The organism is Stenotrophomonas sp. FSL W7-1447 (assembly GCF_037966425.1).
Taxonomy (GTDB): domain Bacteria; phylum Pseudomonadota; class Gammaproteobacteria; order Xanthomonadales; family Xanthomonadaceae; genus Stenotrophomonas; species Stenotrophomonas pavanii.
The window spans coordinates 2,098,807-2,549,463 of sequence record NZ_CP150199.1; the positions used below are offsets into that span (position 1 = coordinate 2,098,807).

A 450,657-nucleotide genomic window follows, 5' to 3' on the forward strand; every position below is an offset into this window, starting at 1 on the left:
GAAGCGGCGTTGTAGTTCGCGGAGGATCGTGGGTGGAGGCTCCGTATGGCGGGCGGCCATGCGTGGGGCCGGATGTATTGCCCTTACAACGACACCGATTGCCGATGCGGGGAGTTCTGCATCGTGAGCATCTGGAGCACGCCGCGAAGCGGCAGCCGTCATGCAAGTGCCTTGCGGCGTGTGGTCGACAACTGCAGTCGTGAGCAATGAGATCAGGCTTCGTCAGAAGCGAAGGGGTCAATCATGGAATTCAACTTCACCCTGAAGTACCGCTTGCCGGACACAGGCAATGAAATCGGCGTCCTCGAGCAGCGCCTGGCCGAAGGCGGCTGTGACGACGCGCTTGTGGGCCTTGGGTTGCCGGGACGGCTGGCCCTGGCGTTCTGCCGGGAAGCAGACAGCGCAGGGGTTGCCCTGCGTTCGGCGCTCGACGATGTGCAGCGGGCTGTGCCCGGTGCCGAACTGGTTGAAGTGAGCCCCGATCTGGTGGGGCTCACTGACGTCGCAGACCTGCTCGGAATGTCGCGCCAGAACATGCGGAAGCTCATGCTGGCCAACCTGCAGTCGTTTCCGTCCCCCGTGCATGACGGCTCGACCTCGATCTGGCATCTCGTCGACATACTCGGTTGGCTGCGAGCGCGCGGCAGCGGGAAAGTCACGACGGAAATGACCGAGCTCGCCGCCGCTGCGCTGCAGATCAATCTGGCCCGGGAAGGGCGCAGGCTTCACCCGAAGACGTAGCGGCGGCCAGAACCGGAGCCCACCGCATTACAGCTCCACCGTCTCCCACCAGCGCGTGCCCGGCTGCGGCGCCTGCATGTCCACTGCTTCGCCCATCATCGGGGTGGCCACCGGCACGCGCTTCGCGGCCGCCAATGCGGTGATGCGCTCAAACGGCTGCTGCCATGCGTGCAGGGCCAGGTCGAAGGTGCCGTTGTGGATCGGCAGCAGCCACTTGCCACGCAGGTCCAGGTGCGCCTGCAGCGTCTGCTCCGGCTGCATGTGCACGAACGCCCAGCGCGGATCATAGGCGCCGGTCTCGATCATCGTCAGGTCGAACGGGCCGTACTTTTCGCCGATCGCCTTGAAGCCATCGAAGTAGCCGGTGTCGCCGCTGAAGAAGATGCGGAAGTCGCCGTCCTGGATCACCCATGACGCCCACAGGCTGCGGTCACTGTCGCCCAGGCCGCGGCCGGAAAAATGCTGGCCCGGGGTGGCGGTCAGGCGCAGGCCATTGGCCTCGGTGGATTGCCACCAGTCCAGCTGTTCGACCTTGCCGGCGTCCACACCCCAGGCGATCAGCTGGTCACCCACGCCGAGCGGGGCGATGAAGCGCGCGGTCTTGCGATCCAGCTGCATCACTGCGGCGTGGTCGAGGTGGTCGTAGTGGTTGTGCGAAAGGATGACGCCGGCGATCGGCGGCAGTGCATCGATGCTGATCGGCGGCGCATGGAAGCGCGCAGGGCCCATCCACTGCACCGGCGAGGCGCGCTCGGAGAAGACCGGGTCGGTCAGCCAGTACTGGCCGCGCAGCTTCAGCAGGATCGTGGAGTGCCCGAGCCGGAACAGGCTGCGGTCCGGCGCGGCGTCCAGCGTGGCCCGGTCCAGCGGCTTCACCGGAATCGGGTGGGTCGGCACGGTGCCCTTGGGTTTGTTGAACAGGAACGTCCACCAGATCTCCGCACCGTCGCGCAGGCTCATTGCCGGACGCGGCAGGGCATTGCGGAACTTGCCATCACGGTACTGCGGTGACTCGGGGTAGTCGGGGAGGGACCAGGAGGTGCAGAAGGTGTAGGCGGTCACGGCGAGGATTCCAAGCAGGGGGACAAGGAGCAGGCGCTTCATGGGTGACGTCCGCTGGGTACACTGCACAGTGTAGTTTCCTGTTTTTCAAAAGTACACTACCGGGTGTAAAATGCGTGCATCCGTTCAGCGATCAGTTCCCGCCATGTCCCGTACCCCGCAGCGCCTCACCGACCGCAAACGCGACGCGATCGTGCGCGCTGCGGTGGAGGAGTTCCGTGCGTCGGGCTACGAGGCGACCAGCATGGACCGCATCGCCGAGGTGGCGGGCGTCTCCAAGCGCACCGTGTACAACCACTTCCCGAGCAAAGAAGCGCTGTTCTCGATGATCCTGGAGGAACTGTGGGAACGCAGCGTGGCCAGCGACGCGCTGCCGTACCGGCCCGACCAGCCGCTGCAGGGGCAGCTGCTGCAGTTGCTGGGCCAGAAGCTGGACCTGCTCAGCGATGCCAACTTCATCGACCTGGCGCGGGTCGCGATGGCCGAGATCATCCACTCGCCGGAGCGTGCGCAGGCCATCGTCTGCCGCATGGGCGAGAAGGAAAGTGGCGAGAGTGCGTGGATCCGCGCGGCAATCGCCGATGGCCGGCTGCGCGAGGTCGATCCGGAATTTGCCGGCCACCAGCTGCACGGGCTGGTGAAGAGCTTCGCGTTCTGGCCGCAGGTGACGATGGGGCAGCCGCCACTGAACGAACAGGAGCGCGCGCGCGTGGCCGAGTCGGCGGTGGCGATGTTCCTGGGGTTCTACGCGGCCTAGCCGGCGGCGAAGCGGCGGAACTCGTCGGCCGGCAGTGCGGCCGAATACAGATAGCCCTGGCCGACATCCACGCCCAGCGCGCGCAGGTGCTGTTCCTGCGCCAGGGTCTCGGTGCCCTCGGCCACGACGATCGCGCCGCAGCGGTGCGCGACTTCGACGATGAAGCGCACGATCGACTGTGACTTGGCGTCGGACAGCGTGGCGATCAGCGCCTGCTCGATCTTGACCTCGGCGATGGCCAGCTGCGAAAGCAGGATCAGGGTCGAGTAGCCCGCGCCGAAATCATCCAGCGACAGCGTGACCCCGGCCGCCAGCAATTGTGCGATGTTGGCATCGACCACGTCGCGCTCGACGATCTCGGTCCACTCGACGATTTCCAGGCGCAGCATCGCACCGGGGATGTCGTGCAGTTGCAGCAGCTCGTGCAGGCGCAGGCCGAATCCGGGCAGGCGCAGCGATTCTGCAGAGACATTGACCGCGATGGTCAGTGAAGCGCCATCCTGCCGGCAGAACTGCAGGAAGTGCACCGCCGACTGCAGCGTGGCCCATTCCAGGTCGGCCAGCCGGCCCTGCCGGCGCAGCAGCGAGATCACCCGCATCGGTGTGATCGGCCGGCCCTCGCCATCGCGCATGCGCAGCAGTGCCTCGGCACCGACCAGCCGCCGGTCGCGCAGGCGATGCTTGGGCTGGTAGCTCAGCGGTGCATCCCCCTGGCGCAGCCAGCGTTCGAGCGCGACCTCGATCAGGGCATCGATTTCGCTGTCGCGCTGGATCGGGTCATCGAAGAACACCACGCCCGACTCGATCGCGCTCAGCGCCAGCGTGATCGCCCGCAACGGCAGGTGGCCTTCATCGGCGTTGGCCGGAGGCTTCAGCTCGACCACGGCGCAGCGGAACAGCGGCCGGAAGCCCGGCCAGTCGCGGCTGACGCGCTCAGTGAGATTGCAGGCCAACGCGGTGACATGGGCCTGGCTGCGCAGCTCGGCCAACGACATGCCGCGCACCAGCAGGGCCAGCGCCGCGTCACCGAACTGATAGATCTCCAAGGCATCGGCGGGAAGCGATGGCAGCAACCGATGGATGTCCGCCGCCGTATCGCGATGCCATAGCCCGTTGTCCTGCAGTGGGCCGTAGCGCAGGCGCAGATCGCGCAGGTTGCCCATCTCGACCACGACCAGGCAGGCCTTGCCGAGGCCGTCGTTGCCGCGCCAGAAGTCCTGCAGTCGTTCGCCCAGCGCGCGCATGTTGGGCAGGCCACTGATCGGGTCGATGCGCAACCAGGCCTGCTCGCGCTGGCGCTGCGCGTCGATCTGGGCGTCGTTGTAGACCAGCGCGAACACCGCGCCCAGCACCAGCAGCGAGACCGGCAGTGCCAGTACGCGCTGGATCGCCAGTTCGGCCACCGGCAGCTGGTCGGCGCCGATGATCGCCACGCCCAGTGCCAGCCCCACCGCGGTCGCGGCGATGCGCGCCGACCACGCCCGCAGGATCATGCGCAGCGACAGCTCGTTGAGCATGCGCGGGTGCAGGCGCCTGCGCAGCCAGACGCCGGTGATCATCTGCAGCGCGGCCTCCAGGCTGGCGGGCAGGAAGAACTGGGTGCCGACAAACTGGTAGCGGGCCAGCACGGCAGCCGCCAGGCAGGCCAGACCACCGCGCCACCCGCCGAGCAGGCCGCTGACCAGCAGGATGTCGAAGCCAAGGTGCAGCTTGACCACGCCCTGGGTGTAACCGGCCACGAACCAGGAATTGAACAGGTAGATCAGCCCCAGCGTCACGCCGACATACAGACGCCGGCCCTCGATGGCGTGCCCGGCGCGACGGGTGGCGATCAGCAGCACGCCGATCATGCCGATCACCGCGGTGGCCTGCAGCAGGTACAGCGGCAGGCTGGGCAGGGCACTGTCCAGGACCTGGGCCGAGACCCGTGAAAGCGCATCCATAGCAGGTTCCCGCCTGTGACCGACGGCCGGTGACGAGCAGGGTAAACCACGGCCGCGCGCGCGGCCACTGACGATGCCCTGCGGCGGCCCGCTGGGTCAGTAGCGCGGGCCGGCGATCACGGAAGCCCTCGCGCAGCGCATCGGCGATGCGCTTGTTCAGCGCGACCTTGCGGGAATGCAGGGGCGATCGGCGCCGACGTTACACGGTGACGGATCCGTGGGCGTTGCTGTAGCGACGACTGCCCGGCATCACTGCTGTTGACGGGAGGAATGCCGGATGAGCGAGAATCCATGCAGTCATCGGTTACAGGCGTCCCCTGGCATGGAAGCACCCCGCGCACGCATGGAGGGCATGCCCCTGCCTCACGCCTGGCAGGAAGCACTGGCCGATGCGCGCATCGAGCGGCAGTCGATCGGCGTATCGCGTGCGGACGTTGCCCGCGTGCATCGTCCGGGGCAGGCCGATGCCTTCCTGAAATCGGAAGTGATCGACGCCTTCAGTGAGCTGGGCGACGAGATCGCGCGCCTGCGCTGGCTGCAGGCGCAGGGTCAGCCGGCGCCGACGGTGATCGCTACGGCCGAGGAGGAAGGGCGCCGCTGGCTGCTGATGAGTGCGTTGCCCGGCCACGATCTGGCCTCCTCGCCGGCGCTCGCGCCCCAGCACCGGGTGCAACTGCTGGCCGACGCGCTGCGGGGCCTGCATGCCCTGCCGGTGGCGGCCTGTCCGTTCGACCAGCGGCTGGCTTCGCGACTTCAGGCCGCACAGGCACGGGTCGAGGCGGGCCGGGTCGACGCCGATGACTTCGATGACGAGCGCCTGGGGCAGAGCGCACAGCAGGTCTTCGCCGAACTGCGCGCTACCCGGCCTGATCACGAGGATCTGGTGGTCAGCCATGGCGATGCCTGCCTGCCGAACCTGCTGGCCGTCGAGGGGCGTTTCAGCGGTTTCATTGACTGTGGCCGGCTGGGCGTGGCCGATCGCTACCAGGATCTGGCGTTGGCCGCGCGCAGCCTCGTCCACAACTTCGGCGACACCCGGTGGGTCGCGCCGCTGTTCCGCAGTTATGGCGTTGTGCCCGACGAACGGCGGCTGGCGTTCTACCGTCTTCTCGACGAGTTCTTCTGAAACCGCACAGGACGGCGTAGGCCAGGGCTGAATGCTGCCCTGCCGACGGACTTCTCCATTCTTTAAAATGGACGAACGTTCGTTCACTATGTTTGGCATGAGCCGAATCGACCGCAATGAGCAGCGCGTGACCCTGATCCTGCAGGCGGCCCTGCAGTGTTTCCTGGCCAAGGGCTTCCACCAGACCAGCATGCGCGACATCGCGCAGGCGGCCGGTGTCAGCCTGGGCAATCTCTACAACCATTTCCCGGGCAAGGAGGCGATCATCCTTGCGGTGGCCGCGGCCGAAAGCGAGGAACTGGCCCCGATGCTGCAGCGGCTGGCGGCGGCCGACGGCGAGCGCGCGCAGGTGCTGGCGTTCCTGCAGGACTTCCATGCGTTGTGCCGGCAACCGGAGTGGGCAACGCTCGCGGCCGAGGTGCTGGCCGAGAGTGCACGCAACCCCGCCGCAGCCGCGGCCTTCGCCGCCAACCGCAGGCAGCTTCAACAGGTGCTGGGCGATGCATTGCAGGGCATTGCGCGGCGCGAGCGGCGGCGCCCTGCGCTGGCCCCGGCACTGCAGGCGCAGGTGTTGCTGGATGCCATCGAAAGCGATGCGCTGCGCCAGGGCCTGGGTGAAGCCGGCAACGCGGAGAACGCCGCGCTGGATCTCGAGCTGCTAACACGGTTGCTGGGATCACGTGCATGAGCGCCGATGACCGGCGGCTGCACGGCCTGGACCTGGCGCGCTACTTCGCATTGGCCGGCATGGTGCTGGTCAACTTCCGCCTGGCGATGGCCGTACCTGCCGAGCGCGGGGGGTGGCTGGCCGGCTTCTTCCATCTGCTGGAAGGCAAGGCTTCGGCGACCTTCGTCACCCTGGCCGGGCTTGGCCTGGTACTGGCCACGCAGCGCTTGGGCCGGAGGCAGGCCTGCGTGCAGACCTGGCGGCGCGCGCTGTTTCTGCTGGTGCTGGGCCTGCTCAACCTGACCCTGTTCCCGGCCGACATCCTGCACTACTACGCGGTGTATTTCGCGCTGGCGGTGCTGTGGCTGCGTGCGTCGCCACGGGCGCTGCTGGCCAGCATCGTGGGCCTGGCGGCCGGTTCGTTCTGGGCACTGCTGCATTGGGACTACAGCCAGGGCTGGAACTGGCAGACGCTGGAGTACACCGGTCTCTGGCAGTGGCCGGGTGCCGCGCGCAACCTGCTGTTCAACGGCTTCCATCCCCTGCTGCCGTGGATGTGCTTCTTCCTGCTGGGCATGCTGCTGGCGCGCCTGCAGTTGTCACAGCCGCGCGTGCAGCGTGCCTTGCTGCTGCTGGGCGTGCTGCTGATCGGCGCCGGCCAGGGCGTGCAGCACCTTGCGCTGGGAACGCCCTGGCAGGTGTGGCTGGGAACGCAGCCGATGCCGCCGGGACCGGCCTACGTGCTGACCGGTTCGGGCGCGGCCTGCAGTGTGATCGCCGCGTGCCTGTGGGTCAGCCGCCGGTATCCCGGGAATTGGCGGGCGCCGCTCACTGCGGCAGGGCGGATGACACTCAGCCTGTACGTCGGCCACATCCTGTTGGGCATGGGGACGCTGGAAGGATTGGGCGTGCTCGATGGCAGCGCGTCATTGCCGGCGGTGCTGTGGTGCGCGCTGCTGTTCCTGATGCTGGCCACGGCCGCCGCGTGGCTGTGGTCGTTGCGGTTCGCGCGGGGGCCACTGGAAGCGGTGATGCGACGCGTCGCCGGCTAGCACTTTGGTCGCGCAGACGTGATGTTGTGACGGACATGTCTGTGTCGCAGCCTGCGCATCTGCGATAGTGGCGGCAGGTAACACTTTCCGCTTGCATCCATGTCATCCGCTTCGGCGCAGCACCTCGGCGAAGTCCTCCTGCAGTCCTATGGCATCACCGCCACGGCCGTGGTGCCACGCCCGGTTGGCGCCGACGCCAACGCAAGCGTGTATCGCATCGATGCACGTCGTGGGCAATGGTGGTTGAAATGCCGCAGCTACCAGGTCGACCCTGCCGTCTGGGATACCCTGCACTGGCTGCGCGGCACGCTGGGCATCGAGGAAATCGTCGCACCCTGGCCGGCACTGACCGGTGGCGCTTCGGTGCAGCGCTGGGGCCTGCAGTTCACCCTGTTTCCCTATGTGGAAGGCCAGTCCGGCTTCGAGGCGGCGTTGAGCCGCACGCAGTGGCAACGGCTGGGTGAAGTGCTGCGCCGTCTGCACGAGGCCCGCCCGCCGCTGCAGCTGCAGGAGGCGCTGCCGAGCGCGCGGATGGAAACCGCGGCGCTTGATACGGTGGGCCAGTGGCTGGCTGGCGAGGGCCTGGCGGCCGCCAAGGACGGACTGGGCCGTGCGTTCGTGTCGGTCTGGGACCAGCAGCACGCACGCATCGCCGCGTTGCATGCGCAGGCCGTGCAGCTGCATGCGGCGTTGCAGGACGTGCCGAGGGGGCTGCACCTGTGCCATACCGACCTGCATGCCGGCAACCTGCTGATGGGCAACGACGGTGGCCTGCACCTGATCGACTGGGATGGCCTGTCGCTGGCACCGCGCGAGCGCGACCTGATGTTCATCGGCGGCGCGGTTGGCGGGCGCTGGGGTCGCGAGAACCCGTTGGGATTCGAGGAGGGCTATGGCAGCGACCGCGGTGATCCGCGCTGGATTGCCTGGTACCGGCACTGGCGCATCCTGCAGGACCTGATCGAGTTCCAGCAGGTGCTGCTGGGCAGTGATGGCGAGGAGCGTTCGCCGCCGTTGCGCCGGCAATCGCTGCATTTCCTCAGCGAGCAGTTCGCACCGGGCAACGTGTTCGACGCCGCCGAGCGGGTGTATCGCGCGCTGGGTTAGTTCCCGGGCCGTTGCCAGGATCACCCCGGGTAGAGTCGACTATCGCGCGCAGCGCGGGCTTTGCCTGTTCCAGACGAAGAGCAGTCGACCAACAGTCGACTCTACCCATGGTCCGTGCAGGTGGTTTTCATTCTGCAGGCTTGGCCGCTGCTGAGGCGGCCGCACTTGCGGCGCGGCGCGACAGCACGGCTTCGCGATGGGCGATGTAGGCGTTGGCGGCCAGGATGATGCCGGCGCCGATGATCGTCCAGCGGTCCACGCTTTCGTTGAACAACAGCCAGCCGCACAGCGTCACCAGGGGAAGCTGCAGGAAACTGATCGGTGTCAGCGCCGAGACTTCGCCCAGCCGCAGCGCCCGGGTCCACAGCAGTTGGCCGACGGTGCCGAGCACGCCGGTGGCCAGCAGCCACAGCCAGGCCAACCCGGTCGGCCAGACCCAGACGAACAACGCCGGGACCAGCGACAGGGGGACCCAGAAGACGTAGGTGTAGAGCACCACGGTATCGGCGCTGTCGACGCGGGTGAGTTGCTTGATCTGGATTGCCACCAGCGAGCTGAGCACCGCGGCGGCGACCGCGACCAGGCTGCCGGCGGTGAAGCCGGCCGTGCCGGGGCGCACGATCACCAGCACGCCGATGAAACCCACCACCACTGCCGCCCAACGGCGCACGCGCACGGTTTCGCCCAGCCACAGCACGGCGGCGATGGTGACGAACAGCGGCGTGGAATAGGAGAGCGAAACCGCCTGCGCCAACGGCAGGTGGCCCAGCGCCCAGAACGCGCACAGCATCGAGCCCAGGCCGATCGCACTGCGCACGAAATAGCGTGGCAGCTGCTGCGTCTTCAAGGGCGCGCGGCCCGGCCGCAGCAGCATCGGCAGCAGGGCCAGCAGGCCAAAGGCATTGCGGAAGAACGCCACTTCCTGCGTCGGCACGTAACGGGTGGCATAGCGGATGGCCACCGCCATCAGGCCGAATGCCATCGTGCTGCCGAGCATCAGCAGCGCCGCCCGCATCGGGGTGGCGCCAGGGGAAAGGGCGGGGCTGTTCACCACTGTGCGCCGAGCAGGCGGGGCTCCGGTTCGATCGGCACGCCGAACTTTTCCAGCACCGAGGCCGAGATGCGGCGCGCCAGCGCCAGCAGTTCAGCGCCGCTGGCATTGCCGTGGTTGACCAGCACCAGCGCGTGGCTCGGCGCCACGCCGGCATCACCCTCGCGGAAGCCCTTCCAGCCACAGGATTCGATCATCCAGGCCGCGGAGACCTTGCGCCTGTCGTCCTGCTCGGCCGGGAACACGGGCAGGTCGGGGAAGTGCTGCAGCAACACGTCGACCTGTTCCAGCGGCAGCACCGGGTTCTTGAAGAAACTGCCGGCGTTGCCCAGTACCTCCGGGTCGGGCAGCTTGCGGCGGCGGATCGCGATCACCGCGTTGGCCACGTCCACGGCGCTGGGAAGTTCCACGCCCTGTGCCTGCAGTTCCTCGCGGATGCCGGCATAGTCCATGCGCAGGTCGTGCAGCAGCGGCAGCTTCAGTTCGATGGCGGTGATCAGGTAGCGGTCGGGCTGCTGCTTGAACACGCTGTCGCGGTAAGCGAAGCGGCACTGCTCGTTGTCCAGCCGCACCCAGGCCTGATCCTGGCAGTCCCAGGCTTCGACCGCCTGGATGAACTCGCCCACCTGCGCGCCATAGGCGCCGATGTTCTGGATCGGTGCGGCACCGGCGGTGCCGGGAATCAGCGCCAGGTTTTCCAGGCCGGACAGGCCTTCCTGCAGCGACCACATCACCAGGCCATGCCAGGGCACGCCGGCGCCGGCGCGGATCACGGCATGGTCGGCGCGGTGTTCAAGGAAACTGATGTCGCGGTTGCCGAACACCAGCACGGTGCCGGGCAGGTCCTCGGCGATCAGGACGTTGCTGCCGCTGCCCAGTACCAGCAGCGGGCCGTTGGCCACCTCGGGCAACGCCAGCACGTCCGGCAGCAGCGCGGCGTCGTGCAGTTCCAGCAGCTGTTCCGCATTGGCCTGCACGTGGAAGGTGTTCAGTGCCCGCAGCGGCGCATTGCGGGTGAGCGTCCAGCGCAGCGGGGCGTTGCCGTCGGTGCTATCCATGGGCGCGCTCACAGGGGGGCCACCGCGCCGCGGCTCGGCGCTTCGCGGCGGCGACGGATCGCCTCCACGCATTCGGAAACCAGCGCCGGTCCACGGAAGATCAGGCCGCTGTAGCACTGCACCAGCGCGGCACCGGCCGCCATCTTGGCCACCGCGTCGGCACCGGACAGGATGCCGCCGACGCCGACCAAGGGTACCGACTCGGGCAGGCGCGAGCGCAGGCGGCGCAGCACCAGCGTGGACTGCTCCAGCACCGGCGCGCCCGACAGGCCGCCGGCCTCGTTGGCCAGCGGGTCGCCGGCCACCTTGCTGTGGTCGATGGTGGTGTTGGTGGCGATCACGCCGTCCACCTGCAGCTCGCCCAGTACGCGGGCGGCGGCATCGATGTCACGCTCGCTGAGGTCCGGCGCCACCTTCACCAGCATCGGCACGCGGCGGCCGTGGCGGGCCGCGAGCTCCTCCTGGCGGTCACGCAGCTGGCTGACCAGTTGGCGCAGCGCGGTTTCTTCCTGCAGTTCGCGCAGGCCGGCGGTGTTGGGCGAGGAAATGTTGACAGTGATGTAGTCGGCCAGCGGGTACACCTTGTCCAGGCAGGCGATGTAATCGTCCACGGCCTGTTCGTTGGGGGTGTCCTTGTTCTTGCCGATGTTGATGCCGAGCAGGCCGCGGCGGTTGCGCGCGCGCTCGACGTTGCGTACCAGCGCGTCCACACCCGCATTGTTGAAGCCCATGCGGTTGATGATCGCGTTGTGTTCCGGCAGGCGGAACAGGCGCGGCTGCGGATTGCCGGCCTGCGGGCGCGGGGTGATGGTGCCGATCTCGACGAAGCCGAACCCCAGCGCGAACAGTGCATCGATGTGCTCGCCGTTCTTGTCCAGGCCGGCGGCCAGGCCGACCGGGTTGGGGAAGGTCAGCCCGAACACCGTGCTCGGCATCGGCGCGATGCGGGCGGCCAGCAGCGGCGTGGTGCCGGTGCGATAGGCCAGGTCCAGTGCGGACAGGCCGAGGCCGTGGGCGCGCTCGGCGTCGAGCGAGAACAGGAAGGGGCGGGCAAGCGAATACATGCGTCGGTTCAGTCCAGCGTGCCGAGGAAGGCTCGGGTTCGATATTCAAAAGCAACCTGGCCGTCCACCGCGTGGGCGGCGAACAGGTGCTGCAGAGCGTCGATCATCGGCGCGTGGCGCGGATGACCGGATTGCGGGGCGTACGAAGAGGAGAGCAGGCGCCCGCGCAGGGCGTCGAAGTCGAGATACTGCACGTTCGGTAGCTCCACCCTGCCGCGCAGGCCAGCGCCGAACCAGGCCTGCATGGTGGCATCGTCCTGGTAGCGCTCGGCTACGGCGGTGTAGTCGGTGCCGTAGTCCAGCAGCAGCTGTTCGTAGCCGACCAGGAACGGGCTGGCATCGAGCAGGCGCGAATTCCAGTAGATCAGTGCCAGGCCACCGGGGCGCAGGATGCGCTGCCACTCGGCGCGCACCGCCACGGTGTCGAACCAGTGGAAGGCCTGCGCGGCGCTGACCAGATCGATGCTGGCGTCCGCCAGGCCGGTGGCCTCGGCGCGGCCATCGACGGCGGAGAACTGCGGGTACTGTGGCGCCAGCCACTGTTCGGCGGCAGCACGCATGGCAGCGTTGGGCTCGACCGCCACCAGCGGATGGCCGCTGGCGAGAAACGCGCGGCTGGAGATGCCGGTGCCAGCGCCGATGTCGGCGACACGGGCCTGGTGGCTGACACCCATCGGGCCGTGCAGCCAGTCCAGCAGTGCGGCCGGATAGTCGGGCCGGTAGCGGACATAGTCGGCGACGCGGCTGCTGAAGCGTTCGGTGCTGTCGGAGGCGGTCATGGCGTCAGTTCGACACCGCCGCCAGCCACGCCAGGCCACCGAAGAACAGGATGAAGACCAGGATGGCGGCAACCACGGCGCCGACCATCACCCAGCCCAGCACCAGGCCGGTGAGTGCCATGCCATCGCCTTCCAGCTCATGCGGGCGGCGGCGGATCTCGGCGCGGGCCATGTGGCCGGTGATGATGGCGACGATGCTGGCCACGAAGGGCAGGACGGTCCAGCTGGCGATGCCCATGACCAGGCTGACCACGGCCAGGGCGCTTGTCTGTCGGGGTGCCACGCTCATCGGGGTCCTCCTTGGCAGTGTGCACATGATAGTGCCTCTGCCCCGGCAATCCCATGCCCGGCGGATGTGAGGGCAGGCGTCGCCCCCTGGTCGACGAATGGGACTTAGGCCCTGGCAGGCGTCGGCCTTGGTCGACGAAAGGCGTGCCCACCCAGGTTGACGGCTACCGAACTGCCAGTATCAGCCCATCAACACCTGGCCGCCATCCACGTTGAGCACGCTGCCGGTGACCCAGCGCGCCAGCGGCGAGCACAGGAACAGGGCGGCATCGGCGATCTCGCGCGGGTGGCCGAAGCGGCCGAACGGAATCTTTGCCAGCGTGCCGTGGTACAGGTCGGGGTCTTCGACGCGGCGGCGATCCCACAGGCCGTCATCGAACGCGATCGAGCCGGGTGCGATGGCATTGACCCGGATCCGGTCCTTGGCCAGCGCCAGTGCCTGCGAGGTGGTGTAGTGCGAAAGGGCGGCCTTGGCAGCAGCATAGGGTGCGCCACCGGGACGGGGCTGCTGCGCGGCAATCGAAGAGAGGTTGAGGATGCAGGCGTCGCCGGATGCGCGCAGCCAGGGCAGCGCCAGCCGCGAGGCGCGCACGGCTGCCATCAGGTCGATCTGCAGGCTCGCGGCCCAGCCATCCTCGTCGTCGGCCATGCCGTAGCCGGTGGCATTGTTGACCAGCACATCGATACCGCCGAGGGCATCGGCGGCGGCCTGCAGCCAGGCCTGGATCTGGCCGGGGTCGGCCAGATCGGCGGAGAACGCGTGCACTGGCGTGCCCTGTTCCTGGGCATCGGCGCACAGGGCATCCAGCCCGGCCCGGCCACGCGCGCAGACCGAGACCTGTGCGCCGGTGCCGGCAAACGCCAGCGCCATTTCACGGCCGATGCCCTTGCTGCCGCCGGCGATGAGCACGCGGCGGCCGCTGAAATCGAGGATCGGAGCCCCTGCGGGGATCCGACCCTGGGCCTGGGTCAGAACCCCGGAAGGGCCCTGACCCACAGCCGTGTCGGCGTCGTTTGCCATCACAGGTCGAACTTGATGCCCTGCGCCAGCGGCAGCGAATCCGAATAGTTGATGGTGTTGGTCTGGCGGCGCATGTAGACCTTCCATGCATCCGAGCCGGACTCGCGGCCACCGCCGGTGTCCTTCTCGCCGCCGAAGGCGCCGCCGATCTCCGCGCCCGACGTGCCGATGTTGATGTTGGCGATGCCGCAGTCGCTGCCTGCCGCCGACAGGAACTTCTCGGCAGTCTTCAGGTTCTGGGTGAAGATCGAGGACGACAGGCCCTGCGGCACGCCGTTCTGCATGTCGATGGCTTCATCGAGGGTGTCGTACGGCATCACGTACAGGATCGGCGCGAAGGTCTCGTGCTGGACCACGGCGTCGCTGTTCTTCAGGCCGGAGACGATGGCCGGCAGCACGAAGTTGCCCGGGCGGTCGATGCGGCTGCCACCGGTTTCGATGGTGCCGCCGGCCGCCTTGGCCTGGGCGATCGCATCGAGGAACTGCTGCACGGCGCCTTCGCTGTTCAGCGGGCCCATCAGGTTGGCCGCATCGGTCGGGTCGCCGATCTTGCCTTCCACCTGCTTGTAAGCCTTGACCAGGGTGGCCAGCACGTCGGCGTAGATCGAGCGGTGCACGATCAGGCGGCGGGTGGTGGTGCAGCGCTGGCCGGCGGTGCCGACGGCGCCGAACACGATGCCCGGCACAGCCAGCTTCAGGTCGGCGGTTTCGTCCAGGATGATGGCGTTGTTGCCGCCCAGTTCCAGTAGGCAGCGGCCGAGGCGGCGCGCGACCTTCTCGTTGACGGTGCGGCCGACCTGGGTCGAGCCGGTGAAGCTGATCAGCGGCACGCGGCGGTCATCGACCATCTTTTCCGACAGCGCGGTACCGGCATCGTTGATCAGGAAGAAGATGTCCGGGAAGCCGGCTTCGCGCAGGGCGTCGTTGCAGATCTTCAGCGAGGCGATGGCGGTCAGCGGCGTCTTGTTGGACGGCTTCCAGATGCACACGTCGCCGCAGATGGCCGCCAGGAACGAATTCCAGCTCCACACCGCCACCGGGAAGTTGAAGGCCGAGATGATGCCGACCAGGCCGAGCGGGTGGTACTGCTCGTACATGCGGTGGCCCGGGCGCTCGGAATGCATGGTGTAGCCGTACAGCATGCGGCTCTGGCCCACGGCGAAATCGGCGATGTCGATCATCTCCTGCACTTCGCCATCGCCTTCCGGCTTGCTCTTGCCCATTTCCAGCGCAACCAGCGAACCCAGGGCGTCCTTGTGCCTGCGCAGTGCTTCGCCGCACAGGCGCACGGCTTCGCCGCGGCGCGGCGCCGGCGTGGTGCGCCAGACCTCGAAGGCTTCCTGGGCGCGGGCGACGACGGTCTCGTACTCGGCCTCGGTGGTGGCGCGGACCTGCGCGATCGGCTCGCCGGTGGTCGGGTTGACCGGGGTGATCAGCTCACCGCTGGTCGCGCTCGACCACTCCCCGTTGCCCAGGTACGTGCCAGCGTTGATCGCGTCCAGGCCAAGGGACTTGAGCAGCTCGGAAGACATGCAGACTCCTGTGTTTCGTTACGTTGTTTGGTGCCATCGCGGGCAGGTGGGGGACGCGATGAACTGAATCGCCGATGGTAGCAGAGCGCCCCGACCGGCCATGGTGCAACGCGCCAGCGGAACCGGGCCGGACATGAATGCTTGGAGGGCAGGGCACGTTGGCTGTAAACTTCCCGGCTGCATGGCCCCGTAGCTCAGCTGGATAGAGCGTCCCCCTCCTAAGGGGAAGGTCGCCCGTTCGAATCGGGCCGGGGTCACCAGAATCAATGACTTGCGATAGCTGCTACACCGCCATTGGCCATATCTGGCCATCAAAAGGCACTACTTGGTCACAGTGGTCACAGTGGCGAATCGATAGGTTAGCTTCGCCACCGCTCCATCATTACCCTCAGGGGCGAGGTGTACGTAGTACTTCTTCGTCGTGGCGTAATCAGCGTCCCCGGCCAGAATCTGCACCCTTCGCGACGGAACTCCGGCCTAGCTGCGCGCGCTGTTGCCGCAACCGGAGACGTTCGCCTGGCCGGAGAGGGCGGAGCTACCGTTAGATTACGAAGGGCTTGGTGCGGTGCTCTGGCACTGCGATGAATCAAGCGTTGCGGGCCGATTAGCGGCGCGCAGGCATCGTTGTTAGCCGACAGTCGTGTAGTGGAGAGCTGATGTTCGCAGGCATGCGGCAAGGGTTGCGCAGCAACACAGCCTACTTCTTGCCGAAATCTACGACCGGTCGAGTCTTCCTGCCGTCTTCGAAATTGATGCCAGACAGGTCGACTACATACACCGGTCCGCGAAGCTCGCTCGGGGACGGACCAACGCTCTTTACACCGGCTTCTGTGCGTCTGATATGCATGTAGGGAAGGCGCGAGCCTTGGGCGCTACAGTCTGCCGCCTTGCTCGTGGCTTTCAGTAAGATCTTGTACTTGCCTGGTGTCTCTTCCAGCTGACCGCAGATCGTAGCCGGGGATGATTCCAGTACGCGCAGTGCGTCACGACCTGTACGGGTAACAAAGCTGTCGAGTGACTCGCCGTCTTTGGATTCGGAGTCCCAAAGGGGCATCGTCACTCCGCGCCTCGTCGCCTCTGTAACGCCGCCGCTGATGTGAATCCACTTATACGCCTCGGCATTGGATACAGGTGGAGTCTGGGGTCTGGCTGATTGGGCAAAAGCCGGAGGACTCAGGGAAGACACCACAACTGCCAGAACGATTGAACGCATCATGGGTTCCTTACGCTGACCGATGGGCCAATGTTATCCCCAGCGGAATCCGCCGCCACTACCGGGCCTGCCACCAACGCGCGAGCAGCAACAGGCCCGGCGTCTGGCCGAGGCGGGGGCTAAGGAGATCGAGCGAATCAAGGCGGCGCTAGAGCCGCCCAAGCCGCCGGCAGAGAGGAAGCCCCGAGCGAGGGACGCCCGCACCCAGGCGTGGGTGAGGGCAGGGCTGCAGCAGCTACGGTGGGGTGTTTGAGCGAAGGTGGATCCAAGCCGGTCCCAGCAATCTTGCAAGTCGTTGATCTAACGTACAGTGGAAGTCCCCTCCTACGGATAAGGTCGCCCGCTCGAATCGGGCCGGGGTCACCCTGTTTGCGGCGCCACGTCCGCGCGCTGCCCGCGAGGCCACTCGGATATGCTGGCGCCTCGCCACGCGATCCGGCCGCCATGGACCACCGCCTGCAGCCCGTGCAACCCCAGGACTACGCGAGCATCGCCGGGTGGCTGGATTCGGCCGCAGCCACGCTGCGCTGGGCCGGGCCGGGCGTGCCCTATCCACTGCCACCCGATCGGTTCGAGCACGTATTGCAGCTGCGCGAACGCCCGGGGTGGCTGCTGCTGGACGCAAGCGACCAGCGCGTGGGTTTCGGCCAGGCCTGGTCCACGCAGCCGGGCACCGTCCATCTGGGCCGCCTGCTGGTTGCGCCGCAGGCGCGGGGCCGCGGTCTCGGGCGTGGGTTGGTGCAGGCGCTGATCGCGCAGGCGTGCCAGGCTGCTGCCGTTGAACGGCTGACCTTGCGGGTCTATCGGGACAATGCCGCTGCAGTTGCGGTGTACAGCTCCCTCGGCTTCGAGCCGGTGGACGCTGCATCCACGCCGGCGCTGCTGTTCATGCAGCGGGCCCGGCGCTGAGCATGGCCACGCAGGCCGGTACGCCTTCAGTCCTGCTTGAGCAGTTCAACCAGCTGGCGCAGGCGGTAGGGCTTGGGCAGGAACTCCACCTGCTCCGGAAGCGGCGGCAGCTGCGAACGCGCGTAGCCGGAGGACAGGATCATGCGTGCCTGCGGCTGGTCGCGGGCGACGTGCTCGCTGAGTTCGATGCCGGACATGCCATTGGGCATGCTGACGTCACTGAACACCACGTCGAAGCGTGCGTCGCTCTTCAGCAACGCGGCCGCTTCATGCCCATCGGCAGTGGTGGACACCTCGATGCCGAAATCGCGCAGGGCCAGGCCGATCATCTCACGCAGATCGTTCTGGTCCTCCACCATCAACACGCGGATCGGTTCATCGGTCATGGGCGGGGTCCTCAATTGCGGGTAGCAGCAGGCTGACCGTGGTGCCGACACCGGGCGTGGTGGACACATCGACGAAGCCGCCGCTCTGGGTGGTAAATCCGAACACCTGGCTCAGGCCCAGGCCGCTGCCCTTGCCGATGTCCTTGGTGGTGAAGAAGGGTTCGGTCGCGCGCTCGGCGATGTCGGCGGCCATGCCGTGGCCTTCGTCGCAGACACTGAGCGTGACATAGCCGCGTTGCAGGGCCGTGTCCGCATCCGGGTCGAGGCGATGCTGGAGGGTCGTGCCGATCAGGATGCGGCCGCCCTCCAGTGTGGCCTCGGCCGCATTGGCGACCAGGTTGGCCAGCGCGGTCTGCAGCTGCATCGCGTCAGTGCTGACCTGCGGCAGCCCGGGCGCCAGCTCGGCTTCCAGCGTCACATGCGCCGGGCAGGTTCGTTGCAGGTCCGGCAGCCAGCGCTGCAGCAGAGTGTTGATGTCCACCGGTTCGCGGATCAGGGTCTGGCCGGTGCTGAATGCCAGCAACTGCCGGGTGAGCAGCGCGCCGCGGTCGGTGGCGGCCTGCGCGGCATCCAGCAGCTCGGCCGTGCGCGCATCATCGCCGCTCACGCGAAGGGAAAGCAGGTCCAGCGCATTGCCGATGGTGGTCAGCAGGTTGTTGAACTCGTGCGACAGGCCACGGCTGAGGCGGCCGACGGTCTCGAACTGCTGGGTATTGCGCAGCGCCCGCTGGGCGTCGCGCAGCAGTCGCTGCGCCTGCCACTGTTCGGTGATGTCGCGGGTGATCTTGACGAAGCCGAGGAGTTCGCCGGCTTCCATGACCGGCTCGATGACCACGCTGGCGCGGAACGACGAACCGTCCCGGCGTACCCGCCACCCTTCGCTGGCCACATGGCCATGCTGCGCCGCGAGGCGGAGCAGGCGCAGTGGTTCGCCGGCCTCACGGTCGGCAGGCAGGTAGAAACGGCCAAAGTGCGTGCCGATCACTTCATCGGCGGAATACCCCTTGATGCGCTCGGCGCCGGGATTCCAGCTGCAGACAATGCCTTCCGGATCAAGCAGGTACAGCGCATGGTCGCGCACGCTGTCGATCAGCAACCGCAGTTGTCGGGAAGGATCCGTCAGCACGGACGTCGTAGAGGCAGTTGCGTCCACGTGAAAATAAGTGTTACCCCTGTGAGGCACGTGAAGCTAGGCATTCAAGTGTGAAGGATGCGTGCACACCTGACACGTGCCATTTGTCCTGTGCGGCTGAATGCGACACGGAGTACCATCTTCCACCCTTTGCCTTCTGGAACCGACCTGCATGCGTCCTGGTGCGACTACGCGTGACCGCTGGATCTGGATGACGTCCGCTGTGCTGCTGGCCGCGACCATTTCGCTGGAACTGGTCGTACCGCTGGGCTATGCCGTCTGGCTGGCCTACTTCCTGGCCGTTGGCGTCACGGTGTTCCAGCGCAGCGCGCGGGCGCCATTCGTGGTGGCCGTGCTGTCCTGCATCCTGCTGGTCATTGGTTTCAACGTCGCGCCCGCCAGTTCCAACTCGGCGTTTTCGTTCGTCAACCGGACCATTGGCGGTTTCGCCTTCATGATGATCGCGCTGATCGTCTCGCGCGCGATCCAGGCGCGCCGCCAGGCCATGCGCGCGCTCTGGTTGCAGGAGGCCGAGAACGCGGTGGCGATCAGCCTTCGCGGTGACCTGGGGCCGGAGCAGATCGCCGAGGCCGCAGCAACGAGCGTGGCCGGGCAGCTGGGCGCAGAGGTCGCTGCGGTCTACCGCCTGGAAGGCGGGCGGCTGCAGCTGACCGGGGGCATGGCGCTGCCTTCGGGGGCGCCGGCCTCGCTGGCCCTGCACGAGGGGCTGGCCGGGCAGGTCGCGCGTGATGAACGCATCCGCCACCTGCACGGTGACGATGCCGCCGTGCTTGAACTGCAGACCAGCCTGGGCCGGCTGCCGGTGCGCGAGCGCATCCTGGCGCCGCTCAGCAGCGATGGCGCGGTGGTCGGCATCATCGAACTGGGTCGCGCCCGGGTCGGCGAGCTGCGTGAGCTGGATCGCGAGCTGCTGGAGCGCTGTGCCGAGACCATCGGCATGGCGCTGCGCGCATCGCTGCTGCGTGCGCAGCTGGTGGTACTGCTGGAAGAGTCGCAGCGCCAGGGCGAGGAGCTGCAGGCCCAGCAGGAAGAGCTGCGCGTGGCCAACGAGGAACTGGAAGAGCAGAGCCGCAGCCTGCTGCAGTCGCAGAGCCACCTGGAAGAACAGCAGGCCGAGCTGGAACAGAGCAACGTGCAGCTGGAAGAGCGCACCCACGAGCTGGAGGCGCAGAAGCAGGCACTGCTGGTCGCGCAGAGCCAGCTGGTGCGCAACAGCAACGAACTGGCCGCGACGTCACGTTACAAGTCCGAGTTCCTGGCCAACATGTCGCACGAGCTGCGCACGCCGCTGAACAGCTCGCTGATCCTGGCCAAGCTGCTGGCCGACAACAAGGACGGCACGCTCACCGAGGAACAGGTGAAGTACGCCCGTGCGATCCTCTCGTCCAACAACGACCTGCTGGCACTGATCAACGACATCCTCGACCTGTCGCGCATCGAGGCCGGCCATGTCGAACTGTCCGATGAAGTGGTGGTGGTCGACAGCGCGCTGCAGCGCCTGCGCGAGACCTTCGAGCCGATGGCGCGGCAGAAGGGCCTGGCCCTGCAGATCGAAGCCGATGCGCTGGCACCGAGCCAGCTGGTGGTCGACAGCCAGCGGCTGCAGCAGATCCTGAAGAACCTGCTGGCCAACGCGGTGAAGTTCACCGAGCACGGAAAGGTCAGCCTGCACGTGCGTGCGGCCGGCAACGGCCGCATCCGGTTCGAGGTCTGCGATACCGGCATCGGCATCGCGCGCGAGCAGCTGGACGTCATCTTTGAGGCCTTCCGCCAGGCCGATGGCAGCACCCGCCGTCGCTACGGCGGTACCGGCCTGGGCCTGTCGATCTCGCGCGATCTGGCCGAGCGCATGGGCGGCTACATCCAGGTCGACAGCGAGCCCGGGCGCGGCAGCTGCTTCATCCTGGAGCTGCCCTTGCAGGGCGCCCCGGCGGCGAGCGCAGCCGAGGCTGCCGAGGCCCCCGTGGCAGTGCCGGCAGCCGGCACGGACACCGGCCGTGCTGCCGCGGCACCCGTGCGCGCTGCCACTGCGGCAGCGCCGGTCACCGCGTCCGCTCGGCGTGGCCGATGACCGCGGCCGCCGCCAGCGCGCCGGGCGCCTGATCCTGGCGGTCGAGGACGATGCCACGTTCGCCGAAGCACTGGTGGCCCTGGCCCATGAACTGGACTTCGACTGCGTGGTGGCGGGCACGGCGGAAGAGGCGCTGGCGCTGGCCAGCGAACTGCGTCCGAACGGCATCCTGCTCGATATCGGCCTGCCGGACGTGTCGGGCCTGAGCGTGCTGGAGCGCCTGAAGCGCAACCCTGACACCCGGCACATCCCGGTGCATGTGGTCTCGGCAACGGACCGCAGTCAGGTGGCGCGCGAGCTGGGCGCGATCGGTTTTGCGATCAAGCCGACCACGCGCGAGCGGCTGGTGACGGCCATCGAGCAGCTGGAACAGACCAGCCAGCGCGACGTGCGGCGCCTGCTGATCGTCGAGGACGACAGCGAGCTGCGCCGCAACCTGGAACTGCTGCTGGGCCGCGACCAGCTGCAGATCGTCGCGGTGGGCACCCTGGCCGGTGCGCTGGAACAGCTCAGCACGGTCACGTTCGACTGCATGGTGATGGACCTGTCGCTGCCCGACGGCAGCGGTTACGACCTGCTCGAACACATGGCCGGCAACGATGACGTCGGTTTCCCGCCGGTGATCGTCTACACCGGTCGCGCGCTCAGCCGCGAGGAAGAGCAGCGCCTGCGCCGCTATTCCAAGAGCATCATCATCAAGGGTGCGCGCTCGCCCGAACGCCTGCTGGATGAAGTGACCCTGTTCCTGCACAGCGTGGAGGCCAGCCTGCCAACCGACCAGCAGCGCCTGCTGCGCGAGGCGCGCCGCCGCGACACCGTGCTCGACGGCCGCACGGTGCTGCTGGCCGAGGACGACGTGCGCAACATCTTCGCCCTGTCCAGCGTGCTCGAACCGCTCGGTGTCACGCTGGAGATCGCGCGCAATGGCCAGGAGGCGGTGGATCGGCTGGCCGAGCGCGAGGTCGACCTGGTGCTGATGGACATCATGATGCCGGAGAAGGACGGTCTGGCGGCAATGCGCGAGATCCGCGCGCAGCGCCACCTGCAGGACCTGCCGATCATCGCGCTGACCGCCAAGGCCATGCCGGACGACCGTGAGCGCTGCCTGCAGGCCGGTGCCAACGACTACATCGCCAAGCCGATCGACGTCGACAAGCTGGTGTCGCTGTGCCGGGTCTGGTGCTCGCGGCAATGAACGAGCAGGCCCTGTTCGACCTGGAACTGAAGGTTCTGCTGGAAGCGTTGTACCAGCGCTACCACTACGATTTCCGCAGTTATGCGGTGTCGTCGCTGCGCCGGCGCATCCGCCAGGCCATGCAGCGCTATGAGTGCGAGCGGCTGGTTGACCTGCAGCATCGCCTGCTGCACGAGCCGGACCTGTTCGCGCAGGCGATGCAGTTCTTCACCGTGCAGGTGTCGGAGATGTTCCGTGACCCGGCCTATTTCCGTGAGCTGCGCGAACAGGTGGTGCCGGTGCTGCGCACCTATCCGTCGGTGAAGCTGTGGGTAGCCGGTTGCAGCACGGGCGAAGAAGTCTGGTCGCTGGCGATCCTGCTGCACGAGGAAGGCCTGCTCGAGCGCAGCATCGTCTACGCCACCGACATCAATCCGGCGGCGCTGGCCACGGCGGAAGCCGGGGCCTATGGCATCGACCGGATGGCCCAATTCAGCCGCAACTACCTGGCGGCGGGCGGCACCGCGTCGCTGTCGGACTATTACGCCACGGCCTACGATGGTGCCGTGCTGGATCGACAGCTTCGCCGCAACGTGGTGTTTGCCGACCACAGCCTGGCCACCGACACCGTGTTCTCTGAAGTGCACCTTGTGTCGTGCCGCAACGTGCTGATCTATTTCAACCGCGACCTGCAGGACCGTGCGGTGGGCCTGTTCCGCGAAGCGCTGGTGCACCGCGGCTTCCTCGGCCTCGGCAGCAAGGAGTCGCTGCAGTTCGGCTGCCACCATGATGCGTTCGAGGTCTGTTCGCGCGAGCATCGCCTGTACCGGAAGGTGGCCTGATGGCCACGACGACACGCCCGGCCGTGCTGGTGATCGGCGCTTCGGCCGGGGGCGTCGCGGCCCTGCAGGTCGTGCTCGGTGCGTTGCCCGCGGCACTGCCGGCGCCGGTGCTGGCGGTGCTGCACCTGCCACGCGACCGCAGCAGCCGCATCGCCGACGTGCTGGCGCCCTACTGCGCGCTGCCGGTGCGCGAGGCCGAGGACAAGCAGCCGCTGCAGCGCGGCACGGTCACCTTTGCGCCGCCGGATTACCACCTGCTGGTGGAAGATGCCCGCTCGCTGGCGCTGTCGGTTGATGCGCCGGTGCTGTTCTCGCGCCCGGCCATCGATCCGCTGTTCGAATCGGCAGCGGCCGTGTTCGGCGACCAGGTGCTGGCCCTGCTGCTCACCGGCGCCAGCAGCGACGGCAGTGAAGGCGTCGCCGCGGTGCGCGCTGCCGGTGGCCGCGCCTGGCTGCAATGTCCCCAGGAGGCCGAGGCATCGATGATGCCGGCCTCCGCCCTGCAGCATGCCGGCGCCGACGCCGTGCTGCCCCTTGATCTGATGTGCCGTCGCCTGAAGGAGTTGTTTGCATGAACCTGCTGCCACCGGACCCTGCGCAGTCGCAGACCCCGGTCAACCTGCTGATCGTCGATGACGTGCCGCAGAACCTGGTGGCCATGCAGGCGCTGCTGCAGCGCGAGGGCGTGAACCTGCTGCTGGCCGGTTCGGGCGCGCAGGCGCTGGAGTTGCTGCTGGAACATGAGGTGGCGCTGGCGTTGCTGGACGTGCACATGCCGGAGATCGACGGCTTCACCCTGGCCGAACTGATGCGCGGCTCGCACCGCAGCCGCGATGTGCCGATCATCTTCCTGACGGCCTCGCCGGATGACCCGGTGCGTGCGTTCAAGGGCTACGAAACCGGCGCGGTCGACTTCCTGCACAAGCCGGTGGCACCGCGGGTGATCCTGAGCAAGGTCAACGTCTTCATCGAGCTCTACCAGCAGCGCCAGCTGCTGAAGGCGCGCAACGAGGCGCTGGAACGCTCGCTCAAGCTCAACGAGACGATGGCGGCCGTGCTCACCCACGATCTGCGCACGCCGCTGTCGGCGATCCTGCTGTGCGCCGACAAGCTGTCGCTGGAGCTTCCGCAGGACAACAGCGGCGCGCAGCAGACCCTGAAACATCTGGAGGCCAGCACGCTGCGCATGGCGCGGATGGTCGAGCAGCTGCTGGACTTTTCGCGGATCCGCAGCGGAGGCCTGCGCCTGCAGGCCAGTGCCTGCGACCTTGCCGAGGTGACCCGTGCGGTGGTGGCCGAGGCCGGCAGTGCGCACGGCCATGCGCGGATCCATCTCGACACGCTGGGCGATACCCGCCTGCAGGGCGACCTGGATCGGCTGGGCCAGGTCGCTGCGAACCTGGTCGGCAACGCGCTCACCCATGGCAGCGAGGCGAGGGTGGAGGTGGACGGTCGTGACCCGCGCACTGTGCTGCTGCGGGTCAGCAACGCAGGTCGGATCGATGACGCGCTGCTGCCACGCCTGTTCGAGCCGTTCAAGGCCAGTTTCCATCCCAGCAATGGCCTGGGCCTGGGGCTGTACATCGTCGACCAGTTCGTCCGCGCCCACGGTGGCCGCATTGGCGCGCGCAACGATGCCGGTCTGGTGGTGTTCGAGGCGATGTTGCCGCGACGCTGTGACGGGATGGCGGCGGCCGCAACCTGAATCCTTCAGCAAGCCTGCGGTGGATCTGAGACGGACTCGTCCGCAACTGCTACCGTGGCTGCATCCACTGCCAAGGAAGCACCATGCCATTGCGCGCGATCGCCTACGTCAGCCAGGCGCGGGCGGATCTTTCCGCTGAACGGCTGCAGGCGGTGGTTGACGATGCGGCCCGCTTCAACAAGATGGCCGGCGTGACCGGGGTGCTGCTGCACGATGGCGGGCACTTCCTGCAGTACATCGAAGGGCCGCCGGATGGCATTGCGTCGGTGTACGAGCGCATCCTCCAGGCCGGTAGCCATGTCGACATCATTGAACTGGCGCGTGGCCGCCTGGGCCAGCGCCAGTTTCCGTACTGGTCGATGCGCGCGTTGCCGGTGGACGAGGCGCTGTTGCGGCGGCTTTCATCCGGCGACTGGTCGGGCTTCAGCCGTACCCTGCACGGCGATCGCGCCGTGCCGACGCCGCTGGACCTGCTGGACAACGTCGTGCAGCCGGTGCTGCACGCGGGCTGAGCGTCAGCGCGAGGTGCCGCTACCGCAGTATGCGGCGTGCAGTGCGTGCAGCACGCCCAGTGCGGGCCCTTCGATCATGCGGTAGTGGATGGCCTGTGCTTCGCGCCGGGTCGCCACGATGCCCAGTTCGCGCAGCACGGCCAGATGCTGCGAGAGCGCCGATGCGCTCAATCCGGTCAGCGCCTGCAGTTCGGGCACCGGCGCCTCCCCCTCAACCAGGCGGCACAGCACACGCAGCCGGGCCGGATGGGCCAGGCTCTTGAGCAGGGCGGCGGCCTGCGCGGCGTGCTTTGCCATTGCGGCACTGTCGAGCGCGGTGCGCGGCATGGTTGACCTTTTTGTTTAGAAGGCGCTAATTTAGAAAAAGCTAAATAAAAAGGCAAGTCGATGGATGCAATGCGCGGAGGCCGGACATGAACCTGCCATGGGCCGCTGTGGCGGGTGGGGCGATGATCGGGGCCGCCGCGGTGCTGTTGCTGGCCACCACCGGGCGCGTGGCGGGCGTCAGCGGCATTGCCGCCGGCAGCCTGCGTGCGGAACCGGAGGAACGCGCCTGGCGCTGGGCGTTCCTGCTCGGCCTGGCGGCCGCCGCCGCAGCCGTGCTGTGGTGGCAGGCACCGCCCGGGGAGGCGCCGCGGGCGCTGCTGCGCGACGCGCTGCCCGCCTGGCAACTGGTCGGCGCCGGTGTGCTGGTGGGCGTTGGCACGCGGCTGGGCAATGGCTGCACCAGTGGGCACGGCGTATGCGGCATGGCGCGGGGCTCGAAGCGCTCGGTGCTGGCGGTGCTGGTGTTCATGGCCTGCGCCATGCTGACCACGTTCCTCATTCGCCACGGCGGAGGCCTCCGGTGAGCCGCACGACCTGGGCTGCCGGTGGCGCAGGGATGCTGTTCGGCGCGGGATTGGCGCTGGCCGGGATGACCGATCCACGCCGCATTCTCGGCTTCCTCGATGTGGCCGGGCAGTTCGATCCGACTCTGGCCTGGGTATTGGCGTCGGCGGTGCTGGTCAGTGCAGTCGGGCAGCGCGCGGTGCTGCGCCGTGCGCAACCGCTGTGCGCGGAGTGCTTCCAGCTGCCCACTGCCCGTGGCATTGATGGGCGGCTGCTGCTGGGCGCGGCGCTGTTCGGGATCGGCTGGGGCTGGGCGGGCTACTGCCCGGGGCCGGCCATCGCGGGCCTGGCGGTCGGCGCCCACGAAGCCCTGTGGTTCGTGCCGGCGATGCTGGCAGGTTTCTGGCTGCACGATCGCCTCCTTCGATGAGGCTTCACTGCTGTGTCACCCTGCATGGGGTGAGATCCACCGATCACGGGGAAAGGAGTGCAACGACATGGTACGGATGAAGTGGACGGGCAGGGCAATGCTGGCGGTCGCACTGGCTGCCGCGGTCGCACCGGCGCTGGCCTGCACGCGGGCGGTGTACCTGGGCGACAACGGCGATGTGATCACCGCGCGTTCGATGGACTGGAAAGTCGATGTGGCGACCAACCTCTATGTGCTGCCACGCGGCATCGCGCGCACCGGCCAGGCCGGCCCGAAGTCGCTGGCCTGGACGGCGCGCTATGGCTCGGTCGTGGCCACCGGCTACGACGTGTCGACCACCGACGGCATGAACGAAAAGGGCCTGGTGGCCAACCTGCTGTGGCTGGTCGAATCGGAGTATCCGAAGCAGCGTGGCAACAAGCCCGGACTGGCCATTTCGCTCTGGGCGCAGTACGTGCTCGACAACTTTGCAACCGTTGGCGAGGCGGTGGCGGCGTTGGAGCGTGAGCCGTACTCGATCGTCACCGACAAAGTGCCGGGCGAAGACCGCCAGGCGACGCTGCACCTGTCGCTGTCCGATGCCACAGGCGACAGCGCCATCGTCGAATACATCGGTGGCCGCCAGGTGATCCACCATGACCGCCGTTACCAGGTGATGACCAATTCGCCGATCTTCGAACAGCAGCTGGCGCTCAACAGCTACTGGCAGCAGATCGGCGGCACCGTGATGTTGCCCGGCACCAACCGCTCGGCCGATCGCTTCGCGCGGGCTTCGTTCTACATCAACGCCATTCCCAAGTCCGAAGACCCGGTGGTGGCACTGGCCAGCGTGTTCAGCGTGATCCGCAATACATCGGTGCCCTACGGCATTACCACGCCGGGCGAGCCGAACATCTCCTCCACGCGCTGGCGTACCGTGGCCGACCACAAGCGGCGCTTGTACTTCTTCGAATCAGCATTGACCCCGAACACGTTCTGGGTCGACCTCAACAAGGTGGATTTCGGCGGCAAGGTGCTCAAGCTCGATCTCGGCCCGGACCAGCGCAACACCTATTCCGGCAATGCGCTGGGCCAGTTCGTGCCCAGTGCACCGTTCACCTTCCTGGGCGTGGACGGTTAGTCCGGCGCCCGGTCAGGCACGACCCGCCACCGATCGCGGGAGCCATCGCGTGTGGAGGCGCGCCCGCGTTGCAGGGATATCCCGGCACGCGCACACTCGGCGCATGGGCGCGATCTTCCACCTGCGGCAGTACGGCCAGGCCACCGGCCTGGATCGCCACGACTATGCGCAGTGGGTGTTGCCGCTGCAGGGCGAGCTGCAGTTCGAGATGGAGGGGCGCGGGGGGCGCTTGGACCTGCTGCAGGGCGCGTTCGTTGCAGCGGGTGAGGCCCACGACCAGATGGCAGACGGTCCCAACGGTTTCGTGATTGTCGACTGCCCACCCGGCGTGCTGGATGACGCAACCCAGGAACACCTGTCCCGCCAGCGCTGGCTGCACCTGCCGCTGGCGTTGCGCCAGTGCCTGGCGCAGGTGCGTGCGGGCCAACCGTTGCCGCCCCTGCTGCCGCAGCTGCTGCAGGTGTTTGCGCCCGCCGGTAGTGGCGCGCGCATGCAGGGCCTGTGCGCGGCGGTGCAGGCCGACCCCGGGCAGGCGTGGCCGGTGGCGCGCATGGCCGGCTTCGTCGGTGTCAGCGAGAGTCGCTTGCATGCGCTGTTCCAGCGGGAATTCGGGCTCAGTCCGCAGGCATGGCTCAGTGCGTGCCGGTTGCGCTGGGCCAAGCATCAGCTGCGCACCAGCGCCGCGCCGATCAGTGATATCGCACTGGCCGCAGGCTATTCCGAGCAGAGCGCATTGACCCGTGCGCTGCGCCGCGAATGTGGCCAGACCCCCGCTGCGTGGCGAAGGGGCGTCACCTGACCTGTGGAGCCGGGCCCATGCCCGGCTCCCGAGTCGAGGCGACTCCGCACGCGCACAGCCGGGCAGGGCAGTAGCCACGGTCAAGAGCGCCCGCTGTGCAACGCATACACTGCGTGGCCTGTTCTCTCCCCCGAAGTTTCCGAATGCGCAACAACCCGATGGCCCTGGGCATCGCCAACGGCATTGCCGCCGGCGCGCTGTGGGGCGTGGTCTTTCTGGCCCCCGCCGTGCTGCAGTCGTTCAATGCGCTGCAGCTGTCGGCTGGCCGTTATCTGGTCTACGGCCTGATTGCCGTCGCGCTGCTGCTGCCGCGCTGGAGGCGGCTGGCGCCACGGCTGGGCCGCGCCGAATGGTCCGGCCTGCTGTGGCTGAGCCTGGCCGGCAACCTGGTGTACTTCCTGCTGCTGGCCACGGCCGTGCAGTGGGCCGGTGGCGCTGCGGCATCGCTGATCGTTGGCCTGATCCCGGTGGTGGTCACGCTGGTCGGCGTGCGCGAGCAGGGGGCCGTGCCGCTGAAGCAGCTGCTGCCGGCGCTGGGCCTGTGCGTTCTGGGGGTCGCTCTGGTCGGCTGGGAGTCGCTGATGTCCGAGCATCTGGCCACGCCGTGGCGCCAGCGCGTGATCGGACTGCTGTGCGCGTTCGGCGCGCTGTTCTCGTGGGCGCTGTACTCGATCGGCAACAGCCGCTGGCTGGCGCGCAGGCCGGATCTGTCCAGCCATGACTGGTCGCTGCTGACCGGCGTCACCACCGGTGGCCTGGCGCTGCTGCTGGTGCCGATGGCCTTCATCGGCCCTGGCGACCACACGGCGGCGCAGTGGGGTGGCTTCTGGGCGATCAGCGCCGGCGTGGCAGTGGTGGCCTCGATCCTCGGCAACGCGTTCTGGAACCGTGCCAGCCGCCTGCTGCCATTGACCCTGACCGGGCAGATGATCGTGTTCGAAACGCTGTTCGCGCTGCTGTATGCCTTCGCCTGGCAACAGCGTTGGCCGTCGCTGCTGGAAGCATTGGCGATCGTGTTCCTGGTGGCCGGCGTGATGCTGTGCGCGCATGCCCACCGCACGCCGCGGGCGATCACCGAACATGCCGGCTGAATCCGGTCGACAAGCGTGCTGATGCGCGCTTGGTCTCAGTTGCAACCAAATACGCGCACGTTGGCCGATGATCGCGGCAGTGGTCTTTTGCGGTGCAACACTTGACAGCAGGCCCATGCGCAGTGTTTTCTGTGCGCCATGGTCCTTGATGCCGCCCACGCCAGCCTGATCGCCCCCGCCACTGCGGGCCGTTCGACTGCGCCGGTCGCCACCACCACCATTACCACCACCACCGTCACCACTGCCCTGGTGCGGCCCGTCGTCTTCGTGTAACTCCCGAAAACCACGGCCCCGCACCATCCAGGTGGCGGGGAAACTCGACACCTGCATGCGACGGGGCCTCCTGCCGAGGTCTGCATGTCTTCCCACGCCCCCGCCCATCCCGTTGCCCCGGCCGATCTGGCTGCGCCGTCCACTGTCGTGCACAAGTTCGGCGGCACCTCGGTGGCCGATGCCGAACGCTATCGCCATGTTGCCGGCCTGCTGCTGGCCCGCCCCGAACCGCTGCAGGTCACTGTCGTCTCGGCGATGAAGGGCGTCACTGACGCGCTGATCGATCTGGCGCAGCTGGCGGCCAAGGGCGACGAAGGTTGGCGCGAGGCGTGGCATGCCCTGCGCGCGCGCCATCGCGGCGCCGCCGTGGCGCTGCTGGGCGAGCAGGTCGGCGAGACGGTCGAATGGATCGACGCCCGCTTCGATCAGCTGGCCGAAGTGCTGGCGGCGCTGGCGGTGATCGGCGAGCTGCCGCGCGAAGTGCTCCACCGCGTGCAGGGCCTGGGCGAAGTGTTTTCCGCACAGCTGCTCGGCAGCCACCTGCGTGCCCTGGGCGAAGACTGTGCCGTGCTCGATGCCCGCGATGTGCTGGTGGTCGGGCATGGCGAACTCGGCGTGGATGTCGACTGGGAGGCCAGTGCTGACCGGCTCGCCAGGTGGCGCCTGCAGCATCCGCAGTCGCGGCTGGTGGCCACCGGCTTCGTCGCGCGCGACCGCGATGACCGCATCACCACCCTGGGCCGCAATGGCAGTGACTACTCCGGAGCGATCTTCGCCGCGCTGTTCAATGCCGATGAACTGCACATCTGGACCGACGTCGACGGCGTGCTGTCAGCCGATCCGCGGCTGGTGCCCGAAGCCGTGCAGCTGGAATCGCTGAGCTACGACGAGGCCTGCGAACTGGCCTACTTCGGCGCAAAGGTGGTGCACCCGCAGACGATGTCGCCGGCCATCCGCCTCGGCCTGCCGATCTTCATCCGCAACACCTTCCAGCCGGCGCACCCGGGAACGCGCATCAGTGCAGAACGCTCGCCGCGTGGGCCGGTGAAGGGCCTGACCCTGAGCCCCGGGCTGTCCCTGTTGAACCTGGAGGGCACCGGCCTGATCGGCGTGCCCGGTACCGCCGAGCGCGTGTTCGCCGCGCTGCGCCAGGCGCAGGTATCGGTGGTGATGATCTCGCAGGGTTCGTCGGAACATTCGATCTGCTGCGTGGTACGCGCTGCCGAAGCCGGCCGCGGCCGCGAGGCCCTGCTGCACGCGTTCGCCCACGAGCTGTCGGTGGGCCAGGTGCAGCGCGTGCAGGTCAGTGATGGTGTGAGCGTGCTGGCGGCGGTCGGCGATGGCATGGCCGGCCAGCCGGGCGTGGCCGCGCGCCTGTTCGAAGCGCTGGGGCGTGCGCAGGTGAACATCCTGGCGATCGCGCAGGGCTCGTCCGAGCGCAACATCTCCGTGGCCGTGGACAGTGCCGATGCCACCCGTGCGCTGCGCGCCGCGCATGCGGGTTTCTGGCTGTCGCCGCAGACCTTCGCGGTGGGAGTGATCGGACCGGGCAATGTCGGCGCCGCGCTGCTGGACCAGTTGCTGGCCGCCCGTCCGCAGCTGCTGGCCAAGGCCAACGTCGACCTGCGCCTGCGCGCCCTGGCCTCGCGTTCGCGCATGCGGCTGGAGGCGGATGGCCTGCATGCGGACTGGCGCGATGCCCTGCAGCAGGCGGGTGAGCCCAGCGATCTGGATCGCTTCACCGAACACCTGTTGGCCGCGCACCTGCCGCATGCGGTGGTGATCGACTGCAGTGGCAGTGCCGAGGTGGCCGAGCGCTATGAGGGCTGGCTGGCAGCCGGCATCCACGTGGTCACCCCGAACAAGCAGGCCGGCGCCGGCCCGTTGCCGCGCTACCAGCGCATCCGCGCCGCGGCGGCGGCCAGCGGTGCGCGGTTCCGTTACGAGGCCACGGTGGGCGCGGGCCTGCCGGTGATCACCACGCTGCGCGACCTGGTCGATACCGGCGACGAGGTACTGGCCATCGAAGGCATCTTCTCCGGCACGCTGGCCTGGCTGTTCAACCGCTTCGATGGCAGCCAGCCGTTCTCCGCGCTGGTCGCGCAGGCGCGTTCGATGGGCTACACCGAGCCGGACCCGCGCGATGACCTGTCCGGCGTGGACGTGGCGCGCAAGCTGGTCATCCTTGCCCGCGAGGCCGGCCACGCGCTCAGCCTGGAGCAGGTGCAGGTGGAAAGCCTGGTGCCGGCGCTGCTGCGCGACGGCGGCGTGGACGACTTCATGGCGCGGCTGGGCGAGTCCGACGCCAGCCTGCTGCAGCGCCTGCAGGAGGCGCGGGCGCGCGGCGCGGTGCTGCGCTATGTGGCACGGCTCGGTGCGGACGGTGCCTCGGTCGGCCTGCAGGAACTGCCGGCCGACCACGCCTTCGCCAACCTGCGGCTGACCGACAACGTGGTGCAGTTCCGTACCCGTCGCTACTGCGACAATCCGTTGGTGGTGCAGGGGCCGGGCGCGGGGCCGGAAGTCACGGCAGCGGGCGTGTTCGCTGACCTGCTGCGGGTGGCCGCCGGTGAAGGAGCACGCCTGTGATCGCACGTGCGTTCGCGCCTGCCTCGGTGGCCAACGTGGCGGTCGGCTTCGACATTCTTGGCCATGCGCTTGCCGGTGTCGGCGATACCGTAAGCGTGCGCCGTCTCGATGAGCCGCGGGTGCGCATCGACGCGATCCGTGGCAGCGCCGTCGCGCTGCCGCTGGATGCGGCCGGGAACACCGCCGGCGCAGCGTTGATGTCGCTGCGCGCGGGGCTGGGCCTGGAGTTCGGTTTCGCGGTGGAGATCGACAAGGGCATTCCGTTCGGCTCCGGCATGGGCGGCTCGGCAGCGTCGTGTGTTGCTGCACTGGTGGCCGCCAATGCGCTGCTCGATGTGCCGCTGCCACGCGAGGCGCTGTACCCGTTTGCGCTGGACGGCGAAGCCGTGGCCAGTGGTGGGCGCCACGGCGACAACGTGGGACCGCTGCTGCTGGGCGGGCTGGCATTGTGCACCGCCGACCGCCTGCTGCCGATTCCGGTGCCGGCCGCCTGGCACAGCCTGCTGGTGCATCCGCACGCAGTGCTGGAAACCCGGCTCGCGCGCCAGGCCCTGCAGGGCAGCTATGCGCTGGCTGAATTCGTGGCACAGAGCGCGAACCTGGCGCTGGTGCTTGCCGGCTGCCATCGCAGCGACGCCGGGCTGGTCCGCGCGGGGCTGCGCGATGTGCTGGTGGAGCCGCGCCGCGCTGGCCTGATCGGCGGCTTCGAGGCCGCCCGCGATGCGGCGCTGTCGGCGCAGGCGATGGGCGCAGGTATCTCCGGTGCCGGCCCCAGTGTGTTTGCCTGGTTCGAGGACGCCGACCAGGCCCGTGCCGCCGCTGCACCGGTGCAGGCTGCATTTGCCGCCGCCGGTTTCGACAGCGACGCCTGGGTGTCGCCGCTGGATGCGCCGGGAGCCCGGCTGTGCTGAATCCTTCCCCCCTACTGGATACCGACCCCATGCACTTTGTTTCGACCCGCGGCCAAGCGCCGGCCGTTGGCCTCAGCGCGGCGATCGCTGCAGGATTGGCACCCGACGGCGGGCTGTATGTGCCCGCCACCCTGCCGGCGGCACGTGAGCTGCAGGCCGGGGCGACGCTGGCCGATACCGCCGCGGACCTGCTGGCACCGTTCTTCGCCGCTGACGCGCTCGAGGCCGCGTTGCCGTCGATCTGCCGCGAGGCGTTCGACTTCCCGGTGCCGCTGCGTGCACTTGGCAACGGCGACCATGTGCTGGAGCTGTTCCATGGGCCGACGGCGGCGTTCAAGGACATCGGCGCGCGTTTCCTGGCCGGAACGCTGTCGCGGCTGCAGGCCGGCGAGGACCGCGACCTGACGATCGTCGTCGCCACCTCTGGCGATACCGGTGCCGCCGTGGCGGCAGCCTTCCATCGCCAGCCGGGCGTGCGTGTGGTGGTGCTGTACCCGGATGGCCGCGTGTCACCGCGGCAGGCGCATCAGCTTGGCTGCTTCGGCGACAACATCCAGGCGCTGCGTGTGGCCGGGGCGTTTGACGATTGCCAGGCCATGGTCAAGCAGGCGCTGGCCGACCGTGACCTGCAGGCGCAGGTGCCGCTCAGCTCGGCCAACAGCATCAGCCTCGGCCGCCTGCTGCCGCAGATGAGTTACTACGCACATGCGGCGTTGACCCATTACGCAGCGCATCGTCGTCGGCTCAACCTGGTGGTGCCGACCGGCAATCTGGGCAATGCGATGGCCGCAGTGCTGGCGCGCGCGCTGGGCGTTCCGATCGGGCAGATCGTGCTGGCGACCAATGCCAATGCGGTGCTGCCGGCGTACTTCAACGGTGGCGACTATCAGCCGCAGGCCAGTGTGGCCACGGTTGCCAACGCAATGGATGTGGGGGCGCCAAGCAACTTCGAGCGCCTGCGCTGGCTCTATCACGGTGATGATGCCGAGCTGCGCGCTGCCTTCCGCGCGTTCGCGGTGGATGACGTGACCATCCGCGCGACGATTGCCGCAGCGCATGCCAGCAGCGGCGAACTGTTCTGCCCGCACACGGCGACGGCGGTGAAGGTGTTGCAGGACCTGCGTGCGCGCGGTGCCAAGGGCGACTGGGCGGTGGTGGCCACGGCGCATCCGGCCAAGTTCGAGGCGGTGGTGGAGCCGTTGATCGGCGGCCCGGTCGCGGTGCCGCCGGCATTGGACGCGTTGCTGCAGCGACCGGCGCATGCCGAACCATTGGCGGCCGATTACGCGGCGTTGCGTGAGGTGTTGATGCGTTGATCGCAGATGGAGGATGCAACACGGGTAGCGCCGGCCGCTGGCCGGCAACCCCACCAACCGCGATGCCGTCAGATCAATCCTTCACCGGCCAGCGTGCGCAGCCCGTCCTCGTCGAGGATCTCCACCACGTTCAGGTGGGGCAGGGCGATCAGCCCCTGCTGGCGCAGCTTGGTGAAGGTGCGGCTGACCGTTTCCATGGTCAGGCCCAGGTGGTCGGCGATATCGCCACGCCCCATCGGCAGCGATACGCGCAGGCCGTCACCGCCGAGCCTGGCCTCGCGTGCGGCCAGGCGCAGCAGGAAATCGGCCAGCTTCTCGGCCGGCTGCAGGCGTGCCAATGCCAGCGCCGCATCCTGGGCGGCGTCCAGTTCCTGGCAGGCGCGCTGCAGCAGCTTGCGCTCCAGGTGCGGGAAGCGGCTGCGCAGCGCCTTCATCTGTGGCAGCGCGACCCGGCAGACGCGGCTGTCGGCGATCGCTTCGATGTCGTAGCGGTGGTGATCGCTGCCACTCAGCCCGAGGTAGTCACCGGGCAGCACGAAGCCGCTGATCTGGCGCCGGCCGTCGGCCAGGGTGCGAACCAGGCGCAGCGCACCGCCGGTCAATGTATAGACATGCTGGCGCTCCTCGCCGGTGCGGGCCAGGGTGCTGCCCATGCCGACCTGCTGCGAAACGGTGACCTGTTCCAGCGCCTGCACTTCATCGGGCGACAACGCCGAGCACACCGCAAGGTGGCGAACCGAGCAGTGCAGGCAGTCCAGCGTGATGCAGGACGGCGCGGCGGGATCGTTGTTGGCGGGCGGAGCGCCGGAAGGCCGTGACATGTTGCGGGGGCGTATCGCGGGCGGGGAGGGCCTTATGATACTTCAAGCGGCCGTTCGACCCTGCCGGAGGCGGGGGCGCTAGAATGTCGCCCCCTCCCACGTCCCGTTCCAGCAGGAGTTCCGCCCGTGATCAAGCCCCGTACCCCGCCCGGCACCCTTGAGCTGCTGCCGCGCGAGCAGATTGCGTTCCAGCGCATGCTGGACGTCATCCGCCGCAACTACGAGCGCTTCGGGTTCCTGCCGGTCGAGACGCCGGTGTTCGAACTGTCCGACGTGCTGCTGACCAAGTCCGGTGGCGAGACTGAGCGCCAGGTGTATTTCGTGCAGTCCACCGGTGCGCTGGCCAATGCGGCTGAATCGGGCGACCGTTCGCTGCCGGAAATGGCGCTGCGTTTCGACCTGACCGTGCCGCTGGCGCGCTACGTGGCCGAACACGAACACGAGCTGACCTTCCCGTTCCGCCGCTACCAGATGCAGCGCGTGTACCGTGGCGAACGCGCCCAGCGCGGCCGCTTCCGCGAGTTCTACCAGTGCGACATCGACGTGATCGGCAAGGACAGTCTGAGCGTGCGATACGACGCCGAAGTGCTGGCAGTCATCCACGCCGTGTTCTCGGAACTGCGCATCGGTGACTTCAGCATCCAGCTGAACAACCGCAAGCTGATGCGCGGCTTCTTCGAAAGCCTGGGTGTGGCCGAAGGCGAGCGCCAGCTGGCGGTGTTGCGCGAAGTGGACAAGCTGGACAAGCGCGGCGCCGATTACGTGCGCGAGACGCTGGTGGGCGAGGGTTTCAACATCCCGGCCGAACAGGTCGAGAGGATCCTGGCGTTCGTGGCCGTGCGTTCGCAGGGGCATGCCGATGCGCTCGCGCAGTTGGCTGCCCTGGAAGCCGACGCCGGTTCTTCGGAGATCCTGCGCACTGGCGTGGCCGAACTGCGCGAGGTGCTGCAGCTGGTGCAGGCGCTGGGCGTGCCGGAAACCGCGTACTGCCTGAACTTCTCCATTGCGCGGGGCCTGGACTACTACACCGGCACCGTCTACGAGACCACGCTGACCGACCACCCGCAGATCGGCTCGATCTGTTCGGGCGGCCGCTACGAAGACCTGGCCAGCCACTACAGCAAGTCGAAGCTGCCGGGCGTGGGCATCTCCATCGGCCTGTCGCGCCTGTTCTGGCAGTTGCGCGAAGCCGGCCTGATCGACGGCATCGAGGCCAGCAGCGTGCAGGCACTGGTGGCACTGATGGACGAGCAGGGCATGCCGCAGTCGCTGGACATCGCGCGTCGCCTGCGCGCCGGTGGCATCAACACCGAAGTGCAGATGGAGCCGAAGAAGATCGGCAAGCAGTTCCAGTACGCGGCCAAGGCCGGCATCCGCTTCGTGGTGCTGGCCGGCGAGGACGAGCTGGCGCGTGGCGTGGTGGCGGTGAAGGACCTGCTGCGCGAGCAGCAGTTCGAAGTCTCCCGCGACGAGCTGGCCAGCACCCTGCAGGTGGAGCTGGAGCAGTCCAAGGCAATGGCGTGATGCGGGCCGCCGCAGGGGCGCTGTGCGTGCTCCTGCTGGCGGGCTGCCAGAGCGACCCGGCGCTGCGCAGTGCACGGATAGGGCCGGGACAGTACCGGCTGCAGGTCGATCGCTGCCACGTGATCGGTCGCGCGCAGCTGGAGGGCGACCTGCAGGCCCTGGCCTCGCGGACGTGTCCGGCCGGCGCAGGGGCGTTGGAGAACATCCAGTCCCTGCCGAGCCGGCAGGGCAGCCTGTTCGGCGAATGCCTGCGGCCCGGGGCGCTGCAGGCCGAGGTGCGCTGCCTGCCCTGAGTCGGCCAGATTGTTGATTTGAAAGCAGAACGCCCGCCCTTTGGTGGGCGTTCTGCGTTTGCGGGCGAAGCGCAGTCGAGCATGGCTCGACTCTACAAAAGCCGGTTCCGATCCGATCCATGCTGTTCTGACAGATCGCGGTCAACTGTCGAAGGCGGGGTGGGTCCGGTTGAGGGGGCGTGAGCCGCATGGATGCGGCGACCGAGCTTACATGGACGTACTTGCAGCGCCCCCCTCAACCGGATCCATCCCGCCAACCCTCGGGAAACCGCCTTTTGCTGTTGCTCTGGCTCTTGCCTCTGCGGGTGCACGGAAGCAGCCTTGCCGCCCCCCAACCCCCGATTTGACGCACCGCGCAAGAATGCGCTAATGTACTAACGCGCTATTACATTGATGCATGGATCCGACCCCGTGAAAGCCCGCCCCGAGATTGCCGCCAAAGACCCCAAGGCCGACCTGGAAGCCCTGGCCCGGGCCTTTGCCGCCCTGCGCGAGCCGGAGCAGGTCGAGGCCTTCCTGCGCGACCTCTGCACCCCGGCCGAGCTGGAGGCCATGGCCGACCGCTGGAAGGTGGTGCCATTGCTGCAGCAGGGCGTGCCGTACCGCGAGATCCACGAGCGCACCGGCGTCAGCGTGACCACCACCGGACGGGTGGCGCGCACGCTCGAGCATGGCCATCGAGGCTATGCCGCTGCCATCGACCGCCTTGCCCTGCGCTGATCCGCGCCCCGTTCCGAACTTCGAGACCTCCCCCATGAGTGCAACCCAGGCAGCGCCGGCACGAGACCGGCTGCGTATCGCCATCCAGAAGAGCGGCCGGCTGGCCGAGCCCGCCCGCAACCTGCTCAGCGCGTGTGGCCTGAGCTGGCGTGAGAGCCGCGACAAGCTGTTCTGCTATGGCGAATCGCTGCCGGTGGACCTGCTGCTGGTGCGCGACGACGACATCCCCGGCCTGATCGCCGACGGCGTCTGTGATCTCGGCATCGTGGGCCGCAACGAGCTGGACGAGCAGGCCGCGGCGCGGCGCCAGATCGGGCTGCCCGATGCCTACCAGGCGTTGCGCGGGCTGGGCTTTGGCCAGTGCCGGCTGATGCTGGCAGTGCCCGAGGAGTGGCAGTGGCAGGGACCGGCGCAGCTGGCCGGTACCCGCATCGCCACCAGCTACCCGGCCATCCTCAAGCAGTGGCTGGCCGAGCAGAACGTGGATGCACAGGTGGTCGAGCTGTCCGGTTCGGTGGAAATCGCCCCGCGCCTGGGGACGGCCGACCTGATCTGCGATCTGGTGTCCAGTGGCGCGACACTGCGCGCCAATCAGCTGACCCCGGTGCACAACCTGCTCGACAGCGAGGCGGTGCTGGCCGGTGCGGTGCGCGTGCCGGATGATGCGCGCGCATCGCTGCGCGCGATGCTGCTGCGCCGCCTCGACGGCGTGGTGCAGCGCCAGGACCGCAAGCTGCTGATGTTCCGCGCCAGCGAGGATCGCGTCGACGCGCTGGCGCAGCTGCTGGCCGATGCCGAGCCGCTGGTGCGGCTGCCGGCCGATGGCGGCGCGCTGCGCCTGCAGACCATGTGCCCGGGCCCGCTGAGCTGGCAGCGCATGGAAGAGCTCGAGCGCGCCGGCGCGCAGGGCCTGATGGTGTTGAGCGTGGAGCGGTCGCTGGCATGAACCGTCTGACCTGGTCCCGACTTGATGAAACCGCGCGCCGCGCCGCGCTGACCCGCCCGGTGCAGACCGTGGCGCAGCAGACCCGCGACGCGGTGGCTGCGCTGATCGCGCAGGTGCGTGCGCAGGGCGACGACGCGCTGCGTGCGATCACCGCGCGTTTCGATGGTGTCGAGCTGTCGTCCTTTGAAGTGAGCGAAGCCGAATTCGCCGCTGCAGAAGCCGCCGTGCCCGCCGAATTGCGCCAGGCCATGGTGGACGCCGCCGAGCGCATCGCCCGCTTCCACGCCGCCGGCATGGGCAAGGGATACGCGGTGGAGACCGCGCCGGGGGTGGTCTGCGAACGCATGCTGCGTCCGATCGGACGGGTAGGGCTCTACGTGCCGGCCGGCAGCGCGCCGCTGCCGTCCACCGCGCTGATGCTGGGCGTGCCGGCGCAGCTGGCCGGCTGCCCGCAGGTGGTGCTGTGCACGCCGCCGCGTGCCGATGGCACGGCTGATCCGGCGGTGCTGGTGGCCGCGCGGCTGACCGGCGTGCAACGCGTGTTCAAGCTGGGCGGTGCGCAGGCGATCGCCGCGATGGCCTATGGCACGGCCAGCATTCCGGCCTGCGACAAGCTGTTCGGGCCGGGCAACAGCTTCGTGACCGAAGCCAAGCAGCAGGTCGCACAGGACGGCGCCGCCGCCATCGACATGCCGGCCGGTCCCTCGGAAGTGCTGGTGATCGCCGATGCCGGCGCCAATCCAGCGTTCGTCGCCGCCGACCTGCTGTCGCAGGCCGAGCACGGCCCGGATTCGCAGGTGCTGCTGCTGACCGACGATGCGGCGATGCTGGCCGCGGTCGAAGCCGAAGTGGAGCGCCAGGTCGCCCTGCTGCCGCGCCAGCAGATCGCACGGCAGGCCTTGTCGGCGTCGCGGCTGATCCTGGTCGATGCGTTGGCCGAGGCGTTCGCGATCAGCAACCGCTATGCGCCCGAGCACCTGATCCTGGCCCTGCGTGAACCGCGCGCGTGGCTGGACAAGGTGCAGGCAGCCGGCTCGGTGTTCCTGGGGGATTACACCCCCGAGGCATTGGGCGACTACTGCAGCGGCACCAACCACGTGCTGCCCACCGCCGGTGCCGCGCGCGCCTACAGCGGTGTCAGCGTGGCCAGTTTCCAGAACCTGATCAGCGTGCAGAGCGCCAGCGCCGCCGGCCTGGCGGCGATTGGCGGCTGCGCGCGCATCATCGCCAGCGCCGAAGGCCTGGATGCCCACGAGCGTGCGGTGGCATTGCGCATGGAGGCGGCGGCATGAGCGCGGCGATCGAGGACGTGCTGGCGCTGGTGCGCCCGGACCTGCAGGCGTTCGCCGGCTACAGTTCGGCGCGCAGCGCGGCGGTGCAGGGCGAAGTCTGGTTGAATGCCAACGAGTCGGCCTGGGCCAATCCGGCCGATGCCGCGGGCAGCAGCCGACGCTATCCGGAGCCGCAGCCGCTGGCACTGCGCGAGGGCCTTGCCAAGCTGTATGGCGTGCAGGCGCAACAGCTGCTGATCGGTCGTGGCAGCGACGAAGCCATTGACCTGCTGGTGCGCGCCCTGTGCGTGCCGGGCCGCGATGGCGTGCTGGTCACGCCGCCGGTGTTCGGCATGTACGCAGTGTGCGCGCGGCTGCAGGGGGCTGCACTGATTGAAGTGCCGCTGGTGGACAGCGAGGATGGCCTGCGCACCGACCTGGATGCGGTGATCGACGCGGCCAAGGCCCGCAATGCCACGCTGGTGTTCCTGTGCGCGCCGTCGAACCCGGCCGGCAGTGACATCGCGCTGGACGACGTCGAGCGCGTGGCCGTTGCGCTGCGCGGACAGGCGCTGGTCGTGGTGGACGAGGCGTATGTGGAATACGCGCAGCGCCCGTCGGCGACGACGTTGCTGGCCGCGCACGCCAACCTGGCGGTGCTGCGCACGCTGTCGAAGGCGCATGCGCTGGCCGCGGCCCGCATTGGAACCCTGATCGCCGCACCGGAGCTGATTGCCGTGCTGCGCCGCTGCCAGGCGCCGTACCCGGTGCCGACCCCGTGCGCCGAACTGGCCGTGCAGGCACTGCAACCCGACGCGCTGGCGCGCACCGCCGAGCGGGTGGCGACGGTGATCGCCGAGCGCGAGCGCCTGCGTGCAGCCCTGGCCGGCCTGCCCGGCGTGCGCCGGGTATACGCCTCGGCAGGCAACTACCTGCTGGCGCGCTTCGCCGACGCCCAGGCCGCATTCGATACGCTGCTGGACGCAGGCGTGGTGGTGCGCGACCAGCGCGCCGCGCCGCAACTGGGTGATGCACTGCGCATCAGCATCGGCAGTCCCGAAGAGAATGACCGCGTGCTTGCGGCCCTGTCGGCGCGGAGGGCCGCAGCATGACCCCGATCCTGTTCATCGACCGCGACGGCACCCTCATCGAAGAGCCGTCCGATTTCCAGATCGACGCCTACGAAAAGCTGCGCTTCGTGCCGCAGGTGATCCCGGCGCTGCTGAAGCTGCGCGACGCCGGCTATCAGTTCGTGATCGTCACCAACCAGGACGGCCTCGGCAGCGACAGCTACCCGCGTGCCAGCTTCGACGGCCCCAACGACCTGATGCTGCAGATCTTCGAAAGCCAGGGCATCACGTTCCGTGACGTGCTGATCGACTGCAGCTGGCCGCACGACAATGCGCCGACCCGCAAGCCGGGCATCGGACTGATGACGGCTTACCTGCAGGACCGCAGCATCGACTGGGCGCGCTCGGGCATGGTCGGCGACCGCATCACCGACCTGCAGTTCGCCGACAACCTCAACATCCGGGGCTTCCAGCTGCGCACCGAGCAGTTCGGTGGCGAGTGGGACTGGCCGGGCATTGCCCACGCGCTGGCCGACGCACCGCGTACCGCCGTGGTCCAGCGCAACACGAAAGAAACTAAGATCCGCGTGGAACTGGACCTGGACCGTGCCGGTGATGCACGCATCTCCACCGGATTGCCGTTCTTCGACCACATGCTGGAACAGATCGGCAAGCACGGCGGCTTCGCGCTGGACATCCAGGCCGAGGGCGACCTGCACATCGACGAGCACCACACCATCGAAGACACCGGGCTGGCCCTGGGCCAGGCCCTGCGCGAGGCGCTGGGCGACAAGCGCGGCATCGGCCGCTACGGTTTCACGCTGCCGATGGACGAGACGCTGGCCAGCGCAGCGCTGGACTTCAGTGGCCGGCCATATTTCGTGTTCGAGGGCGAGTTCAAGCGCGAGCGGGTGGGTGACATGCCCACCGAGCTGGTGCCGCATTTCTTCCGCTCGCTGTGCGATGCCAGCGGCCTGAACCTCAACCTGCAGGTGCGCGGTGACAACGATCACCACAAGGTAGAGGCCTGCTTCAAGGCATTGGCGCGCGCACTGCGCCCGGCGCTGGCCCGCCAGGGCACGGCGCTGCCGAGCACCAAGGGGGCGCTGTGAGCGACGTTGCGCTGATCGATGCCGGTGGCGCCAACCTCGGTTCGGTGCGCTACGCACTGGAGCGCCTGGGCGCGACGGTGCGGCTGGTGCGCGATGCGGACGGCCTGGCCGGTGCGCAGCGGGTGATCCTGCCCGGCGTCGGCGCCGCCGGTCCCGGCATGCAGCGCCTGCATGCGCAGGGCCTGGTGGAACCGCTGCAGCGGCTGGAGGTGCCGCTGATGGGCATCTGCCTGGGCATGCAGCTGCTGTTCGAGCGCTCCGAAGAGGCCGGCGTGGAGACATTGGGACTGATTCCCGGGGTGGTGCGCAAGCTGGTGCCGGCCTGTGGCATCCGCGTGCCGCACATGGGCTGGAACCGCCTGCTGCCGCTGCGTGAGTCGCTGCTGCTGCGCGGCGTACCCGAGCGCGCCAGCGCCTACTTCGTGCACAGCTATGCGGCGCCACTGAACACCCACACGGTGGCTGCCTGCGACCATGGCGGCCTGTTCACTGCCGTGGTGGAGCAGGGCCGCTACTACGGCGCGCAGTTCCATCCCGAGCGCTCCGGCGAAACCGGTTCGCTGATGCTGCGCAATTTCCTTGAGGGCACTGCTGCATGAGTTTCATCGTCTACCCCGCGCTGGATATCCGTGATGGCCGCGTGGTGCGCCTGCGCCAGGGCGACTATGCGCAGGAAACCTCCTATGGCGATGACCCGTTGCCGCGCGCGCAGGCCTTCGCCGCGCAGGGCGCGCAATGGATGCACCTGGTCGACCTGGATGCCGCCCGCGCCGGGGGCTACACGCTGGCGCCGCTGCTCGCGGCGATCCGTGCGCACACGCCACTCCAGGTGCAGACCGGCGGTGGCGTGCGAGGCCGTGACGACGTGGCGCGCATCCTCGACGCTGGTGCCGGCCGCGTGGTGGTCGGTTCGCTGGCGGTGCGCCGCCCCGACGAAGTGGTCGGCTGGCTGGGGGAGTTTGGTGCCGAGCGCATCACGATCGCGCTCGACGCGCGCCAGGATGCACAGGGGCAATGGCAGCTGCCGGTGCACGGCTGGACCGAAAATGCCGGGGTGACGCTGGACGAGCTGGCCCAGCGCTACGCGCGCGCCGGCATGCGCCACCTGCTGTGCACCGACATCGCCCGCGATGGCATGCTGGCCGGGCCCAACATCGGCCTCTACCAGCACCTGTCGGCATTGCTGCCGGGCGTGGCGGTGCAGGCGTCCGGCGGCATCCGTGACGTGGCCGATGTGGCCGAGGCCCGTGCCGCTGGCTGTGGCGGTGCGATTCTCGGCAAGGCGCTGCTGGAGCAGCGCATGGACCTGGCGGAGGCGCTGGCATGTTGAGCCGCCGCATCATCCCCTGCCTGGACGTGCGCGACGGCCGCGTGGTCAAGGGCGTGCGCTTCCGCGACCACGTCGACATGGGCGACATCGCCGAGTTGGCGCAGCGCTATCGCGACCAGGGCGCGGACGAGCTGGTGTTCTATGACATCGGCGCCAGTCCCGAAGCGCGTTCGGTGGACGTGGCGTGGATCGAGCGCATCGCGCGCCTGATCGACATTCCGTTCTGCGTGGCCGGTGGCATCGACAGCGTCGAAACCGCGCGCCGCGTGCTGTTTGCCGGTGCCGACAAGGTGTCGATCAATTCGCCGGCGCTGGGCCGGCCGGAGCTGATCACCGAGCTGGCGGACGAGTTTGGCGTGCAGTGCGTTGTGGTGGGCGTCGATTCGGTGCGCGAGGCCGACGGGCAGTGGCGGGTGCGTCGTTTCAGCGGCGATCCGGACAAGACCCAGGCGGTGCCGCTGCGCACCCTGGACTGGATCGTCGAAGCACAACGGCGTGGCGCGGGCGAGATCGTACTGAACTGCATGGACAGCGATGGCGTGCGCCGCGGCTACGACGTCGCGCAGCTGCAGCAGGCGCGGACCCTGTGCCAGGTGCCGCTGATCGCCTCCGGCGGTGCCGGTGCGATGGAGCATTTCGCCGAAGCCTTCGACCAGGCCGACGTCGACGGCGCGCTGGCCGCCAGTGTGTTCCACAGCGGCGCGATCGCCATTCCGGAATTGAAGCGCTACCTGCGCGCACAGCAGATCGAGGTGCGGGATGTCTATTGAAGTGAGGCCCTCTCTGGACGCGTTGCAGGCGCTGGACTGGGGCAAGGGCGACGGCCTGCTGCCGGCGGTGGTGCAGGATGCCGACACCCTGCAGGTGCTGATGCTCGGGTATGTCAGTGCCGAATCACTGGCCGCCACGCTGGCCATCGGTCACATGACCTTTTTCAGCCGCAGCAAGCAACGGCTGTGGACCAAGGGCGAGCAGTCCGGCAACGTACTGGTGGTGCAATCGATCCGTGTCGACTGCGATGCCGATACGCTGCTGGTGACGGCACGCCCGGCGGGGCCGACCTGCCACACCGGTGCAGAGAGCTGTTTCGACCAGGCGCCGAAGGATTTCCTGGGCGGGCTGGGCCAGCTGGTGGCCATGCGCGAGGCGCAGCGCCCGCCCGGCAGCTATACGACCAGCCTGTTCGAGGGTGGCATCCGCCGCATCGCGCAGAAGGTGGGCGAGGAGGGCGTGGAGACCGCCCTGGCGGCGGTGGCGCAGGACGATGCGGCGCTGCTGGGCGAGGCCTCGGACCTGCTGTACCACCTGCTGGTGCTGCTGCGCGCGCGCGGGCTGTCGCTGGATGATGCGCGGGCAGTACTGGAAAAACGCCATCGCTGAAGTGTGGTAGTGCCGGAAATGCAGCCGAGCGTGGCGGGGCTCTACAATACCGCGTCTCTTTTTGCCGGATCTCTCCCATGAAACTGCCTGCCGCCTGGCTGTGCTGCCTGTTGCTGACCTCGCCGGCCTGGGCCGCGGACACCGTGGTCACCGGCAAGGTGTATCTGGAGCGTGACGGCAAGCCTGGCCGCGGTGCGACCGATCCGGGCCTGGCCGGGGTGCAGGTTTCCAACGGCGAGACCATCGTCAAGACTGCCGCTGACGGCAGCTACAGCCTGCCGGTGCGCGACGGCCAGACCGTATTCGTGATCAAGCCCGATGCCTACGCCTTCCCGAAGGCGGCCGATGGCCTGCCCTCGTTCTGGCGCCACTATCGCCCGAGCGGCTCGCCGGCGCTGAAGTACGGCGGCATCGCCGCGACCGGCGACGTCACCCGCAACTGGGATTTCGCCCTGCAGTCGGACCGCCATGACAGCCGTCGTGGCTTCCAGATGCTGGTGTTCACTGATTCGCAGACCGCCAGCCTGAAGGACATCGGCTACTACCAGCAGTCGATCGTGGCTCCGCTGGTCGGGCAGACCAAAGCACGCATGGGCACCACCCTGGGCGACATCGTCAACGACGACCTTACCCTGTACCCGGCGATCAACAGGGTCACCACCGAACTCGGCGTGCCGTGGTTCCATGTGCCGGGCAACCACGACCTCGACTTCGATGCGGCCAGCGATGCGCATTCGCTGGACAGCTGGCGCAACATCTATGGCCCGGACACCTACGCGGTGGAAGAGGGCGGCGCCAGTTTCGTGTTCCTGGACGACGTGGTGTATGACCCCAAGGCCAGCCCGAAGTACGTCGGTGGCCTGCGCGAAGACCAGTTCGCCTTCCTCGCCAGCTACCTGAAGGGCCTGCACAAGGACCGCCTGCTGGTGCTGGGCATGCACATCCCGCTGTTCGACGCGGCACCGGGGCGGGAGACCTTCCGCCACGCCGACCGCCAGCGCCTGTTCGACCTGCTGAAGGACTTCCGCAACGTGCTGGTGCTCAGCGGGCACAGCCACACCCAGCAGCACGTCTACCACGGCAAGGCCGACGGCTGGAACGGCGACAAGCCGCTGCATGAGTACAACGTCGGGGCCAACTGCGGTGCGTTCTGGTCCGGGGTGAAGAATGCCGCCGGCGTGCCGGACAGCACGATGAGCGATGGCACGCCGAAGGGCTATGCGCTGCTCGACGTGGCCGGCAACGGCAGCTACCGGTTGCAGTACCGGGTGGCGGGCAAGCCGGCCAGCGAGCAGATCGGCCTGCATGCACCCAAGGTGCTGCGCCAGGGGGCCTACCCGGCGTGGGGCGTGTACGCCAACGTGTACATGGGCGAAGATGCCAGCGTGGTCGAGTACCGCGTCGATGGTGGCGCCTGGCAGCCGATGAAGCAGGTCAGCCAGCCCGATCCGCGCCTGATGGTGGAGAACGTGGCCGACGACCTTGCCGACAGCCTGCGCGGCTACGACCGCTCACCGGAGGCCACCGCATCGCCGCACCTCTGGCGCGGTGCGCTGCCGACCGACCTGGCGGTGGGCAGCCACAAGGTTGAGGTACGCTCCACCCAGCCCGATGGCGCGGTGTTCACCGCGACCACCCGCTACAGCCTGCAGGCCGCCCAGCCCTGATCCCGCACCACCGTTCCAGCGAAAGGACCCCGCATGGATATCCGCTTCATGGCCGGCACCACGCCGGTCACCCTCAGCCGCCACTGGTTCACCGGCGCGATGCTGCTGCAGAGCGCCACCGAGAAAGTCTGGGTGCAGCATCCGCTGCATCCGGGCACCCACTTCTCGTTCTCGCTGGTACAGTCGTGGCTGCGACATATCGCCGGCCACGAAGTGCTGGTCGAGCGCACCCGGCCGCTGTTGTTCGCCGGCTTCCGCCCGCAACGACTGCGCGTGCTGGTGGACGGCGTGCAGGTGGCCGAGCAGGAAGGCATGTAGGCCAACCTGAACCGCCGTCGCGCTAGGCAAAGCGGCCCCGATGCCTGAGAATCGGGGCGATTCAATCGATCCAAGCAGGCCAGCGTGACCATCGCAGCAGCGTCCCCGGTTTCCTCCGACTCCACCTGCGGCGGTTTTCCGCGCCGCCTGGTCGTCGCCGATGTTGGCGGCACCTTCGCCCGCCTTGCGCTGGCTGAAACCGCACCTGGCAGGGCGCCGTCGTTGGGCAGCCACCGCACCTATGCCTGTGCCGAGCATCCCAGCCTGGCCGCGATCCTGGCTGACTTCACCGCAGGCCTCGGCCAGCCGGTGCAGACCGCAGTGGTCGCCATCGCCGGCCTGCTCGATGGCGACGTGCTGATCAATTCCAACCTGCCGTGGACGGTGTCGCTCGCAGCCACGCGCGCGCAGTCCGGGCTGCGCGAACTGCAGCTGATCAATGATTTCGAGGCGGTGGCGTTGGCCATTCCCTTCCTTCAGCCCGACACGCTGGTGCCGCTGAATGGCGACGCGGATCCGGCGCAGGCGTTCCCGGCACTGGTGCTGGGCGCCGGTACCGGCCTGGGCGCTGCGCTGCGCTTCGCCGATGGCGAGCGCCCGGTGCTGGCCAGCGAGATCGGTCATGCCGCGCTCGGCGCCGGCAATGCGCTGGAACTGCAGGTGCTGGGCAAGCTGCTGCAGCGCTGGCCGCATGTGGACAACGAGCGCGTGCTGTCCGGCAGTGGCCTGATGAACCTGTATCCGTGCCTGTGCGAGTTGCGCGGCGTCACCCCGGTGTGGAGCAGCACCGAGGCACTGATCGGCGCCGCGCGCAGCGGCGAGGATGCCCTGGCGGTGGAGACGCTGCAGGTGTTCTGTGCCTGGCTGGGCAGCCTGGCCGGCGACGCAGCGATCGCCGTCGGTGCGCGTTCGGTGTACCTGGCCGGGGGCATTTCCGCACATGTGCAGGATTTCCTGGCCGATGGCCGCTTCCGTGAGCGCTTCCTCAACAAGGGCGTGCTGACCAAGGTGCTGCGCCAGGTGCCGGTATGGCGCGTGGAGCACGGCCAGCTGGGCGTGCTCGGCGCAGCGGTCTGGCACGCCGCACGGCAGCCCACGCACGACTGATCGTCGGGGCCGGCATCGGGCCGGCCGCGCATTGCAGACTGGGAGGGGAAGATGGTGGATCGCAGGCAGTTCCTGCAGGCCGGTGCACTGGCCGCGGGCATGGCGGCCTTGCCGGGCGTGCATGCACGCACGCAGGGTGGGGCCAGGGTGGTTTCCACCTGGGACTTCGGCGTGCCGGCCAACCAGGCCGCATGGAAGGTGCTGGCGCAGGGCGGCAGCGCGCTGGATGCGGTGGAAGCGGGCGCACGCTGGGCCGAAAGCGAGCTGTGCAACCCCACCGTCGGCCATTGCGGCAACCCTGATCGCGACGGCGTGCTCAGCCTGGACGCGAGCATCATGGATGGCGATGGCCGTTGTGGCGCGGTGGCCGCGCTGGTCGACATCCTGCATCCGGTGTCGGTGGCCCGCAAAGTGATGGAGAACAGCCCGCACGTGCTGCTGGTCGGCGAGGGCGCGCAGCAGTTCGCGGTGCAGCAGGGATTCGAGCGCAAGCATCTGCTGACCCCGCAGGCCGAAGCGGCCTGGCGCGAGTGGCTGAAGACCGAGAAGTACCAGCCGCAGATCAACGCCGAGCGGCGAGGTATTCCCGGTAACAGCGACAACCACGACACCATCGGCATGCTGGCGCTGGATGCCCAAGGCCGCCTGGCCGGTGCGTGCACCACCAGTGGCATGGCCTGGAAGCTGCACGGCCGGGTCGGCGACAGCCCGATCATCGGTGCTGGCCTGTATGTCGACAACGACGTCGGAGCGGCCACTGCCTCGGGCGTGGGCGAGGAGATGATCCGCAACGCCGCCTCGTTCCTGGTGGTCGAGCTGATGCGCCAGGGGCGTTCGCCGGCGCAGGCCTGCCGCGAGGCGATCGACCGCGTCGTACGCAAGCGGCCTGAAGCGAGCAAGACCTTGCAGGTCTGCTTCCTGGCGATGAACAAGCAGGGCGAGGTCGGTGCCTACGCGCTGCATCGCGGCTTCGTCTACGCGGTGTGCGATGCGCAGCGCCAGGATGACCTGCGCGACTCGCCGTCGATCTACACGAGCAGCCAGGCGTGAGCACGCGGCTGACCCTGGAGGTCGCCAGCAATTCGCTGGCCTCGGCGCTGGCCGCGCAGGCCGGCGGCGCCGACCGCATCGAGCTGTTCGACAACCTGGCCGAGGGCGGCACCACGCCGTCCTTCGCCAGCATCGCGATCGCACGCGAACGCCTGTCGATCCCGCTGTTCGTGCTGGTGCGGCCACGCCCGGGCGACTTCCACTACGACGCGCTGGAAACCGAACTGATGCTGCGTGACATCGCGCAGTGCCGCGCGCTGGGCTGCGATGGCGTGGTGATCGGTGCGCTGGACGTGCAGGGTGGCATCGACCTGGCGCTCTGCCGCGAGCTGGTCCAGGCCGCCGGGCCGTTGCAGGTGACCTTCCATCGCGCCTTCGATGCGGCCCGCGATCTGTCGGCGGCGCTGGAGCAGGTGATCGGGCTGGGCTGCCAACGCGTGCTGACCTCGGGCGGCCAGGTCAGCGCCGAAGCGGGCGTGGATATGCTCGCCGGTCTGGTCACCCAGGCGGCAGGCCGCATCACGGTGATGGCCGGTGCGGGCCTGGGGCCGGCCAACATCGCCACCGTGGCACGACGGAGTGGCTGTACTGAACTGCACGCGTCCGCAAAAGGCCTGCGCCGCTCGGCGATGCAGTTCCAGAACCCGGCGCTGCGCGGTCTGGACCCGGACTGGAGCCAGACCAGCACCGCGACCGTGGCCGCATTGCGGCAGGCACTCGACGGCTGATCGCAGGGCCGGGGTCGGATGCCTTCGCAGAAGGGCTCCGACCCCGCTGCGGAACGCGCACCCGTTGCCGAAAAGTGACGCTTCTGACGTGCGCGGATCGCCAGTCCGTCTGCCAAACAGCGGAACGCAGGGGCATCCATGTTTCCGTGTAGACGATCAAGCGCGGATTGTTGACAGTGGGTCCCACTCCCCGTGGCAATGGCCCTCCTTCCGCATGTCTCGACTGCTCTTGCTGCTTCTCTGTCTGCTGCCCACCGCCGCAATAGCTGGAGAGGAGGGACGGCCCCCACTGTTGATCTGGACGGCGGCCGGACCGGAGGGAGGCGGCATGGACGCTGTGCTGGACGGCGTGACGCTAGCCGCTGCTGCTACTGGCGCGTTCGTCGACACGCGCGTACATCGAATCGGGAAGAAGCGCTTCCGTGCGCTGTATCAGGTGTTCGATTCAAACGCCTCCAACCCGATGGGGCACTGTGGGGCGGGGCGCGAGATCCGTTTGTTCGTCTACGATTTGACCTCGCCGAAGCCCATTGAACGCGGCAGGATCCTGGTCAGCAGCTGCCTCGAATCCGTGTCCCTCGCCAGCCAGAACACAGGGCGACCCTACAGTGAATCCGACTTTTCCTCGGTCATCTGGCGGGGCGACGGGTTCACCATCGAGTGGTGGGGTAATGGGCCCGGAGGCGTTACGTCGAGCCACTACGCCCTCCGAAATGGCCGCTTCGTCCCAACTCGCTCGAGTGAGGGGAATCGCTGAGGGCGGACAAAATCGTTCCGCGCGCGGCTGTCGTGACCGTGTCACGTCTTCGTGCGCCGGTCTCTCAATGATGTTTCGCAACCCTTTGATTGTTCTGCGTAGAGGGAGCCGTTAACGGCATTCCCCCGGTCATTGCTGCATCGCCGCATGCCGGGTGTAGTTCAGCTGTGCTTTAGTTTGGATCGATCCACAGGGGAGGTGCCGTATCGGTCGTGAACCGATCCAGGCGCCTGGATCCGTCGTAGTGCCGCGCCACCGTCCGCCCGTGCGTCCACATCTTCGAAGAGCAACCACCCATGGCTCAGATCGTCCACAAGCGTCGTCACCTCCTGTCCCAGGCCCTGATCCTGGCCCTGTTGCCGCTGGCAGCCAGCGCACAGGAAGCCGCCAGCCCCTCCACCCAGGATCTCGACGCGGTCACCGTTACCGGCTCGCGCATCAAGCGCGCCGCGGTCGAAGGCCCGGCCCCGGTCAACGTGATCACCGCGCAGCAGATCCAGAAAGAGGGCTTCGTCAGCGTGTATGACGCGCTGAAGACGCTTACCGAAGCGACCGGTACCGTCGAAGCGGCCTCGCAGTGGGGTTCGCACACGCCCAACGCCAGCGGGCTGAATCTGCGCGGGATGGGGCCGAACCGCTCGCTGCTGCTGGTCAACGGCCGCCGCGTGGCCGATTACCCGCTGCCGTACGGCGGTGAAACCAACTTCTCCAACTACGGCAACATTCCGGCCGCGGCGGTGGAGCGGATCGAAGTGCTGACCGGTGGCGCCTCGGCCATCTATGGCTCGGATGCGATCGCCGGCGTGGTCAACGTCATCCTCAAGACCAACTACGACGGTGACGAAGTGCGCGTGCGCGGCGGCACCTCCACCGAAGGCGGACGCGATACCTGGGACCTGTCCTGGGCCGGCGGCAGGACAGGGGACAACTGGAGCGTGACCTATGCGTTGCAGTACACCAAGCGCGATCCGTTGTTCGGCCGTGATCGCCCGCAGATGGACGATGCCGATGATGCACCGTATGCGTCCTGGAACATGGAGCAGCGCAAGGTCGGCTTCCGTCCCACGGCCGGGCTGGCGCTGATCGATCCGACGACGGGCCAGCGCCTGGCGCCGCCCACCGGTACCTGCGAGAAGTTCGACGGTGAGTACTACACGGCCGATCGACTGGTCTACAACTACGCCGCCAACCGCATCACCAACACCGGCCGCCTGTGCGGCATGAGCGCCGACTACGCCAACTGGCTGCTCACCGGTGGTGCCGAGAACGTGTCCGGCAACCTGTATGCCACCTTCGATTTCAGCAGCGACCTGCAGGCCTGGACCAACCTGGCGGTCTACCGCTCCGAAGCGATCTGGGGCACCAATCCACCCAGCGTCTCGCTGATCGACGATGCCAACGGCTATTACTGGGACGCCAACCGTAACCGGCCGATCCTGGGCGTGCGCCAGTTCACCCCGAACGAGGTCGGCGGCCTGGATACGCTGCGCAACACCAATCGTGAACTGTCCTGGGACTGGAGCGCCGGCCTGCGTGGCCGCCTCGCCGACCGCTTCGACTGGAGCGCGACGGTGGGGCGTTCCTATTACCGCGTGGAAGAACGGCAGAACGTGGTCGACGAGCAGAAGTCGTACGACTATTTCCTCGGCCCGCGCCTGGGCACCACCGCCGATGGCGAGGCGATCTACGCGCTGAACGAGTCGCGCTGGTGGAACCCGCTGACGCCGGACCAGTACTGGCAGATGGGTACGGTGGCGAGGAACCGCGCGTCATCGTGGGTCAACCAGGCCTCGGCGGACATCACCGGTGAGCTGTTCCAGGGCTGGGCGGGCCCGATCTCGTTCGCCGCCGTGGCCGAAGTGGCGCAGCAGGGCTATCACCTCAGCCCGGACCCGCGCGCCGGTATCGACTTCGACCTGCAGAACGTTGACCGCGGTGGCGGCGAACGCACCCGCTATTCGGCCGGCGTCGAGTTCAAGATTCCGCTGCTGGACAGCGTGACCGCCACCGCAGCCGCGCGCTACGACCGCTACGGCAACTACAAGGCCGATGACAGCAGCCAGGCGCTGGACATCGGCAGCCAGAAGGAAACCACCTGGAACGTTGGCCTGGAATGGCGTCCGGTCGAATCGCTGCTGGTGCGTGGCTCGTACGCCACCAGTTTCCATGCGCCGGACATGCATTACCTGCTGGGCCAGCCGAGCAGTTCCGAAGTACAGACCTATGACCGCCTGCGCTGCATCCAGAGCGGTGCCTACCTGGTCAACAACTGCGGGGTGGGCAACACCGATGTCTGGTACACCTTCGACGTGAACCGGCGCGGCACGCCGCTGCTGCGCTCGGAGACCGGCGATTCGTGGACGGTCGGCTTTGTCTGGGACGTGATGCCCAACCTGTCGGTCAGCGCCGACTACTGGGCGATCAAGCTGGAAGACATGATCGTCGACGTCGGCGCCGACGAGGTGCTGGCCAGCGAGGCCGGCTGCCTGACCGGCAAGAACATCGATGGCACGCCGTGGGCCAATCCGGCCGGTGGCGACTACTGCGCCGGCATCCTGGCCCGCGTGAACCGTGACAGCAGTGGCCGGCTGGTGTCGATCGAGCGCGGCCCGTTCAACCTGGCCAGCCGCGAAGTACGCGGCATCGACCTGACCGCGCGTTACCGGCTGGAGACCGCCCAGTGGGGCAGCTTCCAGCTTGGGGTGAACTACACCAACCAGATCTCGACCAAGGAACAGCGCTACGCCGCCGATCCGAATCCGGAACGCCGCGACCGCGACCTGCGCAGCAAGCTGCGCGCGAGCCTGGCCTGGCAACGCGGCAACTGGAACGCCAACGTCTATGCCGACCGCATCGGCTCGGTGCCGGGCGTGCGTTACCACTGGGGCACCGATCGCCTGGACAACCCCGGCGGCTGCCTGCCGTTCGCCGACGGTTACGTGCCCAGTGACAGTCCGTCGCTGAACTGCCTGGAACCGGCACGGCTGCCGGATGGCTCGGTGAACCCGAACCCCAATGCCGGCCAGCAGACCTCGCGCTACTTCGGCCGGGTCGGGCCGTTCATCACCTGGAACGTCAACGTGGGCTATCAGGTAACCGAGCACGCCAAGGTCAATGTCTACGTCAACAACGTGTTCAATTCGGCCAGCTGGAACCACAAGGACCCGTACAAGCTGGACTATGACTTCGCCCCGACCCGCCTGCTGAGCGCGGTCGGTCGCGAGTTCGCACTGGAGTATGTGTTCACCTTCTGAGGCGAGCTGCCGCCGACGATGGATCCACGCCATGCGTGGATCTGGCCATGCACGGACGTGGATGCCGGGTGCCATTCAGGAACTGCGGACAGGCTGGATTTGACCTTCCCACGATGGCAAGGTTTAGCCTGTCCGCATCCAGAAGGAATCCCGGGAATCTGATCATGAGCACGCCACGCGCCACTGCCGTCCCCACTAGCGCCCCGATCAGCCTGCCGATCGAGGGCATGACCTGCGCCAGCTGCGTGGGCAGGGTCGAAGCGGCACTGTCCAGGGTCGAGGGCGTGGGAAGTGTCGCGGTGAACCTGGCCACCGAGCGGGCGGACATCCGACCGTCGGGCCCGGTCGATCGCGCAGCGCTGATCCAGGCGGTGGAGCGGGCGGGCTATGACGTGCCCGCCGGTACCACTGAGCTGTCGGTCCAGGGCATGACCTGTGCGTCCTGCGTGGGCCGTGTCGAACGTGCGCTGTTGGCCGTGCCAGGCGTCAGCCAGGCCAGCGTGAACCTGGCCACCGAGCGTGCGACCGTGCGTGGCGTGGCGGATGCTGCGGCGCTGGTCGCCGCCATCGACAAGGCCGGCTATGACGCACGCGTGATCGCGGCGGGTGTGCAGTCCGATGACGAAGCGGCGGAAAAGAAGGATGCCGAGCGCGCGGAGCTAAAGCGCGACCTGATCGTGGCCACGGCGCTGGCATTGCCAGTGTTCGTGCTGGAAATGGGCTCGCACCTGATCCCCGGCATGCACGCATGGGTGATGTCCACGATCGGCATGCAGGCCAGTTGGTACCTGCAGTTCGTGCTGACCGCGCTGGTGCTGGCTGTTCCCGGCCGTCGCTTCTACCAGAAGGGCGTTCCCGCGCTGCTGCGGATGGCACCGGACATGAATTCGCTGGTGGCGGTGGGTACCGCCGCGGCCTTCGGCTACTCGGTGGTGGCCACGTTCCTGCCAAGGCTGCTGCCGGCGGGCACGGTGAACGTCTACTACGAAGCAGCAGCGGTGATCGTGGCGCTGATCCTGCTCGGCCGCTTCCTCGAGGCGCGTGCCAAGGGCCGTACCTCCGAGGCGATCAAGCGCTTGGTCAATCTGCAGGCCAAGGTCGCCCATGTGATCCGTGACGGCCGAACGGTGGATGTCCCGGTCAATGAAGTGCTGAGCGGCGACGTGGTGGAAGTGCGTCCGGGCGAGCGCGTGCCGGTGGACGGCGAGGTGGTCGAAGGCCGCAGCTTCATCGACGAGTCGATGATCAGCGGCGAGCCGATCCCGGTCGAGAAGCAGGCCGGCAGCAGCGTGGTCGGCGGCACCGTCAACCAGACGGGCGCACTGACGGTGCGCGCCACGGCGGTGGGCGCGCAGACCATGCTGGCGCAGATCATCCGCATGGTGGAACAGGCGCAGGGCTCGAAGCTGCCGATCCAGGCGGTGGTCGACAAGGTGACGTTGTGGTTCGTGCCCGCGGTGATGCTGGCCGCGCTGGCGACCTTCGTGGTCTGGTTGATCTTGGGCCCGTCACCGGCGCTGAGCTTCGCGCTGGTCAATGCGGTGGCGGTGCTGATCATTGCCTGCCCTTGCGCGATGGGACTGGCCACGCCGACCTCGATCATGGTCGGTACCGGCCGTGGCGCCGAGATGGGCGTGCTGTTCCGCAAGGGCGAGGCACTGCAGCTGCTGAAGGATGCGCGGGTGGTGGCGGTGGACAAGACCGGCACGCTGACCGAAGGACGCCCGCGCCTGACCGATCTGGACGTTGCCGCCGGTTTCGAGCGCGACGCCGTACTGGCGGCGGTTGCCGCGGTGGAATCGCGCTCGGAGCATCCGATTGCCCGCGCGATTGTTGACGCCGCGACCGGGCAGGGCATTGTGCTGCCATCGCTGGTCGATTTCGAATCGGTCACCGGCATGGGCGTGCGGGCCAGTGTCGAGGGTGCTCGGGTGGAGGTCGGTGCCGATCGCTTCATGCGCGAGCTGGGCGTGGACATCACGGCATTCGCAGCATTGGCGGCGGAACTTGGCGCGCAGGGCAAGTCACCGATGTACGTGGCCATCGATGGACGCCTGGCCGCGATCATCGCGGTGTCCGACCCGATCAAGCCGAGCACGCCGGCGGCGATCGCGGCGCTGCATCAGCTGGGCCTGAAGGTGGCGATGATCACCGGCGACAACGCTGCCACCGCGCAGGCGATCGCACGCCAGCTGGGCATCGACGAGGTCGTGGCCGAGGTGCTGCCGGAAGGCAAGGTCGAAGCGGTGCGTCGCTTGAAGTCCACCTACGGCCAGACCGCCTTCGTCGGCGACGGTATCAATGACGCGCCAGCACTGGCCGAGGCCGATGTCGGCCTGGCCATTGGCACCGGTACCGATATCGCGGTGGAATCGGCTGATGTGGTGCTGATGTCGGGCAACCTGCAGGGCGTACCGAACGCCATTGCGCTATCGAAGGCGACACTGGGCAACATCCGGCAGAACCTGTTCTGGGCCTTCGCCTACAACACCGCGTTGATTCCGGTGGCCGCCGGCGTGCTGTACCCGGTCTGGGGCGTGCTGCTGTCGCCGGTGTTGGCGGCCGGTGCGATGGCGCTGTCCAGTGTGTTCGTGCTGGGCAACGCACTGCGCCTGCGCCGCTTCCAGCCACCGATGGCCGATGCCGCCGTTGCGACCTACTGAAGGAGATCCGCATGAACATCGGTGAAGCCGCCAAGGCCTCCAGCGTGTCGGCGAAGATGATCCGCTACTACGAACAGATCGGCCTGATTCCTGCGGCGGATAGAACGGAGTCGGGCTATCGGGCGTATTCGCAGGCCGACATCCATCGCCTGCGCTTCATCCGCCGCGCGCGCGATCTCGGCTTCCAGGTGGCCGAGATCGGCGACCTGCTGGGCCTGTGGAATGACACGTCGCGCCACAGTGCCGACGTCAAGCAGCTGGCCGAGCAGCACATCGCCGACCTGGAACAGCGCATCGAGCACATGCGGCAGATGGCCGATACGCTGAAATCGCTGATCCGCTGCTGTGCCGGCGATGAGCGCCCGGAATGCCCGATCCTGCAGCGGCTGGGTGAAGACGATGAGGCTCCGCTGCCGGTGGAAGCGGCCAAGACCGGCGCGGTGCGCCGCCGCGCGCGCAAGCACTGAGTTTTCATGTTCGCATGCATTGAAAAGCCCGCCCTGTGACAGTGCACGGGGCGGGCTTCGTTGTGGATGCCGGGCAGGGGATCAGGCGCTGCGCGGCGGGAAACCTGCATCGTTCACTGCGGCGAACACCTGTTCCTGCGACGCGGTGGTCTGCACCTTGACCAGGCCGCTCGGCGGGTCAGCGACTACGCGGGCGTTCGGATCGATCTGCTGGATCGCGCGGGTCACGCTGCGTGCGCAGCCGCCGCAGGTCATGCCGTCGACATGGAATTCCATCTGTGGCTCCTTCGATGCTCTTGGGATAGGGCCAGTGTGCACCTTCCAACGATGGCAGGGTCAAGCGCCGGACTGAACGGCGCCCAAGGGGCCCATGAACATGCATCCATGAAAAACGGCAGCCACCTGTACCAGCGTGGCTGCCGTGGAGGACCCTCCCCGCCGGAACGGGGCGAGAGCGCGCCGGGCAGGCCCGGCGCCGCCTCAGAACTTCCAGTTCACGCCGAAATACAGCTGGCGGCCGGCGTACAGGTTGGACAGCAGGCGGGCCTGGCTGTCGTTTCCGATGTAGCTGCGCAGCTCGGACTTGGTGGCGTTCAGCACGGCGGCGGTCACCGTCCAGTCCGGGGTGAGGTTGTAGGCCACGTTCAGGTCAAGCTGGCTGTACGGCTTGGTGTAGGTGGTCATGCCATTGTTCAGGCCGCCGACCACTTCACCGCGACGGTTGTACGAGGCACGCGCCAGGAACTTGTCGTTCTCGTAGAACACGGTGACGTTGGCCTGGTTCTTGGCGCTGCCGACCAGCGGCGAGGAGCCGATTTCCTCGCCGTCCAGCACGATCGAGGCCAGGTTGGTGTCGTTGTAGGTGTAGTTGGCCTGCACACCCAGGCCGAAGTCGAAGGTGTACTGGCCATACAGTTCCACGCCCTGCGAAACGCCATCGCGGCCGTTGGCCTGGGTCTCGTACTTCTGCACGGTGACCGACTGCCCGCCGACGTTCATCTGCTGGTCGCGTACCACCGGCACGGTGAAGTTGTCCACGTTCTTGCGGAACAGCGAAACACCCGCGACGGCGCCCGGCTTGAAGTACCACTCCAGGCCCAAGTCGAACTGGACCGCCTTGAACGGCTCCAGCGCCTTGTTGCTGCCCGAGCCGTACCAGCCGGGCGTGTCGGTGCCGCCGGTGACACGGCGATCGTTGGCGTACTCCTCGCTGATGTAACGCAGGCCACCGGGGTAGGCGATGCTGGTGTAGCTCGGGCGCGCGACCACCTTCGATGCTGCGCCGCGCAGCACCAGGTTGTCGGTGATGTCCCAGGCGATGTTGAAGCTGGGCAGCACGTCGGTATAGGTCTTTTCCAGCGACGACAGCGCGTACACCTTGTCGCGCACCTGGGCGTCGGGCAGGCGGACGAAGCCACCCTGGCAGCGCAGGTTCGGATCGGCGGCCGGATCATCGCAGCTCATCGGTGCGCCGCTGGCGTTATCGACGAAGTAGTCGTTGAAGCGCTCGACCGAGTCGCTGGACTGGGCGAACTGCTTGGTGCGCACCACGCGCACGCCGACGTTGCCGCGCACGCGCTCGGTGCGGAAGTTGGCCTGGAAGTAACCGGAGTAGATCTTCTCGTTGACGTCGTAGACGAAGTCTTCCTCGGTGCGGTTGTGCGAGCCGCCGTAGGTCTTGTTCAGGTAATCGATGTAGGCCGGGTAGTTGATGCCCGGGAACACATTGGCGTTGAAGGCGCCGGTGATGTTGCTGATCGGGTTGGACAGGAAGAAGCCCGGCTGCGCGTTGCCAGCGGTCGGATCGCAACCGGCCTGGTAGCGGTTGTTGTCGTAGTCGGACGGGTCCAGGCCCGGGCACACCCAGTAGGTGTTGCCGGTGTTGCGGTGGACCTTGCCGTCGCGGTACTTGGCGCCGAACTGGATCGAGTCCAGCCAACCCGCCTCGAACAGCTTGGTGACGTCTGCCTGGAAGTAGTTCTGCTTGACTTCGGTCTGCATCCAAGACGAATCGGTGGAACCGGTATCGACTTCGGCGATGCCGGCCATCAGCTGCTGCTGCAGGTCGGGCGAGAACTGCACCGACGGCGTGCCGGTCAGGTCCCACGCGGTGTACTGGTTGCCGGACTGCCACTGGTTGCCCACCTTGCGGCGCGGCTTGGCCGACATGCGGAAGTTCATCGACGGGCCACCTTCGGACCAGGTGCGGCCGCCGGTGAACGAGGCTTTCCAGAGCGGGCTGATGTCCCAGTCAATGGTCAGGTCCGCAGTCTGCGACAGTGCCTTTTCCTTGCTGTAGCCGCCGGTGAGCTGCGGGGTGGGGATGGTGCAGTCGTCCGGGCCCCAGCCACCGGGCTTGAGGCCGGCCGCAGCCGCTTCATCCTCGCTGCAGTAGTAGGTCTTGCCGGCCAGCTTCTGGTACTGCGCGCCGGTGACGATGCTGCCGCTCGGATCGAAGTCGAGGCCATTGAGCAGGCGGCCGCCGGCCCAGTTGCCGTCCTGGTTGTAGCGGGCCAGGTTCCATTCCGGCACCTTCAGCATGTTCTGGGTGTAGTCACCCTGCAGTTCGAAGCGGAAGTAGTTGGCCGTCATCGTGACGTTGTCGACCGGCTTGAACTGGAAGGTCAGCTGCCCGCCCTTGCGTTCGCGCTTCTCTTCCTTCACCGCGAAGTTCACCGAGGTCGGCATGAAGAACTCGCTGTAGTTCTTGCCAGTCTGGTTGTTGAAGCCGGACTGGCCCCACCAGTAGTGGATGCCATCCTGCTCCAGCAGGTTGCCGTTGGCATCGCGGGCGGTGGTGCCGTTGCCGTACCACTGGTAGTCCTCGGTACTGGCTTCCATGGTGCGGGTAGTGCGCTTCTGCTGGGTCACGCCGACCAGCACGCCGAAGCGCTCGTCCTTGCTGTGCCAGGAATACAGCGCCGACACCTGCGGATCAACGTCGTGGCTGGTGTCGGAGGTGGTGCCCTCCAGGTTCACGTAGCCGGAGTTGGATTCCATGTCGAGCGGACGGCGGGTATGCAGGATGACCGTGCCGCCGATGCCGCCTTCGTCGATGCGGGCTTCCGGCGACTTGAACAGCTCGGCGCTGGACAGCATGTTCGACGGCAGCAGGGTGTAGTTGAAGGAGCGGGTCGCTTCGTTGTTGGTCTCCGACGAGGCGACGAAGTTGCCGTTCAACTGGGTCAGGGTCAGGTCCGGTGCAAGGCCGCGCACGCTGACGCTCTTGCCTTCGCCACCGCTGCGGGTGATGACCACGCCGGGCACGCGCTGCAGGGCGTCGGCCACATTCTTGTCGGGGAACTTGCCGACGTCTTCGGCGGTGATCACTTCGACCACGGCGTTGGCATCGCGCTTCTGCTCGAGGCTCTTTTCAATGGCGTAGCGGTAGCCGGTGACCTGGACGCTGTCCAGAGTCGTGGCATCCTGCGTGCCGGTGGACGCGGCCTGCTGCGCGGCGGCGCCTGCCGGAATGACGGCGGCAGCCAGGGCCAGCGCGATGGCCAGCGACAATGCGTCCTGGCCGTGCGTACGTGTTGAATGCTTCATTCCCATCTCTCCCTCTCTCCTGGATTGATCCGGTGACGTGGCACGGACAACTTGAATCGATCTAATTTGAAGTGACTTTGCGGCGGTCGCCATGCAGTGGCAGTAGCACCGCGCGTGTGGCCTGGTACGTCCTGTTGCTGGTCCCCCAACTCCCGGCCATCGCGGCGTCGTCTTGGATCGATCTAAGCGATGGGCGGGCGATTTTTAGCACGGGTCGCCCGCAGGCGCATGCTGCTGCGCAATATGGTACTGGCGTGGCGAAGGGATGACGGTTTGCTGAAATCAGTGAAATCGTTTTCGTGCGCAGGGAAGAGGGGGGCGGCAGGGCTGCGCCCTGCACCTGCGGGGGTAGTGCCGGCCGCTGGCCGGCAACAGCCAAAGCCAAAGCCAAAGCGGCTCGGGGTTGTCTGTGGGTTGGCGGGGCGGTGTGGACTGGCAGGACACGCCGTAACCCCCCCTCCGGGGTCCGGCCCAGCCGCTGGCGGCTGGGCGTTCGGGCGCTTGCGAAGCAGTGCTTCGCAAGCAAAGCGCCCTCACCCATGGGGGCTCGATGGCGCCATCCATGGCGCCAACGGTCCTGCCAGCCCACACCGCCCCACCTTTGACAGTTTCCCGGTGACGGTTGGACTGATCCTGGAACGACATGGGGTCCTGGGGTCAGATCCGTTTTCCAAAGGAAAACGGATCTGACCCCGGATCGATTTTCGTTATCCGTCAGAGATCCATTGCAGATCACGGAGATCTGTCGAAGGCGGGGTGGGGCCGGTTGCGGGGGCGTGAGCCGCATGGATGCGGCGACCGAGCCTACATGGACGTATTTACGGCGCCCCCCGCAACCGGACCCACCCGGCCATCCCACGGATCGCCGGCTTTTGCTGTTGCTTCTGGGGTTGCCGGCCAGCAGCCGGCAGTACGCGCGGGTGCAGGGCGCAGCCCTGCCGAACCCCCTCATGCTGCGCCGCAGAATGCATTCGGCTGAACCCGCATGCTCTACTTGAATCGATCTAAATTCACGGTCGCACGGGTCGGGCGTCATTCCAGGAAGAGCTCTCTGCAGGTCAGGGCAGGGCTCAGCGGAACGCTGCCGGACGGCCCCGGCCGTCTGCCTCCGCGCCATCGACTACAGGAACCCGACATGCGTCCAGTGCCGTCCGCTCCCGCCGTCCCATCATCCTCGCGCCCGCTGGTGCGCCTGGCCTGCCTGCTTGCGCTGTCGGCGGCGCCGATGCTGCTGCAGGCCGCGCCGGCAGCGCTGGAGCGCGAGGTCAACACCTTCATCGGCAGCAAGGACGATGGCAACACGTTCCCGGGTGCGTCGGCACCGTTCGGCCTGATCCAGGTCAGCCCGATCGGCAGCCACTACTCGGGCTGGCGCTATGACGATGAGAAGATCCGCGGGTTCGGCCACTCCTTCCTGTCCGGCGCGGGTTGCTGGGAACAGGGCGGCCAGGTGTCGGTGCTGCCGGTGACCGGCTCGATCGGTCCGGGCGGTGATTTCGATACCGGCAACGCCAAGCAGTTCGACCACAAGGCCTATGCCTCGGCTTACACCCATGACGGCGAGGTCGGCCAGGCCGGCTACTACAAGGTGCGCCTGACCAGCTACGGCGGCATCGATGCCGAGGCGACCGCGCGTACCCGTGCCGCGGCCGAGCGCTATACCTTCAGCCAGCGCAGTGGCGATGGCCACGTGCTGGTCAACGTCGGCCAGGCCAACGAGCGCCATTCGGTGATCGGCAGCGTGGTCGATGTGGTCGGCGACCGCGTGGTCGAGGGCAAGCTTGTCACCAAGAGTTTCTGCGGCGGCCATCAGTACACCACCTGGTTCCGCATCGAGTTCGACCGTCCGTTCAAGGCGCATGGCACCTGGGGCGAGGGCGGTGGCCTGCCGGGCGCGCGCCACAGCATGGAAGGCGAGCAGAAGCCGAACGGTGCCTGGCTCAGCTTCGACCTAGCCAAGGGCCAGTCGGTGACAGCGGTCAGCGCGATCTCGCACGTGGATGCCGAAGGCGCGCGCACCAACCTGCGCGCGGAAGGCATGCAGGGTGGGGCGCTGCTCGGCTTCGACCGCATGCGCGCGCTGTCCCAGCAGGCCTGGCGTGAGCAGTTGGGCCGGGTGCGCGTGCAGGGCGGCACCGCCGATGACCGCACCGTGTTCTACAGCGCGGTCTACCACGCGCTGCTGCAGCCGATGACCGGCAACGACGCCGATGGCCGCTACCGCGGCTATGACGATGGCATCCACCGTGCCGATGGCTGGACCTACTACGAGTACTTCTCGCTGTGGGATACCTACCGTGCGCAGAACCAGTGGCTGGCACTGACCCGCCCGGACGTGGCGCGCGACATCGGCCGCACCCTGCTGGCGATCGATGAGCAGGGCGGTTGGCTGCCGCGTTGGGGCTATGCCAACTTCGAGACCAACATCATGACCGGCGATCCGGTCACCCCGTTCATGGTCGACCTGTGGCGCTTCGGTGCGCTCAAGGGGCGTGAATCGCAGGCCTGGGATGCGCTGCGCCGCAATGCCTTCGGTACGCCGCCGCTGAACTCGCGCATGGCCGGCCGCTCCGGCAACCCGACCTACCTGGACAAGGGCTACGTGGCCTATGACCGTGCATTCCCGTCCAAGGGCATGGACGTCGATCCGCACCACGGTGGTTCGGCCACGCTGGAGTACGCGCTGGCCGACTGCGCGCTCTCGCAGATGGCCGATGGCCTGGGCCACGCCCAGGATGCGGCGACGCTGCGTGAGCGCGGCCGCAACTGGCGCAAGGTGTGGGACCCGCAGGTGCGCGATGCCGAGACCGGCTTCACCGGGTTCCCGCGCCCGCGCACCGAGGATGGCCAGTGGTACACCCCGTCCGACGGCCATTACAGCCCGCGTTCGCACCACGGTTTCCACGAGGGCACGGCGTGGCAGTACCAGTGGCTGGCGCAGCAGGACGTGCCGGGCCTGGTCGAAGCGATGGATGGCCGCGAACAAGCGGGCCGCCGCCTCGATGCGTTCTTCGCGATGGACGCGCTGCAGGCCGACCCGCTCAACGCCGCGCGCAAGGCGTGGGTGGTCGGGCCGTACAGCTACTACAACCAGTTCCGCTACAACCCGAACAACGAGCCGGACCTGCATTCGCCGTGGCTGTACACGCTGATCGGCCAGCCGTGGAAGACCGCGGCCGTGGTGCGTGCGGCGCAGCAGCTGTTCACCAATGCCCCCAACGGCGTGACCGGCAACGATGATCTTGGCACGATGTCGGCCTGGTACCTGTTCAGCGCCATCGGCGTGTACCCGGCGGTGCCGGGCAGCGGCCAGTTCCTGCTGCACACCCCGCGTTTCAGCAAGGTGGAAGTGGACATGGGCAACGGCCGCACCCTGCGCATCGACGCGCCGGGCGCCGATGGCCGCCGCCTGCAGTACGTGCAGGGCGTGCAGGTCGATGGCCAGGCGCATGCACCGGTGTGGCTGGACTGGAGCCGCCTGCAGCAGGGCCCGCGCGTGCGCTTTGCGCTGGATGCGAAGGTGCCGGAGCAGGGCTGGGGCACGGCGGTGAAGGACCTGCCGGTATCCTGGTGCGCGGCACCGGGCAGCCAGCTGCGCTGAGCCGGACTGTGCCGTTCGCGGTGACCCAGCGAACGGCACGGCACGACACGGCCCTGATCCATTAGGCTTGAGCCTCCAGCGGAGTCCGGGAAGACGATGAACGACAACGGCAGCAGTCCCAGCAAGCGCGCCGGCAAGGCGGTGACGGTGACCGACATCGCGCGTGCGATCGGCGTGTCACGGGCAACCGTGTCGCTGGTGCTGCGCGGCAGCCCGCTGGTCAATGTCGATACCCGCGCCAAGGTCGAGGCCGAGCTGCGCCGCCAGCGCTATGTCTACAACCGCGCGGCGGCCAACCTGCGCCGGCGCACCTCGTCGAGCATCGCGCTGGTGATCAACGACCTGTCCAACCCGTTCTTCGCCGAATTCGCGTCCGGCGTGGACGAGGCGCTGGGCGGGCGCGGTTACGTGACGCTGCTGGGCAGCACCGGGGAATCGCCGGAGCGCCAGCAGGCGGTGCTGTCCACGCTGATGGAACACACCCCGGCCGGCCTGATCCTGTCGCCGGCCGAGGGCAGCGACACCGCGCAGTTGCGGCAGGCGCTGGGCGCCAATGCCAACGTGCTGCTGTTCAATCGCGAACTGGCCGGGGCTGACTGGGACTTCCTGACCCTGGACAACCAGCACGGCGCCTATCTGGCCACGCGCCACCTGATCGAGCGCGGCCATCGCCAGATCGCCTTCTTCGGCGGCCACGCCGCATCCAGTTCCTGCCACCAGCGCCGCGCCGGGTTCCAGCAGGCGCTGGCCGAGGCCGGGCTGTCGCTGCCGCCGGGTTGGATGATCGAGTCGGCGCCGAACCGCCTGGAAGCGGCAGCGCGCACCGATGAACTCTTCGCCGACGGTCATCGGCCGAGTGCGGCGGTCTGCTACAACGACACCGTCGCGCTGGGCCTGATGCTGGGCTTGAACTCGCGCGGCATCCGTCCGGGCGGCGATTTCGCCGTGACCGGCTTCGATGACATTTCCGAGGCGGCGGTGGCGGTACCGCCATTGACCACGCTTACCGCCGATCCGCGCGAGCGTGGCCGCCAGGCTGCGGCGCTGCTGCTGCAACGGCTGGACGAACCGGACGCGCCGCCGCGGCGCACGGTCGCGCCGGTGCAGCTGCGCATCCGCGAAAGCAGTGCCGCACGACCGAACTGATTCCTTCCGCATACCCCTTCCACGCAACAACGACCTTCCGCGCATCGAGGCGCGTACCGCATGCCGATCTCCGCAACGCCCCGTCCATCGGGTTCTTCGGGCAACGCACCCGCCGTCACCAACGGCAAGGCGCTGGCTGTCGTCACCACGATCTTCTTCATGTGGGGCTTCCTGACCTGCCTCAATGACATCCTGATCCCGCACCTGAAGGCGGTGTTCGAACTGAACTACGCCAAGGCGATGCTGGTGCAGTTCACCTTCTTCGGCACCTATTTCCTGATGTCGCTGCCGGCCGGTCGGCTGGTGGCGGCGCTGGGCTACAAGAAGGGCATCGTGGCCGGCCTGGTGATCGCCGGCATCGGCGCGCTGGGCTTCTGGCCGGCGGCCGAACTGCGCGTCTATGGCGCCTTCCTCGGTGCCCTGTTCGTGCTGGCCACCGGCATTACCGTGCTGCAGGTGGCCGCCAACCCCTATGTCGCGCTGCTGGGCCCGGAGCAGACCAGCTCCAGCCGCCTGACCCTGGCGCAGGCGCTGAACTCGCTGGGTACCGCCATCGCGCCGATCTTCGGCGGCATGCTGATCCTGTCCAACACGGTCAAGAGCGCTGACGACATCGCGGCGCTGCCGGCCGCCGAGCAGCTGGCCTACCGTGCCGCCGAGGCGCAGGCGGTGCAGGGTCCGTACGTGGGCCTGGCCGTGGCGCTGGTGCTGCTGGCGCTGTTCGTGTTCCTGTTCCGCCTGCCGGCGCTGAGCGACGCCACCGAGCAGGCCGACCAGGGCCACCACCACAGCTACCTGGATGCGCTGCGCAAGCGCCACCTGCTGCTGGGCGTGCTGGGCATCTTCTTCTACGTCGGCGCCGAAGTGTCGATCGGCAGCTTCCTGGTCAACTACCTGTCGATGCCCAACATCGGTGGCTTCAGCGAACAGGAAGCCACGCATTACGTGTCGGCCTACTGGACGATGGCGATGATCGGCCGCTTCGCCGGCTCCGCGCTGCTGGCGCGCTTCTCGCCGAGCCGCCTGCTGGCGATTTTCGCGCTGGTCAACGTGGCGCTGCTGGTCACCACCATGCTGACCTCCGGCAACATCGCGCTGTACTCGGTGGTGGCGATCGGCCTGTTCAATTCGATCATGTTCCCCACTATTTTCGCGCTGAGCATCGAGCGCCTCGGCCCGCTGACCAACAAGGGCTCCAGCCTGCTGATCATGGCCATCGTCGGCGGTGCCGTGGTGCCGTACCTGCAGGGCGTGCTGGCCGACCACATCGGCGTGCAGGCCAGCTTCATCCTGCCGCTGCTGTGCTACGGCTACATCATTTTCTACGGACTGGTCGGCGCGCGTACGCCGGCCTCCGCAACGCAGGGAGGCTGAGTCCGGAATGGGTGCCATTGTCTGCTTCGGCGAAATTTTGATCGATCTACTAGCGCAGCCGCCGGCCTCGGCCGACACGCCGCGCGCATTCCTGCAGTACGCCGGCGGTGCACCGGCCAACGTCGCCGTGGCGGCTGCACGGCTGGGCGCGAAGACCCAGTTCGTCGGCATGCTGGGCCGCGACATGTTCGGTGACTTCCTGGCCGACAGCCTGGTCGAGCACGGCGTGGGTACCGATTACATCGTGCGCACCGACGCGGCCAAGACCGCACTGGCCTTCGTGGCCCTGGATGCCAATGGCGAGCGCAGCTTCAGCTTCTACCGGCCGCCGGCGGCCGACCTGCTGTTCCGTGACAGCGATTTCCAGGCCGCGTGCCTGGACAGCGCGCAGTGCTTCCACGTCTGTTCCAACAGCCTGACCGAGCCGGCCATCGCCGGGGCGACCTTCGCCGGCATGGACCGCGCCCGTGCCGCCGGTGCGGTGGTCAGCCTGGACCTCAACCTGCGCCCGGCGCTGTGGCCCGCCAACGAAGATCCAACGCCGCGGCTGTGGCAGGCACTGGAACGCGCTGACCTGGTCAAGCTGTCGCGCGAGGAGCTGGACTACCTGGCTGCGCCGCTGGGTGCCCACGGCGAGGCGGCGGTGCTGCGGCGCCTGCTGGCTGCGCAGGCGCGCTGGGTGATCGTCACCGACGGTGCCGCCACGCTGCACTGGTACACCCGCGACAACCACGGCACCGTCACCAGCTTCCGCGTGGCTACGGTCGACACCACGGCCGCGGGCGACGCGTTCGTCGGTGGCGTGCTGGTTGGGCTGCTGGAGCGCGGCGGTGCCGGTACCGGTTTTGCCGCCTTCTGCCAGGACCCCGAGGCGATCACCGCCACGCTGCGCTTCGGCGCTGCGGTCGGCGCGCTGGCTGTTACCCGCAAGGGCGCGTTCGCCGCGATGCCCTCGCTCGATGAAGTGCAGCAGCTGCTGCAGGCACAGGACATTACCGCATGAGCCCTTCGCCCGATTTCCGTTCGCCCGCGTTCCTGCGCGCGCACATCGCCGACACCATGGCGTTCTACCACCCGCGCTGCATCGATCCCAACGGTGGCTTCTTCCACTACTTCCGTGACGACGGCAGCATCTACGATGCCAGCCATCGCCACCTGGTGAGCAGCACCCGTTTCGTCTTCAACTATGCGATGGCTTACCGCGAGTTCGGCAATGCCGAGTACCGCGACGCGGTCGAGCACGGCGTGCGCTACCTGCGCGAGGTGCACCGCAACCCCGCCACCGGCGGCTATGCCTGGACCCTGCGTGATGGCAAGGTCGAGGACGATATGAACCACTGCTACGGCGTGGCCTTCGTGCTGCTGGCCTACAGCTGTGCGCTGAAGGCAGGCATCGAACAGGCGCGCGCGTGGATGGACGAAACCTGGCAGCTGCTGGAAACGCGCTTCTGGGAGCCGCAGCACGGGCTCTACAAGGATGAAGCGGACGGTCAGTGGAACTTCACCGGCTACCGTGGACAGAACGCCAACATGCACATGTGCGAGGCGATGCTGGCGGCGTTCGAGGCCAGTGGTGAGCAACGCTATGTCGAGCGTGCGCTGCAGCTGGCCGACAACATGACCCGCCGCCAGGCGGCCAAGGCCGGTGGGCTGGTCTGGGAGCACTACGATGAGAACTGGGAGATCGACTGGGATTACAACCTGGACAACCCCAAGCACCTGTTCCGCCCGTGGGGCTTCCAGCCGGGCCACCAGACCGAATGGGCCAAGCTGCTGTTGATCCTCGATCGCCACGTGCAGGCGGACTGGCTGGTGCCGACCGCGCAGCACCTGTTCGACGTGGCCGTGGCGCGCAGCTGGGACGACGCCCGCGGCGGCCTGTACTACGGCTTCGCACCGGAATTGCGCCGGCAGCCCGGCATGGATGGCGCGCCGATCGGTGGCGACAGCTTCGTCTGCGACGACGACAAGTACTTCTGGGTGCAGGCCGAAACGCTGGCCACCGCCGCACTGATGGGCAAGCGCACCGGTGATGACCGCTACTGGCAGTGGTACGAGCGCATCTGGGCGTACGCGTGGGCGCACTTCGTCGACCATCAGTACGGCGCCTGGTTCCGCATCCTCGATGCCGACAACCGCAAGTACAGCGACGAGAAGAGCCCGGCCGGCAAGGTGGATTACCACACCATGGGTGCGTGCTACGAAGTGTTGAACGTGGTGCGTTGAAGATCGTTCGAATGCAGTAGTGCCAGGCCATGCCTGGCGATCCGAAATCGGCAGCGCCGGGCCATGCCCGGCGGAAAAACAGGAGCTCCGCGTGCATCGTCTTTCCCTCGTTGTCCGTCTGCTCCTGCTGCTGATCGCAGCCTCCACCTTCCCGGTAGCTGCAGCGACTCTGCAGGCACAGTGGGAGTTCCGCATGCTGCCGGGTGACGCGCAGGGCGCTGCGCATCCGGGCCTGCAGCAATGGCGTGCGGCCACGGTGCCGGGCAGCGTGCACACCGACCTGCTGGCGCATGCGCTGATCCGTGACCCGTACGTGGGTGCGCCCGAAGCCGAGCTGCAGTGGATCGGCCTGGCGGCCTGGGAGTACCGCGCGCGCTTCGACGTGGACGCGGCGACGCTGGCCAAGCCCAATGCCGAACTGCGCTTCGACGGGCTGGACACTTATGCCGAAGTCAGCCTCAACGGAAAGCCGCTGCTGCGCGCGGACAACGCGCACCGGACCTGGCGCGCGCGCGTGGAAGGGCGCCTGCGGGCCAGGGACAATGAACTGCAGATCGTGTTCCGCTCACCGATCCGCACCCTGCTGCCGGGCGTACAGGCGATGCCGCACAAGATCGCCGGCAACTATCCTTCGCCCTATGGGGACGAGCCGAAGGACGCGATGGTCGGCAACTTCGGGCGCAAGCCGGCCTACCACTTCGGCTGGGACTGGGGTCCGCGCTACGTCACCGCCGGCGTCTGGCGTGGAATCGACCTGCAGGCCTGGGACGCGCACCGCCTGACCGATCTTGCGGTGCGCACCGATGCATTGAGCGCGGAGCAGGCGAAGCTGGCGGTGCTGCTGCAGGTGGAGCAGGGCGCGTCGGCCGGCTCGGCGGTGGTCCATGTGGACGTGCGCGATCCGCAGGGTCGCAGCGTGGCCCAGGCGCAGCGCACGGTGCTGCTGAAGCCCGGGCAGAACAGTGTTGAACTACCGATTGAACTGGCGGAACCGAAGCGGTGGTGGCCGGTCGGCCATGGTGCGCAGGATCGCTATACCGTGCAGGCGCGCCTGGATGGCGGTGCCGACGCAACGCTGGTGCGCGAGCAGCGCATCGGCCTGCGCACGGTTGAGCTGCGCCGCGAAGAGGACGGCAAGGGCGGGCAGGGCTTCGCCTTCGTCATCAACGGCGTGCCGATCTTCGCCAAGGGCGCCAACGTGATTCCGTTCGATGCCTTCCCCGCACGCGTCGATGCCACGCGCCTGCGCCAGGTGCTGACCGCCGCGCGCGACGCCAACATGAACATGCTGCGCAACTGGGGCGGTGGCTACTACGAGGACGACGCGTTCTTCGACATCGCCGACGAGCTGGGCCTGCTGGTCTGGCAGGACTTCATGTTCGGTGGCGGCATGCAGCCGGGCTACGATCCGGCGTTCCGCGCCAGCGTGGTGGCCGAGGCGCGCGACAACGTGCGCCGGCTGCGCCATCACCCCAGCATCGTGCTGTGGTGTGGCAACAACGAGGAAGAAGCCGCCTGGAAGGACTGGGGCCACGGCCGCGACCTGAAGGCGGCCGATCCGGCGTTTGCAGAGAAGGTCTGGCAGGGCTATGTCGACCTGTTCGGCAACGACCTGCGCCAGGTGGTGGGCGAGGAAGGACTGGGCGTACCGTACTGGTCCAGTTCGCCCAGCAACGATCTGGACGAGAAGGCCAACGATTCCACCCGTGGCGACAAGCACTACTGGCAGGTCTGGGGCAATCCGGCGCTGCCGGTGCAGGCCTACCTGCGTGAGACGCCGCGCTTCATGTCCGAGTACGGGCTGCAGGCGTGGCCGTCGGTGGCGACGGTGGACCAGATCGCCACCCGCGCCGAGCAGCGCATCGACAGCCCGGTGATCCGTGCGCACCAGAAGTTCATGGCTGGCGAGGGCAACGGCCGCCTGCTGCACTACATCGAGCTGGGCTACGGTGCGCCGAAGGACTTCGAGGACTTCGTCTACCTCAGCCAGGTCATGCAGGCCGATGGCATCGCTCTGGCGGCACTTCACCATCGCGCCTCGCGCCCGTACACGATGGGCTCGCTGTACTGGCAGCTCAACGACGTCTGGCCGGGCGCCTCATGGTCCAGCGTCGACTACTTCGGTCGTTGGAAGGCGCTGCACTTTGCCGCGCGGCGTTTCTTCGCGCCGGTCACGCTGGCGGCATTGCGTGATGAGGGCAGGACGCGGGTGCGCCTGATCAATGATGGCGCCTCACTGGAAGCGCGCTGGCGGCTGCGGGTGATGGATGTGGATGGCAAGGTACTGCGCCGTCGCGAGGACGCGGTGATGCTGTCGGCGGAGGGCGTCACCTCCGTCGGTGATTTCCGCGATGCCGAGCTGCTGGCCGGCGCCGGCCCGAAGCGCACGGTGGCCGTGTTCGAGTTGCTGCAGAACGGCGCGGTGCGTGCGCGGCAGGTGGTCGGATTCGTCGAGGCCAAGGACCAGGTGCTGCCGCGGCAGAAACTCAAGGCCACGTTGGCCATTGATGGCGACCACTACCGCCTGCGCCTGGAAAGCGCGGCGTACGTGCGCGCGGCGTGGATCGACTTCGGCGCGCTGGACGTGCAGGTCGAAGACAACCTGCTGGACCTGCTGCCGGGTGAAACCCGCGATATCGCGGTGCGCGGTCCGGTGGACCTGGCAGCGCTGCGCGAAGCGCTGAAGGTGAAGACCCTCAACGATCGTTGAGCAAAAAAGGGGACGGAGGGGATTAAGTCGTTTGTGGCCCATGTGTGCCACAAACGACTTAATCCCCTCCGTCCCCTTTTTTCCTGCTTACAGCTGGATCTGCTGGAAGTTCTCGACCCGCTCGTGGCCATTGGCGGCTTGGCCGGTGCGCGGCATCGGGTAGTCGTCGCGGCGGTCGATCAGGCGCGTCTGCAGGCCGGCTTCACGGGCGGCATCCAGCTCTTCCACCACATCGGACAGGAACAGGATCTCGCCGGCGGGCACGCCGATCGACTGCACGATGCGGCGGTAGCTGTCGGCCTCACGCTTGCCGCCGATCTCGGTATCGAACCAGCCCGACACCAGCGGGCTGAGGTCACCGGCATCGCTGAACCCGAAGAACAGCTTCTGTGCCGGCACCGAGCCGGAGGAGTACACGTACAGCGGCAGGCCGGAGGCATGCCAGCCTTTCAGCACCGGTGCCACTTCCGGGTAGAAGTGCGCGGTGTAGTCGCCACGACGGTACCCTTCGTCCCAGATCAGCCCCTGCAGCGCTTTCAGCGCGGTGTGCTTGCGGTCCTGGTCGATCCAGCCCTGCAGCGTCTCGGCCACCAGGCTGTCCTGGCAGGCGCCGCCGATCTCGGCAGCGACCGCATCCAGCCAGCGGCGGACGTCGGGCTGCTGGCCGTGCTCGGCGATGAACGCGGGCAGCGCTTTGCGGGCATAAGGGAACAGCACGTTCTTGACGAACGAGATGCTGCTGGTGGTGCCTTCGATATCGGTCAGGATGACGCGGGGCTGCATGGATCAGGACGCCTGGGTGGGTACGTAGCGGGGGAACTTCTGCGCGATGTCGGTGCCGGTGAAATGACCGACCCAGCCGTCCGGCTCGGTGAAGAAGCGGATCGCCACGAAGCTCGGCTCATCGCCCATGTCGAACCAGTGGGTGGTGCCATCGGGCACGGCGATCAGGTCGTCCTTCACGCACTCGATCTCATAGACCTTGTCCCCCACGTGCAGGGTGAACAGGCCCGAGCCTGCGACGAAGAAGCGCACCTCGTCCTCCTTGTGGAAGTGCTCGTCGAGGAACTTCTTGCGCAGCTCGGCGCGGTTCGGGTTGTCCGGGGCGATCGAGGCGACGTCCACGCTCTTGAAGCCGCGCTCGGCGACCAGGCGGTCGATGTCGGCACGGTAGGCGGCGAACACTTCCTCCTGGCTGGCGCCCGGCGCGACCGGCGCGGCGGCCTGCCAGCGCTCGAAGGTGACGCCGATCTTCTGCAGTTCGGCAGTGATGACCGCGCCGTCCTGGGTGTCCAGCAGCGGCGATTCGGGGCGGGTGTCGTCGTAGATGCGCAGTCGGCTCATGGCGGCAGCTTGAACGTCTCGGGGGGAAGACAGGGTAGCAGGGCGGGCGCGGGGTGCAGATTCCGAATCGGCATCTGCACCTGCGCGCCGGTTCAGCTGCGCAGCTTGCGCAGCTCCAGTTCGCAGTGGAACAGGAACTCGAACGCTTCCAGGTGGCGGCGCGCCTCGGCCATGTCGCGGCCCCAGGCATACAGGCCGTGGCCGTCGATCAGGTAGCCCCACAGGTTCTGCCGGTCGAGCAGGTCATCGACCTGCTGCGAAAGCACGTTCATGTCCTGGGTATTGGCGAACACCGGCACGTCGATGGCCATCTCGTGGGTGCTGTTGCCGGCGAAGGCCTTCAGCAGTTCGTAGCCTTCCAGGTGCACATGACCCTGCGGCGCGTACAGGCGCGAGGCAATGGTCTGCACCGGCGAATGGGTGTGCAGTACGCAGCCGATTTCCGGGAAGCGGCGGTACAGCTGGGTGTGCAGCAGGGTTTCGGCGGAGGGGCGCAGCGGGCGGCCGACGGCCTTGCCATCGAAGTCCACCACCATGATGTCGTCCTCGATCAGGCGGCCCTTGTCCTTGCCGGAGACAGTGATCGCCGCGTGGCGGTCGTCCAGGCGGTGGGAGAAGTTGCTGCTGGTGGCCGGGGTCCAGCCGGCCTGGGCCAGTTCGCGGACGTTGTCGATCAGCAGCTGGGCCAGTTCGCTCAGGCGCGCGGTGTCGTACGGGAAGGTGGGGGCGTTCATGCGGGCGATTTTACTGGATTCGGCCAACGGCTGAGCCCCTCGTGGCGGGTCGTGTAGAGCGGTTCATGGCGGGGCGGGGCGGGTGGGCCGTGCAGGGGACGCTGCAAGTACGTCCCTGTAAGCTCGATGGCGCCACCCATGGCGCCAACGCCCCTGCACGGCCCACCCGCCCCGCCTCTGACAGGTTCCGCGCGCGGCCTGCCACGGAGTGAAGAAGGAAAAGCGAAAAGCGGGTCGCTTCGCTGCGCTTGCTCGCAGCCGAGCATGGCTCCGCTCGACAGAAATATTCATTCCGGAACATTCGTTCATGAGAACGCTTCATCCACGCATGGCGTGGATCTACTGGACGCGCCGGTGGACTGTCGGAGGTGGGGCGGGTTGGGTTCGCGGGGGTGTCCGCGGCATGGATGCCGCGGCCAAGCCCCCAGGGATGGGTTTACGGCGTCTCCCGCGAACCCAACCCGTCCCGCCAAGCCCTCAGTCCAGCTGTTGCTGTTGACGTTGCTCCAGCGGGCGCAGGGCCGCAGGCCCTGCCATCCCCTTACTGACCCCGCAGGCGGCTGTGCCGGAAGCCGTAGCCGAAATAGATCACGAAACCGACGACCGTCCACACCCCCATCAGCATCCAGTTGTGCATCGTCATCGCCGACAGCAGGGCAAGGCAGCTCAGCACGCCCAGGCTGCAGATCAGCCACGCCATCGGCATGCGGAACGGACGTGGCAGGTCCGGCTGGGTACGGCGCAGGATCAGCACGCCGGCACACACCGCCGCAAAGGCGATCAGCGTGCCCATCGAGGTCAGCTCGCCGAGGATGTCCAGCGGGAACAGCGCCGCCAGCAGCGCGATGCCGATGCCGGTGATCACGGTGTTGATGTGCGGGGTGCGGTACTTCGGGTGGATCCGGGTGAACACCGGTGGCAGAAGGCCGTCGCGGCCCATGATCATGAAGATGCGCGGCTGGCCGATGATCATCACCAGCACCACCGAGGACAGGCCGACCAGCGCGCCGACCTCGACCACCCAGCGCAGCCAACCGAGCTGGGGATGCGCCGCCACCGCGGTCACCACCGGCTCATCGGTGCCCAGCAGCTGGAACGGCACCAGGCCGGTCATCACCGCGGCCATCGCGATGTACAGCACGGTACAGATCACCAGCGACAGCATCATGCCGATCGGCATGTCGCGTTGCGGGTTCTTCGATTCCTGCGCCGCCACCGATACCGCCTCGAAACCGATGTAGGCGAAGAACACCATCGCCGCGCCACGCAGCACGCCTTCCATGCCGTACTTGCCGGGGCCTTCATTGGCGGGGATGAACGGAGTCCAGTTACTGGTGTCCACGTACTTCCAGCCGACCACGATGACCAGCACGATCAGGCCGGTCTTGAGCACGACCATCGCCATGTTCATCGCCGAGGACTTGCTGATGCCGACGTAGCACAGCCAGGTCAGCAGCAGCACGAGCGCGGCGGCGGGCAGGTTGGCGATCGCGCCGGTCGGGCGCAGCTGCGCGTCGAGCGGGGCACTGACCAGGGCTGCGGGTAGATGGATATCGAACTGGCTGAGCAGGCTGAGGAAATAACCGGTCCAGCTGACCGCCACCGCCGAGGCGGAGACGCCGTACTCGAGCACCAGCATCCAGCCGATGAACCAGGCCGAGAGCTCGCCGAAGGTGGCGTAGGTGTAGGTGTAGGCGCTGCCGGAGACCGGCACCATCGAGGCGAATTCGGCATAGGCCAGCGCGCAGAAGGCGCAGCAGATGGCGGCCAGCACGAAGGACAGCATGATCGCCGGGCCGGCGTGGTTGGCGGCGGCCTGGCCGGTGATGACGAAAATGCCTCCGCCGATCACCGCGCCGATGCCGAGCGCGGTCAGCCCCCAGGGGCCAAGGTGGCGACGCAGGCTCAGGCCGTTGGCGTCTTCATGGGCGGCATGTGGATGCTTGGTGGCCCACAGTTGCTTGAACATGTGTGGTGGTCTTGTCGAAGCGCGCCATGGGCGGCGCGCGGGAAAACGGACGGGCCGGCGCGAGGCCGGCCCGAAGGCGGATCAGGGCGACTTGGCGAGCTTGCTGTTGCGGATGCCGTAGCCCAGGTAGATCAGCAGGCCGAGCAGCGTCCAGCCAACGAACAGGTGCCAGTGCACCACGAACGCCTGCCAGAACAGGAACAGGCAGGTGGCCGCGCCGAGCGGGCAGATGATCCAGACCATCGGCACGCGGAACGGGCGGTGCAGGTCCGGCTTGGTATAGCGCAGCACCAGCACGCCGACGCAGACGGTGGCGAAGGCCAGCAGGGTGCCCATCGAGACGAGTTCGCCGAGCACGTTCAGCGGCACCAGGCCGGCCAGCGCGGCAGCGATCACACCGACCACGATGGTGGCGACGTACGGGGTGCGGAAGCGGGCATGGACCTTGCCGAAGAACTTCGGCAGCAGGCCGTCGCGGGAGATGGTGTAGGCGATGCGGGTCTGGCCCATCATCATCACCAGCACCACCGAGGACAGGCCGGCGATGGCGCCGACTTCCACGAACGTCTTCAGCCAGGACAGGGTCGGGTAGGGCTCCAGCGCGGTGGCCACCGGCTTGTCGGTGCCCAGCAGGTGGTACGGCATCATGCCGGTCAGCACCGCACAGACGATGATGTAGACGATGGTGCACACGGCCAGCGAGCCGAGCAGGCCGATCGGCATGTTGCGTTGCGGGTCCTTGGTTTCACCGGCAGCGGTGGAGACCGCATCGAAGCCGATGTACGCGAAGAACACGATGGTGGCGGCGCGGAAGATGCCGCTCCAGCCGAACTCACCCGGCACGCCGGTGTTTTCCGGAATGAACGGGTGCCAGTTGGCCGGGTCGATGTGGGCCGCGCCGATGCCGATGAACAGGCAGATGACGGTGACCTTGATCGCCACGATGATCGCGTTGACGAACGCCGACTGGGTCACGCCCACGTACAGCAGGCCGGATACCGCCGCCACGATCAGCACCGCCGGCAGGTTGAACAGCTTGCCGGAGGAGACGAACTCGCTGCCGGTCCAGGCGATGGGCGCGGCGCTGAGCAGGTCCGGGAAGGGCATGTGCAGCGTGGTGGTGATGAAGCTGATCAGGTAGGCCGACCAGCCCACCGCGACCGACGCCGAGGCGAACAGGTACTCCAGCACCAGGCACCAGCCGATGAACCAGGCCATGCCTTCGCCGAGGGTGGCATAGGAATAGGAGTAGGCACTGCCGGAGACCGGCATCATCGCCGCGAACTCGGCATAGCACAGGCCTGCCAGCGCACAGGCGAAACCGGCCAGCACGAACGACAGCATCACCGCCGGGCCCGCGTGGTTGGCTGCGGCCTGGCCGGTCAGCACGAAGATGCCTGCGCCGATCACCGCACCCACGCCCAGCAGGATGAGGTGTTTAGCCGTGAGGGTCCGTTTCAACGTGGCTTCGCCGTCCAGGCTGCCTTCGATGGGTTCGCCGGCATCGACGTGCCCGGCCGGCTCGACCGGCTTGACCCTCAACAGAGCTTTCAGCATGCAGTACTTCCTAGTGATCGGATGGGGTGGGCGGCCGATACGTTGCCGGCTGCCTTGAATGGTGAAGGCCGTGCGAACGGCCCGCTGTACCTTAGCCAAAGCTGAAGCCAACGCACAAGCGCAATCGCAACAATGAACGGCGATAATGAGCAGTATTTTTCCGAACTGCCCCCATTCATGAGCCAGACCGTCGAAACCCTTGCCGCGCTTGACGATCGCCTGCGCGGCCTGCTCCGGGACTACGCGCGCCGCGAACCCGCCCACGACGCCCTGGCTGCCGAATTCGGCACATTGCTGGATGATTCGCAGGATCCGTTCCTGCGTGAGCGGCTGGCCGGCCACTTCACCGCCAGCTGCTGGCTGGTCAGCGCCGACGGCCAGCGCCTGCTGCTGACCCACCATCGCAAGCTGCAGCGCTGGCTGCAGCTGGGCGGCCACGCCGACGGTGACCGCGACCTGGCCCGGGTGGCGCTGAAGGAAGCCGAGGAGGAGTCCGGTCTGAGCGGGCTGGTACTGGAAGACCCGGCCATTTTCGATCTGGACAAGCACTGGATTCCCGAGCGCAAGGACGTGCCGGGGCACTGGCACTACGACGTGCGTTTCGTGATCCGGGCGCTTGGTGGCGAGGCATTCGTGCTCAGCGAGGAATCGCTGGACCTGGCCTGGCGGCCGGTAACCGAGGTCGCGGCCGACCCGGCGTCGGATGAATCCATGCAGCGCATGGCGCGCCGCTGGCTGGCACGTTGAAAAAAGGGGACGGAGGGGATTAAGTCGTTAATGCATAAACGACTTAATCCCCTCCGTCCCCTTTTATCTAGTACAGGATGCGCGTCCGCAGCGTGCCCGGAATCGCGGCCAGTTCGTCGCGGACGGCGGCGGCCTGCGCCTCGCTGGCGGTGATGTCGATCACCACGTAGCCCACCTTCGGGTCGGTGCGCAGGAACTGGCCGTCGATGTTGACGTTGTGGCGCGAGAAGATCTCGTTGACCCTGGACAGCACGCCCGGCACGTTCTGGTGGATGTGCAGCAGGCGCAGGCTGTCCTCGTGTTCGGGCAGGGTCACTTCCGGGAAGTTGACCGCCGACAGCGTGCTGCCGTTGTCGCTGTAGCGCACCAGCTTGGCCGCCACTTCCACGCCGATGTTGTCCTGCGCTTCCAGCGTGCTGCCGCCCACGTGCGGGGTCAGGATCACGTTGTCGTGGCGGGTCAGCGGCGACTCGAAGATATCGCCGTTGCCCTTCGGTTCGACCGGAAACACGTCCAGCGCGGCACCGCCGACGTGGCCGCTGGCCAGCGCAGCGTCCAGCGCATCGATGTCGACCACGGTGCCGCGCGCAGCGTTGATCAGGTGCGCGCCCTTGCGCATCTTCGCCAGCTCGGTGCTGCCGATCATCCACTGCGTGGCCGGGGTCTCCGGCACGTGCAGGGTGACGATGTCGGCGCGGGCCAGCAGGTCGTCCAGGCTCGCCGCGGCACGCGCATTGCCCAGCGCCAGCTTGGTTTCCACGTCGTGGAAGATCACCTGCATGCCCAGCGATTCGGCCAGCACGCCGACCTGGGTGCCGATGTGGCCATAGCCGATGATGCCCAGGGTCTTGCCACGCACCTCATGGCTGCCGCTGGCCGATTTCGACCAGCCGCCGCGATGGCACTCGGCGTTCTTCTGCGGAATGCCACGGGTCAGCATGATCGCCTCGGCGATCACCAGCTCGGCCACGCTGCGGGTGTTGGAGTAGGGCGCATTGAACACCGGGATGCCGGCCAGCTCGGCCGCGTCCAGGTCGACCTGGTTGGTGCCGATGCAGAAGCAGCCCACCGCGATCAGGCGCTTGGCCTCGGCCAGCACCTCGGCGCTGAGCTGGGTGCGCGAACGGATGCCGACGATGTGCGCCTCGGCGATGCGCGCCTTCAGTTCGTCCTCGGGCAGTGCCTTGGTGTGCGCCTCGATCTGGCTGTAGCCGGCGGCGCTGAACACCTCCACGGCGGTCTGGCTGACCCCCTCCAGCAACAGCACGCGGATATCCTGCTTGGGGAACGAGGTCTTCTTCGGCGACATGGGGCAACACGGCCAGTGGGACAGGGGCTGACCACTATGCCAGATCGCAACGCCCATGGTGCAGTGCGCAATTGGTTGCATCCGTAGCTATCTGTACGGCTGCGGGGCTGGACGCTGGCGCGTGCCGCTGGCACGCTTGCCCGTTCTTCACGCACCGCGCTGGACCGTCATGACCGATTCCCGCATTGCCTCGCTGCAGCAGGCCTGTCCCGGCCTGAAGCTGAAGACCGACCCGGCCGACCTGGAGCATTACGGGCGTGACTGGACCCGGCGCTGGACGCCGGCGCCGCTGGCGATCGCACTGCCGGCCACGGTCGAGGAAGTGCAGGCGGTGATGCGCTGGAGCGCGGGCGAGGGCGTGCCCGTGGTGCCGTCCGGTGGCCGCACCGGCCTTTCCGGTGGCGCGGTGGCGGCCAATGGCGAGCTGGTGCTCAGCCTGGAGCGGATGAACAAGGCGCTGGCCTACGACGCGGTCGATCGCACCCTGGTGGTGCAGGCCGGCATGCCGCTGGAGGCCGTGCACAACGCCGCGCTGGACCACGGCCTGATCTATCCGGTGGACTTCGCCGCGCGCGGGTCGTGCACGATCGGCGGCAACATCGCCACCAATGCCGGCGGCATCCGCGTGATCCGCTACGGCAACACCCGCGAGTGGATCGCCGGGCTGAAGGTGGTCACCGCCAGCGGCGAACTGCTGGAGCTCAACAAGGGCCTGATCAAGAACTCCAGCGGCTATGACTTCCGCCAGCTGCTGATCGGTTCGGAAGGCACGCTGGGCGTGATCGTCGAAGCGACGGTGAAGCTGACCGATCCGCCGCCGGCCAGCAACGTGATGCTGCTGGCGCTGCCCAGCTTCGAAGTGCTGATGCAGGTATTCGCCGCGTTCCGCGCGCGGCTGCAGCTGCAGGCCTTCGAATTCTTTACCGACCGGGCGCTGGAGCACGTGCTGGCGCATGGCGCCCAGGCACCGTTCGACGAGGTGCATCCGTACTACGTAGTCACCGAGTTCGCCGCCAACGACGAAGCGCAGGAAGCGGCGGCGATGGCGGCCTTCGAGGACTGCATGGGCAACGGGTGGGTCAGCGACGGGGTGATCAGTGCCAGCGACGCCCAGGCCGCCCAGCTGTGGCGCCTGCGCGAAGGCATCACCGAATCGCTGGCGCGCTACAAGCCCTACAAGAATGATGTCTCGGTGCGGATCTCGGCGATGCCGGCGTTCCTGGCTGAGACCCAGGCACTGATCGGGCAGGCTTACCCGCATTTCGACGTGGTCTGGTTCGGCCATATCGGCGACGGCAACCTGCACATCAACGTGCTCAAGCCCGACGACACCAGCGACGCCGATTTCGTCGCGCAGTGCGAGCAGGTGACCAAGCTGCTGGCGCAGGTACTGGCGCGCTTCGATGGCAGCATCTCGGCCGAGCACGGTATCGGCCTGGTCAAGAAGGGCTACCTGGACAGTACCCGCGGCCCGGCCGAGATCGCGCTGATGAAGGCGGTCAAACGCGCGTTCGATCCCCAAGCGCGGCTGAATCCCGGCAAGCTGTTTGACGCCTGAACCGGGCAAATCCTTCACGCACCCGTTACGCTCCACGCATCCTCACAACCGGCTTCGAACCGATGACCCGTCCGATCCTGCTGCTCGCCCTGCTGTCCCTGCCGCTGGCCGGCTTTGCTTCCAGCTTCGCCGGCACCTCGGCCGGTTCGGCGACCGGCGCCTCCTCCGGTTCCTCGGGCAGCAGCTCGGGTGACGACAAGGTGGTGCTGGCGGCACGCGACGACGCCGCTGCCTTCGTCGCCAGCGACGGCCAGATCCGCGGCGCCCGCCTGCAGGCCGCACTGGCCCACCTGCGTGAGCAGAGCGCCGCCGCGCAGCAGCAGAGCGACCTGGAACTGGCCCGCTCACTGCTGGCGCGTTGATCCGGCCTTCGGGTAGTGCTGGCCGCTGGCCGGCAACTGCATGACATCTGTACGGAACGCCGCCACGCATGGCGTGGCTCTACTGCTGGCCGCCCACGTCGCGCACGCAGCTGATCGCCTGCAGCTGGACCCGGCAGGGTTGAGCCCCGCCCAACGGCAGGTGGCGTCGCAGACGCTCACCGATGTGCAGTCATTGCTGCCCGAGGGCCTGCTGCGCGCATTGCCGGCGCAGGTCCAGGTGCGCTGGAGCGATGACCTGCCGGTCGATGTACATGGCCGTGCCTTCGGCGGGCGCATCGCGCTGCGCCGCGACCTGCTGGACGAGGCGGTGCCGGGTGCGCGGCGCGCGCGACGCAGCGCGCTGGTGCATGAGCTGACCCACGTTGCCGACCGCGGCGGCGCGAACTGGTCGCGCAGTGCGCGCTGGCGTGACCTGGCCGGTTGGCAGCGCAAACCCTGGCACCTCGGTCGTGGCGACAACGATTTCCGTGACCGCAGCCCCGATGCCTATGAACTGAAGGACCCCGCCGAATACCTGGCGGTGAACGCCGAGCACTTCGTGCTCGACAGCACGTTCGCCTGCCGGCGCCCGGCGCTGGCGCAGTGGTACCAGGCCCACTTCGGAGCGCCGCCCTCGCTGCCGCAACCGCAGTGTGCCGCAGCGTTGCCGTTGCTGCAGGCCGAATCGGAAGAGGGCGCGGCATCGCTGCTGCAGCTCGATCCCGCCCGCGTCTATGCCGTGGACTACCTGTTCGCCGAAGGCAGTGCGCAGCCGATGAGCCGCTGGGGCCACAGCATGCTGCGGCTGGTGATCTGCAAACCGGGCCGCGTGCCGGGACCGGACTGCCGCCTGGACCTGGAGCATCACCGCGTGCTGTCCTTCCGCGCCTTCGTCGGCGACGTGCAGATATCCAACTGGCGCGGCCTCACCGGCGGCTACCCGTCGCGCCTGTTCGTGCTGCCGCTGCAGCAGGTGGTGGACGAGTACACCAAGGTGGAACTGCGCGGGCTGCAGTCGCTGCCGTTGCGGCTGCACCGCGAGGAGATCGCCAGCCTTCTGGAGCGGACCGCCCAGGTGCACTGGAGCTATGACGGGCGCTATTACTTCGTCAGCAACAACTGCGCAGTGGAAACCGCGAAGCTGCTGCAGGCGGGTGCGCCACGGCTGGGCGAGGCCGGGCTGGCCCAGCTGAGCCCGCGTGGCCTGAAACGGCGACTGGTACGGCTGGATGCGCTCGATGAGCGCGTGCTGGCCGATCGCAGCGCAGCGCAGGCGCAGGGGTACTACTTCGCTTCGGCGCGCGACCACTACCAGCAGTTGTTCGCAGTGGCGGCGGCGCAGCTGGCCTTGCCCGCCCGTGATGTGCACGGCTGGCTGAAGCTGCCGGCACGGCAGCGCGCGCCGTGGCTGCTGCAGGGTGACCTGCGCGCCAGCGCCGGCCTGCTGCTGCTGGAACAGGCTGCGCAGCGGCGCGCCGAGCTGCGCGCGCGCGACGTGCTCAAGCGGCAGCTGCTGGCGGCGCCGGACAGCGCAGCAACCCGCAGCCTGCGCGCGTTGCTGGAGCAGGGCGGGCAATGGCTGCGCCCGGGTACGCTGCTGCAGGACGGCGGCTACGGGTTGCCGCTGGCCGACGAGCAGGCACTGCTGTCCACGGCCGTGGCCACGGCCAGCGCACAGGCCGTACCGGCATGGCAGGCCTTGCGTTCGCGGCTGCGCCAGCAGCTGCCGGTGCGGCAACGCGAAGAAATGGATGCGATCGACGCGAACCTGGCCGCGCTCGGTGCACGGCTGCGGGCACAGGCCGCGGCTCCGGCTACTGGCGCGGCAGTTCGATGACGAAGCGACTGCCGCCGGCGCTGCCCGGCGTGCAGTAGGCTTGGCCACCGTGCGCATCGGCAATCGCCTTGACCACCGCCAGGCCCAGCCCGCTGCCACCGCCCTGGCGTGAGCGCGAGCCGTCGGCGCGCGTGAACGGCGTGAAGATGTCCGCGTGCAGTGCCGGATCGATGCCCGGGCCCTCATCCTCGATTGCCACCTGCACGTGGCCCGGCGTGTCATGCACGGCGATGCGCACCTTGCCCGTGCTGGCATAGCGGCGCGCGTTCTCCAGCAATGCCAGCAATGCCTGGCGCAGGCGGGTGGGATCACAGTGCGCGTTGTGCTCCTCACGGCTGGTTTCCAGTTCGAGCACGAAACCGGCGGCGCGGAACTGCGGGTCGACCAACGTCATCACCGAGTGCACCTCGGCCACCACGTCGGTGCGTGCGCGGCGTACATCCAGCCGTGCATTGTCGGACAGGCTCAGCACGCGCAGGTCCTCGATCAGGCGCGACAGTCCTTCGACCTGCGCGAGCAGGCTGCGGAACTGCGACTCGTCCGGCTGGAACACACCCTCGGCCAGCCCCTGCAGGCGACCACGCAGGATCGTCACCGGCGTGCGCAGCTCATGGGCGATGGCCGCGTGCCACATCGCGCGCTCGCTCTCCATGTGCTGCAGGCGGCGCGCCATTGCGTTGAAATCCTCGACCAGGGTGGCCACTTCGCCGGGGGAATTCTCCTCGGCGCTGGCACGTGCGCCGAGGTCGCCGCCGGCAAGCGCGCGCACGCTGTCCACCACCGAATTCAACGGCGACAGGATGCGATGGGCCAGGCGGAATGAAGCAGCGAGGGCCAGCGCCAGTCCGGTCAGGATCACGCCGACCATCCATGCCAGCTCCGGCCCGGTTGGCAGCCAGCTTTCGGGCTCTTCGGTGCTGCCGGGGAAGAATTCGACCAGCACCGCATACAGCAGCCACGACGAAAGGATCATCATCACGATGACGCCGATCACCATCAGCGACATCGACACGATGATGTGGCGGCTGAGCCCGGAGCGGCGCAGGCGGGCCATCAGCGGTCGGCCATCAGACGGTAGCCGACGCCGCGCACGCTGGCCGGTACGTTGACCATGCCCACTTCGTCGAGCTTGCGGCGCAGCTTGCTGACATGGCTGTCGACGGTGCGCTCCAGTGCTTCGCTTTCCGGCAGGCATTCATGCATCAGTTCGCTGCGGCTGAAGATGCGCGTGGGCGCCAGCGCCATGCAGTGCAGCAGCTTGAACTCGGTGAGGGTGAGCAGTACTTCATGGCTGTAGCCTTCGCCCTCGACGTGCACGGCATGGGTGGCCGAATCGATCAGCAGTGGGCCGACCCGCAGCGCAGTGGGTGCATCCACCCGCGAGGCCCGCAACGTCCGCCTGAGCACGGCGCGCACGCGTGCGGCCACCTCGGCCGGATTGAACGGCTTGACCACGTAGTCGTCGGCGCCCATCCGCAGCGCGGTCAGCTTGTCCAGGTCCTGGTCCAATGCGGTCAGCATGATCACCGGCGTCTCGCCACGCTGGCGCAGCTGGGTCAGTACGCTCCAGCCATCCAGGCGCGGCAGCTGCACATCGAGCAGGACCAGGTCGGGGCGGGCGCTGCGATGCAGGTCCAGTGCGCTGTGGCCATCGGCGGCACGCAGGGTACGCAGGCCTTCGCGTTCCAGGTAGGCGGTAAGGATGTCGGCGATCTCGACCTCATCCTCGACAATCAGGACGAGGGCGGCGAGGGCGGGTGAGGCATGCATGCAGGGCGGGGCCGTAAGGTGCTTGCCTCCATCGTATCTCCACACTTCCTCCATCGAAACCCCATCATCGCCACGCACACTGCGCGCTTCAGAACCTATCCGCCGCCTGCGCGGCATTGTGCACAGCAATGAGAACCTTCAGGACTCCGGTCGCGTTGATCGCGGCCCTTGCCTTGGCCATGACGGCCTGCTCCTCCCCCGAAGCCACCCCGGAACCGGCGCCGCGTGTCAGCGTGGTGAGCGTGGGTCCGCAGGTGGTGCAGCGCGATGACGAACTGCCCGGCCGCGTGGCGGCGGTGCGCACCGCGCAGATCCGAGCCCAGGTGGGCGGCATCGTGCAGCGGCGCCTGTTCGAACAGGGCGCGGAAGTCAGTGCCGGCCAGGCCCTGTTCCAGATCGACCCGGCGGCGTTCCGTGCCGATGTCGATTCGGCATTGGCCGCGCTGCAGCGCACTGAGGCCGCGCTGGCCCGCAGCCGCGTTCAGTCGCAGCGCCTGCATGCATTGGCCGCCGCGCAGGCGGTCAGCCAGCAGCATCGCGACGACGCCAGCGCCGAGTACGAACAGGCCCGTGCCGCCGTGAACGAGGCACGCGCCATCCTGGCGCGTCGCCAGCTCGACCTGCGCCATGCGACGGTCAGCGCACCGATTGCCGGTCGCATCGACCAGGCGCTGGTGACCGAAGGCGCACTGGTCGACGTGGCCGATTCCGAGCCCATGGCGGTGGTGCAGCAGATCGACCAGGTCTACGTCGATGTGCGGCAGCCCGCCGCGCAGCTGGAATCGCTGCAGCGCAGTGCGGGCGATGCCGGCGAACTGCCGATGACGATCATCGGCGCCGCTGGCAAGCCCCTGCCCGAGCGCGGCACGCTGCTGTTTTCCGGCGTCAACGTCGATGCGCGAACGGGAGACGTGATCCTCCGCATCGTGGTCGACAACCCACGCCGCCAGCTGCTGCCTGGCATGTACGTGCGCGCGAGGGTGCCACGCGGCGCGCCGGCCAGTGCCCTGACCGTGCCGCAGCAGGCGGTCCTGCACAGCGCCGGTGGCCAGGCCTATGCGTGGGTGATCGGCGGCGACGGCAAGGCGGTGATCCGCACGCTGGAGGTGGACGGCAGCGTCGACCGCCAATGGCTGGTGCGCTCTGGCCTGAAGGCGGGCGAGAAAGTGGTGGTCGAGGGCCAGGAACGCCTGCAGGAAGGCGTGGTGGTCGATGCACGCGACTGGCACAGGCCAGTCGCCAGCGCCGGTGCCGTGCAGGCCGGCAGCCAGGGCTGAGCCTTTCCCGGGCCGGTCCCTCCAGGGAAATCCAACATGGCACGTTTTTTCATCGATCGCCCGGTGTTCGCCTGGGTGCTGGCGATCTTCATCATCCTGGCCGGCGTACTGGCGATCCCGCGGCTGGCGGTGGAGCGCTATCCGGCCGTTGCGCCGCCCAGCGTCAGCATCTACGCCAGCTATCCGGGCGCCAGCCCGCAGACGCTGAACGACGCTGTGGTCGGCCTGATCGAGCGCGAGCTGTCCAGCGTCAAGCATCTGCTGTACTTCGAATCGTCGGTGGATACCTCCGGTGAAGCGTCGATCACGGCCACCTTCAAGCCGGGGACCGACCCGGAGCTGGCGCAGGTGGACGTGCAGAACCGGATCAAGGCGATCGAGCCACGCCTGCCACGCAGCGTGCGCCAGAACGGCCTGTTCGTGGAGGCCGCCGATTCCGGCTTCCTCATGCTGGTCGGCCTGCGCTCGCCGGATGCCAGCGTCAGCGAGGCAGCGCTCGGCGACTTCATGGCCCGCAACATCATCGAGGAGCTGCGCCGCATCGATGGCGTCGGCCGCGTGCAGCTGTTCGGCGCCGAACAGGCGATGCGCGTGTGGCTGGACCCGGCCCGGTTGACCGGTTACGGCCTGACCATCACTGACGTGGCCACGGCCATCGAGCAGCAGAACCTGGAGATCTCACCCGGGCGCATCGGCGATTCGCCGGGTGTGCCGGGCCAGCGCATCACCGTGCCGTTGAGCGCCGATGGCCAGCTGTCCACGCCGGAGCAGTTCGCCGCCATCGTGCTGCGCGCCGGGGCCGACGGCTCGCGGGTACTGCTGGGCGATGTCGCCCGCGTCGAGCTGGGCGCGCAGAGCTACGCCTGGGGTACCCGCGAGGACGGTCACCCGGCCACCGCCGCCGGCGTGCAGCTGCGCCCGGGCGCGAACGCGGTGCGCACGGCCGCGGCGGTGCGCGAGCGGATGGCCGAGCTGGCACCGATGCTGCCGCGCGGGGTGGAGTCGAGCATTCCGTTCGATACCGCACCCTTCGTGAAGATCTCGATCCAGAAGGTGGTGCAGACCCTGCTGGAGGCGATGCTGCTGGTGTTCGCGGTGATGTACCTGTTCCTGCAGAACTGGCGCTACACGCTGATTCCAGCGCTGGTGGCACCGATCGCGCTGCTGGGGACCTTCGCGGTGATGCTGGCCCTGGGCTTCTCGATCAACGTGCTGACCATGTTCGGCATGGTGCTGGCGATCGGCATCATCGTCGATGATGCGATCGTCGTGGTCGAAGGCGTGGAACGGATCATGGCCGAGGAGGGCCTGCCCCCGCGCGAGGCCACCCTCAAGGCGATGCGCGAGCTGACCGGTGCGGTGATCGGCATCACCCTGGTGCTCACCGCGGTGTTCATCCCGATGGCGCTGGCCAGCGGCTCGGTGGGCGCGATCTACCGCCAGTTCACCGTGGCGATGGCGGTGTCGATCCTGTTCTCGGCGCTGCTGGCGTTGAGCCTGACCCCGGCGCTGTGCGCGACGCTGCTGCGCCCGACCACCCATGGCCATCATGGCCGCGGCGGGTTGTTCGGTGCCTTCAATCGCGGCTTCGAGCGGATGACCGGGCGTTACCAGCGTGGTGTTGCATCGTTGCTGCAGCGGAGCGGGCGGGTGATGGGCGTGTTCGCGGCGCTGGTCGTGGCGCTACTGCTGGGCCTGCACTGGCTGCCGGGCGCGTTCCTGCCGGAGGAGGACCAGGGTTATTTCATGACCTCGATCCAGTTGCCGGCCGAGGCGACGGCCGAACGCACCTTGGCGGTGGTCGAAGCCTACGAACGCCATGTGGCCTCGCGGCCGGGCATCGGCTCCAACCAGGCGATCCTCGGCTACAGCTTCTCCGGTTCCGGCCCGAGCGCAGCGCTGACCTATACGATGCTGAAGGACTGGGGTGAGCGTGCAGGGGCCACCGCGGCCGGCGAAGTGGAGGCCGCGCAGAAGGCGATGGCTGCGGTTGCCGAGGGCGAGGTGATGAGCGTGATGCCGCCCGCCATCGACAGCCTGGGCCGATCGTCCGGCTTCTCGCTGGCCCTGCAGGCGCGCACCGGGCAGAGCCAGGCCGAACTGCGCGCGGCCCTGCAGCAGCTGTTGAAGCTGGCCGAGGCCAGTCCGCTGCTGTCGGAGGTGCATGCCGACGGCCTGCCGGCCGGCACCAGCGTGCGGCTGGACATCGATCGGGCCAAGGCCGAGGCGATGGGGGTGGGCTTCGAGCACATCAGCAGCACGCTGTCGGCGGCGATGGGCTCGCAGTACGTCAACGATTTCCCCAACAAGGGCCGCTTGCAGCAGGTGATCCTGCGGGCCGATGCACCCCACCGGATGGAACTGGAGGATGTGCTGAAGCTGTACGTGCGCAACAGCGAAGGCGGCATGGTGGCGCTGTCCGAGCTGGTCACCCCGCACTGGACCGAGGCGCCGCTGCAGCTGCAGCGCTATCTCGGCTTCCCGGCGTTGAATCTGTCCGGCGCACCGGCCTCGGGCGTATCGACCGGCCAGGCCATGGCGGAGATGGAGCGGTTGGCGCAGAAGCTGCCGTCCGGTTTTGCCCCGCAGTGGACCAGCCAGTCGCTGCAGGAGCGCGAATCGGGACAGCAGGCACCGTGGTTGTTGCTGCTGTCGATGCTGGTGGTGTTCCTGGTGCTGGCGGCACTGTACGAGAGCTGGTCGATCCCGCTGGCGGTGATGCTGGTGGTGCCACTGGGCCTGCTCGGTGCGGTTGCTGCGGTGCTGTTGCGTGGCATGCCCAACGACGTGTTCTTCAAGGTCGGCATGATCACCGTGATCGGGCTGTCGGCGAAGAACGCGATCCTCATCGTCGAGTTCGCGCGCCAGCTGCAGCAGCAGGGTCGCGGCCTCGTTGAAGCAGCGCTGGAGGCGGTGCGGCTGCGCCTGCGGCCGATCGTGATGACCTCGCTGGCGTTCGCGCTGGGCGTGGTGCCGCTGATGCTGGCGCAGGGCGCGTCGAAGGAAACCCAGCAGGCGATTGGAACCGGTGTGTTCGGCGGCATGGTCAGTGCGACCGTGCTGGCGGTGTTCTTCGTGCCGGTCTTCTATGTAGTGGTGCAGCGCGCGCGGCAGTGGATCGCGCAGCGGCTGCGCAGGCGCCGGCCGATGCCGGAAGGAACCGTGGATGGAACGCAACAGCGTTGAAGATCTGCACGAGCCCCAGTTGATGGCGCTGGAGCAGCGCCTGTGCACGGCACTGCTGGAGAATGATCACGATGCGCTGGCCACGCTGCTATCGCCGGCCCTGTTCATGATGGATGGCCACGGTGGCCGGATGCGCGACCTGCCGTGGCTGGGAGCGTGGCATGCCGGAGGCCTGCAGGTGCGGAGCCTGCGCCTGCACGCGGTGGAAACGCTGCTGTGTGGCCGCCTGGCGTTGCTGTCCGGCGATGTGCACGGGGTGGTGCATTGGCAGGGCCGGGAGCGCGAGTTGAAACTGCGCCTGCTGCGGGTGTGGACCTGCAGTTCCTGAGACAGCGGCGCCCGGTTGTTATCGATGGCGGTGTTGGCCGCGTGAGTGCGGTCAGGCCGCTTTCAGGCCCTGCTCACCGCAAGGTGGTAGGGTCGAGCGTCTCTGTAGTTTCGACAAGGAGTCGAGCCATGCGTGTAGTTCCCAGTCTGTTGGCGGCCTCCCTCGGCTTGGTGCTGGCTGCGTGCCAGCCGGCTCAGGCACCCGCCGCCGCCAATGACACCCCGCCTGCCACGCCGCAGCCGGATCCCGGCGCCAAGGGCGGCGGCAGCGAGACCGCCTATCAATGCGGTGACCTGGGCGTGCGCGCGACCTTCAATGGCGAGGATGCGGCGACCGTGGTGATCGGCGACCGTACCTTCGCCATGACCTCCGAGCGCGCGGCGTCCGGCGCCAAGTATGGCGATGGCCAGGGCAACAGCTTCTGGACCCGGGGCAGCGATGAAGGACTGTTGAGCCTGAAGGGCGAGACGGACCGCGAGTGCCATGCGGTCGAAGCGACCGAAGGTGATGGCAGCGCGGGCACGGCCGCGTTCCGCGCCACGGGCAACGAGCCGGGCTGGTTGGCGGTCGTCGATGGCGACGCGCCGGGCCTGCAGGTGGAAGTCGATTATGGCGAGCGCCGCTTCGACGTCGCCCAGCCCACCCAGGGTGCTGACGGATGGAGCGGCAAAGCATCCGATGGCACCGACGTCAAGCTCAGCTTCCAGCGCACCACCTGCCAGGACGACATGAGCGGCGAGGCGTTCGAGGCCAAGGTGAATCTGACCATCGGCACCCGCCAGTACCACGGCTGCGGCAACTTCGGTACACAGCAGCCGTAAGCTTCCTGTGGAGCCGAGCCCGCGCTCGGCTCTACACGGCTGCTGCGTCCGATGCGCTGCCCGCTGCCTGCGGTGAACTTGCCGCAGGCAGGGACAGGCTGCCGATCAGCGAAAGCGCTTAGTCGGCGCGGCCGGCGAATTCGCCGGTGGCGGTGTTCACCAGCACGCGTTCACCGTTGACGATGTACTCCGGCACCATGATCTCGATGCCGGTGTTGAGCTTGGCCGGCTTCGGGCGCTTGGTGGCGGTGCCGCCCTTCAGTTCCGGCGGGGTCTCGATCACTTCCAGCACCACCGAGGCCGGCAGCTGGATCGCCACCGGCTGCTCGTCGATCACCTGCACGTAGATGCCGGTCAGGCCGTCGGTGATGTAGCCGGCGTCATCGCCGATCACGTCCGCGTCCAGGGTGTAGGGGGTGTAGTCCTCGTCATCGAGGAACACGAAGGCATCGCCGTCCTTGTACGAATAGGTGGACTGGCGGCGCAGCAGTTCGACCTCGACCAGGTTGTCGTCGGCATCGAAGCTCGCATCGAGCTTGTTGCCGCCCGGCACGCTGTACATGATGAAGCGGAAGCGGACGTTGCCGCCGCGACCCTGCGGCGAGCTGCGCTCGATGTCGCGGATCTGGTACACGCCGTTGTTGTACTCGACGACGTTGCCCTTCTTGATGTCGTTGGCTTTCATGGTGATCTAGGTGGTTGGGGGAGGGCGCCGTCCCGGCGCCCGGGGGGAATCACTTCGGAGCGAGGCGGGTGGCGCCGTCCAGGCGGATGGTCTCGCCGTTGAGGTAGGTGTTGCCGAGGATGAAGCCGACCAGGCTGGCGAAGTCTTCCGGCTTGCCCAGGCGCGACGGGAACGGGATCGAGGCGGCCAGCGACTGCTGCACGGCTTCGGGCATGCCATCGACCATCGGCGTCCAGAACACGCCCGGGGCGATGGTGTTGACGCGGATGCCGAAGCGCGACAGCTCGCGCGCCATCGGCAGCGTCATCGACACCACGCCGCCCTTGCTGGCCGCATACGCGGCCTGGCCGATCTGGCCTTCATAGGCGGCGATGCTGGCGGTGTTGATGATCACGCCGCGCTCGCCGTCTTCGCCGGCGTCGTTGTGCTGCATGCGGTTGGCCGCGGCCTTGGCCACGTTGAAGCTGCCGACCAGGTTGACCATCACCGTGCCCTGGAAAGCGGCCAGCGGCATCGGGCCTTCCTTGCCCAGCACGCGGCCGGCGCCGAGGATGCCGGCACAGTTCATCGCCACGTTCAGGCCGCCGAGAAAATCGTGGGCCTGGTCGATGGCCGCAGCCACGGCCGACTCATCGCTGACGTTGACGTTGAAATAGCGGGCCTTGTCGGCACCCAGTGCGGCGACGGCGGCAGCGCCCTTGTCATCGTTGAGGTCGAACAGGGCCACCTTGCCGCCCTGGGCGACGAGGTGCTGGGCCACGGCCAGGCCGAGGCCGGAGACGCCGCCAGTGATCACGGCACGTACGGAAGACAGCTGCATTGAACGGTCCTGCAGGTTCGAGAACCGCCGATTCTAACGGAAGCGGCGACCGCCGCCGTTGTGCACTGCGCCGCCCCGGCAGGAGCGGCGCAGCGGGGTGCTCAGCCGGTCGCTGCCAGCGCCTGTCCGGTGCGGCTGGCGGTGGCGCGGCCGAGCAGGCCAGCCAGCCAGCGGCCGGTCTCGGCCAGTGCCGGCAGGTCCACGCCGCTGTCCAGGCCCAGGCCCTGCAGCAGGTAGACCACGTCCTCGCTGGCGACGTTGCCGCTGGCCCCCTTCGCATACGGGCAGCCACCGGCCCCCGAGACTGCGCTGTCGACCACGCGCACGCCTTCTTCCAGGCAGGTGGCGATGTTGGCGATGGCCTGGCCGTAGGTGTCGTGGAAGTGCACGGCCAAGGCGTCCATCGGGATCTCGGCAGCGACCGCCTGCAGCATCGCCCGTGCCTTGCGCGGGGTGCCGACGCCGATGGTGTCGCCCAGCGAGATTTCGTAACAGCCCATCTGGTGCAGCGCGCGCGCTACCCGCACCACGTCGGCCAGCGGCACCTCGCCCTGGTAAGGGCAGCCGAGCACGGTGGAAACGTAGCCGCGCACGCGCACGCCATCGGCGGCGGCGCGGCGCAGGATCGGCTCGAACCGGGCCAGCGATTCGTCGATGCCGGCATTGGTGTTGGTGCGGTTGAAGGCCTCGGACGCAGCGGTGAACACCGCCACTTCCTCCACGCCCACCGCGCGGGCGCGGTCGTAGCCCTGTTCGTTCGGCACCAGCACCGGGTAGTGGATGCCGGGCCGGCGCTGGATGCCGGCGTAGACCTCGGCGGCGTCGGCCAGCTGCGGGATCCACTTCGGGCTGACGAAACTGGTCGCCTCGATGCTGCGCAGGCCGGTGGCCGACAGGCGGTTGATCAGTTCGATCTTGTCGGCGGTGGACACCGACTGCTTTTCGTTCTGCAGGCCGTCACGCGGGCCGACCTCGACGATGCGGACGTAGTCGCTCATGCGGCCACCCCGGCGGCGGGGAAGTGGCAGACCGCTTCGATGTTGTTGCCGTCCGGGTCGAGCACGAAGGCAGCGTAGTAATCCGGGTGGTACCACGGGCGCAGGCCCGGGGCGCCGTTGTCGCGGCCACCGGCGGCGAGGGCAGCGGCGTGGAAGGCGTCCACCTGCGCGCGGCGGGCGCAGGCGAAGGCCACGTGCACGCCGTGGCTGGCGGTGCCGCCATTGCCGAGCCAGAAGAACGGCTTGCCGTCGCTGCCGAAGCCGACGTGGTCGTGGTCGCCGGTCTGTTCGGCGCTCACTTCCATCACCACGCCGATCTGCAGCGGCGCCAGCGCCTGCAGGAAGAAGGTCTTGCTGCGCGCCAGGTCGGCGCTGGTCAAACCAAGATGATCGAGCATGTTCAGGCTTCCGTGACCCAATGGGGGGCGCGCTTGTCGAGGAAGGCGCCCAGGCCTTCCTGGCCCTCGGCGGAGACCCGCAGGCGCGCGATCAGGGCCGCATTATCGCGATCCAGGGCGTCGCGGTCATGGCTGTCCCGGACCTGCCGCACCAGCTGCTTGGCGGTGGACGAGGCGATCGGGCCGGCCTTGTCGAGCAACGCCAGCTGGCGTTCGAGCGCCTCGTCCAGGCGCTCGGGCTCGACCAGCTGATGGACCAGTCCGATGCGCAGCGCGGTGTCGGCATCGAAGTGCTCGCCGGTGGCGAACCAGCGACGGGCCTGGCGGGGGCCGATGGCCTCGATCACATAGGGGGAGATGACGGCGGGCAGCAGGCCCAGGCGGCTTTCGGTCAGGCCGAAGCGGGCCGAGGTGCTGGCGATGGCGATGTCGCAGCAGGCGACCAGGCCGACACCGCCGCCGAAGGCCGCGCCGTGGACCCGGGCCAGGGTCGGCTTGGGTAGCTCGTCCAGGGTGCGCATCAGCCGTGCCAGGGCCAGCGAGTCCTCGCGGTTGTCGGCTTCGCTGGCCGCCGCCATGCCGCGCATCCACTGCATGTCGGCACCGGCCGAGAAGGAGGCGCCGTGACCGGCCACCACCACGGCCCGGATCGAATCGTCGCGCCCGGCAGCCTCCAGCGCGGCGGTCAGCCGGGCGATCAGGCTGGCGTCGAAGGCGTTGTGCAGCTCCGGCCGGTTCAGCCAGAGGGTGAGGACGGCGCCGCGGCGCTCGATCTGCAAAGCATCGTTCATGGGATTCCAGAGTCACTCCATACCTGTATGGATCATAGCGGGCCATTGGTCATGGGCCATGACGCGACGCGGGAATGTTAGAATCGAGAACCATTTACATCCAGCAGAGAACACGCTAGATGACGCTGTCCGAACTGCCGCTGCACACCTCGGCCGTGGTCGAGTCCGTGCAGGACCTGCATGCCAACGATGCCATTGCCCGTCGCCTGCGCGAGCTGGGTTTCGTGAATGGCGAGGAAGTACGCCTGGTGGCCAAGGGTCCGGTGGGGGGCGAGCCGCTGCTGGTGCAGGTCGGGTTCACCCGGTTCGCGCTGCGGATCAGCGAAGCCAAGCGCGTCGTGGTCGACGCCGTCAGTCAGGAACGCCGTGCATGACCGCTACTGCCTCCTCCGCCCCCCTGCGCATCGCGCTGGTCGGTAACCCCAACAGTGGCAAGACCGCGCTGTTCAACCAGCTGACCGGCAGCCGGCAGAAAGTCGCCAACTACACCGGCGTCACCGTCGAGCGCAAGGAAGGCCGCCTGCGTGCGCCGTCCGGCCGTGAATTCGCCGTGCTCGACCTGCCGGGCGCCTACAGCCTGCATCCGGCCAGCCTGGACGAGGCGATCACCCGTGACCTGTGCCGGGGCTTCTACCCGGGCGAAGCGGCGCCGGACGTGCTGCTGTGCGTGATCGACGCCACCAACCTGCGCCTGCACCTGCGCTTCGCGCTGGAGCTGCGCGAACTGGGCAAGCCGATGGTGGTGGCCCTGAACATGGTCGACGCGGCCCAGCGCCGTGGCATCCAGGTGGACGTGGCCGCGCTCGAGCGCGAGCTGGGCGTACCGGTGGTGGAGACCGTGGCGGTGCGCAAGCAGGGGGCCAGGGCCCTGGTCGAGCGCCTGGACGCGATGGTGCCGCACCTGGATGCACCGGTGCCGGGCCCGGAAGGTGGCATCGATTACCACGCCAGGGTGCGCGAGATCCTGTCAGTCGCCGTGCGGATGCCGGCCCGGACCGCGAAGATCGACGACGCACTGGACCGCTGGCTGCTGCACCCGGTGTTCGGGCTGATCAGCCTGGCGGTGGTGATGTTCCTGATCTTCCAGGCCGTGTACGCGTGGGCGACGCCGCTGATGGACGGCATCGAGGCTGGCTTCGCCTGGCTCGGTACTTTCGTTGGCGGCGTGTTGCCGGAGGGCCCGCTGGCCAGCCTGCTGACGGACGGCATCATCGCCGGCGTCGGTGGCGTGGTGGTGTTCCTGCCGCAGATCCTGATCCTGTTCTTCTTCATCCTGGTGCTGGAGGAATCCGGCTACCTGCCGCGTGCGGCGTTCCTGCTCGACCGCATGATGGCCGCCGCCGGCCTGTCCGGCCGCTCGTTCATCCCGCTGCTGTCCAGCTTCGCCTGCGCGGTGCCGGGCATCATGTCCACGCGCAGCATCCAGGACCCGCGTGACCGCCTGGCCACCATCCTGGTCGCACCGCTGATGACCTGCTCGGCGCGCCTGCCGGTGTATGCGCTGCTGATCGGTGCGTTCATTCCGCAGAAGACGGTGTGGGGGGTGTTCAACCAGCAGGGCCTGGTCCTGTTCGGCCTGTACGCGGCCGGCATCCTCAGTGCGCTGGCGATGTCGTGGATCATGAAGAAGTGGCGCCGCGACAAGAGCGAGCACCCGCTGATGCTGGAGCTGCCGTCCTACCGGCTGCCGCACGTGCGCGACCTGGCGGTGGGCCTGTATGAGCGCGGCATGATCTTCCTCAAGCGCGTCGGCGGCATCATCCTGGCGCTGACCATCCTGCTGTGGGTCCTGCTGTCGTTCCCGGCGGCCCCGGCCGATGCCACCCTGCCGGCGATCGACTACAGCTACGCGGGCCGGATCGGCCATGCGATGGCCGTGTTCTTCGCGCCGCTGGGCTTCAACTGGCAGATCTGCATCGCGCTGATTCCGGGCCTGGCCGCGCGTGAGGTCGCGGTGTCGTCGCTGGCGACGGTGTATGCGCTGTCGGCGGCCGACGACGATGCCGCCAGCCAGGCACTGACCCCGTTGATCAGCGATGGCTGGTCGCTGGCCACGGCCCTGTCGCTGCTGGTCTGGTACATCTACGCCCCGATGTGCATCTCGACGCTGGCCACCATCAAGCGCGAGACCAACTCGTGGAAGCAGATGGGCTTCGCGGCGTTCTACCTGTTCGCGGCGGCCTATGTGGCCGCGCTGATCACCTACCAGGTGACCAGGGCGCTGGGAGGCGGCTGATGGATACCGGTCTGCTGGTCCAGTACCTGATCATCGCGGTGGCCGTGCTGGTCAGTGCCTGGGTGGTGCTGAAGAAGCAGTTCCCCGGGACCGTGCGCACGCTGCGCGGGGCGCTGGCGCTGGCCCTGCTGAAGCCGGGCCGCGCGGCCTGGGCGCAGGCGCTGGGGCGGAAGATCGCGCCGCCGGCAACGGGCAGTGGTGGCGCCTGTGGCGGTTGCGACAGCTGCGGGCCGACCAAGAAGTAGCGTCGAGCCATGCTCGGCGGCGGCCGTCCGGTGGGTGCGAACCTTGGTTCGCACGCTTCCAGGATTCAGACCTCTCTGCGGATGATCGCCCGGAAGTTCCCGTCCCGGTTCAGTCGCCGCACCGACGCGCGGTTCCCATGGGCTGCTGCGAAACCCGCCACGTCCGCCAGGGCATCGAGCAGCAGGGCCTTCAATGCGTCGCGATTGCCGGCCTCGAGCAGATCTTCAAGATCCTGCTGGATGAAGGCCCGGCGCAGGCCTGGCGTTTCTTCGATCCGCCAGTCGACATGGGGCGTGGGAATGCTGGAGCGGTACCGGAAGGCCGTTTCAAGATCGTCAGGCGCGAGCGGATACGCGAGCAGCTCCGGAAAGTAGAGTCCAGCATTCACATAGAAGCCGCGGCTTTCGCTGGCGCGCTGGTGATTCACGACAAGCAACGCGGCATCCAGCAAGCGGTAGCGGGTCGTCGACGTCCCGGCAAAGCCGGTCTTCCTGGCGCACTTGCTGAAGACGGTCGAGGATTTCATGGGTGTTGCCCCGGCTGAAGGGAGGGCCACAGACTTGAAGCGGAGCGTTGCCGCGTCCAGTGGCAAACCCGTCACCGCCGGAGTCGAACGGCCTGACAGTTGCGCGCAGGCAACACCGTGCGTCGCGAGGAATGAGCGCCCTCAATCAAAGAGCATGCAGCGTCACAGCGATGGCGCTTGCCGGAGCGGGCGTGCTGCCGCTAGCCTGCAGGCATGAACCAGACTCCCCTGCGATTGCTCATTCACGGCGCCTCCGGGCGCATGGGCCAGGCCCTGCTGCGGCTGGCCGCCGAACATCCCGAAACCCTGCAGATCGTGGCCGCGGTGACCGGCCGTGCGCCGGCGCAGCGCGTGGTCGACGGCGTGCCGTTCTTCGGTGCCAGCGAACTGCCCGGCGCGCCGGTGTTCGACGTGGCGATCGACTTCAGCCTGCCGGAGGGCTTCGACCCGCTGCTGGCGCTGTGCGTGGAGCGTGGGGCCGGGCTGGTGTCGGGCACCACCGGCATCTCCAGCACGCAGCGCCAGGCGCTGGAGGCGGCAGCGGCGAAGATTCCGCTGGTCTGGGCCTCGAACTTCAGCCTGGGCGTGGCGGTACTGGACGAGCTGGTCGAGCGCGCGGCGCAGGCGCTGCCCGGCTGGGACTGCGACATCGTCGAATCGCACCACACCCAGAAGAAGGACGCGGCGTCGGGCACCGCGCTGACCCTGGGTGCGGCCGCGCAGCGGGGCGGGGCGGAGCCGCACTACGCCAGCCTGCGTGCCGGCGACATCGTCGGCGAACACCTGGTCCAGTTCACCGGGCTCGGCGAGCGCATCGAGCTGGTGCATCGGGCCACCAACCGCGACATCTTCGCCCGCGGCGCCCTGTTCGCCGCCCGCCAGCTGCAGGGCCGGGCCCCGGGCAGCTACCGGGTGCGGGACCTGCTGGCGTAAGGCGGTAGTGCCGGCCGCTGGCCGGCAACCTTGGGTTACGGGGCGCCAATGGGATTGCCGGCCAGCGGCCGGCACAATCCGGTAGCGGGTGCCGCATACGCCGCCGGATTGAAATGAATGCGCAATCGCCTGTTCATGAAGCGCGATAACCGCTGGCGCGAGCGCCCCGGCAGCGCTACAATTCGCACTCGCCGAATCACGAAAGCCGGACCGGTCCCAGACCGTACGTCCGCGCTTTTTTGCAACCGGATTTCCGTGAAGCGCAGGCGTGACTTCGGCAGCCCCCTCGGTAGCCAAAGTGAGATTCCCGTGACCCAAGCCGCAATCCTCGTCCTCGAAGACGGCACCGTATTCGAGGGCGAATCCGTAGGCGCGCCCGGCCTGTCCGTCGGTGAGGTGGTGTTCAACACCGCCATGACCGGCTATCAGGAAGTTCTGACCGACCCGTCCTACGCCCGGCAGATGGTCACGCTGACCTATCCGCATATCGGCAACACCGGCATGACCGACCAGGACGATGAAGCGTCCAAGGTGTGGTCGGCCGGCCTGATCGTGCGCGATGTTCCGCGCCGTCCCAGCAACTGGCGCAGCCAGGTGTCGCTGCAGGACTGGCTGATCCAGCGTGGCGTGGTTGCCATCGCCGGCATCGACACCCGCAAGCTGACCCGCATCCTGCGCGAGAAGGGCGCGCAGAACGGTGCGCTGATGGCCGGCGACATCGACGTGGAAAAGGCACTGGAAGCCGCCCGCAAGTTCCCGGGCCTCAAGGGCATGGATCTGGCCAAGGTCGTCACTACCGAGAAGACCTACACCTGGACCGAGGGCCAGCTGGACCTGGATGCCAATGCCTTCGTCAGCGTGCCGGCCCGGTTCAAGGTCGTTGCCTATGACTTCGGCGTGAAGACCAACATCCTGCGCATGCTGGCCGAGCGCGGCTGCGAAGTGACCGTTGTGCCGGCGCAGACCCCGGCCGCCGAAGTGCTGGCACTGAAGCCGGACGGCGTGTTCCTGTCCAACGGCCCGGGTGACCCGGAGCCGTGTGACTACGCCATCGAGGCGATCAAGACCTTCATCGATGTGAAGATCCCGACCTTCGGCATCTGCCTGGGCCACCAGCTGCTGGGCCTGGCCTCGGGCGCGCAGACCATGAAGATGGGCCACGGCCACCACGGTGCCAACCACCCGGTGCAGGACCTGGACAGCGGGCGGGTGATGATCACCTCGCAGAACCACGGTTTCGCGATCGATGAAGCAACCCTGCCGCCGACCCTGCGCGTGACCCACCGTTCGCTGTTCGACGGCACCAATCAGGGCGTCGCCCGCACCGACGTGCCGGCGTTCTCGTTCCAGGGCCATCCGGAAGCGTCGCCGGGCCCGCACGACGTCGGTCCGCTGTTCGACCGCTTCGTGGTGCTGATGGAGCAGGCCAAGGCGTGATCAGTACGCCGCCGGCCTGCCGGTGGCGTCGCGATGGACCGTAAACCCCGCATCGCTGCTGCCCCCGGCGCGGCGCTGCGGATCAAGATTCCTGATCGACAGCGTGCGATCACCCCCCTTGTCACGCTGTACTGACTTAGAGAAGAAAATGCCCAAGCGCACTGACCTCAAGACCATCCTCATCATCGGTGCTGGCCCGATCGTCATCGGCCAGGCCTGCGAGTTCGACTACTCCGGCGCCCAGGCCTGCAAGGCCCTGCGCGACGAGGGTTACCGCGTGGTGCTGGTCAACAGCAACCCGGCCACGATCATGACCGACCCGGAGATGGCCGACGCCGTCTACATCGAGCCGATCAACTGGCAGACGGTCGAGAAGATCATCGCCAAGGAAAAGCCCGACGCGCTGCTGCCGACCATGGGTGGCCAGACCGCGCTGAACTGCGCGCTGGACCTGGCCGACAACGGCGTGCTGGAGAAGTACAACGTCGAACTGATTGGCGCCAAGCGCGAAGCGATCCGCATGGCCGAAGACCGCGAGCTGTTCCGCGTCGCCATGGGTGAGATCGGCTTGGAATGCCCGACCGCCGCCGTCGCCCACACCCTGGACGAAGCGCTGGAAATCCAGACCCGCGTCGGCTACCCGACCATCATCCGCCCCAGCTTCACCCTGGGCGGCAGCGGTGGCGGCATTGCCTACAACCGCGAAGAGCTGGTCGAGATCGTCAGCCGCGGCCTGGAACTGTCGCCGACCACCGAAGTGCTGGTGGAAGAGTCGGTGCTGGGCTGGAAGGAGTTCGAGATGGAAGTGGTCCGCGACACTGCGGACAACTGCATCATCGTCTGCTCGATCGAGAACCTGGACCCGATGGGCGTGCACACCGGTGACTCGATCACCGTGGCGCCGGCGCAGACCCTGACCGACAAGGAATACCAGCGCCTGCGCGATGCCTCCATCGCCGTGCTGCGCAAGATCGGCGTCGATACCGGTGGCTCGAACGTGCAGTTCGGCATCAACCCGAAGACCGGCCGCGTGGTCGTCATCGAGATGAATCCGCGCGTGTCGCGTTCCTCGGCGCTGGCCTCCAAGGCCACCGGCTTCCCGATCGCCAAGGTCGCCGCCAAGCTGGCCGTGGGCTACACCCTGGACGAACTGAAGAACGAGATCACCGGTGGCCTGACCCCGGCCTCGTTCGAGCCGTCCATCGACTACGTCGTCACCAAGATCCCGCGCTTCGCCTTCGAGAAGTTCCCGGCCGCCGACGCCCGCCTGACCACCCAGATGAAGTCGGTGGGCGAGGTGATGGCGATGGGCCGCACCTTCCAGGAGTCGGTGCAGAAGGCCCTGCGTGGCCTGGAGACCGGCAAGGTCGGCTTCGATCCGACCGGGCTGGACCTGTCCAACGAAGACGACCTGCAGACCCTGCGCCGCGAGCTGAAGGCGCCTGGCCCGGAGCGCCTGTTCTTCGTCGCCGATGCGTTCCGCGCCGGCATGAGCGTGGAAGAGATCTACGCGCTGTCGTTCATCGATCACTGGTTCCTGGACCAGATCGAGGAAATCATCGCTGCAGAAGGCGAAGTCGCTGCCGGTGGCATCGACGCGCTGGACGCCGCACGCCTGCGCAAGCTGAAGCGCGCTGGCTTCTCCGACGCGCGCCTGGCGCAGCTGACCGGCACCAACGAAGCCGCCATCCGCGCGCTGCGTCGTGCGCACAAGGTGCGCCCGGTCTACAAGCGCGTGGACTCCTGCGCCGGCGAGTTCTCCACCGGCACCGCCTACCTGTACTCCACCTACGAGGACGAGTGCGAGGCCGCGCCGAGCAACCGCGACAAGATCATGATCCTGGGCGGTGGCCCGAACCGCATCGGCCAGGGCATCGAGTTCGACTACTGCTGCGTGCACGCGGCACTGGCGCTGCGCGAGGATGGCTATGAAACCATCATGGTCAACTGCAACCCGGAGACCGTGTCGACCGACTACGACACCTCCGACCGCCTGTACTTCGAACCGCTGACCCTGGAAGATGTGCTGGAAATCGTCGAACTGGAGCAGCCGAAGGGCGTGATCGTGCAGTACGGCGGCCAGACCCCGCTGAAGCTGGCGCGCGCGCTGGAAGCCAACGGCGTGCCGGTGATCGGCACCAGCCCGGACTCGATCGATCTGGCCGAAGACCGCGAGCGCTTCCAGCAGCTGGTCGACAAGCTGGGCCTGAAGCAGCCGCCGAACCGCATCGCCCGCAACGACCAGGAAGCCCTGCTGCTGGCCCGCGAGATCGGCTACCCGCTGGTGGTGCGCCCGAGCTACGTGCTGGGTGGCCGTGCGATGGAAATCGTCTACGGTGAAGCCGACCTGGCCCGCTACGTGCGCGACGCGGTGAAGGTGTCCAACGATTCGCCGGTGCTGCTGGACCGCTTCCTCGACAACGCCGTCGAGTGCGACGTCGACATCATCGCCGACAAGGACGGCAACGTCCTGATCGGTGGCGTGATGGAGCACATCGAAGAAGCCGGCGTGCACTCGGGCGATTCCTCGTGCTCGCTGCCGCCGTACTCGCTGTCGGCCGAAACCCAGGCCGAGCTGCGCCGCCAGGTGGTGGAGCTGGCCAAGGCCCTGAACGTGGTCGGCCTGATGAACACCCAGTTCGCGATCCAGACCAGCGACGAAGGTGCCGACACCATCTACCTGCTGGAAGTGAACCCGCGTGCCTCGCGCACCGTGCCGTTCGTGTCCAAGGCCACCGGCATGCCGCTGGCCAAGATCGCTGCCCGCTGCATGGCCGGCAAGACGCTGGCCGAGCAGGGCGCGACCAAGGAAATCGTGCCGGACTACTACTCGGTGAAGGAAGCGATCTTCCCGTTCGCCAAGTTCCAGGGCGTCGACCCGATCCTCGGGCCGGAGATGCGCTCCACCGGTGAGGTGATGGGCGTGGGCCGCAGCTTCAACGCCGCCTTCGCGCGTGCGCAGGAAGCCGGTGGCATCAAGGCGCCGCCGGTCGGCAAGGCGTTCGTCTCGGTGCGTGATCCGGACAAGAAGCGCGTGCTGCCGGTGGCCAAGGCGCTGCTGGCGCGTGGCTACAGCCTGGTTGCCACCCGTGGCACCGCCGCGTGGCTGCAGCAGCACGGCATGGACTGCGAGATCATCAACAAGGTGGTCGAAGGCCGTCCGCACATCGTCGACTCGATCAAGAACGGCGAGATCGTCTACATCGTCAACACGACCGAAGGTCGTTCGGCGATCAACGACTCGTTCTCGATCCGTCGCGAGGCGCTGCAGCATCGCGTCACCTACTCGACCACCATTGCCGGCGCCAAGGCGCTGGTGGATTCACTGGAATTCCGCGGCACCGGTCCCGTCTGGTCGCTGCAGGAGCTGCACAAGGAGTTGAATGCATGAGAGCCCCCATCACCATGAAGGGCGCGCAGAAGCTGCGCGACGAACTGGATCACCTGAAGTCGGTCAAGCGCCCGAAGGTGATCGCCGCGATCGCCGAAGCGCGCGAGCATGGCGACCTGAAGGAGAATGCCGAGTACCACGCCGCGCGCGAGGAACAGGGCTTCATCGAAGGCCGCATCAAGCAGCTGGAAGGCGAGCTGTCGCATGCCGAGATCATCGACGTGAGCAAGCTCAATGCCGGCTCCAAGGTGGTGTTCGGCGCCAGCGTGACCCTGGCCGACGTGGAAACCGACGAAGAGAAGAAGTACCAGATCGTCGGTGACCTGGAGGCGGACATCAAGCAGGGCCTGATCGCGATTTCCTCGCCGGTGGCGCGCGCGATGATCGGCAAGCTGGAAGGCGATTCGATCGTGATCGACGCCCCGGCAGGCCAGCGCGAGTACGAGATCGTCAGCGTCAGCTACGTGGACTGACCGGGTGGCGACGGCGACCCTGCTGTTGCCGGCGCGCAGCCGCTTTGCCGCGGCGGCGTTGCCGGACGATGTGGCACGTGCGCTCGGCCGTGCCACGACCGTGCAGGTCGCGCCGGGCGAACGCGCGCAGCTGTCACGCCATTTCTCGGTTGCCGCGCCGCACTGGCCGGTGGCCGCGCTGACCCGCCAGCGCGATGTCGGCGATGCCGCCGGCGCCAGCTGGCTGCGTGCCGATCCGGCCTGCATGGTGCCGGACATGCATGGCGCGCGGATGATGGCCTACGGCGAAACGCTGTGGCCGACGCTGGCCGACTGCCTGGCGTTGCTGCCGGTGCTGCAACCCTTGTTCGCCGATGCCGGGTTCGTGCTCGATGCACCCGATCCTTCGCGCTGGTACCTGCGCCTGCCGATCGACGTGGTCCTGCCGGACTTCGACAGCCCGGACGAGGTGCTGGGCGATGACCTGTTCTCGCACCTGCCGGAAGGCGAGGGCGGCCGCCGCTGGCGGGCGCTGATGACCGAGGCGCAGGTGCTGCTGCACAACCATTCCTGGAACCAGCAGCGCGCCGCGCAGGGACAGCAGCCGATCAATTCGCTGTGGTTCTGGGGCGGTGGCGTGATGCCAGTGTCGGTCAGCACGCCGCATGCGCAGGTGCGCAGCCGGGACGCGCTGCTGCAGGGCCTGGCCCTGGCGGCCGGTGTGGCCGTGGATGGCGAGCAGGCGGTGGACGCACTGGTTGATCTGCGTCAGCTGCGCTCTTTGCAGCAGCTCGGCAACGATGCGATCCGGCCGTTGTTGGCCGCGCTGAAGCGTGGCGAACTGCAGCGGTTGGTATTGGATTTCGAGGACGGTCTGCAGTTCCAGCTGGACCGCGGTCAGCGCTGGCAGTTCTGGAAGAAGCCGCGCCAGCTCCACGACTGATCGGGGCCTCGGCCGAGCGGGGTCGGATCCGTTTGCCATCGGAAAATGGCTCTGACCCCGATGTTTCCCGGGGTTGCCGGCCAGCGGCCGGCACTACCGCAGGTAGCGGCGCCTCAGCGAACCTCGCTGACCACCGTGGGCAGTATCCAGTGCCCGCCGAGCATATTTCGACACTGGCCCGTCGTGAAATCGCTGCTCTTGACGAAGCGCTCGCCGTCCCACACCCAGTCATTGGCGGAGATGCAATCGCCGACACCGCGGCCTCGGTAACGGCCTCGCAACGTAGCGTCATCGCGGTCAAAATCTTCGGCGAGGTTGGTGACAAAGGTCGCTTGGTACGGCGATTTGTCTCGCACCACCCAGTAGGCGTTGCTCATGTTGTAGGCACCCACGAAGCAGCTGGTGCTTGCCAGCACATGCTGGGCGTCCAGTCGCTGGATCTCGATCTCATCCGTCCCGCCCTCGCTCAGGCGGCCGCACTCATCCGGCTTCGGCAGGCTGGCGATCAGTGCCTTGCGCAGGCCCGGTGCTTTCGCCAGTGCCGCGTCGGAGGCGCGCGGTGCCACCAGCGGGCCGCGCATGATCACTGGCACCGGCAATGCCGCAGGCACGCTCGCTTCGGGCTTGTCGCCACGCCGCACCAGCGCACCGGGCGTGCCCAGCCGGCCCTGGGCCTCGTCCATCTTCAGCAGGACGGCCGCTGCACCGCTGTCGGAGATCGGCCACGCCTTGCCCTTGCCGTCGATGATCTCGATGCGTGCCTGGCGCGGCAGTGCGGCGACCAGTGCACCGGTCTGTGCCTGCTGCAACAACACTTTGTCCCCGTCGCCGGTGTCCCGCACCGGGCCCAGGTCCTTGCCGTTCAGGCGCAGGCGCAGCGCCCCGGCCGGCGTCGCGCTTTCGCCATCCTCGCCATTGCGCAGCCGCGCGAGCACCTTCGTACCCGGGCCGCCCGCGCGTTCCAGCATCAGGCTGAGCAGATTGCCGGGTTGTTCCGGACTGTAGCCGGCGGCGCGGCAGGTGCGGGTGTTGTCACAGGCCAGCGACCAGTCGTTGTGCTGGAACTGCACGCCGGCCTTCGGTTCGGGCGTGGCGGCGTGGATGGTCGGGGCCAGGGTGAGGCCCAGCAGCGCGGGAAGGAGCGTGCGATGCATGCGTTGAAGTCCATTTCCGGGCCGACAAGCATGGAAGATATGCTGGCAAATTCCAAATGCTCGCGATCGGGGTGGAGCCTCCTGCGGGCAGAGAGATCCGACCCCGCGCTATCATGGGGATGTCTTCCGCAACCCGGCGATGCCGATGTCCCTTGCCGCCGATGCTGCGCACTCCTCCTCCGATACGCCGATGATCCGCCGCCGCGATGCGGTCGTACCCGGCAGCTGGCCAGAGGGCACGCTGCCACTGCTGGCGCGCCTGTATGCCAGCCGTGGCGCAGGTACGCCAGAGCTGGCGCTGCCGAAACTGGGCAGCCTCCACGCGCCCGAGTTGCTGACCGGCATCGATGATGCGGTGGGTCTGCTGATCGAGGCCATCGCCAACGACAGGCGCATCCTGGTGGTCGGCGATTTCGATTGCGATGGCGCCACCGCCTGTGCAGTCGGCGTGCGTGGCCTGCGCATGCTCGGCGCGCAACACGTCTTCCACGCGGTGCCGAACCGAATGGTGCACGGCTACGGCTTGTCACCTTCTCTGGTGGAGGAGCTGGCCGCGCTGCAGCCGGACCTGCTGGTCACGGTAGACCACGGCATCGCCTGCCATGCGGGCGTGACCGCAGCCAAGGCGCGCGGCTGGCAGGTGCTGGTCACCGACCATCACCTTCCCGGGCCGCAGCTGCCGCCGGCCGATGTCATCGTCGATCCCAATCTCGACGGTGATGCCTTCCCCAGCAAGTCACTGGCCGGCGTCGGCGTGATCTTCTACGTGCTGATGGCGCTGCGCCGGCACATGCGCGAGGCCGGCGTCTTCGCCGATGGCAAGGGGCCGGACCTGACCACGCTGCTGGACCTAGTGGCGGTCGGCACCGTCGCCGACCTGGTGGCGCTGGATCCGAACAACCGGGCACTGGTCAGCGCGGGCTTGCGGCGCCTGCGCGCGGGGCAGGGCTGTGTCGGCCTGCGTGCGCTGATCGAAGCCAGCGGCCGTGACGCAGCGCGGCTCACTGCCACCGACATCGGCTTCGCGCTCGGCCCGCGCCTGAATGCCGCGGGCCGGCTGGAAGACATGGCGCTGGGCATCGCGCTGCTGCTGACCGAAGACCCGCGCCAGGCGCGGGAGATCGCGCAGACGCTGGAGCAGATCAACTCAGAACGCCGCGCGGTGCAGCAGTCGATGACCGATGACGCCGAGCAGGCGTTGACCCGCGTGGTGCTTGACATGTCGGGGCAGCGCCCGGTGGCGGCCTGCCTGTTCGATGCCGACTGGCATCCGGGTGTGGTCGGCCTGGTCGCGTCGAAGATGAAGGATCGCCTGCATCGCCCGGTGATCGCCTTCGCGCCGGCCGAACCCGGCGCCGACACCCTGCGAGGCTCGGCGCGCTCCATTCCCGGCCTGCACATCCGTGACGCCCTGGCGCTGGTCGATGCGCGCCACCCGGGCCTGATCGAACGCTTCGGTGGCCACGCCATGGCGGCCGGCCTCAGCCTGCGGCGTGACCACGTCGATGACTTCAAGGCCGCCTTCGTCGCGGTGGTGCTGGAGATGCTCGATCCGGCGGCACTGCAGCAGCAGGTGCTCAGTGACGGCGAGCTGGCCGCGGACGAGCTGGACCATCGCCACGCCGATGCGTTGCGCCTGGCCGGGCCGTGGGGCCAGGGTTTCCCCGAGCCACTGTTCGACGGCCACTTCGAAGTCGCCAACTGGCGCGTGCTGAAGGAGCGTCACCTGAAGCTGGAACTGCGCCTGCCCGGCGTACCCGGCACGATCAACGCCATCCATTTCGGCGGCTGGCACGGCAACGCGCCATCACGTCACGTCCACCTGGCCTACCGGCTGGCCTGCGATGACTACCGTGGCGGCAGCGCCATCCAGCTGATCGTGGAGCACTGCCTGCCCGCATAGAAAAAGGGGACGGAGGGGATTAAGCCGCTTTTGCCTTGTATGCCAATTGCGACTTAATCCCCTCCGTCCCCTTTTTGGGGGTGCCAACCCCGTTACGGTTGCTGGTGCGTTCAACGGTCTACGATCCCACTGGAGCCCGGTCATGGTCTTCACCCGTTGCTGCACCGTAGTGCTGCTGGCCCTTGCGGCCTGGCCCGCTGGCGCGCAGTCGCCGCCGATCTCCCGGCCGCAGGCTGCCACGCCGCTGCTGATCGCGCCGGCGGCTGAGCAGCCGGTTCAATTGCGACAAGCCCGCATCGAAGGCGAGGTGCAGGCCGGCATCGCCCAGACCCGGATCACGCTGGAATTCCACAACCCCAACCGGCGGGTACTGGAGGGCGAGCTGCAGTTCCCGCTTGCCGATGGCCAGCAGATCAGCGGCTTCTCGCTGGATATCAACGGCGAGATGCGTGACGCGGTGCCGGTGCCCAAGGACCGCGGCCGCCAGGTGTTCGAGGAGATCGCCCGTCGTGGCGTCGACCCGGGGCTGCTGGAACAGACCGCCGGCAACCAGTTCCGGCTGCGCATCTATCCGCTGCCGGCCGGCGGTAGCCGGCGCGTGCAGCTGGTGATCCGCGAGCCGTTGGCCTTCGCCGGCCAAGGCTGGCAGTGGACACTGCCGCTGCAGTTTGCCGCCGGTGCAGCCTCGGTTGAGCTGAAACTGCAGGCCCCCGGCGCGACTACTGCGGGTACGGCACCCTTCCGCATCAGCGCGGGCCAGCTGCAGTGGCAGGGCAGGGGTGCGCAGCTGCCGCAGCAACTGCAGTGGAGCATGCCGGCAGCCCGCCAGGCACAGGTGCAGGTGGCGCCCTGGCAGGACGGCCATTACCTGCTGGCGCAGCTGCCGGTGGCGGCCAGCAGCACGCCGCGCACGTTGCCCAGTGAGATCGGGCTGCTGTGGGACGGTTCCGGCTCGGCGGGCCAGCGCGATCGCACACGTGAGTTCGCCCTGCTGGATCGCTATTTCGCTGCGCTGGGTGACGGCAGCGTGGCGTTGACCGTGCTGCGGGATCGCGCCGAGCCGGTGCGTCGATTCCGTATCCGCGCCGGCAACTGGAGCGAGCTGCGCGCAGCCCTGCAGGCCGTGCGCCCGGACGGTGCCAGCGCGCTGGCGCAGTGGCAGCCGCAATCGAGCGTGAAGGAATACCTGCTGTTCGGCGATGGCCTGCTGACCTATGGGCCGGAACAGCTGCCGCCGATGGCGCCGGATCAACGCCTGTTTGCGGTCAGCAGCGCCGGCGCGCGCACCGATGCCGTGCGACTGCGGGGTTGGAGTGAGGCGCATGGCGGCCGTTTCGTCGCGCTGGGCAAGGATGTCGACGCGGCCGCGCATGCGCTGCTGGCGTCGCCGTTGGATGTGCAGGTCGATGCGGGGCGCGGCGTGCAGGACGTGGTCATCGACCGTCGCAGTGAAGCCCAGGGTTGGCTGTGGCTGCATGCACGACTGGCAGCCGACGGCGTGCCGATGCGGGTGCGCGTGGGTGGCGGCGAATGGCAGGCGCTGCCGGCCACGCAGAAAAGCGATGACGGCGAACTGCTGGCCGGCCTGTGGGCGCAGGCGCGCCTGCAGCAACTGGCCGTCGACCGCCGCGGCAACCGCGAGGCCATGCAGCGCCTGTCGCAGCAGTTTGGCCTGGTCGGGCCGGACACCTCGTTGATCGTGCTGGAGACGCTGGAGGATTACCTGCGCTATGCCATCCGTCCGTCCGGCAAGCTGCGCGCGGACTACGATGCGCGGTTCGCACGGCAGGTGACTGACCGCGCTGCTGCCGATCGCGAGCGCCTGGACCAGGTGGCTGCGCGCTGGAAGGAGCGCCAGCAGTGGTGGAGCCGCAGCTGGCCGAAGGGTGCGCCGCCGCGGGCCAAGGAAACAGCGCTGGACGTTGCTTCGGCCGACTATCCTGCCGAGTCAGCGCCGATGGCGATGCTCGTCGCATCGGCGCCCGCGGCACCGCCTGCGCCTGCACCGATGGCCGCGGCGGCAGAACAGCGCATGCAGGCCAGCAGCGCACGCGCGCGTCGTCCGGCGCCCGCGTCGGAGAATGCACTGGATTCGATTGTGGTCACCGGCGGCTCGGTCGATGCCGCTGCAGCCGCCAACGATGGCCAGCTCGGCATCCAGCTGGCGGCATGGCAGCCGGACTCGGCCGTCGCCCGGCGCCTGCGCCAGGGGCCGCCGTCGCAGCTCTATGACCGCTATCTGGCCGAGCGCGATGCCCACGCCGACAGCAGCGCGTTCTTCCTCGATGTGGCCGACCTGCTGATGGAGCAGGGCCAGCGCGAGCTGGCGCTGCGGGTGCTGTCGAACCTGGCCGAGATGGAGCTGGACAACCGCCACCTGCTGCGCGTGCTCGGTTACCGGCTGATGCAGGCCGACGCGCCCGCACTGGCGGTGCCGGTATTCGAGCAGGTGCTGGCGATGGGCCAGGAGGAACCGCAGAGCTTCCGCGACCTGGGCCTGGCACTGGCAGCGGCCGGCCAGCCGCAGCAGGCCCTGGCGCCGCTGTACCAGGTGGTGGTGCGGCCGTGGGACAGCCGCTTCGACGGCATCGCGCTGGTTGCCCTGGATGAACTGACCAACCTGGTGGCACGCAGCACGCCGCGGCTGGATACCTCGGCGATCGACCCGCGCCTGCTGCAGGCAATGCCGCTGGACCTGCGCGTGGTGCTGACCTGGGATGCCGACAACAGCGACATGGACCTGTGGGTGACCGACCCGAACGGCGAGCGCGCGTACTACGGCAATCGCCTGACTTACCAGGGCGGGCAGATGTCGGAGGACTTCACCGGCGGCTATGGCCCCGAGCAGTTCTCGCTGCGCAACGCCAAGCCGGGCAAGTACAAGGTGGAGGCCAACTACTTCGGCAGCCGCCAGCAGCTGGTGACCGGTGCGACGACCCTGATGCTGCGCCTGACCACCCATTGGGGCACGGCCAAGCAGAAGGACCAGATGGTGACGATGCGCCTTAAGGATCGCGCCGAAACCGTGCTTGTGGGCGAGTTCGAGGTTCGTTGACCGCTCGGACGTCCGCGTAGCGTCGAGCTTGCTCGACTGCTTTGATGTAGAGCCGGGGCCATGCCCGGCTCACGGCACAAGCAGCCGAGCCTCGGCTCGGATCTACAACGCTGCGACGCTTGCCATTGGCGCCGCGGGCGGATCGACACGCAGGCCGAACAGGGGCCGCAGCCAGCGGCAGCGACGGATCAGCAGTTCGTGGATCAGCAGGCAGCCGCCGACCGTGCCGCCCAGCAGCAGTGCCGGTTCCAGCCATGGGCCCAGCTGCAGCGGCTTGAGCCAGAACAACAGCACGATGATCAGGCTCTGGTGCAGCATGTACCAGGGATAGATCGCCTCGGTGGAGACAGGGGGACGTGCCCGTGGCCTCTCCCATGTGTTCTGGATGAGAGTGGTTCCTCCTGCCAGTCTCTGCCTTCTGCTGGTTCCTGTCGCCGCGATCTTCATGGTGTGCCTTTTCTTCAACTAACTGGCCTTGCCCTACGATTTCAGGATCCGCTCTTGGAGATCGATTCCCGGCAAGAGAGGATCGAGGGCCTCTTGTTCCACACAGATGGGGCGCAGTGTTTCTGCCAGCTCCGACCAGCCAGCGCGGTCAGCGTGGCGCGTCATGGCACCAAGCGTGGCAGGATCTGCTCGGTGCGTTTCCACGCCGGCAGGGAGCCCAAGCGGGTCCATCAACCAAGGGAGAAAGGGGAGGGATGTGGGCACCACCTCTCGAATCCTGGCGGCGATGCGAAACCCGCCGGCGTCGATGTCACCCCAGTGCAGGACGGGCGTGGCCGACGAAACCTCGGCCAGGAGCTTGGCGTACGCGGTGGCCCAAGCGGGCGAGGGCATGCCCCCGGTGTACACGATCAACCCCTGGGGCGCTTGCGGCAATTGGCTGCACAGGTGGAAGGTGGTCAGGTTCTCGATGCTCAGTACCCACGCTGGGGTGCCCGAATAGCCTTCAATGGCCTTGCTGGCCACGCCGAGAAACGGGCGAAGCACAGGGGCGAGCTGGTTTTGGTCAAGCCGCAGGGTGCCTGCGCCGGCAACCAGGAAGGGCTGCGGCTCCTTCACTAACCCCGGCTGGTTGAACAATTCTTGAGGGGTCCTGGCAGGGGCCGCGAGACTCTCGTTGGTGAGGACGTCCAGCGGTCGAAGCAGCTTTTCGATGCGTTTGGAGTCACCGAACAGCTTGACGCTCAGTCGACGTACGACCTGATCTTCGCCTGGCAATCGGGCCAAAGCGTCTAGGACGGTGAGGGCATCGACGAAGACGTTCGCCGACGCGGGACCCAATTTGCGGATCTTCTTGCCGCTGCGCCACCTCTCGAGGATTTGCCGAACACGCGGATTCGTTGCCCAAGGTGCGAGCGATGTGCTGGCCGTGCTGAGCACGTCCGTGCGGGTCGTGGTGCCCAGGAAGGCGGCCAACGCCGGGACGTTCTTTACGGAGATGAGATCCGCTGTCCGATCCTCTCCCCCCTGCTTGGACCAGACTACGTGGATGGCACCCTCGCGTTCCGCCTTGCGCATGCGCTCGTGGAACGCATCACGATCTTTCAGTGACAGGGCCCAGTAGGCGTCAAGCTCGCTGATCTTTTCCTTGGCGGTCCGGTCGCTGGACAAGGCGCGCTTCTCGGCCCGGGCGAGAAGCCCGGCGAGTACGGCATCAGCCAGCATCGGAAGCCCCGCTGATCAATCTAGCCATCTCCGTCTCTAGGAGCTCGGGATAGAGCAAGTAGTTATCGCTGCGCAGAAGCTCCTTTGCTTCATCCAGGACGACGTTCTTGGTGAGCTGGATCTGGTCAGAGCCATGGCGCGCCATGTCGTAGTAGATGTCGAGGAAAGAAGACATCTTGGGCTGATCGGCCTCGGGGCCCGCCAGGATCATCTGCAGGCCCAGGGCGTTGAGGTACTCGGCGGTTGCACGAACGTTCTGGGCGTCCATCTTCTCAAACGCCTCATCGAGCATGATCAAGCCGCCTGGCGTCTGCGCGGTTTTGGACTTGCCATAGGCAGCGGCCAAGGCCGCTCCGAAGATTACGTACAGCGGCGTGCGGTGTTCGCCGCCGGAACCAGGGCCAAATCGCTTGCTCAGCAGCCCGATCGAGGTGCCGTTGTGGAAGATCTTGACGTCATAGGAGAAGAAGCGGCGATGGTCGTTCAACGGACTGGTCGCATGGAGAAGCGGGGAGTCGGCATCCCCCTCGACCAGCAATCGGAACTCCTCAGGAACCTTCTCGGTTTCCTTGAACAGATCGACCCCTTCTTCGCCGTGTTTCTTGACCTGGAGCAGAAAATTGTAGAGCGCTCGATGCTGCTCAATCGGGCTATGCACGAACTGGTAGCGCTCGCCATTGGAAAACTCCGGCGCCGAACGCAGGATGTCGTTCAGTCCGTCGATCTGACTCGAGACGGCGTCAAACCCCTCCAGCAGGGTCTGGGCGACGTCGGTCCGGAACACATCGACGGCGGCTTGATACGCTTGCTCAGCCTCTTCCTTTCGCTGGATCAGCTCAAGACCCTCCAAACGCTGCTTCTCGTCGACGGCAAAGGCGTGAACCTGCTGCCACTGCTGCTTGGTCAGATCGTGGTTTTGGAGAGCAAAGTCCGCCGCGTACTGACAGAAACTGCTCCAGCCCTCGTGGTCGGCTTCAGAGGCGGCATCATTGGCTCGGTTGACTCGGGTCCTGCAAGCGGTCTGCTTGGCATCCACGTCCTCGCCCAATCGCGCGTCATATCGCGCGCGGTGACGCTCCACTTCGTTGGCGTCGTAGAGGGGGGCAGTGCGAAGCAGCTTCTCGTTGGCTTGGGCTGACTCGAGCAGGCCCTCAAGCCCACGGACGGCTTGGGTGGCCTGGTTGAGTTTCTGGGTCAGTCCGCCGACCTCGCTGCTCAGAGCGGTCACCTGGCGTCTGGCCAGGTCACGGCGCTCGGAGGCCAGAGCCAGTGCCCCTTCCAGCTTGTCCAGTTCCCCGGAGCGCACCGCCGCGAGCCTTTCACGCATCTGCTCGACCACGCTGAGGCTGCCTCGAACGGAGGAGAAGAGGCGGTTCAGATGCCCAAAGGTCTCATCTGCGCTGGCGTAGAGGCCCAGCCGATTGGCTGCTGCACCCAAGGCGATGGCGTTGGCCTGGGCCAGGCCGTACACGCGCTCGGCCTCTGCCAATTCACGTGAGGCCTCATCTTGAAGCTGGGAGGAGTCGACGCGGCCGATGATCAACTGCTTGGGGCGCTCTCGCAGTTCGATGCTGCCTCCGGTGCTGACCATGCCCTCCTTGGAGATTGCCCGCGCCGAATCCAGCAGTTCCTCGCTGCTGGAAGCCAAAGTGAGCTGTCCAAGAACACCCTGCAGATAGCGTACGGCCTCGACATCGCCTTCGATGAGGTTGGCGGCGAACCGGCCGGCGCTTCGGGACTGCCAGGGATGACCTCGAGTGGGCATGGCGAGTTTGACGCGCCAGAGGCCGAGCCGGGGCCCGTGTTTCCTGTACACGTCGATCGCGCGCAGTTCCTGTTCGCGGCCGCCGGCGACCAGCAGGGCGTCGGCGTGGCTGGTCAAGAAGGCCTCCAGCGCCGGCTGCCAGGTCGGGTCTTTGATACTGACCAAGTCGGCCACCGGGGTAGCGGTGATGCCATGCTCGTGAAGCAGGCGACGGAGCTCGGAGACAGGCTCCCTCAGCTTTCTGAGCCCTTGCTGGGCGCGCTCCAGCGTGGATTTGGCCTCCCGGCGTGCATCCAGCGCCGATTTCGCTGCCTGTTCGGCCGCCGTGGCGGCCCGGCGGGCACAGTGGCTCGTCTTCTCCAGCGCCGTCGCCACCGATCTCAACTGCTCGGCCGGAAGCGGGGCGTGCTCATCGTTGACCGGTAGCGCGAGCAGTTGCGCAAGCGCGGCTTCAAAAACCTCTTGGGCATCGCCGAGATCCGGCAGGCGTCCGGCTTGGGCCACCGCGGACGTCGCAGCGGCCACCATGGCGCTCAGCTCCGAGGCCTTCTCGCCGTGACTGCGCTCCAGATCCGACAGGTGCGCTGCCGTACTGGCCTGCTTGGCATAGTCCGGATCCCGATCTCTTGCCTGCAGCGCGCGGTCTCGGGCAGCCTCGTGAAGCTCAACGGCCAATTCGGCCTCCTTCAACGCATCCTGCTTGGCGGAGAGTTCACCCGTGAGCTCGTCGACCTTGTCCTGGGTGGCCGAGAGGTTCTCAGCCACCCGTTCGGTCTCATAGACAGCCCCAAGGGCCTGAACGTTCGTGGCGGCCGTACGCTCGCGAAGCACCAGACTGTACTTGGCGGCGATCTCACTGACGCGATCGATCCGCTCCTGGACGATGCGCACCAGCTCGCGCAGATCGCGGAACTGAAGAAGGCGGGCCTTGAACAGGGCGACGTCGGTGAGGTGCTCCTCGACCAGGTTGTCGCGCAGCACCTCGTTGAGGTCGGCGACGTCCTGGTTGAGCTTCAGCGACCGGGCAAACGACGTCTGGATGGATTTCGTGTTGGGGCGCTCGCCGGGCGATGCCAGGTTGCCCACGAACACGTGCCGCAGGAAGGTCTGGCGATTCTTGGTGATCTCCGCCGTCGTCCCGACGGCCCGGCACTCGTCGGCGATGATGTGCTGGAACCGGCGCCACGGGATGGTGACTTCCTTTCCATCCTGAACCTCAACGTGCATCTTGCTGGTGAGGGCGATGCCCGGGAGCACATAGAGGCCGTTGAGGGTGGCCTCGGGACTGGTCTGGTCGGCGGAGAACGATGCTCCGATCGTGACCGGATAGTTGGTCTCCTGATCACGGAACACCAGGTTGATGTAGGTGTTCGCCGCATTGCGATAGCGCTTGTCGTCGGTCTGGCCATAGACGCCCAGGCAGTAGTCGCGTAGCGTGCGCGCCCTCCGCTTGCCTTCGCCCGAGGCGTTGTAGTGGGTGCGGTTGCCATCTGCAGCCAGAATCACGATCTGGAAGGCGTCCAGCAGTGCGGTCTTTCCGGTTCCGTTGGGGCCAAGGAACGCCGTGTTATGGCCGATCTCCAGGTCCGTCCTCTCGTAGAGGAAGTACTGGACCATGCTGATCATGACGAGCTTCTTCATGCGTTCTCTTTCTCTTCGTCAGTGCTCGATGGAGCATGTGCGGCCAGCTGAAGCAGGGCGGTTTCGCCGAGGACGTCAACAATGCCGGGCCTGACGATGACCGTGAACGGTTGCTCGTCATGAGCATCTTCCAGGCGAAGCAGGCCGTAGCGCTTCAAGGCCGCCAAGGTCTCCCGCAGCTGCGCGGTTTCCGGAAGCTCTTTCCCCATCAGATCCTTGTAGGCCGTCTCCAGATCATGGATCGTCACGTGCGCCTCGCCGGCGATGATCTCGGTGGCATACATCTTGTCGTTGTAGAGGCTGCGCAGTACCAACGCCAAGCGGGTCTCGGACAATCGCATCTTTTCCGCCACGTATGGGTTGGGGACGGCCACCACATAGGACATGTGAGGATTGTGAATCACCGTCATTCCCAAGCTACCGAGCAGCTCGCGGTAGCTTGCCAGGAACTTGACCAAGATTTCGTAGGTCGTCCGGCTGCGTAAGTCTGATCCGTAGATCACTTGTTCCATGACCAGGCGGTAGCCTGCACGCCGAAGATCATCTGCAACGTACAGCGGGTTCTGCTCAGCCAATCTCTCCCAATTCACCATCACGCACGCTCCCTCTGAATCCTGAAGGTTCGATGTTCCATGTATGGATTGCGGGTGCTGGAGTCCGGGTCGAACCCTACGCGCACGCCTGGAAGTTTCAGCAACGGGTCGTCCCTCCGCATCTCGGGGGGACATTCGCTTCGAGAGGCAATCAACAGCAGGCGCTGATAGCAGCAGAGATCGTTGATGGACTCGATGGTCAGTTCCTGGCAGCTGATCTCGCTGCGGCCCTTCAGGTGCCGGGCGATATAGTGGATGAGCTGCATGGGCTTCACCATTCGGACCTCGGCCATCTTGCGACGGAGCGATTCCAACGCCAGCTCCTCCAGGGTAGGGGTCCTGCGACGGACACCCGTGGCGACCTGGGATTTGACGAAAAGGTGTGGCTTGGCCAGGCCCCACTCGGAGGCGTGGCGCGCGCCGCTGGCGGCTGGAAGCCCAATGTCGCCTTCGCGCATGTGCCCCACGGCCGAAAGCGAGCGCGCGATGAGTTTGTCGAAGTTGCGCGGGGCTCGCATACTGTAGGCCATCAGCACGAGGCCCTGCTGATTGGCGATCCGGATCTCTTCGTCGACGTGGCGCAGTTGCTCGTGCACCTCGCTCAGCCGCAGCAGTTGAAGGCTGTCGCGCTCGAAGAGCGTTTCAGCTCGGCCGCTGTCTCCACCCGCACGCTTCTCGGTGTACCACGCAAGCAGCGAAGACCGGCGTTCTTCCTCGTGACGCATTTGGTGGGTGAGGCTGACGATCAGCGTGCGGTACTGAAGGGGGTGATCCTTGGTCCTCAGTTCACTGTAATCGGCGATAAAGAGGCCCTGCACGTATTCCTCGAAGAAGCCCTTGACGAACTCCCTGGCCGTTGATCGGCGAAGCAGTTCTACCATGAGGTCCTGGACTTTGCAGGCCGTGTGGACGATGTGCGCCATGCACTGTTTGGCCTGCCGCGCGGCCTCCACGAATTGCTCGCCACCGGATTCCCCGCTGTAGACGGATTTGAGATTCAGAAGGATCGACCGGAATTTGCTGCCGAGGAATTCAGGCTCCTGCGTCGAGAAGTCGCACAGGACGCTGAAGAACTGGGCGACCACGGGTCTGACGGTCAACATCTTCACCGCACCACGGCGACGCTCGGACAGCCAAGACGTTTCCACCAGCTTGTTGGCGATCTCGTTTGCCCGAATCGTAATGTTGGTTTCCAGGTCCCCGTCCCAAGGGTCATCAGCGGCCAGGTAGGATTCAATCGCTCGAACCACGGCCGTTTTCTGGACGTCTTCGCCGGGGGAGAGACCGCCGTCGCCCCACAGTTCAGCCATGAGGCGGCAGATGACGGCCCAATACCGCTGTCCGTTGGGCATGCCCAGCAGCCGGAAAAGACCAGGGTTCAGGCGGTCGAACAGGGGTACGGCATCGGAACTCTCCACGCGCGCATCCTTGCTTGTTGGTCATAGCATGGTGCTATTAATAGCGCCGTGCTATTGTCCATGTCAAAGCAGAGCGATCTATGGCCCAGAGAACCATCCAGTCCGAAGAGCGCTTGCGAGCGATCGAACTTTTACTCCTCTGGGAAGGGCGGGTCAGTCGCGCTCGCCTCTTGCAGTTGTTCGATGTCCACGAAACCCTTGCAAGCCGGGACATTGCCGCATTCAGGTTGCGGTACCCGCACGCCTGCGTGCCCGTCCCCAATGCCAAGGCCTATGACCGTGCCCGGCGAATGAGGCCCGATCTCACGGTGGGCCTCTTCAGTGAATACGAGCGGCTGATTGGCGCAACAGCGGACGCCCACCTCTTGGCGGGGGTTCCCAGTTCGTTGGTGGGCGTTGACGGAACGCGCATCAGCTACTCAGATCATGCGCGGATACACGCCGCGATTCGTAGCGGTGGTGCGGTTGGCATCACCTACCGTTCGATGAGTCAGCCCGCCGCTCACCGGCGAACCATTCGGCCGCACACGCTCATCAAAGCCGGGGCGCGCTGGCATGTGCGTGCTTGGTGCACCAAGGCGAGTCAATTCCGTGATTTCAATCTGGGCCGAATCACCGAGGTCGAAACCGTGGACGTTCAGGACCTACCTGGGAAGGATGAGGACGTCCAGTGGGCCAACAAGGTGGCCGTTCGGCTCATCGCGCATCCGCAGCTCAGTTCCGCTCAGCGGGAGATGGTTCGCGAGGAATACATGCAGGGCACCGCAGGGCTCCGGTTTGAAGTGGAGGTCCCGTTGGTCCCCTACGTGATTCAGGCCTATCGGGCAGGGCTGGATCCCCAGCGGCATCCTGCGCCCGATTATCTCCTGATGGTGGATGACCCAGAGTCCCTCCCCAAGGGTGCTAGTTGGCACTGACGGTGAGGTCAGGCGCCGCGTCACGAAGGTGGCGCTTGTTTCAAATTCGAAGGCTCCGCTAAGCCGCGACTAGGGCTTGATTTCGCGGCCCCGGCATTGGGGGCAGAGGTTGCGGCAGCAGTCGCTCTGATCGAGTGGGGCGCAGATGGATGAGGGTCCCACCCGGAGGCCGGAGGTCTACTTCACAGCGCCCAAGGGATGTGGGGGTTGTTGTGGGGGAAATGCCTGGCGCGGCCAGGTAACGCTTGCTGGATCAATGGCTTGGCGCTATCCTGAGCAGTCATCTTTTGAATGCACGACCGCCGACATGATCGAACTGAATCCTGTCCGCCAGCGCATCACCGATCTGACCGATCGCGTGCTGTCGCTTCGGGGGTATCTTTGACTACGACGCCAAGAAAGAGCGTCTTGAAGAAGTAACGCGGGAGCTGGAAAGCCCCGACGTCTGGAACAACGCCGAATACGCCCAGAACCTGGGCCGCGAGCGTTCCAGCCTGGAAAAGACCGTGGGCGGCATCGCCTCGGTGCTCGATGGCCTGAACGACGCCACCGAGCTGCTGGAGCTGGCCGAGTCCGAGCAGGACGAGGAAACCGCTCTGGCCGTGGTCGCCGACCTCGACAAGCACCAGGCGCACGTGGAGAAGCTGGAGTTCCAGCGCATGTTCTCCGGCGAGATGGACAATGCGGCCGCGTTCGTCGACATCCAGGCCGGTGCCGGTGGTACCGAAGCCCAGGACTGGGCCGAGATCCTGCTGCGCATGTACCTGCGCTGGTGTGAATCGCGTGGCTGGAAGACCGAGCTGATGGAAGTCTCCGGCGGCGACGTTGCTGGCATCAAGTCGGCCACGCTGCGCGTGGAAGGCGACTATGCCTATGGCTGGCTGAAGACCGAGACCGGTGTGCACCGCCTGGTGCGCAAGTCGCCGTTCGACTCGGACAATCGCCGCCACACCAGCTTCACCTCGGTGTTCGTGTCGCCGGAAATCGACGACAACATCGACATCACCATCAACCCGGCCGACCTGCGTACCGACGTGTACCGTTCGTCCGGTGCCGGTGGCCAGCACGTCAACAAGACCGAGTCGGCGGTGCGCATCACCCACATCCCGACCAACATCGTCGTGGCCTGCCAGACCGGCCGAAGCCAGCACCAGAACCGCGACAACGCGATGAAGATGCTGGCCGCCAAGCTGTACGAGCTGGAGATCCAGAAGCGCAACGCCGAGAAGGACGCGGTGGAAGCCACCAAGTCCGACATCGGCTGGGGCAGCCAGATCCGCAACTACGTGCTCGACCAGAGCCGTATCAAGGACCTGCGTACCGGCATCGAGCGCTCGGATACGCAGAAGGTGCTCGACGGCGACCTGGACGAGTTCGTCGAGGCCAGCCTCAAGGCCGGCCTGGCCGTGGGCTCCAAGCGCGTCGATGCCTGATCGACGCGCCTGCGCGGATAGCATCGCCTTCCGCAACGGAGGGCGATGATGCGCAGCGAAAGTGAACGCAAGGAACTGGGCGGCTTCCTCAAGGCCTGCCGCGCCCGTGTCGACCCCGCCACGCTCGGCCTGCCGGCCGGGCGCCGGCGTACCCCGGGCCTGAAACGCGAGGAAGTCGCGCTGGCGATCGGGGTCAGTGTCAGCTGGTACACCTGGATCGAGCAGGGCCGTGAAGTGCGCGCCTCGCCCGAGGTGCTGGAGCGGCTGGCGCAGGTGCTGCGCATGAGCGACGACGAGCGCGCCTATGCGTTTGCGCTGTCCGGCTACGGCGTGCCGCTGGAGTCACCGGACGAGAGCGTGACCGATGGCCTGCGCCAGTTGGTGGAGGCGATGCAGCCGATCCCGGCCTACGTGCGCAACACCCGCTTCGATATCCTGGCCTGGAATCCGGCCATTGCCGATCTGTTCGTGGACTACAGCCAGTTGGCGCCGCATGAGCGCAACACGCTGCGGCTGATGTTCCTGTACCCGCCGTACCGCACGTTGATCCTCAACTGGGAAGAAATGACCCGCGGCCTGCTGGCCGGCTTCCGCGCGGCGATGGCGCAGGCGCCGGACAAGGCGCCGTTCCTGGCGCTGGTCGAGGACCTCGCCGCGCACAGCGAAGAATTCCGCCAGTGGTGGCCGGAGCACGACGTGCGCCGGTTCGATGAGGGTGCGAAGAAGCTGAACCATCCCACGCGCGGGCTGCTGGACCTGCAGTACGTGGCGCTGGTGCCGGAGAGCCGGCACGATCTTTCCCTGGTGACCTACCTGCCGCGAAAGTAGGGCTGTTCGGCAGGGCTTGCAGCCCTGCACCCGCGGTAGTGCCGGCCGCTGGCCGGCAACCTCAGAAGCAACAGCAACAGCGGGCATTCCGTGGGATGGCGGGGCGGTGTGGGTTGGCAGGACACGCCGTAAACCCATCCTTGGGGGCTCGATGGCGCCATCCATGGCGCCAACGGTCCTGCCAACCCACACCGCCCCGCCTTTGACAGTTTCCGCGCGGCTGTTGGTGGGTGTCGACGTTGGTCGACACATCTGTCAGATATCGAAAGAAATTCCCAAGAGTATTTCCGGCAGATCGCGGAAAACCGTCGAAGGCGGGGTGGGTCCGGTTGCGGGAGTGTCCGCGGCATGGATGCCGCGGCCAAGCCCCCAAGGACGGGTTTACGGCGTCTCCCGCAACCGGACGCACCTCGCCATCCCACGGATAGCCCGCTGTTGCTGCTGCTTCGGCTGTTGCAGTTGCTCTGCGGGTGCAGGGCGCAGCCCTGCCAAGAGCCCCCATTCAGCCAGGTAAGTGCTGGTCACAGGATAGGCAGACGCCTTGTTGCCTCCGCCAATCGGGTCCACATTCCTGTGCAGAAGACGGGCCACCGCCCGTTGTCGAGACAACAGGAGCCCTGCATGTCCGCTGCCCCCACCACCGCCATTTCCCGCGATCCGGCTACCGGCCAGCAGATCGCCAGCCATCCCTTCGCCACCGATGCCGAACTGGATGCGATCCTCGAGCGTGGCCAGGCCGGCTTCGCCGCCTGGAGCGCCAGCAGCCTCGAACAGCGGGCCGCAGTGCTGCGTGCGATGGCCGCCGTACTGCGCCGTGACCGTGAAAAGCTGGCCGCGCTGGCCACTGCCGAAATGGGCAAGGTCCAGGCCGAAGCACTGGCCGAGATCGAGAAGTGCGCCGTGCTGTGCGACTGGTACGCCGACCACGGCGCGCAGTTCCTGCGTGACGAACCCACCCAGGTGCCCGATGACAAGGCCTACGTGTCCTACCTGCCGCTGGGCGTGGTGCTGGGCATCATGCCGTGGAATTTCCCGTACTGGCAGGTGATGCGCGCGGCGGTGCCGATCCTTATGGGTGGCAACGGCTTCCTGCTGAAGCCGGCCGAGAACATTGTCGGTACCGCGCAGCTGCTCGACGCCGCCTGGCGCGACGCGGGGCTGCCGGAAGGCACCTTCATCGCCGCCAACATCAGCCGCGAGGGCACCAGCCGCGCGATTGCCGATGACCGCATTGCGGCAGTCACCCTGACCGGCAGCGTGGCCGCCGGCCGCAGCATCGCCGCCCAGGCCGGGCAGGCGCTGAAGAAGGTGGTGCTGGAGCTGGGGGGCTCGGATCCGTTCATCGTGCTGGCCGATGCCGATCTGGACGCTGCCGTGGAGGCGGCGGTGGCCTCGCGCTTCCAGAATACCGGGCAGGTCTGCATTGCCGGCAAGCGGATCATCGTTGAAGACGCGGTGTACGACCGCTTCGTCGCGCAGTTCTGCCAGAAGGTGCAGGCACTGACCATCGGCGATGGCCGCGAGGCAGGCAACCGCATCGGGCCGATGGCACGCCAGGACCTGCTGGAACAGTTGGACGCGCAGGTGCGCGCCTCGGTGGACGCAGGCGCGAAGCTGCTCGTCGGTGGCCATCAGCTCGATCGCCCGGGCGCGTTCTATGCGCCCACCGTGCTGGCGGACGTGGAGCCGGGCATGCAGGCCTTTGATACGGAGACGTTCGGGCCGGTGGCCTCGATCAGCCGCGCCCGCGATGCCGACCATGCGGTGGAACTGGCCAACCAGAGCGAATTCGGCCTCAGCGGCAACCTGTGGACCGGTGACCGCGCCCGTGCCATGCAGCTGGCGCGCCGGCTGCAGACCGGCGGCGTGTTCGTCAACGGCTTCTCCGCTTCCGACCCCCGCGTGCCGATCGGTGGCGTGAAGAAGAGCGGTTTCGGCCGCGAGCTCTCGCACTTCGGCATCCGTGAATTCGTCAACGCGCAGACAGTGTGGTTCGACAAGCATTGACGCGCGGCTCTCATCCTTCCTGCAACGATCCACCATCAGTCCAGCACAAAGGACGGCATCCGATGTCCAAGGGTTCAGATCTGCTCGTCGCCGCACTTGAGAACGAAGGCGTCGAGCGCATTTTCGGTATTCCCGGCGAAGAAAACCTCGACGTGGTCGAGTCGCTCCGCCATTCCAGCATCGAACTGGTCATCACCCGCCACGAACAGGCGGCGGTGTTCATGGCGGCCACTTACGGCCGCCTGACCGGCAAGCCGGGCGTATGCCTGGCAACGCTCGGTCCGGGCGCGCTCAACTTCACCACCGGCGCCGCCTATGCGCTGCTCGGTGCGTGGCCGGTGATCCTGATCACCGGACAGAAGGGCATCGTCGCCAGCAAGCAGGCGCGCTTCCAGATCGTCGACATCGTCAGCACGATGAAGCCGCTGACCAAGCAGGCGCGGCAGATCGTCTCGGCGCGCACGATCCCGACCATCGTCCGCGAGGCGTTCCGGGTTGCCCAGGAAGAGCGGCCAGGCCCGGTGCTGCTGGAGCTGCCCGAGGACATCGCCGCCGATGAGGTCGAGGGCGCGGCGATGATCCCGCCGCACGCGGTGGACCGCCCGGTCGCCAGCCCGGAAGCGCTGGACCGCGCGGCGGAGATCATCCGCAACGCCCGGCGTCCGCTGCTGATGATCGCTTCGGCGGCGTCGCGGCCGCAGTCCAGCGAGGCGCTGTCGGCGTTCGTGCTGCGCGCCGGCATTCCGTTCTTCACCACGCAGATGGGCAAGGGCGCGGTGGCCGGGGGCTCGGGCCTGTACATGGGCACCGCGGCGCTGACCGAGCGTGATTACGTGCACATGGCGATCGACCAGGCCGACGTGATCGTGACCATCGGTCACGAAGTCACCGAGAAGCCGCCGTTCGTGATGCGCCCGGGTGGGCCGACGGTGATCCATATCGGCTACTCGCAGGCGGCGGTGGAGCAGGTGTACTTCCCGCAGGTGGAGGTGATCGGTGATATCGGCCGTTCGTTGACCCGGCTGGTCGATCGCATCGAAGGTGCAGTGCCCAATGCCGATGCGCTGCTGCCGCTGCGCGCAACCATCCTCGAGCACCTGGCCGACCGTGCCGATGAGGCCCGGTTCACCCCGCAGCGGCTGGTGCACGACGTGCGCCAGGTGATGCCACCGGATGGCATCGTGGCGCTGGACAACGGCATGTACAAGATCTGGTTTGCGCGCAACTACCGCACCCAGGTGGCCAACACATTGCTGCTGGACAACGCGCTGGCGACCATGGGCGCGGGCCTGCCGTCGGCGATCATGGCCTCGATCCTGTACCCGCAACGACGGGTGCTGGCGGTGTGTGGCGACGGCGGTTTCATGATGAACAGCCAGGAGCTGGAGACGGCGCGCCGGCTGGGCCTGAACCTGGTGGTGCTGATCCTCAACGACGGTGCCTACGGCATGATCCGCTGGAAGCAGGCGGTGGATGGTTTCACCGACTATGGCATGACCTTCAGCAACCCGGATTTCGTGAAGTACGCGGAGGCCTACGGCTGCAAGGGCCACGAGGTGACCGCCATCGAGCAGTTCATCCCGACCCTGGAAGCTGCGTTCAACGCGGGTGGGGTGCACCTGGTCTCGGTGCCGGTGGACTATTCGGAGAACCAGCGGGTGCTGGTGGATGAGTTGCGGCAGGCCTTCCCCGGCAACAGGTAGACATCCAGGGTCCAGGCAGGGTCCCGGAGGCGGTCAGATTCCTTTGCGCAGCAGGGGGATCTGACCCCTCTCCCGGCTGGGGCAGGGCGGTTTTGGTATGCTGGGCAACCGGCTGTGCCGGGCGCTGCATCCCCCCTCACTACACGATTCCCGCAGATCCATGAGCGAAGCTACCGATACCCCCCCCGTCGACGAAAACAAGTTGATCGCCGAGCGCCGCGAGAAACTCAAAGCGCTGCGTGGGCAGGGCATCGCGTATCCGAACGATTTCCGTCGCGAGGACTTCGCCGGCCGCCTGCAGGAAGAATTCGCCGATGCCGAACAGTGGACCGCCGAGGCGCTGGAAGGCAACGGCCGCCAGGTGAAGATGGCCGGCCGCCTGATGGCCAAGCGCATCATGGGCAAGGCCAGCTTCGCGCAGATCCAGGACGAGTCCGGCCGCATCCAGCTGTTCCTGCAGGGTGCCGTGCTGGGCGATGCCTACACCGCGTTCAAGGGCTGGGACGTGGGTGACATCATCGCCGTCGAAGGCGGCCTGACCCGCACCAAGACCGGCGAACTGTCGGTCAAGGCCGAGTCGATCCGCCTGCTGACCAAGTCGCTGCGCCCGCTGCCGGACAAGTGGCACGGCCTGGCCGACGTCGAGCAGCGCTATCGCCAGCGCTACGTCGACCTGATCGTGACCCCGGAGTCGCGCGCGGTCTTCATCAAGCGCTCCAAGATCATCCGCGCCATGCGTGCATGGCTGGACAGCCGCGACTTCCTGGAAGTCGAGACGCCGATGATGCATTACATCCCCGGCGGCGCGGCGGCCAAGCCATTCACCACCCACCACAATGCGCTGGACCTGGACCTGTACCTGCGCGTGGCGCCGGAGCTGTACCTCAAGCGCCTGACCGTGGGTGGCCTGGAGCGGGTGTACGAGATCAACCGCAACTTCCGCAATGAAGGCGTCAGCACCCGTCACAACCCGGAATTCACCATGATGGAGCTGTACGAGGCCTACGCCACGTACAACGAGATCATGGACCTGACCGAAGGCGTGATCCGTGACGTGGCCAGGACCGTCAACGGCAGCACCGAGGTCGAGTGGGATGGCGCGAAGATCGACCTGGGCCCGGCGTTCCGCCGCTGGCGCATGGACGAGGCAGTCCGCCACCACAACCCGGAAATCTCCGTCGCCGACTGTACCGACCGCGACGCGCTGCTGCGCCATTGCGAGCGCCTGAAGATCCGCGTCAAGCCGTCCTACGGCTGGGGCAAGCTGCTGCTGGAGATCTTCGAGGCCACCGTCGAGCACACCCTGATCCAGCCGACCTTCATCACCGACCACCCGGTGGAGGTCTCGCCGCTGGCCCGTGCCAACGACAATGACCCGGGCTACACCGACCGCTTCGAGCTGTTCGTCAACGGCAAGGAGCTGGCCAACGGCTTCTCCGAGCTGAACGATCCGGAAGACCAGGCCCAGCGCTTCCAGGCCCAGGTGGCCGCGAAGGAAGGTGGCGATGACGAGGCCATGCACTACGACGCCGACTACATCCGTGCGCTGGAGTACGGCATGGCACCGACCGGCGGCCTCGGCATCGGCGTGGATCGTCTGGTGATGCTGCTGACCGGCAGCAGCTCGATCCGCGATGTACTGCTGTTCCCGTACATGCGTCCGGAGCAGTAAGTCGCCTTTTTGACTCCCGATTGTGCGCGCCGTCCCGAAACGAGACGGCGCGATTGACGCGTCCCGCACTCGGCGTATCGTAATTGCACTACCTTGACGCCTGTTATGGCTTGATCGGCACCAGGGGGAGGGCACGGTGTGGGGAGTCCGCTTCACATTGTGATGACGATCATGAATCGGGACGCATGACACGGGAGTCAGGCCGATGCAGGGTGCGAGCGTTCGCAGCGGCAGAGTATCCTCGCCTGCTGATGATCCAGCGTGGTCGAAAAACCAGGCAGAGTACGCGTTGAACATCGTCATCGTTGACGACCAGACTTCCGCACGGACGATGCTGCGTCACGTCATCGAAGACATCGCGCCGGAACTGAGCGTGTATGACTTCGGAGACCCGTTGACCGCATTGGCTTGGTGCGAAGCCCATCCGGTCGACCTGCTGCTGCTCGATTACCGCATGCCGGAGATGGATGGGCTGGAATTCGCCCGTCGTTTCCGTCGCCTGCCCAAGCACCGCGACATTCCGGTGATCCTGATCACGGTGGTCGGTGACGAGCCGATCCGCCAGGCGGCACTGGAAGCCGGCGTCATCGACTTCCTGGTCAAGCCGATCCGCCCGCGCGAACTGCGTGCGCGTTGCTACAACCTGCTGCAGTTGCGCCAGCAGACCGAGAACGTGAAGCAACGGGCGCTGTCGCTGGAGCAGCGCCTGCTGGCCAGCATGCATGAGGTCGAAGAGCGCGAGCGCGAAACGCTGTCGCGGCTGGCGCGGGCGATCGAGTTCCGTGATGCCGGCACCAGCGCCTACCTGGAGCGCATGGCGCGCGTGGCCGGACTGATCGCCGAACAGCTCGGGCTGCCCGAGGAGGACGTGCGCCTGATCGAAATGGCTGCGCCGCTACATGACATGGGCAAGATCGCCATTCCCGATGCGGTGCTGCTCAAGCAGGGCAAGCTCAACGAGGAAGAGCTGGCGATCATGCGCCGGCACCCGCGGATTGGCCATGAACTGCTGAGCGGCAGCCAGAATCGTTTCATCCAGGTTGGCGCATTGATCGCACTACGTCATCATGAGCGCTACGACGGCAGCGGCTATCCCGATGGGCTGGTCGGCGATGCGATTCCGCTGGAAGCGCGCATCGTGGCCGTCGCCGATGTCTTCGACGCCCTGATTTCGCCCCGTCCGTACAAGGAAGCATGGACCATGGAAGCCACCCTGGCTTATCTCTACGCCCAGCGTGGCCGGCTGTTCGATCCCCGATGCGTGGACGCGCTGCTGCGCGGCCGCGAACAGCTGGACCAGATCTGCGCCGAGCATTCGATGGCGTCCGCGCGCCCGGGGCTGGGCGCGTGAAACGCCTGTTGTCGCAGCTGCGGCTGCGCCTGTCCCAGCGCCAGGACAGCGAGCACGGCCAGCAGATCGTCCGCATCGTGCTGATCAGCCTGATCCTGGCCTACGTGCTGTTGCCGGCGCCGCGCCACGATCTGCCGCACACCCAGTACGTCGGTGTGCTGGCGATCGTGCTGACCGGCCTGAGCCTGTCGCTGCTGCTGTTCGGCTGGCTGCTGTGGCGGCCGGCGCGTTCCGATCCGCGCCGCGTGCTGGGCATGCTGGCCGACTACGGTCTGATCGCCGCGGGCATGGTGCAGATGGGCGAGCCGCTGGCCTGGGTCTACATCGTGGTGATGTGGGTGACGGTCGGCAACGGCATGCGCTTCGGCAACCATTACCTGTACGTGGCGGTGGCGATGGCCATGGTGAGCTTCGGTTGTACCGTGCTGCTGACGCCCTACTGGCAACAGAATTTCCGCCTGGCCATCGGCCTCTGGCTGGGCCTGGCAGCGGTGCCGCTGTACTTCTCGACACTGCTGCGGCAGCTGACCGAAGCGATGGCCGAGGCGCGCCGCGCCAGCGAGGCCAAGAGCCGGTTCCTGGCCAACATGAGCCATGAGTTCCGCACGCCGTTGAACGGTCTCAACGGCATGACCGAAGTGCTGGCCACCACGCGCCTGGATGACGAGCAGCGCGAGTGCCTCAACACCATCCAGGCGTCGTCGCGCAGCCTGCTGGCACTGGTGGAGGAAGTGCTGGACATTTCGGCCATCGAGGCCGGCAAGCTGCGCGTGGTGGCCGAGGACTTCGCCGTGGCCGACGTGATCCAGGCGATCGGCCTGATCCTGTTGCCACAGGCCAAGGCCAAGCGACTGGATTACCGGGTGAAGGTGGCCGACGGTGTGCCGCCACGCGTGCGCGGCGATGTCGGGCACCTGCGCCAGATCCTGCTGAACCTGGCAGGCAACGCGGTCAAGTTCACCGACCATGGCCGGGTCGAGATCCGGGTCGGCGTGGTACAGGCCGATGCCAGCGGGGCGGTGCGGTTGCGCTTCGACATCCTCGACACCGGCATCGGCGTGCCACCTGCCATGCGTGCACGGCTGTTCGACGCGTTCGAGCAGGCCGACGTCAGCATGGCGCGCCGTCACGAGGGGACCGGGCTGGGCACGACCATCGCCAAGGGCCTGGTCGAGGCAATGGACGGTGACATCGGCTATCTGGAAAACCCGCCGCGCGGCAGCCACTTCTGGGTCGAGCTGCCGTTCGCGCCGCCGCAGCCGCAGGTGCCGGGCGCGGTGCCGAGCCTGAGCGGCGACGAAGGCGCGGGCCCGGGCGGCAACGTGATCGCTTTTGCCGATCCGTTCCTGCGCCATCGCGCCCGCGTGCGCAGCATGCAGATCCTGGTGGCCGACGACCACGAAGCCAACCGCATGGTCCTGCAGCGCCTGCTGCAGAAGGCCGGCCATCGCGTGCTGTGCGTGGATGGCGGCGAGGCGGTGCTGGATGCGCTGGCCGACAGCGAGTTCGACGCGGTCATCGTCGATCTGCACATGCCGGGCATGAGCGGGCTGGACATGCTCAAGGAACTGCGGGTGATGCAGGCCGGCGGCGGTCCGCGCACGCCGGTACTGGTACTCAGTGCGGATGTAACGCCCGAGGCGATCCAGCGCTGTACCCAGGCCGGCGCACATGCCTTCCTGGCCAAGCCCGTCGTTGCGGTGCGCCTGCTCGATACGCTGGCCGAGATCGCCAGCAATGCCCAGCTGAAGACCATGGCCGCACCGGTGGTGCGACCGGCGGCGCCGCTGCAGGATGGCGTGCTCGACAGCAGCGTGCTGGACGAACTGGCCTCGCTGGGCATGGGCGAGGGCTTCGAGCGTGAATTCATCCGCCAGTGCCTGGAAGACGTGGCGAGCTGCATGGGCAAGGCCGAGCAGGCCGGCGAGGCGGCTCAGTGGGACGTGTTCCGCGAACAGTCCCACGCGATCAAGGGCGTGGCCAGCAACCTTGGCCTGATGCGCGCGTCCAACCGTGCCGGCGAGCTGATGCGGATGGCCGACTGGCAGCTGAAGACCGAATGGCGCACGCGCCTGGGCATCCTGCAGGAGGCGATCAAGGAAGGCCGGCGCGCACTGGACGCGCGGGCCGAACGCCGCATGCGCGGAGCCGCCGACGATGGTGAAGCGCGCTGAGGCGTGGCGTGAACTCAAAAAAAGCCCGGTGGCCAGCCGGGCTTGAACCCATCCTGGGGGAGGGGAGGAATCAGGCCGCGTCGAGACTGGCGCGACGGGTCTGGGCCTTGATCAGGCGATCCATGGTGCGCAGCGAGCGGTCGCCGAGTGCGAGGGCGGAATCGACCCATACCTTGGTGATCTCCAGCAGTTCGTCGTAGCTGACCGGCTGGGCGATGGCGCGTGCGGCGTTCATCGCCAGATAGGACTGCGGCGTGCGCTGCTGCTGGCGGATCAGTTCTTCCACCGCCGCCCGGCCTTCGCCCTTCTTCACCAGCACGTCGACCACGCCCATCGCGTGCATCTCCTCGGCGCTGTAGACCCGGCCGTCGAGGATGATCTTCTCGGCCAGGTGGGGGGACACGCGCCGGCACAGGAAGGAGTACGCACCCATGCCCGGGAACAGGCCGAACAGCACCTCCGGCAGGCCCAGTCCGCTGCCTTCCTCGGCGACGATGGTGTGGCAGGCCAGGGCCATTTCCAGGCCGCCGCCGAGGGCGTCACCCTGGATCAGCGCGATCGAACGGACGTCGCCGCCGAACCCGGTGTGCAGGTGGTGCACGCCCTCCACGCAGCGCTGGGCGTAGTTCTGCAGGGGGTCGCGGTTGCCCTCGCGGATCAGGCGGGTGAACAGGTCCAGGTCGCCGCCCAGGTTGTAGGCGACGGCATCGGAGGCCAGCACGAAATGCCGCAATGTCCCGTGGTGGCGTTCGGCAGGGCTGCGGGTGATGGCCGCCATGTAGCTCCACATTTCGTCGAGCATGTCCTTGCGGCAGCAGGGGCGGATCCCGGTGGCGGCATCGGCGTGCATGAACAGCCAGTGGGCAGCGCCGTCGGCGCTGTCTTCGGTACGGATGGTGGCGAACGGTGAGCCGCTTGAAGGCAGCTTTTCGATGGTACTCATGGAAGGGTCCTCGGCATGCGGCCCGCAGTGTCAGGTGGGTGGCCGGCGGGCCGAACGGTCCACACACGCGGCGATGCTACACCGCCTCAGGGGCGTCGCATGCGAAAGGGCCCGGGACGTTTCCGCCCCGGGCCCTGCATCGTTCAAATTGCCGCAAACCCTTACTGGGCGGGCGTATCGCGGAGTTCGCGACGGAGGATCTTGCCGACGTTGGTCTTCGGCAGCTCCTTTCGGAATTCAACGATTTTGGGGTGCTTGTAGCCGGTCAGGTTGGCCCGGGCATGCTCCTTGACCATTTCGGCGGTCAGGTTCGGGTCCTTCTTCACGATGACCACCTTCACCACCTCGCCGGACTTGTCGTCCGGGACGCCGACCGCGGCCACTTCCAGCACGCCCGGCATCATCGCGATCACGTCCTCGACCTCGTTCGGGTACACGTTGAAGCCGGACACCAGGATCATGTCCTTCTTGCGGTCCACGATGTAGAAGAAGCCGTGTTCGTCCATCTTGGCCATGTCGCCGGTATGCAGCCAGCCGTCCGCGTCGATGGCCTTGGCCGTTTCCTCCGGGCGCTGCCAGTAGCCCTTCATCACCTGCGGGCCCTTGATGCAGAGCTCGCCGACATCGCCCAGCGGCAGGATGGCACTGTTGTCATCCTTGATGCAGGCATCGGTGGACGGGATCGGCAGTCCGATCGAGCCGTTGTACTCGGTCAGGGTGAGCGGGTTGATGCAGGCCGCCGGTGAGGTCTCGGTCAGGCCATAGGCCTCGACCAGGGTCACGCCGGTGACCTTCTTCCAGCGCTCGGCCACGGCGCGCTGCACCGCCATGCCACCGCCCAGGGTGACCTTCAGCGAGGAGAAGTCGACCGTGTCGAAGCCGGGGGTGTTGAGCAGCCCGTTGAACAGCGTGTTGACACCGGTGATGGCGGTGAAGCGCACCGACTTGAGCTCCTTGACGAAGCCCTTCATGTCCCGCGGGTTGGTGATCAGGTGGTTGCAGCCACCGAACTTCATGAAGACCAGCCCGTTCGCGGTCAGCGCGAAGATGTGGTACAGCGGCAGGGCGGTGATGATCCACTCCTTGCCCATCTCGATGCCCGACGCGCTGATCCAGGCCGAGGCCTGCTGCATGTTGGCGATCAGGTTGCGGTTGGTCAGCATCGCGCCCTTGGCCACGCCGGTGGTGCCGCCGGTGTACTGCAGGAAGGCGATGTCGTCGTGGTCGATCTCGACCTTGGGCAGGCTGTGGCGGCTGCCGAGCTTGAGCGCCTGGCGGAAGCGCACCGCGCCCTTGAGATGGTAGTTGGGCACCATCTTCTTGATGTACTTCAGCACGAAGTTGACGATCACGCCCTTGGCGCCGAGCAGGTCGCCCAGGCCGGTGGTGACCACATGCTTGACCGGCGTATCGGCGATGACCTGTTCGACGGTGTCGCCAAAGTTGTCGACCACCACCAGCGCGGTCACGCCGGCATCGATCAGCTGGTGCTTGAGCTCGCGCGCGGTGTACAGCGGGTTGACGTTGACCACGGTCAGGCCGGCGCGCAGCACGCCGAAGGTGGCCACCGGGTACTGCAGGCAGTTGGGCATCATCAAGGCGACGCGGTCGCCCTTCTTGAGCTTGAGCTCACCCAGCAGGTAGGCCGCGAACTGTTCGACCAGCGCGTCGGTCTCGCCATAGGTGAGGACCTTGCCGAAGCTGGAGTAGGCGGGACGGTCGCGGAACTTCGCGACGGAAGCGTCGAAGACCGAAGCTACCGAATGGAACTCGTTGACGTCGATTTCGGCGGGAACGCCTTTCGGATAGCTCTGCAGCCAGGGACGATCCAGACTCATATTCCCCCTCCAGGAATCGTGATGTATTAGGTTCCGACCCTGAGCGTATCGACAACGGCCGGTCATTGCAGCATACCCCGCCGTAGGGAAAACGCGAAGAGGCCCCGGAGAGCCTCTTTGCTGGATAGTGCCGGCCGCTGGCCGGCATCTGCGCTGGACAGGCCATCCGATGGATGCCGGCCAGCGGCCGGCACTACCGTGGCCCCAGGCGGGCCGCCTGCGTCAACCCTGCTTGCGCACCGGCGCACCGTTGGCCTTGTAGTACGGCGCGGTGCTGCGGGCCAGCGGCGTGCGGCCGCGGATCACGTCGGCCAGCTTCTCGGCCATCATGATGGTCGGCGCGTTGAGGTTGCCGGTCACCACCTGCGGCATGATCGAGGCATCGACGATGCGCAGGCCTTCCAGGCCGTGCACGCGACCCTGGCCATCGACCACCGCCATCGGGTCGTCGGCATGGCCCATCTTGTTCGAGCAGGACGGGTGGTAGGCGGTCTCGGCATGCTCGCGCACGAACGCATCGATCTGTGCATCGGTCTGCAGTGCACTGCCCGGCGAGATCTCGCGGCCGCTGTACGGGGCCAGTGCCGGCTGCGCGAAGATCTCGCGGGTGATGCGGATCGCCGCGCGGAATTCGCGCCAGTCCTGCTCGTGCGACATGTAGTTGAACAGGATGCTCGGATGTTCGCGCGGATCCTTCGAGCGCACGTGGATGCGGCCACGGCTGGGCGAGCGCATCGAGCCGACGTGCATCTGGAAGCTGTGCGCCTTGATCGGGTTGGAGCCGTTGTAATTGATCGCCACCGGCAGGAAGTGGTACTGCAGGTTCGGCCAGTCGAATTCGGCGTCGCTGCGGATGAAGCCACCGGCCTCGAACTGGTTGCTGGCGCCGATGCCGGTGCCCAGGAACAGCCACTCGGCACCGATCGCCGGCTGGTTGTACAGCTTCAGCGCCGGGGCCAGCGAGACCGGCTTCTTGCACTCGTACTGCAGGTACATCTCAAGGTGGTCCTGCAGGTTGGCGCCGACGCCCGGCAGGTGGTGCACCAGGTCGATGTCGAGGCTGCGCAGCAGGTCGGCCGGGCCGACGCCAGAGCGCTGCAGGATCTGCGGCGAGGCGATGGCGCCGCCGCACAGCAGCACCTCGCGGCGGGCGGTCGCACGCTGCGGCTGGTCGTTGTGCAGCCACTGCACGCCCACCGCACGCTTGCCCGAGAACAGGATGCGGTCGGTCAGCGCGTGGGTGACGATGGTCAGGTTCGGGCGCGGCTTGGCCAGGTCCAGGTAGCCGCGGGCGGTGCTGGAGCGACGGCCCTTCGGGGTCACCGTGCGGTCCATCGGGCCGAAGCCTTCCTGCTGGTAGCCGTTGAGATCGTCGGTGCGCGGGTAGCCGGCCTGCACGCCGGCCTCGACCATCGCAGCGAACAGTTCGTTGTTGCCGGCCTTGGGCGTGGTCACGCGCAGCGGGCCGTCACCGCCGTGGTAGTCGTTGGGGCCGATGTCACGGGTTTCGGCCTTGCGGAAGTAGGGCAGGCAGTCCAGGTAGGTCCAGTCTTCCAGGCCGGGCATGCTGGCCCAGTTGTCGTAGTCCATCGCATTGCCACGGATGTAGCACATGCCGTTGATAAGCGACGAGCCGCCCAGGCCCTTGCCGCGGCCGCAGTCCATGCGGCGGTTGTTCATGAAGGGCTCCGGATCGGTCTTGTACGCCCAGTTGTAGCGCTTGCCCTGCAGCGGGAAGGCCAGTGCGGCCGGCATCTGGGTACGGAAATCGAACCGGTAGTCCGGGCCACCGGCTTCCAGCAGCAGCACGCTGACATCGGCATCTTCGGTGAGGCGGGTGGCCAGCACGTTGCCGGCCGAACCGGCGCCGATGATGATGTAGTCGTACTCGTTATGGGTGCTCATGGGTGTCTCCTGCAGGCCGCGACGCACTGCGGGCAGGCGTCGCGGCGGAATGTCGGATCGGCGCGATGGCCGGACGAAGGGGCGTGCTGGCGGCGCGCCGGTCAGAACACGCTGGCGTAGTCGCCCAGCTCGACCTGCACCGACTTGATGCGGGTGTAGTGGCCGAGGGTCGAGATGCCGTTCTCGCGGCCGACGCCGGATTCCTTGTAGCCACCGACCGGCATTTCGGCCGGCGACTCGCCCCAGGTGTTGATCCAGCAGATGCCCGCTTCCAGGCGGTGGATGATGCGGTGGGCGCGGCTGATGTCCTTGCTGACCACGCCGGCGGCGAGGCCGAAGGTGGTGTCGTTGGCGCGGCGCACCACTTCGTCTTCGTCGTCGTAGGCGAGGATGCTCATCACCGGCCCGAAGATCTCTTCCCGGACAATCGTCATGTCGTCGCGGCAATCGGAGAACACGGTCGGCAGCACGTAGGCACCGTTGGCCAGCGCGCCTTCAGTGGCACGGCCGCCGCCCACCAGCAGGCGGGCGCCCTCGGCCTTGCCGCTTTCGATGTAGCGCAGCACGTTTTCCATGTGCGGGAAGCTGGTCAGCGGGCCGAAGTTGGTCTCGGCGGCCATCGGGTCGCCGATGCGGATGCGCTTGACGCGCTCGACAACGGCGGCCTCGAACGCAGCCAGCATGCTGCGCGGCACGAACACACGGGTGCCGTTGGTGCAGACCTGGCCGGAACTGAAGAAGTTGGCCATCACCGCGATGTCGGCGGCGCGGTCCAGGTCGGCGTCATCGCAGATCACCAGCGGCGACTTGCCGCCCAGCTCCATGGTCACTTCCTTCAGCGACGAGGACGCGGCGCTGGCCATGACCTTCTTGCCGGTGGCGACGCCGCCGGTGAAGGAGATCTTCTCGATCACCGGGTGCTCGGTCAGCCACTGCCCGATCTCGCGGCCCGGGCCCTGCACGACGTTGAACACACCGGCCGGCACGCCGGCTTCGGTGTAGATCTCGGCCAGCCGGATCGCGGTCAACGGGGTCACTTCGGACGGCTTGAACACCATCGCGTTGCCGGCGGCCAGGGCGGGGGCGGACTTCCACATGGCGATCTGGATCGGGTAGTTCCAGGCGCCGATGCCGGCCACCACGCCCAGCGGTTCGCGGCGGGTGTAGAAGAAGCTCGATTCGCGCAGCGGCAGCTGGATGCCTTCGATGGCGGTGGCCAGGCCGGCGTAGTACTCGACCACGTCGGCACCGGTGACGATGTCCACCGTGGTGGTCTCGGCCAGCGCCTTGCCGGTGTCCAGCGTTTCCAGGTGGGCCAGTTCGTCGTTGCGCTCGCGCAGGATCTCGACGGCGTGGCGCAGGATGCGCGAACGCTCCATCGCGGTCATTGCCGCCCATGCCTTCTGGCCCTCGGCCGCGCTCTGCACGGCGCGCTCGACGTCGGCCTGGCTGGCAACCTGCACTTCGGCGATCACCTCACCGGTGGCCGGGTTGACGGTCTTGAAGGTCTTGCCGCTGGTGGCATCGACGCGCTGGCCGTGGATGTAGAGCTGTTGGACGGGCAGGGTGGTCATGGGGCGTACTCCTTGGAAGGGGGCGGGTGCTGAAGCGCTTATAGCGCGGCAGCCTGCAACTGGAAGTCGATGTAGCCGTAGGCGATGCGCCGGGACTTGTCGGCGTTGAACTGGCCGCCGACCAGGCTGCCGCGCAGCCACAGGCCGTCGATCATCGCGGCCAGGCCACGGGCGGCCAAGCGCGCCTGCGGATGGGGCAGCAGGCGGTTGAACTGGTGGCACAGGTTGGAGAACAGGCGCTGGTCGTTGGCGCGCTGCAACCGGGCCAGTTCCGGCTGATGCATGCTGGCGGCCCAGAACGTGAGCCAGACGCGCATCGCGGTACCGTTGATCTGGCTGTCGTCGAAGTTGCCATCGACGATGGCACGCAGCTGCTCGCGGGGGTCATCGCTGGCCTCGGCGCGGTAGCGGGCGACGGCGTCCTTCAGTTCGCGCAGGATCTGCCGCATTGCAGCATTGAGCAGGCCGTCCTTGTCGCCGAAGTAGTGGGCGACGATGCCGCTGGACAGCCCTGCCTTCTTCGCGATGGTGGCGACGGTCGCGTCGGCCATGCCGATCTCGTCGATGGTCTGGAAAGTGGCCCGGATCAGCTGTTCGCGCCGTACCGGTTCCACGCCTTTCTTCGGCATTGTCTCTCCACGGTTTGCGACCCGAACGATCGGGTTGCCGCCCATTATGCTTTTTATTGATTGAACGTTCAATCAATAAACCCTAGGATGCGCTCGCGCCCCACGCCATGGGCCCGGTTTTCCGGTCCGGCCCCGCCCATGTGCTCCCCCGGACTGATGAGACGATCCCATGTCTTCCCTGGCTCATCCCAAGCGTTCGCCCCTGCGCTTGAACCGTTTTGTCTTCCTCAGCTCATCGGTGTCGATCGGCATCCTGGGGCTGCTCACCGTTCTCTATCCCGAAGGCAGCGAGCACTGGCTGCAATGGGCGCAGGCCGAGGTCTCGGCCGCGTTCGGCTGGTGGTACATGCTGCTGATCGTGCTGTGCCTGGGCTTCGTGCTGTGGCTGGCGTTCTCGCCTTACGGCCGCATCCGCCTGGGCCACAACGAGGAATCACCGGCCTTTGGCTACGTTGCCTGGGTCTCGATGCTGTTCTCGGCCGGCATCGGCATCGCGCTGCTGTACTACGGCGCCTACGAGCCGCTGGACCATTTCCTGCACCCGCCCGGGCAGCCTGGTGGCACCGTGGCCGCCGGCCGCGAGGCGATGGTGCTGACCTTCCTGCACTGGGGCCTGCATGGCTGGGCGCTGTATGCACTGGTCGGGGTGGCGCTGGGCTACTTCGCCTACCGCCGCGACCTGCCGCTGGCGCTGCGCTCGTCGCTGTACCCGATCTTCGGTGAGCGCATCCATGGCCGCATCGGCGACATGGTCGATGGCTTCGGCATCCTGGCCACGCTGATCTCGATGGTGACCAACCTCGGCATCGGCGCGCTGGTGGTGCAGTCCGGCCTGGTCTACCTGTTCCACATCCCGGATACGCCGCAGGTGCTGGTGGCCATCGTGCTGGTGATGATGGTGGTGGCCACCATCGGCGTGGTCGCTGGCGTGGAAAAGGGCATTGCGTGGCTGTCCAACCTCAACGTGCGCCTGCTGTGCGGCCTGCTGCTGTTCGTGCTGGTCACCGGCCCGACCCTGCACCTGTTCGACGGCCTGATCCAGAACACCGGCGATTATCTCGGCGCATTCGTGCGCAAGAGCTTCGACATGTACCTCAACGATCCCAAGGGCCGTGAATGGATGGGGTCGTGGACGCTGTTCTACTGGGCGTGGTGGATCGCCTGGGCGCCGTTCGTCGGCCTCTTCGTGGCGCGCATCTCGCGCGGCCGCACCATCCGCGAAGTGATCATGGGCGTGCTGCTGATCCCGCTCGGCTTCACCCTGGCCTGGCTGTCGATCTTCGGCAACACCGCCATCGACCTGGTGCTCAACCATGGCCAGTCGATCCTGGGCGAGGTGGCCCAGCACGATGCGGCGATGACGCTGTTCAAGCTGCTGGAGTACCTGCCCGGCGCGCCGTACGTGGCCGGTGCCGCGGTGGTGATCGGCTTCGTGCTGTTCCTGACCCCGGTCGATTCGGGCACGCTGATGATCGCCAACCTGTGCACCCGTCGCGTTGACGATGGCGTCGAAGATGGCCATGACGCGCCGATCTGGCTGCGCGTGTTCTGGGCGGCCGGCATCACCGTGGCCAGCGTCGGCCTGCTGCTGGCCGGCAATTTCAGCGCGATGCAGACGGCGGTGGTGCTGTGTGGCCTGCCGTTCTCGTTCACCCTGGCGTTCTACATGTGGGGCCTGTTGAAGGCGCTGCGCACCGACCCGGATGCGCCACGCCGGTAAGCGCTTCTGTAGAGCCGAGCGCAGGCTCGGCTCTACAGGAGGGCATCGCAAACGGAAAGGGCCGGATCCGTGCGGATCCGGCCCTTTCCGTTACTTGCTGGCCAACTGGCGCAGCACGTACTGCAGCAGGCCGCCGTGGCGGAAGTACTCGACTTCCTTCGGGGTCAGCAGCATCACCGAGACCTCGAAGGTCTTCTTCGTGCCGTCGGCCTTGGTCGCGGTGACCTTGGCGCGCTTGCTGGCACCGTCCTGCAGGCCGGCGATGTCGATCACTTCCGAGCCGTCCAGGCCCAGGCTCTGGGCGTTCTCGCCGTTGCGGAACTGCAGCGGCAGCACGCCCATGCCGACCAGGTTGGAGCGGTGGATGCGCTCGAAGCTCTCGGCGATGACTGCCTTCACCCCCAGCAGCAGGGTGCCCTTGGCCGCCCAGTCGCGCGACGAGCCGGTGCCGTATTCCTTGCCGGCCAGCACCACCAGCGGCACCTTGTCGGCCTTGTACTTCATGGCGGCATCGTAGATCGCCAGCTTCTCCGGCTGGCCGCCGCCGGCGGGGTAGTACAGGGTGTTGCCGCCTTCCTCGCCACCGAACATCAGGTTCTTGATGCGGATGTTGGCGAAGGTGCCGCGGACCATCACGTCATCGTTGCCGCGGCGGCTGCCGTAGCTGTTGAAGTCGGCCGGCTGCACGCCGCGTTCCTGCAGGAAGCGGCCTGCCGGCGAGTCCTTCTTGATGTTGCCGGCCGGGGAGATGTGGTCGGTGGTGATCGAATCGCCGAACAGGCCCATCACGCGCGCGCCGTGCACGTCGTCGATGCTGCCGGTCTGCATGGTCATGCCATCGAAGTACGGCGGGTTCTTGATGTAGGTGGACGCATCGCTCCACGCGTACAGGTTGCCGTCCGGCGAGGCGATGGTGTTCCAGCGGGTGTCACCCTTGAACACGTCGGCGTAGTTCTGCTTGAACATCTCCGGCCCGATGGTGGCAGCGATGACGTCGCCGATTTCCTTGTTGCTCGGCCAGATGTCGCGCAGGAACACCGGCTGGCCGTCGCTGCCCGTACCCAGCGGCTGGGTGGTCAGGTCGATGTCGGTGGTGCCGGCGATGGCGTAGGCCACCACCAGCGGCGGGCTGGCCAGGTAGTTCATCTTCACTTCGGGGTGCACGCGGCCCTCGAAGTTGCGGTTGCCCGACAGCACCGAGGTGACCACCAGGTCACCGGCGGCGATGCCAGCGCTGACCTCGGTCGGCAGCGGGCCGGAGTTGCCGATGCAGGTGGTGCAGCCGTAGCCGACCACGTAGAAGCCGATCTTCTCCAGCTCCTTCAGCACGCCGGCCTTTTCTAGGTAGTCGGTGACCACGCGCGAGCCCGGCCCGAGCGAGGTCTTCACCCACGGCTGGCGATTCAGGCCCTTGGCGGCCGCGTTGCGGGCCAGCAGGCCGGCGCCGATCATCACCGCCGGGTTGGAAGTGTTGGTGCACGAGGTGATGGCAGCGATGACCACCGCGCCGTCCTTCAGCCGCACCTTGCGGCCTTCGATCTCGATGTCGGCGAAGCCCTTGGCCAGCTGCTCGTTGCCGACCGCCGCGCCGCCGCCTTCATTGACGAACGAGGACACATCATCACTGCGCTTGTCGCGGTTGCTGGTCATGCCGACCAGTGCTTCGCGGTAGTTCTTCTGCACGTCTTCCAGCAGCACGCGGTCCTGCGGGCGCTTCGGGCCGGCCAGCGACGGCTTCACCGTGCCCATGTCCAGTTCCAGCGTGGTGCTGTACTGGGCGTGCGGGCTGCCCGGCTCGTGCCACAGGCCCTGCGCCTTGGCATAGGCCTCGACAAGGTTGATCTGCTCTTCGCTGCGGCCGGACAGGCGCAGGTAGTTCAGCGACTCGGCGTCGATCGGGAAGATGCCGCAGGTGGCGCCGTATTCCGGGGCCATGTTGCCGATGGTCGCCCGATCGGCCAGCGGCAGGTGCTGCAGGCCATCACCGTAGAACTCGACGAACTTGCCGACCACGCCGAGCTTGCGCAGCATCTGGGTGACGGTCAGCACCAGGTCGGTGGCGGTGGCGCCCTCGGGCAGCCTGCCGGTCAGCTTGAAGCCGACCACCTGCGGGATCAGCATCGACGATGGCTGGCCGAGCATGGCCGCCTCGGCTTCGATGCCGCCCACGCCCCAGCCCAGCACGCCGATGCCGTTGATCATGGTGGTGTGGCTGTCGGTGCCGAACACGGTATCCGGGTAGGCCACGGCCTTGCCATCCTTGTCCGCGGTCATCACCACGCGGGCCAGGTTCTCCAGGTTCACCTGGTGGACGATGCCGGTGTTGGGCGGCACCACCTTGAAGTTGTCGAAGGCCTTCTGGCCCCAGCGCAGGAAGCCGTAGCGTTCCTGGTTGCGCTGGAATTCGATCTTGCCGTTGAGGTCCAGCGCGTCGGGCTTGCCGAACACGTCGACCTGCACCGAGTGGTCGATGACCAGTTCGGAGGGAATCTGAGGGTTGATCTGCTCCGGCTTGCCGCCGAGCTTGACGACGGCGTCGCGCATCGCGGCCAGGTCGACCACGCAGGGCACGCCGGTGAAGTCCTGCAGGACCACGCGCGCGGGCATGAAGGCGATTTCGGTGTCCGGTTCGGCTGCCGGGTTCCAGCGGGCCACGGCCTCGATGTGGTCCTTGCCGACGGTGACGCCGCCATCCTCGTGCCGGAGCAGGTTCTCCAGCAGGATCTTCATCGAGTAGGGCAGGTGGGAGATATCGAAGCGCTGGCCCAGCGTGGGCAGGCTGAAGTAGTCGTAGGTCTTGCCGCCGACGTTCAGCTGGCTGCGGGTGGAGAACGAATCGCTCATGCGGGGTAACTCCTTCTTGCGGATGGCTTGCAGTGGCCCGCGCATGGGCGGGCCTGCTTGCGGTCGCCGCGGGCCTGAGGGCCCCGGTAGTCCCAGTATGAACCCCGGACTGAATGGGTTCATCCGGGCCGGGCTCCGACCTGCGGCATCGGTTCCAGACTACAGGGGGAGGTGTATGGCGTATGTCACGTTTGTGGCCGATCCTTTGCGAGGCAAGGGCTGGCGGGGCGCCGGTCCTGTTCAGGGTGGAAGTATGCCCGGGGAAGTATGTATAATTTGTGCATACTCTGGAGGGCCTACCGATGGAAGCCACTGTTGCAGAACGCGGACAGATCACCCTGCCCAAGGCGGTGCGTGATGCCCTCGGCCTGACCAAGGGCACGCTGCTGAAGGTCGAGCTGGACGGCAGCCGCATCATCCTGCGCAAGAGTGTTGACGATGCCATTTCACGGGCGCGCGGCAAGTTCGCGCTGGACGGCTTCGAGTCGTCCGATGCGGCGGTGCGCGCGGTGCGCGACGAGGAATAAGCCGTGATGATCGCCGTCGATTCACCGGTACTGGTCGAGCTGCTCAGCAATGGCCCGCAGGCCGATGCCGTGGAAGCCATCCTCCGGCAGAGCCTGGTCGGCGGCCGCGTGGTGGTCTGCGGCGCGACCCTGGCCGAAGTCTGCGCATCGCTGCGCGGCGGTGCCGAGGTGCTCGAAGCGCTGGAAGAAATGGGCGTGCACTTCAACCCGATGGAAGCCAAGTCGGCACTGCGCGCCGGCGAGATGCACCGCCGTCATCGCCAGCGCGGCGGCAGCCGCCGCAGCCTGGATGAATTCATGGTCGGCGCCCACGCGCTGCTGCAGTGCGATGGCCTGATCACCTGGAACGACACGTTTTACCGCGACTACTTCAAGGGCCTGAAGCTGATCGTGCCGCACGCCTGAGCCCACTTTTGATTTTTCAACCTACGCATTACCCGGGAGTTGTCATGTTGGAAGCCTACCGCCACCACGTCGCCGAGCGCGCTGCGCTTGGCATCCCGCCGCTGCCGCTGAGCGCGCAGCAGACGGCCGATGTCATCGAACTGCTGAAGAACCCGCCGCAGGGCGAGGCCGAGTTCCTGCTCGACCTGCTGACCCACCGCGTGCCGGCCGGCGTCGATGACGCGGCCAAGGTCAAGGCGTCGTACCTGGCGGCGATCGCCCTGGGCAGCGAGCAGAACCCGCTGATCAGCCGTGAGCGCGCCACCGAACTGCTGGGCACCATGCTCGGCGGCTACAACGTGGCCCCGCTGGTGCAGCTGCTGGACGACGCCAGCGTCGGCACCATCGCCGCCAACGGCCTGAAGAAGACCCTGCTGGTGTTCGATGCGTTCCATGACGTGCAGGAAAAGGCCAAGGCGGGCAATGCCAACGCCCAGGCCGTGCTGCAGAGCTGGGCCGATGCCGAGTGGTTCACCAGCAATCCGGAAGTGCCGCAGAGCCTGACCGTCACCGTGTTCAAGGTGCCGGGCGAGACCAACACCGACGACCTGTCGCCGGCACCGGACGCGACCACCCGCCCGGACATTCCGATGCACGCCCTGGCGATGCTGAAGAACAAGCGCGACGATGCGCCGTTCACCCCGGAAGAAGACGGCAAGCGCGGCCCGATCCAGCAGATCCTGTCGCTGAAGGAAAAGGGCCACCTGGTTGCCTACGTCGGCGACGTGGTCGGCACCGGTTCCTCGCGCAAGTCGGCCACCAACAGCGTGCTGTGGTGGACCGGCGACGACATTCCGTTCATCCCGAACAAGCGCGCCGGCGGCGTCTGCCTGGGCGGCAAGATCGCACCGATCTTCTACAACACCATGGAAGATGCCGGCGCGCTGCCGATCGAGCTGGACGTATCGAAGATGGAGCACGGCGACGTCATCGAGCTGCGCCCGTACGAAGGCAAGGCGCTGAAGAACGGCGAAGTGATCGCCGAGTTCCAGGTCAAGTCCGACGTGCTGTTCGATGAAGTACGTGCCGGCGGCCGCATTCCGCTGATCATCGGCCGTGGCCTGACCGGCAAGGCGCGCGAAGCGCTGGGCCTGGCCCCGACCGACCTGTTCCGCCTGCCGGTGCAGCCGGCCGATACCGGCAAGGGCTTCTCGCTGGCGCAGAAGATGGTCGGCCGCGCCTGTGGCCTGCCGGAAGGCCAGGGCATGCGCCCGGGCACCTACTGCGAACCGAAGATGACCTCGGTCGGCTCGCAGGACACCACCGGCCCGATGACCCGCGACGAGCTGAAGGACCTGGCGTGCCTGGGCTTCTCGGCCGACCTGGTGATGCAGTCGTTCTGCCATACCGCCGCTTACCCGAAGCCGGTGGACGTGAAGACCCACCACACCCTGCCGGAGTTCATCTCCACCCGTGGCGGCGTTTCGCTGCGCCCGGGCGACGGCGTGATCCACAGCTGGCTCAACCGCATGCTGCTGCCGGACACCGTGGGCACCGGCGGTGACTCGCACACCCGTTTCCCGGTGGGCATTTCGTTCCCGGCCGGTTCGGGCCTGGTCGCCTTCGCCGCAGCCACCGGCGTGATGCCGCTGGACATGCCGGAGTCGGTGCTGGTGCGCTTCAAGGGCAAGATGCAGCCGGGCGTGACCCTGCGTGACCTGGTCAATGCGATCCCGCTGTACGCGATCAAGTCCGGCCTGCTGACCGTGGCCAAGGCTGGCAAGAAGAACATCTTCTCCGGCCGCATCCTGGAAATCGAGGGCCTGCCGGAGCTGAAGGTCGAACAGGCGTTCGAACTGTCCGACGCCTCGGCCGAGCGTTCGGCCGCCGGCTGCTCGGTGCGCCTGAACAAGGAACCGATCATCGAGTACCTGACCAGCAACATCACGCTGCTGAAGTGGATGATTGCCGAGGGTTACCAGGATCCGCGTTCGCTGCAGCGTCGCATCGAGAAGATGGAAGCCTGGCTGGCCAACCCGCAGCTGCTGGAGCCGGATGCCGACGCCGAGTACGCCGCCGTCATCGAGATCGACCTGGCCGACATCCACGAGCCGATCGTGGCCTGCCCGAACGACCCGGACGACGTGAAGACCCTGTCCGAAGTGGCCGGTGCCAAGATCGACGAAGTGTTCATCGGTTCGTGCATGACCAACATCGGTCACTTCCGCGCCGCGGCCAAGCTGCTGGAAGGCAAGCGTGACCTGCCGACCCGCCTGTGGGTGGCCCCGCCGACCAAGATGGACGCCTCGGAGCTGACCAAGGAAGGCGTGTACGGCACCTTCGGCGCCACCGGCGCGCGCATGGAAATGCCGGGCTGCTCGCTGTGCATGGGCAACCAGGCGCAGATCCGTGAAGGCTCCACTGCGATGTCGACCTCGACCCGCAACTTCCCGAACCGCCTGGGCCGCAACACCAACGTGTACCTGGGTTCGGCGGAACTGGCGGCGATCTGCTCGCGCCTGGGCCGCATCCCGACCAAGGAGGAGTACATGGCGGACATCGGCGTGATCAACGCCAACGGTGCGGAGATCTACCGCTACATGAACTTCGACCAGATCGAGGAGTACCAGGACGTGGCCAAGACGGTCGCTGCCTGATGCGGTAGTGCCGGTCGCTGGCCGGCATTCCGTTGAAACAAAAACCCCCCGGCGAAAGCCGGGGGTTTTTTGTGTGCGGCGGGCTGGGTGGCCTAGCCCATCCGCATCGCGGTTCGGGTCTGCTCCTGGGCGTGGTCTTGCTGACCGACCTGCTGTGCCTGCGCAATTTGTTCGGCCTTGGCGAGCGACTGCTCTACCGTCGTATTGATTGCCTCGCTGATCGGTACCGAGGCCCGCAGGTGTGCTGGATTCTCCGGCGCTCCCTGCACAACGAACATGCGAGGGTCCGAGCCATCGCTGGGTGGAGTGCCCAGGACCACATGATCAACGCGTTCGAGGCCGCTGCGCTTGGCCGTCGCAAGCAGGCTGGCCGTCATGCGCTCACTGGTTTCATCGAAGCTGCGCCCGTGCCTGGCATCCAGGGCGGATACACCCTCGCGAATCTGCTGGTAGAGCGCATGGTCTGGATGGCCTTCCTTCCTGGGATCCAAGCTTGCCTTGTCCAAGGTTGACTCAATGCTCTCCTGCAATGGACTCCTGGGAGAGAAGGCGGGATTGCCGAGCGAGGGCGAGCCCTTGTCGGTTGCATCCTGGATCAGCTGCTCCCCCGGCTTGAGCGCATTCCGGGCACGCTGCTCCGCTTCAGCCTCGCGGCGGGCATATGCACCGGCTTCCTCGGTACCGCGCAGGTAATTGATCCCGTCGCGCAGCAGGCCAGGTCCGCCGCCGACCAGCACGGTGGCTCCCGCACGCAGCTGATGAACATCACGGCGATAGTCGGCAATCCGGCGCAGGTCGTCAGGATCTGTGATCCGGGCCTGGGGATTGTCGAGTACAGACGGCACAGGGCCCTTGTCGGTCACGCGATCAAGGAAATGAACCAATCGATGGGAGTCGCCCAACTGGACGGCCACTGCGGCGGACATGACATGGCCGCTTTTCATCCCGGGTGTTCCAAGCGAAGCGATGCGCTGGCCGTGCTCGGCGTTGCGCAGAACCTCCAGTTCCCTGGGCAGCGCATACATCTCGACCTTGCCGTAATGAGGACCGCCCGCGCTGACCAGGTCGCCTGCCATCACGTGGTTGGTGAAGGGCGCCGCGTTGGCCGGCTGGCCTTCGGGAAGGCGATACGCCAGCCCGGCGGCACCGTAGGGATTGAATGCATCACCGGGGAGGTTGTAGTGATGCGCAGTGATCTGCGCGAGCGCGCCGCCCAGCGAGTGGCCGGTGACGTGTACTGGGCCGGATCCTCTTTCATCGGCCAGCCTGAGGGCCTGCTTTGTCAGCGCCAGCGCATCGCTCAGTTGCGCGTTGACTCTGGCGGTGACCATCGCCGCGTCGATGCCGCCATCAAGCATGGGCTGGCGATCAAACTCGGTACCGCGATGGGCGACGATGACTTCCTTTGTATTGATGTTGAGGTAGACAACGCCCTGATATCCGCTCCCAAAGTCACGACAGGCTAGGACCTCGTACTTTGTTCCGCCGACGGTGATGTCGGAACTGACGGGCGGAAGCGGGTCCATATAGACATTGTCCGAGAGCGCCGCGCTTTCTCTGGGATTCATTGCGGTCCTCCTTCAATCCGTGTGGAGACTTCGATTGGGAAGTATTCCTCGCGCTTCTCTGGGGGCATCTTTTCGTACCAACTTGAAGGCTCGGTTGGCGTTCGCTCTGTCGACTGTCCTGTGGTCAAGGGCGGCAATGCGCGCTTTACGTACGCAGTGAAGGTTCTCCCGCCCTCAATTTCCGTGAAAAGCGCTGCGACGGACGCGCGGATTGGGCGATCATCGATGATGAAGGCGAATGAAGCTTCCACGAGCACGGGTGTCCAAGTGCACGGGCCACGACCGTAATAGTCGGCAACTTCCATGCCGTCGTTGAAAACAACAGTGCTGAATTCAGTTGCACTGAGGCGCTGTGCCTGAAGCTCAACCTTGTGCTGGTTCGGCTCGTACTGCACCCCCTCCCAATTGTTGACCGAAGGGAGACAGAGTGGGTCTATCTCATACGTGACGAAGACCGAAGGAACGGGGACATCCACGGGTGCATCATGGACCCGAATCACAATCGGCAGCGCATCCTTTGGCGCAGGATTCTCGCGATAGACCGGGTATGAGCGTTCCTTGCTGCAACCCGGGACGGCCAGCGTGATCGAGGCGATCAACGCAACGTGAGCGAGGGTCGGGAGAATTCTCAGCATGGGCAGTCCATGTCGCTGCAGGATTGTCCTTGCTCCCTGGAACATGCGGTCCCATCACGAACGCCGGCGCCACATCCGGGCAAATGCGACAGGTTGCGCAGTGAGTAGTGCCCGATACCCGGACTTCCCTCACTGCGTACCCTAGCAGCGCGGCCTTGCGGGGTAACGTTCATCGGCGTTCCATTGCTGTGCGATACCTGACTATACGACCCGCTCCAGCCGCGCTCCAAGTCGATGCCCTGCGGGCTCCCGGTCGACGCGCATCGCCTGCGGCAGGGTCACGCCTCGAGCACGCCGTTGAAGCATCAATGGTCGAAGGCACTGCCGGCGGATCGGCAATTGAGCCTGACGTCTCGTGGAGGTGTTCAGCAGGGTGCAGAGCCGAGCGTGGGCTCGGCTCCACAGGGGCCTGTCAGCTGCGGGCGAGGGCCAGCAGCCGCTCGGCGATCCGCTCCAGCGGCACCTGTTCCTCGGCCGCGCCCAGCTTGAACGCGGCGCCGGGCATGCCCCAGACCACGCTGGTCGCTTCGTCCTGCACCAGCGTCGGCGCGCCGGCCTGGCGCATTTCCAGCAGGCCGCGTGCGCCGTCGTCGCCCATGCCGGTGAGGATGGCACCGATCGCATTGCCACCGGCGCTCTGCGCGACCGAGCGGAACAGCACGTCCACCGCGGGCTTGTGGCGGTTCACCGCGGGGCCGTCGTCGACGCGGCAGCGCCAGCGCGCACCGTCGCGGATGATCCGCAGGTGCTTGCCGCCCGGCGGCAGGTAGGCGTGGCCGGGCAACACCGCTTCGCCGTCGCTGGCTTCGCGCACGGCCATCGCCGAGTGGCGGTCCAGTCGCTCGGCGAAGGCACTGCTGAAGCTGGCCGGCAGGTGCTGGGTCATCACCACGGCGGGCGCGTCGGCCGGCATGCCTTCCAGTACCACGCGCAGCGCTTCGGTGCCGCCCGCCGAGGAGCCGATCGCGATCAGCCGGTCGGTGGTGCGGAACTGCGGAGCGGCGGGGCGCATCACGGGCGCGGCGTCCAGCAGGAGTTTCGGTGCGGCGGCACGCACCAGCGGGCGGACGCGTGAGCGCGCCGCCATCTTGACCTTGGCGATGATCTCGTCGGCGTAGCCTTGCAGGCCGCGGGCCACGTCCAGCTTCGGCTTGGAAACGAAATCCACGGCGCCCAGCGCCAGTGCCTGCAGGGTGGTGTCGGCGCCGCGCTCGGTCAGCGAGGAGATCATCACCACCGGCAACGGGTGCAGGCGCATCAGGTTTTCCAGGAACGCCAGCCCGTCCATGCGCGGCATTTCCACATCCAGGGTGATCACGTCCGGGGCCAGTCGCTTGATCTTTTCACGGGCCAGCAGCGGGTCGGCGGCGGTGCCGACCACGTCGATGGCCGGATCGCTGGACAGGATCTCGGTGAGCATCTGGCGCACGACGGCGGAGTCGTCGACGATCAGCACCCGGCAGGGAGCGTTGCCGGTCAAGGTCATTCGAACAGCTCCACGCCACCGGTGACCGGCGCCTTGGACAGGCGCGCGCGCACGGCCGATTCGGTGGCGGCCACTTCGGCCTCATGTGCATGGGGCAGGCGCTGCACCACCACGCGGCCGGTGTCGGCGAAGAACCAGATCTTGCGCGGATGGATGCCGCACAGGTCCTCGGCGATGATCGGGATGTGCTCGGCCTGCAGGTACTGGCGCACGAATTCGGCGTTGCGGGTGCCCACTGGATTGCTGGTGAAGCCCTTGAGCACGTTGGCGCCGCCGAACACCTTGGCTTCGATGCGCTTGCGGTGGGCGCCGCGCTTGAGCATGTCGTTGATCAGCAGTTCCATCGCGTAGCTGCCGTAGCGCGCGGGTGCACCATCGCCGGCGTTGCCTTCGGGCAGCAGGAAATGGTTCATGCCGCCGATCTTCAGCACCGGGTCGCGCAGGCACGCCGCCACGCACGAGCCCAGGGTGGTGGTCAGCGCGGTGGTGTCATCGACCACCAGGTACTGGGTCGGCAGCAGCTTGGCGGCGATGGTCTGGAAACGCGCATCCTGGTAGCGCATCACATCGTCGGTACGCAGCGAAGCGTTCATGCGCCGGCCTTCGCTGCACGGCGGTACAGGGTGCGGCCGCAGGGCTGGATCAGATCGGCGGCGTGCAGGTAGTTCTCCGAGTGGCCGGTGTAGAGCAGGCCGTCGTCGGCCAGGTGCTGGACCAGGCGACCGAGGATGGCGCGCTGGGTGGGCTTGTCGAAGTAGATCATCACGTTGCGGCAGAACAACGCATCGAACGGGCCACCGACGTCGTAGCGCGGAGCGAGCAGGTTCAACGGGCGGAACTCGATCAACTCGCGCAGCGCCGGCAGTACGCGGCACTGGCCCTCATTCGGACCGCTGCCCCGCTGGAAGTAGCGGCGGCGCAGGTCCGGATCGAGGCTGGCGACGCGATCGATGTTGTAGACGCCGCGGCCGGCGGTGGCCAGCACCTGGGTATCGACGTCGGTGGCGATGATGCGCACCGGCGGCTTCAGGGTGCCGAAGGCCTCGCAGGCGGTGATCGCCATCGAGTAGGGCTCTTCGCCGGTGGACGCCGCGCACGACCACAGCAGCAGCGGCGTGCGGCTGGAGCGCTGCTGGAGTTCTTCGCGCAGCTTGTCGAAATGGTGCGGCTCGCGGAAGAACGAGGTCAGGTTGGTGGTCAGGGCATTGGTGAACGCCTGCCACTCGTCGCCGTCCTCCTGTTCCAGATGGTCCAGGTACTGCTGGAAGCTGCGCATGCCCAGCGTGCGCAGGCGGCGCGACAGGCGGCCATAGACCATGTCGCGCTTCGCCGGGGCGAGGGCGATGCCCACGCGCTGGTAGATCAGGTCGCAGACGCGGCGGAAATCACGGTCGGCGAACTCGAATTCGCGCGGGCCGGTAACGATGGGAGTAGGACTTTGCACGGGGGACGTGTCCATCGGCGGAGGCGGCGGCCGGAGCCACCGCAGGTGGGTCAGAATTCCTGCCAGTCGCTGTCGCTGGCAACGAAGGTGCCGCTGCCGCCTGCGCGCCGCGCCGGTGCTGGCACGCTGGCGGGCTGCGGGCGCGCTGCAGGAGCCGCGCGGGCGGGCTCGACGCGCGCGGCCGCGGCCTTCATTGCAGCAGCCACCTGGTTGTCGAGGCGGAAGATCGCCACCGCGTCTGCGAGCTGCGCGGCCTGCTCTTCCATGGCGCGTGCGGCGGCCGTGGCTTCCTCCACCAGCGCGGCGTTCTGCTGGGTGGTCTCGTCCATCTGCACCACGGTCTGGTTGACCTGCTCGATGCCGGCGCTCTGTTCCTGCGAGGCGGCGGAGATTTCGGCCATGATGTCGGTCACGCGCTGCACCGAGGCGACGATCTCGCCCATGGTGCTGCTTGGCCTGGTGGACCAGGCTGGAGCCTTCGGCGACCTTGCCGACCGAATCGTCGATCAGGCCCTTGATCTCCCTGGCGGCCGCGGCCGAGCGCTGGGCGAGGGTACGCACTTCGCTGGCGACCACGGCGAAACCGCGGCCCTGTTCGCCAACACGCGCGGCTTCCACTGCGGCGTTCAGCGCCAGGATGTTGGTCTGGAAGGCAATGCCGTCGATGACGCTGATGATCTCGGCGATCTTCTTCGACGAGGCTTCGATGGCCGACATGGTGGTGACCACCTGGCCGACCACCTCACCGCCCTGCGAGGCGACGCCGTGCGCGCCGATGGCCAGCTGGTTGGCCTGGCGGGCGTGCTCGGCGTTCTGGCGCACGGTGGAGGTCAGTTCCTCCATCGAGGCGGCGGTTTCTTCCAGGTTGGCGGCCTGCTGTTCGGTACGGCGCGACAGGTCGCTGTTGCCGGAGGCGATCTCGCCGCATGGCCAGGGTGATGCTGGAGGCGCTGGCCTGGATCTGGCCAACAATCTGGGTCAGCTGGGTGACGGTGGTGTTGGCATCGTCGCGCATCCGTGCGAACACGCCCTGGTAGTCGCCGTGCATGCGTGCGGTCAGGTCACCCTCGGCGATCGCCGACAGCAGCTGCGAGAGCTTGCCGAGGTTGTCATCGCTGACCGCCATCATCGCGTTGAGGTTTTCCAGCATCAGGCGGAAATCGTGATCGAAACGCTGCGCGTCGCCACGGCGGCTGAAGTCGCCCGCCGCGGCGGCACTGGCCAGCTGCTTGATTTCGGCATTGATGCGGCCGAGGTTGGCCTTGACCGTGTCGACGGTGCGGGTCATCGCGGCCTTTTCGCCGGGATAGCGCGCGATGTCGCGGCTGAGATCACCGACCGCGTACTGCTGCACCACGTCCAGCACGTCGTGCAGGGTCTGCACGTGGCTGCCGACCAGCGCGTTGGTTTCCTGCACCATCAAGCCGTACTCGCCCGGGAAGGCACTGGCATCGATGCGATAGCTCAGTTCGCCTTAAGGCATCGTGGCGGCGGGCCATCTCGCGCTGGCCGCTGATCACCGCGTGCAGCTGCTGCTGCATGCCTGACATGGCTTCCAGCAGGCGGCCCGGTTCGTCGTGCGGCTGCGGGCCGATGTGGCTGTCCAGGCGACCGCTGGCGATGCCTTCTGCCACGGCGGTGGCCTGCTTGAGCGGTCGTGCGATGCGGTTGCCGATGACCCAGCTCAGGGCGAGAACGATCAGCACCAGCAGTCCACCGGAGAGCGCCATGATGGCGGTGAACACCAGTGCCTGCTTCTGCACGTCGTCCATGTAGACGCCGCTGCTGACCACCCAGTCCCAGGGCGCGAACAGGCCGGCGTAGGCGACCTTTTCGACGTCGCCCTTGCTTCCCGGCTTGGCCCAGCGGTAGTTGACGAAGCCGCCGGCCGCGGGCGGCCTGGACCTGGTCGTAGTAGATGCGCACGCCGTCGTCGGTGCGGAAGTCCTTCATGTCCTTGCCGACCAGGTCCTTGCGGAACGGGTGCATCAGCAGCGTGTAGCCGGTGTCGTAGACGTTGAAGTAGTAGGTATCGTTCTCGGCGCGCATCACCTCCAGCGCCTGTAGGGCAGCGGCCTTGGCCGCCGCTTCGCTGAGCTCGCCGGTGCCGGCCAGGCGGTGGTAGTGCTGCAGGATGCCGTAGCTCAGTTCGACCTGGGTCTTCAGCGCGGTCTTGCGGGTCTCGGTGAGGTCCAGGTACTGCATGCGGGCGGCGATCACCGAGAGCGCGATCACGCCGAGCGCGATGAGCAGCGTCAGCAGGTTGAGCTTGCGCCGGACGGAAAGATTGCTGAAGTAGTGTTGCCAGCGATGCAGGAGATTCATCGAGCAGGACCAGGTCGAAGCGGGCGGGCGGCGCCGAGCCGGTCATCGGCGGTACACGCCGTGACAACCCCGTTATCGGCCGTTGCGGCGGGGGATTGAGGCGTGGTGTCGGAACGTATTCAGGTTTCCTTGCAGCGGCGGCTGCGGCGCTGCCTGCGGCAGGCTTTTGAAGCAACGGCAACAGCAACAGCAACGGCAGGTCATGGCGGCATTGGGTTTCCAAGTGGAAAGAGGGGTCAGATCCGTTTTCCTGCGGAAAGCGGATCTGACCCCGGAAGCAACGCGGCTGTTGCTCTTGCTCTTCTTTCTTCAATCCGGGGTGGACGCGCACGGGAAGTGTCCGTGGCCGGGAGGATGGGTTGCGCAGGGGCGTGAGCCGCATGGGCTCGAGGCATGCCTCGGGCGGGTTGGGCAGGACGCCCAACCCCGGTCTTGCCGTGTGCGCAGGACAGTGCACACGAGCAAGCGGCGACCGAGCTTACAGGGACGCACTTGCAGCGGCCCCTGCGCAGCCCACCCTCCCGGCCAGCCCTCAGTAGCCAAGCGCTCTCCGCGACCACTCCGAGGGGCTTCGCCGTTGGCTGATATCCAGACGCCCCGTAAACGAAAACGCCCCGGCGCAGGGCCAGGGCGTGTTCGTGGATCAGGTCAGGCAGGCATCAGAATTCCTGCCAGTCTCCGTCGGCCAGTTCGGTGGCCATCGGGCGACCGCCAGCGGTGCGCCGGGCCGGCGCTGCGACCGGTGCCGGGGCCGCCGCCGCAGCAGCACGCGGGGCCGGTGCGGTGACGCGCGGGGCGGTCACCACGTCGGCTTCGTCGACCACGAAGATCGACACCGCTTCGCTGAGGTGGCCAGCTTGTTCTTCCATCGCCCGTGCGGCGGCAGTGGCTTCTTCCACCAGCGCTGCGTTCTGCTGGGTGGTTTCGTCCATCTGCACCACGGTCTGGTTGACCTGCTCGATGCCGCGCTCTGTTCCTGCGAAGCGGCGGAGATCTCGGCCATGATGTCGGTCACACGCTGCACCGAGGCGACGATCTCGCCCATGGTCGCGCCGGCCTTGTGCACCAGCGCCGAGCCGTCGTTGACCTTGCCGACCGAGTCGTCGATCAGGCCCTTGATCTCCTTGGCGGCAGCGGCCGAGCGCTGGGCGAGGGTGCGCACTTCGCTGGCCACCACGGCGAAGCCGCGGCCCTGTTCGCCGGCACGCGCGGCTTCCACCGCGGCGTTCAGCGCCAGGATATTGGTCTGGAAGGCGATGCCGTCGATGACCGAGATGATCTCGGCGATCTTCTTCGACGAGGCTTCGATGGCCGACATGGTGGTGACCACCTGGCCGACCACTTCACCGCCCTGCGAGGCGACGCCGTGCGCGCCGATGGCGAGCTGGTTGGCCTGGCGGGCGTGCTCGGCGTTCTGGCGCACGGTGGAGGTCAGTTCCTCCATCGAGGCGGCGGTTTCTTCCAGGTTGGCGGCCTGCTGCTCGGTACGGCGCGACAGGTCGCTGTTGCCGGAGGCGATTTCACCGGCGGCGGAGCTGATCGCGCGGCTGGACTGCTTGATGCGGGTGACGATCTCGCTGAGCTGTGCGGCGGTGGCGTTGGCGTCGTCGCGCATGCGGGCGAACACGCCCTGGTAATCGCCCTGCATGCGCACGGTCAGGTCACCCTGCGACAGTGCGGCCAGCAGGCCCGAGACCTGCTCGATGCTGCCGGCGTTGGCGTCCAGCAGGCCGTTGATCTGCTGGGCCAGCTGCAGGAAGAAGCCCTCCTTGTCGGAGGCGTCGATGCGGCCGGACAGGTCGCCGGCGGCGGCCTGGGCAATCACGCGGGCGACTTCGGCTTCAACCTGCGCTTCCTGGGTGCGGTCACGCCACTCCACCACGTAGCCGACGGTGTCGCCGCCTTCGTTGCGGATGGTCGAGACCACCTGGGCGAACTGGGCATCGCCGTACTGCATCGGGCGACGGGCGACACCGTGTGCCTTCAGGTTGCTCAGCAGGGTCTGGTCCATCTCGCCGCGGTGCTCCAGCACGGTGACCGGCTTGCCGATCAGCGGGGCCTGGGCGTCGAAGTCCGGCAGGTCACGGCGCAGTTCGTCCTGGTACTGGCTCAGGGTCTGCTGCAGGGCGCGGTTGCTGTAGACGATGGTGTTGCTGGTATCAGTCAGGTAGACGCCGGTCGAGCTGTAATCCAGCGCGGTACGGATGCGCAGGTTCTCGCGGGCGATCGCCTGGTCGGTCTCGATGCGCTCGCGCAGGTCGCGCTGCATGCGCTGCATGGCCTGCATCAGTTCGCCCACTTCGTCCTGGCGGCTGACATCGATGTGGCCGTCGAGCTTGCCACCGGCCACGTCGTTGGCGACCGACACGGCGCCACGCACGCTGCCCACCAGGGCACGGGCAAACAGCCACACCAGCACCAGGCCGAGCGCGGCGCCGCCCAGCAGGGCGATCACGGTCAGCACGGCCGAGGCGGAGTAGGTGGATGCAGCCTCATCGCGCGACGCGCGGGCGAGGCGGTTGTCTTCGGCGATCAGCGCCTCCAACGCCGAGGCGGCCTTGCGGTGCTTGGTGCGGGTCTCGCCGACGAAGGTATCGATGGCGTCGTCGGGCAGGTCCAGTTCCAGCATCTCGGTGACGCTGTCATAGGACGCCAGCGCGTCCTTCCATTCCTTGGCGAAGGCGTCGAACAGCTTCTTCTGCTGCGGATTGTCGACCAGCTTCGGATACTCCTTGATCGACTTGTCCATGCTGGCGCGCAGGTCGACACCCTGCTTGCGCGCATCGGACTTGACGTCGTCGCTGGCGCGGATCAGCTGCTGGTAAGCGGCATTGCGGTACTCGCCCAGCATGCCGCGCATCTCGCCGGCCATGCGGATGCTCTCCATGCGCGAACCGGCCAGCTCGGTGGTCACGTTGTTCAGCGAATGCAGGCCGCGATAGGCGACGATGCCCTGCAGCAGCATCACCAGCAGGAGGACGCCGAAAGTCAGCAGCAGTTTCGGCATCAGTTTCAGGTTGTTGATCCACGGCATGGGCGTTGCGAGCTCCTAAGGCAGACGCGCCCGGGCATCGGGCCCGGTTGCAGCAGAAACCACGCCAGGACCAGGCCCGGCGTGGTCCGACGAACAGCGGATTACTTGATGTTGGCCAGCTTCAGCCCAGCCGGCGAGCTGACTTCGATTTCCGCGCGCGAGGCGTCGCGCTGGATCTTGCCGATCACGCAGACGGTCTTGCCTTCCAGGGTTTCCAGCGGGAAGGAGAACTTGCCGCGGTTCTCGCCGGCGATGCGCGCCGAGAAGGTGTGGCGCGGGAAGGCGCCGCCCATGTACAGGAAGGTCGGCTGGCCTTCGGAGCCTTCTGCGTAACGGGCCTTTTCGACCTTGCCACAGACCATGCCGTCCTTGCCGACCGAACGCGGCGCCATTTCCGGCGGGATCATGTCGGCCGACTGGGCGAAAGCGGAGGCGGCGGTGGTGGCCAGGACAGCGGCCGAGACGAACGCAAACAGGGACTTCATCGAGGGTATCTCCGGGGATGGTAACGATCGGGCCGGTCCTGCGCGCTCCTGCGCGACCGGCTTCTGTCCCCCTATCGGCACCGCCGAAGGGAACTGAAGGGTTTTGTGACTGGAACGTGAAGCAGTTCCGTTTACTCAGGCAGCGACGTCTTCGGCAAGGCTGGCCTGGCCCATGTCGGCGCTGTCGAGCAGGGTCTCGATGTCCAGCAGGATCAGCATGCGATCGTCGTGGGTGCCGATGCCGGAGATGAAACGGGTGTCGACGGCCGCGCCGAATTCCGGGGTCGGGCGGATCTGCTCGGCCGACAGCGGGATCACGTCGGAGACGCTGTCGACGACGATGCCGACCACGCGGTCTTCCACGTTCAGCACGATCATCACGGTGAACGCGTCATAGCGGGCGTTGTCCAGGCGCAGCTTCAGGCGCAGGTCGATGACCGGGACGATGGTGCCACGCAGGTTGATCACGCCCTTGATGTAGTCCGGGGCGTCCGGAACGCGGGTGACGGCGTCGTAGCCACGGATCTCCTGCACCTTGAGGATGTCCACGCCGTAGTGCTCGGCGCCAAGGGTGAAGCTGAGGAATTCGCCACCGGCGCTGGCGGCGGAGCGGGTCTTGTCGTTCATCGAGGGGTCCTGGTTCAGCCGGAAATCCCGGTGTCAGGCTCGATATCGGCGCCGCTGGGGGGGACTTTAGGTGCCGGGGGAAGGGCATCCACGCATGGCGTGGATCTACCTGGGAGGGTGGGGGCATCCACGCATGGCGTGGATCTACCGGAGATCGGTAGTGCCGGCCGCTGGCCGGCAATGGCCGTACCCGCATTGTCGCCAAGTTGCCGGCCAGCGGCCGGCATTACCTGTTGGCCGGGCCTCAGAGCTCGCCGTTGCGGCGTGCCTTGCGCTGGCGGTCGATGCGGAAGATGTAGCGCTGGATGGCGCTGTCGGCGCCGCGCGGCAGGCGTTCGAAGCGCATGCCCACGCGCTTGACCTCGATGCCGTTGGGCTGGCGCTGCGGCAGCAGGTTGCAGACCACCAGCTCGATGTCCAGGTCGGGGCCGTCGGGCAGCGAGAGCTGTGCCGGATAGCGCTTCTGCAGGCCGAACACGGCACAGTCGTTGGGCACCACCACCGCCAGGCCACCGCCGCTGATGTCCACTACGCGCATCGACAGGGCTTCGGCGCGCGCTTCGCCAGGCGGCAGCAGCAGGTGGGGCGAGTCGGTGACCGGCGTCTCCAGCCGGTACAGCTCGCGGCGCTGCAGGTGCACCAGTTCCTCCGGCAGCGGGGCACGGAAGGCGACGTGGCCGTCGTTGTCCACACGCTGCAGCTGGTGCAGGCGGAAGCGCACCAGCACCCGTTCGAGCTGGGCAAAGCACAGCAGGTGATCGGCCTGCTCGGCGGCGCGGTTGGCGGCTTCCTGCGGGCTGCCATCGAGCAGCAGGGTGTCCTCGTCTTCATCGAGGTCGAGCAGGGCGGTAGGGAAGGAGCGGTCGCGGCCGTCGATGTGCGCGTTGATCAGCGACCGCTGGTCGATCAGCGACCGCAGCAGCTGGCGCAGCTGGCGCGGATTGCGGACCAGGAAGCGCTCGTCAGCGGTATCAGCCGCGTGGCCATCATGCACTGCAGTGTCGTTGCCGTCGGACATGGAATCTACGGTCAGGGGCGGGCGCCAGCACGCGTTGGCGCGAGGCTCGATGGAGATATCGGCTCCTGCACCGGATTATGAAGTGGGATTTGCATCACTTTCCACGCGTAAGGGGTCAGATCCCTTTCCCGCGGGAAAGGGATCTGACCCCGTGGTTCTGTCAGAATTCCTGCCAGTCGCCGTCCGCGGCCAGCGCCGGCTGGGCCGTTGCCGTGCGCAGCGCACGTGCCGGGGCCGACCTTGCGGCTGGTGCGGCGGCTGCCACCTGTCGCGGTACCGGTGCGGCCAGCGGGCGTGGCGGGATGGCCGCCGTGCCCTGCGATGCCAGCCGGAAGCGGGCGACGGCTTCACCCAGCTGCACGGCCTGGTCTTCCATGGCGCGTGCGGCGGCCGTGGCTTCTTCCACCAGCGCGGCGTTCTGCTGGGTGGTCTCGTCCATCTGCACCACGGTCTGGTTGACCTGCTCGATGCCGGCGCTCTGTTCCTGCGAAGCGGCAGAGATCTCGGCCATGATGTCGGTCACGCGCTGCACCGAGGCGACGATCTCGCCCATGGTGCTGCCGGCCTGGTGGACCAGGCTGGAGCCTTCGGCGACCTTGCCGACCGAGTCGTCGATCAGGCCCTTGATCTCCTTGGCGGCCGCGGCCGAGCGCTGGGCGAGGGTGCGCACTTCGCTGGCGACCACGGCGAAACCGCGGCCCTGTTCGCCGGCACGCGCGGCTTCCACTGCGGCGTTCAGCGCCAGGATGTTGGTCTGGAAGGCAATGCCGTCGATGACGCTGATGATCTCGGCGATCTTCTTCGACGAGGCTTCGATGGCCGACATGGTGGTGACCACCTGGCCGACCACTTCACCGCCCTGCGAGGCGACGCCGTGCGCGCCGATGGCGAGCTGGTTGGCCTGGCGGGCGTGCTCGGCGTTCTGGCGCACGGTGGAGGTCAGTTCCTCCATCGAGGCGGCGGTTTCTTCCAGGTTGGCGGCCTGCTGTTCGGTACGGCGCGACAGGTCGCTGTTTCCGGAGGCGATCTCGCCGGCGGCCAGGGTGATGCTGGAGGCGCTGGCCTGGATCTGGCTGACGATCTGGGTCAGCTGGGTGACGGTGGTGTTGGCATCGTCACGCATGCGAGCGAACACGCCGTTGAACTGGCCCTCCATGCGCGTGGTCAGGTCGCCGGCGGCGATCGACTGCAGCAGCTGCGAGAGCTGACCCAGGTTGCCATCGGCGACCTGCATCATGGTGTTGAGGTGCTCGATCATCAGCTTGAAGTCATGCTGGAAACGCTGGGCATCGCCACGCTGGCTGAAGTCGCCCGCGGCGGCCGCCGCGGCCAGCTGCTGGATCTGCGAATTGATCGCCAGCAGGCTGGCCTTGGCTGCGTCCATCGATTCGTGCAGGATCGCGCGGCTGCCGGGCAGGCGGCGTGCATCCGGGGCGAGGTTGCCGATTGCGTACTGGTTGAGTACTTCAATGGCATCGACGATTGCATCGAGGTGTTCGAAGATCACCGTATTGATGCCGTTGGCCAGCTGGCCATACACGCCCGGGAAATCCTCCGGAATGCGGTGACTGATGTCCGGGCCGGCGTGCATCTGCGCCATCAGCTGGGTCTGCTCGCTGAAGCGGCGCAGCATCGTGGTCATCTCGGCGGTCGCCGCGAGCATCTTGCCGGCTTCGTCCTTGCTGGTGGCCTGGGTGCTGACGCTGAGGTCACCCCGGGCGACGGCCTGGATGGCATGCACGGCCTTGCCGAGCGGGCCGGTCACCGCGCGCGAGATGACCGTGGCCAGTGCGGCCGCCACCAGCGACAGCAGCACCACGCAGGCAATGATGGCGATCATGCTGGTGCGATGGGTGGCGTTGGCGTCGGCAATCTTGCCGTCCATCTGCCCGGCGATGTGCGTGCCCAGCGCCTTCATGGCGGCGAACAGGTCACGCCGGGCCGGGCGCGACTGCTCGTCGGAGATCTGCTGTGCCAGCACGCCATCGCCCGCGGCCACGGCTTCGCGCATGGCTTTGTTGACGGCGAAATAGCGATCCAGCTGCGCGCTGGCGGCGCGATACAGTTCACGCTCCTTGGCCAGCGCCGGCAGCGCGGCGTAGGCGGCCAGCTCGTCATGCACGCCCTTGGCGGTGTCGTCCATGCGCTTGGTGTAGTCGGCCACCTTGTCCGGCTGGTCCAGCATGCTCAGCAGCGCCAGTTCGTAGGTGCGGAATTCGCCCAGCTGCGAGCGCGCTTCGCCCAGGTGCTGTACCGAAGGGATGTCGTTGCCGGCCATCTCGCGCAGCTGCGCGTTGGCCTCGCTGAGGCGCAGCAGGGCGAACGCACCGAGGACCAGGGTCATCAGGGTGGTGAGGGTGAACCCGAGGGCCAGCTTGCGGGCGATGGGCAGATCGTGGAACCACTTCATGCAGGGTGCTCCAGGTGGGCAGAGTACCGGCGACGGTGCGCCGGATCGGGGGTGGTTGCAGAGCGAACGGGGGTGCCCGGTGGGGTTCGGTGACGACCGTCATTGCGAAATAACGGCGCCGTCCGCGCGGACTTTATGGACGCAGATCACATTCGGTTGCGTAGGGATGACAGCGCGAAAGCGTTGCGGTGCCGGGGTTTCGCTTGGATGCGGTGGTTGCAGCCGCAACCATCGTGTCGACGGAGTTCACAGAAGGGATGGGGTCAGATCCCTCTCCCCTGGAAAGGGAACTGACTCCGGCTGGAATGGCGCGCAAACAAAAACCGCCGCCCGAGGGGCGGCGGTTCAGTGCACGCTTGCTGTGTAGATCAGGCGGCCTGCGGTACCCGCAGCGAGCGCACCAACCCACCGATGTCGACGATCAGTGCGACGCGGCCGTCGCCCAGGATGGTGGCGCCGGACACCCCGCCGATGCGGCGGTAGTTGTTCTCGATGTTCTTCACCACCACCTGCTGCTGGCCGACCAGCTCGTCCACTTCCAGCGCGATCTTCTGGCCATCGCCTTCGACCACCACCACCAGCGATTCGCTGCCGGGTGCGCGATTGCCGTAGCCGTAATACTCGCTCAGCGACAGGATCGGCAGGTACTCGCCACGGACCCGCAGCACGCGGCCTTCGCCGGCCATGCTGCGGATGTCCTCGGCCTGCGGCTGCAGGGCTTCCAGCACGTAGGCCAGCGGCAGGATCAGGGTTTCGCCGGCCACTGCCACGGTCATGCCGTCGAGGATGGCCAGGGTCAGTGGCAGGCGGATCAGCGTGCGGGTGCCGGCGCCGAGGCTGCTTTCGATCTGGACTTCGCCGCCCAGTGCCTGGATGTTGCGACGGACCACGTCCATGCCGACGCCACGCCCGGAGAGGTCGGTGACCGCATCGGCGGTGGAGAAGCCGGGCTGGAAGATCAGGTCCCAGACCTGCGAATCGGTCGGGTTGTCCGGCACGGCCAGGCCGCGCTCGGTGGCCTTGGCCAGGATCTTGGCGCGGTCCAGGCCGCGGCCATCGTCGCTGACCTCGATGACGATGTGGCCGCCCTGGTGCGAGGCTGCCAGCGTGATCGTGCCGGTCTCGTCCTTGCCCGCACCGCGACGCACGTCGGGCATTTCCAGGCCGTGGTCGATCGAGTTGCGCACCAGGTGCACCAGCGGATCGGCGATCTTCTCGATCAGTCCCTTGTCCAGTTCGGTGCCTTCGCCGACGGTGCGCAGGCGCACCTGCTTGCCGAGGCGGCTGGACAGGTCGCGGACCAGGCGCGGGAAGCGGCGGAACACCGCATCGACCGGCAGCATGCGCACGCCGATCACCGCTTCCTGCAGGTCGCGGGTGTTGCGTTCAAGCTGGTCCAGGCCGGCGAACAGGCTCTCGGCGTGGACCGGGTCCAGCGCATGCGAGACCTGCTTGAGCATGGCCTGGGTGATGACCAGCTCGCCGACCAGGTTGATCAGCGCATCGACCTTGTCGACGCTGACCCGGATCGAGGTCTCCGCTTCCTGGCTGCTGCCACCGCTGGCAGCAGGCGCGGCCGCAGCGGGAGGCGCGGCGGCCGCTGCCGGCGCAGGGGTGGCGGCAGGAGCCTGGGTGGCCAGGCTCGGCGGCGCAGCCGGACGGATGTCCAGCTCGCAGTCGTCCAGCACCCACGCGAAGGTGTCTTCGATCTTGCTGCGCGGCACCTTGCCGACCAGGCCGAGGTCCCACGCCAGGTGGGCTTCGAGCGGGTCGAGCTGGGCGAAGCCGGGCAGGCGCTCCATGCGCGCGGCGACCTGCAGCGAGCCGAGGTGTTCCAGCTCGCGGATGATGCGCAGCGGGTCGTTGCCGCTCATGAACAGCGACGGCGCCGGAGTGAAGCCGATCTGCCAGGCTTCCGGCGTATCGTCCACCTTGGCGGCCGGCGCCGGGGTGCTTGCTGCGGCTTGGCCGGACAGCACTGCCTCCAGGCGCGCCTTCACTGCGGAAACGGCGGCCGGATCGGCGGCCTGGCCATGTTCGGCCTCGCGCAGCAGGGCACGCAGCACGTCCACCGAGGACAGCATCGCGTCAACGGCATGGCCTTCCAGTGCCCGCTTGCCGGCGCGCAGCTCATCGAGCAGCGTCTCCAGCACGTGGGTCAGTCCGGCGATGGCATCGAAGCCGAAGGTGCCGGCGCCGCCCTTGATCGAGTGGGCGGCGCGGAACACCGAATTGATGATCTCCGCGTCCTGCTGCCCCGATTCCAGGGCCAGCAGGCCAGCCTCCATCGCGTCGAGGCCTTCGCGGCTCTCCTCGAAGAAGGTGGCGTGGAAGCGTTGCAGGTCCATGCTCATGGCAGTGGTGGTCCGGAAGCGAAGAGGGGGAACGGTGCGAGGCGATCAGCCCAGCACTTTCTGCACGGTGGCGACCAGCTGTTCGGGATTGAACGGCTTGACCAGCCAGCCCGTGGCGCCGGCGGCCTTGCCTTCGGACTTCTTGTCGGCAGCCGATTCGGTGGTCAGCATCAGCAGCGGGGTGAACTTGTAGTCCGGCAGCTGGCGCAGTTCGCGGATCAGCGCGATGCCGTCCATGTTCGGCATGTTGACGTCGGTGACCACCGCATTGAAGCGCTGGCCCTTGGCGCGACCGAGCGCGACCGCGCCGTCTTCGGCTTCTTCGACGGCAAAACCGGCCGAGGTGAGGGCGAAGGACACCATCTGGCGCATCGACGCCGAATCGTCCACCACCAAGATACGTGCGCTCATGCAGCGTTCTCCACAGATTTCAGGTTGTCATGGGTTACGTCCAGGCCCAGGGCCTGGGTGACGCCCAGCAGGCGCGCGGCGTCACGGAAGGTTGCGGTGCAACCGTGGAAGCCGGTGCCCAGGCCTGCCTCGCGGCGGGCCTGCACGAATGCACACAGCACCTGCACGGCGGCGGTGTGGATGCGTGCGACCTGGCTGGCATCCAGGGTCAGCTCGCCTGCCTGCTCCAGCAGTGGGGCAAGGCGGTTCTTGAGCTCGGCGGTGCTCTCGATGCCGAGATCCCCACCCAGTTCGACAGTGCTCATCGTTGCTCCGGACAAACGGTTCCGTGATCCATAACGGCACCCCGGCAGGGTTCTTTAGCGGAATCGACGCGGGGCGTCGATGCGGTCGCTGTTGAAAAGGGGACGGAGGGGATTAAGTCGCAAGCGACCTGGCTCTACCGCAGCCCCCTCGGCAGCGGCGACCGCGCAGTGGGGACGTAAGGTGTTGATCCAACGGATCAACTCCTTGCGTCCCCGACAGGCACCGCTTCGGCGCAAAGCGCCGAGCCACTTGCGACTTAATCCCCTCCGTCCCTTTTTCTGCTCAGCTCAACAGGCGGGTGGCGTCAAGCAGGATCATCGGCCGTTGGCTGACGCGGGCGACGCCGCGGAACAGGTCGTTGGAGATCTGGCAGATGCGCGCGGTGTCGGGCGGCTCGATCTGCGAATCGGTGAGGTTGGCGACATCCTCCACCGCAGACACGCGCAGGCCGATGGTCTCGCCGTCCTCCTCCAGCACGACGATGCGGGTCTGGGCGTCGTCTTCTGCCGCCGCGGCGCCCAGGTGCAGGCCGAGGTCCATCACCGGCACGACCTGGCCGCGCAGGTTCATGATGCCGAGCATGGCCGGCGCGGTGCCACGCAACGGCAGCAGTGGCACCGGCAGCACGACCTCCTGGACCTTCAGTAGTTCCAGCGCGTAGGCCTGGGTGCCGCAGCGCAGGCGCAGCCAGCGCGAGGTGCGTTCGCCGGCGCGGCGGTTCTGTGGATGCGGGCTGTGGGCTGGCTGGTGCGCCTGCGCCTGCAGTTCCTGCCAGGTGCTGGGGCGGTTGCCCGTGGGCGCGTCCATGGCCACGCGCGGTGGTGGTGCGGCGGCCGCCCGTGCCACCGGGGGCGGCGCGGGACGTGCGGCAGGTGCCGACACCGGTGCTGCGATCACGGCCGGGGCGGGCACGGGGACGTCCTCGCCTTCGGCAGCGGCCTCGAACGCGGCCTGCAGCCCGGGGCTGTCGGTGTGGGCGAGGCGATGGCTGTCTGCGGGATCGGTCTCGTAGATCACTTCGTCCGGCAGATCGTCCCAGGTGGGTTCCGGGCCGGCCTGCACAGCGACGGCGGGGGCAGGCGCGGTTTCGTGGAGGACGTCGGCCGGCAGGTCGTCCCAGGTCGGCTCGCGTTCGCTGGCCGCAGCGCTCGCCGGCGCGGCGGCGGCCTCGAAGGCGGCCTCCAGTGCAGCCTCATCCTCGGCCGGGGCCGCGACGACGGCATCCGTTTCGTAGACCACTTCAGCGGGCAGGTCGTCCCACGTGGGTTCGCGTTCGGCATCGATCACGCTGACGGGCGCGGACGCGGCATCGAAAGCGGCTTCCAGTGCGGCATTGTCCACGGCAGGGACAGCGGCAACGCTCTCGGTTTCGGTTTCGTAGATCACCTCGGCCGGCAGGTCATCCCAGGTGGGTTCGCGTTCGGCGGCGGCTTCGGTGGCCGCGGCCGGGGCGGTGCTGATCGGCGCGGGGAGGGGAACGGCAGCCGGGGCGATCGCCTCGCCCAGCAGCTCGTCCAGGTAGTCGTCGAGGACGCCGGTGCTGTTCATGCGGCCTGCTCCAGGGCGCGGGCATCCTCGCCGAGGATCCAGTTCAATGCGCGGCGGTAGGCGGCCAGGCCGCGGCCCGGATAGTCCTCGCCGACGCTCGGCAGGGTCAGGCCGGCGGCATTGCTGATGCGGGTGTCGATCGGAATCGCGTCTTCCCACACCCGGTTGCCATGGCGGTCCTGCATGGTGCGCAGCGACTCGTTGCCGGCGCGGGTGCGGCGGTCGAACAGGGTCGGCAGGATCGAGATCGGCAGCGGGCGGCGGCGCGAACGCTCGACCATCTCGCCGGTGCGGACCATGCCATCCAGGCCGTGCAGGGCCAGCGGCTCGGCCTGGGTCGGGATGACCAGGCGGTCGGCAGCGGCCAGGGCATTGATCATCAGCAGGCCGAGGGTAGGTGCGCAGTCCAGCAGAATGTAGTCGTGCTGCCCCTGGTGGCGGGCCAGCGCGTTCTGCAGCGCCAGGCCGAGGCCGGGCTGGTTGGCGCTGCGGCGCTCCAGCGTGGCCAGCGCCGATTGCGCGCAGACGTAGTCCAGGCCCTGGATGTTGCTGGCATGGCACAGGCCGGACAGGTCCGCCGGCGGCGTGCCGAACAGTTCCAGCACGCCGGCCGGCGGCGGGTCCACCGGCACGCCGAAGGCGCGGCTGAGCGAGGCATGTGGATCGAGGTCGATCAGCAGCACGCGATGGCCGAGGGCGGCCAGTCCGCGGCCGAGGGCGAGGGTGGTGGTGGTCTTGCCGACTCCGCCCTTCTGGTTGGCGACTGCCCAGATGCGCATCGGATTACTCCTTCATTGCCGGGGGAACGGCGGCGCCGACGCGGCTGCCAGCCGGCACCGGCGGCAACTTCACCGGTGCGATGGGGGAGGTGGGGGTGCTGGCCGGAGTTGCGGCGGCCTGTTCGGTGTCGGTGCTGCCGGTGGCGCCAGTGGCGGCGTTCAGGCGCTGGCCGAGCGGGTCCACCGAATGCGAGGTGTCGGCCAGGATGATGACCATCACCCGGCGGTTGCGGTTGCGGCCCTGCGCGCTGTCGTTCTCTTCGCGGGGCCGGAACTGGCCGTAGCCGACCATGGCCAGCCGCGAGGGCTGCACGCCCTGGTCGGCGAACAGGTGCACCACGCTGGCGGCGCGTCCGGCCGACAGCTCCCAGTTGGACGGGAAGGTGGCGGTGGCGATCGGCACGTTGTCGGTGTGGCCTTCCACGCGCACGCTGTTGGGAACATCGCGCAGCACGTCGGCGAGGCTGGACAGGGTCTGCCGCGCGTGCACGTCCAGCGCGGCCGAACCGGTGGGGAACAGGATGTCGCTGTTGATCTCGACTTCGATCCACAGTTCGGTACGGCGCACGCTGATCATGCCGCGGTCGATCAGCGGCGCCAGCGCGGCGGTGAGGCGATCGGCGATCGTGTTGAGCTGGCGCTCGGCACGGGCGATCTGCTCTTGGTTGTGCACCGACACCGGCATGCGCATCTGCGAGGCCATCGACGGCAGCAGCGTCGGGTCGTGCGAGGGCGCCGGCGCCGATGGGCCGATCTTGGTGCCGGACTTGATCACCGACGGGCTGTCCCAGCCGCCGCCCTGCACCTGCTTGTTGCCCACCTGCACCGGATTGATCGTGCGCGGCGCACCGCCGAAGGCATCGGTCAGCGCGTCGGCCATGATCCGGTACTTGCCCTCGTTCACCGAGGAGATCGCGTACATGACCACGAAGAAGGCGAGCAGCAGCGTCATCAGGTCGGCATAGGGGATCGCCCATGCTTCGTGGTTGGCGTGCTCTTCGTGGTGCTTGCGGCGGGCCATGTCAGTGCAGGAAGCCGGAGAGGTTGGTTTCGATGTTGCGCGGGTTCTCGCCCTGGGCGATCGAGATCAGGCCTTCGATGACCATCTCGCGGTCGCGCGTGTTGTGCGAGATCACGCTCTTGAGCTTGGCAGCGATCGGCAGGAACAGCAGGTTGGCCGAGGCGATGCCGTAGATCGTTGCGGTGAACGCGGCGGCGATGCCGTGGCCGAGCTTGCTCGGGTCAGCCAGGTTCTTCATCACCGCGATCAGGCCGAGCACGGCGCCGATGATGCCAAGGGTGGGGGCGTAGATGCCCATCGCCTCGAACACCTTGGCGCCGGCCTGGTCCTGGTGTTCCTGGCTGCCCAGTTCGATCTCCAGCATGTGCCGCATCGATTCGGGCTCGACGCCGTCCACCAGCAGCTGCAGGCCCTTGCGCAGGAACGGGTCCTGCTGCGCTTCCACCTGCGATTCCAGGCCCAGCAGGCCCTGGCGGCGGGCGATGTTGCTCCACTCGACGATCTGCTGGATCAGCTCGCGGCGGTCGCTGTGCGGGGGGCGAACGACCCAGCGCACGATCTTGAACGCATGCTTGAACACCGCCGGCGAGGTGTGCAGCAGGATCGCGGCAACGGTGCCGACGATGACGATCACGAACGCCGCAGGCGACCACAGGGACGCCAGGCCGGCGCCCTTGAGGATGCTGCCGCCGACCAGCGAGGCCAGGGCGAGAAAGAGTCCAATGAGGCTGAGTCTATCCATGGATCCGGTATCGGCTTGTATGAATGGGACTTGAGACACCGGTAGATCGCGTAACGACGGTAGTCACAGTTTTCGGGGCACCGGGACTGGCCCGGCGAGCGTCAGCGCAGGCCGTCCACATCCAGGATCAGCGCCATGCGACCATCGCCGATCAAGGTTGCACCGGCGTAACCGCGCAGGCCGCGCAGGGCCTTCGGCAGTGGCTTGATGACCACTTCCTCGCGCCCGCGGACCTGGTCCACGACCAGGCCGAAGCGCGCTTCACCGGCCTGCAGCACGACGATGGTCAGCAGGGTCGACGTGGCGGGCGTCACATCCAGCCACTGGCGGAGATCGACCAGCGGCAGGGTGTGCGAACGGCGGTCGAGCACGGCGCGGCCATCGAACCAGCCCAGCGACGTGCCAGGCGCGTGCAGCACTTCCATCACGCGGGCCAGCGGCAACGCATAGACGTCTTCGCCGGCCTGCACCAGCAGCGTCGGCAGGATCGCCAGCGTGAGCGGCACGCGGATCAGGAAGCGGCTGCCACGGCCCAGTTCCGACTGGATCTGGATCTGCCCGCTGAGTTCGCGGATGCGCGACTGCACCACGTCCATGCCGACGCCACGGCCGGAGATGTCCGTGACCTGCTGCTTGGTCGAAAAGCCCGGCAGGAACACCAGGTGCAGGCACTCCTCGCTGCTCAGGCGGGCGGCGGCTTCGGGATCGATCAGGCCCTTCTCGCGCGCCTTCGCACGCAGCTTTTCCGGATCAATGCCGGCGCCATCGTCCTGCACCTCGATGCTGACGTAGTCACCTTCCTGCTGCGCCGACAGCCGCACGTGGCCCATCCGCGGCTTGCCCTGTGCTTCGCGCAGGTCGGGCATTTCCACGCCATGGTCGATGGCGTTGCGGACCAGGTGCACCAGCGGGTCGGCCAGGGCCTCGACCAGGTTGCGGTCGAGTTCGGTCTCGGCGCCGATCAACTCCAGGTCCACTTCCTTCTTCAGCGAGCGGGCGACATCGCGGGCGACCTTGGGAAAGCGCGAGAACACCTTGCCCACCGGCTGCATGCGGGTGCGCATCACCGCCGACTGCAGGCGCGCGGTGGCGATGTCCAGGGTGGACACGGCGCGGTCCAGCTCCTCGTCGCGCAGGCGGGCACGCAGGGTCTTGAGCCGGTTGCGCGACAGCACCAGTTCGCCGATCAGATTGACGATCGCATCCAGGCGCTTGGTGTCCACGCGCACGGTATGTTCCGCCTCGGCCAGCGGCTTGGCGGCCGGCTTGGGCGCCGGCGCGCCGGTGCGGCCGCCGGGCGTGGGGCAGCGAGCGGCGCCGGCTACCGCAGCGGCAGGCCTGGCGCCGGGTGCGGCGCCACCGTGCAGCTGGTCGAGCAGGGCCTCGAATTCGTCTTCGCTGATCAGGCCGTCGTCGGTCTTCTTGGCCGGTGCGACCGCGGTCGGGGCGTTGCCGCCGTGCAGCTGGTCAAGCAGGGCTTCGAATTCGTCGTCGGTGATCAGGTCACTGCTACCGGCTGCCGGAGCGGCGGCGACAGGCGCCGCCGCGGTGCCACCGTGCACATCGAACTGGGCGATCAGGTCCGGCGGTGCATAGCCCGGTTCGGTGCCGGACGACACGGCGTCCAGCATCGACTGCAGGTAGTCCAGCGATTGCTGCGCGGCGTCGAAGTGGTGCGCCTGCAATACGGCCTGGCCGGCGCGCGCGGCGCCCAGCGCTTCCTCAGCAGCGTGGCACAGCTCGACCATCGCGGTGACGCCAAGGAAGCCGGCGCCACCCTTGAGCGTGTGGTAGCCGCGGAACACCGCGTTCAGCTGTTCGCCGTCCTGCGGTGCCTGCTCCAGCGACACCAGCTGTTCGCCGAGGCGATCCAGGATCTCCTGTGCCTCGATGATGAAATCGGCAGTGATGTCGTCGGATACCGCGCTCATGCTTACAGCCCCAGATCCGACAACAGGTCGTCGGCGTCGTTCTGCGAGACCGCGTGGCGGTCCAGTCCCTTCAGTGCCGGCCCGGCCAGTTCCGGGTCGGTGCGATGCTGTTCCGGCGGCAGGCCGAGCGCGCCGAAGCCTTCGTGCACGCGGCGGACGATGCCGACCACGCGACGGATGATCTGCCCGGTCAGGTCCTGGTAGCTCTGGGTCAGGGCGATCTCGGTCAGGTTGTGGCGGATGCGCTCGAGCTGCGCGTCCTGGCCCGGCTGCAGGCCTTCGGCGCGCAGCTGCTCGGTCAGGCTGCGGCATTCCTCGGCCAGGTCCAGGGTGCGGTGCGTGGCCTGTTCGGTCATCGCCACCACATGGTCCAGGCGTGCGCAGGCATCGTCCAGTTCGCCGGCCTCGCTGGGCACGGTCGGCAGTTCGCCCAGGGCCTGCCCGAGCTCGCGGGCCAGCCGCGAGAGGCCGCTCATCATCGGCTGCGTGCGCAGCGCGACCAGCCCGTCGATGCGTTGACGCCACGCGGCTTCATCGCCGGACTCCAGCGCGTCCAGGGCTTCCTGCAGGCGCAGGGCGAGGGCGTTCCTGTCGACCGTGGTATCCATCAGGCGCTGGCCGCCAGGCGTTCGAAGATCTTGCCGAGCTTTTCTTCCAGCGTCTGCGCGGTGAACGGCTTGATGATGTAGCCGTTCACGCCGTTCTGGGCCGCTTCGATGATCTGCTCGCGCTTGGCTTCGGCGGTGACCATCAGCACCGGCAGGGTCTTCAGCTTGGCGTCGGCGCGGATCGCCTTGAGCAGTTCGATGCCGGTCATCACCGGCATGTTCCAGTCGGTGACCACGAAATCGAACGGCTGGCTCTGCAGCAGCGACAGCGCGGCATGCCCGTCCTCGGCTTCGGCGGTGTTGGTGAAGCCAAGATCGCCCAGCAGGTTCTTGACGATCCGACGCATGGTCGAGAAGTCGTCGACGATCAGGATGCGCATGTTCTTGTTCAAAGCAGAGTTCCTTTGTTGTTCATTCCGGGCGGCCGGGGGCAGCCGCCTCGGGCATGTTCACTCTTCCAGGCCGGCGTCCGCCGCCTCGAAAATCTTCAGCCGTCCACGCAGGCGCAGCACGGCCTGGCCGTGGATCTGGCAGACCCGCGATTCGCTCACGCCGAGCACCGCGCCGATCTCCTTCAGGTTCAGTTCCTGCTCGTAGTAGAGCGAGAGCACCAGCTGTTCGCGCTCGGGCAGGTGGCCGATGGCCTTGCCCAGCTCGCGACCGAACTCGCCACGCTCCAGCACCTGTTGCGGGGTCGGGCCGCCCTGGGCGACGGTGTCCAGCTCGCCCTGGTCTTCGATGCGCGATTCCAGGCTCAACACCTGGCCGCGCGCGGCGTCTTCCATCAGGCGCAGGTACTCGGGCAGCGGCATCTCCATCGCGGCGGCGACTTCGGTGGCGCTGGCGGCGCGACCGCTGCTCTGTTCCAGGCGGCGGATGGTGGCGGCCGCATCGCGTGCGCGCCGGTGCACCGAGCGCGGCACCCAGTCGCCACGGCGGATCTCGTCGATCATCGAGCCGCGGATGCGGATCGAGGCGTAGGTCTCGAACGAGGCGCCCTGGTCGGCGTCGTAACTGCGCGAGGCTTCGATCAGGCCCATCATGCCGGCCTGGATCAGGTCGTCCACCTCGACGCTGGCGGGCAGGCGCGCGGCCAGGTGGTGGGCGATGCGCCGCACCAGGTCCGAATGCTGGGCGATGACATCGTTGGCCGCCGAGCGCTGGACTTCCCTGTACTGGGCTGCGCCTTTCATGCTGCCACCCCACGCTGCTTGAGGATGCGTTCGAGGAAGAACTCGACGCCACCGCGCGGTTCGGTCGGCGCCTGCCAGCGCGCGGTACGGCGTGCGATCTCGGTGATCGCCAGCGCCGACGGGCTGGACGGATAGGCCTTCACCACCGGTTGCTGGCGCTGCACCGACAGGCGCAGCCAGTCATCCTGCGGCACGCAGCCCAGGTAGTTCAGCGAGACGTCGGCCAGGAACTTCTCGCAGACGCGGGTCAGCTTTTCGTACAGCACGCGGCCCTCGTTGGGGTCGCGGACCATGTTGGCCACCACCTGGACGCGGTCCACGCCCCGTTCGCGCGACAGCACCTTGATCAGCGCGTAGGCGTCGGTGATGGACGCCGGCTCGTCACAGACCACCACCACGGTGTCCTGCGCGGCCTGGCAGAAGGTCAGCACGCCGTCGGTGATGCCGGCGGCGGTGTCCACCACCATGATGTCCAGCTCGCGTTCCAGTTCGGAGAACACATTGACCAGGCCGACGTGCTCGGCGGGGGCCAGCTCGGCCATGTGCCGGCGGCCGGACGCGGCCGGCACCACCAGCACGCCGTTCGGGCCTTCGACGATGACGTCGTCCAGCGAGCAGCGGCCGGCGACCAGGTCGGCCAGCGTAAAGGTGGGGTTCAAGCCCAGGATCACGTCGATGTTGGCCAGGCCGAGGTCGGCGTCCAGCAGCAGCGTGCGCTTGCCCATGCCGGCCAGCGCCACGGCCAGGTTGGCCGACACGTTGGTCTTGCCCACGCCGCCCTTGCCGCCGGTCACGGCAAGGGTGCGCACAGGGCCGAGCGGCTCGCTGCGGGTGGCCGACAGCGGGAAGGTCTTGGTCAGCTTGGCGTACTCACGCGACGGCATGGTTCAACTCCGGGTTGCAGGGCATATCGGCCGCTCGGCGCAAATCTTCAAGGCGAAGTACAAGATTGGCTGCACTGGCCCGGTGCAGGTCCTCCGGAACGTCCTGCCCATCGGTCACCCAGGTGATCGGCAGGGCGTGGTCCACGGCCACCGACAGGGCGTTGCCGAAGCGGCCGGTCTCGTCCAGCTTGCTCAGCACCAGGCCCTGCAGGTTGGCGGCACCGAAGCGGCGGACCACCTCGTCCATGTCGCCGAAGCTGGTGTTGGCCGGCAGCACCAGCAGGGTGCGGACCTGGCGCGCGGCGCGCAGCCACTGCAGCTGGGCGGCCAGCGCGCGGTCGCGCGGGCCCAGGCCGGCGGTGTCGATCAGCACCAGCTTGTAGTCCTTCAGGCGTTCCAGCAGCTGGTCCAGGTCGGTGCCGCTGTTGGCCTCGTGCACGGCGATACCGAGCTGGCGGCCGTAGCCATACAGCTGCTCGCGGGCGCCGATGCGGGTGGTGTCGGTGGTGACCAGGGCCACGTCACGCGGCGCATGCTTCTCGGCGAAGCGCGAGGCCAGCTTGGCGATGGTGGTGGTCTTGCCGGCGCCGGTCGGGCCCACAAGGGCGATCACGCCGCCTTCTTCCAGCGGGTCGACCGGGGCGATCGGCAGCTTGCGCGAGATCAGCCCCAGCATCAGGCCGCGGCCGCGGTGGGCTTCGGTTTCCAGCGGAATCTGCATGGCCACGTCGCGGGCCAGGCCGGCGTCGAAGCCGTACTCGTCCATCAGGTCCAGCGCGGTGGCGCGCACCGGGCAGCCGCGCAGGCGCTCGTCGGTGAAGCGGTTCATCTCGCGCTCGATCACCTGGCGCATGCCGGCCACTTCCTGGCGCAGCTGGCGGATCTCGGCGTCGTCCTGGGCGACCACCGTCAGCACCGGGGCCGGGGCCAGGGTGGGCGCCGGCGCGGCTTCGACGATGGCATCGGCCAATGCCGGTTCGGTGGCGGCGCTGGCCGGCTGCGCGTCGGCGACGGCAGCGGTCGGCAGCGGCGGCGGCTGCACCGCCGGCGCCACGCTTTCGTGATGCGCCTCGTGCGGCGGATCGATCGGGAAGCGGGCGCGGTTGGCCGGCACAGCCGCGGCCGGTGCGACGATGGCTTCGGCGAACGGCGCGAAGATCTGCTCCGGCAGTGCCGGTTCGTTGACGGTGGCACGCGCCAGGGTGGCGGCAAAGCCGGTGCTGCCACGGGTCGGCACGATCTCGTCGGCGCTGTCCAGCGTGCGGCCGGTGGCACCGACGGCGGCGCGGGCAAGGGCGGCCACCGCCGAGGTGGTGGCGGCGACCGGTTCCGGCGCCGGGGTGGCGCTGCGGCGGCGGGTGACGGCGGCGATCACCGCGTCGGCGGCGGTGCGCGGCTTGGCTGCCGGCGGCGGTGCGACGTCACGGCGCGAGGCTTCCAGTGCACGCTGCACGGCGCTCTCGTCATAGTTGGCGGCGGCGACGATCTCGATGCCTTCCTCGATCCGGCGGTTGGACAGGATCACGGCGTCAGGACCGTGTTCCTTGCGCACCAGGTTCATGGCCGAACGCATGTCGGCGGCGACGAATCGTTTGATTTTCATGCTGTGGTCACGAGGCGAAGACGGCGGGGTGGCGGTCGGGGAACTCGGGTGATCGGTGGTCTGCACGGTGCGGGTTCCCCTTGGTATCGGTCTGTTGCGTTGGTTCGAAAGTGGTGTCTGTTTTCTGGCGCGTCGGAGCCCGGCGTCAGCTGATCGTTCCGACCAGCTTCAGGCGCTTGTCTTCCGGCACCTCGCTGTAGGCCAGGACCGACAGCGACGGAACGCTGTGGCGGACCAGGCGGGCCAGCGCGGCGCGCACCGGGCCAGGTACCAGCACGACCGCGGGCTCGTTGCGGGCTTCCTGCTTGCTGACACATTCGGCCAGGCTCTGGTGCAGTCGCTCAGCGAGTCCGGGTTCCAGCGCGGCGCCGTTGCCCTGCGTGGACTCCTGCAAGACACGTTCCAATTGCGGGTTGAGGGTGAACACCGGCAGCTCCGCCGACATTCCGGCGATCTCCTGCACGATGAAGCGGCCCAGTGCGGTGCGCACGGCAGCGGTCAGCACGGCCGGGTCCTGGCTGCTGGGCGCGTGTTCGACCAGCGCTTCGGCGATCTTGCGCAGCTGGCGGATCGGAATGCGCTCGACCAGCAGGTTCTGCAGCACGCGCACCACCGCCGACAGCGGCAGCGCCTTGGGCGTCAGATCTTCGACGAGCTTGGGTGCGCTCTTGGCCAGGTTGGCCAGAAGGTGCTGCACTTCCTCGTGGCCGAGCAGTTCCGGCGCGTGCTCGCGGATCAGGTGCGAGAGGTGGGTCGCGACCACGGTGGCCGGATCGACCACGGTGTAGCCCAGCGTTTCGGCCTGGGCGCGCTGGTGCGGCTGGATCCAGGTGGCATCGAGGCCGAACGCGGGGTCCTTGCCGGCGATGCCCTCCAGGGTGCCCAGCGCGCTGCCCGGATCCAGTGCCAGCTCGCGGTCCGGGTGGATTTCGGCGGTGGCCACCGGCACGCCGTGCACCAGCACCCGGTAGCCGTTGGCGGGCAGTTCCAGGTTGTCGCGGATGTGCACCGATGGAATCAGGAAGCCGACATCCTGGGTGAGCTTGCGGCGCACCCCCTTGATGCGCGCCATCAGTTCGCCGCCCTGGTTGCTGTCCACCAGCGGAATCAGCCGGTAGCCGACCTCCAGGCCCAGCGGATCGACCGGTCGCAGTTCGTCCCAGCTCAGCTCGGCAGTGGGGGCGGCGGTGGCCGGGCGCCCGAGCGCAGTGAGCGCGGCGGCATCGGTGCCACTGCCTGTCGCATCGGCGGCCGGTGCCTTGGTCTTGCGATACAGCTTCCAGGCGATGAAGCCGAGGATCGAGGCCAGCGTCAGGAAAGCGACGTTGGGCATGCCCGGCACCAGGCCGACCAGGCCGATGATGCCGGCGGTGATCGCCAGCGCGCGGTACTGGCCGAACACCTGTCCGGTCATGGCCTGGGCCATGTCCTGCGAGCGCGAGGCGCGGGTGACCAGCATCGCCACCGCGCTGGAGACCAGCAGGGCCGGCAGCTGCGCCACCAGGCCGTCACCGATCGACAGCAGGGTATAGGTCGCAGCGGCCTCGCCGAACGGCATGCCATGCTGCAGCACGCCCACGGCCAGGCCGCCGAGCATGTTGATGAACAGGATCAGGATGCCGGCGATGGCGTCGCCGCGGATGAATTTGCTGGCGCCGTCCATCGCACCGTAGAAGTCGGCTTCCTCGCGGACTTCCTCGCGGCGCAGCTTGGCTTCTTCACGCGTCAGCAAACCGGCGTTGAGGTCGGCGTCGATCGCCATCTGCTTGCCGGGCATCGCGTCCAGGATGAAGCGCGCGGTCACTTCCGAGACACGGCCGGCGCCCTTGGTGATCACCACGAAGTTGATGATGGTCAGGATCGCGAACACCACGATGCCGACCGCGTAGTTGCCGCCGATCACGAATTCACCGAAGGCGGCGATGACCTTGCCCGCGGCGTCGTGGCCGTTCTGGCCGTTCAGCAGGATCACGCGGGTGGAGGCCACGTTCAGTGCCAGCCGCAGCATGGTGGTGATCAGCAGCACGATCGGGAAGATGGTGAAGTCCAGCGGGCGCTTCACGTAGACCACCGCCAGCAGCACCATCAGCGAGATGGCGATGTTGAAGGTGAACAGCGCATCGAGCACCGGCGCGGCCAGCGGCACCACGACCATGGCCAGCAGGGCCAGCACGATCAGCGGCGCGCCCAGGCCCTGGCGGATCATTTCCAGGGCGCGGCGGGTGTTGAAGCCGGCGGAGGGCTGGGCGCTCACGGGCGGCCTCCCTTGCCGAATTCATCCACCTGGATGTGCGGGGCGTCCGGCATCGGGCCAGTGCGCCAGGCGCGCAGCTGGTAGACGTAGGACAGGACCTGGGCGACGGCCGAATACAGTCTCACGGGGATTTCCTTTCCGAGTTGGCCTTCCCGATACAAGGCGCGTGCCAAAGGCGGGGCAGAGACGATCGCCACCTTGTTGCCGTCGGCCACCTCACGGATGCGCAGGGCGGTCTCGTCCACGCCCAGCGCGACCACGGTGGGGGCGTTCATGGCGCCGCCCTCGTACTTCAGGGCCACCGCGTAGTGGGTGGGGTTGACCACCACCACGTCAGCCGTGGGTACCGCTTCCATCATCCGGCGGTTGGCCATCTGCTGCTGCAGCTGGCGGATGCGGCCCTTCACCTCGGGGCTGCCCTCGCTCTCCTTCATTTCCCGGCGCAGCTCTTCACGGGTCATCTTCAGCTTGCGCATCCAGTTCCAGCGCTGGTACGGCGCATCGATGGCGGCCAGCACCAGCATCGCGCCGGCGGTGGCCAGCAGCAGGCGCAGGGTGAAGCCGAGCCCGTCGGTGATGGCCGTCTCCAGCGGGTGGTGGATCAGCCCGCGCAGGGTGTCGAAACCGGTCCAGACCACCAGCCCGGCGGCGACGCCGACGAAGGCCACGCGCAGCAGCGATTTGGTGAACTCGGCAATCGCCTCGGGGCCATACAGGCGCTTGAGCCCGCTCATCGGGTTCATGCGGTTGATGTCGGGCAGCAACGCCTTCTGCGACCAGCGCAGGCCGCCCATCACCAGCGGGGCAACGAAGCTGGCCAGCAGGCAGACCAGCACCAGCGGTGCGATCACCAGCATGAACTGCAGCAGCAGGTCGCCGAAGTGGCCGAACAGTTCCTTGGGGTTCTGCCGCAGGCTCTGTTCCGGGCTGAGCGCCTGCTTCATCCACGCACTGGCGCCACGGCCGATCGAGCCGCTCATGGCCATCACCGCCAGCACGCCGGCGCCGAACACGGCGGCGGTGCCGAGTTCGCGCGAGCGCGGCAGGTTGCCCTGTTCACGGGCATCGCGCAGGCGTTTTTCGGTAGGTTGTTCGGTCTTTTCGCCGGCGGATTCGTTCTCGGACATCACGGGCACTGCGGCAGGGGATGCCGGGGTGCGTGCAAGAACCGTTCCACGCATGGCGTGGATCTACCGACGGCCCGTTCTGTAGAGCCGAGCCCACGCTCGGCTACGGTTGGGGCCAGGCGCGAAGCACAGCCGGGCATGAGCTCGGCTCTACAGGAGAGTGCCGCAGGAATCGTTCCGTGATGGCGGGCGCGCGTGGCCCGGTGTCAGCCGGGCGGGTATTGCGGCGGTGGGCTCTGCGCCAGTTCCACCCGCGGCCGCGGCAGGTCGTGCAGCTGCATGAAGCGCGCCGCGTCGACCGGGCGGCCGAGCAGGTAGCCCTGCAGGAAGTCGCAGCCCAGGCGCTCCAGGTAGGCGCGCTGCGCGGCGGTCTCCACGCCCTCGGCCACGATGTCCATGTCCAGCGCGTGGCCCAGCGCCACGATCGCCGAGACGATCACCACGTCCTCGGCACTGTGTTCCAGGTCGCGCACGAAGGCGTGGTCGATCTTGATCTCGGTGGCCGGCAGCCGCTTCAGGTACAGCAGGCTGGAATAGCCGGTCCCGAAATCATCGATGGAGATGCCCACGCCCAGCGTCGACAGCGCCTGCAGCAGGCGCAGGCTGGTGTCGGTGTCGCGCATCACCGTGCTTTCGGTGATCTCCAGCACCAGGTGGCGCGCGGGAATGCGATGGCGCTCGATCACTTCGCGCACGTCGCGCAGCAGGTGGGGCGAGCCGAACTGCACTGGCGACAGGTTCACCGATATCGACCAGCCTTCGTGGCCGGCATCGTGCCAGTGGCGCAGCTGGCGGCAGGCGTGGTCCAGCGCCCAGCGGCCGATCTCGTTGATCGCGCCGCTGCGCTCGGCCAGCCGGATGAAACGGTCCGGCGGAATCAGCCCATGCTCCGGGTGCTTCCAGCGGATCAGCGCCTCGGCACCCGCCACCTTCTGCGTGGCCACGCGGATCTTGGGCTGGTAGTGCAGGAACAACTGCTCGCTGCCAATGGCCCGGCGCAGGTCGGCCAGCAGCCGGAACTGCTGTTCGGCACTGTCGTTCATCCAGTCAGCGAAGAGCACGAAGGCGTTGCGACCGGACTCCTTGGCCTGGTACATCGCCGCGTCGGCGAAGGCCATCAACTGGCGCTCGCTGGCGGCGTGGTCCGGGCAGATCGCCACGCCGATGCTGGCGGTCACCTGCAGTTCGTTGTCCTGCAGCAGCGGACCGCTGCCCACCGCCTGCAGGATGCGCCGGGCCAGGGTCGGCAGGTCTTCGTCGTGCTCGATGCGCACCACCAGCACGAACTCGTCGCCGCCCAGGCGGGCCAGCATGTCGTTGGGCCGCAGCAGCTGCCGGGTACGCTCGGCCACCGCCACCAGCAGCGCGTCGCCGGCCTGATGGCCATAGGCATCGTTGACCTGCTTGAAGCCATCCAGGTCCATGAACATCACCGCAAAGCGGTTGCCGCCCTGTTCGGCTTCGGCCAGCGCCTGCACGATGCGCCGCTGCAGCAGCAGGCGGTTGGGCAGGCGGGTCAGCGGATCGTGCAGCGCGGCCTGGGTCAGTTCCTGCTGGGCATCGGTCAACGAGGTGCTCAGCATCGAGTTGCGAAGCCGCAGCAGCTGCGCCTCCACCCGCTGGTCCAGCCATGAAACCACCAGCACTACCGCCAGGATCGCGACCGTCAGCACCACCACCAGCATCGCCAGCCACTCGCTCTGCAGGCCATCGCCGACCGCCGCGCCGCAGATGCTGCCTTCCGGGAAACGCGCGGCGGCCATGCCGGTGTAGTGCATGCCGACGATGGCCAGGCCGAGCAGGCCGGCGGCTGCCAACCGGTCACCGACGCGGGTGCGCTGCGCGCGCAGGCGGAACGCCACGTACAGCGCGGTCCACGACGCGGCCACCGCCACCACCAGGGAAAGCAGCAGCCAGCCCGGGTCGTAGTCGATTCCCGGCTGCATGCGCATCGCTGCCATGCCGACGTAGTGCATGCCGGCAATGCCGGTGCCCATCAGCAGGGCACCACCGGCCAATCGCGGATGGGGCAGGGTGCGCAGCGAAACCAGCCACAGTGCGAACACCGACGAGGCGATCGCCAGCGCCAGCGAGAGCAGGGTGATGGGCAGGTCGTAGCCCAGTGGAATGGGCAGGTCAAAGGCCAGCATGCCGATGAAGTGCATCGACCAGATGCCCAGGCCCATGGCAAAGCCGCCGCCCAGGCGCCACCACCAGGCCGCGCCCTTGCCGGGGGCGGTGACCGTGCGTCCGGCCATCGCCAGCGCCGTGTACGACGCCATCACGGCAACCAGCAGTGAGATCGCCACCAGCCACGGGTTGTACGTGCCTACCAGCATTCGTCAGTCTCCCGGACCTGCCTGTCGACGGAAACTACGGTGGGGCATGCATGAGGCAGGCCGACGCGGACGGGCGCCGGCCAGGTGCGGCATCCCCCTGGTTGCCGCGCATTCACTCTAACGCGCAGACCGGGGGGGACTTCAAGCGGCAATTCGTGATGACCGGGTCAGTGTGTGACCGCGTCCGCAGCCTGGAAGGCGGCGTCGAACAGTCGCTGTACCGGCGGCCCCATTTCCCCGGCCAGCAGGGCCAGCAGGAACAGGCCCAGCAGCAGCGAGACCGGCAGGCCCAGCTGGATCGGGTTCAGCGCAGGGGCGGCACGCGCCAGCACGCCGAAGGCCAGGTTCACCGCCAGCATCGCCACGGTCAGCGGAATGGCCAGGCTCAGCGCGCCGCGCAGCACGGTCAGCAGGAAGGTGGGGGCGATGCTGAAGAAGGCATGCGGGTCCGGCAGCGGGGCGCCAATCGGCAGCGCGCGATAGCTGTCCACCAGCAGCGAGATCAACGCCAGGTGGCCGTTGGCGGTGAAGAACAGCAGGCCGAACAGCAGGTAGAACCACTGTCCGATAACGCCGGAGGTTCCCCCGCGCAGTGGATCGCTCATCTGCGCGAAGGCCAGGCCGGTGCCTTGTGCGATCAGTTCGCCGGCCATCGCGCCGGCTTCGAACACCAGCCGCAGCATGAAGCCGATGGACACGCCGATGGCCAGTTCACGGGCAATGGTCAGCACCGTAGCCGCGTCGAAGCCGGTCCAGTCTGGTACCGGGGGCAGCAGCGGGGCCAGTGCGATGGCCAGGGTGCCGGCCAGCACCACGCGCACCCGCGATGGCACCGCACGCGTGCCGACCATGGGCATGGCCACCGCCACTGCGCCGATGCGCAGCATGGTCCACAGCACCGTGCCGATCATGCCGAAGGCCTGCAGGCCGTCGGCCGCCATCTGTGTCGCGGCGTCCATCGAAGCGCGTGCCCTAGCCGATCAGGTGTGGAATGCGCTGGAACAGCAGCGTGGTGAATTCAACCAGGTGGCCGATCAGCAGGCTGCCCAGCGCGAACAGCACCGCGGTCAGCGCTGCCGCTTTGGTGACGAAGGCAATGGTCGGTTCATTGAGCTGGGTCGCGGCCTGCACCACGCCCACCACCACGCCCACCACCAGCACGGTGAGCAGCAGCGGTCCGGCGACCCACAGCACGGTGATCAGGCCGCCACGCAGTTCGGTCAAGGCAAGTTCGGGAGACATTCGGATTCCATCTGATTGTGCAGCGTCGAGCCATGCTCGACGGCCCTTTGTGGGGGATATCAGGCCGGATTGAAGCTGGCCGCCAACGTGCCCACGGTCAGCACCCAGCCATCGACCAGCACGAACAGCAGGATCTTGAACGGCGCCGACACCAGCATCGGCGAGAGCATCATCATGCCCATCGACATCAGCACGCTGGCCACAACCAGATCGATGATCACGAACGGGATGAAGATCAGGAAGCCGATCTCGAAGGCGGTCTTCAGTTCGCTGGTGACGAACGAGGCGACCAGCACCGGGAACGGGATCGCGTCGGGGCTGGCGTAGGTGCCATGCCCGGCGATGCCGGCGAAGGTCATCAGGTCGGTCTCGCGGATCTGCGCCAGCATGAACCCGCGCAGGGGCTGCGTGGTCAGCGTCCAGGCGGTCTGGAAGTCGATGTCGCCGTTGAGGTAGGGCGCCATGCCCGCGCTCCACGCCTTGTCCCAGGTCGGCATCATCACCATCGCGGTGAGGAACAGGGCCAGGCCCAGCAGCACCTGGTTGGACGGCGTCTGGCCGGTACCCAGCGCCTGGCGCAGCAGGCCCAGCACGATGATGATGCGGGTGAACGAGGTCAGCACCAGCAGCATCGACGGGATCAGGGTGATCGCCGTCATCAGCAGCAGGGTCTGCAGCGGCAGGCTGACCGGCTGGCCGCCGATCTTGCCGACATTGACGTCCGGCAGCGGGGTGGCCGCGGCACCGGGCGCGGCGAACGCCAGCGCCGGCAACAGGAACAGGGCAAGCAACAGCAGCCACGGCATCAGGGTGGCAAGACGGGTACGGGTGACACGCATGTCAGGGATCCTTGCGCAGCCGCTGCTGCAGCAGCTGGGCGAAATTCGGCAGGTTCTTGAAGTCCGGCACGCGCACCGGTGCCGGCGGCGGCAGCGGTTCGGGCAGGGCATGCAGGGTGTTGATGCCGCCGGCGGTGACGCCCAGCAGCAGTTGCTGGCCATTGACCTCCACTACTACCACGCGCTCCTTGGCGCCGACGCTGAGGCTGGCCACCAGCTTCATGCCTTCGGCCGGGCGGAAGCCGCTGCCGGGCATGCGCTTGAGCAGCCAGCCCAGGCCGATCACCAGCGCCAGCACCGCCAGCAGCGCCAGCACCGCGCCGAACAGGCTGGGCGCGGCGGCCGCATGCTGGCCGACCTGCGGACCGATCGGGGCGGCGGTCTTGCCGACCGCCAGCAGGGTGGAGGCCAGCGGGCTCAACGCAGTCTCCGGATCCGCTCGCTCGGGCTGACCACGTCGGTCAGGCGCACGCCGAAGCGGTCGTTGATCACCACCACTTCGCCGTGTGCGATCAGGGTGCCGTTGACGAACACGTCCAGCGATTCGCCGGCGCCGCGCTCCAGTTCCACCACCGAGCCCTGGTTGAGCTGCAGCAGGTTGCGGATCGGCAGACGGGCACGACCGACTTCCAGCGACAGGGTCACCGGCACGTCGAGGATCACGTCCAGGTTCAGGTCCGGACCGTTGGCCTCGTCGGCCTGCAGGCTGCTGAACTGGGCCGGGGTCGGTTCGAGGGCGTCGATATCGTTCATTGCGGGTCTTCCTGGATGACGGGTACGCGCGGGCGGGTGCCCGGCGGATGGGTAGCGGTGATCTTCACAGCGTTCATGCCGTTGGCGATGCCGAACTCGCCGGTGAACACCGGAATGTTCTCCACGCACAGCGGCACCTGCGGGCTCAGCTCGATCGGCAGGATGTCGCCGACCTTCAGCTGGGTCAGGTCGCGCAGCGTCATGCGCTTGCTGGCCAGTACGCTGGACAGGGTGACTTCGGCGATGTTGAGCTGCTCGCGCAGGGTCTTGCCCCAGCTCTCGTCGCGGTCGTTGCGGTCGCTCTGGATGCCGGCGTCGAGCAGTTCGCGGATCGGTTCCAGCATCGAGTAGGGCAGGGTGACGTGGATGTCGCCGCCACCACCGTCGAGCTCGACGTGCAGGCGGCACACCACCACGTATTCGCGCGGCGTCACGATGTTGGCAAAGTGCGGGTTGATCTCCGAGTTGATGTACTCGAAGTCGACATCCATCACCGGTGCCCACGCTTCGCGCAGATCGGCGAAGGTCTGCTTTAGCAGCAGGTGGATCACCCGCATTTCGGTGGCCGTGAATTCGCGGCCCTCGATGCGGGTGGGGTAGCGCCCGTCGCCGCCGAAGAAGTTGTCGACGATGGCGAACACCAGGGTCGGCTCGAACACGATCAGGCCGGTACCGCGCAGTGGCTTGAAGCGGATCAGGTTCAGGTTGGTCGGCACATACAGCGAGTGCATGTAGTCGTTGAACTTGATCAGTTCGATGCCGCGCACCGACAGCTCGGCCGAGCGCCGGATCAGGTTGAACAGGCCGATCCGCCACAGGCGCGCGAAGCGCTCGTGGACCATTTCCAGGGTCGGCATGCGACCACGGATGATGCGGTCCTGGCTGGCGAAGTCGTACGAACGCGCTTCGCCTGACGGGGGTTCCGCATCGGTCTCGACCGCGCCACTGTCCACGCCGTGGAGCAGGGCATCGATCTCGTCCTGGGACAGCAGATCATTCATCGGTGGGCCCTTACTGGGTCACGAAGCTGGTGAACAGCAGATCGTCGGCGCCGTTGCTGCCGGTCTCGGCCTTGAGCACTTTCTGCACCTCGGCCAGCGACGCGGCCTGCAGCTTCTGCTTGCCGGCGACATCGGCGATCTGGTCCGGGCTGACCTGCGAGAACAGCATCAACAGGCGCGCGCGGATGGCCGGGGCATGGGTCTTGATCGCTTCCAGTGCGGCCGGGTCGCGGGTCATCAGCTGGACCTCCAGCTGCAGGTAGCGCGGGCCGTCGACCGGGCCATTGAGGTTGACCACGAACGCCGGGTCCAGCGCGAAGTACTGTGCCGGGGCCGGGGTCGCGCTCTTCTTCGGCGCCTGCGCGGTCTTCTCTTCGTGCTTGGACTGGGTGAAGAACCACACGCCGCCACCAGCGGCAGCGGCGGCCAGAACGGCCACCAGTGCGGTGATCAGGATCGGACTGCGCGGCTTGGCGGCCTTGTCCTTCTCGGCGGTCTTCTTGGTTTTGTCAGCGGCTGCGGCCACGGGGTGAAGCTCCTGAGGGTTGCTTCACCGGGATATGCAAGGGGTGTGCCGAAGGCGGGGCAGTCGGGTGCGACGGAATTCCGTCGGAGGCGCGGACGGGAGGGTGCCGATCCTCGCTGGCGCTAGTGCAGGGTGCCTGGGCGGGTGCCAACCGCCCAGCGCCTGTGGGTGCCAACCTTGGCTGGCACGCCTGTCAGGCGTAGGCGTCCAGCAAGCCGCGCTGGCGGATCAACTGCGCGGCCGACACGCTGGCGTCGCCCGGCGTCGGTTCTCCGTCACCGCTCATGCTGCCGCCACCGTGCTGGCCTGACGCATTGCCGTCACCGCCCGGTGCCTGATGGCCGACGTCGGCGTGGGCCAGCTGGAAGCCCTGTTCGCCCAGCAGCTCGCGCAGCCGCGGAAGGCTGCTTTCCAGTGCCTGCCGCACGTCCACGTGCGGGCTGCTGAAGCTGGCATGCACCTTGTCGCCGTTCAACTGCAGGCGCACATCGACCGGGCCCAGGTCGTCCGGGCTCAGGCGGATGTGGGCGTGGCCGATCTTCTGGTCGGCCAGCCAGCCCAGGCGTGCGCCGATGGCCTGATCGAAGCCCTCGTCACCGAGCACGGGCTTGGGCGTCGGTTCGCCATTGAAGATCGCGGTGCCGGTGGCGAGTGCGGCCTTCAGGTCCTGCACAGTGGCCGCTGGCGGTGCGTGCAGCAGCGGCGCACTGGCGCGGTCGCCAACGGCGGCCACGTCGCTGCCTTCGGCGCGCTCGCTGCGCTTGCCGGGCAGAATCATCTCCGGCAGGGGCAGTGCGGTGGCGTCGTCAGCGTTGGTGGGCGCCGGTTTGCCGTCGGCCGCCACTGGCGCTGCGCTTGCCGCTGCCGGCGCGGCTGCAGGCAGTGCCGTGTTCGCGGCAGGGGGAGCGGGCAGCGCGCTACCGTCGCTGGCCAGCGATGGCGCAGCGGTGGTCGGCAGGGCGGCCGCTGGATCGGCAGGCGCCGGCATCGCCAGCACCAGGCCGGCCAGGCCGAGCGGTGGCCACGGGGCGTCCTCGGTTGCGGCAGGCTTGTCCTTGTCGGTGCCGGCTCCAGCCGGGGTCACGGCAACGGGCGGCAGCGGGGACGTTTCAGCGGTTGCCGCTTCGCCGTCTGCGTTGCGTTCGCCCGGTGCCTGGCCATGGCTGTCGGCGGTCGATGGCTGGCTGGGCGTGGATGGCGTCGGCGTCGGCGTCGTGGCGCCGCCGGCAGGCGCGGGTGAAGAGGGTGCGCCACCCTGCAGCAGTTGGCTGAAGTCCTTGCCGCCTTCGCTGCGCGGGGTACGCGCGGCGCTGTTGCTGGCGGCTGGCGTGGTGGTGTTGGCGCTGCTGGCGAGCGGAGCGGGCATCACGGGCGGCCTCCCTGCTCGGTGCCGTCCTGGTCTTCGGCCTGCACCAGGCGCGCACGCCGCGCACCGATATCGTCCATCTCGCGCTGGTCGCGGCGGTCGGTCACCACCTTTTCCTGCGCGCGGTAGCTGGCGGCCAGCTGCTCCAGCACCGCCTTGTCACGGCTGGCCAGGATCAGGCGCGCGCGCTCGGCCTCCACCTTTTCGCGGTTGCCGTTGACCGTGGCCTGCTGCTGCTCGACCGCGCTGTCCAGGCGATCAAGGAAGGCGCGGCGGTTCAGCAGCTGTGCCGGGCTGGTCGCTGCCATCTGGGCGTTGGCGTACTCCTCGGCATAGCGGCGCAGTTCGTCCAGGCGCGACAGATGGGTGTCGAGCACGCGCTGGCGTTCGGCCAGGTCGCGGGCGACCGCGTCCTCGTGTTCCTGGGCCCGCTTGAGCAGGGGATCGATGCGCTTGGACTGGTTCATGGCTTAACTCTCTTGTTCCACCAGGCGCTGCAGCGCCGCCTGGCTGTGCGGGAGATCTGCGGCCTTGGCAACGTCCTGGCCGAGGAACTCCATGATTTCCGGCCAGCGTTCCAGGGCTTCGTCGGTGGCCGCGTCGTTGCCGCGCTGGTAGGCACCGATCGCGATCAGGTCCCGGTTGGCCGAGTAGGCCGAGACCAGTCGCTTCAGCTTGCGGATGCGCAGGCGCCACGGCTCGTCGGCGATTTCCGTGACCACGCGGCTGACCGACGATTCGACGTCGATGGCCGGGTACAGGCCGCTGTCGGCCACGCGGCGCGAAAGCAGGATGTGGCCATCGAGGATCGCGCGCGCGGCGTCGGCGATCGGGTCCTGTGGATCATCGCCTTCGGTCAGTACGGTGTAGAACGCGGTGATCGAGCCGCGGCCCTTTGCGCCGTTGCCGGCGCGCTCGACCAGCGCCGGCAGCTTGGCGAACACCGACGGCGGGTAGCCGCGGGTGGTCGGCGGTTCGCCAACCGACAGCCCGATCTCGCGCTGCGCCTGCGCAAAGCGGGTCAGCGAGTCCATCAGCAGCAGCACGTTCAGGCCCTGGTCGCGGAACCACTCGGCGATGGCGGTGGCACGGTAGGCACCGTGCAGGCGCGCCAACGGTGGCCGGTCGGCGGGACTGGCCACCACCACCGCGCGGCGCAGGCCTTCCTCGCCCAGCGTGGTCTCGACGAAATCGCGTACTTCGCGGCCACGTTCACCGATCAGGCCGACCACGATCACATCGGCGGCGGTGTAGCGGGTCATCATGCCCAGCAGCGTCGACTTGCCGACGCCGGAGCCGGCGAACAGGCCGACGCGCTGGCCGCGGCCGATCGGCAGCAGCGCGTTGATCGCGCGCACGCCCACGTCCAGCGGTTGGGTGATCGGTTCACGCGCCAGCGGGTTGATCGACACGCCGGCCATGCCGACGTGGCCTTCGGCGCGGATCGGCCCCTTGCCGTCCAGCGGCACGCCGTCGCTGTCGATGACGCGGCCGAGCAGGCCTTCGCCCACTTCCACGCCGCCCCGGCGCGCCGACGGCACCACCCGCGCATTGGGCAGCAGGCCATGCAGTTCGGCGCTGGGCATCAGGTAGGTGCGTTCGCCGGCGAAGCCGACCACTTCGGCATCGACCCAGCCGCCATCGACCACTTCCACCTTGCAGCTGGCGCCCAGCGGCGCCTCGCAGCCGACCGCTTCCAGGGTCAGGCCGACCGCGCGGCGCAGCACGCCTTCGCGGATCAGCCCACGGCCATGCGCGGTATCCACGCGCAGGCCATCCAGGCGCCGGGCCAGGCGCAGGTTGCGGGCCACGGCCCAGTCGGCCGGCGGCGGCGTCGTTTGCGGTGCAGCGCTCATGCCGTCGCTCCGGTCTGGCGGATCACCGCATCCAGCGCACCGCGCAGGCGGGCCTCCAGGGTGCCGTCGATGCGCACCGCTTCGGCGTGCACGCGCAGGTCGCCACGACTGAGGCTGGTATCCGGTACCAGGCGCTGCGCCGGCGACAGGTTCAGCAACGGAGCGAGCGCGGCGATGTCATCCGGATGCAGCCGCACTTCCACCTCGCGCGTGCTGCCGCCCACGGCGTCGATCGCTTCGCCGACCAGCTGCGCCAGCAGTGCCGGCTCCGCCTCGTAGGCGCGGCCGACCAGCGCCCCGGCGATGCGCACCGCCAGTTCGCCAAGGGCGCCGACCACCTCGTTCTCCAGCCGCACCAGCGGCCGGCTGAAGTTGTCGAGGATGCCTTCGATCTGCGCGGCGAGGCGACGCACCTCGGCCTGGCCCTGGCCGTAGCCTTCGGCATGGCCCTGATCGAATCCTTCCTTCTCGGCGCTGTCCTGGATCGCCTGGATTTCCTCCAGGGTCGGCAGCTGCAGCGGCGGCTCCGGTTCGTGTTCCGGGTCCGGCTCGGTGAGTTCGAACGTGTCCTCCTGCTCCAGCACCGGTTCGGGCTGGGCCAGCAGGTCCGGGGCAAGCCAGCGCACGACGTTGCTCACAGCATGGCCTCCGCGCTGCCGCCGATGGTGACGGTGCCTTCATCGGCCATGCGCTTGACGATGGCCAGGATCTCGCGCTGCGCGCCTTCCACGTCGGACAGGCGCACCGGTCCGCGGGCCTCCATGTCTTCCAGCAGGATCTCGGCCGCGCGCTGCGACATGTTGCGGGTGATCTTGTCGCGCACCTTGATGTCGGCGCCGCGCAGGGCCAGGCCCAGGCGCTCGCCGCTGACTTCGCGCAGCACCAGCTGCATCTCGCGGTCGTCCAGGTCGACCAGATCGTCGAAGACGAACATCAGGTCCTGGATGCGGTTGCTCAGCGGCGCATCGATGCGCGCGATCTCGCCCAGGATGGCCTGGTCCTGGCCGCTGTCCATGAAGTTCAGGATGTTGGCCGCGCACTGCACGCCACCGATGTTCGACGACTTCAGGTTCTGGTTGCCGGCGAACTGGCGCTCCATGATCTCGTTGAGTTCATTGAGCGCGTTCGGCGGGATGCCGTCGAGGGTGGCGATGCGCAGCAGCACGTCCACGCGGGTGCGATCGGGCAGCAGCTTCAGCGCGTCGGCGGCCTGGTCGGTTTCCAGGTGCGCCATCACGATGGCGATGATCTGCGGATGCTCGTTGCGCACCAGGTCGGCCACCGCGCGCGGGTCCATCCACTTCAGCGCGTCCAGGCCGGTGGTGTTGCGGCCCAGCAGGATGCGGTCGATCAGGTTGCCGGCCTTCTCGCTGCCCAGCGCCTGCACCAGCATGTTGCGGATGTAGTCGTCCGAGCCCACGCCCAGCGAGGTCTTCGAGCCCAGCTCCTGGCCGAACTGGTCCATCACCCGTTCCACCTGCTCGCGGGTGATGTCGGTCATCGTGGCCATGGCGATGCCGATCTTCTGCACTTCCTTGGGTTCCATGTGGCGCAGCACTTCGGCCGCGTCCAGCTCACCCAGCGAAAGCAGCAGTACGGCGGCGCGCTGCACGCCGGTCAGGGTTGCCTCAGTCATTGGCCACCCAACCCTTGACCACCTGGGCCACGCGCTTGGAGTCGGTCTTCACGGCTTCACGCGCCATCCGCAGTCGTTCCTCATAAGAATCCACCGGCAGGGCCAGTGCGTCCGGCCCGGCCAGGCTGACCCGGTCGGCGCCCAGCGCCGGCAGCGGGGTGCCATCGTCATCGACCAGCTGCACGTCTGCGGTGTGCGGCTCCAGTGCCTGCGGGTCGTCCTTCCTGTTCTGGCCGGTGATCGCGCGCAGCGCCGGGCGCAGTACGCCGAACAGCAGCGCCAGCACCACCACCGCGCCCAGCAGCATGCGGCCGGCATCGTGCACCCACGGCAGCTCCCACCACGCCGGGCCTTCCTCAGGCGTGGTCTCGCGCACGAACGGGGCATTCATCACCGACACGGTGTCGCCACGCTCGGCGTTGAAGCCGACGGCCTGCTTGACCAGCGCTTCGACGCGGGTCAGTTCGGCAGCCGATAGCGGCTGCGGGCTCATCTTGCCGTTGGCACCGGCACGCGGCACGTTGTCCACCAGCACCGCCACCGAGACGCGCTTGATGCGGCCGGCCGGCTGGCGGGTGTGCTGCAGGGTGCGGTCCAGCTCGTAGTTGCGGGTGGCGTTCTTGCTGCTTTCGGTCGGGGCCTGCGCGGTGGCCGGTGCGGCCTGCTGGCCCGGCGGGCTGTTGCTGGTCGCGCCCGGCACGCCCTGCGGGCCCGGGGTGCTGGTGGTGTTCTCGCTCATCTGCTCGCTGCGCAGCTTCTGCGGTTCACCGTTGTAGAGCTCACGGGCTTCCTCGGTCACCGAGAAATCCATGTCCACGCTCACTTCCGGATTGACCCGGCCGGGGCCGGTCATCGGCTCCAGCAGCTCGCGGATGCGCTGGTTGAACGAGGTTTCCTGGCGGCGCACCTGCTCGAACTGGGCGGCGTTGACCGCCGCTTCGCTGTTCGGGTCGGTGATGCTGAGCATGCGCCCGCTCTGGTCGACCACGGTCACCCGTTCCGGCGCGAGGTCGGGAATGCTGGCCGCGACCATGTGCACGATGGCGTCCACCTGGCTGCGTTCCAGCTGCTGGCCGCCGCGCAGTTCCAGGGTGACCGAGGCGCTGGCCACGTCACGCTGGCGGGTGAACGCGCTGGGCTTGGGAATGGCCAGGTGCACGCGTGAATCACGCACCGGGCGCAGCGTGTTGATGGTGCGCGACAGCTCGGTTTCCAGTGCGTGCTGGTAACGCGCACTTTCCACAAACTGGCTGACGCCGAAGCCGGGATCGCGCTCCATCAGCTCAAAGCCGAGCTTGCCGCTGTCGGTCAGGCCGGAGCCGGCCAGCTTCAGGCGAGCGTCGTGCAGGTTCTTTTCCGGCACGGTGATGCCACCGGTGGCCGGGTCGAGTGCGAACGGAATCTGCGCGGCGCGCAGCAGGTCGGTCGCTTCCGCCGTCGCCTTCTGGTCCAGGCCGGTGTACAGCGGGACCATGCCCGGCTTCTGCGACCAGAAGAACACGGACAGGCCTGCCGCCACCGCCACCGCGATCATTGCCATCAGGCCAAGCCGACGGGTGATCTGCAGGCTCTGCAGGCGGTCGAACCACTGCCCGGCCTTCTCGGCGTTCAGGCTGTCCTTGGAGAGCGTCAGTGCCATGCGTCTCTATTCCTTACAGCGGCATGTTCATCACGTCCTGGTAAGCCTGGACGAGACGGTTGCGGACTTCCACGGTGGCGCGGAAGGCGATCTGGGACTGCTGCGAAGCGACCATCACCTTGGCCAGGTCGGCGCTGGGGTCGCCCATTTCGAAGGCCTTGGCGAGGGCGCCGGACTTCTGCTGCGCATCGTTGACGCCGGCAATCGCACCACGCAGGGTTTCGGTGAAGCTGGCCGGCTGCACCTGCGGCGCGTCCAGCACCGTGCCCGGCAGGGCATTGCTGCGCGGCGTTTCGCCCAGCGGGTTGAGCGCCGGCTGTCCCATCTGGGTCTGATAGGAGCGGATCTGCGAAAGGATCGAAGTGACGGAGTGGGACATCTGCAACGGTTCCAGAAACAGGGATGGGGTTGTCTGCTAGAGCCAGTGCAAGTGCCGTGCCGAAACCGGTTTTCGATTCAGTGACGTGAGGAGGTTGGATGTGCGTGCGGGGTTGCACCCCGCGCCCCGCGGTGGTGCCGGCCGCTGGCCGGCAACCTCAACGGCAACGGCCGAAGCCGGAGCAACAGCAGAAGCGGGTCTACTGAGGGATGGCGGGGTGGGTCCGGTTACGGGGACGCCGTAAACCCGTCCTTGGGGGCTTGGCCGCAGCATCCATGCCGCGGACACCCCGCAACCGGACCCACCCCGCCTTCGACAGGTGGCCGCGATCTGTTGGAACCTGCTACTGATGGTGGGTGCCGACCGTTGGTTGGCACGGGGTCGGATCCCGTTGCAACGCAACGGGCTCTGACCCCATTGGCGGCGTCATTTAACCGGCGTCGGTTTTCTGGCCTATGGCTGCAGGGTCCATCGGCCAGGATTCTGGCGCTGGCGCGGTGCGATGGGGCCGTCATGCTGGGTGTAGATGAAGCGACCCTGATGGTTGCTCTGGCAGGTCAGCAGCAGGGTGTAGTTGGCGGGACCGGCCGGGTGGCTTTCGGTCATCTGGATTTCCCCGATATGCGGGGCCAGGCGCTGGTAGCGGTAGCTGCCGGCGATGCGGAGGTCGGTGCCGAGGATGTCCAGCACGTACTGGCTGCCGGCAAAGCTGAGCCGCACCATGCGTCCGGCGTTGGGGTTGTCCGGCGCGTACAAGGGGTCGCCGAGGTTGGTGAACTGGCGTTGGTCGAGCGTGGCGGGCAGGGTGCAGTTGGCCGCGGTGGCCAGGGCCGGGCAGAGCAGGACGGCGAGCAGGATCAGGTGATGCATGGCGGGACCTCCTTGGGATGTCCCTGCCATGCTCCGCAGTGCGATTCCGTTGTCTCTAGGAAAACGTGCAAATGCAATGGGGTCAGATCCCTTTCCTGGGGAAAGGGATCTGACCCCCGGGCGACCCCGGGCACTACAAACACCAACGCCCGGGCAAGCCCAGGCGTTCGTGCCCCCTTCATGCTGGTAGCGCGGTTCAGCCGGCCAGCTCGGCCTGCTCGCGCTCGATGCCGTACTTGCGCAGCTTTTCCACCAGGGTGGTGCGGCGCAGGCCAAGCAGCTGGGCGGCGTGGGCGACCACGCCCTGAGTGCGTTCCAGTGCTTCGTTGATCAGGCCCAGTTCGATGTTGGCCATGTGGTTGCGCAGGTCCAGGCCATCGTCGGGCAGTGCCGCCGGCGCCGCCGGGCGATTGACGGCGATACCGTGTTCCAGCGCCGGCTGGTTGCTGCTGCCCGGGGTGTGGAACGAGAAGCTGCGCAGGTCCAGGCGGTCTTCGCTGGCCACCGGTGCTGCCGGTGCCGGTGCGGCCACCGCGGCCAGTGCGGCGTCGCCACGATAGCGGGCCGGCAGGTCCTGTACGCGCACCGAGCCACCCGGATGCAGCACCGCCAGGCGCTCGACCAGGTTGGTCAGCTCGCGCACGTTGCCCGGCCATTCGTAGCTGGACAGCGCCTGCAGCGCTTCGGGAGTGAAGCGCACTTCGCCACGGCCGGTGCGGGCCAGCTGCGCGGCGATGGTTTCCACCAGCGCCGGCAGGTCCTCGCGGCGCTCGCGCAGCGCGGGCACTTCGATCGGGAACACGTTGAGGCGGTAGAACAGATCCTCGCGGAACTTGCCCTCGGCGATGCGGGTCTCCAGGTCGCGGTGGGTCGCGGCCACCACGCGCACGTTGCAGCGGATGGTCTGGTTGCCACCGACGCGCTCGAAGCTGCGTTCCTGCAGCACGCGCAGCAGCTTCACCTGCATCGGCAGGCTCATGTCGCCGATTTCGTCGAGCAGCAGGGTGCCGCCCTCGGCCATTTCGAAACGGCCCTTGCGCGCGGTCAGTGCGCCAGTGAAGGCACCCTTTTCGTGGCCGAACAGTTCGCTTTCCAGCAGGTCGGCCGGAATGGCGCCGCAGTTGATTGCCACGAACGGGCCATCGCGGCGCGGCGAGCGCTGGTGGATCGCGCGTGACACCACTTCCTTGCCGGTACCGGATTCACCCAGCACCAGCACGGTGGTGTCGAACGCGGCGACCTGTTCGATCATGGTGCGCAGCGCGGTCACTGCCGGGCCGTTGCCGGTCGGGCCCTGGTCCTGCGCGGCACCGGCCTGGTGCTCGGCGTCCAGGCGCTTGAGGCTGGCACGGCGCAGCAGGGCCTCCATCTGCGCATGGCGCAGCGGCGTTTCCAGCGGCCAGATGTTGGCTTCGTGCAGGCCGTGCTGCTGGGCAAACGCAGCGGCATCACCGTCGGCCAGCAGCACCGGCGGCGGCAGGCTGCTGCCTCCCAGCCAGTGGTACAGCGCGGTACTGGCAGCGCTGTCGTCCAGGCTGCCGACGATCACCGCCATCCAGTCGTTCTGGCGCTGGCGGCCCAGGTCGAAGTCGGCTGCGTCGGACACCCAGCGCGGGTTGAAGTCCATGAATTCCAGCAGGGCAACGGTGCGCTCTGCGCGCACGGCGTCGTTGTCCAGCACCAGGATGCGCGATTCGCTCACGACTGTTCCTCCCTGAGGCCTTCCAGGATCGGCATGACTTCCTGGATGTAGGACAGCTTGCTGACAAAGTTGTCGGCGCCGGCGCGCAGCGCGTGTTCGCGGTGCTCGGCGTCGTCGAAGTGGCTGGCGATCACGATGTACGGCGCATCGTCCTGCGACTTGATCAGGCGGGTGGCCTGCAGGCCGCCCATTTCCGGCATGGCCAGATCCATCAGCACCACCTGCGGGCGCAGCGTTTCCGAGCGCTCGATCGCTTCCAGGCCGTTGCCGGCGCTGCCGACGATCTGCAGCCAGTCGATCTTGCGGAAATGGCGCATCGCCGCGTTGATGAAGCCCTCGTGGTCATCGACCAGCAGGACCGTGAGCTTGTTCATGTCCAACATCCTTTTCAGCCCACCCGGGCCAGCTGGGGTTGCCTGGCGCTGAGCCGGCGCCGTTCGCGGGCCGGGGCGATATCCAGTTGTTCTCGGTATTTTGCGACGGTTCGGCGGGCAATGTTCACCCCCTGGCGCGACAGCAGGCCGGCAATGGCCTCATCGGCCAGCGGGCGGCCGGCCGGTTCGGCGTCGATCAGGCGGCGGACCATGGCCTTCACCGCCTGCCCGGAGACGCTGGCGCCCTCCAGGCGCACGGCGAAGAAGTGCTTCAGTTCGAAGGTGCCGCGCGGGGTCTGCAGGAACTTGCCGGTGGTGATGCGCGAGACGGTGGACTCATGCATGCCGATTTCCTCGGCCACTTCCTTCAGGGTCAACGGCGCCATGGCCTCTTCGCCGCGCACCAGGAAGGCGGCCTGGCGCTCGACGATCACCCGCGCCGTACGCAGCAGGGTGTCGTAGCGCATCGACAGGCCACGGCTGAACCAGCGCGCCTCCTGCAGCATCTCGCGCAGCGCCGGGGCGGCGTCGCTGATTTCGGCCAGCACCTGTTCGTACTGGCTGTTGATCGACACGCGACGGCTGGTGGCCGGGTTCAGGGCGACCTTCCACTGCCCGTCGGCGTGCCAGGCGACGACGTCCGGCACCACCACCGCGTTGCGTTCGGGCAGCAGGCTGTCGCCCGGGCGCGGCTGCAGCGAGAGGATCAGGCGCACGGCCTCGCGGACGTCGTCGATCTCGGCATCGTGCAGGCGGGCGAGGGCGGGGTAGTCGTGCGCGGCCAGCGCTTCGAGCGCGCCGTCGAGAATGCGGGCGGCCAGGTGGCGGGCCGGCACGACGCCGTGCAGGCTGCGCAGTTGCGCCTGCAGGCCTTCGCGCAGGTCCTGGGCGGCCATGCCTGCGGGCTCGCCATGCAGCAGCTGCTGGCGGATGGCTTCCACCCCGTCGGCAGCGATGTCGAACTGGGCACTGGCCAGCAGCTGCAGCTGTGCCAGCGGCGCCTGCAGGTAGCCTGCCTCATCGCACTGGTCCAGCCAGAAGGCGGCGACCGCCAACTGGCGATCATCCATATCCAGCGACAGGCGCTGCAGCACGCGCAGCTGCGGGTCGGTCGACTCGCCGGCGGCGATGCGCGCCATGCGGTCGTCGTCGCCGTCCTGCCAGCTGGCACCGGCCACGTCCCACATCGACGGCTCGGGCAGCTCGTCAAAGGCGGCGGTATCGATCGTGGGAGTGCTGGCTTCGGTGGCGTCGGCAGCAGGGGCCTCGGCCTCTTCGATCTCCAGCAGCGGATTGGAGTCCAGCAGGCGCTGGATTTCCTGCTCCAGGTGCAGGCCATCGAGCTGCAGCAGCCGGATCGACTGCAGCAGTTGCGGGGTGAGGTGGAGTTGCTGGCCCAGCTGGGTCGAGAGTGCAGCCTTCATCGTGGTTCCCCGGCACCGCTCCCCGGCGCCTTGTGGAACGCATCTTGCTTTTCATCCGGCGAGGACGGAATCGGGGGGTTCCTGATGCATTTCGTGGAACTCCCGACAGGGTGTAGGGGGATTCCCTACACGGGCGCGGGAAATTGACGAAATGCGACGCCAAGTCATTGATTCATCGTGGCGAGGCCGCTGGGCGCGCGGCGGCCGAGGTACGGATTCCTGTCAGGGAATGTCGGGGTGACGGGATTTCGTCGCCGATGCAGGGTGTCGCAGGGTCAGGTCCTTTTCCACGCGGAAGGGAGCTGACCCCGGGACCGGCGCTTACTCGAGCTCGTGCTGATGGCGCGCGGCCAGCAGCAGCAGGTCATTGGCGCGGCGGCAGCCCAGCGACTCCATCATCCGCGCGCGATGGGTTTCCACCGTCTTGACGCTGATGCCGAGATCGGCGGCGATTTCCTTGTTGCTCTCGCCCTTGCCGATGCGGCGCAGGATCTCGCGCTGGCGCGGTGAGAGTGCGGCGATGCCGGTGGGTTTCTCGCGGCCCAGCATCGGCGCCAGCATCTTGGCCGAGATCTGCGGGCTCAGGAACACCTGGCCGGCGTGCGCGGCGCGCAGTGCCAGTTCCAGTTCCTGCGGTGCGGCGTCCTTCACCACGAACCCGACCGCGCCACGATCCAGCGCATCGCGCACGTGGGCAGCATCGTCGTGCATGGTCATCATCACCACCCGGGTACCGGGAGCACGCAGGCGGATGTCGCTGAGCGCTTCCAGGCCGGTGCGGCCCGGCAGCGAGAGGTCCATCAGCACCACGTCCGGTGCGTGCTGCAGGGACAGCTGCAGTGCCTGTTCGGCGTTGCTGGCCTCGGCGACGAGCTGCACGTCGGCAAACCCCTGCAGCAGCCGCGCCAGGCCGGCGCGGACAAGGGTGTGATCGTCGACGATGAGAACTCGCACAGGCACGCAGCAGATCCGTGTAGGGGCATCCACCTTAACTTAGCTGAACGGGCGCGCCAAGGGTCGGCCGTGCAGCGCCAAGGGGGCGGGCTTCAGCGTGCGCGGCGTGCCTCGGCCACCTGGCGGCGGTGGAGGCGGAACAGGTGCCGCTCCATCGCCATCTCCAGGCCGTCGCCCAAGCGCTGGAAGCGCAGCCACAGGAAGTGCCCGCCGCTACCGTCGGCGGCTTCTGCGACGACCTCCACCGGCAGGTCGATGTGGTCGGGCAGCCAGTCGCTGGGCTGCAGGCGCACCACTCCGGCCTGGCCGGGGCTGGCACCGCTGCGCGGACCCAGCTGCAGGCGGATGCCGCGCCGCGACCAGCGCACCGGGCGCAGCGTCAGTTCCTGGCCCTGCTGGCGTACCAGCCGGCCAAGCAGCACCATCGCCAGGTCCAGCTTGGCTTCCAGCCGCTGCAACTGCAGGCTGGCTTCGTTGCGTTCGTCGTGCTCGTCGACGCGGCTGTCCTCGACCAGTGCCAGGCTGCGCAGCAGGCCTTCGGCACTGCTGGTGCGGCCGGCTGCGCTGCCTGCCTGGAACTCGGCCGGCAGCGCCAGTTCGCAGCTGAGCGTTTCGTCGAACAGCTCGCTTTCGGCTGGGTGGTGCAGCGACGTGGTCGGCAACTGGGTCATGCCAGCGATTCTGCCTGCAGGTAGGCATGCGCGGCGCGAAGGGAGCGCTGGCCATCGTTCATCTGCGCGGCTACGGCGTCGCGGCGCTGGCGCAGCAGGCCCAGCAGGCTCTGCTGGCGCTCGAACAGGGCGCTCAGCGGCGCGTGGTCGGCCGCGGTCAGCGGCTGGCTGAGCAGGGCGTGCAGGGTGCTGTCGTGGCCGTCGAGCAGGCTGTCGGCCCGGTCGAGCGCATCATCGCCGAGCGCCTTCTCGAAGGCATCCAGCTGCGCATGCAGCGCGTGCAGGCTCATGGTGCCACCGCGGCGGGGCGGCGCTGTTCGTGCGGGATCGCGTTCCAGGCGCTGTCGATCTCGCCCAGCAGCTGCAGCGATTCATCCAGCGCGGCGCGGTCGTTGTGCAGGTTGGCTTCGGTCAGGCGCTGCAGCACGTAGTCGTACAGTGCCGACAGGTTGCCGGCGATCTCGCCGCCGGCCTCGTGGTCCAACGAGCCGTTGAGGTGGCCGACGATCGCGCAGACTTCGCCGATCGCCTTGCCCTTGCCGGCCTGGTCACCGCGTTCAAGGCTGGCCAGGGCGCGGCGCACGCGCTCCAGCGCGCCGGCCAGCAGCATCGCCACCAGCTTGTGCGGATCGGCATCGGCGACCGCACTGGTCACCCCCACCTGGCGGTACTGCTCGGCATATTGACGGCTGGAACCGTACATTCGTGATTCTCCTTGCGCGGGGTGCCGTCGGGTGATCGCGGGGACCGGTGCCGACGGCGCGGCGATGATTGCTGTTGCGTCCGTTATCGGTGCATGGCGCGGCAAACTTGAGTGCCGCGCACGTTCCGTCAGCGGTTCAACTGGGCCAGCTGCTGCTGCAGCGCGGTGTTGCTCTGCTGCAGCTTGCCCATCAGGCTGTCCAGCGCCAGGAACTGCTTCTTGTAGCGCTCTTCCACGCTCTTCATGCGCGTGTCGAGGTCCTTGCGGCGCTTGTCGATGTTGTCCAGCGTGGTGTTCAGGCCCTTGGTGCGGGCAACGAAGGCACCTTCCTTGCCGACCGTGGTGCTCACATAACCGTCAACCAGCGTGTACAGCTTGCCGGCGCCGCCGGTATCACCGGTGATCGCCTGGCGCATCTTCTCCGGCTGGCTGGCCAGGGCGGCGGCGAACTTGGTGGTGTCCAGGATCAGCGTGCCGTCGGCATTGGGGTAGCCGCGGGTGTCCAGGCCGATCGCCTTGGCATCGAGCTTGTCACCGGCCAGGTCCTTGAGCACGCTCGACATCACCGAGCGCAGCTGGCTGGTGGCGCCGCGCATCTGCGCATCGCCGGTCAGCGTGGAGGCTTCCTTGGTCTTGGCGTCGTACTTGGTTTCGGTGTTGATGGCCGCCAGTGCGGCGTTGTACGCGGTGACGAACTCCTGCATCACCTTGGTCGCCGCAGCAGTGTCGGTGCTGATGGTCACCGTGCTGGTGCCCGGCATCTTCAGGTTCAGGGTCAGGCCCGGGACCGCATCGGCCACCGTATTGCTGGCGCTGACGACCTTGACGCCATCGATGGTCAGCTCGGCATCGGCAGCGGCGGTGTTCTGCTTCAGGCTGTTGACCAGGCCGCCCAGTTTGGCATCGCTGCCGGCGTATTCGAGCTTGATCGCGTTGGCGGCACCGGTCTTTTCCTGGGCGATCGACAGGTACTGGTTGTCGCCGGAACTGATCAGGGTGGCCTGCACGCCTTCCTTGCGGCCGGCCGCGTCGATCTTGTTGCGGATGGTGGTCAGCGTGTCGCCGTCCTCCACCTCCACGTTCATGGTCTTGGCGTTGTCGCCCACGCCGACGGTCAGCGTCAAGGTTCCGGCAGCAAACGTGTCGGTCTTGGGTACCGAAGTGTCGGCGATCAGCTTGTGCGCGGTGGCCAGCGAGGTGACGTTGACCACGTGCGTGCCGTTGGAGGCCGCCGCCTTGGTGGTGCCGACGTCATACAGCGCGACCGAGGCCGTCAGGATCTCGTCGGTGCCCTTGTCGCCGCCCTTGCTGGCGGTCACCGTGCGCGTGTCGAACGCGGTGGTGGCCTTCAGCGCGGTCAGCGCCGTCTTCAGCTTGTCGAAGGCCGCGGTGACGGTGCCGATCGACGACAGCTGCATCTTGGCCTTGGACTGCTGCAGGTTCAGCGCATTGTCGGCGGGCTTGCGGTCAGCTGCGACCAGCTGGTTGACGATGCTGGAAATGTCCAGTCCCGAGCCGATGCCACCGTATCCAAAGTCTGCCACGTCGTTTCTCCTGGTATCCGGGCCTGGCCGCTGTGCGGTGGCCCGTCGTCAACGAAAATAGCGGCCTGCGCCGCTGGGTCTTGAGGACTTCGTTGATGCACGTGCCGTGCCAATGCTCTGGCGCAGGTTCTGGCACGCGGGTTGCAGGAGGCCTGGGGCAGGGTGCGGGTGGGTTCACCGCGGGCTGCCGGGGGTCTGCAAAAAACCCTCCCCCAATGCAGGGGAGGGATCAGGCTACTGACAATCGGGGGGAGACGAAGCCGCCCGGTACGTACAGTCAAAGGTACAGCGCTGAAAGAGAGGTCCGCAGGAGCGGGCGATGCCAAGCCGGTTCGGGAGTGATCCCGGGCCGGGCATGGCCCGCGCCTTCGTGCATCGTGGCTTCCCGGTTGCCGCTACCGTCGGTTCGATCCGACGGTAGCGGCGCCTTCTTGCCGTGGATCAGCGCAGCAGGCTGAGCACGCCCTGCGGCACCTGGTTGGCCTGGGCCAGCATGGCCGTACCGGCCTGCTGCAGGATCTGGGTGCGGGTCAGTTCGGCGGTTTCCTTGGCGAAGTCGGTGTCCTTGATGCGGCTGCGCGACGCCGACAGGTTTTCCGACGAGGTCTGCAGGTTGGCCACCACCGAGGTGAAGCGGTTCTGGATCGCACCGAGGTCGGCACGGGTGCTGTTGATCGCACCCAGGGCCTTGTCGACCACTTCCAGGGCCTGCTGGGCGCCGAGCACGGTGCTCACGTCCAGCTTCTGCACGTTGGCCGCCGTATCGGCGCCAGCGGTGTAGGCGCCTGCCGCGGCCGCGGTGCCCCAGGTCTTGGCGGTCGCGTCGTAGTCGCTGCGCATCAGCGCGATGTCGGCAGCGGCAACGGCCTTGCCTTCCTTCACCGAGCTCAGCTTCAGCGTGCCGTCGGCATTGGCTTCGGCGTAGATGCCGGCCTCGCCGATCTTGGCGTTGATGGCGGTGGCGACGGCCTTGGAGGCATCGGCCGTGGTGGCGCCGGCCTTTACTTCAACCGTGCCGATGTCCACGCCCATCACGGTGCCGGAGAAGCGGGCACCGTCGGTGCTGGCAGCCAGGGCAGCCGTCGCGCCGGTGGCGAAGGTCGAGGTGCCCAGCGAGCCGGCCTTGGCATCGATGGTCTTGTCGATGGCGATGGCCTGGCCGGCGTTGGCGCCGACCTGGAACAGCTGGCTGGAGAACGAACCGTCCAGCAGCTTGGTGCCGTTGAAGTCCGACTGCTTGGCAACGCGGTCGATTTCGCTGACCAGCTGGGTCACTTCGGCCTGCAGCGCCTTGCGGTCGCTGGCCGAGTTGGTGGCGTTGGAAGCCTGCACCGACAGCTCGCGGACGCGCTGCAGGTTGTTGCCGATTTCGGTCAGCGAACCTTCGGCGACCTGGGCCAGCGAGATGCCGTCGTTGGCATTGCGGATGGCGACGTCGGTACCGCGGATCTGCGTGCCGAAGCGTTCGGAGATCGCCAGGCCGGCGGCGTCGTCCTTGGCGCTGTTGATGCGCGAACCGGAGGACAGGCGCTGGATGGTGGTAGCCAGCGAGCTGCCGCTGGTGCTCAGGTTGCGCTGAGCATTCAGGGACATGGTGTTGGTGTTGATGACTTGTGCCATGGTGCTTTTCCTTTGGCGAAGGTGGAACGTGTTTCAGGATCCGGGCGCCGCGTCATGCAGCGCCCGGAGGTCGATCATCGAGCGGATCAGCGCAGCAGGCTGAGCACGCCCTGCGGCACCTGGTTGGCCTGGGCCAGCATGGCCGTACCGGCCTGCTGCAGGATCTGGGTGCGGGTCAGTTCGGCGGTTTCCTTGGCGAAGTCGGTGTCTTTGATGCGGCTGCGCGACGCCGACAGGTTTTCCGACGAGGTCTGCAGGTTGGCCACCACCGAGGTGAAGCGGTTCTGGATCGCACCGAGGTCGGCGCGGGTGCTGTTGATCGCACCCAGGGCCTTGTCGACGATTTCCATCGCCTGCTGGGCACCCTTCACGGTGCTGACGTCCAGGTCGCTGGCGTACTTGGCGGCCGGGGCGGCGGTGGACGCGGTGAAGGTCGGCGCGGTGGCGCCGGTCCAGGTACCCGGGGTTGCGGTGATGGCCTTGAACGAACCATCGGCGTTGACGCTGTCCTTGACCGAGGTCAGGGTGACGCCCGCGGTGCCGTTCACTTCGGCGTAGACGCCGGTTTCGCCGATCTTGGCGTTGATCGCGGTGACCAGTGCTTCGCGCGAGGCCTTGCCGGTGGCAGCGGCGTCGGCGCCCTGCTTGACCGAGACGTCGGCAATGGCAACGCCGTTGATCTGCAGGCCGCTGGTGCTGAAGTCCGCGTTGGTGCCCGGGTCGGCCAGGGCCAGCGCGTTGGTGTCGAACTTGGCGCCGCCCAGGGCATTGGCCTTGGCATCGATGGTCTTGTCGATGGCGATGGCCTGGCCGGCGTTGGCGCCGACCTGGAACAGCTGGCTGGAGAACGAGCCGTCCAGCAGCTTGGTGCCGTTGAAGTCCGACTGCTTGGCAACGCGGTCGATTTCGCTGACCAGCTGGGTCACTTCGGCCTGCAGCGCCTTGCGGTCGCTGGCCGAGTTGGTGGCGTTGGAAGCCTGCACCGACAGCTCGCGGACGCGCTGCAGGTTGTTGCCGATTTCGGTCAGCGAACCTTCGGCGACCTGGGCCAGCGAGATGCCGTCGTTGGCATTGCGGATGGCGACGTCGGTACCGCGGATCTGCGTGCCGAAGCGCTCGGAGATCGCCAGGCCGGCGGCGTCGTCCTTGGCGCTGTTGATGCGCGAACCGGAGGACAGGCGCTGGATGGTGGTAGCCAGCGAGCTGCCGCTGGTGCTCAGGTTACGCTGAGCATTCAACGACATCGTATTGGTGTTGATGACTTGTGCCATGAGGAGAGGTCCTTGAGCGGTTGCACGTGAGTTGGGTTAGACGCCCCCGACGTGCCCCGGGGGCGGCTCATGTCAGCGCTGCAACAGGCTGAGCACGTTCTGCGGTACCTGGTTGGCCTGGGCCAGCATGGCCGTACCGGCCTGCTGCAGGATCTGGGTGCGGGTCAGTTCGGCGGTTTCCTTGGCGAAGTCGGTATCGCGGATGCGGCTGCGCGATGCGGACAGGTTCTCCGAGGAGGTCTGCAGGTTGGCCACCACCGAGGTGAAGCGGTTCTGGATCGCGCCGAGGTCGGCGCGGACGCTGTTGACCGATTCCAGGGCCTTGTCGACGATCGACATCGCCTTCTGGGCGCCTTCGGCGGTGGTGACGTTCAGGTCCTTGACGAAGCTGACCGCTGCACCGGTCAGGGTGCCGCCGTTGGTGCTGGTTTCGGTCAGGCCGAGGCCGGCGATGGTCGCAGCGGTGGCGCCGGCCGGCGGGGTGGCCGCGCTGACGCCCAGGGCGAAGGTCTGGCCGTCCTTGACCGAGGCCAGGCTGATGACGCCGGCATTGACCGAGGCCACCACACCGGTTTCGCCCAGCTTGTTGTTGATCGCCGCGGCGGTGGCCGAGGTGATCGACTCGCCGGCCTTCACGGTGAAGTCGCTGATGGTGACCGTGGTGGCGGTGCCGCCCGGCGGGGTCACCGAGACCTGCAGGCCGGAGTAGGTGGTGTCGGCCGTCGCCTTGTCCACCGCCAGTGCGGTGCCGGTGTAGCCGTTGGCGAAGGTGGCCGCGCCCAGCGAATCGGCCTTGGCATTGACCACGCTGTTGATCGCGATGGCCTGGCCGGCGTTGGCGCCCACCTGGAACAGCTGGCTGGTGAAGCTGCCATCAAGCAGCTTGGTGCCGTTGAAGTCGGCCTGCTTGGCGACGCGGTCGATTTCCGAGACCAGCTGGGTCACTTCGGCCTGCAGTGCCTTGCGGTCGCTGGCCGAGTTGGTGGCGTTGGAGGCCTGCACGCCCAGTTCGCGGATGCGCTGCAGGTTGTTGCCCACTTCGTTCAGCGAACCTTCGGCGACCTGGGCCAGCGAGATGCCGTCGTTGGCGTTGCGGATGGCCACGTCCAGGCCACGGATCTGGGTGGTGAAGCGCTCGCTGATGGCCAGGCCGGCCGCGTCGTCCTTCGCGCTGTTGATGCGCAGGCCGGACGAGAGGCGCTGGATGGTGGTAGCGAGCGAGCTGCCGCTGGTGCTCAGGTTGCGCTGAGCGTTGAGCGACATCGTATTGGTGTTGATTACCTGTGCCATGGGGTCGTCTCCTCTTATATGGAACCCGTTGGTGAATGGAACGAAGCGCCGCCTGTTTTTTTGTGTGGCTGTGTGCTTCGCCGTTGCCAAATGAATAACGGCGCTTTGTCAACAACCTTTAGCCGTGAATTCCGTCGAAGCCAGAATTCGTTGCCTGAAGCTGTTTTCCCGGGGTTTTCAGCCCTGATGCCAGGGTGGAAGCGGCCCCGGGAGGGGCGGTCGGGCAGGGCCTGACCAGCGCTGATGAAGGTATCGGCGGGGTCGGGCCGGGCTTGATGGAGAATCACGGAAATCGGCCGGCGACGGCCGGGTGGCCGCGCAGCGGCGGGCAGGCGCGCAAACGAAAAAGGCCGCGATGCAGGGCATCGCGGCCTTTCGGGGTGACGCAGGAGAGGCGTCAGCGCAGCTTGTTGAACAGCGACATCGACTGCATCTGCGAGAAGATCGTCTGCGCCGCCTGCAGCGCGGTGCTCTGCAGCTGGTACTGGCTCAGCGCATCGGCGTAATCCAGGTCGCGCATCTGCGACAGCGTGGTTTTCAGGGTCACGCCATTGGCCTCGCGCATGTCGGCGGCATTGTCCAGCGCCTTCAGCTGCGCGCCGCCCGCAGCGCGCGAATCGATCATCCGCTCGGACGCACGCGCCACGTCGCGCAGTGCGCTCTGCAACTGGTTCTGCTGCGCGGCCATCTGTGCAGGGGTGCCAGTGTCGGCGCCCAGCGCGGCCACCAGGTTGTCCATGGTCGAGAAGATGTCGCGGCTGCTGGCCGCCTGCACGTTGAAGCTGTCGCCGGCTGCCGGCGCGCCGGTGATGCGCAGGCGCACACCGTTCACTTCCAGGTCGTCGCCGGCCTTGTAGGTGCCGGTGCCGGTCACGTTGCCCGCACCGTCCACCACCTCGTACTGGGTGCCGGTGGTGAAGCGCACGCTGAAGCCCTGGCCGTTCCAGCTGTCGCTGCCGTCGCGGGTGATGTTGGTCAGCACGCCGTTGCCGGTGTTGCCGGCCGCGGCGCTGCCGTCGACGAAGCCATCGCCGGTGGGAATGCGCATGAAGATCTCGCTGCCGGGCAGCGCGTCCTTCACGTAGGTGTCCGGACCGACTTCGACCTGGCGCTGGGTCTGGTCGCCACGGTAGACCACCTTGCCGTTGATCTTGGCAAAGGGCGGGTCACCGTCGTTGGTGCCACCAAACACGTAGCGGCCGGTGCCATCATCAGCGTTGGCCAGTGACAGCAGGCCATCGCGGATCTGGTTGACCTCGGTGATCAGCGTCTTCTTGTCCGCCGCGCTCAGCGCCGGGTTGCTGGCCTGGATGGTCAGATCGTTGACGCGCGCCATCAGCTCGTTGACCTGCGCCAGGGTGTTTTCCTGCACGCCCAGGCGGTTCTGCACGTTGCCGGCATTGAGCTTCATGCGGTCCAGTGCGGCCAGGCTGCGGTCAAGGCCGACCGCTGTGCCGGCAGCCACCGGATCGTCCTTGGCGCTGACGATCTTGCTGCCTGTGGCGATCTGCTGCTCCAGGTGGCTGAGCTTGGCCTGCTTGGCCATCATCAGCGACACCGACTGGTTGAACATCATGCTGGTGGAAATACGGCTGCTCATCGGCGGACGGCTCCCAGGATGGTCTGGAACATGCTGTCGGCGGTCGAGATCAGCTGCGAGGCGGCCTGGTAGGCCTGCTGCAGGCGCAGCATGTCCGCCGCTTCCTCGTCCAGGTTCACGCCGGAGACTTCGTCGCGGGCTTCCTGCGCTTTGTCATTGATCACCAGCTGCGCGTCGAGCGAGTACTCGGCCGAGCGGGCGGCGGCGCCGACCTGGGTGGTCAGGCCCCCCAACGCACCATTGAGTGTCACCGTTCCGGCGTTGAAGGCCTTTGCGCTTTCCACCTTGGCCAGCTTCGACGCGTTGCTGTTGTCCGACGAGCCTGCCGGGGTGGGGGTGATGTTGAACGTGTCGCCCACCTTCGGCGCACCGTCCAGCACGAAGCTCCAGCCGTTGGCACTGATGGTCTGGCCCGGCGTATAGGTCTGCGGCGGGCCACCGTCGATGGTGTAGGTGGTCGCCGAGGTGAACACGATCGCTGCCGGATTGCGCAGGTTCGCGTGGGTCGAATCGGTGACGGTGACACCGCTCAGCTTGCCGGTGCCGGTGTTGGCGGTGGCCGCTGCACCCTTGACGGCGGCGGCGGCGGCGATGCGCGACGGATCGGTGATCGCCATTTCCAGGCTGCCGGCCACCCCCGCGGTCGGCTGCAGCAGGAAGCGGTCGTTGGCCGCCGGCGTGCCGCCGACCACCAGCTGCACGCCGTTGATCACCAGCGGATCGCCGGCGGTGCCGGTGCCGGTCAGCGGGATGCTGGCGCCGGTGTCGGCACGGCTGGCCTTCCAGGTGGTGCCATCGAACTGCAGCACAACGTTCTGCGCGTCCAGCTTGCCCAGGTCGCCATAGGTTGCGGTCAGGGTGCCGGTGCCGCTGTTGCTGTTGTTGGCGGTGACGCGCGGGTTGCCGATGTTGAAGAAGTCCCCACCCATCTGGCCATACAGGTCCACGCCCTGGTGGTGCACCTGGTTGAAGCTCTCGGCCAGGCCCACCGCCAGCTTGCCCAATTCGGCCTGCGCCGGGGTCAGCACGGTGTCGCGGAACTCCAGCAGGCCGCCGATCTGGCCGCCGACTGCCTTCGGGTCGAGGCGGATGGTGTTGCCCTGGGTCTCCAGCGCCAACTGCAGGCGCTCGGGCTGGTACGGGTCGGCCACGGTGGTGACCTTGGTCGCCGTGGTACCCACCACCAGTGCGTTGCCGCCGGCGGTGTAGACATTCATGATGCCGCCGTCCTGGATCACCGCCGTGCCACCGGTGTAGCCGATCAGCTGGGTGATCAGCTGGTCGCGGCGATCGAGCAGGTCGGGCGCCGCGGTGGCGACGTTGGTGCCGATGGCGCCGTTGATCTGGGCGATTTCCTGCGCCAGGCGGTTGACCTCGGTGGCACCGGCCAGCAGGCCGTTGTTGACCTCGCTGTTGAGGTTGTTCAGGTGCGTGTTGAGCTGCACGAAGCGGTTGGCCAGGGCTTTGCCACCGTCGAGCATGTTCTGGCGGTCGGCGGTGCCGGCCGCGTTCGACGACAGGCCACTGACCGAATCGAAGAAGTTCGACCAGACGCCAGAGACATTCGTGGCCGCATCGGAGAACAGCGCGTTGACCCGGTCGGCCATGCCCGAAAGCTGTTTCAGGCGCGCCAGTTCACCGCTGCTGTCGAGCAGGCGCGAGATCGCCAGCTGGTCGGCGGTGCGGCGGATGTCGGTGATCCGGGTGCCGTTGCCGACCGTGCCATAGCCGTAGTTCTGCGGGTCGGCGGTGGCGAAGTTGACCTTCTGCCGGCTGTAGCCGGGCGTATTGAGGTTGGCCACGTTGTGGCTGGTGGTCGCCAACGCACGCTGGAAGGCGAGCAGGGCACCGGTACCGGTGGAAAGTACGCTGGACATGGGGTTCCTCAACGACGGGTGATACCCAGCGCCGCGGTCGCGGTGCTGGCGAAGGTCTGGCCAAGGCGCGAGCCGGCGTCGGTCACGGCCGCTACGGCACGCTCGATGGTCGGGCCACCGGCAATCGCGGCGATCTTGGCTGCATAGCGCGGGTCGGTGGCATAGCCGGCGCGCTGCAGGCCACGGGCGAAGCCCTGCACATCGGTGCCGGCCTGCAGGGCCTGCTGGTAGCGCGGGCTGGTCTTCAGCAGGCGCACATAGTCGGCAAAGCTCTCGGCGGGCGAGCTGTAGGCGCGGAAGCTGGCGGTTTCGTTGCGGCGCACGCCATCCACGTACTCGTGGGTGCCGGCTTCAACGCGCTGGCCGCTCCAGCCGGTGGCCTTGATGCCGAACAGATTGTGCGAGGTGCTGCCATCGGACTGGCGGATGTGGCGCTTGCCCCAACCGGTTTCCAGTGCTGCCTGCGCCACCAGCGCCCGGGCATCCACGCCCAGTTCCCGGGCCGCGCTCTGCGCGTGCTGCCAGATGCTGGCGACGAAACCCTCCGGGGTGTGCTCGCCGAGCTGGGCGACGGCGGTCCGGGTGGCCAGCGCGTCGACCGGGCTGACGGCGGTGCCGCGGTTGCTGGCCGTGGCCGACCATTGATCGTTGTTGGCGGCCCAATCCTGGCCCTGCAGGCTGCCCATGTACGGATCCTCGGTGCCGAGCGAGCGATGCAGGCCGCTGCTTTCGCGGCCGGCGATCAGGTCCAGCGCCTGCTCCATCGGTGCCAGCGCGGCCTGGGCACCGTGCTGTGCGCCGGCCGCCATCTGCTGCAGCATGCGCACGGCCTGGCTGCCATCTTCCAGCGGCAGCGACGGTGCCGGCTTGTCCGGCGCGTTGAGCTGGTAGGCGCGGCTGGCCTTGGCCGGATCCACGCGAGTATCCAGCGCCGGGCCGTCGGCGGCCTGGCCGGACAGCTGCCGGCTGATCATGCCCGACAGCCCCAGGCCCTTGCCGCGGGTCATCGCCTCGGCGATCTTCTGGTCGTACATGTCGCGGAACATCTTGTTCTCGCCGGGAAACAACGAGTCGCCGAAGCTGGCATCGCGCATGCTCTTGACCAGCATCTGCGCGAACTGGCCTTCCAGCTGGCGTGCAACCTTGTCGATCTTCGCCGGATCGTTCTGCTGCGCCGGGTGCAGGTCGAATGCGGGATTGATGCGCATGTCAGATCACCTCGAGCTCGGCACTCAATGCGCCGGCCTGCTTCAGGGCTTCCAGGATCGCGATCAGGTCACCCGGCGCCGCACCCACGGCGTTCACCGCGTGCACGATCTCGTCCAGGGTGGTGCCGCCGCTGAACTTGAACATGCGGCTGCCGTCGTTGGTGGCGGTGATGGTCGACTGCGGGCTGGCGACGGTGCGGCCACCGGACAGGGCATTGGGCTGGCTGACGTTGGTGTTTTCCTGGATCGTCACCGTCAGCGAACCATGCGAGATGGCAGCAGGGCCGACCCGTACCTGCTGGCCGATGACCACCGTGCCCGTGCGCGAATTGACCACGACCTTGGCCGGTGCGCTGCCCGGGGTCAGTTCCAGGTTCTCGATGCGCGCCAGCAGGCCGATGCGCGCGCCCGGATCGGTCGGCGCAGTGACCGCGACCGTTACGCCATCGATCGCCCGCGCGGCGCCTTCGCCGAACGCGTTGTTGAGCGCGGCGACCATGCGCGAGACGGTAGTGAAATCGTTGTTGTGCAGGTTCAGGGTGATGTCACCGCCGTTGGCCAGCGGATCGGGCAGGGCGCGTTCAACGGTGGCGCCGTTGGGAATGCGGCCGACGCTGGGCACGTTCACCGAGACGCGCGAACCATCCTTGCCCTGCGCACCAAAGCCGCCGACGATCAGGTTGCCCTGTGCGATCGCATAGATCTGGCCGTCGGCGCCGCGCAGCGGGGCCATCAGCAGCGAGCCGCCGCGCAGCGACACCGCGTTGCCGATCGAGGACACGGTGATGTCGATCGGCTGGCCCGGCTTGGCGAAGGGCGGCAGCTCGGCATGGATCGCCACCGCCGCCACATTCTTCAGCTGCGGGTTGACGTTCGGCGGTACGTTCACGCCCAGCTCGCCGAGCAGGTTCTTCAGGCTCTGCACGGTAAAGGGCGCCTGGCTGGTGCGGTCGCCGCTGCCATCCAGGCCGACCACCAGGCCGTAGCCCACCAGGGCATTGCCACGCACGCCGCCGACCTGGGCCAGGTCCTTGATGCGCTCGGCACTGGCCGGGGCAGCCACGACCAGCAGCATCAGCGCGACGAACGACGCGACGCGGCGCTGCCAGGAAGAAGAGGAGAAGAGTTTCATGGCCATACTCAGAACGGCGTCAGGCCGGAATTGAAGAAGCGGCTCAGCCAGCCCATCGCGTTGGACTGCGCGACCGGGCCGCGGCCGCCGTAGACGATGCGGGCCTCGGCCACGCGGCTGGAAGGAATGGTGTTGTCCTGGCTGATGTCGCCCGGGCGCACGATGCCCTGCACCTGCACCAGTTCATCACCCTGGTTCAGTCGCAGGTTCTTCTGCCCCTGCACCACCAGGTTGCCGTTGGGCAGGCGCTGGATCACCGTGACGGTGACGCTGCCCTGCAGGCGGTTGCTCTGCGCGCTGTTGCCCTTGCCGGTGAAATCGCGCTTGCCTGCTGCGGTGGCGCTGAGGATGTCCTTGCCGCCCAGGGTGACCGGCGCGCCGAGGATGGACGGCGTGCCCAGGCTCAGGTTCGATTCCTTGTTGGTGGCGGTGTTGGCACTGGTCTGCGCGGTGGTGTTTTCCAGCAGGGTGATGGTCAGCAGGTCGCCGACATCACGTGCGCGGCGGTCCGAGTACAGCTGCAGTGTGGGACCGGCGGCGTAGATCGCGCCGGCGGTCGGCGCGGCCTGCGGCGGCATGATCGGCTGGATCGGTGCCATCGCCGGGTAGGGGCGCACGTCGCCCGCGATCACGCAGCCACCGAGCAGGGCGACCACGGCGCAGGCGAGGGCAGTGCGGGCGAAGTTGGAAATGGGCGACATGGCGGTTTCCCGGTTGGGCCGGTCAGATCTTGTTGTTGAGGTAGCCGAGCATCGAATCGGTGGTGGAGATCGCCTTGGCGTTCATTTCGTAGGCGCGCTGGGTTTCGATCATCGACACCAGCTCTTCGACCACGTTGACGTTGCTGCCTTCCAGCGCGCCCTGCACCACGGTGCCGAGGCCGTTCAGGCCGGGGTTGCCGTTCTGCGCCGGGCCCGATGCCGTGGTTTCCAGGAACAGGTTCTCGCCACGCGCCTGCAGGCCGGCCGGATTGACGAAGTCGGTCAGGGTCAGCGCGCCCACTTCCACCGACGCCGCGTTGTCGGCCATCTTCACGCTGATGGTGCCGTCGCTGCCGATGGTGACCGATTGCGCACCTTCAGGAATCTGGATGCCCGGCTGCACCGGGTAGCCGCTGTTGGTGACCAGTTCGCTGTCCTGGTTGATCTTGAACGAGCCATCACGGGTATAGGCCGAGCTGCCGTCGGGCATCTGCACTTCGAAGAAGCCGCGGCCGTTGACCATCACGTCCAGCGCGCGGCCGGTCTGCTGCTGGCCGCCCTGCTCGAAATTCTTGGCGGTGGCGACCACGCGCACGCCGGTACCCAGCTGCAGGCCGGTCGGCAGCTGGGTCTGCGCCGACGAAGAGCCGCCGGGCTGGCGCACCTGCTGGTACAGCAGGTCCTCGAAGCTGGCACGGTCCTGCTTGAAGCCGGTGGTGTTGGTGTTGGCGAGGTTGTTGGAAACCACCGACATGCGCATCTGCTGCGCATCCAGTCCGGTTTTCGCGATCCACAATGCCTGGTTCATCTTCGGTGTCCTGTCTGGGTGAAGCCGGCCGCGCGATGCGGCCCCTGGTAACGGGTGTGCAAGCGGTGTGCCAGCGCCGCGCCCGGGCGGCGCCGGAAATCCGTCAGCTGCCCAGGCGCAGCAGGCTGTTGGCACTGCGCGCGTTGTCGTCGCCGTGCTTGATCACCTGCACCTGCATTTCGTACTGGCGCTGCAGCTGGATCATCTGCACCAGCGCACCGGCGGCATCGACGTTGCTGCCTTCCAGCTGGCCGCTGTGCACGGCCGTGCCCTGCGCCGGGGCGAACGGCTGGCGCGGATCGGTGTTGCGGAACAGGCCATCCAGGCCGCGCTCCAGGCGCTCGTCCGGGGCCTGCACCACCTTGATCCGGCCGATCTGCGCCATCGTCTGCGGGCCTTCGCCCTGCGGGATGATCGAGATCGTGCCGTCGCCGCCGATCTCCATCGCCTGGTAGGGCGGAATGGCGATCGGGTTGTTGTTGTCATCCAGCACCGTGCGGCCGCCGGAGGTCACCAGCTGGCCGTTCGGCGTCACCGACAAGGCTGCGCCGCGCGTGTACGCTTCGCTGCCGTCGCTGGCCTGCACGGCCAGCCAGGTGCCGCTCTGCAGCGCGAGGTCCAACGGCTTGCCGGTGATGTGCTGCGCGCCGGGCCGGCGGTTGAAGCCGGCGTCGACGTGCAGCGCATCCACCCGCGAGGCAAAGCCCGGGCCGCGGATCGGGAAGGCTTCGGTGTTGGCCAGCGCTTCCTTGAAGCCGGGGGTGTCCGAGTTGGCGAGGTTGTGGCTGAGCGTTCCCTGCGCCTGCAGGGAGGCGCGGGCACCGGTCATCGCCACGTAAAGGGCTTTATCCATGCGGGGAGTTCCGTGACAGGGTCAGCAGCTCATCAACGGATGTTGATGACGGTCTGGGTGATCTGGTCCTGGGTGGTGATCATCTGCGCGTTGGCCTGGAAGTTGCGCTGCGCGGTGATCATGTTGACCAGCTGCTCGGTGAGGTCGACGGTGGACGCTTCCAGCGAGCCGGCCTGGATCTTGCCGAGGTTGGAGGTGTCCGGCATGCCGGTGCGCGGCGTGCCCGATTCGAAGGTCTCCACCCACAGGTTGTTGCCCTTCGATTCCAGGCCCTGCGTGTTGTTGAAGGTGGTCAGCGCGACCTGGCCCAGCGGCTTGTCGTCGCCGTTGGAATAGCGGGCGTAGACCACGCCGGATTCGGAGACGGTGATTTCATTGAGCTTGCCGGCGGCGTAGCCGTCCTGCTGGGTGTTGCGCAGCGCGAACTTCTCGCCGTACTGGGTCGAGCCGCTGATGTCCAGCGTCATGTTCAGCTGGCCGGCGCCGGTGGTGGGGGTGAAGGTGCCGAGGCTGACCTTGCCGTTGGCCGGGACGGTCAGCTTGCCGCTGTTGTCGAAGGTGACCGCAGTCGGGGTGCCGGCGGGCTGGCCATCGACGTAGTTGTGCACGGTCCATTCGTTGGGGTTGGCGCCCTTGACGAAGTACGAGACCTGGATGTGGCTCACGCCCAGCGAGTCGTACACGGTGATGCCACCGCTGGAATGGTTGTAGCTGTTGGAATCGGCCGGGTCGAAAGTCGCCACGGTCGGCTGCTTGGCATTGGCCGGCAGGGTGAAGCCAACCTTCACTTCGCTGGTCTGCTTCGGCGGGCTGTCGGTGGTCAGCAGCTGCAGGTCGACCAGGCGACCGGCATCGAAGTTGGTGCCGTCGGCATTCGGCGCGAACACCTGCAGGCGCGCGCCCTGCGGGTTGACCACGTAGCCGGCCGAATCGGTCTGGAAGTTGCCGGCACGCGAGTACACACGCGAACCGTTCATGTTCATGGTGAAGAAGCCCTCACCGGAAATGGCCATGTCCAGGCTGCGCCCGGTCTGCTCGTTGTCGCCCTGGATGAACTGCTGGGCGACGTTGGAGACGCGCACGCCCGAGCCGGTCTGGTTCTTCGACAGGCCATAGCTGGTGGAGGCGAACAGATCGGCGAACTCGGCGCGCGACTGCTTGAAGCCGGTGGTGTTGACGTTGGCGACGTTGTTGGCGGTGACGCTCAGGTCGGTGTTGGCGGCATTGATGCCGGACAGCGAGACATTGAAGCCCATGGGATGCTCCTAGTTGATGCGGGATGTGCGGCTCAGCTGACGCGGAGCACGTAGTCGATCGGGGCCGTGCCCAGGCCCTTGAGGTTCAGGTACAGGCCGTCGGAACCGACGGTCACGCTCTCCACCGGCGCCTGCACGTAGGTGGACAGCTTGGTGCTCTTGCCGGCGGTATCGACATGGTTGGCGACGATGGAGTACTTGCCCGGCTCCATGCGCTTGCCGTTGGCGTCCTTGCCGTCCCACTGGAAGGCGGTTTCCCCGGCGGCCGTGGCTTCCACGCTCAGCGAGGTGACCTTGGCGCCGTTGGCATCGGTGATGTCCACGGTGATGATGCCGGCCGACGGTGCTGCCACCGTGCCTTCGACACTGCCTTCCTTCTCCAGCACTAGCTTTTCCGACGGGACCAGCACCTGGTGGCCGACCAGCGCCGCACCACGCAGCACCTGGTCACTGGCCATCGATTCCTGGAAGCCCTTGACCGTCTTGTTCAGATCGGTGATGCCCTGCACGGTGGACATCTGCGCCATCTGCGCGACCATCTGCGTGTTGTCCATCGGCTTCAGCGGATCCTGGTGCTGCAGCTGCTCGGTCATCAGGCGCAGGAAATCGGCCTGGTCGAGCGTGTTCTTCTTTTTCGTGGCGTTGCTGTTGGGGGCGTTCAGGCCCAGCGCGGAGTACACATCCTGGCTGGTCTGGTTGTTGACGGCGGTGGTCATGGCGGTATCCGGTGCGGCGGGCCTCAGCGGCCCATGGTCAAGGTGGCCAGGGCCAGTTCCTTGGCGGTGGTCAACATCTCCACGCCGGCCTGGTAATTGCGCGAGGTCGAGATCAGGTTGACCATCTGTGCGACCGGATCGACGTCGGGCTGGTAGATGTAGCCGTCGGCGTCGGCCAGCGGGTGGCCCGGCTCGTAGCGCTTGATCGGCGCGGCCTCGCTCTGGGTGATCTCCTTCACCTTCACCGAGGTGATGTTCGGATCGTCCTTGCTGGTGACGGCCTGGAAGATCGGTTCCAGCGGCTTGTACACGGCGTCGGCGGAGCCGGCGACGGTGTCGGCGTTGGAGAGGTTGGAGGCGATGGTGCTCATGCGCACCGACTGCGCCTGCAGCGCGGAACCGGCGATATCGAAGATCGGCAGGTTGCTCATGGCTTATTGCCCCGTGATCGCGGTCAGCATGGAACGCACCTTGCTCTCGACGAAGCTGAGCGAGGCGCGGTATTCCAGTGCGGCGCGGCCATAGGCGGCACGCTCGGCATCCGGATCGACGGTGTTGCCGTCCAGGCTGGGCTGCACGCCTTCGCGCGCGATCTGGAACGGGTTCAGGCCACTACTGATCTCGTAGTGCTGCTCATGGGTGGTGGCCATCAGGCCGTTGGCATCCTGCCCCTGGGCGTGGCGCAGGGCGGCATCGAAGTCCAGGTCCTGGGCCTTGTAGCCGGGCGTATCGGCATTGCCGAGGTTGCTGGCGATCAGCTTCATCCGCTGTTCGCGCAACGGCATGGCCTGGGCGTGGACGCCCAGGTAGTCGGAAATCAGGTTGCGCACGGTGCACTCCCACGGGAACGTTGCCCGGGAAGCTGCAAGGGGTGTGCCAAATTCGAGAGGGTAGTGCCGGCCGCTGGCCGGCTCCCCGATGGATCTGCGGTTGCCGGCCAGCGGCCGGCACTACCGGATCAGTGGCTGTCAGGCCGCCATCGCCACCTTGCGCAGGCGGTCCAGCACGAAATCGGCCAGCTCGTGCGGCGAGTACTTGGCGACGAACGCGTTGGCGCCGACGCGCTCGACCATGGCGTTGTTGAATACGCCCGACAGCGAGGTGTGCAGCAGCACGTACAGGCCGGCCAGGCCCGGGTGGCGCCGGATTTCCGTCGTCAGCGTATAGCCGTCCATGGCCGGCATCTCGATGTCGGAGATGACCATGGCGTAGCGCTCGGCCGGGTTCTCGCCGGAGGCGTGCACCTGCAGCAGGTGGTCCAGTGCCTGCTTGCCGTCGGAGAGCAGGGTGGCGCCCACGCCCAGCTGGTCCAGCACGCTGCGGATCTGCTGGCGGGCCACGCGCGAGTCGTCCACCACCAGTACCTGCAACTGCGGCCCGTCGGACGGCATGGCCATCGCCGGGTCGAGCACCGCTTCGCCGCGCACCTGGGCGATGTCGGCCAGCACGCTTTCCACGTCGATCACCTGGATCAGTTCGCCTTGGAAGCGCGTCACGGCGGTCAGGTAGCTGGATTCGGCGCCAAGTTCCGGCGGCGGGTGGATGTCCTCCACCGCGATGTTGACGATGCGCTCGACGCCGCTGACCAAGAAGCCCTGGATCGAGCGGTTGAACTCGGTGACCACCAGGTAGCCCGGCGAGGTATCCGCATCGGGCTCGCGTTCGGGGTGGCCGATGGCCAGGCCCAGGTCCAGCACCGGCACCGAGCGGCCACGCACGTCGGCCACGCCAGCGAACTGGCTGGGCAGCCCGGGCACCTGGAACAGTTCCGGGCGCCGCAGGACTTCCTGCACCTTGAAGACATTGACGCCAAAAAGCTGACGTCCGCCGAGACGGAACAGCAGCAGCGCCAGGCGGTTGTGGCCGGCCAGTCGGGTCCGCTGGTCGATCCGGTTGAGCAGGTCATGGGACATGGCTGCTGTATCGGCGTGGCAGTGGCGGAACTTGAGGGCGTTCTGCCGCCCGCGCGGCCCGCACCGCGTTTGTAAAGTCGACTGGCAGTCGACTCTACCCATCCGGTCGCATCCCCATCCCGGATCCGATCAACGGGCCCCGGCGCTCTGGCACACCCCTTGCACGCTGCTGGGCCAGATCCCATCGACAGGAGGCGCCATGCGCCGGGTCACATCTCTGCTCGCCATCGCGCTCGCCCTGGCCGCGCCGTGGGCGGGCGCCACGGATTGGCAGCCGGTGGCCAGCATCCGCACTGCGGCGCTGTCGACGCTGCCCGCCGGCAGCGAAGGCGAGGCCCAGGTGGCCGATGCGCTGCGGCTGCCGAAATGTGGCGGGGCGTTACAGGTGCAGCCCACCGCCAACACCACGGTGGAGGTCAGTTGCCCCGATGCCGGCGGCTGGCGGCTGTTCGTGCCGGTGAAGGTGCGGCGCAACCAGACCGTGCTGGTGCTCAACCGCGGAATCGGCACTGGAGAAACCCTCACGGCCGCCGATATCACTACTGCCCAGCGTGACGCTGCCCGGATTGCCGGTGCGGTGCTGTCCGATCCGAATGCTGCGATCGGCCGCATTGCCCGCCGTCCGTTGCAGGCCGGAGCCCTGCTGTCGAACAACGATCTGGTGGTCCAACGTCTCATCAAGCGAGGAGACAATGTGGCCCTGGTTTCGCGTCGTGGCTCGGTCGAGGTCCGCATTGCCGGCCGCGCGATGGGTGATGCCGGTGAGAACGAGCGGGTCTCGGTGGAGAACCTGTCCTCGCGGCGGATCGTGCAGGGCACGGTCGACGCCGCAGGTGACGTAATCGTGGCGCGTTGATTTACCGCAAAATATCCCTAAAGATCACGGCCCTGCGGCCGTTATCCCTTGTGAACGGCAACTCCAGGACACCCCATGAGCCAGAAAATCGACGGCAACCTGCAGGTCCCCCAGGCCCTGCGCAGCGTGACGACCCCGGCCACCAAGCCCGGTGTCAGCACCGATGCGGCGGCACGCCCGGTCGAGGCGGCCGACAGCCTGCGCCTGACCGGCGAGGCCACCAACCTGCAGGCGATCGAGCGTGAGCTGACCACCGCGCCGGCGATCGACGCCCAGCGCGTGGCGGCCGTGCGCGAGTCGCTGCAGAACGGCACCTACAAGATCAATCCGGACGCGATCGCATCGCGCATGCTCGATCTGGACCAGCAGCTGCGCGGATGACTGCGGCGATGAGCGAGCCGCTGCAGCGCCTCGCCCAGGCCCTGGACGTTGAGCGCCAGGCCCTGGTCGAGCACGACGTGCACGCCCTGATCCGTGCCACCGGTGCCAAGCTGGAAGCGCTGCGTGCGCTGGAAGGCGCGCCGCCGGTGGGCGAGGGCGAACAGCTGCAGGAGCTGGCCGAGCGCAACCGCGCCAACGGCGTGCTGCTGGCGCGCCGCCGCCGCGAAGTGAACTGGGCACTGCGCCAGCTCGGCCGCACCGAAGACGCCTCGGCCTACGACGCCAAGGGCCAGTCGCATACGGTCAGCATCGGCCGGCCGCTCGCCGTCGCCTGACGCGACGGCGATTCCACACTGCTTCCCTGCGGGCTGAACCCCGCTGCGTGACCGCGTATATTGGGCGCCTGTTCGAACGCCCGAGTCGCCGTGTCCGCTGCCAACGCCCTGGTTACCGCCCCCCTCCCGCCGCAGCCGGTGCTGCAGGCCCTGCTTGAGCGCCTGCGCGAGGGCCTGCTGCTGTTCACTGAAGACGGGCAGGTGGCCCTGGCCAACCCGGCCGCGCAGAACCTGCTGGCCAGTGGCGAGCACGGTGGTCTGCCGCCGCCGCAGCGCCTGCGCGAACTGCTGCCACCCGATGCGCTGGAACATGCACGCCAGCATGGCCACTGGAATGGCAGCCTGCCGCTGGGCGATGGCGTGGTCATTACCCACCTGTACCACCACGGCCCGGTCGGCGAAGGGCATTTCCTGGCCCTGTTCCGCCACATCGAGGGCCAGGAAGATTATGAACGCGAACTGCAGCAGCGCCACGCCGAGCTGCGCCAGGCCTACCTGCGCCTCAATGGCACCCAGGAGAAGCTGCTGCAGTCGGAGAAGATGGCATCGATCGGCCAGCTGGCGGCCGGCGTCGCGCACGAGATCAACAACCCGATCGGTTACGTGCACTCCAACCTGGGCAGCCTGCAGGAATACCTGCGCAGCCTGTTCACCGTGATCGAAGCCTACGAGCGCGCCCTGCGCGCGCCGGACCCGAAGGCGCTGATCCCGGAAATCGACGATATCCGTGACCGCCTGGACATTGATTTCATCAGCCGCGATCTGCCGCAGCTGATGGCCGAATCCCGTGAGGGCATCGAGCGGGTGACACGCATCGTGCGTGACCTTAAGGACTTCTCGTACTCTGGCCGCGACGAGTCGTGGAAGCTGGTCGACCTGCACGCCGGCCTCGAGTCCACCATCAACATCATCTGGAACGAACTCAAGTACAAGGTCACCCTGGTGCGCGAGTTCGGGCAGCTGCCGCTGGTGGAGTGCCTGCCGTCGGAGTTGAACCAGGTCTACATGAACCTGCTGCTCAACGCCGGCCATGCCATCGCCGAACGCGGCACGATCACGGTGCGCACCGGCGTGGAGGGCGATCACGTGTGGGTCGAGTTCGAAGATACCGGCGGTGGCATCTCGCCGGAACTGCGCCAGCGCATCTTCGATCCGTTCTTCACCACCAAGCCGGTGGGCAGTGGCACGGGCCTGGGCCTGTCGATCTCCTACAGCATCATCAACAAGCACCATGGCCGCATCGACCTGGACAGCACCCCGGGCGTAGGTTCGCGCTTCCGCGTGGTGCTGCCGATCAAGCAGCCGCGCTGACCGCTTCCGGTAGTGCCGGCCGCTGGCCGGCAACCTCATCGAACCGGGCACCCAGAGCAGCCGGCCAGCGGCCGGCTCTACCGGGGTCAATCCGTGGTGCCGGCCGCTGGCCGGCAACCTCATTGAACCGGACATCCCAGAGCAGCCGGCCAGCGGCCTACCGGGGCCAATCGGTAGTGCCCGCTGGCCTACAACCTCATCCAACCGGGCACCCAGAGCAGTACCAGCGGCCTCTACCGGGGTCAATCCGTGGTGTAGCCGCTGGTACAACCTCATTGAACCGGACATCCCAGAGCAGCTTACCAGCGGCCGGCTCTACCGGGGCCAATCGGTAGTGTACACAACCTCATTGAACCGGACACCCAGAGCAGCGCCAGCGGCTACTACCCGGGCCAATCGGTAGTGCTACCCGCCGCTGGCCTACAACCTCATTGAACCGGATGCCCAGAGCAGCTTACCAGCGGCTTACTCTACCCGGGCCAATCGGTAGTGTAGGCCGCTGGCCGGCAACCTCATCCAACCGGACATCCCAGAGCAGCCGGCTAGCGGCCGGCTCCACCGGGGCCAATCGGTAGTGCCGGCCGCTGGCCGGCAACCTCATGGGAACCGGACACTCAGAGCAGCCGGCCAGCGGCCGGCTCTACCCGGCGGAATCGTCACCGCGGCGGGCGATCCTCACCGACGTCTCCGCTTTCCACCTGCACCGGCCCGGCATTGCTGCGGCGCTGTTCCTCGTACGTGCGGAACGCCTGGTGGATGTGCTTGCGCAACTCGTCGTCGTTCCACGGCTTGGTCAGGAAGCGATAGATCGCGCCGCGGTTGATCGCATCGGTCACCGTGTTCAGATCGGTGTAGCCCGACAGCACCAGGCGGATCGTATCCGGGTACAGCATCTTCACCCGGCCCAGGAACTCGGTGCCGCTCATGTCGCTCATGCGCTGGTCGGACAGGATCACCTGCACGTCGTTGATCGCCAGCAGGTCGAAGGCATCACGCACGTTGCCCGCCGCCAGGATGCGGTAGCCGTCGCGGCGGAACAGGCGCACCAGCGAGCGCAGCACGTTTTCCTCGTCATCCAGCAGCAGCAGCGTCCGGTCCGGGCGTGTTTCGGCGAAGGCTTCCGGGCGCAGGTAGCGGCGGCGCAGGGTCATGCCGGCGGCATCGGCCGACATCGGCTCGCCGAACAGGTAGCCCTGGAACACGTCGCAGTCGTTGCGGCGCAGGAAGCCCAGCTGGGCCTGCGATTCCACGCCGTTGGCGATCACCGTCATGCCCAGCTGGTGGCCCATCGCGATGATCGCGCGGGCAATGGCCGCCTCGCGGTTACCGGCCGGCGCGCTCTTGATGAAGCTGCGGTCGATCTTCAGCTTGTCCACCGGGTAGCGCACCAGCGCGCTCAGGCTGGAGTCGCCGGTACCGAAGTTGTCCAGGCTCAGGCTGATGCCTTCGTTGCGCAGGTTGGCCAGCGTCTCATGGACGAAATTGACGTTGTTGGTCAGTGCACTTTCGTTGATCTCCAGCGTCAGCATGTGTGCCGGCACGCCGGCGGCCTGCAGCAGGGACATTACCTCGGCGAAGAAGTTGGGCCGCAGCAGCTGCAACGTGGACACGTTCACTGCGATGGTGAAGTCATCAAAGCCCTGGTCGCGCCACAGCCGGGCCTGCTTCAGCGCGCCTTCCAGCACCCAGGTGCCGATCTGCACGATGATGCCCAGGCGCTCGGCGGTGCGCATGAACCGCTCCGGCACCAGCATGCCCAGGGTCGGCGACTGCCAGCGCAGCAGCGCCTCCATGCCGACCACGTGGCCGTCGCGGGCGCTCACCAGCGGCTGGTAGCGCAGCTTCAATTCGCCATTGGGAATGGCGTCGACGATCTGGCGCGCGATGATGCTCTCGCTGTGCGCGCTCGGCGGGGTATCCACCGCATGGATGCGCACGGCATTGCCGCCTTCGCGGGCGGCCTGGTACAGCGCATCCTCGGCGTGGTCGAGCAGGCGCGAGGCGCTGCTGGCGTGCTCCGGGCACAGGCTCACGCCCAGCTTGCCGGTCATGAACAGCGTGTACGGCAGCACCGACAGCGGCAGTTCCATCTGCTGGCGGATCTCCTCGGCGAAATCCTCCGGCAGCGGCACGTCGTCGGTGCGTGGCACCGCGATCAGGAACTCGTCGCTGCCATGCCGCCACAGCTTGCCGCGCCCACGCAGGTAGGACTGCAGGCGCTGGGCCACCAGCACCAGCGCCTGGTCGCCCACTTCGGCGCTCATGTTCTCGTTGACCGATGCGAAGTGGTCGATGTCCACGTGCATCAGCATCAGCGCGATGCCGCCGGAGGCCGCCTCGGCAACCATTGCCTGCAGCTCGGGGTTGCCGGCGCCAAGGCGGTCGGGAGCATCATCGATGCTGACCGGGGGCAGGTTGGAATTCCACATAGGCTCAGTATTCCGGTGAATCGACGGCGGCCATGCAGGCCGCCTGGTAGGGAAGATGGACGTCGACCAGGGTGCCTTCGCCATGCGCGGACTCGATCCGCACGTGGCCGCCGACGCTCTGCGCGCGCTCGCGCATCACGATCAGGCCGAGGCCGCGCGGGCCATCCGGATCGAAGCCCTCGCCATCGTCGCGGATCTGCAGGTGCAGGCCGCGCTGGCCGACATCGCGCAGCTGCAGCAGGACCTGGCTGGCGCGCGCATGGCGCAGCGCGTTGGTCAGGCTTTCCTGGGCAATGCGGAAGCAGGCCTGTTCGATGCTGTTGTCCGGGCGATGCGGCAGCGGTTCGATCTCGGCCAGCAGCTCCACCGGCGAAGAGCGGAACAGCACCCGCGCCTGCCAGCTCAGCGCCGCCTCCAGGCCCAGTGCATCCAGTTGCGGTGGACGCAGCAGGGTCGAGATGTCGCGCAGCTTGGCCACAGTGGTGTCGGCCAGGCTGACGATCTGCGCCAGATCTTCGCCGCGACGCTGCGGATCATCCTCGTCCTGCGCCGCGTGCGCGGACAGCTTGATCGCGGTGATGGCCTGGCCGATGTCATCGTGCAGGTCGCGCGAGATCGCGCGCCGCTCGTCCTCCTGCAGCGAGAACAGCCGCCCGGCCATCGCCTGCAGTTCGCGGTTGCTGGTTTCCAGCGCGCTGCGCGTGCGTTCGGAATCGCTCAGGTCGCGCACGATCAGCAGCTTGCAGTCGCGGCCGCCGTAGCGCACTTCGCCCACCGCCAGGCCGGCGTGGAAGCTGCGGCCGTCGGCACGCTGCATCGCCACCACGCTGCTGTGGCCCGGCCCCAGGTGGGGCTGGCCGGCGCGCAGCTGGCTGCGCACCCGCGGCAGGTCTGCGGCAGCAACCAGTGCCGACAACGGCTCGCCCAGCAGGGTATGGCTGCCATAGCCGAACAGGCTGGCGGCCCAGGCATTGGCGTACAGCACATGTTCGTCGGACAGTATCACCACGCCGTCGGGCAGCACCCGCACCAGCTCGCGGAACTGCTCCTCGCGCTCGCGCAGCAGGCGCCGCGACTGCTCGCGCTCGGTCACGTCCTGCAGCGTGCCCAGCACGCGGCTGCGACCGGCTTCATCGATGCCACTGGCCGCGCGCAGGTGCACCATCAGCGCGCGCCCGTCCATCGACAGCAGCGGCAGCAGCACGTCCACCTGCACCGGCTCGCCGCAGCACAGCTCGGCCAGCAGCTGTTCGGTCTGGGTGGCGGTGGCCGGGTCGGCCGGGACCAGCAGCTCGTCGAAGCGGTGCCAGCGCCGGGCCTCGGGCGGGCGCCGGCCGAGCAGGCGATAGACCTGGTTGGAATAGCGTCCCAGCCCGGTGGACGGGTCCAGTTCCCAGGCACCGATGCGGGCCAGTTCGTGGGCTTCCTCCACCCGTGCCAGCGCCTGGTCGCGACGCAGCTGGGCCAGGTCCTCGGCAGTGCGGTCGATGGCGATCAGCAGGCGGGCGTTGTGGCCGTCGTAGCTGATGGCGTTGGAGCGCAGTTCCATGTGCCGCAGCGAGCCATCGCGCAGCTGCAGCTGCGCGCGCAGGATGCACAGCGCCTCGGGCGCCTCGCGGATCGCCTCCAGCTTGGTCTGCAGCGCCTGGTCCTGGCCCGGTGGCCACAGCGCATCGATGGTCTGCTCCAGCAGTTCGTCACGGTCCCAGCCGAACGCGCTGCAGGCGGCGGGATTGGCGTCGAGGATCGCCAGCGTGTCCAGGTCATAGACCAGGATCGGGCCGGGGTTGCCCTCGAACATCTGGCGCAGGCGCAGCTCCGAGGCCTGCTGGCGGGCATGGGTGTGCAGCACGTGTTCGGCCAGCGGCCGCAGCAGCAGATACAGCAGGCCTGCGCTGGCCAGGGCGAAGAACGAACCCTTCAGGCCCTGCCATAGCGCGGCCCGCTGCGGATCGGGCACCAATGCCTGGACCACGCTGTCGGTGGAGATCATCCAGGCCAGCGCCATCACCAGGTAACTCAGCACCACCCGCCGCCGGTCACGGCTCAGCGCCTGCGCCATCCGCGGGTCGGGAACAGGGGCGTTGCCGGTGGGGTCTGCGGGCATGGGCGGGGCGGGTGACAGGGGCGCCGGTCATCTTACCCCGCAGCGTGCCGTGACCACTCAATTATCCGCCGCAGGCGCCGTTAACCACTGCGTGCCCCGCTGACGGGCGTGTCATCCGGAGCAAGATCGCGTGGACCAAGGGATCATCGCCAGCCTGCTGCAGCACCCGCTTGCGTCGGCGCTGGTCATCGTCGACCGTGCCGGGCGCCCGCTGGCGGCCAATCCGGCCGCGCGCGAGCATGGCCTGCCGGCCACCGTGGCAGCCTATGCGCCGATGCTGGAAGATCTGCGCCTGATGGCCGCCGATGGTGGCATCGTTGCCTGCACGCTGCCGGGCGGCCCGCGTGGGCACTACGACGGCCACCTGCGTGCGGTGCACGACGGCGCCGGCAACCTGCTGGCCTTCACCCTGAGCATCCCCGAGCCGGTGCCGGTGGACGGGGGCGGGCGCTGGGAGCTGGCGCTGGACAGTGCCGGCCACAGCCTGTGGGACTGGGACATTCCCGGTGACCGCGTCACACGCACGCCCGCGCTCGGCGAGGATGCTGCGACCGGCATGCTGGCACGCGTGCACGGCGAGGACATCGTGCAGGTGCGTGCCGCGCTCGACGAGCACCTGCGCGGGCACAGCGAGCAGTACAGCGCACAGTTCCGTTTCCGCCAGGCCGATGGCCAGTGGCGTTGGGTGCTCGATCGCGGCCGCGTGGTCGCTCGCACCGCCGATGGCCAGCCCCTGCGCATGGTCGGCACGCACACCGATATCGAGCAGCAGAAGCAGCTCGAATCGCTGCTGCAGGAACAGCAGCTGCACCTGAGCGAGGCCCAGCGCATCGCCAGCATGGGCAGCTGGTCGTTTGATCCCAACAGCGGGCATTTCTGGTGGTCGCCGGAACTGCGTTCGCTGCTGGCCCTGGAGCAGGGCGCCGTTCCGGGCCAGCGGCGTTGGCTGAAGCAGCTGCATCCACGCTCCCGCGGCGCGCTGCGCGCGGCATGGCGGCGGTTGTGGCGCGATGGCCGGGCTGCCAATCTCGAGCTGGAGCTGACCCGGGGCCATGAGCCTTCGCAGCACCTGCGGCTATGGATGCAGCCGCTGCTGGACATGGACGGGCAACCCAAGCGCCTGCTCGGCCAGGTACAGAACATCACCGAACAGCACCAGACCGATGCATTGATCCGCTGGCGCACCGAACTGCTGAACCGGGTCTCCGCGCTGGGCCGCATCGGCGGCTGCGAGATCGAAGTGCAGACCCGCAGCATGCAATGGACCGAGGAGTGCTACCGCATCCATGGCCTGCGCAAGGAGCCGATCACCCTCGACCAGGCGCTGGCGCTGTACACCGAGGACTCGCGCAACGCATTCGAGGCGGCGCTCGCCCGTATCGCCAACGGCGGCCTGCCCGAGCAGCTGGACCTGTGCTTCTACCGCCAGTCCGGCCTGCGCGTCTGGGTGCAGGTGCTGATCGAACTGGACCGTCGTGACGGCCTGCCGCCGCGGTTTGTCGTCCTGTTCCGTGACATCACCCGCGAGCGCGAAGCCAACGAGCGCATCGAACTGCTGGCCCACTACGATCTGCTGACCGGCCTGCCCAATCGCGTGTTGCTCGGCGAGCAGACTGCCGAGGCCATCGAGGAAGCGCGCGATCGCGGTACCTCGCTGGCGATGCTGTTCATCGACCTGGACGGCTTCAAGACCATCAACGACAGCTTCGGCCACGCCACCGGCGATGCGCTGCTGAAGGCCGCCGCCACCCGGCTGCACCAGAACCTGCGCAACAACGACCTGTTCGGCCGCTTCAGTGGCGACGAATTCATCGTGGTGCTGCGTGACCTGGCCGAGCCGGAGGACGCCGGTCACGTGGCGCGCAAGCTGATCGCCTCGTTGGCCGAGCCGCTGCGCCGTGGCGAGACCACGTTGAAGGTCGGCGCCAGTGTCGGCATCGCCATGCTGGGCGATGCGCAGACCGATTTCGACTCACTGCTGCGCGCGGCCGACGCCGCGATGTATGCGGCCAAGGAAGCCGGGCGCAATACCTACCAGTACTACAGCCAGGACGCGCTGGCCCGCATCCAGCGCCGGCTGGACGTCGAGCATGCCCTGCATGGGGCGATCGAGCGCGACGAGTTCAGCCTGGCCTACCAGCCGCTGCTGCACGCCCACCACGGCGAGCCACCGGCGATCGAGGCACTGTTGCGCTGGCACCGACCCGGCATCGGCTACTGCAGCCCGGCCGAGTTCATTCCCATTGCCGAAAAGTGCGGCGAGATCGTGCGCATCGGCGACTGGGTGCTGAACGAGGCCTGCCGCCAGGCAACCGCGTGGGATCGTGCCGGACTGCACTTTGATCGCATCGCGGTCAATGTGTCGGCGGTGCAGCTGCGGGATCGCGGCTTCGCCGAGCGCGTGATCGAGATCTGCCATGCCCATGGCTGGCCGCCGCAACGGCTGGAACTGGAGCTGACCGAGTCGGCGCTGATCCGTGACACCGACATCCTGCGCCACTGCTTCGACGTGCTGGAGCGGCACGGCGTGCCGCTGGCGGTGGACGACTTCGGCACCGGCTTCTCCAACCTCAATTACCTCAATCGCTTCCCGGTGGGGCGCCTGAAGATCGACCGCAGCTTCGTGCAAGGGATGCTGCATGACTCGGGCACGGCCGAAGTCACCCAGGCCATCGTCCACCTGGGCCACGCGCTGGGCATGAAGGTGGTGGCCGAAGGCGTGGAAACCCACCAGGAAGAAGACATGCTGCGCCGCCAGGGCTGCGACGAGATCCAGGGCTACCTGTACTCGCGCCCGCTCAGCCCACGTGATCTGGCGCAGTGGCTGCGCCAGCAGCGCCCGGCGCCGATGCGCACCGACGCCAGCGGCGAAGCGGTGCTGGTGCGCTGACGATCTGCGCTGGCAGATGCCGGCCCGGTGTGGCCTGACTCTGGTGCGCCCAGCTCCGGTGGGTGCCGGCCGTCGGTCGGCACGGATGCGCGGGCGCGCGACCATCCACGCACGGCGCGGACCTACCTGGGAAACTCCGCCTTCAACTGCATGCGCAGGGCCTCGACGACGGCCGCATAGCGCCGCTTCTGGACCAGATAGCTGGCCAGGAACAGCGGCACTACCAGCAGCATCGGCGCCACCATCGGGCGCATCGCCACCAGCGGCAACAGCAGCAGCGACAGGATCGCCACGAACCAGCTGCACAGGCCCGTCACCCGCACCTCGTGCCGTCGCGCGTTGAGTACGATGCGACCGCGCATCACCGGGAAGTAGCGCAGGCCGAAGCTCGGCGCGAAGCTCTCGCGGAACGCCATGCTGCCATCGGGCAGCGCATGGAAGGCCAGTCGCAGCCACTTGTCCTGCGGCAGGTCACGTTCCAGGCTGCCCAGCGAGAGGCGGGCCTGCATGGCCGGTGACGCCGCAATGCGCTCGTTGAACAGGGTGATGCCCCAGCTGAAATAGCCGGCCACCCAGGCCATCAGAAGGACCGTTTCGATCAGGAGTACTGCGATCAGGGCGATGGCCATCGGTCTTCCATGAACGGGACCGGTGGATCATGCCATGCGCGACGGCCATCACGCAGGACGCGGATCTACTTCAGGGCTTCGCCATCCAGCCCCAGGTCCCATGCCAGGCCCAGCAGTTCATCGTCGGCTCGGGAGGGGGCGGGGCGCGCATCGGCCAGGTGCTGCAGTTCGAGCAGTTCCTCGCGGGCGACGTCTTCCAGCTGCTGCAACTGCTCACGCACGCTCGCGTTGCGCGGGCGCTCGGTGTCGGTGAGGGCGGGCAGGGCGCGGATCAGGGTCATGGTGCGCGTACAGGATGCATCCAACGGCGGGTCACAGGCAAAGGCCCCGGGCGAACCGGGGCCTTGCGGGCTGCCGGCGAGGGCAGCGGACATCAGGATCAGAACAGCTCGACGGTGCCGGCGCCCATGCTCTGCTGGGCGACCGGCTTGTGCGGCGGGCGTTCCCATTCGCTGCGCAGCTCGCGCAGGCGGTTGCCGGTGCGCTGCAGGGCGCTGGCAATCTCTTCGTCGAACACGCCGCCGTTGCGGTGCAGCAGCTCCTGCAGGGCCACCGCTTCGCGATTGATGGCGGTCAGGCGGTCCAGGTGGGTGTGCACGCCGCCCAGGGCCTGGGTGGCGATGTCTTCGAACTGCAGGGCGCGCACGGCTTCGGCCACGCTGCCATCGATCGCACGGGCGCATTCGGACACTTCGCGCATGCCGTCGCCGAGCGAGGCATTGATCTGCGCGACATTGTCGAGCATCGCCGCCGCTTCCTGGCGCGCTTCGCGGGAGCGGTCCATGTCACGCGAGGCCATGTGCGAGACCGTCTCGCGCACCTTGGCAATGGCGTCCTTGGAGCTGTGCGCCAGCTTGCGGATCTGCTCGTTGAAGGTGGTCGAGCGCTCGGACAGGTTGCGCACTTCGTCGGCGACCACGGCAAAGCCACGACCGGCTTCACCGGCACGCGCCGCTTCGATGGCCGCGTTCAGCGCCAGCAGGTTGGTCTGGTCGGCGATCGACTTGACGTCTTCCAGCAACGCGAAGATGCCATCCAGGTGCTGCGCCATCTGGTCGATGTGCTGCACGGTGGTGCTGCTCTGGCCGCTGACCTGTTCCAGCGCTTCCACCAGCTGTTCCATGCGATGGCTGGCGTGCTGGGCGAAACGGGCGACGTCGAGGCCGGCATTGCCTTCATCACCGGCGCGGTCGACGATGCGCGACAGGGCCTGGCTCTGCTGGCGCGACTTGCGGTTCATCGCATCGAAGCTGCCGCCGAGGCTGGAGACGGCCTGGCGGATCAGGTCACGGGCGCGTTCCACTTCGCCACGCGAACCGTCGATCTCGTTGCCGACGAAGTTGCGCAGCTCGGTCAGCAGCTGGTCCTGTTCGCGCAGGACACGGGCGTGCTCGGGGGAACGATGTGCCTGGGCGCGGGTGGTCCACCACGCAAAGCCGAGCCAGCTCAGCGTCATCGTGGTCAGGATCGCCCAGCGCAGGGCGGCCGGCCATTCGAAACCGATGGCGAAGGGGAGCAGCAGGGTCAGAGCCAGGGGGGCGGCCAGACGGATGAAAATGCGTGAGTACATGGACGTTCTCGGGAGGTGCACGAAGGATGTATCGGCCGTACCCCCTTTCTCTTTAACGTCGATGTGCCTCGAAGTGCATTCTGAATGCGCCGGTTTTCCGGCGCCCTGGCGGCCTCGGGGTCAGAGCCCTTTCCGTGTCGGAAAGGGATCCGACCCCTTGGGCAGGCAGCAACGGGGTCGGATCCCTTTTCCATGGAAAAGGGCTCTGACCCCACACCCTCAGGCCAGCAGGCGGTCCACGGCCTCGATCATCGCCTTTCGCCCGAACAGGAAGTCCCAGTAGCTGCCACCCAGCTGCCGCCACAGCACCGCCGCGCGCACCGCGGCCAGCAGCAGGGCGCGGATCTCCGCCACCACGCCGGCCTGGCCCAGGTAGTGCGGGTTGCCTTGGACCATCACCCGCGGCTTGAGGTGGCTGATGGTGTCGGCGTACAGGCCGCCCAGGCTGGCGAGCACGTCCGGGTGACCGCTGTCACCCAGTTCGGCGGCCTGGCGCTGGGCGCGCTCGATGCCCGAGGCGACCTTGTTCACGGTCGCCCCGTCCTGCACGAAGCGGCGCTCCAGCTGCAGCACCGACAGGGCCAGCTTGGGCAGGATCGGGTCCTGGCCCTGGCTGCGGAAGTAGTTGTGCAGCAGGCGCAGCCCCGCCTTCAATGCATGGCGGTCACCGAACACCGCCTGCGGCGAGGACGCATCCACGCGGAACACGCTGTCCACGGCGGTGCGTACGGCGGCGGCGTCGGAATGGCCGGTATCGGCGATGCGGCGGACCTGCTGCAGGGCCTGGGCAATGCCGGCCAGGGCCAGGACGCGGTCGTCGACAGTGAAACTCATGCAGCGATTACCTCAAAAGGGGAGGGGGTGGTGCGCAGGCGCTCTTCCAGCGGCGCATCGGTGGCGGCGATCACCGCGCCACCCAGGCACACGTCACCGTCATACAGCACCAACGATTGACCGGGGGTAACGGCGCGCTGCGGGCGCGCGAAGGTGACCAGCACGCTGCCGTCGTCCAGCACCTGCACCGTACAGGGCTCATCGGGCTGGCGGTAACGGGTCTGGGCAGTACATTCGAAGCGCCGCGCCGGCGGCGCGCCGGCGATCCAGTGCGCGCGTTCCGAACGCAGGCGCCCGGACAGCATCCACGGGCTGTCGCGGTCCTGGTCCACGTACAGCATGTTGCTGGCCACATCCTTGCCGACCACATACCACGGTGCAGCCGGGCGGCCACGCACGCCGCCGATGTTGAGGCCCTCGCGCTGGCCCAGCGTGAAATAGAACACGCCCGGATGCTCGGCAATCACGCTGCCGTCGGCCGGGTCGAGGATCTGGCCCGGCTTGGCCGGCAAATAGCGTCCAAGGAACTCGCGGAAATCGCGCTCACCGATGAAGCAGATGCCGGTGGAATCCTTCTTGGCGTGGGTCGGCAGGCCAACGTCGCGCGCGATCCGGCGCAGGTCGCTCTTTTCCAGGTCGCCGATCGGGAACAGGGTGGCCGCCAGCTGCTCCTGGCCCAGCTGGTGCAGGAAGTAGCTCTGGTCCTTGGAGCGGTCGGCGCCGCGCAGCAGCAGCCACTGGTGGCCGCGCTGGGTCACCCGGGCATAGTGGCCGGTGGCGATGCGCTCGGCGCCCAGCTCGCGGGCAGCATCCAGGAAATGCTTGAACTTCACTTCGCGGTTGCACAGCACGTCCGGGTTCGGCGTGCGGCCGGCCGCATACTCGGCCAGGAAGTGCTCGAACACGCCCTGCCAGTACTCGCTGGAGAAGTCGCGGAAGTGGAACGGGATGCCGAGCAGGCCGCAGACCGCCACCGCATCGCGGCGGTCGTCCTCGGCGCGGCAGTCACCGCTGCCGTCGTCGGCCCAGTTCTGCATGAACAGGCCAGCCACGGCCTCGCCCTGCTGGACCAGGCGCCAGGCGGCGACCGAGGAATCGACGCCACCGGACACGCCCACCATCACGCGCGGAGTGCTCATGCGACCTCCCGGACCAGTGAAAGCGGATGGCGCTGGCCACCCAGGTAATCGGCCACCACCTGCCATACCAGCGGGCTGCGCTGGCGCGCGCCGGCGGCCTGCAGCTCGGCCGGGGTCAGCCACAGCGCACGGTCGATGCCGGTGTCCAACGGCTGCGCCGGGTCGTGCGAGACCGGGCGCGCCGCATAGCAGAAGCGCAGGAAGGCAGTGCCGTCGCCGGCGGTCCACTGGTAGCAGCCGATGAAGTGGGTCAGCTGCACGGTCCAGCCGGTTTCCTCGCGGGTCTCGCGCAGGGCGGCCTCGGCCAGGCTTTCGCCCGGCTCGAGGTGGCCGGCCGGCTGGTTCAGCACCGGGCGGCCGTCGATGGTCTCTTCAACCAGCAGCACGCGGCCGCCGTCGACCACCACCGTGGCGACGGTGGCGTGCGGTGCCCAGTGCGGGTCCGGCGTGGCGTTCAACTCAGAATTCGTCCTTCTTGGTCAGTTCCAGCTCCATCGCGTCGGCGGTGCGGATGGCCGCATCGATGGCGTCGCTGAGCTGGTCGGGGGTGGCATCGGCGTCGATCTTCACCACGAACATGGCGGTGGTGTCCTGCTTCACCCAGCCGCCCATCTTGGCGTCCTGCGAATCTTCCAGCAGGCGGTTAGCCACGGCCACCGGGAACTGCTTGGTCTTGGCACTGTAGGCCGGCGACCAGATCTCGCGGATGTTGTGGCTGCCGAAGTCTTCCACCGCCGAGCGCACGTAGACCATCTGGGTGCGGTCACCCTCGACGTCGAAGACCATGCGGTAGTCGCCATCCTCGTCGACCTCGTAGGTGTAACCCAGCTTGTCCAGGTGGCGGGCCACGGACTTGTCGGCCTGGGGTGCGGCGGTGGCAGCACCGGCAGCGGCCAGGGTGATCAGCAGGGCGGGCAGAAGGGTCCTTTTCATGAAGATCCTGTGAAGCAGTGTTGAAAGAAGCTGCAATTGTGACGTTGGGCGTGCGTGCCGTCCAATCCGCGGCGGGCCGACGCAGGCGCGGTGCAACCTCTATAATGGGTGGATGCCCCATGAGTCCTCCCCCGATTCCCATCACGAGCACGGCGTTGCCGTGGAGCCCGCGCGCCCGGAAGTGGCGCCGCCGCCGTTCTACCAGGTGATGCTGCTCAACGACGACTACACCCCGATGGATTTCGTGGTGGATGTACTGCAGCAGTTCTTCAGCATGGACCTGGACAAGGCCACGCAGGTGATGCTGCACGTCCATACCCGCGGCCGCGGCGTCTGCGGCGTGTTCACCCGCGAGGTCGCCGAGACCAAGGTTGCCCAGGTCAACGAGTATTCGCGGATGAACCAGCACCCGCTGCTGTGCACGATGGAAAAGGCCTGACCGGCTGCCGATTCTCCTCCGGGCACATCGATCCCGGATGGGTGTGCCCACCAAGGTGGGCACCTGCCAAGCGCGGGTCTCACCTCTCCGCCAGCGCCTCCAGTGCCATCCGCGCCACCGCCTCGTCGATGTCGGCGGGGTCGCCATCGTCCCGGAACCACACGGCCGACAGTGCCGCGCTGGCGGCGATCCAGCGCAGCAGGCGCGCCCGTTCCAGCCCAGCCAGCGCACTGACCTGTTCCAGCCGGGCGGCAAACCGCTCCGGCCGCGTGGCCACGTGGATGCCCGGGCCGCACAGATCCGGATTGCTGAACAACGTCGTGTAGTCGAACGCGCGGTCACCCAGCAGCCGTTTCGGATCGATGGCCAGCCAGCCGCGCGCACCAAAATCCAGCACGTTGTCATGGTGCAGGTCGCCGTGCAGCGGCCGGATCTCCTGTTCTTCCTGCAACACCCCTCCTGCCAGTGATCTGCACTGTTCCAGCAGTGGCGGCAGCGCGGCCCTTGGTTGCAGCAGGTCGGCGAACCATCTACGCAGGCAGACCAGGTCTGCAGGCGGCGCGCTCCGTGGCCGGTGCAACCGCTGCAGGACCTGGCACAGGATCGTGGTACAGGCGTCATCGGCGCCATCGATCGAGCGTTGCCGCAGCGACTGACCGCTGGCGCGCTCGATCAGGATCGCCGGCCCCTCGTGGGCCAGCAGGCGGGCAGCGCCATCGCCGTCCCACCAGCGCAGCAGGCGATGGCTGTTCTGCTCCTCGGTTTCGCCGGCGATCTTCAGTATCGCCGGCTCGCCGGCGGCAGTCAGCACCGGCCAGAGCCGGGCGTGGGGCGTACGGATGGCCGGGCCGTCACGCCGCAATCGCCAGCGGCTCAGGTAGGGTTCGCTCATGCCGGTTGTACGATCCTGGAGTGAATGAAGATCAAGCGATCTGCAGTGCTAACGCCATCTGAACGCAGCAATCCGCTAGGGTGATGGAAATCGCGTAGTCAGGCCGCATATTGTTCCCATCTGCCGCCGGAGTAATCCATGTTCAGCAAAGACCTCGAACACACCATCGGCCAGTGCTACAAGCGCGCCCGTGAGGCCCGGCATGAGTTCATGACGGTCGAACACCTGCTGTTGGCACTGCTCGACAACCCGTCTGCCCAGGCCGTACTGAAGGCCTGTGGTGCCGACGCCGAACGCCTGCGCCAGGAGCTGGAGCAGGCCATCGAGGCCTCCGTGTCCCGCCTGGCCGAAGATGACGGCCGCGATACCCAGCCGACGCTGGGTTTCCAGCGGGTGCTGCAGCGGGCCGTTTACCACGTGCAGTCCTCGGGCAAGAAGGAGGTCACCGGCGCCAACGTGCTGGTCGCCATCTTCGGCGAAAAGGACTCCCATGCCGTCTATTACCTCAACCAGCAGGATGTGACCCGGCTGGATGTGGTCAATTACCTGTCCCACGGCATCGCCAAGCTGGGCGAGGAAGGCGAGCAGCCGTCCTCCTCCTCCGAGGGCGAGGGCCGCATGGAGGGCGGGGAGGGCGAGCCGAAGGGCGATGCACTGACCGAATTTGCCAGCAACCTCAACGAACAGGCGCGGTCCGGCCGGATCGATCCGCTGGTCGGCCGCGCCGACGAGATCGAGCGCACGATCCAGGTCCTGTGCCGCCGCCGCAAGAACAACCCGCTGTACGTGGGTGAGGCCGGCGTGGGCAAGACCGCCATCGCCGAGGGCCTGGCCCGCCGCATCGTGGAGGGCTCGGTACCCGAAGTGCTGGCCGACGCGGTGATCTACTCGCTCGACCTGGGCGCGCTGGTGGCCGGCACCAAGTACCGCGGCGACTTCGAGAAGCGCCTGAAGAGCGTGCTGACCGCACTGAAGAAGGTGCCCAACGCGGTGCTGTTCATCGACGAGATCCACACCATCATCGGTGCCGGCTCGGCCTCGGGCGGCACCATGGATGCGTCCAACCTGATCAAGCCGGCGCTGGCCTCCGGCGAGCTGCGCTGCATCGGCTCGACCACCTTCCAGGAATACCGCGGCATCTTCGAGAAGGACCGGGCGCTGGCCCGCCGCTTCCAGAAGATCGACATCGTCGAGCCGACCGTGGGCGAGACCTACGAGATCCTGCAGGGACTGAAGTCCAAGTACGAGCTGCACCACGGTGTGACCTATTCGGACGAAGCGCTGCAGGCGGCGGTGGACCTGTCGGTGAAGCACATCGGCGACCGCCTGCTGCCGGACAAGGCCATCGACGTGATCGACGAGGCCGGTGCCCGCCAGCGCCTGCTGCCGGAAGGCCAGCGCAAGGAGCTGATCGACGTCGAGGAAGTGGAGGCGATCGTGGCCAAGATGGCGCGCATCCCGACCAAGCAGGTCAGTGCCACCGACAAGGACGTGCTGCAGCACCTGGAGCGCAACCTGAAGATGGTGATCTTCGGCCAGGACCCGGCCATCGAGACGCTGTCCTCGGCGATCAAGCTGGCCCGCTCGGGCCTGGGCAATCCGGAAAAGCCGATCGGCAACTTCCTGTTCGCCGGGCCGACCGGTGTCGGCAAGACCGAGGTGACCAAGCAGCTGGCGCTGCAGTTGGGCATCGAGCTGGTCCGCTTCGACATGTCCGAGTACATGGAGCCGCATTCGATCAGCCGTCTGATCGGTGCCCCTCCGGGCTATGTCGGCTTCGACCAGGGCGGCCTGCTGACCGAGAAGATCGTCAAGACGCCGCACTGCGTGCTGCTGCTGGACGAGATCGAGAAGGCGCATCCGGACATCTTCAACATCCTGTTGCAGGTGATGGACCGCGGCGTGCTGACCGATACCAACGGTCGCGAGGCCAACTTCAAGAACGTGGTGCTGGTGATGACCACCAATGCTGGCGCGGCGCAGGCCTCGCGGCGTTCGATCGGCTTCACCAAGCAGGACCATGCCACCGACGCGATGGAGACCATCCGCCGCAGCTTCACCCCGGAATTCCGCAACCGCCTCGATGCGGTGGTGCAGTTCCAGGCGCTGGGCTTCGAGCACATCCTGCGCGTGGTCGACAAGTTCCTGATCGAGCTGGAGATGCTGCTGCAGGACAAGCACGTCAGCCTGTCGGCCACACCGACCGCGCGCGACTGGCTGGCCCACCACGGCTTCGACCCGCTGATGGGTGCCCGTCCGATGGCCCGCGTGATCCAGGACAAGATCAAGCGGCCGCTGGCCGACGAGCTGCTGTTCGGCAAGCTGGTCAATGGTGGCAAGGTGAGCATCGATGTGCGCGACGACGAACTGGTGGTCGAGACCCAGGCCGAACCGGAGCGCTTGCTGCCGGTCACGGTGGAATGAGCTGACCTCCGTCCGGTTTCGACGGACCTGACATGACAAGGGCGGCTTCGGCCGCCCTTGTTGTGCTGGGCCTGTCGCCTGCGGCCTTGCTGGAAGGGTGCGAAGGCATCAATGCTGTTTCGTGAGCGCGATGGGGATTGCTTCATTTGTATCGCGCAACGATACGGGATACAGTGATGATCATCGGCTTTCGCCACAAAGGCCTCGAGCGGCTCTACCGCTCCGGTATCAGCAGCGGGATCCGACACAGTCACACCAGCAGGGTATTGATGATCCTGTCGATCCTGGACGTGGCATCGGGTCCCGAGGATCTCGCCATGCCTGGATTGCGCCTGCACAAGCTGCGGGGCGACCGGAGGGGGCATTGGTCTGTGTGGGTCAATGGCAACTGGCGGATCACCTTTCGTTTCACCGGTGGCGATGTGGAGCTGCTGGACTACCTGGACTATCACTGAGGTTGCGCATGATTCATCACCACCCACATCCAGGGCAGACGATCAAGGCGATGGTCTTCGATCCGATGGATCTCTCGGTGACCGAAGCGGCCGAGCGCTTGGCCATGTCGCGGGTGGCATTGTCGCGGGTCTTGAACGGCAAGGCGGGCATCAGTCCTGATCTGGCCATCCGCCTGGAAATGGCCGGGGTCAGTACGGCGGCTTTCTGGATGGGGCTGCAATCCAATTACGACCTCTGGCTGGCGCGGCAGCACGAGCAGCCGCGGGTGCTGCCACTGGTTGCGCCTGTGCGGTGACACCCTTCCTGACAAGGGCGGCTTCGGCCGCCCTTGTTGTACGCGACGTCAGCGGCTGCGCTGGCGGGCTTTCTTCTTGAAGGTGGCCTCGTCGATCGGTTCGACCTGCGCCACGGTGCAGCGGTTGGCGTCGGTGCGCAGCTGGCTGCGCCCGGCGGCGCACAGCAGGCCCTGCTGGCCATCGGTGAAGAAGCTCAGCTTGCGCGAATGGGCCGCAGCGGAGCAGTCGTCCTGGAAATGCACGACATAGTGGTCCTGGCCATTGCGCAGCAGGATGTTGCGCGAGGCGCCGGCGCGCACCAGTTGCTGGTCGCCGCCCAGTTGGATGCAGTCAGCGGCGTTCGCCGCAGCGGGGGTATCGGCGGCGCGCGCAGGCAGCGCGCTGGCGGACGCGACGAGGGCGATGAGTAGGGCGGTCAGCGAGGGCATGTTCATGGCGGGGCAGGGGATGGCGATCCGGACTGGATCGGTTCCTACGATGCCGCCGCGGATGCAGATGCGAATCTGCCGCAAGCAGGGCTGACCGACGTCACGGTGAGTTCGGTCACGATGACCTCCGGCAGGGCCGGATGGCAGGCATGACAAAAGGCCAGCAACCAGGGCTGGCCTTGTCGACGTGGCGCCAGGCGCCGACCGCTTACTTCATGCGGTAGGTGATACGACCCTTGGTCAGGTCGTACGGGGTCATTTCAACCTTGACCCGGTCACCGGTGAGGATGCGGATGTAGTTCTTGCGCATGCGGCCGGAGATATGGGCAATGATCTCGTGCCCATTTTCCAGACGAACGCGGAAAGTGGTGTTCGGCAGCGTCTCGCTGACGGTGCCCTCGAACTCGATGGAATCGTCTTTCGACATGTAGTCCTGTGCGGTTCAGAAAACGGCCACGCTGGGCCTAAGGCGCAGTATTTTACGCGTGACCGGCCCAGCTTGCAAAGTTTGTGTTAACCCCCGGCCAAACGCCGAGCCGACAGGCGTCCCACCGCCTGCGTCCACGGGCCTTCACGGCCCTTGTCGCGCACCGCCTGGCGCACATGATCCAGAAACGCCGCGCGCGGCAGATGCGTGGCGCCCATCCGCAGCAGGTGTGGATTCTCCACCTGGGCATCGATCAGCGGCCAGCCCCAGCCGCCAAGCGTGGCCGCCAACGCGGCCAGCGCGATCTTGGAGCCCCCGCTGGCACCGCTGAACATGCTCTCGCCGAAAAACACGGTACCGATCGCCACACCGTAGATGCCGCCGACCAGCGTCTGCCGGTCCCAGACCTCGAACGAGTGGGCAAACCCGAGGTCGTGCAGCTGGCTGTAGGCCTCGATCATGGCCGGGCTGATCCAGGTGCCGTCCTGGCCGGGCCGCGGCGCGGCGGCGCAGGCGCGCATCACCTGGCCAAACGCGGTGTCGGCAGTGACCTCCCAGTCGCAGCCACGCAGCTGGCGGCGGAAGCGGCTGGACAGGTGCACGCCATCGGTGCGGAACACCATGCGCGGGTCGGGCGACCACCACAGGATCGGTTCGCCCTCGCTGAACCACGGAAAGATGCCGCCCGCATACGCGTTGAGCAGGCGCGCCGGGTGCAGGTCGCCGCCCACGGCGAGCAGGCCGTCGGGCTGGCGCAGGGCGGTCTCGGCTGGGGGAAAGGGCGCGTCCGGCGCGTCGGCCAGGCGCCAGGGCAGCTGGCGGGTCATGCCGGCATTGTATTCGTCGCGGCCCCGCGCGAATGCCGCGGCAGATGCCCACCTTGGTTGGCAGGTCACCCGTCCGCGCGAAATGGGCTGTGCCCCAGCAGCTCCTGCCGGTACCGGCGCACATCGCGCCGCTCCTGCCGGCACCAGTCCTGCAGCGCTTCGGCGAAGTCCGCGTCCGCCACCCAGTGCCGGCTGCGCACCAGGGTCGGCAGGAAGCCGCGCGCCAGCTTGTGCTCGCCCTGCGCGCCCGGCTCGAAACGGCTCAGGCCTTCGCGCAGGCAGTACTCGATGCCCTGGTAGTAACAGGCTTCGAAATGCAGGCCGGGCAGGGTGGCCCCGCCCCAGTAGCGGCCATACAGAGTGCTGCCACCCCGCAGGCAAAGTGCGCCGGCAATCGGCTGGCCTTCCTGCTCGGCCAGGAACAGCACCAGCCCACGCCCGAGCGAGATCGCCAGATGGCGCAGGAAGGGCTCGGTCAGCGCCGGGGCATTGCCGTATTCCAGGAAGGTCTGCAGGTAGAAGCGGTACATCGCCTGCAGGTCGGCGCGGCTGGCCTCGTCGCCGTGCACCACGCGGAAGGTGATGCCCTGGCGGGTGACCTTGGCCCGTTCCTGGCGGATGTTCTTGCGGTGCTTGTGGTCCATCGCGGCGAGGAACTGCTCGAACGTTACCCACTCGCCGGGGTTCTGCCACTGGAACTGCACATCCTCGCGCAGCAGCCAGTCCTCGCCGAACAGCGCTTCGTCCGCTGCGGTGTGGAAGTTGACATGGGCCGATGACACCTCCAGTGCCGGCAGCGCATCACGCAACACCGACAGCAACGCGGCGCGATCTGAATCGTGACGGGCCAGCAGGCGCGGCCCGGTGACCGGCGAGTACGGTACCGCGCCCAGCCACTTCGGGTAGTAGTCGCGGCCATGCCGGGCATAGGCGTTGGCCCAGGCATGGTCGAACACGAATTCGCCGTGGGAGTTGGTCTTCAGGTAGCCCGGAATGGCGCCGATCAGGCGCTCGCCCTCCCACAGCGTGCAGTGCCGGGGTTGCCAGCCCCAGTCCTCGCGGAGGCAGCCGTGCTGTTCCAGGCCCGAGAGGAAGGCATGGCTGACGAACGGATTCTGGCCGTCGTGCAGGGCGTCCCAGTCGGTGGCGGGAATGGACTGAAGGGAGTGGAGGAAGCGGGTGGAGGGCATGGTTGGCAAGGATAGGTCAGGTGGATCGCGAACGGTGTTGGCGGAGCTGGGTTGGTTTGTTTCGGTTGGAGGTGAGGAAAATTTGAATTCTCCATCCGTGTGCGCTGGGTGCGGAATCGCCGGCGCACGGGTCGGCAGGGTGGCGGGGCGCTGCATGAGCGGCGCGCATCCCACCACATGGAGAAATCAACGATGAAGGGATTGAAGCTTGCAACTGCCGCGGTCGCGTGCGGCCTGATCTTTGTGCCACCCGTGTTGGCTTCTGGAGATCAGCCGGCAAAAGTGCTTGAGGATCCAGGTGCCTACGCGGAGGTGGTTGCGCTGTTGGAGCGTGAAGCTGCGAACCAGCTGACGCGTCATTTGCAGGAGAGGGGTGAGCTGCGACAAATCAGCGTCAGCATCCGTCTGGATGTGAAGGCAAGATCGATGGTGATCAGCTTTGGGCCTGGATACCTTCCCGGCCCGGATCGCGGTTACGACGAGCTCTTCCTGATTCCGATGGCGTCTACGTTGAGGTACTACGCCGAGAAGTCGGGACTGGATGTGAATGATATTGACTTCCTGTTTGACGGAAAAACCCTTGAGGAATACTACCCCGAGGATCTGGCCGTTCCGCCGAAGACGAAAGAGAAGTCGACGCATACATCAGCTTTGGTGTCAGCAAGCCATGGCTACATCAGCTTGCATCCCAGCGGAGAATGGAAGTTCCAGCGCCCAGCGCCTCTCGGCATCCAGGAAGACACGCTGAGTCCACTGTTTGGTGACGAACTGCAAGGATTGATCGAACAACGTAGCGGTTTGACAGTGCACCGGGCACGCAGCCGCTCCACGGAACTCCATCCGGAGTCCGGGAAGCCATGGGAGCACATGTCATCCCGCTACCACCTCAAGGCGCTTTTCCCCGAACGCACCGACATGTGGAATGAGTTTCCGAACAGCCCAGAGTCTGCTCGCGAAAAGGAAGAGGACATACGGGCTCGCCCCAACTACGCAAACCATCTGGGTGTGGATGTGATGCTGAGCCTGCACACCAATGGCAGCGATTCAGCCAGCCTGCGTGGAACCGAGGTCTATTATCATCAGGACAAACCGCAGGACAAGGCGCTGGCGGATAGCATTCTCTGTGGGATGCGTGAAATCATCCGAGCGCAACCGGGCTATCGGGATTTCCCGATTCGCGAGAGTTCGACCTCGGCCAGGCACGGCGAGAACCGCATCGGGAAGATGCCCTCGGTGATCGTCGAAACCGCCTACCACTCCAATCCTGACGATGTGGCTGCCTTGCAGGATCCCGTCTTCCGCTCGGCGTCGATGAAAGGGGTGGAAAAGGGCTATCGCCTGTGGGCTACGGGAAAGACGTGCGAGCCCTTGGCGTTGCATCCGATTCCAGACACCGATGTGCCCGTTCAATCGGCCAGGGATGTCGAAGTCCGTTATGCCGGGAACCCCCAGTATCCGCTGTCGGTGGAGCTCTCGCTGACGACCTGTTCCGAGGTGGGTGCGTGCTCCTCGTCGACGAGGACCTTTGATGATCCGATGCAACCGGTGGTGATCAATCTTGCCTGCAATGGCGTCGGCACGGGCGTCGCGCGCTGGAGTGCGCTCCTGAGGGACGCGGACGGGGTTGCGTCGGCACCTGTCGAGTTCTCGCAGGCGTGCGTGCGGACGTGAGGGTGGGCATGGCCTGGCACTCCTGAAAACACAAAGGCCGGCGCTTTCGCGCCGGCCTTTGGTCTCGGTCGAGCATCGCTCGACTCTACAGAAGCAGGTTCGCTTCTCAGCTGGCCTTGCCCTGCGCGTCCAGATAGCGCTCGGCGTCCAGAGCGGCCATGCAGCCGAAGCCGGCCGAGGTGATCGCCTGGCGGTAGTGCTGGTCGGCCACGTCGCCGGCGGCGAACACGCCTTCCACCGAGGTCTGGGTGGCGTTGCCGCCCAGGCCCGAACGGATTTCCAGATAGCCGTTGTTCATCGCCAGCTGGCCGTCGAACAGGGTGGTGTTCGGGTGGTGGCCGATGGCCACGAAGAAGCCGTGGGCGTCGATGTCGCGGGTGCTGCCGTCCAGGGTGGACTTCACGCGAACGCCGGTCACGCCGGCGTCGTTGCCCAGCACTTCCTCCACCTGATGGTGCCAGACGGTCTCGATCTTGCCTTCGGCAACCTTCCTGAACAGCTTGTCCTGCATGATCTTCTCCGCCTTCAGGGTGTCGCGGCGGTGGACCAGGTAGACCTTGCGGGCGATGTTGGACAGGTACAGCGCCTCTTCCACGGCGGTGTTGCCGCCACCGACCACGACCACGTCCTGGTCGCGGTAGAAGAAGCCGTCACAGGTGGCGCAGGCGGAGACACCGCGGCCCTTGAAGGTCTCTTCGGTCGGGATGCCCAGGTACTTGGCGGTGGCGCCGGTGGCGATGATCAGCGCGTCGCAGGTGTACTCATGGCTGTCGCCGATCAGCTTGAACGGGCGCTGCGACAGGTCGGCGGTGTGGATATGGTCGAAGATGACCTCGGTCTCGAAGCGCTCTGCGTGGGCCTGCATGCGCGCCATCAGGTCCGGGCCCATCAGGCCGTGGGCGTCACCCGGCCAGTTGTCGACCTCGGTGGTGGTCATCAGCTGGCCACCCTGCTGCAGGCCGGTGATGACGACCGGCTTCAGGTTGGCACGGGCGGCGTAGACGGCGGCGGTCCAGCCGGCCGGTCCGGAACCGAGGATGACGAGGCGCTGGTGGCGGGAGGGCAGGCTGGTGCTCATGTAAACTCGCGAAAAGGTAGATGGGACAAGGCGCTGGCGATGTTTGCGCAGCATCCTCGGCAGGTCATAGAGTGGCGGCTGGGGCAGGGCGATTCAAGCCGATGAACAGAACGCCGTCATCCAGCGGTGGTTTCGGCCCTGTCCGGACGCGGCCAGATGTCGCATAACTGAAAACTGACGCCGTCTCATTTATTATCAATCACTAACAGCGCATTCCAAAGGTATGGTCTAAGGTGGCGAAGCAGGTCCCTGAACGCTCCAAGTCGGACGACAGCAAGGCGTCACGTCGCACGGCCGCGGCGGCGACGACCGACAATCCACGCCGCCAGCGCCTCTGGCGCGATCTGGGCCTGATCGCCATCGCGCCGGCCCTGCTCTATCTGGCGGCCAGTCTTTTCACCTATTCAGCGACCGATCCGGGCTGGTCGCACACCGGTAGCGTGGTTGCGCCGGTGCACAACCTGGGCGGCCGTGCCGGCGCCTGGATCGCCGACGTGCTGCTGCAGCTGTTTGGCTACATCGCCTTCCTGCTGCCCATCGTGCTGGGCGCGCTGGCCTGGATCGCCATGTTCGGCCTCAAGCGCGAGAGCAAGGGCGAGAACGACCTGGATCCGGCACTGCGCCTGGTCGGTCTGGTCGGGTTCCTGATTGCCGGCACCGGCTTCCTGCATGTGCGCCTGTTCAGTGGCGATGTCGCCAGTGCCGGCGGCATCCTCGGCAAGCTGGTAGGCAACTCGCTGACGGTGGGCTTCGGCGCGCTGGGGGCCAACCTGTTCGTGCTGGTGCTGCTGCTGGCCTCGATCACCCTGGCGACCGGGCTGTCATGGTTCACGGTGATGGAGAAGATCGGCCGCGGCGTGATGTCGCTGGCGCCGTTGCTGGAACGCAAGAAGGAAGAAGTCACCGAGTGGAAGCAGACCCGGGTGATGCGCGAGGAACGCCAGGAAGTGCGCAAGGCCGACGCCGAGGTGCGCGCCAAGCGCGAGCCGGTGAAGATCGAGCCGCGTCCGGAGCCGGTGATCGAGAAGAGTGATCGGGCCAAGCGCGATACCCAGATTCCGATGTTCCGTGGCGTCAACGGCGATGGTTCCGACCTGCCGCCGCTGGCGCTGCTGGATGATCCCAAGCCGCAGCCGAAGGGCTATGACGAAGAAACGCTGGAAACCCTGTCGCGGCAGATCGAGTTCAAGCTGAAGGACTTCCGCATCGATGCGCAGGTGGTCGGCGCCAACCCTGGCCCGGTCATCACCCGTTTCGAGATCGAGCCGGCACCGGGCATCAAGGTCAGCCAGATCAGTTCGCTGGACAAGGACATCGCGCGTGGCCTGTCGGTGAAGTCGGTGCGCGTGGTCGATGTCATTCCGGGCAAGTCCGTGATCGGCCTGGAGATCCCCAACGTCACCCGCGAGATGATCTTCCTGTCCGAGCTGCTGCGCTCGAAGGAATATGACAAGTCGGCCAGCGTGCTGACCCTGGCGCTGGGCAAGGACATCGCCGGCCGCCCGACGGTGGCCGACCTGGCGCGCATGCCGCACCTGCTGGTGGCCGGTACTACCGGTTCGGGCAAGTCGGTGGCGGTCAACGCGATGGTGCTGAGCCTGCTGTTCAAGGCTTCGCCCAAGGACCTGCGGATGCTGATGATCGACCCGAAGATGCTCGAACTGAGCGTCTACCAGGGCATTCCGCACCTGCTGGCACCGGTGGTCACCGACATGAAGGAGGCCGCCAACGGCCTGCGCTGGTGCGTGGCCGAGATGGAGCGCCGTTACAAGCTGATGAGCGCAGTGGGCGTGCGCAACCTGGCCGGCTTCAACAAGAAGGTGAAGGAAGCCCAGGACGCCGGACAGCCGCTGATGGACCCGCTGTTCAAGCCGAATCCGGAACTGGGCGAGGCGCCGCGACCGCTGGAGACACTGCCGTTCATCGTCATCTTCATCGACGAATTCGCCGACATGATGATGATCGTCGGCAAGAAGGTCGAAGAGCTGATCGCGCGCCTGGCGCAGAAGGCGCGTGCGGCCGGCATCCACCTGATCCTGGCCACGCAGCGCCCGTCGGTGGACGTGATCACCGGCCTGATCAAGGCCAACATCCCGACCCGTATCGCCTTCCAGGTCAGCTCCAAGATCGACTCGCGCACCATCCTCGACCAGTCCGGCGCGGAAACCCTGCTCGGCCACGGCGACATGCTGTACCTGCCGCCGGGCACCGCGCTGCCCGAGCGCGTGCATGGTGCGTTCGTGTCCGATGACGAAGTGCACCGCGTGGTCGAGCATCTCAAGGCGATGGGCCCGGCCGACTATGTCGACGGGGTGCTGGACGAGGTGCAGACGATGGGCGACGGCGTGGTCGTCGGTGCCACCGGCCTGCCCGAGACCAGTGCGGCCGGCGACGAGTCCGACCCGCTGTATGACGAAGCGCTGCGGGTGGTCACCGAGACCCGTCGCGCCTCCATTTCCGGCGTGCAGCGCCGGCTGAAGATCGGCTACAACCGTGCAGCGCGACTGATCGAGGCCATGGAAGCGGCCGGCGTGGTCAGCCCACCCGAGCACAACGGCGACCGCACGGTGCTGGCACCGCCGCCGCCGAAGTAAGACCCGAGGTATCCCCCACGACGTCCAAGGAACCGACGCATGCTTCACCCCGTACCAAGCGCGCTGGCACTGGCGCTGGCAGCCTTGCTGGCTGCCAGTCCGGCACTGGCAGAAACCGCCACCTCCGCGCCCGCCACGGCGCCGCCTTCCACCAGCGGCGATACCGAAGCCAGCAATAATTTCAGCATTGTCCGTTACCGCGCCGACTACCAGGTCCGGCCGGATGCGGGCAATGTGCAGACCGAAACCTACGAAGTCCTGCTCAAGACCAAGGCCTCGGTCGAGCAGTTCAGCCAGGTGCGGCTGAGCTACAGCGAGAAGATGGAAACCCTGGAGGTGCTTGGCGCCTACACCATCACCGCCGACGGCCAGCGCCGCGACGTGCCGGCCGACCGCATCTACACCCAGGAAAGCTACTCCAGCGCCTCGGCGGCGATGTACGCCGACCGCAAGGTGCGGGTGATCGTGTTCCCGAACCTGGCGCCGGGCACGCGGCTGTACTACCAGGTGCGCCGGACCCAGCTGACGCCGTACTTCCCGGGCTATTTCGGCCTGTGGGAGACCTTCAATGTCTTCACCGAATACGAGGACGCCGAGGTCACCCTGAGTGCGCCGGCCAACCTGCCGATGTTCATCGACAGCCGCGGCGTGCAGGGCAGCGATCGCCCGACAGTGAAGAACGGCCAGGCGCAGTGGCGCTGGCGCTACCAGCGGCGTGAGGCGATGCCGGCGCAGAACTGGTCGGCCGCCGGTTGGGAGTTCGGCCCGAACATCATGGCCAGCACGTATCGTGACTGGGCGCAGATGGGCCGCGCCTACCAGCGCAAGGCCGGGCCGGCGGCGCAGGTCACGCCGGAACTGCAGGCGCTGGCCGACCAGATCACCGCCGGCATCAGCGACCGCCGCGGGCAGGCCGACGCGCTGTACCGCTGGGTGGCGCAGAACATCCGCTATGTGGCGGTGTACCTGGGCAATGGCGGCCTGGAGCCGAACAGCGCGCAGAGCATCCTCGACAACCACTATGGTGACTGCAAGGACCATGTGACGATCCTGGAAGCGCTGCTGGCGGCCAAGGGCATCGCCAGCTCGCCGGTGCTGATTGGCGCCGGGGGCGGTCCGACGCTGCCGAAGATTCCGGTGCTGGGCCGCTTCAACCACGCCATCACCTACATCCCCGAGTTCGATCTGTACCTGGATTCGACCACGGCATGGGCGCGCTTCGGACAGTTGCCGGAAGGCGATCTGGGGGCGCCGGTGGTGCGCACCCGCGACGCGACGCTGGCGCGCACCCCGGCCAACACGCCCGATCGCAACGCCACGTCGATGGAAGTGCGCTTCACCTTCGACGCCAACGGCGACCTGCGCGGCGAGACGATTCCGAAGCTGGGCGAGAACGCCGAGATCGGCATGCGCGCGCAGTTCTCACAGCTCAACGCGCAGAACCGTGCGCGCGCTGAGGAGCAGATCATGGCCGCGTCGGGTTTCGACGGGCGCGGGCAGTTGCAGATCCAGGGCGTGCCAGGCGATCTGACCCGGCCCTTCGGCTATCGCATGGCGTTCCAGGCCGAGGACTACGCCGATTTCAGCGTGGCCGGGGGCATGGCCGTGCCGGACCCGCCGGGTGGCGAGTCGGTGCGCGGCCTGTACGCCACTGCCTCGGCGCCGGCCAACGAAACGCCGTTCTACTGCAATGCCAGCCTGCGCGAGGAAACCTATCGCCTGCAGTTCCCGGCCAATGCACCGATCATCGCCATCCCGGCCAGCCAGCGTTTCGCCAACGCCGCCGGCGAATACCGCGTGGACTGGAGCCGCGAGGGCCAGGACGTGATCGTGCACCACCGCTTGCAGCAGAATGCGGTGCGTGGCCCGGAGGCGCTGTGCCAGCCGCAGGACTATCCGGCGTTCCGCGCGCTGTATCGCGAAGTGCGGCGCGGCTTCCGTGGCCAGGTGCTGTATGGCCGGCTGAAGTAGAACCGCGCCCTGCATGGATGAAGCCGCCTTCGTGCGTGCATCGCCGTTCGACGATCAGGGCGGCATAATGTCGCCCTGATCGCCCATTCAGCTTGCACCGGGCACACTCACACCCAACTTTCCTGGCCTGCGTGCCCACAGGATTTCCGCATGAACGTCCGCTTCCGCCGTTTCCTTGCTTCCACCACCCTGGCCGTGGCCTGCGCCGCCGCCGGCAGTGCCTGGGCTGGCGCCCGCGATGACCTGAAGGCTTTCACCAGCGGCCTGAAGGGCCTGGATGGCCAGTTCAGCCAGCAGGTGTTCGACAGCCGCGGCAAGGTGAAGGAATCGACCAGCGGCCGCGTGGCCCTGTCGGCGCCGCGCCTGTTCCGCTGGGAATACGTGCGCCCGCACGAGCAGTTGATCGTGGCTGACGGCAAGAAAGTCTGGATGTACGAGCCGGACCTGGAGCAGGCCACCGTGCGCGAGCAGGGCAAGGAAGAGCAGAACAGCCCGCTGACCGCGCTGATCAATCCGGCGCTGCTGGAACAGCAGTACGACGTCAGCGAAGAGGCTGCGCAGCGCGATGGCCTGCAGTGGCTGTCGCTGTCGCCGAAGCGCGAGACCGAAGCCAGCTTCCAGTACGCGGCGCTGGGCTTCAACGCGCAGGGCCTGGCCAAGATGGAAATCACCGATGCGGTTGGCCAGCGTACCGTGATCAGCTTCAGTGGCTGGAAGCGCAACCCGGGCTTCGCCGCCGGCACCTTCAGCTTCACCCCGCCGAAGGGCACCGACGTCATCGGTGATTGATCAGGGCGCCGGACATGGCCCGGCGCTACCGAATCCGGTGGGTGCCAACCGTTGGTTGGCACGCTTGGGATCAGCCGGCCAGCGGCCGGCACTACCGAACCCGTTGACCTGATCCACCGGGCCTGTAGACGGGCAGTCATAGATTGATCCTGCTGGGAACCATAGGTTCAGCCAAGGGCGTTCTGTACAGATCCACCTATGGTGGCTTGGGTGGCTTCCGCCTACGCTGCCTGCACGGCGGCGGGATCCTCAGCCGCAATCCGTCCGGAGTCGCCTCTGGCATGAGTGCAGCGATGACAATGGCAGCCACCACCATCGCTGCTGCTATAGCTGCCACAAGCAAGTAAGTGCGCCCACTGCTACTGCGGGTTCTGTGGCTGGGTGTTCTGGCGGCCGGTCAGCTAAAGCTGCGAGGTGATGGTAAGGTGACCGTCGTAGACAGTAAGTCGAGGCACTATCTACCAGCAGCGGTCGAGGCTGCCAGGTATCCGGCGATATTGAGATATGTGGGTCTTGTCCTATCTCATGCGAAGCTGCAGGGGTTCCGCTTCCATATTGATAATGATGGGTTTTTCGAACGCTCGGAGAAGGTGTCTTAGGAGATTTTAGAGTGATTCCAGTTTCCGGTAGCGTCGCGGCGCTCTGTGAGCGCATCTACAATGGCTATGGGCGATCTGACAAAGTCGGAATTCCGTATTTTATGGAATTCCATCATGAACTACGCAGGCAAAATGCGATTGAATTCCTGGTGTTCAACTTCCGAGAGTACCCCTACGTCTATTCGTCCGAACTGATGCTGGGAACACCGTTTGTTTGGGCGGACTTTACTTCCCAGGAATGGGTTGCATTGCTCCGGGCTGGTAGCCCGCGGCCAAACTCCCGTCGGCTCATTGAGGAAATTTCATCGTTCTGCGATCTGGAATTTTTGGTCAAGTGCCTGAGATTGAATGCCCTTAATGTATACGCGGCCGATCCGGTGATATCTGATCTGGATAAGATGAATGCCGTTGGGTACTTCAAGCGGTTTTCCTACCTTTTGGAGCCCGAGGTTGACGATCTGCTCGATGGAGTATCTTTGATTGGCATTAAGGAAATTGAGCGAATTCGCTCCAGGTTGGTGGATGAGGGGGTATTCTCACCTCTGGTTGACTAGTACCTGTTATAGGCCTGCAGCGATCTCGATGCAGTAGCGGGCTGCAGCAGCTTTCCTTGCGCGGCGATGTTGCTGCGTTCCAGCTTTCGCGAGACTTCCCAGTGAACGGCAGGTCGACTTCATCTCCCTGCGGGCCTTATGAGGACGCAGCCTGGAGCAATCGAAACCCCTGGAAACGCCCAGCGTGCCGACGCCGCGCCGATGTGCTCCGGACCGAGCGCGGCTGAGATGGTCATCGATTCCAAATGTGGCCCTTGATCGCAGAGGGGCGTCGCGTTCAGAGACAAGGGTGGCAGCTCACAAAGGCCCAGCTCCACGCTTGAGCTGTCGAAGGCCTAGATGCCATGGCCGGGGCCAGGGTGGCGGCGTTCACGGTAGCAATCTGATTATGCTGCTCACGTGGCGCAATTTTCTAAAGAATGGGCGTATTGGATACGGCGTCAAACTGCGTGTCGTCTTTCGTGGTGAGTCGTGGTCCTAAGGTTGGCCCGCTGGCCTAATAATTAAGCAACGTCGGCTCGCTGGGTGTTTCGGCCTTCAACTTTTACGTCGAGCCGCCCGCTTGAAGCGCCGATCTCGTCTTCCGCGAGTCCGCAGCCACTTGGCATCGTCAGTTCCCGCGCGCTTCCACGTGTTTTAGCGCCGGGCACAACTCAGGCCACGCTGCCCGGCTAAGCCGAACTCGCCACAATGCAGCCAGAGTTTTGTCAGGCCTTTGACGACCTTGGTAAGAGCGCAAATCCACGGTTTCCCGCCTACATGGCCCGGCGCCGCCTCCTTTGGGAGGTGTCACCTTGGTTGATACGCATTTGGTTTGCCGGCCAGCGGCCGGCACTACCGGAATCGCCGTCACGCTCTCGCGGTACAATAAGCGGGTGCCAAGACATCGCTCCACTTCCTTCCCCGGTCCCGATCTGCTGAGCGTTGATCGGGAGCACCTGCGCCCGCTGGCCGAGCGCATGCGCCCGCGCACCCTCGACGAAATGGTCGGGCAGAAGCGCCTGTTGGCGCCGGACAGCGCGCTGCGCCGCGCGGTCGAATCCGGTCGCGTGCATTCGATGATCCTGTGGGGGCCGCCGGGCTGCGGCAAGACCACGCTGGCGCTGCTGCTGGCCGAGTACGCCGATGCGGAGTTCCGTGCCATCTCTGCCGTGCTGTCCGGGCTGCCGGAGGTGCGCCAGGTGCTGGCCGAAGCCGCGCAACGCTTCGCGGAGGGCCGGCGCACCGTGCTGTTCGTGGACGAGGTGCATCGTTTCAACAAGGCGCAGCAGGACGCATTCCTGCCGCACATCGAGCGCGGCACGATCCTGTTCGTCGGCGCCACCACCGAGAATCCGTCGTTCGAGCTGAACTCCGCGCTGCTGTCGCGTTGCCGCGTGCATGTGCTGGAAGGTGTTTCGCCGACCGATATCGTCGAAGCGCTGGAACGTGCGCTGGGGGATCGCGAGCGCGGCCTGGGCGAAGAGCGCATCGAGGTCGCGCCCGAACTGCTGCTGGAGATCGCCACCGCCGCCGATGGCGACGTGCGCCGTGCGTTGACCCTGCTGGAGATCGCCGCCGAACTGGCGGGCGGGGAGGGGGGGCGCATCACGCCGCAGACCCTGACCCAGGTGCTGGCCGATCGCACCCGTCGCTTCGACAAGGGCGGCGAGCAGTTCTACGACCAGATCTCGGCACTGCACAAGTCGGTACGCAGTTCCAACCCGGACGCCGCACTGTACTGGCTGACCCGCATGCTCGATGGCGGCTGCGATCCGTCGTATCTGGCGCGTCGACTGACCCGCATGGCCATCGAGGACATCGGCCTGGCCGATCCGCGCGCGCAGAGCATGGCGCTGGAAGCCTGGGACATCTACGAGCGGCTCGGCAGCCCGGAAGGCGAACTCGCCTTCGCGCAGCTGGTGCTGTACCTGGCCAGCACTGCCAAGTCGAACGCCGGCTATGCGGCCTTCAATCAGGCCAAGGCTGACGTGCGTCAGAGCGGTACCGAAGAGGTGCCGCTGCACCTGCGCAATGCGCCGACCAAGCTGATGAAGGAGCTGGGCTATGGCGCTGAGTATCAGTACGACCACGATGCCGAAGGAGGCATCGCGCTGGACCAGACCGGTTTTCCGGACGCGATGGGCGAACGGGTGTACTACAACCCGGTGCCGCGCGGCCTGGAAATCAAGCTGAAGGAAAAGCTGGACCGGCTGCGTGCCGAGCGTGAAGCGGCGAGGGCCGCGAAGGGCCGTTGAGCCGGCTTATGGAGGGTCGAGCCATGCTCGACGCTGCATTGTTCCCGCCGCCGGTCTTTGGCACACTGCGCGGCCACTTTTTCAAGGATCGATGCCGTGCAGGAAATGATTCTGCCGTTGAAGCGTTACGCCCAGTTCGAGGGTCGTGCCAACCGTCGCGAGTACTGGATGTTCCAGCTGTTCCTGTTGATCGTGTCGGCCGTACTGATGGTGCCGCTCGTTGCCGGGCTGGTGATGCAGTCCGACGTCCTCGGCATTGCGTCGATCATCCTGTTCGTCGTGTTCTGGCTGGCCACCGTGCTGCCGGTCATCGCGGTGACCGTCCGTCGCCTGCATGACTGCAATCAGTCGGGCTGGATGTACCTGCTGGCCTTCATTCCGTTCGGTGGCCTGGTGATCTTCGTATTCGCGCTGCTGCCGGGCACGCCGCAGGAGAATGCATACGGTCCGGTGCCTTCGGGACCGTGACACGGCGCGAGTCGAGCGTGCCTCGACGCTACAGGGCGGCAGAATGAAGCCGGCATTTCGCCGGCTTCGTCCTTACTTGATGGTGCAGTCGCCGAAGGACAGGTAGTCGGTGCCCGAGCTGAACTGCAGCGTGCAGCTGGCGGTGAACGTCGCGCCTTCTTCCAGCGCGCCCAGCTTGGCCGCCTGCTGTTCGTCGTCGCTGGTCAGCCGGGCCAGCACATTGCCCTGGTCGTCGCCGGCCTCGATCAGCGGCTCGCCCGCCAGGTTGCTGGAAACGCTCAGGGCTACGGCAGTGAAGGTCACCGTCTGGTTGAGCTGGTCCATGCCCAGTGACGAATTGCCGGCTTCTTCAAAGGCCTGGTAGAGCGTTGGCAGGTCCTGTGCGGCATGGGCAGCCAGCGGTGCAAGCAGGCCGAGGGAAAGGGCGATCAGGGCGGTGCGCTTCAAGGTGTTCTCGCAGTCACGGGATCCATTCCCGTGGGTGGTGGTGACCTCCGCGTCATGCGCGGAGGATGGTCGGCAGATCCACGCCACGCGTGGAGGCGGGCAGCCATGGACAGGGCGCGGCCGATGGCTCGATCACCCATCCATCCGCAGCCCTGCGAGGGCGGGGCGCTCCTGCGCCCCGGCGCCTGGGAAAATAGTGGATCCGGTGTTTCCGGCGCAACCGGGAAAATGAACGCATCGCGCGCGTGATACACAGCGTGACGTTTGATCGATGTGATAATCATTCGCGTTTAAGGTAGACTGCGGTCCCCTGTGAACCGGCGGCCCCGTGCCGCGTCTGCCGCCGCTGATGAAGCATTTCGTCCCGCCTTCGCGCCGTGGCCCGCTGGCCCGCGGCCTGGCCGCCCTGATGATGGCTCTGCTCCTGGTCACCCCGTACGCCCATGCCCAGCAGCGCAATCCGCTGCAGAAGATCGGCCACACCGTGCTCGACGAGCCGGCGGCGAGCTATCGCTTCGAGCATTTCGTGGTGGACAGCCCGGACCAGCAGCGCCGTTGGCGGGTGAATCTGGCGATCCCGGTCAAGCCTGGCAAGGCGCCCTCGCCGGTGCTGTACGCACTGGATGGCAATGCGGTGGCCATGGTGCTGGACCAGCCGTTGCTGGCCGAACTGGCCGCGCGCAAGGCGCCACCGGTGCTGGTGCTGATCGGCTACGACAACGACCTGCGCATCGATTCCAAGGCGCGCACCCGCGACTACACCGCGTGGATCGACCGTGCCGACGACGAGGGCGGCACAACCCAGGCGGTCGGCGGTGGCGCCGCGGCCTTCCTGGATGTGATCGAACGCCGCATCAAGCCCGAGGTCGAGCGTCGCGCACGCATCGATACGCAGCAGCAAGCGCTGTGGGGGCACTCGCTGGGCGGGTTGTTCGTGCTCCATGCGCTGTACACGCGTCCCGCCGCCTTCCAGTCCTATCTGGCGGCCAGCCCGTCGCTGTGGTGGAGCCAGGGTGCGGCGCTGGGTGATCCGGAACAGCAGTTCGTGCAGAACGTGCACGGCCAGCAGGCCAGCCTGTGGCTGATGCTGGGCGGCGCCGAGCGCGTCGGCGATCGCGGCAAGCGTGACCTGACCAATCCGCGCGTGGTGGCGCACCTGCGCCGTATCGGTGGCGCCACGCCGGACGCGGCAATGCAGTTGGCCGAGCGCTTGGGCAAAGTGCCGGGCCTGAGCGTGCGCTACCGGGAATTTCCTGGCCTGGGCCATGGCCCGATGCTGCCCGCCTCGTTCCACGCGGCGCTGCACGAGCTGTACGGCGTAACCGATCGTAGTACCCGCGATGGCGCACCCAATGGCGGTGACAACGCCGCCGAGTGAGCCGACCCGCACGCGATGCCGTGCGATCCCACCACCCAGGCGAGGCTGCCGGCGTGCAGCGGCCCAGGCAACCGATGAATCCCGCGCCACGTGGCGCGGCCTACGTGTGCAAGGAGCCTGCCATGTCGTTCCGTCCGTCTTTCCGTCTTACCACTCTTGCTGCCGGCCTGCTGCTGGCGGTGACCGCCACCGCGCAGCCGGTGTTCGACCAGCCGGCCAACGCCACCTTCAAGGGTGAGGTCGTCTCACGCGGTGAGAACGTCGTTCCTGGCAGCACCGCCGAGGTGGTCGGCCGTGGCTTCGTGCCGGGCCAGAAGGTCAGCCTGCTGCGTGGCGACAGCGTGCTCAACGCGCAGCCGCTGGTGGTCGATGCCGATGGCAACTTCAAGACCCAGCTGAGCATTCCGACTGACGCGGTGCCGGGCACCCACCCGGTGGTGGTGCGCGCCAGTCAGCCGGCCGCAGCGACGGTGCTGAAGCTGCGCGTGTCGCCGCAGCTGCCGCTGTCCGGCCAGGCGCAGTTCGCCACCCAGTCCAGCAAGCTGGTGCCCGGCCTGTACCAGTCCGCCTACAGCGCCGCCAGCAATGCGGTGTTCGTGACCTCGGCGGTGGGGCGCCCGCCGGTGACCCAGTCGCAGCTGCTGAAGCTGGACCCGACGTCGCTGAAGGTGACCCGGGCGATCACCCCGGCGAAGGTGCCGGGCAACACCCATGGTGCGGTCTACGCGGTTTACGGTGTGGGCGTGGATGACACCCACGGCAATGTCTGGGTCACCAATACCCGACAGAACTCGATCGCGGTCTATCGCCAGAAGGACCTGTCGCTGGTCCATCAGTTCCCGGTCGATGCCGTGCCGCACGCGCGCGACGTGGTGGTCGATGGCACCCGCGGCAAGGTGTTCGCCTCGGCCACGGGTGAAGACCACCTGTCGGTGTTCGATGCCAGGACTTTCAAGGAACTGCCGCCGGTGACGCTCGAATCCGGCGTCGATGACGGGAAGTTCACCCCGATGAGCCTGGTGCTGGATGAGAAGGGCGGCAAGCTGTTCACCGTCAGCATCGGCACCCCGGAAGCGGCGGTGATCGATGTGGCCAGCGGCAAGGTCGAGAAGGTCATCGACCTCGGCAATTCGATCAGTGCCTCGGGCGTGGCCTTCGACGCGGCACGCAACCGCCTGTACGTGGCCTCCCAGGGCACCGACAACCTGCTGATCGTCGATGTGGCCGCAGGCAAGGTGCTGCACGACGTGCCGGTCGGCGCCGGCGCGCTGAACGTCGCCTTCGATGATGCCTCCGGCCTGGCCTACGTCAGCAACCGGGGCGCCGGCACGGTCACCGTGGTGAATGGTGACGGCAAGGTGGTTGCCAACCTCGATGGCGGCACGCTGCCGAACCATGTCCGCGCCGATGGCAAGGGCAACGTGTTCGCGGTGAACAAGTCGCGCGGCGCTGAGGACCCGAAGGGTGACCGCATCACCCGCATTACCCCGAAGCAGTAAGTCACAGGGCGGGGCGGCCTGCACGTCGCCCTGCCAGCAAGGAGAACGAGCATGAACATCGCGTCCCGTCTGCGCCTGTGTGCGCTTCCGTTGGCTGTTTCGCTGGCGCTGGCCGCCTGTAGCGGTTCGTCGACACCGCCTGATGGCCACAAGGCCGCCGAGCCGCCCGCCGCAACCGCCGCTGCGGACACCGCGTTGCCGGCAGGCTGGCAGCGCGTGGCCGGTGCCGAGATGCCGGCGGTGCACGACCAGAAGGCCGTGCTGCCGGCCAGAGTGCATTCCGATGACGGCGCCGATATCGAGGTGACCGATACCCGCCGGATCATTGCCGGCGGCGACGACGTCATCGCGGTGATCGAGGCGCTGGGCCTGGGCCAGCAGGTGTACGCGGCACCAACCAACACCACCACGCAGGCTGGCCTGGCCGCGCCGCACCAGTTCCTGTTCAATCGCACCACCGGCGTGGAGGGCGTGCTGAGCCTGCAGGGCTCGCTGTTCCTCGGCAACAGCCTGCGCCGCCACACCGAGCTGGCGAAAAAGCTGCGCGAGGTCGGCGAGCCAGCGGTGGTCATCGATGACCTGCAGCCGGCGCCGGACAAGGTGCGCAAGGTCGCCGCCGCACTAGGGCTGGCCGAAGCGGGGCAAGCACTGGCCACGCAGGTGCAGCGCCAGCTCGATGAGGCTGCAGCGGTTGGCAAGGGCCTGGGCCATGCGCCACGACTGATCCACGTCTCGGCCACCGGCGCTGGCGGCTCGCCCACTGTTGCCGGTGCCGACAGCGCGTCGGCGCAGCTGATCGCCCTGGCCGGCGGCATCAACATCGGTACCGAGGCCGGGGTGAAGAACTACTCGCAGCTGAGCAATGAGGGCGTGGTCGCGGCGGCGCCGGAGGTGATCCTGGTGACCGAGCATGACCTGCAGCTGTTCGGCGGTGCCGAAGGCCTGTGGAAGGCGTACCCGACGCTGAAGCAGACCCCGGCCGGGCAGGCCAATCGGGTCTGGGTGATGCCGGATGTGCAGCTGAAGTACACGAGCGTGGGTTCTGGTGCGGGCGCGCTGGCGCTGGCCAAGGCCCTGGCGGCGTTGCCGAAGGCATGAGTCCGGCGGATCGGCGCCGCCGTCGCGGGCGGGCGATGTTGATGGTGGCGTTGCTGGCACTGCTGGGGGCAGTGCTGGCGTCGTTCGCCGTGGGTCCGTTGCGGTTGCCACCGCTGGAGGTGATGCAGGCACTGGCGGTGAAGCTGGGCCTGCTTGACCCAGAGGCAGTCAGCAGTCGCGACCTGGCCGTGGTCTGGCAGCTGCGCATTCCGCGTGCCCTGTTGGGCGCAATGGTGGGTGCGTCGCTGGCGATGGCCGGTGCCAGCCTGCAGGGCCTGTTCGGCAATCCGCTGGCGGACCCCGGCATCGTCGGTGTCAGCCAGGGTGCTGCGCTGGGGGCGGTGGCAGCCATCGTGCTCGGCGCTGCCGGTGCGGCCGGCTGGCTGGTGCCGGTGGCAGCCTTTGTCGGCGGCGCGCTGGCGATCGGCCTGACCTATGCGCTGGCCCGGCCCGGCAAAGGCAGTGGGAATGCCACGCTGCTGCTGGTCGGCATCGCGATGGCCGCGTTCTGCTCGGCGCTGATCGGTTTCCTTACTTACATCGCCAGCGAAAGCGAGCTGCAGTCGCTGGTGTTCTGGCAGATGGGCTCGCTGGCGCGCGCCAACTGGGCCGATGTGGCAGCCGTGGTGCCGTTGTTTGCGATTGGCGTGTTTGCGCTGCAGCGGCTGGCCACGCCGCTGGACATGCTGGCACTGGGGGAACGCCAGGCACAGCACCTTGGGCTGGATGTCACCCGCACGCGACGTCGGCTGGTGGCGTTCAGTGCGCTGCTGGTGGGCGCAGCGGTGGCGTTTGCCGGCTCGATCAGTTTCGTTGGCCTGGTGGTGCCGCACGTCGCGCGCCTGCTGGTCGGCCCCGGGCATCGCTGGTTGCTGCCGTTGTCCGGCCTGCTGGGTGCGCTGCTGATCGTGGTGGCTGACACCGCTGCACGCACGCTCGACCCGCCGGCAGAGATTCCGCTGGGCTTGTTCTCGGCCGCGCTGGGCGCACCGTTCTTCCTCTGGCTGGTGCTGCAGCAGCGCCGCAAGGCGGCGCCATGAGCGTGCTGCTGAAGCTGCACGAGGTGGTGGTGCGCCGCCAGCAGCGCGAGATCCTGCATGGCATCTCGCTCGCGTTCGAGCCGGGCACGGTGACCGCGCTGGTTGGCCCGAACGGCGCAGGCAAGTCAACGCTGTTGGCGGTGGCTGCCGGTGACCTGCGTGCCGACGTGGGTGAGGTGAGCCTGCTGGGCAAGCCGTTGGCCAGTTACAAGGCGGGGCCGCTGGCACGCGAGCGCGCGGTGATGCCGCAGGAGCATGGCGTGCGCTTCGCCTTCAGCGTGGAAGAAGTGGTGGCGATGGGACGGTTGCCGCATCCGCCGGATCCGCGTGTGGACGATGCTCAGGTGGAAGCTGCCATCGATGCCGCCGAACTGCAGGCGCTGCGCCTGCGCGAAGTACAGCAGCTGTCCGGTGGCGAGTCCGCCCGCACCACGTTCGCGCGCGTGCTGGCGCAGGACACGCCGCTGCTGTTGCTTGATGAACCGACCGCCGCGCTGGATCTGCGCCACCAGGAGCGCACGCTGCGCAGTGTGCGTGCCTGTGCCGAAGCCGGTGCGTGCGTGATCGTGGTGCTGCACGACCTCAACCTGGCCGCCGGCTATGCCGACCGCATCGTGCTGCTGGAGCAGGGCAGGGTGGCGGCCGATGGCACGCCGCTGCAGGTGCTGACCGAAGACAACCTGCAGCGGGTTTACCAGCAGGATGTGGTGGTGCTGGAGCATCCGCGGCGCGGGGTGCCACTGGTGGTGGTGACATAGGCCGGATCTGCCGCCGTCGCCGCGTATCATGTCCGGCCGGTATTCCCTCAATGGACTGATGCAATGATCTGTAGCATTTCGCGCGGCACTGTGCTTGCCGTGTTGGCTGGCTTCGCAGGCGCTGCGACTGCGGCTTCCACCTCGCCGGTTTCGCTGACCGATGCAGCGGAGAATGCCTCGCTGATCGAGATCCGGCATTCCGCTGGCGCGGGCTCCCCTGTTGCGTCCATCCGGACGCAGTACTTCGCCAACGAGGAAATGTCCGTGAGCTGGGACGGCCAGCAGGTGCTGGTGCTTTGCAAGGAGGCGGCGTACCTGCAGATTCCCCCTGCCAAGCTCAAGGCCGCTGCGTTGAGCACCGAGCAGCGGCAGATGATCGTCTACCAGGCGCTGATGTCCGGCCTGGGCGCCGTCGCGGGCTTGGTCGGCCCGGCGGGCGAGGTGGTGGCGGTGGCGGATGACGGAAGCGAGACCCGCAGCGTTGGCGAAAATCCTTGGGCGTACGGTATCGAGCGCTACGACATCACCACCCAGCGCATGCCGGGCGGCGCGCTACGCGTGCATTCCCGCAAGACCGCGACCGTGAACACGACGCCCCCGGCGAGCCCGGACGACACGTTCAGCACCGAAGATGACCAGGCGGCACGCCTGTCCGAACTGGCCCCGGTCGGTAGCTGGACCGAGGTGGTGATCCATGGCGGCCCGCGGCTGCCGCACATGGACCCGGCGACGTCGCTGAAGGGGTGGATGTCGATGGGAGATGACCAAGCGGCGACCGTGGCCGAGGCGCGCACGCTGCACGGCTGCAAGTAAAGGCTGAGAGGGGTCAGATCCCTTTGCCAGGGGCAAAGGGATCTGACCCTGATGCCGGCCGGCCTCATCGTTCCATCTGTGTGTGCAATATTCACTTGCGCGCCAGATTGGCAGGTCTACAATGCGCGCCATGAACCGGATGCCGCTCCTGAAGTTTTTCACCCTGACCCGCGCAAGCGCGGAACGGGCGTGTCTGCCTGGAGCCCCACGAGGCCGTTGAAACGGCCATCGCTGGACCTTCGACAGAGCGCCCTCCGGGGCGCTCTTTTCGTTTTTGATTCTTGTACTCGACTAATTTCCCGCGAGTCGACTAACAGTCGACTCTACCCAGCCGACGCTACTCAGTACCGCAAAGGAGAACGTGCCATGCACCAGATCGCCGAGACCGAACGCTAGCCGCGCACCCTGTCGCCAACCGGGGGGCGCGGCCCCCGAAGTTGGCTTTGCAGGAACCTTTCTCATGAACACCCAAGTCCTTTCCCGCCGTCGCAACCTTGGCATCATTGCCCACATCGACGCCGGCAAGACCACGCTGACCGAACGCCTGCTGTGGAAAAGCGGCGAGATCCACCGCGTCGGCGAAGTACACGACGGCAACGCGACCACCGACTTCTCGGCGATCGAGCGCGAACGTGGCATCACCATTGGCGCGGCCGCCGTGCAGGCGCAGTGGGCGCCGCGCGACCTGCCGCCGCATCGGCTGACCCTGATCGACACCCCCGGCCACATCGACTTCGCCATCGAAGTCGAGCGTTCACTGCGGGTGCTTGACGGTGCCGTGGCCGTGTTCTCGGCCGTGGACGGCGTGCAGCCGCAGTCCGAGACGGTGTGGCGCCAGGCGCGTCGCCATCGCGTGCCGCTGATCGCCTTCGTCAACAAGATGGACCGCGTCGGCGCTTCGTTCGAGCGCGTACTGGAGCAGCTGCAGGACAAGCTGCAGGCGCGGCCATGGGCACTGGGCGTTCCGCTGGGCAGCGAAAGCGGCTTCAACGGCTGGGTCGACCTGGTCGACGAGCGTGTGCTGCAGTGGCAGGACGGTGCGGCCGCGTCCATCATCGCGTGGGACGACGCGGCGCGTGCGCAGTGGCAGCCGCAGCGCGATGCGCTGGTCGAAGCCGTGGCCGATCACGATGAGCAGCTGGCCGATGCCTGGCTGGAAGGTCGCGTGATCGATGCCGGGGCGCTGCGCGCGGCGATCCGCCGGGCGACGCTCGCCGGTGCGGGCGTGCCCGTGCTGGCTGGTGCCGCGTTCAAGGACAAGGGTATCGAGACGCTGCTGGACGCTGTGGTCGATTACCTGCCGTCGCCGCTGGATCGCCCTGCCGTCAGCGCCGAAAGCGATGACGGCGAGGTGGTACTGCCGCCGGACCCGGATGGTCCGCTGGCCGGCCTGCTGTTCAAGATCACCCACCAGCAGCACGGCGCGCTGAGCTTCGTGCGGCTGTACTCGGGCAGCTTGAAGGTGGGCGACGCGGTAGCCAGTTCGCAGCATCCGCAGGGTCGGCGGGTCAGCCGGCTGGTGCGGGTGCAGGCCGACCAGACCCACGACATCGACCAGGCCGCGGCCGGGGACATCGTCGCGGTGCTGGGCTGGAAGGATGCGGTCAGCGGTGAAACGCTGAGCAGTCGTGCACGCCCGCTGCGCCTGGAGAACATCCAGGCCCAGGCGCCGGTGCTGGCCTGGCGCCTGGAGCCGGCGCGTGCGGCGGACCTGATCCGGATGGCGCAGGGCCTGGCCAGCCTGGCCCAGGAAGACCCCTCGTTCCGTGTGGAAACGGACCGGGAAACGGGTGAAACCCTGGTCTGGGGCATGGGCGAGCTGCACCTGGAAGTGATGGTCGAGCGCCTGCGCAGCGAGTGGAAGGTCGATGTAGGCGTGGGTGCGCCACGCGTGGCCTACCAGGAGACGCCGATGCGCCCGATGACCGGTGTCGTCGGGCGGCTGGTCAAGCAGACCGGTGGCCAGGGCCAGTTCGCGCACGTGGTGCTGGACGTATCGCCGCGCGAGGACGACCAGGTGGTGTTCAATGACCGCATCGTCGGTGGCGTGGTGCCGCGCAGCTTCATCGCAGCGGTGGAGAAGGGCGTGCGGGCTGCGCTGTCGGAAGGCCCGCACGGGCATCCGGTGGTGGGTATCGAGGTCACGCTTGTGGATGGCCAGACCCATGCGAAGGACTCGTCGGAGATGGCGTTCCATCGTGCAGGTGCCGAGGCGATCAAGGCGGCGCTGGCCGAGGGTGGCACGCAGCTGCTGGAGCCGGTGATGGCGGTGACGGTGCATTCGCCGTCGGCGTCGGTGGGTGACGTGGTCGGCGACCTCAACCGTCGCCATGGCCGCATCGCCCGCATCGAGGACCAGGACGGTCGCGCCGAGGTCAGCGGCTTCGCACCGCTGGCGCAGCTGGTCGGGTATACGACCTCGCTGCGCTCGCTCAGCCAGGGACGCGCGAGCAGCGAGGCGCACCTGCATGGCTACGAGCCGGTACGCGCGGCATGAGGAAAGTGAGGGGAGCCCGTTCGCGGGCTCCCTTTTTTCTGTGCGTCCGGATTTCCGTATCCACGCATGACGCGGATCTACCATGGGCTGGCGGGTTTCCGCATCCACGCATGGCGTGGCGCTGCCGGGTGAGCGGGTCGCGAGCTCTGCAGTAGATTCACGCCATGCCTGGAGGGAGTGCTGGCGGCGCGATTTTTGCACTGCATCGCAACAAAAGTGCAGAAAACGCTGGATTAAAGTGATGCCTCACGATAAATTGCGCACCCCCCGTTGCTCGCCGCCGCCCGCACCCTGCCCATGCGTGATGACAAAGACCCCGGAACCCTGGAGCTGACCCTGCCGCGCAAGCGCGGTCGTCCGCCCAAGTTCGGGTACGCGATGAGCGATGCGCAACGGGCCGCGCGCTACCGTGCGCGCAGGGCAGGGCAGGCCAACCACGCCGACGTCCGCTCCTGCAGCGACATGGTGCTGCTGGACAAGATCCGCGCCGCAGTGAGCGCGCGCGACACCGAGCTGGCCGGATTCCTGGTCCACGTGCTCTGGCAGCGCTATCCGTTGCAGCTGAAATAGTTTGCCGGCGGGGTGGCCGTTGTCATCGTGCTTGTTGATAATGCGGGATTCAGGTTGTTCCCGCTGGCGTGCCCGGGATGGCAGGCGCGCATGATCGAACGGTTCCCAAGATGACCACCACCAGCGACACCACCACCGAAGCGGCGCCGAGCGGCGCTCCCCTGTTCTATACCCGTCCGGTGCCGCTGCAGGCCGATGTGCACGCCGACTTGCGCATCCTGCCGGGCAAGCTCGAGTTCGCCGCCGGCAACAACGCCATTCCGCTGGTGCTGGGCGAGTTCTCGCTGGCGCTGCACCACTTCCCGATCCTGTTCGCCGGCCCGGGCGCGGTCCCGATGGCTGCGGTGGGCGTGTCCGACCAGAACCTGTTCATCAAGGACGGGCTGTGGGAAGACGAGGCCTATATCCCGGCCTATCTGCGCCGCCACCCCTTCATCTTCATCGACACCGGCGCGGACAATGACTTCCTGCTGGGCATCGACGAGGACAGCCCGCGCGTGGTCAAGGGCGGCGAAGAAGGCCAGCCGCTGTTCGTTGACGGCAAGGCCACCGAGATGGTGCAGCAGGCGCTGGAGTTCTGCGGCCAGTACACCCGCGAACACGAACAGACCCTGGCCTTCTCCAAGGCCCTGACCGACAACGGCCTGCTGGTCGAGCGCAACGCCACCGTGCGGACCCCGGATGGCCGCGAGTTCAACCTCAATGGTTTCCTGGTCGTGGACGTCGAGAAGTTCGTTGCGCTGCCGGAAGCGACCGTGGTCGAGTGGCACCGCAGCGGCTGGCTGGCGCTGATCCACCAGCACCTGATGTCGCTGGGTCGCTTCAATGACCTGACCCGTCGCCAGGTCGAGCGCCTGGCGGCCTGATCACGGCGCCTGCAGGGTTCCCGCACCGCGGGAACCCTGTCCGGGCTGCAACAGGTCCAGCAGACGACGTGCGCCGGCCCAGTCCGGCGCTGCGTCATGTGCCAGATCGACCAGCTGCGCAGCGAGGGGCGCCTGCGCGTGTCGCCCCAGCATCTGCAGCGTGCCCTGCAGGCGATGTGCGTGGTGGCCCAAGCAGGGTGCGTCGGCGCGGCCGATGGCCTGCGCGATCTTCTTCAGCTCTTCGCGGATATCCGCGTCATAGGCCGCATCCATTGCAGCCACCGGCGGCACTGCATCCAGCCCCTCCGGCGCCGCAATACCGAGCGCAGCCAGCAGTTGGGCGGCGCGCAGTGGCTTGGTCAGCACCGCGTCGAAGCCCGAGCGGCGGCAGCGTGCGCGGTGACGGCGGCCGGTGCGCGCCGACAGCGCGATCAAGCGCGGCGGTTGCCCACCCTGGCGGCGCAGTTCGCGCGCCAGCGCATGGCCATCGACGCCACGCAGGCCGATATCGATCAGTGCGGCAGCGCGGGGCTGGCGCATCTGTTCGGCCAGGGCGCTGGCTGCATCCTCCAGCGCACATACCTCTGCGCCCCAGCGCTGCAATTGCGTGGCAAGCACGTGGCGATTGAGCGCATGGTCCTCGACCAGCAGCAGCTGCACGCCGGCCAGCGGCGTGCCGCCGACGGGCATGTCCTCGACGTCCTCACCGCTGTCCGCCGGACCGGTCGGCAGGCGCAGGATGAAGCGGCTGCCGCGCCCCAGCACGCTGTGCACGGTCAGGTCGCCTCCCATCGCACGGGCCAGCTCGCGCGCGATGGAGAGCCCCAGGCCCGTTCCGCCGCGCTGGTGGCCGCCGCTGCCCTGCTGGAATGGCTGGAACAGCGTGGCGACCTGGGTCGGCTCGATGCCGATGCCGCTGTCGATCACCTCCAGCAGCAGTTCCCGCGGCCGCGCGGCGGGCGTGAGCTGCAGGCGCAGCTCGATGCCGCCGACGTCACTGAATTTCACCGCGTTGGCCAGCAGGTTGCTGGCGATCTGGCGCACGGCATCGGCATCCAGCAGGACGAGTGTCGTCGCGGAGGAAGGCGCATCCAGATGCAGCGTCAGGCCCTTGCGCTGCGCCTGCGGCCGGATCGCCTCCAGCGCCTGCCGGCAGACCTGGGCAATATCACAGGGATGCGCATGTGGCTTGAACGCTCCGCTGGCCAGGCGCGAAAAATCGAGTGCGCGGTTCAGCAGGCCGCGCAGTGATTGGCTGGCATGGCTGGCAGCCGCAAGCAGATCGCGCTCGCCTTTGTGCAGGGGCGATTGTCCCAGCAGCTCGATCGAGGTCAGCACCGCCTGCGCCGAATTGCGCATCTCGTGGCTGATGACCCCGATGGCCTGCGCGCTGCGCCGGTTGCCGCTTGCCTGCCGATGCCGCAACATGCGCCACAGCAACGGCAGGGCGATCAGCACGGGCGCCAGCAACAGCCAGCCGCGCGGGGGCGCTGACCACATCCAGTCCAGGGCGCTCCCGGCCGCCGCCGGCAGCGTCTGTCCGGCCCAGAGATGGAGCAGTCCGGCATGCTCCTCCAGCGTGATCTGCCGCAATGCCTCGTCGATGCGCTGGAGAAGCTGCTGGTCTTCCTGGCGGACGAGCAGGTACAGGTCGGTGGAAAATCCGCTGTCGAATGGCTGCAGGCGCAGGCGTCCGTTGAAGTGGCGACGGACCAGCGGGCGCAGTGTCGACTCGATGCCGATCGCCATGTCCGCCAGCCCGGATTCGACGGCCGCCAGCGCTGCGTGCCGGTCAGGCATCTGCTTCAGCCGGATCTGCGGATGATGCGCGCCCAGCCAACCGGCGTAAGGCCCGCCTTCAACGACAGCGATGACCTGCCCGTCGAGCTCGCCCATCTGCCGCGGCAGCCACTCGCCAGCGCGTCCGGCCACCAACGTGGCGCCGCCGCGGAAACGGCCGGAGGCGGTGAGGCCGGGGCAGGCCAGCGACAGGTGTCGCGCGCCGTCGAACACCATGACCAGGTCGGCGTCGTGGTGGCACACGGCGAGGATCGAGGCGGCGGTCGTCGGATAGGGATGCTCCAGGAAGTGGAGCTGGGCGTGCCGGGCGACGAGGTTGGCGTAGCCATGGGCGAGCGTGGGCGGCGCTGTCGCATCGATCAGCGTCGACGGCACCGGACGCAGCGAGGGAGCGGTGGCTACCCGCACGCTGCTGCCCGGCAGCCAGCGCGGCGAGCGGATGTCTTCGGCCGACGCCGCGGGCAGAAGCAGCAGCGCCAGCAGGCCGATCGACAGCAGGCGCCGGCGCAACGGTGCCGGGCGGGTCACGGCGATTCCATCCGTTCGCGCAGCGCATAGATTTCCACATCGCTGCGCAATCCCAGCTTGCGCAGTACGGCGACCTTCTGGGTACTGACGGTCTTGATGCTGCGGTGCCGGCGCAGCGCGATCTCGGACACGGTCAGGCCCTGCAGCAGCAGGCCCAGCACCTCGCGCTCGTTGCGGCTGAGCTCGCCGCGATCGCCGGCCAGCCGGACGTCCGGCGGCACCCGCAGCAACCCCTGCGACACGCGTACAATGGCATCCGACAGGGCGGCAAGCGGTTCGGCCTTGCTGACGAATCCGTGGAGCCCGGCATCGATCAGGCTGTTGAGGTTGGTGGTGGGCGAGAGCGTAGCGAACGCCAGCAGCGACGTGCGCGGGAAGTCCCGGCACAGCAGCGATACCAGCTCGATGCTGCACAGATCGCCGCGGGCCAGCGTGAGGTCGATGACCGCCACGTCCACCGGCGTGCAGCGCAGGCTGTGGACCAGGTCGCTGCTGCAGCCATGGCTGGCGACGATGTCGAAGCGCAGGTCACCGGAGAGGTGCAGGGCGGTACCGCGGCGGACGACTTCATGGTCGTCCAGAAGCGCCAGCCTGAGCCGACGCGGTGCAGGAAATCCATTCATGCGCGGGAGGTGGTCGGCGCCCGTGGGCGTGGCCGCCATTCTGGCGCCGCTGTCGCGTCGAACATCGAATTCGTTGCGTTTTTACGACTATTCCTAAAGATCGATGGTTCTGATCCATCGATCCTTGTTCATTCATGAGCGCTACCTATCGTCAGGGCGGCGCAACACGCGTGAAACGCGGCCTAGCGCACCGACTGCGGCACGCGCCGCAGCTTCCCGGTGTCGTAACCCATGGCCGCAATACGCTGCACCGCCTGCTGGTAGTCGCGCTCTGACACCTGTGGTGTCCGTGCCATGAACCAGACATAGTCACGCTTGCTGCGCGCGACGATGGTCTGGCCATAGTCATCGTCCAGCCAGGCGATCACATACTCGGCCTGGATCGGCCAGATGAACTGCATGCCCCAGATCGCGCCGTTGCCCTCCTTCTCGACCCGTCCGACGGGGTGCATCGACTTCTGCGGGGCGTCGAAACTGCCCTTGCGATAGGTGAACGTGGTCTGGATGCGTCCATCCGGTTTCAGCGCATAGCTTTCCACGGCGTCGAAGGCCTCGCGCTCGGGCCATGATGGAATGTGGGCAATGACATACCAGTCGCCCATGAAGCGCGGCACCTCCACCGAGGGCGGGCGGGGCAGGGGTCGGGTCTCGCTGGAACTGCAGCCGGAACCGAACAGGCTCAATGCCAACAGGGGAAGCAGCGAACGGATGTGCATGTCACACCTCAGCGGGGACGGAACAGGTAATGGGCAACCAGCCATTGCTGGCCGTCGTCGTAGCCGAACAGCTCGGCACAGGCCATCCAGAACATGCGCCAGCGCTGCCACCAGATCTTCGCGGCGGCCTGGCCGTAGGTCGCGACCAGCACCGGCATCACCGCCTCGCGGGATGCATCCTGGTTGGCCAGCCAATGGTCGGCCGTGCGCTGGTAGTGGGTGCCGTCCAGCAACCAGCGCTGGTCAAGCCGCAGGTCACGCTGGAAATGCAGCAGCGTGTCGGCCGCCGGCATCAGGCCGCCGGTGAAGAAATGGCGGCCCATCCAGTTGTCGCCGCCCTCGGTCTCGAACGGGTACATCAGCGTGCGGTGGGCGAAGATGTGCACGAACAGGGCGCCGTCGGGCTTCAGCCACTGGCCGATGCGCGCCAGCAGGCGCTCGTAGTTGCGCACATGCTCGAACATTTCCACCGAGACGCAGCGGTCGAAGCGTGCGGCGGGCAGTTCAAGCTGGTTGACGTCGCGGGTGATCACCTCGACGTTGCGCAGTCCCCTGGCCTGGCACTGCGCCATGATGTGCTGGCGCTGGCTGTGCGAGTTGGAGACGGCGGTGATTGCTGCGTTGGGATAGCGCTCGGCCATCCACAGGGTCAGCGAACCCCAGCCACAGCCCAGTTCGAGGATCTGCTGGCCATCGGCCAGCTCGGCGCGCTGGCCGTACAGCGCAAGCATGGCCTCTTCGGCCTGGTCCAGCGTCTCGCGCCCGGTGGGGTAGTAGCAGCTGCTGTACTTCAGGCGCCTGCCCAGGCAGGCCTGGAAGAACGCCGCCGGAACTTCGTAGTGCTGTCGGTTGGCTGCCTCGGTATGCAGCGCCAGCGGGCTGTCGGCCAGCTCGGCGATGCGATGGCTGAAGCGCGCGGACTGGGCCTCGATGCCGCCCGCCAATTCCTCATCCAGGCGCTGCGCGCACAGGCGACGGATGCCGGCACGCAGCGCCGCATCGGGAACCAGTCCGCGTTCGGCCCAGGCGATCAGCCCGGTTTCCGCATCGTCGGCCGGGTTCAGTGACGGGATCGCGTTCATGCGGAATGCTCCTTGGAAGAATGGGGAAACCAGGGAAAGAACATCGGGGTGCTGCGCTGGTAGGCGCGGTAGTCGTCGCCACGGCTGCGAAGGGCCTGCTTTTCAGTGAACGGAACACCGCTGAGGTAGCGCAGGAACACGTACATCAGCAGCGGGCCGGTCCACGCCAGCCACCACAGCGGTGAGCCGACGGCGAGCAGGACGTAGCTGAACCAGTGCAGCCACTCGAAGAAGTAGTTGGGGTGCCGCGAATAGCGCCACAGTCCCTCACGGCAGGTGCGGCCCTTGTTTACCGGGTCCGCGCGGAAGCGGGCAAGCTGGCGGTCGGCCAGGGCCTCGCCGCCGACGCTCAGCAGCCACACCAGGCCTGCGCCTACGATCCACCCGGTCACGCCGGCCTGCGGGTTGGATGCCACGGCGACGAAGGGCAGGGCGAACAGCAGCACCAGCAGCGCCTGCGCCATGAAGAAGCCGAAGATCTTGCCCTGATGGCCCTGCCAGTGTTCGCGCAGGTAGCGGTAGCGGCCGTCTTCCGGTTCGCTGCGCACCCGGTGCCACAGGTGCAGGGCCAGTCGGCTGCCCCACAGGCCACCGAGCACGCCCAGCGCAACCCGCGGCATCAGCGCGCCTTCGCCGAGCAGCGCCAGCAGCACGGCCGACACCGCCACGCCCTTGGCCCAGAGCACGTCGACCACGCCGATGTTCTGCCGGCGGCGCTGCCAGGCCCAGCCCCAGCTCATCATCAGCACGGAGTACAGCAGGACCCACAACAGGTGACTCATGACGGTGCTCCGGCCAGCGGGGGGGAGGGGGTGCGTGAACCGCGACGGGCGCACTGGCACAGCAGCGACAGCGCAATGCTCCAGCCTGCGCCCAGCACCAGCAGGCCCTGCCAGGCCGGTGCCGTGAACTGCACCGCATCGAACCCGCGCGCCGCGGACAGATAGGCCAGCGGCGCCAGCAGCAGGCCGAACAGGGCCGGCAGGACCGGGTGGCGCTGCAGGAAGCGCATCGAGGTGGTCAGCGTCATGGCAAAGGCAGCCCACAGCGCCAGGATCCACGGTGGCGGCGCCCAGCCGAGCGGCGCGGCGGCATAGCGCACGGTGCCGCTGGCGGCGGCGCTGGCATCCACCAGCCAGGCGCAGGCCAGCGCGAGCACCATCAGCCGCAGGTCCAGCCGCGGATGCGGCGAGGTCAGCAGCTGGCTGCCGATGTAGAGCGACGCGGCCAGCAGCGCCGGCCACTGCCAGCCGCGTCCTGCTCCCGCCACGGCACACAGCCAGACCAGCTGGTTGCCAAGCAGATTGGCCCAGAACCGGCGCATGTCAGCCGGCCTGGCCCGCTGAGAGGGCCGGCCGATGCGCAGGGCGAGCGAGCAGCAGGTGCGAGACGCCGATCGAACGCTCGAGGAACCCGCCTTCGCAGTAAGCCAGGTAGAACTCCCACATCCGGCAGAAGCGGGCGTCGAAGCCCTGCGCCTGCACGCTCGGCAGCTGCGCCAGGAAGCGCTGCCTCCACGCCCGCAGCGTCAGTGCGTAGGAGTGCCCGAAGTCCTGCTGAACGATCAGCTGCAGGTCGCTGGCACGGGTCTTGGCCGCCAGGATCGCATTGATCGACGGAATGAAGCTGCCGGGGAACACATAGCGCTTGATGTAGTCGACGCTGCGCCGGGCCTGCTCGTAGCGATGGTCCTCGATGGTGATGGCCTGCAGCAGGGCCACGCCGTCCGGCTTCAGCAGCCGCTGCAGCGTGGCCATGTAGGTGTCCAGGTACTCCGCGCCGATGGCTTCGATCATCTCGATGGAGACCAGCTTGTCGTACTGGCCCTGCAGGTCGCGGTAGTCCTGCATCAACAGCGTGACGCGGTCCTGCAGGCCGGCGGCGCGCACGCGCTCGGCGGCCAGTGCATGCTGTTCGGCAGAAATCGTGGTGGTGGTGACATGGCAGCCGTAATGCTGCGCCGCATGCACGGCAAAGCCTCCCCAGCCGGTGCCGATCTCGACCACGCGGTCGCCGGGCTTCAGCGCCAGCTGTTGGCAGATGCGGTCCAGCTTGCGCCGCGACGCCACCTCCAGCGGTTCGTCTTCATCGTCGAACAGGGCCGAGGAATACATCAGGTCCGGCGACAGGAACAGCGCGAAGAAATCGTTGCCGAGGTCGTAATGCGCGGCGATGTTGCGGCGGCTGCCTTCCCGGCTGTTGCGGCGCAGGCGGTTCCAGCCGCGCAGCAGCCAGCCTCCCACGCGCGCCGGCCCGTGTTCCATGCCGTCGAGCAGATCGCGGTTGCGCACCAGCAGGCGGATCAATGCCACCAGATCGTCGCAGTGCCACTCACCCTGGATGTAGCTTTCACCTGCGCCGACGCTGCCCTGCGCGGCGACCTTGCGGTAGAACGCCGGGTCATCGATGGTGACCGTGACCTGCAGTTCGCCGCGCGCATCGCCCAGCCAGACTTCGCCGAGCGCGTCGCGCACGCACAGGCGGCCGTCGCGCAGCGGCGCAAGCTGGGCCAGCAGGCGGCGTCGCAGGAATGCATCCAGCGCGCCGGGGCGCGGCAGCGCGACCGAAGGAGTGATCGAATTCATCGCGGTTTCTCGGCAAGGGTGGGGTGGTCGTGCACGGGATTGCGCTTCAGCCACAGGCGCAGTGCGTGCCAGTGGATGGCGGCCACCACCTGGGTGGTCATCAGTGGATAGCAGGCCAGGACACGGGCCAGCCCGCGACCGTCGATGGCGTGCCGCTGCATGGTCTGGGTGGCGTCGAACTGGCGCACGCCGTCGCGCCAGACCTGCATGTGCACGCGCAGGTCCGCACCGGGACGGTTGAACCGCCAGTCGTAGTGGCAGTCCATGGGCATGAACGGTGACACGTGGAAGCGCTTGTCGAACTGCCAGCGCAGGGAGCTGCCTTCGTCCGTGGCGGTGGCTGCAGGCAGCACATAGGCGTGCCGTTCCTTCCAGGGCGTATTGGTGATTTCGGCAACGATGCAGTCCAGCGTGCTGCCATCGGCCTGGTAGCAGTAGTAGAAGCTGACCGGGTTGAACACGTGGCCGGCAAAGCGCAGATGGGTAAGCAGGCGTACCGGGCCGGCGGGCCGGTAGCCCAGGGTCACCGCGGCATGGTCGCGCACCGCATCGGCCAGCGGCTGTGCGGGATCGCCGAAGTAGTCGCTGCGCCGGAACTCGGCCAGGTTGCGGCGGTTGACCGACCACAACCAGCGCCCGGCGAACACCGTATCGAGTTCATCCAGATCGAGCAGCAGCTGCGCGATCGGGTAACGGAACGCATGCGGGTGCGGGTGATGCCGGCGGTGCATCACCTGTCCGAAGTAGAGGGCGCTGGCGCTCATGCGGCGACCTCGTCCGCGGCCGACGCCTGCCGGTGCGGTGTGCAGGCCCGCAGCGCGTCCACCACCCGGCGGGCGCTGCGGATGCCGTCCTCGTGGAAGCCCCAGCCCCAGTAGGCGCCTGCGAACCAGGTATGGCGGCGACCCTGCACCTCCGCCCAGCGCTGTTGCGCGCGGACTGCGGCGTGGTCGTGGACCGGGTGCGCGTAGTGGAGGGTGCGCAGCACCCTGGCCGGATCGATTGCCTCGGTACGGTTGAGCGTCACCACCAGTGGCGTGTCGCCGGGCAGGCCCTGCAGCAGGTTCATGCAGTAGCTGACCGTGCAGGGTGAGGTGGGGTCCTCCGGCACGTGCGCGTTCCACGCCGCCCATGCCTTGCGGTTGCGCGGCAGCAGCGATGCATCGGTATGCAGCACGGCTTCGTTGGATTGGTAGCGGATCGCGCCCAGCACCTCGCGCTCGCCGGCGTCAGCATCGGCCAGCAGGGCCAGCGCCTGGTCGCTGTGGCAGGCCAGGATCACCTCGTCGAACGCTTCCACCCCGGCCGCGCTGTGCACGCGCGCGCCCCAGGGCATGCGTTCGACCGCCGTGACCGGGCACTGCAGCCGCTCATGCACCCGCCAGCGTCGGCGCAGCGCATCCACATAGCGTGCGGAGCCGCCCTTGACCACGCGCCAGCTCGGGCGCCCGGTCATCTGCAGCATCTGGTGGTTGGCCATGAACTGGGCCAGGTAGCGGGCCGGGAAGTCCCGCACGGTGGCCGCGGGCGAGGACCACAGTGCCGAGGCCATCGGCAGCAGGTGCTCTTCGACGAAGGCCTCGCCATAACGCTGGCGGTGCAGGTACTCGCCGAGCGTCGGGCCTTCAGGTTCGGCCAGCAGCAAGGGCGCATCCCGATAGAATCGGCGCAGATCGGCCAGCATGCCCCAGAAGCGCGGGGAGACCAGATTGCGGCGCTGGCAGAACAGGCCATCCAGCGACGTCGCGTTGTATTCCACGCCGCTGCGCTCGCTGTGCATGGAGAAGCTCATCGTGGTCGGCTGCGAGGCCACGCCCAGATCTTCAAACAGCGCCGTCAACAACGGATAGTGCTGTGGATTGAAGACGATGAAGCCGGTGTCCACCGCCATGGCGGTGCCATCCACCTGCACGTCGTGGGTGTGGGTGTGGCCGCCCAGGTAGTCGTTGGCCTCGAACAGGGTGACGTCGTGCTGGCCATCCAGCCACCAGGCGCTGGCCAGGCCGGCGATGCCCGAACCGATGACGGCGATGCGCATGTCAGTACCTCGCCTTGGCCAGCACCCAGTCGGGGATCGGCTTGAGTCCTTTGACCAGGCCCAGCGCCGCCATCGCACGCAGCCCGTACCAGGTCAGGTCGATCTCCCACCAGCGGAAGCCCTGGCGGACCGTGCCTGGGAAGAAGTGATGGTTGTTGTGCCAGCCCTCGCCGAAGGTCAGCAGCGCCAGCCAGAGGTTGTTGCGGCTGTCGTCGCGGGTGTCGAAACGGCGGCGGCCGAAGCGGTGTGCCAGCGAGTTGATGGTGACGGTGGCGTGGAAGAGCACCACGGTGGAAATGAAGAAGCCCCACACCAACAACTGCGGGCCGGAGGTATGCAGGCCCGGGGCCCAACGTTCCAGTCCCGCGCCCAGCGCGTACAGCGCTGCAGCCAGTACGACCGGCACGGCGGTGTCGAAGCGGTCCAGCCAGCGCAGCTCCGGGTAGCGCGCCAGGTCGGGTACCCGCGACAGGTCGGTGGCAAAGGCCTCGCGCGTCAGGAACCAGCCCATGTGGCTGCGCCAGAAGCCGCCCTCGCGCGGCGAATGCGGATCAAGCGGCTGATCGGCGTGCCGATGGTGATGGCGATGATGGGCGGCCCACCACAGGGGCCCGCGCTGCACGCTGGAAGCGCCGATCACCGCGAACACGAACTGCACCGGCCGCGATGCCTGGAACGTGCGGTGCGAGAAGTAGCGGTGATAGAACGCGGTGATGGCGAACATGCGCACCGCGTAGAGAGCGGCTGCGACGATCACCGCGGTCCAGGAAATACCCACCCAGATCACCGCGATGCACGCCAGGTGCATCAGTGCGAACGGTACCGCGCGCACCCAGTCGATCCGCCCGGGGCGTTCATCCGTGACCTCCGCGGCGTTGCCGGTATCGATCCAGCGCTGCAGGGTGCGCAGCAGGCGCCAGCGTCGACGGGGAAGGGGCGCTACAGAGGCCATGGCGGATCTCGGCGGGTTTCGTGTCTTCCTCTACGCGGCAGAAGGCGCACTGGATGCGGAGTACGTCAGGAAATTTCGATTTCACCTGACCGTAACGGCGCAGCGATCTGTCAGCGGCTGCGCCCAGGCCTGCTGCCAGTCGCTGGCGGGGCGACCCGCCGCTGCGGCGATGAAGCGCACCGTCACCTGTGGGTAGGCGCCGCGTTGATCGCGCAGGTTGCTGGTGCCACGGAACTCGAGCAGGCGCTGGTCTGCGCTGGCATACACCAGCGCAAGGCGGGGCGCGATGCCGCCGTACCAGGTGTCCAGGCTGACCTCGATCGACTGCGCATCGATCCCCTGCCAGCGCTGCGGGCCGGTGCGCCTTACCTGTACCGGGAAGTAGCGCTGCCGCGCTGGGACCAGGAAGGGCAGGGTCACACGCTCGCCGCGCATGAGCGCCTGCCAATGCAGGCGCACGGCCGCGTCGAACCCTGCGTCGATGACCGCGCCGGTCGGCAGGTCGAGCTCGCGCTGCACCGGCGGGCTGCCGGCATCCTCCTTCCACGCGATCGAGACCCTGCCGCTGGCGGCCTCGACTTCGGCTTTCTGGCCGCTGCGCCGGTCCTCGAGGGTATAGCCGCGCGCCTGTGGGTTCGCGCTGGCCGGCAGGTGCTTGCGGGCGAAGGGCCGCCCGTCCGCGCACTGGTACAGCACCCAGCGCTCGGCCCCCTCGGCCGCATCGCGTCGCCAGTGCACCTCGCGGTAGAGCAGGTCGCCGCGCGCCGACGTTGCTACCCCCTCGCTTCGCAGCCAGGGCGCGGCCAGCGCGACATGGGGCAGGCACAGCAGCAGCCAGGCGGTACGCATCGCGTTCATCCGGAAAAGGAGGGCTGAGGTCATACGGCGGGGATGGGCGGTTGGATGCGCCTGCAGCGGCTGCATCCAATCACGGCCCCCGCGCGTACAGAGGACAGACCTTCACCCGCCCGCCGCGAACGCCGATGTACCCTGACGCCGCCAGCCACCCCCTCAACTTCGATACCGCACGCATCGTGTCCAGTTCACAGCAGCCGAGCAGCGAGCCGACGAACTGGGCCGGTGACATGGACGGCGTGGCGCGTCTTCGCGACCGCGACTGTTTCATGCGCATCTATGATTACTTCATGCCGCGGCTGTGCGTGTACCTGCGTGGCCTGGGCGTGCCTGACGCGGTAGCCGAGGAGCTGGCGCAGGAAAGCCTGTTGCGCCTGTGGCTGCGGGCGGCCGATTTCGATCCGGCGCAGGGCGCGCTGAGCACATGGCTGTATCGCATCGCCCGTAACCTGCACATTGACCGCATCCGCCGCGAGCGCAGCTGGATGCAGGTGCAGGCTGCCGTGGAGGACGCAGCAACCCTGGACGTGATCGAACGCAGCAGCGCCGAACAGTTTGCCGACCAGGCCCGGCTGCGCCAGCGCATCAACGAACTGCCCGCCGTGCAGGCGCGCCTGGTGCGCATGTCCTATTTCGAGGCCAAGAGCCACAGCGAGATCGCCGAGGCGATCGGCATGCCCTTGGGCACGGTCAAGTCGCATCTGCGGCGCGCGTTCCTGCAGCTGCAGGCCAAGGTGGGAGGTGCGCTGTGAACCCGCATCACCACCTGCACGAATCGACATTGATGAGCTATGCCGCAGGCGCGCTGCCCGCGCCACTGAGCGTGGTCGCGGGTGCGCATCTGGAGCAGTGCCCGCACTGCCGCCAGCGCCTGCGCGAGGCCGAGGCGATCGGCTCGGTGCTGCTCGAGCAGACCCAGCCGCCCGCGCCTGATCCGCGCCGCGAACAGCTGCGCGAGGCCATGCTGATGCGACTGGCGACGGAAACGCCGATCACGCTGGCGGCAGCAGCTCGCCCGGCGCCGAGCGAGCGGCCCGAGGCCGATCCGGACCACCTGCCTGCCTCGCTGCACCCCTATTTCGGCGCGTCGCTCAGTGGGCTGCGCTGGCGCTGGATGGCGCCGGGCGTGCATTGCATCCGTGCCGAGCAGATGCCTTCGCTGATCATGCTGAAGATCGCTCCGGGCAAATGCCTGCCGATGCACAGCCACGGGCGCAGCGAGCTGACCCAGATCCTGCGTGGCTCCTACAACGACGCGCTGGGACTGTTCGCACCCGGCGACGTGGCGGACCTGGATGAAGACGTGGAGCATCAGCCGGTGACCGCGCCGGGGGTGCCTTGCATCTGCGTGTCGGCGCTGGATGCACCGCTGGTGTTCAGCGGGTGGCTGGCGCGCAAGATCCAGCGGTTCGTGAAACTCTAGCGCGGCCCTGGCCATGGCTCAGGCACGGACATTGCGGATTCTCCTGACCGGCGCTGCAGGCCTGGTGGGGCAGGGCGTTGCCCTGGCCTGCCAGCGCTCGCCGCAGGTTGCCGGCCTGACCGCGCTGGTGCGGCGCCCGGGCAGCCTGCGCGGGCCCGGCAGCGAACGGGTCGTCCCGGATTTCCTGCACATCGACGCGCAGCGTGATGAACTGGCCGGGTACGACGCATGCTTCTACTGTGCCGGTGCGCCACCGGTCGGCACTGCCGAGGCAGAGTACCGGCGCGTGACCCTGGACACCACACTGGCAGTGGCCCGCGCCTGGGCTGCGGTGAATCCGCAGGGGTGCTTCCTGTATGTCTCCGGCGCAGGCGCGGACCCGCAGAGCCGGCTGATGCCGCTGCGGGTCAAGGGCGAGACCGAGGTGGCGTTGCAGGCGCTGCCGATGCGCGCTGTGATGCTGCGTCCCGGCGGGGTCAGGCCGGTGCCGGGGACCGGTACCCGGCATGCCGTGCTGAAACCCCTGTACTGGGGCGGCGCACCGTTGATGAAACTGGCCGGTGCGCTCGCGCCCTCGCTGATGACCAGCAACCTGGCGCTGGGCATGGCCATGATCGCCCTGGCCGGAAGAGAAAACCCGCCGGCCACGATCGAGTGCGCGGATATCAACCGGATCGCGGCGGGCGTGCGCGATCCGTCCGCCTGACCTCAGCGCGGCGCAGCCTCCAGCGCGGTGCGCACTGCCAGCGCTAGGTCACTGCGGGTGAACGGCTTCGGCAGCAGGGCGGCTGCACGCCCCTGCGCGCCAACCGCATCGTGGTCGCGTGGATAGCCTGACGTGAACAGGACCGCGATTGCCGGCCATCGCTCACGCACTTCACGCACCAGCTCCCAGCCGGACATGCCTGGCATCACCACGTCTGAGAACAGCAGGTCGACCTTGGTGTCCGGCCGTTCCAGCAGCCGCAACGCCGAGGGGCCGTCGTGCGCTTCCAGCACGCGGTACCCCAGCAGGCGCAGCGCATCGACCGTATGCGCACGGACATCGTCGTTGTCCTCGGCCACCAGCACGGTTTCCTCGCGTGGCGAGTAGCCGGCCAGGCCCGTCTGCGGCACGCGAGCCTCGCTAGGCAGCGCCAGCGGCGAGCGCGGGAACATCATGGTGATGCTGGTACCGCCGCCTTCCACCGAATCGATCAGCACGTGGCCGCCGGACTGCTTGACGAAGCCGTGCACCATCGACAGGCCGAGCCCGGTGCCGCGGCCGACCTGCTTGGTGGTGAAGAACGGCTCGAACACGCGCGCCAGGGTGGCCGCGTCCATGCCGTGGCCGTTGTCGCGCACCCGCAGCATCACGTACTCGCCGGGGGACGCATCCGGGAACAATGCGGCGTAGTCGTGGTCGAGGTGGCTGTTGTCGACTTCGATCACCAGGCGGCCGCCGTGCGGCATCGCGTCGCGCGCATTGACCGCCAGGTTCAGCACCGAGGCTTCCAGCTGGCTGATGTCGATCTCCACGCACCAGATGTCCTCGGCGGTGCGGATGTCCAGTTGCACCAGTTCGCCCAGTGCCCGCTGCAGCATGTCCTGCATGTCCAGCAGACACTCATTGAGGTTGGCTGCCTGGCTGCGCAGCGGCTGGCGCCGGTCAAAGGCGAGCAGGCGCTGGGTGAGGCTGGCGGCACGGCCAACCCCCTTCAGGGCATTGTCCAGGGCGCGGCTGGCCATCGCGCCGGGCTCGCCGGCCCGTTCGCTGAGCAGCATGGCGTGCTCGATGTTGCCGGAGATCACCGTCAGGATGTTGTTGAAATCATGCGCGATGCCGCCGGTGAGCTGGCCGACCGCCTCGATCTTCTGCGACTGGCGAAGCGCATGCTCGGCCTGCCGCCGCGCAGTGGTTTCCACCGCCTCCGATACCACGGCGGTGGCCACGCCGTCGGCGTCCAGCAGCGGGCGCAGCGAGACATCAAAGCTGCGCCGGCCGGTGGGCAGCTCCAGCTCGAGGGAATGCAGCGAGCTGCGACCCTGTGCCGCCGCGGCGACGGCCTGGTCAACCACCGCGCCGACGCCGTCGGTGTTGGCGAACCACAGGGATTCGCCGAAGCGCTGGCCGACAATGTCCTTCTTGTCGGCCAGCACGGCGGCCAATGAGGCGTCATTGGCATCGACCACGCGCCCGGACAGATCCAGCAGCACCTGATGCTGGAAGCTGGATTCGAAGATCGCCTGCAGCCGCCGCTTGCTGGCCCGCAGTTCGGCGGTGCGCGCCTGCACCTGCTGCTCCAGGGCCTGGTTGTCCTCACGCAGGGCCAGTTCGGCCTGCTTCAACACCGATACGTCGCTGCCCATGCAGATGTAGCCGACCACGCTGCCGTCGGCTGCATGCTCCGGCACGCAGTCCATCTGCACGAATCGTGACTCGCCGCTGCGATGCACGAGCTCGACCTGGAAGCTGGTGCGCTCGCCCTGCAGCACGCGTTCCAGGCTGGGGAGGGCATGTTCGAAGGCGCTGATGCCGCTGACATCGCGGGCAAGGCGGCCCAGCAGTTCGGCCTGGCTCACGCCATGCCAATCCAGGAACGCCTTGTTCGCGAAGCGGTAGCGGTGGTCCTTGTCGAGCCGGGCGATCAGCGCCGGAACGGCGTCGGTCACCTGCTGCAGCTGCGCCTGGCTTTCATTCAGCGCAGCCTGCGCCTGCACCAGCTGGTTGCGCTCGTGGGCTTCCTGCCGCGCGCGACGGATGGCATCCGGCAAGCGCTGCAGGCGCTGCTTCACCACATAGTCGCGTGCGCCGCGGGTCAAGGCCTGCACGGCCAGCTCTTCGGTCAGGGTGCCGGAGACGAAGATGAAAGGCGTGTGAGGGATGCGCTCGCGCGCCAGCGCGAGGGCCGCATCGCCATCGAATCCGGGCAGCACGTGGTCGGCCAGGATGATGTCGAAGGGGCGATTGTCGATCGCCTCGATGAACGCATTGCGGGTCCACAGCCGCTCGGCCTCGAAGTCGAGGCCTGCACGCTGCAGCTGTGCGCTGATCAGCTCCGCGTCAAGCGCGCTGTCCTCCAGCATGAGGATGCGCAGGCGCTCGCTGCGGCGCGATCCATCACGCATGGTGCTGCCCCGAACCGTTGGGCCGGTGCGGCGGTGGCTGGTTGGTGATGCCCCAGAACATGCCCAGCCCCTGGATGGCATCGAAGAATTCCTTGAAATCGACCGGCTTGACCACGAATGCATTGACGCCCAGTTCGTAGCTCCGCACCAGGTCCTGCTCCTCGCGCGAGGAGGTCAGCATCACGATCGGGGTGCTGCTCAGCTGCGCGTCGGCACGGACCTGCTCGAGCACCTCCAGGCCGTTCACCTTGGGCAGCTTCAGGTCCAGCAGCACCACGACCGGGCCGCCGTGCATGGCGCCGGCGAACTTGCCTTCGCAGCGCAGGTAGTCCAGCGCCTCGGCGCCATCGCGCACGTGGACGACGTCGTTCAGCAGCTGGCAGCGTGACAACGCGGCCATCGTCAGCTCGGCGTCTTTGGGGCTGTCCTCGACCAGGAGGATCGGCCGCAGGTCCCTCATGGGTGATCTCCTGTGGAACGGGGTAGGGTGAAATGGATCGTGGCGCCCTTGCCGGGCTCGCCCTCGGCCCAGGTGCGGCCGCCGTGGCGGCCGATGATGCGGCGCACATTGGCCAGGCCGATGCCGGTGCCTTCGAATTCCTCGACGTGATGCAGGCGCTGGAATACGCCGAACAGCTTGTCCACGTAGCGCATGTCGAAGCCGCAGCCATTGTCGCGCACGAAGAAGTGGTCTTCGTCGTCGTTGCGCTCGTGGCCGATCTCGATGACCGCCTGCTCGCGCTCGCGGGTGAACTTGATCGCGTTGCCCAGCAGGTTCTGCCAGACCAGGCGCAGCATGGTCGGATCGGCCTCGACTTCCGGCAGCGGCGCCAGCGTCCACTGCACGTCGCGGCCGGCATAGTCCAAGGCGAAGGACCTGCGCACGTCCTCGGCCAGCGCAGCCATGTCCAGCCGCACCCGGCCCACCGTCGAGCGGCCCATCTGCGAGAAGCTCAGCAGGTCATCCACCAACGTGCCAGCCGATTTCGCCGATTCCACGATGGTGTCGAGGAAGCGCCGTTCGGTGTCGTTGAGACGCTCGCCCGCAGAGCTGCCCAGCAGCTCCGAGTAGCCGACGATGTGGCGGAAGGGAGCGCGCAGGTCGTGGCTGACCGAGTAGGAGAACGCTTCCAGTTCCTTGTTGCTGCGCACCAGCTGTTCGTTCAGCTCCGCCATTTCCTCGGCCTTGCGCAGCACGATGTCGACAATGGCGGTGCGCATTTCGTGCGCGGCATCGCAGTCGGCATCACTCCACGGCAGGCTGCGCTGCTGCACGGTCTCCTTCCACGCCTCGAACGAGTTGCGCGGCGACAGGACCATGCCGGGTGCCTCGGTCTTGCGCGGGTCGCCTCCCCAGCGCACGGTGCGCACGACCTCCGGCCGGAACCACATCAGGTAGCTGTGATGGAGCTGCGAGATCGACACCGCCAGCAGGCCACTGGCCACGTCGGTCAGGCGCGCGGCAGGCGGCCAGTCGGCGGCGAGATGATCGGTGCAGTACATCTCCTGCCCGGCGTGCTGGTTGGCCAGCCAGTCAGCCAGGGCCAGCACCTCGCTGGTGGGCGGGCACTGCCCCACGCGCATGCAGTCCCCCTTGTGCACGATGGCCGCGCCAGCCGCGCCGGTCAGGGACAGCAGGCTGGCCTCATCGTGGCGCAGCGCAGCCATGAACTCTTCGTCCCCGGCCATCCGTGCCAGCAGCTTGACCAGCACCGAGCGACGGGCCACGCGTTCCTCGATCGCGCGCGCGCGCTCCTTCAGCGCGATCTGCAGCGACAGGATCTGGCCCATGAACTCACAGGCCGTACGCACGTGGTACGGCAGGCGGCGCGGCTGCACCGTGTGGCAGGACACCAGGCCCCACAGCCGCCCTTCGTGCACCAGCGACACCGACATTGATGCCCCGGTGCCCATGTTGCGCATGTACTGCAGGTGCACCGGCGAGACGCTGCGCAGCACGGCCAGGCTCAGGTCGGTGGGAGGCGCGTCGCGATGCGCTTCCGCGCGCAGCAGCGGCGCAGGGGTGTAATCGTTGTCTGCAATCAGCCGCACCCGGTTGCGGCGGTACAGCTCACGCGCCTGGGCGGGGATGTCCGATTCGGGGAAGCGCAGGTCCAGATATGAGGGCAGCAGGCCGTTGCCATCCTCGGCCACCACCGTGCCATTCCAGCCTGCATCGAACTGGTAGACCAGGGTGCGGTCGAAGCCGGTGAGGCGTCGCACATGCGCGGCGGCCAGCCTGCACAGGTCTTCCACCGTCGCGGCGGCCTCGATGCCGGACATCAGCTCGCGGATCGCCGGGTACAGCTCTTCCAGCGAACCGGGCTGGCCCGGAACCGGCGCTTCCAGTTCAACCAGAAGGTCGGTCGCAGACCGGTGCACAAGCAGCTGGTGGCGGCCATGGCCATCCAGATGCACCGCGCCCACGTGCGCGCTGCTGCCAACCGTGGCCTGCTGCAACACCGCCTGGAACGGTGCCAGCACGCCACCCAGCACCTCGGCGACGTGGTGCATCAACGGCTCGCCGAACTGCTGCAGCAGGCCGGGGTGGCTGATGGCGCGCTCACGCACCTGCAGCGAGTGCGGTTCCACCACCAGAAGCACACCGTACGGCTGGATCGCGCCGGGGGTATGGATCGGTTCGCGCGCGCAACGCGACAGGGCGGCGTCGTGCGTGGGCTCAGCAGAAGGCATCAAGGGCGGGACTCATGATTCGTGAAGGGCAGGAACGACCCAGCGGTGTATCCGGTAACCATGGATGGTGAAGCAAAAGAGCGTATCCGCCTACCTCCCTGTGCATGTGGCGTGCCCTTCCTCTGAAACTGAATTCTTCATACAAGCAGCGATGCACGTGCGGCAGGCGCCTTTGCCGGCTTCGCGGCCAGTGCATCTGCGCTGCACGCCGGCTCGACAGCGGCTGCCCTAGGGTGGCTCGACTTCCGTCGGATACCACGCCCGTGAACCTGCAGACCCTGCCTTCTACGCCGTACCGCATGCTGGCTGACAGCTGCCAGTTCGAACTGCTGGATGTGGATGCACTGCAGGACCCCGCCAGTGGCCGGTTGCTGCACCTGTATTCGCTGGTGGCCCGCTGCCTGTCCTGCGAGACGGTGTTCAAGGCCGAAGAAGGACAAGGCCTGGTCAGCCATTCGTCGGCGCGCGTGGTGCGTTGCCCCACTGGCTGCGGGCAGCAGGCGTTCAAGCCGGCGCTGCTGAGGAACTGGCGCCCCCAGGTCGTGGCCCAGGCGTAAGCGATGCGACGCGCTGTCACAGCAGCCCGGGGTTGGCACGCCAGACTGCGAAGTTGAGCGCCGAGGCGAACGCAATCCAGGCCAGGTAGGGCAGCAGCAGTACGGCTGCCATTGGGCGGGCGCGCACGAACGCGAGCATGGTCGCGCACACCAGCGCCACCAGCACCAGGATGTCGACGAAGGCCAGGGCGCCCAGCTTCCAGCCGAAGAACAGCCAGCTCCACAATGCATTGATGGCCAGCTGCACCAGATAGAGCCACAGCGCAGGCCGCGCGCCGCGCCAGCCGCGCTCCCGCCAGACCAGCCACGCCGCAATCGCCATCATGGCGTACAGCAGGGTCCATACCGGGCCAAACAGACCGGCAGGCGGCGCCCATGCCGGCAGGACGAGGGTGGCATAGAAGCTGGCGGCGGACGTCGAGGCCCACGCGCCCAGTGCGGCGGCGGCGAAGGTGATCGCCCCCCATCCCAGAAGGCCATAGGCCTGTGTGCGCTTGTTCATTGCGTGCAACTCGTCGATTGGGGCGTTGGTGTATACGCACCGGGGCCGCCAATGGATGCAGGCGATTGCCTTCAGTCCGAAGAGCTGACGGCGCCCGTGCCCTGGCCCGCGGGCAGCAGGGAAGGCTGCTGGTCAAACCATTCGCGTGCCTTGGCCAGATGCCATTGGCGCCGGTCACCGTCCAGCTCGATCCCTGCGCCCAGCAGCCCCCAGCGCAGGTAGAGATCGCCGCGCTTGCGCTGGTCCAGCAGATCCAGCCGCGCGCGCACCGAAAGGCGATCGTTCTCGGCCTGCAGCCCGTCGATGACCAGATGGCCCGGACGCCAGCGCAGCGTCGCCTGGGCCTGCACCTGGCCGGAATCCAGCAGGGACAAGGTCCAGCGCGGGTAATCGGTGCGCTCTGCGAACAGCGCCAGCAACGGTCGTGCATCGCTGAGATCCAGGTCCGTGGTCGCATCCACCTGGAACGGCGACTGCGCATCGATGCGCCCACGCTTGAAGTCCACGCGGCCTTTCCATGCCGTCGAGCCCTGCGTGCCCGCCACCTGCACGTTGCGCAGCTCGACCGTGGTGCCGGACAGATCGAAATGACGCTGGCTGAAGTCACCGCGGCGCAGGGTTGCGTTGACGTCGATATCGCCGCCCATGTCCAGCCCCGCAACCCTGGCGCTGGCGTTGCGCCCCAACAGCCGGGCCGTGCCATGGCCGACGCGCCCGTCGGTATCGAGGGTCGCGTCACCGCTGACGGTACCGGTGCCACGGAGCAGTCGCACCTGGGGCGAACCCAGGTAGCGGTTGTAGGCGGTCAGATCCGGGATGGTGGCCTGGCTGAAACGCAGCTGCGCCCGGACGCCTTTGCGTAGTTCCTGCAGGCGGCCGTCGCCGGTCAGGTCGAGGGCCAGATCCCGGCCGTCGAACAGGCGCACGTCCTTGGCATCGGTTGGTCGCGCAGTGAAGCGGGGCAAGCGGACGGCCAGCCGCGCCTGGCTGGGCGTGCCGGCCTTCAGTTCGCCGTGCGCACTGGCCGTGCCCGCCAGGCGCACACCCGCCACCTCGGCCACGGCTTCGGCCGCAGGAATGTCCACGGTGCTGCCTTCGGTCAGTTCGCCGTTGCGAATACGCAGGTCCGCCTTCAGCGTGCCGCCACCGTCCAGTTGCAGCCACGGCTTGCGCACGAACAGGGCAGGGATCCAGTTGAGCGAGGTGAACGCCCATTCGCCGCGCACGGTACCGGAGCTGCGCTCCAGCAGCTGGGCAGGTGCCTGGAACGGGATGTCGCGGCCGCGGATATGCAGGTCGGCATCTACTTCGCTGCCCGAGCCGGGGCGCGGGGGCAGGCGCGCCTGCAGGCGCAGGTCGTTGGCTACGTTGAGCTGCAGGGCCAACAGGCCGCGATCCGGGGCGCCATCGCCCAGATAGAGGGGCACCTGCCAGAGTGCATGGTCGCCGGGCTGCAACTGCCCATCGATCAGATGGAGTGCGGCCTGCAGCCTTCCGGGCACTGGTGCGCTGGAGATCTTCGGCGTTGTGGCATGGGTGTCCATGCGCAGGCCCTGGCTGCGGGCATCCACCTCGAGCTGGGCATGCAGCAGCTTCAACTTGGCCAGGCCCGGCGCCTGGTCCCGATAGTGGCGCGGGTAACTGAAACGCGCGGTCAGATTCATGGCGCCCAACAGCTGCACGCCGTCGAAACTGGTGTCGGCATCGCTGAATGTCACCTCGGATTCGAACAGTTCCGACGGACCGCCGCGCAACTGCTTGAGGAAGCCCACCGTGCCCTGGCCCTGGCCGATGATCAGCAGCTTGCCGAAGCGTGCGCTGCGAATGCTGTCGCTGTGGATGGCATCGAAGCGCAGGGTCCAGCCGCGGTCGCTGCGCGGCGGTGGCGGGATGGCGTCTTCCACGCGGCTGATCTCGGCCGAGACCCCGGTTGCCTGCAGCCGGGGCACCCGCACTTCGCGCCGGAACAGGGGCAGCACCGCCAGACGAGCGCTGGCGCGGTCCGCATGCAGCACGTAGACCGTGCGGTTCACATGGCCGCGCATGTGCACGTTCCAGGCGATCACGTGGCCTGGCAGCACGGTAATGGCCGGGCCGGTGGTCATCACGAACTTGTGCGGCTTGCGGTTGGTGACCTGGTCAAACAGCGGTGTGTTGAGGAAGATGTTGCCGGCCAGCAGGTACAGCAGGTAGATGCCCAGCAGAACGTAGGCAGGGAACCTCCACCGTCGAAGCCGGTGCGGGATGTGCGCGGAAACAGGGGGCATCTACTGCTCTGAAGGCCGGGATATCTGCAACTATTGCGGAACCGGTGGCGGTGGCGCGTGAAGCAGCTACGGGGCAGGGGCTGGATTCTGGTAGTGTCCGGCCTGGTCATGGCCACAGATCTGCAGGAGTCGCATGGACGTCCGGCCCGCCCGTGCAGGCGATTTCGACGTGATGTGGGGCATGTTCAAGCACGCCATTGCGACGCAGGATGTGCTGCCTTTTGCTGGCACGTTTGAGGTCGAGACCTTTCGCGCGCATTGGTTCCAGGCCCAGACGCCCTATGTGTCCGTGCTGGAGGACCGGGTTGTGGGCATGTACAAGATGGGCCCGAATTTCCCTGACCTTGGGGCACATGTGGCCAGCGCTACGTATGTGGTCGACGCTGCGGCACGGGGGCGAGGCGTGGGCCGGGCACTGGTGGAGCACAGCCTGGAGCGGGCGAGGGCGGAAGGATTCCTGGCCATGCAGTTCAATTACGTGGTCAGCACCAACGGCCCGGCGGTGGCGCTGTACCGGAAGCTGGGGTTTGCGGTGGTTGGAACGCTGCCAGAGGCCTTCCGGCACCGGGAATCGGGACTGGTGGATGTCTTTGTGATGCACCGGTTCCTGTAATGCGCACAGGACGGCGTCACTGAAGAGTGCGGTTGGCGTGGCCAACGTCGCGCGTTGAGGTTCAGTGGTCCGTCGCTGACGCCGGCATCACGTCAGGTGCCTCAATAATTCGGCCCTGCGCGACACGCGCTGGCAGCGCCAGCGACTTTCGAAGGGGGTGACTGCCTTCATCGAACGCTCATCACTCGGCCAGCATCAATCGAAGGAACGCAAAGATGAACAACGGTGCGCGCATGCCTCGTGGACATGTCCTGGGCATCCTGGTGGCTCTCACGCTGCTCGACTCCGGCACTGCACTGGGTTCCAGTACTGCTGCTTCGCAGCGCACCCCGCCAGCGAGCGCGAGCAGGGCTACCGAGGACCTCAACCGTCGCGTTCTCTCCGAACTCGATTTCAGTGATCGTGCAGACTTCGACTCGGCCAATCGCGGATTGATCGCTCCGTTTGACGGGATCATCCGTGGCGACAAGGGCCAAGTCGTATGGGACATGCACTCCTACGCTTTCCTGCATGAAGAAGCAGCGCCGGCCACAGTGAACCCCAGCCTGTGGCGGCAGGAGCGCCTGAACCGCATTGCGGGACTCTTCAAGGTGACAGATCACGTTTACCAGGTGCGCGGGCTGGACCTGTCGAACATGACGATTATTGAGACGCCCAACGGGCTGGTCATCATCGACCCCCTCGTCTCAACGGAAACGGCCAAAGCTGCGCTGGATCTCTATCGAGCCCATGTAGGGCAGCTGCCCGTAAAGGCGGTGATCTACTCACACTCCCATGTTGATCACTACGGTGGCGTAAAGGGCATCGTCGACGAGCGTGACGTCCAGCGGGGAAGCGTTCGGATCTATGCGCCGGCAGGCTTCATGGAGCACGCAGTTTCCGAAAACGTCTATGCGGGCAATGCCATGACCCGCCGCGCGCAGTACATGTACGGCGCGTTGCTGCCCAAGGGCGTTCAAGGCCAGGTAGGTGCGGGACTGGGCAAAACGACGTCGCGCGGGACTGTAAGTCTGATCGCGCCGACCGATATCATCGGTTCCGGCGGGCAAGCGGTGGAAAGCGTGACCATTGATGGCCTGCAGCTCGAGTTCCAGCTGACGCCAGGTACGGAGGCGCCAGCGGAGATGAATGTCTATGTGCCGCAGTATCGCGCCCTTGGCATCGCAGAAAACGCAACGAGAACGCAGCACAACGTGCTGACCATTCGTGGCGCCCAGGTCCGGGACCCAAAGGTCTGGTCGGAGTATCTGGACCAGACCATCAGCCGCTATGCAGCACGTTCGGACGTGGTATTCGCGCAGCACCATTGGCCCACATGGGGTGGGGCGGAGATCACCACCTTCCTGTCCGACCAGCGGGACATGTACCGGTACATCCACGACCAGACATTGCGGCTGGCCAACCGTGGCATGACGCCACTGGAGATTGCCGACACCCTGAAAGAACTGCCCGAGCCGCTGCGGAAACGTTGGTACAGCCGCGGATACTACGGCACGCTGTCTCACAATGTGAGAGCGGTCTACCAGCGCTATCTCGGCTACTACGACGGCAACCCCGCCAATCTCAATCCGCTGCCACCTTCGGATGTCGCGCAGCGTTACGTTGATTTCATGGGCGGCGAATCGGCAGTGCTGGAGAAGGCACGGCGTTCTTTTGAACAGGGCGACTATCGCTGGGTCGCTGAAGTAGCCAAACACGTTGTGTTCGCCAATCCGGATTCGCGCGAAGGACGCGCACTCCTGGCAGATGCGTTGGAGCAGATGGGATACCAGAGCGAGGCGGGCACATGGCGCAACGCCATGTTGATGGGAGCACTTGAGCTGCGCGATGGCGTACCGAAGGGCGGTGCCACCACCGCATCACCTGACGTGCTGAAGGCAATGACCGTCGGCATGCTTTTCGACTATCTCGCGATACGCCTGGACGGACCTGCGGCGGCAAGGGCAGGGAACGCGACCATTGCCTGGATCATTCCAGATTCCAAGGACCGCTACTTGATGACGCTGCGGTCGGGCGCGCTCTCCTATCGGCCGCTCGCTAACCAGGACCAGGCAGACGCGACCGTAGAGCTTCCCCGGAGCACACTCAACCAGCTTGTCGTGGGGGCACAGCCGGCGCACGAGCTGCTCGCCGGGCCGGCCGTGAAGCTGCATGGCAAGCGATCCGCAGTCGAGAACCTGTTTGCGAACGTAGAAACGTTCGACGTCATGTTCAACATCGTAACCCCATGAGCACCTGCCTCCGTCCCCTGGCCGCGCTCGCTGTTGCGCTTGCCGCAGTCGGGGCGCAGCCCGACGCGCGCGCCGATGGGGCGCGCGATTGGGAGAACGTTCCCATAGATACCAACCTGCTGTTCGTCTACTACACGTATGCGCGCAACGAAATCGCTTTCGACCCGTCGCTTCCGGTAGATGGCGCCCAGATTGAATCCCAGCTGGGAATCATTCGCTATGCGCGCACCTTCGCTTTGGGCGACCGCATCGCGGGCATCCAGGTCTTGGCGCCCTATGGCAAGGTAACCGGCAGTATCGGGGGCACACCGCTGCGCACATCCGCCTCCGGCATGGGCGATGCCACGGGGATCTTTCTGGTCAACGTGTTCGGGGCGCCCGCACTCACTCCGCAGGAATTCCGGGCCTGGGACGCGGGCGCCTACCTGACCGCGTCCGTCGCCGTGACCGCGCCCACGGGCAGCTATGACCGGGATTCCGTCCTGAATCTGGGAAAAAACCGCTGGTCCTACAAGCCTCAGTTGGCGTATGGGCTGCCTCTGGGTGAGGGGACGCTGCTGGCCATCAACGGCAACGTTCAATTCTATGGTGATGCGGAAAAGCCCGGAGAGGCTGCGTTGGAGCAGAGGCCGCTCTACGGGTTGGATCTGCATCTAAGCAGGGATGTGGGCGAACGGGTCTGGCTGTCGTTAGATGCCAATTACGCACACGGTGGCAGGACCGGCTCCGGCGGCGCATGGAAAGACAACGGCCAGCGGACCTTGAAGATGGGGGTGAGTGGCAATTACGCGTTTTCGACTCGAGTCGGGTTGAGCGTATCGGCCAATCGCACCGTTCTCAGGCGGGATGTCACGCCGGCAGCGACGACTGTGTCGGTCAACTGCAGCTTCGTGTTCTGAGGCTACACCGGACTCATCCTGCAGATACGGGCGCGCAGGATTGTCGGTATTAACGTGACGCATCACGGCCATCAGGCGGCGATGGTCCCGAGGGCTCCCGAAATCCTTGGTCCTGAACGCAAGGGGCCAAGCGCATGCGCGACTGGAGCCCCCGAAGTCTCGGTATCAAGCCGCTGCAAGTTGCTATTCCGGACAGGCGCAGCTTTAGCGCGTACCGGCAGGCATGCTGAACGCGTTGTCGGGTGCTCGTTGGCCAGCCCAGCAGAGGCGCAGGAGCGGTAGAGTGAGGGGAACTTCGATCAAGAGCCGTAATCGCCAGGATCGGGGCGGGCACATGCCGCCGCAGGGCGGTGGCTGGGGTAAGAGAAGCTCACAATGGCTTTCCGGCCAGAACATAATATACAGAATGCGGCCGATCGGAGCCGGAAAAGCCTTGTGAATCAATGGCTTTAGCGCGGGCGGCGCCTGGTGCTGCGAACACTACCAGCGCCAAAACGGCGGCGACCGCGCTCAACCTGTCCAACATCGATTTCCACATGGCGCGTTCGGCAGGGGATTGCGCCCGTTCGGCGTGGATTTGAGCCGTCCAGTGGGGACCATCCAGCTTCGCCATCGCGCAGATTTGCGCAATTCGCTCATCTGAGATGGGCGCAAGGCTGTGCCGCCATTGGTGGATTGTCTGCCGTTTCAGTCCCACAGCCGTTGCTAACTCATTGTCTGAATTGAAATTGCAGCGCTCACGCGCCTGATCCAGCAGTTCGGCAATTGCGGTCATGTCAGATACTCGTTTGACAAGTCGTCAGGCGATCAGCTTACATCCTCCGCGTCAGATGCGTATCTGACACCCGCCACCGGCACCCCAAGGCCGTTGGCGGGCCCCTTGGGGCGGGGCTTGGGGACGGGGTAGGGCAATGGATGCGCTTATCGGGGTCGTTCTTGCTGGCTGCATTGCGGCCGTCTCCTTCGGGCTGGCGCTGATTCCACGCCGCCTGTTTGTCGCACTGGCTGCGACTCGTCCGAACCCGATCGCTGAGGCTGCGGTCATCGCCCAGGCGCTGGCCGAGGTGCGCCGATGATTCCGGCCCCGCCCACCTTCATCACGGTGCCGGTGATCCACATGGCTGGTGATCCGCTCGACCTGTTCCTGCGAATCAACGCGATCGCATTCGGCGTGTTCGTTTTCTCCGCCTGCCTTGTGATCTGGATTGCTGATGATCGCGAGGGCGGGCGATGAGCGATTTCAAGTACTACGCCTCGTTTGTGGCGGGCTGGATTGTTGTGGTCGCTGTCGTCGCATGGTCACGGGCGATGTTGAGGTGCAAGAAATGAGCGCCTACCTCGACCGCCTGTATCGCTGGTTCTTCCGCTTGCCCGTGTGCATTCCCGGCCACTGCTACTGCCGGCGCACCTGCATCTGCCTGATACAGGAGCCGGAAGAATGAGCGCCATCCAGCATCTGCAATGCGCCTTCTGCGGTAACGCTGCCTTTTACCTGTTCAAGGGCGGCTGCTGCTTTGAATGCACCGAGTCGGACGGCCGCATTGAAATCCCGCCGACTCCTGTTGACCCGCGCTCGCCAGAGTTGCGGGCATTCGACCTGTCCGTGGCTATGGACAGGGCAGGGCAGCGCAGCGTGGAAATCGCCAATGAGGACATGCGCCGTGCGCAGCGCGCTTCTGGCACGTCCTTGCAGGAGTATTTCCGTGTCGGGGAACTGCTGAAGGGCGACGGCCGCGCAGCGGCCGACGCCCTTGGGCTTGTCTATTACAAAACAAGTGACACGCCGGTTCGGCTGGGCCGCGTGACCATCGAAATCGACCCGCTTCTGGCGCGGGCGCAGCGGCTGCGAAAGACCGTCATTACCGGAGCTCGGCTGCATGACCAAGAAGCGCAAAAAGGTTCGCGCCGTGGCGCGTGGTATTTCCTCACGCTCACCTACCGAGACGGAAGCGATAGCAGCCCTCGTGACGTTAGCGAACTACTTAAACGCATGCGCGGCTACTTCAATCGCACTCGAGATCGGCGAGCACGGTGGAACGGTGAAGTGTTCCGTTACGTCTGGGTCGGCGAGCTTACTCAGCGACTCCGCCCGCACTATCACGTAATGGTCTGGGTGCCGAAAGGCATGTACTTCGGCAAGGTCGACCAGCGCGGCTGGTGGCCCCATGGTTCCAGCCAGATCGAAAAAGCCCGCAACTGCGTGGGCTATCTCGCTAAGTACGCGAGCAAGTTTACGAGCGTCGTAGCAGGCGCATTCCCGAAAGGTTTCCGCACCAGCGGCGTTGGTGGACTCAACGATGAGTCCAGGCGCGAACTGCGTTGGTGGAAAGCACCGAAAGAGGCCCGCGAGGCGCTCGGCGGTGATGCAGACATCCGCAAAACCAAAGGCGGGTGGTTCGACAGGCTTACCGGGGAGTTCTGGCCGTCCCCATGGAAAGTCACATTCGCATTCGGCCGGACTATCGCTTGGAAGGTAATCCCACTATGAAAGTTCAGATCATGACCGAGCAGGTCGAAACGCGTTCGTTCCCGGCCCGCGACGGCAAAGCCGCAACCAACTTCCGCGAGCAGAAGGCTGCGGTCATTCGTGACGGCGACTTCCCGTTGCCGTTCAAGCTGACCCTCGATGATGACCAGCAGCCCTACAAGGTCGGCACCTACGATCTTTGCCCGACCTCGCTGCAGTCCAGCAAGTACGGCGGACTGGAGTTCGGTCGTCGCATTCGTCTGCTGACGCCGTCGCCTGCACCTGGCCTCGCCGCGGCGAAGGCGTAACCCATGAGCCTGCTCATCTACACCTCCAACCCTTACGTGGTCCTCGTCGTCGGCTTCTGCCTCGGCATGGTCACCGGCGCCGCTGCAATGCGTTCGTCGCTTAAGGCTCGTGGGGGGGATTGAGCATGGCCCGAGTCCTTACGTGCATTGATCCGACGCCAGCGAGCGACGGTTCCTGCGACCAGTCCGCGTGGGTCGATCAGGCCTCGTGGATTGACTACTTGCCGACCGTGGAACAGGCGAACACGGTCGGATTTGCCATCTTCTGCGCGCTCGCGATGCTGGCAGCCTTTCGCCTGATCAACCCTAGAGAGAGTGACGACGTATGAACAAGCTCAACCGTGAATCCCTGATCCTGCGCGCCAAGCACAAGGCATCGTCCATCAAGTCCGGGGTCGTGGCCGCTGTTGCCACTGCTGCGGCACTGCCGGGCTTCGCCTTCGCTCAGCAGACGGCCACCTTCGACCCGGCGTCCGTATTGGCCGGTATTGCCGCGATGCTGGCGGCCGGCATCCTGATCTACACCGCGTGGGTCGCGGCGAAGTGGGCGCTCAAGGCCTTCGGCATCGTGAAGTAAATCCGCATCTGAGCGGCTGGGGGGAGGCGCCTCCCCCCTTGCTGCTGGGGAGAACGAAATGGAAGGCTTGATTCTTCTGATCGTGTGGCTTCTGGGTGCGAAGGTTCTCGCGGATGGTATGCGTTGATGCGGTGGCTCGTCCGCGTGTTTGCCAGGGAAACCGTTCGGCGCATCTTGCGCAGCATTCTTGGGTCGGGGTGAAAGTGATGGCGACGCTCCTTCGCCTTTTTCTAGTACTGGTAGCTCTGGTCGGTGGCGCGTACTACTGTGCGCCGGTCAGTGCGCAGCAGATCGATTGTTTCAATACGCAGATCCCGAAGGGTGTTACCTGCTCTGATCAGGGTGAAGCCAAGCAGGCCGTAGAAGCTCTTCTTAAAGCCCATTTGGTGGATCGCGCCATCATCTGCTACTGGCCGGAGAGCGGGAAGAGCATATCCGGCTACGTCACATATACAGGGCCGTCGCCGACCTGCAACGGTAGTGCAGCATATGAAGCACAGCGATACTGGACAGACAGCTGTGCAGCGCGAAACTCGGCCAAACTGGCCGATGCCAAACTCTGGACTAGCCCTCCGTCAACCTGCATCGCTGGGTGCAAAGTGCAGGGTGACGCGTTCTCCAGTGAGAGTGGCGGCGTGAAGTTCTATGGGATGCGGGACCGAAGCTACACGGGAGACAGTTGCTCGCCCCAGGACTTTGACAGTAACGCGCCCCTGACACAGGGTGAAAGCGACCGGCAGCGCGAGGATGGCAATAAGGAAAAGCCGCAAGAGTGCACCGCGCTCGGCAACGGTCAAACTGCGTGCCAGAAGCCGAATGGTGACCACTGTGCGACGTCTTCGACGGGTAAGACCTTTTGTTGGCAGCCCAATGAGACTGGCGACAAGAAGGATGGTCCGGACGCGCAGACCAAGAGTGAGAAGGGCAAGTCTGTTGATCCGCCGCCGAGCGTTGACCCCACGAAGGAGTATCAGCGGAAAGAAGGACACCAGCAGACCGCGTGCATCAACAATACGTGTACGACGTACAACGTGACCAATTTCACCGAGACAGGAAAGGGCAACGCTAAGAACTCTTCCGGCGACAACAGTCCCGATGGCAGCGGCAACACGAGTGGAAACGGTGCACCGGGGAAGGGCAGTGGCGGCGGGCAGAACGAGGGTGAAGGAGATTCGGCGACGGATAGTGGCAATTGCCAGGCGCCCCCTATGTGCACTGGCGATACGCTGAAGTGCCTTCATCTTCGTTACACGTGGAAGAACCAGTGCAACACGTCAAAGGATCAGATTGTTGGTGGGGACGATTGTGGCGCAGTGCCGGTCTGCATTGGTGATGGCTGCAAGGCACAGGAATACGCAAGCCTACTGCAACAGTGGCGCGGCCGCTGCGCGGCAGAGGACGATCGGGCGAAGCTTGCAAAGGATGCTGCGGCTGGCGCCTCCGACGCAGCGGGTGATAACGAGGCTTCGGCGGTTGCTGATTTGTGGAAGAAGGGTCCGGGTCAGGACGGGCAAGGGCTTGATCGTGGCAAGTTGACGTTGGGTGGCGGTGAGCTCTTTCCTGCCATAGAGATCATGGGTACCGCCTGGGCACCGCCGGCGCAGTTGTACACGGTCCTTGACATGATTCGGCAGATGGTCAGCGCCGCAGGTGTGCTTGCCGCGATGTACATTCTCTTTAGGAAGTAGCTCTTATGGCTTGGCTATCGTTTGACAGTCCGATGCTCGGCGGCTTGGCCGGGATGCTCAATAAGCTCATTAAGCTGCGCGCTGGGCTGTGGGTGGCGAAGATTCTCTCGACGCTCGGTCTAGGGTTCGCTGCGCAAGAGTTCATCTATGAGCCAATCATCCAGCAGGCCATTACGGCTTGGAATTCTGTTCCCGGGTACATCGCCAACTGGGTACATGCGCTTGGCATCGATGTATTCGTTTCGCTGTGCCTAAGCGCCTATGGGATTCAGGGCGCCTCGCGCATCTTCCTTTCCCGGAAATATGAGAGTCCGACGTGATCGGTGATACCGCATCAATCTCGCTGCTTACGGGTCTTCCGGGGTCTGGGAAGTCTCTGCGGATGGTTCAGCGCATTGCGGACTTGGTAGAGCAGGGGCAGCACGTTTTTACGACGAACATCAACGGCATCAACGTGCCGGGGATCACGCCTTGGGCCGATCCCACTGACTGGCGCTCGCTACCGGCTGGTGCGGTCCTGTTCGTTGATGAGGCTCAGCAGTACTTCCGTGCGCGCCGTGGCGGTGATCCGCCTGAGTACATCAGCGCTATGGAGACAATCCGGCATAGCGGTGTGCGGCTGGTGCTGGCAACCCAGCAGCCCAACTACCTGGACACGCATCTTCGCGGCTTGGTCGGATTTCATGAACACCTGCTGCGCCAGTCGGGCAAGGAAAAAACGTTCATCTTCCGCAACCATCAGGTGATGGATGAGGTTCGACAGGGTCTGAAACGCATCAAGAGCCTGTACGACCATGAGATGTGGACGCTACCGGCGAAGTACTTCCAGTACTACAAGAGCGCGGAGATTCATACGGTCAAGTACCGCATGCCCGCGCTGCTGAAAAAGGCTTTGATCATTGCGCCGATTGCCTTGGTGCTATTCGCGCTGCCCTTCGGCTATATGGCCTACACGGGGCTAAAAAAGAAGGACGAAGCGGCCGGGTTGAAGGAGGCGGCGGCTACGGCGCCGCCGACTGACCCGGCCGGTCGTCCCTCGCGTAATGCCGGTGGTAGGTCCGAGAGCCGGTCGGCAGAAGAATACGTCCAGGCAATCACGCCGCAGGTGGCCGACGTTGCATGGTCAGCGCCGGGGTACTCGGGCCGGGAGTTCCGTAGTGATCCGCACATCTTCTGCATGTCGACAGAGAACAGCTGCCGGTGCGTGACGGAACAGAACACCCGGCCGGTTGTGCCAGTGCGGGATGACGTTTGCCGTGACATCGCACGCTGGGGCGAGTCGTACAATCCGTTCAAGGATCCGCAGATTGCGCGTGAGCGCGATTCGCGGCCAAGGCCGGATCAGTCGGAGGGCGAGGGTAGGCGTGTTCCGGTGGCGCAGCCGCAAGCCACGGCATCTGTGCAAGGGGTGACGGTGCAGCGTGGCGACAGGGCAATGGGTAGCTTCCCTGAGTCGCCGCCGCATCAGACGTCTTCGTACATGACAACCCCGACGATCCCTACCAAGCTCTAGATTCTGCGACGCGTCACGGGCTTAGCAGGGATCATTGGGGCGGTCGCGCCAGCCGCCTTCGATGCGCTGGAATCGGCGACCATTGATGCAGCGCTCATCGCCACCTAACGGACGCGGCGAAGGGGCTGCACGTTCAATTGCGCCCCATAGTTCCCGCTGGATCTGAGCCGACTCGGCAGCAGCTTCGGCCTGTAGCTTCCTTTCCCATTCCGCAGCCTGTCGGTCCAACTGGGCTTGTTCTTCGGGTGTTGCTGGGCGCATCAATTCCCGCGTCATTGCCGCTGCCTGCCGTCGCGCGTTCCATTCAATTAGCCCCATCGCGATTGCAACCAGCAAAGCGGCGCTTACTCCGATGTAGAGCCAGGGCGAAGCTGGCTCTTGCTGCCGGGCTGGTCGGCTTCGATTTCCCCGGAACTGCACGTCATGCAGATCAGGAGCGCTAAAGGTTGGTTCGTGTCGTTCGCGGTCCATACGGCTCCCCAAGGCGTCCTGGCGCATTCTAGCCGGGGTGTAGGGGCAGCGCCCCTACGGAAGCGCCTCACACGCGCTGGCGGCGTTTCGGCCCCGGTACCGGCAGGACTGCCGCTGGTGGCTCGGCGTCGGGGCCAGCCAACACCCTGGGCAAACGCGTTTCGTTGCGTCTACGCACAACGAGCTGGAGATCTACGATTTCAGAACCCTTGTAGGACAAGGGTTTCCGGGGCTTCTGTCCAGGTAAAGAGGATCTGGCACCTTCCATTAGCCGTCGCCATTCCTGTGCCTGTGCAGCAGTGAGCGACAGCCAGGCCAGATCCTGCGGTTCCAGCTCGCGGCCTTCGGGGGTGACCAGTCGGCCAGCCTTAAACGAAAAACCGGCCCATGGGCCGGTCAGTTTCCGATCACGCACGATCAGGCTCCATGCCAGAGTAGGAGCCGTGGAGACGGCAAGAGCCGTGCCAGCCATGCCAAGATGATCTGAACATAATATACATTATGCGAAATCACGTATCCGCCGGATCTGGGCCTTTGTTGGGTCCGCGTGGCAATGGCTGGGCCTCTGGCTCGGCTCTTGCCTGCGTCCTCAGTCCCCGGCCAAGGATGAGATCGCGGCATGATTGAGTTTGACCCGCACCACCGTATCGACTTGACCGGCCCTTGGGCCGGTTTTTCTTTCCTCGGTGATCGTCTGATCACGCCCGAAGGCCGCGAGCTACTTCCTGAAGATCTGGCCTGGCTGTCACTCACCGCCTGCCAAGCGCAGGAATGGCGCCGGATGATGGAAGCTGCACGCTCGGTGCCGTCGATCGACAGTTCCAAGCGTGGTGGCAATCTTCCTGCAGTAACGTGGGATCGTCCTGCCACTGTCGTCAATCTGCGGGACGTGGTGAGCCGGCGCAAACAGCGGTCGGCGGTGGCGATGGCTGGCCCTGACGCCGAGCCACCAGCGGTAGACCTGCCGATACTGGGGCCCATGCCTCGCCAGCGCGTGTGAGGCGCTTCCGTAGGGGCGCTGCCCCTACACCCCGGATCACTGCTCCCGACAGCGTAACCATCCGCCAGAGCGCGAGGACACCTGTTCCCACCCGTTTGGCAGCCTACGCATCGCCTGACCGCCAATGCACGCCATTCCTGAGCGCTTCGCTGCATCAGTACCCATCGCAGGTAGCGTCACCACCTCGGTAGATGGACTTGGGCGTCCCGCCTGCCTGGACTCCTGCTGTAGTGCATTGGCCTCAAGCCCATCACAGAGCGGTTTCATGCCCGGATGAGGATGGTTCGGCCAGCGGTACTGTTCACAATTGAATGGCGTTGTCGTCTTCGCCATCGAGTTATACGCGGCCTTGGGCGCTGCCGGAATTGGCTTTGGCGCTGGCCCCCTCGCTGAATGAATCTGCTGTGCTGACGCCACGCTGGTTATGACCAGCAATGCACACATCGCCCCAAGTCGAATGTCCATATTCCCCTCCAGATTGGAGGGATGGTACTCGATACCGTTAATTTGCGTGACGCATCACGCCTCAGAAGCTGGGTGGGTACGGCTTCGATTCCGGAAATGTTCCCATGGGCCGCTCACCGACGCGAACCAGCGTGCCTCCGGCAGTGGAAACCGCCCCTTGTGCGCTGATGACCCGGACGCCAGCACCGGCCTCACTCCCTGCGGTCGCAATGCCGGTGCCAGCGTCCGGCTTGTCCAGGCGGTAGAGCGTCGGATCTTCCTCCCGTCGCGGAGCTTGGCGCGGCCATGGCGTAGCGACCAGCTTGTAATTGTCGGCGCTGATGTTGGCGCCATAGGCGAACACCCGCACTCGGAACCCCAGCGCAATCAACGCGTCGAACGTCAGCTGATCGACCGTGTTGTTACTGCTGTCCACCCACTCGACCATGCCGACCTGGCGGTCGCCGAAGACAGCTGTGAGCGCCAGTCGGATACGGTTCCCTTTCGACAGCTGCGCCACATACCGCTGTTCCGGCGTCAACGCGTCCATAGGATCAGGCGCCGCCTTGGGAGCGGGCACACCCGGAAGATTCGGAATCGTGCTTTGATCTGCCGGGGCCGCGGCAGTGACGCCATGCAGCTGCTTTTCCTTTGACTTCTCTTCCTCCGGTACCAGTCCGCCGCCGCTCAGGAAGAAGCCGATGAAGGCCACGGCGCCAACGATCCCGACCACGCCCATGACGCCGCCTTTGAGCGCGAGCGCCTTCCAAACGTTGGTGCCGCCCTCCTCGTACACCTCGGTATTCTCAGCGCCCACAGCGTACCCGTGGTAGAGCGGGTAGATTGCGGGGTCGTACTTCTCAGTCTTGCCCCCTACCCGCTCATACTTGCCCGGCGAGGTGGTGTGGAAGAAGGTCACCCGGTAGCGGTTCTTCATGCCCACAGCGGTGAGCTTCTGGAAAACGTTCTTGCGCTCGATGCGCGCACGCACCGCCTGATGAACGCGGTTGATCCACTGGGTCATGATGACCGCATCGCCGCCGTTCTGACCAAGAAGCGCCCAGAAATTCTCCACCGCATCGGGCAATGGCTGCCGCTGTGCAACGTAGAACTCATGCACCTCATCAATGACGCACAGCGAGTCTTTGAACTGATCTGGAATGCACCACTGGCCGGTCACATCATCCTTGTAGCAAGCGAACGTCGCTGCCACGTCCTTCGTGTCCACCAGTGTGAGCAACTGCTGCACGTCATCGACCTGCATGCCCAGGTATTCCGCGATTCGCTCATGGTTGAGGCCATTGAGGCGCGCGAAGACCCGACGCCCCTTCTTGATCGTCGGCAGGATGTGGTTCTTGACCGCGTCGTAGCTCTTGCCAGCACGCGGAACACCCTCGTTAAAAACCAGCATGTCACCATTTCCCCATAGTCATGACCTTGCGCAGAATCCGGAACGCGACGGCAGAACCGATGAGCGCCAAGCACTCGCCAAGTTTGAATGTCTGCACGAACCACCCCACGGTGCTGCCCGCATTTCCAAGCAGCGTGCCGATGCTGTAGTTCTTCAAAACATCCGGGACCGGCAGAGCGCCAATCATCTTGATCATCAACGCCAGCATCGTCTGAATGGCGAGGATGAGCAGGTCATTGAAGAACGCGACAAGCGCGTCCCAGAAGCGTTGTATCTGCCGCAGCAGCCATTGCGTGAGGTCCGTCAGCCACCCGGCGTGCGGCATCAGGAAGGCGAGAAAATTCATCATGTCAGCGCGATCTTTGCGGCCATAAATGCCGCGATAGCGAGCAGTACCCAGCCCATCAGCAGGAATGACTCATAGATGACGCCGTAGCAGTGAAGATCGAAGGTCATCGTGTCCCAGTACTGCGACGCCGGTAGCGTGAAAACGGGGCAGCTGCCGCCAACACTGACGGTGAAGAACGACTTCGTCGCTTGGATGATCGGCAGCTTCTCGGCCTGCTGCTTGAAGTCGTTGAACACCTTGTCCAGTGTCAGGTTCTTGTCCCGCTCGTACAGGGGGCCGCCATCACTACCAACCTCGCCGGGACCATCTCCGTCACCTTCACCGGGACCTGGCCCCGGACCGGGTCCACCGCCGTCCCCGTCACCATCACCGTCCCCATCTCCGTCGCCATCGCCGTCTCCCCCGCCGCTCCCGCCATCGCCGCCGCCGGGGTTGTTGCCGCCGCCATCACCATCACCGCCGCCGTTGTCGCCACCACCATCGCCGCCGCCCGGATCATTGCCGCCGCCGTCACCGCCGCCCCCTTCCCCCGGATCGCCACCGTCACCCGCAGGCGTCGGCGCAGGGGCATCCGCTTCGGTGCAAGTCCCACCCGTGGGCGTGAAGGACACACCTGCGGTGCCTTTGGGGTCGAGCGAGCTGGTGTACATGCAGCCGTTATGGCACGCGTTGACGCTGGCTGCCGTCTCTCCGCCCTGCCAACCAAACTCCTCAGCGCGTGCAGAACACAGGGCGGAGAAACTACGGGTTCGCGTTTCGTAGGCCGGCCCGGGGCTGCTGCAAGGTGTGACATACGCGAGGAATGAGCCAACGCCCTGCTTCTTGACTCCGGCACACCATCCCGACGACCCGGTGTTGGACTTCGCTGCCTGTGCATTCGCTGTGGCCCAGGCGGCGGCATAAGCCAAGCCTTCGTCGGGGCAGCTGCTCTCAAGCACGCTTGGGGAGGTCGAACAACTGGCGTCAGCAGCTAGCACTCTCGGCGAGAGCATCAATGCTGCTGTAGCCAGCATCAGCAGCGCCAGTCGGCTCATGCGTCGAGCCCCATGCACGCCACGACGCCACACAACGCGCTCAACAGCCCTGCGAAAAGGCACCAGATCATCGCATGCCCCTCGCGATGAAGAATCGCGCCACCTTCGGCGCGGCCCACAGTGCGAATTCGATCTGCGCCGCGATTGCCGCTGCTCCGCAGATCGCCATAACCACCAGCTGTGGGCGGATATTTACAAGGATGCTGTCAAAGTCCATAACGCCTCCAATAAAAAGGGGCAGGTAACCCTGCCCCGCCCTGCCCTTGCGATCAGCCGCCGAAGAATCCGGCCACCTTCTTTGCTGCCCACTTGCCGAAGCCGACCAGCGCGATCAGCGCGGCGGCACCTGCGAAGGCGGTCAGTGCACCGGCCACCGACAGGCCGCTGAGGATGCTTTCGTAATCCATGGTGAAACTCCTTTCATGAGTGGTTGGGTTACCGGTTTTTGTCGAAGAACGTCGCCACGGAACCGGCAATCCGACCGGCGACGAAGAGGAAAAGAAGGAGGCCGAACGGACCGCCTGCCCATACCGCCAGCTGCTCTTTGTTTGGTGGCTGGAAGGCGTCCGCGATGACGGTCACCATGGATGCCTCTGCGCTGCTCATCAGCACATACCCCGCGCACTGATCAACGGGCTGACCGGTTGGGATCAGCTTTCCGTCTTCCCCGAAGACAACGCAGAGGCCCATGGCTTAGGCCTTCGCCGCCACTGGCAACGCCTTGGCCGAAAGCGGAACGAGGTCCACGTAACGCTTCAGGATCAGGTCGCCGTACTGGCTCAGCGCGAACGACTGCGGGTCAATGTCGTACTCGCCCGGGGGGTACGGCGGGCGCGAGCCCAGGCCCACACGGAACGGCAGCTCGAAGCCGTTGCCGAAGTCGAGGCCGACCATCTGGGAGCGGATGATGGAGTTGGTCTTGCTGTTGTGCCGTTCTTCGACGGCGGCGGACTTTACGCGGCAGATAGGCATAGTTCTTCTCTCACATAGCGATGGAGTGGTTCACCCTTGGCAATACCGCGAAAACGTCCGGGGTGACCATCACGGACGACGCGCGCCAGCAGGAAGTCGGTGAACGAATCACCGAACGCTCCGTGCAGGACATTGAGGAATGGACCGCCTTGACGGCTAAGCCAGTTGACAGCGGCCTCTGCCGAGACTTCGACGTGCTTACGAATCGTGCGCAGCCGGGTGCACACGCCCTTGATGAGGTCTTGCAACGCGCTGTACGAACCGCGCAGGTACGCGCCCGGGTTCAACAGCACATCGAGTGGGATTTCCATGTGCTTGCCGTACAGTCGCACTTCTGCGCGCACCCAGCGCGAGGACGGCAGGCCCTCGGCTTTGCCTTTCTCGTACACGCACAGTTCCTTGTGGCCTTTGCCGCCGACATACAGCGTGCAGCCGGTGTTGTGGCCTTCGTCGGAAATGAAGCGGTGGCGCGGAGGGCATCCGCCCTCGGTAAAGCCGCCCTGCGCGGCAACCTCGCGGAGCGCATGCACGTCCAGGCGTTCGCCCTCGTAGTCGTCGTGCGCGCAGTCAACACGGGTGATCTTGGCATCGAGCATGGCGCACTGCTTGTAGACGCGTGCCCAGTCACGAATCCACTTACAGCCCATGCCGGTGAGGCTCAAGCACACGGTGCTTTTCTTGCCCCCGATGCCGACACGGCCAACCACCTCGTTTTCCCGGTCGATCAGCACCGCCGACTGCTCGTAGAAGTTCCAGTTCTTCTCGCGAATCGCACCAGCAACAACCTCGCCACGGAAGCCGAAGATGCGGAACAGCAACAGGTCCAGCTTCTTGCAGTTCACTTCTTCAAGGGCGGAGAGCGGGACCACAATGGTCAGGTAGTCGATGATTGCGTCCTGCTGACCCTTTTGGCCCGTGTTACTCCCCGGGCCAATCTCCGCCGCCGCCCGCCGCCCCTTTTCACCGGGCGAAAGCGGGGAAAAGCCCCCTGCCCCGCCCTCAACGGCCATCCTGAAGCGAGCGCGATCAACGGCCATGGGCGCCCCCCCTGATGCGCGCAATGCGACGTCGGCGCAGGTAGCGACGTACGCGCCATTCCCACAGGCTCAGATCGAATCGAGCGAAGAGGCCGATACCGACCACAGTGAGGAACATCAGCCCAATGGCGCGCATCAGCTCGTTCCACTGGACGGCAGTAACGATCAAGCACTCACCCATGGCAGCCACCTTGGCGATCGGACTGGTAACGGTCCTCGTCCTGAGCGGTCCAGCCCGAGGCGGCCAGTTCGGCGCGTGCCTGGGCGACGATGGCCGCTTCCTTAGCGCGCTGGACGGCGGCACGATCACGCCGGTCCAGCAGCCACGACACGATGCGAGCGGCACCGATGGAGACGACCGCAATGGACGCAAGCAGCACGAAGGTAATCAACGGGTCGATCATGCCGGCATCCTCGGGTGCTCATAGGCGAGGCACGCCAGCAGAAGGCGGTGAGACTCGACGGTGCGTGCGTAAAGGCCATCGCCGATCCAGCCAAGGCGGTCGCCGGAAAGTCGGGAGAACTGGAAGCCCTTGCACTGCGGGAAGGTGCGCTCGCCGACCGGCACCGTGCTCAGGTTGTCGTGAAAGGTCTCGATGAAACGCGCCAGCTTGCGCGCCTCGCGGTACTCAGCAGCCCATGCCGCGCGTGCGGTGTTCATGCCCCTACCCCCTCTCCCCAAGCCCCAAGAGGACCCGCCAGCGGTCTTGGGGAGCGGCTGGCGGGAGTGTCAAGGATTCCTCGACACCGGGGCGAACTGTAAAGTACCCCTGTACACCCCTGTCAAGTAGGTATCGACAATGAGCGCCAGCTACGACCTGTTCTGCCGGTGGAAGCACGTGCAGAAGATCCAGAGCGACAACGCTGGTGCGCTGGCATTGGGCGTGTCCAGGGCCACCGTTTCCCTCTGGAAACAAGGGAAAAACGCGGAAATCCACTACATCGAGCGGATGGCCGTGGACATTGGTGACAGCCCGGAAATGTGGTCGGCTGTCGTGATGGCTGAGCGGAGCAATTCCGAGGACGAGAAGGCCGCATGGCGCCGAATTGCGCAAAAACTCGCCACGGTGGTCATGGCGCTATGCCTGTTCGTGGGTGCCGCCCTACCCCACGACGTGCAGGCTATGCCGCAGGCTGGTAATGCCTTGCACGATATACATTATGCGAAATGATGTACTTGGTGTGATCCGGTTCGTCGGCTTGATCCGGTAATGGCTGCGGATTCTGGCTTGGCTCTTGCCTGCTGCTCGTGACTGCCACAACGGAAACGCCCCAGATCCCACAGCTGTCCGCCCGTATTTCCCCACAAGGACGCCCGCGATTTCCAGATCTCCCCCAAAGATGCCCTTGATTCCTGGATCCGCACCTAAGACGCCCTCGATTTCTGGCTCCACATCCAGCTCGCCCTTGAGTTCCCAACTGCGCACCTGATCGGTCAGAGCTTGTCGCCTGCACTTCCCAGTTCCGCCAGTCGCGACATTGGTCGCAAGAACAATTAGACGAGATCTCGGGCCTGAACGTGCGAACAGTTCAGCGGGTTGAGCAGGACTACAACACCGCGACTTCCCTGGGTGACGCGCCACGCCCCGCTCCACCTGCTCAAGCGCGTCGCTCGCCCCCTGACCAAGCTTTGACCTTAACTGGGCGTCGGTGACTCCCTCCCGTTCTGGTCGGCATCTGGGCCTTGTAGCGGCTCAAGCGCTGAGCTATAACGCCTTAGCCAGTCGCTATAAAGCGCCGGTGTTGTGCCCGCATAGCCAATAGGCTCCGGGTGCCCGAGGTCCACCCAATGGGGGCACGGGAATCCTTCGATTCCGGAGCCATCCATGACCGCCAAACGCCGCAGATCCCTTCGCACTTCTGCCTTCTACGCCCAATCGGGCCGTTGCTTCTATTGCGGCCTGCCGATGTGGCTCACTGCACCCTCAGAGCTCGGGCTGAAGGCCAGTAAGGCCCGAGCCTTTCAATGCACCGCCGAGCACCTGGTGGCCCAACAGGACGGGGGCAGAGACGTGTCCGGGAACGTGGTGGCCGCGCATAGCCGGTGCAACCAGGGCAGGCACCAGCGGAAGGGACCAGCCCCTTCCGCTGAAGCGTTCCGGGCGCTGGTTCAGACGCGGCTGGCAATGGGGAGATGGTGGTCCCGACTGCCATCAGGGATTGCACGTGCTTCCGTATGGCCAATTGAATTGAATCTTTGCAAGGAATCGGCAGCTGCTTGCCTGATTCGCTAGTCCACACTAGTGGCGCCCGGTTGCGGTGCTAGAACGGCGAGTCTGCTGCGAAATGGTCGCGCATTGGGCCTAACAAGGTCTGCGACCCTGTCAACACGTCCGAGAATTCCACCTGTCGCCACCTTCTCGTTCCAATATCGTTCCATCCACTCGGCTTTATCCAGGATCTTACCCGGAGCGCCTAGCAGCCTCTTGGCGATGAAATGCCGGATGAGAGCGGCCTGGCTATCGAGAATCACGACGCCCGCCCTTGGATTAGAGTCATAAGCGCTGTACGAGATCAGATAGTGGACATAGTGGCGGTCTGGCTCTTCGTCATCCCACGTCAACAGGTTGCTTAACCCCGCAGCGCGAGCATCCGATCGCACCTCTTCGCTCACGAGCACCATGGGATTGCGTGCTTCCTTACATTCCATGCGATAGGCGTCCAGCATCGCCGGTCCGAAGATCATCTGAGAATCATGATGAATGCTTCCAACTGTGAGCCCTCCACGTATCAATATATCAACCACTAGCAGGTTCTCGGCCAACATTCTGATGCAGCTCAGGATGTCGGCAAGGCCAGCAGGAGAGCAGCTGCTTGATATGACGATGCAGTCGCTGAAGTAAGTGAACAAAAGTCCTGTTGCTGGGTTGCAGCACGCTGTGTTCTTTAGTCTGTCGATGGCCTCTGCTATTTCATCAAGCTTGCTCATGTCGGCTGCCGACTCTTGGACAAGTGCGGAGAACCCGAGCATGTCGATGAAGGCGACGTACTTATCTTGGTAGAGCATGAAGAACTCCTTAGATGGTCGTGCCCATGGTGCCGAGGGCGGTTCCATTTGACCAGCGGGTGCGGGGCACGTCATAGGCCATGGAGCAATGTCAGCGACCTGGCTCGCGCACTAGTCTCGCAGAGGCTTGTTACGGCGCATCTTCGCATCGGATAGAAGCGAGCGAACGAGAGAGTTGAAGTCCATCCTGGCCCTAAAAGTTTCCTTCACCCTTGGTTAAACGAATGTCCGCTTTCGGTCAGAAGCGGACCAAAGTAGCCGGTGCTCTTCGCAGCCCGTACGCGACTTGGAGTCATATCATCAATCTGTATCAGGGCTCAGACCTAAGTGCCTGATGGTCCAATTCAGCGACACTATCCAGCTTCGGCGTCATCGCACACTTCGGGATACAGCCAGCGCGATCCGCTTATGGAACCAAACCGCACTGTGCCTTACTCTTAAGGAACATTGCCAACGGCAACCTTCGGCAATTGAATTTAGAGAATCCGGGCGGTTCATCCCGCGCGGCCCGTTAATGTCTACAGCTGTGGAGTTGTGAATGGCAGAAGATCAAGGTGGTGAAGAGGTAATTAGGGAGATAGGGAAGGCGCTAGCCCTTGCGTCTGAGCTTGATCCACAAATTGTTAGATCGCTTCGCTCCGCGATTGTTCAGGCGATGTCTGATTACGAGGACGACACGAATGCACAAGCTGCAGCCGCACTTGCGGCGGTTCTCGATTTTAGACCTGTGACGACCCAAGACGCCCTCTCGCAAACCTTGGGTGAGATCGGGAAGCTGGTCCAAGGTCTCACCGGACTGGAGGACGTTCATTACACTGTTGAGACACCAGAAGGTCGCCGAGTTCGCTCAATCCGGTCACATCTACCAACTGTATCACCCCAGCGTTTGACGGATCACGAGCAGGCAGATCTTGAGGCCTATATCGCTCGATATCTGCCACCGGACGACCCTCGCGAGGAACACGCGCCACGAGGACCGCGACTGTGACGATCAGTAAGTTAGCAATCCTCAACGCTGTGAAAGCAGCCATTTCGCGTGCTAAGGCGAGCGGGTCTCCCTACGCGCAAGGAAAGGCTTACGAACTTCGGGTGCTGCTTAGGCTTCTGCGAATCATCGATAGTGCGGGCTACAAGCTCACGTGTACCCCCAAGATGGCAGGCGTCCTGACGTTTGGAGGATCTCCATGCAAAGCAAACCATCCGGATCACGATTACATCAGTGGATCTACGTCTACTGAGAAGCTCGAGATTAGGATTTCAGTGCAGGTCACCACACTAAGCCATAGCTGGAAAGGCACGACGGTGGTCAAAGCGGCTGACCGTCACGAGATTGACGTCGGTGTATATCGTCCGATTAAGACCCGTCGCTATCCCGCATTTACGGAGTTACTTCTTGGGGTCTCGTGCAAGACTGGCGGCTGGAACAAGGCGTACGTCCGCGAGGCGCTAGGTATGCGTAGGGAGCTAGGATTCCTCACATCACCTAGGACGAGCTTGACGAGCTCAGCTCCGTGGTTCATCGCAACAGTTCCCTGCGATCCTCCGGTTCCCTTTGCCTTGTACGCGACCAACGCTGGGTCCGCCGTGTATGCGTCGTTGGCAGCTTTGGGGCTCTACGTCGAGCACTACAAGGGGTAGCGGAAACAGGCTTTGGAGTACGGATCAACTCAGGTGTGTCGAGAACGATGCCCGCTTTGGGTCGAAGGCGGATGCCATCACCGGGCCGGTCGCCGCCCAATGTCCGCTTCCGGCCAGAAGCGGACATCCACCCTGCCCTCGATAAACATCCCAAATCCACGGACGACCTTGGTCTGCTTTGGCCTTCTGCCTTAGGGCCAGACCTGAACTTCGATTTCAGCCCCTAGCGTATTTGACTCCCGCGACCTAGATCTCTCCTAGATCCTTGAGCAGGGCTTGCCCCTTCTGCAGAAACCCAACTAGCAGTCGACCTCCTGCTACTTTCCGGCCCAATTGCCCATTGAGGTAGCTGACCTGGAGACGCGCATGGGCCAGCAGATCCACCTGGGCCATGCTAGGGGTCGCGGCCTGGAGCGGTTCGCCCGGCGACGCCATCTGCCCCCCGATCGGCTGGACAACGCAAGGGCGCCGGCTGTCACTCTTCGCATACGCCGTGGCCATCATCCGGCCGTTCTTCAACGACCATCCACCAAGCACCAACTCGGTCCCGAGTTGCTCGATCGGCAATCCCGCTTCGCTAACCGCTTTCTCAAAGTTCGGCCAGAGTTGGTCCACCACCAGCCCTAGCTCGGCAGATAGCTGTTCTATTGTGAAATCTGCGCGGAAGCTGGCCTGCAGTGCAAGCTCGTAGATGCGGAGGAAGGGGGAACCGCAGAATTCGGAAAAAATCGTACGCTAAGCTAACGGTGTTCTCGTGACAGCTCTTTGACTAGGCTTTCTAAGGGGTCGTCTCAGAAAACGGAAAATAAAGCACGCTAAGGCATAGCCGAACCTGCCAAGCTTGCTCCACCCTGTAGTGACGCGATCAGCGGGCAGGAAACGTTCCCCCTTCGCGCATGGCAGGCGCGCACCAACTCAGACAGCACGGCCTCCATGCGCGCCAGGTCAGCCATTTTCTCGCGCACGTCCTTGAGCTTGTGCTCGGCCAGACTGCTGGCTTCCTCGCAATGGGTGCCATCCTCCAGCCGCAGCAGCTCGGCGATCTCATCCAGGCTGAAGCCCAGCCGCTGGGCTGATTTCACGAAGCGCACCCGCGTTACATTCGCCTCGCCATAGCGGCGGATGCTGCCATAGGGCTTGTCAGGCTCCAGCAACAAGCCCTTGCGCTGATAGAAACGGATGGTCTCCACATTGACCCCGGCCGCCTTGGCGAAAACGCCAATGGTCAGGTTCTCCAAATTGTTTTCCATATCGCTTGACTCCGTACATGAGTACGGAAGTAAGGTTACGCTATCCAATTTCAATTCGAAAGGACAAGCGCATGTCTGAACCAAAAACCGGGCGCGGCGCGCTCTTCACTGGAGGGCTTGCCGCCATCCTCGCCTCGGCTTGCTGCCTCGGGCCGTTGGTTCTGATCGCCTTGGGGTTCAGCGGCGCTTGGATCGGCAACTTGGCGGTGTTGGAACCCTATCGCCCCATCTTTATCGGCGTGGCGCTGGTGGCGTTGTTCTTCGCCTGGCGGCGCATCTACCGGCAGGCAGCGGCCTGCAAACCGGGTGAGGTCTGCGCGATTCCCCAAGTGCGAGCTACTTACAAGCTCATTTTCTGGATCGTGGCCGCGCTGGTTCTGGTCGCGCTCGGATTTCCCTACGTCATGCCATTTTTCTACTGATCGGAGTTCACCATGAAGAAACTGTTTGCCTCCCTCGCCCTCGCCGCCGTTGTTGCCCCCGTCTGGGCCGCCACCCAGACCGTCACGCTGTCCGTACCGGGCATGACCTGCTCCGCCTGCCCGATCACTGTCAAGAAGGCGATTTCCAAGGTCGAAGGCGTCAGCAAAGTTGACGTGACTTTCGAGACACGCCAAGCGGTCGTCACCTTCGACGATGCCAAGACCAGCGTGCAGAAGCTGACCAAGGCAACCGCAGACGCGGGCTATCCGTCCAGCGTCAAGCAGTGAGTCACTGAAAACGGCACCGCAGCACAACGGACGTCATTGTCTGGCGCCACAAACGATAAAGGATCTGTTGCATGACCCATCTAAAAATCACCGGCATGACTTGCGACTCGTGCGCGGCGCACGTCAAGGAAGCGCTGGAAAAAGTGCCAGGCGTGCAGTCGGCGCTGGTGTCCTATCCGAAGGGCACAGCGCAACTCGCCATCGTGCCGGGCACATCGCCGGACGCGCTGACTGCCGCCGTGGCCGGACTGGGCTACAAGGCAACGCTAGCCGATGCGCCACTGGCGGACAACCGCGTCGGACTGCTCGACAAGGTGCGGGGATGGATGGCCGCCGCCGAAAAGCACAGTGGCAACGAGCCCCCGGTGCAGGTAGCGGTCATTGGCAGCGGTGGAGCCGCGATGGCGGCGGCGCTGAAGGCCGTCGAGCAAGGCGCGCAGGTCACGCTGATCGAGCGCGGCACCATCGGCGGCACCTGCGTCAATGTCGGCTGTGTGCCGTCCAAGATCATGATCCGCGCCGCCCACATCGCCCATCTGCGCCGGGAAAGCCCGTTCGATGGCGGTATTGCGGCAACTGTGCCTACGATTGACCGCAGTAAGCTGCTGGCCCAGCAGCAGGCCCGCGTCGACGAACTGCGGCACGCCAAGTACGAAGGCATCCTGGGCGGTAATCCGGCCATCACCGTTGTGCACGGTGAGGCGCGCTTCAAGGACGACCAGAGCCTTACCGTCCGTTTGAACGAGGGTGGCGAGCGCGTCGTGATGTTCGACCGCTGCCTGGTCGCCACGGGTGCCAGCCCGGCGGTCCCGCCGATTTCGGGCTTGAAAGAGTCACCCTACTGGACTTCCACCGAGGCCCTGGCGAGCGACACCATTCCCGAACGCCTTGCCGTAATCGGCTCGTCGGTGGTGGCGCTGGAGCTGGCGCAAGCCTTTGCCCGGCTGGGCAGCAAGGTCACGGTCCTGGCGCGCAATACCTTGTTCTTCCGTGAAGACCCGGCCATCGGCGAGGCGGTGACAGCCGCTTTCCGTGCCGAGGGCATCGAGGTGCTGGAGCACACGCAAGCCAGCCAGGTCGCCCATATGGACGGTGAATTCGTGCTGACCACCACGCACGGTGAATTGCGCGCCGACAAACTGCTGGGTGCCACCGGTCGGACACCGAACACGCGCAGCCTCGCGCTGGACGCAGCGGGGGTCACTGTCAATGCGCAAGGTGCCATCGTCATCGACCAAGGCATGCGCACGAGCAACCCGAACATCTACGCGGCCGGCGACTGCACCGACCAGCCGCAGTTCGTCTATGTGGCGGCAGCGGCCGGCACCCGTGCCGCGATCAACATGACCGGCGGCGATGCGGCGCTCGACCTGACCGCAATGCCGGCCGTGGTGTTCACCGATCCGCAAGTGGCGACCGTGGGCTACAGCGAGGCGGAAGCCCACCACGACGGGATCGAGACCGACAGCCGCACCTTGACCTTGGACAACGTGCCGCGTGCGCTCGCCAACTTCGACACACGCGGCTTCATCAAGTTGGTTATCGAGGAAGGCAGCCATCGGCTGATCGGCGTACAGGCGGTCGCGCCGGAAGCGGGTGAACTGATCCAGACGGCGGCTCTGGCCATTCGCAACCGCATGACGGTGCAGGAACTGGCCGACCAGTTGTTCCCCTACCTGACGATGGTCGAGGGGTTGAAGCTCGCGGCGCAGACCTTCAACAAGGATGTGAAGCAGCTTTCCTGCTGCGCCGGGTGAGAAAAAGGAGGTGTTCAATGAACGCCTACACGGTGTCCCGGCTGGCTCTTGATGCCGGGGTGAGCGTGCATATCGTGCGCGACTACCTGCTGCGCGGATTGCTGCGCCCGGTGGCGTGCACACCAGGCGGCTACGGCTTGTTCGATGACGCCGCCTTGCAACGGCTGTGCTTCGTGCGGGCGGCCTTCGAGGCGGGCATCGGCCTCGACGCGCTGGCGCGGCTGTGCCGGGCGCTGGATGCGGCGGACGGCGACGAAGCGGCCGCGCAGCTTGCCCTGCTGCGTCAGTTCGTCGAGCGTCGGCGCGAAGCGTTGGCCGATCTGGAAGTGCAGTTGGCCACCCTGCCGACCGAGCCGGCACAGCACGCGGAGAGTCTGCCATGAACAACCCCGAGCGCTTGCCGTCCGAGACGCACAAACCGATCACCGGCTACCTGTGGGGCGGACTGGCTGTGCTGACTTGCCCCTGCCACCTGCCCATCCTCGCTGTCGTGCTGGCCGGCACAACCGCCGGTGCTTTCCTCGGCGAGCATTGGGTCATCGCGGCGCTCGGTTTGACCGGCCTGTTCCTTCTGTCCCTGTCGCGGGCGTTGCGGGCATTCAGGGAAAGAGAATGAGCGCTTTCCGGCCGGATGGATGGACGACGCCGGAACTGGCCCAAGCGGTCGAGCGCGGGCAGCTTGAACTGCACTACCAGCCCGTCGTCGATCTGCGCAGTGGTGGGATTGTCGGCGCGGAAGCCCTGTTGCGCTGGCGTCATCCGACGCTTGGACTATTGCCACCGGGCCAGTTCCTGCCCGTGGTCGAATCGTCCGGCCTGATGCCTGAAATCGGCGCTTGGGTGCTGGGCGAAGCCTGCCGCCAGATGCGTGACTGGCGAATGCTGGCATGGCGACCGTTCCGGCTGGCCGTCAATGTTTCGGCGAGCCAAGTGGGACCGGACTTCGACGGGTGGGTAAAGGGCGTGCTGGCTGATGCCGAGTTGCCCGCCGAGTATCTCGAAATCGAGCTGACCGAATCGGTCGCGTTTGGTGATCCGGCGATCTTCCCCGCCCTGGACGCCTTGCGGCAGATCGGTGTGCGCTTCGCCGCCGATGACTTCGGGACGGGGTATTCCTGTCTGCAACATCTGAAGTGCTGCCCAATCAGCACGCTCAAGATCGACCAATCGTTTGTCGCCGGGCTCGCCAACGACCGCCGCGACCAAACCATCGTGCACACCGTGATTCAGCTTGCGCACGGGCTGGGCATGGATGTGGTGGCTGAAGGCGTGGAAACATCGGCGAGTCTTGATCTATTGCGACAAGCGGACTGCGACACAGGACAAGGCTTCCTGTTCGCGAAGCCAATGCCGGCGGCGGCATTCGCCGTCTTCGTCAGTCAATGGAGGGGTGCCACCATGAATGCAAGTGACTCGACCACCACCAGTTGCTGCGTGTGCTGCAAGGAAATCCCGCTCGATGCCGCCTTCACCCCGGAAGGCGCGGAATACGTCGAGCACTTCTGCGGGTTGGAGTGTTATCAACGCTTCGAAGCGCGTGCCAAGACAGGGAACGAAACCGATGCCGATCCGAACGCCTGCGACTCGCTACCGTCAGATTGAGGCATACCCTAACTGGATGTCAGGCAGGGCCGCGCCGCTTAGTCAGAATAGAGTCATCTTTCGCATTTTTTGACACATGCCTGCGAAGGTCATAGATTTCAGCCTGACAGAAACGGGGTTTGAGGCACAACGGAACAGAAGGAGCACTTAAGCCGCCTTCAACCAAGGAGACATCGTGCAGGGGCACCGCATCGGCTACGTCCGGGTCAGCAGCTTCGACCAGAACCCGGAACGCCAGCTGGAACAGACACAGGTGAGCAAGGTGTTCACCGACAAGGCATCGGGCAAGGACACCCAGCGCCCCCAGCTCGAAGCGCTGCTGAGCTTCGTCCGCGAAGGCGATACAGTGGTGGTGCACAGCATGGACCGGCTGGCCCGCAACCTCGATGACCTGCGTCGCTTGGTACAGAAGCTGACTCAACGCGGCGTGCGCATCGAGTTCCTGAAGGAGGGCCTGGTGTTCACTGGCGAGGACTCGCCGATGGCCAACCTGATGCTGTCGGTGATGGGGGCCTTCGCTGAGTTCGAGCGCGCCCTGATCCGCGAGCGGCAGCGTGAGGGCATCACCTTGGCCAAGCAGCGTGGCGCGTACCGGGGCCGCAAGAAAGCCCTGTCCGATGAGCAGGCTGCTACCCTGCGGCAGCGAGCGACGGCCGGCGAGCCCAAGGCGCAGCTTGCCCGCGAGTTCAACATCAGCCGGGAAACCCTCTACCAGTACCTCCGCACGGACGACTGACACATGCCGCGTCGCTTGATCCTCTCGGCCACGGAGCGGGGCACCCTGCTCGCGTTGCCAGAAAGCCAGGATGACCTGATCCGCTACTACACCTTCAACGACTCCGACCTGTCGCTGATCCGTCAGCGGCGCGGCGACGCCAACCGCCTCGGCTTCGCCGTGCAACTCTGCCTGCTGCGCTACCCCGGCTATGCGTTGGGCACTGACAGCGAGCTGCCCGAACCGGTCATCCTGTGGGTGGCCAAGCAAGTCCAGACCGATCCGGCGAGTTGGACGAAGTACGGCGAGCGCGATGTGACCCGTCGCGAGCACGCCCAGGAACTGCGCACCTACCTTCAACTGGCCCCGTTCGGCCTGTCCGACTTCCGCGCCCTGGTGCGCGAGCTGACCGAACTGGCCCAGCAGACCGACAAGGGCTTGCTGCTGGCCGGCCAGGCGCTGGAGAGCCTGCGGCAGAAGCGACGCATCCTGCCGGCGTTGAGCGTGATCGACCGGGCTTGCTCGGAGGCCATTGCACGGGCCAATCGGCGGGTCTACCGCGCCCTGGTTGAACCGCTCACGGACTCGCATCGGGCCAAGCTGGACGAGCTGTTGAAGCTCAAGGCCGGCAGCAGCATCACCTGGTTGACCTGGCTGCGCCAGGCACCGCTGAAACCCAACTCTCGGCACATGCTTGAGCACATCGAGCGGCTGAAGACATTTCAGCTGGTGGACTTGCCCGAAGTCCTGGGCCGGCACATCCACCAGAACCGCCTGCTCAAGCTGGCCCGCGAGGGTGGGCAGATGACGCCCAAAGACCTCGGCAAGTTCGAGCCGCAGCGGCGCTATGCGACCCTGGCCGCCGTGGTGCTGGAGAGCACTGCAACCGTGATTGATGAGCTGGTGGATCTGCACGACCGCATCCTAGTCAAGCTGTTCAGCGGCGCGAAGCACAAGCATCAGCAGCAGTTCCAGAAGCAGGGCAAGGCGATCAACGACAAGGTGCGCCTGTACTCCAAGATCGGCCAGGCGCTGCTGGAGGCCAAGGAAGCCGGCAGCGACCCCTATGCCGCCATCGAGGCGGTGATCCCCTGGGACGAGTTCACCGAGAGCGTCAGCGAAGCCGAGCTGCTGGCCCGGCCGGAGGGCTTCGACCACCTGCACCTGGTCGGCGAGAACTTCGCCACCCTGCGCCGCTACACGCCGGCTCTGCTGGAGGTATTGGAGCTGCGCGCCGCCCCGGCCGCGCAGGGCGTGCTGGCAGCCGTGCAGACGCTGCGCGAGATGAACGCCGACAACCTGCGCAAGGTGCCGGCCGATGCTCCCACCGCCTTCATCAAGCCGCGCTGGAAGCCACTGGTGATCACCCCGGAAGGCCTCGACCGGCGCTTCTACGAAATCTGCGCCCTGTCCGAGCTGAAGAACGCCCTGCGCTCCGGCGACATCTGGGTCAAGGGCTCGCGGCAGTTCCGCGACTTCGACGACTACCTGCTGCCGGCCGAGAAGTTCGCCGCGCTCAAGCGGGAACAGGCCCTGCCGCTGGCGATCAACCCGAACAGCGACCAGTATCTGGAAGAGCGCTTGCAGCTGCTGGACGAGCAGTTGGCCACTGTCGCCCGCCTGGCCAAGGACAACGAGCTGCCCGATGCCATCCTCACCGAGTCCGGGTTGAAGATCACCCCGCTGGATGCGGCGGTGCCGGATCGGGCGCAGGCGCTGATCGACCAGACCAGTCAGTTACTGCCGCGCATCAAGATCACCGAACTGCTGATGGACGTGGACGACTGGACGGGCTTCAGCCGCCACTTCACCCACCTGAAGGACGGGGCCGAGGCCAAAGACCGGACGTTGCTGCTGTCCGCGATCCTCGGTGATGCGATCAACCTCGGGCTGACCAAGATGGCCGAGTCGAGCCCCGGTCTGACCTACGCCAAGCTGTCCTGGCTGCAAGCCTGGCACATCCGCGACGAGACCTATTCGGCGGCCCTGGCCGAGCTGGTCAACCACCAGTACCAGCATGCCTTCGCCGCCCACTGGGGCGACGGCACCACCTCATCCTCCGATGGCCAGCGTTTCCGGGCTGGCGGCCGGGGCGAGAGCACCAGACACGTCAACCCGAAGTACGGCAGTGAGCCGGGACGGCTGTTCTACACCCATATCTCCGACCAGTACGCGCCGTTCAGCACCCGCGTGGTGAATGTCGGCGTGCGCGATTCCACCTATGTGCTCGACGGCCTGCTGTACCACGAGTCCGACATGCGGATCGAGGAGCACTACACCGACACGGCCGGCTTCACCGATCACGTCTTCGCCCTGATGCACCTGCTGGGCTTCCGTTTCGCGCCGCGCATCCGCGACCTCGGCGAAACCAAGCTGTACGTGCCGCAGGGCGTGCAGACCTACCCGACGCTGCGGCCGCTGATCGGCGGCACCCTGAACATCAAGCACGTCCGCGCCCATTGGGACGACATCCTGCGCCTGGCCAGCTCGATCAAACAGGGCACCGTCACTGCCTCGCTGATGCTGCGCAAGCTCGGCAGCTATCCGCGCCAGAACGGCCTGGCCGTGGCCCTGCGCGAGCTGGGCCGGATCGAACGCACGCTGTTCATCCTAGACTGGCTGCAAAGTGTTGAGCTGCGCCGCCGCGTGCATGCCGGCCTGAACAAAGGTGAGGCGCGCAACTCGCTGGCCAGGGCGGTGTTCTTCAACCGCCTTGGGGAAATCAGGGATCGGAGCTTCGAGCAGCAGCGCTACCGGGCCAGCGGCCTCAACCTGGTGACGGCGGCTATCGTGCTGTGGAACACGGTGTACCTGGAGCGCGCCACCCAGGGGTTGGTCGAGGCCGGCAAGCCGGTGGACGGCGAGCTGCTGCAATTCCTGTCGCCGCTGGGCTGGGAGCACATCAACCTCACCGGCGATTACGTCTGGCGGCAGAGCCGCAGACTGGAAGACGGGAAGTTTCGGCCCCTACGGATGCCCGGAAAACCTTAGCGTACGATTTTTTCCGAATTCTGCGAGCCCCCCAGGAAGAATTGCGTAGACCCGCGCGCAGCAAGCACTACGTTGTGCTGAGGGATCAGCAGCAGCTTTGCCCCCGCGGAATACGCCCCTGTGAGAGCATCCTCTGCCAGGGTATCCGCTGCGACGACGAGGTGGTCACGAGTGAGGAGAACGTTGAGGATGCTAATTGCGGGATCGTCTAGACGTTTGCAGACTATCGCCTTCCCCTCCCCTCCTGTCCAGACTGCTATGGCCTCCGCGATCACACAAATTCTTGGTCGCCCCAATGCTTGCGAGAACGCACTTGAGATACGCCGCGGCTACCTCAAGGCGATGGAAGATGCGCTGCGGGTTTCGCTTCTGATCCACCAAGATCCAAGGCTTCTGTTCGACACGTGGGCCAGACTGCTCCCCTTGATCGCTCAAAGCCACGAGAGTGACGGCAGCCAGCCATTTGCGACCGGGATCGTCCGCTCGCGCGATCATGGATCCCGGCGGTTGGCTGGCTGAGCGTATGGTTGCAATATAGGAAGCAATCGCGCGCGGACCAGAACGCTGTTCATCGCAGACATTCTTAGGGTGCCATTGCAGAGATTTCAGCTTTTGAGGAATAAAATTTCAGTGCAAGACGGTCCATTGCAGAAAAATTTGACTTGCGACTGACGCAACGCAGAAATTGCTGATGCACGGATGATGCAATGCAGAGATTACCGGCTAACAGATGCTGCAGCCCAGCCGGCCAACTGAGGGCTTTGCCCGATGGACGAGCCGTTACTCTTGCCTGCAGATCACGATTCTAGGATGACTTGTGCCTCAATCGGCTGACCAGGATCGGGCGTCTGTGCTGGAGGGCTCCTTAGAGCTCTTGGGTGAAATTCGAGCCGCTTGGATGGAGATAGAGCATGGACGTGACCGAAGATCGACGGCGGTGGCGGCACTTTGCCAGATGTCCCTTGATCACGCCGTGGCAGTACAGTCCCTGATCGCTACTCTGCCCCAGTCAGCAATCTCGCTGGTCCGGCCCCAGTATGAGGCCCTCGTGCGTGCAACCTGGGCATGTTATGCAGCTACCGACACCGACATCGAGAAGCTTCTTGCGCCCCTGACTCTGGAGAGTCAGCAAGCGGCAAAGAGGCTCCCTGGCGTTCAGGACATGCTCGTAAAGCTTGAGTCCTCTGGGCCCCGAGGAGCATCACAGTTGTTGGGCAGAGCCAGACAATGCCTTTATGTCGGCTTGAACTCCTATCTCCATGCCGGGATTCACCCCTTGGCAAGGCAGTTAAATGGCTACCCGGGCGCGCTTCTGGCGGGGGTGGCCATGAACAGCAATGCGCTTGCCATGCTAACCCTTCTGAATCTGGCGCACCTGTGGCCAGGCGAACCAGTTCTGGCATGGATGAATGCACTGCATCATCAATTTGGGGGTGTTTTGCCAGAGTTGGAGCCATTGACCCCCCATCAGCCCTCGCCATAGAGCTGTCCCGGATCGCCTGCGCGTCTAGGGTGGGGTCTGTGGTGAGTGACTAGGCAGTTGGGCCTCGCCCCCCTCTGGGGGCACGGGGAGAACATCACGGGCGCATAAGCAGTTGCCCCGGATTTCTCGTTGGGGCAAGTCCTGGCAGTTGATCTGTGTCGGGGGCCTGTCGGGCGACTGTCATGTTTCCAAGTTCGGCACCCTCCTAATCTGGGCTCCCTACCCCTCCGGAGTTATCTTCTATGACCACCAAGACCCCGCCTCGCCTGCTTACCGCTGCTGAGGTTGGCGCCTGCATTCGCCAGTTCCGCCAGTTGCGTCATTGGTCGCAAGAACAATTGGCCGAGATCTCGGGCCTGAACGTGCGAACAGTTCAGCGGGTTGAGCAGGGTGACTCGGCCAGTTTCGACACCCGTCGCGCACTGGCGCGCGCCTTCGATTTCAATGACATCGATGCACTCAACAAGCCTTTCTCGCTGCCGACAGACGAGGAACTGCAGGCGGCGCAAGCGCAGTTTGAGCGCGACTACATCCCCCTGGCGGTGTCCCCGCTTGCTGCTGGGCGCGAGCTGGCCAGCCTGATCGTTTCGTGCGACATGGATCTGTCCGAACCGGCTTTCGAGCTGTCGCGCGAGGCGGCGAGCGAGTTTGCTGCACTGGTCGACTACTACCGTTAGTATCGCGACTGCCAAGACCTGTATTCAGAAGTCGACAAGCTAGACATCTACGACGGGCTGCAGCAGCGCATTGAGGTCCTGCGGGAACTGGGAGTATCACTGTCGCACGGTCAGCGTAAGGTCGTCATTCGGATGGGCTCAGGTATGCCGATGGATGCCACGGTCCTGTACGTCGTGGCGTTTCGCCTCGGCCACGAGTGCAGTCAGATCGTAACTCCTAAGGCAGCACGCATCGGCTGAGTCAGCATTCATTAGATCGATAGTGGTGGCGATACATCTGACAGATGTCTATTGATCGCGCCGTCGCAGTACAGTCCCTGGAGGTTGCCCTGCCTTAGTCAGCGATAGCGCTGGTCCGGCCCCAGCACAAGACCCTGATTCGTGCGACAGCAAGGTTCTTAGCTTTCGAGGCAGCGAATTTTTGATGTGCCCTGAACCCTCGCGAAGATCCACTATGGAGACGCCGTCGATTTCTGGATCCAGACCTAAGAAGCCCTCGAGTTCTGGATCCACAGGCAACTCGTCCTTGAGTTCCTGACTGCGCACCTGAGTGGTCAAGCTCCGCCCGGGTGAAGGCTCTGCGCCCAGTACTCTAGGAACTCCTCTTGAGCAATCGTTTCGATTGCGCCTGGCCTGGCATGCCGCACCATGTGGATGGCATCCGATGCCCGCTTGGCCTCGCCAGACTGCAGCAAAAGCATGGCAGCGACCGTTCCCGCGCGTCCCAACCCCCCCTTGCAGTGGACCACGATCCTTTGACCGCTCAGCATGTCAGCGACGAGCTCAGCACTTAGCTGTAGCCAATCTTTGAGGAGTCTGTCGTCTGGTGCGGCTCCATCAGTGATTGGCAGTCCATGCCAAGAGATGCCCTTCCCCGCCACTATCGCCGGTAAGCTCTCGATTCGAAGGTCCTTGAGCTCCCAAGGCTCAAGCAAGGTGACTAGGTGAGTGGCACCCCAGTCCTGAATAGCCGAGACGTCCACATCTAGGTCTCTCGCCCATGCTCCAGTCATGGCGACTTCCTGGTACTTGCCTGGCGCAAATGTCACCCCTATGCCGCCTCCATGGGCTCCAACAGGCAACTCTGCAATCAGTAACGGGTGGCTAGCGCTGGTGCGCATCATTTCGGCTCTCCCAACATGCGGTAACGTTCTGCGTCGTGCGCCGGGGCGCTCCCCGCTCATTCGCTGCACGGCTAGGATATCGGATGTTCAGATATCGTTGAACTGGAGAGAACACCTAAGGGTCAATATCGGAAAGTCAGATAGACAGTCTGTGGGCAGGTTGATATCCTGACAACTGGTATCGCGATTTGAGGGCTGTGTGGCCTATGTCGTTAGCCAACCGACCCTCATCGCGCCCTGGCCAGAACTGGACAATTTCGTTCGTTCAATAGGTCCCTTTCTTGCGTGCGCGTGGTGCGCGCTAGAGCGCTCAAGAACGGCTAGTTCGCCGGTAGCTGCTGAGGGGTTGGCCTCGCAGGCACTTGACACGCTTGCGACGCTGCGCGTCCTCCATCGCGAACCAGTCGAATGTTCTCGGCTTGCCGCAAGATCTCTGTATGAGCCCCTGGCTTGGTCCTACAAATCTCCGTGGTCTCGCAGTGACTTGAACCTTGAGTCGGCATTGACCCGGTCGCTCACCCAGTGGGCGGCTGAGTGCACGCCCAGTGCGAGGCGGAATCTCGGAATTTCACTGGCATCCACCGAAGCTCGAGCGTACTTGGCAAACCTTCTGCGGAAGCATCGGTTGGACCCGAAGCTAGGCGACGGGCTTCAGTCGATTGGATCGCCTGAATGGAATGCGCTCAGCTTGGGGCGTAAGCGCTACGTGCTGTGGGCGAGCATGCGAAATTCTGCCTCGGAGTTCATACAAAGCGGTTTGGATGAGCATGCCGCGAGGCGAGCACTTGATCGCGAGATAAAACGCAGATGCATCTGGTTAGCTGGACGCGAGCAAGCTGGAACCCTCGCCCGGAAGGATTTTTGCTTCTTGCCTGGTCAGGGTTGGCGTCAGCCGTTGATCCTGGACGTTGCAATGGAGACTTTCCTGCCGCTGGGCATGGCGTACTGGCTGGAACCTAGCGGCAGTTGGCAGCTTTAGCTTCTAGTCTGAGTAGACCGACCAGCTGCCACGGGTCCATGAGATGGTTTGAGGGGGCTCAGGACTCTATCGCGGTAAACGCCCCCCCAGGTCTATATCGACGGTTCTCCAACGAAGCGCTGGACCTTGGTTGACCGGCGAGCCTGTGGCCCATTGGACGCTGGCCAAGAGATGGCCCTCTAGTACTCGTTCAGTCGCTTACGGATTGCCTCGATGGCATCGTCCAGTCCCGCGTCGTCCTCGGGGTAAGGAGAACAAAACAGTTGAACCGGGACCCAGCAATGTTCCTGTCCCGGTTGTACATAGGGGGCGTAATCATCTAGTAGCCATGCAGAGCCGATGGGCTGGGAAACGTTGGCAAGATCCTTCGTCGGCCCAGTCCAGTCTATGTATGGCAAGCGGGCAAACCAACCCGGGGCCGCTCCTTCGCAAGCCAATAGGTCGGCAATCTCGCGAAATCTAGGCTCCGGAACTGTGGTGAAGATGACTAGACCCTCAAAGAGCGACTTTGCCGACTCCAGAAATTCGTAGAGGCCCGGGCGCGGGATCTGGCTTACAGCGTTGGAAATCAGCGTTCCTTCTAAGTCCAAGGCGAGGATGGACGGGCGCATTGTGTAATGGTCCTCTTTGGCGGGGGTGAACGTCGGTACCGCTACCAAGCCCCGCCGGAGGGTGATCCGCCGGCGGGGCTTGGTAGCATCAGACATCTTCGAACTCGCTCGCTTGCTTGAGTTGGTTCTCAAGGAAATCAATGCGCTTCTGAAGATCGGCACTTAGATAGGCTTTGTCCGTAAAGTCCATTGCTGTCTCAGGGATCATCTCCAGCTCGACGCGTGTGGATGTAGCTTGACGAATTGCCAAGGTGGTCCAGGCCTTATCGCCCTTGACGAATCCGACAGTGAATCGAGCCGTAACATGGTGTTCGGGCTTGAGGCCTTCGATGGAACGGAAATCGCTGCGCACCTTCGACGTGGCTACAGGCTGTACATCGCCATTGATGTACAGCGCCGCATTCCAGCTCGCTTCGCTCAATGGCAGTGTTGAGCGGTTGATGATGCGGGCGGTGATGACTGGCTTGGGCCCAAAGAAGCTGTTTTCCATCCGGAACTCTGGATCAACCGCACTGACCCTCTTTAGCTCGGCGATAGTAGGAAGTTGATCGTTGGCCTCCTGTCGTAGCGCTTCTATCTCCTTGGGATTGCTATCCCTGATGTGCTTAACCTGCCCTCTCACCACCTGCCTTACGGAAGCGTTTGGGTAGGTCTGGTTCAGTTTTTCAAGAAGGTCGGCAGGGATTCGTGAGAAAAACAGCCGAATCGTCTCTAACACCATGATTCAACGAGGAAACACCCCTCGACGTCAGGCAGTTCGTGGATTACAGACCTAGGCTTGATTGAACCAGAAGCCGCGTGACACAGGCATTCCTGGAGTACTGCTCAGGCACGCGTGCCCTTCTTGAATATTGGATTCAAGAGTTTCCACGCTCCTGACCCAACGGAAACCTTCAAGAAGGCTCTGACCGTCGCCTGATCCATTGCAGTAGTTCCTCGTGCGGGATCGTACGTCCAGCGTCGACGTCGGCCATACCCTCGCGGGTCCGCCGTTCCTTCTCTTCCTCGGTCAATCCCGGAAGGAGTGCTAGTAGCTTATCTTCAGGGCTCATAGGCCGATGAGCTGTGCTCAAGTTGGCTTGATTCTCGTGAAAAAATATGGGCAGGATCTGGGGATCATCCAAGCCCGCCGGCAAAGGCAGCGATACGTCGTGGACCGCCAAGTCGATGATGACGTCCAAATCTGAGCATAAGGGCTGTATGGCGGTGGTCACCAGACGAGCCGCCCGCTCGGCGAAAGCCAGGTCCACCACCAGCCAGATCAACAGACCGGGAGGCTGTTCGACGCCCCCTGACGAGTGAGTTTCCAGGAGATAGGCCGACGAGACGAAGTCGGCGTGCTCAAGGCTGCCGCTGATGGCCGGAGCGAGCCAAGCCGGCGCGGCCTGGGCAGGTCTCACCGCGAACTCCGCCGGCGCCAGACGTTCCACCCTGGCCAGAAAGCCCGTATCCAACAATGTCGCAACCTCTTCCGGGTACAGGACAACGCCGCCGTAGTTGGGATTGAGCATCAACGTCGCGCCGCGAGTACCGGTTAGCAGCTCACGGCCTGAAACTCCCAGAATTCTGACAGCAGACGAGCTGGCCGCCTGCGCCTTGTCGAGCGAGGTAAAGAAAGGGATCGCATCGAAACCGTCAGGATGGCGGAACTGGACCAGCCGCAGTGTCTGCGCGTCGTCCGAGATGGGCGCATGCACGTACACGATCGCATCCATCAGTCGCTTGAAGAATGCGCGTTCCTCGGCCGCACTGTCGCGGGCCCGTTCAAAGGAAGCCTCCAGCGCTGTCTCCGCAGACGTAGTCCCTCTTCCACGCGGCCTGCTCGGTTGCTTCATGGTCAGATGCGATGAGGGCCGAGCGGGTACCCGGAGAACCAATCCGCCTCGATCTCGCTGCTCAGGTAGGGTCGTACGAAGGCCGACTGGGTCAGCGCTCGCAGCCGCTCTTCGTGCTCAGCAATCGCCTCGATGTCGCTGACGGTTGGATAGTGCCGCAGCAGTCGATATGCCTCTTGCCGCACCTCTTTAGGCACGGCTTGGCTGGCCGCTAGCTGCCTGAGGAACGCGCCCGCCTGCAGCACATTGCGGGTGCGCTCAGATGGCATCGTCATGACATCAAGAATGACTAGCACTAAGGAATGCTTAGCTTATCGCGTTTGTGGCCGGCCAGGGCACGGTGCAACTACAGACCTTGCGATTCCTGTATTAATGTAATATAATCAATAACTTAATTCGCATAAGTGAGCGTTATGTCCATGGAGTGAGGGCCAATAGGAACGAGCAGGTAGCCTGAGCCTTCCCATGATGGGAAGGTCAACAACGCGGGACGGATTACCACTCAACTTGCCTGTCGTTTGACCTTCCCACCGTGGGAAGGCTCATCGTCACGCCGTCGGCAAACCGCCGATGCTTTTGGAGGGTTGTCCATGAATCTCGTTGTTGAAGGTATGACCTGTGGTCACTGTGTCCGAACGGTCACCCAAGCCATTCAGGCCCTTGACCCCCACGCCCAGGTGGACGTCGATCTGGGCAGTGGCGTGGTCAAGATCGAGGGCCTGCTTGCCGTAGAACAGGCGGTTGAGGCTATCCAGCGGCAAGGCTATGTGATCGCTGCGGTGCTCCCTTCTGAGGCTGGTACGCCGGCCGCCCCGGCCGTCGCATCCTCCTGCTGCGGCGGATGCCACCGCTGAGTCCGCGCGAGGGCTTGATCCTGATCAATGACAGTCGGCCCCAAGAGGGCTAGACTGGCCATCATGAGAGCTCGCACGTCCCCTGCCCTGATCTGCCCAGCGTCCGCAGGCGCTGCTTCGGGCGTGCGGGAGCTGTCATGGTGAGGCTGCTGAGGCGATGGCGGCGACCCCGTTCTCGTGCCCGACTGGCATGGCTGGGACTGTGGGCGCTGCTGCTGCAGCAACTCGCGCTGGTGGCTTACGCCTGTCCGCTGGAATCGGTGGAAGCTGGACAAGCGACCCTGATGGTCGGTTGCGAAGAGATGTCCACGCCGGATCCCGATGCTCCGGCGTTGTGCGACCAGCATTGCCAGCGCGATCACATCGCCACGGCCGATGCGAAGGCCCCTCAAGTGCCTTACCAGCCCGCGCTGGCCGCCTTCGCGCTGGTGCAGGCTCTGTTGCCACCGGTACACGCGCAGTTGTATCGGGATGTTCCGGTGTGCGTGTCCGATCCGCCTCCCCTGCAGCGCTTCTGTAGCCTGCTGATTTAAGCCCCCTCCTGGATTGACCCGTGCTCGTGCTGCATGCGTTGCAGCGCGCTCGTTGTCGTTTCCCGGAGGTCTTATGGAGATGTCTTTCTTCTTGCGTGCAAGGCGCAAGATGGCGTGTGGGTTCGTGTTTGCCCTGGCGCTCAGTGGTCCTGTGCTGGCGGCATCGCCCGCTATCCCGATCAGCTACACAGAAGCCCTACAACGGGCGCTTGCTAACGCCCCAACCCTGCAGGTGCGCCGATCGCAGATCGATGCCAGTACCGAAGAAGCCGCGCGTGCTGGCGCGCTTCCCGACCCACGTTTGATCGTGGGGCTGGCGAACTGGCCCGTCAGCGGACCCGATGCCTTCAGCTTGCGGGCCGATGAGATGACCACCCAGCAAATCGGTCTGATGCAGGAGTTTCCTGCGCGTGCGAAACGACGTGCCGAGCACGCGTTGGCGCAAGCGACGCTGGCGCAAGCGCGCTCACTGTCGATGGCCGAACAGCAGATGGTGGCCCAAGCGGCCGCGCTGGCCTGGATCGAGCTGTGGAGTACGCAGCAAGCCGTAGATGCGTTGGAAGGTCTGCGCGAGCCGGCCCGTATAGCCGAGCGTGCGGCGCGTGCTCGCTTGGCAGGCGGCACGGCCGGGGCCAGTGATGTGCTTGCCGCCCAGGCCGCCCTACTGCAGTTGGACAATCGCCTGGAGCAGGTACATGCGGAGCACGCCGCCGCGCAGGCCGGCCTGGCGCGGTGGTTGGGTATTGCACCAGAGGCGATCTTGGCCAGTGGTGCGGCACCGGATTTTTCGCAGTTGCCATTGGAGCCCACCCAACTGCTGGCCAAACTGGACCAACACACGCCACTACTGGGCTGGGAGGCACGCGAGAGCTTAGCCCAGGCCCAGGTGGATGCGGCCGTGGCCGAAACCCGCCCGGATTGGAGTGTGGAGCTCACCTACGGACGTCGCGAGCGCGCACCCGACGGCATGGCGCGCAGCGACATGCTCATGGTGGAAGTGGGTGTGGGCCTGCCGCTGTTCCAGAAGAACCGCCAAGCACGAGGCATCGCGGCACGGCGGGCCGAGCTGGAGGCGGTGTCCGCAGAGCGCGATGAGGCCCGGCGCATCCAAGCCGAGTCGGTGCAACGCGCGATAGCGCGATGGCGCGGGTTAACCGGCCAGTTGGAGCGCCAGAACACGCAGAGCCTGCCTTTGGCGCGCGATCGTGCACGCACGGCGTTGGCCGCCTACGGCGCCGGTGCCGACCTGCAGCCGTGGCTGGAAGCGCGGCGCGATGAGATCGAATTGCACCTGGAGAACGCCCGTCTGCTGGGCGAACAGGGCCGTGCCTGGGCGGCACTGGCCTATCTGCTACCCCATGCGGAGAACACGCCATGAGCCCGACCAAGACGCGTCTCACACAGCTCGCCGTGGCCCTCGGGTTGCTGGCGCTCGGCTTTGCCGGCGGCTACGCCTGGATGACTCGAACCTCTGATACCACCCCGCCCCCCGGCACGAGCGTCGCAGATCAAGCACGCAAGGTGCTGTACTGGTACGACCCCATGGCGCCGGAGCAGCGATTCGACAAGCCGGGCAAATCTCCGTTCATGGATATGGAGTTGCTGCCCAAATACGCAGATGAGGCCATAGGGGGCGGAACGCAGATCGATCCGCGCCTGCAGCAGAACGTGGGCATACGCACTCAGGAAGTGACGGTAGAGTTACTAGGGACTGCCGTACGCGTGCCGGGCACACTGACGTGGGATCTGACCCAGGAAAGCGTGATCAGTGCGCGCATGGAAGGCTTGATCACCCACGTGCAGGTAAAGGCGCCGTTTACCGAGGTTCGTCGTGGTCAAACGCTGGCCACCGTGCAGGCCCCGGCATGGAACGCGGCCATCGCCGAAGCACATGCCCTGAGCCAAGCTCAGTCCGCGGGCGCGCGTGAGCTGCAGGGTGCGGCGCAACAACGGTTGCGTTCGTTGGGTGTTCCTTCTGGCGCCTCGGCCAGAAGTGGCGTCGTGCTTAGCGCAGACCACAGTGGTGTCGTGACCGAGATCCTGGCACGCGAGGGACAGACGGTGATGCCCGGTACGCCACTGTTCAAGATCAATGGGCTGGACACGTTGTGGCTGGAGGCCTCGGTACCCCAGGCAGCGCTGGGCACCTTGCGGCCGGGGACCTCAGTGCAGGCCACGGTCAGTGCCTGGCCGGCAGAGCGCTTTGCCGGACAGATCCAGGCGTTGCTTCCCCAGGTCGACATGGCTAGTCGCACGCAGCGGGCGCGAATTGTGCTGCGCAACCCGCAGCGTCGGCTGGTGCCGGGCATGTTCGCCGAGGTTCTGGTGCAGCCCGACGCCGAGCAGGCCCTGCCAGTCGTTCCCACGGAGGCGCTGATCGCCACCGGGCGGGACAGCCGGGTCATCGTGCAGGATCCGGACGGGAGCTTCCGGCCAGTGCGGGTGAGTGTGGGACGTAGCGTGCAAGGGCGCACGCAGATCGTGGCAGGCTTGGCCGGTGGTGAACGCGTGGTCGTCTCGGGTCAGTTCTTGCTCGACTCCGAAGCCAGTCTCTCCGGTGCGTTGGAGCGCCTGGGTGCTGCACAACCGACACGCCCTGCCAGCGCATCAGGTGTGCACGAGCGCCATGACGCCGGGCACGAACCACGCACTGTCGTGCCGTCACCGTCCAGACAGCCGGCGCCTGTCGCGCCAGACACCTCCACCTCTACGCCGCCGCGCTGCCCGGTGCAGTACTGGTATGACCCGATGGTGCCGGAGAAGCATTTCGACAAGCCGGGCAAGTCACCGTTCATGGATATGCAGTTGGTACCCAAGTTCGGCCCCGCCGCAGCCGCTGATTGCCAGGCAAGCGAGGTCATGTCCGAAGCGATGGAGGGCACACCATGATCGCGCGCCTGATCCATGCTTGCATCGCCAATCGCGTGCTGGTGCTGGTTGCCGCCGCGCTGCTGGCGGTGGTCGGTATCTGGTCGGTAAAGAACACGCCGCTGGATGCGCTGCCGGACCTGTCCGATACCCAGGTCATCATCCGCACGCAATGGGCGGGGCAAACCCCGCGCATCATCGAAGACCAGGTCACCTACCCGTTGGCCACCACGATGTTGTCCGTGCCGGGCGTGAAGGCGGTACGCGGCTTCTCCTTCTTCGGTGATTCATTCGTCTACATCCTGTTTGACGATGCCACTGATCTTTACTGGGCGCGCTCTCGAGTGCTCGAGTACTTGAGCCAGGTACGCGATCGACTTCCGCCGAATGTGAATCCGGCGCTGGGTCCTGATGCGACAGGACTGGGCTGGATCTACCAGTACGCCTTGGTGGATCGGACAGGTCAACGTGATGTGGGGCAGCTGCGTGCGTTGCAGGACTGGTTTCTTCGTTATGAGCTAAAAACCGTGCCGGACGTGGCTGAAGTAGCCAGTGTGGGCGGTGCGGTGCGCGCCTGGCAGATCCAGCCCGATCCGCAGGCGTTGGCGGCCCGTGGACTGACGGTGGCCGAGCTCATCGAGGCGGTGGATGCGGCCAACGGCGCTACCGGGGGCTCGGTGATCGAACAAGGCGAAGCCGAACTGATGGTGCGCAGCGAAGGCTACCTGCGCACACAGGAGGCGTTCGAACAGGTGCCGGTAACCGGCAACGACGGCATCCCCGTCCTGCTCGGCGAGGTGGCCACGATCAGTCGCGGGCCGGTCTTCCGTCGTGGTATCGCAGAGTTGGATGGTCAAGGTGAGGTGGCCGGCGGCGTGATCGTCCTGCGGACCGGCAAGGATGCCTTGGGGGCCATTCGGAACGTCAAAGCGCGACTGCAGGCGTTGCAATCCAGCTTGCCCGAGGGCGTGGAAGTGGTGCCGGTGTACGACCGCTCCGAGCTGATCCAGGATGCGGTACGCAACCTCACCCACAAGCTTGGCGAAGAGTTTCTGGTCGTAGCGCTGGTATGCCTGCTGTTCCTGTGGCACCTACGCTCGGCGTTGGTGGCCGTCATCACCCTGCCTTTGGGTATCCTGGCGGCCTTCATCGTGATGCACGCCCAGGGGATCTCCGCCAACTTGCTGTCATTAGGCGGCATCGCCATCGCCATTGGTGCGATGGTCGATGCAGCGGTGGTGATGATCGAAAATGCACACAAGCATCTGGAGCACTGGCGGGAGGCGCACGGCCGGGAACCTCAGGGTGAGGAGCGCTGGCAGCTGATGGCCCGCTCGGCGGCCGAGGTCGGACCGGCCCTGTTCGCCAGCTTGCTGGTCATCACCCTGTCTTTCGTGCCGGTTTTTGCCCTGCAGGCGCAGGAAGGGCGATTGTTCTCGCCTCTGGCCTACACCAAGACCTACGCGATGGCCGCCGCAGCAGGGTTGTCGGTGACCTTGATCCCCGTCTTGATGGGCTACCTGATCCGCGGCCGCATCCGCCCGGAACAGCAGAACCCCATCAATCGCATCCTGATCGCTGGCTATCGGCCCATCCTGCTGTGGGTCCTCAAACATCCCGGTGTCACCTTGCTGCTCAGCGGCCTGCTGCTAGTGCTCACCTTGATCCCCTTTAGCCGGTTGGGCAGTGAGTTCATGCCGCCCTTGGAAGAAGGCAGCCTGTTGTACATGCCCACGGCCCTGCCCGGCCTGTCCGCCGACAAGGCCCGTCAGTTGCTCCAGCTCTCGGGCCGGATGATCAAGACCGTACCGGAGGTTGAGCACGTGTTCGGCAAGGCGGGCCGTGCCGAAAGTGCGACCGATCCGGCACCGATCGAAATGTTTGAGACCACCGTGACCTTCAAGCCGCGGGATCAATGGCGCCCGGGCATGACCCCCCAGAAGCTACGCCAGGAGTTGGACGCAGCGGTCAAGATTCCCGGTCTGACCAACCTATGGGTCCCGCCCATTCGCAATCGCATCGATATGTTGGCCACCGGCATCAAGAGCCCGATTGGGATCAAGGTCTCCGGACCCGATGTGGAGCAGATCGAGCGCCTGAGCCAGCAGATCGAGCAGGTGGCCAAGACTGTGCCCGGCGTGAGTTCGGCACTGGCCGAACGCGTCACGGGTGGGCGCTATGTCGATGTACAGGTGCGCCCGGAAATCGCTGCACGTTACGGATTCACTCAAGGCCAACTCCAGCAACTGATTGCCACGGTCGTTGGCGGTGATCCAATCGGGGAAACGATCGAGGGGCGCGAACGCTATCCCATCGTCTTGCGCTACCCCCGTGGCCAGCGTGACTCGTTGCAGGCCTTGCAGGATCTGCCGCTGATCGCGCCAGGCGGTGTGCAACTGACCTTGAGCCAGGTGGCGGAGCTGTCAATCAGCCCAGGCCCGCCGATGCTCAAGAGCGATAACGGCCGGTTGGTGGGCTACATCTACGTGGATGTGGCCGATCGCGACTTGGGATCGGTGGTCCAGGACCTGCAAGCCGCGGTGCAGACCCAGGTGAGTTTGCCTGCCGGCTATGGTCTGGCGTGGTCGGGGCAGTACGAGTATCTGCAACGGGCTTTGGCACGCCTGCAATGGGTGGTGCCCGCGGCGTTGGCGATCATCTTCCTGGTCATCTGGATGGTGTTTCGCCGGCTTAGCGATGTATCCATCATCCTGCTCAGCTTGCCCTTGGCGTTGGTGGGCGGTTTCTGGTTGATCTGGGGGCTGGGCCATGCGATTTCGGTGGCCAGCATGATCGGATTCATCGCCCTGGGCGGCGTTGCGGCTGAGTTCGGCGTCATCATGCTGCTGTACCTGCGTCATGCCTGGGAGCAGCGCTTGGCCAGCGGTGCGCCGGAAGATGTGTCTACCCTGCAAGAGGCTATCTACGAAGGCGCCGTGCAACGGGTGCGCCCGAAGGCGATGACGGTAGCCGTCATCCTGGCCGGGTTGTTTCCGCTTTTCGTCGGTGCCGGTGCCGGCTCGGAGGTCATGCAACGTATCGCCGCGCCGATGCTGGGTGGCATGCTCACCGCACCGGTGCTCTCTATGGTGGTGATTCCCGCAGCGTTCTATCTAGTGCGGCGACGTGGATTGCGTGCGGCGCGGGGCGACCAATGAGAGACAGACTGAGCACTTGAGGTAAGTCCCCACAAAAAGACGCCAGTCATGGAAGAAGTCATGACTGGCGTCAAAGGGGAGAGTACCGCCTACATGCTTACTTATCAGTGCCCGGCGTGCGGGGAAATCTCAAAGCTCAGCGACGCCCGATCCGACACAAAATCCAAACCCTTTTGTGTAGAGGGCACAATGTGATTGGTGTGGATGTACCAGGTCTTGGCGGTGGTCACCTGGAAACTGGCTTGGCCTTGGGCATCGGTGCGCAGGAGCGTAGCGCTACCGTGCCCACCCTTGACCGGTGCGTCAGCACGATGACCGACGTACACGCGTAGGTTGGGCACTGGCGTGCCCTGCTGCAGCACCTGGAACGACAGCTGTTCGCCGACCTTCACGCTTCCAGGATTGCGGGCCAAGCGGATCTCCAGCGGATAGCCCAGCGAGGCAGCGAAATCGTCGGTCAGTTTTGTGCCCACCTGTCCAATGGTACGAGCATGCTTGGTATAGCTATAGGTGACCCCTTTGGGAAACTTGCTCGCATCATAGGTGGCCAGGGTATCGGGCAAGTCTTCCAACTCCAGGTACTTGCCGAACTCGCTGGCCGTACGCGTGCTGGTGGAGGCCATCGTCGAGACCCCCAGCAGATAGGTGCCCTCGCCCGCCGGATGCACGGTGAGCTGGCTCTGCTTGCCGACCTCTTTCCAACTGGCCAAGTCCGGTGCAGCCTTAGCGCCGCCCTGACTCAGCGAAACGTCCTGTAGACGCGCTCGGGTGACTGCACCTGCACTTTCATCGAAGGTGCCATTGTTCACCAACGCTGTGTTCGCCTCGCCCGCTGCGGTGCCAGGCTTGGAGAAAGCGACAAACAGGTCGTGCGCACCGGCACTGCCGGCCACAGCGAACAGCAGTAGTGTGGCGGATAGTTGCGTGTTTCTCATGATGTGTAGCTCCTCGTGATCGTGGCTTACCAGTGGTAACCAAAGCGGACATTCCAGCGACGACCCAGCAAGTCGTACGTCATGGTGTCGGTGTCGGTGTTGGGGTTGTTCTTCACGAACGGCGCCTTCTTATCGAGCACTTTTTCAACGCCGGCGGAGATATCCCACTTCTTCTTGATGCCGTAGCTCAGTTGCAGGCTGTGGTACACCACGCTGGACACATGCGAGCCGATCGTGTCGGGCACGGCGATGATGTCGTCCGCGCTGCCGATGTACTGCGCCGAATAGACGCCGGTCCAACGGTTCTTGCCCATACGCAGTGAGCCCAAGCCACGCCACTGGGTGTAGCTACCCAAGCCGCTGGTGATCTTGCCGGCGTACTCAATGGTGGTGGCCCCGGGCGTGAGCGCCCCCAACCCACGCGGGGTGAGTCTGGAGGTCCTGGAAGCCCTGCTGGATCTGGTCATGGCCTCGGGCAAGGTACGTGTGGTCGACGTGGCGGAACTGTGTCCGCCCCTGGATCCGGATCAAGCCACCGCACGTGTGGCCGCGCGTTTGATCCACCGAATGGTCAGTGCGCAGGCTCAGTGAAGTGATATCGGCTGGCAAAAGGCAGTGAGCTAATGGGAACGCTCAGCCAGCAACTGCTTCATTTGCGCGATCTCCTGTGTCTGCGAGGTAATAATGTCCTGGCAGAGCTTCACCAACTCAGGATCCTTCAGACGATTCTCCTCACACATCAGGATGGCGCCAGCGTGGTGGGGAATCATCGAACGGATGAACTGTTTGTCAGTGACCGCTGCTTGAGTGCGAATGCCCCACCAGCAGAACAGCATGAACGCCACCGTCAGACCAGCCAGAATCAGATTGCGTCGGCGATCGGGGTACATGCTGGACATTAGCCACAGCTCGATCAGCAGCATGGGAGCGGCCATCAGGCCCGCCATGTAGAACTGGTTCACGTTGTTATAGACGTTAGCCCACTGATCGACCATTGCGTACATCAATGCGTACATGGCCACGAAAGACAGGCCCATCATCAACAACAGGCGGCCGTAATGGCCTTGATGCCCTTGTTGTGCCTGGTGGGCAGGTTGGTGTGAGGCGTGCGGTTTTGCGTGCTGGGACTGCGGGTCTTGCGCGTTTTCGTGCGTACCGTGCGAAGAGGACATAACAATCTCCGTGGGAATGGCAGAACGGCGGAAGAACCCGCGAACTGTTGGAACAGCTCCCGGGCTGAGAACACTTACATACCCTTGCCGGCAGCGAATTCCTGCGGGCTCAGCTTGCCATCTTTGTTGCTATCGAGCATGCCAAAGTGCGGCGCCAGCTTGTGCTTGGCCAGTTCTTCCTTGGACAGCGAGCCGTCCTTGTTGGCATCGAGCTTGGTGAAATCGGCATCGGCCGCCGCCGGCTTGTGCTGACCGTGGTCGGTGGTGGGCGTGGTGGTCTGGCCGCCGGCGAAGGCCGCGCCCGCCATCAGGAACAAGGCCATCATCGAGAGGGAGGCATAACGCTTCATTGCAGTACTCCTTGTGGGATATGAGCCATCAGTGACAGGAATGGCCGCGCGCAGGCTCATCGGCGCGGTCAGGGTGGGGGGTGGCAACAACGGTGGAGCCGGACAAACGCAGGGCATTGGTGACCACCGAAACCGAGCTCAGGCTCATGGCCAGGGCCGCCATCATCGGACTGAGCAAAAGGCCGAAGCTGGGATACAGCAAGCCGGCGGCGATAGGCACGCCGATGGCGTTGTAGACGAAGGCGAAGCCCAGGTTCTGCTTCATATTGGCCACCGTCAAAGACGAGATGGCACGGGCTTGCACGATGCGCCTCAAATCACCCTTGACCAGGGTGAGCTGGGCGCTGGACATGGCCACATCCGTGCCCGTCCCCATCGCGATGCCCACATCGGCTGCCGCCAGGGCCGGCGCATCGTTGATGCCATCGCCAGCCATGGCCACGCGACGACCCTGGGCTTTGAGTTGCTGGACCAGGTCGGCCTTGTCCTGCGGCTTGACGCCACCACGCACATCCTCGATGCCCAGCGTGCGCCCCACGGCCTCGGCCGTCGCCTGTGCGTCACCGGAGGCCATCACCACGTGCAGGCCATCGGCACGTAGCAGGTTCAAGGCAGGCAAGGTCGTGGCTTTGATGGGATCAGCCACCGCAATGGCGCCGGCCAACCGACCATTGACCGCCAGGAACATCACGCTAGCGCCTTCTTTCCGAAGACGCTCGGCGCTGCTTTGCAAAGGTGCTACATCGGCGCCAACCGACGCCATCAGGCTTTGGTTGCCGAGCACGACATCCTGATCGGACACGCGCCCGCGGACGCCTTGGCCGGTGAGCGAATCAAAATCTTGGGCGGCCACCAGGTTCAAGCCACGTCGCTGGGCTTCAGCCACGATGGCCTCGGCCAAGGGGTGCTCACTGCCCTGCTCCAAGCTGCCGGCCAAACAAAGGATCTGATCGGCGTCGAAGCCGGCGTTGGAGAGCGTGTCGCGAAAGGCTGGACGCCCCTCGGTCAACGTACCGGTCTTGTCCACGATCAACGTGTCGATCAGACGTAGCTGCTCGATCGCCTGAGCATCGCGGAACAGGACCCCGACCTGCGCAGCGCGGCCAGTGGCGACCATGATCGACATGGGGGTAGCCAAACCCAAGGCACACGGGCAAGCAATGATCAGAACCGATACGGCATTGAGGACGGCAAAGGTCCAGGACGGTTCGGGTCCAAACAGACCCCATCCGAAGAACGTGAGCACCGCCGTGGCCAGCACGGCCAGGACAAACCAGTACGCCACCTTGTCCGCCATACGCTGCATCGGCGCGCGGGAGCGCTGGGCTTGGGCTACCAACTGCACAATCTGCGCCAGTACCGTCCCGGATCCGACTTTGTCCGCCCGGATGACTAAGGCGCCCGTCCCGTTGAGCGTGGCGCCTATAACGTGATCACCGACAGCCTTCTCCACCGGAATGGGTTCACCGGTCAGCATCGACTCATCGACACTGGCGCGGCCTTCGATGACTTCCCCATCGACCGGCACCTTCTCGCCCGGTCGTACGCGAAGCAGATCACCCACGTGCACGTGATCCAGCGCAACGTCCTCTTCGCCCCCATCGGGTTTGACGCGGCGAGCCGTCTTGGGCGCCAATCCCAGCAGGGACTTGATGGCCGCCGAGGTTTTGGAACGCGCCCGCAGTTCCAGCAGCTGTCCGAGCAGGGTGAGCGAGACGATGACCGCTGCCGCCTCGAAGTAGACCCCTACCCGTCCATGCTCGCGGAAAGAGTCCGGAAACAGGTCCGGTGCCACGGTGGCCACCACGCTGTAGCCAAACGCGGCGGCCACGCCGATGCCGATCAGCGTCCACATGTTGGGGCTGCGATTGCCGATGGACTGTAGGCAGCGCTCAAAGAAAGGCCACCCCGCCCAGAGCACCACCGGGGCGCTCAGCACGAGCTCAATCCAGGTGCGCGCCTGCGTGGACAAGCCGGGCAGACGGTGTCCCAGCATGGCCAAGACCAGGACGATCAACGTCAAAGGCAACGTCCACCAGAACCTTCGGGTGAAATCGCGTAACTCTGGATTGTCGTCCTCCTCCAGCGAGGGCATCTCCGGCTCCAGCGCCATGCCGCAGATCGGACAGGTGCCGGGACCTGGCTGACGAATCTGCGGATGCATCGGGCAGGTGTAGACCGTGGCGTGGGTACCGCTGGGTTGGGCCACCGCTGCTGGGGCGGTCACTTCAACTTGCTGGGGAGCATCGTCCGTATAGCGGACGGGATTGGTGATGACCCGTCCATCCGCAGCCTCGACAGGGGCTGCGCCTGCAGAATGGTGATGGTCATGGGACGACGGTGAGTTCATGCCGATGCTCGCTTTAGTGGGGATGGACTGCCAAGGCAGTGTGCCATTGCGGGTTACACAGCTATTCGGGGCTGAGCGTCCCGAGCACTGAAACAACAATCAGGATCAAGATGGCCAGCGCGGCCTCAGCCGTAACACTCTGCCGCAAAGCCCGCACCTCCTGCGCGGGATCTCCGCTGGTCAGCGCTCGTTCCAAGCGCGGCACCAGCGTCCATCGGTGCAGCGCTCCCAAACCCAGCATTCCAGCGAACAGGGCCAGTTTGAAAAGCAGCAACTTCCCGTAGGTGCTCTGGAACAGGGCCGAAAACGACCACGCGGTGAGATCCCCGTAGTGCGCGATGCCGGACACGATGAGCGCACCAACGAAGATCGTTCCCAGCGTCGAAAAACCATGCAGAAAGTCATGCGTTGATCGCAGACGCCCGCTGCCGTTCGTCTCTTTGCCGCGCAGCAGCATGGCAAGGAACATCAGGACCGCTGCGATCCAGCCGCCTGCCGCGAGAAGATGGACGATGCCTGCAGCAAGCCGGACCGCGCCTGCCAAGCCCTCGCCAGCGGCGGCGTGGCCGTTCCATGCCAGCGAAGCGAGTGCGCCGCCCGCCAGCATCGCCCCCAGCGGGAAGGCGGTCTCCACCTTCCCGCGGCGACGATGCCATCCGAGCACGAACATCAGGGCGACCAGCAGCGCGCCTCTCGCCATGGCTGCCCGGCCCGCGGACGTCTCGAGCAGATACCAGCCAAGCGATGCGCGATCAACCTCGGCAAGCGGCATTCCCATGATGCCCGCGGTCTTGAAGACGACATCGAGCCCGGTGAGCACGAGACCGGCTACGGCACCCGCCAATAGAACGCCCATGAGTGACCACCCGGCCAAGGCGTCGGCGAGTGCCGATCGACGCGACCCGTACCAACCGAAGAGTGGAACCCCGAAAAGAACCATGATGACAAGGTATTCCAAGAATCTCAGTGCATAAGCCGACAGGTCGAACATTCGCGACTCCTCAGCGCACCGTGAAGCTGAAGCTGCCCGGCATGGGGTGGTTGTCACCACCGACGGCGCGGTATTCCACGGTATAGACGCCCGGAGCCAGCGGTCCAGGCAACTTGGCACGCAGGGTCTTGCCGTTGTTGACGATCTCGGTCGTGAAATTCTCGATCGGCATGGTGGAACTGCCGTGCTTCATGAGCAACTTGAGACGCGACGCCCGCGGAATCAATGTCTCGTTGAACACGAGATCGATCTGGCCTGGCGAGGCCACCACCGCATTTGCCGCCGGTGTGGACTGCTGCAGCGCGGCGTGGGCGTGCGCGACCTGCAGCGAAAACTGCCCGGCCGCGATTGCGAGGACGAGCGCGAAGGAGCGAATGACGTTGGACGACTTCATATGGATAAATCCTCATTGGAATGTGATGCAAAGCCCGTTCGGGAGGGGCCGCGCTGTGTTCGATGCGACAAGCGTTAGATGTCGGACTGTCACTGAAACCACGATTTGTCGGATTTTCTTGATACTTCCGCTTTCGCGAGACGAGGATCCCACCGGCTCAGGCGGGATCCTCGACGCATTACGCTGCCATGGCGCTGCAGCTTTCCGCGCAGCGGCGACAAACTTCGGCGCAGCGCGTCATCTCAGGGTCGTTCATGGCGTCGCATGCATCGGCGCACTGGCGGCAGATCTCCGCGCAGGCACCGCAAACCACGTCGTGAACGCTGGCACCGCGCAGCATCGCGTCGGCACTGGTTGCGCAGGTATCGGCACACGTCGCCAACAGGGCGATGTGCTCCGGGGCCGCGTGAACACCTCCTTTGGTCAGGCAGTAGTTGATGGTCTCCAGGCAGATCGCATGGCATTGCGTGCAGTTGTCGATGCACTCGTTCATGGCCTGGGGCCGGTGTGCTGCGGAATGGTGAGTCATGTAGTTCTCCTTCTTCCTCGCGGGCGAGAATCGGCGCGCCCGCAACACCGTCCCCTGTTGCTGCGACGGATCAGTGCTGTGCGAACGGTTCAGTGGTTCCGTCGCGATGTATCAGCTCGACCGTGAACGGCTGCTGGCGTCCCTCCGGGACCTCCATGCCCGGAGAACCAAGCGGCATCCCTGGGAGGACCAGGCCGCGTGCGTTCGGCTTTTCTTCGAGGAGACGCTTGATGTCCGCGGCCGGAACGTGGCCTTCGATGACGTATCCGCCGATCTCGGCCGTGTGGCAGGAGCCCTTTGCATAGGGGACACCCAACCGCTCCTTGACCAGACCCAGGTCATCCATGTCGTGCACATCCACGGTGAATCCCGCCTTCTGCACGTGGTCGATCCAGACACCGCAGCACCCGCAGGTCGGGGTCTTGTGGACGGTCATGCGTGGCAGGGCTGCTGGAGTCGCGTCGGCTGATTGGACGACAACCTGTGCGGAGGGCGAGGTTGTGGGTTGCGCGGATGAAGCATCCTGGGTGCAAGCACCCAGACCAGCCACGGCAAGGACCACAAAAGTCAGACGGTGCAATGTGAGCGTAGTCATTTCAATCTCTCGACTCAGCGCTTGGTCCGCGAGGACCAGTGGATGTGGACGATCCGCCAGCCGTCCGCGGTCTCCTTCAGCACCATCGTCTCGTCGCTCTGGACGGTCAGTGGCTGGCCGTCCTTCTGGGCATGCAACTCGCTTTCGGTTCCGACCCACGCGAACTCGCCAGCGGCTCGTGCGCGCTGACGGAGCAGCTGGCGATGGGCGCCCTTGAGGAACGCCGCATCGCTGACTGCGTGATGGCCCATGTATTCCTCGCGGCTGCGTTCGGCGCCCCCGGACTCGAGGATGAGAACGTCGGCAGCGAGCAGGGCTTCGACCGTGGCCAGATCGCCGCTAGACAGGGCCCTGTTGAAACGCTCCGCTACGGCGACCGCGGCCTCTGCAGTGACTGGGACGTCGACGTCCGCAGATGCCGCGGCAGCGGGGTGATGTGCGTGCGGCTGTGTCGCCTGCGCCATTGCGGGGGACACGACGGCCAGTGCCAGTGCGAGGGTGAACGAGATTGCTGTTGCGTTCATTGCGTGGGCTCCAAGAAGATCAATGGGGGTGCGCATGGCCGTCATCGGCCACGGGCGTGTGTGGTGCAGGGTGCGACTCCACCTTGCCGTCGGGATGGCCGTGGCTCACCAACCCGACTTCCGTGTCGCTGGGTGTCGGGCCGTGGTGATCGTCGTCCACGCCCGGCGGGTGCGCATGCGGCATGGAGTGTTGCCCGGCTCGAATAAGGCAGGGTGATCCTCGGCCTTTTCGTCGTCATGGTGGCCTTGCGTCTCGCCGCCGCCATGCGAATGGCCCTCGCTGCTGTCGACAAGTTCCTTGTACGCAGTCGCGTCCAGCGTGGGCAACTTCTGCAGGAAGGCCGACATGTTCCATATGAACTCATCGTCCATGCTGCCGCCCCAAGCGGGCATGCCGCTGGCCTTGATGCCGTGCTTGATCACCCAGAACGCCTCAGCTGGAGCGACCGGCTGTTTGCTTAGGTTCGGTGGCGCGGGGTACAGGCCCTTGCTCATCTCGGTGGCCGCCGCGTCTGGTGAAAGATGGCAGGTCACGCACATGGCGTTGTAGTTGCCCGCACCCTGGCGGATACGCTCAGGATCATCAAGGTTCGTGGGTAGCTGAAGCTTGGCGGCGCGCACCTCAATGGAACGCTCGCGCGCCGTTTCAAGTAGCGCATACACCGGGCGACTATGCGGATCGTCGGCGGCCACGTTGTACACGCCCAGAGAGAGCGTGGCGGTTGCGACCACCGCAACCAATGCCACGCCGGCACCGAGCCATACCCACATCTTTTTGTTGGATTTCATTGTCAGTTCCCCTTAGAACCAGGTACGAAGGCCGATGACCAAGCGCGTGTCTTCAAAGGACTCGCCATGCTCGCGTCGCATGTCTGCGGTATTGCCAAACGCGCGCTCGTACACCACGCCGATGTAGGGAGCGAACTTTCGGGTGAACTCATAGCGAAGTCGTAGCCCCGCCTCAGCGGCACTCAGACCCGAACCTATCCCGCGCAATGGATCGTTCTTGCCATAGGCGGTGACTTCCACCAGCGGCTGCAAGATCAGCCGGTTGGTTAGCAGCAATTCGTACTCGGCCTCGACATTGGCGGCAGTCTGGCCCCCTTCGCCGAGATAGGCTGTGGCGGACACTTCGAACTTCATCGGCGCCAAGCCCTGTACACCGATAGCGGCGAAGTTCTGCGATGCCCCAGGCTTGAAGTCATGACGCACACCGGCCACCACATCCCACCACGTGGAGATACTGCGGCCGTAAAGCACTTCCAGATCAGCCGACTCGGTCTGACCATCCGTGCGTTCGCCTTCACTGCGGAGCCAGACGCGATTGAGGTCCGTACCGATCCAGCCCTGGCCCTCCCAGCCCAGCCCGGTGCCCGGATCGGCATCCCAGGTTTCCAGGCGATTGAGCAGCACGTAGCTCTTGATCGAGTTGTCATGCACCGGATGCGCGTGTTCCGGCGCGATGGCCGCCTTGCGATCCGCGTCCGTCACCGCGGGAATCGGGGTGCGCGGCTGCGTTGGCGCTGCAGGCCCGTGTCCCATCTGACTGTGGTCCATGCCCTCCATCGATTGCATTCCCGCTTCTGGTGTAGCGGGCGCGGGCGAATCATGGCCCATCTGCGAATGGTCCATCCCCTGCATCGCAGGCGTGGCCGTGCCGGAGGTGTCGGCTGCAGCGGGCTGTGCCATCTGACTGTGATCCATGCCCTGCATCGACTGCGCCTGCGCTGTGGGCGCCGCAGGTGTGCTCGCGGGCGAGCCGTGCCCCATCTGCGAATGGTCCATGCCCTGCATGGCAGGCTCGGCTGCGTTAGCCTGCGGCTCGGCGTGGCCCATCGCCGCATGATCGATCGTCGCTTCGCTCGTCTTGGCCGGTGTTGCAGGCTTTTGGGCTGGCGCAGGTTTTGATGTCGGTGCCTGATGTGCAGAGTGATCCTGAGTCTGGGTCTGCGCGCCCTGCTCCATCTGCATGGAGCCGTGCTGCATAGATTGGGCGCTGGCCGCATTGGCCAGGGCCAGCGAGATAGCCGTCAGCGCAGTCAGGGTGGTATCGCGTCTATTGATGTTCATTCGTCGACCCTCACCGTGCGCATCATTCCGGCTTCCATGTGATAAAGCAGGTGGCAATGGAACGCCCAGCTGCCCAACGCATCGGCACGCACGCGATACGTGCGTCGGCTACCTGGCGGCATATCCACCGTGTGCTTGCGCACCATGAAGTTGCCGTTGTCGTCCTCCACGTCACTCCACATGCCGTGCAAATGGATGGGATGGGTCATCATCGTGTCGTTAACCAATACGATGCGCATACGCTCGCCGTAGTTCAGCCGCAGCGGCTCGACATCGGAAAACTTCTGACCGTTGAAGCCCCAGGAGAATTTCTCCATGTGTCCGGTCAGATGCAGCTCGATCTCGCGACCGGGGTCGCGTCCGTCAGGGTCTTCAAAGGTGCTCTTGAGCATGGAATACGTCAGCACATGACGGCCGTTATCGCGCAGGCCATTGCCCGGATCATCCAAGCGCGAACTCACGCTCATGGCTTGGTTGTCCAACAGGGGATTGTTGGTCTCGCTAGCAGGGTGTGATTGCATGCCCCCGTGCTGCATGCCTGCCATGGCACCATCGCCGGCGGCGGGCATCGCATGGCCTGCATGGGCCGAGGTCGCGTTACCGCTGACAGGTGGGGTCATGCCAGGCATGCCCATGGCCGCACCACAGCCGCCTTCCATGCCCTTGCTGCCGCCAGACATATCCATCGACCCATGATCCATGCCCATGTCTGCCATCGTCAGCAGCGGCCGGGGATCCACAGACGGAACGGGCGCGCGTAATCCTTCGCGCACAGCGAGCGTGCCGCTGATGTAGCCGGTGCGACCGGAGTCTTGGGCAAAGATGGTGAATGCGTCCTGCCCGGAGGGCTCCACGATCACATCGAAGGTTTCTGCTACCGCGATGCGAAACTCGTCGACGGAAACCGGATGGACATACAAGCCATCTGCCGCCACCACGGTCATCTTCAGCCCCGGAATACGCACATCGAAGTACGTCATGGCAGAGCCATTGATGAAACGCAGGCGCACCTTCTCGCCACTGCGGAACAAACCGGTCCAGTTGCCCAGTGAGGTCGTGCCGTTCATCAGGTAGGTGTAGGTGTTGGCGTTGACGTCGGACAGGTCCGTGGGCGTCATCCGCATCACGCCCCACATCTTGCGATCTTCCAACGTGGCCGACAGGCCGTTGCGCTTCACATCGCGCGCAAAATCGCCGACCGTGCGCTTGTAGTAATTGTCATGGCCCGGCATCTTCTTCAAACGATCGAACAGGGCCGTCGGGTCCAGGTCTGTCCAATCGCTCAGCATCACGACGTAGTCGCGATCGAAACTGAAGGGCTCCGGCTCCAATGGGTCGATGACGATCGGGCCATAGAGCCCGGCTTGTTCCTGGAACCCTGAGTGGCTGTGGTACCAGTAGGTTCCGCCCTGATGCAGGGTGAACCGGTAGTGGTAGGTCTCACCACGTCCGATACCGTCAAAGCTCAGACCCGGCACGCCGTCCATGTTGGCCGGCAAAATGATGCCGTGCCAATGGATGGAGGTGTCCGCGCCATGGATGGAGTTAGCGGGCAATGCATTAGAGACGCGCAAGTTGACCGTGGTGCCTTCCCGCCACCGCAGCAACGGCGCCGGAACGGACCCGTTGACCGTGATCGCGGTGCGGGTCTTGCCGGTGAAGTTCATCGGCGTCTCGCCAATGGTCAGGTCAAACTCAGTGCCCGATAGTACGTTGGGTTGTCCCGGCCCCTTGAGCGCCCAACTGGCTTTGGGCCAGAAACCTAATCCTGCGACTGCGCCTCCCAAGGCCAAGCCTTGGACAAATCGCCGCCGCGAAGGCAGCAGCGGTCCACCGCGTGGACCACGAAAATCATCATGCGACATGAAAATGCTCCAAGCGTCGTGTTGCCACCGGCGGGCGGTGGTACAGAGCGGGCGGCTGGCCTAAACAGGCATGCAAGCCACACCAACGGCGCCATTGCGGCGCCTAGGGACGCTTAGCCGATCGGTGGTCGGATCAGATGAGGCAAGGCAGGTGCCGCATGCCCTAGGGGCAGCGGCATGACATCCAGGCCCAAGGCCAGTTGCACCGAAACATGCAGGCGCGCAGGAAGTGCGCTCGCGCAAGCGTGTACGCAGGCGCACCGGCACGCAGAAGACTTGCAACAGTCGGGACCGGCATGGTCGCCATGCCCAGTGCCAGCCTTTTCAATCGATGTGGCATCGGGATGATGCTCAGCACTGTGATGGGCGAAGCAGTCTTCGTCGACTTGCACCGCGGCAGCCACTTCGCTGGCCTGCTCTTCCATGACCGGGTTCATACTGACGGACGCAAACGCCGACCACGCGCCGTTAAGCACGAGCATGGCGATCAGGAACAGTCGCAGTAGAAGTGAGGAGGCTGACACGGGCGACATGGTATATCACTTTAGACAAGGCGCGTGTGTATCGGTCGTGAACAAAATCTCAAGTAAGCCTGAGATGTCGCGACTTGTCAGTCGCACTAGCCGCGGACACTGCAGCTCCCTCCAGAAGCGCCCAAAGGGCGGGTTGAGGCGAAGAGTTGCCCATAGGGCGAGCGCTTGTTCGGTTTACTTCTCGGGCGTGGCCTCGATCAGCTTCACCAACTCGCGCTTCTGCTGCTTGCTTAGCGAGCCCCAGCGCAGGAGCAACTTGGCCAGCAGATCATCGTCGGTGTAAAGGAAGGCGGCGGGGATCCCCAACGCTTGGGCCAACCGCTCAGCAATCTCCAGCATGGGCTCGTGCTTGCCACGCTCGTACTGGTTGATTCGGGGGCTGGCCACGTGAGGATCCAGACCGGCCCGGATGCCCAACTCCTTCTGCGACAAACCCGTGTGCAGGCGGGCTTGTTTGAGGCGTCGAGCGAAGGTCGGTGTTGAGTCGACGGACAAAGTCACGCGCGCACCCCATGGAGACCCCATAAGGATGGCGGATGTACCCAGCCTTGCATACTAAGATATTCTTAGCTTTGAGGCAACCGGCGACACCGGTAGCGCCGCCCCCCCCCCCCCCCCCCCCAGGAGCCACGCCGCTCCCTCATCCCCGGAAACCGCATGCCCGGAACCTCGTCAATGACGCCATCTGGGGTCGCCAGCATCGAGGAGTTGGGCCTTCGTGGCACCCTTTTCCTAGCCGCACTGTTAGCCGCGCAGCTACGACGCCTACCGGTGGCGCCCACACGCCGCTCCACCTTGCTGGTGCTGGACACGCTGCGAGACTTGGCCTTGATCCAAGTTCCCTGGCCAGCGGATCGATGGCAGATCCGCCCCGATGCCGAGGTCACGCCCATCGAAGATCTGCAATGGGCTTTCGCCTGGTCTACCCACGAGCGCAGGCACCTGCTCCCGGTGCTGGAAGACCAACTCGGCGATATGGCACACGATGTAGACTTGGCGGACGCGAAACTGGAGCTGTGGGATGAACTTGCACTCTGGGAGACCGAGCAGTTTCTGGAGCAGCAATTGCTCAAACATCACTTCGACCCAGGCTGGGCACGTGATGTGGGGTTCGTCTTTCAATCCGGACCGCGGGGCTTGCCGATCGCGCGGTGGCGTTACTGCTGCTGGGCGGCGGTACGCCAAGGTGCCTCGGTGGCGATGCGTCTTGGCGTGCACGACAGCGCCCATGTGCGGGAAGCCATCTTTCAGGAGGTCCAGAAGCGCCTGCGCTACCTGATGACCAGTTCGCCCGAGCAAGGCATGTTCAAGCCCTATCATTTGGCACCGGAGTCCTCAGTAGCCAAACTGTTTGTAGATTGGGTCGTCCCTATGGAATGGGCGTACTGGACAGGTGAGCGCCACCCCAGCCGCTAGCAGACAAACGAGCAGCCTCGTCAGTCGGCTCCCCCATCTTGCGCATGGCCGCGCCGAGTTTTCTTCACCGCATTTTGTGCTGGCGTCAGTTGATTCAGTAGAGGCTCTAGCGCTTCAAGACGTGCATTGGCACGCAACGCATCGGCTTCAGCGCTCTCGCGGCGCTCACGCTCCCGCGCAAGGGTGTCTTGAACTTGAGCTAGCTCGTTGCGCATGGTATCCAAGGTCTTGGCGTCAGTCTTCCAGCGCTCCTGCAGTGCCAAATAGTCCGTCGCGGTCTGGCGCAACGCCACGACCTCGCTGTGTTGGCCTTCGTGGGCCTGTCGTAGCTGGGCAAGCTCACGCTCAATCCGCCCGTGGCGCTCCAGCCATTGACCATTGTCGCGGTTCAGCACCAACAGCTCCTGATTCTTCGCGCCCAAGGCTTCATTGGCCTGACGTAAGGCTACTTGCAGCTCTTGGACCTGATGCTCGTGACGGCGAAGCTCTTGCTCACGCTGCTCTTTGGTTGAAGTGCGGTAGTGCTCAAGCGCTTCCCGGGCATGGGCATGCTTGTCCTCCAGAGAACGCGTATGCGCCTCATGATCAGCCAGCCGCACCGTCATGCCAGCGATGCGCTCGTTCAACTGGGCGATTTCCGCGATCCTGTCACCTAGATTCTGTTGAAGGAGGGCGTGAGCAGCTTGCTCTTGGTGCAGGCTTGCTTCGGTGCGCTGCAGCCGACTGCTCAAGGCGGCAGCCTCCTCTTGGGCACCGGAAAGCGCCTGTTGCCGACTGTGGAGCTCAGCCTGATGGCGCTCACGCTCCTGGGTGAGGATGGCCTCTGCTTCCTCCTGGAGCCGCGAGGCCAAGCGCGCAACCAAGTCCTGCAAAGCATCACTAACGGCTACCGTCCTCGCCGGACCGCCGCCTTCCTCTCCTTCCAGTTCACGCAAGTAGCGGTGGATCGTGGTCTTGGAGCCCGTGTTGCCCAAGGCCACTCGCACCGCGTCGACTGACGGCTTCTTGCGTTGGGCCAGCAGCGCGTCGCGCGCCTTCTGGACGTCACTCTTATAGAGTCCTGCGCGCGCCATCGTGCCACCTCACTTTATTTCGTAATGTATTACATACCATGTAATTACATACTATTAAAGCAGGTAGACGACCGCTCGTCGGCGAAAATAGTTATACGGGATAATATTGAATTATCCCGCGTAAGGCGGATTCTGACCCTTCCCGGCGTCCCAAGCAGTACGAAACCGCCCAGGGCCGGCGATCGCTGGGTAGTATGGCCCAGAGCGGAAAGGAGGCCAGCCAGGGTGCAGGCAGGCTCCGCCACCGAGCCCGTTGGCCATCATAGGACTGTGCATGCCGATCGAACGTATCGTCATCGACAACTTCAAGTCGTTTCGCCATCTGGACCTGCCCCTCAATGCCCACATGAACCTGGTGGTGGGCGACAACGAGGTCGGTAAATCCACCCTGCTGGAGGCCATCCACGCGGTGGTCACCGGCCAGCTGCATGGGCGCAATCTTGCCTACGAGCTCACGCCCTACCTGTTCCACCAGCCCACGGTGCAGGAGTACTTGGGAGCGCTTGCCACGGGCACGCCGGCCTCGCCGCCACGGATCTCCATCGAAGCCTATCTGGGCGCCGACGCCGCGCTGGCGTCGTTACGCGGCACCAACAACTCCCTGCGTCTGGATACCGCCGGCATCCGGCTGCTGGTCGAGCTCAACGACGACTACCGCGAGGAGTTCAACGCCTACCTGCAGCAGCACCAGGGCGCGGTCAGCCTGCCGGTGGAGTACTACACGGTGCGCTGGTACTCCTTCGCCAACAATGGCGTCACCGCCCGTAGTATTCCGTTCGACTCGACCATCATCGACACGCACGGCATCAAGACCTTGTCCGGTGCCGATCGCTATATCGCCGGCATCATCGAGCAGGCACTGACGCCTGCGCAGCGCGTCTCGCTGTCGCTGAGCTTCCGCCGCATGCGGCAGAGCTTTTCCGAAGAAGCGGATGTGGCAGCGATCAATGCCTACTTGACCGAGCACACCGGGGACATCAGCCACAGGGCATTGACGGTAGGCGTGGACACATCGCCGCGCTCAACGTGGGAAACCAGCCTGTCACCCTACCTGGATGAGCTCCCGTTCACCCAGGCCGGCAAGGGCGAGCAAAGCGCGGTGAAGATGAAGCTGGCGATGCACGCGGCCGGCGCGGCTCACGTGCTGCTGATCGAGGAGCCGGAGAACCATCTGTCCTATTCCAGCATGACCCAGCTGATCGACAAGATTGCGGCCCTCTCCACCGCCCAGCAGGTGATCATCGCCACCCACAGCAGCTTCGTGTTGAACAAGCTGGGCGTGGACAACGTGATCCTGTTCAGCGCGCAAGGCCAGATGAAGCTGGACCAGCTGCCCAGCGATACCCACGACTATTTCATGAAGCTGCCGGGCCACGACACGCTGCGGTTGATCCTGGCCAAGCAGGCGATCCTGGTGGAAGGCCCTTCCGACGAACTGATCGTGCAGCGTGCCTACAGTGACCATCACGGCGTGGCGCCGATGGCTCACGGCGTAGACATCATTTCGGTCAAGTCGTTGGCATTCAAACGCTTCTTGCAGATTGCCGATCGACTGAGGATTCAGGCCAAGGTGATCACCGACAACGACGGTGATATCGCAGTTGTGCAAGAGCGCTATGCCGAGCACATCAACGCGATCTATTACGATTCCGACGAGAGCGCCCCTTCGCTGGAAGAGCAGCTGATCAAAGCCAACTCGCTGGCCGAACTCAATACCGTGCTGGGCAAGGCCTTTGCCGATGAGGTGGCGCTGCTCAAGTACATGAAGGGCCATAAGACCGATACGGCCTTGGCGATTTTCAATAGCCCGCACTCGATCAGGTTCCCGGACTATGTCCAGCGTGCCATCACCTAACCGGGTCCTGCTCTCGGCAGCCGGCTCGGGCAAGACCACGTTGCTGGTCCGGCAGGCCTTGGAGCGACCTGAGCGCCGCATCGCGATTGTCACCTACACGCTGGAAAACCTGGAAGAGATCCGGCGCTCGTTTGAGGCCCACGCAGGCGCGGTCCCCGCGCATGTCACCTTGCACAGCTGGTATGGCTTTCTGCTGCGCCAGTGCATTCGCCCGTACCAGGCTGCGCTTTGCCCTGAGCCTCGCATCGAGACCATCCTGTTCGTAGAAGGTGTCACCAACAACCGCGCCCCACGCACCCAGGTGGCGCGCCACTACCTGGCGGGCAACCGGATGTATTCGGACCGAGCGGCCGATTTCGCTGTGCGCTGCGATGAGCTGACCCAAGGCCAGGTCGTGGCGCGATTGGCGGCGATGTACGACGAGCTCTACATCGACGAAGTCCAGGATCTGGCCGGCTTTGATCTGGATCTGGTCGAACGGCTGTTGAAGAGCGAGATTGCCATCACGTTGGTAGGCGATACGCGCCAAGCCACGTATGCGACCAACTATGCGCAAAGGTACAGCCAATACCGTGGTCCGAATCTGGCAGCGCTGTTTCAGATTTGGGAGGCCGACGGCTTATGCCGGCTGGATCACCGCCTCACCAGTCTGCGCTGCGTCCAGGCCCTGTGCGATATGGCTGACACGCTCTATCCGCAGATGCCGCGGACCCAATCAGGCAATGGCGAGGTCACCGGACACGATGGCATCTACCTCGTCGCTCCAGGGGATGTGGCCGCGTACATGCAGGAGTTCGCCCCCACCGTGCTCCGGCATGACCGGCGGCAGGCGTGCGACGGACTGCCGGCGGTGAACTTTGGGCAGTGCAAGGGCCGCACCTACAGTCGGGTCCTCATCTTTCCGAACGGGCCGTTGACGCAGTACCTGCGCACGGCCGATGCAGCGCGTATCACCGCGCCGCCGAAATACTACGTGGCCTTCACCCGGGCGCGGCAAAGCGTGGCCTTTGTGTATGCCGGCGCGTGCGCGTTGCCGGGTCATCAGCTCTATGCGCCTGCCAGCGCAGACGCATAGAGCCAGGGGCTGCGATCACATCTTCTTTAACGGCGCCGCGGTGGGCGGCGGCGGTACCGGGCCCGGGTCGTTGAAACACAGCATGATCTGATCGATGCCGAATTGATCGGCCAGGACCTGGGCAATCACAGCATGCACCAGGTCCAGGTCGACCGAGGGCGCCGCGACCGTGATGGTGGCCGCGATCGCACGGCCATGCTCACCGGCGACCAGGCGCAGGTCGTCCACCGCTTTCACGCCCGGGTCGGTAAACATCGCCGCACGGACCTGTTCCAGGTTGAGCTCGTTCATGGGGACTCCAAAGCAGTGCTACCGGCGCGGGGAGCTCGGTCGCGATGCAGCCAACGATAGAGCACCGGCAGCACCAACAAGGTCAATGCGGTGGATGAGACGATGCCGCCGATGACGACAGTGGCCAGCGGCCGCTGCACTTCCGAGCCAGCACCGACATTCAAGGCCATGGGTAGGAAGCCCAGCGAGGCTACCAGGGCGGTCATCAACACCGGTCGCAGGCGTCCAAGGGCGCCGTCGCGCACAGCGTCGTCTAGCGGATCGCCCTGTTCGCGCAGACGGCGGATGAAGGCGATCATGACCAGCCCGTTGAGTACGGCCACGCCCGACAGCGCGATGAAGCCCACGCCGGCAGAGATCGACAACGGAATCCCGCGCAGAGCCAGTGCCAGCACACCGCCGGTCAGCGCCAGCGGCACGCCACTGAACACAATGGCCGCATCCTTGGCCGAGCCGAAGGCCATGAATAGCAGAGCGAAGATCAACGCCAGTGTCACCGGAACGACCACGCCCAGGCGTTGGGTGGCCGAGATCAGCTGCTCGAAGGTGCCGCCGTAATCGATCCAGTAGCCCTCTGGAAGCGCGACATCCTGGCCGATGCGTGTGCGCAACTCGCCGACGAACCCGCCCAGATCGCGCTCGCGCACGTTGGCGGTGATCACCACGCGGCGCTTGCCGTTCTCGCGGTTGATCTGATTGGGCCCGCGCTCTACCTGGATCTTCGCCACTTCCCGCAGCGGCACCGTGCGAGGCCCCCCATTGGCGCCGGCGGCCAGACGGCTGGACTCATCGACACTGGTGCTTGCCGGCAGCGGAATGGGCAGATCTGCCAGCACAGCGGGGTCTTGGCGCTGCGCTTCGGGCAGGCGCACGACCAGGTCGAAGCGGCGGTCGCCCTCGATCAACTGGCCGGCAACACTGCCCCCAATGGCGGTGGCCACCGTTTCCTGCACATCGCCCGGGTTCAGGCCATACCGTGCCAATGCCGCCGGATCTGGCGTGATGGTCAGCAGCGGCAGGCCGGAGACCTGCTCGGCCTTGACGTCTTCGGCGCCGGGGACGCTACGCATGACCCGCTCGACCCGGCTGGCCAGGCGCGTCAACTGGTCAAGGTTGTCGCCGTAGACCTTGACCGCCACGTCCGAACGGACGCCGGAGATCAACTCGTTGGTGCGCATCTGGATGGGCTGGGTGAACTCGTAGTTGCTGCCCGGGATTTCCTTGGCCGCCGCCTCCAGCTCTTCCACCAGCTCGGCCTTGGGCTTGCGCGGGTCGGGCCACTGGTCGCGGGGCTTGAGCATCAGGAAGGTGTCGGCCATCGACGGCGGCATAGGATCGGTGGCCACCTCGGCGGTGCCGATCTTTGAGAAGATGTTGGCCACCTCCGGGAACTGGGCCAGGCGCTTCTCCAGCGTTTCCTGCATGGCCACCGACTGCTCCAAGCTGGTGCCGGGAATACGCATGGGCTGCAAGGTGATGTCGCCCTCATCCAGGCTCGGCACGAACTCCGAACCCAAGCGGGTGGCCAGCACGCCACAGCCCACCACCAGCACGGCCGCGCCGGCCAGCACCACCACGCGCCGACGCAGGGCCCAATCCAGCAGCGGCGTATAACGGGCACGCGACCAGCGCATCAGGCGGTTGTCGTGCTCAGCCACACGGCCGCGCAGGAAGCTGGCGATCGCCGCCGGCACGAAGGTCAGCGACAACACCATGGCGCCGGTCAGGGCCAGCACCACCGTGATCGCCATCGGGTGGAACATTTTTCCTTCTACCCCGGACAGCGAGAAGATCGGCAGGTAGACCGCGGCGATGATGCCCAGGCCAAACAGGCTGGGACGGATCACCTCGGCGGTGGCCGAGGCGGTCAGGTCATAGCGCTCTTCATCGTTGAGCTGGCGGCCTAGCGCGTGCTGCGCCTCGCCGAACCGGCGCAGACAGTTCTCGATGATGATCACCGCCCCGTCCACGATCAGGCCGAAGTCCAGCGCGCCCAGGCTCATCAGGTTGCCCGACACGCCGCCACGCACCATGCCGATGATGGTGAACAGCATCGCCAACGGGATCACCGCCGCGGTGATCAACGAGGCGCGCACATTGCCCAGCAGCAGGAACAGCACCACCACCACCAGCAGCGCGCCCTCGATCAGGTTCTTGGACACCGTGCCGATGGTGCGATCCACCAGCGCGGTGCGGTCATAGACGGCCTTGGCATGGACGCCGGCAGGCAGGCTGGCGTTGGCGGCATCCAGCTTGGCCGCGGCCGCCTGGGAGACTTCCCGGCTGTTGGCGCCGAACAACATGAAGGCGGTACCGACCACGACCTCGTGGCCATTCTGGGTGGCCGCGCCCGTGCGCAGCTCCTTGCCTTCGCCCACGCTAGCGACGTCGCGCACCCGAATGGGCACGCCATCGCGCCGGTCCAGCACGATGTTGCCGATTGCCTCCAGATTGGCTAGCTGGCCCGGCACGCGCACCAGGAACTGCTGTCCGTTGCGCTCGATGTAGCCGGCGCCGATGTTCTGGTTGTTGCGCATGACCGCGGCGACCACGTCGTTCAACGTGAAGCCCAGCGCCACCAACTGAGCTGGATCGGGAGTGATGTGGATCTGCCGCTCGAAGCCGCCGATGGTGTTGACCTCGGTGACGCCGGGCGTGGTGCGCAGCTGCGGCCGGATCACCCAGTCCTGCAGGGTGCGCAGGTCCGTGGCCGTGTACGGGGTGCCGTCGGGCTTGCGAGCGTTGGGCTCGGCCTCCACGGTGTACATGAAGATCTCGCCCAACCCGGTGGAGATCGGCCCCATTTCCGGGTCCAACCCTTCGGGAAGCTGGGAGGCGATCTGCTGCAGGCGCTCGGCGACCTGCTGGCGGGCAAAGTACAGGTCGGTGCCGTCCTTGAAGACGACGGTGACCTGCGAAAGCCCGTAGCGCGACAGCGAGCGGCTGTAGTCCAGCTTGGGCAGACCGGCCATGGCCGTTTCGATGGCAAAGGTGACCCGTTGTTCGGCCTCCAGCGGCGAGTAACCCGGGGCCTGGGTGTTGATCTGGACCTGGACGTTGGTGATGTCGGGTGTGGCGTCAATGGAAAGGTGACGGTAGCTCCACACGCCCAGCGCAACCAGCGCAGCGGTGAGCACTAGCGTCAGCCAGCGATGGCGGATAGACAGCCCAATGAGGCGTTCGAGCATGGCGGGCCTCATTCTTCTTCCACGGTGGACTTTTCGATGTCGGCCTTGATCAGGAAGCTTTGGGCCACCACCACCTGTTCACCGGCCTTGAGGCCTTCCAGCACTTCGGCGCGTTCGGCGTCGCGGCGCCCCAGCTTCACCGGCCGGGTGTGGTAGGTTTCGCCCTGCTGCACGTAGACCACGTCCTGGTCTTCTGCGGTCTGCAGCGCCGTGATCGGCACCACCAACGCTGCCGATTGGCGATCCACGGTGACCCGCGCCTTGACCGCCGACCCCGGCCGCCACAGGCCATCGGTGTTGGCCACCGTGCCGCGCGCAATGGTGCTTTGGCTGGCGGTGGCGGTGCCGGGCAGGACGCGCTCCAAGGTGGTCTGTGCGGTGACGCCATCGCTCAAGCGGGTAACCGTCACCGGCACGCCAGCACCGATGTGCTGGGCGTCGGCGCCGAAGATGTGCAGGTCCACCCACAGCGTGGACAGGTCGGCGACCTCAAACAGCGGCGCGCCCTCAGCGGCGGCCATGCCTACGGCGGCCGTGCGCGCCATGACCACGCCACTGATCGGCGCGGTGACGGTATAGGTGGTCAGGCTCAGGTTGCTCTCTACCGTGGCCAGTGCCTGGCCGGCCCGTACCTGATCACCCACGCCCGCACGCACGGAGCGGACCGGTCCGGGGAAGCGTGCCGTGACCTGCGCGATGCGACCGTCAATCGGGGTCAACAGCCCTTGCACCTCATGCTCGTCAGCAATCTCACCGGGGCCTGCCGGTGCGACCTGGATACCCGCTGCCTGCGCAGCTTTGGCGGCAATCTTGGTTTCCAGCGGCGCTTCCTCGTGCTCGCCGTGCTCTTCGCCCTCAGCGGCGGCGCCGCCTTCGGACGCTTCGTTGGGGGCCGACGCGTTGCAGGCGGCCAGCATCATCAGGGCCATGCCCAGTGCGGTCCAAGAAAAGCGATTCATGGGGTCTCTCCGGTGGAAGCAGCCGCCGGCGGCGCGACAAGCGCTTGGCCGGTCAGGCGTTGAATTTCGATCAGGGCGCGCTGCGCATCGAGCGCCACGTCCAGCTGCTGCTGGGCCATGGCCGTGCGTTCGGACTGCAGCTGTGCCCATTCCAGGTAGCTGATCGCGCCGGCGCGATAGGCGCGCTCGGCGGCCTTCTCAGCCCGGGCCAACTTCGGCAGCACCTCGCCTTGCAGCCGTGCCACCTCGGCCTGCGCCACGGTGTAGCGACCATGGGCTTCGACCAGCGTGGAATACAGCGACAGGCCCTTGGCCTCGCGCTCGATCGTCAGAACCTCCAGCTCGGCTTCGCCGGCGCGGATCTCCGGCTGCGCGCGGCTGCGGCTGCCCAGTGGCATGGACAGGCTGGCCACCAGCGCGGTGTCGTCAGTCTCCTGCAGGCGGCGCACGCCCAGCTGCCACGACAAGTCCGGCGAGGCCGCCGAACGCGCCAGCTGCAGTCGTGCCTGCGCGATCCGGCGGGCATCGGCAAACTGCGCCAACTCGGGAGTGCGCTCCAATTCCTCGGCCAGCGACTGCATGGACGCGATCGCCGGCAGGGTCATGGGATCCGCCGCGGCCACCTCGAAGCTCGGAGCACGTTCGCCCCAGAGGGCAGCAAGGTGCTGCCGGGCGGCAATGCGCTGCTGCTCGGCCCGATCACGGGTCAACTCTGCTCTCGCCAGTGCTGCTTGTGCGGTGAGCATCACCGATTCGGGAGACGCGCCAGCCTGCAGGCGCTGCCGGGCAGCGGCGACGGTCCGCTGGCGCTGGCCGACATCCATGTTCGTCAGGCTGCGTTGCCGGTCGGCACCGACAACGGCCAAATAGCGCTGCGCCGTCTCGGCGAGCAGGTCCAGCCGCCTGGTCTCGCGCTGCACGGCCAGTGCATCAATCCGGCTTTGGGCCAAGGTGCGGCGGGCGTCGAGCTTGCCGCCGCGCTCCAGGACCGAGCTCAGGCTCAAGGTCAACTCCGCGCTGTCCAGGCCACGGGCCGCGCCCGTGCCCAGCGCATTTTCAACCTCCGCCCCCAACGTCCACGGTGGCCGCTGCACGGCCTGGTCGCGCTCGGCAGCGAGCACCGTGGCTCGCGCATCGACCAGGCGCAGCTCGGGGTGGGTTTGGGCCACGCGTGCAAACGCGTCGTCCAAGGTCATCAGCTCTTCTGCTGTCGCCGGCGTTGCCGCCGCGCTCAACAGTAGCCACGCGGCCAGGGCCGCCAATCGCACATGCATGAAGTACTCCAGAATTTTCGATAGCCAACAGGGATCCGGCGCACGCCGGCGCGCATCACCCTGCGGTCGGCGGCCGGAACGGCGCGAGCAGGTGCTCATGCCGATATCTGTCCGCATGGGCTGTCGCCGACGGCCAATGCCGGCCGATATGAGCAATGGCCAACACTATTTCTGGAGCCGGCGCGGCCTGGCTACAGCACAGCACCAGCTGCTGTAGCCGGTGCAGCGCGGCGTCTACGCCACGCTCGGAAGCTGGTGATGCCACTGCCGGGTCATGGTCGGCCGCGGCCAGATGGGTTTGAACATGGAGCTCGCCAACCACTGCCAGCACCGGCTGCGTCACAAGGCCCACGGCCAAGTGCGCCAGCAGCAGCCAGCGCAGGCCACAGCTCAGCCGGCCAAGCGCTGTCATGCAGGCGTTTTGCGCGCGTCGGCACGCGCCCGGCGAGCATCACCCAAGATCTCGAAAGCCTCCTTGATCACATACAGGCCGATCAGGGCGCCGATCACGAAATCCGGGTAGGGGCTGGCCAGCCACCACACCAACAGGCCGGCCAGAATCACCCCAACGTTGGCCACCACATCGGCGCGGGTAAACAGCCAGGTCGCTCGCAGATGCACTTCGCCAGACTTCAAGGGGGCGAGCATACGGAGCACCTTCAGGTTCACGGCCAGCGAGACCAGAGCGGTACCGATCATCCAACCGCTGACCGGCTCGGCGCCGTACATCACCCGGCGGCCGACTTCGACCAGCACGCCTACGCCCAGCACCAGCAGCACGCTGCCACTGACCCACGCGGCGTTGGCCTTGAAGCGCGCCGTGCGCCCGATAGCGACCAGGCCAATGGCATAGGCGGTGGCGTCAGACAGCATGTCCAGCGCGTCAGCCAGCAGCCCGGTGGAATGGGCAATCCAGCCGGCAATGCCGCCGATCACGGCCATCGCTGCATTCAGGACCAAGGCGATCCAGAGGATGCGTCGCTCCTCCTTGTTCTTGGCTTCGTGGTGGCACCCGCAATCACTCATGTCTTGGTCCTCTGCTGTGTTGTTTCATTGCTTGTTTGCGCCTGGCTGTCTACGCACACCGGAACGGGCATTGGCGAGGAACCCCACGATGGCGGCGGTGCCTACCAATACCTGCGCCAGCAGCGACTGCCAGGTGGGATACAGGCCGATCCACTCGATGCGCGGCAACGCGAGCGGTGTTTGAGAGATCCAGCCCGCTTCCTGCAACGCGGCCACGCCTTTACCGATCAGGATGACCGCCATCACCGCGATGAGAATCGAGCTGATCGAAAAGAACCGGCCAATCGGCAGCCGCCTGCTCATGCGCAGCATCCAGTACGCCACCGCAGCCAACACCGCGATTCCCGCCGCCAGGCCTGCGAGGATGGCGGTGGACGCCTGATCGCTCCACATCGCGATGTAGAACAAGATCGTCTCAAACACCTCGCGGTACACCGCGACAAAGGCCAGCATGAACAGGAAAACAGCCGAGCGCCGTGTCAGCGCAGTCGTCAGCTTGGCGTGCAGGTACTCCTGCCACCGCCCTGCAAGGCTCTTTTGGTGCATCCAGATGCCTACGCTGAGCAGGACAGCGGCAGCGAACAAGGCCGAGACGCCCTCAGTGACTTCCCGGTTCGCACCGCTGATATCAACAAAGTAAGTGGCCACCGCCCAGGTAGCTGCGCCTGCCAACAACGCGCAGATCCAACCCGCATGCACATACGGCAACACATCAGACCGCTCGGCTTTACGCAAGAACGCCACGATACCAATCACGATCAGCAGCGCTTCCAGTCCTTCGCGTACCAAGATGGTAAAGCTGCCTAGAAACGCGGTGCTGGCGCCTATTCGGGTGTCCTGCAGCGCCACGTCCGCGCGATCAAACAGCTGGGCAATTTGCGCTGCCTGCCCGGCAACGTCAGCCGCGGGCGCATGCTGATCCAGCTGCGCGCGGTAGCCTGCCATGGCCGTCTCGATCTCTCGCAGCAATGACGGATTGCGCGTGGCCAGCGTGGGTTCAAGCGGCTCTACACCATCCAGATAGGACGAGAGCGCAAGCTTTTTGGCTTGAGCCAGGTCCTCATCAGCGTAAGCGCGCTGGCTGGCGGCCAGTCGCTGCCGCGCCACCGCAAAGCGATCGGCTCCTGGTACCGCTTCGTTTACTACCTGTGGCTGCGAACGCAGGTAGGCGATGATCGCGTTTGCCTGATCGGCGGGCATCGTGGTGGCAAGATCGGCCTCTCGCGTGCGTGTCAGCGCTTCGAGCGAGGGAATGTGCGTATGGGCCTCGGCACTGGTGCGCCATAACGCCTCACCTTGAGCCTTGGCTTGCGAGGAGTACCCCAAGCTGCCCACATAGAATGCCAACGCCCAGCGATCACTTTCTGACAGCCCAGAGAAGCTGACCATGCCGGTACCCGGCACACCCTGGGAAATGACCTCGTACAACGACAGCGGCGTTCGCTGCGCGGCGCGAGTGGCATCGGTGAACGCGATCGGCGGCGGACTTAACGCTTGCGCGGCGGGGCCATCACCGTGACCTGTGGGGCCGTGACAGGCCGCGCACTGCTGGCTGTAGATGGACGCGGCCTGGGAGGTCTTCGGCGCGCTCGCCGGAACAGCGCCGATCGGGTAGCGGGCCAACAGCGTCGTGCCGAGCCCGCGCGCCAACGTTGCCACTTGCGCCGGGTCGGCCTTCTCTGCCACCGCCTGGACCAGGCGGTCGGCCTGGGCCGTCAGCTCCTGCTGGTTCTGGCCACTGGGCAATGCTGCCAGCTGACTGCGCACGGCGCCGGCAAACTCGCTCATTTCGGCGTATTCGTTGGGGGCAATTACGCGACCGGCCTGGACCGCGCCGGGGTAGTCGACCGCGATGTAATCGAGCATCTGCCAGGTTTGGCGCAGGTCTGCTGCGGCAGGCTCCGCCTGAGCAGAAGCGGGCAGAACCCAGCCGATCAGCAAGGCAATCAGGCAGTAGCGAATCAAGGCGATGGGCAGTGGCATGGTCGTCACATGCAGCGCCGCGGCCGGAGTGGCGGCGGATACGGGTTCAGCGTAAAGTCCGTAGCTACTACGGAGTCAAGCGTACTACGAATGAAAATCAGTGAGGCTGCCGACGCCAGCGGATGCCACTTGGAGACGATTCGCTATTACGAGCGGATCGGGTTGCTGCCGCGCCCGGGGCGCACGGGCAACGGCTACCGGGTCTATGGCCCGGCCGACATCGAGCGGCTGCGCTTCATTGCGCGTGGCCGGGACCTGGGCTTCAGCCTGGAGGAGGTCCGCAGCCTGCTGCAGCTGGCCGGCGATGAGGAGCTTTCGTGCGGGGACGTGGACCGGTTGGCCCGCAGCCATCTGGCCGACGTGCGCGCCCGCATGGCCGACCTGCAGCGCATGGCCAGCGAGCTGGAACGGGTGATTGCCAGTTGCCATGGCGGGCAGCGGGCGGAATGCACCATCCTGTCGACGCTGCGCCAGACGACCTCGGTGGAGGCCACGCGCCAGTGACCGAACTGGACCGCTACCTCGATGCGGCCACGCGCCAGAACACGGTGCGCAGCTATGCGTCGGCGCTGCGGCACTTCGAGGTTGAATGGCAAGGCCACCTCCCAGCGACACCTGACAGCGTGGCCCGGTACCTGGCCGCTTATGCGCAGACCTTGGCGACCAGCACCCTCCGCCAACGTCTGGCGGCCATCGCCTCTTGGCACCGCGACCACGGCTTTGTCGACCCGACCCGATCGCCGCTTGTGCGCAAGGTGCTCAAAGGCATCCAGACCCTGCACCCGGGCCAGGTCAAGCAAGCCGCGCCGCTCCAGATTCGGCGGCTGGTCGAGCTCGATGACTGGCTGGCCGCGGCGATCGCTGCGGCACATGCCCGGGGCGATGGGCCGGCGGCGCTGCGCCATCAACGAGACCGAGCGCTGGTGCTGCTCGGGTTCTGGCGGGGATTCCGTGGCGATGAACTGCTGCGTCTGGACGTGGCCCATCTCACGCTGGTGCCGGGACAGGGGATGACCTGCTTCTTGCCACGCAGCAAGGGTGATCGCCAAGCAGCCGGCGTCACCTACAAGGTGCCGGCGCTGTCGCGGTTATGTCCGGTGGAGGCGACCCAGGCGTGGCTGCAGGCGGCCGACCTGCAAGAAGGGCCGGTGTTTCGGGCAGTCAACCAATGGGGCCAGGTGAGCGCCGAAGGCCTGCATCCCAACAGCTTGGTGCGCCTGCTGCGCGAGTTGCTGACCAGTGCAGGCTTTGCCGATGCGGGGCTCCACAGCAGCCATTCGTTGCGCCGCGGCTTTGCCAGCTGGGCCAACGACCAAGGCTGGGACATGAAGGCCTTGATGGAGTACGTGGGCTGGCGCGATGTGCAGTCGGCCATGCGTTACCTGGACGGGCGTGACCCGTTTGCCCGGGACCGCATTGAAGCAAGCCTGCCCAGTCCAACCGTGCCGGTACCGGCGATGGCACTGCCGGCGCCGGAGGGCAAATCGGCCCTGCAGCTGCGCCTGCGCATGGTGCTGACCCCGTTTGCCCGCACGGGCCGCGGCGCGGCCAAGGCCCGAGGCCGAATTGAAGAGATCTGCTTGGCCCCGTTCCAGGCTGTGCGCCTGAACACCGCCAGCAGCGAGTACCAGTTGACTGCTCCCACCGATCCCGAAAGGGATCTGGATGAAATCCTGGCCACGTTGCTCGATGACATGCACCGCATGGCCGATACGCACCAGTGCTTCCTGGAAGCGTCGCTCAGTACAGACGACGGCCGGCACTGGGACTGATCCCCCTCACACCCTCCGGATCCAATGGCTACCCTTCACGAGACCGCCTACCCGCGACTGAAGCCTGATCCCACCGCCAAGGAACTGGAGGAGATCTATACCCCGACCGCCGCTGAGATTGCATTCGCCAAGCAGCTGACCACCCAGCCGGGTCCGCAGCTGGCGGTACTGATTCATCTCAAGCTCTTCCAACGCTTGGGCTACTTCACGCTGTTGGCCGACGTACCCGAGCGGATCCGGAAGCACATCGCCAAGGCCGCCCGACTCGGGCGCGTATTGGACACCGACCAGCTCGAACGCTACGACGCTTCCGGCAGCCAGCGCCGGCATATGCCGCAGCTTCGGCAATTCATCGGGGTACGTCCCCTGGATAAATCGGGCTTGGCTTGGCTGGACACAGTGGCCACCGGAGCAGCCCAGACCAAGCACACCATCCCGGACATCGTGAACGTCCTGCTCGAAGAGCTGGTGCACCATCGCTACGAACTGCCCGGTTTCCGCACTCTGGAGCTGGCCGCCATCGGCGCCCGTGAGCGGGTCAATCTGGGCTACTACCGCAGCATCAGCCACGCGCTGACGCCTGCCACGCGCACGCTCATCGACGAACTGCTGCGCGCACCGGAAGGGTCCAGGTTCACCGGCTGGCAATCACTCAAGCGCGAGCCCGGCCGGCCCACCAACAAGGAAGTTCGGTTCTACCTGCAGCACATCCGCATGCTGCAGCAGTTGGCCGACCAGCTGCCTCCCATCGATGTGCCGGTGCCCAAGCTCAAGCAGTTCCGTGCAATGGCTCGGGCCTATGACGCCAGCGAGCTGGCCGAACTGGCTCCGGACAAGCGCTATGCGCTGGCCACCATCTTCATTCGCGCCCAGCATGCCAAGACACTGGATGATGCAGCCGAGTTGTTCATCAAGCAGGTGCGCGGGCTGGAGAACACGGCCCAGCAGAAATTGCTGGCCTACCAGCTCGAACATGCCAAACGGGCCGACTTCCTCATCGGCCAGCTCAAGGAAATCCTGCAGGCCTATCAGCTAGACGGCAGCGATAGTCAGCGCGTGGATGCCATCGACAACAGCCTGGAAGCGGAAGTGTCGACCTTGCTGGCCGAATGCGAAGAACATATGGCCTACGCCGGGAAGAACTACCTGCCTTTCATGCTGCAGCCCTATGGCGCGGTCAGGCCGCTGCTGTTCAATGGGCTGGAGCTGATGAAACTTCGGGCGACCAGCCACGACGCCGGCATGGAGCCGCTGATCGCAGCGGTGCTCTCGCTGCGCAACCAGCGCCGTGAGCTGATCGAGGTCGCCTCCCTCGGTTTGGACCCGGAAAAGGACTTTGACTGGATGTCCAAGCTCTGGTGTCAGCACGTGTTCGGCAAGCGGGCCAGTGCAGCCGGCGCCGGCTGGATGCACCGTAAGTACTTCGAGCTGGCCGTGCTGGTGCAGGTCAAGGACGAACTGAAGTCCGGAGATCTCTTCATTCCCAGCAGCGAACGGTTTGATGACTACCGTGAGCAGCTGGTCGATGAAGCCACCTTGGCCCAGGAACTGGAAGCCTACGGCCAGGTGTCAGGCCTGCCCACCGACGCCGAGTCTTTCGTGGCGGGATTACGTGCACAACTGACCTCCCTGGCCGATGAGGTCGACGCGCGTTTCCCGGAGAACGTACATGCGGACATCCTGGATGGGCGCCTGGTGCTGCGGAAGGGGCAACGCGCCGAAGTCTCCAGCGCGATTACCACGGTGGATCGCCTCATCGCCGAACGGCTTCCAGAATCCAGCATCGTCGATGTCCTGATCGATGCCAGCCAATGGCTGGATCTGCACCGTTTCTTCCGCCCGATCGCCGGCACCGAGAGCCAGGTCGAAGATCTGCCCCGACGTGTGATCACCACGCTATTCTGCTATGGCTGCAACCTGGGGCCGACGCAGACGGCGCGGTCGATCAAGGGCTTCAGCCGGCGCCAAGTCGCTTGGCTCAACCTGAAATACGTGACCGAGGATGTGCTTGAGAAGGCCATCGTGGAGGTCATCAATACCTACAACAGATTCGACCTGCCTGGCTATTGGGGCAGCGGCAAGAGCGCATCAGCTGATGGCACGAAGTGGAGCGTCTACGAGGACAACCTGCTGTCGGAGTATCACATCCGCTACGGCGGCTACGGTGGCATCGGCTACTGCCACGTGTCCGACAAATACGTAGCGCCGTTCAGCCACTTCATTCCCTGTGGCGTGCACGAGGGCATCTACATCCTCGACGGTCTGTTGGCCAACACTTCCGACATCCAGCCTGAGATCGTCCATGGCGACACGCAGGCCCAAAGCTATCCGGTCTTCGGCCTGGCCCACATGCTGGGCATCCAGCTGATGCCCCGGATCCGGAACATCAAGGACCTGACATTCTTTCGGCCCGAACCGGGTAGGGCTTATAAGAACATCCAGGCACTGTTCGGGGACAGCATCGACTGGCAACTGATCGCCACCCATCTCCACGACATGCTGCGGGTGGTGATCTCAATCCGATTGGGCAAGATCACCGCGTCCTCGATCCTGCGCCGGCTGGGCACCTACAGCCGGAAGAACAAGCTGTACTTCGCCTTCCGGGAACTTGGCAAGGCCGTTCGAACGCTGTTCTTGCTGCGCTACATTGATGACAATGAGATCCGCAAAACGATCCATGCTGCCACCAACAAGAGCGAGGAATACAACGGCTTCGTGAAATGGGTGTTCTTTGGCAGCCAGGGGATCATTGCTGAGAACGTCCAACACGAGCAGCGCAAGATCATCAAGTACAGCCAGCTGGTGGCCAACATGATCATCCTCCACAACGTGGAAGGCATGAGCCGGACCTTGGCCGAGATGAGGAAGGAGGGGATTGAACTGACGCCCGAGATCCTGGCCGGCCTGTCGCCTTATCGGACCAGCCACATCAATCGCTTCGGCGACTACCACCTGGATCTTGAAAGGGAAGTGGCGCCGCTGAGCTACACAGCCAAGGTGCTTGAACAGACCCCATAGATGGGGAGAACCTGATCGAGAGACGAGCAATCAACTTTGAAATTCAGTCGCTTAGGCAGCTTTTGGCCCTGTACGTAATGATTCCCTGCCGACCCTCTTCAAGGTTCATCCCAGCGACTGCCCAGTTGAAGGCCGCTCTTTCGTGGGCATTGAGTTCCGCGTCGATAGCGTCAATTGACTGCCGGTATTGCTGCTGGGTTCCATTCGTAACCATCTTCTTGTCTGTCGGACCGCTGCAGGCAGCTAGCAGTGCTGATGCTGCCAGGATCAGTGTTGCTCTGCTTCTGGCCGCGGTGATGAAGCGGTATGGCTGTTCGCTCATGCGTCCCCCTGTCAATGAAGAAGACAGAATATCTGGTTTTTAGATATCGGAGAACTGGATATAGCTTTCTAGGCCGCTCAGCCAAGGCGCGGTCGTGTCGAAGTCCATCCATCGAAAAGAGTACGCTGCCCTCATTGAGGCTGTTCGCGAGGCGCGGCTAGCTGCCGGTCTGACCCAGGCCCAGGTGTCCAGCATGCTGGGCCGCAGCCAGTCATTCATCAGCGACGTCGAAACAGGCAAGAGAAGGGTTGATGTGGTGGAGCTGAGAGATATCGCCCGCCTGACAGGCCTTTCGCTGGGCAAGTTGATCACAAACTTTGAGAAGCGAATCAAAGACTAAAGCCCCTTAGGGTGTAGCGGTAGGTTCGCGCTTCTTGCCGGCCGGTCGGGACCAGGCGCACACGCCAGTGACAGACGGCCAACCGGATGGAAGGGGCACGCCCTGCCGGAAATCCGTGACGTAGATCGGCCTCGGCGTGCCGGGTCGAAACTTTAGGCTGTTTTGTGGAACCGTGGGGTCTGAACCCTCGTGTAGATCCGGGTGAAGCGACGTCTTTACAGTTGTTGATGTGAAGACATTTCTCCGGCCCACTCCACAGCAGCTCCACAGGTCGCTAAAGCGAACCCCTAAATGCCTCCGATGGGCTTGTCGCGGGGCCTATACCCTTTCGGCGCGACTGTCTGACGTGGAGGATTGCGCCCTACACAAGCTTCGAGACGCAAAGGCTATCGCTTGGCGGCGGCAGCGCAAGATGCGCAGCTGGGCCGCGAAGCATCCCCGGTTCCTACTGTTAGCCTTTCCGCTTTGGGGTGATCCCCGGTCATTCGCTGAGTTACCGGAACAGAAGCTTTGGCCGCGCATTCTTGGCGTTTTCGCGCTTGTTAGCCCCCATCATCGATGCGCTACAAGCCGATCCAGGAAGTGGCCAGTCACTAGTTCAATGGGCAGAAGTTGCTGGCGTATCCTCTCGGACTCCTGCAAGACGCTGGGTTGCCGCTACTGGCCTGGGATGTTGTGAGTGGCGCCAGAGGCTGAAGCTTGCTGCGTCCCTCCCTCTCCTCCAGAGCGACTGCAAAGTTGGTGATGTTGCCAAGCGGCTGGGCTATAGCGGCCCCTCCCCTTTTATTGCAATGTTTCGCCGACTAACCGGCATGTGCCCAACTCAGCTGAAGAGCGCTGTCTAGATGCAACTTCACCTTGAGGAGAGGGCCCTTTGAACCTGGCTAGCCGAAGAAGCGTTCCCCGAACAAGGAGAACGGGCCTCAAGCGGCCCGTTTTCATTTGAACTGCAGCTATGCAATTGTCTTTCAGCGCTTGGTCGAGGTGTCATCCACGACCATGACCTCGTCAGGCTTCTTGCGAGCTGCGTACTCCGCCAGTACCACACCAAATACTGCCATCAAACCGCCACCCACGACCCAGGTGCTCAGAGACTCTTTGAGGACCACCACCGCAAGCAATGCAGTGACGATCGGGACGAGATTGAAGAACCCGGCCACGCGAGCAGAGCCCAGCCGATGCAGGCCGGTCATCCATGCCAACGGTGCCATGATCGAAGCGCCGATTGCTGCGAATGCAATGCAGCCGCTGGCTGCGCCACCCTGGACGCCAGTGCCTGCGACAAGGAAAAGAGGTAGCAGCAGGATCGTTGCAGACATGGCTTGAAGAAACAGGGATTCGATCAGCGTTACGGGAATGCGCCACTTGTGCATCAGCAAATTGTAGGTGGCAAAAGCCAAAGCGCCCAGCAGCATCAGGGCGTCACCTTTGTTGATTCCATGGGAAACCAAGGCTTCAAAGTCACCATGGGACACTACCGCTATCACCCCAACCAAGGAGATGATCGAACCAATCACTGCGCCACCGCGGACTGCGTGACCCATGAAGATGCGCGACAAGGCAAGAGCGATCAACGGGATGAGTGCCTGGATAACGCCCATGTTGGTCGCAGAAGTGAAATGTGCGGCGTAGTACGCCAGGCATTGGAACATGACACCGCCCAAAGCACCGAGCACGAGGAAGCGTGCCCAATTGGCTTTCAGGACCGCTAGGTTCGACTTCAGGCGCGGCAGGGCGAATGGGAGCAAGATGATGGCCGCAGCAAGCCATCGCCAGAAGCTAATATCGACCGGGCCGACGGTCCCTGCAGCGAGCTTTGTAACGATGGTGTTGGCGCCCCAGAGAAGGCAGGCCAGGAGGGGGAGCAGGTAGTACATGGCATCCTCAGATACTGGATATCAACAGCCAGTAGCGTAGACTTGGCGGAATTTCGTTACATCCATAATTTGCGCCAATCTTCATCTTGAATGCGACATGGCAATGGACCCCGTCCCCTCGTTCAGCTCCATCCCTGGAGACATCTACGTTCGGCAAGGGACTTTGCCTCCCTCCGACTGGGATGCTCGTGTGCATCCGTGGGGGCAGTTCAACTATGTTGCGCAGGGTGTCATGGAGTTACAGGTAGGCGAGGACTGGATGGTGTCCCCTACCCACTATGCGATATGGATTCCGCCTGGTGTTCACCACTCATCCCGAAACCGTGGTGCGGTTGCTTATCGATCCGCATACCTTTCGGTCGGCGCGTCGGCGCAGATGCCCAGCATTCCGACTGCGTTAGCGGTTAGCTCGTTGCTTAGGGAGATCTTGGACGAACTGGCCCGTCGTGACATCGGCGAGGCCGTTAAGCCAGAAGACCGGCGACTCTCCGCGGTCGCCCTTGACCTGATTCTGGCCGCGCCGGTGATGTCGAGCTTCCTGCCGCTGGCCAGCGGTGACGTGCTAAAGCGGATTCTGAGCTATGCCGAGACCTCCCTTCAGGACTCTCCGTCGGCACTTGAGGTCGCAGAGCGCCACCACATTAGTGTTCGATCACTTGAGCGCTTGGCAAAGCGCGAGCTAGGGATGGGGTTCGGAGAGTGGCGCAGTCGGCTTCGTTTTCTGAGGGCAATTGATGCCTTGGGTTCAGACCGATCAATTACGCAGATTGCAGACGATCTGGGCTATGCAAACTCAACGTCTTTCAGTGAGATGTTCAAGCGACACTCTGGCCGGACCCCAGACCAGTATAGAAGGGGCCTCAGTCCGCTCCAGCGAGAGGTGGAGCCCTCCTCCCGCTGAATCGAGGCAGGCCTCGAAGCTGTTGGGTCAACCATTTAGCTGGCCCAGACAGTGGCCATTCGGATCGATGGATCATCCAGAGGGTGTCAACCACCGGAGATCCACAGTCAACCACCTCAATTGCGTCTTGCCGAGCGAAGGATTCACGGGCGTGTCGCGGAATGACAGTGAATCCCAGCCCGAGCGATACCGGCTCAAGGATGAGCGCAACCTGATTGGTGAAGCCGTGTATAGGAAGCGCGCGTACGCCTGGATTTCCTGGGAACTTGCGGGCGAGAAGGCGGGTGGCCATAGCCTGGCCATCTGGATGATCAACGAAACCCAACTTTTGAAGATCCGCCCAGCTGTCCGCGCAGGCACCTCTCGGAACTACCAGCTCAAGCGCCTCCTCGGTGAAGGGCTCAGCCCGCAGCCGAGGGTCATCCGGCCGAAGTGCAAGTAGACCCACCTCGTACTTCTTCTCCAGTACCGCCGATAGGATTTCTGGGTCCGGCGAGAAGCGATGACGAATGATCAAGCCGGGATGGGTGCGCTGGAAGTCCAGCAACACCGGGTAAAGAGCAAGGCCAACACTCCCGGGGGTTATCAGCGCAAACTCCCCCTGATCGCTGTCCGCGCTCGCGAGCTTGGCTTGAAGCCGGCGATCGGCCGAATCCATCTCTTGGCAGTACTGCAATAGAGCCATTCCCGCCGGCGTCAGCTCAATAAATCGTGGTCTGCGCAGAAACAGGGCACCCAGCTGTTGCTCAAGATGACGTACATGCTGACTGACCGCAGCCTGGGTGAGCTGCAGCTGGCCTGCGGCCCTGGTAAAGCTCCCGACCTCTGCGATAGCCCGAAAGGATCGGAGCCAATGCTCATTCAGCATAAGAATATTTTATCAATCTGATAAAAATGGATCAGATCATGGTTGAGTTGCAGGGTCTAATCTTGCGGCTACCCCTCTCTTCAGTGGTGTGCCGTGCCTGCCCTACCCCCTCCCTACCCTCGCGCCTTCTCCCACATCGGCCTGTCTGTTACCGATCTCGATGCCGCGGTTTCCTTCTATACAGAAGTCTTGGGCTGGTACCTCGTCATGCCGCCGACCAGGATTGCTGAAGACGAAAGCGCAATTGGCGTGATGTGCACGGATGTGTTTGGGCCTGGATGGGGCAGCTTCCGCATTGCACATCTATCCACTGGTGACCGGGTTGGAGTCGAAATCTTCCAGTTCAATAACGCCGAGCGTCCCGCGAACAACTTCGAGTACTGGAAGTCGGGCGTCTTCCACTTCTGTATTCAGGATCCGGACGTTGAAGGCCTGGCCGCTCGGATTGTGGCAGCTGGTGGAAAGCAGCGAATGCCGGTTCGAGAGTACTTCCCAGGGGAGAAGCCCTATCGGATGGTTTACATGGAGGATCCGCTGGGCAACATCCTGGAGATCTACAGCCACAGCTACGAGCTTACGTATTCAGCTGGCGCGTACGTCTAGCTCCACGCACACCCTCAGCCAGCTTTCGACTGCCAGGCAGTCCTCGCCAAACTGAGACACGACGGTACGGAGCAAGTGTCTCGGCTGTAGAAGTCAGAGGTCTGCAAGTTAGAAGCTGGCGAACGTAATTTTAACGATTCATCGGCGAGCCGCGCCGCTAGCCCTAAGGAGCATATGATGAAAATGAACGGCATTCGTTGGCCGGAAGGCTACCTTCCTGGTTACACCGAAAACTTTGTCTCGAATGAGCTGATCGTCCTCGGCCTTGCCGCAGCTGATGTTTGGCCGTTGCTTGAAGAGCCACGTCTGTGGCCGACCTACTACGGAAATTCAGCCAATGTGCGCTTCCACGATGGCGCCGGCCCTCTGTTGCGAAACGGGGATCGATTCTACTTTGAAACCTTTGGCTTCCCCGTGGAGGCTCAATGCGTCGAGCATGAGGCTCCTACCTCCGAGGGTCCGGGCCGGATCGCTTGGCATGGCTGGGCCGGTGAGCCCGGGTCTGCCGATCGACTTGACGTTCATCATGCGTGGATTGTCGAAGACCTTGATGGTGGCCGAGTGCGGATCCTCACGCAGGAGACGCAGAAGGGACAGCCTGCAGAAGCCCTGCGTCTGGCCAAGCCGAATCCAATGATCAATGGTCACCAGGATTGGCTGGACGGCCTGGTGGAAGCAGCTCGAGCCGCCAAGTCAACGTCCTAAGCCGGAGTAAATCCCCGTGCTTGCTCCTCTTGCTCTCCCCAAAGCCCCGTTTATGTCTGCCCTGTTTAGCCCATTCGAGCTCAAAGGTGTCACTCTTAAGAATCGTATCGCGGTGCCGCCCATGTGCCAGTACAGTGCGGAGGACGGCCGTATCAACGATTGGCATCTCAGCCACTATGCCGCGCTTGCGCGCGGAGGCGCTGGGCTCGTGATTGTCGAGGCTACCGCCGTGTCTCCGGAAGGACGCATCACCCCGGGATGTGCTGGCCTGTGGGGTGATGAGCAAATTCCAGGAATGGCAGCCATCGCTTCTGCCATCAAGCAAGGCGGTGCCGTAGCTGGCATCCAGATCGGCCACGCAGGGCGCAAGGCTAGTGCAAATCGGCCATGGCAAGGCGATGACCACATCGCAGCCGATGATCCCGCAGGATGGGCGATCCTTGGTCCCTCGCCGATCGCCTTTGGCGGCTCGCTCGATAGAGTTCCCAACGAGATGACGGTTGAGGACATTCATCGCGTTCAAGCGGATTTCGTCGCTGCAGCCAAGCGTGCGCTTGCTGCAGGATTTGAATGGCTGGAGCTTCACTTCGCTCATGGCTATCTGGCGCAGAGCTTCTTCAGCCCCGACAGCAACAAGCGGGAGGATCGCTACGGTGGCAGTGCGGAGAACAGAGCACGCTTCCTGCTGGAGACATTGGCGGCCGTCCGTAAGGTTTGGCCCGAGCATCTGCCGCTGACCGCGCGCTTTGGAGTTGTGGAGTACAACTCGCGCGATGGCCAAGCACTGGTCGACTCCATTGAGATTGGCAAAGAAATGCGAGAGTTGGGGCTTGATCTGCTCAACGTGAGCATTGGCTTCAGTGCTCTTGGTGGCCGCGTCCCATGGGGTACACAGGCGTTCCTGGCACCCCTTGCTGAGCGATTTGCTAATGAAACTGGGCTTCCGGTGGCCACAGGTTGGTGCATCGATGATCCACAGACTGCCGAGCGCGTTGTAGCGGACTGTCAGGTTGACCTAGTGATGATCGGGCGGGCCCACCTATCCAATCCGCACTATCCGTACCAAATGGCCATTGCGCTTGGCCAGGAGCTCCCAGCCAGCGTGCTACCCACGCCTTACAGCTATTGGCTGAGCAGATACAAAGGCCCGGGCAAGGCGTCGGCTCAATAGGAGCGAGCCAGCCCCCTCCTCCATCGAGCAATAGGGGCAAATGATCTGGCTCCCATCGAGAATCCCTAACGCCATTGCAAGCTGCTACCCCGCCTCAACACAGGCGGGGACAGGCACCATTAAAGTTGCTCCGCCTTGTCCGCCAGGGGTCACCGAAGCGGCTGCGTGAGCGAGACGGGATGGGAGGTCTGACTAGGCGCCGAAGAAGACTCGAGCTAGCGAGAGGCACTTGGCCGACGCTGCCTTGCCGGCATGCTCAAGCGCGAGCGCTCCGCCGCCGACAAGATGACCATCAGCACAAAGGGGTTGGCTACCTGAATCATGACTACGGACGTCTCTGAGATTGCACCTTGCAGCAGGAGAATCATCGGAATAGTGAGTAGGGCATGGAACAACACTCCCGCACCAACCAAAAGGGCTAGTGCTCGATAGCTCATACGACCCGCGCCAAAGGATGTGTAGATCATCCAAGCGCAGAGGGGGATGAAGATGATGATCGCAGTTAGCGTTCCCGCGCCGTAGCCGACCCCGAGAATCAGCGGGATCACGTGGAAGACAACGTTGATCATGATGATGCTGTAGATCGCATAGCCCCTTGAGCCAGGGCAAGGCTGGAAAGATTGAAGGCGGCGATCGCCTGCCCTGGGTGAAGACGCGTGGTGAGGACAACTACGCGATCTCAGAGCAAATCGGCTGGCAGGTCCATGTCTATGGACGAGCCAGTACTGAACTAAAGGGCTGGTGCGACAGCCGCGGCATGGCTCTTCGCGAGTTTACCTGGCACGAAGAACATGGCCGCGCTGGACGTCAGCAGGACGCTGTCTACGTTCTGCGGCCTGACACTTGGGTGGGATTGGCACAGCCAACGCAGTCCCTAGACGAGCTGCAGCGCTATTGGGATTCCCGCATGGGCAAGAGATTGAGCACGTGAGCGAGATGCAACCTAAGTGGGGTCGTCGCAAGGAGGCGCGGCCGCTCGAGATTGTAGACGCTGCGGTAGATGTTTTCCTTGAGAACGGCTTTGCTGCCGCAAAGCTCTCTGATATCGCGAAGCGCGCACGAGTCGCGAAGGGCACGATCTACCTCTACTTTGAAACCAAGGAAGAGCTGTTTCGAGCCGCAGCGCGCCAGTTGATCTCCACAAATCTGGAAGGCCTTGAGACGGCACAGGCGACCTTCGACGGGTCGATTGAGGAGCTAATCCCGACGCTCCTCCAGCGAGCGGTCTCATCAGGTGGCGATGCCCGCTTGTCTGCAGCATTGCGAATGGTGCTATCGGAGAGCCGAATGTTTCCTGAGCTTGCGAGGATCTGGCATGACGAAGTTGCATCTCGCATGATCCGGCTGGTGGCAAGCGCTGTCGAGCGGGCGCAGGCCAAGGGGACCGTCCGCGCCGGCGACTCAAATCTCATGGCCTTTTCAATCATGGCTCCGATCGTAATGGGTGTGCTGTTCCACGAGCTGTTCGGGACCTCGAGTCCGCATGCACCTGCGCTGGACAAACTTGCGTCCCAGCATGCTTCAATGATCCTTCATGGCATCACTGTGGATGCGATGTAAGCCGCCCTCACGGAGTTGTTAAGGGTTAGGCCACATCTATCCCTCCATGATTGAGATCAGTTGTCCTAGCCCTGCGACTTCGAGGGTGATCGTCTGCCGGCCAGAAGCAGATTCAGCGCGGCACAATCCTAGCCAGCGCATGCGCCCAAGGCATTGCTACTTGAAGGATGGGCAGCCATTGGCAAGCCACCAGCAGGCTACCGTCCTTCGTCGCCCCATGCGCACCGTCACGCAGTTCGAGCAGGGCATCCGGCCCGGGTTAGTCGTCCATCCCGCTGCAGACGATCAGGTCGAAACGACCCGTCGGCCACTCCTGCAGTTTCTGGGCGCAGGCCGCCGGAAGCGATAGAACGTTGAGTGTCGGTCCGAGGGCTGGCGCACCTCGTAGCCGCTGCCTCGATATCCCCCCGAGAACCGCTGGCCGAACGCAAGCGTCAGCGCCTCCACGCTCAGCACCACGTTCCAGATCCTTCGTGGCCCCACTTGCCGCTTCGCTTCCTGCGTTACGACGGCCAGCGCAACGGCCCCGATGACCGCGGACTGGTACCGGAGTTCAGGCACCACTCGCCGAGCTCCCGCGCGCCTGCGATCAGACGAAGACCTCATCGAGCAGGTCCCGCAGCGCGCCGTTCAGCCTCGGGTCGCCCTGTCCCTGCAAGGACAGGTACAGCGACAACGGGTCCACGACGGTGCCCGCGCCACCCAGGCGGGTGGAGTACGCCCAATGCTGCACGTCTGCATAGCCCTCGCCGGCCACGGGAAACCATTCCGGCTCCGGATGCCGACGGAAGCAGTCTCGTCCGATCGCAGCGATCGGACGCGATGGCGCCGCCAGTTCGGTGAGAACGGACAGGCCGGTTTCTCCCGCAGCACGACAATGATCGGCCAGCAGCATGTCCAAGCCACTTTTGCCGATGCAAGTGGTGCGCAGCACCGGCGAGCGCAGCCGCGGCAGCGCGACCGCCCACAAGGAGCGGCGCGCTTTCAAGAACCGTAGCTTCGTCTCCCGCCCCTCGCGCTGGGCGCTGACGAGGTTAGCCGCCACCAGTTCACGGGCGACCCGCGAGGCAGTCATGCGTGAGTAGCCTGCCTCGCGCGCCAGGTCGAGCGGCACCCACGGGACGCTGCCAGGGATGCCGCGCTCCTCCAAGTCGGGCCGCAACAGGGCCGCGATCAGAACCGCTTGTGCCGGATGGCTCAACCGCTCCCCAGCGGATGTGAGCACCCTTGGAGACGAATCGCGCTCGCGTAAGCTCATCAGGAAGCTCGGAGCGAACAGTTGGCTACCAGGCACAACGAAATCCACCCGAGACTCGATGAGCTTGGAGCGAATGTAGGGCGAAACGCCGGAGAGCACGAGAATGACCCTCAAGCCGGCCTTTTCCGCCAATCGATGCACCTGCGCGATCAGCCGTAAAGGTGGCAACGGTTCCGTCTGCGCCGGGACGGTGGCCAGCAGCACCCTGTGGCCGAGCAGGTCAAGCTCGGCCAGGCCGAATAGGGTGGCGAGGAAGTGGGGTAAGCCGCGCGTCTTGGAGCTGGGCCAGGGCTCGAGCTCACCGACCATGTCGGGTAGTAGACCCTGAAGATAGCGGGCTGCGGCGTCGAGGTCGTTCATAGCAGCGAATGTAACGGAGGTTCTTTACCGTAACAAGGCGCGGTGACAGTGAAACTGCTCTGTTACAGTCCAGTGCACCAGGCCCCTGCTACATCGCCAGGCGAGTTCCCCCGTTCAGACGCCAGCTACTCCCTCCGACTCCGCACGATTTGCCGGATAGCCCTCGGCAGTGGATTACTAGAGAGAGGTTTGTGACTATTACCGCGTAGTTGTAACGAACAGCATTTGCATGGGCTATTCATTAGGCAGCACGATTGTGTCGTAGTTGAAGTCTCGAGGCCGCTGACCGGTTGCCTTGATTGCTTCTTCGACGGCTCTATCGAGCATGAGCAGGTACTTTTTAACGATCTCGCTCCCCCGCCCCTTTTTCATCTCTTCTTTTCTCAGAAAGAGTTCCTGGATCTCCTTAAGTGCACTCACAGCCGTTGCTGATTGCTGCAGCGCAATCGCCAAGGATCGGTTCGGCACGTCAACATAGTTGACTGAATCGAAAGCCTTATGAAGCTGGGTCAGATGCGCCAAGATCAGCCGGGGGCCGCCGAATCCTCCCTCGAACTGCGCCAGCATCAGTGTCGCTGGAAATCGCGCATAGGAAATCAGCTCTATGAGGGACTGTGTGACCTCCCGTCTCCTGACTCTGGCGTGCCAAAGGGGGATCAGTCCCGCGGCGATGATGGCTGCGATGCTGCCGATCGCTTGCACCCACGCCGGCCAGTCAAGCGCTAACGTGGCGGATTTGGGACTCGGCTTGCTCATGAGTGCCCAAGTCAAGACGGCTCCTGCGGCAAAGGTCATCACAGCGACCACCGCCCAATCTCTGTCAGTTCTTCCCTGCTTCATGGCGTTCCTCCTCCGGCGTGCTGGTTTCTACCGTTCGTACGGGGCCTGTCGCGCCGTGCTCTCGGGCGCGGTCGAGGATGAACTTTGGGGGGGGCGTGTACGTCCTCCAAGTCTTTCGGGGAAAGAAGCCTTGATCGAATGGATGGCCTCAAGTCTTAGATTTCCTGCTATTGGGTTCTTGTGTCGGCTCGCCCACTCTTCTGGGCGCGGTGCGGCGTGGCTTGCTTTGCCTGCTTGGCGTTGCCGTGTTCGCTCTCCCTTGTCGGAGTGCCTCGGTAACTTGCCGAGTGGTTTCCTTCAGTGACGTCAGCTGCGCCTCCAAGCCATCAGCCCGCGCGTTCACGCCTTCCAGTCGGCGCAATGCCTGTTGCTCGCGGTTGGCAGCAGCAATGGCTTGTTGCTCGCTCTCTCGCAATGAGGTGGCCAAGGCCATGCGCTCCCGCCCCCACTCCTGCTCGGCTGACCGCAACGCCTGGCGATGCCGGTCAACCTCCGTATGGGCACGATCCTCCACTGCCCTGACGTGCGCCTGGAGCGCCCTCCTCTCTTCTTCGTGAGCGGCCGCGGCCTCGCCCAGACTGCGGCGTACGGCATCCAGTTCCTGCTCGAGTCGCTCCGCCCGTCCATAGGCTCCATCGCGTTGGCGCAGCAGGTCTTGTACTTGTGCCGTCATCTGGGAGACCTGTGCCGCCAACTGCTCCGCGGTGGTGGCGGCGGCCTGAGTCTGGACCTGAGCCTCCCTTTCGCGCTTCTGGCTGGCCTCAATCGCCAGCGTCAGGGCCACCCGGTCCTCCTCCAGCAGGCGCTCGCGTTCCTCCAGTGCGTGCCTGGTCGACTCCAGCTGGGTCTGAGCGAGCTCGCCGGCATCCTGCAGCGCGGCCTGCCACAAACGCTGGCTCAGGTGAGCTACCCGCTCTGGGATGCCTGGAACCGCCGCCTCAATGGCGCGCTGGCGCAGGCGAAAGCCTACGGTCTGCCACCAGGTCTCCAGCCAACGCGTGACGGTGTTGGGCGAGCCGGTGCCCAAGTGGGCTCGGATTCGCTCGACGGTGGGACGTTCGCCGGCGGCGATGATGTCGTCCGCTGCCTGGTGCACATCCAGTTCGCTGATGCCCTTGGCCATTGGGTGTCCTTCTGCGGAACGGTGAGAATTGGCAGGCCATGTCTGATAAGGCATATTTATCAGATGTAGCTCAACCTAATCATAGTGCACAATACATAGTACATATGAATAATATCACTGCTGCGTCAGGGGAACTCGTTTCGGGGCTGGTTCCGGAGCGGCTGGCCACTTCCGCCGCAGAAGCGGTGCGAGACATCCTGCAGGAGGCCGAAGCGCCTAACACCATTCGCAGCTACGCCGGCGCCCTGCGCTATTGGGCGGGCTGGTTCGAAGGGCGCTATGGCAGGCCCATCGCCCTACCCGTCCCCCCGGCGGCAGTGGTTCAGTTCATCGTGGATCACATGGGGCGCTCAGGCGATTTGGGGCTTCGTTGGGATCTGCCTGCAGACTTGGATAGTGCCTTGGTGCATGCGGGCCTGAAGAAGAAGCCTGGGCCGCTGGCGTTCTCCAGCCTGGTCCACCGGGTGGCGGTCTTGTCGGCGGCCCACAAGCAGGCCCGCCAAGACAACCCTTGCGAGGATCGCGCCGTGAGGACCCTACTGTCCAAGGGGCGCAGGGCTTCTCACAAACGAGGCGAGCGCCCGGCCAAGAAGACCGCGCTGTCAGCCGCAGATCTGCGCGCAATGGCGGCCACCTGCGACACCTCGCTCAAGGGGAAGCGCGATCGCGCCCTGCTCTACTTTGCCTTTGCTAGCGGCGGGCGCCGCCGCAGCGAAGTCGCCGAGGCGACGGTGAATCACCTCACCCGACTGCCCGAAGGCGGCTACACCTATCGCTTGGATCACGGAAAAACCTTGCAGTCCGGGCCAGTGGTTGGCAGCAGCCCCGACAAGCCCATCCTGGGAGAGGCAGCCACCGCACTGCAGGACTGGCTGGACATGGCCGAGATTACCGACGGCCCCCTGTTCCGGCGCGTCTGGCCACGGTCATTGGGCGGCGCGCTCAGCGGCAAGGCGGTCGCCGCCATCGTTAAGGACCGGGCGCGGTTGGCCGGTCTGGACGGGGACTTTGCCGGCCACAGCCTGCGCTCGGGCTTTGTTACCGAAGGTGCGCGGCGTGGGGTGGCCCTGCCGGCGCTGATGGCGATGACCGATCACCGCTCCGTGGCCAGCGTGATCGGATATTTCCAGCAGGGCGGCGTCGGCAGCAACCCCGCCGCGCGCCTGATGGATGAGGACTGAGCCTCCGGCCCGAGCGGCCAGCAGTGCGCGTTGAATGTGCCCCGCTCGGGCCCTATCCTGCACAAGACGCGCACCATCCACGGCAGGAATCAGGGGGCAGCATGAAGCTAGTCAAGGCACGGATCCGAAACTTCCGTTCTGCAGAGGATTCCGGAACGTTCGATGTCGGAGAGCTGACCTGCTTGGTCGGTAAGAACGAGGCGGGCAAGACTGCAATTCTGACGGCGTTGTTTGGTACCCGTCCCATCGCCGACCAGTTTGCTTACGACACGGTGCACGATTACCCCCGCCGCTTCCTCACGCGGTATGAGGAACGCCACGACGACGAACCCGCACCGGTTGCCACCCTGACCTGGGAGCTCAGCCACGAAGACCAAAAGGCGGTCGCCGACGTCCTGGGTGCCGGCGCGTTAAGTAGTACGACCGTTGACGTAACGACAGATTACAGTGGCCACAGCACTTGGAGCATTCACGTCCAACCCAGACGATGTCGTTGCCGCCTCGAATACCCGTGCGAGCAGCTCGGATTGGGCTGCTGTCGATTCCGACGACATGCCTCACGGTACCTGTCCAGTCGGGGTACTGCTGTTTCAACGCTGGCATGACGATCATCTTGACCGCATAGTTGATTTTCAACCCGGCCTTAGCCGCCGGCGTGGCTTGCCGGTCACCCACCCAGATGCCCATGACACGATCTCCGTCGTAGGAGGTGATCTTGCCGCCCTCTTTCCTGATGATCGTCGCTGCACAGTGCAGGAACGCTTTGTAGATCTCTGCACTCAACTGCCAGGCTTCGGTGTCGACCATATTCGTTGAGCCGTTCAGGTCCGCGTACAAAACAGTGGCACGATCAAACTCCACTGCGTCATTGCCCAATCGCAGATCTTCTGGATCGGGTACAACTTGACCTCTCCGTGTAGACCATCGGGTTTGTGCTATCGCCTGCACGGCGGCCGTCATCTCTTCCAGCAGTGCCACCGTCAGTCCCTCGGCCCAGCTTCGAGAATGCGGGAGCGAATTTGTTCGCATGCCGGTGCAATCAAAGCCCGGGCGTCCGGGCCAGGGGTGTATCGGTAGGGGACGGTCGTGAGCCCCGTGAGATCACTGGGAAGCTTCAGCTTGTCTTCGCGCGGCTCCATCAAGAAGGCGCGCCGACGCCCCAGGAATCCAATGAACATACCCAGTTCAAAGACGACGTTGTCGCGCATGACAGGCCACTCGTCACCGCGGCTGATGACCATGTCATCCGCGTGGGCCACGGCAATGGCAAAGTCTGCCTGTTCCAGCTGGCGCTCGAGCTCGTCAAGTGTGTAGTTGGCGGCGCGGAACACCCCGTGGTCCCATACCACCGTCAGGAACGGGTCGTGCTCGAAGTGCTGTACCAGCAACCGCGTGACAGGGAGCGCCTCCACCGACGACATCACAAAGACCCGGACCTGTCCGCGAGGTTGGGTAATCATGTGATTGCGCTCTTTTAGACGGCGCGAAAGGGTCGCGGCCAGCCGCCGCCAGATGACGGGGTGTGAATCCGCAATCCTGCTGAAATCGATTTCCGGCACCTTTAGCACTACGGTCGGCTCGCGTGCAGTAACAGTTGCCGCCCGCAGTTGCGCCGGTTCGATGGCTGCCATTTCGCCGACGTGGTCCCCAGCCCTTCGGGTATTAACCACTTTGCCGTTGACCAGCACGTCCACGGAGCCGGAGACAATGAAGAAAACGTCGGTCTCTGGGGCGCCCTGAGTGATAAAGGCCTGCCCTGTCCCCACGTCGAGCAATTCCCCGGCCTGTGCCAGCTGGGCTGCGGCCGCGTCCAAGCCGGCCAGCAGGCGGAACTCAGCCAAGGCGGCGATCAGTCGCCTGCCATCATCCGCCGCGAGGCGCTCGACGATCCCAGTCCCCATACTGCCCCCTTGAAAGTGTGAACTGGGTCCCAATATACGCCCAAAGGAGCTGGAATGAATCCGGCTGCCAGCCACGCCGTAGGCGACGCGACCCGCCCGGCCTGGCCTCCTCTTGGGCGCAGGGAGTAGCACGATGGGACACAGCTGGAAAAAAGATCGCACCAAGAAGCGCATTGCCACCCGTTACGCCGAAGTCCGCGACGTGGACATCCGCGATTACAAGCGGGAAACCTCGCTGGTGGATATTCCAGTCAATCGCGCCTATCGCGTCCAAGGGGCGCATGTCTACATCGACATCGTCAATCTGGCGGACATGCTTAGCTGCACTGACATCGAAGGCGAAACCTGCCACAAGCGGGCCCTTCGATTCCTGAATCAGCACTGCCGCGCCGTCCATCGCATCCTCGTTGAAAGTGATGCCATCCGTGTGGACTTTCACAACCAGCGGCTGCATGCGGTTGTGACCAAGCCGTACGGCGATGCCAACGAACGCGCCCGGATCGAGCGCGCGGTTGCGATCGCCCAGCTCGCCATCGATGTGCTGGCTGAAACGGGCGACTCGGACGCGCACATCCCCAATGCCCAGGTTCGTGTCGGCATTGACAGCGGGATGGCGTTGGCCGTCAACAATGGTCGTCGCGCCAGCCGAGAACCTCTTTTCTTAGGCTCCCCAGCCAATCAGGCGGCCAAGTGTGCCGGGCATGGAGGGGCTGAAGGCATCTACCTGACGCACGGCGCACGTGCCGTGCTTGAACTGCCTACCTTGACCGGCAACAAGGACCGCACCACTTCGCTGACCGATGCTCAGATTTCCGCATGCGTCGAGGCCGCTGCACTCGGCATTTCCAAGTCGCGCATCATCGAACTCTGGAAAGATGAACAGGCCGAGCTCCCTATCGGCGAATTCAAGTTCAGTCGACCGACGCCTCCGCTTTCTGATCTGGACTTCTCCCTGCTCAGCGCGGCGAACTCAAGGCGATTTGATGGCGTTTCGATCTATGCCGACATTGACGGATTCACCGACTTCGTGGACAAGCACTTAGAGGAGGATCCCGAACATCTGGTTCGAACACTGCACGTATTGCGCTCTGAGCTGGATGCGGTCGTACACGAGGATTTTGGAGGGCGTCGTGTCCGTTTTATTGGCGACTGCCTTCATGGGGTGCTGCTGGAGGGCACGTCACAGACGACAGATGCGCAGGACACGGTCAGCACCGCTGCCCAGTGCGCGGGTGCATTGCGCAGCAGTTTCTCCACTGCCCTGGAGCAACTGAGCGCCGAAGGCGCGGAAGTGGCAGAGCTGGGATTGGCCATTGGCTTCGAACTTGGCCCCCTTGCCATTTCCCGCCTGGGCATGAAGGGGAGCCTTCTGCGGTGTGCCACGGGGCGAGCGGTGTTGGAATCTGAAGCCCAACAACGACTCTGCGACGGTGTGGAGACGGCCATTGGTGAAAATGCCTACAAGGCCGCCAGCGCCGCGATACGGACCGTCTTTACCGACAAGCGAAAGGCGGCGAACCTAGACTATGCCGCAGCGGTGGAGGAACTCGCCGCATCCGGGGACCGCGTGGCGAAGGCAACACTGGAGGCACACTACGCTGAAGTGGCACCCGCAGTGGCTCCTGCGCTCGCGCAGCCGATCCGTCCTCATGTGGCCGCGACGTGACGCCAAGGCCTTTGGAGCTGCTGCAGCGCGTGGCACCGGACTACGGTGCCACGTTGATCGTAGACCCTGTCGGGGGGCTGGTTGGGATCACAGTGGTTCGGGCCGGCGGAGCCGAGTACGCATTTAGATTGCTCGTCTCCGTTGCAGGCGAGCACGTCTCAGTGCGCGAGATCGCCGACCCCGGCATGCTGCCGGGGTTCTGTCCCGATCGGCATATCAACGGTGACCGTAGCTTCTGCCTCGGCTGGGGAGAAGACAATCCGAGCCGGATCCAAGACGAAGCAGCAGCGAGGCATTGGTGGGCCACGGTCTACCAGTACCTGACCTACCAGATCGGCGCGAACGCCCGCCGGGTCTTTCCTGGAGCGGAGAACGGCCGCGCGCACGGTCGTGCTGCGCAGCATCAGGCCAATGCTGAGCAGGCAGCCGAACGACTGGGTCCGGCATTCAAGGCAGATGTGCTCGCGGGGCAGTTCATGGTCCGCAAGGATTCGCGCCCTCAGAAGCGGAGGCTCGAGCTCTGGCACGGCAAACTACTCCTTGCTCGGGTGTCGACGCGCACTGAAACCTTGGTCGGGAGACCCCCAGTCTGCCCATGTGGCCGCGATCCTGACGGTGCGATCACTGCATGTGGCGACCACGCTGCGGCCCTGGTCACTTTCATCTTGGAACAGCACCGATGTGCGCTGGCCGACACAGCTTTCCTTGAGGATTGTGCGGCTGCAGGAGCGCGCTGCTGCGGAACGCTGGACATCTGCGGTCTTCGATCTGCCATCAAACGAACACAAACCGTATCCCTCAAGACAGAGAACTCACCCCGTGCAAGAACCTCAAAATTCTGGCGGCCACCCGCCAAATCAAAGCGACCGCGTTAGTGCCGCTTGGCAGCAGCTGAATTTGGTCTTGGGCTTCTTCTCCCGTGTAGACACAAAACTCTCGGTCGGCCTGGGTATCAACCTGGGCATGCTTGCCATGATCGCGACGCGGCTGCCGAAACTTGATGAACTAACGGCCCTGATCTCGGTTGCGGGCGTTTTGTTCCTTACACCGCTTACTGTTAGCTTCTGGCACCTGTGGTACGGATATTTTCCGGAACTGCGAGGCGGGTCAAATTCGCTCATCTTCTTTGAACGGGTGTCGAGCATGGCCGAGCACGAGTTCTTGCAGAAGTGCGCGGAGCGTACGCTGATGGAGTTCGAGGAAGACCTCCTGGGTCAATGTTGGCGCAATTCCAAGATTCTCTCGTCAAAATTCAGCTGTTTGAAGTACGCGTACATTGCCACTGTTCTGGCAATCGCCCCATGGATGGCACTCATCGTTGTGCTGCCTCCGCCGGCAAAGTGACACACAAGTGGCTTCTGCTCATCCAGTTGTTGAGCCGGAGCCCCGGGCAGCGCTGACAGGGCCGGGCCTTCCGGCCCAAGTCGGCCCAAGGTGAGAAACGGTGCTGGCCATTGCCGGAGTTTGGCCATCGGCTATCACACGCACGTCGCAGTTAGCTCCCTTTCGGAAGGGGATGCCAGCCTAGACGTGCAGCAAACTCACGACGATAGACGGTGTCAATCTGGGGCGGGGCTCGCCGGACGTACTCTTCTGCGAGCGTCGCAGTTTGCCCTGAGAGGCTTGCGAGGTAGGCAACTGCTTCTTCCACTGATGGGACGCGTTGATTTTCCCCGTTGAACTTCGGTGGCAGCGCCGTCCATAGCACAGTGGTAATCCCGCGAGCAGCGGCCCAGTCAGCGAGCCCAGGAATACTCGCCGGTGCTGGACAGCCATGTGTCCAGACCCCCAAGTGTCGCTCCATGTTCTTTGAGGGAATGGCTTCCCGCTCACGCAAGGCTCGCTTGGCGTCGCCCTCGTCGTCGGTACCAGCCTCAACCCAGAAGGAGGTGACAGCAGACGCGGCCGCATGCATGACCAACGTAAGCCGTCCATTGCCGGATTGCCTTAAAAACTCTACGCAAACCGTTGGCCCGTCTGCCAGCCACCACGAACCGGTAGACCGTCGGGTTGCCATACCAGCGACCCCCAACCAAGATAGGCAATCATCTTGAGCCTCTACTCGACTGCGACAGCCGTGCCGCCCACCACAAGCGGCTCATTTCGTAATCGGTCGAGCCTTTAGTCTCTGCGCTCACCATCCTGGATGCCTCCTCGTCTCAACAAGACTCTGTATTGATAGCGCTACCGCGCCATCTGCCGCGATGTTGCGCTGCAGGGTCCGACGCCGGGCGAGAAGAAGCGCGAAGACGGAGCATGCTGCTGATTGCGGACTACCCGCAAGAGCGGGTGACGCATGCCTGGGAGATAGTCGAACCCGCTGTCTTCAAGCTCAAGTACGAGGCGGGAGAGAACCTCATGCTGCAGGAGCAAGCGGCGTCGCGACGATGCAATCCGAACACCCCGGCACCCTGTGAAAGGAAGCACGAAATGGCTGAAGTACCAGAACAGCTCTTCGGCAATGAGCTGGATGGGACTATCCTGCCCCACCAGTAGCAGGCAATCGTGCAGTGCACGCCCCAAGGCAAAGCAGTCATGCCGTCTGCCCTGCTCATGGGCGACCCTCAACATCACCACTAGTGCCGCCAGGCTATCCAGAGTGCCCAGCCCGCACAAGCCCTCGGTGATCTCTCGTAACCGACGGTCTCGGCGGACAAACATGCCGGCTCGCAAGCTCGCTCCGCTGAACACTTCCAGTTGCACAGGTGCACTGAGCGACATGAGTATTGATTCTCCACAACCGCCAAGTGCCTCGTGGACATTCAGAGCGGCCCAGACCGGTGAACATAGAACCATGCGGGAGCCGGGATAGCGCGCCTCGGCTGCTGCCTGCGTCGCCTGGGACGGGACGTGTTCCGCATGGGCATATTTCACCCACACATTGGAGTGGCAGCCGGGACGCTCCGGGGATATCGACTGTCCGAGCGCGTATGCGCTGGATAGGCCCATTCGGCTTCGCAAGCATTCAAACCACAATCCGACACTGAGTGATCGCAGGCAGTACGGCACGGCTCGGTTGGCGGGAAGTATGCTCGTGCTTGCACGCATGCGGGCAAGTCGCGCCTCGCCGTAAAAGGGTATCTCTTTGAGCGCCATGGCCGTGCCCCTCCCCATTCACCTTTGATGGGTAACGAAACGCGAGTTTGTTACTCCTTCCACCATCCGTATTAGAGGGGCAGAATCAGGAGGACACAAGCGACGGGGTGTGACCACGCCATGACGGAGCGGACCAACGAATCAATCCTGGCCCCGGAACGCCGTGAGATCGAAAGAGAATTGACCTTTCATTTCGGGCCTCTCATCGGCTATGAAAACTTGCCGCGAGCTCTTGGCTATCGCTCCAGCCACGCGCTCCGCCAAGCAGAGGCACGCGGAACCTTGCCCGTGAAGATATTCAAAGTGCCCGGCCGCCGCGGCAAATTTGCCTTTGCGATGGACATCGCCGACTGGATGGTTGGGCTGAGGGCCGCAATCAGTCCGCCGGCAGTATCTGGCACCCCGCAAGATGAAGCGGCTGCTCTGAAGCCCAACCAGGAATGACGCCCCACAACCCAAACTCAAGGGGCCGGGCTTGTAGCGTTTCAAGAACAGACTCAAGACGTCCCCGAAGATGCGCTCGCCGAGCGCCGAGGAGAGTACCAAGAGCCGGAAACTAACATCTCCGAACCCTGGAAATGACTTGCCCCCGTTGGCGCGGGGGCAAGTGACATCTGTTGGAGCAGATGGTGGTGAAACTCAGCCTGTACCCTGAGGCTCACCCTTTTCCTTGACAAAGTCAAGCGACTTCCCGTTCGCGCGGAGGGGTGCGCCCATTTCCTCCCCATCTCATATGGCGGAGGCGAACCTGAATGGGCACCTTGTTCCAATCTCGAGACCGGGCAGACGTTCGCAAGCCGACGGCTGAGGAGCAGGATGATGACCGCAGGAAAAAGCGCGACCGCCAAACCGACGGACGAAGACCGCCGTGAGGGGCATCTGCCCCATTCCCCTCTCGAGCTAGCACGCGGCAAGCGCGACCGCCGCGAAATCTTTGTATTTCAGTCCCCGAAGAATGGGCGGACCGTAACGGTGGCCGACCTGGTCAACTTTTGCCAGGCGCTGATGCTCGAATTTGACCCCCAGGTGGAGATGTATGTTGAGAGGCCGCGTCGAATCACGGTAGGCGAGAAGCGCGACCTTGAGTTGAGCTTCTGGGTCGGGCGGAGGGATGGCACCCAGCACTACCAGTTTGTAATCCCTACAAAACGGGTGGCTTCACTGAGCGTTGGCTTAGTCAAGCTTCCCGCAGATGACGAGCTCATCCACATGGCCTTGAATCAAGGGCTCGTATTGCGACTTGTCCACGAAAACTCTCTGGCATCTCGCGCCAGCGAGGTCGCTGTTGCCTACGAACTACTTCCGCTTGTCTGGGCCAATGCAAAGATCGCGGGGGCCAGGCAGTTGGAAGTGAGGATTGAGGACATGCTCCAGAACGTTGAGCGCCTCACCATGAGCGCATTACAACTGCAGACGGGCCAGGCCCGGTTCGCAGTGGCTTGCGCAGTGGCAAGCCTCGTCTACACCGGCCGCGTACAACTCGTGGACTATCGCCCAGGGGATCCGGATGCCCTCGTGGAGGTGCGTCATGGCTAGGTACGAAATCTATGATCAGGCGACACTCGACGAGTGGTACTCCCCACATCCGGTTGATATTGCACCAGATCATCTCTCCAAGTTCCGCGTGGCCAAGGAAGCACTCACCGCCTTGCTTCTGGGCCGTTCCACCATCACCGCTATATCCCGGAGATATGGAATCTGCCACAAACGCCTGAAGCGCATGGCAATGAAAGCGCCCACGATAGCCCACGATGGCATGCCGCACGGATTTCGCGTATGCATTCCATGGGGCAGTTACTCGACTGAGCTTTCCTTCGAACCCGCGGAATTGCCGCTGGTTCCAGGAAGATTTGCGTGGCACAAAGTCTCCGAAGCTGTGCCGAGTGTTAAAGCCTTGATCGATGGCTTTGCAACCCATCTGCCGCCGGGCCGCCCTCCAAGCGCGTTCGTAAAATTGCACCAACGAGTCCTTGCGGAGCTGAAGCAGCACAACCTGGAGGACAAATTCCCCCTGAACGATCCTGGCAAGGGGAAGCGCTCGCTGCTTGCTTTGCTCAAGCGGCGGCAGTCGGCAGTAGCCGACGTGGACCTTTATGAACCTCAATCGGCATCGAACGCTCCTGTCGCTTTGGAGCAAGCAGTACGGATGGGCCTGTTCGCCAGAACGGAGTTTGACGCGCACCAAATCGATGTTGAATGCAAGATCTCCATCGATATGCCCAATGGCGCGCGTGTTACGCGCAAAGTGTCACGGCTATGGCTTCTCATCGAAATAGAGACTGAATCCAGGGCGGTAACGGGATGGCTTCTCTGTGTCGGCCAGAGCTATGACAATCTTGATGTAGCGCTCTGCTTGTCCAAGTCAATGGAACCCTGGGCTCCCAGGGACCTGACGATCCCGGACCTCTTCTACGCACCTGGCGCTGGAATGCCCGTCTATCAGGCAGCAACGCCGATAGTCACGCGCTCGGCCGCTGTCGCACTGGACAACTTCCTTGCGCACTCGGCCCATGCACTCGAAGCAGCATTCTGCAGGGCTCGGGGAGGTGTGATGATCTTCGGAAAGTCGCACACACCGCGCTCACGACCCATTGTAGAGCAATTCTTCTCGCGCTTGGAACGTGGTGCGCTGCGTAAGATCCCCGGCGGTTTTGAGCCCGCCAAACGGCTGGGGGAAAACAAGATCAGGATCAGCAACTTCTCTCCGGATGCCCATCCCATCCAGATGCACCTTCTCGAGGAGCTCCTGGACGTCATCATAGCCAACTACAACGCGACGCCTCACTCCGCACTCGGACAGATGACGCCGCTAGCGTATCTCACGAATCGCAAAGAGTCAGCGTTTGCGTTTGCGCCGGAAACCTGTGGCCTGGATGCTGCAGATATGGCTTCGACAATCGTAAGCCTGCCCGTAAAAGGCAACAAGGATAATGGGGAGTTGCCCCATGTCACCTACTTGTATGCGGACTACCGATCCCCTTCCCTTAACGATAAATGGGGACTGATTGGCACCAGGATTCTTGCGCGCGTGAATAGGCGCGATCTTCGTTCAATCGTGCTACTTCAAAGTGCCACCGTGCCATTCGGAGTGGCTACCGCGCGAGCGCCTTGGTCGCGCGCGCCGCATGACGAGAGGACGCGAAGGATCATCTGTCGTTGGTCCAAACAGCGCAGTGATTTCTCAATCGCTGGCGTGGAGTGTGCAATTGAAGCCTTCATAGCGCATCTTCGATCTACTGCAGACACGTCCCAACCCGCAGTCGACCAACTTGCGCGCTTGCAGCAGTTGCACTTCGGCCGTCTGCCCGACATTCGGTCCCAGCCAGCTCACATCCCGGTAAGAGTCCCCCGGGGAGGCAAGGTGAATCTTGATGACTAGATCGGACCTTGCGGAGGCCATCATGGCCGTCCGTCGCCTTGACCCCGACCATCCACTTTTCATTGAGTCTGGCTACCGTATCAACACGAAGCCTGTCGAACGCATGGCGGATTTCGTTCTGTACAACATTCAGCAGGGTCATCATGGGTGCTCTCTTTATTCAGAGAGCGGGGTTGGCAAATCCACGGCGCAAGACTATCTAGTCGAAACCGACTGGCGCTGGCTCGTGGAGGACGGACGCCGCGCAGGTGTGGCCAGGGCAATCGTCGCAACCTCAGATGCATGCAGGAGCCCGCTGAGCTTCTGGCACGCGCTTTCACATCAACTGGGAATGCCGCGCTGGTCATCGGCCAGGCCTCACGAGCTGAGGGCACGAATACACAATCACATGCGCGCCGCGTGTGGGCACGCCGACGTACGCAGGTACGTATTGTTCATCGACAGTGCTCAACGGCTCACCAATCTTGAGTTTCAGTGCTTAGAAGATCTTGATAACTTGATGAGCAAGGACAGGCTTACTCTCTTTTTGGTCTTTGTGTACCAAAGTGACCAGCAGGGCATCGAGCTTGGCGACATGTGGCAGCACCATCCGTCACATGTTGTTCGCCGGTGGTTTCTGGACTCAGCCCCATTTCTTCCTCTTGCGGCGCGAGATGAGGTCAGGCATGCCCTGTCGCGCTACGACGGCGCAGCATGGTGGCCGACAGAGGACATGCCATTTTCTAGATACTTCGCCACCGACGCATTTGATCGCGGATGGCGGCTGGAATCTGAAACGGAGATGATTTGCGATGCTGTGTCCGCCCTCCGGAGGGAGGTGGGACTTCCCGAACATAGTGGCTGGCCGATGTGCTCCTTCACATCGACCGTGCGGAATCTGCTAACGAACGCTTGGTTTCAGCAGAGTTTCGAACGCTTCACTCCATCTGACGTCCGTGCTGCGCTTGTGCATGTCGGGTACCTGCGAACCGAGTTCATTCGCATGCGCGAGAAGATGTCCGACAAGGCAATCGCCATCATTGAGAAGATACAGAATACGGCAAACCAGGTAGGGGGAAGCAATGAATAGCTCTCGCGCCGTAAATCCTTCTACGCCTCGGATTGTCGGCGCAGAGCATGAGTTCTATCCATACATATCGGGCTACGGCGTGCTGCAGCGGATCGTTGCACTGGGCATGCCAACAAGTGAGCAACTCATGATCATGGGGGTGAGGCGTAAGACTGGGCGCTCCATGCTCCGCCCTTTGCTTCTGCCGGGCCGGGTGCAGGATACTTTTGCGTCAGCCATCGAAGTCCGTGACGTCACAACGAAGAATCTATGGAATCCGGCCGCGTGGCTTCCAGTTCAATCACTTCGACTTCTCGCGGGTAGTGAGCTTCCATATATGCGGTGCCCCGCATGCGCACTTCACGGCTACCATTGTTCACTATTTCTCCTTCCTTCCATCTCTGCGTGCCCTTGGCATGGCGAGAAGCTCATCAGCCACTGCGAGGCATGCGGAAGGACGCTGGGCACCAGTTTTGACCACTCCGGTGGTCTCGGGACTTGTACTTGTGGATTTCAGCCAATCGACGCCCACACAGCGCTACTGGACGTCAGGCAATTTCCCGCTCGTGAAGTGTCGCAGTGGGTGGATGACTACCTTCATTGGGCATCACGCCAGCGGGCAGGCCGAGTGATTCACTTCCCCAGTGATGCGCAAAGCTGGCCTTCAGCTCTGGCGCGCCTGATTGATAGAACGACTCCTATGCCGCCCGTCCACCAGGACGATGGCAATGCTCACGTAAGGTATGAGGCTTTCCAGCCATCCGCTGACGATCCGGAGCCAGGGGCGTTCTGGGGCTGGGCAATGATTGGCGGCAACTCGGGCCTCATGTGCGCTCCGCTCCCATTGATGGCCTACGATGCTTTGACGCGGGCCACTGCAGCGGCATGCGCCAGGGTCGGACTTGAAGGCCTATCTGTCCTGAGCTTCCGCTCAACGCACTACGACACCCAAGGACCCACTGAGGTAGAGCGGCACGAGTCGTTCCTAGCTCCCTATGGTGTTTCTGCCAGCGGCGCGACTTGGCTCAATCTCTCGGTTGTCGACCCGATGTTAACGTTAGCGTGCGGCACAGCGCTGGAGCTGGCCGCTGCGGCCTTTGGTATCGCGAACGACAAGCCGGATAGGTCCCCTTCCGTAATCGTCGCTTCGGTATTGGACAGCATTAAGGGAAGATCCGCCTTGGTCGACGCGCTTGTGTGGGTTCTGGCAACCGCTTATGAGGAAGGCTTGGCGTTGACGCTTGCAAGGGTGTTCAAGCTGAATCCGAAGGATGTACTGCCTTCAGGTGGGTATCCGGTCATCGAGCTTCAGGGTTCCGCCCGTTCCTTGAGAGAAGTCCGGGTCGCCTGGGTGACACCTCGAAAAACAGCTAGAATCCAGCAGAAATCCTAAGGCAGGCAGTTCTTAGCAATTTTTGCCATCATTGGGGCAACGGCACTGTCTCGTGCCGGACTGCGAACGGCAGTAGCCTTCATGCGAGTACGCAACACAAGGGGAGGCTTTGCCGCCGCGTGGGCTAATTGGCAATTCTAATGAACCCCCGGCAGTCGTGGGCGTGTTTTATGGGCTTCCGGAACTGTTGGGCGTTATTTATGTACTTCTGGAAATGCCGGGCGTCTTTGGTGAACTTCCGGGAATATCGGGCATCTTTGGTGGACTTCCGGAAATATCGGGCATCTTTGGTGGACGGAAGCTGCCAGGAAGAGGCTAAGCTCACCCCATCCATATCTTCTAAAATCAATGCGTTAGAGGCCGGGCGTTTTCGGTGCGGCAGACAGCTCGTTCCTCCGCTAAGGATGAGTTTGCAGCATGATCGAGATGGATCTCCACAACCGCATAGATCCAACCGGCTCCTGGGCCGGTTTCGTATTTCAGGGCGGGCACATGACCACGCCCGAAGGTCATCAGTTTGAGCCATGCGGCATGGCCTGGTGCTCCCTGGCCTGCAACATTGCCCGCGAATGGCGGCTGGTGATGGCCGAGGCGGCTCCCCGGGCATCACCAGCACGGAACGCTCCGACCGCGGCGAAATCCAGCGTCATCTACCTGGCCGAAGCGCTCAGAATTCGCCGATCGGCGTGCGTGATCCATCGAGGCGGCTGAGTCGCCGTCAACGTTTAGGGCTGAGCTGCAGACGGCAAAAATAGCTCGGTGCTATTGGCGCCTCCCGAGCGTCAGCTGGCGCTGATGGTGGCTGGGCTCTTTTTGCACGAGATCGGCGTCCGTGATGCATCACGAAAATAGGCGAGATGGTGGCAGCATTGATCGACGAGAAGCTAGGCAGGACCTTGCTGGCCTTCTTCTGAGAGGAGAAATCCGCGAATCGACTCGTATCCGAACCCAATGGGCCACTGGGTACATCCTCTGTTCGTGGGTGAGGGGCTGTGCCGCCGGCAAAGCACCGGCCCCCTACTCTTCCTTGAGGACACAAGACGCGAAGCGGAGCTGGCGCGTTTGACGTCCACGCCGCAGAGCATCACGCGTCGGTGTGAACGACTCGGATGCCTTCACGCATCGCCCGATCATAGACCGACCTGGCAAGTCCGTTGTCCTCAATGATCAGCCAAGATCCGGTGACATTGTTGCTGAGCATGTAACGGGAGACCTCCCGCGCTACCCACTCGACAGTGAGGCCCGCGCCCCGGCAGCGGCTCGCGATTCCCTTCGCTTCGAACGCGAGATGGGTTCCGAGGGCGACGCGTTGACACCCTCTGAGTGCAGACAGGATCTCGGCAGCGGATCGAGCCGCGTAAGCCGGTAGCGCACTCCGCAGGGCGACAATCTCCTTGACTGAAGGGCCAGACGCTGCGAATACCAATGCCAGTTCGGCGTATTGCCGTCGGCGGAGGTTCAACGTCCAGCCGGGATCAGACCCATCCCAGACATAGGCATACTCATTTACCGAGTCACCAGACAGGTTGCCTGCAACGACCCCGCTCAGATCATTCGGGATGGCAACGTGCGGCATGGGGTCTCCAACGGGTCAGATGGCTTACGGACTGGGCAACGCGGCCTGACTCTGCGCACCGCTGTAGCCAGCGCCAAGCAAGTATGTCACATCAGGAGTTCACTCCCGCCCAGAATCGCACATCCCCGCAGCACGATCGTACCCAGCGCACTGCGCCACCCCTTTCCCACATGGAAACGATAAGAGTTGGTCTTGCAAAGGCTCATGTGCAGGCGCTTGATCAGGCGCTTGATCAGGCGGCGCCACCGAGAAGAACCCGGTGATGTTAGGCAGGAGTGTCATCGGGAAATTCCACGAGTCCCAAGGCGTTTGGCGGATACAAGACGGATGCCCTGGAGGCCGTAATCAATGTTCTTGGCTCAACTACGAGAGACGTGTATGACTATTGCCCTCAACCGCGTTGCAGGAACTAGATTTTTGGTGTGTGTCGCGGCAGTTCTTGGATCTGGGTGTGTAGATTCGCCTACTTCATACCGCGTGGAGGGTGCGAAGACCGATTTTTGTGTCCCTGGCACTCTAGATGCGACGCCGTCCCGGCGCGGCCACGAGGATCCTGTGGTCGGCGGCTTTACGCTGCATGGTTGCTACTCCGCCCATAGCGAGGCTTGTATTGGTCCCGATAATTTGATCTCGGCAGCGGTGGTAGCCAAATCGCACTTTCCTGGCAGAAGGTTTGGCGACCTCCCCCAGGGGTCCCATCTGCGTACGAGCGCTATTGAGGGCTGGCAAGGAGCGAAGACGCTGGAGAAGGGGCTGCTTGCCGTTCCTGACGGTGGCGACAAGGGCCACTTTTTCGTATGGCGCCCGAGTGCTCGTACCGCCACACAGCCGTCGGATGACGATGAGCTAATGGCATCGTGTGACACGTTGGGCAACGTTTCCTGCAGTCGTGTAATTCATGGAGACGACTTTGCTGTGACCTATTCCTTTGTCACAGAGAAGGAAGTTCCGAACGACTTCAGTTCATTAGACAGGCAAGTCCTGAATGAAGTCGAGCGGATGAGATGTAGAAGATAGAAATCTGCCTCGATGAAGTCGCCAGTATTGAGCCCGCGGACCTTACATCCATATTCCCCTCCCATAGATTGCGGGAGGGGGCTCGACATCGTCCATTTGTGTGACGCATCACGCTCCGGCGGGCGGTCTAATATGGCGGCTGCTCCGGAAAATCTCCATTGGACCTTTCTCACTTCCCGCCGCTCATCTGCTCCGCTTGCTTTTGAGGCGAGCCCAAAGCCCCTCGTGGGGAATGCCATTGATGACGCTCAGCGAAGAACGCGCCTCATTAAGTGAAATGAAGTGCATGAAGGAGGCGCAGCCCGCACTAGCGATAAGCCCCCCAGAAGCCAAAGCCGTGAATCCCTCCGCCAGGCCCTGTCTGACCCCTGTAATGAGTAGGGCAGCGCCTAGTGCAGCAAGCACCACATAAGCAACAACACTCGCTACCATTTCCAGCTCCAGCCAGAATGCTCTCGTGCGGTGCGTCTTTGACCACGTCACGGCCTGTCCCATTTCATCCATTCGCAGAAAGCCTGCGCTCATTGCCAGTCGACGCAGCTTCTTTGAAGGCCAGCTCAATCGGGCAACATGACAAATTAGTTCTGCAGGGATGGCCGCGCCATATCGGTGCAGGATCACCTCCTCTAGCCAGAGACCGGAACTATCCAAACTGTCGGCCTTCCAGAGTTCCAGAAACTCCTTCCGGCGTTGGCGGCGCGTTGCGCTGAGCGCAAATATCCCCTTGATCAGGGGCACTGCGGCCAGCCCGACCAGCACGGCAATCGCGATCAAATCTCCGTCCTTCACTACGCTCGATATCTCAGTGGCGTTCAAAATTGCTCCCCTTCTCTGAGAGACTGCTGGCAGGAGCAGGCATCTTCGCCGCGACGCATCGCAAAAGTTGAGACGGGGTGCGGCCTGCCGCGTTGGCCAGGTGACGGTCCGCGGTCGCGAAAGGGGCGGGCAAAGAGCTTGCAATATCAAACACCGGCTTCTTTCGATGCTAGGCAGCTCGCGCTCTCGCGCCTACCGAGCCCTGCCCCGTCGATGTGCCGGCATAGGCGTCAGGTACTTTCGCATGTGCTCCAGCCCCCTCCAACGGTAGTGCCAGCGCTGCACCCGGGTGCGGGCAACCAGGCGCGTCCCATGTTGGCGCGCAACCAAGATGCTGAATGGTTGGAGCGGACCAAGGCTGCGTTGAAGGGCTGCTGGTGCTGGGGAGTGCTGGACAAGCCTGTCGCAACTGCCTCGCTCACAACCTCGCCGGGCAAATGCCGACACTCGTCATGCGTGCACCACCGACATCGCCAACAGCCTTGCAGCGCAACGCTCCAGCTTCATTGCGCCATATGCAACGATTCTGAAATTGTTGAAAGTGGTGACGTCATCGGCCCTACTGCATTGGCATCACGCATAGGTCCGCGTATTCCTTGCCCTGCCACCGTGCATCGGTGGTCGGGATTCGAAACCCCGGTTGTGTGGATGTTGCTCGCACTTGCCAGCCGGCACCGCTTCGCGCGGTGCCGGCTGGCAATCCGTCAGTCGGCTATGGCGGGCGGTGCGTGGAGGCCTTGCGCCTGCCCGGTCATCCACACACGGGGTTTCGAACCACGCACCGTCCGCCACCTTTATCGGTGGCGGCTTCTGCATGCGCGCAAGGAGCCCTGCCATGAACCAGCCCCACTCCCCTACCCCGAACCCGATCCACGACGCGCCCGCCAACGGCCCCGCGCTGGATCCGAACACCCTCATCGCCCTGCTCCACAGCATCGGCTCGGGCGCTGCCTCCGATGGCCAGCCGTGGCCGGAACGCCATCAGATGCCCGGCCGACGCATCGCCCTGGCGGATACCGACTGCTCGCTGGCGGGCCTTCGGGTGGTGCTGGAGATCCTGCTGGCCGCGCAGCGCGCCCGCGAGAACGGTGAACTGGAGCAGTACGTTGGCCCGCGCGTCATGGAGGGCCTGATCATGGCCGGAATCGGCCTTACCGCACACGCCAGTACCCGACTGCATCCGGAGGGCTGAGTGGCGTGGTGCCGCTGGGCGGCCAACGCGCTCTGTCTTGTGGTGGTGGTTGCGGCACAGGCGCAGTGGCCGGCAACGCCGGCGCCGTCGCCTGTCGCGTTCCAAAGCATCAACGACGATCGATTCTTACAACTGCGCCGCCAGGCGATGCAGTTCGTGGACTCTCGGCCACGGCAGGGCTTCCAGTTCGTAGAGCGGCACCGAGATGCCGAGTTCCAGGTTCTTTGCCGAGGCATACCCGTGCTCTGGCTGGAGAGGCGCTCGCACCATCTGCTGTTGCAGGTCTCACTGGACGCGGAGCAGCGGGCGCCCGCCGTTCTGCAGCTTGGTACGCTGCTTCAATGGCAGCTGGAGCCGGTGGGCTATCTGGAGCAGGTGCTGGCTGACGTGCCGGAACCTGTTCTGTTGGATCGGGTGCTGCAGATGTTCGGGGGCGAGGTGTCTGAGGGCGCGCGATGTGGCCCGCACTAGTCACCTGCGCGACAGGCATTGGCCCAGTGACCATGCGGGTCACCTCCCGGCATCGATCCAACCCGCATCGCGCGCACGCGCAAGATCTTCTGGCGTATCGATATCCAGGGCCAGTTCCGGCGCCTGCAGGACATGCACCGTATCGACAGGAAGTTGCCGCAGGCGCGCTCCGAATCCGCGGTCACCGGCTGCACCGACAGCGGTGAACCAGGCGCGCGGCACGACTGCGGGAACGCCAAGCGCATTTCCGTGGCGGGTGCCCGCGCACGTTGACGCTGCGGCGCGGGCACCCGAAAGCAGCGCCTGCAGATGGGAGCGCTCGATTGCAGGCTGGTCGCACGCCACGACCATCACCGCGGTCACCGTGGGCAGCAGGTGTGCGCCGGCAACCTGCAGACTGCTCGCCAGGCCACGCTCCCAGTGGTGGTTGGATACCGGAGTGGCATCCAGCCCGGCAATGCTGGATGTCACTGCCGGTGCGTTCGCGCCCACCACGACCAGCACCTGCGCTGGCGCGAGCTCCCGCGCCAACCGCACCACGCGGTGTACCAGGGTCTCGCCCTGCCGGGTGAGGAGCTGCTTGGGCTGGCCAAGTCGGGCGCTCCCGCCGGCAGCAAGCACGATGACCGCATGCGCGTCAGTCACCTGCCGTGCGCGCTTCGCCATTGCTGCAGCTGCGCGGCGATGCTGAGCGAAATCGCCTCTGGCCCTCGGCCACCGATGTTCAGGCCGACCGGTGACCGAAGTCTCGGGGAAAGGCGGTGGCGCTGATCCGGGGTCAGCAGCTTGAACAGGTCCTCGCGCCTTCGCCGCGGACCCAGCAGTCCAATGAACGCGACGTTGGTATCAGCCAGGGCCACCAGCGTCTCCCTGTCCAGTTCGAAATCGTGATGCATCACCAGTGCCGCGTCGCACCGGTCGCCATGAAGGGCCTCGGCCGGGCTGGTCTGAAGATGCGCATCCGCGCACTGCCCGGCTGAGGCCCAGCGCGCTCGACGTTCGGCCACGCTGACCCGCCACCCCAGGCCGCGCAGCAGCGGAACCAGGAAGGGCGTTTCGGGACCGCCCCCCAACACCAGGGCCCGCGGAAGCCGAGGCAACGGCAAACACCACGCACCCTCGCCAAAGGGCTGCGTACCCTCCATGGGATGCAGCTGCCACGCCTGCTCGCGATGGCCGGCACGGAAAACGACCTGCCCCGACGTGCGAAGGTCGCGCTGGAGTGACACGCCCTCGCGCAGCCAAGCCTCGATGACGTGGTCGAAGCCGGCCATGGCACGCAACGGCAGGAGCGCAATCCGAAGCCGGCCGCGGCAGCCGAGCGCGGACCCGCTCAACAGGTCGTCGTCACTGCGGGTGTCGATCTCGATCCAGTCGACCTGCCCTGCCGCACTTACCTGCTCCGCGCGTCGCGCGAGCTCGGGCTCCAGGCATCCGCCGCTCAGCCAGCCGACCTGGCTGCCGTTGCAGAACAGCACCATGTCGCCGGCACCGGCGTAGGTGGAGCCATCGGTTTCCAGCACCAGCGCGAGCACGGCGTGCTCCCCCGCGCGCACGCGCGTCAAGGCCGTCTCGAGCACGCCGCGCGGGCTGCCTTCGGCGAGGAAGCCCGGCGCTGCGGACAGGTCCTCGGCAAGATCGCCGGGCTCCCCTCCGCCTGCCGCTGAAGCCTCCAGCGCGGGTGAGGCTGCGGATCGGTCCATGGGCAACGTCAGCCTATGTCGGGCAAGCCGGGCAACAGCTTGTCCAGGGTGATGGGATAGCTGCGCACGCGCACGCCGGTTGCGTTGTAGATCGCATTGGCGATCGCGGCGCCAACCCCGCAGATGCCCAGTTCACCCACACCCTTGGCCTTCATCGGCGAGATCACCGGATCCAGCGTGTCGAGGAAGACCACTTCCTGGTACGGGATGTCGGCGTGCACGGGAACCTCGTAGCCGGCCAGGTCGTGGTTGATGAACAAACCAAGCCGTTTGTCGACCACCAGCTCCTCCATCAGGGTCGCGCCCGCACCCATCACCATCCCGCCGATGACCTGGCTGCGTGCAGACAGCGGATTGAGGATCCGGCCGCCGTCGCATACGGCAAGCATGCGACGAATGCGCGTTTCTCCAGTGTAGGCATGCACGGCGACCTCGCAGAAATGCCCTGCATAGGTGCCGACGTCGTAGCCTTGTTTGAAGTCGCCGAAGGCAATGCCGTCCTCCGCCGACAGGGTTCCCGCCTCCGCCAGCTTGATGGTCCGACCACCCGCTTGGATGCGGCCATTGGCGAAGTCTGCGGTGTCGCCGTCGAAGCCGAGTTTCTCGCCCACCTTGCGGCGCAGGCTGACGCACGCAGCGTACACGCCCGCGGTGGAGCTTGCCGCGCCCCACTGGCCGCCGGAACCGGCGGAGGCGGGATGACGGGAGTCACCGAGGGTGACGTGGACCTGGTCCAGCGGCACGCCCATGGTCTCGGCTGCCGTCTGCGCGATGATCGTGTAGGAGCCAGTGCCGATGTCGGTCATGTCGGTCTCGACAATCACGCCGCCCTGGCCGTCAAGCCGGACCCGCGCCGCCGACTTCATCGTCGGTGCGCCGCGATAGCCCGCGGACACGCCCATGCCGACCAGCCAATGCCCTTCCCTGACCTGCGCAGGCCGGGCGTTGCGCTTGTTCCAGTTGAAGCGCTCCGCACCTTCGCGGAGGCAGCGCACCAGGTTGCGGTCGGAGAACTTCTTGGACGGGTCGCCGGGCACGACCTCGGGCTCGTTGAGGATGCGGAACGCGATCGGGTCGAGACCCAGCTTCTCGGCCATTTCGTCCATCGCCACTTCCAGCGCCATGTGGCCCGGTGCTTCGCCCGGTGCGCGCATCGCATTGCCTTCGGGCATGTCGAGCGTGGCGATGTAGTTGGCCACCAGGCGGTTGGCGCCTGCATAGAGCTTGGGCGTCTGCAGGGTACCGTTCTCGCCATCCTCGCCGTTGATATTGCCCGACCAGTTCTCATGGGCGATGGCGGAGATCCGGCCATCCTTTCCGCAGCCGATCCGCACGCGCTGGAGGGTGGCGTGCCGGTGCGTGGTGTTGTTGGGCATCAACGGGCGTTGCAGCGCGATCTTCACCGGTCGCCCGACCTGCTTGGCCGCCAACGCGGCCAGCACCGCGTCGGCACGGATGAACAGCTTGCCGCCGAAGCCGCCGCCGACATAGGGCGAGTCCACGCGCACCTTGGCAGGATCGATGCCGAGGATCGCCGCCATGCCCTGCCTGGCCCAGTCGATCATCTGGTTCGCCGTCCACAGCGTGAGCGTGTCACCCTCCCAGGCGGCGATGGTGGCGTGCGGCTCCATCATCGAATGACTTTCGTCGGAGGTGTGATAGGTCTCGTCGAGCTTGACCGCGGCGCTCGCGTAGGCGGTGTCGAAATCCCCCAGCGCCTGCCGGTCGGGCTTGCCGTCACGCCCCTTTGCCAGCGGTGCGGACGGTGCCAGGGCCGGGAAATCGAAGCGGCCCTTGCTGCGCTCGTAGCGGGTGCGGATCAGCGCCGCGGCGGCGCGGGCCTGCTCGAAGGTCTCTGCCACCACGCAGGCGATGGCCTGGTGGTAGTGGGCCACTTCGGGTCCGCCGAACAGCGGCGCATTGTTCCAGTTCGATTTGCCGACCGGCTTGGTTTCCGGTGCGGTGATGACCGCCAGTACGCCGGGCGCGGCACGTGCGCGGGAGGCATCCATCGAAATGATGCGCCCCTTGCCGATGCCCGCACCGACGATGTAGCCGTAGGCCTGGTTTGGCGCCACGTCGTGGCGCTCGTAGGCATAGGGGGCGGTGCCGGTGGTCTTTCGTGGACCGTCGATGCGCGGCGTCGACTTGCCGACGACCTTGGCCTTGTCGAACAGGTTGTCGCCGGCGGGGGCGTTGAATTCAAGGGGCATCAGCGCTCTCCTTCCACCAGCACGGCTGCGAGGGTGCGCTCGGCGAGCGCGATCTTGAACGCATTCTCCCGCGTCGGACGGGCACCGGCGAACACCTGCCGGGCCGCGGCCTTTACGCCGTCGCGCAGCAGCGGTTCGGCTGCCTCGACGCGCCACGGCTTCGGCGCAACTCCACCGAAGGCGAACCGCGCCGAGCCGTCTCGCTGCACGACCGCGGCGACCGACACCAGTGCGAACGCATAGGACGCGCGGTCACGTACCTTGTGGTACACGTGCCGACCGCCCAGAGGCTTCGGCAGCGTGACGTGGGTGATCAGCTCACCGCGCTGCAGCACGTTGTCCTGCTGCGGCCTGTCGCCGGGGGAACGATGGAAATCGGCAATCGGGATGCTGCGCGTACTGCCGTCACCGCTGACGGTCTGGATCGAGGCGTCCAGCACCCGCAGGGCCACCGCCATGTCGCCCGGATAGGTCGCGATGCAGCTGTCCGAGGTGCCGATCACGCCCATCTGCCGGGAGAATCCCTCGAGCGCGCCGCAGCCTGATCCGGGCAGGCGCTTGTTGCAGGGCAGATGGGGGTCGTAGAAATACGGGCAGCGCGTGCGCTGCAGCAGGTTGCCGCCGGTGGTGGCTTTGTTGCGCAGCTGCCCGGAGGCGCCTGCCACGATCGCGCGGGTCAGCACCGCGTAGTCGCGGCGCACGCGCTCATGCGAGGCCAGCGCGGTATTGGTGACCAGCGTGCCGATGCGCAGGCCGCCCTCGTCGGTGGGTTCGATCCTGTCCAGGCCGATGTCCTGCACATCGACCAGGTGCGCTGGCGTCTCGACCTCAAGCTTCATCAGGTCGAGCAGGTTGGTCCCTCCGGCCAGGAACTTCGCGCCCTCGGTACCGGCGACGGCCTTGGCGGCCTCGGCCGGGGATTTGGCGCGTTCGTAACTGAAGGCCCTCATGATCGCCCCCCTGCAGAGGTCACGCCAGCGACCTCTTCCATTGCCTCGGCAATGTTGGAATAGGCACCGCAGCGGCAGAGGTTGCCGCTCATGCGTTCGCGCATTTCCATGTTGGTGGCCCGGGGCCGTGCGCTGACGTCCGCCTGTACATGGCTGGGGACACCCCGCTTGATCTCGTCCAGTACCGCCACCGCCGAGCAGATCTGCCCCGGCGTGCAGTACCCGCACTGGTAGCCGTCATGCTTGATGAAGGCGGCCTGCATCGGATGCAGGTCATCGGGGGTTCCGAGCCCTTCGATGGTGGTGATGGCATCGCCCTGGTGCTGCACCGCCAGGCTGAGGCACGCATTGATGCGCTCACCGTTGACCAGCACGGTACAGGCACCGCATTGACCGTGATCGCAGCCCTTCTTGGTCCCGGTCAGCTTCAGATGTTCGCGCAGGGCATCGAGCAGCGTAGTCCGCGTGTCGAGCTCAAGCTCCCGCCGCTTGCCGTTGACGGTCAACGCCACCGTGCTGATGACCGGCGGCCTGGGCGGCGGGGGCGTCGCCAGTTCGGCGGCGAGCGATGACGCCCCCGGTGCGGCGGACATTGCCACGGTCGTGACGCCGCCGGCGATCACCTGGCGACGCGTCAACTTCATTCCTTCATCACAACTTGGCACAGTGACCTCCTGGCGTTCGGGAAAATCCCGTGGCTGGATGGACGCGCTCACACTACCCAAGCGGCACTATGCCCGTCTGCGGGGCACAGATCTGTGAAGTCGGTCGGAGGCGCGCCGGCATCATCGGCCGAGCCTGCTGGCCGGTCATCCTCAACGCCGCCTCTGGCAAGAGTGCGCCACTGACACTGATCCGCGCCACTTCCTCACTGATGCATGCACATCCGGCATCGCCCGGACGGAGCGATCCATGCCTGGGAGTTCGAAGAAAAGGGCAAGGAATTCACCGTGCGCGGCGACGAGCCGTTGGTCTTCAACAGCATGACCCACGTCATCAATGCCGCACTGGATGGCTTGGGCTTGGCATACGCACCGGAACCGCTGGTGGCCGAGCACATCGCGCAAGGCAGGCCGAAGGAGCACTTTCCCGACCATCATTCTTTTCGAACCTCAAGCTGACGTTGAATCGCGACGCGAACACGTTCGGCAGCATCGAGGCTGACGCGCTCCTCAAGCACATCGGCCAGATCGTATAGCTGCTCCGGCCGCAGGCCGATGTTCATGCTGATCCCAATGTGGGACTGCAATTGGGGCTCCACCCCGTACATGGCGGCCAGCATGCTGACCGTAGCCAATTCGCGGCTTTGCCAATCAAGATTGTCGCGCTCGAAGATGTCGCCGAAGAGGTGCGTACGGAGGTATTGATTTGCTTGCGGGGCAAAATCGAACAAAGGCCCTGAGACAGGAGCGCCGGCCAGCCTGGTCTGGTTTGCCGTGCCTGCAGCGAGCAAGGCATCGCCTGTGGGAATCGGCTTGCGGGGCTCGCGGCCGGCGTCATCCTGGATGCCCTGCTGTCTACGCGCATCCGCCACCTTCATCAGTTCGCTCAACGCGTTCAGGCTCCGAGGAAACCCCGCATAAGCGTAGAGCTGCATCAGGACCTCTCGCGTTTCGGCCAGACTCAATCCCGCGTCCAGGCCCTGGTTCAACGCCTGATGAAGGCCATCCAAGTCGCCGGCCGCTGCGAAGGCGCCGATCGGAATGATGGCTTTCCGGCGCGGATCCAGTTCAGTTGTGGGGGCTTGATTTGATTTGGTGTGCATCGCTATTCCTTCGTGTGCGAAAGCCATCCGACCTGGAACGGCAGCAAGCGTCGCCGCGCCCAGCAGATTGGCAAGAAGGCTGGGCCCCAAGATAGGCAGCCAGCCTCTAGAACGACTCAATGCGGACCTCCACGGCCCCGGTCTTGCGAAGGAGCTGCAGCCCTCCTTCGATGCGACCCAGCCTTACGAGACCCTTTGAATAGCCAAAAGGCCTGTGAAAAATCGCCAGGTTTCCCCAAGGCGCATAGAAGGCCATATCACCTGCCACGGGCGTGATTCCCTCCGGCTCGCCCTCCACGTTCAGACTGCGCGGCAGCTGCGCAATCTTCTCAGTCGCGGCGTAGTCTTCAAGTTGCAGGGTCAGCGGCAACTGAGCAATGAACTCGCGTGCAGGAAGGCTGTCCTCCAGGGTGGCTGACAGCACTTGATCATTGATGATCAGTCGAATTTTCATGGGATGACTCTCCTGATTGGCCTCAGTTCTGGCGGCAGCGACGGCTGGATGATCGGGCGCGGCTGAGCAAGCTGCTACCGCCCCAAAAGCAGCGAGGAGCACGAGCAGCTTCGCCGTTATCGAAGTGAGGCGTGTCATCGCTTCGGAACCCCTGTGGCAATCGCCGCAGCTGACGTGTGCACCTCTTCAGCCGCAGTGGCGTAGGCAAGCAGCGCGGCAAACAACAGGATGCCCGCACTCGCCAAGAACGTGCTGGCAAAGCCAAGGCTGTCGAACAGCAGCCCGCCGAGGGTGGCACCCAGCGCAATGGAGCACTGAACCACCGCAACCATCAGCCCGCCGCCGGCCTCGGCATTGTCGGTGAAGGTGCGCGCCAGCCAGCTCCACCAGCCGACCGGTGCGGACGTGGCCAGCAGACCCCACGCCGAGAGCAGTGCGGCGGTCGGCCAAAGGTGGGGCCCGAGTGGAACCAGAGTGACGGCAACCAGCGCCATGAGGGCGGGAAGAATCACCAGCGTGCGGTAGAGCCCGCGCCTGATGAATGCCCCGATGGCAAGTGTGCCCACGAAACCACTCACTCCGATCGCCAGCAGAACCCACGGAACGGCAGATACCCCAGCATGCGTGACCCGCTCCAGGAACGGCCGCACGTAGGTGAACAGGGCAAACTGCCCCATGAAGAACGCGGCGCAGGCCATCATGCCCAGTGCCACCGCGCGTCGTCGCAGCAACACGACGACTCCGCCGTGTGATCGACCCTCCTCCGCTTCCATGGACGGCAGACAAACCCACTGCCAGGCCAGGGCGACAGCTGCCACCGGCAGAAGACAGAGGAATGCGCCGCGCCATCCGATCATGCTGCCGAGATAGCTGCCCAGTGGTGCCGCAATGACCGTTGCAAGGGCGTTGCCACTGTTGAATATCGCCAAGGCTCGCGGGACCTGGGCCTCCGGTACCAGCCGCATCGCGGTTGCGGCGGACAATGACCAGAAACCGCCGATCACTACGCCGATCAGCGCACGGCCTGTCATGTAGACCGGATAGTTCTGGGCCAGCGCTACCACCAGTCCCGACACCGCCATCAACGCCGTGAGGGACAACAGCAACGTTCGGCGGTTCACGCTACCCGCCAATCGCGAGATCGACAGGCTGGTCAACACCGCAAATACACCCGAAATGGCAATGCCGTAGCCGGCAAGGCCCTCGCTCACGCCCAGGTCTGCCGCCAAGGGAGTGAGCAGGCTCACGGGCATGAATTCCGAGGCGATCAACGCGAAGACGCACAGCGTCATTGCGAACACGCCGCCCCAGTTGGCGCGATGTGCGGGGGCGTCGGTGCGGCTCATTTCCCGGCCAGGCCGCGCTGGAAGAACGTGGCCAGCTTGTCAAAGGGAATCAGCTGGATGCGGTCGTACAGATCCACGTGGCCGGCACCCTTTACCCAGTAGATCTCCTTCGGCTGCCCTGCCCTTCGGTAGGAGTCCTCGCTGAACTCGCGGGAATGGGCGACGTCGCCGGAGACGAAGAGCATTGGTCGGGGCGAGATCGTCTCGATGTCGTTGAAGGGATAGAAGTTCATGAATTTGACCAGGCTGCTGAAGAGCGGCTGGGTTGTCAGTTCGGCCTTGTCACCCTTTGGCGTATAGGCGCCGCGCGGGGTGCGGTAGAAGTCGAAGAACTCACGCTGGATGGCGGGCGTGTCAGCATCGAGGTGGTTCACGGTGCCAGGCACGAACACCGGCGCCCCGCCCTTGAATTCGGCCAGACGCTGATCTGCCGCGGACTGGATCACCGCCTTGCGCTGCTCCAGCGACTGGCCACTGTTCAGCCCCTGCCGTGCCGCCGCACCCATGTCGTACATGCTGACCGTGGCGATGGCCTTGATGCGTGGGTCGATCTTGGCGGCACTGATTACAAAGCTGCCGCTGCCACAGATGCCCAAGCCGCCGATGCGGTCCGGGTCCACAAATGACTGCGTGCTCAGGAAATCCACGGCCGCACTGATGTCGTCCGAATAGATTTCCGGCGCCACCAGGTGTCGCGGTGCGCCGCCACTCTCGCCCCAGAAGGAAAGATCGATCGCCAGCGTGACGAAGCCCTGCTCGGCCAGCTTCTGCGCATAGAGCTGGGAACTCTGCTCCTTCACTGCGCCCATCGGGTGGCCAACGACCACTGCGGGGGCGCGGCTGCCGTCGGGCAGGCCTTGAGGGCGGTAAAGCGTACCCACCACCTGCATCTCGTACTGGTTGTGGAAGCTCACGCGTTCCCCCTTGACCGTGGGGCTGCGGTAGAAGTTGTCGGATCCATGGGGCGGGGCCGGCACCGGTGCGTCAGCGGCCATGGCCGAAGCTGGAACGTAGAGGCTGGCGAGCAGCGCCAGTAACAGCGTGGTGCGTTTCATGGGCGTATGGCCTCGGTTGGGGACACGGGTCGCCACGATAGGCCCCAGCCCCTATATCGATAAGCCGGTTGAAAGTTGATGCATTACTGAGTTGCGCTCACAATTGACCCATGAGCACCGTGAAAACCCATGACCTGCAAGCGTTCCTGGTAGTGGCGCAGGAGCAGAGTTTCACCAAGGCGGCCGTTCGTCTTGGGGTAACGCCCTCTGCGCTGAGCCATTCGATGCGCCTGCTGGAAGAGCGCCTGGGAATTCGCCTGCTCGCGCGGACCACGCGCAATGTCTCTCCCACTGAAGCGGGCGAGCGCCTGATGCGCTCCATCGCACCCCATTTCGAGGCCATCGGTGCCAGCGTGGAGGCGCTGGGTGACCTGCGCGACCGCCCAGCTGGAACGCTACGAATCTCCTGCACGGATGATTCCATGGAGACCATCATCCGTCCGCGGCTTGCCGGATTCCTGGACGCATACCCGGACATTACGCTTGAGTTCTACGTAGATTACGGCTTTACCAATGTGGTGGAGCAGCGCTTCGATGCGGGCATCCGGCTCGGAGAGGCACTGAGCAAGGACATGGTTGCTGTCAGGGTTGGCCCCGATTGGCGTCTGGTCGTGGTGGGCTCACCCGACTACTTCGAGAAGTTTCCGAAGCCGAAGAAGCCTGCCGACATTACGCGCCACCGCTGCATCCACATCCGACATCGCCCAAACGGTGCCATCTATGCGTGGGAGTTCGAAGAGAAGGGCAAGGAATTCACCGTGCGCGGCGACGGGCCGTTGGTCTTCAACAGCATGACCCACGTTATCAATGCCGCACTGGATGGCTTGGGCTTTGGCATATGCACCGGAACCGCTGGTGGCCGAGCACATCGCGCAAGGCAGGTTGGTGGCAGTGCTGGACAGGTGGTGCGTCCCCTTCCCCGGCTATCACCTTTACTACCCGAACCGTCGGCAGCCGTCGCCGGCATTTGCAGCGCTGGTTTCGTGGTGGAAGCTGGATAGGTGATGTTGGGCGCAGTGCAGCTCCCCTAAATTGTCCTGCATGCGCTGGAAATGGGCACCCGCGGCACCCCCGATGAACATCCCGAATCCTCGCACTATTTGAGATTGTCGAGCGATGTCTCACTTTCCAGGGAGGATTTGGCGAATTGCGCCAAACGATCCGATACGACGTCGCCTCGATATCTCAATCTACAGTGAGTTGCGGCAGACGCTTGCGTCCTACGTGCCATCCCCGCACAACAAGCTTGCGTAACGAGCACAGGCCGCCCACTGTGCGGCGGAACTACTGCGCTCCTACTGCAGCTTGCGCTGCGGCTTCCGCTGCGGCCTTCTTGAGATTCAGCTTGGCTATCCGGACCCTAACCCCACCTTCCCGATCACCAAGACGTTCAAGGACCTGGCGTTCGCTGAGCGTAAAGTGCTTCTTCCTTGTGAATGCTACGTGCGCCAGCGTCGGATGATCCACAAGGGAAGTCATGTCGCCATCGAGCACGTCCGTTTCCAGGAAAACAAAGCTCTGCAAAGAACACAAGCGACCGACGAACCGCACGTGATCGAGAGGTGAGCATTTCATGTACGTCAGGTTGAGCAGGTGCTCACCCCTCACCAGATCCGCAAAACCGCGGACGATATTGCAGTGTTCGAAACGCAGGTCACGAAGTTCTTTAAGGTCACCGATCGGATCGATGCATTCGAGCTTCGGCGCGTAACTGACGGAGAGTTCGCGTAGGCCCCGCATCGTCTCGAGCCCTTTCAGACTCTGCAGCCGATTGGAATAGAGCGAGAGCTTCTCCAGTGCGGGCAGGACGGACAACTCCGAGACGTCACCTGATGCTGATCTGAACCCGCCCAGTGCCAAGCCCTTCAAACGGTCAAGGCCTGCGTCGACGCGAAATTCTCTGGTCCACGGTTGCCCCAGCGATTCGAGCCTCGTGAAGGGCCTAATGTCGTCGATGGCGTTTGGCCCAGCGTTGGTGAAGAAGTGCTCCAGCCACTCAGCGTTCCCGCGCAGGACAGACAAATCGACTCTGTCAAACAGCATCAAGTGGAGATCGGCTACAGGAAAGAAGGCCTCAATGAAATCGATGCTCTTGAGGCCAGGGTTCTCACGATCCGAAATGCCGAGTTGCGTGTACCGCCCAGTTCGCCACAGCTCTACGCATTGGGATACGTGCTCCGCGTCCACGTAGAGCGTTCGGCCTTGCAGTTCGAATTCGAACACTGAATCAACCACTCGTGTCCGTCCGGGCATGGCAGCTTGATCGCTTTTCATGGCGGCTAGTCTGCCACGACCCGCGACTCACCGAATAGCGCGACCCTCGGGAGGTCGAGCGCCTAAGATGTAAGTACCCGTGAGACTTCGATGGCTCCACAGGCTTCGCCCCTCGACGGGATTGAAGGCTGTTAATGTGATGCGTCACGATCGGGCGCCACTACCTATTGGCACACCATCAACACTTGCGTTCCAGCCGTCACATGGATGATCAGGCATTCGCGGCAGCCCAGTCGCCCAGCGCCCGCGCCGGGATCGAGCGCGGGTGAACGAGGAAACGACGCAGCCGCTCGCCGCCCGCAAGTCGAACGACTGGTGGCGCAGCAACTGGTCACTGAACGCGAGCCTGGCGACCTTTGGTAGTCCTGTCGCATCTGCCTCGCTCACGACCCCGCCGGGCGAATGCCGACACCCGCTAGGCGTGCACCCACGACATCGACAACAGCCTTGCGGCGCAAGGCCCCAGCCTCATTGCGCCGCATGCAACGATTCTGAAAATGTTGAAAGTGGTGTCGGCATCAGCCCTACTGCGTTGGCATCGTGCACAGCCAGGGGTATTCCTGTTCATGCCACCGAAAACGGGTGGCCGAGGCCTCGAAATCCTCGGTTGTGCAAGAGAAGTATGCGCTTGCCAGCCGGCACCACGTTCTGTGGTGCCGGCTGGCAATCCGTCGGCCGGCTATGGCGGGCGGTGCGTGGGGGCCTTGTGCCCGCCGGGAAGATTGCACACCGGATTTCGAGCCCCGCACCGTCCGCCACCTTTATCGGTGGCGGCTTCTGCATGCACGCAAGGAGCCAGTCATCAACCCGCCCCACTCCCCTGCCCCGCACCCGATCCACGACGCCTCCGCGAATGGCTCTGCGTTGGACCCGAACACGCTCATCGCCCTGCTGCACAGCATCGGCTCTGGCGCCGCCTCGGATGGCCAGCCCTGGCCTGAACGCCATCAGATGCCCGGCCGACGCATCGCGCTGGCGGATACCGATTGCTCGCTGGCTGGGCTACGCGTGGTGCTGGAGATCCTGCTGGCCGCGCAGCGTGCCCGCGAGAACGGCGAACTGGAACAGTACGTCGGTCCGCGGGTGATGGAGGGCCTGATCATGGCCGGACTCGGCCTCGCCGCACACGCCAGTACGCGCCTCCATCCGGAAGGGTGAGTGGCAGGGTGCCGATGGGCGGCCACGGCGCTGTGCCTCGTGGCGCTAGTCGCGTCGCCAACGCAGTGGCTTGCCCCGCCCGTGCCTTCGCCCATCGGGTTCCAGAACATCCCCGACGATCGCTTCCTGCAACTGCGCCGCCAAGCGATGCAGTTCGTGGAAGCTCGGTCACGACAGGGCTATCAATTCGTCGATCAGCGTGAGGGCGCCGCTTTGCAAATCTATTGCCGCGACGTTCCGGTGCTGTGGCTGGAGAGGCACCCGAATTATCTGCTGTTGCGGGTATCACTGGATGCCCGGCAGCGGGCGCCGGCCGTTGTGCAGTTGCGGGCCCTTCTTCAATGGCAGATGGAACCTTTGGGCGTTCTGCAGCAGGCGCTGGCCGGGGTGCCTGAGCCTGTTCTGATGGAGCGGGCGCTGCGGGTTGTTGCTGCTGAGGTGCCTGATGGGGCGCGATGTCGCCCGCAGTAGCCGAGCGTGGCTCGGCTCTACAGGGACGTTGGTTGCGAGGGTTCGGGTTCGTGGATGGAGCCTTCAAGCAGGGCGACGTAGGTATCCAGGCGCGAACGCAGCCCGATCAATAGCCATCCTGTGAGGTATAGCAGTACGAGGGCGTAGATGATGAAAGCACCCAGCGCGCCAACATCAAAGGCGCTGCTCCAGTCACCCCATCTCCATTGGCGGAACTGCAGATAGAGGGCAATCAAGAGTGGGAATGGCCCAAGGCGCTGCAGCCCTCCGTACATTAATCCCATGCGCTCGATCATGCTGGATCGCAAGTGGCTGACATACTTGAGGCGGCGCTCACGCTCGACTCTGGGAAACTTCCGAAGCTCGGCGATCACCGCTTGCCACTGTGTAAATTCGCCATCCATTTCCTGCGCGTGCGACAGCCGTGGCTGTACGAACTGCCGGAGTCCGCGGCGGGCTGCGAGAAACCCGCCGATGACAAAACCTCCGATTTCCACCGCCAGGCAGACCCTGACCAAAACCAGTGCAGCCGTAAGCGGAAGCCATCGATCAGGCAGCTGGCTACCGAGAATGCCGATGGCGGCCGCCAGTGCGCCCACCCGGAACGCCCACGTCTCCACCCTGCCCGCTTTCGGGTAGATGCTGTGCTCAACCAGCCCCTGCACCCGCTGGTAGAGCCAGTCGAATGTCAGTTCCTGCGAATCGGTCGTTGCCGGCGGATCGACGCCGCCCCCTGCCTGCATGTCCATTGCACCCCTGCCCCGGCCGGCGCAGATGCCGGCCGCCCCATCGTACCTGAGCACGCTTCGGAAGGCGCCCCAGCGGGAATCACATGCCCAGCTCCGACAACCCCGGGTGATCATCCGGGCGACGCCCCAGCGGCCAATGGAACTTGCGGTCGCTTTCCTTGATCGGCAGGTCGTTGATGCACGAGAAGCGGCGCTGCATCAGGCCGTCCTCGCCGAATTCCCAGTTTTCGTTGCCATAGGAACGGAACCAGTTGCCGGAGTCGTCGCGCCATTCGTATGCGTAGCGGACCGCAATGCGGTTTTCGGTAAAGGCCCAGAGCTCCTTGATCAGGCGGTACTCGAGTTCCTTGTTCCATTTGCGTGCCAGGAACTGCCGGGCTTCCTCCCGGCCGTTGGTGAACTCGGCACGGTTGCGCCACTGGGTGTCGAGCGAATAGGCAAGTGACACCTTGTCGGCATCGCGGGAATTCCAGCCATCCTCGGCAAGACGCACCTTCTGCGTGGCCGATTCGAGGGTGAACGGAGGAAGCGGCGGACGGGGTTGTTCTGCGGACACGGGGAGACCTCCCATCGAAATGGATATACGGGTTGCTTCAAAGGATCTGGCGTATCCAGGCGCTAACGCTTGGCCTGTTCCAACAACAGCTTCGCGACATCCTTCGCGGTGTCTGCGGCGTCGAGATCACCCATCACGCGCGACAGGGTGATGGCGCCTTCCATCAGGATCAGTAGCTGGCGGGCCAGGTCCGCCGGCTGCTCCACATTCAGTTGTTCGGTAAGTTCCAGCGTGTAATCGAGCAGCTTCTGCTTGTGATTCCGCGCGATCTGCCGGATCGGATCGGCCGGATCGCCGACCTCCCCCGCGGTATTGATGAACGCACACCCGCGATAGCCCTCGGACTGGAACCAACTCTTGAGCGCGGTGAACATGCCGAGGATGCGCGCTTCCGGGCTGTCGGCCTTGTCGCACTCCTGCCGGAACCAGGCCAGCCAGCGCACGTCGCGTGCCTTCAACGCGGCGGCGGCCACGTCGTCCTTGTTCTCGAAGTGGCGGTAGATGCTCTTCCGCGCCACGCCCGAGGTCTTCACCAGCAGGTCCATGCCGGTGGCATGGATCCCGTTCTGATAGATCAGCGCCTCGGCCGTGGCCAGGATCTTCTGTTGCGTGTCGGTGCTGCCGTTGCTCATGGCTGCAATGTAGAACGCTCGTTCTACCCTGTCAACAGGCAATCGCGAGCGATGGGGGCGCGCACATCCATGCAAGACGATCTATCAAGAAATCCGGACACTTCATCACCCGGACGCCTGATCACAGGCGCAAAGTACGTCTCACCACCCACCCATGAGAGTTCCCGCATGAACACCTTCGCCCGTACGCTGGCGGTTGCCGCCCTCGCCCTCTCGGTCCAGGCCGGCCTGTCCGCGCAGGCCGCCGAACCGGCCAAGCCGGCTCCGGTCACCGCCATCGCGCGCACTGCCAGCTACATCACCACCGCCGACGGCGTGCAGCTGTACTACAAGGACTGGGGCCCGAAGGACGGCCCGGTCGTGACCTTCAGCCATGGCTGGCCGTTGAATTCGGACAGCTGGGAGTCGCAGATGATCTTCCTGGCCAACCATGGCTACCGCGTCATCGCGCATGACCGTCGCGGCCACGGGCGCTCCAGCCAGCCATGGGACGGCAACGACATGGATCACTACGCCGATGACCTGGCCACGGTGATCAATACCCTGGACCTGCACGATGTGACCCTGGTGGGCTTCTCCACCGGTGGCGGCGAAGTGGCACGCTACATTGGCCGGCATGGCACCGGGCGAGTGAAGAAGGCCGTGCTGATCAGCTCGGTGCCGCCGTTCATGCTGAAGACCGCCGACAACCCGAACGGCCTGCCGATCGAAGTGTTCGATGGCATCCGCAAGGCACAGATGGAGAACCGCGCCCAGTTGTACAAGGACATTCCGTCGGGCCCGTTCTATGGTTTCAACCGCCCAGGCGCGAAGGTGTCGCAGGGGCTGATCGACGCATGGTGGGCGCAGGGCATGCAGGGCGGCCACAAGAACACCTACGACTCGATCGCCGCGTTCTCGGCCACCGATTTCCGCGCCGACCTGAAGAAGTTCGATGTCCCCACCCTGGTGATCCACGGTGACGACGATCAGATCGTGCCGATCGATATCTCTGGCCGCCAGTCAGCGAAACTGATCAAGGGTGCCAGGCTGATTGTCTACGCGGGTGCGCCGCACGGCCTGACCGACACCCACAAGGACAAGGTCAACCAGGACCTGCTGACGTTCCTGCAGGAAAAGTGACTGGCCAGGGCTCCGGCGCCGCGCCGGAGCCCTCCTGTTGCCTGGCGCCCACCTTCATGTGCGCGCCGCAGTCGGCATCTGGAATGTGAACTTAGTGCCGTCGCTCTCACTTGACTGCACGTCCAGTGTTCCGCCGTGGGACTTGGCAATCTCCGAAGCAATGTAGATGCCCAGGCCAAGCCCTGGCCTGGGCAGTTCGCCCTGCTCACGCGAAAATGGGCTGAAAATCGTCCCCAGCCGCTCAGGCGCAATGCAGCCGGCGTTATGCACATCCAGCGTGAGGCGATGGGATGCGGCCTGGACTCTCAGCGTGACAGGCGCGGAGCGCTCGCCGTGCTGGGCTGCGTTGGTCAGCAGGTTGGCCAGCAGCTGCGACAGCCTGCCGGGATCGCAGACCACGCTGCCCTCGATCCGCATCTGGACGTTGATGTCCTGCCGACCGGTAGCGATCGCCACTTCTTCTGCAACCTGTTCAAGCTCCGCCTGCAAGGTGTGGCTTTCCTGGAGCGAGACCGGGATGCCTCCTCCCAGCCGCCCCCTGGCGAAATCAAGCACATCACCGATGAGGCCATCCATCCGGGTGACGCCGGCAGCGATGTGCGCGAGCATCCGCTGCTGGCGCTCGGATGTTGCCTCACGTTCCAGCGAATCGGCGGCCACGCTGATGGCCTGCAGCGGGCTGCGAAGGTCATGGCCCAGTACCGCGATGAACTGATCGCGCAGATCGGAAACACGTTGTGCCGTTGAAAGTGCTGTCTCTGCCTCCAGCAGCTGATCCTCTTTGTCGAGGTAGTTGCCAACGAGGTCGGCAAGCAGCTCCATGGATCGCTGGACGTGCGCCTCATCGAAGTTGCCCGGCGACGAATCAATGGCACACAGGGTGCCGAAGAAGCTGCCATCCGGCCGATGGATCGGCACGGAGGCGTAACTCTCCAGCCCGTAGATCCTGGGCGTATGGTGTTCGGAATACAGCGGGTGTGCACTGGCGCGCGCGAACACCACGGAGGTCGATGACTGCCTGATCTCGTCACAGAGGGTGGTTTCGAGGACCAGTTGCCCGCCCGGAACGAGCCCGAAACCCAAGGTATCCAGGGTGGCGCAGGCGGTCCACGTGGTTTCTGTCACCCGGGCAATCGCGGTGAATCTTGAGCCTGTGATATGGGCGACGGTCTCAAGGATGCGCGGCACTGCCTCAATACGACCGATCTCAGCGATGTCATTCAGCAGGTGGGGATCGGTCAGTGTGTGCATGTAGTGGCAGTCGGGCGCAGTGGTGCATCATCCCACGAATCACCCACGAACACTCAGTCCGCCCCGCCGCGTGCGTTGCGCCGCAGCGATTGCGGGGGCTGGCCAAAGGCGCGCAGGAAGGCACGTCGCATGCGTTCGGTATCACCGAAGCCCGTTTCAGTCGCGACTTCATCCATCGTGTGACGGCTTTGCTCGATCAGCACACGCGCGGCCTCCACGCGCAGGCCCTCCACTGCCTTGGCGGGGGATTGCCCGGTTTCCTCGCGGAACGCGCGACTGAACTGGCGGGTGCTCAGATGCGCGGCCTGCGCCAGTTCTTCAACGGACAAGGTGGCGCGCAGGTTGCCGCGCGCGAAAGCCAGCGCGTTCTGGATGCGATCGGACCGCGCATCCAGCTCCAGCAGCACCGAATGCTGGGACTGCCCGCCTCCGCGGCGGTGGTAGATCACCAGCTTCCGGGCCACCGCCCTGCACAGATCCGCACCGAAGTCCTGCTCGATCATGCCAAGCGCCAGGTCCAGCCCCGCACTCATGCCGGCGGAGGTCCAGATCGGGCCATCGGTAATGAAGATGCGATCTTCCTCCACCTGCGCGGCGGGAAAGCGCTGCCTGAGCGTACGTGCGTGGAACCAGTGCGTGGTGGCGCGGCGCCCGTCCAGCAACCCCGCTTCGCCGAGAAGGAATGCGCCGGTGCACACCGACGCGGTCCGGCGCGTGCGTGCGGCCGCGTGGTGGATCGAATCGATCAGCGTGCCGCTGGACGGGGCTGGCTCCAGCAGGCCGGCCACGATCATGGTATCCAGCGGCTGCTGCGCAAGCGGCGCTGTCTGCATGGCCATGCCCAGCGAGCTGGGCACCAGCCCGCCCTGTTCGGACAGCATGTGCAGATCGTAAAGGCGCGCACCTTCGGTGGCATTGGCCAGTTCGAAGGCGGACGCCGCGGCGATCGCCATGGTCTGGAATCCGGCCGGCAGGACACATCCAACACTGAGCATGGCGGGTTTTCCGGCGTGACCTGAAACGAGGTATATACGACATTTACGCCCTGCACAAGCCGGCCTAGAGTCTGCCCTGACCCCGGCGACTCCCGCCGGTTTGGACCGACCCCTGTGAACGACCCTACCCATCACGGCACCGCTCTCATCACTGGCGCATCGTCCGGCATCGGGGCGATCTATGCCGATCGCCTGGCCCACGCCGGCCATGACCTGATCCTGGTCGCGCGACGCGGCGACCGCCTGCGCCAACTGGCCGAAGCGCTGGCCCGCAGTAGCGGCCGCACCGTGGACATCGTCGCCGCGGACCTGACCACCTCCGACGGGCGTGCCGAGGTTGAAAAGGTCATTCAAGGCCGAGCGGACATCCAGGTGCTGGTCAACAATGCCGGCATCGGCGCTACGGCGCCCCTGCTGCAGTCGGACATCGGCGAAATGGAGCGCCTGATCACGCTCAACGTGAACGCCGCGATGCGCCTGGCCTACGCCGCAGCACCGGTGTTTGTGGCCCGTGGCCGGGGCACGATCATCAACATCGCCTCCATCGTCGCGCTGGCACCGGAGCTGCTCAACGGGGTCTACGCGGGAAGCAAGGCGTTCGTGCTGGCGTTCTCGCAGTCGCTCCACCATGAACTGGCCGACAAGGGCGTGCGTGTCCAGGTTGTCCTGCCGGGTGCCACCGCAACGGACTTCTGGCACCTTTCCGGCCTGCCGGTGGAGCACCTGCCACAGGGCATCGTGATGAGCGCCGAAGCGATGGTGGACGCGTCGCTGGCCGGTCTGGCACAGGGTGAAGTCGTGACCATTCCCGCGCTTCCGGACATCGCTGAGTGGGACGCCTTCGAGCACGCACGCAAGGCGATGGCACCGGGCCTTTCGCGCGCGCAGCCGGCGCAGCGCTATCTGAGCGGCGCCTGATCGGCGAACGCGTTGCAACCGCCCGGCGTGGCGCAGTGCGCTGGCCGGGCATGGCGTCGCTACAGCGCCAGTTGCCTGGCGAGGAACGGCGCTGTCCTGCTGCCCTTGGCGCGGGCCACCTGGCGTGGCGTACCCTTCGCCACGATGGCGCCGCCCGCGCCGCCTGCGCCCGGGCCGACGTCAATCACCCAGTCGGCCTGTGCGACGGAACGCATGTCGTGCTCGATCATTACCACGGTGTTTCCCGCGTCCACCAGCCGCTGCAACTGCACCAGCAGCTTGTCTGCGTCCAACGCATGCAGGCCGGTGGTGGGTTCGTCCAGCACATAGAGCGTGCGACCGCGCTGGCTGCGCTGCAGCTCGGTCGCCAGCTTGATGCGCTGCGCCTCGCCCCCTGAAAGCTCCGTGGCCGGCTGGCCGAGCCGGAGATAGCCCAGGCCGATCTCCTGCAGCAGCTGCAGCGGCCGGGCGATGGCTTCTTCACCTGCGAAGAATGCCTGTGCCTGGTCGACCGTCATCTGCAGGACCTCGGCGATGTTGCGGCCGTTCCAGAGCACCTTCAGCGTGGCCTCGTTGTAGCGGGCACCCTGGCAGGCCGGGCACGGCGCATAGACGCTGGGCATGAACAGCAGTTCGACACTGACGAAACCCTCGCCTTCGCAGGTCTCGCACCGGCCCTTGGCCACGTTGAACGAGAAGCGGCCGGCGTCGAAGCGGCGGCGTCGCGCGTCGGGGGTCGCGGCGAACAGCTTGCGCACGTGATCGAACAGGCCCGTGTAGGTGGCCAGGTTGGACCGGGGCGTGCGACCGATCGGTTTCTGGTCCACCTGCACCACGCGCTGGATGGCGTCCACATCGCCGGCCAGCTGGCCCCGGGTAGCCTCGATCACCGTGGGTCCCTCGGCCGGCGCGCTGTCGGCGCTCTCCTCCACCGGCTCGTGCCCCAGGTGCAGCAGCATCAGCTCAGGCAGGGCCTGCGCCATCAGGCTGGACTTGCCCGAGCCAGAAATGCCGGTCACCGCGGTCAGCACTCCCAGCGGCACCTGTGCGTCCACGCCCTGCAGGTTGTGGCGGTGGATGCCTTTCAGCTCCAGCCAGCTGCCGGCGCTGCGTTGCCGGCTGGCAGGCGCAGGCACCTGGTCGAACAGGTACCGCGCGGTGCGCGACGCCTCGATGCCGCGCAGGCCGTCGGGCTTGCCACTGTAGAGAACCCGCCCCCCGTGCTCGCCCGCCTGCGGCCCCACGTCCACCAGCCACTGTGCACGCCGCATCAGTTCCAGATCGTGTTCAACGACGAACACCGAGTTGCCTCCATCGCGCAGGCGGTCCAGCGCGTCGTACAGCGCCTGGCTGTCGGCAGGATGCAGTCCGGCTGAGGGCTCATCGAGCACGTACAGCACGCCGAACAGCAGGGAACTGAGCTGCGTGGCCAGCCGCAGGCGCTGCAGCTCGCCGGCCGACAGCGTGGGCGTGGCGCGGTCCAGCGAGAGGTAGCCCAGGCCCAGGTCGCGCAGCTGCCGCACACGCGCCATGACGCCGCCGGCCAACCGCTGTGCCGCCAGGCGCTTTTCTTCGGACAGGGCCGAGGTCAACCGTACGTCGGGGGCGCCTTCGTGGGTCGCGTGGCCACGGGCTGCCCGCTTCGCGCGATCGCGGGGCGTCGCACTCCTGCGCGTGCGTGCGCCGTGGCCGTGTGTACTGAAGTCACCCTGCGCAATGGGCTCGAGCAGCCCGGCCAGTTGGTCCAGCGGCAGCCGCATGAATTCACCGATGTCCAGACCGGCAAAGGTGACCGAAAGCGCTTCGGGCTTCAATCGCTTGCCCTGGCAGGCGGGGCACAGCTTGCCTTCCATGTAGCGCGATACACGCTTGCGCATCAGCGCGCTCTGGGTAGTGGCGAAGGTGTGCAGCACGTAGCGGCGGGCGCCGGTGTAGGTACCCATGTAGCTGGGCTCCAGCTTGCGCTTGAGTGCAGCACGCGTCTCGGCAGGCGTGAAGCCGGCATAGACGGGCACGGTCGGCGTGTCCTCGGTGAACAGGATCCACTCCCGGTCCTTCTTCGGCAGCTTCTTCCACGGCACGTCGATGTCGTAGCCCAGGGTAACCAGGATGTCGCGCAGGTTCTGGCCATGCCAGGCCGGCGGCCAGGAGGCGATGGCGCGCTCGCGGATGCTCAGCGACGGGTCCGGCACCATCAGCGCTTCGGTCACTTCGTAGACGTGGCCCAACCCATGGCAGGTGCTGCAGGCCCCCTGCGGCGTGTTGGGCGAGAAGTCCTCGGCGTACAGCATGGGCTGATGGGCCGGGTACGCGCCTGCACGCGAATACATCATGCGTACCAGGCTGGACAGCGTGGTCACGCTGCCCACCGATGAACGTGCGTTGCTGGCACCACGCTGCTGCTGCAGGGCTACCGCCGGCGGCAGGCCGTCGATGGCATCCACGTCGGGCACGCCCGCCTGGTCGATCAGGCGGCGCGCATACGGTGCGACGGATTCAAAGTAGCGACGCTGGGCCTCGGCGAAGATCGTGCCGAACGCCAACGATGACTTGCCGGACCCGGACACCCCGGAGAACACCACCAGGGCGTTGCGCGGAATGGAAACATCGACATGCTTCAGGTTGTGCTCGCGCGCGCCGCGGACCTCGATGCAGCCGCTGGCCGCGGCCGCACATGACGATTCGCCAAAGGGGGGGGGACATCTTCGTGATCCTGCTGGCAGTGAGCGGCACGCGCAACGGCGCACCGAGGCCCCATTGTCGCCGCGACGGGGTGAACGGGGCGAGGATCCTTCACTCCCGTTCTGCTCGGCAGCAGCGCGTCGCGGATCCCCGACCCCGCAGTGCGCCCGATTGTTAACGCCTGTTGGCTGAAGGGTTGACACCACGTTGCCGCGTCGTTGATGGGGCCGCTCACGGCCCGGTTCCTATGCTTGGCGCGCCACTTCCACAGTGGCGCTCAACGTGGAGATGCATCATGCAACGCGATCAGAAAGACCTGCCCCACCCGGACCCGGAAGCACAGCGCACCGATCCGGTCAGCCCGCTTCAGGCCAAGCTGCATAACCACCGCAATCATGAAGAGGCGTTGCAGGAGACGTTCCCGGCCAGTGACCCGATCTCGCCCTTCGTCGCAGCCCCGACGCCCGAAGAGCAGGCCACGCGCCTGGGCGAGCGGGTCAAACTGCCAGACCGCCGGACGGATGAGGAGGCCGGCGGAGGTGAGCAGTGATCCGGCGCGGCTTTGCACGCGTCGCGGCGGCAACGGCGCGCTTGTCCGGCAGTCTTGGGGCGTTCGTCGCGGCACTGGGGGTGATCATCGCCTGGGCCGCCAGCGGGCCGGCCTTCCACTTCAATGACACCTGGCAGCTGGTGGTCAACACGGGCACCACCATCGTGACGTTCCTGATGGTGTTCCTGATCCAGCACACGCAGAACGCTGACACCGCTGCACTGCACATCAAACTGGATGAGCTGATCCGGGTCAGCAAGGATGCCAACCAGGAGCTGCTGAACCTGGAATCGATGGAGCCGGCCCATCTTGAAGAGATACGCCAGCGCTACGAGGCACTGGCGAAGACCGCTGCAGACATCAAGTCCAAGAAGGAGCGCTGCATGCCCTGCGAAGCGGATGCAGCCGCCGAAGCCTGAGGCGACCGCTGCGGCGGCGTCGGCCTACAGCGATGCCGGTGTGAGGCCCTGCCTGGTCGCTAACGTGGCTGCACGCAGGATCAGGCAGTGAGCACGCACCTGGAAATCGACCTGATGATCGCGCAACTGGAGGAAATGCTGCCCACCTGGGCAGCGTTCTATCCCGAGCCGCAGTTCATCCTCATGCTCGCCGAGGCACTGGACTACATTGCGGCCAGTGCGGACCCGGATGCCCGCCTGTATTGCGTGATGCGCACCGGGCACCTCGATGCGTGCAGCGGCGAGATTCCCTGGGCAGCGCGCTATGGCGGGCGCTAGACCGCACCTCAGGCCGCGATGGCATAGGGCTCGACCAACCTGGCCAGGACATCCATCGCCGTCTCAGCCACCCCGTCGTCGTCGCCATGCTGCACAAATCCCAGCCAGTCTGCACAGGCCAGGCGCTTCAACTCCGCCGGTTGTGTCGGCAGCCAGCGCATCGGCCAGAATGGCAGACGCCGGTTACCGACCCTGCCGCGCTGCAACTCGATCAGTCCTGTATGACTGGTAGCGCCGAGTACCCGCGAGTACGCCACGCGCAAGCCGTCCTCGGGCCCCTCCATGTACTGCAGGAAGCGGCTGCCATCGAACAGCAGGACCCCGGTGACGCCGGCGTTCCGGTTGAAGCGGGCGGCATCGTCAACCAGATCGTCCAGTTTGCCGCTGCGCAGGCCCAACGGGTCACCGGCCACGGCTGGGCCCGCTTCACTTACGTATGCGACTGCCCTGATAGGCATCGGCTGCTCCGGTAGCGAATCCCCCCAGATTCCGTATCGCAAGCATAGGCCAACCACGCCGACGATATGTTCCGGCCCTGTGTATTCTGCGAATGGGTCGGCTTCTGGCAGACAAACGGTATGCAGCGCGGCCCGGCTACGGGTCTGCCTGTGCCCATCGCGCGAGATTCTGCTCCACTTCCGCGATGCCGGCCCAAGGATCCTTGCGTCGCCGCCTGAGCTTTGCGGGCACGTCCTTGATCGTGAACGCATCGGCGCGCTGGAGTTTCGACAGATCGCCCCAGGCGATCGGCAGCGCCACCGGCGCGCCCGGCCGGGCACGCAACGAATAGGACGCGACCGCCGTCGCACCGCGCCCATTGCGCAGATAGTCGACGAAGATCCGCTTGTTGCGCAGGCTCTTGGTGGCGGTTGCCAGGAACCGCTGCGGTTCGGACTGTGCCAATGCATCGGCGAAACCCTTGGCAAAACGCTTGGTCAGGTCCCAATCGCACCCTGGGTTGAGCGGCACGACCACGTGCAGGCCCTTGCCGCCGGAGACGCGCAGGAACGATTCCAGCTCCAGCTGCGCCAGCAGTTCTCGGATGTCGGTTGCCGCTTTCTTGACTTCGGCAAAGGGCACGTCCGGTCCGGGGTCCAGATCGAACACGACCCGGTCGGCCTTGTCGGGCGCCTCGGCGTGGCTGCCCCAAGGGTGGAACTCCAACGCGTTGAACTGCGCCAGTTCAAGCAGGCTGGCTGCGTCCCGCACCACCAGGTAATGGGCGTTGATGCCGCTTTCCTCCTTCAGCCTTACCGAATCGACCAGCGCCAGCCCTGCCGTATGGTGTTTCTGGAAGAAGCAGGGTTTTGCGGTGCCACTGGGGCATCGGATGATCGACAGCGGACGATCAATCACTTCGGGCAGCAGGTGCTCCATCACTGCCGCGTAGTAATCCCATACATCCTGCTTGGTGTAACCGTCGCCGGGAAACAGGATCTTGCCGGGAGAAGACAGCCCGGGTGGCGCGCGGTCCGCTGCCGGCACCCTTTCCACCCGGCGCCTCCGCCGCGAGGCCGCATGCGACCGCGCGGCGGCCGGGACCGTTCCGGCGCGGTCGGAATCGGCGAGGTCGGCGACGTCCTTGTCCGTCCGCACCGCCTTCAGCGACGCCTGGCGCAACAGCTGCTGCCCACCGATCCCGCGGTAGAAGACCTCGACCACGAAACGCGGTTCGAACCAGGTCGCGGCGCGCAGGTCGGTGTCCTGCGTGGGCACATGCGCGGTCGGCCTGCGGCCGCCGCCGCCCTTGATGCGCTTGCTGATGTCGCCAATCAGTTCATCCGAGAACCCGGACCCGACGCGACCGGCGTAGAGCCAGCCATGCGTTGCGTCTGGCCGGGCCAGCAGCAGCGAACCAAAGCCGGTGCGGCTGCCCTTGGGTGCGGTGTAGCCCACCACCGCGAACTCGTCGCTGGCCAGCTGCTTCGTCTTGCGCCAGTCCTCGCTGCGGCCGCTGTGGTAGCTGCGATCGCCGCGCTTGGAGATGATGCCCTCGAAGTGCTGCTCACCGGCCAGGCGGTAGGCCTCCTCACCCTCTCCCTGCACATGCGAACTGAAGGCCAGGGGACTGCCCTTCCCCTCAAGCAGAGATTGCAGCAAGGCCTTGCGTTCCAGCAGGGGCGCATCGGCGACGTCCACGCCATCAAGATGCAGCAGGTCGAACAGCGCATACGTCAGGACGCCCTGCTTCTCGCCGGAAAGCGTCGCCTGGAGCAGGTTGAAGTCCTCCTTGGTGCCGGCGCCGGCGATCAGCTCGCCGTCCAGCGCCGCCGACGTCAGGCCCAGGGCCGCGACTGCGTCACGTATCTCGGGAAGCTTGTCGGTCCATTCCAGCGCGTTCCGTGACCACAGCTGCACGTTGCCCTCGACGACAGTGGCAAGGATCCGGTATCCGTCCCATTTGATCTCGTGGACCCACTGATCGCCCTGGGGCGGCGCCTCTCCCAGCTTGGCCAACTGCGGTTCGAACGGCCCGGACGGCGCCGCCGCCCTCCTTGCCCTGCTGAGCGCAAGGGCCTTCTGAGACCAGTTCTTTCGCCGGGTGCGTGTGGCAGGCACCGCCGTCAGCCGCTTCTTCGCGGCCTTGCCGGCCCCGGCGCGCTTCAGATCCTCCGGTGGCGGCGCAGCGACGTTGGCCAGCAGGTCGTCTGCCTCAAGGTCGCTGGCGAAGGCATCGTCCTCCTTGAACAGCAGCCACTGCGGCTGCCGCGCGGGCTTTCCCGACCGAACCAGATGCCAGCCGCCTTTCAGCTTGGTACCGAACAGCTCGAAGCGGAGATGGCCCTTGGCCAGTTGGGCTTCCGGATCACCCTGCGTGGCCCATACCCCGTGGTCAAACTGGGCGACATGGCCGCCGCCGTACTGGCCCTTGGGAATTTCACCCTCGAACGCCGCGTAGTCCACCGGGTGGTCTTCCACTTCCACCGCCATGCGCTTGACCTTCGGGTCGTAACTGGGGCCCTTCGGCACGGCCCAGCTCTTCAGCGCATCGCCAACCTGCAGGCGGAAGTCATAGTGCCTGCGGCTGGCATGATGCAGCTGCACCACGAAAATGGCGCGCTGGCCTTTCGGCAGCGTCTTGCCCGGCTCGGGCTCCTGGGTCTGGTCAAAACGACGCTTGCGGCGATACTCGACCAGCGACATGGCCAGCTCCGCGCTATTTGCCCAGGTGCTTGCGGACAGCAACCGCCGTGGGCCCGACCGCCGCGACGGCCGCGCGAAGTTCTTCGGCGGACACGCCCAGCGTCGTGGTCCAGTACCGCAGTTCGTAATCCTCGTTGACGTTGATGCGGTCCCGGTCCGGGCTGCCGGCGTTGTTCTTGTCATCGCTCATGGGAGTCTCCAGCGTGATCGGGGGTGGACTGACCGTACCGGCCATTCCATGCGCACGAAGCGATGCCACTGTGAAGCCATGGCGAAGGCCGCCGGCACGGCGCCGCACCCCTGCGCGAAAGACGCCGCTTCGTGAAGGCAGCGCGCAGGATCCGCGGGGGCGTTCACATGCCGCCTTCACTCCTTCCCCGCCTGCTCGCAACCGGGCAGACCCTACGCTGGCTACTCCACTCACTGCGGAGCCCAGTATGGCTATCAAGACGGCGGAAGACCTGTTCATCCACGAGCTCTCGGACATCTACAGCGCCGAGAAGCAGCTGACCAAGGCGCTCCCGCGCCTGGCCCGTGCGGCCGAGAATCCGGATCTGGCGGCAGCGTTCGAAACGCACCTGGAGGAGACCCAGGGGCAGATCGAACGCATCGACCAGGTGGTCGAGGTGCTCGGCATCCGCCTGAAGCGCATCAAGTGCGCGGCGATGGAAGGCCTGGTCGAGGAAGGCAAGGAGGTGATCGACAGCATCGACAAGGGGCCGGTGCGCGACGCTGCCCTGATCGGTGGCGCGCAGAAGGTCGAGCATTACGAAATTGCCTCCTACGGCACCATCGCCGCGCTGGCCAAGCAGCTGGGCTACAAGGACGCCCTGCCGTTGCTGCTGGAGACGCTGGAGGAAGAAAAGGCGACCGACGAGAAGCTGACCCTGCTGGCCAAGGGCGGCGGCAATGCCAAGGCCGCGCAGGCCGCCTGAGTCGCATCGCACGCCCCGCGGCCGCCACGGAAGGCGGCCTCAGGGTGGGTAGAGCACCTGGTCGTTTGGGCAGAAGAACGTGCGCCGCCGCGTCGTACCCATGTACAGCTTGCTGACCGGGCCACCACAGAGCGGGCACACCTTGCGCGTGTGCACCTGCCAGTGCTTCTTCAACTCGAAGCGCCGCTTCCACTCCAGGAAGTCGAAGCTGTAGGCACGGGCCTGGGTGATCAGGGCGGTGAGCTTGCGCGGTGGCAGGTCGCCCAGTCGCGTGGCCGGATGCACGCCGATGCGGAACAGCACCTCATTCTTGATGATGTTGCCGACGCCGGCGAAGATCGTCTGGTCCAGAAGCGCATCACAGACCAGGGTGTCCGGCAGTGCCTTCAGCTTGCGCCGGGCCAGTCTTGGATCCCAGGCGTCGTTCATCACATCCGTCCGCCAGTCGTAGACGTCGTCCAACGGCTCGTCGATCAGCCGCACCGAACACGCATAGAAATTCAGTTCGCCGTTGTCGAATGCCAGCGACACGCGTGCAGGGGTCGGCTTCCGTTCGTCGATGCGCCAGCTGCCGAACATCATCAGATGGATGCGCAGCGTGACCTGGCTGAACTCCAGCAGGAAGTGCTTGCCCCAGCTGCGAACCGCCTTGACCCTGCGTCCCTGCAGCGGTGACAGGTCGATGCGGCTGTTGCCGGAAACGCCGCGCACGACGTGACCCTTGAAGTGGCTGGCGGCCTCGCGCAGCAGGACAATGGACGGGCCCTCAGGCATTCGCGTTCTCCTGCAGCAGTGCCTGCAGGTGCAGGGCGTTGCCGGTGGCGTGGCCCAGCGCGGTGTTGTCCAGTACGCACCAGGCACGGCGCTGCGCAGCGGCTTCGCGCTGCAGGTGCTGGGCCAGCCCCGCCAGCGCCTGTTCACTGTAGGCGCTGCGATAGACCTCCGGCTGCCCGTGCCAGCGCCAGTAGCTCCACGTGCGGTCACCGCCCGGGACCGCTGCTGCGGGTACCCGGGCCGGGTCAGCCGCGACCCGTGCGATGTCATGGTCGCTCAGCAGCGCATCGACGTCCGCAGTGAACCAACTGGGATGGCGCGGTTCGCAGGCGACATCCACCGAGGTGCGTGCGCGCAGGCCGTGCAGGAATTCGGTCACGGTTGCCGGCTCATACGCCAGGCTGGGCGGCAGCTGGAGCAGCAGCGGCCCCAGCCTGTCCCCCAGTGCCATCACGCCATCGAGGAACAGCGCCAGCGGCTGCATCGTGTCGCGCAGCCGGCGTTCATGGCTGATCACGCGTGGCAGTTTCACCGCGAAGCGGAAACCCGCGGGCACGCTGGCCGCCCAACGGGCGTAGGTCGCCGCCTGGTGCGGGCGGTAGAACGAGGAATTGATCTCCACCATCGGCAGGCGGGTGGCATAGCGCTGCAGTACGCTGTCGCCTGCGCCGAACGCCGCCTGCGCCGCCCGCGACAGCGACCAGCCTGCGCAGCCGATGCATACCTGTCCTGGCGTGCTTGGGGCGTCGGCTGCGCTCATCGTGCCACCGGTCCGTCCGGTTCCAGCAAGCGGCCATCGCCGGCACCTGCCGGCGCCTGCGCCACCGATTGCAATCGATCAAGCGCACTGGTGCCAGGCGCGAGCGCGGAGGCGCTGCGCACGAAGCCGGTCCAGTCGGAGATCGCGATCTTTCCCAACGCCAGCTCATCCACGCGCACGCTGTGCATGCGCCAGTGCGGGAACTGCCGCCGCCCCACCCTGCCCCGGTTGAGTTCGACCAGTCCGTTGTGGCTGCTCGCCGCCAGGATGCGGGTGTACGCCGCGCCGACACCGGCCTCCGGGCCTTCGAGGTATTGCAGGAAGCGCGTGCCGTCGAACAGGAGGACGCCGGTCACATCAACCGACTCGTTGAACAGCATCGCGTCCGTGACAAGCTGCTGCAGGCGCTCTGCAGCCAGGTTTCGGGTGGCTTCACTTACATAGGCAATGGCACGAAGAGGCATGACAGCACCGGGTTGTTGCAGATGGCTCTACCTTAGCGAGGCCGATCAAACGCGCGGTGACACTGGCGTGGAGGCGGCGTTGAACCTGGACGTGTCAACGCCGCGCTGCGTTGACACCCGGCAACAGCACCACGGCCGGCATGGCGTGTCGCCCGCTGATGGATGTCCTTTCGTGGAGAACGCATGAGGAAGCACGCGCCTGCGCATGACACGACGTTGGCGGTGGTGCCACCGCCGTCTAGCGGCGGATCTGGAAGATGGTCGCTGCCGCCAATCGGGCGGCTCACTCCAAGGAGACTTTCCATGGCCAACCAGAACCAGAACCAGGGCAGCAGCAACCGCGGCTTCGCTTCGATGGACGAGGACAAGCAGCGCGAGATCGCCGCCAGGGGCGGCCGCGCCGCGCATGAATCGGGCAACGCCCATGAATTCAGCTCGGAAGAAGCGCGCGAAGCCGGTCGCAAGGGCGGCGAAGCGGTGAGCCAGGATCGCCAGCACATGGCCGACATCGGCCTCGAAGGCGGCCAGAACAGCCATGGCGGCGGCAACCAGGGCGGCAACCAGGGGGGGCGGCAGCAACAGCAGGAACGTGGCGGCAACAACAACCGCGGTGGCCAGCAGCGTTGATCGAGACTGACCGGTTGCACCCCAAGTGGGCGGACAGCGTGTCCGCCCACCTTTTTTGCGAGGCGCGGGGCGGACGCCCGCCCCGGCCGGTTCCGCGTCAAGGCTCCCGTGGCGGCAGGTCGAGCGCGCCGGCGCCCGGCCCGGCGCCCAGTTCGGCACCGGTTGTCGGCCGTGCTTCGGGATCGGAAAGCGTTCGCAGGGTCATGGCCTGCACCGCCGCCTGCTCGCGTGGGTCCAGGCCCACCGTGGCGCTGCCGTCACCGCCGTCCACAGCGGCCTGTGCCTCGCGGTCGCTGACCCGCTCCCACAGCTCGCCGCTGTTCCAGCTGCCCAGCAGGTCATCAGCGCCGTCGCCCTGCGACATGTCCATGTACAGGTCGGTAAAGGCGGGGTCACCCGGCTGCTTGCCCGGTGGGAAGTTGGGCTGGATGCTGTGCAATGCCTTTTCGAAGGACTTCTGGTGGGCGATTTCGCGCGTCATCAGGAAGCGCAGTGCGTCCTTGATGCCCGGATCATCGGTCACCGTGATCAGTCGTTCGTAGACCAGCTTGGCGCGGGCTTCGGCGGCGATGTTCGAGCGCAGGTCGGCGGTGGGCTCCCCGATCGAATCGACGTAGGCCGCCGTCCAGGGAACACCGCTCGAATTGACCAGTGCCGGGCCGCCCCCGTACAGCAGCTGCTCGGTATGGCTGGTGCTGTTCTGGCCCAGCAGGCGCATGTCCTCGGCTTCGGCAAGCCCTTCGGACTGAATGGCCTTCGGGCCGCGGTTGAGCATGGCGATGATGGTACCGATGATCTCCAGGTGGCTGATCTCTTCGGTGGCAATGTCCATCAGCAGGTCCTTGCGTCCGGGATCGCATTCGCCCAGCCCCTGGGTGAAGTAGCGCATCGCGGCGGCCAGTTCACCTTGTGGGCCGCCGAACTGTTCCAGCATCAGGCTGGCAAGCTGCGGGTTGGATTCGCGCACGCGCACGGTGTACATCAGTTTCTTGTGGTGGAAGAACATGGGACTGTCTCCTGTGTCTGGCAGGCGGGATCGGGATCAACGCTTGGCTTGGGCGCCGGGCGTTTCGTCACGGTTGAGGAAGGCGCCGACCAGGCTGTCCTGGTGGTCTTCCAGCCAACGCGCCATGGCGATCTCTTCCTGCAGGATCTGGCCGCATACGGCCGCGATATCCGGCGCGGCGGCCCGCTCGGCCGCGATCACCAGCGCCCGGTAGGTGGCGATCTCGGTGTTCTCGAAGCCAAAGGAGATGCCGACGCTCTTGACGACTTCGTCTTCCATCAGGGTATTGCCGGCGGCGTGGATCGCTGCGGTCATGCTCGCGAACAGCCCCTTGGCGGTGGGCACGCTGCCGCCAAGTGCTTCAATGCACTCGCGCAGGGAAGCGGCCTGCTGCTGCGTCTCCTGCACGTGCTGGCCGATACGTGCGGCAAGATGGGGATAGTTCTGGATGCGCGAAGCCATGGCCTTCATCATGGTCTCCGCCTCCTGCTCCATGGCGTAGGCGTCCTGCAGCCATTTCAGCAGGCGCTCGCTGCGGACGGTGTTCTGGTCTGCCATCGCGGTCTCCGGTAGTGGGGCGACATGCCTCCGGAGACCATCGTGGCGAGGCCGCAATCACTGCCTCGTCGGCCGGCGTGAGCCACCGGGCGTGCGCGCTGCACCTGGCGCTGATGCCGTCATAACATCCGCTGGTGCGTGGCAACGCCTGCTGCGCACTCAGGCCGGCATCGCGCCGGACACTACTGCACTGCCGCCGTCGCGACGGGGGCTTGCTGCGGGTGCGCGCCCGCCTGCGGACGCCTTCAGCGCCTGGATCACCCGATGCTGCGCACGGTGCGCGCCACCTTCCACGCCCACAACGTAGACAAAGCGCCCATCGAACTTGGCCTGGGCACCCTCCAGCACGTCATCCTCCTGCAGGGCGCGCTTCAGCGACTTCATCCATGCGCGTTCGGGGATGCGATCCAGCTCCACGACGATCGCAGCGCCGCCGCAATCCAGGGACATGCATTCCACGCGCAATGCGCAGGGGGCGGTGGCATCGGTTACAGATCGGGGCATGGTGGTGGCTCCAGTGCTGGGGGACGGCGGCAGTATCCATGCCCGCCGCCAACGCGCTGTCAAAAAAGGCGCAGCGCCTTCCACGCCGCATCGACGGCACCGGGCGACCTGCGCAAGGCGGCTTCGCACCGGCCTGACACGGCCCACGCGCGCCGTTGATGCGCCACAGCACACACTGTAGTTCCCACTGCAACACAGGCATGCGCGCATGCAATCGGAAATGAACCAGCGCAGGTGCAACCTGCTGCTGGTTGAAGACCAGCTCGACCTTGCTGCACTGATGGAACAGGCGCTGGAAGACGGCGGCGGCCGGGTGACCCACGCCTACAGCGTGTTCGATGCGCTGGGGCTGCTTGATACGCAACAGTTCGATGGCGCGGTGCTGGATGTGGAGCTTCGCGATGGCGTGGTGTTCCCGGTTGCCGATCGGCTGGCGGAACTCGGCATCCCCTACCTGTTCGTGTCTGCGGTCTATGACCAGCTGGTACCGCTGCGCCACCGCCGCGCAACGTTCGTGGCCAAACCCTTCCACATCGACCGGTTGCAGGAAGCCGTCCAGCAGGTGGTGGGTGACGCCTGCGCGCCCCCGTCCACGCATTGAGCGGCAAACGCCGCGGTCACGCCAGGTGTGGAGCTACCACCTGGCCCAGCTGACGCAGCGCCCCGCCACGGGAGAGCCCGCTCCAGTTGCCGCGGGCGACGCTGCGGATGTCGGCGGGGTCGGTCCAGAGCAGCCGCATCGACCAGTACGGAAAGCCCCGGTATCGCCTCACTTGCGTAGGCGATTGCGCGGAGGGGCACGTTGATTCCTTCTGACACAGGAAATGTCCTGCGCTTGCAGGATGCCGGTCGCGCTGTAGGTGGGCATGAGGCGATTCACAACCCGGCTCGCTCCACCCTCTCCCCGGCCGCACGCCGCAGTAACACGCCCGCCGGATTCAGGCGGCCTTCGCGTAGGGTTCGACGATCAGCAGCAGCTTGTCCATCGCCGTCGCGTCGGACTGTTCCGATGCTGCGCGCTGGATGAAGCTGGTCCAGTCAGCGCCCGCGATCACGCGAAGCTGGTCCGCCGTAACGGAGAGGCAGCGCATTGGCCAGAACGGCAGCCGCCGCTGGCCGACGCGGCCACGCGCAAGTTCGATCAGGTGGGTGTGGCTGCTGGCACCGGTGACGCGGGAATAGGCCACATCCAGCCCGTCGGCAGGGCCCTCCATGTACTGCAGGAAGCGCTGCCCGTCGAACAGCAGCACGCCGGTCACGCCTGCGCCCCGATTGAAGCGGGCGGCATCCTCCATCAGGGTGTGCAGGCGCTCCGGCGTGAATCCGCCGACGGCCTCGCTGACATAGACGATCGCTCTGTTCGGCATGGCGGCACTCCTGCTCTCTCAGCCCTCCACTCTAGGGCCCGCGGCGTCGCGGGGCCGTAAAGGACAGGCGTGCAGGCCTCACGCTATCCCCAATTCAGCACCGTGTTGACCAGCCCTTCATGCGCGTGCAGGGTTCCGCGTGGCACGTCGGCACGCGCCCCCTCGATCCCGGACAGGTAGGTCGCGAATCCTCCGGTGGCGCGCCCCACGAGGCGGGCGCTGGTCATGACCACGGGCGCACCGGCCCAGCGGACGTCGGCGCCCAGGCACTGCAGCCGGCTGACCAACGCGACATCTTCACCGCAGCGCAGGGGCGCAAAGCCCCCCGCGGCACGATAGGCGCGGGCAGAGACACCGAGGTTCGCGCCGTGGATGCGCCCGTGATCGTCGCCCCAAGGCTGCCCTTTCCGGAACGCGCGACGCAGGCGCCTGCCGTCCCGGGAAGTGCTCGCGATGTCCACCAGTCCGCAGAAGGCGTCGCAGCGGCCCGCCAGCTGGGCGACCAGCCATTCCGGAGGCACCTCGCTGTCGGCATCGGTACTGGCCAGCCAGCGCGCTCCCTGTTGCAGCAACTGGGCCGCAGCCGCTGCCCTGGCAACACCGACGCAGCGTGCCTGCAGCCGCACTGTATCGACCCGCTGCTGCCGGCAGATGGACGCGGTCGCATCGGAGCAATCGTCCAGCGCAACCACCACCTGCACCGCCTCGCCGCGCAGCCCGGGATGCAGCGCCGCCCTTCGGATCGATTGCAGGCAGCGCGCCATGCTGGCCGCCTCGTTGTGTGCCGGCACCAGGACACCGATCACCGCAGTCCCTCGTTGCGGGCCAGCGACAGCGCGCCGCGCGTCCAGCCCTGCAGCACGAAGTCCGCGTCACGATAGCGGAAGGCCTCCTGCAGCCCCTCGCCCAGGCACCGATGCACGACTTCGGTGCGGCTCGCGCGTCCGGGGAAGGACGGCAGCCAATGGCAGGCCACCAGCAGCCCGTCATCGCGCAGTGCCTGGCCGATGCCGGCGCGCAGCGCCTGCAGTGCGCCTGTGCCGAGGTAGTAGCCCATCTCCCCGCAGACGATCAGGTCGAAGCGACCCGGCGGCCATTGCTCGGGGTGGCTGGCGCAGTGGACCTGGACATGCGGCAGGTGGGCCAGGTTGCGGCGGGCGCGGAAGGCCGCACGCGGGCTGATGTCGGTGGCCAGCAGCCGCTCGCAGCGGCCCGCCAGGGCCTCGGTCAGCACCCCGTTGGAGCACCCCAGCTCCCAGCCCCGATGGAACTGGCGCTGGCTCAGGCTGGCCAGCAGCAGCGCTCGCTTGCGCTCCTCATACCATCGGCTGCGGTAGCCGAAGGGGTCCTCCTGCTCATGCAGTTCGTCGAAGTACGGTTGCGCGCTCATGCCAGGAAAACCTCGTGGTTCCGGAAGAATCGGGTCAATACATGGGCTGGCAGCACCGGCGGGCTGTGCAGCCCCGGCACTGCGCCGGTCTGGGTGCGGAAGTGGGCGATCGCGTTGCGCTTGGCGGCCACGACGTCGGCGATGTCGAGCAGTTCGGGCGCCTCCCAGGCCATGTGCGCACAGGCCGGGTCCAGCCAGTGCCAGCCCCACACTGGATACTCCAGGCGCCGGCAGCCCACCGTACGCGCGGCCCGGCAGGCAGCACGGCCTGCCGCTTCGTGGTCGGGGTGCCCATCGAAGCGCCAGGGTGCCAGTACCAGGTCGCGCGGCTGCAGGTACTGTTGCAGCCAGTCCTCCAGGCCCTGTTCGTGCGCACTGACCGCGCCGTCGGCAATGCCAAGGTGGAACGCGGAGCCGGCCGGGATGCCGAGCTCGCCCAGCGCTGCGGCAAGCTCGGCGCGCCGTGCCGAGCGCAGGCGCTCCGGCGTCCACCAGCGCTCGTGTGGATAGCACGCCTCGCCATCGGTTACCGCGACGACGCGGACCTGCATGCCCTGGCCCGCGGCGTGGCCAAGCAGGCCGCCGCAGCCAAGGATCTCGTCGTCGGGATGGGGTGCGACCACCACCACCCGCTCATGGCCGGCCAGCAGTGTGGCCGCCGAAGTGGCCGGATGCTGCCACAGCCACTGGCAGCGCAACCAGGCCTGCTCCTGTGTGCCGGTCCCCTGCAGGGGCGTGCTGGCTACAGCGCCCATGTTGCCTCCTCGGTGGCGCGCTGCTCACCCAGCCATTCCCAGTCGCGGTCGGCATGGCTCTGCCGCATGAATACCGTCAGGTCGGCCCAGCGACGGGCATGCGCCTGCTCCAGGCACATCGGCGCCGGCCCCAGCGCCCGACCTGCCAGATCGAGCACGCGCGTCGCCGCGCGCTCGACCACGCAGCGCACGCGCACCACGTCCTCCCGATGCGCTGATCCCGGCTCCGCATCGATGCGCGCCGCCAGTTCGCGCAGCAGCGCCGTGGCCGGGCCCAGGACCAGGTCCACTTCGCCCAGCAACCGCGCGCGGTGGCCCCTGCTGCAGGCCGGCCGCATGCGCTCGGCCAGGGCGACGGCCGCACCAAGCCAGACCGCGGCGATGCCCGCGCCGCCGTGCCAGAAACCGGGGCGCTGCAGATAGTCGTCGCGCGTGCCGACAAGCGCCATCTGCGCACCGTCGAACCGCACCGTGGTGGACGGAATGCCGGCCATGCCGACGGCCGGCCACGGCTCGCCCTCCAGCGTGTTCCACTGACCGGCCGACACCTGGCACAGCCATACGCCCTGCGCATTGCGGACCGTTACCAGCGCCGCGTCCACCCAGGCGCTTCCGGAGCACCACGGCTTGTCGCCGCGCAGCCTGCCCTCGCTGTCAATGCGGAGCGTGTTGGCGGGTCCCTCGGCCGCCCATACCGCCAGCAGCTTGCCTTCTGCTGCGGAAGGCGCCTTCAGTTCGGCGAGGATCGCCTGCGCGTCATGGTGCGCTTCCAGCACTTTGGCCAGGCAGAGGTCCTCTGCCCCCCAGGCGGCCAGCGCCTGCCAGCGCTGCAGTGTGCGGCCGCTTCCCGGCAACGGCAGTTCGGGCTGCTGGACCAGCACTTGGCGGGCGCGGTTGGCCAGCGGTGTAGGCGATGACACATCCTGCATGAAGGGATCTGCAGTGGGGACAGGCGATGACCGTAGGCGGCAGGCGGTCACATCACTGCCTTGGAGGTGTGGCCGGCGCATGAATACTCTGCGCGACGATCCTCACGCACCCGCCTGCCGACGGTCTCGCCGTGCGCGGATGCAGCGCAGCAACTCCCATAGCCACGGCAGGACCACCAGGCCGAGCGCCGGCACTACGAGCAGCGCCGCCACCTCGGGCGCCGCAGGTTGCGCACGGAATGCCCACTGCGGCTGCGCGAGCCAGCCGACCCAGACCAGCAGGATCCACGGCGCGGCATCCAGCACGCTGTGCACATGCTGCTCGGCCGGGCTGATCCGTCGCCGCCGGTCAGCGCTGGCCGTATCCAGGTAGCCGGCGATTGCATGGGCCAGGACCAGCACGGCCAGCAGGGCGGCAAGTGACCAGGTGTTGGCCAGCAGCAGCCAGGCCAGTACGCCACCGCCGATCAGCACGAGCTGGATCCCATGCAGCACGCTCTCGCGCAGCCCCGAGGTATGTGGCAGGTCGGTGCGCCGGTGGAAATGGAAGTCCAGCGCACCGGCCGCCAGCCACAGTGCGTAGACGCCGGCCATGAGGATCGCGCTCATCGCCCCGGGCTCAGGGCGTCAACACGATCTTGCGGCAATCGTCATCCTTCGCATCGAACAGGGCATACCCCTGCGCTGCATCGGCAAGGCGCATCCGGTGCGAGATGATGTCACCCGGGTCCAGCTTTCCTTCCATGATCGCGTCAAGCAGCTCGGGCATCAGGCCCTGCACATGGGTCTGCCCCATCTTGAACGTGAGCCCCTTGTCGAACGCATCACCCAGCAGGAATCCATGGATGAAACCGGCATAGACCCCCGGAATGCTGACCACGCCGCCGCGACGTGCTGCCGCGATGCACTGCCGGATCGCAACGCCGCTGCTCCCTTCCAGCTTCACGGCGGTCAACGCTGACTCCAGCGCACTGCCCTCGGCCTCGAAGCCCACCGCCTCGATGCAGGCATCCACGCCCCGGCCGCTTGTCTGGGCAAGGATGTAGTCGGCCGGATCCTCGATCTCCCTGAAGTCGATCGGCGTCACCCCGTAGGCACGCCGCGCGTAGTCCAGGCGGTAATGCAAGTGATCGACCATGAAAATGGTCTCGGCGCCCAGCAGGCGGCAGCAGGCGGCACTCATCAACCCGACCGGCCCTGCCCCGAAGATCGCCACGGTCGAGCCCGCCTTGACGCCCGCGTTCAGTGCAGCCTGGTAGCCGGTGGGCAGGATGTCGGACAGGAACAGTACCTGCTCGTCGGCCACGCCGTCCGGAATGCGCAACGGGCCCACGTTGGCCTTCGGTACGCGGACGAATTCTGCCTGGCCGCCGGCCACGCCCCCGTACAGGTGGCTGTAACCGAACAGTGCCGCCGGCGGCAGTATGCCCTTCTGGTTCAGCGCCGCGCCCTTGCCCGGATTGGTGGTTTCGCACGCAGCATATTCGGCCAGCCGACAGTGGAAGCACTCACCACAGGCGATCACGAACGGGATCACCACCCGATCGCCCGGTTTCACCTGGGTCACGCCGCTGCCGACCTCTTCCACGACGCCCATGAATTCGTGGCCGAGGACATCGCCGTCGTGCAGATCGGGAATCTTGCCCCGGTAGAGGTGCAGGTCCGACCCACAGATCGCGGTGGCAGTCACCCGCAGGATCAGGTCGTCTTCGGCGGCCAGTACCGGGTCGGGCACAGTCTCGACGCGCACATCCTTGCGGCCGTGGTAGGTCAATGCCTGCATCGCGCTGCTCCAGGAGGTCGGGCGTCCAGCATCGCAATGCCTCCATCCCGTGACAGTGACATCCGGGTGTGCACGGTGTTCATTGCGCAGCGTCGTCGCGTTAACCCGGCCTGCGGCAGGCTTCAGGTTCCCGCCGCAGGAGCTGCACATGAACGACAAACTGCCTTTCAATCCAACCACAGACGTGGACGATCAGTCGAAGGCGCACACGCCGGACAAGCGGCGCAATGACCACGCCAGGTGGAAGGACCACGACATGCCTGACGATGGCGATGGCCCCAAGGCCGTGCCGGAAGACTACGAGCGGCCCGATCCCGATCCCACCGGGCGGCGTTGAGTCCGTCTCACGCGCTGGATGCGCAGGATTCACGGATGCTTGTCCGCGACCCGATCACGCTCCATGACATGCCTTCCGGAGTGACCTGAACGAGGTGCTGCATGTGGAAACGCAATGGTCTGTCGCTGGTACTGCTTGCGCTCACTGCAGTGTTCATCATCGGGCAGGCGATAGCGGGGCACCACGTGCACAACCAGGAGCTGGTCGAGCACGGCCGCGCGCCGCTCGATCTCTGGCACTACCTGGCCACGGGTCATTTCGTCAGCGCCACGTTCGAGAACTGGGAAAGCGAATTCCTGCAGATGGGGATGTACGTGCTGCTCACGGTCATCCTGCGCCAGCGTGGCTCGGCCGAGTCGCGGCCGTTCGATCCGGCGCAGGAACACAGCCGCGTCGAGCCAGGTCCCACGCCATGGCCGGTCAGGCGCGGTGGCGTGTGGAAGGTTCTCTACGGCCACTCACTGGCTATTGCGTTCGGGCTGCTGTTCCTGCTCAGCTTTACGCTGCATGCATTGGGGAGCTGGCGGGCCGAACAAGCCGAACAGCAGTTGCAGGGCCTGCCCGGCCCCGGCTTCCTCGAACACCTGGCCAGCAGCACGTTCTGGTTCGAATCCATGCAGAACTGGCAGAGTGAGTTCCTGGCCGTGTTGTCCCTGGTGGTGCTGACGATCTTCCTGCGCCAGAAGGATTCACCGCAGTCCAAGGCGGTCGAGGCGCCGCATGCGCAGACCGGAGATTGAGCCATGCAGAAGCACCCAGCGACCGCGTTGCTGATCATCGACATGTTCAGTCGTTTTGATTTTCCCGGGGCAGCGCAGCTGGTCCCCAGCGCGGAGGCGGCGGCCAGCCAGATCCGGCGCCTGCGCGATCGCTTCGACGCACGGCAGTGGCCGGTGATCTATGCCAACGACAACTTTTCGGAGTGGAAGCAGGATTTCCGCCAGCAGGTGGCGCAGTGCGTGCAGGATGGCGGCCCGGCCGCCCGGATTGCCACGATGCTGTCTCCCACTGCCGACCACTATTTCGTGCTCAAGCCCAAGCACTCTGCCTTCCTGGCCAGCCCCTTGCCGATCCTGCTGGCCAAACTGGGCGTGCGCCGCCTCTGGCTCAGCGGGATGACGGCGGACTCCTGTGTCCTGGCCACCGCCTTGGATGCCAACGCCAGGGAATTCGAGGTGCGGGTGGCGCCAGAGGCCGTTGCCGGGCTGCCTGCCGCGAAACGGCGTGCCATGGCCCTGCTCGCCAATTCCGGTGCGGCGCAGGTGGAGCGCTTCAGGATGCCTGCGCGCGGCTGACAGCTGCGCCCGGCACGGCCGGCCGGACGCTGCACCGGCTCACTTCCCTGCCGGGCCGCACGGGAAGGCCTGCTCCAGCGCTTCCACCACCAGCACCGACGCATCCTCATGCAGACGGCGCTGCGGCAGCTGCCGGAGGTGCGTGGCAACGCGATCCACCAGTTCGTGCGGCAGGATCTGGCCCTGTCCACACCAGTGCCCACGACTGGCATCGGCGACACCCTGGATATACGCGCTGGCGCGGGCGCTGGACTGGGAGCGGCACTGCTCGCCGGCGCAGAATCCGTCCGCCGCGTTCCCCTGCAACAGCGACACCAGCTCGCTTCCAGTGACGAACCACGTACGTGCCTGCGGGGCCGCGGCCGTCGATGCGCTGCCTGCCCACAGGCAGGCAAGACCCAGTGCCCACATCGGGAAGAGGCGGCGCGGCGGCGCGGTGGAGCGCCCGCTGTTGGCAGGGTTCATGGTGGCCGGTCTGCTGCTGGAGGTCACAGAAGTATGTACCAGACCCTGCAGGACCCCGCCATATCCGTCCGTGCGCCCGGCTCAAGCGCTGTCGACCGACCACGCCAGTTCGAACGTCAACGCCAGCCGCTGCCCCGGCTCCAGCCGATGCGGCGCCAGGGTGAAGCCGTCCGGCGGGCCACTCTGCGGTTCGACGCAGGTCGCGTGTGACGCGCCGTCGTAGACCACCCAATGGTCGTGGTCTGACCGCAGTCGCAGTCGTTGGCCACCACGCAGCAGGGTGATGTCACTGTCGGCGATGAAACAATCGTCCCAGGGACCGGGAACAGGATCGACTGCGGGCAGCGTGGCGATGCCCTCCACGTCCCGCGGGTACATCGCGCGGGGCGAGAACAGCAGCCGCTCTGGCTTGAGAAACCAGGGGTGCCAGCCCAGCACCGCCGGCATCGCGCGCTCGCCTGCCTGGACCGAAAGACGCAGCTGCAGGCGGTGAGGCTGCAGAGCGACCTCCTGCGTTGCAACGCCGCCAAACGGCCAGTACCTGTCGCACGGCAGCGCCAGCGACAGCGTGGCCGTGGCCGCCTCCATGCGCTCGACCTGCCAGGGCCGCGTGAAGCCCACGCCATGGATGGCATGCCCGCCGAAATTGAGCGGCAGCGCGTGCGGCGCGCCATCGAAGCGGAACTGTCCCCGACGGATGCGCCCGGCCCACGGCACCATCGGGTAGCAGCCCCACGCGATGGCGGCCGGACCCGCCTGCTGCGCATCCACCAGCCACTCCATGCCGCGGTAGCGCAGGTGCGCCACGCGCCCGCCTGCCCCTGTCGCCAGCGCGACCTCCAGGTCGCCACACCTCAGCCAGTGCAGCTCACCGGCCGGCAGCGCGGCGAGCGCATCGTCCACCGCCGGCACGCGCTCACGCACCATAGGGATCGATCGTGCGGATGCTGCCGTCCGGCTCCATGTGCAGCGGCGTGCACTTGGCCGAGCGCAGGTGGGTGACGCCGCCCGACAGCAGTGCATCGTGATAGAACAGGTACCACTGCCCTTCGAACTGGCAGATGGAGTGGTGCGTGGTCCAGCCCACGACCGGCGTGAGGATCACGCCGCCATAGGTGAACGGCCCGTAGGGGCTGTCGCCCACCGCATAGCACAGCAGGTGCGTGTTGCCGGTGGAATACGAGAGGTAGTACCGGCCCTGGTACTTGTGCAGCCAGGGCCCCTCGAAGAAGCGTCGCGCGTGATCATCCGCGCGCAGTGGCTGGCCATGCTCATCCAGGATCTGTACCTCGCGCGTGGCTTCGGCCAGCTCGGTCATGCCCGCGTCCAGCCGGCCCACGCGCGGGCCCAGGGCCGGTGCGCTGCCCTCGGGCTCCTGGTGGGCGTCGTCGTACTGGTTGTCACGATACTTCTGCAACTGCCCGCCCCAGATGCCGCCGAAGTACAGGTAGTGGCTGCCGTCGTCGTCTTCGAACACGGCCGGGTCGATCGAGTAGGCTCCCTTCATCGGTTCCGCGAGGGGAACGAACGGTCCCTCGGGACGCTCACCGATGGCCACGCCGATGCGGAAGCGACCGCTGGCATCCTTGGCCGGGAAGTAGAGGTAGTAGCGGCCGTCGCGACAGGCTGCATCAGGCGCCCACATCTGCTTGCGGGCCCAGGCCACGTCGCGTACGTGCAGCACGCAGCCGCAATCGACGGCGGCGCTGTCGGGCGTATCCATCCGCAGCACATGGTAATCCTGCATGCCGAAATGGCCGCCCTCATCGTCGAACGGCTGCCCGCCGTCGATGTCATGCGACGGATAGATGTACACGCGCCCCTCGAATACATGTGCCGAGGGATCGGCGGTGTAGATGTGGGTCACCAGCGGTTGCGAAATGGCATGCGTGGCGAGCTGCGCCAGACGGGCTTCACGGGCCCGGCCGTCTTCACCGGCAGAGAGGTCGATCATGGTCGTCATCTTGGAGTTAAGCGGAAGCGTCGGCGGAGCGGCGACGCAGCAGGAGATCCTGTTCGATGCGGGTTTCGGCACGCTTGTCGATCTCGTAGGCGAACAGCAGCGCCACCGCGAGCAGGAAAGGAATGGCGCAGTACACGCTGACGGTCAGCCGTATGCCTTCCACCACCGCCTCGGGCTGCTGTGCCAGGCCCGCCTGGTAGCCGTAGTGGGCAAGAATGGCGGCCACCAGTGCACCGCCCACGCTGAGGCCGATCTTCAGGCCGCACAGCATCGCCGAGAAGATGATCGCAGTGGCGCGGCGGTGGTTCTTCCACTCGGAGTAATCCGCTACGTCCGCGATCATCGCCCACAGCAGCGGGATGGTGATGCCGTAGCAGAAGCCATGCAGCATGAAGGCGCCGAAGGCCACGGCGACCGCGGTGGGCGGGAAGAAGTAGAAGGCGAGCAGGAACAACGTCGAGACGAACAGCGCGCCGCCAAAGACATCGCGCTTTCCGAAGCGGTCGGCGAGCCGTCGCGACAGGCCGATGCCCAGGATCATGCAGAGGATGCCGCAGGCGTTGAACAGGCTGAAAGCCGAGGTGGCGGCATCCGTGGGCCAGGTGAATGCCGCAAAGCCGGCACGGGCCAGGCCGGCGTTCAAGCCGCCGATCAGCCCATTGAATCCCGAACCCTGCAGGAATGCGGCCAGTGCCGCCTCACTCATGTAGTACTGGAAGTAATAGATGTAGCTGCCGCCTTTCAGCGCCAGGTTGATGAACACCAGCACGGTCAGCGCGAGCATCACCTGCCACGGCCGATTGTGCAGCAGGTCGGACAGGTCCTGCAGTACGCCGCCACTCTGCTCGCGGGTCGGCACGATGCGTTCACGGGTGGTGGCGAAGGTGATCAGGAAGAACAGCGTGCCGATGATGGCGAACGCGGTCATCACCTGTTCGAAGCCGCGCACCCGGTCGCCGTCCCCCAGGATCAGCACCAGTGGCATCAACAGCACCTGGATGATGAACTGCGCGATCATCACGGCCACGAACCGGTAGGCCGAGAGGCTGTTGCGCTGGGCCATGCTGCCGGTCAGTACACCGCTCAACGCGGAGTACGGCAGGTTGTTCGCAGCGTAGACGCAGACCAGCAGCGCGTAGGTGGTCAGCGCGTAGACCACCTTGCCACGTTCGCCCAGGTCCGGTGTACTGAACGCCAGCAGTGACAGCACGCCGAACGGAATGGCCGTCCACAGGATCCACGGGCGGAAGCGCCCCCAGCGCGTGGACGTGCGGTCGGCCGCGATGCCGATCAACGGGGTGAACACGAATGCGCCAAGCAGGCCGACCACGAAGATGATCGTTGCCGCCGTAGCAGCCGGCAGGCGATAGACGTCGGTGTAGAAGAACGCCAGATAGGTGATCAGGGTCTGGAAGATGAGGTTGGCCGCGAGATCGCCCAGGCTGTAGCCGAGCTTTTCGCGTACCGATAGCGCGTGTTCAGTGCTTGCCATGCAGCGGACGTCCTGGAAAAGGGATCTGAACGGATGGGAGTGGCCGGCGGTGACGATCAGTCATGCGTGGGCACCACCGTGAACCTGCCCTGCGCACGCACATCCGCACTGGACGCCCCGACCCTGACCTCGTAGGCACCCGGCCGCACCACGTACGCGGCGCGGGCGCCGTCATAGTGGCGCAGCGCCTGCGGCGCCTCCAGGGTGAATGCCACCGTGCGGCGTTCGCCCGGAGCCAGGTGGACACGCTGGAAGCCGCGCAGCTCCTGCACGGCGTCGCCCGCGCTGCCGCGCTCGCGTCGTACATACAGCTGCACCACCTCGTCACCGGCGCGGCTGCCGGCGTTCGCCACGTCCACCTGCACGCGCAGGTGGCCGTCGGCGCGGATCGCATCCGCATCCAGGCGGAGGCCTCCGTACTCGAACCGCGTGTACGACAGCCCGTGGCCGAACGGATACAGCGGGGTACCGTGGAAGTAGCGGTAGGTGCGGCCCTCCATGGCGTAGTCGTCGAACGCCGGCATCACTTCGCCGGCCTTGTAGAAGGTGACCGGCAAGCGACCCGCCGGATTGATGTCGCCGAACAGCGCCTGGCCGACGGCAGTGCCGCCGCGCTGGCCCGGGTACCAGCTCATCAGGATCGCCGGCAGGTGTGCCTGCGCCCAGTCCACGGCGATGGCCGAACCGCCGGTGAGCACCATCACCACCGGCTTGCCGGTGCCGTGCAGGGCCTCCAGCAGGGTGCGCTGGGGCGCAGGCAGCCGCAGATCGGTGCGGTCACCGCCGGCAAAGCCGGGATAGTTGACGGTCATCTCCTCGCCTTCGACATCGCCGGTAAGGCCACCGACGAACACCACCACGTCGGCATCGCGTGCGGCATCGAGCGCTTCATCGAACGGCGCCTTGGCGCCGGGCATGCGCCAGCCCAGGCGCACGCCGGCATCGCGCTGGTCGTCGTAGTACTCCAGCTTCAGCTCATAGGCCCGCCCGGCCTGCAGGTCGACTTCAATGCCTTCCGCATGCAGCCGGTCACTGTTTACCCAGTGATCGATCACGCGCTTGCCGTCCAGATACAGCCGGTAGCCATCGTCGCCGGCCACCTCCAGACGATAGCGGCCGGACACCGGCGGCAGCAGCTGGCCGCTCCAGCGGATGCTGAAGCGGTCGTTCGGGATCCCCTGCCCCGGTGCCGCTTCGCCGCGCGCCAGCAGGTTGTCGGTCGGCGAGCCGCGGTCCCAACGGAAGCCGATCTGCGCGTCGGTACGCACCAGGGCCGGAGTGCCGGACAGGTCTGGCGTGCGGAAGTACTCGCCGCGCAGGCCACGCTCGGGCGAGTCCGCCGATGGCCGCAGGAAGGTGGGCTCGATCAGCGGCGTGGCACCGGGATCGTCGCGCCCTTCCACCAGGTCCACGCCGCGGGCATAGCGCACCTCGACGCCCTTGGCCGCCTCGCGTATGCCCTGCAGGATCGTGACCGGCGCCGCCGGTGTGCCGAAGTAGTTGCCGAGCAGTGCCATGGTGTCGTCGGCGGTGGGTCCGACCACGGCAATGCGCTTGAGGTCGCGCGAGAGCGGCAGGATGCCGTCGTTCTTCAGCAGCACCAGCGACGCCTGCGCGGCCTTGAGAGCCAGCGCATCATGGGCCGGGGCCTGGTTCACCGACGCCGGAATGCGCGCCCAGCGCACCCGCTCCGGCGGATCGAACATGCCCAGTCGCATCCGTGCGGTGAACAGGCGCGTCACCGCATCGTCGATCTCCGCTTCGCTGATCAGCCCCTGGCGCACTGCGGCAGGCAGCGTGGCGTACTCCTGGCCACATTCCAGCTCGGTGCCGTTCCTGACCGCCAGCGCCGCGGCGGCTTCGCGCGTGGCGACGATACGGTGGTGCTTCCAGATGTCGACGATGGCCCAGCAGTCCGAGACCACGTAGCCCTTGAAGCCCCAGTCGCGCCGCAGCACATCACGCAGCAGGAAGCGGCTGGCACTGGCGGACTCGCCGTACACGCGGTTGTAGGCGCCCATGACCGCATCCACGTCGCCTTCCTTGACCAGCGCTTCGAACGCCGGCAGGTAGGTGTCGTAGAGGTCACGACGGCTCGGGCGTGCGTCGAAGTGATGGCGGTCGGCTTCCGGGCCGCTGTGCACCGCCAGATGCTTGGCGGTGGCGTCCAGCTTGCGGTAGACCGGATCGTCGCCCTGCAGGCCGCGCACGAAGGCCACGCCCATCCGCGCGGTGAGGTAGGGATCCTCGCCATAGGTTTCCTGTCCACGACCCCAGCGCGGGTCGCGGAAGATGTTGACGTTCGGCGACCAGAAGGTCAGCCCCTGGTAACGCCCGTGCGCGCCTTCGCGGAGGAACTGGTGGTGCTTCGCGCGGGCCTCGTCGCTGATGGTCGTGGCCACCTGCCCCATCAACGGCACGTCGAAGGTCGCGGCCAGGCCGATTGCCTGCGGAAACACCGTGGCCTGCCCTGCCCGTGCCACGCCGTGCAGTCCCTCGTTCCACCAGTCGTAGGCGGGCACTCCCAGGCGTTCGATCGCCGGCGCAGCGTTCTGCATCTGCGCGGCCTTCTCTTCCAGCGTCATCTGCGCGACGAGTGCGGCGGCCCGTTGCTCGAAGCTGGCCGAAGGATCCAGCCAGGGCTGCGGCGATGCCGCCGACGCGACGGTCGCCATGCATGCCAGGACGGCCAGGAGCGGCAGGCCGTGCAACCTGCTGCGACGGGCGGCGATGGACAGTGACGGCAACTTCATTTGCTCCTCCCGGTGCGCTCATCGCGCGCAAAGGGACCCAGCAGTGCGCCTACGAAGCCGCCTGCCCGGTCCGTACTCAGAACGGTGCCATCCACCTTGCCTGCGAGCAGCTGCCAGCCCTGCCCGTCGCCTGTGTCGAACGAGAACGTGTAGTCCCCCTCGTTGCCGGCAATCTTCAGCCGCAACGCCTCCGGTGCCCGCACTTCGCGGGTGGCCAGTGTGCGCGTACTGCCACCGCCGTCACGGACTTCCAGGAACAGCGCAAGCCGCTCGTCCGGCAGGCTGCGAACGCCCAGGAAATACCAGTACGCCTCGCTCTGGAACGCGGCCAGGCCGGCCGCCACGCCAGGCCCGGGGCGGCTCATCGCGGTGCTCGCCTCGAACTGCAGGTGCTGCTGGCGTCGGCCAAGGAACGCCGGATTACGCAGCGTGTCCAGGTCCTCGGCAAGCGGGTGCACGGCCAGCATTCCCGGACGCGTGGCCAGGTCGGCCCAGGCATGCTTGGGCACCCGCACGCGCAGCCACTGGCGATCAAGCGTCGGGCCATCAAAGTTGTCGCGCTCGACGAAGTTGCCGGTCGAGGGGGCCTGGGATGCCTCGCCCTGCATCCACGACGGCGCCTTGGCCACGTAGGGGATGGCCTGGTCGGTCGGCAGGATCCGTGGCCAGCCGTCCTGCCAGCGCACCGGCAGCAGATAGGTCTCGCGCCCGGTGTTGTAGTGGCGCTTCTGATAGTTGCGGCTGGCCAGGAACACCGCCCACCACGAGCCATCCGGGCCTTCGACCAGGTCGGCATGGCCGGCATTGGTGATCGGCAGCGGTCGGTCGTCGGGCAGCTCGCGCTGGGTCAGGATCGGATTGCCCGCGTAGGGGACATACGGGCCCCACACGGTGCGGCTGCGCAGCACCACCTGCGAGTGCTGCGGCCCGGTGCCGCCTTCGGCATCGGACAGGTAATACCAGCCCTGGCGCTTGTAGATGTGGGGGCCTTCGATCCAGATCGGGTTCTTCGCTGGCTCCACGCCCGCATCGACCAGCACCCGTCGCGGCCCCACCGGCTGGAAGGCGGCCAGATCGATCTGCTGCATCCAGATCGCGCGGTGGCCGTCATAGCGGGGTGTGCCGGGCGGCGCGTCGTTGTTGATCAGGTACACCTTGCCGTCGTCATCGAAGAGCAGTGATGGATCGATGCCGTCGATGCCGGGCAGCCAGTGCGGGTCCGACCATGGCCCGGCCGGGTCGCGCGCGGTGGCAATGAAGTTGCCGCCACTGTCGGTGGCCGTGGTCACCACGTAGAAGACCCCATCGTGGTACTCGATGGTGGGGGCGAAGATGCCGCGGGAGACGCTCAACCCGTCGAAGTCCAGCTGCGTCGGCCGCTCGATCACATTGCCGATCTGCTTCCAGTGCACCAGGTCGGCACTCTCGAACACCGGAATGCCCGGGAAGTACGTGAAGCTGGAATTGACCAGGTAGAACCGGCCGTTCGCGCTCACGATGCTGGGATCGGCATGGAAGCCGGCCAGCACTGGATTGCGGTAGTGGCCGGCCGGCAGCGGCGTGTCGAACGCCGCGTCGTGGCCGCGGTATTCAAACCAGTCGAAGTACACCGGCGGTGCGTCCGGCGGCGCGCTGGCCAGGCTGGTTGCGGCCGACAGCAGGAGTGCCGCCGCCAGCAGGGGGCGCACCAGTGACCTCAGGCCGGCCCTGTCGCGGGCCGGAGGGGACTGCTTGGACAACGTCATCATCGTCGCGTCTCGGCTTCGGCAATGGGAAGTTCAAAGGGGCCTGCCGGCGCCCCGCTGCGGTCGCGCAGCGTGCACACCGGGCCATCGGCCCAGCAGTAGCGGACATGCGTTGCACGCCTCGACAGCGGGCCGCGCAGCAGCACCCGGTGCCCCTCCAGTGCAGCGTCGCCGTACTCGCAGTGGCGGGTATCGCGCTCCGACCCGCAGAGTTCAAAGCCGATCGGACCCGCCGCGCCGGTCGCGGTGAGTGCGCCGTCGACGTCCTCGAACGCAATGGCCACTCCCGCGGGCGTCCGCACCGCGGTGACCGCCCGCGGACCTGAAGGCGCCACGTCCTGCTCGCCGTACACGACGTGGCGCGCCACGCGCGCCAGGCGGCGCCCGAGCTCCTGCTTGTTCGGTGGATGGATGTCGTAGGCATCGCCGATGTCGATGGCGATGGCGAGCCCGCTCTGCGCATCTTCGGCCGCAACCCGCCGCTGCGCCTCGCGCACCTGTGCCCAGCCGCTGTCGGCCGGCGCAACCGGTGGCTGGCCATAACCGGCCAGCTGCACCAGCAACAGGGGCAGGCGTGCGCCGAACTGCCGCCGCCAGTCGTCGCGCAGCGCACGCAGGCGCAGCGCATACGTCGCGCCCTCGCCGGTGTTCGATTCCCCTTGATACCAGAGCACGCCGCGCAGCCCGACGCCGCCGAGCGGCGCGATCATCCCGTTGTACAGCGTCGACAGCCCGGTGGCGGCCTGCCAGGGGGCAAATGGCGGCGCCTGTTGGCCCGGCGCCACCCGGTACTTCCACGGCGCCTGGAGTACCACCCGCTCACCGTTGTCGAGCCGCAGGCCGTGTGCCGTCGCGGGGCCCGCCAGGCCACCTTCGCCGTAGGTGTCGAGCACGTTGACCGCAACGCTGTTCAACCCTGTCTTCAACAGGCCGCGGGGCAACGGGTAGCGCCTCTCGCCGGCGCCGTACTGGCTGCCCACGGCAACGCCGTTCACCCAGGTCACGTCCGCCTCGTCGGCCGATCCCAGCTCCAGGGTCGCGCCGCGTGCAGCCTGTCCAGCGCTCAGCACCACCTGCGTTCGATACCAGACCATGCCGTTGTAGTCGGCAAGCGCGGGCACGTTCCACCGCTCCCACGCCCCCAACGCCGCCGGTGCGCGCGACCATCCGCGGTCATCGGTGTCCGCGCGCCAGGGCGCGTCGCCGGGCAGCGCGCCCTCACGCGTGGCCCACCAGTGCTGCCAGTAGCGGCCCCAGGCTGCGCGTGCCGCCAGCGGATCACGCGCGGACCGCGCGAGGATATCAAGGGACTCGTCCATGCCGCCCTGCCCTCGAAGTGCATCGGCACGGGTCCAGGCCTCGATCCGCGAGCCGCCCCACGCCGCCTGGATCAGCCCCATCGGCACGTCGACCGTGCGCTGCAGCTCGCGGGCGAAGTAGAAGCAGGCCGCCGAGAAGTCGCGGACCGCATCGGGCGTTGCCGGCGCCCATGCGACACGACCATTGAAATGCGCCTGTGCCTGCACGGCCGCGGCGTGCGGCACAGTGAACAGCCGCATGCGTGGGATCGTGGCCGCGGCGATCTCGCTGGCTGCGTTGAGCGAGCGCCACACCGGAAGTTCCATGTTCGACTGGCCCGCGCACAACCAGACGTCGCCGACCAGCACATCGCGCAATGACTCACGCCGGGGCCCGGCGGCGGCCTCCAGGGTGTACGGCCCGCCTGCGCCGGTGGCAGGCAGCGTCGCCTGCCAGCGGCCCGTGGCGTCGGCGTGGGTGGTCACCGCCTGGCCGGCGAAGGTCACCGACACCACCTCCCCGGCCCGGGCCTGGCCCCAGACGGCGATCGGCTGGTCACGCTGCAGGACCGCGTGGTCCTGGAACAGCGGGTGCAGCAACCCTGCCGTTTCAGCGGCCGCGACCGGCACGGCAGGCCACGCCAGCACCATCAACGCCGCCGCACGCGCGGCCCATCCGATCCGGCTCATCGACCATCCCCGGGTGCGAAAGGAAACTGCAACGCCTGGTAGTACGCCAACGGATGCGGCGGTGGCCGTTCGCCGGCTGGCAGCGGCCGTCCGCTGAGTGACTGGAAGTACGCCACGCTGGCATCACGCCACCATTGCGCTTCGTCGCGCTGGATCTGCAGGAACGCAGCGACGTGCCGATGCCGCTGCGGATCGATCCGGTCGCGCAGGCCTGCCCAGGTCACCTGCATCGACTGCACGTGGCGTACGCCGCGCGAATAGCGCCCGACCAGTTCGTCCCAGAGCGTCCTGCCCGAGCGCATGCGGTGATCCCACGGCACATGATGGAACCACAGCAGCAGCGACTCGGGCACCCGCGCCGGGTCGCCATAGACCTCGGCCACCTGCGGCGCATACTGGCCCACCGCGTTGCTTCCGCGGGCGCTGCGGTCGAAACCAATGCCGTCGCGGCCTGCGCGGTGGTAGTACACCGACGTCCAGTCCGCGCGCGGGCCCCCGTCCACCCAGGGGCCAGGGCCGTAGTGATGGCCGCGCGCCATCAGGTGATGCAGGCCCAGCGGCGTCATGTAATCCACCGCCGCCTCGCGCGAGTCCATCATCATCCGCACGATCGGGCCGGTCACCTGCGGGTCGGGCGAGAAGGTCAGCGCGGCCCAGTCCTCGGCGATGCCGCGCGCGGACTGCCGTGGATCCCAGGCCAGTCGCCCGAACGCATACCAGTTGGCCTGGTCGAAATGCGAGCCGCTCCAGGTGCGGTCCACGCCGATGTTGGCGACGCCGGCGATGCCGGTCAGCGCATGCCCCTCCAGCGAGCCATCAACCACGCGGGCGACCGTGGAGCCTTCGCCGCGGGCATGGGTATCGGCCTGCAGCACTTCCTGGTAGAGCGTTCCCAGATACACCAGGTGTGTCGCAAAGCCCAGGTACTCCTTGGTGATCTGCAGTTCCAGCATCAGCGGCGTGCGTGGCATGGCGCCGAACAGCGGATGGAACGGCTCGCGCGGCTGGAAGTCGATGGGGCCGTTCTTCACCTGCACGATCACGTTGGGGCGGAAGGCACCGTCGAGCCCGACGAATTCGCTGTAGGCCTGCTTGGCGCGATCATCGGGCACTTCGTGCGAGTACACGAAGGCCCGCCACATCACCACGCCGTTGTACGGCGCCAGTGCGTCGGCCAGCAGGTTGGCACCGTCGGCGTGGGAACGACCGTAGTCCTGCGGGCCGGGTTGCCCCTCCGAGTTTGCCTTGACCAGGAAGCCGCCGAAATCCGGAATGAGCGCATGGATCTCATCGACCTTATCGCGCCACCAGCGCTGTACACCCGGATCGAACGGATCGGCGGTCGCCAGCCCGCCCAACTCGATGGGCGCACTGAAACGCGCGCTCAGGTACACCCGGATGCCGTAGGGACGGAACAGGTCGGCCAACGCGGCCGCCTTGGCCAGATAGGCCGGCGACAGGCTGAGGGCGCTGGCATTGACGTTGTTCAGGACGGTGCCGTTGATGCCGAGCGAGGCGTTGGCCCGCGCGTAATCGGTGTAGCGCGGATCCCGCCAGTGCGGCAGGGTCTGCCAGTCCCACAGCGAGCTGCCCGCATAGCCGCGCTCGACGTAGCGATCCAGGTTGTCCCAATGGTCGAGCACACGCAGGGCGACCCGTGGCGACTCACGCACCTCCAGCCCCAGCAGCGACGTGCCACGCTGCAGCAGGCGCAGCAGATGGAACGTGCCATACAACACGCCGACGTCCCCGCGCGCCGCCACCAGCAGCACATCGCGTCCGTCGATCCGGACCCGCCGGATCAGGAACCCGTCGTCGCCCAGCGTGGCGATCTCCTTGCCAAACGCGGCGACCAGGGCCGAGGACTGCGGCGTACCCAGCACCAGGGCATGGCCGGAGCTGATCGCCGTCCGCATCGGCGGGGCCGATCCCAGCAAGCCTGGCAGGCTGCGCGCCAGCTCATCGCGGGTGGCACGCTGGACCGGCGTGCGGTCCGGCGCAACCACCTCCGACAGTTGCAGCCGGTACTCGGCGGCGACCGCCGGGGCAACCGGCACGTAACGCATCCACAACGCGTAGCCGTCCTCCGCATGCACGCCGCCGGCGCACGCCAGCAGCGCCAGGAGGGCGCACAGCCGCTTGCCGACAGCGCGGAACAACGGCGTTAACATGCGCCTTTGTAGACTACGGCCGGGCCCGCGACGGTTCATCATCGTCCCGCGCACCGGCGCGGCAGCGCCACCAAGACCAAAGGGATCGTGCATTGGACAAGCCGAAGAAGTCGGTTCGCCGCAGAACCGCAGGCGTGACCATCGACGAGGTTGCGGCCCTTGCCGGCGTTTCGCCGATGACCGTGTCGCGGGTGATCAACCAGGGCAAGGTGCGTGATGTCACCCGCGAGCGCGTGCTGCGCGCCGTGCGCGAGCTGGGCTATACGCCCAATCTTGCCGCCAGCTCGCTGGCCGCCGCGCAGCACACGCGCATTGCCCTGATCTATACCAACCCCAGCGGCGCCTACCTGCGCGAGCTGCTGGTGGGGCTGCTGCGTGTCGCGTCCAGTTCCGCGCTCCAGCTGGTCATCGACTACTGGGACAACCTGGATGCCGAGTCCGAGCGCAAGGCGGCGCGTGCGCTTGCCGGGCGCGTCGACGGGGTGATCCTGCCGCCGCCCCTGTGCGAATCGCAGGCCGCGGTAAGCGAACTGGTCAAGGCAGGCATTCCGGTGGTGGCCATCGCATCGGGTCGCCTGAGCGACGCCCTGTCCTGTGTCCGCATCGACGATTTCAGCGCCGGCAGGGAAATGACCGAGCACCTGCTCCGCCAGGGGCACACCCGTATCGGATTCATCCGCGGACGCACTGACCTGAGCGCGAGTGCGCTGCGCTACGACGGCTTCGTCACGGCGCTGCGCGAGGCGGGGCTGGCGGTGGAACCCGGCCTGGTCCAGCATGGCGACTATACCTACCGGTCCGGCCTGGCCGCAGCCGAAAAAATGCTGTCCCAGCGCCGGCCGCCGACGGCGATCTTCGCCAGCAACGACGACATGGGCGCGGCCGCCATTTCGGTGGCGCATCGGCGCGGACTGGACGTCCCGCGCGACCTGTCGGTGGTCGGCTTCGATGACACCTCGGCCGCAACCACCGTGTGGCCGGAACTGACCACGATCCACCAGCCGATCGCCTTCATGGCCAACGCGGCGATCGACATCCTGCTGCGCACCATCCGCCGTCCCAGTGGCGATACGCCCGTGCTGCGCGACCACGTGGTGCCGCACCGGTTGATCGCACGTGATTCGGTCGCCGCGCCGCCCAAGCCCCGATAGCGCTCGCGCCTGGCTCACGCGCGTGGCCCCGCGGTGCATGTACCGGCAGCGATGGCTGCGGTGCGGATGATCATCGCGCATCGCAGCGCACCGTGACCTGCGCCTCGTTCAATGCCCCCAGGGCGACGCGGGACACCGAGAGCGTCATGGTGCCGGCCGTGGCCAGCGCCCAGGGCCGGTCGAGCGCATCCAGCTTCGCACCGGCCGCAGCCAGGCATTTCAGCGGAACGCCCACCCGCGTCCACTGGCCCGCCGGCATGGCGGCCAAGGTGGGCGCGATGGCGATCCGCGCCGAACAGCCGGCACCACAGCCTACCGACAGCCATGCCTGGCCACGCGGTGCCGCATCAACGCGCAACGTGGTCAACAGCATCAGGTCACCGTTGGCCTCGCGCTGCAGGTCCAGTGGCGTGTGCGACTGCAGCGCGACGACAGCCTCGCCGTTGCCCGACCACGCCAGCCGCCGCCCGTCTTCCTGGGCCAGGTGATCCACGCCGGTGATCTTCAACCGGTCGTCGGGCAAGGCATCCGGCACGCGGGTCACGTTCAACCCCTGCCCTGCCGCATCCTCGATCCGCAGCGCCATGCCGGGGCCCGCGTCACCGCGCGCGAAGAACACGCCGGACGCGCCTTCGTTGCCGGTGAGGCCCGACGCCTCGGGCAGCACGGGCAGGTCGCCCTTGTCGGCATAGGTCAGGCCGAAGCCGAATGCGAACAACGGGTCGTAGTCCTTCTGGCCCACGTTGTTGGCGTACTGAGTAGCGGTACGCGGCCAGCTGAAACCGAGCCTGCCCTTGAAATCGTGCTGCACGCGGCCATCGGCCCGGCGCAGCAGCACATCGGCGATGCCGCCGCCTTCCGAGCCCGGCAGCCAGGCGGCCACGAAGGCATCGGCGGCGTTGATTTCCCGGTTCACCCACAGCGGCCGCCCGCTCAGGAAGACCGCAACGACCGGGATGCCCTCGGCCTTGAGCCGCCTGAGCAGCGCCAGGTCCGTCTCGTCGCCCGGTTTGTAGGCCAAGGTGGGCCGGTCCCCCTGGAACTCGGCATAGGGGTCTTCGCCAAACACCACCACGGCCACGTCGGGCTTCACCGCGTAGCGGCCGTCAACGGCAAGCACGGCCTCACCGCCGGCCGCCGTGGCCTGCCGCGCGATGCCCTCGTAGATCGAGTCCGCGTTGGGAAAGTCCTTGCGGGTGGTACCGGTGCCCTGCCAGTTGAGCGTCCAGCCGCCGGCCTGCTTGCCGACATCGTCGGCGCCGTCGCCGGCCACCAGGATCCGCTGCTTCGGCGACAGCGGCAGCAGGCCGTTCTGGTTCTTCAGCAGCACCAGCGATTCGCGTACCGCCTGGCGGGCCACCGCGCGATGTTCGGGCGCGCCGATCAGTGCAAACTGGCCACCAACGGCCCGCGACGACGGCCGACCCGCTTCGAACAGGCCGAGCCGGAACTTGACCAGCAGGATGCGGCGCACCGCGTCATCCAGGCGCTGCGATGAAATCCGCCCGTCCTTCGCCGCTGCCAGCGTGGTCTCGTAGAAGCCCTTCCAGCTGTCCGACGCCATCGCCATGTCCAGGCCAGCGTTGATGGTGGCCGGGCAGTCCGTGGTGGTGCAGCCTTTGACCTGCCCGTGGCCATTCCAGTCGCCGACCACGAAGCCACCGAACTGCATGCGCCCCTTGAGCACGTCGGTGAGGTAATGCCGGTGCCCGTGCATCTTTTCACCGTTGACGCTGTTGAAGGAGGCCATGGCCGTCTGCGCTCCGGCGGCGATCGCCGGGGGATATCCGGCCGCGTGGATGCGCACCAGGTCGGGCTCGCTGATGCGCGTGTCGCCCTGGTCCTTGCCACCGGTCGTACCGCCATCGCCGAGGAAGTGCTTCACCGACGCGATCACATGACGGCCATCGAGAAACTCGGGCGTCCCTACCCTGCCCTGCAATCCCTCCACCATGGCCCCCGCGTAGCTGGCCACCACCTCGGGCGATTCCGAGTAGCCCTCGTAGGTGCGGCCCCAGCGATCATCCTGGGGTACCGCAACGGTCGGCGCGAACGTCCACTCCATGCCGGTGACGCGGGTCTCCAGGGCGGTGATGCCACCGATCTGCCGCAGCAGCTCCGGATTGCGCGTGGCACCCAGCCCGATGTTGTGCGGGAACAACGTGGCGCCAATGATGTTGCTCTGCCCATGCACGGCATCGATGCCGAACAGCACTGGAATGGCTTTGCCGCCGTTGGAGGTATCCATGGACGCGTCATAGAACGCATCGGCCAGCGCCAGCCATTCGGCCGGTGACGCGTCGTAGCGGCCACCCGGGTCGGAATTGCCACCGGCCAGGATCGAACCGAGGCGGTAGCGCCGCACGTCATCGGGAGTGAGGCTGGCGATGTCGCCCTGCACGAGCTGGCCGACCTTTTCCTCCACCGTCATGCCGGCCATCAGGTCGGTGATCCGCTTCTCCAGCGCAGGATCCTCGGCCAGTGGCCAGGTGACCTGCGGCCACGGGTCGCTGCCGGTTGCCGCAGTGGCGCCGGGCCGGTCCTGGCCGTGGCAGCCCAGCAATGCCAGCGCCAGCACGGCGACCAGCACGCCGCTGCGGGATACGGAGGTCTGCAATGCCATGGTGCTCATCCTTCCATCTGCTCCAGTTCCTTGCCCTTGGTCTCGTGCACATGCCGGACCACGAAGATCACCGAGATGATCGCCGCCACCAGGTAGATGCCGTAGGTGGCCGCCAGCCCGGCCGCAGCCAGCAGCATCGGGAACGTCACCGTCACCACGAAGTTGGACGTCCATTGCGCCGCGCCGGCCACCGCCAGGGCCGAACCGCGGATCTGGTTCGGGAACATCTCGCCCAGCATCACCCACATCACCGGCCCCCAGGACAGGTTGAAGAACACGACGTAGGCATTGGCCGCCACCAGTGCCAGCGTGCCCATGCGACCGGGCAGCTGCAGGTGCCCGTCGGCCAGCGAACCGCTGGCAAAGGCCACCACCACCAGTGCCAGTGACAGCGACATCCCGGCCGAGCCGAACCACAACAACGGCTTGCGGCCGATCCGGTCGATCAGCAGTACCGTGACCACGCAGGCACCGATGCTCAGCGCGCCGGACAGCACGTTGATCAGCAACGCGTCGTTCTCGGAGAACCCGACCGCCTGCCACAGCACGGCGCCGTAATAGAACACCACGTTGATGCCGACCAGCTGCTGGAAGCAGGCCAGGCCGACGCCGACCCACACGATCGGGCGAATCCGCCCGGTCGCCCGGCTCTTCAGGTCGGACAGGCGCGGGCGATGGTGGTCGTTGGACAGCGAGGCATCGATCTCTTCGAGCGTGGCGCGGGCCTTATCGCTGCCGAGCAGCCGGGTGAGCACGCGCAGCGCGTCGTCCTTGCGCCGCTTCACCACCAGGTAGCGCGGGCTCTCAGGAATGGTCAGCAACAGCAGCAGGAACGCCAGCGATGGCGCCGCCTGCATCCAGAACATCCAGCGCCAGGCGGCCTGCCCGGCCCACAGCGGCTGGGTCGACGCGCCCGCCGCGGCCGCCAGCAGGTAGTTGGACAGAAAGGCAGCGGTGAGCCCGGTGATGATGGCGATCTGCTGCACCGTGGCCAGGCGGCCGCGATAGCGGGCCGGAGCGACCTCGGCAATGTAGGCCGGCGAGATCACGCTCGCCGCGCCGACCGCGAATCCGCCCACCACCCGCGCCGCAATGAACCAGCCTGACGAGACCGCCGCCCCGGCACCGAGTGCCGACAGCAGGAACATCACCGCCGACAGGATCAGCACGTTGCGACGGCCGAGGCGGTCGGCCAGGCGGCCGGCACTGAACGCGCCCACCGCACAGCCCAGTAGCATCGACGCGATCTCGAACCCCTGCATCCATTCGCCGGACCGGAACGCCTGGTGCAGGCCATCCTGGGTGCCATTGATCACACCGCTGTCGAAGCCGAACAGAAAACCGCCAATCGTCGCTACCACGCTGATCAGTACGATCAGCCGGGTGTTCTCCCCGCTGCCTGCTGCCTGGTTCATCCCCGTCCCCTTGAGTGCACCGTTGCCGCCGTTGGCCTGCCTGCCGCGCTCAGCGCAGCAGGTACTGGTTGAGCAGGTTTTCGTAACGCTCCTGCTTGCCGCTGGCCTGGCGCGGTTCGCCGAGGCGGGCGGCCAGGCCCGCCAGGTCCGGCAGGCTGAGCGTGCCGCGCTCGAACTCCTGGCCGGCGCCGCTGTCAAAACTCGCGTAGCGCTCCTTGCGCCATTGCTCCCACGGCGACTCGGTCAGCAGTGCATGGGCGACCTCCAGCCCGCGTGCGAAGGCGTCCATGCCGCCGATATGGGCAATGAACAGATCCTCCAGGTCGGTCGACTCGCGGCGCACCTTCGCATCGAAGTTCAACCCGCCCTCCAGCCCACCCTGGCGCAGCACGACCAGCATCGCACCCACGGTGTCGTACAGATCACTGGGGAACTGGTCGGTGTCCCAGCCGTTCTGCGCGTTGCCGCGGTTGGCATCGATGCTGCCGAGCAGGCCATGATCCGAGGCGACCTGCAGATCGTGCTCGAAGGTGTGCCCGGACAACGTGGCGTGGTTGGCCTCGATGTTGAGCTTGAAGTCCTTGTCCAGCCCATGCTCCTTCAGGAAGCCCACCACCGTGGCGCTGTCGAAGTCGTACTGGTGCTTCATCGGCTCCATCGGCTTGGGCTCGATGAGGAAGTTGCCCTTCAGGCCGATGCTGCGACCGTAGTCGCGGGCCAGGGTGAGGAAACGCGCGAAGTGCTCGATCTCGCGCTTCATCTGGGTATTGGCGAGCGATGCATAGCCCTCGCGTCCGCCCCAGAACACGTAATGCTCGCCGCCCAGCTCGACCGTCGCTTCCAGTGCAGCCTTGACCTGCACCGCGGCGCGCGCGACCACGGCGAAATCGGGATTGGTCGATGCACCGTTCATGTAGCGCGGGTGCGAGAACAGGTTGGCCGTGCCCCACAGCAGCTTGACGCCGGTGGCGTCCTGGCGCGCCTTGGCCAGGCCCACCATGTGCGTGAGGTTCTTCTGGTACTGGCCGATGTCATCGGCATCCGGCGCCAGGTCGATGTCGTGGAAGCACCAGTACGGCACGCCCAGCTTGGTGAAGAACTCGAACGCCGCGTCCACTTTCGCTTCGGCCGTGGCCAGCGGCGAGCCCGCCTCCCACGGGAACTGCCGGGTACCCGGGCCGAACGGGTCGTGCCCGGCATTGCAGAAGGTGTGCCAGTAGCACACGGCGAAGCGCAGGTGCTCCTGCATGGTCTTGCCGCCGATGACCCGGTGGGCATCGTAGACCTTGAAGGCAAGCGGATTGTCCGAGCCCTTGCCCTCGAACGGAATGCGGCCGATGCCGGGGAAGTATTCCTTGGCGCCGATGAAGGGCTGCGTGCTCATGGTGCGTGCTCCTGTCGTTGTACGGGGTGTCGTGGAGGAGCCATCAGCCGCGCTGCAGCGGCGTGATGGCATCAAGATGACTGAGGAAGCGTGCGTAGGCCCGCGCGTAGGCATCGCTGCGATCCGGATCCGGGCGCGCGGACAGCGTGGGATCGACGGTGACGTGCCGTGCGGTGATGTCGCTGATCGAAGTGGCGTTGCCCTGCGATCGGGCGAGCGCCCACAGCGCCTGCAGTGCCGCGCCAAACGCCGCGCCTTCGGCCTGCACCGGGACTTCCACGGGCAGGCCGAACACATCGGCCACCAGTTGACGCCAGGCCGCGCTGTTGCTGCCGCCGCCGGTGAGCACGATGCGATCGAACTGCATGCCGGCGCGGACGAAGGCGTCGTAGCCGTACTTCAGGCTGTAGGTCGCGCCCTCCATGGCGGCGCGGTAGAGGTGCGCCGGGGTGAAATTGGCAGTGTCCAGGCCGGCCAGCACGCCCTTGCCGAGCGGCAGGTCCGGCGTACGTTCGCCATTGAGGAAGGGCAGCATCACCAGCCCGCCTGCTCCCGGTGGCGTCGCGCGCAGGTGCGCATCGCCGTCGCGCGTGCTGAAGCCGAAGGCACGGGCGACCTGTTCGGTCACCACGGTGCAGTTCATGGTGCAGATCAGCGGCAGCCATCCCCCCGTGGACGAGCAGAACGCGGCCCAGGCGCCGTCGGCATCGATCACCGGCGATCCGGAGTAGGCAAACAGCGTTCCAGACGTTCCCAGGCTCATCGCCAGGCGTCCTTCGGTGACGCAGCCCGTGCCGATCGCGGCCATCATGTTGTCGCCGCCGCCAACGGCAACCTTCACCGTCGCCGGCAGCCCCAGCGCGGCTGCCGCAGCAGGCGCGATATCGAACAGCGCATCGGGTGATGCGATGGGCGGCAGGCAGGCGGCCAGGTCGCGATCAGGATCGGTCGCGCGCAGCAACGCCTGCGACCACATGCGTGTGCGCACGTCCAGCCAGCCGGTTCCGGACGCATCGCCATGCTCGCAGAACCGCTGGCCGGTCAACACGAAATTGAGGTAATCATGCGGCAGCAGGATGGTCGCCAGCCGTGCGTAGGCGTCGGCACGGTGGGTCCGGGTCCAGGGCAGCTTGGATGCGGTATAGCCGGCCAGGATCGGGTTGCCTGCGAGCGCGATGGTGCGGCGTACCCCACCCACGGCGTCCATGATCTGCGCGCATTCGGCCGAGGTGCTGGTGTCGCACCACAGCTTGGCCGGCGCCAGCACCTCGCCTGCCGCATCCACCGGCACGAACCCATGCTGCTGGCCGGAGACCGCCATCGCGACGATGCGTGCGCGCAGCGCGGGATCGATCCGGGCGAAACAATCATGGAGGGCCGCTACCCAATCGGCGGGCGCCTGCTCGCGGCTGCCGTCGGCCGCGCTGTCCAGCGTGAGCGGCGCGCTGGTGACGGCGGCCACCGTTTGCGCCTGCGGGTCGTAGACCAGCACCTTCAGGCTCTGCGTCCCTGCATCGATCCCTGCAACCAGACCCATCGAAACCGCCTCCGATCAACAAAAAGGTAGCGCTAACATTCCATGGACTCAAAAAGGGGGCGTGCTGTCCGGCCCCCGCGTTGCCACCGCATGCGTCATCGCCTGCTGTGTTTCCGCACTGTAACCAGCTGCAGCGGAAAAAGCGTGCTGCAACGCAAAACCCTGCTACGCGGGCGTCGCCATCGAACGCCACACGTCTGCGCCGGACCTGCAGTACTGCGCGATGAACTCTGCCTGGGTCGGCATCTGCGCCGCGGCGTGCTGCACCGGCTGCTGGATGCCCTTCAACAAGGTACGCAGATCGGCGTCACTCACCGCCCGCGCCAGCGGATGCGGCGGGCCTGGCGGAATGCCCTGCCCGAGCAGCACGCTGGTCCAGGACTCGACGCGGAACAGCTCGCCGGGGTCCTGCCAGGCGTGCGCACGCTCGCGCCACGCCTGCAACCGCTGCTGCAGCGATTCGGGCACGCGCATCTCGCGGCATGCCTTCCACATCGGCTCGGTGCGCTGCGTGGCGTGGTAGTGCAGGATGATGAAGTCGCGCACGTGCTCCATTTCCTGCCGGCTGACATCGTTGTACAGCTGCACCAGCGACGCGCGGATGCCATCGAACGGGAACAACTGGATCAGGCGCACCACCGCGCTGATCGTCAGGTGGATGCTGGTCGATTCCAGGGGCTCGATGAAACCGCTCGCCAGCCCCAGGGCCACCACGTTCCTGTTCCAGGCCTTCAGCCGACGCCCGCTGCGGAACGGCACCTGCCACGGGTCGCGCAAGGGAGGTGCCCCCACATCGCGCAGCAGCTTCGCCGTGGCCTCGTCATCGGACAGGTGGCGGCTGGAATACACCAGCCCGCAGCCGACCCGGTGCTGCAGCGCGATGTGCCAGCGCCATCCCGCTTCGTGAGCGACCGCCCGGGTATAGGGCACAGGGGGCGCAACCGCTTCGGTCTGCACGGCCACGGCCCGGTCGCACGGCAGCCACTCGTGCCAGTCCTCGTAGCCGGTGCCCAGCGTCTGCTCGATCAGCAGGCCACGGAAGCCGGTGCAGTCGATGAACAGATCCCCCTCGATCACCTGCCCGTCCTCCAGCACCAGCGCCTGCACCGATCCGTCATGCGCATGCTGC

410 protein-coding genes, 1 tRNA gene and 9 pseudogenes (2 of these 420 cut by a window edge) are annotated in these 450,657 nt (G+C 66.0%); 181 read left to right on the plus strand and 239 right to left on the minus strand.

Features of this window, described 5'->3' with window-relative positions:
- Both NSQ78_RS09925 and NSQ78_RS09930 read left to right on the plus strand, forming a co-directional pair.
- Window positions 1-210, plus strand: a pseudogene (locus tag NSQ78_RS09925) (hypothetical protein) (it extends 33 nt beyond the left edge of the window).
- A gap of 33 nt (window positions 211-243) precedes the next feature.
- Window positions 244-741 (plus strand): DNA-binding protein, encoded by a 498-nt coding sequence (locus NSQ78_RS09930; RefSeq protein WP_049471261.1) that lies wholly within the window; start codon window positions 244-246, stop codon window positions 739-741.
- A 27-nt stretch (window positions 742-768) separates the two neighbouring features.
- On the opposite strand, the gene NSQ78_RS09935 is transcribed toward NSQ78_RS09930, so the two are convergent.
- Window positions 769-1,845: an MBL fold metallo-hydrolase gene (locus NSQ78_RS09935; protein ID WP_064238314.1), complete on the minus strand. Its 1,077-nt coding sequence runs from the start codon at window positions 1,843-1,845 to the stop codon at window positions 769-771.
- Window positions 1,846-1,948: 103 nt separating this feature from the next.
- Here NSQ78_RS09935 and NSQ78_RS09940 point away from each other — a divergent pair, with 103 nt between their 5' ends.
- Window positions 1,949-2,560 (plus strand): TetR/AcrR family transcriptional regulator, encoded by a 612-nt coding sequence (locus tag NSQ78_RS09940; protein WP_053462774.1) that lies wholly within the window; start codon window positions 1,949-1,951, stop codon window positions 2,558-2,560.
- On the opposite strand, the gene NSQ78_RS09945 is transcribed toward NSQ78_RS09940, so the two are convergent.
- A complete protein-coding gene (locus NSQ78_RS09945) occupies window positions 2,557-4,503 on the minus strand; it encodes an EAL domain-containing protein (protein ID WP_064238316.1) in 1,947 nt (648 codons plus the stop codon). The genes NSQ78_RS09940 and NSQ78_RS09945 overlap by 4 nt on opposite strands.
- Before the next feature lie 322 nt (window positions 4,504-4,825).
- On the opposite strand from NSQ78_RS09945, the gene NSQ78_RS09950 reads away from it, so the two are divergent.
- The 4 genes from NSQ78_RS09950 to NSQ78_RS09965 all read left to right on the plus strand — a co-directional run bounded on the left by NSQ78_RS09950 (window position 4,826) and on the right by NSQ78_RS09965 (window position 8,455).
- Window positions 4,826-5,629, plus strand: a complete 804-nt coding sequence (locus NSQ78_RS09950) for an APH(3')-II family aminoglycoside O-phosphotransferase (protein WP_064238319.1) — start codon at window positions 4,826-4,828, stop codon at window positions 5,627-5,629.
- 97 nt (window positions 5,630-5,726) lie between these two features.
- Window positions 5,727-6,317, plus strand: a complete 591-nt coding sequence (locus NSQ78_RS09955; protein WP_064239641.1) for a TetR/AcrR family transcriptional regulator — start codon at window positions 5,727-5,729, stop codon at window positions 6,315-6,317.
- Window positions 6,314-7,348 (plus strand): heparan-alpha-glucosaminide N-acetyltransferase domain-containing protein, encoded by a 1,035-nt coding sequence (locus tag NSQ78_RS09960; protein ID WP_064238321.1) that lies wholly within the window; start codon window positions 6,314-6,316, stop codon window positions 7,346-7,348. Before NSQ78_RS09955 ends, NSQ78_RS09960 begins: the two co-directional genes overlap by 4 nt.
- A gap of 99 nt (window positions 7,349-7,447) precedes the next feature.
- Complete coding sequence (locus NSQ78_RS09965; protein ID WP_049471274.1) at window positions 7,448-8,455, plus strand: aminoglycoside phosphotransferase family protein; 1,008 nt, start codon at window positions 7,448-7,450, stop codon at window positions 8,453-8,455.
- A gap of 127 nt (window positions 8,456-8,582) precedes the next feature.
- On the opposite strand, the gene NSQ78_RS09970 is transcribed toward NSQ78_RS09965, so the two are convergent.
- The 7 genes from NSQ78_RS09970 to NSQ78_RS10000 all read right to left on the minus strand — a co-directional run bounded on the left by NSQ78_RS09970 (window position 8,583) and on the right by NSQ78_RS10000 (window position 15,248).
- Window positions 8,583-9,470: a DMT family transporter gene (locus NSQ78_RS09970; protein ID WP_049471276.1), complete on the minus strand. Its 888-nt coding sequence runs from the start codon at window positions 9,468-9,470 to the stop codon at window positions 8,583-8,585.
- 32 nt (window positions 9,471-9,502) lie between these two features.
- Window positions 9,503-10,564 (minus strand): UDP-N-acetylmuramate dehydrogenase, encoded by a 1,062-nt coding sequence (murB, locus tag NSQ78_RS09975; protein ID WP_064238323.1) that lies wholly within the window; start codon window positions 10,562-10,564, stop codon window positions 9,503-9,505.
- An 8-nt stretch (window positions 10,565-10,572) separates the two neighbouring features.
- Window positions 10,573-11,628 (minus strand): quinone-dependent dihydroorotate dehydrogenase, encoded by a 1,056-nt coding sequence (locus tag NSQ78_RS09980; protein WP_049471279.1) that lies wholly within the window; start codon window positions 11,626-11,628, stop codon window positions 10,573-10,575.
- An 8-nt stretch (window positions 11,629-11,636) separates the two neighbouring features.
- Entirely contained in the window at window positions 11,637-12,407 is a 771-nt protein-coding gene (locus tag NSQ78_RS09985) for a class I SAM-dependent methyltransferase (protein WP_064238325.1), read from the minus strand.
- 4 nt (window positions 12,408-12,411) lie between these two features.
- Entirely contained in the window at window positions 12,412-12,696 is a 285-nt protein-coding gene (locus tag NSQ78_RS09990) for a DUF4190 domain-containing protein (protein WP_049471284.1), read from the minus strand.
- Window positions 12,697-12,876: 180 nt separating this feature from the next.
- Window positions 12,877-13,716, minus strand: a complete 840-nt coding sequence (locus NSQ78_RS09995; RefSeq protein ID WP_064238328.1) for an SDR family NAD(P)-dependent oxidoreductase — start codon at window positions 13,714-13,716, stop codon at window positions 12,877-12,879.
- The gene (locus tag NSQ78_RS10000) at window positions 13,716-15,248 is read right to left on the minus strand and encodes an aldehyde dehydrogenase family protein (protein WP_064238331.1); all 1,533 of its coding nucleotides are present in this window, start codon (window positions 15,246-15,248) and stop codon (window positions 13,716-13,718) included. Before NSQ78_RS10000 ends, NSQ78_RS09995 begins: the two co-directional genes overlap by 1 nt.
- A gap of 183 nt (window positions 15,249-15,431) precedes the next feature.
- Between NSQ78_RS10000 and NSQ78_RS10005 the strand changes: the two genes are divergently transcribed.
- A tRNA-Arg gene (locus NSQ78_RS10005) sits at window positions 15,432-15,508 on the plus strand.
- A 1,397-nt stretch (window positions 15,509-16,905) separates the two neighbouring features.
- On the plus strand, window positions 16,906-17,370 hold the full coding sequence (locus NSQ78_RS10010; RefSeq protein ID WP_064238333.1) for a GNAT family N-acetyltransferase: 465 nt from the start codon (window positions 16,906-16,908) through the stop codon (window positions 17,368-17,370).
- A gap of 26 nt (window positions 17,371-17,396) precedes the next feature.
- Here the strand turns inward: NSQ78_RS10010 and NSQ78_RS10015 are convergent, their stop codons facing one another.
- Together NSQ78_RS10015 and NSQ78_RS10020 are read right to left on the minus strand one after the other, a co-directional pair.
- Window positions 17,397-17,756 carry a response regulator gene (locus NSQ78_RS10015; RefSeq protein ID WP_049471288.1) on the minus strand — a complete coding sequence of 120 codons (360 nt, stop codon included), beginning with the start codon at window positions 17,754-17,756 and terminating at the stop codon, window positions 17,397-17,399.
- Entirely contained in the window at window positions 17,746-18,882 is a 1,137-nt protein-coding gene (locus NSQ78_RS10020) for a PAS domain-containing sensor histidine kinase (protein WP_049471290.1), read from the minus strand. Before NSQ78_RS10020 ends, NSQ78_RS10015 begins: the two co-directional genes overlap by 11 nt.
- A gap of 178 nt (window positions 18,883-19,060) precedes the next feature.
- Here NSQ78_RS10020 and NSQ78_RS10025 point away from each other — a divergent pair.
- The 5 genes and pseudogenes from NSQ78_RS10025 (at window position 19,061) to NSQ78_RS10045 (ending at window position 25,213) form a co-directional block, all read left to right on the plus strand.
- A pseudogene (locus NSQ78_RS10025) lies at window positions 19,061-22,175 on the plus strand (response regulator).
- The gene (locus NSQ78_RS10030) at window positions 22,172-22,996 is read left to right on the plus strand and encodes a CheR family methyltransferase (RefSeq protein WP_049471292.1); all 825 of its coding nucleotides are present in this window, start codon (window positions 22,172-22,174) and stop codon (window positions 22,994-22,996) included. The pseudogene NSQ78_RS10025 and the gene NSQ78_RS10030 overlap by 4 nt, the downstream one beginning before the upstream one ends.
- Window positions 22,996-23,571, plus strand: coding sequence for a chemotaxis protein CheB (locus tag NSQ78_RS10035; protein ID WP_064238335.1), 576 nt, complete (start codon window positions 22,996-22,998; stop codon window positions 23,569-23,571). The genes NSQ78_RS10030 and NSQ78_RS10035 overlap by 1 nt, the downstream gene beginning before the upstream one ends.
- Window positions 23,568-24,701, plus strand: a complete 1,134-nt coding sequence (locus tag NSQ78_RS10040; RefSeq protein ID WP_064238337.1) for a hybrid sensor histidine kinase/response regulator — start codon at window positions 23,568-23,570, stop codon at window positions 24,699-24,701. The genes NSQ78_RS10035 and NSQ78_RS10040 overlap by 4 nt, the downstream gene beginning before the upstream one ends.
- A gap of 83 nt (window positions 24,702-24,784) precedes the next feature.
- Window positions 24,785-25,213: a BLUF domain-containing protein gene (locus NSQ78_RS10045; protein WP_053462792.1), complete on the plus strand. Its 429-nt coding sequence runs from the start codon at window positions 24,785-24,787 to the stop codon at window positions 25,211-25,213.
- A gap of 3 nt (window positions 25,214-25,216) precedes the next feature.
- On the opposite strand, the gene NSQ78_RS10050 is transcribed toward NSQ78_RS10045, so the two are convergent.
- Entirely contained in the window at window positions 25,217-25,540 is a 324-nt protein-coding gene (locus NSQ78_RS10050; RefSeq protein WP_064238340.1) for a metalloregulator ArsR/SmtB family transcription factor, read from the minus strand.
- 86 nt (window positions 25,541-25,626) lie between these two features.
- Between NSQ78_RS10050 and NSQ78_RS10055 the strand changes: the two genes are divergently transcribed.
- The 9 genes from NSQ78_RS10055 to thrC all read left to right on the plus strand — a co-directional run bounded on the left by NSQ78_RS10055 (window position 25,627) and on the right by thrC (window position 34,573).
- The gene (locus NSQ78_RS10055; RefSeq protein ID WP_064238342.1) at window positions 25,627-26,064 is read left to right on the plus strand and encodes a YeeE/YedE thiosulfate transporter family protein; all 438 of its coding nucleotides are present in this window, start codon (window positions 25,627-25,629) and stop codon (window positions 26,062-26,064) included.
- Window positions 26,061-26,474 (plus strand): DUF6691 family protein, encoded by a 414-nt coding sequence (locus NSQ78_RS10060; RefSeq protein WP_064238344.1) that lies wholly within the window; start codon window positions 26,061-26,063, stop codon window positions 26,472-26,474. The genes NSQ78_RS10055 and NSQ78_RS10060 overlap by 4 nt, the downstream gene beginning before the upstream one ends.
- Window positions 26,475-26,541: 67 nt before the next feature.
- Window positions 26,542-27,594: a linear amide C-N hydrolase gene (locus NSQ78_RS10065; protein ID WP_064238347.1), complete on the plus strand. Its 1,053-nt coding sequence runs from the start codon at window positions 26,542-26,544 to the stop codon at window positions 27,592-27,594.
- 103 nt (window positions 27,595-27,697) lie between these two features.
- The gene (locus NSQ78_RS10070; protein ID WP_064238349.1) at window positions 27,698-28,393 is read left to right on the plus strand and encodes an AraC family transcriptional regulator; all 696 of its coding nucleotides are present in this window, start codon (window positions 27,698-27,700) and stop codon (window positions 28,391-28,393) included.
- 143 nt (window positions 28,394-28,536) lie between these two features.
- Complete coding sequence (locus tag NSQ78_RS10075) at window positions 28,537-29,484, plus strand: DMT family transporter (RefSeq protein WP_064238351.1); 948 nt, start codon at window positions 28,537-28,539, stop codon at window positions 29,482-29,484.
- Between the two features lie 138 nt (window positions 29,485-29,622).
- Window positions 29,623-29,757: a hypothetical protein gene (locus NSQ78_RS10080; protein ID WP_005413160.1), complete on the plus strand. Its 135-nt coding sequence runs from the start codon at window positions 29,623-29,625 to the stop codon at window positions 29,755-29,757.
- A gap of 84 nt (window positions 29,758-29,841) precedes the next feature.
- Complete coding sequence (gene thrA, locus NSQ78_RS10085) at window positions 29,842-32,346, plus strand: bifunctional aspartate kinase/homoserine dehydrogenase I (RefSeq protein ID WP_149901937.1); 2,505 nt, start codon at window positions 29,842-29,844, stop codon at window positions 32,344-32,346.
- A complete protein-coding gene (locus NSQ78_RS10090; RefSeq protein WP_049471309.1) occupies window positions 32,343-33,257 on the plus strand; it encodes a homoserine kinase in 915 nt (304 codons plus the stop codon). Before thrA ends, NSQ78_RS10090 begins: the two co-directional genes overlap by 4 nt.
- Before the next feature lie 29 nt (window positions 33,258-33,286).
- Window positions 33,287-34,573, plus strand: coding sequence for a threonine synthase (thrC, locus tag NSQ78_RS10095; protein ID WP_064238356.1), 1,287 nt, complete (start codon window positions 33,287-33,289; stop codon window positions 34,571-34,573).
- A gap of 68 nt (window positions 34,574-34,641) precedes the next feature.
- Here the strand turns inward: thrC and NSQ78_RS10100 are convergent, their stop codons facing one another.
- Complete coding sequence (locus tag NSQ78_RS10100; RefSeq protein ID WP_049471312.1) at window positions 34,642-35,394, minus strand: helix-turn-helix domain-containing protein; 753 nt, start codon at window positions 35,392-35,394, stop codon at window positions 34,642-34,644.
- A gap of 126 nt (window positions 35,395-35,520) precedes the next feature.
- On the opposite strand from NSQ78_RS10100, the gene hisS reads away from it, so the two are divergent.
- The 20 genes from hisS (at window position 35,521) to cueR (ending at window position 57,051) form a co-directional block, all read left to right on the plus strand.
- On the plus strand, window positions 35,521-36,918 hold the full coding sequence (hisS, locus tag NSQ78_RS10105; protein ID WP_053504968.1) for a histidine--tRNA ligase: 1,398 nt from the start codon (window positions 35,521-35,523) through the stop codon (window positions 36,916-36,918).
- Entirely contained in the window at window positions 36,918-37,211 is a 294-nt protein-coding gene (locus NSQ78_RS10110) for a hypothetical protein (protein WP_064238358.1), read from the plus strand. Before hisS ends, NSQ78_RS10110 begins: the two co-directional genes overlap by 1 nt.
- 393 nt (window positions 37,212-37,604) lie before the next feature.
- The gene (locus NSQ78_RS10115; RefSeq protein ID WP_074726341.1) at window positions 37,605-37,931 is read left to right on the plus strand and encodes a YerC/YecD family TrpR-related protein; all 327 of its coding nucleotides are present in this window, start codon (window positions 37,605-37,607) and stop codon (window positions 37,929-37,931) included.
- Between the two features lie 34 nt (window positions 37,932-37,965).
- Window positions 37,966-38,877: an ATP phosphoribosyltransferase gene (gene hisG / locus NSQ78_RS10120; protein WP_021202834.1), complete on the plus strand. Its 912-nt coding sequence runs from the start codon at window positions 37,966-37,968 to the stop codon at window positions 38,875-38,877.
- Window positions 38,874-40,169 (plus strand): histidinol dehydrogenase, encoded by a 1,296-nt coding sequence (gene hisD, locus NSQ78_RS10125; RefSeq protein WP_049471319.1) that lies wholly within the window; start codon window positions 38,874-38,876, stop codon window positions 40,167-40,169. The genes hisG and hisD overlap by 4 nt, the downstream gene beginning before the upstream one ends.
- Window positions 40,166-41,260, plus strand: coding sequence for a histidinol-phosphate transaminase (hisC, locus tag NSQ78_RS10130; RefSeq protein WP_064238360.1), 1,095 nt, complete (start codon window positions 40,166-40,168; stop codon window positions 41,258-41,260). The genes hisD and hisC overlap by 4 nt, the downstream gene beginning before the upstream one ends.
- The gene (gene hisB, locus NSQ78_RS10135; protein ID WP_053462805.1) at window positions 41,257-42,330 is read left to right on the plus strand and encodes a bifunctional histidinol-phosphatase/imidazoleglycerol-phosphate dehydratase HisB; all 1,074 of its coding nucleotides are present in this window, start codon (window positions 41,257-41,259) and stop codon (window positions 42,328-42,330) included. The genes hisC and hisB overlap by 4 nt, the downstream gene beginning before the upstream one ends.
- Window positions 42,327-42,929 carry an imidazole glycerol phosphate synthase subunit HisH gene (gene hisH, locus NSQ78_RS10140; protein ID WP_049471324.1) on the plus strand — a complete coding sequence of 201 codons (603 nt, stop codon included), beginning with the start codon at window positions 42,327-42,329 and terminating at the stop codon, window positions 42,927-42,929. Before hisB ends, hisH begins: the two co-directional genes overlap by 4 nt.
- Window positions 42,926-43,660, plus strand: a complete 735-nt coding sequence (gene hisA / locus NSQ78_RS10145) for a 1-(5-phosphoribosyl)-5-[(5-phosphoribosylamino)methylideneamino]imidazole-4-carboxamide isomerase (protein WP_049471326.1) — start codon at window positions 42,926-42,928, stop codon at window positions 43,658-43,660. Before hisH ends, hisA begins: the two co-directional genes overlap by 4 nt.
- On the plus strand, window positions 43,654-44,430 hold the full coding sequence (hisF, locus tag NSQ78_RS10150) for an imidazole glycerol phosphate synthase subunit HisF (RefSeq protein ID WP_064238362.1): 777 nt from the start codon (window positions 43,654-43,656) through the stop codon (window positions 44,428-44,430). Before hisA ends, hisF begins: the two co-directional genes overlap by 7 nt.
- Window positions 44,420-45,040 carry a bifunctional phosphoribosyl-AMP cyclohydrolase/phosphoribosyl-ATP diphosphatase HisIE gene (gene hisIE / locus NSQ78_RS10155; RefSeq protein ID WP_064238364.1) on the plus strand — a complete coding sequence of 207 codons (621 nt, stop codon included), beginning with the start codon at window positions 44,420-44,422 and terminating at the stop codon, window positions 45,038-45,040. The genes hisF and hisIE overlap by 11 nt, the downstream gene beginning before the upstream one ends.
- Before the next feature lie 77 nt (window positions 45,041-45,117).
- Complete coding sequence (locus tag NSQ78_RS10160; RefSeq protein ID WP_064238366.1) at window positions 45,118-46,707, plus strand: calcineurin-like phosphoesterase family protein; 1,590 nt, start codon at window positions 45,118-45,120, stop codon at window positions 46,705-46,707.
- A gap of 33 nt (window positions 46,708-46,740) precedes the next feature.
- A complete protein-coding gene (locus tag NSQ78_RS10165) occupies window positions 46,741-47,025 on the plus strand; it encodes a hypothetical protein (RefSeq protein WP_005409434.1) in 285 nt (94 codons plus the stop codon).
- An 84-nt stretch (window positions 47,026-47,109) separates the two neighbouring features.
- The gene (locus NSQ78_RS10170) at window positions 47,110-48,132 is read left to right on the plus strand and encodes a glucokinase (protein WP_064238369.1); all 1,023 of its coding nucleotides are present in this window, start codon (window positions 47,110-47,112) and stop codon (window positions 48,130-48,132) included.
- A gap of 51 nt (window positions 48,133-48,183) precedes the next feature.
- Window positions 48,184-49,182 (plus strand): N(4)-(beta-N-acetylglucosaminyl)-L-asparaginase, encoded by a 999-nt coding sequence (locus NSQ78_RS10175; RefSeq protein ID WP_064238371.1) that lies wholly within the window; start codon window positions 48,184-48,186, stop codon window positions 49,180-49,182.
- Entirely contained in the window at window positions 49,179-49,910 is a 732-nt protein-coding gene (locus tag NSQ78_RS10180) for a copper homeostasis protein CutC (protein ID WP_064238373.1), read from the plus strand. The genes NSQ78_RS10175 and NSQ78_RS10180 overlap by 4 nt, the downstream gene beginning before the upstream one ends.
- A gap of 328 nt (window positions 49,911-50,238) precedes the next feature.
- Window positions 50,239-50,667, plus strand: coding sequence for a hypothetical protein (locus NSQ78_RS10185; RefSeq protein WP_080473124.1), 429 nt, complete (start codon window positions 50,239-50,241; stop codon window positions 50,665-50,667).
- A 296-nt stretch (window positions 50,668-50,963) separates the two neighbouring features.
- Window positions 50,964-53,921 (plus strand): TonB-dependent receptor, encoded by a 2,958-nt coding sequence (locus NSQ78_RS10190; RefSeq protein ID WP_057494487.1) that lies wholly within the window; start codon window positions 50,964-50,966, stop codon window positions 53,919-53,921.
- A 164-nt stretch (window positions 53,922-54,085) separates the two neighbouring features.
- Window positions 54,086-56,584, plus strand: coding sequence for a heavy metal translocating P-type ATPase (locus NSQ78_RS10195; protein WP_064238377.1), 2,499 nt, complete (start codon window positions 54,086-54,088; stop codon window positions 56,582-56,584).
- Window positions 56,585-56,595: 11 nt separating this feature from the next.
- Window positions 56,596-57,051 carry a Cu(I)-responsive transcriptional regulator gene (gene cueR / locus NSQ78_RS10200; RefSeq protein WP_049471344.1) on the plus strand — a complete coding sequence of 152 codons (456 nt, stop codon included), beginning with the start codon at window positions 56,596-56,598 and terminating at the stop codon, window positions 57,049-57,051.
- Window positions 57,052-57,132: 81 nt separating this feature from the next.
- Here the strand turns inward: cueR and NSQ78_RS10205 are convergent, their stop codons facing one another.
- Together NSQ78_RS10205 and NSQ78_RS10210 are read right to left on the minus strand one after the other, a co-directional pair.
- On the minus strand, window positions 57,133-57,327 hold the full coding sequence (locus NSQ78_RS10205; protein ID WP_049471345.1) for a heavy-metal-associated domain-containing protein: 195 nt from the start codon (window positions 57,325-57,327) through the stop codon (window positions 57,133-57,135).
- A gap of 204 nt (window positions 57,328-57,531) precedes the next feature.
- Window positions 57,532-60,606, minus strand: a complete 3,075-nt coding sequence (locus NSQ78_RS10210) for a TonB-dependent receptor (RefSeq protein ID WP_049471347.1) — start codon at window positions 60,604-60,606, stop codon at window positions 57,532-57,534.
- Window positions 60,607-61,735: 1,129 nt separating this feature from the next.
- On the opposite strand from NSQ78_RS10210, the gene NSQ78_RS10215 reads away from it, so the two are divergent.
- The 6 genes from NSQ78_RS10215 (at window position 61,736) to NSQ78_RS10240 (ending at window position 71,657) form a co-directional block, all read left to right on the plus strand.
- Complete coding sequence (locus NSQ78_RS10215) at window positions 61,736-64,201, plus strand: GH92 family glycosyl hydrolase (protein WP_064238379.1); 2,466 nt, start codon at window positions 61,736-61,738, stop codon at window positions 64,199-64,201.
- A 96-nt stretch (window positions 64,202-64,297) separates the two neighbouring features.
- Window positions 64,298-65,347 (plus strand): LacI family DNA-binding transcriptional regulator, encoded by a 1,050-nt coding sequence (locus NSQ78_RS10220; RefSeq protein WP_014646964.1) that lies wholly within the window; start codon window positions 64,298-64,300, stop codon window positions 65,345-65,347.
- 60 nt (window positions 65,348-65,407) lie between these two features.
- Window positions 65,408-66,721, plus strand: a complete 1,314-nt coding sequence (gene fucP, locus NSQ78_RS10225) for an L-fucose:H+ symporter permease (protein WP_049464304.1) — start codon at window positions 65,408-65,410, stop codon at window positions 66,719-66,721.
- A gap of 7 nt (window positions 66,722-66,728) precedes the next feature.
- Window positions 66,729-67,724 (plus strand): carbohydrate kinase, encoded by a 996-nt coding sequence (locus tag NSQ78_RS10230; RefSeq protein WP_064238383.1) that lies wholly within the window; start codon window positions 66,729-66,731, stop codon window positions 67,722-67,724.
- Window positions 67,721-68,947, plus strand: coding sequence for an AGE family epimerase/isomerase (locus tag NSQ78_RS10235; protein WP_064238386.1), 1,227 nt, complete (start codon window positions 67,721-67,723; stop codon window positions 68,945-68,947). The genes NSQ78_RS10230 and NSQ78_RS10235 overlap by 4 nt, the downstream gene beginning before the upstream one ends.
- 91 nt (window positions 68,948-69,038) lie before the next feature.
- A complete protein-coding gene (locus NSQ78_RS10240; RefSeq protein WP_064238388.1) occupies window positions 69,039-71,657 on the plus strand; it encodes a glycoside hydrolase family 2 protein in 2,619 nt (872 codons plus the stop codon).
- Window positions 71,658-71,744: 87 nt separating this feature from the next.
- Here the strand turns inward: NSQ78_RS10240 and mtnC are convergent, their stop codons facing one another.
- From mtnC to NSQ78_RS10265, 5 genes are all read right to left on the minus strand, one after another.
- Window positions 71,745-72,440, minus strand: coding sequence for an acireductone synthase (gene mtnC, locus NSQ78_RS10245; RefSeq protein ID WP_053462819.1), 696 nt, complete (start codon window positions 72,438-72,440; stop codon window positions 71,745-71,747).
- Window positions 72,441-72,443: 3 nt separating this feature from the next.
- The gene (locus tag NSQ78_RS10250; protein ID WP_049464314.1) at window positions 72,444-73,001 is read right to left on the minus strand and encodes an acireductone dioxygenase; all 558 of its coding nucleotides are present in this window, start codon (window positions 72,999-73,001) and stop codon (window positions 72,444-72,446) included.
- 92 nt (window positions 73,002-73,093) lie between these two features.
- The gene (locus tag NSQ78_RS10255; RefSeq protein WP_049464316.1) at window positions 73,094-73,735 is read right to left on the minus strand and encodes a methylthioribulose 1-phosphate dehydratase; all 642 of its coding nucleotides are present in this window, start codon (window positions 73,733-73,735) and stop codon (window positions 73,094-73,096) included.
- Between the two features lie 541 nt (window positions 73,736-74,276).
- Window positions 74,277-75,704: an amino acid permease gene (locus tag NSQ78_RS10260; RefSeq protein ID WP_064238390.1), complete on the minus strand. Its 1,428-nt coding sequence runs from the start codon at window positions 75,702-75,704 to the stop codon at window positions 74,277-74,279.
- 81 nt (window positions 75,705-75,785) lie between these two features.
- A complete protein-coding gene (locus tag NSQ78_RS10265; protein WP_057495087.1) occupies window positions 75,786-77,261 on the minus strand; it encodes an amino acid permease in 1,476 nt (491 codons plus the stop codon).
- Between the two features lie 132 nt (window positions 77,262-77,393).
- Between NSQ78_RS10265 and NSQ78_RS10270 the strand changes: the two genes are divergently transcribed.
- Window positions 77,394-78,008 carry an NUDIX hydrolase gene (locus NSQ78_RS10270; RefSeq protein WP_080473125.1) on the plus strand — a complete coding sequence of 205 codons (615 nt, stop codon included), beginning with the start codon at window positions 77,394-77,396 and terminating at the stop codon, window positions 78,006-78,008.
- A 67-nt stretch (window positions 78,009-78,075) separates the two neighbouring features.
- Here NSQ78_RS10270 and serA read toward each other — a convergent pair whose 3' ends face one another.
- The gene (gene serA, locus NSQ78_RS10275; protein ID WP_005416356.1) at window positions 78,076-79,317 is read right to left on the minus strand and encodes a phosphoglycerate dehydrogenase; all 1,242 of its coding nucleotides are present in this window, start codon (window positions 79,315-79,317) and stop codon (window positions 78,076-78,078) included.
- A gap of 169 nt (window positions 79,318-79,486) precedes the next feature.
- Between serA and NSQ78_RS10280 the strand changes: the two genes are divergently transcribed.
- From NSQ78_RS10280 to NSQ78_RS10290, 3 genes are all read left to right on the plus strand, one after another.
- A complete protein-coding gene (locus NSQ78_RS10280) occupies window positions 79,487-80,875 on the plus strand; it encodes an FAD-binding oxidoreductase (RefSeq protein ID WP_053462684.1) in 1,389 nt (462 codons plus the stop codon).
- Between the two features lie 62 nt (window positions 80,876-80,937).
- Entirely contained in the window at window positions 80,938-81,237 is a 300-nt protein-coding gene (locus NSQ78_RS10285) for a DUF2388 domain-containing protein (protein WP_049468701.1), read from the plus strand.
- 40 nt (window positions 81,238-81,277) lie between these two features.
- Window positions 81,278-83,074 carry a DUF4105 domain-containing protein gene (locus NSQ78_RS10290; protein WP_064238396.1) on the plus strand — a complete coding sequence of 599 codons (1,797 nt, stop codon included), beginning with the start codon at window positions 81,278-81,280 and terminating at the stop codon, window positions 83,072-83,074.
- Here NSQ78_RS10290 and NSQ78_RS10295 read toward each other — a convergent pair.
- Entirely contained in the window at window positions 83,052-84,128 is a 1,077-nt protein-coding gene (locus tag NSQ78_RS10295; protein ID WP_064238399.1) for an ATP-binding protein, read from the minus strand. The two genes, NSQ78_RS10290 and NSQ78_RS10295, sit on opposite strands and share 23 nt — an antisense overlap.
- Window positions 84,128-84,844 carry a response regulator gene (locus tag NSQ78_RS10300; RefSeq protein ID WP_049468695.1) on the minus strand — a complete coding sequence of 239 codons (717 nt, stop codon included), beginning with the start codon at window positions 84,842-84,844 and terminating at the stop codon, window positions 84,128-84,130. Before NSQ78_RS10300 ends, NSQ78_RS10295 begins: the two co-directional genes overlap by 1 nt.
- Before the next feature lie 128 nt (window positions 84,845-84,972).
- Between NSQ78_RS10300 and NSQ78_RS10305 the strand changes: the two genes are divergently transcribed.
- From NSQ78_RS10305 to NSQ78_RS10320, 4 genes are all read left to right on the plus strand, one after another.
- A complete protein-coding gene (locus NSQ78_RS10305; protein WP_339208553.1) occupies window positions 84,973-86,121 on the plus strand; it encodes an efflux RND transporter periplasmic adaptor subunit in 1,149 nt (382 codons plus the stop codon).
- 36 nt (window positions 86,122-86,157) lie between these two features.
- Window positions 86,158-89,307 (plus strand): multidrug efflux RND transporter permease subunit, encoded by a 3,150-nt coding sequence (locus NSQ78_RS10310; RefSeq protein WP_064238403.1) that lies wholly within the window; start codon window positions 86,158-86,160, stop codon window positions 89,305-89,307.
- Window positions 89,288-89,635, plus strand: a complete 348-nt coding sequence (locus NSQ78_RS10315) for a nuclear transport factor 2 family protein (protein WP_339208555.1) — start codon at window positions 89,288-89,290, stop codon at window positions 89,633-89,635. Before NSQ78_RS10310 ends, NSQ78_RS10315 begins: the two co-directional genes overlap by 20 nt.
- A 128-nt stretch (window positions 89,636-89,763) precedes the next feature.
- Window positions 89,764-90,456: an MliC family protein gene (locus NSQ78_RS10320; protein ID WP_057495093.1), complete on the plus strand. Its 693-nt coding sequence runs from the start codon at window positions 89,764-89,766 to the stop codon at window positions 90,454-90,456.
- 118 nt (window positions 90,457-90,574) lie between these two features.
- Here the strand turns inward: NSQ78_RS10320 and yeiP are convergent, their stop codons facing one another.
- The 5 genes from yeiP to NSQ78_RS10345 form a co-directional block, all read right to left on the minus strand.
- Window positions 90,575-91,141, minus strand: a complete 567-nt coding sequence (gene yeiP / locus NSQ78_RS10325; RefSeq protein ID WP_005409468.1) for an elongation factor P-like protein YeiP — start codon at window positions 91,139-91,141, stop codon at window positions 90,575-90,577.
- Between the two features lie 49 nt (window positions 91,142-91,190).
- Window positions 91,191-91,961 carry an SDR family NAD(P)-dependent oxidoreductase gene (locus NSQ78_RS10330; RefSeq protein ID WP_057495094.1) on the minus strand — a complete coding sequence of 257 codons (771 nt, stop codon included), beginning with the start codon at window positions 91,959-91,961 and terminating at the stop codon, window positions 91,191-91,193.
- A gap of 101 nt (window positions 91,962-92,062) precedes the next feature.
- Complete coding sequence (locus tag NSQ78_RS10335) at window positions 92,063-92,959, minus strand: hydroxymethylglutaryl-CoA lyase (protein ID WP_064238405.1); 897 nt, start codon at window positions 92,957-92,959, stop codon at window positions 92,063-92,065.
- Window positions 92,956-93,357, minus strand: coding sequence for a VOC family protein (locus NSQ78_RS10340; RefSeq protein WP_064238407.1), 402 nt, complete (start codon window positions 93,355-93,357; stop codon window positions 92,956-92,958). The genes NSQ78_RS10335 and NSQ78_RS10340 overlap by 4 nt, the downstream gene beginning before the upstream one ends.
- A 2-nt stretch (window positions 93,358-93,359) precedes the next feature.
- A complete protein-coding gene (locus NSQ78_RS10345; protein ID WP_049464338.1) occupies window positions 93,360-94,148 on the minus strand; it encodes an enoyl-CoA hydratase/isomerase family protein in 789 nt (262 codons plus the stop codon).
- A gap of 119 nt (window positions 94,149-94,267) precedes the next feature.
- Between NSQ78_RS10345 and NSQ78_RS10350 the strand changes: the two genes are divergently transcribed.
- From NSQ78_RS10350 to NSQ78_RS10360, 3 genes are read left to right on the plus strand one after another with little or no spacing between them, the layout of a single operon-like run.
- On the plus strand, window positions 94,268-94,522 hold the full coding sequence (locus NSQ78_RS10350; RefSeq protein ID WP_049464336.1) for a FeoA family protein: 255 nt from the start codon (window positions 94,268-94,270) through the stop codon (window positions 94,520-94,522).
- Complete coding sequence (locus NSQ78_RS10355; RefSeq protein WP_064238410.1) at window positions 94,519-96,384, plus strand: ferrous iron transporter B; 1,866 nt, start codon at window positions 94,519-94,521, stop codon at window positions 96,382-96,384. Before NSQ78_RS10350 ends, NSQ78_RS10355 begins: the two co-directional genes overlap by 4 nt.
- The gene (locus tag NSQ78_RS10360) at window positions 96,384-96,629 is read left to right on the plus strand and encodes a DUF6587 family protein (protein WP_057495099.1); all 246 of its coding nucleotides are present in this window, start codon (window positions 96,384-96,386) and stop codon (window positions 96,627-96,629) included. Before NSQ78_RS10355 ends, NSQ78_RS10360 begins: the two co-directional genes overlap by 1 nt.
- A gap of 65 nt (window positions 96,630-96,694) precedes the next feature.
- On the opposite strand, the gene NSQ78_RS10365 is transcribed toward NSQ78_RS10360, so the two are convergent.
- Window positions 96,695-97,156, minus strand: coding sequence for a DUF4304 domain-containing protein (locus NSQ78_RS10365; protein WP_057495100.1), 462 nt, complete (start codon window positions 97,154-97,156; stop codon window positions 96,695-96,697).
- 213 nt (window positions 97,157-97,369) lie between these two features.
- On the opposite strand from NSQ78_RS10365, the gene dapB reads away from it, so the two are divergent.
- The 5 genes from dapB to NSQ78_RS10390 all read left to right on the plus strand — a co-directional run bounded on the left by dapB (window position 97,370) and on the right by NSQ78_RS10390 (window position 104,312).
- Complete coding sequence (gene dapB, locus NSQ78_RS10370) at window positions 97,370-98,089, plus strand: 4-hydroxy-tetrahydrodipicolinate reductase (RefSeq protein WP_080473126.1); 720 nt, start codon at window positions 97,370-97,372, stop codon at window positions 98,087-98,089.
- Between the two features lie 309 nt (window positions 98,090-98,398).
- On the plus strand, window positions 98,399-99,526 hold the full coding sequence (gene carA, locus NSQ78_RS10375; protein ID WP_049464327.1) for a glutamine-hydrolyzing carbamoyl-phosphate synthase small subunit: 1,128 nt from the start codon (window positions 98,399-98,401) through the stop codon (window positions 99,524-99,526).
- Between the two features lie 148 nt (window positions 99,527-99,674).
- Entirely contained in the window at window positions 99,675-102,917 is a 3,243-nt protein-coding gene (gene carB / locus NSQ78_RS10380; protein WP_049464325.1) for a carbamoyl-phosphate synthase large subunit, read from the plus strand.
- Window positions 102,914-103,390, plus strand: a complete 477-nt coding sequence (gene greA / locus NSQ78_RS10385) for a transcription elongation factor GreA (protein WP_005409483.1) — start codon at window positions 102,914-102,916, stop codon at window positions 103,388-103,390. The genes carB and greA overlap by 4 nt, the downstream gene beginning before the upstream one ends.
- Window positions 103,391-103,394: 4 nt before the next feature.
- Window positions 103,395-104,312, plus strand: a complete 918-nt coding sequence (locus tag NSQ78_RS10390) for a phosphoglycerate mutase (protein WP_064238413.1) — start codon at window positions 103,395-103,397, stop codon at window positions 104,310-104,312.
- Between the two features lie 113 nt (window positions 104,313-104,425).
- On the opposite strand, the gene NSQ78_RS10395 is transcribed toward NSQ78_RS10390, so the two are convergent.
- Entirely contained in the window at window positions 104,426-105,466 is a 1,041-nt protein-coding gene (locus tag NSQ78_RS10395; RefSeq protein ID WP_064238416.1) for a DUF1176 domain-containing protein, read from the minus strand.
- A gap of 145 nt (window positions 105,467-105,611) precedes the next feature.
- On the opposite strand from NSQ78_RS10395, the gene recJ reads away from it, so the two are divergent.
- Window positions 105,612-107,369, plus strand: coding sequence for a single-stranded-DNA-specific exonuclease RecJ (gene recJ, locus NSQ78_RS10400; protein WP_064239642.1), 1,758 nt, complete (start codon window positions 105,612-105,614; stop codon window positions 107,367-107,369).
- A gap of 142 nt (window positions 107,370-107,511) precedes the next feature.
- Complete coding sequence (locus NSQ78_RS10405; RefSeq protein WP_064238418.1) at window positions 107,512-110,424, plus strand: VIT domain-containing protein; 2,913 nt, start codon at window positions 107,512-107,514, stop codon at window positions 110,422-110,424.
- Between the two features lie 102 nt (window positions 110,425-110,526).
- Here the strand turns inward: NSQ78_RS10405 and NSQ78_RS10410 are convergent.
- From NSQ78_RS10410 to NSQ78_RS10430, 5 genes and pseudogenes are all read right to left on the minus strand, one after another.
- A pseudogene (locus NSQ78_RS10410) lies at window positions 110,527-110,766 on the minus strand (acyltransferase); the annotation flags it as partial.
- A gap of 138 nt (window positions 110,767-110,904) precedes the next feature.
- Window positions 110,905-112,095, minus strand: coding sequence for a Wadjet anti-phage system protein JetD domain-containing protein (locus NSQ78_RS10415; protein ID WP_339208566.1), 1,191 nt, complete (start codon window positions 112,093-112,095; stop codon window positions 110,905-110,907).
- On the minus strand, window positions 112,085-115,501 hold the full coding sequence (locus NSQ78_RS10420) for an SbcC/MukB-like Walker B domain-containing protein (RefSeq protein WP_064238422.1): 3,417 nt from the start codon (window positions 115,499-115,501) through the stop codon (window positions 112,085-112,087). Before NSQ78_RS10420 ends, NSQ78_RS10415 begins: the two co-directional genes overlap by 11 nt.
- Window positions 115,498-116,094, minus strand: coding sequence for a DUF4194 domain-containing protein (locus tag NSQ78_RS10425; protein WP_064238424.1), 597 nt, complete (start codon window positions 116,092-116,094; stop codon window positions 115,498-115,500). Before NSQ78_RS10425 ends, NSQ78_RS10420 begins: the two co-directional genes overlap by 4 nt.
- On the minus strand, window positions 116,094-117,512 hold the full coding sequence (locus NSQ78_RS10430) for a Wadjet anti-phage system protein JetA family protein (RefSeq protein ID WP_308306419.1): 1,419 nt from the start codon (window positions 117,510-117,512) through the stop codon (window positions 116,094-116,096). The genes NSQ78_RS10425 and NSQ78_RS10430 overlap by 1 nt, the downstream gene beginning before the upstream one ends.
- A gap of 80 nt (window positions 117,513-117,592) precedes the next feature.
- Here NSQ78_RS10430 and NSQ78_RS10435 point away from each other — a divergent pair, with 80 nt between their 5' ends.
- The 8 genes from NSQ78_RS10435 to NSQ78_RS10470 all read left to right on the plus strand — a co-directional run bounded on the left by NSQ78_RS10435 (window position 117,593) and on the right by NSQ78_RS10470 (window position 129,597).
- Window positions 117,593-118,429 (plus strand): WYL domain-containing protein, encoded by an 837-nt coding sequence (locus tag NSQ78_RS10435; protein WP_339208568.1) that lies wholly within the window; start codon window positions 117,593-117,595, stop codon window positions 118,427-118,429.
- Window positions 118,430-118,736: 307 nt separating this feature from the next.
- Window positions 118,737-119,862, plus strand: a protein-coding gene (gene prfB, locus NSQ78_RS10440; RefSeq protein WP_099479803.1) for a peptide chain release factor 2 whose coding sequence is annotated in 2 segments (ribosomal slippage) — window positions 118,737-118,811 and window positions 118,813-119,862 — 1,125 coding nt in all. Because the reading frame shifts where the segments join, the coding sequence is not laid out codon by codon here.
- Window positions 119,863-119,907: 45 nt separating this feature from the next.
- On the plus strand, window positions 119,908-120,690 hold the full coding sequence (locus tag NSQ78_RS10445) for a helix-turn-helix transcriptional regulator (protein ID WP_057495109.1): 783 nt from the start codon (window positions 119,908-119,910) through the stop codon (window positions 120,688-120,690).
- Between the two features lie 621 nt (window positions 120,691-121,311).
- A complete protein-coding gene (locus NSQ78_RS10450) occupies window positions 121,312-122,697 on the plus strand; it encodes an NAD-dependent succinate-semialdehyde dehydrogenase (protein ID WP_064238431.1) in 1,386 nt (461 codons plus the stop codon).
- Window positions 122,698-122,759: 62 nt separating this feature from the next.
- Complete coding sequence (locus tag NSQ78_RS10455) at window positions 122,760-124,400, plus strand: acetolactate synthase large subunit (protein WP_064238433.1); 1,641 nt, start codon at window positions 122,760-122,762, stop codon at window positions 124,398-124,400.
- A gap of 160 nt (window positions 124,401-124,560) precedes the next feature.
- Window positions 124,561-126,072 (plus strand): lysine--tRNA ligase, encoded by a 1,512-nt coding sequence (lysS, locus tag NSQ78_RS10460; protein ID WP_049466789.1) that lies wholly within the window; start codon window positions 124,561-124,563, stop codon window positions 126,070-126,072.
- 205 nt (window positions 126,073-126,277) lie between these two features.
- The gene (locus tag NSQ78_RS10465; RefSeq protein WP_049466787.1) at window positions 126,278-127,423 is read left to right on the plus strand and encodes a two-component system response regulator; all 1,146 of its coding nucleotides are present in this window, start codon (window positions 126,278-126,280) and stop codon (window positions 127,421-127,423) included.
- Complete coding sequence (locus NSQ78_RS10470; protein ID WP_053462852.1) at window positions 127,420-129,597, plus strand: response regulator; 2,178 nt, start codon at window positions 127,420-127,422, stop codon at window positions 129,595-129,597. The genes NSQ78_RS10465 and NSQ78_RS10470 overlap by 4 nt, the downstream gene beginning before the upstream one ends.
- 70 nt (window positions 129,598-129,667) lie before the next feature.
- Here NSQ78_RS10470 and NSQ78_RS10475 read toward each other — a convergent pair whose 3' ends face one another.
- From NSQ78_RS10475 to betI, 5 genes are all read right to left on the minus strand, one after another.
- Window positions 129,668-130,540, minus strand: coding sequence for a crotonase/enoyl-CoA hydratase family protein (locus NSQ78_RS10475; RefSeq protein ID WP_064238435.1), 873 nt, complete (start codon window positions 130,538-130,540; stop codon window positions 129,668-129,670).
- 161 nt (window positions 130,541-130,701) lie between these two features.
- Window positions 130,702-132,378: a long-chain fatty acid--CoA ligase gene (locus NSQ78_RS10480; RefSeq protein WP_049466783.1), complete on the minus strand. Its 1,677-nt coding sequence runs from the start codon at window positions 132,376-132,378 to the stop codon at window positions 130,702-130,704.
- Between the two features lie 222 nt (window positions 132,379-132,600).
- Window positions 132,601-134,283 carry a choline dehydrogenase gene (gene betA, locus NSQ78_RS10485; RefSeq protein WP_021202070.1) on the minus strand — a complete coding sequence of 561 codons (1,683 nt, stop codon included), beginning with the start codon at window positions 134,281-134,283 and terminating at the stop codon, window positions 132,601-132,603.
- A gap of 101 nt (window positions 134,284-134,384) precedes the next feature.
- Window positions 134,385-135,857, minus strand: a complete 1,473-nt coding sequence (gene betB / locus NSQ78_RS10490; RefSeq protein WP_064238437.1) for a betaine-aldehyde dehydrogenase — start codon at window positions 135,855-135,857, stop codon at window positions 134,385-134,387.
- 38 nt (window positions 135,858-135,895) lie between these two features.
- Window positions 135,896-136,486 carry a transcriptional regulator BetI gene (gene betI, locus NSQ78_RS10495; protein WP_014647011.1) on the minus strand — a complete coding sequence of 197 codons (591 nt, stop codon included), beginning with the start codon at window positions 136,484-136,486 and terminating at the stop codon, window positions 135,896-135,898.
- 169 nt (window positions 136,487-136,655) lie between these two features.
- Between betI and NSQ78_RS10500 the strand changes: the two genes are divergently transcribed.
- Window positions 136,656-138,206: a BCCT family transporter gene (locus NSQ78_RS10500; protein ID WP_064238439.1), complete on the plus strand. Its 1,551-nt coding sequence runs from the start codon at window positions 136,656-136,658 to the stop codon at window positions 138,204-138,206.
- Window positions 138,207-138,296: 90 nt separating this feature from the next.
- On the opposite strand, the gene acnA is transcribed toward NSQ78_RS10500, so the two are convergent.
- The gene (gene acnA, locus NSQ78_RS10505; protein WP_064238442.1) at window positions 138,297-141,050 is read right to left on the minus strand and encodes an aconitate hydratase AcnA; all 2,754 of its coding nucleotides are present in this window, start codon (window positions 141,048-141,050) and stop codon (window positions 138,297-138,299) included.
- 302 nt (window positions 141,051-141,352) lie between these two features.
- On the opposite strand from acnA, the gene NSQ78_RS10510 reads away from it, so the two are divergent.
- Genes NSQ78_RS10510 through acnB form a run of 3 tightly spaced genes read left to right on the plus strand, consistent with a single transcriptional unit; the run spans window position 141,353 to window position 144,618 of the window.
- Entirely contained in the window at window positions 141,353-141,577 is a 225-nt protein-coding gene (locus NSQ78_RS10510; RefSeq protein ID WP_005409505.1) for an AbrB/MazE/SpoVT family DNA-binding domain-containing protein, read from the plus strand.
- 6 nt (window positions 141,578-141,583) lie between these two features.
- The gene (locus NSQ78_RS10515; RefSeq protein WP_005416402.1) at window positions 141,584-141,982 is read left to right on the plus strand and encodes a type II toxin-antitoxin system VapC family toxin; all 399 of its coding nucleotides are present in this window, start codon (window positions 141,584-141,586) and stop codon (window positions 141,980-141,982) included.
- Between the two features lie 44 nt (window positions 141,983-142,026).
- Entirely contained in the window at window positions 142,027-144,618 is a 2,592-nt protein-coding gene (acnB, locus tag NSQ78_RS10520) for a bifunctional aconitate hydratase 2/2-methylisocitrate dehydratase (protein WP_064238444.1), read from the plus strand.
- Between the two features lie 92 nt (window positions 144,619-144,710).
- Here the strand turns inward: acnB and NSQ78_RS10525 are convergent, their stop codons facing one another.
- From NSQ78_RS10525 to NSQ78_RS10855, 67 genes and pseudogenes are all read right to left on the minus strand, one after another.
- Window positions 144,711-146,186: an XVIPCD domain-containing protein gene (locus NSQ78_RS10525; RefSeq protein ID WP_064238446.1), complete on the minus strand. Its 1,476-nt coding sequence runs from the start codon at window positions 146,184-146,186 to the stop codon at window positions 144,711-144,713.
- Complete coding sequence (locus NSQ78_RS10530) at window positions 146,183-146,821, minus strand: hypothetical protein (protein WP_064238448.1); 639 nt, start codon at window positions 146,819-146,821, stop codon at window positions 146,183-146,185. Before NSQ78_RS10530 ends, NSQ78_RS10525 begins: the two co-directional genes overlap by 4 nt.
- A gap of 412 nt (window positions 146,822-147,233) precedes the next feature.
- Complete coding sequence (locus NSQ78_RS10535; protein ID WP_149901941.1) at window positions 147,234-148,307, minus strand: chemotaxis response regulator protein-glutamate methylesterase; 1,074 nt, start codon at window positions 148,305-148,307, stop codon at window positions 147,234-147,236.
- Entirely contained in the window at window positions 148,304-148,900 is a 597-nt protein-coding gene (gene cheD, locus NSQ78_RS10540) for a chemoreceptor glutamine deamidase CheD (RefSeq protein ID WP_014037083.1), read from the minus strand. The genes NSQ78_RS10535 and cheD overlap by 4 nt, the downstream gene beginning before the upstream one ends.
- Entirely contained in the window at window positions 148,897-149,766 is an 870-nt protein-coding gene (locus NSQ78_RS10545; RefSeq protein WP_049416359.1) for a CheR family methyltransferase, read from the minus strand. The genes cheD and NSQ78_RS10545 overlap by 4 nt, the downstream gene beginning before the upstream one ends.
- A gap of 35 nt (window positions 149,767-149,801) precedes the next feature.
- Window positions 149,802-151,217: pseudogene (locus tag NSQ78_RS10550) on the minus strand (methyl-accepting chemotaxis protein); the annotation flags it as partial.
- 114 nt (window positions 151,218-151,331) lie between these two features.
- Window positions 151,332-151,583: pseudogene (locus NSQ78_RS10555) on the minus strand (cache domain-containing protein); the annotation flags it as partial.
- Window positions 151,570-152,076 (minus strand): annotated as a pseudogene (locus tag NSQ78_RS10560) (cache domain-containing protein); the annotation flags it as partial. The pseudogenes NSQ78_RS10560 and NSQ78_RS10555, both read right to left, overlap by 14 nt.
- A 659-nt stretch (window positions 152,077-152,735) precedes the next feature.
- Window positions 152,736-155,110, minus strand: a pseudogene (locus tag NSQ78_RS10565) (methyl-accepting chemotaxis protein).
- Between the two features lie 101 nt (window positions 155,111-155,211).
- Window positions 155,212-155,517 carry a hypothetical protein gene (locus NSQ78_RS10570; protein ID WP_223224824.1) on the minus strand — a complete coding sequence of 102 codons (306 nt, stop codon included), beginning with the start codon at window positions 155,515-155,517 and terminating at the stop codon, window positions 155,212-155,214.
- A gap of 213 nt (window positions 155,518-155,730) precedes the next feature.
- A complete protein-coding gene (locus NSQ78_RS10575; protein ID WP_049465492.1) occupies window positions 155,731-156,222 on the minus strand; it encodes a chemotaxis protein CheW in 492 nt (163 codons plus the stop codon).
- A gap of 244 nt (window positions 156,223-156,466) precedes the next feature.
- Complete coding sequence (locus NSQ78_RS10580) at window positions 156,467-157,240, minus strand: flagellar brake protein (protein ID WP_049465495.1); 774 nt, start codon at window positions 157,238-157,240, stop codon at window positions 156,467-156,469.
- Between the two features lie 160 nt (window positions 157,241-157,400).
- Entirely contained in the window at window positions 157,401-159,650 is a 2,250-nt protein-coding gene (locus tag NSQ78_RS10585) for a methyl-accepting chemotaxis protein (protein ID WP_064238455.1), read from the minus strand.
- Window positions 159,651-160,018: 368 nt separating this feature from the next.
- Window positions 160,019-162,004, minus strand: a complete 1,986-nt coding sequence (locus tag NSQ78_RS10590; RefSeq protein ID WP_064238457.1) for a chemotaxis protein CheA — start codon at window positions 162,002-162,004, stop codon at window positions 160,019-160,021.
- A gap of 45 nt (window positions 162,005-162,049) precedes the next feature.
- Window positions 162,050-162,415, minus strand: a complete 366-nt coding sequence (locus tag NSQ78_RS10595) for a response regulator (protein WP_005409521.1) — start codon at window positions 162,413-162,415, stop codon at window positions 162,050-162,052.
- The gene (locus NSQ78_RS10600) at window positions 162,412-162,720 is read right to left on the minus strand and encodes an STAS domain-containing protein (protein ID WP_057494251.1); all 309 of its coding nucleotides are present in this window, start codon (window positions 162,718-162,720) and stop codon (window positions 162,412-162,414) included. The genes NSQ78_RS10595 and NSQ78_RS10600 overlap by 4 nt, the downstream gene beginning before the upstream one ends.
- A gap of 283 nt (window positions 162,721-163,003) precedes the next feature.
- Window positions 163,004-164,269, minus strand: coding sequence for a chemotaxis protein CheW (locus NSQ78_RS10605; protein ID WP_064238459.1), 1,266 nt, complete (start codon window positions 164,267-164,269; stop codon window positions 163,004-163,006).
- Window positions 164,266-165,048, minus strand: a complete 783-nt coding sequence (locus NSQ78_RS10610) for a ParA family protein (RefSeq protein ID WP_049466530.1) — start codon at window positions 165,046-165,048, stop codon at window positions 164,266-164,268. The genes NSQ78_RS10605 and NSQ78_RS10610 overlap by 4 nt, the downstream gene beginning before the upstream one ends.
- Window positions 165,049-165,223: 175 nt before the next feature.
- Window positions 165,224-166,069, minus strand: a pseudogene (gene motD, locus NSQ78_RS10615) (flagellar motor protein MotD); the annotation flags it as partial.
- 1 nt (window position 166,070) lies between these two features.
- Complete coding sequence (locus NSQ78_RS10620; RefSeq protein ID WP_005409527.1) at window positions 166,071-166,811, minus strand: flagellar motor protein; 741 nt, start codon at window positions 166,809-166,811, stop codon at window positions 166,071-166,073.
- Between the two features lie 101 nt (window positions 166,812-166,912).
- Window positions 166,913-168,742, minus strand: a complete 1,830-nt coding sequence (locus NSQ78_RS10625) for a chemotaxis protein CheA (protein ID WP_339208581.1) — start codon at window positions 168,740-168,742, stop codon at window positions 166,913-166,915.
- A 2-nt stretch (window positions 168,743-168,744) separates the two neighbouring features.
- Window positions 168,745-169,350 (minus strand): protein phosphatase CheZ, encoded by a 606-nt coding sequence (locus tag NSQ78_RS10630; protein WP_049465790.1) that lies wholly within the window; start codon window positions 169,348-169,350, stop codon window positions 168,745-168,747.
- Window positions 169,350-169,742 (minus strand): chemotaxis response regulator CheY, encoded by a 393-nt coding sequence (cheY, locus tag NSQ78_RS10635; protein ID WP_005413247.1) that lies wholly within the window; start codon window positions 169,740-169,742, stop codon window positions 169,350-169,352. The genes NSQ78_RS10630 and cheY overlap by 1 nt, the downstream gene beginning before the upstream one ends.
- A gap of 57 nt (window positions 169,743-169,799) precedes the next feature.
- A complete protein-coding gene (locus NSQ78_RS10640; protein WP_049465789.1) occupies window positions 169,800-170,543 on the minus strand; it encodes an RNA polymerase sigma factor FliA in 744 nt (247 codons plus the stop codon).
- Window positions 170,540-171,427, minus strand: a complete 888-nt coding sequence (locus NSQ78_RS10645; protein ID WP_064238463.1) for a P-loop NTPase — start codon at window positions 171,425-171,427, stop codon at window positions 170,540-170,542. Before NSQ78_RS10645 ends, NSQ78_RS10640 begins: the two co-directional genes overlap by 4 nt.
- Complete coding sequence (gene flhF, locus NSQ78_RS10650) at window positions 171,414-173,030, minus strand: flagellar biosynthesis protein FlhF (protein WP_057494248.1); 1,617 nt, start codon at window positions 173,028-173,030, stop codon at window positions 171,414-171,416. Before flhF ends, NSQ78_RS10645 begins: the two co-directional genes overlap by 14 nt.
- Before the next feature lie 145 nt (window positions 173,031-173,175).
- Complete coding sequence (gene flhA, locus NSQ78_RS10655; RefSeq protein ID WP_176422005.1) at window positions 173,176-175,236, minus strand: flagellar biosynthesis protein FlhA; 2,061 nt, start codon at window positions 175,234-175,236, stop codon at window positions 173,176-173,178.
- Window positions 175,237-175,280: 44 nt separating this feature from the next.
- Entirely contained in the window at window positions 175,281-176,411 is a 1,131-nt protein-coding gene (gene flhB / locus NSQ78_RS10660) for a flagellar biosynthesis protein FlhB (RefSeq protein WP_049404619.1), read from the minus strand.
- Window positions 176,412-176,617: 206 nt separating this feature from the next.
- Window positions 176,618-178,750, minus strand: coding sequence for a bifunctional diguanylate cyclase/phosphodiesterase (locus NSQ78_RS10665; protein ID WP_308306446.1), 2,133 nt, complete (start codon window positions 178,748-178,750; stop codon window positions 176,618-176,620).
- A gap of 167 nt (window positions 178,751-178,917) precedes the next feature.
- A complete protein-coding gene (gene fliR / locus NSQ78_RS10670) occupies window positions 178,918-179,709 on the minus strand; it encodes a flagellar biosynthetic protein FliR (RefSeq protein WP_064238470.1) in 792 nt (263 codons plus the stop codon).
- A 13-nt stretch (window positions 179,710-179,722) separates the two neighbouring features.
- Complete coding sequence (locus NSQ78_RS10675; protein WP_064238472.1) at window positions 179,723-179,992, minus strand: flagellar biosynthetic protein FliQ; 270 nt, start codon at window positions 179,990-179,992, stop codon at window positions 179,723-179,725.
- Window positions 179,993-180,051: 59 nt separating this feature from the next.
- Entirely contained in the window at window positions 180,052-180,831 is a 780-nt protein-coding gene (fliP, locus tag NSQ78_RS10680; protein ID WP_064238475.1) for a flagellar type III secretion system pore protein FliP, read from the minus strand.
- A gap of 1 nt (window position 180,832) precedes the next feature.
- On the minus strand, window positions 180,833-181,252 hold the full coding sequence (gene fliO / locus NSQ78_RS10685) for a flagellar biosynthetic protein FliO (RefSeq protein ID WP_080473127.1): 420 nt from the start codon (window positions 181,250-181,252) through the stop codon (window positions 180,833-180,835).
- Window positions 181,249-181,584 carry a flagellar motor switch protein FliN gene (gene fliN / locus NSQ78_RS10690; protein ID WP_005409543.1) on the minus strand — a complete coding sequence of 112 codons (336 nt, stop codon included), beginning with the start codon at window positions 181,582-181,584 and terminating at the stop codon, window positions 181,249-181,251. Before fliN ends, fliO begins: the two co-directional genes overlap by 4 nt.
- Window positions 181,581-182,585, minus strand: a complete 1,005-nt coding sequence (gene fliM / locus NSQ78_RS10695) for a flagellar motor switch protein FliM (protein ID WP_014647040.1) — start codon at window positions 182,583-182,585, stop codon at window positions 181,581-181,583. Before fliM ends, fliN begins: the two co-directional genes overlap by 4 nt.
- 10 nt (window positions 182,586-182,595) lie before the next feature.
- On the minus strand, window positions 182,596-183,111 hold the full coding sequence (locus NSQ78_RS10700; RefSeq protein ID WP_005416435.1) for a flagellar basal body-associated FliL family protein: 516 nt from the start codon (window positions 183,109-183,111) through the stop codon (window positions 182,596-182,598).
- Window positions 183,112-183,304: 193 nt separating this feature from the next.
- Window positions 183,305-184,477 carry a flagellar hook-length control protein FliK gene (locus tag NSQ78_RS10705; RefSeq protein WP_064238477.1) on the minus strand — a complete coding sequence of 391 codons (1,173 nt, stop codon included), beginning with the start codon at window positions 184,475-184,477 and terminating at the stop codon, window positions 183,305-183,307.
- Window positions 184,477-184,944 (minus strand): flagellar export protein FliJ, encoded by a 468-nt coding sequence (fliJ, locus tag NSQ78_RS10710; RefSeq protein ID WP_021203862.1) that lies wholly within the window; start codon window positions 184,942-184,944, stop codon window positions 184,477-184,479. The genes NSQ78_RS10705 and fliJ overlap by 1 nt, the downstream gene beginning before the upstream one ends.
- A 3-nt stretch (window positions 184,945-184,947) precedes the next feature.
- Window positions 184,948-186,333, minus strand: coding sequence for a FliI/YscN family ATPase (locus tag NSQ78_RS10715; protein ID WP_014647044.1), 1,386 nt, complete (start codon window positions 186,331-186,333; stop codon window positions 184,948-184,950).
- On the minus strand, window positions 186,330-186,938 hold the full coding sequence (locus tag NSQ78_RS10720) for a FliH/SctL family protein (RefSeq protein WP_176422004.1): 609 nt from the start codon (window positions 186,936-186,938) through the stop codon (window positions 186,330-186,332). Before NSQ78_RS10720 ends, NSQ78_RS10715 begins: the two co-directional genes overlap by 4 nt.
- A 29-nt stretch (window positions 186,939-186,967) precedes the next feature.
- Window positions 186,968-187,954 carry a flagellar motor switch protein FliG gene (gene fliG / locus NSQ78_RS10725; protein WP_024958226.1) on the minus strand — a complete coding sequence of 329 codons (987 nt, stop codon included), beginning with the start codon at window positions 187,952-187,954 and terminating at the stop codon, window positions 186,968-186,970.
- Between the two features lie 7 nt (window positions 187,955-187,961).
- Window positions 187,962-189,608 carry a flagellar basal-body MS-ring/collar protein FliF gene (fliF, locus tag NSQ78_RS10730; RefSeq protein WP_064238479.1) on the minus strand — a complete coding sequence of 549 codons (1,647 nt, stop codon included), beginning with the start codon at window positions 189,606-189,608 and terminating at the stop codon, window positions 187,962-187,964.
- Between the two features lie 13 nt (window positions 189,609-189,621).
- Window positions 189,622-189,987, minus strand: coding sequence for a flagellar hook-basal body complex protein FliE (fliE, locus tag NSQ78_RS10735; protein ID WP_014037113.1), 366 nt, complete (start codon window positions 189,985-189,987; stop codon window positions 189,622-189,624).
- 453 nt (window positions 189,988-190,440) lie between these two features.
- Window positions 190,441-190,857, minus strand: a complete 417-nt coding sequence (locus tag NSQ78_RS10740; RefSeq protein WP_064238481.1) for a hypothetical protein — start codon at window positions 190,855-190,857, stop codon at window positions 190,441-190,443.
- Between the two features lie 196 nt (window positions 190,858-191,053).
- Window positions 191,054-192,559 carry a sigma-54 dependent transcriptional regulator gene (locus NSQ78_RS10745; protein ID WP_064238482.1) on the minus strand — a complete coding sequence of 502 codons (1,506 nt, stop codon included), beginning with the start codon at window positions 192,557-192,559 and terminating at the stop codon, window positions 191,054-191,056.
- Window positions 192,556-192,933 (minus strand): response regulator transcription factor, encoded by a 378-nt coding sequence (locus NSQ78_RS10750; protein ID WP_005409556.1) that lies wholly within the window; start codon window positions 192,931-192,933, stop codon window positions 192,556-192,558. The genes NSQ78_RS10745 and NSQ78_RS10750 overlap by 4 nt, the downstream gene beginning before the upstream one ends.
- A gap of 14 nt (window positions 192,934-192,947) precedes the next feature.
- Window positions 192,948-194,357 (minus strand): RNA polymerase factor sigma-54, encoded by a 1,410-nt coding sequence (gene rpoN, locus NSQ78_RS10755; RefSeq protein ID WP_064238484.1) that lies wholly within the window; start codon window positions 194,355-194,357, stop codon window positions 192,948-192,950.
- Between the two features lie 321 nt (window positions 194,358-194,678).
- Window positions 194,679-195,311 (minus strand): response regulator transcription factor, encoded by a 633-nt coding sequence (locus tag NSQ78_RS10760; protein ID WP_032959406.1) that lies wholly within the window; start codon window positions 195,309-195,311, stop codon window positions 194,679-194,681.
- A gap of 92 nt (window positions 195,312-195,403) precedes the next feature.
- A complete protein-coding gene (locus NSQ78_RS10765; RefSeq protein WP_049466167.1) occupies window positions 195,404-195,982 on the minus strand; it encodes a PilZ domain-containing protein in 579 nt (192 codons plus the stop codon).
- Window positions 195,979-196,272 carry a hypothetical protein gene (locus NSQ78_RS10770; protein WP_049466169.1) on the minus strand — a complete coding sequence of 98 codons (294 nt, stop codon included), beginning with the start codon at window positions 196,270-196,272 and terminating at the stop codon, window positions 195,979-195,981. Before NSQ78_RS10770 ends, NSQ78_RS10765 begins: the two co-directional genes overlap by 4 nt.
- Window positions 196,269-196,685, minus strand: coding sequence for a flagellar export chaperone FliS (fliS, locus tag NSQ78_RS10775; RefSeq protein WP_005416447.1), 417 nt, complete (start codon window positions 196,683-196,685; stop codon window positions 196,269-196,271). The genes NSQ78_RS10770 and fliS overlap by 4 nt, the downstream gene beginning before the upstream one ends.
- 128 nt (window positions 196,686-196,813) lie before the next feature.
- Window positions 196,814-198,229, minus strand: a complete 1,416-nt coding sequence (fliD, locus tag NSQ78_RS10780; RefSeq protein ID WP_053462823.1) for a flagellar filament capping protein FliD — start codon at window positions 198,227-198,229, stop codon at window positions 196,814-196,816.
- 441 nt (window positions 198,230-198,670) lie between these two features.
- Window positions 198,671-199,849, minus strand: coding sequence for a flagellin (locus tag NSQ78_RS10785; protein WP_057494236.1), 1,179 nt, complete (start codon window positions 199,847-199,849; stop codon window positions 198,671-198,673).
- An 86-nt stretch (window positions 199,850-199,935) separates the two neighbouring features.
- Complete coding sequence (locus NSQ78_RS10790; protein WP_057494235.1) at window positions 199,936-201,120, minus strand: flagellin; 1,185 nt, start codon at window positions 201,118-201,120, stop codon at window positions 199,936-199,938.
- Between the two features lie 72 nt (window positions 201,121-201,192).
- A complete protein-coding gene (locus NSQ78_RS10795; protein WP_053463213.1) occupies window positions 201,193-202,410 on the minus strand; it encodes a flagellin in 1,218 nt (405 codons plus the stop codon).
- Window positions 202,411-202,807: 397 nt separating this feature from the next.
- Window positions 202,808-204,010, minus strand: a complete 1,203-nt coding sequence (gene flgL / locus NSQ78_RS10800) for a flagellar hook-associated protein FlgL (protein WP_053463212.1) — start codon at window positions 204,008-204,010, stop codon at window positions 202,808-202,810.
- Complete coding sequence (gene flgK, locus NSQ78_RS10805; RefSeq protein WP_064238486.1) at window positions 204,007-205,887, minus strand: flagellar hook-associated protein FlgK; 1,881 nt, start codon at window positions 205,885-205,887, stop codon at window positions 204,007-204,009. The genes flgL and flgK overlap by 4 nt, the downstream gene beginning before the upstream one ends.
- A gap of 8 nt (window positions 205,888-205,895) precedes the next feature.
- Window positions 205,896-207,095 carry a flagellar assembly peptidoglycan hydrolase FlgJ gene (gene flgJ, locus NSQ78_RS10810; protein WP_057494232.1) on the minus strand — a complete coding sequence of 400 codons (1,200 nt, stop codon included), beginning with the start codon at window positions 207,093-207,095 and terminating at the stop codon, window positions 205,896-205,898.
- A 1-nt stretch (window position 207,096) separates the two neighbouring features.
- Window positions 207,097-208,233, minus strand: a complete 1,137-nt coding sequence (locus tag NSQ78_RS10815) for a flagellar basal body P-ring protein FlgI (protein ID WP_053463209.1) — start codon at window positions 208,231-208,233, stop codon at window positions 207,097-207,099.
- Window positions 208,234-208,235: 2 nt separating this feature from the next.
- Window positions 208,236-208,928, minus strand: coding sequence for a flagellar basal body L-ring protein FlgH (gene flgH, locus NSQ78_RS10820; protein WP_049467794.1), 693 nt, complete (start codon window positions 208,926-208,928; stop codon window positions 208,236-208,238).
- A 22-nt stretch (window positions 208,929-208,950) separates the two neighbouring features.
- Window positions 208,951-209,736, minus strand: a complete 786-nt coding sequence (flgG, locus tag NSQ78_RS10825; protein WP_005416457.1) for a flagellar basal-body rod protein FlgG — start codon at window positions 209,734-209,736, stop codon at window positions 208,951-208,953.
- 103 nt (window positions 209,737-209,839) lie between these two features.
- Window positions 209,840-210,589, minus strand: a complete 750-nt coding sequence (locus NSQ78_RS10830) for a flagellar basal body rod protein FlgF (protein WP_049467791.1) — start codon at window positions 210,587-210,589, stop codon at window positions 209,840-209,842.
- 32 nt (window positions 210,590-210,621) lie between these two features.
- The gene (gene flgE, locus NSQ78_RS10835) at window positions 210,622-211,845 is read right to left on the minus strand and encodes a flagellar hook protein FlgE (protein ID WP_064238488.1); all 1,224 of its coding nucleotides are present in this window, start codon (window positions 211,843-211,845) and stop codon (window positions 210,622-210,624) included.
- 32 nt (window positions 211,846-211,877) lie between these two features.
- Window positions 211,878-212,561 carry a flagellar hook capping FlgD N-terminal domain-containing protein gene (locus NSQ78_RS10840; protein WP_049467786.1) on the minus strand — a complete coding sequence of 228 codons (684 nt, stop codon included), beginning with the start codon at window positions 212,559-212,561 and terminating at the stop codon, window positions 211,878-211,880.
- Window positions 212,562-212,584: 23 nt separating this feature from the next.
- A complete protein-coding gene (flgC, locus tag NSQ78_RS10845; RefSeq protein WP_049467783.1) occupies window positions 212,585-212,992 on the minus strand; it encodes a flagellar basal body rod protein FlgC in 408 nt (135 codons plus the stop codon).
- A gap of 3 nt (window positions 212,993-212,995) precedes the next feature.
- A complete protein-coding gene (flgB, locus tag NSQ78_RS10850; RefSeq protein WP_049467779.1) occupies window positions 212,996-213,391 on the minus strand; it encodes a flagellar basal body rod protein FlgB in 396 nt (131 codons plus the stop codon).
- Between the two features lie 138 nt (window positions 213,392-213,529).
- The gene (locus NSQ78_RS10855; protein WP_049467776.1) at window positions 213,530-214,474 is read right to left on the minus strand and encodes a chemotaxis protein; all 945 of its coding nucleotides are present in this window, start codon (window positions 214,472-214,474) and stop codon (window positions 213,530-213,532) included.
- A gap of 199 nt (window positions 214,475-214,673) precedes the next feature.
- Here NSQ78_RS10855 and flgA point away from each other — a divergent pair, with 199 nt between their 5' ends.
- The 4 genes from flgA to NSQ78_RS10875 all read left to right on the plus strand — a co-directional run bounded on the left by flgA (window position 214,674) and on the right by NSQ78_RS10875 (window position 217,357).
- Window positions 214,674-215,330: a flagellar basal body P-ring formation chaperone FlgA gene (gene flgA, locus NSQ78_RS10860; protein ID WP_053463206.1), complete on the plus strand. Its 657-nt coding sequence runs from the start codon at window positions 214,674-214,676 to the stop codon at window positions 215,328-215,330.
- Window positions 215,331-215,405: 75 nt separating this feature from the next.
- A complete protein-coding gene (gene flgM / locus NSQ78_RS10865) occupies window positions 215,406-215,711 on the plus strand; it encodes a flagellar biosynthesis anti-sigma factor FlgM (RefSeq protein ID WP_049467771.1) in 306 nt (101 codons plus the stop codon).
- Complete coding sequence (locus NSQ78_RS10870; protein WP_049467768.1) at window positions 215,708-216,046, plus strand: flagella protein; 339 nt, start codon at window positions 215,708-215,710, stop codon at window positions 216,044-216,046. Before flgM ends, NSQ78_RS10870 begins: the two co-directional genes overlap by 4 nt.
- 90 nt (window positions 216,047-216,136) lie before the next feature.
- Window positions 216,137-217,357 carry an ATP-binding protein gene (locus NSQ78_RS10875; protein ID WP_064238490.1) on the plus strand — a complete coding sequence of 407 codons (1,221 nt, stop codon included), beginning with the start codon at window positions 216,137-216,139 and terminating at the stop codon, window positions 217,355-217,357.
- Between the two features lie 656 nt (window positions 217,358-218,013).
- Here NSQ78_RS10875 and NSQ78_RS10880 read toward each other — a convergent pair.
- Entirely contained in the window at window positions 218,014-219,786 is a 1,773-nt protein-coding gene (locus NSQ78_RS10880) for an EAL domain-containing protein (RefSeq protein ID WP_064238492.1), read from the minus strand.
- 4 nt (window positions 219,787-219,790) lie between these two features.
- Entirely contained in the window at window positions 219,791-221,893 is a 2,103-nt protein-coding gene (locus tag NSQ78_RS10885) for a PAS domain-containing sensor histidine kinase (protein WP_064238494.1), read from the minus strand.
- Window positions 221,894-222,023: 130 nt separating this feature from the next.
- Here NSQ78_RS10885 and NSQ78_RS10890 point away from each other — a divergent pair, with 130 nt between their 5' ends.
- Window positions 222,024-224,783, plus strand: a complete 2,760-nt coding sequence (locus NSQ78_RS10890) for a GGDEF domain-containing phosphodiesterase (protein ID WP_064238495.1) — start codon at window positions 222,024-222,026, stop codon at window positions 224,781-224,783.
- Between the two features lie 122 nt (window positions 224,784-224,905).
- Here NSQ78_RS10890 and NSQ78_RS10895 read toward each other — a convergent pair whose 3' ends face one another.
- The 7 genes from NSQ78_RS10895 to NSQ78_RS10925 all read right to left on the minus strand — a co-directional run bounded on the left by NSQ78_RS10895 (window position 224,906) and on the right by NSQ78_RS10925 (window position 229,888).
- The gene (locus NSQ78_RS10895; protein ID WP_064238496.1) at window positions 224,906-225,412 is read right to left on the minus strand and encodes a hypothetical protein; all 507 of its coding nucleotides are present in this window, start codon (window positions 225,410-225,412) and stop codon (window positions 224,906-224,908) included.
- Window positions 225,413-225,477: 65 nt separating this feature from the next.
- Window positions 225,478-225,693, minus strand: coding sequence for a hypothetical protein (locus NSQ78_RS10900; protein WP_053463201.1), 216 nt, complete (start codon window positions 225,691-225,693; stop codon window positions 225,478-225,480).
- A 98-nt stretch (window positions 225,694-225,791) separates the two neighbouring features.
- On the minus strand, window positions 225,792-226,982 hold the full coding sequence (locus NSQ78_RS10905; protein WP_014647075.1) for a methyl-accepting chemotaxis protein: 1,191 nt from the start codon (window positions 226,980-226,982) through the stop codon (window positions 225,792-225,794).
- Between the two features lie 219 nt (window positions 226,983-227,201).
- Window positions 227,202-227,816: a high frequency lysogenization protein HflD gene (gene hflD / locus NSQ78_RS10910; RefSeq protein ID WP_049467751.1), complete on the minus strand. Its 615-nt coding sequence runs from the start codon at window positions 227,814-227,816 to the stop codon at window positions 227,202-227,204.
- Window positions 227,813-228,955, minus strand: a complete 1,143-nt coding sequence (gene mnmA, locus NSQ78_RS10915; protein ID WP_064238497.1) for a tRNA 2-thiouridine(34) synthase MnmA — start codon at window positions 228,953-228,955, stop codon at window positions 227,813-227,815. The genes hflD and mnmA overlap by 4 nt, the downstream gene beginning before the upstream one ends.
- On the minus strand, window positions 228,952-229,413 hold the full coding sequence (locus tag NSQ78_RS10920; protein ID WP_064238498.1) for an NUDIX hydrolase: 462 nt from the start codon (window positions 229,411-229,413) through the stop codon (window positions 228,952-228,954). The genes mnmA and NSQ78_RS10920 overlap by 4 nt, the downstream gene beginning before the upstream one ends.
- Window position 229,414: 1 nt before the next feature.
- Window positions 229,415-229,888 (minus strand): hypothetical protein, encoded by a 474-nt coding sequence (locus NSQ78_RS10925; protein ID WP_049467743.1) that lies wholly within the window; start codon window positions 229,886-229,888, stop codon window positions 229,415-229,417.
- 112 nt (window positions 229,889-230,000) lie between these two features.
- Between NSQ78_RS10925 and clpS the strand changes: the two genes are divergently transcribed.
- Window positions 230,001-230,327, plus strand: a complete 327-nt coding sequence (clpS, locus tag NSQ78_RS10930) for an ATP-dependent Clp protease adapter ClpS (RefSeq protein ID WP_006444529.1) — start codon at window positions 230,001-230,003, stop codon at window positions 230,325-230,327.
- A 79-nt stretch (window positions 230,328-230,406) separates the two neighbouring features.
- On the opposite strand, the gene NSQ78_RS10935 is transcribed toward clpS, so the two are convergent.
- Entirely contained in the window at window positions 230,407-231,219 is an 813-nt protein-coding gene (locus NSQ78_RS10935; protein WP_064238499.1) for an APH(6) family putative aminoglycoside O-phosphotransferase, read from the minus strand.
- Between the two features lie 138 nt (window positions 231,220-231,357).
- Here NSQ78_RS10935 and clpA point away from each other — a divergent pair, with 138 nt between their 5' ends.
- The 3 genes from clpA (at window position 231,358) to NSQ78_RS10950 (ending at window position 234,394) form a co-directional block, all read left to right on the plus strand.
- Window positions 231,358-233,643: an ATP-dependent Clp protease ATP-binding subunit ClpA gene (clpA, locus tag NSQ78_RS10940; RefSeq protein WP_049467738.1), complete on the plus strand. Its 2,286-nt coding sequence runs from the start codon at window positions 231,358-231,360 to the stop codon at window positions 233,641-233,643.
- Between the two features lie 176 nt (window positions 233,644-233,819).
- Window positions 233,820-234,098: a type II toxin-antitoxin system RelE/ParE family toxin gene (locus tag NSQ78_RS10945; protein ID WP_049467735.1), complete on the plus strand. Its 279-nt coding sequence runs from the start codon at window positions 233,820-233,822 to the stop codon at window positions 234,096-234,098.
- Window positions 234,099-234,106: 8 nt separating this feature from the next.
- Window positions 234,107-234,394: a HigA family addiction module antitoxin gene (locus NSQ78_RS10950; protein WP_049412360.1), complete on the plus strand. Its 288-nt coding sequence runs from the start codon at window positions 234,107-234,109 to the stop codon at window positions 234,392-234,394.
- 48 nt (window positions 234,395-234,442) lie between these two features.
- Here the strand turns inward: NSQ78_RS10950 and NSQ78_RS10955 are convergent, their stop codons facing one another.
- The 4 genes from NSQ78_RS10955 to NSQ78_RS10970 form a co-directional block, all read right to left on the minus strand.
- On the minus strand, window positions 234,443-234,829 hold the full coding sequence (locus NSQ78_RS10955; protein ID WP_049467732.1) for a hypothetical protein: 387 nt from the start codon (window positions 234,827-234,829) through the stop codon (window positions 234,443-234,445).
- 202 nt (window positions 234,830-235,031) lie between these two features.
- On the minus strand, window positions 235,032-235,250 hold the full coding sequence (gene infA, locus NSQ78_RS10960; RefSeq protein ID WP_005409596.1) for a translation initiation factor IF-1: 219 nt from the start codon (window positions 235,248-235,250) through the stop codon (window positions 235,032-235,034).
- Window positions 235,251-235,336: 86 nt separating this feature from the next.
- Window positions 235,337-236,077, minus strand: coding sequence for a leucyl/phenylalanyl-tRNA--protein transferase (gene aat / locus NSQ78_RS10965; RefSeq protein ID WP_064238500.1), 741 nt, complete (start codon window positions 236,075-236,077; stop codon window positions 235,337-235,339).
- A 65-nt stretch (window positions 236,078-236,142) separates the two neighbouring features.
- Window positions 236,143-237,267, minus strand: a complete 1,125-nt coding sequence (locus NSQ78_RS10970) for a GNAT family N-acetyltransferase (protein WP_064238501.1) — start codon at window positions 237,265-237,267, stop codon at window positions 236,143-236,145.
- Window positions 237,268-237,459: 192 nt separating this feature from the next.
- On the opposite strand from NSQ78_RS10970, the gene NSQ78_RS10975 reads away from it, so the two are divergent.
- A complete protein-coding gene (locus NSQ78_RS10975) occupies window positions 237,460-238,938 on the plus strand; it encodes an N-acetylmuramoyl-L-alanine amidase (protein ID WP_064239644.1) in 1,479 nt (492 codons plus the stop codon).
- 106 nt (window positions 238,939-239,044) lie between these two features.
- Here NSQ78_RS10975 and trxB read toward each other — a convergent pair whose 3' ends face one another.
- Window positions 239,045-240,016, minus strand: a complete 972-nt coding sequence (trxB, locus tag NSQ78_RS10980) for a thioredoxin-disulfide reductase (protein WP_005416486.1) — start codon at window positions 240,014-240,016, stop codon at window positions 239,045-239,047.
- 233 nt (window positions 240,017-240,249) lie between these two features.
- Between trxB and NSQ78_RS10985 the strand changes: the two genes are divergently transcribed.
- The 6 genes from NSQ78_RS10985 to NSQ78_RS11010 all read left to right on the plus strand — a co-directional run bounded on the left by NSQ78_RS10985 (window position 240,250) and on the right by NSQ78_RS11010 (window position 249,228).
- Window positions 240,250-242,610 (plus strand): DNA translocase FtsK, encoded by a 2,361-nt coding sequence (locus NSQ78_RS10985; protein ID WP_064238502.1) that lies wholly within the window; start codon window positions 240,250-240,252, stop codon window positions 242,608-242,610.
- A 39-nt stretch (window positions 242,611-242,649) separates the two neighbouring features.
- On the plus strand, window positions 242,650-244,581 hold the full coding sequence (locus NSQ78_RS10990; protein ID WP_049467718.1) for a DUF3857 domain-containing protein: 1,932 nt from the start codon (window positions 242,650-242,652) through the stop codon (window positions 244,579-244,581).
- Window positions 244,582-244,731: 150 nt separating this feature from the next.
- A complete protein-coding gene (lolA, locus tag NSQ78_RS10995; RefSeq protein ID WP_049467715.1) occupies window positions 244,732-245,370 on the plus strand; it encodes an outer membrane lipoprotein chaperone LolA in 639 nt (212 codons plus the stop codon).
- 610 nt (window positions 245,371-245,980) lie between these two features.
- Window positions 245,981-246,523: a hypothetical protein gene (locus NSQ78_RS11000; protein ID WP_149901826.1), complete on the plus strand. Its 543-nt coding sequence runs from the start codon at window positions 245,981-245,983 to the stop codon at window positions 246,521-246,523.
- Between the two features lie 959 nt (window positions 246,524-247,482).
- Entirely contained in the window at window positions 247,483-248,760 is a 1,278-nt protein-coding gene (locus tag NSQ78_RS11005) for a replication-associated recombination protein A (protein ID WP_210240759.1), read from the plus strand.
- A gap of 96 nt (window positions 248,761-248,856) precedes the next feature.
- A complete protein-coding gene (locus NSQ78_RS11010; RefSeq protein WP_049467709.1) occupies window positions 248,857-249,228 on the plus strand; it encodes a DUF805 domain-containing protein in 372 nt (123 codons plus the stop codon).
- 72 nt (window positions 249,229-249,300) lie between these two features.
- Here NSQ78_RS11010 and NSQ78_RS11015 read toward each other — a convergent pair whose 3' ends face one another.
- Entirely contained in the window at window positions 249,301-249,675 is a 375-nt protein-coding gene (locus NSQ78_RS11015) for a hypothetical protein (protein ID WP_049467707.1), read from the minus strand.
- A 349-nt stretch (window positions 249,676-250,024) separates the two neighbouring features.
- On the opposite strand from NSQ78_RS11015, the gene NSQ78_RS11020 reads away from it, so the two are divergent.
- From NSQ78_RS11020 to NSQ78_RS11060, 9 genes are all read left to right on the plus strand, one after another.
- Complete coding sequence (locus NSQ78_RS11020) at window positions 250,025-251,053, plus strand: alpha/beta hydrolase-fold protein (protein ID WP_064239645.1); 1,029 nt, start codon at window positions 250,025-250,027, stop codon at window positions 251,051-251,053.
- A gap of 122 nt (window positions 251,054-251,175) precedes the next feature.
- Window positions 251,176-252,552, plus strand: a complete 1,377-nt coding sequence (locus NSQ78_RS11025; protein WP_064238505.1) for an ATP-binding protein — start codon at window positions 251,176-251,178, stop codon at window positions 252,550-252,552.
- Between the two features lie 51 nt (window positions 252,553-252,603).
- Window positions 252,604-253,650, plus strand: a complete 1,047-nt coding sequence (locus NSQ78_RS11030) for an ABC transporter substrate-binding protein (RefSeq protein WP_064238506.1) — start codon at window positions 252,604-252,606, stop codon at window positions 253,648-253,650.
- The gene (locus NSQ78_RS11035; RefSeq protein WP_064238507.1) at window positions 253,647-254,690 is read left to right on the plus strand and encodes an iron ABC transporter permease; all 1,044 of its coding nucleotides are present in this window, start codon (window positions 253,647-253,649) and stop codon (window positions 254,688-254,690) included. Before NSQ78_RS11030 ends, NSQ78_RS11035 begins: the two co-directional genes overlap by 4 nt.
- A complete protein-coding gene (locus NSQ78_RS11040; RefSeq protein WP_049467698.1) occupies window positions 254,687-255,448 on the plus strand; it encodes a heme ABC transporter ATP-binding protein in 762 nt (253 codons plus the stop codon). Before NSQ78_RS11035 ends, NSQ78_RS11040 begins: the two co-directional genes overlap by 4 nt.
- A 63-nt stretch (window positions 255,449-255,511) precedes the next feature.
- Entirely contained in the window at window positions 255,512-256,261 is a 750-nt protein-coding gene (locus tag NSQ78_RS11045; RefSeq protein WP_064238508.1) for a hypothetical protein, read from the plus strand.
- Between the two features lie 460 nt (window positions 256,262-256,721).
- Window positions 256,722-258,758, plus strand: coding sequence for an elongation factor G (fusA, locus tag NSQ78_RS11050; RefSeq protein WP_064238509.1), 2,037 nt, complete (start codon window positions 256,722-256,724; stop codon window positions 258,756-258,758).
- A gap of 297 nt (window positions 258,759-259,055) precedes the next feature.
- Window positions 259,056-259,328 (plus strand): hypothetical protein, encoded by a 273-nt coding sequence (locus NSQ78_RS11055; RefSeq protein ID WP_005409616.1) that lies wholly within the window; start codon window positions 259,056-259,058, stop codon window positions 259,326-259,328.
- A 110-nt stretch (window positions 259,329-259,438) separates the two neighbouring features.
- Window positions 259,439-260,194, plus strand: a complete 756-nt coding sequence (locus tag NSQ78_RS11060; protein ID WP_064238510.1) for a SapC family protein — start codon at window positions 259,439-259,441, stop codon at window positions 260,192-260,194.
- Here NSQ78_RS11060 and NSQ78_RS11065 read toward each other — a convergent pair whose 3' ends face one another.
- The 11 genes from NSQ78_RS11065 to NSQ78_RS11115 form a co-directional block, all read right to left on the minus strand.
- Window positions 260,195-262,522, minus strand: a complete 2,328-nt coding sequence (locus NSQ78_RS11065) for an ATP-binding protein (RefSeq protein WP_080473128.1) — start codon at window positions 262,520-262,522, stop codon at window positions 260,195-260,197. It abuts the gene before it with no gap.
- Window positions 262,519-263,145: a response regulator transcription factor gene (locus NSQ78_RS11070; protein ID WP_064239647.1), complete on the minus strand. Its 627-nt coding sequence runs from the start codon at window positions 263,143-263,145 to the stop codon at window positions 262,519-262,521. Before NSQ78_RS11070 ends, NSQ78_RS11065 begins: the two co-directional genes overlap by 4 nt.
- Window positions 263,146-263,327: 182 nt before the next feature.
- On the minus strand, window positions 263,328-263,861 hold the full coding sequence (locus NSQ78_RS11075; RefSeq protein WP_064238511.1) for a lipocalin family protein: 534 nt from the start codon (window positions 263,859-263,861) through the stop codon (window positions 263,328-263,330).
- An 8-nt stretch (window positions 263,862-263,869) separates the two neighbouring features.
- The gene (locus tag NSQ78_RS11080; protein WP_064238512.1) at window positions 263,870-264,943 is read right to left on the minus strand and encodes a class I SAM-dependent methyltransferase; all 1,074 of its coding nucleotides are present in this window, start codon (window positions 264,941-264,943) and stop codon (window positions 263,870-263,872) included.
- Window positions 264,940-265,725, minus strand: coding sequence for a DUF1295 domain-containing protein (locus tag NSQ78_RS11085; RefSeq protein ID WP_064238513.1), 786 nt, complete (start codon window positions 265,723-265,725; stop codon window positions 264,940-264,942). The genes NSQ78_RS11080 and NSQ78_RS11085 overlap by 4 nt, the downstream gene beginning before the upstream one ends.
- Entirely contained in the window at window positions 265,722-266,267 is a 546-nt protein-coding gene (locus NSQ78_RS11090) for a DUF2878 domain-containing protein (protein WP_049467680.1), read from the minus strand. Before NSQ78_RS11090 ends, NSQ78_RS11085 begins: the two co-directional genes overlap by 4 nt.
- Window position 266,268: 1 nt before the next feature.
- Entirely contained in the window at window positions 266,269-267,528 is a 1,260-nt protein-coding gene (locus NSQ78_RS11095) for a cyclopropane-fatty-acyl-phospholipid synthase family protein (protein ID WP_064238514.1), read from the minus strand.
- Window positions 267,525-268,292 (minus strand): DUF1365 domain-containing protein, encoded by a 768-nt coding sequence (locus tag NSQ78_RS11100; protein ID WP_064238515.1) that lies wholly within the window; start codon window positions 268,290-268,292, stop codon window positions 267,525-267,527. Before NSQ78_RS11100 ends, NSQ78_RS11095 begins: the two co-directional genes overlap by 4 nt.
- The gene (locus tag NSQ78_RS11105) at window positions 268,289-269,566 is read right to left on the minus strand and encodes an FAD-dependent oxidoreductase (protein ID WP_064238516.1); all 1,278 of its coding nucleotides are present in this window, start codon (window positions 269,564-269,566) and stop codon (window positions 268,289-268,291) included. The genes NSQ78_RS11100 and NSQ78_RS11105 overlap by 4 nt, the downstream gene beginning before the upstream one ends.
- Before the next feature lies 1 nt (window position 269,567).
- Window positions 269,568-270,518 carry an acyl-CoA desaturase gene (locus NSQ78_RS11110; protein ID WP_064238517.1) on the minus strand — a complete coding sequence of 317 codons (951 nt, stop codon included), beginning with the start codon at window positions 270,516-270,518 and terminating at the stop codon, window positions 269,568-269,570.
- A gap of 81 nt (window positions 270,519-270,599) precedes the next feature.
- Window positions 270,600-271,367 carry a hypothetical protein gene (locus NSQ78_RS11115; RefSeq protein ID WP_064238518.1) on the minus strand — a complete coding sequence of 256 codons (768 nt, stop codon included), beginning with the start codon at window positions 271,365-271,367 and terminating at the stop codon, window positions 270,600-270,602.
- Window positions 271,368-271,501: 134 nt separating this feature from the next.
- Between NSQ78_RS11115 and NSQ78_RS11120 the strand changes: the two genes are divergently transcribed.
- The 3 genes from NSQ78_RS11120 to NSQ78_RS11130 are packed head-to-tail and all read left to right on the plus strand — an operon-like array spanning window position 271,502 to window position 273,502.
- Window positions 271,502-272,125 carry a sigma-70 family RNA polymerase sigma factor gene (locus NSQ78_RS11120; protein WP_049467672.1) on the plus strand — a complete coding sequence of 208 codons (624 nt, stop codon included), beginning with the start codon at window positions 271,502-271,504 and terminating at the stop codon, window positions 272,123-272,125.
- Window positions 272,122-272,796, plus strand: coding sequence for a ChrR family anti-sigma-E factor (locus NSQ78_RS11125; protein ID WP_049467670.1), 675 nt, complete (start codon window positions 272,122-272,124; stop codon window positions 272,794-272,796). Before NSQ78_RS11120 ends, NSQ78_RS11125 begins: the two co-directional genes overlap by 4 nt.
- A gap of 13 nt (window positions 272,797-272,809) precedes the next feature.
- On the plus strand, window positions 272,810-273,502 hold the full coding sequence (locus NSQ78_RS11130) for an oxidoreductase (RefSeq protein WP_064238520.1): 693 nt from the start codon (window positions 272,810-272,812) through the stop codon (window positions 273,500-273,502).
- 2 nt (window positions 273,503-273,504) lie between these two features.
- Here NSQ78_RS11130 and NSQ78_RS11135 read toward each other — a convergent pair whose 3' ends face one another.
- Genes NSQ78_RS11135 through NSQ78_RS11145 form a run of 3 tightly spaced genes read right to left on the minus strand, consistent with a single transcriptional unit; the run spans window position 273,505 to window position 278,598 of the window.
- On the minus strand, window positions 273,505-275,904 hold the full coding sequence (locus NSQ78_RS11135; protein ID WP_064238521.1) for a response regulator: 2,400 nt from the start codon (window positions 275,902-275,904) through the stop codon (window positions 273,505-273,507).
- Window positions 275,897-276,364, minus strand: coding sequence for a response regulator (locus tag NSQ78_RS11140; RefSeq protein WP_064238522.1), 468 nt, complete (start codon window positions 276,362-276,364; stop codon window positions 275,897-275,899). The genes NSQ78_RS11135 and NSQ78_RS11140 overlap by 8 nt, the downstream gene beginning before the upstream one ends.
- Entirely contained in the window at window positions 276,361-278,598 is a 2,238-nt protein-coding gene (locus NSQ78_RS11145; RefSeq protein WP_064238523.1) for an ATP-binding protein, read from the minus strand. The genes NSQ78_RS11140 and NSQ78_RS11145 overlap by 4 nt, the downstream gene beginning before the upstream one ends.
- 263 nt (window positions 278,599-278,861) lie before the next feature.
- On the opposite strand from NSQ78_RS11145, the gene NSQ78_RS11150 reads away from it, so the two are divergent.
- Window positions 278,862-279,155 carry a hypothetical protein gene (locus NSQ78_RS11150; protein ID WP_014647137.1) on the plus strand — a complete coding sequence of 98 codons (294 nt, stop codon included), beginning with the start codon at window positions 278,862-278,864 and terminating at the stop codon, window positions 279,153-279,155.
- Between the two features lie 16 nt (window positions 279,156-279,171).
- Here NSQ78_RS11150 and NSQ78_RS11155 read toward each other — a convergent pair whose 3' ends face one another.
- Window positions 279,172-279,657, minus strand: coding sequence for a TspO/MBR family protein (locus NSQ78_RS11155; protein WP_064238524.1), 486 nt, complete (start codon window positions 279,655-279,657; stop codon window positions 279,172-279,174).
- A gap of 71 nt (window positions 279,658-279,728) precedes the next feature.
- Entirely contained in the window at window positions 279,729-281,924 is a 2,196-nt protein-coding gene (locus NSQ78_RS11160; RefSeq protein ID WP_064238525.1) for a hypothetical protein, read from the minus strand.
- A 133-nt stretch (window positions 281,925-282,057) separates the two neighbouring features.
- Here NSQ78_RS11160 and NSQ78_RS11165 point away from each other — a divergent pair, with 133 nt between their 5' ends.
- From NSQ78_RS11165 to NSQ78_RS11175, 3 genes are all read left to right on the plus strand, one after another.
- Window positions 282,058-282,537 (plus strand): GNAT family N-acetyltransferase, encoded by a 480-nt coding sequence (locus NSQ78_RS11165; RefSeq protein ID WP_064238526.1) that lies wholly within the window; start codon window positions 282,058-282,060, stop codon window positions 282,535-282,537.
- A 215-nt stretch (window positions 282,538-282,752) separates the two neighbouring features.
- Entirely contained in the window at window positions 282,753-284,768 is a 2,016-nt protein-coding gene (locus NSQ78_RS11170; RefSeq protein WP_064238527.1) for an alkyl sulfatase dimerization domain-containing protein, read from the plus strand.
- Window positions 284,765-285,667 carry a transporter gene (locus NSQ78_RS11175; protein WP_064238528.1) on the plus strand — a complete coding sequence of 301 codons (903 nt, stop codon included), beginning with the start codon at window positions 284,765-284,767 and terminating at the stop codon, window positions 285,665-285,667. The genes NSQ78_RS11170 and NSQ78_RS11175 overlap by 4 nt, the downstream gene beginning before the upstream one ends.
- A gap of 370 nt (window positions 285,668-286,037) precedes the next feature.
- Here the strand turns inward: NSQ78_RS11175 and NSQ78_RS11180 are convergent, their stop codons facing one another.
- Window positions 286,038-286,442: a DUF3693 domain-containing protein gene (locus NSQ78_RS11180; RefSeq protein ID WP_339206081.1), complete on the minus strand. Its 405-nt coding sequence runs from the start codon at window positions 286,440-286,442 to the stop codon at window positions 286,038-286,040.
- 136 nt (window positions 286,443-286,578) lie between these two features.
- Here NSQ78_RS11180 and NSQ78_RS11185 point away from each other — a divergent pair, with 136 nt between their 5' ends.
- The 8 genes from NSQ78_RS11185 (at window position 286,579) to NSQ78_RS11220 (ending at window position 292,220) form a co-directional block, all read left to right on the plus strand.
- Complete coding sequence (locus tag NSQ78_RS11185; RefSeq protein WP_171956045.1) at window positions 286,579-286,743, plus strand: hypothetical protein; 165 nt, start codon at window positions 286,579-286,581, stop codon at window positions 286,741-286,743.
- Window positions 286,740-286,901 (plus strand): hypothetical protein, encoded by a 162-nt coding sequence (locus NSQ78_RS11190; protein ID WP_171956046.1) that lies wholly within the window; start codon window positions 286,740-286,742, stop codon window positions 286,899-286,901. The genes NSQ78_RS11185 and NSQ78_RS11190 overlap by 4 nt, the downstream gene beginning before the upstream one ends.
- Window positions 286,902-287,276: 375 nt before the next feature.
- Window positions 287,277-288,155: a replication initiation protein gene (locus NSQ78_RS11195; protein WP_176698769.1), complete on the plus strand. Its 879-nt coding sequence runs from the start codon at window positions 287,277-287,279 to the stop codon at window positions 288,153-288,155.
- Window positions 288,152-288,442: a single-stranded DNA-binding protein gene (locus tag NSQ78_RS11200; RefSeq protein ID WP_053505317.1), complete on the plus strand. Its 291-nt coding sequence runs from the start codon at window positions 288,152-288,154 to the stop codon at window positions 288,440-288,442. Before NSQ78_RS11195 ends, NSQ78_RS11200 begins: the two co-directional genes overlap by 4 nt.
- Window positions 288,443-288,767: 325 nt before the next feature.
- Window positions 288,768-289,019 carry a hypothetical protein gene (locus tag NSQ78_RS11205; protein ID WP_006445313.1) on the plus strand — a complete coding sequence of 84 codons (252 nt, stop codon included), beginning with the start codon at window positions 288,768-288,770 and terminating at the stop codon, window positions 289,017-289,019.
- A gap of 206 nt (window positions 289,020-289,225) precedes the next feature.
- Window positions 289,226-290,707, plus strand: a complete 1,482-nt coding sequence (locus NSQ78_RS11210) for an A coat protein (RefSeq protein ID WP_339206090.1) — start codon at window positions 289,226-289,228, stop codon at window positions 290,705-290,707.
- A gap of 5 nt (window positions 290,708-290,712) precedes the next feature.
- Window positions 290,713-291,027 (plus strand): DUF2523 domain-containing protein, encoded by a 315-nt coding sequence (locus NSQ78_RS11215; protein WP_006445348.1) that lies wholly within the window; start codon window positions 290,713-290,715, stop codon window positions 291,025-291,027.
- Window positions 291,028-291,089: 62 nt separating this feature from the next.
- Window positions 291,090-292,220: a zonular occludens toxin domain-containing protein gene (locus tag NSQ78_RS11220; protein WP_229766991.1), complete on the plus strand. Its 1,131-nt coding sequence runs from the start codon at window positions 291,090-291,092 to the stop codon at window positions 292,218-292,220.
- A 21-nt stretch (window positions 292,221-292,241) separates the two neighbouring features.
- Here NSQ78_RS11220 and NSQ78_RS11225 read toward each other — a convergent pair whose 3' ends face one another.
- Window positions 292,242-292,691, minus strand: a complete 450-nt coding sequence (locus NSQ78_RS11225) for a hypothetical protein (protein ID WP_229766992.1) — start codon at window positions 292,689-292,691, stop codon at window positions 292,242-292,244.
- A gap of 67 nt (window positions 292,692-292,758) precedes the next feature.
- Window positions 292,759-293,163, minus strand: coding sequence for a DUF3653 domain-containing protein (locus NSQ78_RS11230; protein WP_339206098.1), 405 nt, complete (start codon window positions 293,161-293,163; stop codon window positions 292,759-292,761).
- 147 nt (window positions 293,164-293,310) lie between these two features.
- On the opposite strand from NSQ78_RS11230, the gene NSQ78_RS11235 reads away from it, so the two are divergent.
- A complete protein-coding gene (locus NSQ78_RS11235) occupies window positions 293,311-293,691 on the plus strand; it encodes a DUF3653 domain-containing protein (RefSeq protein ID WP_015978458.1) in 381 nt (126 codons plus the stop codon).
- A gap of 526 nt (window positions 293,692-294,217) precedes the next feature.
- On the opposite strand, the gene NSQ78_RS11240 is transcribed toward NSQ78_RS11235, so the two are convergent.
- From NSQ78_RS11240 to NSQ78_RS11290, 11 genes are all read right to left on the minus strand, one after another.
- Window positions 294,218-295,546: a zonular occludens toxin domain-containing protein gene (locus NSQ78_RS11240; RefSeq protein ID WP_188238342.1), complete on the minus strand. Its 1,329-nt coding sequence runs from the start codon at window positions 295,544-295,546 to the stop codon at window positions 294,218-294,220.
- A gap of 1 nt (window position 295,547) precedes the next feature.
- A complete protein-coding gene (locus NSQ78_RS11245) occupies window positions 295,548-295,895 on the minus strand; it encodes a hypothetical protein (RefSeq protein WP_015978460.1) in 348 nt (115 codons plus the stop codon).
- The gene (locus tag NSQ78_RS11250) at window positions 295,892-296,929 is read right to left on the minus strand and encodes a hypothetical protein (protein ID WP_015978461.1); all 1,038 of its coding nucleotides are present in this window, start codon (window positions 296,927-296,929) and stop codon (window positions 295,892-295,894) included. The genes NSQ78_RS11245 and NSQ78_RS11250 overlap by 4 nt, the downstream gene beginning before the upstream one ends.
- 67 nt (window positions 296,930-296,996) lie before the next feature.
- The gene (locus tag NSQ78_RS11255; RefSeq protein WP_188238341.1) at window positions 296,997-297,146 is read right to left on the minus strand and encodes a hypothetical protein; all 150 of its coding nucleotides are present in this window, start codon (window positions 297,144-297,146) and stop codon (window positions 296,997-296,999) included.
- 52 nt (window positions 297,147-297,198) lie between these two features.
- Window positions 297,199-297,336 (minus strand): hypothetical protein, encoded by a 138-nt coding sequence (locus tag NSQ78_RS11260; RefSeq protein ID WP_032958702.1) that lies wholly within the window; start codon window positions 297,334-297,336, stop codon window positions 297,199-297,201.
- A gap of 28 nt (window positions 297,337-297,364) precedes the next feature.
- Window positions 297,365-297,619: a hypothetical protein gene (locus tag NSQ78_RS11265; protein ID WP_188238340.1), complete on the minus strand. Its 255-nt coding sequence runs from the start codon at window positions 297,617-297,619 to the stop codon at window positions 297,365-297,367.
- A gap of 3 nt (window positions 297,620-297,622) precedes the next feature.
- Window positions 297,623-297,901 carry a single-stranded DNA-binding protein gene (locus NSQ78_RS11270; RefSeq protein WP_015978462.1) on the minus strand — a complete coding sequence of 93 codons (279 nt, stop codon included), beginning with the start codon at window positions 297,899-297,901 and terminating at the stop codon, window positions 297,623-297,625.
- Window positions 297,883-298,938, minus strand: coding sequence for a replication initiation factor domain-containing protein (locus NSQ78_RS11275; protein WP_015978456.1), 1,056 nt, complete (start codon window positions 298,936-298,938; stop codon window positions 297,883-297,885). The genes NSQ78_RS11270 and NSQ78_RS11275 overlap by 19 nt, the downstream gene beginning before the upstream one ends.
- Complete coding sequence (locus NSQ78_RS11280) at window positions 298,928-299,119, minus strand: hypothetical protein (protein WP_188238339.1); 192 nt, start codon at window positions 299,117-299,119, stop codon at window positions 298,928-298,930. Before NSQ78_RS11280 ends, NSQ78_RS11275 begins: the two co-directional genes overlap by 11 nt.
- On the minus strand, window positions 299,112-299,342 hold the full coding sequence (locus NSQ78_RS11285; RefSeq protein WP_188238338.1) for a hypothetical protein: 231 nt from the start codon (window positions 299,340-299,342) through the stop codon (window positions 299,112-299,114). Before NSQ78_RS11285 ends, NSQ78_RS11280 begins: the two co-directional genes overlap by 8 nt.
- Window positions 299,339-299,599, minus strand: a complete 261-nt coding sequence (locus NSQ78_RS11290) for a hypothetical protein (RefSeq protein WP_188238337.1) — start codon at window positions 299,597-299,599, stop codon at window positions 299,339-299,341. The genes NSQ78_RS11285 and NSQ78_RS11290 overlap by 4 nt, the downstream gene beginning before the upstream one ends.
- A 139-nt stretch (window positions 299,600-299,738) precedes the next feature.
- Here NSQ78_RS11290 and NSQ78_RS11295 point away from each other — a divergent pair, with 139 nt between their 5' ends.
- From NSQ78_RS11295 to NSQ78_RS11305, 3 genes are all read left to right on the plus strand, one after another.
- Window positions 299,739-300,110, plus strand: a complete 372-nt coding sequence (locus NSQ78_RS11295) for a DUF3693 domain-containing protein (RefSeq protein ID WP_308306489.1) — start codon at window positions 299,739-299,741, stop codon at window positions 300,108-300,110.
- A gap of 332 nt (window positions 300,111-300,442) precedes the next feature.
- Window positions 300,443-300,592 (plus strand): hypothetical protein, encoded by a 150-nt coding sequence (locus NSQ78_RS11300; protein ID WP_324615445.1) that lies wholly within the window; start codon window positions 300,443-300,445, stop codon window positions 300,590-300,592.
- Window positions 300,593-300,845: 253 nt separating this feature from the next.
- Entirely contained in the window at window positions 300,846-301,172 is a 327-nt protein-coding gene (locus NSQ78_RS11305) for an HNH endonuclease (protein ID WP_323162603.1), read from the plus strand.
- Here NSQ78_RS11305 and NSQ78_RS11310 read toward each other — a convergent pair.
- Together NSQ78_RS11310 and merR are read right to left on the minus strand one after the other, a co-directional pair.
- Window positions 301,169-301,945 carry a hypothetical protein gene (locus NSQ78_RS11310; RefSeq protein ID WP_308306488.1) on the minus strand — a complete coding sequence of 259 codons (777 nt, stop codon included), beginning with the start codon at window positions 301,943-301,945 and terminating at the stop codon, window positions 301,169-301,171. The genes NSQ78_RS11305 and NSQ78_RS11310 overlap by 4 nt on opposite strands.
- Window positions 301,946-304,398: 2,453 nt before the next feature.
- Complete coding sequence (gene merR, locus NSQ78_RS11315) at window positions 304,399-304,833, minus strand: Hg(II)-responsive transcriptional regulator (RefSeq protein ID WP_005413387.1); 435 nt, start codon at window positions 304,831-304,833, stop codon at window positions 304,399-304,401.
- A 71-nt stretch (window positions 304,834-304,904) separates the two neighbouring features.
- Here merR and merT point away from each other — a divergent pair, with 71 nt between their 5' ends.
- From merT to NSQ78_RS11370, 10 genes are all read left to right on the plus strand, one after another.
- Window positions 304,905-305,255, plus strand: a complete 351-nt coding sequence (gene merT / locus NSQ78_RS11320; protein ID WP_003131974.1) for a mercuric ion transporter MerT — start codon at window positions 304,905-304,907, stop codon at window positions 305,253-305,255.
- A gap of 12 nt (window positions 305,256-305,267) precedes the next feature.
- The gene (merP, locus tag NSQ78_RS11325) at window positions 305,268-305,543 is read left to right on the plus strand and encodes a mercury resistance system periplasmic binding protein MerP (RefSeq protein ID WP_003131987.1); all 276 of its coding nucleotides are present in this window, start codon (window positions 305,268-305,270) and stop codon (window positions 305,541-305,543) included.
- Window positions 305,544-305,614: 71 nt separating this feature from the next.
- Window positions 305,615-307,300, plus strand: coding sequence for a mercury(II) reductase (gene merA / locus NSQ78_RS11330; RefSeq protein ID WP_339206115.1), 1,686 nt, complete (start codon window positions 305,615-305,617; stop codon window positions 307,298-307,300).
- Between the two features lie 17 nt (window positions 307,301-307,317).
- Complete coding sequence (gene merD / locus NSQ78_RS11335; RefSeq protein WP_000995360.1) at window positions 307,318-307,683, plus strand: mercury resistance co-regulator MerD; 366 nt, start codon at window positions 307,318-307,320, stop codon at window positions 307,681-307,683.
- Complete coding sequence (merE, locus tag NSQ78_RS11340) at window positions 307,680-307,916, plus strand: broad-spectrum mercury transporter MerE (protein ID WP_003132004.1); 237 nt, start codon at window positions 307,680-307,682, stop codon at window positions 307,914-307,916. The genes merD and merE overlap by 4 nt, the downstream gene beginning before the upstream one ends.
- Complete coding sequence (locus tag NSQ78_RS21845) at window positions 307,913-308,902, plus strand: DUF3330 domain-containing protein (RefSeq protein WP_003132006.1); 990 nt, start codon at window positions 307,913-307,915, stop codon at window positions 308,900-308,902. Before merE ends, NSQ78_RS21845 begins: the two co-directional genes overlap by 4 nt.
- 175 nt (window positions 308,903-309,077) lie before the next feature.
- The gene (locus NSQ78_RS11355; RefSeq protein WP_010921730.1) at window positions 309,078-309,638 is read left to right on the plus strand and encodes a recombinase family protein; all 561 of its coding nucleotides are present in this window, start codon (window positions 309,078-309,080) and stop codon (window positions 309,636-309,638) included.
- 3 nt (window positions 309,639-309,641) lie between these two features.
- Window positions 309,642-312,608: a Tn3-like element TnAs1 family transposase gene (locus NSQ78_RS11360; protein WP_339206120.1), complete on the plus strand. Its 2,967-nt coding sequence runs from the start codon at window positions 309,642-309,644 to the stop codon at window positions 312,606-312,608.
- 258 nt (window positions 312,609-312,866) lie between these two features.
- Entirely contained in the window at window positions 312,867-313,127 is a 261-nt protein-coding gene (locus NSQ78_RS11365) for a hypothetical protein (protein ID WP_049401600.1), read from the plus strand.
- A gap of 1,206 nt (window positions 313,128-314,333) precedes the next feature.
- Window positions 314,334-314,768 (plus strand): helix-turn-helix transcriptional regulator, encoded by a 435-nt coding sequence (locus NSQ78_RS11370; protein ID WP_223224795.1) that lies wholly within the window; start codon window positions 314,334-314,336, stop codon window positions 314,766-314,768.
- A gap of 554 nt (window positions 314,769-315,322) precedes the next feature.
- Here the strand turns inward: NSQ78_RS11370 and NSQ78_RS11375 are convergent.
- The 5 genes from NSQ78_RS11375 to NSQ78_RS11395 form a co-directional block, all read right to left on the minus strand.
- Window positions 315,323-315,952 (minus strand): cyclin-dependent kinase inhibitor 3 family protein, encoded by a 630-nt coding sequence (locus NSQ78_RS11375; protein WP_306341171.1) that lies wholly within the window; start codon window positions 315,950-315,952, stop codon window positions 315,323-315,325.
- 1,098 nt (window positions 315,953-317,050) lie between these two features.
- Window positions 317,051-317,482, minus strand: coding sequence for an NIF family HAD-type phosphatase (locus tag NSQ78_RS11380; RefSeq protein ID WP_031269101.1), 432 nt, complete (start codon window positions 317,480-317,482; stop codon window positions 317,051-317,053).
- An 88-nt stretch (window positions 317,483-317,570) separates the two neighbouring features.
- A complete protein-coding gene (locus NSQ78_RS11385) occupies window positions 317,571-318,203 on the minus strand; it encodes a hypothetical protein (RefSeq protein WP_021201832.1) in 633 nt (210 codons plus the stop codon).
- Window positions 318,204-318,375: 172 nt separating this feature from the next.
- Window positions 318,376-319,197, minus strand: a complete 822-nt coding sequence (locus NSQ78_RS11390; RefSeq protein ID WP_019184713.1) for an SseB family protein — start codon at window positions 319,195-319,197, stop codon at window positions 318,376-318,378.
- A 122-nt stretch (window positions 319,198-319,319) separates the two neighbouring features.
- Window positions 319,320-319,613, minus strand: coding sequence for a BPSL0761 family protein (locus NSQ78_RS11395; RefSeq protein WP_223224794.1), 294 nt, complete (start codon window positions 319,611-319,613; stop codon window positions 319,320-319,322).
- 315 nt (window positions 319,614-319,928) lie between these two features.
- On the opposite strand from NSQ78_RS11395, the gene NSQ78_RS11400 reads away from it, so the two are divergent.
- The 5 genes from NSQ78_RS11400 (at window position 319,929) to NSQ78_RS11420 (ending at window position 326,730) form a co-directional block, all read left to right on the plus strand.
- Window positions 319,929-320,171 (plus strand): cation transporter, encoded by a 243-nt coding sequence (locus NSQ78_RS11400; protein WP_224482004.1) that lies wholly within the window; start codon window positions 319,929-319,931, stop codon window positions 320,169-320,171.
- Window positions 320,172-320,308: 137 nt separating this feature from the next.
- Window positions 320,309-320,704 carry a hypothetical protein gene (locus NSQ78_RS11405; protein ID WP_005413404.1) on the plus strand — a complete coding sequence of 132 codons (396 nt, stop codon included), beginning with the start codon at window positions 320,309-320,311 and terminating at the stop codon, window positions 320,702-320,704.
- A gap of 79 nt (window positions 320,705-320,783) precedes the next feature.
- Window positions 320,784-322,082, plus strand: coding sequence for a TolC family protein (locus tag NSQ78_RS11410; RefSeq protein ID WP_339206125.1), 1,299 nt, complete (start codon window positions 320,784-320,786; stop codon window positions 322,080-322,082).
- The gene (locus tag NSQ78_RS11415; RefSeq protein ID WP_005413406.1) at window positions 322,079-323,593 is read left to right on the plus strand and encodes an efflux RND transporter periplasmic adaptor subunit; all 1,515 of its coding nucleotides are present in this window, start codon (window positions 322,079-322,081) and stop codon (window positions 323,591-323,593) included. The genes NSQ78_RS11410 and NSQ78_RS11415 overlap by 4 nt, the downstream gene beginning before the upstream one ends.
- Entirely contained in the window at window positions 323,590-326,730 is a 3,141-nt protein-coding gene (locus NSQ78_RS11420; protein ID WP_005413407.1) for a CusA/CzcA family heavy metal efflux RND transporter, read from the plus strand. The genes NSQ78_RS11415 and NSQ78_RS11420 overlap by 4 nt, the downstream gene beginning before the upstream one ends.
- 104 nt (window positions 326,731-326,834) lie before the next feature.
- Here the strand turns inward: NSQ78_RS11420 and NSQ78_RS11425 are convergent, their stop codons facing one another.
- The 15 genes from NSQ78_RS11425 to NSQ78_RS11495 form a co-directional block, all read right to left on the minus strand.
- Window positions 326,835-327,665 (minus strand): DUF4198 domain-containing protein, encoded by an 831-nt coding sequence (locus NSQ78_RS11425; protein ID WP_005413408.1) that lies wholly within the window; start codon window positions 327,663-327,665, stop codon window positions 326,835-326,837.
- 26 nt (window positions 327,666-327,691) lie between these two features.
- Window positions 327,692-328,132 carry a TonB-dependent receptor gene (locus tag NSQ78_RS11430; protein ID WP_229298439.1) on the minus strand — a complete coding sequence of 147 codons (441 nt, stop codon included), beginning with the start codon at window positions 328,130-328,132 and terminating at the stop codon, window positions 327,692-327,694.
- Between the two features lie 153 nt (window positions 328,133-328,285).
- The gene (locus tag NSQ78_RS11435; protein ID WP_031269107.1) at window positions 328,286-328,837 is read right to left on the minus strand and encodes a DUF305 domain-containing protein; all 552 of its coding nucleotides are present in this window, start codon (window positions 328,835-328,837) and stop codon (window positions 328,286-328,288) included.
- Between the two features lie 74 nt (window positions 328,838-328,911).
- Window positions 328,912-329,187, minus strand: coding sequence for a hypothetical protein (locus tag NSQ78_RS11440; protein WP_005413412.1), 276 nt, complete (start codon window positions 329,185-329,187; stop codon window positions 328,912-328,914).
- Window positions 329,188-329,215: 28 nt separating this feature from the next.
- Entirely contained in the window at window positions 329,216-331,351 is a 2,136-nt protein-coding gene (locus NSQ78_RS11445; RefSeq protein WP_024957401.1) for a copper-translocating P-type ATPase, read from the minus strand.
- Between the two features lie 247 nt (window positions 331,352-331,598).
- Window positions 331,599-332,528 (minus strand): copper homeostasis membrane protein CopD, encoded by a 930-nt coding sequence (gene copD, locus NSQ78_RS11450; protein WP_017354978.1) that lies wholly within the window; start codon window positions 332,526-332,528, stop codon window positions 331,599-331,601.
- Between the two features lie 10 nt (window positions 332,529-332,538).
- A complete protein-coding gene (gene copC / locus NSQ78_RS11455) occupies window positions 332,539-332,922 on the minus strand; it encodes a copper homeostasis periplasmic binding protein CopC (protein WP_005413416.1) in 384 nt (127 codons plus the stop codon).
- Between the two features lie 178 nt (window positions 332,923-333,100).
- Complete coding sequence (locus NSQ78_RS11460; RefSeq protein WP_012480213.1) at window positions 333,101-333,451, minus strand: four-helix bundle copper-binding protein; 351 nt, start codon at window positions 333,449-333,451, stop codon at window positions 333,101-333,103.
- Between the two features lie 70 nt (window positions 333,452-333,521).
- Window positions 333,522-333,887, minus strand: a complete 366-nt coding sequence (locus NSQ78_RS11465; RefSeq protein ID WP_019184727.1) for a DUF411 domain-containing protein — start codon at window positions 333,885-333,887, stop codon at window positions 333,522-333,524.
- Between the two features lie 173 nt (window positions 333,888-334,060).
- On the minus strand, window positions 334,061-334,606 hold the full coding sequence (locus tag NSQ78_RS11470; RefSeq protein WP_223224792.1) for a nuclear transport factor 2 family protein: 546 nt from the start codon (window positions 334,604-334,606) through the stop codon (window positions 334,061-334,063).
- 69 nt (window positions 334,607-334,675) lie between these two features.
- A complete protein-coding gene (locus tag NSQ78_RS11475) occupies window positions 334,676-335,359 on the minus strand; it encodes a cytochrome c (RefSeq protein ID WP_230374551.1) in 684 nt (227 codons plus the stop codon).
- Between the two features lie 12 nt (window positions 335,360-335,371).
- Entirely contained in the window at window positions 335,372-336,640 is a 1,269-nt protein-coding gene (locus tag NSQ78_RS11480) for a copper-binding protein CopB (protein WP_005413421.1), read from the minus strand.
- Entirely contained in the window at window positions 336,637-338,505 is a 1,869-nt protein-coding gene (locus NSQ78_RS11485) for a copper resistance system multicopper oxidase (RefSeq protein ID WP_012480217.1), read from the minus strand. Before NSQ78_RS11485 ends, NSQ78_RS11480 begins: the two co-directional genes overlap by 4 nt.
- Before the next feature lie 113 nt (window positions 338,506-338,618).
- Window positions 338,619-339,038 (minus strand): transcriptional regulator CopL, encoded by a 420-nt coding sequence (gene copL, locus NSQ78_RS11490; protein ID WP_012480218.1) that lies wholly within the window; start codon window positions 339,036-339,038, stop codon window positions 338,619-338,621.
- A gap of 174 nt (window positions 339,039-339,212) precedes the next feature.
- Window positions 339,213-339,563, minus strand: a complete 351-nt coding sequence (locus NSQ78_RS11495; RefSeq protein WP_043033515.1) for a helix-turn-helix transcriptional regulator — start codon at window positions 339,561-339,563, stop codon at window positions 339,213-339,215.
- Window positions 339,564-339,695: 132 nt separating this feature from the next.
- On the opposite strand from NSQ78_RS11495, the gene NSQ78_RS11500 reads away from it, so the two are divergent.
- Complete coding sequence (locus tag NSQ78_RS11500; RefSeq protein WP_223224790.1) at window positions 339,696-340,454, plus strand: hypothetical protein; 759 nt, start codon at window positions 339,696-339,698, stop codon at window positions 340,452-340,454.
- Between the two features lie 20 nt (window positions 340,455-340,474).
- Here NSQ78_RS11500 and NSQ78_RS11505 read toward each other — a convergent pair whose 3' ends face one another.
- Complete coding sequence (locus NSQ78_RS11505) at window positions 340,475-341,527, minus strand: DNA-binding protein (protein WP_021201903.1); 1,053 nt, start codon at window positions 341,525-341,527, stop codon at window positions 340,475-340,477.
- A 274-nt stretch (window positions 341,528-341,801) separates the two neighbouring features.
- Between NSQ78_RS11505 and NSQ78_RS11510 the strand changes: the two genes are divergently transcribed.
- Both NSQ78_RS11510 and NSQ78_RS11515 read left to right on the plus strand, forming a co-directional pair.
- Window positions 341,802-343,382 (plus strand): AAA family ATPase, encoded by a 1,581-nt coding sequence (locus tag NSQ78_RS11510; protein ID WP_026070029.1) that lies wholly within the window; start codon window positions 341,802-341,804, stop codon window positions 343,380-343,382.
- Window positions 343,360-344,457, plus strand: coding sequence for a UvrD-helicase domain-containing protein (locus NSQ78_RS11515; protein WP_043033512.1), 1,098 nt, complete (start codon window positions 343,360-343,362; stop codon window positions 344,455-344,457). The genes NSQ78_RS11510 and NSQ78_RS11515 overlap by 23 nt, the downstream gene beginning before the upstream one ends.
- Before the next feature lie 15 nt (window positions 344,458-344,472).
- On the opposite strand, the gene NSQ78_RS11520 is transcribed toward NSQ78_RS11515, so the two are convergent.
- The 7 genes from NSQ78_RS11520 to NSQ78_RS11550 are packed head-to-tail and all read right to left on the minus strand — an operon-like array spanning window position 344,473 to window position 353,178.
- Entirely contained in the window at window positions 344,473-344,748 is a 276-nt protein-coding gene (locus tag NSQ78_RS11520; RefSeq protein WP_019184735.1) for a hypothetical protein, read from the minus strand.
- Complete coding sequence (locus NSQ78_RS11525; RefSeq protein ID WP_049402758.1) at window positions 344,745-347,936, minus strand: CusA/CzcA family heavy metal efflux RND transporter; 3,192 nt, start codon at window positions 347,934-347,936, stop codon at window positions 344,745-344,747. The genes NSQ78_RS11520 and NSQ78_RS11525 overlap by 4 nt, the downstream gene beginning before the upstream one ends.
- 8 nt (window positions 347,937-347,944) lie before the next feature.
- A complete protein-coding gene (locus NSQ78_RS11530; RefSeq protein ID WP_021201906.1) occupies window positions 347,945-348,895 on the minus strand; it encodes an efflux RND transporter periplasmic adaptor subunit in 951 nt (316 codons plus the stop codon).
- Complete coding sequence (locus NSQ78_RS11535; RefSeq protein WP_043033510.1) at window positions 348,892-350,169, minus strand: TolC family protein; 1,278 nt, start codon at window positions 350,167-350,169, stop codon at window positions 348,892-348,894. Before NSQ78_RS11535 ends, NSQ78_RS11530 begins: the two co-directional genes overlap by 4 nt.
- 55 nt (window positions 350,170-350,224) lie before the next feature.
- Window positions 350,225-350,581, minus strand: a complete 357-nt coding sequence (locus tag NSQ78_RS11540; protein WP_075077247.1) for a hypothetical protein — start codon at window positions 350,579-350,581, stop codon at window positions 350,225-350,227.
- Window positions 350,578-351,195 carry a cation transporter gene (locus tag NSQ78_RS11545; protein ID WP_005413376.1) on the minus strand — a complete coding sequence of 206 codons (618 nt, stop codon included), beginning with the start codon at window positions 351,193-351,195 and terminating at the stop codon, window positions 350,578-350,580. Before NSQ78_RS11545 ends, NSQ78_RS11540 begins: the two co-directional genes overlap by 4 nt.
- 24 nt (window positions 351,196-351,219) lie before the next feature.
- The gene (locus NSQ78_RS11550) at window positions 351,220-353,178 is read right to left on the minus strand and encodes a cytochrome c/FTR1 family iron permease (RefSeq protein WP_043033508.1); all 1,959 of its coding nucleotides are present in this window, start codon (window positions 353,176-353,178) and stop codon (window positions 351,220-351,222) included.
- 90 nt (window positions 353,179-353,268) lie between these two features.
- Here NSQ78_RS11550 and NSQ78_RS11555 point away from each other — a divergent pair, with 90 nt between their 5' ends.
- Genes NSQ78_RS11555 through NSQ78_RS11565 form a run of 3 tightly spaced genes read left to right on the plus strand, consistent with a single transcriptional unit; the run spans window position 353,269 to window position 357,968 of the window.
- Entirely contained in the window at window positions 353,269-353,682 is a 414-nt protein-coding gene (locus tag NSQ78_RS11555) for a helix-turn-helix domain-containing protein (protein WP_012480230.1), read from the plus strand.
- On the plus strand, window positions 353,679-354,950 hold the full coding sequence (locus NSQ78_RS11560; protein ID WP_005413373.1) for a site-specific integrase: 1,272 nt from the start codon (window positions 353,679-353,681) through the stop codon (window positions 354,948-354,950). Before NSQ78_RS11555 ends, NSQ78_RS11560 begins: the two co-directional genes overlap by 4 nt.
- Before the next feature lie 24 nt (window positions 354,951-354,974).
- Window positions 354,975-357,968, plus strand: a complete 2,994-nt coding sequence (locus NSQ78_RS11565; RefSeq protein ID WP_043033507.1) for a Tn3 family transposase — start codon at window positions 354,975-354,977, stop codon at window positions 357,966-357,968.
- A gap of 43 nt (window positions 357,969-358,011) precedes the next feature.
- Here NSQ78_RS11565 and NSQ78_RS11570 read toward each other — a convergent pair whose 3' ends face one another.
- Complete coding sequence (locus NSQ78_RS11570; protein ID WP_033835997.1) at window positions 358,012-358,290, minus strand: hypothetical protein; 279 nt, start codon at window positions 358,288-358,290, stop codon at window positions 358,012-358,014.
- Between the two features lie 94 nt (window positions 358,291-358,384).
- Here NSQ78_RS11570 and NSQ78_RS11575 point away from each other — a divergent pair, with 94 nt between their 5' ends.
- Complete coding sequence (locus NSQ78_RS11575; protein WP_043033505.1) at window positions 358,385-358,630, plus strand: helix-turn-helix transcriptional regulator; 246 nt, start codon at window positions 358,385-358,387, stop codon at window positions 358,628-358,630.
- Window positions 358,631-359,598: 968 nt separating this feature from the next.
- Here the strand turns inward: NSQ78_RS11575 and NSQ78_RS11580 are convergent.
- Entirely contained in the window at window positions 359,599-360,507 is a 909-nt protein-coding gene (locus tag NSQ78_RS11580) for a DMT family transporter (RefSeq protein WP_064238531.1), read from the minus strand.
- A 97-nt stretch (window positions 360,508-360,604) separates the two neighbouring features.
- On the opposite strand from NSQ78_RS11580, the gene NSQ78_RS11585 reads away from it, so the two are divergent.
- The 5 genes from NSQ78_RS11585 (at window position 360,605) to NSQ78_RS11605 (ending at window position 364,755) form a co-directional block, all read left to right on the plus strand.
- Window positions 360,605-361,408 (plus strand): helix-turn-helix transcriptional regulator, encoded by an 804-nt coding sequence (locus tag NSQ78_RS11585; protein WP_043033503.1) that lies wholly within the window; start codon window positions 360,605-360,607, stop codon window positions 361,406-361,408.
- A gap of 151 nt (window positions 361,409-361,559) precedes the next feature.
- Window positions 361,560-361,850, plus strand: coding sequence for a hypothetical protein (locus NSQ78_RS11590; RefSeq protein ID WP_049402761.1), 291 nt, complete (start codon window positions 361,560-361,562; stop codon window positions 361,848-361,850).
- A 519-nt stretch (window positions 361,851-362,369) separates the two neighbouring features.
- Window positions 362,370-362,879, plus strand: coding sequence for a lactoylglutathione lyase family protein (locus NSQ78_RS11595; RefSeq protein WP_033836000.1), 510 nt, complete (start codon window positions 362,370-362,372; stop codon window positions 362,877-362,879).
- A 177-nt stretch (window positions 362,880-363,056) separates the two neighbouring features.
- Entirely contained in the window at window positions 363,057-363,584 is a 528-nt protein-coding gene (locus tag NSQ78_RS11600) for an SRPBCC domain-containing protein (RefSeq protein WP_223224789.1), read from the plus strand.
- Window positions 363,585-363,636: 52 nt separating this feature from the next.
- Entirely contained in the window at window positions 363,637-364,755 is a 1,119-nt protein-coding gene (locus NSQ78_RS11605; RefSeq protein WP_049402762.1) for an NADH:flavin oxidoreductase/NADH oxidase, read from the plus strand.
- A gap of 215 nt (window positions 364,756-364,970) precedes the next feature.
- On the opposite strand, the gene NSQ78_RS11610 is transcribed toward NSQ78_RS11605, so the two are convergent.
- The gene (locus tag NSQ78_RS11610) at window positions 364,971-365,324 is read right to left on the minus strand and encodes a hypothetical protein (protein WP_043033501.1); all 354 of its coding nucleotides are present in this window, start codon (window positions 365,322-365,324) and stop codon (window positions 364,971-364,973) included.
- A gap of 26 nt (window positions 365,325-365,350) precedes the next feature.
- Between NSQ78_RS11610 and NSQ78_RS11615 the strand changes: the two genes are divergently transcribed.
- Window positions 365,351-365,686, plus strand: coding sequence for a hypothetical protein (locus NSQ78_RS11615; RefSeq protein ID WP_043033500.1), 336 nt, complete (start codon window positions 365,351-365,353; stop codon window positions 365,684-365,686).
- Between the two features lie 5 nt (window positions 365,687-365,691).
- Window positions 365,692-366,315, plus strand: coding sequence for a TetR/AcrR family transcriptional regulator (locus NSQ78_RS11620; protein WP_064238532.1), 624 nt, complete (start codon window positions 365,692-365,694; stop codon window positions 366,313-366,315).
- A gap of 589 nt (window positions 366,316-366,904) precedes the next feature.
- Here the strand turns inward: NSQ78_RS11620 and NSQ78_RS11625 are convergent.
- The 3 genes from NSQ78_RS11625 to NSQ78_RS11635 all read right to left on the minus strand — a co-directional run bounded on the left by NSQ78_RS11625 (window position 366,905) and on the right by NSQ78_RS11635 (window position 369,896).
- Window positions 366,905-367,933, minus strand: a complete 1,029-nt coding sequence (locus NSQ78_RS11625; protein ID WP_049402763.1) for a hypothetical protein — start codon at window positions 367,931-367,933, stop codon at window positions 366,905-366,907.
- 234 nt (window positions 367,934-368,167) lie between these two features.
- Window positions 368,168-368,773, minus strand: coding sequence for a hypothetical protein (locus NSQ78_RS11630; RefSeq protein WP_033836002.1), 606 nt, complete (start codon window positions 368,771-368,773; stop codon window positions 368,168-368,170).
- A 148-nt stretch (window positions 368,774-368,921) separates the two neighbouring features.
- Entirely contained in the window at window positions 368,922-369,896 is a 975-nt protein-coding gene (locus NSQ78_RS11635) for a DNA-binding protein (RefSeq protein ID WP_049402764.1), read from the minus strand.
- 104 nt (window positions 369,897-370,000) lie between these two features.
- Here NSQ78_RS11635 and NSQ78_RS11640 point away from each other — a divergent pair, with 104 nt between their 5' ends.
- Window positions 370,001-371,077 carry a site-specific integrase gene (locus NSQ78_RS11640; RefSeq protein ID WP_049401586.1) on the plus strand — a complete coding sequence of 359 codons (1,077 nt, stop codon included), beginning with the start codon at window positions 370,001-370,003 and terminating at the stop codon, window positions 371,075-371,077.
- Between the two features lie 360 nt (window positions 371,078-371,437).
- On the opposite strand, the gene NSQ78_RS11645 is transcribed toward NSQ78_RS11640, so the two are convergent.
- The gene (locus NSQ78_RS11645) at window positions 371,438-372,055 is read right to left on the minus strand and encodes an adenylate/guanylate cyclase domain-containing protein (RefSeq protein ID WP_339206149.1); all 618 of its coding nucleotides are present in this window, start codon (window positions 372,053-372,055) and stop codon (window positions 371,438-371,440) included.
- A gap of 2 nt (window positions 372,056-372,057) precedes the next feature.
- Window positions 372,058-372,978, minus strand: a complete 921-nt coding sequence (locus NSQ78_RS11650; RefSeq protein WP_088428977.1) for a TIR domain-containing protein — start codon at window positions 372,976-372,978, stop codon at window positions 372,058-372,060.
- Between the two features lie 133 nt (window positions 372,979-373,111).
- On the opposite strand from NSQ78_RS11650, the gene NSQ78_RS11655 reads away from it, so the two are divergent.
- The 9 genes from NSQ78_RS11655 to NSQ78_RS11695 all read left to right on the plus strand — a co-directional run bounded on the left by NSQ78_RS11655 (window position 373,112) and on the right by NSQ78_RS11695 (window position 384,271).
- Window positions 373,112-374,644: an adenylate/guanylate cyclase domain-containing protein gene (locus NSQ78_RS11655; protein WP_064238533.1), complete on the plus strand. Its 1,533-nt coding sequence runs from the start codon at window positions 373,112-373,114 to the stop codon at window positions 374,642-374,644.
- A gap of 597 nt (window positions 374,645-375,241) precedes the next feature.
- Window positions 375,242-375,988 (plus strand): Pycsar system effector family protein, encoded by a 747-nt coding sequence (locus NSQ78_RS11660; RefSeq protein WP_126412175.1) that lies wholly within the window; start codon window positions 375,242-375,244, stop codon window positions 375,986-375,988.
- A gap of 912 nt (window positions 375,989-376,900) precedes the next feature.
- The gene (locus tag NSQ78_RS11665) at window positions 376,901-377,140 is read left to right on the plus strand and encodes a hypothetical protein (RefSeq protein WP_154803402.1); all 240 of its coding nucleotides are present in this window, start codon (window positions 376,901-376,903) and stop codon (window positions 377,138-377,140) included.
- Window positions 377,141-377,860: 720 nt separating this feature from the next.
- Entirely contained in the window at window positions 377,861-378,184 is a 324-nt protein-coding gene (locus NSQ78_RS11670) for a hypothetical protein (RefSeq protein ID WP_024956858.1), read from the plus strand.
- A 375-nt stretch (window positions 378,185-378,559) separates the two neighbouring features.
- Window positions 378,560-379,276, plus strand: a complete 717-nt coding sequence (locus NSQ78_RS11675; protein WP_049401583.1) for a hypothetical protein — start codon at window positions 378,560-378,562, stop codon at window positions 379,274-379,276.
- Complete coding sequence (locus NSQ78_RS11680) at window positions 379,269-381,119, plus strand: hypothetical protein (protein WP_024956856.1); 1,851 nt, start codon at window positions 379,269-379,271, stop codon at window positions 381,117-381,119. The genes NSQ78_RS11675 and NSQ78_RS11680 overlap by 8 nt, the downstream gene beginning before the upstream one ends.
- 22 nt (window positions 381,120-381,141) lie before the next feature.
- On the plus strand, window positions 381,142-382,188 hold the full coding sequence (locus tag NSQ78_RS11685) for an ATP-binding protein (protein WP_072167141.1): 1,047 nt from the start codon (window positions 381,142-381,144) through the stop codon (window positions 382,186-382,188).
- Between the two features lie 826 nt (window positions 382,189-383,014).
- The gene (locus tag NSQ78_RS11690) at window positions 383,015-383,560 is read left to right on the plus strand and encodes a hypothetical protein (protein WP_154803403.1); all 546 of its coding nucleotides are present in this window, start codon (window positions 383,015-383,017) and stop codon (window positions 383,558-383,560) included.
- 417 nt (window positions 383,561-383,977) lie between these two features.
- Window positions 383,978-384,271 (plus strand): DUF3653 domain-containing protein, encoded by a 294-nt coding sequence (locus NSQ78_RS11695; protein WP_149901820.1) that lies wholly within the window; start codon window positions 383,978-383,980, stop codon window positions 384,269-384,271.
- 373 nt (window positions 384,272-384,644) lie between these two features.
- On the opposite strand, the gene NSQ78_RS11700 is transcribed toward NSQ78_RS11695, so the two are convergent.
- Both NSQ78_RS11700 and NSQ78_RS11705 read right to left on the minus strand, forming a co-directional pair.
- A complete protein-coding gene (locus NSQ78_RS11700) occupies window positions 384,645-385,136 on the minus strand; it encodes a hypothetical protein (RefSeq protein ID WP_064238535.1) in 492 nt (163 codons plus the stop codon).
- A gap of 1,200 nt (window positions 385,137-386,336) precedes the next feature.
- The gene (locus NSQ78_RS11705; protein WP_064238536.1) at window positions 386,337-386,927 is read right to left on the minus strand and encodes a hypothetical protein; all 591 of its coding nucleotides are present in this window, start codon (window positions 386,925-386,927) and stop codon (window positions 386,337-386,339) included.
- A gap of 877 nt (window positions 386,928-387,804) precedes the next feature.
- Here NSQ78_RS11705 and NSQ78_RS11710 point away from each other — a divergent pair.
- On the plus strand, window positions 387,805-388,161 hold the full coding sequence (locus NSQ78_RS11710) for a hypothetical protein (protein ID WP_064238537.1): 357 nt from the start codon (window positions 387,805-387,807) through the stop codon (window positions 388,159-388,161).
- Window positions 388,162-388,632 (plus strand): hypothetical protein, encoded by a 471-nt coding sequence (locus NSQ78_RS11715; RefSeq protein ID WP_064238538.1) that lies wholly within the window; start codon window positions 388,162-388,164, stop codon window positions 388,630-388,632. It abuts the gene before it with no gap.
- Between the two features lie 39 nt (window positions 388,633-388,671).
- Here the strand turns inward: NSQ78_RS11715 and NSQ78_RS11720 are convergent, their stop codons facing one another.
- From NSQ78_RS11720 to paoA, 5 genes are read right to left on the minus strand one after another with little or no spacing between them, the layout of a single operon-like run.
- On the minus strand, window positions 388,672-389,298 hold the full coding sequence (locus NSQ78_RS11720; RefSeq protein ID WP_339206165.1) for a nucleotidyltransferase family protein: 627 nt from the start codon (window positions 389,296-389,298) through the stop codon (window positions 388,672-388,674).
- The gene (locus tag NSQ78_RS11725) at window positions 389,274-390,335 is read right to left on the minus strand and encodes an XdhC/CoxI family protein (protein ID WP_064238540.1); all 1,062 of its coding nucleotides are present in this window, start codon (window positions 390,333-390,335) and stop codon (window positions 389,274-389,276) included. The genes NSQ78_RS11720 and NSQ78_RS11725 overlap by 25 nt, the downstream gene beginning before the upstream one ends.
- Before the next feature lie 8 nt (window positions 390,336-390,343).
- Window positions 390,344-392,548 carry an aldehyde oxidoreductase molybdenum-binding subunit PaoC gene (gene paoC / locus NSQ78_RS11730; RefSeq protein ID WP_064238541.1) on the minus strand — a complete coding sequence of 735 codons (2,205 nt, stop codon included), beginning with the start codon at window positions 392,546-392,548 and terminating at the stop codon, window positions 390,344-390,346.
- On the minus strand, window positions 392,548-393,498 hold the full coding sequence (locus NSQ78_RS11735) for a xanthine dehydrogenase family protein subunit M (RefSeq protein WP_057494768.1): 951 nt from the start codon (window positions 393,496-393,498) through the stop codon (window positions 392,548-392,550). The genes paoC and NSQ78_RS11735 overlap by 1 nt, the downstream gene beginning before the upstream one ends.
- Window positions 393,495-394,142 carry an aldehyde dehydrogenase iron-sulfur subunit PaoA gene (paoA, locus tag NSQ78_RS11740; RefSeq protein WP_339208672.1) on the minus strand — a complete coding sequence of 216 codons (648 nt, stop codon included), beginning with the start codon at window positions 394,140-394,142 and terminating at the stop codon, window positions 393,495-393,497. Before paoA ends, NSQ78_RS11735 begins: the two co-directional genes overlap by 4 nt.
- A 234-nt stretch (window positions 394,143-394,376) precedes the next feature.
- On the opposite strand from paoA, the gene NSQ78_RS11745 reads away from it, so the two are divergent.
- Entirely contained in the window at window positions 394,377-394,619 is a 243-nt protein-coding gene (locus NSQ78_RS11745) for a hypothetical protein (protein WP_064238542.1), read from the plus strand.
- Here the strand turns inward: NSQ78_RS11745 and NSQ78_RS11750 are convergent.
- The 4 genes from NSQ78_RS11750 to NSQ78_RS11765 form a co-directional block, all read right to left on the minus strand.
- A complete protein-coding gene (locus NSQ78_RS11750; RefSeq protein WP_064238543.1) occupies window positions 394,595-395,263 on the minus strand; it encodes a carboxymuconolactone decarboxylase family protein in 669 nt (222 codons plus the stop codon). The genes NSQ78_RS11745 and NSQ78_RS11750 overlap by 25 nt on opposite strands.
- A gap of 106 nt (window positions 395,264-395,369) precedes the next feature.
- The gene (locus NSQ78_RS11755; RefSeq protein WP_058983026.1) at window positions 395,370-395,717 is read right to left on the minus strand and encodes a cyclophilin-like fold protein; all 348 of its coding nucleotides are present in this window, start codon (window positions 395,715-395,717) and stop codon (window positions 395,370-395,372) included.
- 134 nt (window positions 395,718-395,851) lie between these two features.
- Complete coding sequence (locus NSQ78_RS11760; protein WP_064238544.1) at window positions 395,852-397,063, minus strand: MFS transporter; 1,212 nt, start codon at window positions 397,061-397,063, stop codon at window positions 395,852-395,854.
- Complete coding sequence (locus NSQ78_RS11765; RefSeq protein WP_064238545.1) at window positions 397,060-398,118, minus strand: alpha/beta hydrolase; 1,059 nt, start codon at window positions 398,116-398,118, stop codon at window positions 397,060-397,062. The genes NSQ78_RS11760 and NSQ78_RS11765 overlap by 4 nt, the downstream gene beginning before the upstream one ends.
- Before the next feature lie 110 nt (window positions 398,119-398,228).
- On the opposite strand from NSQ78_RS11765, the pseudogene NSQ78_RS11770 reads away from it, so the two are divergent.
- A pseudogene (locus NSQ78_RS11770) lies at window positions 398,229-398,888 on the plus strand (LysR family transcriptional regulator); the annotation flags it as partial.
- A gap of 49 nt (window positions 398,889-398,937) precedes the next feature.
- On the plus strand, window positions 398,938-399,123 hold the full coding sequence (locus NSQ78_RS11775) for a LysR substrate-binding domain-containing protein (RefSeq protein WP_308306338.1): 186 nt from the start codon (window positions 398,938-398,940) through the stop codon (window positions 399,121-399,123).
- 279 nt (window positions 399,124-399,402) lie between these two features.
- Here NSQ78_RS11775 and NSQ78_RS11780 read toward each other — a convergent pair whose 3' ends face one another.
- Window positions 399,403-400,392: a leucine-rich repeat domain-containing protein gene (locus NSQ78_RS11780; RefSeq protein WP_188238334.1), complete on the minus strand. Its 990-nt coding sequence runs from the start codon at window positions 400,390-400,392 to the stop codon at window positions 399,403-399,405.
- A gap of 801 nt (window positions 400,393-401,193) precedes the next feature.
- Here NSQ78_RS11780 and NSQ78_RS11785 point away from each other — a divergent pair.
- Window positions 401,194-401,550, plus strand: a complete 357-nt coding sequence (locus NSQ78_RS11785) for a hypothetical protein (RefSeq protein ID WP_080473189.1) — start codon at window positions 401,194-401,196, stop codon at window positions 401,548-401,550.
- 81 nt (window positions 401,551-401,631) lie between these two features.
- Window positions 401,632-402,021, plus strand: a complete 390-nt coding sequence (locus NSQ78_RS11790) for a hypothetical protein (RefSeq protein ID WP_223224787.1) — start codon at window positions 401,632-401,634, stop codon at window positions 402,019-402,021.
- Window positions 402,022-402,038: 17 nt separating this feature from the next.
- On the opposite strand, the gene NSQ78_RS11795 is transcribed toward NSQ78_RS11790, so the two are convergent.
- The 3 genes from NSQ78_RS11795 to NSQ78_RS11805 form a co-directional block, all read right to left on the minus strand.
- Window positions 402,039-402,770 (minus strand): hypothetical protein, encoded by a 732-nt coding sequence (locus NSQ78_RS11795; RefSeq protein ID WP_064238548.1) that lies wholly within the window; start codon window positions 402,768-402,770, stop codon window positions 402,039-402,041.
- Between the two features lie 79 nt (window positions 402,771-402,849).
- On the minus strand, window positions 402,850-403,326 hold the full coding sequence (locus NSQ78_RS11800; RefSeq protein WP_064238549.1) for a nuclear transport factor 2 family protein: 477 nt from the start codon (window positions 403,324-403,326) through the stop codon (window positions 402,850-402,852).
- 62 nt (window positions 403,327-403,388) lie between these two features.
- On the minus strand, window positions 403,389-403,958 hold the full coding sequence (locus NSQ78_RS11805; RefSeq protein WP_064238550.1) for a TetR family transcriptional regulator: 570 nt from the start codon (window positions 403,956-403,958) through the stop codon (window positions 403,389-403,391).
- Window positions 403,959-404,126: 168 nt separating this feature from the next.
- Between NSQ78_RS11805 and NSQ78_RS11810 the strand changes: the two genes are divergently transcribed.
- Window positions 404,127-405,080: an alpha/beta hydrolase gene (locus NSQ78_RS11810; protein ID WP_064238551.1), complete on the plus strand. Its 954-nt coding sequence runs from the start codon at window positions 404,127-404,129 to the stop codon at window positions 405,078-405,080.
- A gap of 54 nt (window positions 405,081-405,134) precedes the next feature.
- Here NSQ78_RS11810 and NSQ78_RS11815 read toward each other — a convergent pair whose 3' ends face one another.
- Window positions 405,135-406,331, minus strand: a complete 1,197-nt coding sequence (locus tag NSQ78_RS11815; protein ID WP_080473132.1) for a GAF domain-containing sensor histidine kinase — start codon at window positions 406,329-406,331, stop codon at window positions 405,135-405,137.
- Window positions 406,332-406,384: 53 nt separating this feature from the next.
- On the minus strand, window positions 406,385-407,284 hold the full coding sequence (locus tag NSQ78_RS11820; RefSeq protein WP_223224786.1) for a GlxA family transcriptional regulator: 900 nt from the start codon (window positions 407,282-407,284) through the stop codon (window positions 406,385-406,387).
- A gap of 156 nt (window positions 407,285-407,440) precedes the next feature.
- Between NSQ78_RS11820 and NSQ78_RS11825 the strand changes: the two genes are divergently transcribed.
- Window positions 407,441-408,244 carry an SDR family oxidoreductase gene (locus NSQ78_RS11825; protein ID WP_064238553.1) on the plus strand — a complete coding sequence of 268 codons (804 nt, stop codon included), beginning with the start codon at window positions 407,441-407,443 and terminating at the stop codon, window positions 408,242-408,244.
- A 59-nt stretch (window positions 408,245-408,303) separates the two neighbouring features.
- Here the strand turns inward: NSQ78_RS11825 and NSQ78_RS11830 are convergent, their stop codons facing one another.
- Entirely contained in the window at window positions 408,304-410,967 is a 2,664-nt protein-coding gene (locus NSQ78_RS11830) for an excinuclease ABC subunit UvrA (RefSeq protein WP_339208675.1), read from the minus strand.
- 254 nt (window positions 410,968-411,221) lie between these two features.
- Here NSQ78_RS11830 and NSQ78_RS11835 point away from each other — a divergent pair, with 254 nt between their 5' ends.
- The 3 genes from NSQ78_RS11835 to NSQ78_RS11845 all read left to right on the plus strand — a co-directional run bounded on the left by NSQ78_RS11835 (window position 411,222) and on the right by NSQ78_RS11845 (window position 412,213).
- Window positions 411,222-411,476 (plus strand): hypothetical protein, encoded by a 255-nt coding sequence (locus NSQ78_RS11835; protein ID WP_064238555.1) that lies wholly within the window; start codon window positions 411,222-411,224, stop codon window positions 411,474-411,476.
- Entirely contained in the window at window positions 411,473-411,895 is a 423-nt protein-coding gene (locus tag NSQ78_RS11840; RefSeq protein WP_049469411.1) for a low affinity iron permease family protein, read from the plus strand. The genes NSQ78_RS11835 and NSQ78_RS11840 overlap by 4 nt, the downstream gene beginning before the upstream one ends.
- 87 nt (window positions 411,896-411,982) lie before the next feature.
- Complete coding sequence (locus NSQ78_RS11845) at window positions 411,983-412,213, plus strand: hypothetical protein (protein WP_064238556.1); 231 nt, start codon at window positions 411,983-411,985, stop codon at window positions 412,211-412,213.
- Between the two features lie 8 nt (window positions 412,214-412,221).
- On the opposite strand, the gene NSQ78_RS11850 is transcribed toward NSQ78_RS11845, so the two are convergent.
- The 3 genes from NSQ78_RS11850 to NSQ78_RS11860 all read right to left on the minus strand — a co-directional run bounded on the left by NSQ78_RS11850 (window position 412,222) and on the right by NSQ78_RS11860 (window position 415,547).
- Window positions 412,222-412,671 carry a BLUF domain-containing protein gene (locus tag NSQ78_RS11850; protein WP_057494785.1) on the minus strand — a complete coding sequence of 150 codons (450 nt, stop codon included), beginning with the start codon at window positions 412,669-412,671 and terminating at the stop codon, window positions 412,222-412,224.
- A gap of 136 nt (window positions 412,672-412,807) precedes the next feature.
- The gene (gene ligD / locus NSQ78_RS11855; protein WP_339206186.1) at window positions 412,808-415,357 is read right to left on the minus strand and encodes a DNA ligase D; all 2,550 of its coding nucleotides are present in this window, start codon (window positions 415,355-415,357) and stop codon (window positions 412,808-412,810) included.
- A gap of 13 nt (window positions 415,358-415,370) precedes the next feature.
- The gene (locus tag NSQ78_RS11860; protein ID WP_064485350.1) at window positions 415,371-415,547 is read right to left on the minus strand and encodes a DUF3606 domain-containing protein; all 177 of its coding nucleotides are present in this window, start codon (window positions 415,545-415,547) and stop codon (window positions 415,371-415,373) included.
- A 247-nt stretch (window positions 415,548-415,794) separates the two neighbouring features.
- Between NSQ78_RS11860 and NSQ78_RS11865 the strand changes: the two genes are divergently transcribed.
- Complete coding sequence (locus NSQ78_RS11865; protein ID WP_005416567.1) at window positions 415,795-416,292, plus strand: DUF892 family protein; 498 nt, start codon at window positions 415,795-415,797, stop codon at window positions 416,290-416,292.
- A 39-nt stretch (window positions 416,293-416,331) separates the two neighbouring features.
- On the opposite strand, the gene NSQ78_RS11870 is transcribed toward NSQ78_RS11865, so the two are convergent.
- Genes NSQ78_RS11870 through NSQ78_RS11880 form a run of 3 tightly spaced genes read right to left on the minus strand, consistent with a single transcriptional unit; the run spans window position 416,332 to window position 418,290 of the window.
- The gene (locus NSQ78_RS11870) at window positions 416,332-417,066 is read right to left on the minus strand and encodes a DNA-formamidopyrimidine glycosylase family protein (RefSeq protein ID WP_064238558.1); all 735 of its coding nucleotides are present in this window, start codon (window positions 417,064-417,066) and stop codon (window positions 416,332-416,334) included.
- The gene (locus NSQ78_RS11875) at window positions 417,059-417,826 is read right to left on the minus strand and encodes a DUF72 domain-containing protein (protein WP_064238559.1); all 768 of its coding nucleotides are present in this window, start codon (window positions 417,824-417,826) and stop codon (window positions 417,059-417,061) included. The genes NSQ78_RS11870 and NSQ78_RS11875 overlap by 8 nt, the downstream gene beginning before the upstream one ends.
- Complete coding sequence (locus NSQ78_RS11880) at window positions 417,823-418,290, minus strand: BLUF domain-containing protein (RefSeq protein ID WP_064238560.1); 468 nt, start codon at window positions 418,288-418,290, stop codon at window positions 417,823-417,825. The genes NSQ78_RS11875 and NSQ78_RS11880 overlap by 4 nt, the downstream gene beginning before the upstream one ends.
- A 303-nt stretch (window positions 418,291-418,593) precedes the next feature.
- On the opposite strand from NSQ78_RS11880, the gene NSQ78_RS11885 reads away from it, so the two are divergent.
- Window positions 418,594-418,917: a KGG domain-containing protein gene (locus NSQ78_RS11885; RefSeq protein WP_064238561.1), complete on the plus strand. Its 324-nt coding sequence runs from the start codon at window positions 418,594-418,596 to the stop codon at window positions 418,915-418,917.
- 97 nt (window positions 418,918-419,014) lie between these two features.
- Here the strand turns inward: NSQ78_RS11885 and NSQ78_RS11890 are convergent, their stop codons facing one another.
- The 3 genes from NSQ78_RS11890 to NSQ78_RS11900 form a co-directional block, all read right to left on the minus strand.
- On the minus strand, window positions 419,015-419,923 hold the full coding sequence (locus NSQ78_RS11890; protein WP_049469390.1) for a manganese catalase family protein: 909 nt from the start codon (window positions 419,921-419,923) through the stop codon (window positions 419,015-419,017).
- A gap of 36 nt (window positions 419,924-419,959) precedes the next feature.
- Window positions 419,960-420,481, minus strand: a complete 522-nt coding sequence (locus NSQ78_RS11895) for a ferritin-like domain-containing protein (RefSeq protein ID WP_057494792.1) — start codon at window positions 420,479-420,481, stop codon at window positions 419,960-419,962.
- Between the two features lie 159 nt (window positions 420,482-420,640).
- Window positions 420,641-420,985 (minus strand): hypothetical protein, encoded by a 345-nt coding sequence (locus NSQ78_RS11900; RefSeq protein WP_223224785.1) that lies wholly within the window; start codon window positions 420,983-420,985, stop codon window positions 420,641-420,643.
- 208 nt (window positions 420,986-421,193) lie between these two features.
- Here NSQ78_RS11900 and NSQ78_RS11905 point away from each other — a divergent pair, with 208 nt between their 5' ends.
- The gene (locus tag NSQ78_RS11905; protein ID WP_064238562.1) at window positions 421,194-421,586 is read left to right on the plus strand and encodes a response regulator; all 393 of its coding nucleotides are present in this window, start codon (window positions 421,194-421,196) and stop codon (window positions 421,584-421,586) included.
- Window positions 421,587-421,923: 337 nt separating this feature from the next.
- Here the strand turns inward: NSQ78_RS11905 and NSQ78_RS11910 are convergent, their stop codons facing one another.
- From NSQ78_RS11910 to NSQ78_RS11940, 7 genes are all read right to left on the minus strand, one after another.
- On the minus strand, window positions 421,924-422,352 hold the full coding sequence (locus NSQ78_RS11910) for a BLUF domain-containing protein (RefSeq protein WP_064238563.1): 429 nt from the start codon (window positions 422,350-422,352) through the stop codon (window positions 421,924-421,926).
- A gap of 83 nt (window positions 422,353-422,435) precedes the next feature.
- Complete coding sequence (locus NSQ78_RS11915) at window positions 422,436-423,158, minus strand: glycosyltransferase (protein ID WP_080473133.1); 723 nt, start codon at window positions 423,156-423,158, stop codon at window positions 422,436-422,438.
- A complete protein-coding gene (locus tag NSQ78_RS11920) occupies window positions 423,155-423,742 on the minus strand; it encodes an SAM-dependent methyltransferase (RefSeq protein ID WP_308306341.1) in 588 nt (195 codons plus the stop codon). Before NSQ78_RS11920 ends, NSQ78_RS11915 begins: the two co-directional genes overlap by 4 nt.
- Window positions 423,739-424,497: a PIG-L family deacetylase gene (locus NSQ78_RS11925; RefSeq protein ID WP_064238564.1), complete on the minus strand. Its 759-nt coding sequence runs from the start codon at window positions 424,495-424,497 to the stop codon at window positions 423,739-423,741. The genes NSQ78_RS11920 and NSQ78_RS11925 overlap by 4 nt, the downstream gene beginning before the upstream one ends.
- On the minus strand, window positions 424,485-425,426 hold the full coding sequence (locus tag NSQ78_RS11930) for an acyl-CoA/acyl-ACP dehydrogenase (protein ID WP_064238565.1): 942 nt from the start codon (window positions 425,424-425,426) through the stop codon (window positions 424,485-424,487). The genes NSQ78_RS11925 and NSQ78_RS11930 overlap by 13 nt, the downstream gene beginning before the upstream one ends.
- 102 nt (window positions 425,427-425,528) lie before the next feature.
- Window positions 425,529-426,035 (minus strand): hypothetical protein, encoded by a 507-nt coding sequence (locus tag NSQ78_RS11935; protein ID WP_064238566.1) that lies wholly within the window; start codon window positions 426,033-426,035, stop codon window positions 425,529-425,531.
- A gap of 10 nt (window positions 426,036-426,045) precedes the next feature.
- A complete protein-coding gene (locus NSQ78_RS11940; protein ID WP_064238567.1) occupies window positions 426,046-427,209 on the minus strand; it encodes a zinc-dependent alcohol dehydrogenase in 1,164 nt (387 codons plus the stop codon).
- A gap of 148 nt (window positions 427,210-427,357) precedes the next feature.
- On the opposite strand from NSQ78_RS11940, the gene NSQ78_RS11945 reads away from it, so the two are divergent.
- The 3 genes from NSQ78_RS11945 to NSQ78_RS11955 all read left to right on the plus strand — a co-directional run bounded on the left by NSQ78_RS11945 (window position 427,358) and on the right by NSQ78_RS11955 (window position 428,841).
- On the plus strand, window positions 427,358-427,546 hold the full coding sequence (locus NSQ78_RS11945; protein WP_049467297.1) for a hypothetical protein: 189 nt from the start codon (window positions 427,358-427,360) through the stop codon (window positions 427,544-427,546).
- A 101-nt stretch (window positions 427,547-427,647) separates the two neighbouring features.
- On the plus strand, window positions 427,648-428,286 hold the full coding sequence (locus NSQ78_RS11950; RefSeq protein ID WP_064238568.1) for a DUF6766 family protein: 639 nt from the start codon (window positions 427,648-427,650) through the stop codon (window positions 428,284-428,286).
- A gap of 3 nt (window positions 428,287-428,289) precedes the next feature.
- On the plus strand, window positions 428,290-428,841 hold the full coding sequence (locus NSQ78_RS11955) for a cysteine hydrolase (RefSeq protein ID WP_049467294.1): 552 nt from the start codon (window positions 428,290-428,292) through the stop codon (window positions 428,839-428,841).
- A 39-nt stretch (window positions 428,842-428,880) separates the two neighbouring features.
- Here the strand turns inward: NSQ78_RS11955 and NSQ78_RS11960 are convergent, their stop codons facing one another.
- From NSQ78_RS11960 to NSQ78_RS11995, 8 genes are all read right to left on the minus strand, one after another.
- A complete protein-coding gene (locus NSQ78_RS11960) occupies window positions 428,881-429,306 on the minus strand; it encodes a Rap1a/Tai family immunity protein (protein WP_223224784.1) in 426 nt (141 codons plus the stop codon).
- An 81-nt stretch (window positions 429,307-429,387) separates the two neighbouring features.
- Complete coding sequence (locus NSQ78_RS11965; RefSeq protein ID WP_064238570.1) at window positions 429,388-430,233, minus strand: aldose epimerase; 846 nt, start codon at window positions 430,231-430,233, stop codon at window positions 429,388-429,390.
- A complete protein-coding gene (locus NSQ78_RS11970; RefSeq protein WP_064238571.1) occupies window positions 430,223-431,260 on the minus strand; it encodes a glycoside hydrolase family 43 protein in 1,038 nt (345 codons plus the stop codon). The genes NSQ78_RS11965 and NSQ78_RS11970 overlap by 11 nt, the downstream gene beginning before the upstream one ends.
- Window positions 431,261-431,276: 16 nt before the next feature.
- Window positions 431,277-432,761 (minus strand): MFS transporter, encoded by a 1,485-nt coding sequence (locus NSQ78_RS11975; RefSeq protein ID WP_064238572.1) that lies wholly within the window; start codon window positions 432,759-432,761, stop codon window positions 431,277-431,279.
- Window positions 432,762-432,817: 56 nt separating this feature from the next.
- On the minus strand, window positions 432,818-435,436 hold the full coding sequence (locus NSQ78_RS11980) for a glycoside hydrolase family 3 protein (protein WP_188238356.1): 2,619 nt from the start codon (window positions 435,434-435,436) through the stop codon (window positions 432,818-432,820).
- 74 nt (window positions 435,437-435,510) lie between these two features.
- The gene (locus NSQ78_RS11985) at window positions 435,511-437,205 is read right to left on the minus strand and encodes a glycoside hydrolase family 43 protein (protein WP_080473191.1); all 1,695 of its coding nucleotides are present in this window, start codon (window positions 437,203-437,205) and stop codon (window positions 435,511-435,513) included.
- 53 nt (window positions 437,206-437,258) lie between these two features.
- Window positions 437,259-439,247: a sialate O-acetylesterase gene (locus tag NSQ78_RS11990; protein ID WP_064238575.1), complete on the minus strand. Its 1,989-nt coding sequence runs from the start codon at window positions 439,245-439,247 to the stop codon at window positions 437,259-437,261.
- A complete protein-coding gene (locus NSQ78_RS11995; RefSeq protein WP_064238576.1) occupies window positions 439,244-441,418 on the minus strand; it encodes an alpha-glucuronidase family glycosyl hydrolase in 2,175 nt (724 codons plus the stop codon). The genes NSQ78_RS11990 and NSQ78_RS11995 overlap by 4 nt, the downstream gene beginning before the upstream one ends.
- A gap of 92 nt (window positions 441,419-441,510) precedes the next feature.
- Here NSQ78_RS11995 and NSQ78_RS12000 point away from each other — a divergent pair, with 92 nt between their 5' ends.
- Window positions 441,511-442,569 carry a LacI family DNA-binding transcriptional regulator gene (locus NSQ78_RS12000; protein WP_080473193.1) on the plus strand — a complete coding sequence of 353 codons (1,059 nt, stop codon included), beginning with the start codon at window positions 441,511-441,513 and terminating at the stop codon, window positions 442,567-442,569.
- A 70-nt stretch (window positions 442,570-442,639) separates the two neighbouring features.
- On the opposite strand, the gene NSQ78_RS12005 is transcribed toward NSQ78_RS12000, so the two are convergent.
- From NSQ78_RS12005 to NSQ78_RS12025, 5 genes are all read right to left on the minus strand, one after another.
- Entirely contained in the window at window positions 442,640-445,201 is a 2,562-nt protein-coding gene (locus NSQ78_RS12005; RefSeq protein WP_149901811.1) for an exo 1,3/1,4-beta-D-glucan glucohydrolase, read from the minus strand.
- Entirely contained in the window at window positions 445,198-446,607 is a 1,410-nt protein-coding gene (locus NSQ78_RS12010; RefSeq protein ID WP_064238577.1) for a sugar porter family MFS transporter, read from the minus strand. Before NSQ78_RS12010 ends, NSQ78_RS12005 begins: the two co-directional genes overlap by 4 nt.
- A gap of 49 nt (window positions 446,608-446,656) precedes the next feature.
- Window positions 446,657-447,991: a xylose isomerase gene (gene xylA / locus NSQ78_RS12015; protein WP_049467275.1), complete on the minus strand. Its 1,335-nt coding sequence runs from the start codon at window positions 447,989-447,991 to the stop codon at window positions 446,657-446,659.
- A gap of 43 nt (window positions 447,992-448,034) precedes the next feature.
- Complete coding sequence (gene xylB / locus NSQ78_RS12020) at window positions 448,035-449,528, minus strand: xylulokinase (RefSeq protein WP_064238578.1); 1,494 nt, start codon at window positions 449,526-449,528, stop codon at window positions 448,035-448,037.
- Window positions 449,529-449,693: 165 nt separating this feature from the next.
- Window positions 449,694-450,657 carry the 3' portion of a tryptophan halogenase family protein gene (locus NSQ78_RS12025; protein WP_064238579.1) on the minus strand. It continues 566 nt past the right edge of the window, so the window shows 964 of its 1,530 coding nt (coding positions 567-1,530); its start codon lies off the right edge, out of view — the gene reads right to left on this strand; its stop codon occupies window positions 449,694-449,696.

What these genes read in the sequence shown, in the direction of transcription:
- NSQ78_RS10075 (WP_064238351.1), top strand. Translation starts at nt 28,537, where the DNA reads ATGCGCAACAACCCGATGGCCCTGGGCATCGCCAACGGCATTGCCGCC.
- infA (WP_005409596.1), bottom strand. Translation starts at nt 235,250, where the DNA reads ATGTCGAAAGACGATTCCATCGAGTTCGAGGGCACCGTCAGCGAGACG.
- NSQ78_RS11090 (WP_049467680.1), bottom strand. Translation starts at nt 266,267, where the DNA reads ATGCGCCGGTTCTGGGCCAATCTGCTTGGCAACCAGCTGGTCTGGCTG.
- NSQ78_RS10045 (WP_053462792.1), top strand. Translation starts at nt 24,785, where the DNA reads ATGCCATTGCGCGCGATCGCCTACGTCAGCCAGGCGCGGGCGGATCTT.
- flhF (WP_057494248.1), bottom strand. Translation starts at nt 173,030, where the DNA reads ATGAAAATCAAACGATTCGTCGCCGCCGACATGCGTTCGGCCATGAAC.
- NSQ78_RS10465 (WP_049466787.1), top strand. Translation starts at nt 126,278, where the DNA reads ATGCAGGGTGCGAGCGTTCGCAGCGGCAGAGTATCCTCGCCTGCTGAT.
- merT (WP_003131974.1), top strand. Translation starts at nt 304,905, where the DNA reads ATGTCTGAACCAAAAACCGGGCGCGGCGCGCTCTTCACTGGAGGGCTT.
- NSQ78_RS11935 (WP_064238566.1), bottom strand. Translation starts at nt 426,035, where the DNA reads ATGAGCGCGATCCTCATGGCCGGCGTCTACGCACTGTGGCTGGCGGCC.
- NSQ78_RS11885 (WP_064238561.1), top strand. Translation starts at nt 418,594, where the DNA reads ATGGCCAACCAGAACCAGAACCAGGGCAGCAGCAACCGCGGCTTCGCT.
- NSQ78_RS11890 (WP_049469390.1), bottom strand. Translation starts at nt 419,923, where the DNA reads ATGTTCTTCCACCACAAGAAACTGATGTACACCGTGCGCGTGCGCGAA.
- flgM (WP_049467771.1), top strand. Translation starts at nt 215,406, where the DNA reads ATGAGCCAGAAAATCGACGGCAACCTGCAGGTCCCCCAGGCCCTGCGC.
- NSQ78_RS11080 (WP_064238512.1), bottom strand. Translation starts at nt 264,943, where the DNA reads ATGAACGCGATCCCGTCACTGAACCCGGCCGACGATGCGGAAACCGGG.
- NSQ78_RS11310 (WP_308306488.1), bottom strand. Translation starts at nt 301,945, where the DNA reads ATGCTCTACCAAGATAAGTACGTCGCCTTCATCGACATGCTCGGGTTC.
- NSQ78_RS10525 (WP_064238446.1), bottom strand. Translation starts at nt 146,186, where the DNA reads ATGAATCCCAGAGAAAGCGCGGCGCTCTCGGACAATGTCTATATGGAC.
- NSQ78_RS11415 (WP_005413406.1), top strand. Translation starts at nt 322,079, where the DNA reads ATGAGCCCGACCAAGACGCGTCTCACACAGCTCGCCGTGGCCCTCGGG.
- NSQ78_RS10895 (WP_064238496.1), bottom strand. Translation starts at nt 225,412, where the DNA reads ATGGCCATCGCCCTGATCGCAGTACTCCTGATCGAAACGGTCCTTCTG.
- acnB (WP_064238444.1), top strand. Translation starts at nt 142,027, where the DNA reads ATGTTGGAAGCCTACCGCCACCACGTCGCCGAGCGCGCTGCGCTTGGC.
- NSQ78_RS10335 (WP_064238405.1), bottom strand. Translation starts at nt 92,959, where the DNA reads ATGAGCGACTACGTCCGCATCGTCGAGGTCGGCCCGCGTGACGGCCTG.
- NSQ78_RS11570 (WP_033835997.1), bottom strand. Translation starts at nt 358,290, where the DNA reads ATGAGCGAACAGCCATACCGCTTCATCACCGCGGCCAGAAGCAGAGCA.
- lolA (WP_049467715.1), top strand. Translation starts at nt 244,732, where the DNA reads ATGAACGTCCGCTTCCGCCGTTTCCTTGCTTCCACCACCCTGGCCGTG.
- NSQ78_RS10070 (WP_064238349.1), top strand. Translation starts at nt 27,698, where the DNA reads ATGGGCGCGATCTTCCACCTGCGGCAGTACGGCCAGGCCACCGGCCTG.
- fliR (WP_064238470.1), bottom strand. Translation starts at nt 179,709, where the DNA reads ATGGACGCCGCGACACAGATGGCGGCCGACGGCCTGCAGGCCTTCGGC.
- NSQ78_RS11525 (WP_049402758.1), bottom strand. Translation starts at nt 347,936, where the DNA reads ATGCTCGAACGCCTCATTGGGCTGTCTATCCGCCATCGCTGGCTGACG.
- NSQ78_RS11155 (WP_064238524.1), bottom strand. Translation starts at nt 279,657, where the DNA reads ATGAACAAGCGCACACAGGCCTATGGCCTTCTGGGATGGGGGGCGATC.
- NSQ78_RS11245 (WP_015978460.1), bottom strand. Translation starts at nt 295,895, where the DNA reads ATGATGAATTTTCTCGCCTTCCTGATGCCGCACGCCGGGTGGCTGACG.
- NSQ78_RS11205 (WP_006445313.1), top strand. Translation starts at nt 288,768, where the DNA reads ATGAACAAGCTCAACCGTGAATCCCTGATCCTGCGCGCCAAGCACAAG.
- greA (WP_005409483.1), top strand. Translation starts at nt 102,914, where the DNA reads ATGAGAGCCCCCATCACCATGAAGGGCGCGCAGAAGCTGCGCGACGAA.
- trxB (WP_005416486.1), bottom strand. Translation starts at nt 240,016, where the DNA reads ATGAGCACCAGCCTGCCCTCCCGCCACCAGCGCCTCGTCATCCTCGGT.
- acnA (WP_064238442.1), bottom strand. Translation starts at nt 141,050, where the DNA reads ATGAGCGATTCGTTCTCCACCCGCAGCCAGCTGAACGTCGGCGGCAAG.
- NSQ78_RS10855 (WP_049467776.1), bottom strand. Translation starts at nt 214,474, where the DNA reads ATGTCCCATGACCTGCTCAACCGGATCGACCAGCGGACCCGACTGGCC.
- NSQ78_RS10315 (WP_339208555.1), top strand. Translation starts at nt 89,288, where the DNA reads ATGGAACGCAACAGCGTTGAAGATCTGCACGAGCCCCAGTTGATGGCG.
- NSQ78_RS10100 (WP_049471312.1), bottom strand. Translation starts at nt 35,394, where the DNA reads ATGTCACGGCCTTCCGGCGCTCCGCCCGCCAACAACGATCCCGCCGCG.
- NSQ78_RS11225 (WP_229766992.1), bottom strand. Translation starts at nt 292,691, where the DNA reads ATGGACCGCGAACGACACGAACCAACCTTTAGCGCTCCTGATCTGCAT.
- NSQ78_RS11875 (WP_064238559.1), bottom strand. Translation starts at nt 417,826, where the DNA reads ATGAGCGCAGCCGACGCCCCAAGCACGCCAGGACAGGTATGCATCGGC.
- NSQ78_RS10185 (WP_080473124.1), top strand. Translation starts at nt 50,239, where the DNA reads ATGGACGCTGTGCTGGACGGCGTGACGCTAGCCGCTGCTGCTACTGGC.
- flgG (WP_005416457.1), bottom strand. Translation starts at nt 209,736, where the DNA reads ATGAACCAGGCATTGTGGATCGCGAAAACCGGACTGGATGCGCAGCAG.
- NSQ78_RS11285 (WP_188238338.1), bottom strand. Translation starts at nt 299,342, where the DNA reads ATGATCGACCCGTTGATTACCTTCGTGCTGCTTGCGTCCATTGCGGTC.
- fliJ (WP_021203862.1), bottom strand. Translation starts at nt 184,944, where the DNA reads ATGAACCAGTCCAAGCGCATCGATCCCCTGCTCAAGCGGGCCCAGGAA.
- NSQ78_RS11140 (WP_064238522.1), bottom strand. Translation starts at nt 276,364, where the DNA reads ATGAGGGACCTGCGGCCGATCCTCCTGGTCGAGGACAGCCCCAAAGAC.
- flhB (WP_049404619.1), bottom strand. Translation starts at nt 176,411, where the DNA reads ATGTCCGAGAACGAATCCGCCGGCGAAAAGACCGAACAACCTACCGAA.
- NSQ78_RS10765 (WP_049466167.1), bottom strand. Translation starts at nt 195,982, where the DNA reads ATGACCCAGTTGCCGACCACGTCGCTGCACCACCCAGCCGAAAGCGAG.
- NSQ78_RS10165 (WP_005409434.1), top strand. Translation starts at nt 46,741, where the DNA reads ATGGATATCCGCTTCATGGCCGGCACCACGCCGGTCACCCTCAGCCGC.
- NSQ78_RS11390 (WP_019184713.1), bottom strand. Translation starts at nt 319,197, where the DNA reads ATGGATGCGATCGTGTACGTGCATGCGCCCATCTCGGACGACGCGCAG.
- NSQ78_RS10705 (WP_064238477.1), bottom strand. Translation starts at nt 184,477, where the DNA reads ATGCCCGCTCCGCTCGCCAGCAGCGCCAACACCACCACGCCAGCCGCC.
- NSQ78_RS11195 (WP_176698769.1), top strand. Translation starts at nt 287,277, where the DNA reads ATGGACAGGGCAGGGCAGCGCAGCGTGGAAATCGCCAATGAGGACATG.
- NSQ78_RS11105 (WP_064238516.1), bottom strand. Translation starts at nt 269,566, where the DNA reads ATGCGCATCGCCGTCATCGGTTCGGGCATCGCCGGCCTGGCCAGCGCC.
- NSQ78_RS10880 (WP_064238492.1), bottom strand. Translation starts at nt 219,786, where the DNA reads ATGTGGAATTCCAACCTGCCCCCGGTCAGCATCGATGATGCTCCCGAC.
- NSQ78_RS10885 (WP_064238494.1), bottom strand. Translation starts at nt 221,893, where the DNA reads ATGCCCGCAGACCCCACCGGCAACGCCCCTGTTCCCGACCCGCGGATG.
- betA (WP_021202070.1), bottom strand. Translation starts at nt 134,283, where the DNA reads ATGAGCACCCATAACGAGTACGACTACATCATCATCGGCGCCGGTTCG.
- NSQ78_RS11165 (WP_064238526.1), top strand. Translation starts at nt 282,058, where the DNA reads ATGGACGTCCGGCCCGCCCGTGCAGGCGATTTCGACGTGATGTGGGGC.
- NSQ78_RS09960 (WP_064238321.1), top strand. Translation starts at nt 6,314, where the DNA reads ATGAGCGCCGATGACCGGCGGCTGCACGGCCTGGACCTGGCGCGCTAC.
- NSQ78_RS10205 (WP_049471345.1), bottom strand. Translation starts at nt 57,327, where the DNA reads ATGGAATTCCATGTCGACGGCATGACCTGCGGCGGCTGCGCACGCAGC.
- NSQ78_RS11905 (WP_064238562.1), top strand. Translation starts at nt 421,194, where the DNA reads ATGCAATCGGAAATGAACCAGCGCAGGTGCAACCTGCTGCTGGTTGAA.
- NSQ78_RS10050 (WP_064238340.1), bottom strand. Translation starts at nt 25,540, where the DNA reads ATGCCGCGCACCGCGCTCGACAGTGCCGCAATGGCAAAGCACGCCGCG.
- NSQ78_RS11680 (WP_024956856.1), top strand. Translation starts at nt 379,269, where the DNA reads ATGGCTAGGTACGAAATCTATGATCAGGCGACACTCGACGAGTGGTAC.
- NSQ78_RS11410 (WP_339206125.1), top strand. Translation starts at nt 320,784, where the DNA reads ATGTCTTTCTTCTTGCGTGCAAGGCGCAAGATGGCGTGTGGGTTCGTG.
- cueR (WP_049471344.1), top strand. Translation starts at nt 56,596, where the DNA reads ATGAACATCGGTGAAGCCGCCAAGGCCTCCAGCGTGTCGGCGAAGATG.
- NSQ78_RS10260 (WP_064238390.1), bottom strand. Translation starts at nt 75,704, where the DNA reads ATGTTCAAGCAACTGTGGGCCACCAAGCATCCACATGCCGCCCATGAA.
- NSQ78_RS11540 (WP_075077247.1), bottom strand. Translation starts at nt 350,581, where the DNA reads ATGACAGCGCTTGGCCGGCTGAGCTGTGGCCTGCGCTGGCTGCTGCTG.
- NSQ78_RS11005 (WP_210240759.1), top strand. Translation starts at nt 247,483, where the DNA reads ATGCGCCCGCGCACCCTCGACGAAATGGTCGGGCAGAAGCGCCTGTTG.
- NSQ78_RS11695 (WP_149901820.1), top strand. Translation starts at nt 383,978, where the DNA reads ATGATCGAGATGGATCTCCACAACCGCATAGATCCAACCGGCTCCTGG.
- NSQ78_RS11720 (WP_339206165.1), bottom strand. Translation starts at nt 389,298, where the DNA reads ATGGCGAAGCGCGCACGGCAGGTGACTGACGCGCATGCGGTCATCGTG.
- NSQ78_RS11990 (WP_064238575.1), bottom strand. Translation starts at nt 439,247, where the DNA reads ATGAGCCGGATCGGATGGGCCGCGCGTGCGGCGGCGTTGATGGTGCTG.
- NSQ78_RS09970 (WP_049471276.1), bottom strand. Translation starts at nt 9,470, where the DNA reads ATGCGGGCGGCGCTGCTGATGCTCGGCAGCACGATGGCATTCGGCCTG.
- NSQ78_RS10590 (WP_064238457.1), bottom strand. Translation starts at nt 162,004, where the DNA reads ATGAGCATGGACCTGCAACGCTTCCACGCCACCTTCTTCGAGGAGAGC.
- NSQ78_RS11965 (WP_064238570.1), bottom strand. Translation starts at nt 430,233, where the DNA reads ATGGTGCGTGAGCGCGTGCCGGCGGTGGACGATGCGCTCGCCGCGCTG.
- NSQ78_RS11815 (WP_080473132.1), bottom strand. Translation starts at nt 406,331, where the DNA reads ATGCACACACTGACCGATCCCCACCTGCTGAATGACATCGCTGAGATC.
- NSQ78_RS10295 (WP_064238399.1), bottom strand. Translation starts at nt 84,128, where the DNA reads ATGGCCCGCCTGCGCCGCTCCGGGCTCAGCCGCCACATCATCGTGTCG.
- NSQ78_RS10770 (WP_049466169.1), bottom strand. Translation starts at nt 196,272, where the DNA reads ATGAGCCTGCACGCGCTGCATGCGCAGCTGGATGCCTTCGAGAAGGCG.
- NSQ78_RS11250 (WP_015978461.1), bottom strand. Translation starts at nt 296,929, where the DNA reads ATGAGCCGACTGGCGCTGCTGATGCTGGCTACAGCAGCATTGATGCTC.
- fucP (WP_049464304.1), top strand. Translation starts at nt 65,408, where the DNA reads ATGCCGATCTCCGCAACGCCCCGTCCATCGGGTTCTTCGGGCAACGCA.
- NSQ78_RS11970 (WP_064238571.1), bottom strand. Translation starts at nt 431,260, where the DNA reads ATGATCGACCTCTCTGCCGGTGAAGACGGCCGGGCCCGTGAAGCCCGT.
- NSQ78_RS11535 (WP_043033510.1), bottom strand. Translation starts at nt 350,169, where the DNA reads ATGCATGTGCGATTGGCGGCCCTGGCCGCGTGGCTACTGTTGAGCGCG.
- NSQ78_RS09955 (WP_064239641.1), top strand. Translation starts at nt 5,727, where the DNA reads ATGAGCCGAATCGACCGCAATGAGCAGCGCGTGACCCTGATCCTGCAG.
- NSQ78_RS10030 (WP_049471292.1), top strand. Translation starts at nt 22,172, where the DNA reads ATGAACGAGCAGGCCCTGTTCGACCTGGAACTGAAGGTTCTGCTGGAA.
- NSQ78_RS10235 (WP_064238386.1), top strand. Translation starts at nt 67,721, where the DNA reads ATGAGCCCTTCGCCCGATTTCCGTTCGCCCGCGTTCCTGCGCGCGCAC.
- NSQ78_RS11685 (WP_072167141.1), top strand. Translation starts at nt 381,142, where the DNA reads ATGGCCGTCCGTCGCCTTGACCCCGACCATCCACTTTTCATTGAGTCT.
- NSQ78_RS10425 (WP_064238424.1), bottom strand. Translation starts at nt 116,094, where the DNA reads ATGGTGAATTGGGAGAGATTGGCTGAGCAGAACCCGCTGTACGTTGCA.
- NSQ78_RS10285 (WP_049468701.1), top strand. Translation starts at nt 80,938, where the DNA reads ATGACCCGTCCGATCCTGCTGCTCGCCCTGCTGTCCCTGCCGCTGGCC.
- fliF (WP_064238479.1), bottom strand. Translation starts at nt 189,608, where the DNA reads ATGGCACTGACGCTCTCCAAGGACAGCCTGAACGCCGAGAAGGCCGGG.
- NSQ78_RS11145 (WP_064238523.1), bottom strand. Translation starts at nt 278,598, where the DNA reads ATGCCTTCTGCTGAGCCCACGCACGACGCCGCCCTGTCGCGTTGCGCG.
- NSQ78_RS11095 (WP_064238514.1), bottom strand. Translation starts at nt 267,528, where the DNA reads ATGAATTCGATCACTCCTTCGGTCGCGCTGCCGCGCCCCGGCGCGCTG.
- NSQ78_RS09930 (WP_049471261.1), top strand. Translation starts at nt 244, where the DNA reads ATGGAATTCAACTTCACCCTGAAGTACCGCTTGCCGGACACAGGCAAT.
- NSQ78_RS11640 (WP_049401586.1), top strand. Translation starts at nt 370,001, where the DNA reads ATGAATAATATCACTGCTGCGTCAGGGGAACTCGTTTCGGGGCTGGTT.
- NSQ78_RS10595 (WP_005409521.1), bottom strand. Translation starts at nt 162,415, where the DNA reads ATGAGCGCACGTATCTTGGTGGTGGACGATTCGGCGTCGATGCGCCAG.
- NSQ78_RS10420 (WP_064238422.1), bottom strand. Translation starts at nt 115,501, where the DNA reads ATGAAGAAGCTCGTCATGATCAGCATGGTCCAGTACTTCCTCTACGAG.
- NSQ78_RS11210 (WP_339206090.1), top strand. Translation starts at nt 289,226, where the DNA reads ATGGCGACGCTCCTTCGCCTTTTTCTAGTACTGGTAGCTCTGGTCGGT.
- NSQ78_RS10435 (WP_339208568.1), top strand. Translation starts at nt 117,593, where the DNA reads ATGGCCCAGAGAACCATCCAGTCCGAAGAGCGCTTGCGAGCGATCGAA.
- hisIE (WP_064238364.1), top strand. Translation starts at nt 44,420, where the DNA reads ATGTCTATTGAAGTGAGGCCCTCTCTGGACGCGTTGCAGGCGCTGGAC.
- NSQ78_RS10870 (WP_049467768.1), top strand. Translation starts at nt 215,708, where the DNA reads ATGACTGCGGCGATGAGCGAGCCGCTGCAGCGCCTCGCCCAGGCCCTG.
- NSQ78_RS10530 (WP_064238448.1), bottom strand. Translation starts at nt 146,821, where the DNA reads ATGCTGAGAATTCTCCCGACCCTCGCTCACGTTGCGTTGATCGCCTCG.
- flgJ (WP_057494232.1), bottom strand. Translation starts at nt 207,095, where the DNA reads ATGCGCATCAATCCCGCATTCGACCTGCACCCGGCGCAGCAGAACGAT.
- NSQ78_RS11565 (WP_043033507.1), top strand. Translation starts at nt 354,975, where the DNA reads ATGGCTACCCTTCACGAGACCGCCTACCCGCGACTGAAGCCTGATCCC.
- NSQ78_RS10645 (WP_064238463.1), bottom strand. Translation starts at nt 171,427, where the DNA reads ATGCCGTCGCGTGAGTACGCCAAGCTGACCAAGACCTTCCCGCTGTCG.
- NSQ78_RS10160 (WP_064238366.1), top strand. Translation starts at nt 45,118, where the DNA reads ATGAAACTGCCTGCCGCCTGGCTGTGCTGCCTGTTGCTGACCTCGCCG.
- NSQ78_RS11805 (WP_064238550.1), bottom strand. Translation starts at nt 403,958, where the DNA reads ATGAGCAACGGCAGCACCGACACGCAACAGAAGATCCTGGCCACGGCC.
- NSQ78_RS10310 (WP_064238403.1), top strand. Translation starts at nt 86,158, where the DNA reads ATGGCACGTTTTTTCATCGATCGCCCGGTGTTCGCCTGGGTGCTGGCG.
- NSQ78_RS11900 (WP_223224785.1), bottom strand. Translation starts at nt 420,985, where the DNA reads ATGCCCCGATCTGTAACCGATGCCACCGCCCCCTGCGCATTGCGCGTG.
- NSQ78_RS11755 (WP_058983026.1), bottom strand. Translation starts at nt 395,717, where the DNA reads ATGAAAATTCGACTGATCATCAATGATCAAGTGCTGTCAGCCACCCTG.
- NSQ78_RS10475 (WP_064238435.1), bottom strand. Translation starts at nt 130,540, where the DNA reads ATGAGTACCATCGAAAAGCTGCCTTCAAGCGGCTCACCGTTCGCCACC.
- NSQ78_RS11545 (WP_005413376.1), bottom strand. Translation starts at nt 351,195, where the DNA reads ATGAGTGATTGCGGGTGCCACCACGAAGCCAAGAACAAGGAGGAGCGA.
- NSQ78_RS11495 (WP_043033515.1), bottom strand. Translation starts at nt 339,563, where the DNA reads ATGGGGTCTCCATGGGGTGCGCGCGTGACTTTGTCCGTCGACTCAACA.
- NSQ78_RS10795 (WP_053463213.1), bottom strand. Translation starts at nt 202,410, where the DNA reads ATGGCACAGGTAATCAACACCAATACGATGTCGCTCAACGCTCAGCGC.
- NSQ78_RS11745 (WP_064238542.1), top strand. Translation starts at nt 394,377, where the DNA reads ATGCACATCCGGCATCGCCCGGACGGAGCGATCCATGCCTGGGAGTTC.
- NSQ78_RS10365 (WP_057495100.1), bottom strand. Translation starts at nt 97,156, where the DNA reads ATGAAATCCTCGACCGTCTTCAGCAAGTGCGCCAGGAAGACCGGCTTT.
- flhA (WP_176422005.1), bottom strand. Translation starts at nt 175,236, where the DNA reads ATGATCCGCCAGGGCCTGGGCGCGCCGCTGATCGTGCTGGCCCTGCTG.
- thrA (WP_149901937.1), top strand. Translation starts at nt 29,842, where the DNA reads ATGTCTTCCCACGCCCCCGCCCATCCCGTTGCCCCGGCCGATCTGGCT.
- NSQ78_RS10515 (WP_005416402.1), top strand. Translation starts at nt 141,584, where the DNA reads ATGATCGCCGTCGATTCACCGGTACTGGTCGAGCTGCTCAGCAATGGC.
- NSQ78_RS10970 (WP_064238501.1), bottom strand. Translation starts at nt 237,267, where the DNA reads ATGCCCTCCACCCGCTTCCTCCACTCCCTTCAGTCCATTCCCGCCACC.
- NSQ78_RS11520 (WP_019184735.1), bottom strand. Translation starts at nt 344,748, where the DNA reads ATGAACGAGCTCAACCTGGAACAGGTCCGTGCGGCGATGTTTACCGAC.
- NSQ78_RS10250 (WP_049464314.1), bottom strand. Translation starts at nt 73,001, where the DNA reads ATGAGCCGACTGCGCATCTACGACGACACCCGCCCCGAATCGCCGCTG.
- NSQ78_RS10580 (WP_049465495.1), bottom strand. Translation starts at nt 157,240, where the DNA reads ATGTCCGACGGCAACGACACTGCAGTGCATGATGGCCACGCGGCTGAT.
- NSQ78_RS09950 (WP_064238319.1), top strand. Translation starts at nt 4,826, where the DNA reads ATGGAAGCACCCCGCGCACGCATGGAGGGCATGCCCCTGCCTCACGCC.
- NSQ78_RS10010 (WP_064238333.1), top strand. Translation starts at nt 16,906, where the DNA reads ATGGACCACCGCCTGCAGCCCGTGCAACCCCAGGACTACGCGAGCATC.
- NSQ78_RS10345 (WP_049464338.1), bottom strand. Translation starts at nt 94,148, where the DNA reads ATGAACGATGCTTTGCAGATCGAGCGCCGCGGCGCCGTCCTCACCCTC.
- NSQ78_RS11650 (WP_088428977.1), bottom strand. Translation starts at nt 372,978, where the DNA reads ATGGGGACTGGGATCGTCGAGCGCCTCGCGGCGGATGATGGCAGGCGA.
- NSQ78_RS10740 (WP_064238481.1), bottom strand. Translation starts at nt 190,857, where the DNA reads ATGCATCACCTGATCCTGCTCGCCGTCCTGCTCTGCCCGGCCCTGGCC.
- NSQ78_RS09990 (WP_049471284.1), bottom strand. Translation starts at nt 12,696, where the DNA reads ATGAGCGTGGCACCCCGACAGACAAGCGCCCTGGCCGTGGTCAGCCTG.
- NSQ78_RS11360 (WP_339206120.1), top strand. Translation starts at nt 309,642, where the DNA reads ATGCCGCGTCGCTTGATCCTCTCGGCCACGGAGCGGGGCACCCTGCTC.
- NSQ78_RS11115 (WP_064238518.1), bottom strand. Translation starts at nt 271,367, where the DNA reads ATGCGTACCGCCTGGCTGCTGCTGTGCCTGCCCCATGTCGCGCTGGCC.
- NSQ78_RS10975 (WP_064239644.1), top strand. Translation starts at nt 237,460, where the DNA reads ATGAAGGGATTGAAGCTTGCAACTGCCGCGGTCGCGTGCGGCCTGATC.
- NSQ78_RS11110 (WP_064238517.1), bottom strand. Translation starts at nt 270,518, where the DNA reads ATGGCCTCTGTAGCGCCCCTTCCCCGTCGACGCTGGCGCCTGCTGCGC.
- NSQ78_RS11550 (WP_043033508.1), bottom strand. Translation starts at nt 353,178, where the DNA reads ATGCCACTGCCCATCGCCTTGATTCGCTACTGCCTGATTGCCTTGCTG.
- NSQ78_RS11835 (WP_064238555.1), top strand. Translation starts at nt 411,222, where the DNA reads ATGCAACGCGATCAGAAAGACCTGCCCCACCCGGACCCGGAAGCACAG.
- flgA (WP_053463206.1), top strand. Translation starts at nt 214,674, where the DNA reads ATGCGCCGGGTCACATCTCTGCTCGCCATCGCGCTCGCCCTGGCCGCG.
- NSQ78_RS11430 (WP_229298439.1), bottom strand. Translation starts at nt 328,132, where the DNA reads ATGACCAGATCCAGCAGGGCTTCCAGGACCTCCAGACTCACCCCGCGT.
- copL (WP_012480218.1), bottom strand. Translation starts at nt 339,038, where the DNA reads ATGTCGCCCGTGTCAGCCTCCTCACTTCTACTGCGACTGTTCCTGATC.
- hisD (WP_049471319.1), top strand. Translation starts at nt 38,874, where the DNA reads ATGAACCGTCTGACCTGGTCCCGACTTGATGAAACCGCGCGCCGCGCC.
- NSQ78_RS11585 (WP_043033503.1), top strand. Translation starts at nt 360,605, where the DNA reads ATGGCAATGGACCCCGTCCCCTCGTTCAGCTCCATCCCTGGAGACATC.
- copD (WP_017354978.1), bottom strand. Translation starts at nt 332,528, where the DNA reads ATGTTCGACCTGTCGGCTTATGCACTGAGATTCTTGGAATACCTTGTC.
- NSQ78_RS11485 (WP_012480217.1), bottom strand. Translation starts at nt 338,505, where the DNA reads ATGTCGCATGATGATTTTCGTGGTCCACGCGGTGGACCGCTGCTGCCT.
- NSQ78_RS11995 (WP_064238576.1), bottom strand. Translation starts at nt 441,418, where the DNA reads ATGTTAACGCCGTTGTTCCGCGCTGTCGGCAAGCGGCTGTGCGCCCTC.
- NSQ78_RS10750 (WP_005409556.1), bottom strand. Translation starts at nt 192,933, where the DNA reads ATGAACAAGCTCACGGTCCTGCTGGTCGATGACCACGAGGGCTTCATC.
- NSQ78_RS10015 (WP_049471288.1), bottom strand. Translation starts at nt 17,756, where the DNA reads ATGACCGATGAACCGATCCGCGTGTTGATGGTGGAGGACCAGAACGAT.
- NSQ78_RS09940 (WP_053462774.1), top strand. Translation starts at nt 1,949, where the DNA reads ATGTCCCGTACCCCGCAGCGCCTCACCGACCGCAAACGCGACGCGATC.
- NSQ78_RS10815 (WP_053463209.1), bottom strand. Translation starts at nt 208,233, where the DNA reads ATGGCCATGAAACTCTTCTCCTCTTCTTCCTGGCAGCGCCGCGTCGCG.
- fusA (WP_064238509.1), top strand. Translation starts at nt 256,722, where the DNA reads ATGAACACCCAAGTCCTTTCCCGCCGTCGCAACCTTGGCATCATTGCC.
- NSQ78_RS10925 (WP_049467743.1), bottom strand. Translation starts at nt 229,888, where the DNA reads ATGAAAAGGACCCTTCTGCCCGCCCTGCTGATCACCCTGGCCGCTGCC.
- NSQ78_RS10620 (WP_005409527.1), bottom strand. Translation starts at nt 166,811, where the DNA reads ATGGATAGACTCAGCCTCATTGGACTCTTTCTCGCCCTGGCCTCGCTG.
- NSQ78_RS11060 (WP_064238510.1), top strand. Translation starts at nt 259,439, where the DNA reads ATGACCACCACCAGCGACACCACCACCGAAGCGGCGCCGAGCGGCGCT.
- NSQ78_RS11405 (WP_005413404.1), top strand. Translation starts at nt 320,309, where the DNA reads ATGGTGAGGCTGCTGAGGCGATGGCGGCGACCCCGTTCTCGTGCCCGA.
- NSQ78_RS10220 (WP_014646964.1), top strand. Translation starts at nt 64,298, where the DNA reads ATGAACGACAACGGCAGCAGTCCCAGCAAGCGCGCCGGCAAGGCGGTG.
- merD (WP_000995360.1), top strand. Translation starts at nt 307,318, where the DNA reads ATGAACGCCTACACGGTGTCCCGGCTGGCTCTTGATGCCGGGGTGAGC.
- NSQ78_RS11665 (WP_154803402.1), top strand. Translation starts at nt 376,901, where the DNA reads ATGCTGCTGATTGCGGACTACCCGCAAGAGCGGGTGACGCATGCCTGG.
- NSQ78_RS11930 (WP_064238565.1), bottom strand. Translation starts at nt 425,426, where the DNA reads ATGCAGGATGTGTCATCGCCTACACCGCTGGCCAACCGCGCCCGCCAA.
- clpA (WP_049467738.1), top strand. Translation starts at nt 231,358, where the DNA reads ATGTTCAGCAAAGACCTCGAACACACCATCGGCCAGTGCTACAAGCGC.
- NSQ78_RS10320 (WP_057495093.1), top strand. Translation starts at nt 89,764, where the DNA reads ATGCGTGTAGTTCCCAGTCTGTTGGCGGCCTCCCTCGGCTTGGTGCTG.
- NSQ78_RS11620 (WP_064238532.1), top strand. Translation starts at nt 365,692, where the DNA reads ATGCAACCTAAGTGGGGTCGTCGCAAGGAGGCGCGGCCGCTCGAGATT.
- NSQ78_RS11400 (WP_224482004.1), top strand. Translation starts at nt 319,929, where the DNA reads ATGACCTGTGGTCACTGTGTCCGAACGGTCACCCAAGCCATTCAGGCC.
- hisA (WP_049471326.1), top strand. Translation starts at nt 42,926, where the DNA reads ATGAGTTTCATCGTCTACCCCGCGCTGGATATCCGTGATGGCCGCGTG.
- NSQ78_RS11945 (WP_049467297.1), top strand. Translation starts at nt 427,358, where the DNA reads ATGAACGACAAACTGCCTTTCAATCCAACCACAGACGTGGACGATCAG.
- merP (WP_003131987.1), top strand. Translation starts at nt 305,268, where the DNA reads ATGAAGAAACTGTTTGCCTCCCTCGCCCTCGCCGCCGTTGTTGCCCCC.
- xylB (WP_064238578.1), bottom strand. Translation starts at nt 449,528, where the DNA reads ATGGGTCTGGTTGCAGGGATCGATGCAGGGACGCAGAGCCTGAAGGTG.
- NSQ78_RS11975 (WP_064238572.1), bottom strand. Translation starts at nt 432,761, where the DNA reads ATGGCAAGCACTGAACACGCGCTATCGGTACGCGAAAAGCTCGGCTAC.
- NSQ78_RS09965 (WP_049471274.1), top strand. Translation starts at nt 7,448, where the DNA reads ATGTCATCCGCTTCGGCGCAGCACCTCGGCGAAGTCCTCCTGCAGTCC.
- NSQ78_RS11735 (WP_057494768.1), bottom strand. Translation starts at nt 393,498, where the DNA reads ATGAGGGCCTTCAGTTACGAACGCGCCAAATCCCCGGCCGAGGCCGCC.
- NSQ78_RS10480 (WP_049466783.1), bottom strand. Translation starts at nt 132,378, where the DNA reads ATGAGTCTGGATCGTCCCTGGCTGCAGAGCTATCCGAAAGGCGTTCCC.
- flgH (WP_049467794.1), bottom strand. Translation starts at nt 208,928, where the DNA reads ATGTCGCCCATTTCCAACTTCGCCCGCACTGCCCTCGCCTGCGCCGTG.
- NSQ78_RS11910 (WP_064238563.1), bottom strand. Translation starts at nt 422,352, where the DNA reads ATGCCGAACAGAGCGATCGTCTATGTCAGCGAGGCCGTCGGCGGATTC.
- NSQ78_RS11780 (WP_188238334.1), bottom strand. Translation starts at nt 400,392, where the DNA reads ATGAAAAGCGATCAAGCTGCCATGCCCGGACGGACACGAGTGGTTGAT.
- NSQ78_RS11475 (WP_230374551.1), bottom strand. Translation starts at nt 335,359, where the DNA reads ATGAAATCCAACAAAAAGATGTGGGTATGGCTCGGTGCCGGCGTGGCA.
- NSQ78_RS11865 (WP_005416567.1), top strand. Translation starts at nt 415,795, where the DNA reads ATGGCTATCAAGACGGCGGAAGACCTGTTCATCCACGAGCTCTCGGAC.
- hflD (WP_049467751.1), bottom strand. Translation starts at nt 227,816, where the DNA reads ATGAGTTTCACTGTCGACGACCGCGTCCTGGCCCTGGCCGGCATTGCC.
- NSQ78_RS11760 (WP_064238544.1), bottom strand. Translation starts at nt 397,063, where the DNA reads ATGAGCCGCACCGACGCCCCCGCACATCGCGCCAACTGGGGCGGCGTG.
- NSQ78_RS11750 (WP_064238543.1), bottom strand. Translation starts at nt 395,263, where the DNA reads ATGCACACCAAATCAAATCAAGCCCCCACAACTGAACTGGATCCGCGC.
- NSQ78_RS10280 (WP_053462684.1), top strand. Translation starts at nt 79,487, where the DNA reads ATGACCGATTCCCGCATTGCCTCGCTGCAGCAGGCCTGTCCCGGCCTG.
- NSQ78_RS10640 (WP_049465789.1), bottom strand. Translation starts at nt 170,543, where the DNA reads ATGAAAGGCGCAGCCCAGTACAGGGAAGTCCAGCGCTCGGCGGCCAAC.
- NSQ78_RS11230 (WP_339206098.1), bottom strand. Translation starts at nt 293,163, where the DNA reads ATGGCTGGCACGGCTCTTGCCGTCTCCACGGCTCCTACTCTGGCATGG.
- yeiP (WP_005409468.1), bottom strand. Translation starts at nt 91,141, where the DNA reads ATGAAAGCCAACGACATCAAGAAGGGCAACGTCGTCGAGTACAACAAC.
- NSQ78_RS11580 (WP_064238531.1), bottom strand. Translation starts at nt 360,507, where the DNA reads ATGTACTACCTGCTCCCCCTCCTGGCCTGCCTTCTCTGGGGCGCCAAC.
- NSQ78_RS11850 (WP_057494785.1), bottom strand. Translation starts at nt 412,671, where the DNA reads ATGCCTATCAGGGCAGTCGCATACGTAAGTGAAGCGGGCCCAGCCGTG.
- NSQ78_RS11630 (WP_033836002.1), bottom strand. Translation starts at nt 368,773, where the DNA reads ATGAAGCAGGGAAGAACTGACAGAGATTGGGCGGTGGTCGCTGTGATG.
- NSQ78_RS11880 (WP_064238560.1), bottom strand. Translation starts at nt 418,290, where the DNA reads ATGCCTCTTCGTGCCATTGCCTATGTAAGTGAAGCCACCCGAAACCTG.
- flgL (WP_053463212.1), bottom strand. Translation starts at nt 204,010, where the DNA reads ATGAGCAGCCGTATTTCCACCAGCATGATGTTCAACCAGTCGGTGTCG.
- NSQ78_RS11085 (WP_064238513.1), bottom strand. Translation starts at nt 265,725, where the DNA reads ATGAGTCACCTGTTGTGGGTCCTGCTGTACTCCGTGCTGATGATGAGC.
- NSQ78_RS11305 (WP_323162603.1), top strand. Translation starts at nt 300,846, where the DNA reads ATGTGGCTCACTGCACCCTCAGAGCTCGGGCTGAAGGCCAGTAAGGCC.
- mtnC (WP_053462819.1), bottom strand. Translation starts at nt 72,440, where the DNA reads ATGCAGCCCCGCGTCATCCTGACCGATATCGAAGGCACCACCAGCAGC.
- clpS (WP_006444529.1), top strand. Translation starts at nt 230,001, where the DNA reads ATGCCCCATGAGTCCTCCCCCGATTCCCATCACGAGCACGGCGTTGCC.
- NSQ78_RS10585 (WP_064238455.1), bottom strand. Translation starts at nt 159,650, where the DNA reads ATGAAGTGGTTCCACGATCTGCCCATCGCCCGCAAGCTGGCCCTCGGG.
- fliP (WP_064238475.1), bottom strand. Translation starts at nt 180,831, where the DNA reads ATGCGTGTCACCCGTACCCGTCTTGCCACCCTGATGCCGTGGCTGCTG.
- NSQ78_RS11425 (WP_005413408.1), bottom strand. Translation starts at nt 327,665, where the DNA reads ATGAGAAACACGCAACTATCCGCCACACTACTGCTGTTCGCTGTGGCC.
- hisG (WP_021202834.1), top strand. Translation starts at nt 37,966, where the DNA reads ATGAGTGCAACCCAGGCAGCGCCGGCACGAGACCGGCTGCGTATCGCC.
- NSQ78_RS12010 (WP_064238577.1), bottom strand. Translation starts at nt 446,607, where the DNA reads ATGAACCAGGCAGCAGGCAGCGGGGAGAACACCCGGCTGATCGTACTG.
- NSQ78_RS11120 (WP_049467672.1), top strand. Translation starts at nt 271,502, where the DNA reads ATGTACCCTGACGCCGCCAGCCACCCCCTCAACTTCGATACCGCACGC.
- NSQ78_RS11710 (WP_064238537.1), top strand. Translation starts at nt 387,805, where the DNA reads ATGAACCAGCCCCACTCCCCTACCCCGAACCCGATCCACGACGCGCCC.
- merA (WP_339206115.1), top strand. Translation starts at nt 305,615, where the DNA reads ATGACCCATCTAAAAATCACCGGCATGACTTGCGACTCGTGCGCGGCG.
- ligD (WP_339206186.1), bottom strand. Translation starts at nt 415,357, where the DNA reads ATGTCGCTGGTCGAGTATCGCCGCAAGCGTCGTTTTGACCAGACCCAG.
- NSQ78_RS09995 (WP_064238328.1), bottom strand. Translation starts at nt 13,716, where the DNA reads ATGGCAAACGACGCCGACACGGCTGTGGGTCAGGGCCCTTCCGGGGTT.
- NSQ78_RS10455 (WP_064238433.1), top strand. Translation starts at nt 122,760, where the DNA reads ATGTCCAAGGGTTCAGATCTGCTCGTCGCCGCACTTGAGAACGAAGGC.
- flgK (WP_064238486.1), bottom strand. Translation starts at nt 205,887, where the DNA reads ATGTCCAGCGTACTTTCCACCGGTACCGGTGCCCTGCTCGCCTTCCAG.
- NSQ78_RS10445 (WP_057495109.1), top strand. Translation starts at nt 119,908, where the DNA reads ATGATGCGCAGCGAAAGTGAACGCAAGGAACTGGGCGGCTTCCTCAAG.
- NSQ78_RS11265 (WP_188238340.1), bottom strand. Translation starts at nt 297,619, where the DNA reads ATGGGCCTCTGCGTTGTCTTCGGGGAAGACGGAAAGCTGATCCCAACC.
- NSQ78_RS11860 (WP_064485350.1), bottom strand. Translation starts at nt 415,547, where the DNA reads ATGAGCGATGACAAGAACAACGCCGGCAGCCCGGACCGGGACCGCATC.
- NSQ78_RS10630 (WP_049465790.1), bottom strand. Translation starts at nt 169,350, where the DNA reads ATGGATACCACGGTCGACAGGAACGCCCTCGCCCTGCGCCTGCAGGAA.
- NSQ78_RS10055 (WP_064238342.1), top strand. Translation starts at nt 25,627, where the DNA reads ATGAACCTGCCATGGGCCGCTGTGGCGGGTGGGGCGATGATCGGGGCC.
- NSQ78_RS10715 (WP_014647044.1), bottom strand. Translation starts at nt 186,333, where the DNA reads ATGAGCGCTGCACCGCAAACGACGCCGCCGCCGGCCGACTGGGCCGTG.
- NSQ78_RS10790 (WP_057494235.1), bottom strand. Translation starts at nt 201,120, where the DNA reads ATGGCACAAGTCATCAACACCAATACGATGTCGTTGAATGCTCAGCGT.
- NSQ78_RS11275 (WP_015978456.1), bottom strand. Translation starts at nt 298,938, where the DNA reads ATGGCCGTTGATCGCGCTCGCTTCAGGATGGCCGTTGAGGGCGGGGCA.
- NSQ78_RS11190 (WP_171956046.1), top strand. Translation starts at nt 286,740, where the DNA reads ATGATTCCGGCCCCGCCCACCTTCATCACGGTGCCGGTGATCCACATG.
- NSQ78_RS11385 (WP_021201832.1), bottom strand. Translation starts at nt 318,203, where the DNA reads ATGGTGTTAGAGACGATTCGGCTGTTTTTCTCACGAATCCCTGCCGAC.
- NSQ78_RS10840 (WP_049467786.1), bottom strand. Translation starts at nt 212,561, where the DNA reads ATGACCACCGCCGTCAACAACCAGACCAGCCAGGATGTGTACTCCGCG.
- flgC (WP_049467783.1), bottom strand. Translation starts at nt 212,992, where the DNA reads ATGAGCAACCTGCCGATCTTCGATATCGCCGGTTCCGCGCTGCAGGCG.
- NSQ78_RS10360 (WP_057495099.1), top strand. Translation starts at nt 96,384, where the DNA reads ATGGATACCGGTCTGCTGGTCCAGTACCTGATCATCGCGGTGGCCGTG.
- NSQ78_RS11185 (WP_171956045.1), top strand. Translation starts at nt 286,579, where the DNA reads ATGGATGCGCTTATCGGGGTCGTTCTTGCTGGCTGCATTGCGGCCGTC.
- NSQ78_RS10210 (WP_049471347.1), bottom strand. Translation starts at nt 60,606, where the DNA reads ATGGGAATGAAGCATTCAACACGTACGCACGGCCAGGACGCATTGTCG.
- NSQ78_RS10270 (WP_080473125.1), top strand. Translation starts at nt 77,394, where the DNA reads ATGAACGGCGATAATGAGCAGTATTTTTCCGAACTGCCCCCATTCATG.
- NSQ78_RS11675 (WP_049401583.1), top strand. Translation starts at nt 378,560, where the DNA reads ATGACCGCAGGAAAAAGCGCGACCGCCAAACCGACGGACGAAGACCGC.
- NSQ78_RS10265 (WP_057495087.1), bottom strand. Translation starts at nt 77,261, where the DNA reads ATGCTGAAAGCTCTGTTGAGGGTCAAGCCGGTCGAGCCGGCCGGGCAC.
- NSQ78_RS10605 (WP_064238459.1), bottom strand. Translation starts at nt 164,269, where the DNA reads ATGAACAGCACCGGCGTCCTCGACGACTACCTGGACGAGCTGCTGGGC.
- hisB (WP_053462805.1), top strand. Translation starts at nt 41,257, where the DNA reads ATGACCCCGATCCTGTTCATCGACCGCGACGGCACCCTCATCGAAGAG.
- NSQ78_RS09945 (WP_064238316.1), bottom strand. Translation starts at nt 4,503, where the DNA reads ATGGATGCGCTTTCACGGGTCTCGGCCCAGGTCCTGGACAGTGCCCTG.
- NSQ78_RS11215 (WP_006445348.1), top strand. Translation starts at nt 290,713, where the DNA reads ATGGCTTGGCTATCGTTTGACAGTCCGATGCTCGGCGGCTTGGCCGGG.
- NSQ78_RS10625 (WP_339208581.1), bottom strand. Translation starts at nt 168,742, where the DNA reads ATGAGCGCGGTATCCGACGACATCACTGCCGATTTCATCATCGAGGCA.
- cheD (WP_014037083.1), bottom strand. Translation starts at nt 148,900, where the DNA reads ATGAACGCTTCGCTGCGTACCGACGATGTGATGCGCTACCAGGATGCG.
- lysS (WP_049466789.1), top strand. Translation starts at nt 124,561, where the DNA reads ATGAGCGAAGCTACCGATACCCCCCCCGTCGACGAAAACAAGTTGATC.
- NSQ78_RS11635 (WP_049402764.1), bottom strand. Translation starts at nt 369,896, where the DNA reads ATGGCCAAGGGCATCAGCGAACTGGATGTGCACCAGGCAGCGGACGAC.
- NSQ78_RS10610 (WP_049466530.1), bottom strand. Translation starts at nt 165,048, where the DNA reads ATGCGCATCTGGGCAGTCGCCAACCAGAAGGGCGGAGTCGGCAAGACC.
- NSQ78_RS11260 (WP_032958702.1), bottom strand. Translation starts at nt 297,336, where the DNA reads ATGGATTACGAAAGCATCCTCAGCGGCCTGTCGGTGGCCGGTGCACTG.
- thrC (WP_064238356.1), top strand. Translation starts at nt 33,287, where the DNA reads ATGCACTTTGTTTCGACCCGCGGCCAAGCGCCGGCCGTTGGCCTCAGC.
- NSQ78_RS10195 (WP_064238377.1), top strand. Translation starts at nt 54,086, where the DNA reads ATGAGCACGCCACGCGCCACTGCCGTCCCCACTAGCGCCCCGATCAGC.
- NSQ78_RS10115 (WP_074726341.1), top strand. Translation starts at nt 37,605, where the DNA reads ATGCATGGATCCGACCCCGTGAAAGCCCGCCCCGAGATTGCCGCCAAA.
- NSQ78_RS11795 (WP_064238548.1), bottom strand. Translation starts at nt 402,770, where the DNA reads ATGGACATGCAGGCAGGGGGCGGCGTCGATCCGCCGGCAACGACCGAT.
- NSQ78_RS11465 (WP_019184727.1), bottom strand. Translation starts at nt 333,887, where the DNA reads ATGACCGTCCACAAGACCCCGACCTGCGGGTGCTGCGGTGTCTGGATC.
- NSQ78_RS10535 (WP_149901941.1), bottom strand. Translation starts at nt 148,307, where the DNA reads ATGACCTTGACCGGCAACGCTCCCTGCCGGGTGCTGATCGTCGACGAC.
- NSQ78_RS12005 (WP_149901811.1), bottom strand. Translation starts at nt 445,201, where the DNA reads ATGAGCACCATGGCATTGCAGACCTCCGTATCCCGCAGCGGCGTGCTG.
- NSQ78_RS11775 (WP_308306338.1), top strand. Translation starts at nt 398,938, where the DNA reads ATGGCTTGGGCTTTGGCATATGCACCGGAACCGCTGGTGGCCGAGCAC.
- NSQ78_RS11375 (WP_306341171.1), bottom strand. Translation starts at nt 315,952, where the DNA reads ATGAGCGGGGAGCGCCCCGGCGCACGACGCAGAACGTTACCGCATGTT.
- flgE (WP_064238488.1), bottom strand. Translation starts at nt 211,845, where the DNA reads ATGGGCTTCAATGTCTCGCTGTCCGGCATCAATGCCGCCAACACCGAC.
- NSQ78_RS11940 (WP_064238567.1), bottom strand. Translation starts at nt 427,209, where the DNA reads ATGCAGGCATTGACCTACCACGGCCGCAAGGATGTGCGCGTCGAGACT.
- NSQ78_RS11445 (WP_024957401.1), bottom strand. Translation starts at nt 331,351, where the DNA reads ATGCATCCGCAGATTCGTCAGCCAGGTCCCGGCACCTGTCCGATCTGC.
- NSQ78_RS11035 (WP_064238507.1), top strand. Translation starts at nt 253,647, where the DNA reads ATGAGTCCGGCGGATCGGCGCCGCCGTCGCGGGCGGGCGATGTTGATG.
- NSQ78_RS11160 (WP_064238525.1), bottom strand. Translation starts at nt 281,924, where the DNA reads ATGCCCCCTGTTTCCGCGCACATCCCGCACCGGCTTCGACGGTGGAGG.
- NSQ78_RS10305 (WP_339208553.1), top strand. Translation starts at nt 84,973, where the DNA reads ATGAGAACCTTCAGGACTCCGGTCGCGTTGATCGCGGCCCTTGCCTTG.
- betB (WP_064238437.1), bottom strand. Translation starts at nt 135,857, where the DNA reads ATGACCACCCTGCCCGTCCAACAGCTCTACATCCACGGCCAGCGCGTC.
- NSQ78_RS10040 (WP_064238337.1), top strand. Translation starts at nt 23,568, where the DNA reads ATGAACCTGCTGCCACCGGACCCTGCGCAGTCGCAGACCCCGGTCAAC.
- dapB (WP_080473126.1), top strand. Translation starts at nt 97,370, where the DNA reads ATGAACCAGACTCCCCTGCGATTGCTCATTCACGGCGCCTCCGGGCGC.
- NSQ78_RS11025 (WP_064238505.1), top strand. Translation starts at nt 251,176, where the DNA reads ATGTCGTTCCGTCCGTCTTTCCGTCTTACCACTCTTGCTGCCGGCCTG.
- NSQ78_RS10175 (WP_064238371.1), top strand. Translation starts at nt 48,184, where the DNA reads ATGGTGGATCGCAGGCAGTTCCTGCAGGCCGGTGCACTGGCCGCGGGC.
- NSQ78_RS10065 (WP_064238347.1), top strand. Translation starts at nt 26,542, where the DNA reads ATGGTACGGATGAAGTGGACGGGCAGGGCAATGCTGGCGGTCGCACTG.
- murB (WP_064238323.1), bottom strand. Translation starts at nt 10,564, where the DNA reads ATGGATAGCACCGACGGCAACGCCCCGCTGCGCTGGACGCTCACCCGC.
- NSQ78_RS10570 (WP_223224824.1), bottom strand. Translation starts at nt 155,517, where the DNA reads ATGATCCCGCCGGAAATGGCGCCGCGTTCGGTCGGCAAGGACGGCATG.
- NSQ78_RS11555 (WP_012480230.1), top strand. Translation starts at nt 353,269, where the DNA reads ATGAAAATCAGTGAGGCTGCCGACGCCAGCGGATGCCACTTGGAGACG.
- NSQ78_RS11765 (WP_064238545.1), bottom strand. Translation starts at nt 398,118, where the DNA reads ATGAAACGCACCACGCTGTTACTGGCGCTGCTCGCCAGCCTCTACGTT.
- NSQ78_RS11220 (WP_229766991.1), top strand. Translation starts at nt 291,090, where the DNA reads ATGGTTCAGCGCATTGCGGACTTGGTAGAGCAGGGGCAGCACGTTTTT.
- hisF (WP_064238362.1), top strand. Translation starts at nt 43,654, where the DNA reads ATGTTGAGCCGCCGCATCATCCCCTGCCTGGACGTGCGCGACGGCCGC.
- NSQ78_RS11605 (WP_049402762.1), top strand. Translation starts at nt 363,637, where the DNA reads ATGTCTGCCCTGTTTAGCCCATTCGAGCTCAAAGGTGTCACTCTTAAG.
- fliS (WP_005416447.1), bottom strand. Translation starts at nt 196,685, where the DNA reads ATGTACGGTTCCAGCCGTCAATATGCCGAGCAGTACCGCCAGGTGGGG.
- NSQ78_RS11045 (WP_064238508.1), top strand. Translation starts at nt 255,512, where the DNA reads ATGATCTGTAGCATTTCGCGCGGCACTGTGCTTGCCGTGTTGGCTGGC.
- fliN (WP_005409543.1), bottom strand. Translation starts at nt 181,584, where the DNA reads ATGAACGATATCGACGCCCTCGAACCGACCCCGGCCCAGTTCAGCAGC.
- NSQ78_RS11200 (WP_053505317.1), top strand. Translation starts at nt 288,152, where the DNA reads ATGAAAGTTCAGATCATGACCGAGCAGGTCGAAACGCGTTCGTTCCCG.
- NSQ78_RS11270 (WP_015978462.1), bottom strand. Translation starts at nt 297,901, where the DNA reads ATGCCTATCTGCCGCGTAAAGTCCGCCGCCGTCGAAGAACGGCACAAC.
- NSQ78_RS11925 (WP_064238564.1), bottom strand. Translation starts at nt 424,497, where the DNA reads ATGGGCGCTGTAGCCAGCACGCCCCTGCAGGGGACCGGCACACAGGAG.
- NSQ78_RS10500 (WP_064238439.1), top strand. Translation starts at nt 136,656, where the DNA reads ATGTCTTCCCTGGCTCATCCCAAGCGTTCGCCCCTGCGCTTGAACCGT.
- NSQ78_RS11810 (WP_064238551.1), top strand. Translation starts at nt 404,127, where the DNA reads ATGAACACCTTCGCCCGTACGCTGGCGGTTGCCGCCCTCGCCCTCTCG.
- fliE (WP_014037113.1), bottom strand. Translation starts at nt 189,987, where the DNA reads ATGTCCCACTCCGTCACTTCGATCCTTTCGCAGATCCGCTCCTATCAG.
- NSQ78_RS10355 (WP_064238410.1), top strand. Translation starts at nt 94,519, where the DNA reads ATGACCGCTACTGCCTCCTCCGCCCCCCTGCGCATCGCGCTGGTCGGT.
- mnmA (WP_064238497.1), bottom strand. Translation starts at nt 228,955, where the DNA reads ATGAGCACTCCGCGCGTGATGGTGGGCGTGTCCGGTGGCGTCGATTCC.
- NSQ78_RS21845 (WP_003132006.1), top strand. Translation starts at nt 307,913, where the DNA reads ATGAGCGCTTTCCGGCCGGATGGATGGACGACGCCGGAACTGGCCCAA.
- xylA (WP_049467275.1), bottom strand. Translation starts at nt 447,991, where the DNA reads ATGAGCACGCAGCCCTTCATCGGCGCCAAGGAATACTTCCCCGGCATC.
- NSQ78_RS11515 (WP_043033512.1), top strand. Translation starts at nt 343,360, where the DNA reads ATGTCCAGCGTGCCATCACCTAACCGGGTCCTGCTCTCGGCAGCCGGC.
- NSQ78_RS10905 (WP_014647075.1), bottom strand. Translation starts at nt 226,982, where the DNA reads ATGTACTCACGCATTTTCATCCGTCTGGCCGCCCCCCTGGCTCTGACC.
- NSQ78_RS11690 (WP_154803403.1), top strand. Translation starts at nt 383,015, where the DNA reads ATGGCCTACGATGCTTTGACGCGGGCCACTGCAGCGGCATGCGCCAGG.
- NSQ78_RS11625 (WP_049402763.1), bottom strand. Translation starts at nt 367,933, where the DNA reads ATGAACGACCTCGACGCCGCAGCCCGCTATCTTCAGGGTCTACTACCC.
- NSQ78_RS11240 (WP_188238342.1), bottom strand. Translation starts at nt 295,546, where the DNA reads ATGCTGGTTTTTAACGAGGGTGTTCCGCGTGCTGGCAAGAGCTACGAC.
- NSQ78_RS11030 (WP_064238506.1), top strand. Translation starts at nt 252,604, where the DNA reads ATGAACATCGCGTCCCGTCTGCGCCTGTGTGCGCTTCCGTTGGCTGTT.
- NSQ78_RS11420 (WP_005413407.1), top strand. Translation starts at nt 323,590, where the DNA reads ATGATCGCGCGCCTGATCCATGCTTGCATCGCCAATCGCGTGCTGGTG.
- NSQ78_RS11870 (WP_064238558.1), bottom strand. Translation starts at nt 417,066, where the DNA reads ATGCCTGAGGGCCCGTCCATTGTCCTGCTGCGCGAGGCCGCCAGCCAC.
- recJ (WP_064239642.1), top strand. Translation starts at nt 105,612, where the DNA reads ATGTCCCTTGCCGCCGATGCTGCGCACTCCTCCTCCGATACGCCGATG.
- NSQ78_RS11365 (WP_049401600.1), top strand. Translation starts at nt 312,867, where the DNA reads ATGGCCTCCGCGATCACACAAATTCTTGGTCGCCCCAATGCTTGCGAG.
- NSQ78_RS11130 (WP_064238520.1), top strand. Translation starts at nt 272,810, where the DNA reads ATGGCTCAGGCACGGACATTGCGGATTCTCCTGACCGGCGCTGCAGGC.
- NSQ78_RS10665 (WP_308306446.1), bottom strand. Translation starts at nt 178,750, where the DNA reads ATGCTGGTAGGCACGTACAACCCGTGGCTGGTGGCGATCTCACTGCTG.
- NSQ78_RS10950 (WP_049412360.1), top strand. Translation starts at nt 234,107, where the DNA reads ATGATTCATCACCACCCACATCCAGGGCAGACGATCAAGGCGATGGTC.
- NSQ78_RS11670 (WP_024956858.1), top strand. Translation starts at nt 377,861, where the DNA reads ATGACGGAGCGGACCAACGAATCAATCCTGGCCCCGGAACGCCGTGAG.
- NSQ78_RS11955 (WP_049467294.1), top strand. Translation starts at nt 428,290, where the DNA reads ATGCAGAAGCACCCAGCGACCGCGTTGCTGATCATCGACATGTTCAGT.
- NSQ78_RS11235 (WP_015978458.1), top strand. Translation starts at nt 293,311, where the DNA reads ATGATTGAGTTTGACCCGCACCACCGTATCGACTTGACCGGCCCTTGG.
- NSQ78_RS11435 (WP_031269107.1), bottom strand. Translation starts at nt 328,837, where the DNA reads ATGTCCTCTTCGCACGGTACGCACGAAAACGCGCAAGACCCGCAGTCC.
- NSQ78_RS10000 (WP_064238331.1), bottom strand. Translation starts at nt 15,248, where the DNA reads ATGTCTTCCGAGCTGCTCAAGTCCCTTGGCCTGGACGCGATCAACGCT.
- rpoN (WP_064238484.1), bottom strand. Translation starts at nt 194,357, where the DNA reads ATGAAGGCTGCACTCTCGACCCAGCTGGGCCAGCAACTCCACCTCACC.
- NSQ78_RS09985 (WP_064238325.1), bottom strand. Translation starts at nt 12,407, where the DNA reads ATGACCGCCTCCGACAGCACCGAACGCTTCAGCAGCCGCGTCGCCGAC.
- NSQ78_RS11180 (WP_339206081.1), bottom strand. Translation starts at nt 286,442, where the DNA reads ATGACCGCAATTGCCGAACTGCTGGATCAGGCGCGTGAGCGCTGCAAT.
- NSQ78_RS11280 (WP_188238339.1), bottom strand. Translation starts at nt 299,119, where the DNA reads ATGGGTGAGTGCTTGATCGTTACTGCCGTCCAGTGGAACGAGCTGATG.
- NSQ78_RS11470 (WP_223224792.1), bottom strand. Translation starts at nt 334,606, where the DNA reads ATGCGCACCCCCATTGATCTTCTTGGAGCCCACGCAATGAACGCAACA.
- NSQ78_RS10945 (WP_049467735.1), top strand. Translation starts at nt 233,820, where the DNA reads ATGATCATCGGCTTTCGCCACAAAGGCCTCGAGCGGCTCTACCGCTCC.
- NSQ78_RS11960 (WP_223224784.1), bottom strand. Translation starts at nt 429,306, where the DNA reads ATGAACCCTGCCAACAGCGGGCGCTCCACCGCGCCGCCGCGCCGCCTC.
- NSQ78_RS10190 (WP_057494487.1), top strand. Translation starts at nt 50,964, where the DNA reads ATGGCTCAGATCGTCCACAAGCGTCGTCACCTCCTGTCCCAGGCCCTG.
- NSQ78_RS11295 (WP_308306489.1), top strand. Translation starts at nt 299,739, where the DNA reads ATGAGCGCCAGCTACGACCTGTTCTGCCGGTGGAAGCACGTGCAGAAG.
- NSQ78_RS10230 (WP_064238383.1), top strand. Translation starts at nt 66,729, where the DNA reads ATGGGTGCCATTGTCTGCTTCGGCGAAATTTTGATCGATCTACTAGCG.
- NSQ78_RS10215 (WP_064238379.1), top strand. Translation starts at nt 61,736, where the DNA reads ATGCGTCCAGTGCCGTCCGCTCCCGCCGTCCCATCATCCTCGCGCCCG.
- NSQ78_RS09980 (WP_049471279.1), bottom strand. Translation starts at nt 11,628, where the DNA reads ATGTATTCGCTTGCCCGCCCCTTCCTGTTCTCGCTCGACGCCGAGCGC.
- NSQ78_RS10545 (WP_049416359.1), bottom strand. Translation starts at nt 149,766, where the DNA reads ATGGACACGTCCCCCGTGCAAAGTCCTACTCCCATCGTTACCGGCCCG.
- NSQ78_RS10340 (WP_064238407.1), bottom strand. Translation starts at nt 93,357, where the DNA reads ATGCTCGATCATCTTGGTTTGACCAGCGCCGACCTGGCGCGCAGCAAG.
- NSQ78_RS11700 (WP_064238535.1), bottom strand. Translation starts at nt 385,136, where the DNA reads ATGCCGCACGTTGCCATCCCGAATGATCTGAGCGGGGTCGTTGCAGGC.
- NSQ78_RS10955 (WP_049467732.1), bottom strand. Translation starts at nt 234,829, where the DNA reads ATGAACATGCCCTCGCTGACCGCCCTACTCATCGCCCTCGTCGCGTCC.
- NSQ78_RS11440 (WP_005413412.1), bottom strand. Translation starts at nt 329,187, where the DNA reads ATGAAGCGTTATGCCTCCCTCTCGATGATGGCCTTGTTCCTGATGGCG.
- NSQ78_RS11530 (WP_021201906.1), bottom strand. Translation starts at nt 348,895, where the DNA reads ATGAATCGCTTTTCTTGGACCGCACTGGGCATGGCCCTGATGATGCTG.
- NSQ78_RS11055 (WP_005409616.1), top strand. Translation starts at nt 259,056, where the DNA reads ATGCGTGATGACAAAGACCCCGGAACCCTGGAGCTGACCCTGCCGCGC.
- NSQ78_RS11255 (WP_188238341.1), bottom strand. Translation starts at nt 297,146, where the DNA reads ATGGACTTTGACAGCATCCTTGTAAATATCCGCCCACAGCTGGTGGTT.
- NSQ78_RS11920 (WP_308306341.1), bottom strand. Translation starts at nt 423,742, where the DNA reads ATGAGCGCGCAACCGTACTTCGACGAACTGCATGAGCAGGAGGACCCC.
- NSQ78_RS11820 (WP_223224786.1), bottom strand. Translation starts at nt 407,284, where the DNA reads ATGGCGATCGCCGCGGCGTCCGCCTTCGAACTGGCCAATGCCACCGAA.
- NSQ78_RS11040 (WP_049467698.1), top strand. Translation starts at nt 254,687, where the DNA reads ATGAGCGTGCTGCTGAAGCTGCACGAGGTGGTGGTGCGCCGCCAGCAG.
- NSQ78_RS11290 (WP_188238337.1), bottom strand. Translation starts at nt 299,599, where the DNA reads ATGAACACCGCACGCGCGGCATGGGCTGCTGAGTACCGCGAGGCGCGC.
- paoA (WP_339208672.1), bottom strand. Translation starts at nt 394,142, where the DNA reads ATGAAGTTGACGCGTCGCCAGGTGATCGCCGGCGGCGTCACGACCGTG.
- merE (WP_003132004.1), top strand. Translation starts at nt 307,680, where the DNA reads ATGAACAACCCCGAGCGCTTGCCGTCCGAGACGCACAAACCGATCACC.
- NSQ78_RS11370 (WP_223224795.1), top strand. Translation starts at nt 314,334, where the DNA reads ATGACCACCAAGACCCCGCCTCGCCTGCTTACCGCTGCTGAGGTTGGC.
- NSQ78_RS10990 (WP_049467718.1), top strand. Translation starts at nt 242,650, where the DNA reads ATGCTTCACCCCGTACCAAGCGCGCTGGCACTGGCGCTGGCAGCCTTG.
- NSQ78_RS11175 (WP_064238528.1), top strand. Translation starts at nt 284,765, where the DNA reads ATGAGCACCTGCCTCCGTCCCCTGGCCGCGCTCGCTGTTGCGCTTGCC.
- NSQ78_RS10330 (WP_057495094.1), bottom strand. Translation starts at nt 91,961, where the DNA reads ATGCAGCTGTCTTCCGTACGTGCCGTGATCACTGGCGGCGTCTCCGGC.
- NSQ78_RS10395 (WP_064238416.1), bottom strand. Translation starts at nt 105,466, where the DNA reads ATGCATCGCACGCTCCTTCCCGCGCTGCTGGGCCTCACCCTGGCCCCG.
- NSQ78_RS11480 (WP_005413421.1), bottom strand. Translation starts at nt 336,640, where the DNA reads ATGAACATCAATAGACGCGATACCACCCTGACTGCGCTGACGGCTATC.
- NSQ78_RS11895 (WP_057494792.1), bottom strand. Translation starts at nt 420,481, where the DNA reads ATGGCAGACCAGAACACCGTCCGCAGCGAGCGCCTGCTGAAATGGCTG.
- NSQ78_RS11655 (WP_064238533.1), top strand. Translation starts at nt 373,112, where the DNA reads ATGGGACACAGCTGGAAAAAAGATCGCACCAAGAAGCGCATTGCCACC.
- NSQ78_RS11500 (WP_223224790.1), top strand. Translation starts at nt 339,696, where the DNA reads ATGCCCGGAACCTCGTCAATGACGCCATCTGGGGTCGCCAGCATCGAG.
- NSQ78_RS10675 (WP_064238472.1), bottom strand. Translation starts at nt 179,992, where the DNA reads ATGTCTCCCGAACTTGCCTTGACCGAACTGCGTGGCGGCCTGATCACC.
- betI (WP_014647011.1), bottom strand. Translation starts at nt 136,486, where the DNA reads ATGCCGAAGAAAGGCGTGGAACCGGTACGGCGCGAACAGCTGATCCGG.
- NSQ78_RS11170 (WP_064238527.1), top strand. Translation starts at nt 282,753, where the DNA reads ATGAACAACGGTGCGCGCATGCCTCGTGGACATGTCCTGGGCATCCTG.
- NSQ78_RS11100 (WP_064238515.1), bottom strand. Translation starts at nt 268,292, where the DNA reads ATGAGCGCCAGCGCCCTCTACTTCGGACAGGTGATGCACCGCCGGCAT.
- NSQ78_RS11380 (WP_031269101.1), bottom strand. Translation starts at nt 317,482, where the DNA reads ATGCGCCCGTCCATCCTCGCCTTGGACTTAGAAGGAACGCTGATTTCC.
- copC (WP_005413416.1), bottom strand. Translation starts at nt 332,922, where the DNA reads ATGAAGTCGTCCAACGTCATTCGCTCCTTCGCGCTCGTCCTCGCAATC.
- carB (WP_049464325.1), top strand. Translation starts at nt 99,675, where the DNA reads ATGCCCAAGCGCACTGACCTCAAGACCATCCTCATCATCGGTGCTGGC.
- NSQ78_RS11980 (WP_188238356.1), bottom strand. Translation starts at nt 435,436, where the DNA reads ATGGCGACCGTCGCGTCGGCGGCATCGCCGCAGCCCTGGCTGGATCCT.
- NSQ78_RS11725 (WP_064238540.1), bottom strand. Translation starts at nt 390,335, where the DNA reads ATGGACCGATCCGCAGCCTCACCCGCGCTGGAGGCTTCAGCGGCAGGC.
- NSQ78_RS10600 (WP_057494251.1), bottom strand. Translation starts at nt 162,720, where the DNA reads ATGAGCACTGTCGAACTGGGTGGGGATCTCGGCATCGAGAGCACCGCC.
- merR (WP_005413387.1), bottom strand. Translation starts at nt 304,833, where the DNA reads ATGGAAAACAATTTGGAGAACCTGACCATTGGCGTTTTCGCCAAGGCG.
- NSQ78_RS09935 (WP_064238314.1), bottom strand. Translation starts at nt 1,845, where the DNA reads ATGAAGCGCCTGCTCCTTGTCCCCCTGCTTGGAATCCTCGCCGTGACC.
- NSQ78_RS11600 (WP_223224789.1), top strand. Translation starts at nt 363,057, where the DNA reads ATGAAAATGAACGGCATTCGTTGGCCGGAAGGCTACCTTCCTGGTTAC.
- NSQ78_RS10830 (WP_049467791.1), bottom strand. Translation starts at nt 210,589, where the DNA reads ATGGATAAAGCCCTTTACGTGGCGATGACCGGTGCCCGCGCCTCCCTG.
- NSQ78_RS10575 (WP_049465492.1), bottom strand. Translation starts at nt 156,222, where the DNA reads ATGAACGACAAGACCCGCTCCGCCGCCAGCGCCGGTGGCGAATTCCTC.
- NSQ78_RS10405 (WP_064238418.1), top strand. Translation starts at nt 107,512, where the DNA reads ATGGTCTTCACCCGTTGCTGCACCGTAGTGCTGCTGGCCCTTGCGGCC.
- NSQ78_RS10080 (WP_005413160.1), top strand. Translation starts at nt 29,623, where the DNA reads ATGGTCCTTGATGCCGCCCACGCCAGCCTGATCGCCCCCGCCACTGCG.
- NSQ78_RS10450 (WP_064238431.1), top strand. Translation starts at nt 121,312, where the DNA reads ATGTCCGCTGCCCCCACCACCGCCATTTCCCGCGATCCGGCTACCGGC.
- NSQ78_RS10255 (WP_049464316.1), bottom strand. Translation starts at nt 73,735, where the DNA reads ATGAACGCCCCCACCTTCCCGTACGACACCGCGCGCCTGAGCGAACTG.
- NSQ78_RS11510 (WP_026070029.1), top strand. Translation starts at nt 341,802, where the DNA reads ATGCCGATCGAACGTATCGTCATCGACAACTTCAAGTCGTTTCGCCAT.
- NSQ78_RS11135 (WP_064238521.1), bottom strand. Translation starts at nt 275,904, where the DNA reads ATGCGTGATGGATCGCGCCGCAGCGAGCGCCTGCGCATCCTCATGCTG.
- NSQ78_RS11610 (WP_043033501.1), bottom strand. Translation starts at nt 365,324, where the DNA reads ATGATCAACGTTGTCTTCCACGTGATCCCGCTGATTCTCGGGGTCGGC.
- NSQ78_RS10350 (WP_049464336.1), top strand. Translation starts at nt 94,268, where the DNA reads ATGACGCTGTCCGAACTGCCGCTGCACACCTCGGCCGTGGTCGAGTCC.
- NSQ78_RS10300 (WP_049468695.1), bottom strand. Translation starts at nt 84,844, where the DNA reads ATGCATGCCTCACCCGCCCTCGCCGCCCTCGTCCTGATTGTCGAGGAT.
- NSQ78_RS11075 (WP_064238511.1), bottom strand. Translation starts at nt 263,861, where the DNA reads ATGCACATCCGTTCGCTGCTTCCCCTGTTGGCATTGAGCCTGTTCGGT.
- NSQ78_RS10035 (WP_064238335.1), top strand. Translation starts at nt 22,996, where the DNA reads ATGGCCACGACGACACGCCCGGCCGTGCTGGTGATCGGCGCTTCGGCC.
- NSQ78_RS10510 (WP_005409505.1), top strand. Translation starts at nt 141,353, where the DNA reads ATGGAAGCCACTGTTGCAGAACGCGGACAGATCACCCTGCCCAAGGCG.
- NSQ78_RS10290 (WP_064238396.1), top strand. Translation starts at nt 81,278, where the DNA reads ATGACATCTGTACGGAACGCCGCCACGCATGGCGTGGCTCTACTGCTG.
- NSQ78_RS10110 (WP_064238358.1), top strand. Translation starts at nt 36,918, where the DNA reads ATGCGGGCCGCCGCAGGGGCGCTGTGCGTGCTCCTGCTGGCGGGCTGC.
- hisC (WP_064238360.1), top strand. Translation starts at nt 40,166, where the DNA reads ATGAGCGCGGCGATCGAGGACGTGCTGGCGCTGGTGCGCCCGGACCTG.
- fliM (WP_014647040.1), bottom strand. Translation starts at nt 182,585, where the DNA reads ATGAATGATCTGCTGTCCCAGGACGAGATCGATGCCCTGCTCCACGGC.
- NSQ78_RS11505 (WP_021201903.1), bottom strand. Translation starts at nt 341,527, where the DNA reads ATGGCGCGCGCAGGACTCTATAAGAGTGACGTCCAGAAGGCGCGCGAC.
- NSQ78_RS11460 (WP_012480213.1), bottom strand. Translation starts at nt 333,451, where the DNA reads ATGACTCACCATTCCGCAGCACACCGGCCCCAGGCCATGAACGAGTGC.
- NSQ78_RS10785 (WP_057494236.1), bottom strand. Translation starts at nt 199,849, where the DNA reads ATGGCACAAGTCATCAACACCAACACCATGTCCCTGAATGCTCAGCGC.
- NSQ78_RS11020 (WP_064239645.1), top strand. Translation starts at nt 250,025, where the DNA reads ATGAAGCATTTCGTCCCGCCTTCGCGCCGTGGCCCGCTGGCCCGCGGC.
- serA (WP_005416356.1), bottom strand. Translation starts at nt 79,317, where the DNA reads ATGTCGCCGAAGAAGACCTCGTTCCCCAAGCAGGATATCCGCGTGCTG.
- aat (WP_064238500.1), bottom strand. Translation starts at nt 236,077, where the DNA reads ATGACCCGCCAGCTGCCCTGGCGCCTGGCCGACGCGCCGGACGCGCCC.
- paoC (WP_064238541.1), bottom strand. Translation starts at nt 392,548, where the DNA reads ATGCCCCTTGAATTCAACGCCCCCGCCGGCGACAACCTGTTCGACAAG.
- NSQ78_RS10900 (WP_053463201.1), bottom strand. Translation starts at nt 225,693, where the DNA reads ATGACCCTGATCCGCGCCCTGCCCGCCCTCACCGACACCGAGCGCCCG.
- NSQ78_RS10415 (WP_339208566.1), bottom strand. Translation starts at nt 112,095, where the DNA reads ATGCTGGCTGATGCCGTACTCGCCGGGCTTCTCGCCCGGGCCGAGAAG.
- NSQ78_RS10935 (WP_064238499.1), bottom strand. Translation starts at nt 231,219, where the DNA reads ATGAGCGAACCCTACCTGAGCCGCTGGCGATTGCGGCGTGACGGCCCG.
- NSQ78_RS11950 (WP_064238568.1), top strand. Translation starts at nt 427,648, where the DNA reads ATGTGGAAACGCAATGGTCTGTCGCTGGTACTGCTTGCGCTCACTGCA.
- NSQ78_RS11070 (WP_064239647.1), bottom strand. Translation starts at nt 263,145, where the DNA reads ATGAATGGATTTCCTGCACCGCGTCGGCTCAGGCTGGCGCTTCTGGAC.